Below are 461373 nucleotides of genomic sequence, written 5' to 3'. Positions count from 1 at the left end.
AGCGCTCCGTCGTGCAGCTCTTGGGAGTCGGCGCTGCAGCAGTCCTCGACGACCAGGACCCGCAGGTCACGGTCGCTGGCCGCACGCGCCGTCGACTCCACGACCCGCTGCGTCGACATGCCGGTGAGGATGATCGTGTCGACATCCAGCGACTTGAGGATGAGGTCGAGGTCGGTTCCGTAGAACGAGCTGCTACGACGACGAGTCAGCAGGACGTCCCCCTCCTTCGGAGCCAGCTCGTCGATGACGGCGCAGCCCGGCGTACCCTCCACCAGCAGCCCGTGTTCCTTGATCACGGCCGCCAGCCGCGGGATCACGTCGACGTAGTCGGGCCGGTAGCCCACACAGGAGTAGATGACGGGCATGCCCTGTTCCCGTGCCCAGGCGATGAACTTCCCAATCTTGCCGACCAGGCGGTCAGCCTCCTCGGGCCGCTGGTGAAAGCGCGCGATGTCGTTCTGCATGTCACACACCATCACGACTGCGTTACCCATGAATTCGCTCCTTGTCTCCTGCTGGATCGACGTCGGGTCGCGGACGGACGGGGAGGGTGCCAGGAGTGTCGCCACCACGACCGGGCCACGGACGGTCCGGGCCATGCCGGGTCCGACCGGCATACCTCACAGGCCTCGGACGTGGGACGGCACTCGCCGTGGATGGCTGTCCACGGCCGGGTCCGTCCGCGTACCCGGGTTGTCCTCGCGGGCCGGTCCCCGGCGGCGGAGACGTGTCCCCGCGGCCGGAGTGACGCGGTCGGGTGTCCCTTCTGGTCCCCATCCGGCGTCCGCTCCTTGTCGAACCCGACATCTGCGGCTCCCGAAGGCAGGGCGTGTGACCCACCTCATGGAGGTGCGCTCAGGGTAGGGCTGTGACGTCCGTCGGCCCAACCCTGCATTCCGCTCACCGGTACGCGACATGTGTGGCGTCCGGCGCTGTGCGTGGTCGGTCGAGTGGAACGCCGGGGCCGGCAGGGCTGCAGAGGAGCCGCACCGTGGGTGGTACGACGTCGGCCGACGCCCCGACCTCGTCGATGCCCGTGTCCGCCGAGTGCCCCTTCTCCGCCGCCGGCGCCGGTTTCCGCCGACGGCCGGGCATCGCCGTCCGGAACCGGCACCGGCCGTCCCTGCCCGGCCTCGTCCACTCCGGGGCTCCACGGCAGAGCGCCGGCGGTCGGACCACGGGCGCTGTTCCGAGCGTCGGGGCGCCCCTCGCGAACCCCTCGCTCAGGCTCCGTAGACCGGCGCCGGCGCCGGGGCGTCGGCGAGCAACTCGCGTACCGCCGGCCCGACCTCGCCGGGAGCCCAGCGGCGGTCGCGTACCCGCTGAGGGCCGTGCCGCCAGCCGTCGGCGAGGCCGAGCACCCCGCCCTCGGCCTCGAACACCCGGCCGGTCACGTTGCCGGAGTCCGCGGAGGCCAGCCACACCACGAGCGGTGAGATGTTGCCGGGGTGCATGGTGTCGAATCCGGACTCCGGTACCCGCATCCTGTCGGCGAACGCCTCGACGGCCTCCGTCATCGGGGTGCGGGCGGACGGGGCGATCGCGTTCACGGTGACGCCGTAGCGGGCGAGTTCGGCGGCGGCGATCACCGTGAGGGCGGCGATGCCGGCCTTCGCGGCACCGTAGTTCCCCTGGCCGACACTGCCCATCAGCCCGGCGCCCGAGCTGGTGTTGACGATGCGGGCGTCCACCGGATCCCCCTGCTTGCTCCGCTCCCGCCAGTACGCGGCGGCGTGGCGCAGCGGCGCGGCATGCCCCTTGAGGTCGACCTTCAGCACCAGGTCCCACTCCGCCTCGGTCATGGAGACCAGCATCCGGTCGCGGTTGAGCCCCGCGTTGTTGACCAGCGCGTGCAGCGTTCCGTACTCCGCGACCGCCCGGCCGACCAGTCGCTCGGCGTAGTCCCAGTCGCTCACGTCGCCCAGGTCGGCGACAGCCCTCCCGCCGGCGGCGACGATCTCCTCGGCCACGGCCTTCGCGGTCTCGCCCAGGTCGTTCACGACGACCCGCGCGCCCTCGGCGGCCAACGCCAGGGCGTGCTCCCGGCCCAGCCCCTGACCGGCGCCGGTCACGATGACGACCCGGTCACGGCAGATCAGGCCGCCGTTCTCACTCCCGATTCCGTCGGTCACGTTCTCGCTCACAGTCCCGCTCCTTCGCCGATGCCGTCGGTTGCCCCGGCGAGTCCCAGCCGCCGCGCGATGAACTCCCGGTGCTCCGCCGGGCCACCCCAGTCCGCGGCGAGCGCCCAGGCCCGCTTGGCGTACAGGTGGAGGTCGTACTCGGTGGTGTAGCCCATGGCGCCGTGGCACTGGATCGCCGTACGGGCCACCGCACGCGCCGCGTCCGAGGCGAGGACCTTCGCCATCGCCGTCCGCACCGCTGCCCCGGGGTCCCCGGCCGCCTGTGCCCAGCCCGCCGCGAGGACCGCCGGGCGGGCGAACCGGACCGCCAACTCCGCATCCGCGAGGGCGTGTTTGACGGCCTGGAACGAGCCGACCGGAACACCGAACTGGTGGCGCTGCCCCACATAGCCCACCGTCAGGTCGAGCATCCGCCGGCTGAGCCCGACGAGGAGACCGGAGGTCGCCAGCACCCCGCGCCACCGTGCGGCGGCCAGGGCGTCCGCGCCCTCCGCGAGCGGCAGCCCCGAGCCGGCCGGGGCGGTGACCCGGGCGAGCGCACGGGAGCCGTCAACCGAGCCGACCGGTTCGACGCGCACCTCGTCCCGCCGGTACAGCAGCAGCCGGTCCTCGCTCGCCACGGCGATCAGGTCGGCGTGCGCGGCGAAGGGGACCGGGGCGCCGGGTACGAGCGAGACCGTCAGAGTCGCCGAACCCGCGAGCACGTCGGGGAGTGCGCGCGCTCCGGCGGCGGCGAGCAGCGGGGCGCCGACCGCCACCGTCTCCGCCGCGGGCACCGGCAGGCCGCTGCGGCCCAGGGCCTCCATGAGCGGGGGCAGCGCGTTCTCGTCGAGCCCGAGACCGTCCGCGCTCTCCGGTACCAGAACGGCGGTGACGCCGACCCCGGCGAGGGTGCGCCACACCGTGTCGACCTGGTCGGTTCGGCCGCCGGGCCAGCCGGCCCTGATCCGGTCGGGACCGGCCTGCTTGGCCAGCACCTCTCCGGCGGCCTCGGCGAGGGCCGTGTCCTGTTCGGCCACTGCGAAGCGCATGGTGAGCCGTCACCTCCTCGGCAGGCCGAGCAGCCGCTCGGCGACGATGTTGCGCTGGATCTCGTTGGTGCCGGCGTAGATGGGCCCCGCCAGGGAGAACAGGAAACCGCGGCTCCAGGGGCCGTCGACCTCGGCCTCGGGCCCGAGCAGATCGACGGCGGTCTCGTGCAGGGAGATGTCGAGCCGGGACCAGAACAGTTTGTTCAGGCTGGACTCCGCGCCGATCTGCCGTCCCTCGACAATCGACGTGACCTGGTCCAGGGTGAACAACTCGTAGGCCTGCGCCTCGATCCACGACTGCGCCACCCGGTCCCGGTGTGCTCCGGTCCCGCCCGGTGTGGTGCGGGCGAGGTCGAGCAGCCGGTCGGCGGCGTGCAGGAAGCGGCCGGGGGAGCGCAGCGTCAGCCCGCGTTCGGAACCGGTCGTCGCCATGGCCACCCGCCAGCCCTCCCCGACCCCGCCGAGCACATCGGCGTCGGGGACGAACACGTCGTCGAGGAACACCTCCGCGAACCCCTCGTCGCCGTCCAGGCGTTCGAAGCCGCGGACGGTGACACCGGGGGCGTCCAGGGGGACCAGGAAGTAGGTCAGCCCGCGGTGGCGCTCGGCGTCCGGGTCGGTGCGGAAGAGACCGAAGAGGTGGGTGCAGAAGGCGCCGCGGGTGGTCCAGGTCTTCTGGCCGGTCAGACGCCAGCCACCGGACCCCTCGTCACGGACCGCCCGGCTGCGGGTCGCGGCCAGGTCGCTGCCCGCGCCCGGTTCGGACCAGCCCTGCGCCCACAGGTCCTGGGCGGACGCCATCCGCGGCAGGATGCGCCGCTGCTGCTCCTCGGTACCGAACGCGAAGACGGTGGGCGCCAGCAGGAAGATGCCGTTCTGGGTCACCCGGGAGGGAGCCCCGGCCCGGTAGTACTCGTCCTCGAAGATCAGCCACTGCCACAGGGAGGCGTCCCGGCCGCCGTACTCCTCGGGCCAGGAGACCACCGACCAGCGGGCCTCGAACAGGGCGCGCTCCCACTCCAGATGGGCGGCGAAGCCCTCCCGGGTGTCGCCCGACGGCAGCGGCCCGTCCGGCACGTTCGCCGTGAGCCACTGACGGGCCTCGGCCCGGAAGGCCCGCTCCTCGTCGCTCCAGGTGAGGTCCATCGCTCACCCCTCCGCGTCCGTGGCGCGGCCGAAGGCGTCACGGACCTCGGCGGCGACGCCCGACAGGTTGACCTCGAACGTGAAGCCCTGCTCGTAGCGGTAACTGCGCTTCACGTCCCACAGGTCGATGCCGTTGAACGCCTCCTTGGCGGCGCGGATCACCACCGGGTTCTTCCCGGCGATCTGTGCCGCCACCTCCAGGGCCCGCTCCCGTAGCCGGTCGCCGGGCACGACGTCGAGCACGGAGCCGAAGGCGTGCAGTTCGGCTGCGGATGCGGTGGCGCAGGTGTACATCATGGCCCTGGCCTTGTGCTGCGGGACGAGCCGGGACAGGTGGGTGGCGGCCCCCAGCGCGCCGCGGTCCACCTCGGGCAGCCCGAAGTACGCGTCCTCGGCCGCGACGATCACGTCCGAGTTGCCGACCAGGCCGATCCCGCCGCCCACGCAGAAGCCCTGGACCGCGGTGACCACGGGCACCGGGCAGTCGTAGACCGCGGCGAACGCGGCGAAGCAGCCGCGGTTCACGCCGATGATCGTGGTGTGGCCGGTGTCGGCCTGGAGTTCCTTGATGTCCACGCCGGCGTTGAAGCCGCGGCCCTCGGCGCGCAGCAGCACGACCCGTACGTCCGGGTCGCGGCCGAGCCGCTCGACGGTCTCGGCCAGCCGGAACCAGCCCGCAACCGGCAGGGCGTTCACGGGCGGGCAGTCGACGACGACCTCGGCGATGCCGTGTTCGTCGACCGTGGTCCGGATGATGTCAGTGCCCATGGGGACTCCGTGGGGTGTCGGGGCGCCCGGGGAGGGCAGCTGGGATGAGGGCTGGAGGGGGGACGGGACGGTCGGGTGGCTGCGAGGTCGCCGGGTCCGCCGCGGTGAGTGGGAGGCCGGAGTGGCCGGGAAGGAGAGAGGCTCTGGGGGGCTGGGAGGCGAGAGGGGCCGGGCCGGGAACGTATGGGCGGCCCGAGTGCTTGGGCGTCCTGGATGGTCGGGGCGGACGGCCGGGGACAAGGGCGGGCCGGGGCGGTGGCCGGAGGCAGGTCGGCGCGCCGTCATTCCCGAGCCCCCGGCGCGGTCAGGCGCCTCAGTACGGCGTCGGCCTCCGCGACGATTCCCTCGATGAGCTCCTTGCAGCTGGGCAGGTCCTCGATCACGCCCGCGATCTGGCCGGAGGCGAGTGTGCCGAGGTCGGTCCGGCCGTCGACCATGCTGGCCCGCAGCATCATCGGCGTGTTCGCCGCCATCAGGACCTGGGACCACCCCAGGTCGTGGCCGCGGCGCATGGCCAGGCCCTCGCGGACCATGTCGGACCATGACGTGCCGGACGTCCTGCGGAAGGCGACGGCGTGGCGCAGGGAACGGACGAGACGGGCCGGCGCCCGTTCCTTGAGGAGCCGTTCCACCGGGTCGGTGCGCAGCACCCGCTGGGGTATGCCGTCGAGAACCGGAGTGACGACGGTGTCGGTGACCCCGCGTCGGAGGTACTCGGCCTTGACCGAGTCGCGTACCGTGCTGTCGCTGGTCAGCAGGAAGCGGGTGCCCATCGCGATACCGACGGCGCCCTGTGCGAGCGCGGCCACCAGACCGCGGCCGTCACGGAAGCCGCCCGCCGCGATGACCGGGATGTCGACGGCGTCCACGACCTGCGGGACCAGGATCGAGGTGGGCACGCCACCGGTGTGCCCACCCCCCTCCGCGCCCTGGACGACCACCGCGTCCACCCCCCACGCCTGCACCTTCTCGGCGTGGCGGCGGGCGCCGATGGACGGGATGACCACCAGCCCGGAGTCCTTCAGTGTGCGGATGACGCGTTCATTGGGGGCGAGCGCGAAGGACGCGATCCGCACGCCCTCGCGCACCAGCAGGTCCCCGCGCTCCAGCACGTCCGACGCGTCGCCGCGCATGTTCACGCCGAACGGGGCGTCGGTGCGTTCACGTACGGCGCGGATCGCGTCCCGTGTCTGTTCCAGGGTCAGCGTCGCGCTCGCCAGGATGCCGAGTCCGCCGGCCGCCGCGGTCGCGGCGGTGAGCTCGGGACCCGAGACGTACCCCATCCCGGTCTGCACGATCGGGTAGCGGACGCCGACCAGCTCGCACAGCCGGGTGCGCAGGACGGGGTGAACGGGATCGACGGGGGCGGCCATGCCGGTTCTCCTTCTCGCTCCGCTCGCCCGGACCGGGGCGGTGCCCGGCCGGCCGGGGGAATCCTGGGGCCTGTGCCAGCAACGTCCCTCGGTACGCAGGGAGTTCGCGCTTCACCGGACCGTCGGGCCCGGTATCGGAAGACTCCCACCTCGGGATCGTAACGAGGTGCACTCTACCAAGCGCTTGATTGGTTGCGTAGATCCTTCGCGCAGGTCGGGCGTCGAGGCGGGGCGGGACGAGCACCGGCTCGGAGTCTCCGCTCGCCGACGCGGACGGGTGCTCGGGTTCTCGTCGGTGACGAGGACGCCGCGGTACTTCACCGAACTCGCCCGCCCGGCCGACCGCCCGCTGTCACGGGCACCGGCTCCCTCGCGCCGGCCCCTACGGCCACAGTGTCCCGGGGCGCGGGGTGCGCGACCGGTCGACGCAGCCGCAACCCCGCTGGGCGGACGACGGGTGGCGAGCCGGCGGCCCGGTCATCCGGTCCGCCCGAAACGAACCCGCCCGCCGGTGAGTACGGCCTCCCCCTCCCGGGCCACCTCGAAGGCGGCTCCTTCCCCCTCGGTGTCCCGCCAGGCGGTGACATCGAGGGTGTCCCCGGGGAGGACGGGCGCGGCGAACCGGCCGTCCACCTCCGCCAGATCGGCGGGGTGGGCGCCGAGAACGTCGGCGAGCCGCAGGACGGTGCCCGCCAGGGTGCACAGCCCGTGCAGGATCGGACGCGGCTGTCCGACGGCGGCCGCGGCGACCGGGTCGACGTGGATCAGGTGCCGGTCGCCGGTGAGACGGTACAGCGCCGCCTGTGCCGGGAAGGTGTGCTGCCGCGTGCGGTGGCTGGGGTCGCCCTGGGGCGCGGGTGGCCGGCCCGGACCCCGTTCGCCGTCGAACCCGCCCCGGCCCGGGGCGAAGATCGACCAGACCGCGTGGAAGTACACGCTGTCCACCGTCACCTCGAAGACGGCCGCACCGCCTTTGTCCCACACGTCGGTCACGGCGGCCGAGCACGTGACCTCCCCGGACGGGGGCAACTCCTTGTGGACCGTCAGCCGTTGCGCCCCGTGCAGCGCGGTGCCGTCGCCGAACGCCCCTCGTCCGGCCAGGACGTCGGGGGCCCACTGGGCCAGGGAGAGCGCGAAGGTGGGCAGCACCCGCAGCCCGCGCTCGAACACCAGGTCAAGATCCTCGACGGGACGGGCGCCCACGGCGAGCGCGTAGAGGATCGCGTCCCGCTCGTCGTAGGAGACCGTCCTGGTACCGAGATCACGGCCACGCCACCTGCCGGCCGATCCGGGTTCTCCCCGGTCCGTCGCATCACCCGTCCGGTTATCCATGGCATGGCCCATTTCGTTGTCCAATCAAGCGCTCGCTTGGTCAGGCGGAGGGTAGGGAACAGGTCCGGAGCAGTCAACGGCGCTGGTGGCTCGGCCCGTTTCGCCCCGTCCGGCTCCCGCTCAGTGAGAGTGGGCCGATGCCCGGCCGGGGCGGGCGCGGTAGGCAGGGGACGCGGAGCGAAGGGAGCCGGACATGTGGGTGGTTCGGGAGCGTCGGGCCTCACGGCGACCGGTCGAGCGCCTTGCCGCGGTCGGGACCGGCCGCGGGGGCGCAGGTGCCCCGCACGGGGCGGGAGACGGGCCCCGGGCGGCCGGTGCCCCGGGGCGGCCGGTATGACCGCGCGGCCGTGCCGTGAGGCCGACGTGCGTGAGTGGGACGGCGAGGCGGACGTCGTGGTCGTCGGATACGGCGTGGCGGGTGCCGCCGCCGCGATCGGCGCCGCCGTGGAGGGCGCCGACGTGCTGGTCCTCGAACACACCGGAGGCTGGGGTGGCGCCGCCGCGCTCGCGGGCGGGTTCGTCTACCTGGGCGGTGGCACCGGCGTGCAGAAGGCCTGCGGCTTCCACGACACACCGGAGGCCATGCATCGCTTCCTGACCGCAGCCATGGGACCGGCGGCCGACGCCGCCAAGATCGAGGTCTACAGCGAGCGCAGCGTCGAGCACTTCGACTGGCTGGTGCGCTGCGGAGTGCCCTTCCGCGCGGCTTTCTACGACCGTCCGGCCTGGGAACCCCCGGGCGACGAGGGCCTGATGTACTCCGGTGGCGAGAACGCACACCCGTTTGCCGCGATCGCCCCGCCCGCTCCCCGCGGGCACCTGCCGCGCATGGCGGACAAGCGCACCGGCGAACGGGGCGCCGGATATCAGCTCATGCTGCATCTCGCCACCACCGCCGAGCAGACGGGCGCCCGAGCGCGTTACGGCACCCGCTTCCTGCGGCTCGTCGTGACCGACGACGGCCGCGTGTGCGGAGTGGTCGCGCGCAGCCTCGGCGAGGACGTGGCGATCCGGGCACGCCGCGGTGTCGTCCTCGCGGCCGGGAGCTTCACCTTCAACGCGGACATGGTCGCCCGGCACGTCCCGGCGCTCGGCGGACGCCCCGGCTCGGCGGTCGAGCAGCACGACGGCCGGGCGATCCGGGCCGCGCAGGCCGTCGGTGCGGACATCGCTCACCTGTGGGCCTGCGAGGCAGCCGTGCACGCCGACCCCGGTCTGATGATCCGGGGCGTCGTCGTCAACGGCCGCGGCGAACGTGTCATCAACGAGGACACCTACCCCGGCCGCATCGGCCAGGAACTGCTCCTCCACCACGGCAGCCAGAGCTTCGTGGTCGCCGACGAGGAGGCCGCCGACGCCGCCGCGGCAGACCGCGCCGGCACGTCGATGCCGGCGCCGCCGCCGACCTGGGTCTCCGAGGACATCGCCGAGCTGGAGCAGGCCATGGACGTGCCGGCCGGAGCACTCGCGGCCACGCTCGGCCTCTACAACCGGCACGCCGCCGAGGGCCATGACCCGGTCCACCACAAGGCCGCCCCGTGGGTACGTCCGCTGCGCCCGCCGTACGGGGTCTACGACCTGCGCGGCCAGACCTCCGGATTCACCCTGGGGGGCCTGCGCACCGACGTCGACGGTGCCGTCCTCGACATCGACGGCGAGGCGATCGACGGACTGTACGCGGCGGGGCGTACGACCGCCGGGATCGCCGCGGGCGGATACGCGAGCGGGATCTCCCTCGGCGACGGCAGCTTCTTCGGCCGCCGTGCCGGACGCGCGGCGGCACACGGGTGAGGCGAAGGCGCGGGACGAGCAGGAGACGGCGCGACCGCGCACGGGGGAGACGGCGGGGCGGTCGCCCGGCCCGCCGTACACACAGGCCAGGCAACCGGAAAGGGAGAGGCCATGCCCAGCTCAGTCGAGGTGTTCGGCGGCGGAACCGCCGTGATCACGGGGGCGGGCGCCGGCGTCGGAGCGGGGCTCGCCCGTCATGCCGCGCTCGCCCTCGGGATGAACGTCGTCCTCGCGGACGTCGACGAGGCCGCGCTGGAGCACACCTGCTCCGGCATCACGCGCGACGGGGGGCGGGCGACCGCGGCCCTCGTGGACGTGCGGGACGCGACCGCCGTACAGGCGCTGGCCGACTGCGTGGTCAAGGAGTCAGGACCGGTGCGCCTGCTGGTCAACAACGCGGGCATCCTGCAGTTCGGCTATCTCTGGGACACCCCGGTGGCCAACTTCGAACGCCTGGTGTCGGTCAACATCAGCGGCGTGTTCCACGGGATACGGGCCTTCATGCCATATCTGCTGGCCCAGTCCGAACCGGCCTGCGTGCTCAACATGGCGTCCGTCGGCGCCGTGACCGCGTGGCCGCTGCAGACCCCGTACATCATGAGCAAGCACGCCGTCCTGGCCATGACCGAGTGTCTCCACCAGGAGGTCGGCCTGGCCGGGGCCGGGCACATCCAGGTGGGCGCGGTGCTGCCCGGGGCCGTGACCTCACGCATCTTCGACCGGGCGGGCGGGGTCGACAGCGGTGACCTGGCCGCGGCCGAGAAGGAGCGCGAGGCCATGTTCCGGGTCCGGGAACGGGCCATCGGCGCCGAGGAGGCCGCCGCGACCGTCCTGCAACAGGCCGCCGACGGCGAGTTCTACATCGTCACCCAGCCCGAGTCGGTGCTGGCCGCCATGCGCGACCGCGCCGACCAGCTGACCGCGCGCCGCCCGCCGGCGCCCGCGCGCAGCCGCTTCACCCCGCCGCCGTCCCAGTGAACCCGGCCGCCGTCCCACCCGAACCCGGCTACGACACCGAGGAGTTGAGCCAGACATGGCGACGAAGAACCCCGCACCCGAGCGGACACCGTCGGCGACGGTACCCCTGCCGAGCACGAGCCTGGGGCACCTCGCCCTCCACTTCCGCCCGGGGGAACGGGCGCTCGCGACCCGGTTCTTCGAACTGCTCGGGGCCAGGGTCCAGGAGTTCCCCAACCAGTTCTCCGACGAGCCGCTGTACGTCATCGCGATGGACCGGGACACCCCCGCCCGCGCCGACAACATCGTCTACCTCTTCGCGCTGAAGCCCGCACAGCTCGAACTCGAAGCCGTCATCGCCCGGCAGCTGGGCGCCGGCACCGACGACGAGCACCCCGCGCTCACGGCGTTCCTCGAACAGCGGGCCCAGTGGCCGGAGTCGTACCTGCACTTCGGTCTCCACTACGGCCGGCTGGAGGACCTGGAGGCCGCGGTGACCGGGCTGCGGGAGGAGATCGCGGCGAACCCGGAGTTCGCCGCCCGCGTTCAGGGCCTGCAGGTCCTCAAGGCCCGCGGCGAGGACGGCGACCGGGAGATCGACGAGCGCATGGCGGCCTCGGAGGTGTTCTCCCGGACCGAGGAGTACGCCTACGGGCGGCACGGCGCCCAGGTCCACATCCGCACCGACCTCTTCGCGACCGGGCTCAGCCTGTTCGGCTCGGTGGTGGAGCTGGACTTCGTCTTCACCGGCCCGGGACGCGAACGCAACGCGTTCAACTCGCCCATTTCCTGATGAGGCACTTGGTGGTGAGGAGTTGTATGGGGTCCTGCCGGATCCAGATCCGCAGGGCCTCCTCGCGGATGGCCCTGGACCGCGCGTCCACAGGGTCCCTCGGGGTCACAGGCCGATGGTGGTCGCAAGGCCGGCGGTGTGGGTGCGCAGGAAGTCCTCGTGGTCGCTGACGGTATCCGGGCCGTGGTGGCCGAAGACGTCGAACAGGACGGCGCCGATGACGGCCGACCACAGGCCGTAGACGCGGGCGATGTTCTCTGAGGGCATGTGGAGGCCGTATCGGTGTCGCAGGCGTTCCATGTCGGCGCGGAGGGTTGGGCTGAGTGCCGTGTCGATCTTCTTGAGGTGTCCTGTGCGCCAGGCGTCTTCGGCGATGCCGGTCAGGGCGAGGGCGAAGCGTGTGCCGGGTTCGACGGTCCGGTGGCCGGGGGCGGCGTAGCCGGGTACGGGTGTGCCGTAGAGCAGAGCGAAGCGGGAGGGCTCGTGGGAGGCCCAGGCGCGGAAGGCGAGTACTGCCACTTCGAGCCGTTCGCGGTGGGTACGGTGTGCGGCGGCTGCGAGGGCGGCGTCCACGTCGTCGGCGAGTTCGTCGTAGGCGTCGACGATGAGCAGGGTGATGAGTGCTTCGCGGTCGCGGACGTAGCGGTAGAGCGCGGACGGTACGACGCCGATGTCACGGGCGACGGCGCGTAGTGACAGGTCGGCCGGGAGCACCGTCTTCAGGTGCTGCCGGCCGATGTGCACGATCTGGGCCATCATCTGCTCACGCGCTGCTTGCCGCGATGTCACCTGGTGCTCACTTCGTAGGGGGGTGCTTGGGCGGGGGTGCGGGGTGCCGTCGGCCGAGGGTTTCGCTGTCGGTCCGTGTGGCGGGGAGGGGCTGGTGTGACTGCTTTCCAGGTCATTGTCGGTCAGCGCGGCGCCGGTGCAGGAGGTGGGCGGCGCTGTAGGCGAGGGCTGCGAGGACGATGCCGACTGCGAATGCGGGGTGCATGTCCTTGGTGAGGCTGGGTGCGCGGTCCGGTAGTGCGCCCCACAGGGCGAGCGGGATGGCGTAGGCGGCGCCGAGCAGGGCCGCCCAGGGCCGGAGGGCTCGTAACCGCGGGTCGCGCAGGGTGAGGTGGACGACGATGATCACCGGGATCACCGCGAGCATGGCGAAGCCGCCCACGATCATGATGGGGATGAGCAGCGCGGAGACGAGGACGGATTTTCGCATCGGCGTGGAGTTGCCTTGGGGAGTGCGCTCTTCGCGGGGAAGCGGCTGGTCGTTCATGATCTCTCCCTTGGTCGGCACGTACGCGGGGTGGTGCGGGCTCACACGGCGGTCGACGGCGCGGCCTCGCGCCTCAGGACGCGCCACGACTGCCATCCGCTGCAGGCGATGTACGCGAAGATCGTGGACAGTGCGACCCAGGGGTCGCTGATCGCGGACTGCGCACCCTCGGTGGTGTGGGTGATGGACAGGGCGAGCACCGATGCCGCGATCTTGTGGAACATGATCAGTTCCCACACGGCCGGAGCCTGACGCGGTCGGAACGCGAGCAGGGCCCACATGGCGCTGAACACGAAATAGCCGAAGGTGCGCCATCCCTCCACCATCATGCGGTCGTCGCCGGCGTCGGCCATCAGGAAGAACCCATTCACGAACACGGCGAAGGTGAGCGCGGCGTTGAAGGCCATCAGGCCGCGACCGATGCGGTCCCAGCGACGGGAGGGGGAGCGGTGGATCCAGGAAGAGGATGCCGTGGTCATGGCGGAGGTCCTTTCGGGTGATTTTCGAGAACACTGTTCTCTCTTGCGGGTAAGCCTGCCCCGCGCGCCGACCCATGTCAAGAACACCGTTCTCGCTTTTTCGGATGCCCGCGGCCTCGGGTGTCGACTGCGGAATCGCCTCGTCGGTTGTGGCGGGCGGACCGGTCGAGGGGCCGCCGGGCAGCTACGGCCGCGGTGTTGTCGATAGGGCCGGGCGCGACCTCCAGGTCCGTCGCCTCGCACACCTGTCGCGCCGGGAGCGGGGCCTCGGCCGTAGGCGGGGACGGGAGCTGGCGGTGCGTGCGGGACGGGCTCGGGCGGCTCCAGCCGTGTTCTGCGGGTGATCGGGATCTCTGCGACGGCCCGGTGAGACTTCTTGAGCCGCGCGGCAAGCTCCGCGAACCGCTCCTCGGCGGCCTCGGCCCGCGCGGCGAACTCCTGTTCCCGCTCTTCCTGCTCCGTCAGCACCGCGCCGAGGGTGAGCTGATCGCGGGTCGTGCGGTTCGCGAGTGCCCAGGCACCGGAGCGCGGGCGGGGCTCCCGGGACGCGCACCGGACGTGCGGACGCGGTTCGACGTCACGGTTCCGCGACCGCGGCGGCAGTGCCCTAGGTGAATCAACCAAGTACGTCCAGTACGAGGGTGATCCGGCCGCACGCCGAGGCACCGCACCGCACGCCGCGGGGCCGCCCTTCGGGCGACGACGGGGAACTCAATACAGGCCCTAGAAGGGGCCCATGGTCAGACGCGTCCAGACGCCCGCCTCGCCCAGGTCCGCCGCCCGTCGGCCGAGTTCGTCGGCCCAGTCACGCTCGCCGGCCACGGCGTCGCGCCAGGCCCACAGCCTGCGGGTGAGGTGGTGCAGCGGGTACTCCTGGGTGATGCCCATGGCGCCGTGCAACTGGTGTGCCGTGCGGGCGACTTCGGTCGCCGTGCGCGCGGTGGTGAGGCGCGCCACGGCGACGGCGTCCGCAACCCGCGGCCCGGTACCGGCCGCGTTCGGGCCGCCCGCCGTCATCGCCTCCCGGGCGAGGGCGAGCGCGGCGTCCGCCTGCAGCAGGTGCACCTTCATCTGCGCCAGCCCGGACGACACCGCCGGCAGACGTGTCAAGGGGGCGCCGAACTGCCGGCGTTCGCACACGTACGTCTTCGTCAGCAGGTACGCGCCGTGCGCGGCCCCGGCCACCGCGGTGGACCACAGCAGGGCCAGCCGCGCGCGGACCGCCTCGTAACCGGGCCCGGCGGCGACCGGCAGGGCGGGCGTGCCGTCCAGCAGTACGGTGTCCCGCGGTTCCCCGGCCAGGTTCTCAACCGGAACGACGCTCACCGACGCGTGCCGCAGGTCGACGACCAGGGCCTCCAACCCGGGCTGGCACACCACCAGGAGCGCCGCGTCGCGCGCCCAAGGGACCAGCGGTATCTCGCCGGTGAGCGTCCCGCCGCCCATGTCGTCCCAGGCCGTCGGCGGCCCGTCCGACAGCACCAGGGTGGCGGGGGAGTCGTCCAGCGGCCGTTCGTGGCTGATCACCCAGTCCGCGACCGAGGACTCGACCACCGGCACGCCGACTCCGCGGGCGGCCAGCGCCGCGACGACCACCAGCAGGTCCTCCAGGACGCCGCCCGAGCCCTCGCGTTCCTCGGGTACGCCGATCCGGGGCAGCCCCAGACCACTCAGGCTCTCCCATGCCTCCCGCACCCCGTCGGGCCCCGCCGCCGACGTGCCGTCGGGGACGACGGACGCCACCAGCTCCCGCAACTCCTCCGCGTACTCGCTCATGCACGTGTCTCCTGACGGGCCACGAGGGACAGCAGGACCTCGGCCGCGCCGCCGCGCAGCCCGAAGCCGGGGGAGGCGAGCAGAGCCTGGCCGAACACGCCGTCGGGGGAGGGCTCATGGCACAGACCGGTGCGGCGCAGCGCCTCGACGACGTCGACCTCGAAGGCGTTCCCGAGGTACTTCAGCGCGGCGGCCTCCTGCACGGGCGCCTGACCGGCGTCCAGCCGTTCGGCCACGTCGCGGCACAGCCGCCGCAGCACGGCGAGGCGTGCGACCAACGACCCGAGAAGAGACCGGAGTTCGGCGTCGTCCCGCTCCTCGGCGGCGTGCGCCACCAGTTCGGCCAGTACCGGGTAGGTGGACAGGACGCGCTCGGCGCCGCCGCGCTCGAACGACAACTGCTCGACGACCTGCCGCCAGCCGTCGCCGACCGTCCCGATCACCCGGCGCGCGGGCACGAACACCTCTTCGAAGCGCACCTCGTTGAAGTGGTGTTCACCGGCCAGGTCCGGGATCGGTGTCGTGGAAACCCCGTCGGCGTCCATGTCGAGGACGAACTCGGTCAGCCCCTCGTGCTTGCGTTCCGTCCGCGCCGTGCGCGCCAGGACGTAGGCGTGGGTCGCCCGGTGGGCGTGGCTGGTCCAGATCTTGTGTCCGGAGACCAGCCATCCACCCTCGACCGGGGTCGCGGACGTGCGTACGGCGGCCAGGTCGGAGCCCGCCTCGGGTTCGCTCATGCCCAGACAGAACACGGCCTCGGCGGCGGCGATCCGGGGCAGGATCTCCGCACGCAGCGCGGGGCTGCCGTGCCTCAGGATCGCCGGGCCGATCTGCCGGTCGCCGATCCAGTGGGCCGCGACCGGCGCCCCCGCCCGCAGCAGCTCCTCGGTGACGGCCAGCCGCTCCACGTTGCTGCGGCCCGCGCCGCCGTACTCCTTCGGGTATGTCATGGCGATCAGCCCGTCCGCGGCGAGCGCCTTGCTGAACTCCAGGTCGAACGAGCGCAGCCAGGAGTCGCTGCGGGGCACGTACCGGCCGGCCGCACGCCAGGACGCGGTCAGTTCCCTGACCCGGGCGCGGAGTTCGGCGCCGGCGTCGAGGGGCGGCGGTGGGCTCATGAGGGACCTCTCTGGGGGTTCGGCGAAAGCATCCGTGGTCAGCGGCCGGTGAAGACCCCGGGACGCTTCTCCCGGAAAGCGGCGTACGCCTCGGCCGAGTCCCGGGTCGACGTGATCACGGCCTGGTGGGAGGAGATGAGGTCCAGGGCGGTGCGCAGATCGTGCCGCGCGCCCTGGCGCACCGCACGTTTGATCATCTGGACGGCGGCCGGGGGCCGTTCGGCGAGCCGTGCCGCGAAGGCGTACACACGGTCGAGGAGTTCGTCGGCCTCGTACACCTCCTCCACGAGGCCGATCCGCAGCGCCTCGTCGGCCGCCACGAAGTCGCCCGTCCACAGCAGCCGCAGCGCGGTCGCGGTGCCGACCGCGCGCGGAAGCAGCCAGCACCCGCCGTCACCGGGGACGAGCCCGACCTTGATGTAGCCCTCGCTGAAGCGGGCCGTGCGCGAGGCGAACCGGATGTCGCAGAGCAGCGCCATGTCCATCCCGGCGCCCACGGCCGGCCCGTCGACCGCGGCCAGCACCGGCTTGGAGACGTCCTCCAGGGTCAGCGCGACCCGGTGCACCCGCCGCGTCAGCAGCTCCTTCTCGGCCAGCGGGTCGCGCTGTTCGCCCTTGAAGTCGGACAGGTCCACCCCGGAGCAGAAGGAGCCGCCCGAGCCCGTGACGACGATGACGCGGACCTCCGGGTCGTCCTCGGCCTCGCGCAGCCGGTCCGCCCAGGCGTCGACCATGTCCAGGGTGAACGCGTTCCTGCGCTGCGGACGATTCAGCCGAACCGTCGCGATGTGATCTTTCACGGAGTATTCGAGGTCTGCCATGTCCGTCCCAGTCGCCGTGCCGGTGTCACCGGTGCCCTTGCTGTCATTCGAGTGGTCCCGCCGAGCCGCGCGCCGAGCGCTCCGCCCCCCTGCGCGGCGGATGCCCGGTACGGGTCCCGTCGGCCCGGGGCACGCCCAAGACCCCCGAGGCGACGAGGAGGCCGATCTCGGCGTCGTCGAGACCGGCCTCCCGTGCCACGTCGACGCTGTGCTCGCCCAGGCGCGGGGCGTGGGGGAAGTGCTCGTCCGGGCCGGAGGTGAGAGGGAGCGTGTGCTCGGCCGGGCCAGGAGTGTCGGCGAGGGCGTGTACGTCCGGGCGAGGGCTGTGGGAAAGGTCGCGCTGCCCCGGGCCGACGGTGCGGGCGAGTCCGATCTCGTCAGGCCCCGCACTGCGCGGGGCGTCGGGCCCGGCGGCTGCGGCTCTGCCCCGGACGAACGCAGGTAGCAGGCCGCCCCCGTCACCGGGGCCGCCGGTCACCTCCGCGCGCGGCCCCTGCGCGAAGCGGACGGGCTGGCGGGGCAGCCGGAGCGGGCCCTCACTGGGGTGGTCGACGTCCTCGAAGAAACCCGTCGCCCGCAGATGCGGGTCCTCGAACAGATTGGTGACGGTGTTGACCGGGGCGGCCGGGATGTCCCGGCGTTCCAGCTCGGCGAGCCAGTCGGCGGTCGTCCTGGCCGCCATCTCCTCGTTGAGGAAGGCATACAGCTCATCGATGTGCTCGGTACGCTCCCGGATCGTGCGGTACCGCGGATCATCGGCGAGTTCCGGCCGGCCGACGCAGGTGAAGAACGACCTCCACTGGGCGTCCGTGTAGATCATCACGGCCAGGTGCCCGTCCTTGGTCCGGCACGGCCGCCGGTGCGGTGACGCCGTACGCGCGTACCCGGCCGGCCCGGCGGGCGGGTCGAACACCCAGCCGCCCTGCTGTTCCAGGAGCATGAACTGGGTCATCGTCTCCAGCATGGGTACCTCGACCGCCTGGCCCCGGCCCGTCACCTCGCGCCCGTGCAGCGCGGCCAGCACGGCCGCCGCACCCATCAGCCCGACGATCTTGTCCGCCGCGGCCGTGCGGACGTACTCCGCTCCGCCCGCCCCGCCCTGCAGCGCGGCCATGCCGCTGGCCGCCTGGATGACGTCGTCGTAGGCCGGCCGGTCCTCGTACGGCCCGCCGGCTCCGAACCCGCGGAACGCGCAGTGCACGGCACGGGGGTTGGCCCGCAGCACGGCGTCCGCCGACAGGCCGAGGCGCTCGGCCGCACCGGACCGCATGTTGTGCACCACCACGTCGGCCCCCGCCACCAGACGCTCCAGGAGCCTCCGGCCGCCGTCCTGCTTGAGGTCCAGCACGACGCTCCGCTTGCCCCGGTTGACGTTGAGGAAGACCGGCCCCATCGACGTGCCCCGCACATCCCCGATCCTGCGGACCACGTCTCCGCCGGGCGGCTCCACCTTGGTCACCTCGGCGCCCCACTGGGCGAGGAGCATCGTGCAGTACGGCCCCATGAACGTGGAACTCACGTCGATGACGCGGACGCCCGCCAGCGGAAACCCCACTGTCCTGGTCCTCTCTGCTAGGTCGGTGTCGGTGCGCGGACCGCCATCGGTACGCACGGGGTGCCGGGCGCCGTCGTCCTCAGCGCGTGTGGCTCCCGCCGTTGAGGTCGATCGTCTGGCCGGTGAGCCAGGACGCCTCGGGGGACACGAGGAAGGCGACGGCCGCGCCGACGTCCTCGGGCCGGCCGAGCCGCCCGACCGGGATGCCCTCCGCGATCCGGTCGATCCCCGGCCCGCCCGCGCTCTGCATCAGCCCGAGCGCCAGCGTGTTCGCCGTGATCCCGGCCTTCGCCTCCTCCTGGGAGATGTGCCGGACGAACCCCTCGACACCGCTCTTGCCCGCTCCGTAGAGCGACACCCCGATGGCGAGGCCGGTCCGTCCCGCGCCCGAGGAGATCTGCACGACACGGCCCCAGCCGGTCGCCCGCATGCCCGGCAGGACGGCGTGCACGCAGTTCATCGCGCCGAACAGGTTGATCTCCACCGGGCCGCGCCAGCGCTCCGGCGCGATGTCCCGGAAGGGCCCGTAGCCCATGTCGGCGGGGATCCCGGCGTTGTTCACCAGGATGTCGACGGTCCCGCCGAATGCCTCCCCGGCCCGCGCGACTCCCGCGCGGACGGCGTCGATGTCGGTGACGTCGAACGGCACCGGTACCGCCCGGCCCCCCGCCTTCCCGATCTCGGCGCACGTCGCCTCGGCGCGTTCGGGCCGGAGATCGTTCACCGCCACCGCGGCGCCCTGCTCCGCCAGCGCGCGGGCGATGCCGGCCCCGGCGTTCTGGCCGGCACCGGTCACCAGCGCCACGTGTCCGGTCAGGTCGAACATGCCCATGGTCGTTCGGTTCCCTTCGTCTGCGCGATGCGGGCCGCCCGTTCCGGGCCCGCTGCGGTGCCGGTGCCGCACGGGCGCCCGGTCCCCCTCGTCCTCGTCCAGGTCCGGCGTGGGCCCCTGGTGGGACGTCGCTGCACCCCTTCTCCACGAAGGCGGACACCGGAGGCGGAGATGCCCTCGGTGCGGCCCGGGAATCGAGGCACCACCGGCTGCGGTCCCCTCAGCGCACCTGCGACGGAGTCTGCTTCGGGGCCCGCACGATCACGGAGGACAGATCCCGCTGACCGGGACCGCCGGGGGATCGCCGGACGAGGATCCGTCCCGCGGCGCGGGCCGAGCGGTCCGACGGGGCGGGACGCGGGAGTCCCCCGGCTCCGAAGTCCCCGGCGCCGGAGTCCACTGAGCGGACCAGGGAGCTGGTCGACGGCGGGGACGGGTACTTCAATCTTCCCACCAGGACCGCAACGCGGCGGTCGCTGCATGGGAAGGTCGTGTCGATGCCCGCATACATCATCGCCCGCAGTCACCTGAAGGACTCCAGCGAGGAGTCCAAGCGCGGGATGCAGGAGTACGTCGAGGCCTATCTCCGGGTCGTCGAGGACCACCCGCACACCCACCTCGCGCAGGGCGTCGTCGCCGAGGTGCTCGAAGGAGAGCCGCGGGAGGGCGCCTACTTCATCCAGGAGTTCCCCACCAAGGAAGCCGCGTCGGCGTTCTACCACTCGCCGGAGTACCAGAGGGCCGTCGCGATCCGGCAACGGCACTCGGTCACCGAGATGATCCTCGTCGACGGGGCCTTCGAGTACCAGGCCGACTGAATGGACGCCGCCGGTCCACTCAACGGGCCGGAAGAGTGGCGCCTGTCCTGTCGTCGCCGTTTGCTGTCCGGGTTCCGCCCGCTCAACGACGACAGGAGGACATGATGTTCGAACCGGCCAACGACCGGCAGCGTCACATGCTGGAGGTCTGGGAGCGACACGGCTACGCCGAGTTCGCTCTCCACGACCCCGACGCGGCCATCGCGACGATGTGCGACGACCCGTACATCTACTGTGCACCGCTCGGCCAGTTGCTCGACGGCCGGGACGAGGTCTACGAGTTCTACTCGCAGTGGTTCCTGCCGAATGTCCCGGCCGACGTCGAACAGGAGCTGACCACCCGGGTGATGGACGACAACCACATCTGGGACGAGTTCATCTTCCGGTTCACCCATGACCGCGAGATGCCCTGGAAGATCCCCGGTGTCCCCCCGACCGGCAAGCCGGTGGAGGTGGTGATGAACGTCGTGGTCGGCTTCGAGGGCGACCTGATCAAGTACGAGCACCTGATGTGGGACCACGCCTCGGTACTCACCCAGATCGGCCTGCTGGACGCCCCCGCGGCCGGTATCGGGGTCAAGGCGCCCTTGCTTCTGCGCGGCCTGCACACCTGAGCGCGGGCCGCCCGCCGGGCCGGCCCGCCCCGGCGGCGGCAGCCCGCTTCTGACACCCGCCGCCACCAACCTCCGTTGGTGGCGGCACGTCGGCTCCGGTGTCAGCTGTGCCGCCACCTGCTCCTACGACCGTTCACCCGCCTGCTCCGGTGGTCCGCGAGGCCGGCCCGTCGTACAGCAGCAAGCTCTCCGGGTCGGGTGCGCGCAGCATCGTCCAGTAGTCGACGAGCCGCCACGGGCAGGTCACCCAGGCGCGTCCGGCGGTGTTGCGGTAGTAGCCGTTCGCGGTGCCGGGGTGCTGCCAGACCGTGCGGTCGAGTTCGGCGTCGACCCGCTCGTTGTACTCCCGGGTCGCCTCCGGCGTCGGCTCCATCGCGGTGTAGCCGTGGTCGACCAGGTGGCGCAGGCACTCGATGACGTAGTGGACGTGCTCCTCGCTCGTCACGTTGTGCCCGCCACCGTGGTTGGGCGCGGCGTTCGGCCCGGCGGTGACGAAGAAGTTGGGGAACCCGGGGACGGTGACGCCCAGGTGGGCGCGCGGATCACGGCCGCCGTCCCAGCGCTCGGCCAGCGTCACCCCGTCCCGACCGATGACGTCGAGGAAGCCCAGGTACTCCAGCCGGAACCCGGTGGCCCAGATGATCACGTCTGCGGGCAGGAAGTCGCCGCTGGTCAGCAGCACCCCGTTCGGCTCGATCCGTTCGAACGACGCCCGGTGCAGCGCCACGTCGTCGCGGCGCAGCGCCGCCAGGAAGCCCGGATCCTTCACGATCCGCTTGGCGAACGGCGGAAAGTCGGGGGTGAGCATCTCCACCAGGTCCGGCCGGTCGCCCAACTCCTCGTGCAGGTGCTGGAGACAGATCCGCATCAGGACGTCGTTGGCGGGCGAGGAGGACACATGAGTGGCGTACCACTCCTCGTCGATCCTCGGGATCGCGAAGCTCTTGTCCGCGGTGAACCAGTGCGTGACCAGCCGGTACCACTGCTGGTAGTACGGCACGTGCCGCATCGCCCACCGGGTGGCGTCGTCGACCCGGCTGATCACATTGCGCTCCGGCGCGATCCAGTGCGGTTGCCGGAAGACGACATCGAGGTGCCCGGCCCGCCCCGCGAGGCTCGCCACGACCTGCACCGAGGTGCAGCCGGTGCCGAGCACCACCACCCGCTTGCCGTCCAGGTCGACGGAGTCGTCCCATGCCGCGGTGTGCATCGTGGCACCGGCGAACGATTCCCGACCGGGCACCTCGGGGACGTACGCGCTGTTGAGGACGCCGGTCGCGGTGATGACCGCGTTCGCCTCGTACACCTCGGTGGCCCCGTCCGGACCCGCCACGGTGACCCGCCAGATCTGCCGTTCGTCCACCCACGCGCAGCCGAGCACCCGGTGGGAGAGGGCGATGTCGTCGCGGATCTTGTACTTGTCCGCGACGTGGTGGAGATAACGCAGGTACTCGGGACCCGCCGGGTAGAACTTCGACCATTCCGGGTTGAGTTCGAACGAGTACGAGTAGAAGTGACTCGGCGTGTCCACCGCGGCCCCGGGATACGTGTTGCGTGCCCAGGTCCCGCCGATGTCGTCGCCGGCCTCGAACACCCGGTACTCGAAACCGGCCTCGGCGAGTTTCACCGCCGCGTTGATGCCGATCATCCCGGCGCCGACCACCGCGACCCGGAAGCCGGGCGGCACCGGTCGGTGTGCCGGAACGGACTCGGGCAGACCGGCGAAACCGCCCTGCTCCCGCAGATAGGGCCCGTACTCGGGGCCGACCGTGTCGTCGGTGGCCACCCGGACCATCTCCATGAACAGTTCCTCGTCCGGCACGCGCAGCGAGGGGACCAGTCCGCCCGGCAGCCGGGGCAGGATGTCGTGGGCGCGGCGGCGCACCTCGTCCGCGACCTCCTCGGGGTACTCGCCGGGCCTCAGCACCCGCTCGGGGTGGGCCGCCTTCGCCGCCGCGATCCGTTCCCGGAACTCGGTGAGCAGAGCACGGTCGTCCGTCAGGTGCACCAGCGTCATCAGCAGAGGGCCCGGCTCGGCCGCGTCGATCGCCGCGTGCAGACGCTCGGGGTCCGCGTCCGGCACGGGGCGTACCGTCCGGGTCGGCCGGTCGTCGGGGATGACCGATGTCGTCATGGGGCCTCGCTTCGGGGAGGGCTGGGACGGAGCGGCGTGCTGTGGGGCCTGCGGACTCTCCCCGCGGGTGGCGCTCACCAGGGCAGTGGGTACTCGGCCTTGGCCCGCAGGAGCCCGGCGATCTCGCGCAGCGCCAGTCGGCCGCGCGCGAGGTGCTGCTGCTGCATCAGGAAGCCGTGGCCGACCCCGGGGTAGCGGGTGAACGTGGTCTGTACGCCGGCCTCGCCGAGCCGGGCGGCGTACCGCTGCGACCAGTCACGGACCGGGTCGAGTTCGCCTACGGCGACGATCGCGGGCGCCACACCGCGCAGATCGGGGCAGTACGCGGGGATCTCCTCACCGGAGGCGGGTTCGGGGCTCCCGGCCCTCGCGAGCTCGTGCAGGTAGAGGAGGTCGTCACGGGACAGCCCCGCGACATCGTCCATCTCGTGCATCGAGGCGGCTGCCATGTCCCGGTCGAGCCCGCCGTACACCAGGACCTGGCACAGCAGCCGGGGGCCTCCCCGGTCGCGGGCGCGCAGCGCGACGAGCGCCGCCAGAGTGCCGCCCGCGCTGTCGCCCAGGACGGAGATCCGGTCGGGCAGGACACCGAGTTCCGCGGCGTGCGCGGCCACCCACTCGGTCGCCGCCCACGCGTCCTCGATCTGCCCCGGCGGCGGATGTTCCGGAGCGAGGTGGTACTCGACGGCGAACACGCGATGCCCCGTGGCCTCGGCGAGGGCGCGGGCGAGCGGCTCGAAGGAGTGGTTCGTACCCATGACGAGCCCGCCCGCGTGGAAGTACACCAGGCCCGGCAGCTCGGCGTCCGCGGTGGGGCTGTAGACGCGGATCGGCAGCTGCCCGTGGACGCACGGGATGTCGCGGTCCTCCACGGCTGCCATCTTGGGCATGTCCACCGGATGAGGCAGCGCCTCCAGTACGGCACGTACGGCAGCCAGCCCCCGCTCCCGCATGCCGGCGCCCCCGCTCTGCGTGTTCCGCAGCTCGTACAGCGCGGCGGCGTCCGGGTCGGGCGTGGGAACGTGCTGGGACATCGTCGTACCCCTCCGTGTGCGGGCGGCTGAAGACCGGCGGGGCCGAGGACCTCCACCGGGGAGGCGGCCGGACCCGGGCGCGACTCGCGTACGGCCTTGCCCGGGACCCACGAAAGGTCTCCGGGAACCTGCGTGGGCCTGGCCGGCCATACGGACGGCCTCGTGGATCCCGTAGTGCAGTGTGATGCACGAGCCTGCGGAGGCAGGGCGGGAACTCCCGCTGATCGGGACCGATCCGGTGCGGGACCGGGAGCCCGGCGTGCGGTACCTAGCAAGTGCTTGTTTGTGTCGGACGAGATGGTCATACTCCGCAGGGAAGGAGGACCTACATGACTCACGACGCCCGTTTCCACTTCACCAAGATCCTGGTGACCGACATCGAGTCCCAGTTCGCTTTCTACGCCTCCGTGCTGGGCATGGCCGAGAAGTACCGGTACGCCCATGGCACGGGGGACGACGCCCTGGAGGAGATCATCATGACCTCCGCCGCCGGCGGTGACCCCACGCTGGTCCTGGTGCACTTCCTGAACCGGCCGGGGCAGGCGCCCGGCGAGGCCATCCTCGGTTTCACCGTGCCCGACCTGGACGACACCGTGCGCCGGGTGTCCGAGGCCGGCGGCACCGTCGAGCAGGCTCCGTTCGAGGTGTCCGACTTCAAGCTCAGGGCCGCGTTCGTGCGCGACCCCGAGGGGCACCGCCTCGAACTCGTCCAGTCGCTGTGAGACACCCGCACAGCTCCGGCCACCCCCACCGTCACGAGGACCCGCCCATGGCCCCTGCGCATCGAGAGCGACACCCGCTGACGCCCGTAGCACCCCCCGAAGTCCTGGAGGGCTTCTACACGCCCGAGGAGGTCGGCACCCTCTTCGGCGTCGTACGCGCCAACGCCCCCTGGAAGCTGGTGCTCGCCCACCACTTCGCCTCCGCCGAGGAGTACTTCGCGGTGTCCGGCGCCAGGGAGCGCCCCCCGGACGCCGGACTCGCCGACTTCGTCGCCCCGGTGTTCCGCGGCTACCTCGCCCGGGAGGGCGCGGTCCTGTACCCGGACCTCCACGACCTCTACTTCAGCCGCAAGCTCCTGGAGCCGGTGCTGCGGATGCACAAGGCCCGCTACGGCTTCGCCCACCACATGCTGTTCAACCTCTGCGGCCCTTCGCGCAGTTTCGACGCCGGCCACTTCGACAGCGGCAACTGGCGCGGGGTCAGCTCGGTGAACGCCCCGATCTGGCTGATGAGCGTGATGGCCAAGTCCGGCCTGTTCGACGCCTGGGAGGTCAAGTCGGGCCAGGTGATCACCTACTTCTACGACTCCGACGTCGACGGTGGCTTCACCTACTGGCCCGAGGGCCCGGAGCGGGCGCCGAGCCGGCTGGTGGCGCCGTTCCGCAACACGGCGGTCCTCTCGGACAACTCCCGGATGTTCCACCGCCGCGAGGCCAACGGCCCGCGCGACCGCCGCGATCTGCCCGCCCTGACCATGGGATCGCTCCTGACAGCCGACGGCGACGACGCGTGGGTCGTCCGGGACGGCGACACCGAGATCGCGCGCTTCGCGCACCGCGACAGCCGGTCGCTGTTCCACTACACCGCGCTGGTCTTCGAGGACCTGGCGGACGTCACCCGGTATCTGGACCACACCGACGACCTCACCTTTGACAAGGTCTTCGACGTGCTGATCGCCGATCTGAGGGCGCGCGGGGTGCGGTTCAGCGAGCCCTCCGACCCCATGACCGACCGCGACTTCATCGCCCTGCTCACGGACGTCCACGCCATGGCGCCCCGAGAGTACCCGGCTCTGGCACCTCTGGACGTGCCCGCCGCCTGACGGGAGAACGGGCCCGCCCCTGGGACGGGCCCGTTCTCGTGCGGGTCATCCCGTGCCGCGCCCGCCGGTCAGAGCCGCTCGACGATGGTGACGTTGGCCTGACCGCCGCCCTCGCACATGGTCTGGAGCCCGTACCGGCCGCCCGTGCGTTCCAGTTCGCCCAGCAGTGAGGTCATCAAGCGGGTGCCGGTGGCGCCGATGGGATGGCCGAGGGCGATCGCGCCGCCGTTGACGTTGACCCGGTCCAGGTCGGCGCCGGTCTCCGCGGCCCAGGCGAGGACCACCGAGGCGAAGGCCTCGTTCACCTCGAACAGGTCGATGTCACCGACCGCCATCCCCGCCCGGTCCAGGGCGCGCCGGGTCGCCGCGATGGGGCCGGTCAACATCCACACCGGGTCGTCGGCGTACACGGAGAGGTGGTGGATCCGGGCGCGAGGCGTGAGCCCGTGCTCGCGCACCGCCCGCTCCGAGGCCACCAGCAGGGCCGAGGCGGCGTCGCTGATCTGCGAGGCCAGCGCGGCGGTGAGCCGGCCGCCCTCCCGGAGCGGGGCCAGCGCGGCCATCCGCTCCGGCGAGGTGTCGCGGCGCGGGCACTCGTCGGCGGCGAAGTCCGCGAACGGCTCGATCTCGTCCTTGAACCGCCCCTGGTCGATCGCGGCCGCCGCCCGCCGGTGGCTGCGCAGCGCGAAGGCTTCCATCTCCTCCCGCGACAGCCGCCACCGCTCCGCGATCATCTCGGCGGCCCGGAACTGCGAGACCTCCTGCTCGCCGTAGCGAGCCACCCAGCCCGGCGACTCGGCGAACGGCGTGGTGAAGCCGTACCGCTCACCCAGCGTCATGGAGGCGGACATCGGGATCGCGGACATGTTCTGCACCCCGCCCGCGACGATCAGGTCGGCGGTGCCGGACATGACGCCCTGCGCCGCGAAGTGCACGGCCTGCTGGCTGGAGCCGCACTGCCGGTCGATGGTCACCCCGGGCACGTGGTCCGGGAGCCCCGCCACCAGCCAGGCGGTGCGGGCCACGTCCCCGGCCTGGGAGCCGATGGTGTCGTTGCAGCCCAGGATGACGTCGTCGACGGCGGCCGGGTCGACGCCCGAACGCCGTACGAGCGCGCCGATCACATGGGCCGCGAGGTCCGCGGAGTGCACGGCGGACAGGGATCCGCCGCGCCGCCCCACCGGGGTGCGCACGGCGTCGACGATGTAGGCCTCGGCCACGGTCGTCCTCCTCCTTCTTCTGCGGGGTGCGGGACTTCAGGCGTGCTGGCTGCTGACGGAGACGACCTCACCCGTCATGTACGAGGAGTACGCGCTGGCCAGGAACACCATCACGTTGGCCACCTCCCACGGCTCCGCGGCCCGGCCGAACGCCTCGCGGCCCTTGAGCTCGTCGAGGAACTCCTCGGTGGTGACCTTCGCCAGGAACGGGTGCAGCGCCAGGCTCGGCGAGACCGCGTTGACCCGGATGCCGTGGGGGGCCAGGTCGGCCGCCGCGCTGCGGGTGAGGGCCATCACCCCGGCCTTGGCGGCGGCGTAGTGCGCCTGCCCCTCCTGGGCCCGCCAGCCGACCACCGAGGCGTTGTTCACGATGACGCCCCGGCGGCCCGCGCGGACCATCCGGTTGCCGGCGGCGCGCACACAGCGGAAGGTTCCGGTGAGGGTGATGTCCAGGACCCGCGACCACTCCTCGTCGGTCATCTCCAGAACCGAACGGGTTCCGCCGAGCCCGGCGTTGTTCACCATCACGTCGACCCCGCCGAACGGCTCCGCCGCGTCCAGCAGGGCGTTCACCTGTTCCTCGCGGGTCACGTCGCACAGGGCGGTGGCGACCCGTTCCGCCCCGAACTCCTCGGTCAGTTCCTTTCCGGTCTCGCCCAGCCGCCGCTCGTGGACGTCACCGAGGACCACGGCCCGCGCCCCCTCCTCCAGGCAGCGCCGTACGACCGCGGAGCCGATGCCCGCGCCCGCGGCGGCCGTGACCACTACGGTCAGGCCGGCGAGCAGCCCGTGTCCGGGTACGTAGTCGGGCGGTGCCTGTCCGGCTCGTCGCGTGTTCATGCTTTCGGCTCCCTGGGCAGGCCGAGCACCCGCTCGGCGATGATGTTGCGCTGGATCTCGTTCGAGCCGCCGTAGATCGTGTCGGCCCGGCTGAACAGGAACAGCCGCTGGAAGGCGTCCAGGTCGTACGGCGGTCCCTGCGCCACCAGCGAGGAGGCGCCCGCCACCTCCATGGCCAGCTCCCCGAGCCCCCGGTGCCAGGTGCCCCACAGCAGCTTGGCGATCGACGCCTCGGGCCGCTGGGAGCCCGAACCGCCCAGCATCCGCAGCGCGTTGAGCCGGATGATCTCAAGACCCATGTGGGCGCGGGTGATCCGGTCCTGGATCGAGGGGTCCTCGATGGCACCGGTCCGCCGGGCCAGCTCCACCACCGCGTCCAGCTCGCGGGCGAAGCCGATCTGCTGGCCGAGTGTGGAGACACCCCGCTCGAAGCCGAGCGTGGCCATGGCGACCTTCCAGCCGTCGCCGGGCGCGCCGACCACCAGCGAGCCGTCGGTCCGCGCGCCGTCGAAGAACACCTCGTTGAACTCGGAGGTGCCGGTCAGCTGGGTGATGGGCCGTACGGTGACGCCCTCCTGGCGCATCGGCACCAGCAGGTACGACAGCCCCGCGTGCCGCACCGAGCCCGGTTCGGTCCGCGCGACCACGAAGCACCAGTCGGCCAGGTGCGCGAGGGACGTCCACACCTTCTGGCCGTCGATCACCCACTGGTCCGGCTCTCCCGCCCCCGCCGCCCGCTCCAGCCGGGCCCGGGTGGACACCGCGGCCAGGTCGGAGCCCGCGCCGGGCTCGGAGTAGCCCTGGCACCACAGCTCCTCGACGGCGCGGATACCGGGCAGGAAGCGGTCCTTCTGCTCCTGGGTGCCGAAGGCGAGGAGGGTCGGCCCGAGCAGTTCCTCGCCCAGGTGGTTGACGCGGGCGGGCCCGTCGGCGCGGGCGTACTCCTCGTGGAACACCACCTGCCGGGCGAGGTCGAGCCCTCTGCCGCCGTACTCCTCGGGCCAGCCGATGCAGGTCCAGCCGTGGGCGGCGAGATGCCGGTCCCAGGCCAGCCGTTCCTCGTACGCTTCGTGCTCCCGGCCGGAGCCGCCGAGGCCCCGCAGGCCGGCGAAGTCGCCGGACAGATGGGTCTCCAGCCAGTCCCGGACCTCACGGCGGAAGGCCTCGTCCTGCGCTGAGCCTGGCAGTTGCACGCTTTCCCCCTAGAAGATGCCGTCGGTTCGCGATCGTGCTGTTCGGGAGCTGGGGCATCGCCTACACTAACCCACCAAGCACTTGTTTGGTATGTATCCGTGGTCCCTGTGAAGGAGCTGGCATGTCCGCTGCGGAGAGCCGCCCGGCCGAGGAACAGGTCGTCACCTACGAGGTCCGCGGCACGGTCGCCGTGGTGACGGTGAACCGCCCCCGGTACCGCAACGCGCAGAACTCGAAGGTGACGTACGCCCTCGACGCCGCCTTCACCCGGGCCGTCGACGACGACGCGGTGAAGGTCGTCGTACTCGCGGGCAGCGGCGAGCACTTCAGCGGCGGCCACGACATCGGCACGCCGGGCCGCGACATCCACGAGAGCTTCGAGCGCAGAGCCGTCATCATGTGGGACCACACCGACAAGGAGGGCGTCGACGCCCGCCTGGCCCGGGAGTCCGAGGTGTACCTGGGGATGTGCCGCCGCTGGCGGGAGATCCCCAAGCCGATGATCGCCATGGTCCAGGGCGCGTGCGTCGCGGGCGGGCTGATGCTGGCCTGGTCCTGCGACTTCATCGTCGCCTCGGAGGACGCCTTCTTCTGTGACCCCGTCGTCCGCATGGGCATCCCGGGCGTGGAGTTCTTCGCCCACCCGTGGGTGATGAACCCGCGCGCGGCCAAGGAGTTCCTGTACACCGGCGACCGCTTCAGCGCCGAGCGCGCGCACCAGCTCGGTATGGTCAACCATGTCGTGCCCCGCGAGGAGCTGGAGTCGGCAGTCTTCGCGCTCGCCGAGCGGATCAGCGCGATGCCCCGCTTCGGCCTCGCGCTCACCAAGCGGGCGATCAACCAGGCGGAGGACCTGCAGGGCATGCGCACCGGCATGGACTCGGTGTTCGGCCTGCACCACGCCGCCCACTCCCACAATGCCGAGGTGAGTGTCGACTCCCTCGCGGGTATGGACGCGCGGGCGATGCGCGACTCGGGACGGCAGGCGGCGGGCAGCGACTGAGGACGGCACCCGCTCTGCCCGGGGATCTTCCCGTTCCGCCCAGGATCCTTTCCGAAGGGGACCCGATGACGTTCGCACCCACCGAGGAACAGAACGAACTCGCCGTGACCGTACGGCGGCTGCTGGAGCGCCGCAGTGACAGTGGTGCGGTGCGGGCCGCCGTCGCGCGGGCCCCGGGCTACGACACGGCCCTGTGGCGCACCCTGTGCGAACAGGTGGGTGCGGCGGCCCTGGCCGTCCCGGAGTGCTACGGCGGCGCGGGCTTCACCCTGTTCGAGACGCACATGGTGCTGGAGCAGTTGGGCGCGGCGCTGACTCCCTCTCCGCTGCTCGGCTCCGGTGTGCTCGCGGCCCGGGCGCTGCTGCTCAGCGGCGACGGGGCGGCCTGCGAGCGGCTGCTTCCCGGCATCGCCGGGGGCACCTCCGTGGCGGCCGTCTGCTGGGCCGGTGAGGACGGCCACTGGCGCACCGACCGCAGTGACGTACGTGCCACGGGCGGGAGCGCCTGGTCCTTGACCGGGACGGCTCCCCTGGTCCTGGAGGGCGTCCACGCCGACGTCCTGCTGGTGGTGGCCCGGACCGGCCCGGGACAGGTGGGCCTGTTCGAGGTCGACCCGGACGACGACCGGGTGCGGCGCACCCCCACTCCGGCGATGGACCCGACGCTGAGCCTGGCCAGGATCGAGTTCGACGCGGCGCCCGCGGCCCCCCTGACCCTCGACGCGTCCGGCCTGCTCGGCACCCTGTACGACATCGCCGCCGTCGCCGTCACCGCCCTGCAGGTCGGCACCGCCCAGCGGGCGCTCGACATGACCGTCGCCTACAGCAGGGAGCGCGTCCAGTTCGGCCGCCCCATCGGGTCGTTCCAGGCGCTGAAGCACCGTATGGCCGACATGCTGGTCGAGGTCGAGACGGCGAGGTCCGCCTCCTGGGCGGCGGCCCGGGCCGCCGCGGCGGAAGACGACCCGGAGCTGCCGGCACGGGCGGCGCTGGCCAAGGCCTGGTGCTCCGAGGCACTGAACAAGGTCGCCGCCGAGACCGTCCAGCTGCACGGCGGAATCGCGATCACCTGGGAGCACGACGCCCAGCTCGTGTTCAAGCGGGCCCACGCGCTGTCCCAGCTGTTCGGTCAGCCGCACGAGCACCGGCAGCGGCTCTTCCGCCAGGTCATCGGTGCGGGACCTCGATGAACACCGCCTCGGCCTCGACCGTGCGCACGCCCTCGCACTCGATCCGTCCGATGACGCCGACCTTGCGTCCGGAGTGCTCAACGATCTCGGAGCGCAGCAGCAGGGTGCGCTCCAGCGGCGTGCGCGCGAGATAGCGCACGGACAGCGACCCGGTCACACACAGCAGCCCGGTGGACTGGACGAGGATGCCCAGCATGTTGTCCATGAGCCGGGCGCAGACACCGCCGTGCACCGAGTCGGTGGGGCCCTCGTACAGGGCGTTCACGACGGTGGCGGCCGTCGCGCTGCGGCCGTCCGCCGCGAACGACACCTCCAGGGGGAGGTGCACCGGGTTGTACTGGTCGAGGAGCACCCGCGGTACGCCGACGGTCTCCGCCACGGGCAGCGGCACGCAACGGGTCCCGGCCCGCTTCTCCAGGGCCCGGGTCACGGACGCGAGGGTCTCGGTGGCACGGGCCAGCTCGCCGCCGGGGACGTCGGTCACGGCGACGGCGTGGGCCAGTGCCCGCGTCGCCTCGACGAGGTCCTCCCTCGCCCGGTCCCGCTCCGTCTCCCGTGGCCCACGGATCACCCCGCTCCTCCTCACGGTCACGCGGACTGCCCGCCGTCGACGACGAAGTCCTGGCCGGTGCAGTAACTCGCCGCGTCACTGGCGAGAAAGGCCACCATGGCGGACACCTCCGAGGGCGTGCCGACCCGGGGGATGGGCTGCCCGGCGACCGCCCCGCCGCCCGCCCGGGTCTCCTCGCTGATCATCGCGGTGTCGACCGCTCCCGGGCAGACGCAGTTGACCCGGATCCCGTACCCGCCCAGCTCCTTGGCCGCCGACCTGGTGGCGCCGCGCAGCGCCCACTTCGACGCGGAGTAGGCGAGGCCGCCGGGGTAGCCCGTGAGTCCGGCCGTGGAGGCGATGTTGACGATGGAACCGCCGCGCCCGCGCATCAGGGGAAGCACCGCCTGCATCCCGAGGACGGCTCCCACGAGGTTGACCCTGAGCGTGGCCGCCAGACTCTCCTCGGACAGTTCGGCGAGCGGTTCCCCGATCGAGATGCCCGCGTTGTTGACCAGGATGTCGACCCGTCCGAAACGGTCCGCGGTCCGGGCCATCGCCGCCGCCCAGGCGCTCTTGTCCCCCACGTCGAGGGGACAGGTCAGGGTGTCGCCCGCGATACGGCCGGCGACCGCCCGCACGCCGCGCTCGTCGAGGTCGGTGAGGACGACGCTCGCGCCGAGTCCTGCCAGGGTCCGCGCGTGCTCCGCGCCCTGTCCCTGGCCGGCTCCGGTGACGAAGGCGATCCTGTCCCTCAGGTCCACGGCGTGCACGACCACTTCCGGGCTCCTCCCCGCCGATATCCCTTAACCAAGCAATTGCTTGTTAGTCTAACTCCAGGAGCCGTCAGGAGGGCCGTCGTGACCTACTCGGTCAACCATGTGGGAATCACCGTCAGCGACCTGGACCGTTCGCTCGACTTCTACGCGCGGATCCTCGGGGGCGAGCCGGTCGGTTCCTGGGAACGCAGCGGCCCGAGGATCGACGCCGTGACCGGCTACCCGGGCGTCGTGGTCCGCCAGGCCTTCGTCCGCCTGTCCCGGGGGGCGACACTCATCGAACTGCTCCAGTACGTCGGCGGTTCCCCAGAGGTGACCGACCCGGACCACGGCCGCGCGGGCTCGGTCCATCTGGCCGTCGACGTGGACGGGCTCGACGCCATGCTCGCCCGGATGCGGGCCGAGGAGGTCGCCGTGCTGTCGGAGCCCATCACGGCCGGAGAGGGCCCGTTGGAGGGCTGCCGTCTCGTCTACGTGCTCGACCCGGACCGGGTCCGGGTCGAACTCGTGGAGCCGCCGGACGCGGGGAGCGATTCCTGACCGGAGCCCGGTCGTCTCCCTGTTCAGGGCTCGTCCCGCTCCAGCCGCGCCAACTCCTCGCCGCTGAGTGCGAGGCCGGCCGCGGCGGCGGAGTCCCGGACCGACTCGGGCCGGCTGGCCCCGGGGATCGGGACCACCACCGGCGACCTGTGCAGCTGCCAGGCGAGCACCACCTGGTACGTGCTGACACCCCGCTCCCGTGCGACGTCCTCGAACGCCGCGTACCGCGCGCCGAGTCCCTTCGCCTGGCGCATCCCGCCGAACGGCCCCCAGGCCAGGAACGTCAGGCCGAGTTCCTCGCAGAGCGCGATCTCCGGTTCGCTGGAGCGGAACCCCGGCGAGTACTCGTTCTCCACCGCGACCAGCGTGTCGCCGAGGATCCCGTGCGCCAGCCGGATCTGCTCCGGATTCGCGTTGGAGATCCCGGCGCGCCGGATCAGCCCCGCCTCGTACAGCTCGCGCAGCCCACCCATGGTCTCGGCGTACGGGACCTTCGGGTCGGGCCGGTGGTGCAGGTACAGCGGCAGGGCCTCCAACCCCAGGCGGCGCAGCGAGTCCTCGCACGCGCGGCGCAGGTGCTCGGGTCGGCCGTCGACGTCCCATTCCTGGTCGCCGGGCCGCAGGTGGCCGCCCTTCGTCGCCACGACCACGTGGTCGACCGGACCCGGGTGGTCCGCGAGGGCCTTGGCCAGCATCGACTCGTTCACGCCGTACCCGGCCGCGGGGCCGTACACGTCCGCGGTGTCGAAGAGCGTCACTCCGGCGTCCAGGGCCGCGTGCACGGTGCGGACCGCCCGTGCCTCGTCGTAGCCGGGCACCTGGGTCAGGGTCATCGCGCCCATGCCCACCGGGAAGACCCGGGTCCCGCCCAGGGTTCGCTTCCTCGGAGTCGAAACGGAGTCGGTCATGTGGTCTCCGTAAGTTGTTAGGCGGCCCGGGAGGGCCGGATGTGGCTGATGGGGTCTTGCCAGTCGTGGCTCCGAAGGAGTGGCCGTCCGGCTCTCCGGGGCGCCCTGGCTGCTGATTGAGATGTGCGCGCTTCGTGCGGTCGCTGATTACGGAGATGACAGCGGGGTGTTCCTCGGGCCGACGGGATGCCGAACGGCACGAGGAGGGGCGAATGAGCAGGCGGAAGGCCCAGGTCTGGGCAGGTGTCGACGCAGGCAAGGGACACCACTGGGCGGCTGTGGTCGACGAGACCGGCGCGACCTTGTGGTCGAAGAAGATCGACAACGACGAGTCGGCGATCCTGACCGCGCTCGGCGAGATCCTCGACCTGGCGGACGAGGTTCACTGGGCAGTGGACATCTCCGGCACGTCCTCGGCTCTGCTGCTGGCCCTGCTCGCAGTCCACGACCAGCAGGCCGTCTACGTCCCCGGCCGCACGGTCAACCGCATGTCGGGCGCTTACCGGGGCGAGGCGAAGACCGATGCCCGCGACGCCTGTGTCATCGCCGAAACCGCCCGCCACCGCAACGACTTCACCGCGATCGACGTGCCTGCCCAGCTGACTGCCGACCTCGCGCTGCTGACCGCCCACCGGTCCGATCTGGTGGCCGACCGGGTGAGACTCATCAACCGGCTGCGCGACGTGCTGACCGGAATCTTCCCCGCACTGGAACGGGCCTTCGACTACAGCTCGCAGAAGGGCGCGCTGGTCCTGCTGACGGGTGACCAGACCCCCGCCGGGATCCGCCGCCATGGCCGGGCCCGCCTGACGGCCTGGCTGGCCAACCGCGGCGTCCGAAGCGCGGACGCGGTCGCCGCGACCGCGCTGGAGGCCGCGCAGACCCAGCAGACCGCACTGTCCGGCGAGGACGTCGCCGCCCAGATCGTCGCCGACCTGGCCGCGCAGATCCTGGCCCTGGACAACCGGCTGAAGCGGATCGACAAGCAGATCCGCGAGACGTTCCGCAGCCACCCGCAGGCGGAGATCATCGAGTCCCTGCCCGGCATGGGCCCGATACTCGGCGCCGAGTTCGTCGTCGCCGCCGGGGACCTCTCGGCCTACACCGATGCCGGCCATCTGGCCTCGGCGGCCGGGCTGGTGCCCGTCCCGCGTGACTCCGGCCGCCGCACCGGCAACCTCCACCGGCCCAAGCGCTACAGCCGCCGCCTGCGACGCGTGTTCTACATGTCCGCGCAGACCAGCATCATCCGAGAGGGCCCGAACCGGGACTTCTACCTCAAGAAGCGCGCCGAGGGCTGCAAACACGTCCAGGCCGTCATCGCTCTGGCCCGCCGACGGGCGAGCGTGTTGTGGGCACTGCTGCGTGACGGAAGGATGTTCACCTCCGCCCCACCGGTCACGCAGGCGGCTTGACTTCGTCATTGAGACTCCTTCGCGGGTGCTCCGCCCGTTCCCGGTCGCCGGGCAGTCATCGGTCGGCCCGAGGCAACCTAACAATTGCTTCGTCACCAAGCAAGCGCTAGGTTAATTCGGGAACGTCGAGCCCTCCGGGTGTGAGAGGAAGTGTCCATGGGTGACAAAGCGATGTCCCTGGAGGACTTCGCCGGGACCGTCGAGTCGGGCATGACGGTCGGCATCGGCGGCTGGGGATCACGGCGGAAACCGATGGCGCTGGTGCGTGAACTGTTGCGCACCGACGTCCGCGACCTGACCGTCGTCACGTTCGGCGGCCCGGACGTGGGACTGCTGTGCGCGGCGGGCCGGGTACGCAAGCTGGTCTACGGCTTCGTCTCGCTGGACAGTATCGCCCTCGACCCGCATTTCCGGTCGGTACGGGAGAGGGGCGCCGTCGAGACGGCGGAGTACGACGAGGGTATGTTCGTCACCGGGCTGCGCGCCGCGGCGAACCGGCTGGACTTCCTGCCCACCCGGGCGGGCCTCGGCTCCGACGTCCTCACCATGAACCCCGACCTGGTGACGATTCCCTCCCCGTACTCCGACGACGAGTACGTGGCGATGCGGGCCCTGCGGCTCGACGTGGCCCTGGTGCACGTCAACCGCGCCGACGCGGCGGGCAACGCCCAGTACCTGGGCCCCGACCCGTACTTCGACGACCTGTTCGCGATGGCCGCCGACCGCTGCTTCGTCAGCACCGAGCGGATCGTCGGCCCCGGGGAACTACTCGCCGCCGCCCCCGCCCAGTCGGTGCTGATCAGCCGCCTCTTCGTGAACGGGGTGATCGAGGCGCCCCGGGGCGCGCACTTCACCTCGTGCGAACCCGACTACGGGCGGGACGAGGCCTTCCAGGCGCACTACGCGGCGGCGGCGCGGGACACCGGGTCCTGGGAGCTGTTCCGCAAGACGTTCCTCGACGGCGACGAGCAGGCATACCACGCGGCCGTGGCGGACTTCCACGCCCGGCGCGACGGACAGGAGGAGGGCCGATGACGGAGATCACCCGGGCCGAGGTGTGCGCCGCCGCGTGCGCCGACGTGTGGCGCGACGCCGGGGAGGTGCTGGCGCACGCGGTCGGTGTGGTTCCCTCGATCGGGGCGCGGCTCGCCCGGCTGACGACCAGCCCGGACCTCGTCCTCACCGACGGCGAGGCCTACTTCATGAGCGAGCCGCCGCCGCTCGGCCGGACCGCCGCCGACGGGGGAGTGGTCGAGGGCTGGGTGCCCTACCGGCGGGTCTTCGACCTTGTCGCCAGCGGGCGCCGGCAGAGCATGATGGGGGCCAGCCAGATCGACCGGTACGGTAACCAGAACATCTCGCTCATCGGCGACTGGCGACGTCCGAAGCGGCAGCTCATCGGAGTGCGCGGGGCGCCCGGCAACACGGCCAACCACCGCACCGACTACTGGGTGGCCCGGCACACGCCCAAGGTCTTCGTCGAGAAGGTGGACGTCGTCTGCGGCGTCGGCAACGACCGCGCCCGCGGCACCAAGGGGCTGGGCTTCCACCACCTGGGCGTGGTGATCACCGACCTCGCGGTCCTCGACTACGACTCGGAGGGGCACCTGCGCGTACGATCGCTGCATCCCGGTGTCACCGCGGAAGAGGTCCGTCAGAACACCGGGTTCGCGATCGACACGAGCGGCGCCGCCGAGACCCGCCTGCCCGACGCGGGCGAACTGCGGCTCATCCGCGAGGTGGTCGACCCCCGGGGCCTGCGCGACCGCGAGGTCCCGGTCACCCGTTGACGAGACCGCCGTGCAGCACGCGGAGGTACTGCTCGGCCAGCGCCTCGGCACGGAACTTGCCGCGCGGGCGGTACCACCGCACACTGCACCACACGGTGTCCCGGATGAACCGGTACGTCAGGCTCACGTCGACATCGGCGCGGAAGACCCCGGACCGCTGGCCCGCCGTGAGCGTCCGGAGCCAGATCTTCTCGATCTTCTTGCCCAGTTGGTCGACGTACTCGAAACCGGACAGCCCGACGAGCGTGTCCGCCTCGCTCTGGTAGAGGGCCACGGCCTCCGGCGTCTCATGGATGGTGGTGAAGGCATGGGTGATGAGCTGGTCGAGGACCTCCCTCGGGTCCGTCCCTTCCTTCTCGATCTCCGTGAAGCGCTCGTGGAGCCGCTCCAGGAAACCCCGGAGGATCTCGTCGAGCATGTCCTCCTTCGAGCTGAAGTGGTGGTACAGGCTGCCCGACAGGATGCCCGCCTCGTCGGCGATGTCCCGCACGGTGGTCTGGGTGTACCCGCGGGTGGCGAACAGGCCGGCCGCGATCTGCAGGAGCTCCGCCCTGCGCTCGGAACCGGTGCCGTTCCTGGCCGCCGTCCGTGCCGGGGCTGCCGCTCGGGCGGGGCGTCGTGCCGCCATGTCGTTCGTCCCTTCCGCCGGGGATCGTCCTCCGGCCGGCAAGCATGTGCTCGAATCCTGCCACAGGCCCCGTTCCCCGCCGTCTCATTGAACGGGACGGCGACTTGCGGACCGCTGACCCGGGCCGTGCACTGCCCAGCATACCTACCAAGCATTTGGTTGTTCGGAGGTCTCGCGTGATCGAAGAGCCGGCTCCCTCGACCGTTCCCGGGCTGCTGGCCCGGGCGGCGGAGCGCCATGGCGACCATCCGGCGGTCGTCGACGGCGCCGTCGAGGTCGGTTACCGGCAGTTGGCCGAGCTCGTCGGGCGGACCGCGCGGGCATGCGCCGCCGTGGGAGTCCGCCCGGGAGACCGGGTCGCGGTGTGGGCCCCCAACCGGCTGGAGTTCATTCTCGCCCTGCTCGGCGCGCAGTGCGCCGGGGCGTCCGTGGTGCCCATGAACACCCGCTACCGCGGTCATGAGGCCGCGGTCGTCCTGCGCCGCTCGCGCGCCTCGGCGCTCGTCCTTGCGAACGGCTTCCTCGGCGTCGACTACATGGAGATGCTGCGGACGGCGGCGGCCGAGGAGGCGGCGCCGGGGGAGACCGGCCCCGTCCCGGGGCTGCCCGCGCTGCGGACCGTGGTGGACATCGCCGCGCGCGTGTCCTGCGACGCCGCCCTGTCCTGGGGCGACTTCACCGCCCGCGCGGACGAGGTACCGCAGGAGGAGGGAGCGCGGATCGCGGCGGCGGTCGGCGCCGACGACATCTGCGACATCATGTTCACCTCCGGCACGACGGGCGTGCCCAAGGGGGTGATGAGCGCTCACCGACAGACCATCGGAGCGGCCGTGGTCTGGGCCGAGGGCGCGGCCCTGAGCCCCGCCGACCGCTACGCGATCGTCAACCCGTTCTTCCACGGCTTCGGCTACAAGGCGGGCGTGCTCGCCGCCCTCGCAGCCGGTGCCACCGTCTACCCGGTGGCGACGTTCGACGCGGGCCGCCTCCTGGAACTGATCCGGTCCGCCGGTATCACCGTGCTCCCGGGCGCGCCGACCATCTTCGTGTCGCTCCTGGACCACCCTCGGCTGGCGGAACTGCGGCCGTCCACGCTGCGCTTCGCGACCGCCGGGGCCGCCACCGTCCCAGAGTCCCTCTTCCGGCGCATGCGCGAGGAGTTGGGCTTCCGGACCGTGGCACAGGCGTACGGCCTGACCGAGTGCACCGTGGCCACGCGGTCCCGCCCCGGAGAGGATCCCGCCCATGTGGAGCAGACGACCGGTCCCGCCGTGCCGGGTATCGAGATCCGGGTCGTCGACGCGGACGGCGAAGAGGTGGCGACCGGCCAGGACGGCGAGGTCCTGCTGCGTGGCGACAACGTGATGCTCGGCTACTTCGAGGACGAGGCCGCGACCCGGGCGGCGATCGACGCCGACGGCTGGCTGCGTACCGGGGACGTCGGGCGGCTCGACGAGCACGGCTGCCTGAAGATCACCGACCGGATCAAGGACATGATCATCGTCGGCGGCTTCAACGTCTATCCGGCCGAGGTGGAGAACGTCCTGGCCGGACACCCCCTGGTCGCCGAGTCCGCGGTGGTCGGCATGCCCGACGCCCGGCTCGGCTCCGTGGCCTGCGCCTACGTGGTCCCGCGCCGGGGCTCGGAACCCTCGGCGCGGGACGTCATCGCGCACTGCAGGGAACGATTGGCCAACTTCAAGGTGCCACGCAGGGTGATCGTGGTGCCCGAGCTGCCGAGGAACGCCGCCGGCAAGATCCTCAAGACGGGGCTGCGGGAGCGGCTCGGCTGAACACCGGCCACCCGGTGACCGGGCGGGCCGGGCCGCCCGGGGCGAATGTGCCACGTTGCGGGCCGAGCCGTGTCCTCGCCATGGCCGGGGACACGGGCCCGCGTCTGTCTTCCGAGCGGGACGCGCGGCGGTCGTGCGGCTGCACCGGCCGATCCAGCCGCCCGGTCACCATGGCTGCCACACACGGCCCGCGCTCGTTGTCCGGGCGGGACCGCCCGACGGCCGCGCGGTTGGACCAGCTCGCGAGCCGCCGGGCAACCGCTCAGCCGAGCCGCTCGATCACCATGGCCATGCCCTGGCCGCCGGCCACGCACATGGTCTCCAGGCCGAACCGGCCGTCCCGCTCCTGGAGGGCGTGGATGAGGGTCGTGGTGATCCGGGCCCCCGTCATGCCGAAGGGGTGACCGAGCGCGATCGCGCCGCCGTTGACGTTGACCCGTTCCGGGTCGGCTCCCAACTGCCGTACGGAGGGGATGACCTGGGCTGCGAACGCCTCGTTGAACTCGAACAGGTCGATGTCGCCCACGGTGAGTCCGGCCCGCCGCAGCGCCTCACGGCTCGCCTCCACCGGTCCGAGGCCCATGATCTCCGGGCTGAGCGCGGACACCCCGGTGGAGACGATCCGCGCCAGCGGGGCGAGGCCCAGTTCGGCCGCGCGGCGGTCACTCATCACGACCAGGGCCGCCGCCCCGTCGTTCAGCGGGCAGCAGTTGGCGGCGGTGACGGTCCCGTCCGGCCGGAACACCGGCTTCAGCGCCGACACCTTCTCCGGCGTCACCCCCTTGCGGGGCCCGTCGTCGGCGGCGACCACGGTGCCGTCCGGGAGGGTGACCGGAGTGATGTCCCGCTTCCAGAAGCCCCGCGCGTCGGCCGCCTCCGCCAACTGCTGGCTGCGTACGGCGAACTCGTCCTGCTCGCGCCGTGACACCCCGCACATCAGCGCCACGTTCTCGGCGGTGTCGCCCATGCCGATGTAGACGTCGGGCAGGCCACCGGCCACCCGCGGATCGGTCCAGTCCGTACCCTCGCCCGCGGCGCGGCGGGCGGTGCGCTCGGCGGCCCGCGCGTACACCGGGTTGCGGGTGTCCGGCATCCCGTCGGCCTTGCCCCTGCCGAACCGGGACACCATCTCCACCCCGGCCGACACGAACACCTCGCCCTCTCCCGCCCGGACGGCGTGGAAGGCCATCCGGGTCGTCTGCAGCGACGAGGAGCAGTAGCGCTGGACCGTGGTGCCCGGCACGGTGTCGAGGCCGAGCCGCAGCGCGGTCATCCGGGCCAGGTTGTAGCCCTGTTCGCCGGCCGGCTGCGCACAGCCCAGCATCAGGTCGCCGACCTCGGACGGATCGAGCGCGGGCACCTCGGCGAGCGCGGCCCCGACGATCTGTGCGGCGATGTCGTCGGGGCGCAGATCCCTGAGCGACCCCTTGTGTGCCCGCCCGATGGGGGAGCGCACGGCGGACACGATCACTGCTTCGGGCATGGGGACTCCCCTTGGTGGTCGGGATTCATCGTTCGCGTGACCTCGCGGCCATCACACCGGTGTTGGGCGAGTGCTGGAGGAAGGCCGGCCACTCGCCCCCGCCGTCCACGTTCAGCACGGCGCCGGTGATGTGCGCGGCGAGCGGGGAGGCGAGCAGCAGACACGCCCCGCCGATGTCGTCGGGCCGGGCGAAGACCCCGCGCGGGATGGTCGCCGCGACGCGGGCGGTCTGCTCCGCGTCGCCGTAGTGGTCCGTCGACCCCGGTGTCGCCACCAGTCCGCAGCTGACCGCGTTGACCCGCACCCGGGGCGCCCACTCCACGGCCAGGGTGCGGGTCAGGCTCTCCAGAGCCGCCTTCGCCGCGCCGTAGACGGCGGACCCGGGGCTGGGCCGCCGGGCGCTGATGGAGCTGATGTTGAGCACCACGCCGCCGTCGTCCTGGGCGTCCATGACCGGGAAGACCGCGCGGCTGACGAAGACCGGGGCGAGGAAGTTGAGGTCGGTGACCTTGCGGTGGAAGCGGGGCGAGGCCGTCGCGAAGTCGGCGAACGGCGCGCCGCCCGCGTTGTTGACCGCGACGTCGATCCGGCCCCGGCGGGCCGTGATGTCCTCGACCCAGCGGTCGACCTGGTCCGGGTCGCGCACGTCGACCTTGCTGAAGTGCGCCGTCCGGTCCTCGACCGTTCGCGCGGCACCCGGCGTGCCGCGCCCGCAGGTCTCGACCTGCGCGCCCGCCCTCAGGAACACCTCCACGATGCCCTCACCCACGCCCCTGGCCCCTCCTGTGACCAGGACGACCTTCCCTGACATGTCCAACTGGATCGGCATGGCGACACCCTAGCCACGAAGACCAATCAAGCGCTAGGTAGGTGAACAGAGACGACCAAGCATTTGCTTGGCTCAGGTGGTCGTGGCGAGGGCCGCTCCCGGTCGCCGGGACCTGTCGTGGCAGGCGGGCTGTCCCGGTCCGACACTCGCTCCAGCGGTCTGTTCGTCCGTACCTGCCACCGCCCGGAGGAATCACCATGACGCCCGCTCCCGTCCCGCCGCCCGAGCACGGGCCCACTGACCATGCGCACGCGGACGGCGCGGAACTGCGCGCCCTGGCCGAGCGCTACGCGGCGGCGCTGGATCGCGGCGACCGCGAGGACTACCTCTCCGTGTTCACCCGGGACGGCGTCGTGGTGATCCACGGCCCGGACGGATCCGTGGTGCAGGAGCGGCGGGGGCCGGCGGAACTCCTCAAGGAGTTCGACGACCTCGGCGGGTTCGACCGGGTCCACCACCTCGTCGGCGGACATGTGGCGGAGGTGACCGACGGCGGCGGATCGGCCACCGCGGTGGTCGCGGCGGAGGCGCATCATCACAGCACGGGGCCCGACGGGAACGCCACCGATCTGTACTGCCCGGTGCGGTACCGCGACTCCTGCGTACGGACGGCCGAAGGCTGGCGGATCGCCCGCCGGGAGGTTTTCCCGCTCTGGTACGACCTGCGCACCGTCACCGCGCCCCGCTGGTGACACCGGCCCCGCCCATCCCCTCTCCCCAGCCACACGCACGACCGAGGAGTCACGGACATGACCGAAGAGGCGACGACCACCGACTGGGACGAGGAGTGCGACGTCCTCGTGATCGGCTCCGGCGGAGGCGGGCTGACCGGTGCCTGCACGACCGCCGCCGCCGGGCTCGACACGCTGGTCGTCGAGAAGACCGGCTCCTACGGCGGAACCACCGCGTATGCCGGCGCCTGCCTGTGGCTGCCCGGCAACGCGGCCCAGGCGAGGGCCGGGGTCGAGGACTCGGCCGAACTGGGCAGGGCCTACTTCCGGGCGATCGTCGGTGACAGCACTTCGGCCGACCTGCAGGACGCGTACATCGACAACGCGGGCCCGACGGTCGACTTCCTGGAGCGGGACCACGACGTCCTCTTCGAACACCGGCCGTTCCCCGACTACTTCGACGCCCCCGGCCGGTTCCCGCTCGGGCGCGGTGTGTTCCCCGTGGAGTACCCGGCGCCGGAGGCCGGCGACGACCTGCTGGCGGCGGTCCGGCCCGCGGCCTGGGAGGAGCGCCTCGGTGTCCGGGGCCCGGAGGGACCGTTCACCGACGGACGCGCGCTGATCGCCCGGCTGCTGGTGGCCCTGCGGGCGACCGGGCAGGGCAGGACCCGCCTGCGCACCGCCCTCACCGCCCTGGTCACGGACACCGACGGGGCCGTCACCGGCGCGGAGCTGAGCACCTCCGGCGGAGAGGGGACGCTGCGCGTCCGTGCCCGCAAGGGTGTCCTCCTCGCGGCCGGCGGCTTCGAGGCCAGCCACCGGCTGCGGCGCGAGTGGCAGCGACTGCCCGGCGCCGACTGGACCATGGGCGCCCCCGGCGGCAACACGGGGGACGCCATCCTCGCCGCCCAGGCGATCGGGGCCGACACCGCGCTGCTCGCCGAGTCCTGGTGGTGCCCGTCGGTGCTCTTTCCGGACGGCTCGGCCAACTTCGCCCTGGGCTTCCGGGGCGGAGTCTTCGTGGGCCGCGACGGCCGCCGCTTCGCCAACGAGTGCCTGCCCTACGACCGCATGGGCCGCGCGATGCTCGCCGCCGATGTCGGCAACGCGCCCGACCGGCCGGTGTGGTGGGTCTTCGACGGCCGCTGGGGAGAGGAGCCGCCCGGCATCGTCGTCGTCCCGGCCGACCGCAAGTCCTTCGCGGAGGCCGGGCTCTGGCACACGGCCGACACCCTGGACGAACTGGCCGTGTCCACCGGCATCGACGCCACAGGGCTCGCCGAGACAGTCCGTGCCTTCAACACCTACGCGGCCGAAGGGTCCGACGCCGACCACCACCGGGGCGAGGACCCGTACGACAGGTTCTTCGCCGACGGTACCGGGCCCAACCCGTGCCTCGTGCCGGTCGACCAGGGCCCCTTCCACGCGGTGCGGCTCGTGCTGGGCGACCTCGGAACCAAGGGAGGACTGCGCACGGACACCATGGCCCGGGTCGTGCGCGCGGACGGGGCGGTGATACCGGGCCTCTACGCCACCGGCAACACCATGGCGTCGGTGGCGGGCCCGTACTACCCCGGGCCCGGGGCGCCGATCGGCTCGGCGATGGTCTTCGGACACCTTGCCGGGCGTCACCTGGCCGACGGCGGAGCCGGCTCCGGGCGGATTCCGTAGCGGGGCGCGGGAGGGCGTGACCGGGCCCCGCTGTGAGGTCGTCTCGCGAGCGGTCCGAGGCCGAACCGGCCCCGGACCGTCCCGTACTCCGGGGAGAGCGCGGGATCGGCCGGCGTCGAAGCGGTGGACGCGGTCGACGAGCGATCCTGCGGCCAGCCGGCCGCGAACCCCCGTCGACCCCTCGCAGCGGGCCGGCGGGCGAAGGGCCGGAATGGGGAGGCGGGGCGGGTTCTCAGTCGTCGAGTGCGCGGAACACCACGTCGAGGAAGGTGTCGAGGGACTGGAGGTAGGCGCTGTGGGCGGCGCCCTCCAGGACGGTGAGTTCGGCATGGGGCAGGAGCGTCGCCAGGTTCCTGGCGGGAGCCGCCGCGAAGTCCAGGTCGCCGACGGCGATGTGGACGGGGTCCGTGATGGTCCGCAGCCGGTCGCCGAAGTCCTCGTCGAAGAACTCCCTGGCGCCGGGGGAGAGGGGCCGGGGGTGCCGGGTGGCCTCGATGCTGGTCGCGGTGGACCGGACGCGGGAGTACTGCGCGGGCACCTCCGGGTGCTCGGCCGCCCAGCCCGCCTCGAAGCCGCGGGAGTCGATCCACAGCCCGTCCACCAAAGGGTTCATCGGGTGGTCGCCGGTGAGGGGCCAGCCCATCCCGGTCACGACGAGCGAGGCGGCCCGGCCGGGGTTGCGGACCGCCCAGCGCAGGACGGTCATCGCGCCCTGGGACTGTCCGACCAGCACCGGGCGCTCCAGGCCCAGGGCGCCGAGGAAGCCGTCGAGTTCCTCGCGCCGGTCGGGTTCGGGTACGTCCCGGGGCGAGTTGTCGGAGAAGCCGTGGTTGACGCTGTCGTAGGCGATGACCCGGCAGTGCTTCCGCAGCCGGGTGATGTGCCAGTCCCAGCAGGCCGCGGACGCCGACCGGCCGTGCAGCAGCACGACGGGACGGCCCTCGCCCTGGTCGGTGTAGTGGATGTCGGTTCCGTCGATCTGCACAAAGGGCACGGGGATTCCGCCTAACGAGCTGGTGCGGCGCGGCGGGCTTCCCGGCGCGTCCGCTGCTGATCGGGGTCGAGGACGGGAGCGGCGAGGCAGAGGCGCTCGGTGTAGGGGTCCTCGGGGTGGTCCAGCACCCGCTGTGTCGGTCCCTGCTCGACCAGACGACCGTGTTCGAGGACGACGACGCGCCGGCAGAGGTGACGGACCACGGAGAGGTCGTGGGTGATGAACAGATAGGACAGTTCGTGATCGGTCTGCAGGTCGGTGAGCAGGTTGATCACCTGCGCCTGCACCGAGAGGTCGAGCGCAGACACCACCTCGTCGCAGATGATCAGTGAAGGGCCGGGCAGAACCGCCCGGGCGATGGCGATGCGCTGGCGCTGGCCACCGGAGAACTGCCGCGGGTACCGGTCGAACGCGGTGGGGTCGAGCCCGACCCGGGTGAGCAGGCGCGCCGCGCGTGACCGCGCGTCGGTGCTGTGTTCCTCACCGGAGGCCGCCAGCGTCTCCAGGATGCTCTGCCCCACGGTCCTGTGCGGGTTCAGCGAGCTGTAGGGATCCTGGAAGACGACCTGGATCTCCCGGCTCAGCGCGCGCCGCTCACGCGCGGTCGCGGAGGTGATGTCCCGCCCCCGCCAGCGGATGTTCCCGCTGACCACGGGTGCCAGCCCGAGGACCGCCTTGCCCAGGGTCGACTTCCCGGAGCCCGACTCCCCGACGATGCCCAGGGTCTCGCCGGGGTCCAGGCTCAGGGAGACGTCCCGCAGGGCGGGTGCGGTGGGACGGCGCCGACGGCTCCGGTAACTCACCGTCAGCGATCCGACCTCCAGCAATGGTTCGGTCATGCCCGGCTCCTCATCAGATCGACGGGGACAGGGTGCAGACACCGCACCCGGCGGTCCGCACTGTCCGCGGTCGCGACGGCGGACTCCCGGCAGTCCGCCTCGGCGAAGGCACAGCGGTCGGCGAACCGGCAGGACACCGGCCAGTCGTCCGGGTCCGGAACGATGCCCGGGATGGTGGGCAGCCGCTCGCCGACGGTGGACTCGGAAGGGTTCGACTCCAGCAGGGCGCGGGAGTACGGATGCCGGGGCGAGGCCACGAGGTCCGCGACCCGGGCCTCCTCCACCACCTGACCCGCGTACATCACCACGGCCCGGTCGCAGGCGTCGGAGAGGACGCCCCAGTCGTGGGTGACGAGGATCATCGCCATGCCCGTCTCCTCGCGGATGTCCCGCAGGAGATCCAGGATCTCGGCCTGCACGGTGACGTCGAGGGCCGTTGTGGGTTCGTCGGCGATCAGCAGTCGGGGCCGGCCCGCCAGGGCGCGGGCGATCGCCACCCGCTGGGCCATGCCGCCCGAGAGCTCGTGCGGATATGACCTGGCCACCCGCTCCGGGTCCGGCAGACGCACCTGCTTCAGCAACTCCAGCGTGATGCGCCGAGCGTCCCGCCGGCCCACCCCGCGGTGATGTCGTACGGCCTCGGCGAGTTGCCGGCCCGCGGTGAACGACGGATCGAGGCTGGAGACGGGTTCCTGCGAGATGTAGCCGATCCTGCGGCCGCGGACCCGGTTGATCTCCCGGTCGTCGAGCCCCATCAGGTCCTGGCCTTCGAGGAGACAGGCACCCGCGCTGATCCGCGAGCCGGGTGGGGTCACCCGTAGCAGTGCCGTGACGGCGGTGGTCTTCCCACAGCCCGACTCGCCCACGATGCCCAGGGCCTCGCCCGGCGCGACGTCGAAGCAGACGCCGTCCACGAGAGTCGTCCTCCCGTCGTCCACGGTCACGGAGAGATCGCGGACGCAGAGCAGCGCCTCAGGGGCCGACGGCTGCGAGGAGGCGGGCAGTGACCGGGCTGGAACCCGCATCGAACGCCAGGTCAGTTCCACGCCGACGTCACGTGTCGAGCGGCCGGAGTAGGCGTCGCGGACGGCGTTGCCGAGCAGCCCCAGCGCGAGGCAGACCACGACCAGGGTCCCGCCGGTGGGAACGAGCATCCACGGGTTCTCGGTCATCACGTTCTGCGCATCGGTGATCATGTTGCCCCAGTTCGGCTGGGGAGGCTGCACCCCGAGGCCGAGGAAGCCCAGGCCGGCTTCGGTCAGGATGGCCGTCGCGGCGAACAGCATCACCTGGGTGAGGGCCGGGCCGGCCACGGCGGGAAGGATGTGGCGGCGCCGCACCTGTCCCGGAGTCAGCCCGGCCACACGTGCCGCGGTCACGAAGAGTTCCGTACGGGCCTCGGCGGACGCCGCGCGGACCACCCGGACGAGGACGGGAGAGGCGAGGACACCGAGAGTGAGCATCGCGGCCGTCTCGTTGGAACCGAAGATCGCCAGCACCACCAGCAGGATGATCAGACCCGGGCTGGCCTGGATCAGCTCGGTCACACGCATCACCACGGTGTCCAGGCGCCCACCGGTGGAGCCGGAGACCAGACCCACCGTCACACCGATCACGGTGAAGACGACCACCGCCACGAGCGCGCCGGTGAGGGTCACCTGGCCGCCGTACAGCAGACGGCTGAGCACGTCCCGGCCGAGCGAGTCGGTGCCCAGGGGGTGGGCCCCGGAGGGCGGCGTGTTCACCGCGCGGTAGTCCTGCGCCAGCGGGGAGTAGGGCGCGACGAGCGAGGCCATGGCGCAGCCGAGGACGATCAGCGTCAGGACGGCCAGGGAGCCCACGGCGCTGGGGCGTCGCAGGACGGCACGCAGGAAGTGCGGCCGCGCCGGCTGCCCGGCACCCCGGACCGGGCCGGTCGGTTCGGTGTCGAGGGTCATGCGGAATCCACTCTCGGGTTGAGCGCGGCCTGTGCCAGGTCGGTCAGGAGGTTGACGAGGATGACGATCACGGTGAAGTAGACGACCACGCCCTGGATCACCGGCAGGTCGTGCCTGGTGGTCGCCTCGACGGCGAGTGTGCCGAGGCCGGCCATGCCGAAGATCGCCTCCATCAGGACGGTTCCGCCCAGGAGCGAGACGACGAGGAGCCCCGACAGGGTCACCACGGGTCCGGAGGCGTTCTTCAGGACATGGCGGAACAGCACCGACCGCGTCGGAAGACCGTTCGCCCGCAGCGCGCGGACGAAGTCGCTCTGGAACGTCACCACCATCTGGCCGCGTGTCTGCAGGGCCAGGCCCGCCACACTGCTCGTCGCCAGACAGACGACCGGCAGTGCCAGCGAGCTCAGCCACATGGACGGGGACATCGTGAACGGCACGTACCCGGACGCGGGGAACAGCGGCAGCCAGACGGCGAAGGCCACCACGAGAAGGGCGGCGAACCAGAAACTCGGCACCGCCATGGCCATGAGGGAGGACGCGTCGACCAGCCGGGCCGCCGCGCCACCCCGGATGGCCGACACCGTGCCCAGGAGGATCCCCAGGACCACGGACAGTACGAGGGTCAGCAGGGTCAGGGACAGCGTCACGGGCAGTCGCGAGGACAGCATCGAGGTGACGCTCTCGTGACTGTAGAGCGAACTGCCGAGATCACCGCGCAGGGCGTGACTCAGCCAGTTCCAGTACTGCTCGGGCAGTGGGGCGTCGAGGCCGAGCTGACGGGTGACCTCCGCTCGCTGGGCGTCGGTGGCGCCGGTGCCCAGGATGACCCCGGCGACGTCACCGGGACCCAGTGAGGCGAGTACGAAACTGATCAAGGAGACCAGGAGCAGCAGCGGCACCGACCAGGCGAGCCGCCGTGCCATCACGGACGCGAGACGCATGTGTTGACTCCACGGGCTGTCAGGAGCTGGGCTTCGTCAGGAACCGGGCTTCCAGTTCAGGACGTCGTACTCGCCGTAGCTGCCGAACCGGCCGAGGTCGTCGACGTTCTTGGCGAACAGGTACCGCTCGACGGAGGCGACGGGTACGAACAGCGCGGCCTCGTGGACCACTTGGCCGACGTTCTGCGCGGCGTCGGCGGTCTTGCCGGATCCGGCCTTCGCGTACTGGGCGAAAGCGTCGTTCACGGCGGGTTCCGTCACACCGAACGGATTGAACACCGCCTTGCGCGTGAGCTGCGCGGACATCTCGCTGAGCGGCATGCTGACAGCGAAGGTGATGGCGGAGAACTTCCCCGCGGCCAGGGAACCGAACATCTCACTCGGCTGGTTGTCGAAGGTCCGCAGCGACACCTTGACACCGATCTTGGCCCACTGCTCCACCAGGATCTGGGAGACCTCGGCGTCCCGGTTGTCGGTGTTGGTCCCCAGAGCGAGGGTGAAGCCCTTGCCGACACCGGCTTCGTCGAGCAGCTTCTTCGCCTGGGCGGGGTCGTACTCGTACGCCTGGACCGCGTCGGAGTAGCCCTCGGCACCGGGTGAGGCGAACTGGGAGAGCGGCTGGTACGCCTTGCCGAGCGTGGTCGCGACGGCCTTGCGGTCGATCGCCAGGTTGAGGGCCTTGCGCACCCGGGGGTCGGCCATGGCCGGGGCGACCTTGCCCTTGCCGTCCATGAGCCACACCATGATGGACACCTTGCCACCGGCGACCACGTCCAGGCCGGCCGACTCGGCCTGGTCCACCTGCGACTGTTCGGTCACGGTGCTGACGTCGATCTGACCCGTGCGGAGGGCGCTGAGCGCCGTCTTGCTGTCGCCGATGATCCGTACGACGATCTTCTTGTAGTGCTGTGCCTTCGGGTTCCAGTACTTGTCGTTCTTCACGAACGTGTAGCGGTCGCCGGACACCGACTGTCCCTTGTCCAGGGTGTAGGCGCCGGCGCCGAAGGTGGCCGTGCCCAGGGCCGACTTCTTCTTGAGGCCGGCGGGGCTGATGATGTCGCCGTAGTTGGTCAGTTGGCTGAAGACGCGCGGGGCGTTCGGGGTGGGCTGGGAGAACGTGATCCGTACGGTCCGCTCGTCCGGCGCGGTCACGTCGGACACCGTCTCGATCGTGGAGTGGGAAGGGCTCGGCGTGGCGATGAAGTACTTCAGCGTCCTGACGACCGCGTCGGCTGTCACGGGCGTTCCGTCCGCGAAGGTCGCGCCCTCGCGCAGCGTCATCTCGAACGCCGTGTTGTCGGCTCCGGTGTACTTCCAGGACTCGGCGAGGGCGGGGCTGAAGGACCCGTCGGCGTTGGTGCGGATCAGCGGCTCGTAGGAGAGCCACTGCACCAGCTGCTGGGGCCCGGAGCCGTTCTTGGCCGGATCGAGGCTCTGGGGGTCGCCGTTGATGGCGATCGTCAGGGTGTCGCCGGCGGCGGCGCTCACGTCACCGCCGGCGCACCCGGTCGAAGCGAAGGCGATCCCGACCGCTATCGCTGCCGCAGTGAAGGCACGGCGCGATCTGTTCGTAGGAGCAGCCATTGGTCCTCATTTCCCGAACGTCCAGCACCTCGCCCGTGAGGTGAACTGGGATGGCCAGCATGCACATCTCTGCATGAAATGCGCAAGACTCTGGTTTGATTTTGCGTTATTCGCGCAGCAATGCTGAGTTGACGTGCGCTATTCACGCAACAGGTGGGGATGTGCCGGGGGATGCCGGAGGCGCCGGGTCAGTAGCGTCCGGTGGGGTGTGCTCTCGTCGTCCGAGTACTGGATTCAGGCCACTCGACGGCGGGTCCGAGGGGCCGACAGCCTGCGGCGACCGGCATGGGTGAGGGGCGAGAAAGCCTCGATCGCGGCCCGGCCGCGCGCCGGATGGTCTGCGGGGCGAGTGCTTGCGACGTGGTGCTACTCGCACCGTGTCGGGCCAGGTGCCGTGGTGTCGGGCTGTCGTGGCGCGTTGCGATGCCGGCGGTGGGGTGCCGGATCGGGTGGTCCTGTCAGGGGAGAGGGTGCGGGATTCGGTGGCGGAACGCCCGTTCGATCACTTGGGGAGCTGGGTGTCGGCCCGCACGGCGGACTCCTCGGGTGCGGGCTCGACCAGTACCACGCGTACGCCCCGATCCCGCAGGGCGGTGAGGACGCCGGGAGCGGCCGACGTGTCCGTCACCAGGGTCCAGCCGGACGGCAGGGTGACCCAGGCGTGAAAGGGGCGGAGCCCGAGTTTCGCCGCGTGGGCGAGGACGTACACGTGTTCGGCCCTGCGGGCCATCAGTTCCTTCAGCCGGGTCTGCCGCAGATCGGCCTCGCAGATGCCGTACTCGGCGGTGACCCCGTCCGTCCCGAGGAAGACACGGTCGAAGGTCATCCGTTCCAGCGCCACCTCGGTCAGGGGGCCGACGAAGCCCTGGCTGAGGGGGCGCAGGGTGCCCCCGAGACACTCCACCTGGACCCCGGGCGCGTCGGACAGTTCCTGAAGCGCCGTCACGCCGGTCGTGGCCACCGTCAGGCCCTTGGCCGTCCGTAGTTCGTGGGCGAGCGCGCCCACGGTCGAACCGGCGTCCAGCAGGACCGTCTCGCCGGCACCGATCTGCGAGGCCGCCCAACGGGCGATGGCCCACTTGGCCTCGTACGCCTCACCGATGCGCTGGCGCAGGGACGCCTCGGGGTGGGCGGCGAGCGACACCGCCCCGCCGTAGGTGCGCGCGAGATGCCCTTCGGCGGTCAGCTTGGCCAGGTCGCGACGGATGGTGGAGGCCGTGACCCCCAGTGCCTGGGAGAGTTCCTCCACACTGGCCAGCCCCGTGCTGGTGGCCAGCTTGAGGATACGGTCACGCCGGGCCTGGGACGCGGTGGGCATGCGGTGGTCTTCCCTTCGGCACGAGCGGCCGCCGTACGGTGATGGTCAGCGCGCGGTCGCGAGTCCGGTGGACATCTCGGCGGCCTGGCGCAGTGCTTCCAGCATGCTACCGGCTTCCGCGACGCCCTTTCCGGCTATGTCGAAGGCGGTGCCGTGGTCGACGGACGTACGGATCACCGGCAGTCCTACGGTGAGGTTGACCCCGGCTTCGATGCCCAGCACCTTCACCGGCCCGTGACCCTGATCGTGGTACATGGCCACGATGAGGTCGTAGTCGCCGCGCGAGGCGAGGAAGAAGGCGGTGTCCGCGGGGAGCGGTCCGCGTGCGTCGATGCCCTCGGTACGGACCGCCTCCAGCGCGGGGACGATCTTCTCCTCTTCCTCGCCGTAGCCGAACAGGCCGTTCTCACCGGCGTGCGGATTGATCCCGCAGACCCCGATGACCGGCTCGGGAACTCCGGCCCCGACCATGGCCTCGTGGCCTCGGCGCACGGTCCGTGCCACGAGCCCGGGTTCGATGCGGCCTACGGCGTCGATGAGGCCGATGTGCGTGGTGACGTGGATGACCTTGACCTTCTCGGTGGAGAGCATCATGGACACCTCGTCGGTGCCGGTGAGATGGGCGAGCAGTTCGGTGTGGCCGGGGTAGAGGTGACCGGCGGCATGCAGCGCCTCCTTGTTCAAAGGGGCTGTGCAGATGGCCCGCACCTGACCGGCGACCGCGAGTTCGGCGGCCCGCTTCACGTACTCGTACGCCGCGTCGCCGGCCACCGGGGACAGTCGGCCCCAGGGCAGGTCGGCGGGGAGCAGTCCGAGGTCGACGACGTTGATCCGGTGGGGGAGGAACACCGCCTCGGCGGGATCCTGTACGTCGACGACCTCGCAGTCGATGCCCAGAAGCACGGCCGCCTGGCGCAGCCTGCCCGCGTCACCGATGACCACGGGGCGGCAGCGGGCGAGGGTGCCGGGGTCCAGTACCGCGGGTACGACGACTTCCGGACCGATGCCGGCCCCGTCGCCCATGGTGACCGCGATGAGGGGGAGCGAACTGTCGGCGGCACGTGCGTTCAAGGGGGTTCTCCTAGCAGGAAGAGAGGAAGGGGTTGGATCGCGGGCCGAGCCGGCGCCGCCACGACGCGGTCGTCTTCGAGGCCCGCGCGGCCCGCTAGCGGTGAGGAGGGAGGTCCGCGCCCAGCGCGCGGGCTATGGAGAGCAGTGAATCGATGCCCCCGAAACTTCCGGGGCGGATCACGACGGCCCGGCCGTCCGGGGTGCGCGAGTGCACCGCGCCGTGGTGGATCTCGCGCAGCGGAGCAAGTTCACGGACGCCCAGGGCGTCAAGGACCCGGCGGGCTGTCTCGCCCCCGGTGAGGACGAGGTCGGCCGGGGTCCGCAGCATGGCCACGACGCGGCCGAGTCCCGCCGCCACGTCCACCGATGCGCCAGGGTCGAGGCCGCCGGAGCCGTCGATGCCGAGGACCGTGACACGGCCGGGCACCAGCGGCACCTCGGGCGTCCGGCCCTGCCCCGCCCTGCGCAGAAGATCCGGAGACACTGCCACATGTCTGGCGCCGACCGCCGTGAGTTGCGCGATCTGCGCAGTCGCTGTGGGTTCGGCCGTGCCCACCACCACGAGGACGGGGCGGCGCTCCGTCCCGCCCCCAGGTTCCAGGGGCCTGCCGGCCCCGGCGGCCGGGACGTGGTCTCGTCCGGTTCCGGCGAGTTGATGGCCCGGGCGGGCCACCGACCGTCGCCACAGCGCGGCGGCCAGTGCACTGGTCCCCAGCGGCCGGTACTCCGGGCCGAGCAGTAGCACCGCCTCGGCGATCGTGTCCAGGTCGTCGTCCGTCTCCGCGTCGCACACCGGGTGCAGTCCGCGAGCTGCGACATCCCGCAACCTGTCGGTGAGCGGCCCCGGCCCTCGCCTGACGCGGTCCAGGGGTACCCCCTCGGTCACGAGCCCGTGCAGGGCATCGGCCACCGAGGCCGGTGCCGCCCGGCCCTCGGCACGCCAGGCATCGGTACGGTGCAGGGGCCCTCCCGGCAGATGAACCACGCCGTCGCGTACGGTGCGCCCCGCTACGGGCAGCGCCAACGCGGTCACCACGGCGTGTGCGCCCGCCGCGTAGGCCACTGCCTCGGCCGAGATGTTGCCGCGCAGCAGAGAGTCGGCTTTCTTGAAGAGCATGGTTCCGGGACAGGCCCCGGCGAGTGCCGCGTGCACGGACCCGGCGGCCTCGGCTGGCGGCAGCCATCGGGAGTCCAGGTCGGCGACCACGACCCAGGGAGCGTCGCCCGCGCCGGACCGCGCATGCGCGTGACAGGCATCGGGCCGACCGCGCGCGACGGCTCCCGCATGGTCATCGCACGCGCCCGCGCCGGCGGCACTCAGAACCAGCGTGCCGTGGAGACCGAGCGCGGCGGCGGTCTCCGCGGCACCGGACAGGTCGTCCGCCAGGGCCAGGACGCGGCGGAAGCCGGGTCCGCTGCTGTTCGAGAGAAACACGGGCACCTCCTTGGGCGTCCTGGGACCCTGATGATGACACATCTTGCGTGATTTGCGCGAGGTGTCTTGCGCGTATCGCGCAATCGTGTCACCTTTTTCCAGCCGGGCAACCACTTCAGCATCGGCTGGCGACGGGCCCAGGCCACCACCGACAACCGAGGAGGCCGATGATGTCCGACTCTCCCGGAGCGAGCTGTCCGTGCCGGGCCCCGCGCGCTCGGAGGCCGTATGGTCGAACGCGAGGAGCCTTCGGGGCGTCCGGCTCCCGTCCCGGCTCCACGGCCCCGGCCTCCGACCCGCGCCCTCTGACCCCGCCGTCCCACGGGCAGAGGGGCCCTCGACGCGCCCGCCCTCCCGCGGCCACGCCCACGCTCCCAGTCCGCCCGGTGGAAGGAACGCATTCGTGACCAGCGGCACGCTTCTGCCGAACATCCCCGTCCCTTTGTCGCGGCTGGTGCTGGGCACCATGACCTTCGGCGACACCGTCGACCGCGAGGGCGCTGCCGCCTTGCTCGACGCCGCCCTGGACGCGGGGGTGACCGGCGTGGACACCGCCAACGGTTACGCGGGCGGCGCGAGCGAGGCCATCCTCGCCGAGTTGCTGCGCGGGCGCCGGGACAAGGTGGTCCTGGCCACCAAAGCCGGCATTCCCCACCCCGACCAGGGAGCGAACGCCCCGCTTTCCGCCGCGGGATTGCGGGCCGCCCTGGAAGGAAGCCTCAAGCGGCTCGCCACCGACCGTGTCGACCTGTTCTATCTGCACCAGCCGGATCGCGCGACCCCGCTCGCCGAGACCCTGGCCACCGTCGCCGAGTTCGTCGGCGAGGGCAAGGTGCTCGCCCTGGGGGTCTCCAACCACGCGGCCTGGCAGATCTCGGAGCTGGTCCGAGCGGCCGACGAGGCCGGCGCGCCCCGCCCGGTCGTCGCCCAGCAGTTGCACAACCTGCTCGCGCGCAGGATCGAGGAGGAGTACGTCGAGTACGCGGCCACCACAGGCCTGCGCACCATGGTCTACAACCCTCTCGGTGGCGGCCTGCTCACCGGTCGCCACCGTTTCGAGCAGAACCCCACCACCGGCCGCTTCGGTGACTCCGGGCTCGCCGCAATGTACCGGCAGCGCTACTGGAACGAGGAACTGTTCCGCGCGGTCGCCGACCTGGCCCGCATCGCCGACGGTGCGGGAATCCCGCTCACTGAACTCGCCCTGCGCTGGCTGCTCGACCGCCCCTCCACCGACGCGCTTCTCCTCGGCGGTTCGAGGACCGAGCACCTGCTCGCCAACATCGCCGCCGCCTCGGCCGGGCCGCTCCCGGCCGACGTGACCGAGGCCTGCGCAGAGGTGGGCGGCCGGCTGCGCGGCCCGATGCCGGCCTACAACCGGTGACGGTCCACCACCGGCCGGCCGGCCGGTGACGGCCCCGCAACCTCCCCCGTCGCCTCGGCCACTCCGGTACCGACCAGCCCGTGACCTCGTACGGAGAAGACCTCCCAATGAAGTTGTCGAGCCGCGTCAGTGACGGGAGGTATCGCCTGGTAGCGCCGTCCGTCACGCAGCAGTGCCCACAGAACGTCGACGCTGCGACGCGCGAGCGTGAGGACCGCCGGGATATGCCGTTTGCCCTCGGCGCGCTTCCTGTCGTAGAACCGGCGCGGCTCGTGGCAGCATCGGATGCTGGTCAGCGCGGAGGTGTGGAAGACCGGGCGGCAGGTCATCTGGGCCATGAGCGGCAACCCCGTGAAAGCCACACCCGCCATCCCCGGGCGAGCCCACCCTACGAATGGCTCGCTCATCCCGTGCAAGAAGGTAGGACCTCATGACCCCAGCAGAGTTCGCCGCGGCTCTCCGCGACCGGCAACCCCTCGTCGGCTACTGGTCGTTGCTCGACGCGCCGGTCGCCGCCGAACGTCTGGCCCGGCTCGGCTACGACTATCTCGCCTTCGACGCCCAGCACGGTCTGTTCGGCTACCAGGGCATGCTGGACAACCTCATGGCGGTGGACACCAAGGGCTCCACCGCCGTCGGCATCGTCCGCGTCGAGGCCAACGACCCGGCCCCGATCGGCCGGGCGCTCGACGCGGGCGCCACCGGGGTCATCGTCCCGCTCGTCGACAGTGCCCTGGACGCCGCGGACGCGGTCGCCGCCGTCCGCTACCCACCCCTGGGACGTCGCTCCTACGGCCCGATGCGCTCCCAACTGCGCATCGGCCCCGACCCCGCCGACACGCACCTCCAGACCGTGGTCCTCGCCATGATCGAGACCGCCGACGGCCTCGCCGACGTCGAGGCGATCTGCGCCACCCCCGGTCTCGACGGTGTCTACGTCGGCCCCTCCGACCTGCGGCTGGCCATCGGCGGAGCAACCTCCAGCGACCGGGCCGTCCAGGACGGGTTCGAAGCCGCCCTGGCCCGTGTCCGCAAGGCCGCGGAAGCCGCGGGCATCGCCGCCGGCATCCACACCCCCGACGGTGCCACCGCGGCCGGACGGCTGGCCGAGGGTTTCACCTACGCCACCGTCGCCTGCGACATCGTCCATCTCCAGCAGATCGCGGCCACTCATCTCGAAGCCGCCCGCCCGGGGCGCCCGGTCTGACACCCACGCCGGTCGTACCACCCGGGCCCGCGCCTCCTCCATGACCTTCGCGCCCCCGTATCACCAGGCCACCCGTGCCACCCCGCAACATCGTGGTACAGCCCTCAAGGAGCACCGACCTGATGGACACCCCCACCTCACGGACACCACCGGCCTCCCCACGCACCGACGGCATCGTGCGCCCCTGCGACGGTCGTCCTGGCCGCGCGGAGGCGTTCCTGTCAGCGCCGGCGGTGCAGAACCACGCCGCCAACCTGACCGTGCTTCCCGATGGCGGCCTCGCCTGTGTCTGGTTCGCCGGCACGCAGGAGGGCGTGTCGGACATCTCCGTGTGGATGTCCCGGCTCGCCCCCTCCGGAGACTCCTGGAGCCGACCGGTCCGGCTCTCTGACGACGCGACGCGTTCCGAGCAGAATCCGCTGCTGTTCCCGGCCCCGTCGGGCGAGCTCTGGCTGCTCTACACCGCGCAACGGGCCGGCGACCAGGACACCGCCGAGGTACGGATGCGTGTCTCGGCGGATGGGGGCACCACCTGGGACCGGCCCCGCACCCTCTTCCCGGCGACCGACCGCGGCGGGGTGTTCATCCGCCAGCCGATCGTCGTACCCGCCTCCGGACGTCTGCTGTTGCCCGTCTTCCACTGCGTGGCGGAACCCGGCGGGAAGTGGGTGGGTGATCTGGACACCAGCTCCGTCATGATCAGCGACGACGGGGGGCGTACCTGGCGCGAACGTCCGGTCCCCGGATCGACGGGCCAGGTCCACATGAACGTCCACCCACTCGGTGACGGCGGCCTGCTCGCGCTGTTCCGGAGCCGCTGGGCGGACCGGATCCACCGCTCGTACTCGTACGACCACGGAGAGACCTGGACCGAGCCGGAGGCCACGGAACTGCCCAACAACAACTCCTCCGTCCAGTTCGTCCCACTCGCCGACGGCCGGCTCGCCCTCGTCTACAACCACAGCAGTGCCGCGGACGCCGTGGCCCGCAGGCTCTCGCTGTACGACGAGATCGACGACACGGGCATCGTCACCGAGCAGACGGCCAAAGCTCCAGCGCCTACGGCCATCGCTCCGGCCCGGATTTCCGCCACCGGCACGGCGGACCCCGAGGGCAGGACGGCGTTCTGGGGTGCCCCGCGTGCCCCGCTGTCGCTCGCGCTCTCCCCGGACGGCGGCCGTTCCTGGTCCCGTGTCCTCGACGTGGCCACCGGCGACGGTCACTGTCTCACCAACAATTCCCGGGACCGCCTGAACCGCGAACTGTCCTATCCTTCGGTCCAACAGACGCCGGACGGCTCCCTGCACATCGCCTTCACCCACTGGCGGCAGGCGATCCGGTACGTCAGGATCCCGCCGGACGAAGTCCGCTCCGTCCGAACCGGCCCACCCGGCGGGAGACAGGGGGCGTGCGTCCGGGACGAGCAGGGCGCGGGCCGCTGACGGCAGCCGCCTGCTGTGCTGTCCGTACGTCAGGACACGCTCCAGGTGCGGCTGTTCGGGGCGGTGGCGCAGACGTTGTCGTTGATGTCGACGACCCGCAGGGTGCCTTCGGCCTCGAAGCGGTCCTGACCGCGCCGGACCTGGGCCCGCCGCCGACGGGGCAGGTCGTCGACGCCGTCGGAAGCCCCTGAAGCAGGACCGGGGGCGGCATGGACCGCGAACACCGGTACCTCGTGCACCCGGTCGCCCCGGAGCCGGCTGGTCGACCGCTCGTCCTGGCCGAGGGCGAGAAGACGACCGACGCGTCCTGCTACTTCCCCCACCAGCGTGTCGAGCGCCTCGGTGAGAGACCGACCGTGGCCGCCACCGGGGCCGACAGGGCGGTCGCGGCTCTAAAACTCCCCACCGGACGTGGCTGGTTGACCACCGTCCAGTGGCTCGGCAGGGTCACCACACACGACATCCCGTGCCGGCAAGGGAAGTCGGACGCTCTCGTGGGAGCCGCCCGCACCCGACGTTCAGCTCTTGGGACGCCGCCCACTCCGCCGGGGCGCGGGATCGGCGCCGTCGAGCAGGGAGTGGCGTCGCTCCCCACCGTTCTCCTCGACCTGGAGCACCACGCGGCGCAGCGAATCAGCGAGGCCGCGGCACTCGGCGTCACTCAACTGCTCTGTGACGAAGGCTTCTTCCGCGTTGAACTCCGGGAAGACCCGCCGCATCACCTCCGCGCCCCTGTCGGTGAGGCGCAGCAGCACCAGACGGCCGTCGCCCGGGTGGTCGGCCCGCTGGAGGAGCCCGCGGCTCTCCAGGGTCCGGGCCACTCCGGTGAGCGTGCTCTTGGAGATCCCCGCTTCCTCGGCGACGCTCCGGGTCTCGGACTCGCCCCAGATCCAGATCACCCAGAGCACGACGAACGCCGTCCAGGTCAGGTCCGAGCCGCGCAGCACCGAGTTCTCCAGGTGCTGCCGCACGGCGTGAGCGGCACGGTGGATGTTGGCCACGGCCGCCATCTGCTCGCGCCGGATCGGAAACCCGCCGAGCCTGGCCGACGCGAGCCGCTCGGCTTCGGTGATCGATCGGTGTCCGGGCACGGCCCCTCCTGTGTCCTCCCGCGCGTCCAGGCTGCCCTTCCGGGCCGGAGAACGGTTTGTTCGGAATCGGATGGTGCGAAGGCACTGCCGAGGCGGGTCGGCCGCTCGCCACGGGTCAGCCCAGGTCGGACACCCGGCGCATGACCTCACGGCAGAAGGCCCCGACCGCGTGAGGGTCGTCGGTGAACTGGGACGGCTTCACACAGAAGGTGGTGAAGCCCTGTGCCATCTGCTCGGGAACGGACTCCAGGGCCCGGGCCAGGTCCGCGCACGAGCTGTCGTCGGGGAAGACCGCCCGGGTGCCGCCGATCAGCTCCAGCTCGGAGAGGTCCCGGCCGGCGGCCTTCATGGCCAGGGCCAGCTTGTCCATCTCCTCCGCGGTGGGGCGGCCGAGCGGGTTGAAGGCGTGACCGTACCGGACGATGCGGCGGACCATGGCGTCGTGCATGCCCGCGCCGCCGAAGCACAGGCGAGGCCCGTCCGGCCGGTGTGCCTTGGGCTCGAAGTAGATGTCCTCGAACGCGTGGTGCTCACCCTGGTACGACACCGGGGAGGGGCCCCACAGCCTGGCCCAGATCTCCAGGTGCTCGTCCAGGAGCCTGCCCCGCCTGGCGAAGGGCACGCCCAGGGCGGTGTACTCGTCACGGCTCCAGCTGACGTTGGGCAGCACCATCAGGCGTCCCTCCGACAGCAGGTCCAGGGTGCCGAGTTCGCGGGCCAGCAGCAGCGGGTGACGCAGCGGTGCGATGACGGCCGAGGCCGCGAGGCGCAGCCGTTCGGTGACGGCGGCGATGGCGCTCAGCAGCATCAGGGAGTTGGGCCAAGGAGTGAACGGGTCCTGGTTCCCGGGCAGGGCGTAGTCCCGGGGGTTGCCCATGACGCCGTTCGCGCCGGCGTCCGGGCCGAGGACGATGTGCTCACTGATCATCACCGAGTCGAAGCCCGCGTCCTCGGCCTCGCGCGCCCAGCGCACCAGCAGCGGAAGGTCGGCCCGGCCGCCGGTCATCGTCCAGTTCTCGCTGAGCACCAGTTGCATGCGGGGAGAGGTGGTCATGGTCGTACGTTCTCCGTTCGTGAGCGTCCGGGGACGGTCCCGCGTGTCAGAGCATCCAGGAGTACTCGTGGAACTCCCAGTCGGTGACGGCCTGTTCGAAGCGGGCGATCTCCATGCGCTTCAACTCCGTGAACACCTGGACGAACCGCTCGCCCAGTGCCTCGCCCAGCGCCTTGTCCTGGTTCAGGGCCGACAGTGCCTCGCGGAACGAGGACGGCAGCGGGGCCCCGTCGTCGCCGCGGTCTCCGGTGATGGGCGGCGGTGGCAGGAGATCGCGTTCGACGCCGTCGAGGCCGGCCGCCAGCAGGGCCGCGATCGTCAGGTAGGGGTTGCCCGCACCGTCCCCGATGCGGACCTCGATCCGGGTGCCGGCACCGCGTTCGGGCGGGATCCTGGCGTAGGCGAGCCGGTTGTCGTAGCCCCAGTTGGCCGCGGTGGGCGCGAGCGAACCGGCGGCGGCCAGGCGTTTGTAGGCGTTGACGGTCGGGTTGAGCACCGCCATGAGCGCCGGTGCGTGTTCCAGCACCCCGGCCAGGAAGGACCTGGCGAGCGCTGACAGTCCGTCCTCGGTGCTGTCGTCGGCGAACAGATTGCGTTCCTGTCCGTCGGTGAGGGACAGATGGACGTGGTGGCCGCTGCCCGAGCGGTCGGCGAAGGGCTTGCCCATGAAGGTGGCGCGCATCCCGTGGCGGGCGGCGATCTCCTTCACCGCGTACTTGAACAGGAAGGCCCGGTCAGCGGCGTCCAGCGCCGGGCCGTGCGACTGGTTGATCTCGTACTGTCCGCCGCTGAACTCCTGGATGCCGGCCTGGACTCCGAGGCCGAGGGCGCGACACTCCCGGATGAGCAGCGGAAGCATGTCGTCCGGGTCGTAGGCGGTGCCGACGACATAGCCCGCGGTGTCCCGCTCCAGGTACCTGCGCCAGCCGTGCGGTGCCTCGGGATCCGCCCGCAGGAGGTAGAACTCCAGCTCCGGAGCGGCCACCGGGTGCAGCCCGCGTGCCGTCAGGCGGTCGATCTGGCCGCGCAGCAGCGAGCGCGGGTCGAAGCGCAGCGGAGCCCCCTGCGCGGCCGGGTCGGTCACCTCGGCGAGCAGGTACGCGATTCCCGGCGCGTAGCCGGGTACGGCCAGGGTGTCCGGGTCGATGCGGGCGTCCGCGTCGGGCCAGCCGCTGCTCGCGGACTCGGGTACGTGCAGCGGGTTGCCCGCCAGGTCGGTGACCATGAGGGCCTGGCAGAAGGCGACGCCGTGGTCGGCGAACCGGGTGAGCTCGTCGGTGGGGATCTCCTTGCCGCGCGCGACGCCGTGCAGGTCGCTCCAGAGCACACGGACCAGGTCGATGTCCCGACCGGCGAGCTCGGCCGCGAGATGCGAGATCCGGTCGGCGGCAGAGGGGGATGTGCGGTCGGACACCGGGGGCCTCCGGTTCATCCAGATGTCGTTTGAAGTCAAACAATATGGTTGCGGTGCTGTGCCCGCAACCATGCGGCGCGCCGGGGGAGTGGATCCGCCGACGCGCCGCGCCGACCGGGTGGTCCGGTCGGGACATGGTGTCGTCGATGGCTCAGAACATGGTGTTGTCGTTGGCCGAGGTCTCCGGCACGGCCTGGGTGACGTCCCAGTGCTCGACGATCTTGCCGTCCTTGAACCGGAAGATGTCCACGACCGCGCTGCCGAGGTCGGTCGGCGTCGTGGTCTCGTGCGTGTGGACGTAGACCAGGTCGCCCTCGGCGGAGACCCGCTTCACGTCCTCGTTGAGCTGCGGGAACTGCTTCGTGTAGTCCGTGACGGCGGAGACGAACGCCGCCTTGCCGTCGGCGAAGTTCGGGTTGTGCTGTGTGTACGTGGCGCCGATGTAGCGGTCGGCGGCCCGCTGGGGCTTCTTCTTGTTGAACGCCAGGTCGATGAAGGCCAGTGCCGTCCGCTTGTTGCGCTCGGTCGTCGACTTTGCCTTCGCGGCCTTGCCGTGGTGGTGCGCGGACGTCGAACCCTGGGTGGCGAACGCCGTGCCGCCGAGCGTGAGCGTGGCGGCGGCGAGGCCGGCTACGAGGGTGGTCTTCCTGTTCATCGTGTCGTCTCCTCCGGGTGGGGGGTGTCGGAGCGCCCCGGGTGTCGGGGCACTCACGTCTGGGTGGGCTCGGCCGGGCGTCCGCGACGGCCGCGGAGCGTCATGCGCAGGAACCCGTCCACCAGCCCGTAGGCCCGCTGCCGGGCCTCCTCGCGGCGCGCGCGGGTTTCCCCGAGGAGTCGGTCGGGATCGCTGCCGTGCTCCTCGGCCTGGCGCGCTCCGCCGAGGTCGAGCCACTGGCTCAGGGTCTCCTCGGTGAGTTCGGGGTGGAACTGCACGCCGAGCGAGCGCCCGATCCGGAACGCCTGGGGGCCGACCGGACTGCGGGCGAGTTCCAAGGCGCCCGGCGGGACGGTGAAGCGGTCGAAATGCCACTGGAACCACGGCCCCTCCGGGATCAGGTCCGGAGCGTCCGACCGGACGGTCATCCAGCCGATCTCCGGGCGCGGCGCGCGCTCGACACTCCCGCCCAGGGCGGTGGCCAGGGCCTGCGCCCCGAAGCAGATCGCGAGAACGGGCAGGTCCGCCGCGTGGGCCCGACGCAACAGGTCCAGTTCGCCGTCGATCCATGGTCCGACGGCCGATCTGTCATAGACGGACCATGGTGCGCCGAGGGCCAGGACCAGGTCGTAATCCCCGGGTGCCGGGAAGGAGAACTCGACGGCGGGGTCGTCCTGCCGCTCCACGGGTACGACGGTGCGTTCGTCGAGCGCGAAGCCGTGCTGGGCCAGGCGGTCGCCCACGGGCCCGGACAGTGATGCGTGGTCGTGGCGCAGGACAAGGGCCCGCAAGGTCGGATCCTTCCTTCCGGTCGCCCGGCGCCCGAAGTCGGCGGGCCGGTGGGGTCGCTTCCTCTTCCCGGTCGCGCTCTCGTGTCGAGCGGGGGCGGGTCCGTGCCGGGCCCCGGCGTTCCTCTGCCATGAGGGGCCGGACCGCCGCGCCGGGCAAAGTTGTTCGGGTCCAAACCATAGGGTCGTGTGGCCCATGGGGCAAGCTCGTCGCGGATTTGCCGAACTCCGTTCCCGACCCCTTGTCGGCGGGCCCCGGTATCCATATTGTACGGACCCAAACGAGTGCTTGGCCGTCTGGCCCCGCCTTCCTGTCCCGCGCATCGCAGCCCGTGCAGGCGCGCCTTCCCGGATGGAGCGATCCATGTCGCACCAGAGCGCACCACCCAGCACCGGATCCCTGGCGCCCGCGCCCCCCGGCAAGCTGTCCCTCACCGATGTGGTGGCCCAGTCCGTCGGATTCATGGGCCCCGTGTTCTCCGTCTCCGTCCTGCTCCCGATGCTGGTCGGCATCACCACAGCGACCGGCAACGGCGCCGGCGCCGCCGCCCCGCTCTCCGTGCTGATCGGCACGGTCGGCATGCTCGCCATCGGCTGGATCGTCGCCACCTACGCCCGCCGCATCCGGGCCGCCGGTTCCCTGTACAACTACGTCACCGAGGGGCTCGGCGCCCGCCTTGGCGGGGCCGCCGGCTACGTCTACTACGCCGGTGTCCTCGTCCTCGGCGCTGGCATCGCCGTCCTCATCGGCGGCACCGTGTACGACGACCTCAAGGCCGAGTTCGGCTTCGACGCCGTACCGGTATGGGTCTGGCAACTGGCCTGCCTGGCCCTGGTGACCGCCATCGTGCACATCGGCGTCCAGATCTCCGTGAAGGTCCAGCTGGCCCTCGCGCTGATCTCCATGGGAGTCCTGGCGGTGTTCTTCGTGTACCTGATCGTCAAGGTCGGCGGAGACAACAGCATCACCGCCTTCAAACCGTCCAGCTCCGCACAGGGCTGGAGCGGTATCGCCTTCTCCGTCATCTACGGTGTGCTGCTCTTCACCGGCTTCGAGTCCGCCGCCAACCTCGCCGAGGAGACCGCCGACCCGAAGCGGTCGATCCCCCGGGCCGTCATGATCTCCCTGGTCGCCTCCGCCGTGTTCTTCCTGCTCGGCTGCTACGCCCAGATCGCCGGATTCCACTTCAGCGTGGACGCGGTGGCCGAGAACGCCGGGGCCCCGCTCGTCGCCCTCGCCTCGCCGGGCGCCTTCGGCACCACCTGGGTCGCACGCCTGGTCGAACTGGTCATCCTGCTCGACATGCTGGCCGTGTACATCGGCGTCTCGGTCGCTGTCACCCGCGGCGTGCTGACCATGGCCCGCGACGGCTGGCTGCCCAAGCCTCTCACCCGGGTCAGCGCGCGCCGGGGCACCCCCGTCGGCGGCACGGCGGTCGTGGCCGTCGTCTACCTGCTGGTCGTCCTGGTCAGTCAGGCCTTCCCCAAGAGCGTGGCGGTCCCGGGCCTGCCCGACTACTTCGGCTGGTACGCCTGGCTGTCCGCCTTCGGTATCTTCTGCCTCGCCGCGATCTACCTCGCCATGTGCCTCGGCGCACCGCGCGGACTCAAGGGGCATGCGAGCCCGGCCCGGACGTGGATCGCCACCGTCGTCGGCCTGGTGATCACCGGAGGCGCGCTCTTCGGCGCCGTCTACAAGGTGCCCGCACCGTCGATCTACGCTGCCTACGCCGCCATAGGACTGGTCGTGGTCGCCGTCGTCGGCGGGTTCGCCGCCAGGGCCCGCACGGTGTCGGCCTCGTGACCGCGCGATCCGCACCGGTGTACCTGGTCGCGGGGGCGAGCAGCGGCATCGGTGCCGCCGTCGCCCACCGGGCGGGGGCCGCCGGAGCCCGCGTCGCCGTCTGCGGACGGCGGCGCGACGCGCTCGTCAAGGTGGCGGACGGCTGCGGCGGCACCGCGCACGTCGCCGACGTCACCGTGCGCGGTGACGTCGAGGACCTGGTCGCCGCCGTCGTACGGGAGCACGGCCGGCTCGACGGGGTCGTCGCGAACGCCGGCGTCATGCGCCCCGGCGGGGTGGCCGACCTCTCCGACGAGGACTGGGACGCCACCCTGCGCACCAACCTCACCTCCGTGTTCCTCCTCGCCCGCGCAGCCCTCCCCGAACTCACCCGCTCCCGGGGCGCGTTCGTCACGGTCGGTTCCATAGCGGGGCTGCGCGCCCCGTCCGGCATGGCCGCGTACGCCGCTTCCAAGGCGGGCGCGGCGATGCTGACCGCGTCGATCGCCACCGAGTTCGGGCCGCTCGGCGTGCGCGCGAACACCGTCTGTCCGGGCTGGACCCGTACGGAGATGGCCGACCAGGAGATGCGCGAGTTCGGCGAACCGCTCGGCCTGGGCATCGACGCGTCGTACGAGGCCGTCACGGCCCTCGTTCCGCAGCGCCGCCCGGCTCTGGCGGAGGAGATCGCCGACGCCGTGCTCTGGCTGCTCGGCCCCGGGTCGTCGTACGTCAACGGCACCACCCTCACCGTGGACGGCGGCACCACGATGGTCGACCCCGGAGCCGTGCCCTTCGACTTCACCCTCACCCCCCGTCAGAACGAGGACTGACAGTGGACCTCCACCTCAAGGGCCGTACGGCCCTGGTCACCGGCGGGGGCAGCGGCATCGGCCGGGCCACCGTCGGCGCTCTCCTCGCCGAGGGCGTCACCGTGACCGTGCTCGACCGGACACCACCCCCGGCGGACCTCCCGGACGGCATGCGCTGGCACACCGGAGACGTCACCGACGAGGAGTCCGTCGCCGACGCGGTGCGCGGCTGCGGCGGACTCGACATCGCCGTGGGCTGCGCGGGCGTCTCCGGCCCGATGGGCAGGTCACCGGCGGACATCACCCAGGCGGAGTTCTCGCGGACGATCGAGGTCAACCTCACCGGCCAGTTCCTGCTGGCGAAGCACGCCTCGGCCGCCATGCGCGTCCGGGGCGGCGGCGCGATCGTCTTCGTCGCCTCGGACTCCGGCTTCGTGGCCGCGCCCGGCATGGTGCCGTACTGCGCTTCCAAGGGCGGCGTCCTGATGCTCGCCAAGGCCCTCGCCACCGACCTCGAACCCGACGGCGTACGGGTCAACTGCGTGGCCCCCAGCATCGTAGACACCCCGATGTCCCGTACCGACCTCGGTCTGACCGAGGCGGGCTTCGAGGGCCAGCCCTACCCCGTGCACCGCACCGAGGAGATCGCGTCGGCCATCTGCTACCTCGTGTCCGACCTGGCGCGCGGCGTCAACGGCACCGCCCACGTCATGGACTTCGGGGCACTGGCCCGTTCCGCCTTCCCTGCGTGACGGCGCCGGGCCGCTGCTGAAGCCCGGTGCACGGCTGCCCATCGTCGTACCGAGCGTGAACACCCGTCCCGCAGGGCCCCGGATCGGCCGAAGTCCGGCGGGTCGGGGCCCCTCGGGACTTCCGAGAGGCGCCCGGCGGGGGCTCGCCCATGTGCCGCCGCACGACGGAACGCCTTCCACGCCCGTTCCCCGAGCCGTAGTTCGCCCGGGAACAACACCACGGCGCACGACGACAAGTCGGCGGGCGGAGCCTCTCCTACGGTGACCATGGACGGCCTTCCCGGCCGGTGACGGAACGTTCGGAGCAGAAAGCGACGGGATTCCGATGGTCACACGGTGTCATGCGCCCGGAGCCGCTCCGGCTCGCCCACTCCTCGCCCTTCTGCTGGCCCTGGCCGGCGTGTTCGTGGTGGGGACGACGGGCCCGGCGACCGCCGCCACGGGCCCGGAACCGGACCGGGACTGGCGCATCAGCACCGACTACGACTTCGACGCCAACCCGTTCTCCGACCAGTTCGGCGGGCCCGGGTTCATCATGACGGAGGTCTTCGAGACGCTCCTGAGCATGGATCGGCACGGCGCACCGGACTTCGCGCACTCGCTGGCCACGGCCTACGAGGTCTCCAAGGACGGCAGGCACTACACGTTCCATCTGCGCCGGGGCGTCAGATGGTCCGACGGCCGGCCGCTGACCGTCCAGGACGTGCTCTACTCGTGGAACGAGGTGGGACCCGAGTCGATCCTCTTCAGCCGCTACCTGACGAACGTCGACCGGGCCGTCGCCGTCGACGCCCACACCGTGCGGATCGACATGAAGCGGCCCGACGCCCGCATCCCGTCCGCCTTCGTGTACATCGTCCCCCGGCACATCTGGGAGAAAGTACCTAAGGACAAGCTGGCCACCTACGACCCGTGCTGCTCCGTGGTCGGTTCGGGCCCGTTCACGATCACCCGTCTCGACGGCAACGGCACGACGGTCCTGGAGCCGAACCCGTACTTCTACGGCCCGAGAGGCCACATCAGACGCATCCTCCTCATCAAGTACGGCGACAAGGAGTCGCAGCTGCGCGACCTGCGGGCCGGAAGCCTGGACGCGATGGTGGAGGGCGAGTCGAAGTGGGTCGGGATGCTGCGCGGCCAGGACGGCGTCAAGGTGTGGAACGCCCCGTCCCCCCTGAACAACGTCCTGGTCTTCAACTCCTGCCCTCCGCAGGGCAACGACACCTGCAAGGCGCCGGGTTCGCACGTCGACTGGAAAGTGGTCCAGGACCCGGCGATCCGCGACGCCCTCAAGTGGGCCATCGACCGCCCGAACCTCCTCGCCACCGCCTACCGGGGCGTCGGCGGGCCGGGGGTGTCGTTCATACCGCCCTACTACAAGCCCTACGGCTTGTGGACCGACTGGTCCTCGGACCCCGAGGTGGGGTACCGGTTCGATCCGGACCGGGCCCGACGCGTCCTGGCCGACGGCGGATGGACCTGCCCGCGCGGCGGAACCTGCCGGCGCGACGGCGTCACGGCCGAGTTCACCCTGTCCGTCCGCTCGGAGTCGGCGGAGGACCAGAACGCCGCCCAGCGGATCGTGGCCTGGGCGGGCGACGTCGGCATCAGGATCAAACTGCAGTACGTCACCACCGACCGGCTCCAGGAGGACATCTACGCGACATCCTCCGACGACGAGCGGTTCCAGCCCGCCTACGACGCGTTCATGTGGAACGAACTGGGCGACCCCACCACCCCGGACGGACTGCTGGACCTGCTGAACTGCCACTCACCGACCACCGACTCGTACTGGTGCGACCCCCGTTTCGACAGACTGGCGGACGCCGCCCTCACCGAGGTGGACCGGGCGGAACGCGTGAACCTGCTGCGCGCCGCCGACCGTATGGCGCTCGCGGACGGCCCCTACATCCCCCTGGTCCACCAGAACATCATCGTGCTGACCCGCAACGACACCTGGAAGGGTTACGAGCCGGTCCTCGGCCAGCCCTACTTCGTGGCCTGGTCGCAACTGCAGCACATCGTCCCCGCCGCGAGCGCGCGGCCCGAGAAGCGCGGGCTGCTGCTGACCGTGAGCGCGGGCGGGTTCCTGCTGCTGGTCGCCGGCGGGCTGGCCGTGCGCAGGCGCCGACGGGAGTCGACCGAACCTCTCGAATTCGAGGACGGGCCCGGCCCGCGAGTCCGGGCCGCGCGATGACCCCACCGGCGGTGACGTGGCCCGCCCCCGATCCGGACCAGCCGGGTCCGCCGTACGGCCGGGCTCATGAGACACACAGAGGGTGATGGCTTATCGCGACGTCAACCGGACTGACGACGGACCGGGACACGGACCCGGCCGGACGGAGCTGGGCGGCCCGGGACCGCTCCGTCCTCCAGCACCCCTGGCTGCCGCCCTCGGTCAGGGAACGAGTCGTGATCGTCTCCGGCGAGGGCACCCGGGTCACTGACGACACCGGAGTCGACTACCTCGACGCCCACGGCGGCGCCTGGCTCTGTCAGATCGGGCACGGACGCCGGGAGGTGGCCGACGCCGTCGCCGACCAGATGCTCCAGCTGGAACACTTCGGTGTCGGCGGCCCCCACGCCAACCCCCGGGCGATCGAACTGGCCGAGCGGATCGTACGCCTCGGCCCGCGCGGGGCCTCCAAGGTGACGTTCCTCAGCAGCGGCTCCGAGGCCGTCGACGAGGCTGTGCGGCTGGCCCGTGAGTACCACCACCGCCTCGGGCACCGCGAACGGCACTGGGTGCTCTCCCTCCAGGGCGGCTACCACGGGCGGACCCTGGCGGGCACGGCCCTCGCGGGCGCCGGTGACGACTGCGGCTGGGGACCCGTCCTGCCGGGCTTCGCCCAGGTACCCGCGCCGGTCCGCCGCTTCGGCGGGCCCGCCACCGAGGCGGAGCTGGTGGCCCACGCCCTCACCGGCCTTCGCCGGACCGTCGAACGCATCGGACCGGACCGGGTCGCCGCCCTCTTCGTCGAGCCGGTGATGGGACCCGCCGGAATGATCCCGCTCCCCGCCGCGTACTGGACCGGGGTGCGGGAGATCCTCGCCGAGCACGGGATCCTCCTCGTCGCCGACGAGGTGGTGACCGGCTTCGGCCGCACCGGACACTGGTTCGGATCCCACCTCGCGGACCTCTCACCCGATCTGACGGTCATGGCCAAGGGCATCGCCAGCGGATATCTGCCGCTCGCCGCGATCCTGTTCGGCGAACGCACCGCCGCCGTCCTCGCCGACGCCGACACCGGCGGCTCATACGGCGGACACACCGCGGCCTGCGCCGCCGGCTGCGCGAGCGTCGACATCATCGAGCGGGAGGACCTCGTCGGTAACGCCGCCCGGGTGGGGGCCCGGCTCCTCGACCGGCTCGGGCGGCTGCGCGAACTCCCCGTCGTGGGGGACGTCCACGGCGCGGGCCTGATGATCGGCGTCGAACTCGTCGCGGACGCCGAGACGTTCGCACCGCCCAGGGTGAGCCCCGCGGCCGTCGTGGACGTCCTGCGCGCACAGCACCGGATCATCGCGGGAGGTGCGGGGAACTCCGTCGCGATCACACCGCCGTTGACGCTGTCCGCCGAGGAGGCGGACACCGTCGCCGACGCCCTGTACGACGTCCTCGCCAGGGTCGGCCCCGACGGCAGTATCGAAGGAGTGAAGTGATGAGCACGGGCATCGAGGAACCGGGGACGGCGGACACCGGGAGCTGGGCCGAGCGTGATCTCGCGGTGCTCCAGCATCCAGGCATGGGCCCCGAGGACCGGCGGCGCACGGTCATCGTGCGCGGCCGGGGAGCCACCGTGTGGGACAGCGAGGGATGCGAGTACCTCGACGCCCAGTCCGGGGCCTGGCTCGCGCACGTGGGTCACGCCCGCCCCGAACTCGCCGAGGCGGCGCGGGCGCAGATCCTCTCCCTGGAGCACTTCTCCACGGGCGGGATGTTCAGCAACAAACCCGCCGTCGAGCTGGCCGAACGCCTGGTGGAGAAGGCTCCCGACAACATCTCCCGGGTGCGGTTCGCCAGTTGCGGCTCCGAGGCGGACGACGAGGCGTTCAAGTACGCCCGGCTCTACCACGCCGTCCGCGGCGAGCGGTCGCGCACCTGGGTGCTCTCGCTGGAGGGCTGCTTCCACGGCCGCAGCTACGCCGGTGCCGCGCTCCAGGGGTTCACCGAGGAGCAGGGCCTCGGGCCGATGCTGGAGCACGTCCGCCAGGTCGTCGCCCCGCACGCCGGCAACAGGGCCCTGTGGGGCGACGGCGACGCCACGGAGTACTGCGTCGCCGAACTCCGCCGCACCATCGCCGAACTCGGCGCCGAGAACATCGCCGCGCTGTTCGCCGAGGCCGTGATGACCGGGCCCGGCATGGCGGAACTGCCGAGGGACTACTGGCCGAGAGTGGCCGAGGTGCTCGCGGAGCACGGCATCCTGTTCGTGCTCGACGAGGTCGTCACCGCCTTCGGCCGCTGCGGGGACTGGTTCGCCGCCAACCTCTACGGCGTGCGGCCCGACATCATCACGCTGGCCAAGGGCATCGCCAGCGGCTACGCCCCGCTCGCCGCGATCCTCCTCGCAGAGGGGGTCGCCGAGGCCGTCGAGGGCGCGGACGGCGGCGGATCGTACGGGGGTCATGCCGTCGCCTGCGCGGTCGCCCTCGCCAACATCGACGTCATCGAGAAGGACGGCCTGGTCGAGAGGTCCGCGGACCTGGGACGGCGGATGAAGGCCCGGCTGCAGGGACTGTGCGAGCTGCCCGTCGTGAGTCATGTCTCCGGCGAGGGACTCATGATGGGCGTCCACCTCACCGGGGACAGTGAGGGAGGCGGGCCGCCGCTCGTCGAGGAGTCGGTCATCGACACGCTCTTCGAGGACGAGTACGGCATCATCACGATGTACTACAACGGCGTCATCAACATCATGCCGCCGCTCGTCACCACCGACGCCGAGGCGGACCGTATCGTCTCCGCGTTCTTCGCGGTGCTTCGCCGTGTGCACCCGGACGGGACCGTCGACGCGGCGGGCACATGAACCGCCTCGGACATCTGGCGGCGAGGACCGCCGTGGCGGCGACGACCCTGTTCGCCGTGCTCACCTTCAACTTCTTCCTGTTCCGGGCCGCCGGGGACCCGAAGAACGACCTCCTCCGCAAGAACATCACGGCCGAGGCCCGAAGGCGGCTCATCCACGAACGAGGACTCGACCAGGACCTGTTCACCCAGTTCGTGGCCTACCTCAAACAGCTGTTCCACGGTGACCTCGGCACCAGCTTCCGCACCGGGCACACGGTCTCCCACGACCTGCTGCAGGCCCTGCCCAACACCCTGATCCTCGTCGGCGTCGCCAACCTCCTCGCCGCCCTGGCCGGCATCTGGCTGGGCGTCGTCGCCGCGGCCCGCCGGCACACGAGGACCGACACGGCCGTCACCCAGGGCTCGCTGCTGTTCTACTCCATGCCCGAGTACTGGCTCGGCATGACGCTCATCGGGGTGTTCGCCGTGGGCCTCGGACTGTTCCCCACCGGTCAGAGGTCCGACCCCGGGGCCACCTTCACGACGCTCGGGCACGTCGTAGACGTTGCCGAGCACGCGGTGCTGCCGGTGCTCTCCCTGACCCTCGGACTGCTCGGGATGTACGCCGTCGTCATGCGGGCGTCGCTGTCGGAGGTCCTCGACGAGGACTTCGTCAGGACGGCCCGCGCCATCGGCATGGTCCCCCGGCGCGTCATCCGGCACGCGACCCGCAACGCCGTACTCCCCGTGATGACGCTCGCCACCCTCAACCTGGGGTTCGTCGTAGCGGGCGCGGTGACGGTCGAGGCCATCTTCTCCTGGCCCGGCCTGGGCGACCTCACCTACCAGGCCATCCAGGCGAAGGACTATCCGGTCATGCAGGGCGTCTTCCTGGTCATCGCGCTCGTGGTGATCGTGCTGAACCTCCTCACGGACCTCGCCTACCCACTCCTCGACCCACGGGTGAGGGCGGAGAGATGAACGTGACCACATCCACCGCGGCCCACCCGCGTCCGGCCGGACCCGCCGGCGAGACCCGGGCGCGTCTTCGCCGGGCCACCGCCCTGATCTCACGATCCCCGTCCGGCACGGTCGGATGCGTCGTCCTCCTCGTGTTCGTGGCCGTCGCCGTCGCGGGGCCGTGGATCGCGCCGGAGAACACGAACGCCTCCTCCTCGTACTCCACCGACCTCCTCGCCGCCCCCTCCTGGCGCCACTGGCTGGGCACCGACGACAACGGACGCGACGTCCTGAGCCGGCTGATCCTCGGGGCCCGGTCCTCCATCACGGTCGGGTTCGCGGCGGCGCTGGTCTCCGTCGTGATCGGCGCGGCCGTGGGAATCACGTCCGGCCTCGCGGGCGGCTGGGTCGACCGGCTCCTCTCGGCGGTCGACGACTTCTTCCTCGTCCTTCCCTTCCTGCCGCTGGCGGTCGTCCTGACCTCCCTGCTGAGCGAGCGGGCGGACGACGTACCCGGCGGCCGGCTGGGCATCCTCGTCGGTGTCATCGGGCTGACCCTGTGGGCGGGCACCTCCCGGATCATCCGCAGCCAGGTCATCTCGGTGAAGGAGCGCCAGTTCGTCGAGCGCGCCCGTGCCCTGGGAGCGTCCCAGTGGTGGATCGCCCGCAAGCACGTCCTCCCGCACGTGCTGCCCCTGGTCCTCGCGAACACGGCACTCGTCGTCTCGGCCGCCATCCTCACCGAGTCGGCCCTCGCCTTCCTGGGCCTGGGCGACCCGCTCAACCCGTCCTGGGGCTCCATGCTCGACGGCGCCAACGAGTCCGGCGCGCTGACCCAGGGCGCGTGGTGGTACTTCCTCCCGCCGGGCGTGTGCATCGTGCTCGCCGTACTGTCCTTCAACCTCGTCGGCCACGCCGTCGAGGAGATCGTCAACCCACGCCTCCGGGAGCGCCGATGACGGACGGGAGAGCCGGGCGGCCCGCCGCACCGGACGGTGACCTGCTGGTCGACGTGCGAGGCCTGACGGTGGGGTACCGCGGCGAGACCGGGAAGACGGTGCGGATCGTCGACGACGCGTCGTTCCACCTTCGCCGGGGCGAGGCGCTCGGACTGGCCGGCGAGTCCGGTTCGGGAAAGACCACCACCGCCCTCGCGCTGCTCGGCCTGCTGCCGACGGGCCTGGAACTGCTCGGCGGGGAGATCGACCTGCACTCGCGGCGCGGACTCATGAGAGTCCACCGGCGGACCGAGGCCGGACTGCGCGACCTGCGCTGGCGCACCGTCTCCGTCGTGTTCCAGGGAGCGATGAACGCCCTCGACCCGGTCGTCAGGGTGGGCGACCAGCTCGCCGAGGCGATCCGGCTGCACGACCCGGAGCCGGACCGCGGCGAGGTCCGCGCCCGGGTCGTGGAACTCATGGAGATGGTGGGCATCCCGGCGGCACGGGCTCGCCGCCACCCGCACGAGTTCTCCGGCGGCATGCGGCAGCGCATCATGATCGCCCTCGCGCTCGCCTGCCGACCGGAACTGGTGATCGCCGACGAGCCGACCACCGCCCTGGACGTCGTGACGCAGGCACAGATCCTGCGGATCCTGGAGGAGCTCAGACAGGAGCTTGGACTCTCCTTGATCCTCATCTCGCACGACATGTCGGTCCTGGCGGAGACCTGCGACCGGCTCGCGATCATGTACGGCGGCCGGATCGTCGAGACGGGGCCGGTCGCCGACGTCCACCGCGCGCCGGCGCATCCCTACACCGATCGCCTCCTCGGAGTGCTGCCCGTCATCGGCGGCCCCCGGGTCCTCGCCGCGCCGATCCCCGGCGCCCCGCCCGACCCGGCCGCGCTGCCGCCCGGCTGTGTCTTCCACCCCCGCTGCCACCGGGCCGACGACGACTGCCGGACCGAGGTACCGGAACCGCGCGACCTCGGCCCCGAGCGGCAGGCCCGCTGTCTGCGGCCGATCGGACCGGCGGCGCAGGGTTCCTCGCCGGCCCAGGACAGGCGCGAGACCTCGGACGGGTCGCACACCGCATCGGAGGCCTCGACGGCGTCGCACACCGCGCAGACATCGCAGAGCCCGGGAAGGGAAGCAGCCACATGAGTACCGTCCCCGTCCCCAACGCCTCCCACGCCGGGCCCCGGCCACAGCGGCCACTGCTCCAGGCACGAGGACTGGAGGTCCATTTCCCCGTACGTGGCCGCCCCGGTCGCCGGACCACAGTGAAGGCCGTCGACGGCCTCGACCTCACCTGGCACCAGGGGGAGGTCCTCGGCGTCGTCGGGGAGTCGGGGTCGGGCAAGTCGACGCTGGGCCGCGCCCTGCTGGGCCTGGAGAGACCGACCGCAGGGCAGGTGCTCCTGGACGACACGGCGCTGTCCCGGGCCCGGCTGCGTGACCTGCGCCGACGCGTCCAGATGGTGTTCCAGGACCCCTACCAGGCCCTCGACCCACGTCAGCGGGTAGGGCAGATCGTGCTGGAGCCGTTGGAGATCCACAGGATCGGACAGGGACGGGAGGACCGCGAGAGACTCGCCCTGGCCGCGCTCGAAGCGGTCGGACTGCAGCCCCCCGAGCGGTTCTGGGGACGCTACCCGCACGAGCTGTCCGGCGGACAGCGGCAGCGGGTGGCGATAGCGGCGGCGGTGGTACTGGAGCCCGAAGGGCTGATCTGCGACGAACCGGTCTCCGCGCTGGACGTCTCCGTCCGCAACCAGGTACTGCATGTCCTGATGAACCTGAGGAGGGACCGGGGCCTGGGGCTCGTGCTCATCACCCACGACCTCGGCCTGGCCTGGGTGCTGTGCGACCGGGTCGCCGTGATGTACCTGGGCCGGATCGTGGAGACGGGCCCCACCACGGAGGTGATCTCCGACCCCCGGCATCCCTACACACGCTCGCTCCTGGCAGCCGTGCCCCGGCCCTCGCGCGAGGCGGGGGAACGACGGGAGGTCCTGAAGGGCGAGGTGCCCGACGCGTCGCTGCTCCCCGCGGGCTGCCGCTTCCACCCGCGGTGCCCGCGGCGACTCGAACGCTGCCGGCACGACGACCCCTTGGAACTCACCCCCGTCGGCCCTGAGGGCCACCGCACGGCGTGCTGGCTCGACTGACATCCCGGTGCGCGTGTGCGGCGGACCACGGCTCGGTGCCGGGTCCGCCGCACAGGCGCACTGCGGGCGCGGGCGTGACGCGCGAACCCGGTGACCGACCCCATGGGCCTTTCGCGTGCGCCGCGCACGCGACCTGTACGGCAGTACTGCCCGGCCTTCCCCGAGACACGCAGCCGCCCACACCCCCGGCGTGTGCCGGTGAGGTGTGGGCGGCGGGGGAGGGGAGCCGGAGAGGCCCCGGGGCCTGCCGTCGGCCTTCCCGGACCCGGCTCAGCGCGGTGGGCGGACCCTCACAGCAGCGCGCCCCGGGCCATGGGTGCCCCCGGGACCCCGGTGTCGACGCGCAGCAGACGGCCCGTCATCTCGCCCTGGTCGTCCTCCAGGAACTCCACCACGTAGAGGGACTCCCCGTCGAAGGTCAGGTTCATGGGACGGTCGTTCTCCCCGAGCGGCAGCGACCGCACCGAGCTTCCGTCGGCGGCCACCACGTCGAGGGTGGACGAGCCGAAGGAGGTGATCCAGAGGCTGCCGTCCGCCGCGCAGCGGATGCCGTGCGGGATGTGTCCGTGGGGGAGCTGGGCGACGGTCTCGACGGTGCCGTCCGGACGCCGGCGCCGCACGCGGTCGAGGTAGGCCTCGGTCCACACGATCGAGCCGTCCGCCTCGGCGGCGATGCCCGCCGGGAAGCTGACGCCCGTGTCGACCACGGTCTCGGCGGTGCCGTCGGTCTCGACCGCGATGATCCGGCCGTTGCCGCTGCGTTCTTCGCGCAGGCCCTCGTCCCACTCCCAGATGTGCGAGTCGGCGACCCAGAGCCGTCCGTCGGCCCCCCAGGCCAGATCATGCGGCGCGACGAGCGGCACCCCCCGCACCTCGGTGAGCACCGTCTCCGCCTCCTCGGTGCCGAGCCGCAGCCGCTGCACACAGGGCTCGGTGGCGTCGTCGGCGACCCAGAAGTCACCGATCCGGCCGCCCGTGTGGGCCAGGTAGGCGGCACCGTCGGTGCCCATGGCGACCGCGATCGGTCCGGAGGTGGTCTTGCCGAGGGTGTGCGCCCCGGTCTCGGGGGACCAGCCGACGAGCCGGCCGGTGTGGGTGTCGACGCTGACGAACCGGCCGTCGGGCAGCAGGTCGCCGCCCTGCGGCATGCCGCCGAAGTCGGTCTCCAGTACGTCGATCGTGAGCGGGGTGGACATGATGGTCGCTCTCCTGGTGTTCGTGGCCGTTCGTGGTCCGTCAGGCGCCGGAGGGATCCAGCGCGCCGCGCAGGACGGGCGCCCCGGCGGTCCGGCAGGCCGTCCGCTTCAGCTGCCCGGGGCGGTAGCCGTACGGGGTCTCGTGGGCGGTGAGGCCGAAGTCGACGACGTACAGCTCCCCGTCACCGAAGGCGAAGTTGATCGGCACGCCACCGAGCACGACCTCGCGCAGCGGGGTGCCGTCCCGGGCGATCACGTCGATACCGCCCGCCTCGAAGTTGGCGATCCAGAGGTTGCCGTCCGCGTCGGCCTTGACCGCCTCCGGGGTGTGGCCCTCGGGGAGGGTCGTGATGTGCTCGGTGCGTCCGTCGGGCAGCAGGCGGCACACCCGCCGGGTGTAGGACTCGACCCACACCACACAGCCGTCGCTCTCCGCGAGTACGCCGTTGGGGAAGGTGGGGCCGAGTTCCAGGACGATCTCGGCACGGTGGTCCTGGCGGACCGCGTACAGGTACCCTGGATCGGAGCGCAGGTCGGGGTCCCAGTGCCCGGAGTCGGTGACGTACAGGCGTCCGTCGGGGGCCCAGGCGAGTGAGTTGGGGGCGGTGAACGGCAGCCCGTCGGCCTCGGTCACGAGCACGTCGGCCCGGGTGCCGTCCGGGCTCACCCGCTGCAGTGAGGGCGGCACCGAGCGGGGAGCGAGCCGCCCCTCCCCGTCGTGGCCGCTCTGGGTGACGTACAGGTGGCCGTCGCTGCCGAAGAGGCAGCCGTACGGACGGCCGCCGGGCACCGCGAAGGTGGCGAGCAGACCGTCGGGATAGCGCACACAGATCCGGCCGCTGTCGGTCTCGGCGAACAACACCCCGCCGTCCGGAAGGAGTTCGGGGGTCTCCGGGTGGCCGAGCAGGTCTGCCAGGATCTCGGTTCCGTCGCTCACAGCGCCACCGCCAGCAGCCGTCCCACCATCTGTGCCGTGTCGTCCGGGGCGGAGTCGTCGTAGGGGCCGAGGTCGGTGACGTACAGGGTGCCGTCCGCGAGGACGGAGTTGAGCGGCAGACCCCCGGTGCGCACGAAGTCGGTCTGCCGGCCGCGCCGGTCCAGGACCACGACCCCCTCCGCGAACAGCCCGGCGACCCACAGAGTGCCGTCCGGGCCGGTCTTGAGGGACTCGGGCAACTGTTCCTCGGGCAAGGTGCACAGAATCTCCGGTTCGCCGCCGGGCGGCAGCCGCAGGATCCGGTTGGTGTAGCACTCGGCCCACAGCAGCGAGCCGTCGTCGGCCACCGCGATGCCGCTGGGGAAGGTGTGCCCGGTGTGCACCACCGTGCGGACGCCTCCGTCGGGGGCCACGGCGATCAGCCGGCCCGGATCGGGGCGGGTCTCGGGCGCCCAGGTGCCGGAGTCCGTGAAGTACAGCGTGCCGTCGGGGCCCAGGGCGAGATCGTGCGGGGCGAGGAGCGGCACACCGTCCGCCTCGGTCGCCACGGTCTCCGACGCGTACGACCCCGCGGCGAGCCGCAGGACAGCCGGCGGACGCTGGTCCGGGGACCGCCACGGACCTGCCTGGCCCCCGTTCTGGGTGACGTACAGGGAGCCGTCCGGCGCCGCCAGCACCGCGTTCGGGCCGCCGCCGGTCTCGGCGAGCGTGGTCACACCGTCCCTGGCGCGGTAGCGGGCGATCCGGCCCCGGTAGGTCTCGGCGAAGACGACCGAACCGTCGCCGAGCACGTCGGGGCCCTGCGGATGGCCGAGCCCCTCGGCGAGAACGGCAGGAGCGGTCACGGTCACGCCAGCCACAGGTCGGCGTAGCGGTACAGGGCCAGGCCGGACACGTCGGGCTTCAGGCCGCCGAGCCGGTTGCTGTGGCCGTCGAAGGCGTCGTAGAACCCGGCGATGATGTAACCGCCCCGGTCGTACTGGATCTTCTGCATGCGGTGGGCCAGGTCCTTCTGCTTCGCGGGGTCGGTCTCGGAGACGGCCTGCCGGTAGAGGGCGTCGAACTCCGTGTCCTTGAAATGGGTGAAGTTCGTCGTCGAGGTCGGGGCGTCGCTGGACTGACAGGTGTAGAAGTAGTTCGCCGGGGTCGTCAGGTTCGGGGAGAACAGCCAGTTGCCGTAGTTCGGGCCGTAGAACGTGGCCTGGTCCACCTTGTCGACGGTGACCGTCACCCCGGCCCGCCTCGCCTGTGCGGCGAACGCCTGCGACAGGCTGACGATGCCCGCTCCCAGGTCGGCGGTGGTCAGCGTGACCTTGAGGTTCTCCGCGCCCGCCTTCTTCAGCAGGTACTTCGCCTGCGCGACGTCCTGCTCGCGTTGCGGGAGCGAGGCGTCGAACAGCGGGTCGGACGGCGAGTAGAGGTCGTTGGCGATGCGGGCGTGCCCGAGGAACGCCGCCTCGTTGAGCGCCTTGCGGTCGACGAGCAGCCGGAACGCCTGGCGTACCCGGGGGTCGTCGAAGGGTGCCTTGTCGGTCCGCATCTGCAGAGGCACGAAACTGTTGGTCTGCTGGTGCAGCAGACTGACACCCGACTTGCCCTGGAGCTGCGGGAGCAGAGAGAACTCGATGGTGTCCGCGCCCGTCACCTGGCCCGAGAGCAGCGCGTTGACCCGGCTGGACTCGTCGGCGAAGTCGATGATCGTCAGGGAGTCGAGGTAGGGCTTTCCGTGCTGCCAGTAGTTCTCGTGGCGGGTGAACGTGGTCTGCCGGCCGGGTTCGAAACTCTTCAGCTTGAACGGGCCGGTGCCGACCGGCTTCGCCGGGTCGTAGCCGACCGGGATGATCGGGATGAACGTCGACAGGATCTCGGGAAGATTCGTCAGACCCGACTTCAGTTTCAACCGGACGGTGAGTTCGTCGACCTTCCTGCTGTTCGCCAGGTCCAGGTCCGAAAGGGAGCCGGCGTAGGCCGCGGCGGTCTTCGGGTCCAGTAGCCGGGCGAACGAGTACAGGACGTCGTCGGCGGTCAGTTTCTTCCCGTTGTGGAACTCGACACCGGCCTTGATCCTGATCGTCCATTCGTCCGCGGTCTCGTTGACGGAATAATCGTCGACGAGTTTCTTCTGAATGGTGTAGTTCGCCGACGGGAACCACAGGGTTTCGTACATCGCGCAGAACCGGCCGAAGTCCGAGGCGGAGTTGATCACAAAGGCGCTGAGACTGTCCTTCGAACTCCCACCGGAGATACCGTGCACAAAAGTACCGCCGCGCCGGGGGGCGCCGGTCGGTCCGGCGGTACCCGAGACGTCTCCGTCCGTACCCGCTCCGCCGGCACAGGCGGACAGAAAACCGCCGCTCAGCAGGGTGGCACCGCCCAGCGCCCCGGTCCGGAGCACTCCGCGTCTACTCAGTTCCATCGAGCCCTCCACGGCTTCGGGGACATCGGTCACTTTCCGAAGGATGGCGGAGTGACCACAGTACGGTCTTGTCCAGCCGCGCACAGTCCTTGACCGCCACGTCACGGAGTCCGAAGAGGTCGATGTATCCGCGCGTCGGTGTGGTCGAATCGAACAGCTGACGAGAGAAAGGAACCACGGGAATGGCGACTGGCATGGACGACATCAACGCCGTACGCGAGGTGATCGGGACATACGTGGCGGGTGTCACCGCGTCCGATTCCGCACTCGTCGGATCGGCGTTCCGTTCCGACGCGCACATGTGGGGATATCTGGGGGATGAAATGGTGACGGTTCCCATCGGGGGATTCCTCGATGTGGTGGCCGGCAGCCCCGATCCCGCGCTCTGGCTCGACGGATACGCGCACACGATCCGTTCCGTGGAGGTCACGGGGAACGTGGCGGCGGCGGTGCTGGAGGAGACCGGATACATCGGATCCGACTTCACCAACTACTTCACTCTGGTGCGGGAGAAGGGTGAGTGGGCCATCGCCAGCAAGACCTTCTTCCTGACCGGCGGCGAGACTCCACCCGTGCCCTGATCCGTACGGGGTGCGGGCCGGGTACGGATGCCGTACCCGGCCCGCACACGTTCGGTCGTGCCCGGACCAGGTCCCGCACCGTCAGGAGACCATCAGCCGGGGCGAGTTCGCGATCAGGGCGCGCGTGTAGTCCTCGGCGGGGCTGTCCAGGACGTCCGCCGTCGTGCCCGACTCGATCGTCCGTCCGCCGTTGAGCACCACGACCCGGTCGGCGAGAGCCCGTACGACACCCAGGTTGTGCGTCACGAACACCAGGGCCAGCTCCCGCTCGGCGCGCAGCCGGTCCAGCAGTTCGATGATCGCGGCCTGGACGGAGACGTCGAGCGCCGAGGTGATCTCGTCACAGACCAGCACCTTCGGCTCGCACAGCAGCGCGCGGGCGATGGCGACCCGCTGGCGTTCGCCGCCGGAGAGGTCCCGGGGATGTGCCTCGGCCAGCCGCCGGGGCAGCGACACCTGGTCCAGCGCCGCCCCGGCCCGTTCCTCGGCCTCCGCCCGGCCCAGGCCGAAGAAGTGCCGCACCGGTACCGCCAGGGACTCGCCGATGGTGTGACGCGGATTGAGGGAGCGGTACGGGTTCTGGAAGACGTACTGGATCGTGCGCCGCTGCTGCGCGGTACGCTCCCGGGAGCGGGCGGCCAGGTGCTCGCCGAGACAGCTGATCGTCCCGGCGTCGGGCGCGGCCAGTCCCACCAGCGACCGCGACAGCGTGGTCTTGCCGGAACCGGACTCGCCCACCACGGCGAGACACTCGCCGGCGGCCACGGAGAAGGTGGCGTCCCGGATCACGGGCAGACCGCCGTAGCCCACGCTCACCCCGCGCACGTCCAGCACCGGCCGCTCGCTGTCGCCCGACGGGCGCCGGGCATCCGGTTCACCGGCTATCCGCAGGGGCGGGTCCAGTTCGGTCACCCGGGAACAGCGCACCGCGTGGTCGGGGCCCAGTCGGTGCAGGACCGGGTCCGGCTCGTCGCACCGGGCCTCGTGGAACACGCAGCGCGGAGCGAAGAAACACCCGGGCGGGCGGGAGCCGGGGGACGGCGCGTGTCCCGGAACCGGGGTCAGCACCCGCCGCTCGGTGACGTCCGGGACGGTCGCGAGAAGGCCGCGGCTGTACGGGTGCCGGGGCCCGGTGAACAGCGCGGGCGCCGGCGCGGACTCGACGATCCGGCCCGCGTACAGCACGATGACCCGGTCCGCCAGTTCCTGCACGACCGCCAGGTCGTGGCTCACGTACAGCGCCGCGACCCCGTGCCTGCGGCACAGCTCCTTGACGGTCTCCAGGACGTGCGCCTGGGTGATGACGTCGAGACCCGTGGTGGGCTCGTCCAGGACGATCGCCCTGGGCCGCAGCACGAAGGCCATGGCCAGGGCGAGCCGCTGCTGCTGACCGCCGGAGAGCTGATGCGGGAAGCGGGCGAGGAACCCCTTGTCGGCCGGCAGTTTGACCTCGTCCAGCGCGCGTGCGAGCAGGCTTTCCAGCTCCTCGTCCGAGACGCCGGGCCGGTGCACGGTCACGACCTCGCGCAGCTGGGTTCCGATCCGGTGCGCGGGGTTGAGGGCCGCGCCGGGGTCCTGCGGGATGTACGCCACCAGGCGCCCGCGCACGTCGGCCAGGCGGGCCCGGTCGAGGCCGAGGACGTCCACGCCGTCGACGACGACCCGGCCGGCGGCGATCCGGGCACCCTTGCGGGCGTAGCCCAGCAGGGCCGATCCGACGGTGGTCTTGCCGCTGCCGGACTCGCCGACCAGGGCGACGATCTCCCCGGCGTCGAGGGTGAACCCGACGTCGCTGACCACGTCGGCGCCGCCGGCCGTCAGTTCGACGCGCAGCCCCGACACCTCGACCGTGTGCTGTTGTGTCACCGGGCGCCGCCCTTCCGTGGCAGTCGTGGTCGTCGTCATGCGCCGTTCCCGTCCGTGAGCCCGGCCGTCCGGCGGCTGATTCCCTCACCGAGGGTGTTGGTGGCCAGCGTGAACAGGGCGATCAGGATCACCGGCAGGGCCGCCGCCCAGGGCTGGAGCACCAGGCCCGCACGGTTCTCGTTCACTATCAGGCCCCAGTCCGCCTGGGGTGCCTGGATGCCGTAGCCCAGGAAGCTCAGTCCGGCGATCACACCGATCGACCAGGTCAGGATCGCCCCGGTCTGGACCACAAGCGGGGCGACGATGTTGGGCAGTACCTCGCGCAGCAGGATCCGCCGCCGGGGGACACCCATCATCTCGGCCACCTCCACGAACTCCTGCTCGGCGGTCTGCAGAGTCACCCCGCGGACGAGACGTCCCACGGTGGGGCTCCAGCCGAGGGCCACCAGGACCACGATCAGCAGGGGGCTGTGGCCGAGCAGGGACACGAATAGCAGCACGAACACGATCTGCGGGAAGGCCAGCAGCACGTCCATCAGCCACACGATGAAGCCGCCCAGGAAGCGGCGGACGTAACCGGCAACCAGCCCCAGTACGGTGCCCAGCGCCACCCCGAGAGCGGTGGTGGCCACCGCCATCCACACCACGGACCTGCCGCCCGCGAGGACCCGGGAGAGCACGTCCTGCCCGAGGTAGTCGGTGCCGAGCGGGTGCCCGGTGCCCGGCGGCTGGTACGGCGCGCCCACGATGTCCGACGGGGCGTGCGGCGCCAGGTACGGTCCGGTCAGCGCGAGGAGGACCATCAGCCCGGTGGCGACCGCGCCCCACAGCAGCTGCCGGTCGCGCCGGACCCGGGCCTTCGGCAGCGCGAGGTCGAGGGCCGTCATCGCAGCCCCCTGGTGCGCAGCTTGGGTGTCACGTACACGGTGACGACGTCGGCGAGCAGGTTGAACATCACGACTCCGGCGGAGAAGAGCAGGGTGATCGACTGGATCACCGGCATGTCCCGGTAGGACACGGCGTCGTTGAGCGCGCCGCCGAGACCCGGGTAGGTGAAGACGTACTCGATGACGACCACCCCGCCGAGCAGATAGCTGAGCATGAGTGCCGTGCCCTGGACCGCGGGCACCAGCGCGTTGGGCAGGGCGTGCCGCCAGACGATCCGCCGTTCGGGGATGCCGCGCAGCCGCGCCATCGCCACGTAGTCGGACTCCAGGACCTCGATCACCGAGGCGCGCACCATCCTGGCCAGGAACGGCGTCGTGGTGAGCAGCAGGGTCAGACAGGGCAGCACCAGCGCCGAGGGGTGCGCGAAGGGGCTCGACCCGGGCGGGATCAGTGACGCGGACGGGAACCAGGCGACCACGGTGGTGGACAGGACGATCAGCACGAACGCGCCGATGACGAAGTCCGGCAGCGCCATCAGCCCGACCAGGACGGTGTTCACCGAGCGGTCGGCGAGCCGGTCGCGCCGCACGGCGAGGGCGATGCCGAGGGCGAGCGACAGCGGAATCATCAGGGCCGCGACCACGAGCAGCAGGGACAGCGAGTTCACCGCCCGGTCGGCCAGGAGGGACCCCACCGGCCGCTGCGAGGCGATGGACTGCCCGAAGTCGCCGCGGACGGCGTGGCTGAGCCAGTGCCAGTACTGGCTGGACAGCGGCTGGTCCAGGCCCAGCTTGATTCTCAGTTCGGCGACCAGGGCGGGTGTCGCCTGTTTGCCGAGGATGGTCCGCGCGGGGTCCGAGGGAAGCAGCTGGGTGGCGAAGAAGATCACGACGGACACGGCCAGCAGCACCAGCGCGCCGGAGCCGATCCGCGCCAGGATCCACAGGTGCCGGGAACTGCGGACACGGCGTGCGGCCCGGCCCACGGCACCGCCGGTCATGACGGGGGCAACGGTTTCGATCATGGAAGGCCCTCTCGCGGGAGCACGTGGGTCGAGGCCGGGCGGGCGGCGGGCGCGCTACTTGAGAGCGGCCAGCACCTCGGCGGTGGTACCGATCTCGCAGAGCACCGACAGACCGAGGGACAGGGCGCTCTCGTGCCACTCGCGGCTGACCGAGCAGAGGCCGTCACTGGCCAGGACGATCCGGTAGCCGATGTCGGCACCGTAACGGGCGGTGCTCTCCACGGACAGGTTCGTCCACGTTCCGGTCAGGATCAACGTGTCGATGTCGGCGGCGCGCAGCACGATGTCCAACTCGGTCCCGGTGAACGCGCTGACCCGCTCCTTGTGGATCACCAGGTCGCCGTCGACCGGTTCGAGGCCGGCCAGCACGTCCATGCCGGGGTCCCCCTCCTGGAGGCGCTGTTCGCCGGCCAGCTCGCGGAACAGTTCGGGGAGCCGGCCGTTGGGCCGTACGCCCTTCGCGCTTCGGTGATGCACATGGATCACCTGGAGGCCGCCCGCCCTGGCCGCGTCGAGCAGCGAGGTGATATGCGCCACCACGTTCTGTTCGATCGCGTGCGCGCCCGCCCCGTCCTCGGCGCTCGGGCCGGCCACGCTCTCGTGCATGTCGAGCACCAGCAGGGCGGTGTGGGCGGGGTCGAGGGGTTTGACATCACTCATGGCGGGGGTCTCTCCGGTTCGGTCGGCGGGGCCGGATGCTCAGTGGTAGTGGTTCATGGCGGTCTGGCCGCCGTCGACGGCGATGGTCGCGCCGGTCAGGAACGTCGGCGCCTCGGTGACCAGGTAGCGCACGACGTCCGCGACCTCGGCGGGTTCGGCGGCGCGGGACATCGGGTTCATGTGCCGCAGCCACTCCGCGTCCACCGTGTCCACGAAGTCGGAGATCATCGGGGTGCGGATCCAGCCGGGCGCGATCGCGTTGGCCGTGATCCCGTACGGGGCGAGGTCGACGGCGAGGCTGCGGGCGAGCGAGTGCACGGCTGCCTTCGCCGCGTTGTAGTGCGCGAGCCCCGCGTCGCTGACCATGCCGCTGACCGAGCCGATCAGCACGATCCGCCCGTCGCCCCGGGCCTTCATCAGCCGGGTGGCGTGCATGCAGGACAGGGCGGCGCCGTTGACCACCACGTCGATCATCGAGTGCCAGTCGGACGGCGTCAGTTCGTCGAACGGCGCCACGTGCAGCGCCGCCGCCGCGGTGACCAGCGCGTCGATCCGCCCGTACTCGGCCTCCACACGGGCGAACAGGGCGTCCACGTCCGCGGGGGCGCCGACATCGGTCGGCACGCCGGTGACGCGGGCGCCGGGGACGGTCGTACGGAGCTGTTCCACCGCTTCGGTCAGGGTCTCGGCGCGACGGCCGGCCACGACGACGTCGTAACCCCGTCCCGCCAGCGCCTCGGCGACGGCGAAACCGATCCCCGTGGCGCCCCCGGTGACGACGGCCACCGGGGTGTCCGGGCGCCGGCCCGCGTCAGTGCCGGGGTTCACGGGCGTCTCCCGAGGGCTCGGAGGTGCGGGGATCGTACGGCTCCGGGAACGAGGTGCTGCTGACCTCGGTGCCGTGGGCGCCGAAGGAGAAGGCGTTGAGCGAACCGTCCTCCTCCTCACCGAGCATCGAGGCGTACGACTGCATGGTCGACAGGTTCAGCACCATGACGGCGGCGATGGGCAGGATCCGCTCGCCGAATCCCAGGAGATGGATGCCGTCGCGGACCTCGAACATCACGCACGGGTCGACCTCCGCCAGCCGGAACTCCTCACCGGCCAGGCAGTGCCACACGTACCAGTCCTCGTTGAGGTAGATGTGCTCGTAGACGTCGGTGGGGCTGTATGCCCACATGATCCGGCGGCCGACCAGCTCCCGGGAGCGCTTGAACCGGGCGGTGGCCCCGGACCCGGCCAGGGCGCCGTGCCGGAACCGCTGTCCGACCTTGGGCTGCCCGGGGACCTTCGTCCCTTCAACCGTGCTGTCGACGACGAGGGCCCTGCCGTCGCGCAGGTCGACGAGCGCCGACCGGGAGGTGTTCCCGTCGGTGATCGCCTCCCGGCGCAGGAAGAACAGGTCGGGGGCGACTTCGAACACCTCGTAGCGGTGGGTGGGCCGCACCGCCGAGCCGCCGGACGAGTCCACCGCTGCCGACGGCTCACGGAGGTCGACCACGACCTCGGCGCCGTCGTCGAGGACGACGACGAGCCGACGGCCGTGCAGTGCCTCGCTGGGCGCGGGCCTGTTGGTGAGGAAGGTGTCACCGAGCCCGAGGGATCCGGCGTCGGCGTCGAGATCGGATGGAGTGGTCATGGTTCTTGTCTATTCGTCGGAGTGGACCGGGGTCTTGTCCCCCAGCGACCTGCACTTGCCCGAAGCGGCACACCGGGAGCCGCTCCGGGGAGAGCGGGGCGGGGCAGTGGGGCAGGCCGGGCTCAGCCGAGACCGTCCGCCCCGACCTGTACGGCCGACTCGTCCAGCACGGCGTCGGAGACGGGCTGCGGGCGCCCGTCGAGGTCGAGGACCGGGGTGGCCTCCTTGTACCAGGACTCTATGACCGCGTTGCCCCAGAAGTCGCGGCGGCGGTCGTCGTGGACGTTCCAGCGGTACGTTTCGTGATCGGGGTCGCCGGTGTAGTAGTCGGAGGTGTAGATCTCCACGCGGTGGCCGTCGGGGTCGCGCAGGTAGAGGTAGAAGGCGTTGGAGACGCCGTGACGCCCCGGACCGCGCTCGATGTGGTGCTCCTTGTGGAGCGCGCCGAAGATGTCGGCGGCCCGCAGGACCTGGTGCGACTCATGGGTGGCCACACCCAGGTGGTGGAGCCGGGGGCCCGCCCCGCCCGTGAACGCCACGTCGTGGACGGTCTGCTTGCGGTACATCCAGGCCGCGTACAGCTCGTGCTCGTCGCCCTCGATCGTCTCCGAGCAGCCGAAGCCGAGGGACCGGTAGTGGTCGTAGGCGGCCGGGATGTCGGGCGTGCAGATGTTGAAGTGGTCCAGACGGGCGATCTGGGCACCCCGGTGGAGGTCGTAGCGCTGGATCAGGCGCTCGGCGCGGTCGATCTCGTGGAAGAACTCCACGGGGAAGCCGAGCGGGTCGATCACGCGGACGGCGTCGCCCACGCCGTGGGTGCCCTCGTCCTTCCTCAACCGCCGGACCGGGCAGCCCAGCGCCCCGAAGAACCGCTCCGCCCGGTCGAGGTCCTCGGGGGTGCGGACCCGGTAGGCGATGTGGTCGAGTGCGGCGATCTCACCCCTGCGCAGGACGAGGGAGTGGTGGGTGAGCTCGTCGGTGCCCCGCAGGTAGAGGGAGTCGGCATCCTCGTACTGCACATGGAAGCCGAGCATGTCGACCCAGAACCAGCGGGCGGCGCCGAGATCCGTGACGGCGAGCTGGGCGTAGGCGGAACGGATCACATCGGGTGCGGTCGTCATCGGCGGGCTCCGAAGCGCGGGACGTGGGTGTCGCCGAGGGCGACCGAGACGATCTGCCGGTCGGTGTAGAAGTCGATGCTGTGCACCCCGCCCTCCTGGCCGAGGCCGGAGGCCTTGACGCCGCCGAAGGGGGTGCGCAGGTCGCGGACGTTGTGGGAGTTGAGCCAGACCATGCCGGCCTCGATCGACTGGGCGACGCGGTGACCGCGCTTGAGGTCGGAGGTCCAGATGTAGCCGGCCAGACCGAAGCGGGTGTCGTTGGCCAGACGGATCGCGTCCGCCTCGTCCTGGAAGGACGTGAGGGCGACGACCGGGCCGAAGATCTCCTCGCGCCAGATCCGCATCGACGGGTCGACGTCGGCGAAGGCGGTGGCCGCGAGGTAGTTGCCCTCCGGCAGGTGCGCGGGCCGCCCGCCGCCCGCGACCAGCCGGGCGCCCTCCTCCCGGCCGGACTCCACATAGCCCAGGACGCGCTCGTAGTGCTCCGGGTGGACCAGAGCTCCGATCTCGGTCGCCGGGTCCCGCGGGAGGCCGACGCGGACGCGGGCGGCGCGTTCGGCGAAGCGGGCCACGAACTCGTCGTAGACGGACGCCTCGACGATGATCCGCGAACCGGCCGTGCAGCGCTCTCCGTTGAGGGAGTACACGCCGAACAGGGCCCCGTCCACGGCCGCGTCCAGGTCGGCGTCCGCGAAAACCACGCAAGGGGATTTGCCGCCCAGCTCCATGGACAGCCCCTTGAGGCCGGAGGCGGCGGCCCGCATGATGACCTGCCCGGTGGTGGTCTCGCCGGTGAAGGAGAGCAGCGGCACGTCCGGGTGCTCCACCAGGGCCGCGCCGGCCTCCTCGCCGATTCCGTGGACGAGGTTGAAGACGCCCTGCGGAAGCCCGGCCTCCTCCATGATCTGCGGCCACAGGGAGGCGGACAGCGGGGTGAACTCGGCGGGCTTGAGCACCACCGTGCAGCCGGAGGCCAGGGCAGGGGCCAGCTTCCAGCTCTCCAGCATGAACGGGGTGTTCCACGGGGTGATCAGTCCGGCGACGCCGATCGGCTTGCGGACCACGTAGCCGACCTGCGCGGCGCTGCGGAAGGCGTCCTCGTGCAGGGCGTTGATCACGTCGGCGAAGTAGCGGAAGTTCTCGGCGGCCCGGCGGGCCTGCCCCCGGGCCTGGGTGATCGGCAGCCCGGTGTCGAAGGACTCCAGCTCGGCGAGCCGGTCCTCGCGGGCCTCGATGGCGTCGGCGATCCGCTGCAGGATCCGGCCGCGCTCGCGGGGGCTCATCCCCGGCCAGGGGCCCTGGGTGAACGCCCGGTGCGCGGCGGCGACCGCCGCGTCGATGTCGGCGGGCCCGCCCGAGGCCACCGCGCAGTAGGGCACGTTGCTCGCCGGGTCGGCGTTCGGGAACGTCCTCCCGTCGGCCGAGTCGGTGTACGTCCCGTCGATGTAGTGCTGGATCAGCTTGGGCAGGTCGTCGGGTGTCTCGGACATGTCTGGTCCTCAGAGGTCGAAGTCGAGGAGGTCGGCGCCCGCGGCGCGCAGGGCCCGGATCCGGGTGAGGCCCGCTTCGGTGGGCTCGACCAGCGGCGGACGCACATGGGCGGAGTCCAGCAGCCCGGCCTCCTTCAGCACCCACTTCGCGGGCGCCGGGTTGGTCTCCACGAAGAGCAGGTCGACCAGTGGGTGCAGCCGGTAGTGCAGGTCACGTGCGGCCTCGTGGTCGCCGGACTCCCACAGTGTGTACATCCGGGACACGGCCGCCGGGGCGATGTTGGCGAGCGCGGAGACGAAGCCCGAGCCGCCGAGGGACAGCACCGGCAGGCACAGCAGCTCGATCCCGGACCACATCAGCAGGTCCTTGCCGCAGGCGTGGAAGGTGCGGGAGAAGTGCTCGAAGTCCTTGGTGGTCTCCTTGATCCCGACGATGTTGTCGAAGTCCCGGAAGAGCCGGGCCACCGTCTCGGGGTCGATGTCGACGGCGGTGCGCGAGGGCACGTTGTAGACCACCAGCGGCAGATCGGGGAACTCCCGGGCCACCGTCGCGTACCAGCGGTACAGCGCCTCCTGCGTGGGACGGGCGTAGTACGGCGTGATGACCAGGGCGGCGTCCGCTCCCAGGTCCCTCGCGGCGGCGGTGAGTTCGAGGGTCTCGTCGATCTTGGCCGTGCCGGTGCCGGGCAGGAACGGCACCCGTTCGCCGATCACCTCCACGGCCGCGCGCATCGCCGAGATCCGCTCGGCGACCGTCTGCGCACCGGGCTCGCCGGTCGAGCCGCCCAGCGAGATGCCGTGCGAACCGGAGTCGATCTGCCAGCGGACCAGACGGCGCAGACCGTCGAGGTCCACGGTGCCGTCCTCGGTGAACGGGGTGACCACGGGGGCGAGGGAGCCCCGGATGAGGGCGGGGTCGCTGCGGAACTTCACGGTCGGCTCTCCTGGGGTGCGGGGGTCGGGGGGACGTCGGACTTGGGGGCGGGGGAGGCGGGGAGTCGTGACGACCCGGCGGCCGACCGGGCGTTGCACCAGGCGCGATACGCCTCCCGCCAGTCCGGGCCGATCGGGTAGAGACCGGCGACCGAGGCGCCCTCGGCCACGCGTTCGGCGATGAAGGCCTCCTGCCGCTCCTGCTCGACGGAGTCGGAGATCAGTTCGTCCAGCAGGTGCGGCGGCAGCACCAGGACCCCGTCGGCGTCGCCGACGAGTACGTCCCCGGGCTGTACGAGCGCGTTGCCGCAGGCGATGGGTACGTCGGTGTCCCAGGGGACGTGCTTGCGGCCCAGGACCGCGGAGTGCACCGAGGTCGAGTACACGGGCAGACCCAGCCCGGCCACGGCAGCGCTGTCCCGCAGGCCTCCGTCGGTGACGACACCGGCCGCGCCGCGCCGCAGCGCCCGCAGGGCGAGGATGTCGCCCAGGGTGCCCGCGTCGGCCTCCCGGCGGGCGTCCATGACCAGCACCTCGCCGGGCAGGACGGACTCCACGGCCCGTTTCTGGGCGTTCATACCGCCGCCGTGGCGGGCGAACAGATCGTCGCGCAACGGCAGATAGCGCAGGGTGCGGGCGGTGCCGACCATCCGCAGGTCCGGTCGTACCGGCCGGACACCGTCGACGTAGCAGCCGCCGAGGCCCCGCTTGCGCAGCTGTGAGGCGAGGGTGGCGACGGAGAGCGACGTCAGAGCTTCCCGCCGCTCCGGGGTCAGTACCGGTTCGACGGGGGTCCCGTACGCCGCGGCCCGGTCCTCGGGCAGGGCACGGGGCATCGCCCCGTACTCGGCCAGCGGACCCCCGGCCTCCACGACCGCGTTGGCGAGCCTGCCCGTGCTCTGCCCGGAGCCGCTGACCTCGACCTCGACCAAATCGCCCGGCCCCACCACGCCCGCGCCGCTCGGCGTACCGGTGAGGATGACGTCCCCCGGCTCCAGGGTGACCGTGCGGCTGAGGTCGGCCACCAGGCGCGCGAAGTCGAAGAGCAGCGTGTCGCTGGTGTCGTCCTGCACCACCTCGCCGTTGACCCAGGTGCGCAGGCGCAGCGCCGCCGGGTCGACCGAGCGGGCGTCCAGCAGCCGGGGGCCGAGCGGGGTGAAGCCGTCGGAGCCCTTGGAGCGCAGGTTGGAACCGCGGTCTGCGTAGCGGAGGTCGTACACTCCCGCGTCGTTCGCGGCCGTCACCCACCGGATGTGCCGCCAGGCCCGGTCGGGCGGCACCCGGTGCGCCCGTTCGCCGACGACCAGCGCGATCTCGCCCTCGATGGACATCAGCTCGCAGCCCCGCGGGCGGACCAGTTCGTCCCCGGTGCCGGCGAGGGAGGTGGCCGGTTTGAGGAAGTAGGAGGGATGATCGGGGACGCGACCGCGCTCGGCGGCACGGCTGCGGTAGTTCAGGTGGACGGCGACGACCTTGCCGGGGCTGACGCCCAGGGGATGCGGCATGGGGGCTCTCCGAGCGATGGGTCTGGAAGCGGACGGTCCGGGGGCCGTACGGCCGGACGCGCCGGAACACGCGGCGCCGTCCACGGTCTCCCGGCGGCGGCCCGGGCGGCTTGTGCGGGGACGCACACCCGTTGACCGCCAGCGAACGCCGACGGGGCCGGACCCTTGGCGCGGGACCGTCCGCACGGCACAGTGGGCTCAGTCGTTGGGGTTCAAACGATTGTGACCTGACCGAAATATGCGAAACGTCCAATCGGGTGCACCATGACTGACCAGCCGGGACCCCCGAGGGAGGCACCATGTCGCTGGCCCTGCGTACAGCCGATCTGCCCCAGTCCGAACGCTTCGACTTCTGGCGCGACATCGTCTGCGACGCCTTCGTCCCGCTGCGCGCCGAACCGGGCGAGGGTCCCTTCCGCGGTCAACTGCGCGGCCTGAGTCTGGGGGAGCTGCAGGTCACCGAGATCGAGGCCACCGCGCACACGGTGTACCGCACACCACGCACCATCGCCTGCTCCGACGCCGACTACTTCAAGCTCGGCCTCCAGCTGCGGGGCTACTGCCTGCTCGCCCAGGACGGACGCGAGGCCCCGCTCACCCCCGGTGACTTCGCTATCTACGACACGACCCGCCCGTACACCCTGTCCTTCGACGACAGCTACCGGCAGCTCGTGCTCATGGTGCCGCGCACCGTGCTGCGTGTGCCGCCGGACAAGGTCTCCCGGATCACGGCCGTCCGGGTGTCCGGGCGCAACGGCATCGGCGCCCTGGTCTCCCCCCTGCTGCTGCGGCTCGCCGACCATCTGGACGAGTACGAGAACGTCGGCAGTCTCCGGCTGGCCGACAACATCGTCGACCTGCTGGTGACCCTGCTGTCGGAGCGGCTGGAGACCGAGGCGCCGTCACCCGACTCCGGGCGGCGCGCGCTGATGATGCGGATCGCGTCGTTCATCGAGCGGCACCTGGGAGACCACGACCTCGGCCCCGAGAGCGTCGCGGCCGCGCACTTCATCTCCACCCGCTACCTGCACAAGCTCTTCCGCGACGAGGGCACCACGGTGTCCGCCTGGATCCGCGAGCGGCGCCTGGAGCACTGTCGCCGGGACCTGCGCGACCCGCTGCAACTGAGCCGCCCCGTGGGGGCGATCGCGTCCCGGTGGGGCTTCGCCGACGCCGCCCACTTCAGCCGGATCTTCCGGTCCGCTTACGGGGCGAGCCCGCGCGAGTACCGGCTCACCAGCGAGCCGGCCGGCGGTCTCACCCTGTCGCTCGACTGATCCGCGCCGGTCACCCGCCGACTGGGCACGACCCGTCAACCGCTGTTCCCTCACGGACAAGACCCCCCGGCCCCCAACGGAGACGCTGGTCACGCAGCCTGGCAGGACCGCGTCGGCGGCCTGCGGCAGACCAGCGGGTACCAACGGGACAAGATGAGGCGGGCACCGGTATGGACGTCGTTCGGGGCAGTTTGTTCATCGGTGGCGAATGGGCCGGTGCCGCCGGCGGGGCGGAGTTCACCAGCTTCGACCCGGCGACCGGCGAGCCCGTCGGGCTCTTCGCGGAGGCCGGCCGGACGGACGTGGACCAGGCCGTGGAGGCGGCGAGCGAGGCGCTTTTCGCGCCCGGCTGGGCCGGCATCACGGCCGCCGCCCGAGCCCGACTGCTGTGGCGGGTGGCCGACCTGATCGAGGAACACGCCGGAGAACTGGCCGAGTTGGAGACCCGCGACCAGGGGCAGCCGCTGGGGATCGCCCAGGGTGTGAGCGTGGCCGGCGCGGCCGAGCACTTCCGGTACTACGCCGGCTGGTGCACCAAGATCGAGGGCACGGTCACGCCGGTGTCCTTCCCGGACACCCTGCACTACACCCGGCGCGAGCCGGTCGGCGTCTGCGCGCTGATCACCCCCTGGAACTTCCCCCTGATGATCGCGAGCTGGAAGATCGCCCCGGCGCTGGCCTGCGGCAACACGGTCGTGGTCAAGCCCGCCGAGCAGACCCCGCTCACCACGCTGCGGCTCGTGGAGCTGATCGAGCGGGCCGGTGTTCCGGCCGGTGTCGTCAACCTGCTCACCGGCGGACCGGACGTGGGAAGGGCCCTGGTCGAGCACCCCGGCGTCGACAAGGTCTCCTTCACCGGCTCCACCGCCGTGGGCCGTGAGATCGTGCGGGCCTCGGCGGGCAACCTCAAGCGGGTCACGCTGGAACTCGGCGGCAAGGCGGCCAGCGTCGTCGCCGCCGACGCCGACATCGACTCCGCCGTCGAGGGCTGCCTCCAGGGCGCTCTGCTCAACAGCGGCCAGGTCTGCGCCGCCTACTCCCGCTTCTATGTGGACCGCCGTCGCGCCGACGAGTTCACCGAGAAACTCGCCCGCGCCGCCGCCGGACTGCGCCTCGGCCCCGGCATCGACCCCGACACCCAACTCGGCCCGCTCGTCAGCGACGAGCACCTCGCCAAGGTCGACTCCTACGTCCGGCGGGGCGTGGCCGAGGGGGCGCATCTCGTCACCGGCGGCAGCCGGGAGAACGGCGCGCTGGAGCGGGGCAACTTCTACCGCCCCACGGTCTTCGGCGGCGTCCACGACGACATGGCCATCGCCCGCGAGGAGATCTTCGGCCCGGTGCTCCCCGTACTCGCCTACGACGATCCGGACGAACTGGCCACCCGGGTGAACGACAGCGACTACGGTCTCGCGGCGGCCCTGTGGACCCGGGACCTGTCCACCGCCCACCATCTCGCCGCCCGGGTCCGGGCCGGCGCGGTCTTCGTGAACATGCTGCCGATCCCGGACAGTGCGGCGCCCTGGGGCGGGTTCAAGGCCAGCGGCTGGGGCCGTGAGATGGGGAAGTACGCCCTCGACGTCTACACCGAGGTCAAGGGCGTCTGGATGCATCTCGGCTGAGGCCGGTCGGAAGCGGCGTCACGGCGACGCACCGGGGGGCATGGGGTTCCGGCCGTCAGTGCACACCGGTCGGGCTCCGGCCGCGGAGCCCTGACCCGCCCGGCGCCGTGGTTGGGGAGCTGGGGCAGGCCGAGGGCGGCGGTCAAGGGGCGGTTCCGGATGGCCCTGTGATCGCCGCCCTAGTACGCTCTGGTGCCGGTGTCCGGCCCCGGCACGGGGGGCGCCGCGCGGGGCGGCCCACCGGTCCGCTCCCGTCCCGTCACCCAACAGCCGCGCGATGCCGGCCGGCCCGAACGCGCCCCGTGTGGCCGGCGCCATGCCGCCGTGCAGCCCAGAGGTACCCTTCGTGCTCTTCGCACCGACAACGACCGGCGCAACGACATCCTCCGGGGACTTCCGCTCTTCCCTTACCTGGATGTCACCGTCATACCGCCGGCCCGGCACCCGTCGGTCCCGGAGGGGGCCGCAGCGCTAATTCCGTACGACGCGCCACCGGTTGTCGGCTGTGCCGTCGTCCGAAGCCTGGACCGCGAACGCGCCGACGGTGGTGGAGCCGCCCGCGACGGCGAGGAGCTTGCCGCTGTTCGCGTTGCGGATCTTGCAGGTGCCGTCGTTCTGGTCCAGCAGGCTCCAGCGGTGGTCGGCGGTTCCGGTGTCCGACCATTGCAGGACGGTCGCGCCGTCGGCAGTGGACATGTCCTGGACGCCGAGGACCTTGCCGCTGTGGGCGTTGCGGATGCGGAAGGCGGCGCCGTCATTGACCAGCTCCCAGTTGTGGTCGGCCGTGCCGCTGTCGTTCCACTGCAGGGCCCGGCCGCCGTCGGCCGTGGACATGTTCTGGATGCCCAGGACGAGACCGCTGCCGGCGTTGACGAGGCGGACGGTGGGGGCGGAGCCGATGCTCCAGTAGACCGTGTAGTTGTGGCCGTGCGCGTCATGGAACGGCCCGAGGCCGACGGTGGTGCCGTTCGCGGTGGCGGTGAAGGTGAGCGGGCCGGTGGAGGTCCGTTTGATCGTGGAGGTGTCCAGGGAGGGCGGGGAACTCAGCGCGGTGTCACCGTAGTCACCGGACAGGACGAGCGGACCGTAGGTGATCGCGGCGACCTTGGAGTTGTCGTTGGCCGACCGCATGATGAACCGCATGGGCAGGCGGACGGTCACCGTGTCGCCGGCGGTCCAGGAGCGGGTGAGGGCGGCGTAGCTGCCGGGGATGGCGGTGACGTTCTGCGGTGTGCCGTTGACACTGATCACGGCCCCGGTGGTCCAGCCCGGGATACGGATGCGCATCGTCCACGTCCCGGAGGCGTTGCCGGTGACGACCAGGGTGCTGGTGTCGGTCGCGGGGAAGGACGTGGTTTGCGTGACGGTGAGGCCGCGCTCGGTCCAGGTGAGGACGGACGGTACGAACAGGTTCACGGTGAGGGTGCTGCCGCCGTCGTGGAAGTAGACGGAGTCCATCAGCCGGGTGTGCATCTCCAGGCCCGTGCCCTGACAGCACCAGAAAGTGGTGTAGTCGGTGCTCCAGGTGCCACCGCCCCAGGCCGGGCCCACACCGCGCCGGCCCCCGGGCTTGAGGGGAGTGAAGTAGGTGACGTGGCCGTGCGGGTCGGCCGGGTTCTGCTGGCCGATCATCTGGTTGAGCCACGCCTGCTCGTAGTAGTCGAACAGAGCCGCCCGGTCGGGGGTGAGGGCGTAGAGCTCCCGGGTGAGACTGAGCATGTTGACGGTGTTGCAGCTCTCGCAGGTGTCCTGGTTGAGGTAGGTGGCGATGGCGTTGGGAGCGCGGAAGTGCTCTGCCTGGCTGTTGCCGCCGATCGCGTAGGTGTGGGTGCCGACGCAGATGTTCCAGGCGTTGGTCGCGATGTCCCGGTAGCGCGTGGTGCCGGTGGCCTTGTACTCGCGGGCGGCGCCGATCCACTTCGGTACCTGGGTGTTGGCGTGCAGCCCGCTGAGTGCGTCCGTGCCGGCCGCCAGCGGGTCGAACACCGTGGCGTGGTCGAACCGCTTGGCCACGGTCAGCCAGCGGTCGTCCCCCGTCTGCTGGTAGAGGTCGGTCAGTACGGTGTTCATACCGCCGAACTCCGTGCCGAGCATGGCCTGTGTCTGCGCCGTGGTGAGTCGGCCGGTGCGCGTGTCGACCCAGCCCGCCAGGGCCAGCAGGACGCTGCGGGCCTGGGTGCTGCCGATGTAGCGCCACACGTCCAACAGGCCGGCGAGGGTCTTGTGGATCGTGTAGTACGGCACGTTGCCGTTGCTCAGGGTGCGTGCTTCCAGGGCCGTGAAGTCGGACTCGGGGTAGCCGGAGAGATATCCGGTGCCGAAGCCGACGGCGCCGTTGTTGGCCTGGCACTTGGCCAGTTCCGCGACCATGTACGTCGCCTTGTCCCGGCAGACGGTGTCGCCGGTCACGGCGTACAGCTGGGCCCAGGCGGTGAGGAAGTGGCCCTGGACGTGGCTGCGGAAGGGGAACGACGGTGCGTCCCAGCCGCCGTTCGCGGCGGCGCCGCCCGTGGACAAACCGTGGTTGGCGCGGAAGACGTAGAGCAGCCGGTCCACGTCGACGAACCGGAGGTAGCTGCTGGTGCGGTTCTGGTTGTCCAGCCACCGGCTCGCGGTCAGCCGGACCTGGCCGAACTCGAAGGGGTGTGCCAGCGCCCCGATGTCCGCGCGGGCCGGAGGTACGACGGCGGCCCGCGCGGGGACACTGCCGAGCAGGGACCCGGCGGATGAGGCGACTGCTGTGGCCCCGGCCACCTGCAGGAGGCGGCGTCTGCTGACGGAGGAAGACATCGTGTGCCCTTTCCATGACGGGGAGAGACTCTGGTCGGTTCGTCCAGGCCATCGCCACGACCGGCGGCAGTTGTGAGCCGTCGAGGTGGCAGGCGTTTTGAGAGGTGTGCGGCGGTGCGGGAGCCGGGTTCCGGGCGGGGCCCGGTGCTCCGGCGACCACACAGAGGGTGTCCGGTCAGGGGCCGGTCAGTTCGAATCGGGTGACCTTGACCGAGCCGCCGAGCGCCTGGGTTGCGTAGTTGAAGACGGCGTACCGGTAGCCCATGAAGAACCGCCATTCGTTGCCCATCGTGAACGCGGGCCCGAGACGGACGAAGGTGGTGCCGTCGGTGCTGTAAGAGAAGGTTCCCGGTCGGGCAGCGCCGGGGCGGATGTCCGCGTCCGCACGCAGCCAGACGCGGCTCCCCGAGAGGGTGGCGCTCGCGACCTCGGTGCCGGTACCGGTGGTGTTGTAGCTGCTGTCCATGGTCAGGCCGTTCACCATGACCACACGCGTCGCGCCGCCGTCGCGCTTGACGCCGATCCAGGCCGAGGAGTTGCGCAGCAGCGCGAGCCCGGCGCGGTCGCCCTCCTTCATGGCGGAGTGGTCTAGCTGGATCGTCGCGGTGGACGTGGGGCCCTGGATGCGGTGGGTGAGGGTGTTCCGGGCCCAGTACAGGTCGTCCGTGACCGTGGCGGTCCGGAGGGTCAGGCCGTTGTTGACGGACCACTTGCTGTTGTCGGGGTTGTGGTTCCACTCCCACTTCGGTGTGAGGGTCGTCCCGCTGAAGGTGTCGACGCCGGTCAGGGGCGTGACCTGGCGGGGCGGGGTCGGGACGGCGGGGGTGGGGTACGAGACGCCCCAGGTGTTGCCGACGAGCTGTACGGTCGGCCAGCCGTCCGAGGTCCAGGTGATCGGGGCGAGGACGGGGATGCGACCGCCGGGGTAGGCGTCGACGAAAGCCATGTAGTACCAGGCGCCGTTCTGCGTCTGGACGAGTCCGCCCTGGTGCGGGACCCCGCCGCCGGAGACCGGGCCGGGTAGGTCGAGGAGGACCTGCCGCAGGGTGTAGGGCCCGAAGGGGCCGGTGGTGGACTTCAGGACGTACTGCCCGTTCGCCGGACGGGTGAGGAAGATGTAGTGGTTGCCGTTGATCCTGTAGAAGCGGGAGCCCTCCAGGGCGCCGACACTCGATGGTGTGGTGAAGACCTGCTGGGTCCGGACCTGACTGCGTCCGTCCGCGGAGAGTTGGGCGACGTTGATGGTGGTGTTGCCGTAGGCCACGTACATGGTGTCGTCATCATCGATGAGCAGGCCCGCGTCGAAGTAGGCGTTGTCGATCGTCGTGAGCCTGCTCCAGGTGCTTTCGACGGACATGGCGGTGTAGATGTACGTCTTGGAGAAGTCGATCTGCCCCAGCCAGTAGAACGTCTTGTTGCTCGGGCGGTAGTTGAGGGACGAGGCCCAGACGCCCCTGACGTAGCCCCGGGCGCCGTTCAGGTCGTACTTCGCGCCGAAGTCCAGCGTCGGCACGGAGTGGCCGGCGAACTCCCAGTTGACCAGGTCGTAACTGCGCAGGACGGGTGCCCCCGGCGAGTAGTGCATGGTGGAGGCCGAGCAGTAATAGGTGTTGCCGACACGGATGATGTCGATGTCCGCGAAGTCCTGCCAGATCACCGGGTTGTTGTAGGAGGCGGCGACGGCCTCGGGACTCGCGGCGGTGGGCCTGGACGCTTCCGCGCGTGCTTCGGGCGCGGCAGGTAACGAGGCCCCGGCCAACAGACCGGTGGCCGCGGCCAGCGTTGAGCGGCGACTGTGTTCTCGGTTGAGCCATGACATGGGTGATCGTTCTCCTTGAACGACGGGACGAGGTGTCGCCGGGTGGCGGTCGTGTGCGGGTTGCCGGAACGGGGTCGGGACGCCTCAGCAGGCGTTGTTCGTCCGGGGCAGCAGTCCCAGACGCCAGGGAAGCCGGGAGTAGTCACCGTCGGCGGACGGGTGGAGGCTCTGCCGGAGGAGTTGCATACGACAGAAGGCGATGGTCATGGTCTGGTCGTTGCCGTCGCGGGCGAAGGGTTGGCCTCGGCGGCGGCCAAGGGCGTCCCCCGGCCGGGGAGGGCCTGCGGGGTAAAGGAGAGGTAGAGGACCGTCGCCGCCGGTCGCCTCCCGGAGGAGCCCGTCGGTCTCCTGGACGCCATGGGCCGCGGCGCCCTCGAACAGGGCGAGTTTGGAGTCCTGGACGACGAGTCGGGTGTCGCGGAAGCCGCTGGGGAACTTGCCGACGCTGGTCTTCGAGCAGTGCACATGATCGTTCGCGTCAGCGGAGAACAAGTAGCGCATGGCGCCGTCGCAGATGATCCAGTAGTCGGGAGTGCCGGCGGGGCCCCGGCCTGCTATTGGTTTGTGAAGCCGTTGTGGGCCGGCCTCCGACCTCCCGAGGTGCCGAGGGTCGTCATGAAGACGTGCCCCTCGCCGTCGGCGCGGGTCACCGTGGGATCTTCGACGGGGACGACCGGGTGGTTCGCGTCGGGCCTGGAGGCGATCAGCTGTTCGGCGGAAGACCAACGGAAGCTGCTCGGCAACCGTGCGGCGGTGCTGGTTCCGCCCGTCCCCGGGCCCCGGGCCCACTGCGGAAGACGGCTCCGGAAGGAGGGCGACGAGTGACATCGCCGGCTTCGGCGGGACGATCAGGGCTGCGCCGTGAGGGCGTGGGCGAAGGTGTTGTGTGTCCACAGGCATACGGACTCCATGGGTGGTCGGGGCCCGCCTTACGGCCACCATGCGCGTCGTCGTGCGTCCGGCGTGGTGGCGCGTCGGAGGGCCTTGCCGGTGCGGATGATGCGGGTGCTGTCATGCCTGGGTCGTGCCGCGTGCACGGATCGGCCCGACAATCACGTTCGATATTTCGACCGTCGACCGACCAGTCGGTCACCATGGATACTAGAAGGCTCAGGGAGAGCGTCAATACCTCTCGCACCGAACGCCTTCATCCGGCTCCCCACGAGCGGACGACGGAGTCGGCGCCGAGCCACGGTAGCGCGCTGTCGCCTCAGCGGCGGCGCCGGCACTCCGTCCCCTTGTCGACCGCGGTCGAGTGCCCTGCGACGACGGACGAAGACCGCTTGACAATCCTCCGGCAGCTACTGCTTCCCCCGCGTACGGAGGTCACCGTCACGGTGCCCGCCCGGCACGCATCGGTGATCGTTCCGTTCCCCGGGGCGGGCGAGGGGAAGAAGAAGGCGGAAGGTGCAGCCCCGGCCGGGAAGGGTGTCCAGTTCCAGCCGTCCGCCGTGGGACTCGGCGATGGCCGACGCGATGGCGAGGCCGAGGCCGGACCCCGCCTCGGCCTCCACGCCGCGACCGTCGGCGGCCCGGTAGAACCGGTCGAAGACATGGCGTGCCTCGTCCGGTGCGATGCCGGGGCCGCCGTCGGAGACCTCGACCACGCACACGGGGACGCCCGGCGGCAGCGGCGGACAGACGCTGTTCCGTCCGGGGCGGTCCGCGCCCATGGCTCCCGCGCCGGTCCACGCCGTGCCGACCCCGACACGGACCCAGGTCCCGTCGGGGGTGTGGGTGCAGGCGTTGGCCAGGAGGTTCTCGATCACCTGAGCCAGCTGGTGCGGATCACCGAGCGTCTCCACAACAGAGAGTTCGCCGTCCGGGTCGGCCTCGTGACTGTCGCCCACCGGCTCCAGCCCGACACGGTGACTGGAATGACGTACGGCGGCTGTCGTCACCGCGTCTGCGGCCAGGGCGAGCATGTCGACGATCTCGCGATTCGGCGGTGGCGCGTCGCCGAGTTTGGCGAGCGTGAACAGATCGCCCACCAGACGTGTCATGCGGTCGGCGTTGCGCGCGATCTGCTCGTACGCCTCGATGCGCCGTCGGTCGCTCATCCCGGGCTCATGGAGGAGGAGTTCGGCGAAGCCCTGGATCGAGGTGAGTGGTGTTCGCAACTCGTGGCCGGAGTCCGCCATGAAGTGGCTCAGACTGGTCTCGGACGCCTCGGCTCGTCGCCGGGCGGCGCGCAATCGGTCGAGCATGGTGTTCAGCGCCAGACCGAGGCGACCGACCTCGGTTTTCGGGTCGAGTGCGGGAACACCGAGGTCCGGCGCGCCGTCCGTGATGCGCTGAGCCGCGTGCTCGATCCTGGTGAGCGGTCTCAGGCCGAGACGGACGGCGGCGTTGCTCAGCAGAACGACACCGACGGCGACACTCGCGTCCAGCGTGAGGCCGAACCAGAGGAGTTTGTCGGTCGCGCCGTCCACGGTGTCCAGGGGGAGCGCCACCACGGCACGCATGTTCCGGGGCCCGGAGTCCGCGACGAGGCGCCAACTCCGTTCCTGGTTCCCGGTCTCGTCCCGTAGCGTGACGGGTTCGCCGTCGGACAGTTGCAGACCGGCGCTTGTCTCCGGCAGGGGTGGGCCCGCCCCGTTGCCGAGGGAGTCGGCGAGCAGGAGTCCGTCCGTGCCGTAGAAGTACACGTGGTAGTCCGAGGGCAGGCCGTCGTCAGGGTCGGGATGTCGCAGGACCCCGGTATCGGCGATCTGCCGGTACACATGGGTGGGGGGACGGAAGTCGAGGAGCCGGTCGTCGGTCTGGTCGATGAGCCAGGACCGCAGCGCGATCAGCCCGGCGACCTGGCACACGAGAACCGCCGCCGCGGCCGACAGACAGGAGATCCCTATGAGGCGTCCGCGCAGGGAGCGTGGGAACGGCGGTCGCGGCCACCTTCTCACGGGGCGACCATTCCGGCTGCCTGGCGTGGCAGGCGCAGGCAGTAGCCGACCCCTCGGACGGTGTGGATCAGAGCGGGTGGTGTCTGGTCGATCTTGCGGCGGAGGTTCTTCACATACGTGTCGACGATGCGGGTGTCGCCCGCGAAGTCGTACTTCCAGACCAGCCGTAGGATCTCGGCCTTCTCCAGCACACGCTCGGGATGGGACAACAGACAGGTCAGCAGCCGGAACTCGGTGGGAGACAGCTTCAGCGACCGGTCCGCACGCCGCACGTCGTGTGTGCCCTCGTCCAGGGTCAGATCGGCATAGCGCAGCTCCGGGCGGCGGCTCCACGCAGACGCGGGCACGCTGCCGCGACGCAGGATGGCCCGGATTCGCAGCAGTACCTCCTGCACATGGAAGGGCTTGGTCACGTAGTCGTCACCGCCGGAGCTGAGCCCGACGATCCGGTCCTCGATCTCGCTGCGGGCGGTGAGGAACAGGACAGGGGTGTACACACCCAGCGTCCTTAACTCCCGGGTCAGCGCGAACCCGTCGGTGTCCGGGAGCATCACGTCCATCACGATGAGGCCCGGGCTGCCGCGGCCCGCTTCGAACATGGCCTCCTGCCCGGTGCCGACGGCCACCACCGCGTAACCCGCTGCGCGCAGGGCGGACGTGAGCAGGGCGCGTATGCCCGGGTCGTCCTCCACCACCAGGACGGTGTGGCGGGAACCGGGTGCCCACAGGGCGGCAGAGTTCTGGCTCATGGGTGCGACTCACCTCGGGCATCTGGGCAGGCCGGGCCCGTGGGCCTGGCCTGGGACGGAGGCGTGATGCTAGCCGCGGTTCCTGTGCGGGACATGAGTGAGGGGTCCTCGCCCATGAGCACACGATGAGAGCGTGCCAGGTGCGAGGACCCCTGGGGGCCGGTCGGTGAGGGGGGCCGGCATCCCGGGCGGGTACGACAGACGGGAAGCCCGGGATGCCGGTGTCTCAGCCGGTCACCTGCGGGTCCTCGGCGAGTGCCTCGGTCCGCTGGGTGACGGTCTGTTTCAGGGCCGAGGCAGCGGATTCCAGGCCTTCGCTGTCGGCCCCGGCCGCCTGGGCCTCGTCGGAGACGCTCTGCAGCGCGTCGGTGGCGGTCCCTGACGCGTAGAGCTTCTCGTAGAGCGACCGGTAGGCGTCCTTGTAGACGCTGTCCAGGGCATCGGACTCCAGGAATCGTTCCTTGAGGATGTGCCCCGAAGAGAATCCACCACCACCGGCGCGGTTCTGGCCTTCGTCACCCTCACCCTGGCCGCCGCCGGTGGCTCCGCCCGGCATTCCCTCGGGCGCCCCTTCGGGCATGTCCTGTGGAGCACCGGAGGGCATGCCCTGTGGAGTACCGGACGCTTCACCGTCCTGTCCGACGGGTGGCGTGCCGTTCGCTCCTCCATCGCCCTGGCCTCCGCCTCCGCCTCCGCCTCCTCCGCCGAGGCTGAAGGTGTCGTCCGGCCCGGCCGTGGCGTCCCCGCTGAAGGTGAGGTTGTAGTCCCAGCCGAGGACGGAGAACTTCTCGGTGTCCAGGTCGTACCACAGCAGGTAGTTCTTGCCGGGTCCGGCCATGTCGTCGGCGTTCATCAGCAGGTTCTGCATGGCGACGTAGTTGGCCAGGGAATCGACGTCCACGTACTTGTCGAGATCCTGCTCGAACTCCTCGTCGGAAGCGTTGTTGACCCACTTGACGAGCTTCATGACCGGTTCGAGGTCCTGGCTGCCCTTCTTGTTCAGCTGCTTGAAGGACGACTCGTAGTCGGTCGGGTCATCGCCGGTGTAGGAGAAGCTGCCTCCCGCCTTCGCCTTGTAGAGCACCCCGTCGCCCATGTCGTCCGCATAGTCGGTGTCGGGGCTCTCGACCATCAGGCGTGTCACGGCCGGCCGGTTGTTCACCTGTACGGACGCGAAGCCGAACTCCTCGGCCTTCTGACCGCTCTCCTCGGTCAGCGACAGCGAGAGCGCCTCGTTCAGCGGCACCTGCTCGTCGCTGCCCGGCCTGAGCGAGATCTCCCGCTCTCCCTGGTAGGCGCGCCCCTCGACATACTCGTCGATCTTGATGAGCCAGGGCAGTTCCTCGGGCTTGTCCTCGGACAGGTTGTACGACACCATGCCGCCGCCTCCGCCCCTCGTGTTCTGGGCGCCGTCCTGACCGTCGGTTCCGTCGGCCGTCGTGTCCCCGTCCCTGCCTGTGGTCCCGCTCGCTGCTCCGCCCGTTGCGCCTCCCTCGGGCTCACCTGCGTCTTGGGGAGCGCCCTGCGCGGCGTTCGGCGCGGTCCGGCCGCCACCGGGCATGCCCGAAGTGCCGCGCAGGGACATCAGTGTGGAGTTTCCCTTCAACCGGATTCCGACATCCTCCAGATAGACGCCGTCGATCGTGAGGTCGGCCTCTATGTAGTCCTTGGTGCCGTCGTCGCGGAACTCCTTCATCATCTTCTCGAACTTGCTCTGGTCGTAGGTGAGCTGGATCGAGTGCGACACCGTCCGGTCGTAGAGGTCCACCGTGCCCTTGACATCGTCGGTGATGGGGTCGGCTTCCACCTGTGATGCCGAGGTGACGTATGGGGAGATGCGCGCGTCGCCGAGGAAGTACACCATCGACGCGAGTCCGACGCCCAGCGCGGCGGCCGGCCTCCAGTGGTGGCGCAAACGGACGGGCAGCCGGTCTCGCACGCGTCGCTTGAACGCCCGGGAACGGCCGGCCATCACAGATCGGTCGTGTCGTAGCCGGTCAGGACTGTCACCCGCTGCCCGGACGTGCGTGCCTGCAGTGCCGACACCAGATCGCCCGGCTCGGTGCCCTTCTTCATACGGACGGTGTAGAACACCTCGTTGAGCGCCCCGCCCCGAATTGTCTCGGTGCTCACCAGTTCGAACTCGCTGGTGTACTTGATCAGCACGTCGGTGATGGCCGGAGTGTAGTTCTCACCGGCCGGTACCTGGACCTTGACGACCTGACGCTGGACGTTGAGCGCGAACCAGTTGAACTTGAACATGATGACGACGACCGTGCAGATCACCACGGCGCCGACTGCGGCCAGGGTGTAGAAGCGGGCGCCGCAGGCCATGCCGATCGCCATCGCCAGGAAGACGAAGCCGACGTCCCTGGTTTCCTTGATCGCGTTGCGGAAGCGAATCACGGACAATGCGCCGACCAATGAGAACGCCCGGGCCAGGTTCGATCCGACCACCAACATGATCAACGCGACGATCATGCCGACGATGACGAGGGTCTGGACGTACGACTGGCTGTAGGAGACGTTCCGGTGCGTGTAGCGGTACACGTAGCCGATCACCGTGCTCAGGATGAACGACAGCGCCATCGCCGCCACCACGTCGGCCACGCTGAAGGTGCCGCTGAGTTCCTGCAGTTCGAAATTCACTGTGCTCCTGCCTTCATCGGCGCTTCCGGCGCCGGCCGCTCGTGTGGCGGCTGTTGTGCGGGGGTGGGAGGCGGGTAGTCCGCCTCGTTGACATGGAAGACCGACCGGGGCGCCAGGCCGAACGCCTCGACGGACTGGACGTACTTGGAGATCCGGACGAGGTTCAGGTTCCGGCGGGCCGCGAGATCCGTGATCCAGTGCGGAGTACGCTCGTTCACCTTGATCTCCATCACCGAAAGGTGCGGCGGGATGGTGAATCTGTTCTCGGGTGTGGAGATCCCGAAGTGGAAGTCCCGGTCCCGGCCGCGGACCCGCCGGTCGAAGGTCACGCGCAGACCGGTGTCCGCGTCGCGCCCCACCAGAGCCTCACGCTGGTAGCCGGTGATCGCGGTGGGCTGCAGGTTCAGTCGGACGATCAGTTCCAGCACCTCCTGGATGAAGGCACTCTCCTTCGGCGAGTGCTCCACCATCTCCCGGCCGTCACACAGTCGGCGGGCGACCTCGTAGGGCAGGGTGATGCGGCGCTTCTGCGTGACCCGGTTGACCCGCTGCTTGATCTCCACGCACACCGGTGACTCCTCGGTGACGCCGTCGAGGTTGCCGTAGTGGCGGATGCGCAGCTTGCGCCGGAACTTCAGTCCCTCGATCTTCTCCCAGTAGAAGCGGAGTTGCGGGGTGTCGTAGTACAGGCTCCACACCCCGTAGCCGCCGACCGGGCTGTGCAGGTCCCGGTCCATCCGCTCGGCCAACTCGTCACGGATGTCGGCCGCCTGTTCGACCGGTACGAGATACTTCAGTTCGAACCGGTTGAACGCGTGCAGCCGACTGGCCACGTGCAGTGGAGCCTCGTCCCCGTGTTCGGCGTTGCCGCTGCCCGCGTCAGTCCGAGCCTCGCGGGCCCGAGCATGTTTGGGTGCGGCTGTCTTCGACCGGAACACCATCTGCCTCCTTGCTCTCCGTGCGGACCAGCCAGCGACGTATACGCAACCAGCGGCTCATGAAGGGCCCATGAAAATGGCGGGTGTATTGCAGGAGTCCTTGAGGTGATCGGAAGATGAACGTCAGTGTCTGGTGTCGATCGCCGGAGCGCATGGACCGCGATCGGGTCCTGCCGGTCGGCAGCCTGCGGATCCCGTCGCTCGTACGCGATGCGTCGCACAAGCGACGGGCTTCCTGGCGCAGCCGCCCCCCTCTGGTCACGGCTCGCCCGCTGACTCCTTCCTCCGGTTACCGGTCGCGCCTGCGCATCGGTCCGCCCGACGTCGGCGCGTGCCGGTGCCCAGTGCGTCGGTCGATTGAGTCCGGTTCACGGCGACGGATCCCGCGGCGGTCCCGGCCGAGCGCGCGTCGTGGCGACGACGGCAGGGTGAGCGAGCGTGAGGGCGGCATGGGCGACGACACCATGCCGACATGGCTGTCCACAGGGGTTCTTCCCATGCGGCTGGCGAGCGGGACAGCGTCGCCCCCCTCGTGGGGGACGGATGCCTCCTCGGCGCCGGGGGAGATGGTCCGTGCCGCGGTCTTCGCCGGGGGTGGTGCCGACGCCGGTGTGAAGGGCACCCATTCGCTACCGCAATGGAAGCCTGACTGACTACCCCTGCTGGCCTCGTCGGTGATCATGCTCGGACCACTTTCCTCGACTCTGACGTGTTCACGCGGACGCGGGCCGGTCGGCCGGAGGGGTGTGGGCTCCATCTTCCAGAGCGGCTCCGTCGTGGGTGTCATGCCCTCGGCGGGCGCCGACGTGACGTCCTACCGAGGGCGATTCCCGCGAAACATGGGATGAGTGGCGGGAGTGAAATGGAGTAAATGGGACATGAAGGGTCGGGTGTTGAGGTTGATGCGTTTTTCATCCCAGCAAGATGGTTGACATGGTCCGGTTCCATGCAAGAAGTTCAAGCCTGACATCCGGCGACGCCCGCACCGTGGCCGGCTGGCACCCCTGCGACTGCGCGTGGACGTCGACAGCGCGGGTCTGCCATTCGCTCGGCGGGCGGCAACACGTGTTCCGCGGAATCGGGAGGGCCACCCCACGGCATGACCCTGCATCACTTCTGCAGGCCGTCAGCAGTCCACCCACGACCCGTTGCCTCCGAGGGGCGCCCTCGGTGCCGGACAAACGCACCCATGTGAAACCAGGAGCCAGACCATGCCGCCAGGAAGCCCGTCCCGCCGTTCCGTCCTGACCGCCGCCGGAGTCACCGCCGCGGCTACGGCGATGCCCGCCTTCACCGCCTCCTCCGCGGTGGCCGCCAACAGTTCGAAGTCGGCGCTGAGAAGGCTCGTGGACATGCGGTTCGGCATGTTCAACCACTTCAACATGGGGACGTTCACCGACGAGGAGTGGGCCGCGCCCAACCAGAGCCCTGCTCTCTTCGCTCCTCCCAGCGTGGACTGCGCGCAGTGGGCCAAGGCCGCCAAGGCCGCGGGGATGAGCTACGGGGTGCTCACCACCAAGCACCACGACGGCTTCTGCCTCTGGCCGACGAAGTACAACGACTACAACGTCGCCAAGAGTGGTTACAAGCGCGACATCGTCGACCAGTACGTGAAGGCGTTCCGGGCGGAGGGACTCCGCATCGGTCTCTACTTCTCGATCTGGGACCGCTCGTACAGTGTGCAGGGGTACGACACCCGGCACGGGGTGGGGGCCGACCAGACCATCGTGCCCGGTGACATGACCTACATGCTCAACCAGATCACCGAACTGCTGACCAACTACGGCGAGATCGACATGTTCGTCACGGACGGCTACGGCTGGCAGATGGGCCAGCAGGCCGTCTCGTACCAGCGGATCCGCGAGCACGTGAAGTCCCTTCAGCCGGACATCGTCATGATCGACCACGGCGGTCTCTCGGTGCCGTTCCTCGGCGACGCGATCTACTTCGAGGAGCCGTTGGGCATCACGGCGCCGGAGGGGAACACGCATGCCGCGATACAGGGGCAGACGATCAGCGACGGATGGTTCTGGCATCCCTCGACGCCGAAGACCAACCCCATCAGCAAGGCGTCGATCCTGTCCCATCTGGTGGATCTGGAGCCGAAGTACACCTCGTTCATCCTCAACTGCCCGCCCAACCGCGACGGCAGACTGGACGACAACATCGTGAAGAGGCTGGCCGAAGTGGGTGCGGTCTGGCGGCCCGACACATCCCGCCCGAAGCTGCCCGAGCAACTGCCGCGCGCCGAGCACCCGGTGACACCGGTCAGCGCCTACGCCACCGGTTTCCACGACGGCGAGGGCCCGATGAACGCGATCGACGGGCTCAGCGACAGGAACTTCGAGACCTGCTGGTCCACCTGGAACCTGCGCCTGCCGCACTCGATCACCATCGATCTCGGCGGGGTGTGGAGCAATGTGTCCACGCTCGAATACCTGCCGAAGCAGTGGGGCCGCAACAACTCCAGTGACGGGGACATCATCTCGTACAAGATCTCCACCAGCACCGACGGCAGCAGCTTCACGGAAGTGGGGGGCGGCATCTGGGGCGGCAGCAGGGCCCTCAAGGTCGTGGAATGGAGTCCGCGCCAGGTGGGGTTCGTGCGGATCGAGGCCGTGGAGGGCACCGGCGGCTACTCGAACATGGGGGGTGTGCGGATCGGCGGCAGGAAGAAGAAGCCCGTTCTGGTGTCGCGTGTCCTGCCGGGCAACGCGACGGTGTACCAACTGGTGAACCGTGCCAGCGGCAAGGTGGCCGACGTTCTCGGGGACGGCACCGCCAACGGCACCGAAGTGCGTCAGCAGCCCTGGCGGAACCAGTCGAGCCAGAAGTGGACCTTCGTCTCCACGGGCGACGGCTACTACCGCATCCGGGGCGTGAGCAGTGGCAAGGTCCTGGAGGTGGCCGGTCTGTCGCGGGCGAACGGTGGCAAGGCGGGCATCTGGTCGGACGACAGCGTTCCGCAGCAGCACTGGGCCGTGACGCCGACCGGTGACGGCTACTTCTACCTCACCAACCGGCTCTCCGGGCTCGCCCTCAACGTCGACAACGGATCGACGGCGGACGGCGCGGACATCAACCAGTGGACCTACACGCGGGCAGAGCGGCAGCAGTGGCGGATCGTGACCGTGTGACCGTGTGACCGGGTGACCGGGTCCGGCCTCGGCCCGTCCGGGGCCGGACCCGCCCGCGTGGGTTCAGCCCCGAGGCCCTGCCCCGGGGCTGAGCCCACGGAGCGGTACCTCCCGCGCCGCGCGCCGAGTGGACCCGGAGCGCGGGAGGACGCCACTGCTCGCCGGGGCGCGGGTCCTTTCGTGGGGTCCGGTGGCGTCGCTTCCGCGGCGGTGCGGTGCGGTGCGGTGGGCGCTGCGTCGGCGGGCGAGTCCGGGCCCGAGCAGCCCCCTACGGGTCTCGGAGGCTGCCCCGATGGTCACCCGGCGGGCGTCTGTCGGCGTCCCCGCAGGGCACCGGTACGTCGGCTGCGAGCAGGCCGACGGCGCGCAGCTCGTGCCACAGGCCGTCGGGGACGGGGCGACGGAACTGCTCGACGGCGTCGAGGACCTCTGTCGCGTTCCGCAGTCCGATCAGCACCGCGGCGACCGCCGGATGCCCGAGGGGAAAGCGTGCGGCGGCGGCCCGGAGCGGTACGCCGTGCCGTTCACAGATCTCCTGCAGGCGCAGTGCGCGCCGGAGCATCGCCTCGGGGACGGGGGCGTAGTCGTAGGTGACTTCGGGGCCGGGGGCGGCCAGCAGGCCGGAGTTGAAGACTCCGGCCACCACGACGGAGGTGCCGTGCCGGTGGGCCTCCGGCAGGAGGTCCGCCAGGCCGCGCTGGTCGATCAACGAGTAGCGGCCCGCCAGCAGCACGACGTCGATGTCGGTCTCGCGGACGAAGCGGGTGGGGACAGCTGTCTGGTTCATACCGATGCCGATGGCGCGCACCAGGCCCTCGGCGCGCAGCCGCTCCAGGGCCGGGTACGCCTCGGTGAGCGCCTGCTCGGCGTGGTCGTCGGGGTCGTGCAGGTAGACGGTGTCCACATGATCCAGGCCGAGCCGTTCCAGGCTGGCCTCAAGGCATCGCCGTACGCCGTCGGCGCTGAAGTCCCAGACCCGCCGGTGGGTCGCGGGGACCGCGAAACCGTTGTCGAGGTCGTCGCCGACCGGGCCGGGCACGGGTTCCAGGAGGCGGCCGACCTTGGTGGAGACGGTGTACTCGTGTCGAGGTCTGTCACGGAGCGCGGCGCCGAGGCGACGCTCCGACAGCCCGAGACCGTAGTGCGGTGCGGTGTCGAAACTACGGATGCCCGACTCCCAGGCGGCGGCGAGGGTGTCGGCTGCCTCGTCGTCGCTGACCGGAGTGAAGAGGTTGCCGATGCCGGCGGCACCGAAGGACAGTTCACCGACCCAGGTCGTGCCGCGACCGACGCGCTGTCGCCCTGGAAGCGTCATGACGGCCCTTGCCGTTCGGGGTCGGCGGGTAGCCGCAGTCCCGCCATACCCCCGTCGACGGCCAGTGCGGCGCCGGTGACCGAGGCGGCGGCGGGACTCGCCAGGTAGGCGATGGCGGCGGCGACTTCGCGGGCGGAAACCAGGCGTCCGGTGGGCTGGCGGGCGTTCAGGGCGGCACGTTCCGCCACAGGATCGTCCGCCGAGTCGACGAGACGGCCGACCCACGGGGTGTCGACGGTACCGGGATGCACACAGTTGACCCGGACGCCCTCGCGCACATGGTCGGCCGCCATCGCCAGGGTGAGCGAGAGCACCGCCCCCTTGCTCGCCGAGTACAGGGCGCGCCGGGGCAGACCGGCGGTGGCGGCGATGGAGCAGACGTTGACGACGGCCGCGTGTCGCGAACGGCGCAGATGGGGCAGCGCGGCACGGGTCGTGCGGACGACGCCCAGCACGTTGACGTCCAGGATCCGGTGCCACTGTTCGTCCGGGTTGTCCTCCACGGTGCCGGTCGCGCCGGCCCCCGCGTTGTTGACCAGGATGTCGAGACCGCCCAGGGCCGTCGTCGCGGCCTCTACCGCGGCACGTACGGAGGCGTCGTCGCCCACGTCGGCCCGGAACCCGTGGACGGCGTCGGCCGGGTCGAGGTCGAGCACGGCGACGGTGGCACCGCGTCCGGTGAGTTCCTCGGCCGTGGCCCGCCCGATTCCGGAGGCTCCGCCGGTGACGATCGCCCGCAGTCCATCGAGATCGGTCATGACGGATCCGCCCGGCCGGTCATGATGACACCTGCCGTGGCATGCGCGTTCCGGTCCGTATCGACGCGCGAGAGGGTGTCGGGAGCGGCGGAGCAACGGGTGCCGCCTGTGTCGGCGGTCGGGGTGGAGGCATTCACGGAGCCACCTTTCTCATGCCTGGGCGAAGGTCTGGCGCTGGGCTCCGAGGCCGTCGATCGACAGTTCGACCACGTCTCCGGCGCGTAGGAACGGGGTGCCGGGCAGCCCGAGGGCGACGCCGGCCGGGGTGCCGGTGTTGATGACGTCGCCGGGTTCCAGGACCATGTACTGGCTCAGGTACCAGACGATGTGCGCCACGTCGAAGATCATGTTCTTGGTGCTGCCGGTCTGGCGCGGCTCTCCGTTGACGGTCAGCCGCAGTTCCAGGCTCTGGGGGTCGGTGATCTCGTCGGCGGTGACGAGCCAGGGGCCGAGTGGGTTGAAGGTCTCGCACGACTTGCCGAGGTCCCACTGGGCCGAGTACTCCAGCTGGAACTCGCGTTCGGAGACGTCGTGGCTGATCGCGTACCCGGCGATGACGCTCGCGGAGTCGTCGGGCGAGTCCAGATAGCGGGCTCGTCGGCCGATCACGACGGCCAGCTCCACCTCCCAGTCGGTCCTGACCGAGTTGCGTGGGATCAGGACCCGGTCGAAGGGGCCGACCACGGTGTACGGGTCCTTCATGAACACCACCGGACGAGGAGGAATCGGCAGGCCGGTCTCCTCGGCGTGGTCCCGATAGTTCAGTCCGATGCAGATGACCTTGCCCGGCCGAGCGATCGGGGCACCGGTCCGCAGCCCGGTGATGTCGATCTCGGGCAGGGCGCGCGCTGCCAGGGCTCGGCGCGTCCGGCCCGCTCCGTCGGCGGCGAGGAAGGCCGCGTCGATGTCGTCCGTCAGCGCGGTGAGGGAGTAGGTCCGACCGTCTGCCGCCGTGACGACGGGTATCTCTTCGCCGGGCGGGCCGACGCGCTGCAGTTTCACGGGTGTCTCCAGGCGATGGGGTGGCGGGGCCGCGTGTGCGGAGCGGCCCCGGGGGTGGACGGTTCAGGTGTGTGGGACGAGTGGCCCGAGGGATCCGCCCCGCCCGGCGGGGCACCGCGCGCGGAAGGTCCGGTGGGGCCGTCGGCGCTTCGGACGTCGACTCGATCGCCGAAGCGGGGCGCCGACGGGTGCGCGCTCGCGATCCGTGGACTCCGGCGGACCGGTCGTCCGGGAGTCGGCTTCCCGGAGCGACGCCGGACTCAGGGAGCGATGGAGGCGCGGATCCGCTCCAGTGCCGCCCGGAGATGAGCCGTCATCGCGGCCTCGGCCGCTTCGGCGTCACCCCGGACGATCGCGTCGGTGATGGCACGGTGTTCCGTCCACGCCAGTGCCGTGGCGCCTGCTTGATGGTAGGCGTGGAACTGTCGGAGTTTGGGGGCGAGTCTGCCCAGGACGTCCCCCAGGACCACGTTGCCCGACGCGTCGGCGACCACACGGTGGAAGCCCAGGTCCTGGTCGGACACACTGCTGTACCCGTGGTAGGACGCCACGTCGGCGTCTGAAGGGGGTGGGCCGCACATCGCGTCCAGCCGCCCGATCTGTTCGGTGGTGCCATGCGTGGCCGCCAGTCCGGCCGCCCAGGGTTCCAACCGGAGCCGGAGGGCGTAGAGGCTCTCCAGCGTGGCGCGATCCAGCAGGTCGCCCACCACATAGCCCTGACGCGGCCGCTTGGCCACCAGGCCCTCGGCCTCCAGCAGGGAGAGCGCCTCGCGCACCGGTGTGGGCGAGACCCCGAACCGCTGGGCGAGGTCGGCGACGAGCAGCCTGTCGCCGGGAAGGAGTTCCTGCTCCAGCAGCACGCGGCGGAGGGAGTCGGTGACCTCGTCCGCCACGCGAGGCCTGCGTGAGATCAGCTCGCTGTCGCGCTGGTTGACCGGGTGCGTCATGAACTCTTCGCTCTTCTGGGTCCTGTGGGCCACGCCTGGGGTGAGGCGCGACTCGTCGCGACCACACTAGATACGGAATTCGGAATTTCCAAGGGGGGCGCGTGCGGCTCCCGATAGTCGTTCCGCGGCTTCGGGCGGTCATTCCTTCGAGGCTCCCGCGAGCATGCCGGAGACCAGGGAGCGCTGGGAGAAGAGGAAGACCAGCAGCACGGGAAGGACCGTGACGAGGGCGGCGAGCGCCAGTTCGGGGCGGCCCATCCCGCTGGCGGCGGCCGGATAGACGATCTGGGAGGAGGCCAGCAGGTTGCTCAGTCCCACCTGGGCCGGGTACTGCGAGCTGGACGGCAGCATCATGAACGGGAGGAAGAAGTTGTTCCAGCTGCCGACGAAGCTGAAGAAACCCACCAGTGCGATCACAGGCCGGGCCAGCGGCAGCGCGATCCGGGTGAACACCTGCCACTCGCTGCACCCGTCCATGCGGGCCGCGGCGAGGACATCCGCCGGGATCGTGGACGAGAAGTAGATGTAGGTGAGATAGACCCCGAACGGGAAGAACGAGAGCGGCAGCAGGACCGACCAGATGGTCCCGGTCAGATGGACCGCGTTGACCTCCAGGTAGATCGGCAGGACGAGGACCGACGCCGGCATGATCATCACGATCAGAGTGACCGTGAGCAGCAGCTTGCGGCCGACGAACCCGGTCAGCGCGAGCGCGTAGCCGGCGGGCACCGAGGTGGCCAGGGTCAGGGCCAGCGCGCCGAACGAGTAGACGACGGAGTTCTTGATCCAGGTGAGGATCGCCCCGTCCTCGTAGCCGAACAGCTTGTTCCAGGTGCGGGTCAGACCGTCCAGGGAACCCGGCGCGAAGGGGTTGTCGGCGATGATCTGGGCATCGCTCTTGGTGGGAGCGAGCACCAGCCACACGATGGGCACGGCGAAGAACAGGACAAAACCGGCGGAGCAGAGCCACCACAGACCGCGAGCCGCCGCGGCGCGCGCCATGATCCGGCGGCCGGGAGTCTCCCGGCGGGCGGTGGGCGCCGCGCCCACGGTCTCGGCCGTGTCGCGGGCGGGTGGGGAGTCGACGACGGACACGGGGCATCAGTCCCTCTCGAACAGGCCGCCGCGGAAGACCACCGCAGCCGCGGCGATCACGCCGATGAGCAGCAGGTCCACTGACAGGGCGGCGGCGCCGTTGAAGTCGTTGGCCTGGAAGGCGTACTGGACGGTGAGCTGGTTGAGCGACCAGGAGTCGGAGACCATGCGCTGGCTCGCGGTGGTGACGAGCTGCGGCTCGACGAACAGTTGGGTGCCGCCCGCGAAGGCCAGGATGACCATGTAGGTGATCCATTTCCGCAGCATCGGCAGCTGGATCCGCAGGGTGGTCTGCAGCACGCTCGCGCCGTCCACGCGGGCGGCCTCCAGGAGTTCGGACGGGATGTTGTTCAGGGCCCCGTACATGACGATGATCCAGCCGCCTGCACCGGTCCAGAAGGCGATGACCGTGAACACCACCGGCAGGTGATCCGGCAGGATGACCTCGGGCAGGGATTCCTGGCCCATGGCTCGCAGGAGGAAGCCGGCCGGACTTACGGCCGGGTCGAGCATGATCAGCCACAGCACCACACTGGCCGCGCCGGCCAGGGCCCCCGGTATGTAGTAGACGAACCGCAGTACCTTGCCGGTGCGGGGCATCCGCCCGTGCAGCATCAGGGCGGCGGCCAGGACCAGGACGGTCAGCGAGACCAGCCAGATGGCGACGTACAGCATCACGTTGCCCAGTGCTGCGGCGAAGCGGTAGTCGGTGAACGTACGGGTGAAGTTGCCGAGGCCGACGAGCTGGCCGCGGGAGTTCGAAAGAGCCAGCCAGATCGCGTACGCGGCGGGCAGGATGCCGAACGCGATCAGCAGCACGGTGTACCCGCTGACGAAGAGGTAGCCGGCTCGCTGGGATAGACCCGGGCGGGGGCCGGACGCCCGCCCGCCTCGGGATCGGCGGGCGGGGTCGGTTGCCAGTCGCATGGCGTCACTTCACCTTGTATCCGAGCGACGTGGCCTTGTCGGTGATCGCCTTCTGCAGGTCGGGCAGCAGGGAGGTGATCGTCGCGCCCTGGGTCACCTTCGACAGGACGGTCGACTTGTAGAGCTCGGTCACGTTGAACTCCGTGGTGTCGGTCCAGCCGGGCCAGATCTGTCCGGACGCCTGCCCGAAGGCGGGGGCCACATCACCGGCGAAGTACGAGGTGTTCTTCGGGTTGACCAGCCAGGCCTTGGCGGCCTCCGCGTACGCGGGGAAGCCCGGGTTGACCACCTGGACGGAGTTGTCCGTCGTCAGCCACTTGACCAGGTCGGCCGAGCCCTTGAGGTTCCTGCTGTGGGAGGAGACGATCCACACACCGCCGCCGTAGTCGCCGGTGTAGGTCTGGTCGTCGTCGCTCCACTTCAGGGGGGCCGCGGCGGCCATCCGCTCGGCGGGGACCTTCAGCGGGCCGGCGAAGAGGTACTGGCCATACCACGTCGGGCCGGGCATCATCAGCACCTTGTCCGCCTTCTTCTTGGCGAACGAGGCGTCCCAGGGGCTCTCCGCCGTGAGCGAGCCCGCCTTCAGCAGCGCGTCCAGCATCTCGGTGGCCCGGGTGCACTTGGGGTCCGAGAGATCGACGTGGATCTCCTTGGGCCCGGTGAGCCCCTCGGCCGGGCACCGGCTGGGCCACAGATACGTGTTCGGGGCGACGTCGACGGAGCCGACCAGATAGCCAGGGTGCTCCTTGGCGACCTTCTCGCCCAGTTCCTGGTACTCCTCCCAGGTCGTAGGTACCTGGTAACCCCACTTGTCCATGAGCTTCTTGTCGTACCAGAGCAGTGTCGGGGCGACGTCGTTGCGCAGGCAGCGGATCGTGCCGCCGGACGTGCACGGGTCGAGTGCGCCCTTGGAGAAGCCGGAGAGGGTGTCCTTGGACAGCAGGCCCTTGTCGAGCGGGGCGGCGTAGGGCTGGTCGCCGGTGGCCGTCCAGGAAGCCGAGGTGAGGGACGTCGAGAACACGACGTCAGGCCAGCCGCTGCCGGAGCGGTCGAACAGCTGGATCTTGGTACGCAGATCGGTGTCCTGGCCGCTGTAGGTGACAAGGTCGATCTTCACGTCGGGATGCGCCTTGCGGTACGCCTCCACCGCCGGCTGGCGGGTCGAGTCGGCCCAGACGGTCAGCGTGCTGCCGGGCGCCTGCTTGACCGGCTTGAACGCGGCGCCGTCGGGGGCCGCCGACGGGACAGGGGGTGTGGCGTCTCCGCACGCGGCGGCGGACAGGGCGAGCGCCGTGACAAGTACGGCGACGCTGAGCGGGGTTCTTCTCAAGGGTGACCTCGCAGAGAGGGAAGGGCGGTCGGCTCTGGTGGGGGTGTGTCGGCCCGAGGCCCGAGACGACGTCTCGCGGCCGGGACGCGGCGGAGGAGAGGCCGTGTCCTTGGGGGGATTGACGCAAGGGAAGCACGACATCTACCGTCCGACAAGAGATTTGAGATCTGAGATTTGAAATCCGGATCTGGAGTCACCTCACCCGCCTCGCCGAAAGGACCCGCACCGTGCGTATCACCAGCATCGATGTCCACCTCGCAGACCCGAAGGACGTCGGACCCCAGTTCAGATGGCGAGACGGCCTGCCCGGCTCGGAGCGCGTCAACACCACCGGCTACCTCGTGATCGGCACCGACGAAGGCATCAGCGGCATCGCGCCGGTCGCCCGCGGTGCGATCCTGGCCGACATCGTGAACCGCCGGCTGCGCGAGGAACTGCTCGGTGCCGATGCCTTGATGCGGGAGTTCCTGTGGCACCGGGTGTGGGAACTCGACCGGATCGAGGAGATGCCCATCTACGTGCTCGGCGCCGTCGACATCGCCCTGTGGGACATCGCCGCCCAGGCCGCCGGACTGCCCCTGTACCGGCTGCTGGGCGGCTTCCGCGATGCCGTGCCCGCCTATGCCTCCACTGTCACGTTCGACAGCGTCGAGCAGTACCTGCACGTGGCCGACCAGTGCCTCGAACTCGGCTATCCGGCCATCAAGCTGCACGCCTGGGGCGATGCGCGCCGAGATGCCCGACTGGTGACCGCCCTGCGTGAACACGTCGGCGACGACGTCCCGCTGATGTACGACGGCTCGGCCGGCTTCGACCTCGCCGACGCCGTCTACCTCGGCCGCGCCCTCGACGACGCCGGGTACCTCTGGTACGAGGAGCCGATGCGCGAGTTCAACGTCACCGCGCACAAGTGGCTCGGCGAGCGGGTGCGCACCCCGCTGCTGGTCGGCGAGTGCTCGGACGGTGCGCACATGAACACCGCGGACTTCATCGCGTCGGGCTGTGCCACCATGGTCCGCACCAGCTGGCACCTGCGCGGCGGCATCACGGGCGCCCTGCGTACCGCCCACCTCGCCGAGGCCTTCCATCTGCGGGCCGAGGTCCACAGCCCGGGCCCGATCAGCGCTCATCTCGGTGTGGCCATCGCGAACAACACGTACTACGAGTCGCTGATCGACACCGACCCCGTGCGGCGGGAACCCGCGGTGGGCCCGGACGGTCTGGTCCGGCCGCCCCAGGTCGCAGGCATCGGCTACGACGAGAAGGTGTTGCAGACGTGCGGCCTGCCCGCGCGCGGCCTGTAGCGCCGGGCCGGGGGCGGTCCGCGGGGGCCGGGAGCGCGGGTGCCGTCGGGCGGGCGGGGCGGAGTGGGCCGTGTCCTGTCCACACGACGAGGGGCAGACGGTGCCCGGTGGTTCGAGGGCCCTTATGACTTTGGTCAAGGGGTGCTCGGGTTGGTGGTTGGCAGAAGGCGCCGTCGCGGAGCATTGCGAAGAGCACGTCGGCTCGGCGTCGGGCGAGTCAGAGGATGGCCTGGGTGTGGTGCTTGCCCTGGGTGATCTTCTTGTCGTAGGAGGTGCGGGAGGCCGGGTCGGCCAGTGCGGTGAACGCGGAGAGGGAGAAGGCTCGCTTGAGCTGCTTGTTTCCTCTCCGTGAAGGCTGCTCGCCACGGATGGACGACCCGGAGCATCGGGTCGCCGGGGCGGGGCCTGCGTAGGTGGTGAGATGGGCGGCGGACGGGAACGAGGTGCCGTCGCCAACGTCGATGAGGATGCGGGCGCCGGTCCTGACGCCGATGCCGGGCATGGACGTCAGGACCGCGAGGTCTGGTTTGCCATGTTCTCCGACGGTTTGCTCGCATGCGCGGCGCTTGTTCTTCACCGGGACGCCGGGGACCCGGTGATCAGCGTGGACACCAAGAAGAAGGAGCTGATCGGCGAGTACAAGGCGGATTCAACCGGTCGTCGCAACACCGGCTTCTTGTATCGATAGTAGGTGCTCGTTCAAGGCTTCAGCAGGCGTCTTCCAACCGAGCGTTTTCCGGGGCCTGCTGTTGAGGGTGTGTGCCACGGCCTGGAGCTCCTCGGGTGACCACCTGGCCAGGTCAGTGCCCTTGGGAAAGTACTGGCGGAGCAGCCCGTTGGTGTTCTCGTTCGTCCCTCACTGCCAGGGGCTGTGCGGGTCCGCGAAGTAAACCGCGACGCCTGTGTCTAGCCTGAACTGGGCGTGCTGGGACAGCTCCTTGCCACGGTCCCAGGTCAGCGACCGCCGGAGTTGCTCGGGAAGCGTGGTGATCACCGGCGTGAGTGCCTTGTTCATCGACTGCGCGCCATAGCCGGCCAGGGCAGGTCCGTTCTTGGTTCGCGGGATGGTGCCGTAGCCCTCCTCGCGAGGCAGGTGGACCAACATGGTGAACCGGGTGGTCCGCTCGACCAGCGTGCCGATCGCCGACCGCTGCAGCCCGATGATCAGGTCCCCCTCCCAGTGCCCGGGGACGGCACGGTCTTCGGCCTCGGCCGGACGCTCGCTGATCATCACCTCGGGCGAGACGTGGGCCCAGGCTTTGCGTCGGCTGCGGGCTCGCGGGACACGCAGGGCTCGCCCGGTGCGCAGGCATGCGACCAGCTCGCGTTTGAGCGCGCCGCGGCTCTCGACGTAGAGAGCCTGGTAGATCGCTTCGTGCGAGATTCGCATCGACTCGTCCTCGGGGAAGTCGACCTTCAGTCGGTGAGAGATCTGCTCCGGGCTCCAGGCCAGCATCCACTTGCGGTCCTGACGATGGGGTTTGTTGCGGCCCTTCCAACGCTCCGTCTCCGGTCCCTGCGCCAGGGTCCCGTCCGGGCGGCGGACCTGCCCGGACAACCTCTCCTGCACGTACTTGCGCAGCCGTTGATGCGTGACGAGCTTCGCTTCCTTCGGACGCAGCGCCAGCAGGTCCGCTTTCCACTGCGCGACCGAGGCCCGGTAGTCCAGCTTGCCCCCGCGGGTCGCCGCGTTGCGACGAAGCTCGCGGGAGATCGTCGAGGGAGCACGGCCCAACCGGCGCCCGATCTCACGGACTCCGGCTCCTTGTGCTCGCAGCAGGGCTATTTCTTCACGCTCATGAAACGACAGGTACCGCCCCGCGAGCGGAGCAAGATCAAACGACGGCATGCCCCCACGCTGCCGGAACCACCGGGTGCCGGCTGCCGAGGACACACCGACCACAGCAGCGGCCTCCTCGCTCAGGAGCCCCTTGGCGATCTCACGCCAGAACTCGCGCTCGATCTCCCGCCTCAACGACGGCGCCCCCGGCGACTTCATCGGCGACCTGCCTGTCAGCGCCTTCATCCACCCTGCCGGCCTGCCCATCACACCTCCGTATTTGGGGGTGTTGCGACGACCGGTTGAATCCGCCCAGTACGGCTCCCGGGCCTTCGCCGGCCTCTGCGACCAACTCGGGGTCACCCGGTCGATGGGTGCCATCGGCACCAGCGCCGACAACGCGGCCTGCGAAAGCTTCCACGCGTCCCTCAAACGCGAGACCCTCCGGGGTGCCCACGACTACGGCGACGCCGACACCTGCCGCAGGACCGTCTTCGCCTGGCTGACCCGCTACAACACCCGCCGCCGGCACTCCGCCAACGGCCACCTCAGCCCCAACGAATACGAACACCGACACCACACCGCTAAACTCACGCTCGCCGCGTGATCAATAACCGCGTGCCCACCTTCACGGGGGAAGGCCCGATCTGCCGGTACGAAGCCTCCACCTCCCACCTTTCGTGATAGAGGTGCGCTAACTCGGCGGCAGGATAGGCGACCGTGTCGAACAGGTCAGTCAGCAGCCGGATCACCTCGCCGCCGTCCACCTGGTACTCGATCACGCGAACCAGCACACCGCCCGGATGTGCCCCCTTCTGCCCGGCAAGATTCATCCTGGCCAGATAGGTGCCGTCGGGCAGACGCCGCACCGGCCGGCGAGCGACGCAGGACCGCGCCCGCAACAGCAGGTGCGCATCGGCACCGGTATATGCCTTCCACAACTCCACGCCGGGAAAGCCACGGTCCATGATGACGAGCATTCCGGCGGCCGAGGCGGCCATCGCGTCGTCCAGGTCGCGCTCGCCACCATTGAACCCGCCCACCCGCGCGTCGATGGCCGTATGGGTGCCGGTCTCGGTCAGCGTCACGACCCGGATCTGGGGGAACCCTCCGGGTTTGCCACACCATCCCTTCGGCCCGCCAAAAGCGCGGCGGTTGGCTTCGTTGTCCGGTACGTCCAGCAGGAACCCGTCCACCGCTGCGAGACGCATCCCCCGGTAGAAGGACCCCGCCAGCTCCGCGGGAGCCACCGGTCCGGCCAGGCGGTGGAACAACATCCGCAGCACATCAGGACCCAACCGTTCTCGAGCCCGGGTGAACGATGCCCTGTTCGGGATGTGCTCGCTCAACTCCGGGACACCGCCGACCAGATGCTCCGCCACATCGTCGTAGGAGTCCTGGTGGAACAGCGCCAGGGCAAGTGAGGAATAGACCATGAAGCGGGCGGGCAGCGCACCCGGCCTACGGTCGCGTTTACGACACTCCGCCAGGACCTCGTCCACCAGCTCCGACGTCACCCACCTCGTGACCACTCCCAGCCGCACTCGCTCCGATATCCCCGCCCATGGATGCATACCCAGCACGACGGCCCGACTGCCAACCCGTCACGGAACTGAATGAACCCTCAAACAACGGCATTGGCCGGGCACGTCGAAGTGGAACAAGATCGAACACCGGCTGTTCTCCCGCATCTCCATGAACCGGCGTGGCAGGCCCCTGACCAGCCATGAAGTCATGCTTCGGGCCATAGCCGCGACGACCAGTCGCACCGGTCTGACCGTGCATGCCGAACTCGACAGCGGTGAGTACCCCACCGGCATCCGGGTCAGCGACCAAGCCATCGCCGCCTTGCCGATCACACGCCACCGCTTCCACGGAGACTGGAACTACACCTTTCACCCCGCAGATCACCAACCAGGCCCAGTCCTTCCCCGGCAACGCGGATGGCCAGCCGAGAGCTCTCGCCCCCTCACGCTCCACGACCTACAGTGCCCCGAGCTGACCGGCATGTCCCGCAAGCAGCTCAGCGACCTGACCTACACCTTGATCCCCAGGTTGGAAGAGCGCCGCGAGCAGGTCCGCCACGCAGCCCGCGGCGGACCACGCCGCCTCGCCCGGGGCACCGGCCGCAAACCCACGCTCACCCCCGCCGAGCAGATCCTGGTCACCGTCCTCCACCTGCGGAAACACTCTCTTCAGGAGCTTCTCGGCCAGCTTTTCAACACTACCGCCATGACCATCAGCCGTGCAGTGAAAGAAGTCCGCCCGCTCCTGGAAGCCGACGGCGTCTGTCTCTCCGCCTCAACAGCCCGTTTCCGCACACCGGAAGACATCGCCAGATTCCTCGACCCCGATAAGACCAAGATCAAACCGACGTGTTGATTACCGGCAAGCCCCAAGCCCCCCGTCGGCCCTGATGGGCCGCAGACCGCGACGGCCAGCCGGTCCCGGCACGGCTGTGTGGACGCTCAGACAATCAAACTGTGGACCGAGCGCCAACGACACCCGCGAGGCCATCCGGCAGTCTCTCTCCCACCTGATCGTTTCGGCTGCGAGGAGCTCCTGATGGCCAAGATGAAAAACCGGATCGTCACCCTGCTGGCGGCGACCGCCGTGACGGTCGGCGTCTCCTTCGGCGCCGGCGCGGGCACCGCCGCGGCAGCGCCCCGGCTCACCTACACGACGAGCTGGTATCAGGACAACGATTCGGTCATCGTCTACCTCTACGCCGACGGCAACTACGCCGGATATGTGAACTGGAACTCGGACCCGGACAGCTTCGGCACCCCCGGAGACGCACTCCGGGCGCATGACGGCGGGGCCGACGGGTGGGGCGTCGAGGGGACCGTCATGAACGGCCAGGTCTACCGCGTGGCTTCGACGGCGGGCCACGCGTCCCCCTACACGACCCCGTGGCAGACCGGCAACATCACCGAGGGGCAACGGATGATGCTCAACGCGTGCCTGGTGAAGGGCTCCGAGGAGGTCTGCACCGGGTTCGACTTCTACGTCTACGCGTAGACGCGATCGCCCACCGGGGCGGGCGGGGGTGTGGCGGCGGGGAGCAGTGTGTCGCGGAGCGCGGCTTCCGCCGTGGCGGCTTCATGGAGCCGCTCGGTCCAGGTGCTGCGCGGCAGGCGATCGCCTGGCCTGCAGCTCCGCATCGGGATCTGGCCTCTACCGCCGTGTGACACCCGGGTGCGCACACTGGCGGCATGCACCGTCCGTATCTTCGCCTCGCAGCCGTCCTCTGCGCGGCTACCGTCGGCGCGGCCTGCTCGTCCGAGGAGACGCCAGGCGGGCCCGCCCCCGCCTGGCAGGACCAGGGCGATGTCAACCGCCGCGACTTCAACGGTGACGGCAAGGACGACGCCCTCGTCAACGGCCGGTACAAGCATCCGAAGAGCGGCGGCAAGTGGTGCAACAACCGCTTCGTCGCCCTCGCCTCGCCCTCCGGCCTCGACCCGGCGAAGGCCGTACGGCTCGCGCACCGCTGGGCGAAGCCTGATCCCCGGCTGACCTCCGCCCCCGCCTATCAGGACCGGTCGGCCCAGTTCACCGGAGACCTGGACGACGACGGCCATGTCGATGTCGTCGTCGACAACGTGTTGAGCAGCCCCAACGGAACATACACCACGAATCGGCGCATCGTCTGGGGCGGCTCCGACGACGCCGCCGGTGCCACCGTGCTTTCCCGTAGCATCGCGAGGCCCATCGGAACCGGAGATGTCGACGGGGACGGCGCGCTCGACCTCCTCACCCTCGACGAGGCAGTGAGCGACCACGGCCACCAGGGCAAGCGGCAGTACGCCACCGTCCTGCACGGCCCGTTCAACCGCTCCCACGCGACACCCCGCACCACCACCCGGATCGATGTCAGCCACGAGGGCTGGGTGCCCGTGGTATACACCGCGATCGGCGATTTCGACGGCGACGGCCATGACGATCTCGTGACGAAGGCGCAGTACGACGAGGAGGACGCCCGCTTCGAAGACGACGACATGCCGGAGGTCGACGGCAGCTCGTACTACCGCGGCACGGAGAAGGGCCTCAGCGAGGCGGCGCCCGTCCCCGGCATCAGGGCTGAGGACACCTCCTCCGGCGGGGAGCCGCTTGTCGCCGTCGATTTCAACGGCGACAAGCGCGCGGATCTGCTGACGGGGAACACCGGCGGAACGCATGTCGTCCACGGCAGCAAGCAGGGCCCTGGGCAGGGCCGCTCCACCACCGACCTCCACAGGCTCCACCTGTCCCGCGCCGTCACCGGGGACATCAACGGCGACGGCTACGCGGACCTGGCCACCGAGTCGCTCGGCGAGTACCGGCGCATCGGCCGGGTCTCGGTTCGGCTGGGCACCCCCGACGGCCTCACCACCGAAACGGATCGACCGGTACTCCATCGGCCTCGGTGGCAAGCCGACGCACTCCGGCGACAAGGACGAGTTCGGGTGGGATCTGGTGCTGTGCGATCTGGATGCGGACGGCCGGGACGAGCTGCTGATCGGCACGTTCGGCTTCAACACGCCCCGGAAAGAAGCCGGTTACTGGGTGCCGGCGGGCACGAAGGACGGTCCGTCGGTGACGGACCGCCGCTTCGTGAAGACGATGGACTTCGGCTCGTACAAGGGCACTGTCGCGATGGCTGACCCGTGGGATGATCTTCTGGTTGGTCAGCCTGGGAAAGGTCGTCCGTGGGGAGCGCGTCGCTGTCGTACAAGGGGCACCGGTACCCGGTCGAGGTCATCTCCCACTGTGTGTGGCTGTACCGCCGCTTCCCGCTCAGCTTCCGCGAGGTCGAGGAGCTCATGCTCGAGCGCGGCGTGACCGTCTCCTACGAGACGATCCGCCGCTGGTGCACCAAGTTCGGGCAGGCCTACTCAGGCGCGCTGCGCCGCAGGCAGCCCCGGCCCGGGGGCAAGTGGCACCTGGACGAGGTTTCATCAAGATCAGCGGGCGGTTGCACTATCTGTGGCGGACCGTCGACCAAAACGGCAACGTCCTGGACACCCTGACGCAGAACCGGCGGAACAGGGCTGCGGCCAGGCGCTTCTTCCGCAGGTTGATGAAGAGGACGGGCGCGGTGCCACGGGTGGGCGTCAGCGACAAGCTCCGCTCCTACAGCGCCGCCCACCGCGAGGTCATGCCCTGCGTCGAGCACCGCCAGTCGAAATACCTGAACAACCGGGCCGAGAACAGCCACCCAGCCGACCCGGCAGCCTGAACGGGCGATGAAGGGCTTCCGCTCCGTTGGCGCGGCCCGGCGGTTCCTGTCCGTTTCAGCGGTATCTCGCTCCACTTCCGGCCCCTGCCGCCATCTGATGCCCGCCCACGACTACCGAGCCGAGATGACCGTCCGCTTCGCCATCTGGGAGCTGATCACCGGCGTCGCCGGCCTTGCCACCGCGGCCTGAGCCCAGGTCCAGCTCCCAAACCCACCCTGCCCCGACGCGCCGTCCGGCAGTCACACAGCCAACAACGTGACATCGCCATGTGAAACGCCGAGCCACATCCCGGCCTACGACGCGTCACCGCCTACTGTGCACGAGCCCGTTAGGGCTCGCAGAGAATCAACGTGTTGCTTCCCGTGATGCGGCTCGTTGTCGTGATATGGGCGCCTCTGATGAGGTCCGTGGTCAACTCGCCGTGAAGTTCGGCGTGTTGTTCCCGCATCTGGACGAGAGGAAGCGGCGGCTGGTGATGGGGCCGAGGCCCGGATGCTGGGGCACGGCGGTATCCGGGCGGTCGCGAGGGCGGCCCAGGTCAGCGAGACAACGGTCCGCAAGGGTGTGGACGAGTTTGGAGGCCGGCGAGGACCCTCTGGGCCGGGTACGCAGGCCCGGTGGTAGCCGGAAGAAGGCCGTGGACCTTGATCCGGGTCTGCGGCCCGCGCTGCTGACCCTGGTGGAACCTGACGAGCGGGGCGATCCGAGGTGGGGGCGGATGCCCAGGCTGCGTCGACGACCGCGCGTGGCGGTAGTGGGACTGTCGTCGCACGTGAGGTCGGTCGTGTGAGATCCCGTGGGTCGGTCTGCCGTTCCTGGCCGATGGGGAGGCGGGACTGGCTGTCGCCGTCATCCTGTGTGCCCATCTGGTCGGGCCGGGCAGGCGTTTGTCGGGATCGGTGCGGTGCTCGGGCTGTGCCTCGAGTCGCAAGCGCCGTCGGCCACAGCCGGGCTGTGCTGGAGGCGCGGGGGCGAGTGGAGCCCATCGTGGTCACCGCGGTCGAGGCTGGGCCCGGCGCGAAACTCCGGAGCGGCCGTCACCTGTGCTCGGTGACCGGCCCGGAAGGGCCCCTCAATACGCGGATCTGGCGGGGCTGCGGCAGGACGACCCGGGTCGGCGACGCGGTGCAGTGGTGTACGACCCCGAAGGCCATGTTCCACCCCGTGGCATGGACCCCGAGGGGGAGCGCACGCGACGGAGCGGTGTCCCCGGCTCTGGCGCATGCCCTGATCACCGGTGGTGCGGTCGCGGTGGTGCGCTCCTTCCGGATGGGCCCTGTCGGTAACGACCGGGCCCCGGCCCCGTCCTGTCGGCGATGGAGAACGAGACGGGCGCAGTGGGTGCCCGACCTCCTCACTCTGACGACGGCGAAGGGGTAGGGGTCGGGGCCGCCGTCGGGGCGGCGGTCTGTACGTTCAGGTCCGGGCGCGGGGTGAGGACGACCATGAGGGCTCCCTGTTGGGGTACGGGCGGTGTGACCTGCTCGCTGGGGAGCTTCGGCGGGTTGGTCTGCTGGTAGTTGACCTGGTCGTGGTTGACCAGCCCGGTCTTCTTCAGCACGGTGATGTGGTCGAGTAAGGTGTCGTTGGCCAGGTCGGCCATCTGACGTACCAAGGTGTTGCGCGTGCTGGCGCGGATCTTGGCGATGGCGGGGAAGATCTGACCGTGCGTGACGCGCATGATGTGCACCGCGGTGGAGTCGAACTCCTTGCCCTGGGCAGCGTCGACGTTCGCGACGAATTGTTGCTGCTGAGGGCTCGCCTGGTTGTTGAGCGTGATGTTCAGCTCTGGAGCGATCCTGGGGCACATCTCATCGAGGCCAGCTTGCCCGACGAACAGATGTTCACCGGCCTCCTTCATCTCCGCTGTCGTACCGCGCTCCATGGCCATCTCGCCCAGCGGGTACTCCCACAGGCCGACGGAGCGCACCTTGATGACGAAGTCCCGGTCGGCCTCCGTCAGGGGGCCGTACTGGGTGTGGGCGATGATCCGCTCCGTGCCCGTGGCCGTCTTGTCGATTCCCAGCATGGCGGGGTAGGCGAGCGCGGCGACGATCAGCAGCAGACCGCCGCTCACGAAGATCGTTCCTATGTTTCTGATGCGGGCCTTGGCATCTCCTGAAAACGGGTGCGGCTGGGTCGCCAAGGGGTACGGAGGGGACGGGCGATTGAATCATTGCTCTGAGTAAAATTTGCAGTGTGCTCGATGAAGGCTTCGGCCCGCGGGCGTGTGGTCGGCTCTGACCTGCGGGAGGGCGTGGACATCCGACAGATGGAGCCCTTCGGTTCCATCGTTGTGGGCGGGGATCCCCGGGGTGAGTTGGTGGCGATCGGGGGCCGACCGGCGACGTGGGACCCGCTACAGAGGGGGCGGGTGGCGGTGCGGGAACGCAGGGCGTCCTTGTGGGCACGCCGTTCGGTGGTCAGAGCGGCGGAGCGCCGGTCGAGATGCCGTCGATGGGGCAGGGCCCGGTGCGGCAAGCGGTGAGCCTGATTTTCACTCACCATCCGGGCGCCCGGGCGGAGTCGGCGCCGTGCCGGGCTGCTTCAGTGGCTGCAGTGCCCTCGGGGCCCACTCGGTGTTCCCGCGATCACCTTCTGGTAGGCGGGTCATGGAGACCTCTGTGCATCGCACAGATCCGCTGCCGCCAGATCAACAGTGTGCCCAGGGTGTGACAGCCGACCGGGCTGCGATGAGATGCTGAATTGCAAAATTTCGCAATTGATTAGATGCTGGATGGGCTAAGCCCACTCCATCGGTGGCCACGGGCGCAGCGCAGTCGGAACCGCCCCGAGGCGGGGTGTCGTAGGAGAAGCCGAGGGGTTGTGACCGTTCCGCTCTACCAAGCCAAGGCTGAGTTCTTCCGGATGCTGGGGCATCCCGTACGGATCCGGGTGCCGGAACTGCTGCAGGAGGGACCGCGACCGGTGCGGGACCTGGTGGCCGCCATTGCGGTGGAGCCGTCCGGCCTGTCCAAGCAGCCGGCAGAGCTGCGCCGGTCCGGGATCGTCACCTCGACCCGGGAGGGCCCCACCGTCGTCTACGAACTGGGGAGCGGAGACGACGCGGACCTGACGAGAGCCGCGCGGCGGATCCTGACCGAGATGCTCGCCGGGCAAGGCGAGCTGCTCGCCCAGCTGCGCGAAGCCGAGGTCCCCGCGTGATGACCTCGGCGATCAACCGGGCAAAGTCCCGGCTCACAGCACTCCTCCCCGCTCGTGCCGACCTGGCGGCCGTGCGACGGGCCCCGCGGCGGGACCTGCTCGCCGGACTGACCGTGGCGATCGTGGCGCTGCCACTCGCGCTCGGCTTCGGTGTCTCCTCCGGTCTCGGCGCGGAGGCGGGCCTGGCGACCGCAGTGGTTGCCGGCGCGCTCGCCGCCGTGTTCGGCGGGTCCAACCTCCAGGTGTCCGGGCCCACCGGGGCCATGACCGTGGTGCTCGTGCCGATCGTCGGCGAGTACGGTCCCACCGGCGTGCTGACCGTCGGGCTGATGGCGGGCATCATGCTCGTGGCGCTGGCCGCGCTGCGGGCAGGGAAGTACATGCAGTACGTGCCCGCACCCGTCGTAGAGGGCTTCACCCTCGGTATCGCCTGCGTGATCGGACTCCAGCAGGTGCCGAACGCACTCGGCGTCCCCAAACCCGAGGGCGACCGCGTACTGGTGATGACCTGGCGAGCCGTCGCGGAATTCGCCAAGCATCCGCACTGGACGGCCGTCGGACTCGCGACTGCGGTGGCCGCGGCGATGCTGATCGGCGCCCGCTGGCGGCCAACCGTCCCGTTCTCCATCGTCGCCGTCATCGCGGCCACGGTCCTCACGCAGGTCGCGGGCCTGGATGCGGCACAGCCGATCGGCGACCTGCCGTCCGGGCTGCCCGCGCCCTCGCTCGGCTTCCTGGATGTCGGTTCGCTCGGCTCCCTGCTCGCCCCGGCCGTGGCCGTGGCGGCACTCGGGGCGCTGGAGTCTCTGCTTTCCGCCTCGGTGGCGGACGGCATGACGGTGGGCCAGAAGCACGACCCCGATCGCGAGCTGTTCGGCCAAGGGCTGGCGAACATAGCAGCCCCGCTGTTCGGCGGCGTGCCCGCGACCGGCGCGATCGCCCGCACCGCGGTCAACGTCCGCACCGGCGCCGGCTCCCGGCTCGCCGCCCTCACCCACGCCGCGATCCTCGCGTCGATCGTCTTCGCGGCCGCGCCCCTGGTGTCGAAGATTCCGCTCGCCGCCCTCGCCGGTGTACTGCTGGCCACCGCCATCCGCATGGTCGAGGTCGGCTCGCTCAGGGCGATGGCCAGGGCCACCCGCTCCGATGCGCTGATCCTCGCCCTGACCGCGATCGCGACCCTCGCCCTGGACCTCGTGTACGCGGTGATCATCGGCTTGGTCGTCGCGGGCGCCCTCGCCCTGCATGCCGTGGCCAAGCAGGCCCGCCTCGATCAAGTGCCGCTCGACCGGGGCGACCACAGTGCCGAGGAGCACGCCCTGCTGGCCGAGCACATCGTCGCCTACCGCATCGACGGGCCGCTGTTCTTCGCCGCCGCCCACCGCTTCCTGCTGGAGCTGACCGACGTGGCCGACGTACGAATCGTCATCCTGCGCATGTCGCGGGTGTCGACGATGGACGCCACCGGTGCCCTCGTCCTGAAGGACGCGGTGGAGAAGCTGACACGGCGAGGCATCCTCGTCCTGGCCTCCGGTATCCGCACCGACCAGCGCCAGGTCCTGAACTCCGTCGGCGCGCTGGAACTTCTGCGGCACGAGGACCGGGAGTACGCCACCACTCCCGAGGCGATCCTGGCTGCCCGTGACCACCTTGCGGCAGCAGGCGTCCTGCCCGCCCTCCCCGCCCAGCAGCCCCGAACCTCCAGCGAGGAAGCCCTCCGATGAGCATGTCCCCCGCCGCCTTGCGTATGGCCGAGGTCTCCGGAGCGGAAACCCTGCGGCTACCGGAAGACAGCAGTCTGGGCCGACCGGTACATGTGCGAGGTGATCTGGCCGCGGTGCGGCCCGACCGACACGTGGGGGAGTACGGCCGCCTCGCAGTGCGTATGACGGTCCCGGCCGCGGCACTGCCCGCGACGGCGACGTACCAGGTGGACGAGATCCGCGCCGTGGCCTGCACCGGCTGGACGGTCACTGTGTCCCGCCCCGCCGAGGTGATCGTCGATCCCGACGAGGCCGCCCACTACCGGCGCAGCCTGCCCGGCTGGGCCCATGGCCCGCACGACACCCTGCTGCGCCTGCAGTCCGAGACGGTCAGCGGCTTCCGCCTCGCCCGCGCGGAGGCGTGATGTCCTCACAGCTGGAAGCACTTCCCTACCGGCATGTGCTCACCATGCCGACCATGCCGGCCGCCGTGCGCACAGCCCGCGAGACGGCCGAACAGGCCCTTGCCGCCTGGGGGATCGGCCTGCGGCACCCGGCTGTGAATCCGGCCTTGCTGATCCTGGGTGAGCTGGTGACCAACAGCGTCCGACACGCCGCCGTCTGCTCCCCACAGCTGACCGTGATCTACGCGGCCGGCCGGGACTGCCTGGCCTTCGCCGTCCACGACCGGCACCCCTACCAACCCCCGCTGCACGGCACGCCCGGTGGAGGCGGGAACGGTGGGCTGGCCACCGTGATGGAGCTGACCCTGGGCCTGGGCGGCAGTGCGGTCGTCCGCGCGGACGCCGACGGTCGGGGCAAAAGCATCTGGATCACCCTCCCGCTCTGAGAATCACGCCCTTTTCCGAATCCGACGGGCCGCACCGCAAGGACGTTCACCCCATGACCATCGAGTGGCGCTACACCATCGAGCAGGATCTCGGCATCCTCTCCGTTACCGGATACCTGGGCCCGGACGCGGTACACCGCTTCGCCGGTGCGATCGGCTGGGTCGTCGCCCGCGGCACCGGATCGGTCATCCTCGACCTGACCGAGCTGCGCAGCTGGTCCGCCGAAGGCCAGCTGGCCATCACCGAGGCCGCACGCCGACTCGCCGGGGCGGGCCGTAGCCTGGAACTGGCCGCCATCCCCGCCGACGGCTCGCTGGTCCCGCCCGGCGACTGCCCGGACATCCGCGTTCACTGCGACCTGGCCGACGCCCTCGCCGCCCACGCCCGGCACTCGTCGGCCCTCGAAGAGTGGCAGCAGGCGTGGCGCACCGACGGCCGACCCACCTGACACCTGTTCCCTGCATCGGCTCACCGACGGAAAGACTCCTGTGCCATGACTGACAACAACCTTCCTGCCTGCCCCGCATGCTCCAGTGCGTACACCTACGAGACGGGCGCGCTGCTGGTCTGCCCCGAGTGCGGGCACGAATGGTCGCCCTCCGAGGAATCCGCAGTCGGCACCGGGAGCAAGGTGATCCGGGACGCGGTCGGCAACGTGCTTGCCGACGGTGACACCGTGATGGTGGTCAAGACGCTGAAGGTCAAGGGCAGCCCGACCGGGATCAAGGCGGGCACCAAGGTACGCCACATCCGCCTCGTCGACGGCGTGGACGGCCACGACATCGACTGCAAGGTCGACGGCTTCGGCGCCATGCAGCTCAAGTCCAGCGTGGTCAAGAAGGCTTGACCCGGTGCCTTGCTGTTCCGACCGCCCGGGACGACGTCTCGGGCGGTGTTCACAGGGCGCAGACAGCCGTCCAGCCACCCCTCGCCTTCGGCGATCACGGCGACGGGGCACTGCGGGGCGCCGTAGTCCCGGCAGGCGAGCCGGCCGTCGACCGCGGTGATGCTCCGCGGACAGACGGCGACCAGCTGCACAGCCGGCGGCGCGGCGGCTGCCATGGACGCGCCGTTGGGCGACAGCTCCAAGGGGCGGCGAAGGGGGCCGCTGGCAGGTGCGTGGGCGACAGGGACCAGGGGGCGGCGTGTGACGTCACCCCGGTCGACAGCAAGCAGGGTGCCCGAGTACCGGGCATAGGCCGCGGCGGCCTTCGCGGCGCTCGTCCGCTCGCTCCCAGTGCGGCTGCGGGAGGCCACCAGAAGGGAAGGATACGGAGGCCCTGGGCGGCGATGCTCACTCCGTGGTGAACGACAGCACATCGACGGCGACCGGACGGGTCACCTCCGGAGCGAGATGGCTTGCGCCCGCAGGTCCCCACTCGAAACGGATGCCGCTGCCGGATTGCGTCCCAGCCAGCCATCGCTCCCCCTGATGCGCGTGCTCGCGTGCGAATCAGACCCGGTGGGTGCCGGACGCCGGTCCATGTTCCGGACCGGCTGAGCGGGATGCTCGCCGAATGACAGCAGGAGCATGCGGGCATGGCCGCAGCGCGGGCAGGCGCCGTCCGAGCCCACAGTGGAGGGGCTGCACGTGAGACGGGCACTCGGGCACTTGAACCACGTGACGCCGATGCCGCGCAGCGTGGTGATCCTCACCCCGAACCTCCTCACGAGAACCAGTGAATTGCTAATATTGGCAATTCATGAGGTCATTAGCGTTGGAATCGGATGCTTGGCTTCCGGCCCGCGGGTTCGGTGTGGCCGGTGCCGCAGGCGAGGATGGACCGCATGTTCTGGACGAGTGGGTGGATGCAATGCGCCGTGCTCCGGCCGATGGGGCCGTGCTGTTGGCTCGGGGAGGAGGCGGCACGATGAGTACGCCGCTCTACCAGATGAAGGCCGAGTTCTTCAAGACGCTGGGTCATCCTGCCCGCATCCGGGTGCTGGAGCTGCTGAGCGAGCGCGAGCACGCTGTGGCGGAGATGCTTCCCGAAGTGGGCATCGAGCCCGCCCATCTGTCCCAGCAACTGGCCGTACTGCGGCGGGCGAATCTGGTCACGACCCGCAAGGAGCGCTCGACCGTGTACTACTCACTGACCAGCCCACAGATCGCGGAGCTGCTGCGGGTCGCGCGGAGCATCCTGTCCGGGGTGCTCGCCGGCCAGGCCGAGCTGCTGGCCGATCTGCGGGCCACGCAGGGAGAGGGAAAGCCGCCGTCGTAGCGACGGCCCTTGAACCGCGACCGTCTCCCGAGTGTTGACAGCGCGCTGTGGTGCACGCGCACCCCATGACACGCGCAGCGGTGCGAGGCTGACTCTTCGGCATCCGGAGCGCAGGACCATACCGCCGCCGTTGAGGTTCTTCCAGTGCACGCCTTCCTTGCCGTGCGAGCGGTACATCTGCTGGTTGGTCGCCCCCTTCCCGGCCCCATGACGAGGCGGGCAAGGGGCGCGGGCTGCCCGTGGCCCGGGGCGCGCGGCTGGGCCGGGCCCGGATCGTCATGGCGTGCCCCATACGATGGTCGATCACATGTGTGTGACCCGGTGGGGCCTGGAGAAGGACGGCCAGCCCAGCGGGGCGATCGCGCTGCGAGCCTGTGTGGGCGGCCGCCGTCTCGGCCGGCTCATGCCGCGCCCGGAGCCAGGCGCCGTATCACCCCTTGCGCAGACGCGTTCGGTCGCCGCGAGCCCGGCCGACCGGGTGGGCGCGGGCCATGGGTACGACTCGACCGCCATCGGCCCGCCCACGGCTCACGTGCCTTCGCCGGCGCACCTGGCGAGGACGCTCCCACCAGCGCCACGACCTTGGCGGGTGCCTCGTCCAGCAGCAGGTGTCCGATGGCGTCCAGGACGTGCAGGGTGGCTCCCAGATGCCGCTGTGCGGCCGGTGCCACGCGATGTGGCGGCAGGAAGACGTCGTGGCGGCCGGTGGCCACCAGGCACGGCATCGACCGGCGTGCGGACAGCAGCCGTGGTGGGAGCGGGGGAGGGGCGAGACTGCTGTGGCAGCAGCGGGCGACCAGGGCCATCCACTCCGCCAGCTCGTCCGGTACCCGACCGCCGGGTGCCACCATCCGGCGCAGCACCCGGGCGGCCCGCGGCGCCGACGGCCGAACCAGCCAGGGCACGGTGGTGGCCACCACGGCCGGCGGGACCAGCAGCCGCACCAGTCCGGCGCTGGACAGCAGCACCCGGCCGACGATGCGTGGGGAGTCGGCGGCGAGCGCGATGGCGCCGCCCAGCGAGTGCCCGACGACCACGGCCGGTCCCGGCACCACCTGCTCCAACGTCTCGATGAGCCACCGGCCGTACCACAGGGACCGTCTTCGACGCGGGCGGACGCCCGCGCTGAGGCCCGGCTGCCCGGGCATGTCGAGCACCACGATGGGCCAGTGGGCCGACAGCGCCTCGGAGGCGTGACGGTAGGTGGAGTTGTTGGTGTTCGTGCCGGGCACCAGTACCACAGTGGGTACGGCGGGCGCAGGTTCAGGGCCCACGGCGATGATGCTGGTGAGCCCGGCGGCCGTAGGGATTTCATGGCGTTGGTGCGGAAGGTGCCACTCATCGAGCTGTTCGAGACACCAGTTCTGCACCTGCCGTTGGCATTCCGCGCCGCGATAGGTGGAGGGCACGTCGGCAGGGTAGTCCCATGGTGGGGTTCGCGGCGGGGCGGGCGCCCGGCCCCAGGCGCCGGCCTTGAGGTCGGCAACTGTCGCCGAGCCGTCGGGGAAAGCCGATGTCACCGCGCCGGTCCGGCCGCCCACCTCGATGTGGGGGACCGCCCCTGAGCGCAGACCTGGCGGCCCCCGGCTGCCGAGCCGGCATGCGCGGGTGCGCCGTGCCCTCGCGAGGTCGAGCGGCTCCTTGGCGTCGATGAGATACCGCGGCGCCGATCTGCGAGAACGGCCAATCCACCACCCGACCTGCTCCGGATTACGCGGGGACCGCAGATCGCGGAGGCGGGAGGAGAGAGATGGAAACCGAGCCGGAGGCGGTGCGCGGCCCGGAAGGCGGGTCACGGCACGAGCGGCGGACGGCCGTGATCGGGTCGGGAGTCGCGGGGCTGACCGCCGCGTACCTGCTGGGCCGGACCCGGCACGTCGTCCTGTACGAGGCCGACGACCGGCTCGGTGGACACGCGCACACCCACGAGCTGACATCGCCGCACGACGGACGGGTGCACCGTGTGGACTCCGGGTTCATCGTGCACAACCGGCGCACCTACCCGCATCTGCTGCGGCTCTTCGACGAACTCGGCGTGACCACGCAGGAGTCGGAGATGACCATGTCGGTGCGGTGCGAGGGCTGCGGGCTGGAGTACGCCGGTGCCCGCGGCCCGTCCGGGCTGTTCGCCCAGCGCGGCAACCTCGTGAGCGGCCGCTATCTGCGGCTGCTGGCCGAGGTGCCCGCCTTCCACCGGGCGGCCCGGCGGCTGCTGGCGCAGGGCCACGAGGGGACCCTCACACTGGGCGAGTTCCTGGACCGGGAGGGCTTCTCCGCCTACTTCCGTACCCACTTCGTGACGCCCGTGGTGTCGGCCGTGTGGTCCTGCGACGCCGGTACCGCCCAGCGCTACCCGGCCGCCTACCTGTTCCGTTTCCTGGAACACCACGGTTTGCTGTCGGTGAGTGGCTCGCCCGTGTGGCGCACGGTCACCGGCGGTTCCCGGGCCTACGTCGACCGTGTCGCCAAACGCATCGGCGAGATCCGCATCGGCACTCCGGTGCGGGCTGTGCACCGCCATGCCGACGGTGCCGACGTCACGACCGACGACGGCACCACGCGGTCGTACGACGCGGTGGTGATCGCGGTCCACCCGGACCAGGCGCTGCGCCTGCTCGCCGACCCGACCGAGCGGGAGCGGGAGGTGCTGGGAGCGTTCCGCTACTCCCGCAACACCACGCTCCTGCACACCGACACCCGGCTGCTGCCGCGGTCCCCCGGCGCCCGCGCCTCCTGGAACTACCTGATGCCCGGATGCGAGGCCGGGGCCGACCGGGTACGGGTCAGCTACGACATGAACCGGCTGCAACGCCTGGACGCCACAGAGAGGTTCGTGGTCACCCTGGGCGGAGAGGACCGTGTCGACCCGGACCGGGTGCTGGCCCGCATGGTCTACGAACACCCCGTCTACACGCCCGAGTCGGTGGCCGCACAGTGGCGTCTGCCCGAACTGAGAAGCCCCGTCTGCGCGTTCGCCGGTGCCTACCACGGCTGGGGCTTTCACGAGGACGGCTGCCGGTCGGGCGTGGAGGCCGCGGCCGCGTTGGGGGTGCGCTGGTGAACGTCCTGCCCGCGCTGTACTCCTGCACGGTCGCGCACGTGCGGACCGGCCCCCGCCTGTACACCCTGCGCCACCGCACCTACATGTGGTTCCTCGACCCCGACCGCCCGCCACGACTCCCGCTCCCACTAAGGCTGTTGGCCCGGTTCGACCCGCGTGACCACTTCAGCGGGGACCAGTCCTCGATCCGGGCCGGCCTGGACGCCTACCTCGCCGCACAGGGCGTCCACCTGGGCGGTGGCCGGGTGGTGATGCTGACCCACGCGCGCGTCTTCGGGTACGTGTTCAACCCGCTCACCCTGTACTGGTGCCACGGCACCGACGGCGAGCTGCGCTGCGTGGTGGCCGAGGTGCACAACACGTACGGCGGCCGTCACTGCTATCTCCTGCGACCGGACGCCACCGGCACGGCCCGCACGGACAAGGCGTTCTACGTCTCCCCGTTCTTCCCCGTCGACGGCGGCTACCGCATGCGGCTGCCCCTGCCGGACGACCGGCTCGACCTCGCCGTGCACCTGGACCGCGAGGGCGGCCGGGCCTTCACCGCGACCGTCCGTGGTGCCCGCCGCGCGGTGACCGCCCGGGCCCTGCTGCGGCTGGCGCTGCGTCACCCCTTCTCGACCCTCGCCGTGTCGGCCGCGATCCGCTTCCACGGCATCCGCCTGTACCTGCGGGGACTGCCCGTCCAGCCCCGCTCCGATCACCGCACCCCGGAGAGAGCGACATGACGACAGCAGCGTCCCGTACGACCACTGAGGGACATGCCGTTCCCACTGACCCGACCACCGCCGAGGCGGGCGCCGTCGCCGACCGGACCGCTTCCGGGAACGCGGCCCCGGGGAAGACCCCCGCCCCCCGAGGCCGCACCGGCTCCGAAGCGCCGCCGTCCCCGGTGGGCGCGGCCCCCGCAGCGCTCGGCACCCCCACCCCGGCCGATCCCGCCCGCTGGCCCGACATCGTCACCGTGCCCCGGGCATCTCCCCTCCGGAGCGCGGGGACCGCGCTGCTGGTGCGGCGGGCGCTCGGGGGACTGCCGCTGCGGGTCAGGTTCGCCGGTTCCGACACCACGGGCCTCGGAGGTCCGCTGCTCGACGTGCGGGATTCGGACGCCTTCCACGCGCGAGTCGGTGTCGGCGGCCTGGTCGGATTCGGCGAGTCCTACATGGCCGGCGAGTGGGACGCCCCCGATCTGGTCGCGGCGCTCACCGTGCTCGCCGCCCACGCGGCCGAACTAATCCCGGTCCCCTTGCAGCGACTGCGCGGCCTGTGGGCACCGCGGCACCCGCACGACGAGCGCAACACACCCGACGGCTCCCGCGCCAACATCAGCCGTCACTACGACCTGTCCAACGACCTGTTCGCGCTCTTCCTCGACGACACCCTCACCTATTCCTCAGCCCTCTTCCGGGGTTTCCCGGCCACCTGGGACCTGCTCGCCGCAGCCCAGCACCGCAAGATCGACCGCCTTCTCGACCTGGCCGGCGTGGTGGAGGGAACCCGCCTGCTGGAGATCGGCACCGGCTGGGGCGAACTCGCCCTGCGCGCCGCCGTCCGCGGCGCCCGCGTCACCTCGCTCACCCTGTCCCGGGAACAGCAGGCCCTGGCCCTGGAGCGGGTGCGCGCGGCGGGTCTCCAGGACCGTGTCTCCATCGAGCTGTGCGATTACCGCGAGGCACGCGGGCAGTACGACGCCGTCGTCAGCGTGGAGATGATCGAGGCGGTCGGCGCGGACTTCTGGCCGGTGTACTTCCGCACCCTCGACGAGCGGCTGGCACCGGGCGGCCGGGCGGCGCTCCAGGCCATCACCATGCCGCACGAGCGGATGCTGGCCACCCGCTCCACCTTCACCTGGATCCACAAGTACGTCTTCCCCGGCGGGTTCATCCCCTCCACGCAGGCGATCGAGGAGACCGTTCGCGACCACACCGGGCTGCGCCTCGCCCGCCGTGACGCGTTCGGCGCTCACTACGCCGAGACGCTGCGACTGTGGCGGGAGAGGTTCACCCGGCGCGCCGACGACGTCGAGGCGCTCGGCTTCGACGAGACCTTCCGCAGGCTGTGGACGTTCTACCTCGCCTACTCCGAGGCCGGCTTCCGCTCCGGCTATCTCGACGTGCAGCAGTACCTGTTCACCAAGGAGAATCCCGCGCGATGACCAGCACCGTTCCCGCGAAGGCCACGGGCGCCGCTTTCCTGCTCAGTGCCCTCGCCCAGGACGTCCTCGGCGGCCCGTTGCCCCTGCGGCTGCGCGCCTGGGACGGCAGCGAGAGCGGCCCCGCCGACGCACCCGTGGTCGTCCTGCGGTCCCGGCGCGCGCTGCGCCGCCTGCTCTGGCAGCCTGAAGCTTCCCCTTGATCGTGGACACCTGGAGACTGGGACCTGAGGTTCCAGAGGAAGTAGCACCAGGTGGGAAACAAGTACACGAAGCGGTACACCGAGGAGTTCAAGCGGGACGCGATCGCGCTCGTCGACTCCTCGGGCAAGACGGTCACCGCCATCGCCCGGGAACTCGGCATCAGCTCGGAGTCCCTGCGCGGCTGGTACCGCAAGGCCAAGGCCGACCAGGGCGAGGGCCGCCCTGGCGAACTCACCACGCAGGAGCGCGAGGAGCTCAGGCGGCTGCGCAGGCAGAACGCCGAGCAGGCAAAGACGATCGAGGTCCTGCGAAAAGCCGCGGTCTTCTTCGCGAAAGAGAGCGATCGGTGAACGATACGTACGCGTTCATCGAGGCGGAGAAGACCGCCCACGGCGTCGCTTTCCTCTGCAGGCTGCTGAAGGTGGCCCGCTCCTCTTTCTACGCCTGGCTCGCCGCGCAGAAGACCCGCGCCGCCCGCCAGGCCGCCGACGCGGCCTTGACCCACGAGATCACCGTCATCCACTTCGCCTCCCGTGGAACCTACGGCGTCCCGCGCGTCCATGCCGAACTGCGGCGTCTGGGACGGCCTGTGAACCACAAGCGCGTCGCCCGCCTGATGCGTGAGCACGGCATCCAGGGCGCCCACCGTCGCCGTCGCCGGTCGCTGACGCGGCCGGACAAGAAAGCCAGGCCGGCTCCGGACCTGATCGGCCGCGACTTCCACGCCGACATCCCCGGCACGAAGCTGGTCGGAGACATCACTTTCCTTCCGACGGCCGAGGGCTGGCTCTACCTCGCCTGCTGGCTGGACCTGGCCACCCGCGAGGTTGTCGGCTATGCCATGGCCGACCATCACCGGGCCGAACTCGTCGTGGATGCCCTCAACATGGCCCACGGCCGAGCCGATCTGAAACCCGGCTGCGTCATACACAGTGATCGCGGAAGCGAGTACACATCGGCCCAATTCCGCGACCGCATCCGCGAGTTGGGGCTGCGGCAGAGCTGCGGACGCACCGGATCATGCTTCGACAACGCCGCCGCGGAAAGTTTCTGGGCCCTACTCAAAGAGGAAATCGGCACGAGAATCTGGCCCGACCGGGCCACCGCCCGCGCCGAGGTCTTCAACTTCGTCGAGACCTTCTACAACCGCCGCCGCCTGCGCAAGCACAAGACCTTCGGCTACCTCACCCCAGCCGAGACCAGGCAGCGGCATCACCACACCCTCGCGGCATAACCATCGAGTGTCCGAGATTACGGGCAAACTTCAGCCTGACGAACTCGGCCTGGCCCAGGCGTACATCACCGGCGAACTCGACGTCGACGGCGACCTCGCGCACGGGCTGAGGACGATGTGGGCCGCCCAGCGGGAGCGCGGACTGCGCCCGCCCCGGCTCACCGCCGCGGACCGGGCCCGTGCGCTCGCCGTCGTCGTACGTCTCGGCGCGGTCGGCCCGCGTCCGCCCGTGCCGGACTCCCAGGCGCGACTGCGTGGCGGCCTGCACAGCAAGGCCCGCGACCGGGCCGCCATCAGCCACCACTACGACCTGTCCAACGACTTCTACCGTCTGCTGCTCGACGAGACCATGGCCTACTCGTGCGGCTACTGGGCGAGCGACGACGACGGCTTCGGGCCCGCCGACGCCCAGCGGGCCAAGCTGGAGCTGATCTGCCGCAAGCTGGCCCTGGTCCCCGGGTCCCGGCTGCTGGACATCGGCTGCGGCTGGGGCTCGCTCACGCTGTACGCGGCCGAACGGCATGGCGTCCAGGTCACCGCCGTCACCCTGGCCCGCGAGCAGGCGGCGTACGTCCGTGAGCAGGTCCGCGAACGGGGTCTGGGTGAACTGGTGGACGTGGTCTGCCGGGACTACCGGGACATTCAGGGTGGCGGGTACGACGCCGTCGCCACGGTCGAGATGGGCGAGCACGTCGGCGACGCGGAGTACCCGGCCTTCGCCGCCGCCCTGCACCGGCTGGTCCGGCCGGGCGGCAGGGTGCTGGTGCAGCAGATGTCACGGCGGCGCAACGCCCCCGGCGGCGGGGCGTTCATCGAGGCGTACATCGCCCCGGACATGCACATGCGGCCCCTCGGGGAGACCGTCGCCCTGCTGGAGGAGGCGGGACTGGAGGTCCGGCATTCCGAGTCGCTGCGCGAGCACTACGTCCGCAGCATCGAGGCATGGCACCGCACTCTTGAGGAACACTGGGAGCGGTTCCTGGCGCAGGCCGGTGAGGAGGCCGCCCGGGTGTGGCGGTTGTACCTGGTCGGCGCCGCCCTGGCGTTCGAGGAGGGCCGGATGGGCGTGGACCAGGTCCTCAGCGTGCGGCCGGGGCCTGGTGGCGTGAGCGGCATGCCCACGGCCACGCCTGCCTGGTACGAAGGGCTGGACAAGCCGTGAGCGGATTCCCGTGGGGCGCGTTCGCGGCCAACCTCGCCTGGTCCGCCGCCGCGGCCCTCACGGTCATGCTCGTCACCTTCGTGCTCGCGGTCCGCGTGGGCCTGCACCGCATCGTGGACATCGCCTGGGGGCTCGGTTTCACCGTGGTGGCGGCCGTGAGCTTCGCCGCCTCCGCTGCGCAGGAGGAGGGCGATCCCGTACGACGGCTGCTGGTGACCGTGCTCACGGCGGCCTGGGGGCTGAGGCTGGCCGTGCACATCGCCCGGCGCGGACGGGGCCACGGCGAGGACCCTCGCTACGAGGCGATGCTCGCGAAGGCCCCCGGCAACCGGAACGTGTACGCCCTGCGCGTGGTCTACCTGCTCCAGGGCGCCCTGGTCTGGCTGGTGTCGCTGCCCGTCCAGGCCGCGCAGTACGTTCCCGGTCGGCCCTCGGCTCTGGCCTGGGCCGGTGTGGGGCTGTGGGCCGTCGGCCTCGGCTTCGAGGCGGTCGGGGACGCCCAACTGGCCCGATTCAGGGCGAGCGCGGAGGGCCGCGGCCGGATCATGGACCGCGGCCTGTGGGCCTGGACGCGGCACCCCAACTACTTCGGCGACTTCTGCGTGTGGTGGGGACTGTTCCTGATCGCCTGCGACTCCCCGGAGGCCGCCGCCGTGTGCGTGGCGTCCCCGGTGGTGATGAGTCTGCTGCTGATCCGGGGCAGCGGGAAGCGGCTGCTGGAACGACACATGGCCGGCCGGCCCGGATACGCCGACTACGTGGCCCGGACCAGCGGCTTCTTCCCCCTCCCGCCGAAGCGGCGCCGGACCGCTGAGGGGAGGCCACAGTGACGGGAGCCGACTTCGGTGCGCTGCTGCCCCGACGGCGACCGGCCCGGCCCAGTGCGGCCGTCCTGGTGCTGCACGGCGGACAGGCGACGAGCGAGCGTCCCACCAGCCCCCGGCAGTTGGCCGCGCTGCGGATGGATCCGATCGTGCGTGCGCTGACAGCCGCGCTGCCCCACGACGACGTTCTGGTCGCCGGGGTCCGCTACCGCCTGCGCGGCTGGAACGGAGAGCGTGCCGATGCCCTGCGGGACACTCGGCGTGCCCTGGACGAGCTCGCCGAACTGGCCGGTTCCGTTCCCACGGTGCTGCTCGGCCACTCCATGGGCGGCCGGGCCGCCCTGCGTGCCGCCGGCCATCCGAGGGTGTCCGGGGTGCTCGCTCTGGCGCCGTGGTGGCCGGCGGGCGAGCCGGTCGCGCAGACGGCGGGCCGGCATGTCGTCGCGTTGCACGGGGACCGTGACCGCGTCACCTCGGCCGCGGAGACGGCGGAGTGCGTCCGTAGGGCGCGGGGGACGGCGGCGCGGGCCGGGATGGCCGTCGTCGGCGACGGCGACCACGCGATGCTGCGCCGGCACCGCTTCTGGCACCGTACCGCCTCGGCCGTCGTCGCCCACCTCCTCGACCCCGACGGCGTCCCCGACCCGCTGCCCGAGGAGTGCTACGGCGCCGGGGCCTTCCCCGAGCTCTGACCGACCGGCGTGCCACGCCCGCCGCCGGGCCCGCCGGGTTCCGCGGCGAACCGCGTCCCGGTGAGCGGGGCGGGGTTCTACGGCCACAGCCCGCGGACGGGATTCCGCCGGGCCGTGGCCAGGCCACGCGGGTCTCGGTCGTGGCCGTGGGGGCGTCCTCGTCCTCGCGGAGCCGGACGTCGTTTACGGTGATGTTCACCTCGGCGACCTCCAGGCCGGTGACGCGTTCCACCGCGGAGATCACGTTCTCTGCTGTGCTCCGCCCTCGCGCGGAGCGAACCCGCTCCGAACCGGTTCTGTGACGTGCGCCTTCACGCAAGCTCGGGCGCGGGCGGAGCGGTGAATGTCTGGCCGGTGATCAGATGAGGTGGCCGCACCACGCCTCCCAGGCCGTCCGCAGGTCACTGTGCCAGTGGACTCGTCGGTCGTCGGTGGTGCGGGAGCGTAGTGCGTCCGGGGCCAGCAGATGGATGGTGTTCAGGCCGTCCGGCCACGGCACGCTCGGCAGGAAGTCGTCGGTGGGCAGCAGGAGTTGCCGTAGGTCGAGGCCGGTCACGGACATGCCGGCGCACAGTTCGGTCAGTTCGTCGTGTACGGCCCAGCTGAGGCCGGGGGTCAGTGGTCCCGTCCCGGCGCACCACAGTCGGGTGCCGCAGACGGCGAGGACGCGTAGGCGGAAGAGCGCCGGCATGTTCCTTGGTCCATTCCATGTGACGGAGACGGGCCTGCCGGGCACCGCGGTCCGCGGTGCTCGGCAGGCGGCGGTGCGTCAGTTGGTGGGCATGAGAACGGTGTCGATGATGTACACGTTGGCGTTGGCGGTCTTCACGTTGCCGCAGACGACCTTCGCGGAGTCATTGACGGTGTAGGACTCGCCGGAGCCGGAGGTGGTGAGCCTGGACTTCTCCAGAGTGTCGAAGGAGCCGTTCTCGAGGTCCTTCGGGGTGAGCTTCTGGCCGACGACGTGGTAGGTGAGGATCTTCGTCAGCTGGGCCTTGTCGTTCAGGACCTTGTCCAGGGTGGCCTTCGGGATCTTGGCGAAGGCGTCGTTGGTCGGCGCGAACACGGTGATGTCCTGGGCGTTGTTCAGGGTGTCGACCAGGCCGGCCTTCTTCACCGCCGCCACCAGGGTGGACAGGGCGGGGTTGTTGGAGGCGGCCGTGGCGACCGGGTCCTTGGCCATGCCGTCGAAGGAACCGGCACCGCTGGTGGGTACCGCGGAGCAGGCGGAACCGAACGGCTTGTCCATGGCGGTGGTGCTGCCGGATCCGGTCATGCCGTCGTCCGATGCGGAGGCCGACGCCTTGGACGAGGAGTCCGACTTGGTCGAGTCGCCGCCGCTGTCGGAGCAGGCACTCAGGGCCAGCGGGAGGACGGCCGCTGCGGCGACGGTCACGGCGATGCGGCGGATTCGGGTGTTCACGATGTTTCTCCTGCTTGTCACGGCAGCGGGTGCTGCCTGCTTTGGGGGAAAGGGGAAAGTGGTCAGGGAAGCGGTCAGTCGACGGTGACGACCACGGAGTGCCATCCGCTCGCCCCGTCCGGGACGGTCCGGGTGCGTTTCTCGGTCTGCACCCGGCCGGTACGGTCGGTGGCGCGCACGGTGAGGGTGTGGCCGCCCCTGGCCGCCTGCCAGGGGTAGGACCACTGGCGCCAGGTGTCGCGGGTGTCCTCGGCGGCGAGCCGGGCCCGCTGCCACGGGCCGTCGTCGATACGGACCTCGACCTTGTCGATACCGCGATGCTGGGCCCAGGCGACCCCGGCGACCATGACCGTGCCGGCCTTGGGACGGGCGAACGGTTTGGGTGTGTCGATCCGCGACTGGGTCTTGATCGGGGCGTCGCGGGCCCAGCCGCGCTTGACCCAGTAGGGGTCGTAGGAGTCGAAGGTGGTGAGCTCGATGTCCTTGATCCACTTGCAGGCGGAGACGAAGCCGTACAGGCCGGGCACCACCATGCGGACCGGGAAGCCGTGTTCGAAGGGCAGCGGTTGGCCGTTCATGCCGAGAGCGAGAAGGGCGTCGCGGCCGTCCATCAGATCCTCGACGGGACTGCCGATCGTCATGCCGTCCACCGAGCGCGCGACCAGCTGATCGGCCGGCCCGCCCTTCGACGGCGGCCGCACTCCGCACTCGGCCAACACGTCCGCCAGGCGTACGCCGATCCAGCGGGCGTTGCCGACATAGGGCCCGCCGACCTCGTTGGAGACACAGGTGAGCGTGATGTCCCGCTCGATCAGCTCACGTCGCAGCAGGGCGTCGAAGGACAGAGTGAGGGGCCGGGTGACGCCCCTGCCGTGGACGCGGAGCCGCCAGCCGGCCGCGTCCACCTTCGGCACCACCAGGGCGGTGTCGACGCGGTAGAAGCCGCCGTTCGGTGTGGTGAAGGGGCTGACACCGGGAATCCGGAGCCCGGCGCCCCGGGGAACGGCAGCAGCCGGGGAGGCGGGGCGGGGCAGGGAGAGCCGGTCGCGGTAGGCGACCGCGTCCTGTCCTCGGGAGGCGTTGAGCGTCCGGCCGAGCAGACCGGCCCCGGCCGAGGCGGCGGCAGCGGCTGTCGCCGCGACCACGAAACCACGACGGTCCCCGTCCGCTTCCGGCCGTACCGCGCCCTCGGGCGTCCCGTGTTCTCGTGGAGCGAGGCGACCCGTCAGCACGTAAAGGAGGACGGCTCCGGCGGCGGCGCCTACGGCCGACGGCAGCGCGTCGGCCATGCCGGTCGAGTCGGGCCTGCCGGTCGCCGCGACCGCGCCGACGGCCCCGAACAGCAGCACGCCCGCAGCCCCGGTACGCCGGAACCGCAGCGCCGCGATGCCCAGCCCCAACGCGAACAGGGCCAGTCCCGCGAGGATTCCCAGTTGGAGAACCAGCTTGTCGTCCGTGCCGAAATGCCGGATCGCCCAGTCCTTGACCGCCGCGGGCGTCCGGTCGATCGCCGCACCGCCCACCGCGACGACCGGACCCGCCTGCGGGCGCACGGCCACCGACACGAGCTCCGCGACGGCGAGCGCCGTGAAGCCCGCGAGTGCGCCGCTGAGCGCACCCAGCAGCGGCCGCGTCAGGCCGCGCCGGTCAGATGGTTCCTTCTCGTTCTCCGTCACGCGGGGAATCCGGTTCCGACAGCCGCGCGGATTGGTCTGCCCCACGATCGGATGAATTTCCCTTTCCGGCCAATCCGTTCACGCCTCGGCTACGGATGACATGGACTTCGGATCGCGTTCCTGGCGAGTTCGGCATCCACGGAGGACACTCTCTGGCGGTTCGCGTGGCGGTGTGGGTGAGGAGGCCTTCGGCGTGCTCGTGCGGCGGCACGCGCCGACGCTCACCGGGCTGGCGACGCGGTTGCTCGGCACTGAGCCACTGACTCGTCGGATCATGGACGTCGTCCGTCCCGAACGGAGTCCGGGGCCGCTCCGGTCCTCTCGGTGACCCCGGCGAAGACCTGTGGACGGGCTCGCGTATCCGGGGACCGGTCCGTGGGCCGGCCCGCCCAGGAAGGCGGCCTGGGCGGCCCGGCACAGGCCCTGCGGTGCGGAGCGCCCTGCCTCCCAGGACCTGAGCATCGCCACCGCCACGCCGAAAGCGTCGGCCACCGGTCCTTCGGTGAGCCCACACACCCGGCGTAGCCGGGCCCGCTCCTCGGGAGCGAGCAGCGGGGTCTTCCCGTCCCGGCGGCGTGGATGCGACGGCATGGGAGGGCTGAGGCAAGCCGTTCAGCCCGGGAAGGACATGACCGCGAGCGGGGCGGACGTCGGCTGCTTCGAGCCGCCGGCGGGTTCGACGGTCACGCCCATGCCGGACGCCCCGTCGAGTGCTCCGCGCATCAGCACGGTCTGGTCCCTGCGCCGGGGGTCCATGAGACCGGCGGACCGCATCGTGCCGTCGTCGTCGAACCACAGCTGGTAGACCTTGTCTCCGGACGGACGCGCCAGCCCGGAGGCCACGAACACGGCCCTGTCCAGGCTGCGGGAGACGACCACGGTGCCGCTGGCCCCGCCTGCCAGTTCGCCGCTGCGGCTCCGTGCGTCCGGCGCGGCCAGCACTGCCGCGATCTCGTCCGCCCCGCGCTCGGCGCGGCGCGCCTGTTCGACCGCTTCCTCGGCACGCTGGTACTGCCAGACGGTGGTCCCACCGAGCGCCGCGGCCGCCGCCAGGCAGGCGGCGAGTGTCCACCGGGACAGCGGCCGGGTGCGCGGCCGGACCCCGCCCGGGCGGCTCGGCGTCGATCCGCCGGGAGCCTCCTGCCGGACGGTGGCGATCCTGCGCAGCACCCGTTCGCGCATCACCGGAGGCGGGGTGGTGGAGACGGCGAGGCCCAGTCGGGCCGCTGTCGCGCACAGCTCGGCGGTCTCCTGCGCGCACGGCTCGCAGTCCGCGAGGTGACGCTCGAACGCCTCGTGCTCCTCGTCGGACAGTGCGTGCAGGGAGTAGGCGCCGGTCAGACGGTGCAGTTCGGCGGTGGTCATGCGGTCACCCCCAGGCAGTCGCGCAGTCGGATGAGTCCGTCGCGCAGACGGGTCTTCACGGTCCCGAGGGGCAGTGACAGCGCCTCGGCCACCTGGCGATAGGTCAGTCCGCGGTAGTACGCCAGGGTGACCGCCTGGCGCTGGATCTCGGTCAGCGTGCGCAGGCAGCGCCGCACCTGTTCCCGCTCCAGCCGTGCCTCCACCTGCTCGGTCACATCGTCGAACTCGGGCGTCCGCTCCAGGAGGGCTGCCTTGTGGTCCCGGACCACCGCGGCCTCCACCGAGCGCACCCGGTCCACCGCCCTGCGATGTGCCAGGGTGAGGATCCAGTTGATGGCCGTCCCTCGGTCGGGGCGGTAGCGGGGAGCGGTCCGCCACACCTCCACCAGCACCTCCTGTGCCACCTCCTCCGACTGCGCGCGATCGCGCAGGACGGCCCGCACCAAACCCAGTACCGGCCCGGCGACGGTGTCGTAGACACGGGTGAAGGCGTCCTCGTCACCCAGTGCCACCTGGGCGACCAGATCCTGGAGGTCAGGTTCCGTCGCCGGATTTCGGCCGATATGTACTGCTTCTTTCACCGAGGGCCTCCACGGTCGGGACATGTCCGGGCGTAATCCGTTCCCTCTGAGCGGTCGGATTGGTTGCGGTGGTGGTGAAATCGCAGGTGGCGTGCTGCTGAGGGCGCCGGCGGACCGGTGGGTCGGATCAGCGTCGTGACATCCGGCTTCGCGCGCGTGCTCGGTCCTGACCTGTCCTGTCCTGACCGTCCGTTGCAGTCTTCTTCGTGAGGTGGAGCGGTGCGGCGTCGCCTGCTCTCCGCCGGTCCGGCAGGGCGACCGGTCTAGCCGGGGAGTGTGAGGCGGAAGGTGGTGTGTCCGGGGCCGCTGGTGACCGTGGCGGTTCCGCCGTGGGCGGTGATGACGGCGTCGACGATGGCGAGGCCGAGTCCGGTGCTTCCGGTGCTGCGGGAGCGGGCGTGGTCGGCGCGGACGAAACGGCCGAAGACGTCGGCCTGGAGTGTGCCGGGGATCCCGGGGCCGTTGTCACTCACGTTCACGAGGACGGTGCCCTGTTGCCTGCTGAGCGTGACGGTCACTTCGGTGCCGGCCGGCGTGTGGGTTCGGGCGTTGGCAAGAAGGTTGCCGATCGCCTGGTGGAGGCGATGGGCGTCCCCGGTGACGACGACCGGTTCTTCGGGGAGGTCGAGGAGCCAGTGGTGGCCGGGGCCGGCGGCGCGGGCGTCCTCGGTCGCGTCGAGGATCAGCAGCGTCAGGTCGACCGGCTCGTGTTCGAGGGGCCGCCCGGCATCGAGTCGCGCGAGGAGCAGCAGGTCGTCGACGAGGCGGGTCATGCGCCGGGACTCACTGTCGATGCGTTCCAGGGCATGGCGGACTTCGGTGGGGACGGGGCCGTTGTGGCGGAGGGCGAGCTCGGCGTGGCCGCGGATGTTGGCGACGGGGGTGCGCAGTTCGTGGCTGGCGTCGGCGGCGAAGTGGCGGAGCCTCTCCTCACTCGCGTGGCGACGGGTCAGGGCGTCCTCGATGTGGCCGAGCATGTGGTTGAGGGCGTTGCCGACCCGGCCGACCTCGGTACGGGGGTCGGTGTCGGGGAGCGGCGCGGGCATGGCGACCTCGCCGCCGGCCAGTGGCAGTCCGGCGACCTCGGTCGCACGGGCGGTGACCTTCTGCAGAGGGAGGAGGGAGAAACGCACCCACGCGGCCCCGGCGATCCCGGTGGCCGACAGGGCGGCAGCGAACAGCACCGCCTCGACCGCTTGGAGGCGGTGGACGGTTTCTTCGACCGGGTGCAGGGGCAGCCCGGTGATCAGGATGTCCTGGTCGTCGCCCCGGACAGCCGTGACACGGTATTCGCCCAGACCGGAGAGGCGGATGCTGTGCCCCTTCCCGTCCACGGGGATTCCGGCCAGGGCGCGCTGCTCCCCGGGAGTGAGGCGGAGGGGGCGGTCGGTGGCGTCGTCGACAACGGCGGCCTGGGTGACGTGGCCGTCGAGGAGACGCGCGCCGAAGGTCGCGTCGGCCTGACCCCGGGTGTCGGGGCGGTTGTCGGCGTCGGGGTCGGCCTCGTGCTCCAGGCTGGCCGCGAACCGCCCGCCGGACGCGGAGAGCTGCTCGTCCAGGCGGCCCATCAGGAAACCCCGCAGAGCGAGAGCGGTGGTGATCCCGACGGCGAGGCAGGCCAGAGCGAGCAGGGTGACGAGTCCGGCGGTGAGCTGGCCGCGCAGGGTGCGGGGCGGCGGGCGCCTCACGAGGCTTCCGGCTTGAGGACGTAGCCGACGCCGCGCACGGTGTGGATCATCGGGGAGCGTCCGGCGTCGATCTTCTTGCGCAGGTAGCTGATGTAGAGCTCGACGACGTGGGCGCGGCCGCCGAAGTCGTAGGACCACACCCGGTCGAGGATCTGCTCCTTGGACAGGACCCGGCGGGGGTTGCGCATGAGGAAGCGCAGGAGTTCGAACTCGGTGCGGGACAGCTCGACGACGGCCCCGCCGCGCCGGACCTCCCGGGCCTCCTCGTCCATGGTGAGGTCTCCGACCGTGAGCCGGTTCGTGCCCTGCCCGGCGGTCATTCCGGCCCGCCGCAGCAGCCCGCGCAGCCGGGCCAGGACCTCCTCCAGACTGTAGGGCTTGGTGACGTAGTCGTCACCGCCCGCGGTGATCCCCGCGATGCGGTCCTCGACCGCGTCGCGGGCGGTCAGGAACAGGACGCACACCTCGGGCATCTCCCGTCTGAGCGCCCGCAGGACCTGAAGGCCGTCCAGGTCGGGGAGCATCCAGTCCAGTATCACGGCGTCGGGGCGGAAGACACGGGCCGTCGCCAGCGCGGTCGCTCCGTCGCCGGCGGTGCGCACCTGCCACCCCTCACCGGTGACGACTCCGGCCAGGACGTCGGTGACGTCGGGTTCGTCGTCGACGACGAGGACCCGGACGGGGTCTCCGTCCGGGCGGTGCAGAAGTGATGTCGTACGCGGCTCGTCCATGGTTCCTTCAGCATCCCCCGGCGCGGGCCGCCGCGGGGCGGGGTGTGTCTCTGAGTTTCCTCTGAACCGGAGCCGGAATCGGTCCGGCGAGGCCGTTTCAGAAGGTACGCAGAGGTCGGGCTGTGAGGCTGGCCGCCCATCGCCGGAGCGTGTCCCGTGTCCCTGAGGAGCCCGATGACCACCACGTCCACGACCACGACGTACGCGAGCCGCGGGATGCGACACCGGCGCCCGCGCCGCACCCCTGCCCTGTTGCTGGTCCCGCTGGGGATCTGGGCCGGCGCCGCAGGGGTACTGGCCCTGTGGTGGAGCGACACGACCTCGGTGGTCGGCCCCGCGGACTGGCTCACCGGAGCGGGGCGTATCACCGGTCTCCTGGCCGGGTACGCCTGCGCGGTCCTGCTGGCGTTGATGGCCAGGGTGCCGCTCCTGGACCACACCGTCGGCACCGACCGCCTCGCCCGCTGGCACGCCTGGGGCGGTCGGTGCACCGTGTCTCTCGCCCTCGCCCACACCCTGCTGATCATCTGGGGCTACTCACTGACCTCACACACGAGCGTCGTCGGGCAGACATCCACGCTCGTCCTTCACCACCCCGACCTCCTCAAGGGCACGGCCGGTTTCCTGCTGCTGGTCGCCACGGGGATCCTCTCCGCCCGTGCCGCCCGGCGCAGGATGAGCTACGAGACCTGGCACTACCTGCACTTCGCGACCTATCTGGCCGTCTTCCTCACCTTCGGCCACCAGCTTTCCGACGGAGCCGACTTCGTCGGCAACCGCTTCGCGCAGGCCGCCTGGTACACACTGTTCCTCGGCGTCGCCGCTCTGGTCGCCTGGTACCGCTTCGCCCTCCCCGTCCGGCGAGGACTGCGCCACCGCCTGAGCGTGACCGCGATCCACCCCGAAGCACCCGGCGTGGTCTCCGTCCATCTCACAGGCCGGCACCTCGACGACCTCGGGGGCGAGCCGGGGCAGTTCCTGCGCTGGCGTTTCCTCACCCGCGGACTGTGGTGGACCGCGAACCCCTATTCCCTCTCCGCCCCCGCCGACCCCGGCCACCTGCGCATCACGGTGAAGACCGCCGGCGGGCACAGCGCAGCCCTCGCCCGCTTGAGGCCCGGAACCCGGGTGTGGGCCGAGGGACCCTACGGAGCGTTCACCGCGAACCGCCGCACCGCACCCAAGGTCCTGCTCCTCGCCGGTGGGGTCGGCATCACCCCCCTGCGTGCGCTCTTCGAGACGCTCCCGGGCCAGGTGACCCTCGTCTACCGTGCGCGCCGCGCCATCGACCTCGCCCTGCGCGGTGAACTCGACGCGATAGCCGCCCACCGCCGGGCCACCGTGCACTACGTCGTCGACGAGCCGGCCGGATACTCCTCCCCCCTCACCGCCGGGGCCCTGAGCGCCCTGGTCCCCGACCTGGGCGCGCACGACGTCTACCTCTGCGGCCCTCCCGGCATGGCCGGGGCAGCGATCGAAGCCCTGCGCGAAGCCGGCGTCCCCGCCCGGCGCATCCACCACGAGTCCTTCGTCTTCTGAGGTGACCGCCATGCGCCGAGCCGTCCTCACGACCACCGGGATCAGCACCCTGGTCGTCGCTCTGCTCAGTCTCAAACCCCACCAGAACCCCATACTCGCCGGTGTGACTCCCCGTGCTCCCGCGGCGGCGCACACTCCCGCGGGTACGTCGCCGGGCACGCCCACGGCAACGGGCACGTTCACCGGGGATGCCATCGACACCCCGTACGGAACCGTGCAGGTCGCCGCCACACTCGCCGAGGGAAAGATCACCTCGGTGAAGGTCCTCCAGGCCCCGGACCGCAACGGCCGGGACCGGCAGATCGCCGCCTACGCCCTGCCGCGGCTCACCCGGGAAGCGCTCGGAGCGCAAAACGCCCACATCGACGCCGTCTCCGGAGCCAGCTACACCAGCCAGGGCTACGTCCAGTCCCTCCAGAGCGCTCTGGACCAGGCCCATGCCTGACACTCCGGGGCGGCGCCACGTCGAGCACGCCATGGGCACGGTCCTCCCCTTCGCCATCCGCGACCAGCCGACCCCCGTCATCCGCCGGGCCCTGGCCGAGACGGTGACCGCGTCCCGGCCCCTCCACGACGCGGGCGCGCGCCACACCTGCGTCAACGGCGGTGGTGACCTGAAGCTCCGAGGCCGAGCGGGTCCGGGCAGAGTCTGGCGCATCGGTATGGCCCACCGGTTTCGCCCCGGCGAACCGGTCGCCGTCGTCACCGCGAGCCGCGACCTGGCCGGCGCCACCTCGGCGCCACCCCGGCACCGCCGAACGCGGCCACCACACCGCCGGCCCCCACACCGGCAGACCTGCCGACACGTGCGCCGCCCTCGCCCTCGTCGGGCCCGGCCTGACGCCGGCCGACGCGTACGCCGCCGCAGCGTTCGCCCGAGGGATCGCCGACGCCCTTCACCGCGGTACGGTCGCTTCCCGCGACTGCGCCGACGTTCCGGTCGGCTCCAGGTCGAAGTCGACGGACACCACACCCTCGACGGCACGGACCAGACGAGCCGCCACCGGTACCAGGGACGTGTCCCGTATCCGGCCGCCGAGCAGCACGACGCCGTCCCGGACATCCACCCGCATGGCGCAGTCCGGGGAGGGGAAGAGGTCGGCGACGATGTTGCGCCGGACCTCCTCGGCGATCTCCTCGTCGGTGCGGAGAAAGACCTTCAGCAGGTCCGCGCGGCTCACGACGCCTTCCAGCACGTCCTCCTCGTCGACCACCACAAGCCGCTTGACCCTGGCCCGGGCCATCGTGCGAGCGGCCTGGGCGAGTGTTGCCCCTGCCCGGACCGTCAGGGCGGGGGCGGTCATCAGCTCCTCGGCGGTCACCGCGCCGGCCTTCGCCAGGTCGGCAAGGCGCCGCAGCTGGGTGTACTGGTCTGGAACGCTGTGTCGAAATTCCTCCTTGGGCAGCAGGTCGGCCTCGGAGACGATGCCGACCACACGACCTCCCGCCTCCACGACAGGCACGGCGCTGATCCTCCTTTGCCGCATCAGCTGGACGATCTCCTTGAAGGCCGTCCCTCGACCGACTGTCGTGACCGTGCCGGTCATGACGTCGCCGACGACGTGCGGTGTGTCGTGCATGAGAGCTCCTTCGGTTCCGTGGGGCGGGGGAGCGGGAGGACGGTTTCAGCCGATGCTGCCGAAGCCGCAGGGGACGTTCAGGTTCAGCAGTCGTGTCCGTGCGTTCTGCGGACGATGGGCGAGCACCTCGCCGACCCACAGGCCGACGGCGCGGCCCATGGCCGGGTCCTCCTGGCACATCAGACGGACGGCCGTGGCGTCGAACTCGTACGCCCGCACCGGCGTCGTCGCCTCGGCGCCCAGATACCACATGTGCGGGGCGAACAGCCAGGACCAGCCCACGAGTTCGTTGTGCCGGAGCGACTCGATGACGGCCGGCCGACGGCCCGGCACCCGCATGTCGAGGTCGACCGTGCCCATGCGGACGATCCAGAAGCGGTCGGCACGGCTTCCCTCCTCGAACAGCCGCTCCCCTTGCGTGAACGCCACCTCACGGGCGACGCGCATCAGCCGCTGCCGGTCCTCGGCGGGCAGCGCCCGCGGCAGGCTGGGCGTGGGCATGGGCGTGGACGTGCGCGTGGTGATCATGATGCGCCCTCCCGGCGGTCTGCAGGAACCGCCATGGCCAGCCTGTGCCTGCCGCTCCCCGCCCGCCATGGGCCGTCCGGTCCCTCACCCGGGCCGGTCGGCGGGGCGGACGAGCCTTCCGGCATCCTGTGGCGGCTCGGGCCCCGCTGTTCCATGAAGGCATGGGACGACTCGCCCGACCGAGGGGGATGAGCACCGTGGGTACCTCACTGACTCCCGACTTCTGGAGGCTGTTCGCCGTACTCCTGGTCGTGTCCGCGACGCTCACGTTCGTGTTGAGCGCCGTGTTCGACTCGCTGTTCGTACGGCGGCTGCGGCGGCAGGCCCGACAGCGCGACGCTCGCGCGGACCGGATCGAGGACCACCCGTCCGACACCTCCGCGGACCGTACACCGGGCCACCCGCCCACGGCCCCGGCGGACCGAACCCCGCGTCCGCCTCGGCGGACGCCCGCGCACCGGTGACAGCGAGCCCCGACCGTCTGGGACCACGGCGCCCGCGTGGCGCCGAGTGCGACCCTCAGGGACTGATGCCGGCCGCAGAGCTGTGGCAGGCGACGGCCGACAGGCCGTCGTCCCCATCAGCCACTCTGGACCAGCGTCGCATGCTCGACGCCCCCGACCGACTGCGCGGGCGCGGGTCCCCCGACGGTCCATGGGCCCAGGGTCGCGGGCGCGGTCCGGCTTCGTCCGCTGCGCGGATCCCCGGGCCGCTCGGCCTGGTGGAGCAGGGCCGTGCGGCCCGGCCCCGCGTGCCCTGTCGGCACTCCCTCCGACCGGCGCGCAGCGGCGAGCATCCGACGCGCAGGCAGGTACGACGAACCGAAGAGAGGACCTGCGATGACCACGACCACGACGACGACAGTGGGCAGCCGAACCCCCGACGCCTGGCGGGACTTCGCCGGGACACACTGGCGCGAACAGGTCGACGTACGTGACTTCATCCAGGCCAACTACACCCCGTACGAGGGTGACGACGGCTTCCTCAGCGGTCCGACGGACCGTACCCTCGCCGTCTGGGCGAAGATCGTCGCGCTGTTCCCCGAGGAGCGAAGCCGGGGCGTCCTCGATATCGACACCGCGACCCCTTCGACGATCAACTCGCACGCGCCCGGGTACATCGACCGCGAGCGCGAACTGATCGTCGGCCTGCAGACGGACGCGCCGCTCAAGCGCGCGATCATGCCGAACGGCGGCCTGCGGATGGTCGAGAACGGCCTGCGCGCCTACGGCTACGAGCCCGACCCGTTCGTCAGCCGGGTTTTCGGCACCTACCGCAAGACCCACAACGACGGCGTCTTCGACGCCTACACCCCCGAGATGCGGGCCGCCCGCAGGGCAGGCATCATCACCGGGCTCCCGGACTCCTACGGACGGGGCCGGATCATCGGCGACTACCGGCGCGTGGCGCTCTACGGCACGGGCCGGCTGACCGAGGCCAAGAGGGCCGAGCGCGCCCTGCTGGACGCCCGCACCTCCACCGCCGACGTCATCCGCGACCGGGAGGAACTCGCCGAACAAATAAGGGCGTTGGGCGAACTCGCCCGGATGGCCGCCACGTACGGCTGTGACGTCTCCCGCCCCGCCGAGACCGCCCACGAAGCCGTGCAGTGGCTCTACCTCGGCTACCTCGCCGCCGTCAAGGAACAGAACGGCGCCGCGATGTCGCTGGGACGCACCTCGACGTTCCTCGACGTCTACCTCCAGCGGGACCTGACGGCCGGGCTGCTCGACGAGACCCGGGCCCAGGAGCTGATCGACGACTTCGTCATCAAGCTGCGGATCGTGCGCTTCCTGCGCACTCCCGAGTACGACGCGCTGTTCTCCGGTGACCCGACGTGGGTCACGGAGTCCCTGGGCGGCATCGGGGCCGACGGACGTCCACTGGTCACCCGGACCTCCTTCCGTTTCCTGCAGACGCTGTACAACCTGGGCCCCGCTCCGGAGCCGAACCTCACGGTGCTCTGGTCGCCGCGCCTGCCCGACGGCTTCAAGCGGTTCTGTGCGCAGGTCTCCATCGACACCAGCGCCGTCCAGTACGAGTCCGACGAGCTGACGCGCCCCCGCACCGGGGACGACACGGCGATCGCCTGCTGTGTCTCCGCCATGGCCGTGGGCCGACAGATGCAGTTCTTCGGTGCCCGGGTGAACCTCGCCAAGGCACTGCTGTACGCGGTCAACGGTGGCCGGGACGAGATGACCGCCGAGCAGATCGCCCCGGCCGCGCCGCCGCTCACCGGGGAGTACCTGGACTACGAGGAACTGTCGGCGGCGTACGACCGCGTCCTGGACTGGCTGGCCGCGACGTACGTCGACGCGCTGAACGTCATCCACTACATGCACGACAAGTACGCCTACGAGCGCATAGAGATGGCGCTGCACGACCACCCGGTGCACCGTTTCATGGCCTGCGGTATCGCCGGTCTGTCGGTTGCCGTCGACAGCCTGTCTGCCGTCAAGTACGCGCGGGTGAAAGTGTTCCGGGACGCCGGCGGCCTCGCCGTCGACTTCCGCACCGAGGGGGACTTCCCGACCTACGGCAACAACGACGACCGGGCCGACGACATCGCCGTCCACCTGGTCGAGTCGTTCATGGCGAAGGTGCGCGAGCACCCCACCTACCGGGACGCCGAGCACACCCAGTCGGTCCTCACCATCACCTCCAACGTGGTCTACGGCAAGCACACCGGCAACACCCCGGACGGCCGCCGCGCCGGACGGCCCTTCGCGCCCGGCGCGAACCCCATGAACGGCCGCGACCTGCACGGGGTCGCCGCCTCCGCCCTGTCGGTCGCCAAACTGCCGTACGAGCAGGCCCGCGACGGCATCTCACTGACGACGACCATCACCCCGGAGGGACTGGGCCACCGCCCCGAGGAACGCGCGGGCCACCTCGTCGGCATCCTCGACGCCTACACCGCATCGGGCGGCTTCCACATGAACGTCAACGTCCTCGACCGTGCCACGCTCCAGGACGCGATGGAGCACCCGGAGAACTACCCCGACCTGACGGTGCGCGTCTCCGGATACGCCGTCAACTTCGTCCGGCTGACCCGCGAGCAGCAACTCGACGTCATCAGCCGCACCTTCCACGGATCGATGTGAGCCGGATGCCGTCGCCCAGGGGCCGGATCCACTCCTGGGACCTGTCCACCGGCGTGGACGGTCCCGGGACCCGGTTCGTCCTGTTCGTCGCCGGCTGTCCGCTGCGCTGCCTGTACTGCGCCAACCCCGACACCTGGCACATGCGGGACGGAAAGGAGACCACGGTCGACGAGGTCATGGCGGAGATCGAGAAGTACCGCGCCTTCCTCACCACAGCCGGCGGCGGCGTCACCCTCACGGGCGGCGAACCCCTCCTGCAGCCCGGCTTTACCGGTGAGATCCTGCGCCGCAGCAAGGCGCTGGGGCTGCACACCGCCCTCGACACCTCGGGCTTCCTCGGCGCCCGCGCCACCCACGAACTCCTGGACGCCACCGCCCTGGTTCTGCTGGACATCAAGTCCTTCGACGTCACCACCTACCGACGGCTGACGGGCGGCGAACTGGGCCCCACCCTGAACTTCGCCACCCGCCTCGACAGGCTCGGCGTCCCCATGTGGATCAGATACGTCCTGGTGCCCGGCTGGACGGACGAACCGGAGTCCGTCGAGGTCCTCGCCCGCTTCGTGGCCGGGCTCGGCACGGTCGACCGCCTGGACGTCCTGCCGTTCCACAAGCTCGGCGCCGCCAAGTACGAGGCCCTGGGGCTGCCGTTCCCGCTCCGCGACACCCCCTGCCCGGACGCCGACCTGACCGAACGGATCCGTGAAAGGTTCAGGACGCACGGCGGGCGCGCCCACTGATCACGGCTGCGGCGCGGTCCGCTACCACTCGCACCGCCCGGTAGCGAGCCGTCGTCCAACAGGCCTTGCGGACAGGGACGTTCAGCCCCACGGTTACAGACCTTCGGCATCCGGCGCGGACCGGCGGACGCGACGAGAGTGAAGGCATCACACCACGTCCCCTCCGTTTTCGAAGGGAAGTCCATCATGGCCGTGCACGAGAACCCTCACCGGAGGCCCGGCCTCCACCTGCCGTCCTTCCGCGGGAGCCGGGCCGCCTCGTCGGCCGAGCCCACCCTCGCGGCGGCGACCGGAACGCACGCGGTGGCGGCCTACGCCCTCGCGTCCCTGCGTCTGCTCACCGGGTTCGTCTTCCTGTGGGCCTTCCTCGACAAGACCTTCGGTCTCGGCTACGCCACCCCGTCCGGCAAGGGCTGGATCGACGGCGGCTCGCCGACGCGCGGCTTCCTCGGCTCCGTGGCCGTCGGGCCGATGGAGTCCACCTTCCACTCCTGGGCGGGAGACACCTGGGCGGACTGGCTGTTCATGCTGGGGCTGCTCGGCATCGGGCTGGCCCTCGCCGCCGGAGTGGCGCTGCGGCTCGCGGCCGTCGCCGGCACCGTGATGATGGCGCTGATGTGGATCGCCGAATGGCCGCCCGCGCGGCACCTGTCGGACGGCTCGCCGAGCATGTCGACGAATCCGTTCGCGGAGTACCACCTCGTCTACGCCGTCGTCCTGGTCGTGTTCGCCGCCACGGCCGCCGGCGGCACCCTGGGCCTGGGCAGGTTCTGGGCCGGACTTCCGCTGGTGCGCCGCAGCCCCTGGCTGCGTTGACCGCGGGGGAGGCGGCGGGCCCGACGGCGGGCCCGCACCCAGAGCCCTCGCGCGAACCCTCCGATCAGTATTCCGCCCCCACAAGGCGGAGTTCATGAACCGCACCGTCACCGTCGGCATGGACGGCTCCCGTGAGAGCCGCACCGTCGCGGCGCCACGGCCCGAACGGCCCTGAGGGCAGGGGCCGTTCGGCACGACACGGGGTTCTCCCGGCTCCTCCCCGGGGAGGCGGGACACGGCCAGCCTCGTGAGGGGGCCACCGCCCGGTGCTCCCCGGTCACAGCCTGTCGAAAGGGAAGCGGAGCCATGACTCACAAGCCAGTCGTCGTCGGGGTGGACGGCACCCTCTCCTCCACCAGGGCCCTGGACTGGGCCGCCGGGGAAGCGGTCCGGCGTGGCGTCGGGCTGCGCCTGGTGTACGCCGTGCCGGACCGCGACGAGGCCGCACCGATCCTGCAGGCCGCCCTCTCGCGCGTCCGGGGGCGGCACCCAGGCCTCCCCGTACGAGCCGTCGCGGCCGAAGGCGGAGCCGTGGGGGCGCTGGCGCGCGAGAGCGCCGACGCGGTCCTCACCGTGGTCGGCACCCGGAGCATGGGCCGCACCGCCGGCCTGTTCCTCGGTTCCGTCAGTCTGCGGCTGGCCCGGCATGTGCGCGGTCCGCTGCTCGTCGTGCGCGGCGACCATCCGTGCGACGGGGGGCGTGAGGTGGTGCTGGGCCTGGAGGACGACAGGGACGAGCGGGCCGCGGTCTACGCCTTCGAGGAGGCCCGCCGCCGAGGCACCCGGCTGCGTGTCCTGCACTCCTGGTCCCACCGCCACGTCACACCCGCACTGCCACCGCCGGTGAGCACGGAGTGCCGACGACCGGACCCGGCCACCTCGTACGAACAGGTCGAGGAGGCCGTTCCGCGCTTCGCCCTCGCCGCGTTGCGGGAGCGGTACGCCGATGTTCCGGTGGAGGCCGTCACGGTACGGACGAGCGCCCCGGAGGCGTTGGTGGAATCCACCCGCGAGGCCGGTCTGGTGGTCGTCGGTTCACACCGCCGCACATCCGCCGTCGCGCCGCACCGGACAGCGGTGGCTCCGGTCCTGCTGCACCGCGCGCACTGCCCGGTGGTCGTCGTCCCCGCCGCATGACCGCACGTACCGGTCCGGGGGACCAAGGATGCCTGCTCCCGGGGGAAGGTGGTGGGGCCCCGGACGCCCTGGTCCGGCCGCACGGCGCCGCCCTCGGCCGGCTGTCGAACTCGGCGCTCCGTCCAGGGCTCGCATCCCCACCCGGACCGGGGCGTCGGCGGCCCACCAGGTTTCGGTGTGCCCGTCACGGAAGTGCCGCTGCGCGGGCGTCCAGTCGCCGGGGCGCTCGGCATCGCGCCGGTTAGGGCCTGCGTGGCTTCGATGGGGGTGTGCGGCTGGTCGGCCCAGGCCCAGGTGCCGGCCAGGAGAGTGCGCAGCACTGCCTGGGCGGTTCTGTTCGGGTCACGAACATGGGGTCCGCGCTCGCGTCGTGTGCGAGCGTTCCGAACGGCGCTTCCTCGTAGGGCCGGTGAACCGGGTCACCTCGGCTTCCGAGGGACACAACCGGGTGCCGGTCAGCCGCTGGTAACCGGACAGGAGGAGCGGGGCGTAGGCCCCTTCCCGGGTCCGGTATCGCATCGCCGGCCCCGGCGCGATCGACCGTCGGAATCAGGCGGTCTTGCGCGCGCCTTCTGGCTCGATGCCCAACTGTTCGATCGCCGACGTCATGTGGGTGTGCAGAATCCGCTGGGCGGCCGCGGCGTCTCCGCGGGCGATCGCGTCGGCGATGGGCTCATGGGCCGTCGCGGACATGGCCGATTCGCGGCGTTCGCCGGCCGCGCTCATGATCACCACGCGCATCGGACCCTCAAGCTGCCGCCAGGTCTTGAGAAGCACCGAATTGCCCGACAGCTCGCACAGCAGGAGGTGGAAGCCGAGATCGGCCTCGACCTTCGCCGCCAGGTCCGCGCCCGACGCGAAGGCGTCGTGGAGCCTCGTCAGGGCCTGGCGGAGCGCGTCGGCCGCTTCGCTTCTGCGCGGTGAGGCGATGATCTGCGTCAGCGCCAGGCCCTCCAGCGCCTCCCGGACCTGGAAGAGCTCCCGGACCTCGGTCGGCGTGAGCCGGGAGACCCGCAGCATGCCGCGTGCGCCGGGTGTGACGAGCCCTTCCTGCTGGAGGTGGCGGAGGGCTTCCCGTACCGTGCCCCGGCTCACCGACAGGTGCTCGGCGATCTCCACCTCGCCGAGGTGGTCGCCGGGGCGGTACTGGCCCGTGATGATCGCCGTCCGCAGCGCCACGAGCGCGCGCTCCCGAAGGGTGGTCGAGCGGGTGAGACTGGGCAGCGCCTGACCGGACACGGTCGAACCCTCCTTGAAGTCCACGAGTGATCAGAGTAACCCGCATCGGTGTTGTCTGTTGACAGTCAGCACTTTCCTGGCCGATCTCGCCGCATGGGTTGACAGCTCTCGCCGTCGGACTCAGCATCGACTCTCGACTGTTAACAGTCGACAGACAACAGTTTCGCCTACGGTCAAGGAGGACCGGTATGGCTGAGTCCAAAGCGCCGCCGTCGGCCGAGGGGTCGCCCGAGCGGCTGCGGGTCGCCGTGGGATGCGGAGTCGGCGCGACCATCGAGACGTACGACTTCATCGGCTTCGGAACCGCGGCGGCGCTCTACTTCGGCGATGTGTTCTTCCCCGACTCCGACCCGCTCTCAGCCACCCTGCTGTCGTTCGCGACCCTGGGCATCGGCTTCGCGGCACGGCCGCTGGGCGGCATCGTGGCCGGTCATCTCGGGGACCGTGTCGGTCGCAAGCCTGTGCTGGTCGGATCCCTGCTGCTGATGGGCATCGCGACCGTGCTGATCGGGTGCCTGCCCACCTATCAGACGGTCGGGATCTGGGCGCCGATCCTGCTGGTGGTCGTCCGGGTCATACAGGGACTCGCCTTCGGCGCCGAGTGGGGCGGCGCCATCCTGATGACCTTCGAGCACGCCCCGTGGCGACGGCGTGGCCTGTACACGGGCATCACCCAGGCGGGTTTCCCGGTCGGGCTGCTGCTCGCCAACCTCGCCTTCCTGTTCAGTCGGCACACCCTGGACGGCACCTGGGTCTGGCGCGTGCCGTTCCTGCTCAGTGCCGTCCTGATCGCGGTCGGCATCTTCATCCGGCTGAAGATCGAGGAGTCGCCCGAGTTCGAAGCGCTCAAGGAGTCCGGCGAGGTCGTCAGGAATCCGCTGCTCGAAGTCGTGCGGGAGGACTGGCGCAACGTCCTGCGGGCTTTCTGCCTGCGCATCACGGAGACCGCCGGGTACGCCGTCTCCGTCACCTTCGTGCTGTCCTACCTGGGCGACGGCGACGCCCCCGACGTCACGAGCACCACCACCCTCACCGCCCTGGTCACCGCGGCCGCGCTCGGCATAGCGGCCACCGTGCTCTGGGCCCGTCTGTCGGACCGGGTCGGCCGTCGTCCCGTCTACCTCCTGGGCTGCGCGGTCAGCGTGCTCTGGGGTGTCCCGCTCTTCCTGCTGGTCAACACGGAGACCGCCGCATTCGTCCTGATCGCCTTCGTGATCAGCTATGCCATCTGCCAGAACTGCCTCGCCGGCGTTCAAGGGGCCTGGTTCTGCGAGCTCTTCGACACCAGGACCCGTACCGCGGGAACGTCCTTGGCCTACCAACTCTCCGCAGTGGTCTCCGGATTCACCCCCATGATCGCCACCGCGCTCTACTCCGTCACCGGATGGGTGGGGCCCGCTGTTCTCTTCAGCTGCTACGGGTTTCTGGGACTCCTGGCGACCTTCATGACGCGCGAGACATGGGGTGCCGAGGAGCGCCGAGCGGCCGACCACGCCATGACCGCGACCGCCGAACCCGCACTGCCCACCGCTCGCTGACAGAGAAGAGGATCGATGTGATGTCCACTCAGGCATCCGAAACAAGGGTGTCGTCCACCCGGCGCATCCAAGCCCTGCGTGACTCCGCCCACCGTATCCGCAGGCACGCGCTGGACATGGGGGAGACCCAGGGCCAGGGCTACATCGGACAGGCGCTGGGCGTGGCCGACCTTCTGGCCGTCGTCTACAAGGACGTCCTCGACTTCCGTGCGGACGAACCGGACTGGCAGCAGCGCGACAGGTTCCTGCTGTCGATCGGCCACTACGCGATCGCCCTGTACGCGGCGCTCGCGGAGGCCGGTGTGCTGGACGTCGCGGAACTCGCCACCTACGGAAGCGACGATTCGCGCCTGCCCATGTCGGGCATGGCCTCCTACACGCCCGGCATGGAGATCTCCGGCGGTTCCCTCGGCCACGGCCTGGGCGTCGCCACCGGCATGGCGCTCGGCCTGCGCCACCAGGGCAGCGACGCACGTGTCTACAACCTGCTCTCCGACGGTGAACTGGACGAGGGCTCCACCTGGGAGGCGGCGCTCGCCTGCGCACACCACGGTCTGGACAACGTCACCGCCCTCGTCGACGTCAACGCCCTCCAGGCGGACGGCCCCACCAAGGGCGTGCTGCGCACCGAGCCGGTCACGGCCAAGTGGGAGGCGTTCGGCTGGCACGCGGTCCGGGTGGACGGCAACGACATCGAGGCGCTCGTCGGGGCCTTCGACAGCCTGCGCGGGCACCGTGGTTCACCAGCCGTGGTCATCTGTGACACCCGGATCGGATGTGGCGTGCCGATGCTGGAGAGCCGGGAGAAGGCGCACTTCATGCGAGTCGAGGAACACGAATGGCAGCTCGCCCGTGACCAGTTGACGGAGCAGCACCACACAGCCGCCGAGGGAGAGGAAACCGTTCGATGAGCACCTTCGTGCCGTCCAGGGCCCCAGGGCGCAAGCTGACCACGTCCGCGATGATCGCCTCGATCGCCGAGGAGGGGCAGCGCACCACCAAGGCGCCCTTCGGCCGCGCACTCGCTCGCCTCGCCGACGAACGCCCGGACGTGGTCGGTCTCTCCGCGGACCTGGCCAAGTACACCGACATGCACGTCTTCCGGGAGGCCCACCCCGGACGCTTCTTCCAGATGGGCATGGCGGAACAGGTGATGCTGGGCGCGGCTGCGGGACTGGCCGAGGTGGGCCTGACCCCGTTCGCCTCCACCTATCCCGTCTTCGCCACCCGCCGCGCCTACGACTTCCTCTGCCTCGACATCGCCGAGCCACAGCTGAACGTCAACGTCGTGGGCGCCCTGCCCGGCCTGACCACCGGCTACGGACCGAGCCACCAGGCGACCGAGGACCTCGCCATCCTGCGCGGCATGCCCGGACTGACGATCGTGGACCCCGCGGACTCCGTCGACATCGAACAGGCCGTTCCGGCGCTGGCCGCCCACCCGGGCCCCACCTACATGCGGCTGCTGCGCGGGGCCGTACCCACGGTCCTGGACGAGTACGACTACCGGTTCGAAGTCGGCAAGGCGGCACAACTACGCGACGGACGCGATGTGTTGTTCATCTCCACGGGTCTGATGACGGTACGGGCACTGACCGTTGCCGAGGAACTCGCGGCCGACCATGTCGACGTCGCCGTCCTCCACGTACCGACGATCAAGCCCTTCGACCGCGAGACCGTGCTGCGGGAGGCGGCAAAGGGACGTCTCGTGGTGACGCTCGAGAACCACAGCGTCGTCGGAGGTCTCGCCGAGTCCGTCGCCTCCTGCCTGGCCTTCGCCCGGCAGACGGCGGGCATCGTCCCGATCGGGCTGCCGGACGAGTTCCTCGCCGCGGGAGCACTGCCCACACTCCACGACCGCTACGGACTCTCGGTCGCAGCGATCAAGGAGCGGGTGAGGCACGCCCTCTGACCCCAGACCACCGACCTTCCCACCCTCAGGAGAACCGTATGTCCGTTGATCACATCTCCCGCACCGCCGTCATCACCGGTGCCGGCTCCCGTCGCGGCATCGGGCGCGCCACCGCGCACGCGCTCGCCGCATCCGGATACCACATCGCCGTACTCGATCTCGACAAGGAGGCCGCCCAGGAGGCCGCCCGGGAGGTTGCCGCCCAGCACGGGGTGGAGGCCCTGGGCGTGGCGGCGGACGTCTGCGACGCCGACGCGGTCGGCGCCGCGCTGGCGCAGACGGAGGCGGCGCTGCCGCCGGTCGGTGTCCTGGTGAACAACGCGGGGATCACCTCCCCGACCCGCTTCCTCGACGTGACATCCACGGAGTGGGACAGGATCTTCGACGTCAACGTCCGCGGCAGCTTCCTGGTCACGCACCGTGTGGCGGCGGGGATGGCCGAACGGGGCTTCGGCCGGATCGTATTCCTGTCGTCCGTCTCGGCCGAACGCGGCGGCGGGGTGTTCGGGGGAGTGGCGTACTCGGCGGCCAAGGCAGCGCTCCTCGGCTTCGCCCGCTCCCTCGCCCGCGAACTCGGTCCTTCCGGTGTGACCGTCAACTCCGTCGCCCCGGGCCTGATCGACACCGACATCACACAGGGCAAACTGGACGGGGAGCGCAAGGCGGCCATGATCGCGGACGTTCCGGTCCGCCGGATCGGCAGCGTCGAGGACGTGGCCGACGTGATCGCCTTCCTCGCGCGCCCTGAGTCGGGCTACCTCACCGGGGCGACGTACGACGTCAACGGCGGTTCCCACATCCATTGACGAGACCGGGCCCGATATCCTTCACGAGGTCCCGGTTCGGATTGTCTGGGCGACGGTGATGCACCCATCACCGCGACCGGTGCCGGAGGCGCCGCGGGACTCGGCGGCGCCCGTCAGGGGAACGGCGGTGCGGTCGCTCAGATGGAGCCGACGGCCAGGGCTTTGAACTCTCTGGGGAGGTCCGCGCGCCTGGTGACGTTGAGCTTGCGGTAGACGCGGGTCAGATGCTGTTCCACCGTGCTGATGGTGACGCACAGTTGGTCGGCGATCTCGCGGTTGGAGTTGCCCAGGGCGGCCAGGGAGGCGACCCGTCGCTCCGCCGCGCTGAGGGGGTCGCGGGGAACGGTGACCTGGTCGGGCGGTGCCCCTTCCCTGCCGCGCGGCGGCAGGTAGGGCTGCAGACGGTCGGCGCCGCACACATCGGCCAGGTGCAGCGCCTGGTACAGCGCTCGCCGTGCCTGTTCCACCTCACCGATCGCGCGCTGCGCGGAACTCAACGCGGCCAGTGCCCGGGCCAGTTCGAGCCTGTCCCCGGTGAGCCGCAGGACACTGACCGCCTCCAGCAGCAGGCTCGCCCGGCGCCGCGGTTCGGCGATCTCGGCCAGCAGGCACATGGCGACGCCGCGACTGCGGGATTTGGCGCTGCCGGGGCGGGCCAGCTCCGCATCCGCGAGTCGTCGGACCTGGTCCCGCTGCCCGAGGCGCAGATGCGCGGCCGCCGCGCCGCTGCGCCAGGGCAGGAAGGCGGGCAGATCCATGTCCCAGGCGCGGGCCTGGTCGCCGCAGCGCAGAAAGTCGTCCAGGGCCGCGTGCACCCGGCCCGCGGCCAGGTGGTGATGGCCCCGGGCGTAGAGGTACTGCAGGCCGTACCGCGACTCGGAGATCGCCTCCGGTACCGAGTGCCGCAGGTACTCCTCGGTGACGTCGTCCGCCCCCATGGCGGTCGCGGCCAGGACGAGCGTGCTCAGCGGCGCACCGACGGCGACCCCCCAACTGCGGGGCGAGAGGTGGGTCATGGCGGAGCGGGCCAGGGCGCATGCCTCGTGCAGATCGCCCTGCCGCAGGGCCAGTTCGGCGCGGATCGCGGTGAGCTTCGCCTGCCAGGTGGGCGCCTGCCGGACGGTGGCCTCCTGCAGGAGCTTGGCCGACCATACGGAAGCCTGGCCGAGCCGGTCCGCGTAGACGAGCGCGAGCAGCGCGGACTCCAGCGCGTACAGACTGGTGTCGTCCAGGGGGCAGGAGCGCAGCACCTGTTCGGCACTCCTGGCGCTGGACTCGTCGCCGCCGTTGCGCAGTGTCGAGCCGAGGACGGTCTCGGCGAGCAGGAGGGGTCTGGCGGCCGCGGGTTCCCTGCTGTCGCGGATGCCCGGGCCGTCCTCGGCGGCGGAAGGGAGGAGAGGCACCATCACGGGGTAGCGGTTCCGCAGCCACTCCCTGGTTTCCGTGTACAGGCCGTGGGGGCCCGGGACCTTCGGGTCCAGCGCACGGATCACCTCGGCGGCCTCGTCCAGGCGCCCGTGCCACAGCAGGGCACGGGAGAGCGGGACGGCCAGATGGGCGGGCAGGACACCCGTCAGCAGCGCTTCGGACAGGGGCCCCAGACGGGCAGTCACCATGGAGGGGTTGAGCTGCCACTCCAGCCGCACGAGCTTCATCGCCGTGAGCGCTTGCTCCCGCGCGTCGTCGGAGCCGGACAGCGCCAGTTCCAGGCACTCCAGGGCGAAGCCGACGTCGCCGCTTCGGCGCGCCTGCTCGGCGGCGTCCATCAGCACGGGGACGGCCCAGCCGGGTGGCACGTGTCGCACCGCGACGAGATGCCGGGCGACCGTGGGTGTCGGAAGTCCTTCGTGGTGGAGCAACTCCGCGACGTCCAGTCGCTGTCGCCGGAGCACGCCCCAGGGGATGTCGTCCAGGACGGCCGACCGTGCCGCCGGATGACGGAAACGGTCGCCGGCGACGAGCCCGGCGGCCTCCAAATGCCGCAGCGCGTTCGCCACCGAGGACGGACCGAGCCGGAGCAGGCGGCCCAGGCGGTCGGGGGAGGAGCAGGAGTCCAGTAACGCCATCGTGCGGGCCACGCCGAGGACGTCCGGCTCCCGGCCGTGCAGACAGGCGAGGACCGCCTGGGCGAACTCCTCTCCCGCGGGCGGGACTTCGGACCCTGCGTCGCCGTCGCCGGCGCTGTCGTCGTCACCGTCCACCAGCCTGTCGCGGTGGTCCCTCAACAGGGCGTGGACGAGCAGGGGATTGCCTCCGCCGAGGGAGTGGTAGACGGGGCCGTAGGCCTGTGCCTCCTGTGTGCCCAGGGCCTTCGTCGTGAGCTCGGTCGTGCCCTCCGAGGACAGGGGAGCCAACCGGACACGCCGGTAGAAGGGATGGCGGAGCAGTTCGGTGCTCAACTGCGGGAGACAGTGGCGGGCACTGTCCGGGCGGCTGAACACCAGCATCACGGGGGCGGATCTCGTGTGCGGGAGCAGTTGCAGCAGACAGCTCAGGGAGGCGGAGTCGGTGTGCTGGACGTCGTCGACGCAGAGCAGCAGGCCGCGCGGCCCGGCCGCGTGCAGCAGCGCACGGCACAGGCTGCGGGCGACATGGGCCTGCAGGGCGGCCGACTCATGACGGGCGGGCGGACGACCCGAGGCGAAGCTGTTCTCCAGGGCGGTCATCTGCGTACGGAGCGGTGCGGGCAGTGAGATGTCCCGGACGAGCTGATGGATGATACCGAACGGGACGTCGCGCTCCTCTTCCCGGCCGACGGCTCGCAGAACCTCGGAACCGGTCGCGGACGCCTCCTCGGCAAAGGCATAGAGCAACTCCGACTTGCCGATGCCCACGGAGCCGCTGACGAGGGCGACGTGTCCATTGCCGTGGCGGCTGTCCGCGAGGAATTCGTGTAACGCGGACAGTTCGTCTTTGCGGTCGATCAGTATCATGCGTGTACTCTTTGCAACACATCGGAATTCTATTCGTAAACTCACGAGTAGATTGCCGGAGGCCTCGGGTTTCTTTGCGGACTCTTAGCGGAGTCCCTCGGGGGCCGACGAAGTAGTCTGCAGCGGAGTCCCATTCGCGACTCCGCCGGACGGCCATTTCGAGCCGGTGTCGTAAAGTAGCGCCCGGTCGCGTTCGAAGATGTCGGAAGGCAGGGGTCTTCGTGCGGCACGGTCGGCCGGACCTGTCCTACGGTGCCGTATTCCACCGCCGTTGACCAGCCCACTTTGCGTATGACATTCATTGTCGCCTGCGGGCAATTCGGGCCATATGGCTTGCGTTCGGTGTTCTGCCCGACGGGCAGGCTCGCCGCGTTGCCGAAGGTGTTGCCGTAGCCGCGACCGCGGATGCCGCCGTCGATCCGGGCGTGGACGAGCACGTCGGCCCACCTGCTCCAGCGGATGGGTGGTGCACTTGGCCGCGTCTGCCGGTCGGTCGGCCCGGATGCGTCGCTCGACCCGGCGCGGGTCCATGCCGACGGAGTGCGCCTGCCCGGCGTACAGGTCCGGCACCTCCCGCACGCCGTCGCCGATCAGACCTGGTCTCGTGGGGGTCGCCCGGAGCCAGGTCCGGGAGGACGTGCCGGTCGTGCCGCTCGCGCCCCTCGTGCCGCCGGTGTCCCGGACGCGGCCGGTCGGCGGGCGCGGCACGTCGAGCGGTATCAGGTCCGCCGGGTCCCGGGAGCGCGGGACGTCCACCGGAAACGGGCCGAACGCCGTGAGCCGCTCATAGCGGGTGATGTCCCGCGCGTCGGGGTCGAGTCGGGCGGCGCGAGGCGGCCGGTACGGGCTGCCGGTCTCCGGGGGGAAGTACCGAGCCACCACCGCCTTCGAGGTCCACGCGTCGAGGTCGGTTTCGAGCCAGTCTTCGATCAACGTGTCGCAGCCCGCCCCCAGCGCGGCGGGCGACACGTCGGCCGCCGCGCTCACCGGGCCCACGCCGGCGAAAGGTCCATGCCGAACTCGTTCACACTGGTCAGCACCTGCTGGATGTGCTCCGGCTTGTCGACGTGCACCACCGGGAACGGGAATCCGAGGATGCCGTCCGGGATCGAGCCGCCGATGATGAGGCCGAGGCGCACGCCCTGGTCCTTCATCTCGTCGCAGACGTCCACCAGACTGATCGGGTCCGTGGGGTTCCGGTCGAACAGATCCCGTACGTCCTCCGCCGTGGTCAAGGTCTTGCGCTCCAGGCAGGAGACCAGAGGCAGTTCGGGCGCCTTGAACGGCATCGCGTCGATGTACGGCGCCATGAACGCGCGGAACCGACCGCGCAGCGGCGAGTGCACGGCGATCGGCCGGTCCGGCAAGGGGGCGACACTGCCCGGCGGAAGGTCCGCCGCCAGCGCGTCCAGTGCCTTCCGCTCGCCCGACAGCATCAGGATCCGCACGGCCCCGTCGGCCGTCGGACCCAAGTCCCCGGACAGATGCACCCCGGCCCGGCCCTCGCCCCGGTACGCCGCCACCAGGTCGCCCTCGGCCGGCGCGAACGCCAGCGCGAGGCCCTGCTCCGGCTCCTCGGCGCACAGTTCGGGTGTGTGACGGGCGTACGCCAGCATCTCGAACAGTTCCCGCCGTCCGATCGAGCCCGCCAGGCAGCTCGCCGTCATGGCGCCGAGGTTCAGTCCGCCCAGCACCGCCGGGCAGAGCCCCTGTTCCGCCAGCACGTCGTGGATGCCGAGGGCGAGTGCCGTCTCGCGGATCGTCCCGGCGCTCTGCCGCTCCTCCTGGGGCTCCGGCAGCTCCTCCTCGAGGATCTGGCCCACCGTGAGACCCGTCCACTCCGAGACCTGCTCGTACAGGTCCCGCATCACGGGATGGGCCCTGTACATCTCCAGACCGTGCACATCCGCGCCGACTCCGCCGCCGAACAGAAAGCCCAACGTCATGGCCGACTCCTGTGTATCTCGAACAAAAAAGGCGTGAACAGGACCTGGTGCTCTCGGTGTGCCTACCGCGCGACCGGGTCTTCGAGGCCACTGATGCGCAGCTACCGTACCCACCGCCCGGCCCTGCGGAAAGAGCCATCCGACTCTGTTTCCAGCCACCGTCGGGTGTCGCGGGCCGCGCTATCGAGACGATATGCGGGACTGTCAGAGTTCTTGCGTGGCCCGAGTAATTCCTCTTGCCCGGATGGCCGGGAAGCCGGAAATGGAAGAAATGCCGAACAAGGACGACGGTGATGCCGGCACGCCGATTGCGGTCGTCGGATACTCCTGCCGACTGCCTGGCGCGCCCGACCCGGAGACGTTCTGGCGGCTGCTCGCGACGGGCCGGCACGCCATCACCGAGGCGCCGTCCGACCGCTGGGACGCCGACGCGATCAGGTCGGCCGGGGCGGCACCGGACGCCGAACGCGTGCGATGGGGCGGTTTCCTCGACCGGGCCGACCTCTTCGACGCCTCCTTCTTCGGGATCTCCCCGCGCGAGGCCGCCGCCATGGACCCCCAACAGCGCCTGGTGCTGGAACTCGGCTGGGAGGCCCTGGAACACGCCGGCATCGTCCCCGGCACCCTGGCCGACAGCCCGACCGCGGTCTTCGTCGGCGCCGCCACCGACGACTACGCGACCCTGCGCGCCCGCCTGGGCGCCGCCGGCATCACCCGCCACACGGCCGTCGGCACCCAGCGCACCATGATCGCCAACCGGCTCTCCCACACCCTCGACCTGCGGGGGCCGAGCCAGACCGTCGACAGCGGACAGTCCTCGTCCCTCGTCGCCGTCCAACTGGCCTGCGAGAGCCTGCGCGCGGGCGACTGCACCGCCGCCCTGGCCGGCGGCGTCAACCTCAACCTCGCCCTGGACGGCGCACTCGTCGCCGCCGGCTCCGGCGCCCTCTCGCCGGACGGGCGGTGCCACACCTTCGACGCACGCGCCAACGGCTATGTACGCGGCGAGGGCGGAGCTCTGGTCGTCCTCAAGACCCTCGACCGGGCCATGGCCGACGACGACCGCATCCGCTGCCTCATCCTCGGCGGCGCCGTGAACAACGCCGGCAACGCCTCCTCCGGGCTGACCGTTCCCGACGAGAGCGCCCAGCGCGAGGTGATCCGACTCGCCCACCGGCGCGCCGGGACACGCCCCGACCAGGTGCAGTACGTCGAACTGCACGGCACCGGGACGAAGGCCGGCGACCCCGTCGAGGCCGCGGCACTCGGCGCGGCCCTCGGCACCGCGAGGACGCCCGGCAGGCCCCTGGCCGTCGGCTCCGCCAAGACCAACGTGGGCCATCTGGAGGCCGCCGCCGGTGTCGTGGGCCTGCTCAAGGTCATCCTGTCCATCGAGTACCAGGCCCTTCCCCCCAGCCTCAACTTCACCGCCCCGCCCCCCTCGGTACCCCTGGACCGCCTCAATCTGACGGTCCAGCGGGAACTCGCGCCCTGGCCCCACGACGACCTGCCGAGGACCGCGGGGGTGAGCTCGTTCGGCCTGGGCGGCACCAACTGCCACCTGGTGCTGTCCGACTGGCGCGGCCGGGGCACGCCCGCGGCCCCCGAACCGTCGTACGCCCCGCTGCCCGCCCCCGTCACCCCCGTCGCCCTCTCCGGGCGCGACGAGCCCGCCCTGCGCGCCCAGGCGGCACGCCTGCTCGACCATCTCGCCGACCGCCCCGAACTCGGGACCGGCGAGATCGCGTACTCCTGCGCCACGACCCGCACCCACTTCGCGCGACGCGCGGTCGCCCTCGCCACCGATCGCGACGACCTCCTCGCGTCGATCGCGGCCCTGACCGAAGGCCGCCCCGTGCCGCGTCTGGTGGAGGGCACCGCACGCGAGGGCGGCCTCGCGTTCCTGTTCACCGGGCAGGGCAGCCAGCGGCCCGGCATGGGCGCGGCGCTGCACACCACCTTCCCCGTCTTCGCGGACGCCTTCGACGCGGCGTGCGAGGAGATGGACCGCCACCTCGACCGGCCGCTGCGGGACCTGGTCCTCGACAGCGGCGGCACCCCCGACGCGGCCCTGCTCGACCGGACCGGCTACACCCAGCCGGCGCTCTTCGCCTTCGAGACCGCGCTCTACCGGCTGCTCGAACACTGGGGTCTGACTCCCGACGCCGTACTGGGCCACTCCGTCGGCGAACTGGTCGCGGCACACGCGGCCGGCGTACTGGACCTGCCGGACGCCTGCACGCTCGTCGCGGCACGGGGCCGTCTGATGGACGAACTGCCGGGTGGCGGCGCCATGGTGTCGGTCCAGGCGTCCGAGGAGGAACTCCGCTCCGACCTTGCCGAGTTCGCCGGCCAGGTCGCCGTGGCCGCGGTCAACGGACCCGCCTCGACCGTGCTCTCCGGCGACGAGGGCGCCGTGCTCCGCCTCGCCGGACGCTGGCGCGACCGCGGCCGCAGGACCAGGCGACTACGGGTGAGTCACGCCTTCCACTCACCCCACATGGACGGCATGCTCGACGAGTTCCGCCAGGTCGCCGAGAGTCTCACCTACCGCACACCGCACCTCCCCGTGGTCTCCAACCTGACCGGCCGGACCGCCACCGAGGACGAACTCCGCTCTCCCGACCACTGGGTCCGCCACGCCCGCGACGCGGTCCGCTTCCTCGACGGGGTCAGGACCCTGCACGCCCGCGGGATCGTCCTCCACCTGGAGATCGGACCGGACGCGGTGCTCTCCACCATGGCCCGCGACTGCGCGCCCGACGGCGCCGACCAGCTCTTCGTCCCCGCCGTGCGGAGGGACCGCGACGAAGGAGCCACTCTCTACTCGGCACTCGCGGAACTCCACGTGGGCGGCGCCACCGGGACCCTGAACCAGCTCTTCGCCCGCTCCCGAGCGCGCCGCGTCGCCCTGCCCACCTACGCCTTCCAGCGGCAGCGCCACTGGCTCGGCTCCCCCGGCACATCGCTCCCGCGGAGCCCGGCCGCCCCGGAACTCCCTTCGCCGGAACTCGACATGGTCTCCCCGGCCGCCCCCGGCGACCGCCGAACCGCACCGGCGGAGCTGGTGCGCGCACACGTGGCCCACGTCCTCGGCCACGACTCGGCCGACGCCGTGCGGATCGGCACCACCTTCAAGGAACTCGGTTTCAGCTCCCTCATGGGCGTCGAACTGAGCGACATCCTCAGCAGATCGACCGGCACACGTCAGCCCAGCACCCTGATCTACGACCACCCGACACCCGAGGCCCTGATCCGCCACCTGGGGAACGCGCCGGGCGACGGCACGCCGGCCCCGGAGGCCCTCGCGCAGGCGGGTGTGGGGGAGCCGGTGGCGGTGGTGGGGATGGCGTGTCGGTTGCCGGGTGGGGTGGTGTCGCCTGCTGGGTTGTGGGAGTTGGTGGCTGAGGGTCGGGACGGTGTGTCGGGGTTTCCGGTGGACCGGGGTTGGGATGTGGAGGGGTTGTTCGATCCGGATCCGGATCGGCCGGGGACGTCGTATACGCGGCATGGCGGGTTTTTGCATGATGCGGCGGAGTTCGATGCGGAGTTCTTCGGGATTTCGCCGCGTGAGGCGTTGGCGATGGATCCGCAGCAGCGGTTGTTGCTGGAGTCGTCGTGGGAGGCGGTGGAGTCGGCGGGTATCGATCCGCACGCGTTGCGCGGCAGCCGCACCGGCGTCTTCGCCGGCACCTTCACCTTCCGGGACTCCGACAGCGGTGTCAGGCTGCCCGACTCCTCGGAGGGGCGCCGGCTGACCGGTGGTGCCGCGAGTGTGTTGTCGGGTCGGGTGGCGTTTTCGTTGGGGCTTGAGGGTCCTGCGGTGACGGTGGATACGGCGTGTTCGTCGTCGTTGGTGGCGGTGCATCTGGCGGTGTCGGCGTTGCGGGCGGGGGAGTGTTCGCTGGCGTTGGCGGGTGGGGTGACGGTGATGTCGTCGCCGGGGACGTTTGTGGAGTTTTCGCGGCAGCGTGGGTTGTCGGTGGATGGGCGGTGTCGGTCGTTCGCGGCGTCGGCGGGTGGGACGGGGTGGGCCGAGGGGGTCGGTCTGCTGGTGTTGGAGCGTTTGTCCGATGCGCGGCGGCTTGGGCATCGGGTGCTGGCGGTGGTGCGGGGGAGTGCGGTCAATCAGGACGGTGCGAGTAATGGGTTGACGGCGCCGAGTGGGCGGGCGCAGGAGCGGGTGATCCGGGCGGCGTTGGCGTCGGCGGGTGTGTCTGCTGCTGAGGTGGATGTGGTGGAGGCGCATGGTACGGGGACGCGGTTGGGTGATCCGATCGAGGCGCAGGCGTTGCTGGCGACGTACGGTCGGGAGCGGTCGGCGGGGCGGCCGTTGTGGCTGGGGTCGTTGAAGTCGAACATCGGGCATGCGCAGGCGGCTGCGGGTGTGGCTGGTGTGATCAAGATGGTGATGGCGCTTCAACAGCGCGCATTGCCGAAGACGTTGCACGTCGACGAGCCGACACCGCTGGTGGACTGGGCCTCGGGTGGGGTCGAGTTGCTGACGGAGCAGCGGGAGTGGGAGGCGGTCGAGGGGCGTCCGCGCCGGGCCGGGGTGTCCTCGTTCGGGATCAGTGGCACCAACGCCCACCTTGTCCTGGAGGAAGCGCCCCCCGTCCCGGAACCGGAAGCGACCCCCGCCCCGCAACCGGAAGCGACCCGCGAGCCGGAACCGGAGGCGACTCCCGAGTCCTCGCCCGGAACGGTCCTGTGGCCGTTGTCCGGCCGGACCGAGCAGGCTCTGCGCGCGCAGGCGCGGCGGCTGCGTGAGCACCTGAGCGTGACGCCCCGGGCGGGACTCGCCGACGTGGGTCTCTCGCTGGCCACCACGCGCGCCGCGCTGGAGCACCGGGCGGTGCTGGTCGGCGACGACCCGGACCGGATGCTCGTGGATCTGGCGGCGCTCGCGGACGGCGACCCGCCGTCCCGTGTGCCGTACGGCGTGCCGAGCGGCGGGAGAACGGCGTTCCTCTTCACCGGGCAGGGCAGCCAGCGCGTCGGCATGGGACGTGAACTCCACGCGCGGTTCCCGGTGTTCGCCGAGGCATTGGACGAGGTCTTCGAGGCGTTCGGCGACCGCCTCGGGCGCCCGCTGCGCGACGTCGTCCTCGCCGGCGCGGACTCCCCGGAGGCCGCCCTGCTGGACCGGACCGTGTTCACCCAGGCCGGGCTGTTCGCCGTCGAGGTGGCCCTCTTCCGGCTCGTCGAACACCTCGGCATACGGCCGGACCGGGTGGCCGGACACTCGGTCGGCGAACTGGCGGCGGCGCACGCCGTGGGGATGCTGTCGCTGCCGGACGCGGTGACTCTGGTCGCCGAGCGCGGCCGTCTCATGGAGGCGCTGCCCGAGGGCGGCGCGATGGTCTCGGTCCGGGCACCGGAGGAGGAGGTCGCCGAACTGCTGCGCGGCCGGGAGACACGGGTGGCGATCGCCGCCGTCAACGGCCCGCTCTCCTGCGTGCTCTCCGGAGACGAGGACGCGGTCGCGGAGATCGCCGACGAACTGGCGGCGCGCGGTCGCAGGACCAGGCGACTGCGGGTCAGCCACGCCTTCCACTCGCCCCGCATGGATCCCATGCTGGACGAGTTCCGCCGGGTGGCCCAGGGGCTCGACCTGTCGGCGCCCGCCGTACCGCTGCTGTCCGACATGACGGCACGGCCCGTCACCGGGCCGGCCGACGGCAGCCCGGCCGACGCGGAGTACTGGGCGCGCCACGTCCGGGAGACGGTGCGGTTCGCCGATGTCGTACGCGCTCTGCGGGCGGACGGAGTGACGACGTTCGTCGAGATCGGACCCGACGCCGTCCTGACCGCCATGGGCCGCGACTGTCTCCCCGACGACGAGGCCGAGGACGCCCAGGCGGAGTTCGTCCCCCTGCTGCGGCGTGACCACCCCGAGGAGCGGACCCTCGCGGAGGCAGTCGCCCGGCTCCACGTCCGAGGCGTCGGACCCGACTGGGCGGCGGTGTTCGCCGGTACGGGCGCGTCCCGCGTCGACCTGCCCACGTACGCCTTCCAGCGCAGGCGTTACTGGGCGAGCGCCGGACCGGTCACCGGCGGGGACGCGCCCGCGCTCGGGCTCGGTACCGGCGGGCATCCCCTCCTCGGTGCCGCGGTACGGCCCGCGGACTCCGACACGCTGGTGCTCACCGGGCGGCTGTCCCTGGACACCCACCCCTGGCTCGCCGACCACACCGTCCTCGGCACCGTCCTCTTCCCCGGCGCGGGGCTGGTGGAACTGGCGCTGCACGCCGCCCGCCGCACCGGCTGCGACCTGCTGGAGGAGCTGACCCTGCAGGCGCCGCTCGTGCTGCCGGACGAAGGGGCAGTAGAGCTCCAGGTCCAGGTGGCCGGGGCCGACTCCGACGGGCGGCGGTCCGTGACCGTGCACACCCGGCCGGCGTCCGCCTCGGGCCGCGACCAGGAGGACGGCGGGACCGACGGCGGCGACTGGACGCTGCACGCCGTCGGAGTGCTCGCCCAGGCCGCCGGGGCGGCGGCCGACGCCGACCACTTCGCGAACTGGCCGCCCGACGCCGAGGAGATGGACCTGTCCGGCTGGTACGACACGCTCGCCGCACAGGGCTTCGGCTACGGCCCCGCCTTCCGCGGGCTGCGTGCCGCGTGGCGCCGCGGCACGGAGGTCTTCGCCGAACTGGCCCTCCCCGAGGAACAGGCCACCGCCGCGGCCGGGTACGGACTGCACCCCGCGCTGCTCGACGCCGCACTGCACGCCATCGAACTGGGCGCGCTGCCCGGCGGCGACGAGACCCGGCTGCCCTTCGCGTGGAGCGGGGTACGCCTGCACGCGGCCGGGGCCACCGCGGCACGCGTCCGGCTGGCACCCGCCGGACCCGACACGGTCACCCTCGCCTTCGCCGACGCGGCGGGTCGTACGGTGGCGTCGGTGGGCGCGCTGTCGCGGCGGCCGGTCTCCGCCGAGCGACTCCGCGCGGCACGGAGCGGGGGACGCGACCCGCTGTACCGGGTGGAGTGGACCGTGCTGCCCGGCATCGCCGGTCCGGGCTCCGGCGCGATCCCCGAGCGGTGGGCGGTCGTCGGCGACGCGGCCGACACGGCCGCCGCGGCCGTCATGGCCCGCATGGCCGAAACGCCGACGGCCGCCGGTGCCGAGGTCCGGACCCATCCGGATCTTCCGGCGCTCGCCGAGGACATCGACCGTACGGCGGACGTCCCGGCCGTCGTCCTGGCACCCCTGACCGGCTCCTCCCCGGACGGTACGGACGCGGCACGGGCCGCCGGGCGTGCGCTGACCCTGGCGCAGGGCTGGCTGGCCGACGAGCGTTTCGCCGCCTCCCGTCTGGTCGTCGTCACCCGGGGCGCGGTCGCCGCGGGGCCCGACGAGGACGTGTCCGACCTCGCGCACAGCGCTGTCTGGGGGCTCGTCCGCTCGGCACAGACCGAGCACCCCGACCGCATCACCCTGCTCGACCTCGACGACGAACCCGCCTCGCGGCGGGTCATGGCGGCGGCCCTCACCGCCGCGGAGGCCGCGGGCGAGGCCCAACTCGCCGTCCGCGCCGGGCGCGTACTCGTTCCCCGGCTGACACGTGCCATGACGCCCGTGCCCCCCGTGCCCCCCGGGCCCGGTGAGGGGCCGTGGCCGACGGACGGCACCGTACTGATCACCGGCGCGACCGGCGCCCTGGGTGCCGCCGTGGCCCGTCACCTGGTCACCGCGCACGGCGTACGCGATCTGCTGCTCGTCGGCCGACGCGGCGACGCCGCCCCGGGCGCCGTCGAACTCCGTCAGGAGCTGGCGGAGTTGGGGGCCACGGCCACCCTTGCCGCCTGCGACGTCGCCGATCGTGCGGCGCTCGCGGCCCTGCTCGCCACGGTGCCCGCCGACCGTCCGCTGACGGCCGTCGTCCACGCCGCCGGTGTCCTGGACGACCGCGTCTTCGACGCCCTCACCCCCGAGAGCCTCGCAGCGGTCCTCCGGCCGAAGGCGGACGCCGCCCGGCACCTCAGCGACCTCACCCGTGATCTCGACCTCGCCGCCTTCGTCCTCTTCTCCTCCGTGCAGGGGTTGCTCGGCGGCGCGGGGCAGGCCAACTACGCGGCGGCCAACACCTTCCTGGACGCCCTGGCACAGCACCGGCGGGCCGGCGGTCTCGCGGCCACCTCACTGGCCTGGGGCCCGTGGGCGGAGGGCGGTATGGCCGCCGGGCTCGGCGAGACCGACCGCCGCCGGTTCGCCCGTATGGGCATCCACGCGCTCACCCCCGGCCAGGGCCTGCGACTCCTCGACGCCGCGCTGGCCACTGGCGACGCCTGCTCGGTGCCGCTCGCCCTCGACACCGCCGCGCTGCGGGCGGCCGGCACCGGCGTACCGCCGTTGCTGCGCGGGCTCGTTCCGGCGCGCAACCGCGAAGCGGCGGGCCCCGGCCCGAGCACGTCCGGCGAGGCGCCGGGCGCCCGGCTCGTGGCCCGGCTCGTCGAACTCGACGCCGCGGCCCAGGAGAAGCAGCTGCTCGCCCTGGTGCGGACCGAGGCCGCCGCCGTCCTGAACTACGACCGAGCGGAGACGGTCGACGCGCGCCGGAGCTTCAAGGAACTCGGCGCCGACTCCCTCAGCGCCGTGGAACTGCGCAACCGCCTCGGCAGGGCGACCGGACTACGGCTGTCCGCGACCGTCGTCTTCGACCATCCGACCCCCACCGCACTGGCCGGACGGCTGCGGGCCGAACTCTTCCCGGACCGGGCAGACGACACCGTCCCCGACGGGCCGGATCGCGCGGCCGACGCGGAGGAACTGGCCGCCGAGGAAGAACTGATCGACGCCATGGATGTGGCGGAACTGGTCCGGATGGCCCGCGAAGGCATCGAGTCCTGAACAGCACTGGGAGAAGAACGCTCATGACCCGAACGCCGTCGTCGTCCCCGGCACCTTCTTCGTCACCTTCATCTTCCTCCGACCCGACCGTCGTGGAGGCGCTGAGGGACGCCCTCAAGGAAACCGCCCGGCTGCGCCGCGAGAACCGGCAACTCCAGGCGGGTGTGGGGGAGCCGGTGGCGGTGGTGGGGATGGCGTGTCGGTTGCCGGGTGGGGTGGTGTCGCCTGCGGGGTTGTGGGAGTTGGTGGCTGAGGGGCGGGACGGTGTGTCGGGGTTTCCGGTGGACCGGGGTTGGGATGTGGAGGGGTTGTTCGATCCGGATCCGGATCGGCCGGGGACGTCGTATGCGCGGCATGGCGGGTTTTTGCATGATGCGGCGGAGTTCGATGCGGAGTTCTTCGGGATTTCGCCGCGTGAGGCGTTGGCGATGGATCCGCAGCAGCGGTTGTTGTTGGAGTCGTCGTGGGAGGCGGTGGAGTCGGCGGGTATCGATCCGCACTCGCTGCGCGGCAGCCGCACCGGCGTCTTCGCCGGGATCATGTACCACGACTACGGGCCCGCACTTCACATCCCCGCCGGAGGCGTCGACGGGCAGCGGCTGACCGGCGGCGCGGGCAGCGTCCTGTCGGGTCGGGTGGCGTTTTCGTTGGGGCTTGAGGGTCCTGCGGTGACGGTGGATACGGCGTGTTCGTCGTCGTTGGTGGCGGTGCATCTGGCGGTGTCGGCGTTGCGGGCGGGGGAGTGTTCGCTGGCGTTGGCGGGTGGGGTGACGGTGATGTCGTCGCCGGGGACGTTTGTGGAGTTTTCGCGGCAGCGTGGGTTGTCGGTGGATGGGCGGTGTCGGTCGTTCGCGGCGTCGGCGGGTGGGACGGGGTGGGCCGAGGGAGTCGGTCTGCTGGTGTTGGAGCGGCTCTCCGATGCGCGGCGCCATGGCCACCGTGTGCTGGCGGTGGTGCGGGGGAGTGCGGTCAATCAGGACGGTGCGAGTAATGGGTTGACGGCGCCGAGTGGTCCGGCGCAGGAGCGGGTGATCCGGGCGGCGTTGGCGTCGGCGGGTGTGTCCGCTGCTGAGGTGGATGTGGTGGAGGCGCATGGTACGGGGACGCGGTTGGGTGATCCGATCGAGGCGCAGGCGTTGCTGGCGACGTACGGTCGGGAGCGGTCGGCGGGGCGGCCGTTGTGGCTGGGGTCGTTGAAGTCGAACATCGGGCATGCGCAGGCGGCTGCGGGTGTGGCTGGTGTGATCAAGATGGTGATGGCGCTGCAACGGCGCGCGTTGCCGAAGACGCTGCACGTCGACGAGCCGACACCGTTGGTGGACTGGGCCTCGGGTGGGGTCGAGTTGCTGACCGAGCAGCGGGAGTGGGAGGCGGTCGAGGGGCGTCCGCGCCGGGCCGGGGTGTCCTCGTTCGGGATCAGTGGCACCAACGCCCACCTCGTCCTGGAGGAAGCGCCCCCCGCCCCGCAACCGGAAGCGACCCCCGAGCCCGACACCTCCCCGGTGCCCCTGGTGCTCTCCGCCCGTACCCCGGACGCGCTGCGCGACCAGGCACGGCGCCTGCTGCCCCTGCTGCGGGACACCGCCGGGCCCACCGCCCGCGACCTCGCCTTCTCCTTGCTGACGTCCCGTTCGCTGTTCGACCACCGTGCCGTGGTCGGCGGGGACCGGCGGGCCTGGGAGGAAGGGCTCACGGCGCTCGCCGGCGGTGAGCCCGGCGCGGACGTGACGGCGGGCGAGGCATCCGCCACCGGACCGGTCGTGTTCGTCTTCCCCGGCCAGGGCTCCCAATGGGCCGGTATGGCGCGGGAGTTGCTGGACGAGTCGGCGGTGTTCGCGTCCCGGATGGAGGAGTGCGAGCGGGCGCTCGCGCCTTTCGTGGACTGGTCGTTGCTGGACGCCGTGCGCTCGGGGCGGGCGTGGGACCGGGTCGATGTGGTCCAACCCGCTCTCTTCGCGGTGATGGTGTCGCTGGCGGAGGCGTGGCGGTCGTTCGGTGTGGTGCCGGACGCGGTCGTGGGTCACAGCCAGGGTGAGATCGCCGCCGCCGTCGTGGCGGGCGCGCTGTCCCTGGAGGACGGGGCCAAGGTCGTGGCCCTGCGCAGCAAGGCGCTGGGTGTGCTGGCCGGACGCGGCGGCATGGTCTCCGTGGCCCTGGGGCACGACCGCCTGGCCGACCTGCTCGCCGACCGCCCCGGACTGTCGGTCGCCGCCGTCAACGCCCCCTCCGCCGGGGTGGTGTCCGGCGACCCCGACGCCCTGGCCGCGTTGCTGGCGGAGTGCGAGGCCCAGGGCGTACGGGCCCGGCGCATCGACGTCGACTACGCCTCGCACTCCGCCCATGTGGAGGAGATACGCGAGACGCTTCTGGAGGCCCTGACCGGACTGCGGCCGGCGGCCGCCCACGTGCCGCTGTACTCCACCGTCGAGGGCGGGTGGCTGGACACCGCCCGGATGGACGCCGACTACTGGTACCGCAACCTGCGGGCCACCGTCGGCTTCGCACCCGCCGTCCGCACCCTCGCCGAGTCCGGGTACACCGGGTTCATCGAGGTCAGCCCGCACCCCGTGCTCACCATGGGCATCGAGGAGACCGTCCACGAGGCGGGCTGCGAGGCCGTCGTGCTCGGTACGCTCCGGCGTGACGAGGGCGGCCTGCGGCGCCTGCACCACGCGCTCGGCGAAGCCTTCGTACGCGGGCTCCCCGTCGACTGGGAGCCAGCCCTCGCCGGCACCGGTGCCCGCCTCGTGGACCTGCCCACCTACCCGTTCCAGCGCCGCCGCTACTGGCTGGAGACCCCGCGGGCGTCGGACCCGGCCGCCCCGGCCGACGACGGACTGTGGCGGGAGATCGAGACCCAGGACTCCGACGTCCTCGCCCACACCCTGGGGGTCGACCCCGACGCGGTCGGCGAGGTGGTGCCCGCCCTGTCCGCGTGGCGCTCCGAGCGGATACGGGGGCGGCGCGCCGACGGCTGGCGTCACCGTGTGGGGTGGCGTCCGCTGACGCTCGCGCCGAGGGCGTCGCTGTCCGGGCGGTGGCTCGTCGTGCTTCCGGCGGCCGACAGCGGTGCCGATGTGCTGGCCGCGCTGACGGCGGCCGGGGCCGAAGCGGTCCCCGTCGTCGTCTCCGCCCCCGACCAGGACCGGGTCTCCCTCGCGGCCTCCCTGCGTACGGCGTCGGGCGCGGAGCCCGTGACCGGCGTGCTCTCGTTGCTGGCCGAGGAGACCCGCCCGCACCCGGCGCATCCCGACGTGCCCGCCGGGCTGTCCCTGACCCTCGCCCTCGTCCAGGCGCTCGGCGACACCGGGACGGACGCCCCGCTGTGGTGCGCCACCCGGACCCTGGCGGCCGTGGGCGGAGGCGAGCGGCCGGGAGCGAGTGCGCAGGCCGCGGTCGCCGGACTGGGCCGGACCGTCGCCCTGGAACGGCCCGACACCTGGGGCGGCCTCGTCGACCTGCCCGCCGTGCTGGACGAGCGGGCCGCGGACCGGCTGGGCGCGGTCCTCGCCGGCGTCACCGACGAGGACCAGGTCGCCGTGCGCTCCTCCGGCGTGTACGGCCGCCGCCTGCTCCCGGTCGGTCCCGGCCGTCCGGCCGAGGCCCGCCCCAGCCCGAGCGGCACCGTCCTCATCACCGGCGGCACCGGCGGGATCGGGGCCCAGGTCGCCCGCGAACTCGCCGAGCGGGGAGCCGCCCACCTCCTGCTGCTCAGCCGCCGCGGACCCGACGCCCCCGGCGCGGACGAACTGCGGGCCGAACTCACCGCGCTCGGCGCACGGGTGACCGTCGCCGCCTGTGACGTCGCCGACCGCGCGCAGCTGGCGGCGGTCGTCGCCGCGATCCCCGGGGAGGAGCCGCTCACCACGGTCGTGCACGCCGCCGGGGTCCTCGACGACGGCACCCTCGACGCCCTCGACCCGGCCCGCCTCGCCACCCTGATGCGCGTCAAGGTCACCGCCGCCCGCACCCTGCACGAGGTCACCGACGGCATCGGCCTCGCCGACTTCGTCGTGTTCTCCTCCTTCATGGGCGTCCTCGGCAGCGCCGGCCAGGGCAACTACGCCGCCGCCAACGCCGCGCTCGACGCCCTGGTCGCCGAACGCCGGGCCGCCGGACTGCCCGGCACCTCCGTCGCCTGGGGCGCCTGGGCCGGCGGCGGCATGGTCGACGACCGGATCGCCGACCGCCTCCGCCGCCTCGGCATCACCCCCATGGAGCCCAGGGCCGCCGTCCGGGCCATGACCGCCGCGCTCGCGGACCACGACGAACTCTGCGTCGTCGCCGACGTGGACTGGCAGCGCTTCCGCGAGTCCGTCGGGCTGCGCGCCACGGCGCTGCTGAGCGGCCTGCCCGGAGCCGCCGACGCGCGGACCCCCGCACCGGCCGGACCCGCCGAGCAGGACGGGCAGGTGCGCGGGCAGCTCGTCGCGCTCCCCGCCGCCGAACGGTCCCGTCACATCACCGACCTCGTGCGCACCCACGCCGCGACGGTGCTGCGCCACGGCGCGGCCACGGACATCGCCCCCGGCCGGGCCTTCGCCGAACTCGGCTTCGACTCCCTCACCGCGGTGGAACTGCGCAACCGGCTCGGCACGGCCACCGGACTGCGGCTGCCCACCACCCTGCTCTTCGACCACCCCACACCCCAGGCACTGGCCGCCCACCTGCTCGCCGAACTCGCCCCGTCGGACCCCGCGGCCGAGGAGGTGGGCGCGGCCCTCCCCGGGGGGACGGCCGCCGTCGACGACGACCCGATCGCGATCATCGGCATCGGCTGCCGCTTCCCCGGCGCCGCCCACGGCCCGGACGCCTTCTGGCAGCTGCTCACCGAGGGACGGGACGTCATCGTCGACTGGCCGGCGGACCGGGGCTGGGACGCCGACCGGCTCTACGACCCCGACCCGGACCGGCCCGGCACCACCTACAGCCGACGCGGCGGATTCCTCCACGACGCCGGAGGCTTCGACGCCGCCTTCTTCGGGATCTCGCCCCGCGAGGCCCTGGCCATGGACCCGCAGCAGCGGCTGCTCCTGGAGACCTGCTGGGAGACCGTCGAGCACGCCGGTATCGACCCGACCGCCCTGCGCGGCCGCCCCGTCGGCGTGTTCGTCGGCACCAACGGCCAGGACTACCCCGGCGTCCTCGACGGCGCGCCCGGCGTCTCCGAGGGCCACGTCATGACGGGCAACACCGCCAGCGTGATGTCGGGCCGGATCTCGTACGAACTGGGCCTCGACGGGCCCGCGTTGACCGTGGACACCGCGTGCTCCTCCTCGCTGGTGACCCTGCACCTGGCGGCCCAGGCCCTGCGCCGGGGCGAGTGCGCGCAGGCCCTCGCCGGTGGCGTCACCCTCATGACCACGCCCAAGCTGTTCGTCGAGTTCAGCCGCCAGCGCGGACTGGCCCCGGACGGCCGCTGCAAGGCGTTCGCGGCCGGCGCCGACGGCACGGGCTGGGCCGAGGGCGTCGGCATGCTCCTCCTCGAACGCCTCTCGGACGCCCGCCGCCACGGCCACCGGGTGCTCGCGGTGCTCAGCGGCACCGCCGTCAACCAGGACGGCGCCAGCAACGGCCTGACCGCGCCCAACGGACCCGCGCAGCAGCGCGTCATCCGGGCCGCGCTCGTCGACGCCCGGGTCACGGCCGCGGAGATCGACGCCGTGGAGGCGCACGGCACCGGCACCCGGCTCGGCGACCCCATCGAGGCCCAGGCCCTCCAGGCCGTGTACGGCGCCGGACGGACCGCCGAGGAGCCGCTGTGGCTGGGGTCGGTCAAGTCCAACATCGGCCACACCCAGGCCGCCGCCGGCGTCGCCGGCGTCATCAAGATGGTGCTCGCCATCGGCCACGGCGAACTGCCCCGGACCCTGCACGCCGACGAGCCCAGCACCCACATCGACTGGGACACGGCGGGCCTACGGCTCCTCGGCGAGCCCACCCCGTGGCCCCGGACCGGACGCCCGCGCCGCGCCGGCGTCTCCTCGTTCGGCATCAGCGGAACCAACGCCCACGTGATCGTGGAACAGGCACCCGACGCGGGCGAGGCGGAGGCCACGGGCGAGGCGGGCGGCACGGCCGGAGAGTCCGCGACCGGCGGCGCGGGCGAGACCCGACCGTCCCCGGCCCGGACGCTGCCGCTGCTCCTGTCCGCCCGGACGCCCGCCGCGCTGCGCGCCCAGGCGGCCCGGCTGCTCGCCCACCTCGACACGAGCCCCGGCACCCCGCTGCCCGACGTGGCCCTGGCGCTCGTCCGCGGCCGGGCCGCGCTGGAGCACCGGGCCGCCGTGCCCGGGGACGACGAGACGGCCGCGCGCCGCGCCCTGGGCGCCCTGGCCGCCGGGACGTCCGACCCGGATCTGGTCACCGGCCTGGCGGCACCCGGGCGTACCGTGCTGCTCTTCCCCGGCCAGGGAAGCCAGCGGGCCGCCGCCGGAGCCGCGCTGTACTGCGACGAGCCGGTGTTCGCCGACGCGCTGGACGACGTACTCGCCCACTTCGCCCCCCACCTCGACCTGCCGCTGCGCGACATCCTGTTCGCCGCCGAGGGCGACGAGCGGGCCCCGCTGCTGGACCGCACCCGGTACACCCAGCCCGCGCTGTTCGCGCTGGAGGTGGCCCTGTTCCGGCTGCTGGACCACTGGGGAGTCGTCCCGGACCTGCTCATCGGCCACTCGGTCGGCGAACTCGCCGCCGCGCACGTCGCCGGGGTGCTGGACCTGCCCGACGCCTGCGCCCTGGTCGCCGCGCGTGGCCGTCTGATGGACGAACTGCCCGGCGGCGGCGCGATGGTGGCGGTCGAGGCGGGCGAGGACGAAGTGCTCGGTGTGCTCGGCCTCCTGGAAGAGGCCGCGGACGGCACGGTCGCCGTCGCGGCCGTCAACGGACCGGCGGCCACCGTGATCAGCGGTGACGAGGACGCCGTCCTGCGCGCGGCCGAGGAGTTCCGCCGCCGGGGGCGCCGGACCCGCCGGCTCACCGTGAGCCACGCGTTCCACTCCGCCCGGATGGACGGCATGCTCGACGCCTTCCGTGAGGTGGCCGAGGGCCTGACGTACGCCGAGCCCCGCATCCCCGTGATCTCCGACCTGACCGGTGAGCCCGCCCCCGCCTCCGAGTTGTGCTCCCCGGAGTACTGGGTGCGGCACGTGCGCGGCGCGGTGCGGTTCATGGACGGCGTACGGCGTCTGGTGGTCGAGGGCGCGACGACGTTCCTGGAGGCCGGGCCGGGGGGAGTGCTCTCCGCGCTGGTGCCGGCCTGTCTGCCGGAGGACGGGCCCGGAAAGCCCGGCGTGACGGCGATCCCGTTGCTGCCCAAGGGCCGGCCGGAGGCGGCCTCGGTCGTCGCGGCCCTCGCCCGCCTGCACGTCCGTGCGGTCGCCGTCGACTGGACCGCCGGGCACGAGGGCACCGCCGCCCCGCATGTCGACCTGCCCACCTATCCGTTCCAGCACGAGCGGTTCTGGCCGCGCCCGGCCGCGCGGAAGGACGCGGACGGCGCCCCCACGGACTCCGACGCCTTCTGGGACCTGGTCGGCACGGCCGACGCGCCGTCGGTCGCCTCGCTGCTGGGACTCGACGAGCGGGCACCGCTCGGTGACGTACTGCCCGCGCTGTCCGCCTGGCGCGCGCGCCGGGACGAGGAGGCGGCCGCCGCCCGGCACCACTACCGCGTCGCCTGGCAGCCGCTGGCCCTGCCCGCCCGCGTCCGGCTGTCCGGCTCGTGGCTCCTCGCGGTGCCGGACGACCCCGCGGTCACGGAGACGGCCGCGGCCGTCGAACGAGCCCTCGCGGAGCACGGCGCCGAGACGACCGTCGTGCGGATCGGTGCCGGCACCGGGCGCGCGGAACTGGCCGAACGGCTCCCCGCCGGAGTCACCGGTGTGCTCTCCCTGCTGGCCCTCACCGACCTCCCGCACCCGGACCACCCGCCGCTCGGGGCCGGACTCGCCCTCACCCTGACCCTGCTCCAGGCACTCGGCGACACCGGCAGCCGCGCCCGGCTCTGGTGCGTCACGTCCGGCGCGGTCGCGGCGGGCCAGGACACGCCGCCGTCGCCCGCCCAGGCCCGGGTGTGGGGACTCGGCAGGGTCGCCGCCCTGGAACACCCCGACCGCTGGGGCGGCCTGGTCGACCTCCCCGAACGGCTCGACCCCGCCGCCCTGCGCGGTCTGTGCGCGTGCCTGGGCGGCGCGGACGGCGTCGACGCCGGTCACGGTGACGGTACGACGGACGGGCTCGCCGGTGAGGACCAGATCGCGGTCCGCCCGTCCGGCCTGCTCGGCCGGCGGCTGACAGCCGCTCCGGAGGGCGTTCCGGCCTCCGGCGGCCGGGTCATCGGCGGCCACGACGCCGCCATCGGCGATGAAGCCACCCCCGGCGCCGGACCGGCCCCCACCGGCTGGCGCCCCCGGGGAACCGTTCTGGTCACCGGCGGCACGGGCGGTATCGGCGGGCAGGTCGCCCGCCGGCTGGCCCGGGAAGGGGCCGAGCACCTCGTGCTGGCCGGCCGGCGGGGAGCGGCCGCCCCCGGCGTGGCGGCGCTCGTCGCCGAACTGGAGCAGGCGGGGGCCCGGGTCACCTTGGCCGCCTGCGACCTCGCCGACCGGGCCGCGACGGCCGCGCTCGTCGAGCGGCTCCGGGCGGCCGGGGACACACCGCGCGCGGTCTTCCACGCGGCGGGCACCGTCTCCGACACCCGCACCGACCAGTGCACACCCGCACAGCTCCACGCCGAACTGGCCGCCAAGGCGGACGGAGCCGACCACCTCGACGCCCTCCTCGCCGACGAACCGCTCGACGCCTTCGTGCTGTTCTCCTCCATCGCGGGCACCTGGGGCAGCGGCGGCCAGGCCGCGTACGCCGCCGCCAACGCGCACCTGGACGCCCTCGCCGCCCGGCGCAGGGCCCACGGGCGCACCGCGCTCTCCGTCGCGTGGGGCCCCTGGGAGGGCACCGGCATGGCCGACGGCGACGCCGGCGCCGGACTGCGCCGGCACGGCCTCGTCGGCCTGCGGCCCGAAACGGCGCTGACCGCACTCCGCCAGGCGCTGGACACGGGCCGCACGGAGGCCGTGGTCGCCGATGTGGACTGGCGGCGGTTCGTCCCCGTCTTCACCTCCGGACGCTCCAGCAGGCTCCTGGGAACACTGCCCGAGACCACCGGGGCCGCCGCTGCCCCCGCTCCTGTCGAGGGCGGGCCGACGGCCGGCACCACGGCACCCGAGGACCACGCCGACCGGTGGCGCGACCGGCTTACGGCCCTCCCCGAGGCGGAGGGCGACCGGCTCCTCGTCGAACTGATCACCACCGAGGCGGCGGCGATCCTCGGCCACGAGTCCGCCAGGCGCGTCGACCCCGAACGCCCGCTGCGCGACATCGGCTTCGACTCCATCACGGCCGTCGAACTGCGCAACCGGCTCGTCTCCGCCACCGGCTTCCGCCTGCCGGTCACCGGGCTCTTCGACCACCCCACGGCGACCGGCCTCGCCCGGCACATCCGTGAGGGCCTGACGGGCGCCGCACGGCCCGCACCCGTCCCGGACACCACCGCACCCCCGGCCCCGCACGCCCCCGACCCCGCCGACGACCCGCTCGCCGTGGTCGCGATGGCCTGCCGCTTCCCCGCGGGCGTGCGCGCCCCCGAGGACCTGTGGCGGCTGGTGGCCGACGAGGTGGACGCCATCGGCGCCTTCCCCACCGACCGGGGCTGGGACCTGGACTCCCTGTACGACCCCGACCCGGACCGGCCGGGCACCTTCTACAGCTCCGGCGGCGGATTCCTCGACGGGGCGGGCGACTTCGACGCCGCTTTCTTCGGGATATCGCCCCGCGAGGCCCTGGCCATGGACCCGCAGCAGCGGCTCCTCCTGGAGACGTCCTGGGAGGTCCTCGAACGCGCCGGGATCGACCCCCTGTCGGTCCGCGGCAGCCGCGGCGGCGTCTTCGTCGGCGTGGCCTCCCAGGGCTACGGCACCGGACCGGGCACCTCGGCCGACGGCGTCGAAGGGCACCTGCTGAGCGGCAACGTCACCAGCGTGGCGTCCGGCCGGATCGCCTACACGCTCGGCATCGAGGGCCCGGCCGTCACCCTCGACACCGCCTGCTCCTCCTCCCTGGTCGCCCTGCACCTCGCCGGTCAGGCGCTGCGCGCCGGTGACTGCTCCTTCGCGCTTGTCGGCGGCGCCGCCGTGATGGCCGCCCCGGACGTGTTCGTGGAGTTCAGCAAGCAGGGCGGTCTCTCGCCCGACGGCCACTGCCGCTCCTTCGCCGACGGCGCCGACGGCACCGGCTGGGGCGAGGGCGCCGGCATGATCCTCGTCGAGCGGCTGTCCGACGCCCGGCGCCTCGGGCACCCCGTGCTCGCGCTCGTTCGCGGTACGGCGGTCAACCAGGACGGCGCCAGCAACGGCCTCACCGCCCCGAGCGGCCTCGCCCAGCAGCGCGTGATCCGCGAGGCACTCGCCCACGCCCGCCTGACCACCGCCGACGTCGACATGGTCGAGGCGCACGGCACCGGCACCGTCCTCGGCGACCCCGTCGAGGCCCAGGCACTGCTGGCCACCTACGGCCAGGGCCGCCCGGCGGACCGGCCGCTGTGGCTGGGCTCGCTGAAGTCCAACCTCGGCCACACCCAGGCCGCGGCGGGCGTCGCGGGACTGATGAAGACCGTCCTGGCCATGGGGCACGCCACACTGCCCAGGACCCTGCACGCCGACGAACCCACCTCCCGGGTCGACTGGTCCGGCGGCGCCGTCCGGCTCCTCGACCGGGCCCGCCCCTGGACGGCCCCCGGCCGCCCCCGACGCGCCGGAGTCTCGGCGTTCGGCATGAGCGGCACCAACGCCCATGTGGTCCTGGAGGAGGCGCCCCCGGAGCCGGTCGCCCTGGAGCGCGCCGCCCCGGAGCCGCCGACCGCCGCTCAGGACAGCGGCGTCCGGCCCGACGCCCCCTCGTCGCCCGCACTGCCCTGGCTCCTGTCCGCCCGTTCGCAGCCGGCCCTGCGCGAACAGGCCGCACGGCTGCACGCCCACCTCACCGGCCGACCCGACCTGCGGCCGGCCGACGTGGCCCACGCGTTGGCGACCACCAGGTCCGCGCTCCCGCACCGGGCCGTCGTCGTCGGCACCGGCCGCGGTGAACTGCTGGACGCGCTGGTCGCCCTCGCGGACCGGTCGGCCGCGTCCGGGGCCGTCGAGGGACAGGCCCGCGGCGGCGGCCGTACCGTCTTCGTCTTTCCCGGGCAGGGGTCGCAGTGGGCGGGGATGGGAGCGGATCTGCTGGACGCGGCTCCGGTCTTCGCGGAGCGGGTGGCGCAGTGCGAGCGGGCGCTGTCGCCGTACGTGGACTGGTCGTTGACCGCTGTGCTGCGCGGCGGGTCCGGTGCGCCGTCGCTGGAGCGGGTGGACGTGGTGCAGCCCGTGTTGTGGGCGGTGATGGTGTCGTTGGCCGCGCTCTGGCGGTCCTGCGGTGTCGAGCCGTCGGCGGTGGTCGGGCACAGCCAGGGGGAGATCGCGGCCGCCGTGGTGGCAGGGGCGTTGTCCCTGGAGGACGGGGCCAGGATCGTGGCCCTGCGCAGCCGGGCCCTCGTGGCGCTGGCCGGGGCCGGCGGCATGGTGTCCCTCGCCGTCTCCGAGGACCGGGCCCGCGCCCTCCTCGCACCGCACGGCGACCACGTCTGCGTGGCCGCCGTGAACGGCCCCGACGCGGTGGTGGTGGCCGGTCGGCCGGACGCGCTCACGGACCTCCTCGCGGCCTGCGAGCGGGACGGCGTACGGGCCCGGCGCATCCCCGTCGACTACGCGGCACACTCGGCCGAGGTGGCCCGGGTCCGCGACGACCTGCTCGACGCGCTGGCCGGCGTGACGCCCCGCACGGGCGGGACACTGCTGTACTCCACGGTCACCGGCGAACCCCTCGACGGATCGCTGCTGACGGCGGACTACTGGTACCGGAACCTGCGTGAACCCGTCGAGTTCGCGCGTGCCACCGAACGGCTGCTGGACGCCGGATTCGACCTCTTCGTCGAGGCGAGCCCGCACCCCGTGCTCACCGCCGGAGTCGAGGGAACCGCCGAACGCGCGGGTCTGACCGTCACCACCGTCGGGACGCTGCGCCGCGACGACGGTGGCCCCGCACGGTTCCTCGCCTCGCTCGCCGAGACCTGGACCACCGGAGCCGAGGTGGCCTGGCCGGACGTCGTGGCCCAGGCCGCGCCCGGCGCCCGACCCGTCCCCCTGCCCACCTACGCCTTCCAGCGGACCCGGTTCTGGCTGCCCACCCCGGGCCGCACCGCCCCGGCGGCCGGCGTGTCCGGCGGCGCCGCACAGGACCGCTTCTGGGCGGCCGTCGACAGCGGCGACCCGGCCGGGCTTGCCGCCGCCCTGGGCGCGGACGCCGACGCCACACCGGAGGGCTTCGCCCCGGCGCTGCGCGAGGTGCTGCCGGTGCTGTCCGGCTGGCGCCGCGCCCGGCTCGACCGGGACGCCGTACGGTCCCTCGGCTACCGGGTCCGCTGGCAGCCGGTGGCCGACCCGCCGGCCGCGCCGCTCGACGGCGACTGGCTCCTCGTCGTACCGAAGCAGCACGCCGACGACCCGCTCGTCGGCGCGTGCCAGGACGCGCTGCGACTGGGCGGCGCGCGGGCCCGTGCCGTCACCGTCGACGCGGGCGACGCGGCCCGGACCGCGCAGGACGTCGCCGACGCCGTCGCGGACGCGCCCCGGCCGGTCTCCGGCGTGCTGTCGCTGCTGGCCCTGGACGAGCGTGCGGCGGCGGAAGGGGCCGCCGTGCTCGCCGGGACCGCCGCCACCCTCGAACTGCTCAAGGCCCTGGACACCCTGGGGATCGACGCCCCGCTGTGGTGCGTGACCGGCGGCGCCGTCGCCGTCCACCCCGACGAGCGGCTCACTCGTCCGGGCGGGGCGCAGCTGTGGGGGCTCGGCCGGGTCGTCGGCCTGGAACAGCCGGGGCGCTGGGGCGGCATCGCCGACCTGCCGCCGAGCCCCGGCCCGGACGAGGCGCGCCGCCTCGCCGCCTTCCTCGCGGGCGGCCACGAGGAGGACCACCTCGCCGTCCGGCCCACCGGCGCGCACGCGCGCCGACTCGTCCACGCCCCGGCCCCCGACACCTCGGCGGGCCGCGACTGGACGCCGGCCGCAGGCACCGCCCTGATCACCGGCGACACCGGGGTGCTGGGCGCGGACATCGCGCGCTGGCTGGCCCGGCGCGGCGCCCGCCAGGTCGTCCTGGCCGGGGACCGGAGCGCGGATCGGGAGACCGTGGCCGCCCTGCGTGACGAACTCGCCGCACTGGGAGCCGAGTTGACCGTGCCCGACGGCCCGGACGCCCCGGCCGGCCTGCTCGGCGGGGCACCCCTGACCGTCGCCGTCCACCTCGCCCGTGCCCACGACCCCGGCGCCTCGCTCGCCGAACTCACCCCCGAGGACCTGGAGGGCGCCCTGCGTTCCGCCCTCGGCCCGGTGGCCGACCTCGACGCGCTGCTCGACGGCCACCCGGCACCGGACTCCGTCGCCCTCGCCGTGCTGTTCCCGTTGAGCGGTGTCTGGGGGGCCGCCCGGCGCGGCGCCGCCACCAGCGCCTACGCCGCCCTCGAAGCGCTGGCCCGCGACCGCCGCGACCGGGGCAGCCGGTGCGTCACCCTCGCCCTCGGCGGCCTGGAACCCGCGCCCGCCGGCTCCGACCCGGTGGAGCGCCCGCTGGACGTGAACACCGTCCTCGCAGCCCTGCAGCAGTCGCTGGACCACGACGAACCCGCCGCGATCCTCGCCGACGTCCGCTGGGACCGCGTCGTGGCCGCCGTGCCCGACCCCCGCGCGCTGCGGCTGCTCGGCGAACTGCCCGAGGCGGCCTCCGCCCCGGGGGACACCACGGGGGACGACGAGGACGACGCGGCCGCCGAACTCGCCCGCCGGCTCGAACCGTTGGACGAACCCGCGCGACGCCGGCTGCTGCTCGACCTGGTGTGCGACCACGCGGCCGCGGTCCTCGGCCACACCGGCCGCCAGGCCGTCCCGGCCGACCAGGCGTTCTCCGCCGTCGGGTTCGACTCGATGCTCGCCGTGTCCTTCCGCAACCGGCTGCGCACGGCGACCGGCGTCCCCATCGCCGCGACGGTGGTGTTCGACCATCCCACCCCCACCGCCCTCGCCGACCACCTGTACGACGGGCTGTGCGCCCGTCCCGGACCGGCCGTTCCCGCGCTCGCCGAACTCCGGGCGCTGGAGGCGGCCCTGACCTCCGCCGACCCCCGCTCCGACGGCGCCGACGAGCTAGGCGCGCGCCTGCAGGACCTCGTACGGACCTGGGCCCGGCGCACAGCACCCGACACCGGCCCGGCGGACACCGACGCGATCGGTTCGGCCAGCGCCGACGAACTGTTCGACCTGCTCGACAACAACTTCGGAATGGCCTGAGGAGCACCGCGAAGATGCCGGACGAACAGAAGCTTCTTGAGTACCTCAGGCGGGCGACCGCGGACCTCGGGCAGGCGCGTCAGCGACTGCGCGAGGAGGAGGACGCCAGGCACGAGCCGATCGCGATCGTCTCGATGAGCTGCCGCTACCCCGGTGGCGCCGACGACCCCGAACAGCTGTGGGACATGGTCTCCTCCGGCACCGACGCCATCTCCGAGTGGCCGTCCGACCGGGGCTGGGACACGGCCGCCCTCTACGACCCCGACCCCGACCGGCCGGGCACCTCCTACACCCGGCACGGCGGATTCCTGCACCGGGCGGGGGAGTTCGACGCCGCGTTCTTCGGCATGTCGCCGCGCGAGGCCCTCGCCACCGACCCGCAGCAGCGGCTGCTCCTGGAGACCTCCTGGGAGACGCTGGAACGCGCGGGCATCGACCCCGCCGTCCTGAAGGGCACCGCGACCGGCGTCTTCGTCGGCGCCATGACCAACGGCTACGGCGACGGCTCCCGCGACCGGTCCGACGTCCAGGGCCTGCTCCACACCGGCACCGCCGGCAGTGTGATCTCCGGCCGGATCTCCTACACCCTGGGCCTGGAGGGCCCGGCGGTGACGGTCGACACCGCGTGCTCGTCCTCGCTGGTCGCCCTGCATCTCGCGATACGGGCGCTGCGCTCCGGCGAGTGCTCCCTCGCCCTCGCGTGCGGTGTCACCGTCATGCCGCACCCCGACCCCTTCGTCGCGTTCAGCCGCCAGCGCGCCCTGGCACCCGACGGCCGCTGCAAGGCTTTCGCGGCCGGCGCCGACGGCACCTCGTGGTCCGAGGGCGTGGGTGTACTGCTGCTGGAGCGGCTGTCGGACGCGCGCCGCCACGGCCGCCGGGTGCTGGCGGTGGTACGGGGCAGCGCGGTTAACCAGGACGGGGCGAGCAACGGTCTGACGGCGCCGAACGGTCCTTCGCAGCAGCGGGTCATCCGGGCGGCGCTGGCGGACGCCCGGCTGCTGCCGGGTGATGTGGACGCGGTGGAGGCGCACGGCACGGGCACCCGCCTCGGTGACCCGATCGAGGCACAGGCGCTGCTCGCGACGTACGGCCAGGACCGCGCGGAGCCGTTGTGGCTGGGGTCGTTGAAGTCGAACATCGGGCACACCTCGGCCGCCGCCGGTGTGGGCGGCGTCATCAAGATGGTCCAGGCGCTGCGCCACGAGGTGCTGCCCCGGACCCTGCACGTCGACGCGCCGACCCCGCAGGTCGACTGGTCGGCGGGCGCGGTCGAACTCCTCACGGAGGAACGCCCGTGGGCCTTCGACCCCGACCGCCCCCGCCGGGCCGCCGTCTCCGGGTTCGGCGTGAGCGGCACCAACGCCCACGTGATCCTGGAGGAGGCACCGGAGTCCGCCGAGACCCCGGAGGCCCCGGAAACCGCCACCCCCCTGCCGCTGGTGCCCTGGGTCCTCTCCGCCCGTGGCGAGGACGCCCTCGCCGACCGGGCCCGCCAACTGCTGGCCCTCGCCGACGCGGACGCCGTGAGCCCGGGCGCCGTCGCCCGCGCCCTCGCCACCAGCCGCTCGCCGCTCGAACACCGCGCCGTGGTGGTCGCGGGCGACGCCGAGGGATTCCGTACGGGACTCACCGCGCTGGCGACCGGCGCCGAGGCCGCCAACGTGGTCCGAGGGCTCGCGGGACCCGCCGGCCGGACCGTGTTCGTGTTCCCCGGCCAGGGGACCCAGTGGACCGGGATGGCCCTCGAACTCCTCGACACCTCACCGGTGTTCGCCGCCCGCATGGCCGCCTGCGAGCGCGCCCTCGCCCCGCACGTCGACTGGTCCCTCACCGGCGTCCTGTCCTCCGCCACGGACCTGGAACGCGTCGACGTGGTCCAGCCCGCGCTGTGGGCCGTCATGGTCTCCCTGGCCGCGCTGTGGCGCTCGGCCGGTGTCGAGCCGGACGCCGTGCTCGGCCACAGCCAGGGCGAGATCGCCGCCGCCGTCGTGGCGGGTGCGTTGTCCCTGGAGGACGGCGCGAAGGTCGTCGCCCTGCGCAGCCGGGCCATCACGGCCATCGCCGGACGCGGGGGAATGGCCTCCGTCCCGCTGGCGCCGGGGGAGTTGGCCGGCCATCTCGGCCCGTGGGGCGACCGGCTGTCCGTCGCCGCCGCCAACGGCCCGGCCGCCACCGTGCTGTCGGGCGACACCGAGGCGATCGACGGCATCGTGGCCCAGTTGCAGGCCGAGGACGTACGGGCCCGCCGCATCCCCGTCGACTACGCCTCCCACTCCGCGCACGTCGAGGAGATCCGCGAACGGCTCCTGGAGTGCCTCGCGGACATCGAGCCGACGACCGGCCGGGTGCCGTTCTTCTCCACCGTGGACCTGAACTGGCAGGCCCCCGGCGCGCTGGACGCCGAGTACTGGTACCGCAACCTGCGGCAGACCGTGCGGTTCGAGGAGGCCACCCGCACCCTGCTCGCCCAGGGCTTCCGCTTCTTCGTCGAGTCCAGCGCCCACCCGGTGCTCACCGTGGGCATCAGCCAGACCGCCGAGGCCGAGGAGTCCGACGCCGTCGCCGTCGGCACCCTCCGCCGCGACCAGGGCGGCCTGGACCGGTTCCTGCTCTCCCTCGCCGAGGCCCACACCGGCGGCCTCGCGCCGGACTGGGACACCCTGCTCGCCGGGCACCCGGGCGACACCGTCGACCTGCCTACCTACCCCTTCCAGCGGCGCAGGTACTGGCTGGAACGGCCCTCGACCGACGCCGAGGACACCGCCGCCGGCGACCCGGCGGACGCCGCCTTCTGGGAGAGCGTCGGCGGACAGGACCTCCCGGCGCTCACCACGACGCTCGGCGTCCGCCCCGAGGATCCGCTGACCGTCGTCCTGCCCGCCCTGGCCGACTGGCGCAGGCGGCGCGACGAACGCGCGACCGTGGACTCCTGGCGCTACCGGGTCGACTGGCGGCCCCTCGCCGACGATTCCCCGGCCGGCCGCACCGCCGCCGCCCCGACCGGCACCTGGCTGGTGGCGGTCACCGACGGCACGGAGGGCGACCCGGCACGGGACGCCGTGGTCCGGGCGCTGCGCGAGGCCGGCGCCGTCCCCGTGCCCGTCGTCCTGACCGAGGCCCACACCGACCGGGCCACGCTGACCGCGCACCTGACCGAGGCGAGCACCGGCCCCGTCCACGGTGTCCTCTCCCTCGTCGCCCTCGACGAGCGCCCCCACCCGGGCCACCCCCACCTTCCCCTGGGCCTCGCGCTCACCCTGACGCTCGTGCAGGCCCTGGGCGACTCCGGCGTCACCGCCCCGCTCTGGTGCGCCACCCGGGGAGCGGTCACCACGGGCCGCGACGACGCGGTGACCAGTCCCGGACAGCACATGGTCTGGGGCCTCGGCCGGTGTGCCGCGCTGGAGCACCCGCAGCGCTGGGGCGGTCTGGTCGACCTGCCCGACACACTCGACGAGCGGGCCGCCGCCCGGCTGTGCGGCATCCTGGCCGGCCGGGACGACGAGGACCAGGTCGCCGTACGCCCCTCCGGCGCGTACGGCCGGCGGCTGGTCCGCGCCCGGCCCGCCGACCCCGCCCGCGCGGACGCCTGGCAGCCGCGCGGCACGGTCCTGGTCACCGGCGGCACCGGCGGCGTCGGCGCGCACCTCGCGCGCTGGCTGGCCGAGGGCGGTGCCGAGCACCTCGTCCTGGTCGGCCGCCGGGGCGCGGACACCCCCGGCGCGGCCGACCTGGCCGCCGAACTGACCGCGCTCGGTACCCGGGTCACCGTCGCCGCCTGCGACGTCGCCGACCGCGACCGGCTCGCCGAACTGGTGGCCGGGATCGAACAGGACGGCACCCGGATCAGCACCGTCATCCACGCCGCCGGCACGGGCCTGCTCGTGCCGCTGGCCGACACCGACCCCGACGAGTTCGCCGACGTCCTGTACGCCAAGGTCGCGGGCGCCGAGAATCTCGACGCCGTCTTCGACCGGGACGACCTGGACTCCTTCGTCCTGTTCTCCTCCATCTCCGGCGTCTGGGGCAGCGGCGACCACGGCGCCTACGCCTCCGCCAACGCCTACCTCGACGCGCTCGCCGACCGCCGCCGTGCCCGGGGCCGCACCGCCACCTCCGTGGTGTGGGGCATCTGGGACCCCGAGGGCGGCGCGGGCATGGCCGCCAACCTCGTCGAGGAGCAACTGCGCGGCCGTGGCATCCCGTTCATGGCCCCTCAGGTCGCGCTGACCGCGTTCCAGCAGGTCCTCACCGACGACGAGACCGTCGTCCTCGTCACCGCCGTCGACTGGGACCGCTTCGCGCCCGTGTTCACCTCGGCCCGGCCCAGCCCGCTCATCGGCGACCTGCCCGAGGTCCGCCGCGCGCTCGCCGAGGAGACCGCGCCCGGCCAGGACGGCGACGACACCGCCTCCTCGCTGCGCGACCGCATCGCGGACCTGCCCCCCGCCGACCGCGACCGCCTGCTCACCGACCTCGTGCGCACCCACGCGGCCGCCGTCCTCGGCCACGGCTCCGCCGACGCCATCGCCCCCGAACGCGCCTTCCGTGAACTGGGCTTCGACTCGCTGACCGCCGTGGAGATGCGCAACCGGCTCAACGCCGCCACCGGTCTGCGGCTCCCGCTCACCGTCCTCTTCGACTACGCCTCGGCCGACGCGCTCGCCCGGCATCTGCGCGAGGAACTGCTCGGCCCCGACACCGCCGCCCCGGCCGGGCCGGCCGTGCCCGCCCATGTGCCCGCCGACGCCGACGACCCGATCGCCATCGTCGGCATGAGCTGCCGCTACCCCGGCGACGTCCGCACCCCGGACGACCTCTGGCGGCTCGTCGCCGAGGGCCGGGACGTCATCTCCGCACTGCCCGCCGACCGCGGCTGGGACCTGGACGGCCTCTACGACACCGACCCCGACCGGCCCGGTACGACCTACAGCTCCGAAGGCGGATTCCTCTACGACGCCGGGCAGTTCGACCCCGCCTTCTTCGGGATCTCCCCGCGCGAGGCGCTGGCCATGGACCCGCAGCAGCGGCTGCTCCTGGAGACCTCCTGGGAGGCCCTGGAACGGGCCGGCATCGACCCCGCGTCCCTGCGCGGCGGACAGGTCGGCGTGTTCGCCGGCGCCGCCTACCAGGGCTACGGCGGCCTGAGCGACGTACCCGAGGAGGTCGAGGGGCACCTCATCGCCGGTATCTCCACCAGCATCCTGTCCGGCCGGATCGCCTACACCCTCGGCCTCGAAGGGCCGGCGGTCACCGTCGACACGGCCTGCTCGTCCTCGCTGGTCGCCGTCCACCTGGCGGCCCAGGCCCTGCGCTCCGGCGAGTGCTCCCTGGCGCTGGCGGGCGGTGTGACCGTCATGGGCACCCCGCTGTCCTTCACCGGCTTCAGCAGGCAGCGGGGTCTCGCCGCGGACGGCCGCTGCAAGTCCTTCGGCGCCGACGCCGACGGCTTCGGCATGGCCGAAGGCGCCGGACTGCTGCTCCTGGAGCGATTGTCGGACGCCCGCCGCAACGGCCACCGTGTGCTCGCCCTCGTACGGGGCTCGGCCGTCAACCAGGACGGGGCCAGCAACGGACTGACCGCCCCCAGCGGCCTGGCACAGCAGCGGGTCATCCGCAGCGCGCTGGCCGGCGCGGGCCTGGCCCCCGCCGAGGTCGACGTCGTCGAGGCACACGGTACGGGCACCCGGCTCGGTGACCCGATCGAGGCGCAGGCGCTGCTCGCGACGTACGGGCAGGACCGCCCCGCGGACCGGCCGCTGCTGCTCGGCTCGCTGAAGTCCAACATCGGGCACAGCCAGGCCGCCGCGGGCGTCGCCGGGATCATCAAGATGGTCCAGGCGATGCGCCATGAGGAACTGCCCCGCACCCTGCACGCCGAGGAGCCGACCCCCAACGTCGACTGGTCCGCGGGCGCCGTGGAACTCCTGACGGAGCCCCGGCCGTGGGCCCGGGCCGGCCACCCGCGCCGCGCCGGCGTCTCCTCCTTCGGTCTCAGCGGCACCAACGCCCACGTGATCATCGAGGAGCCGTCCGAGGACGAGGAGTCCGGTGCTCCGGCGGACGGGAGCGCGCTCGGTGCCGCCGTCCCGTGGCTGCTCTCGGCCCGCACCCCGGAGGCCCTGCGCGAGCAGGCCGCGCGCCTGCACACCAGCCTGACGGACCGTCCGCAGCTGCCGCCCGCCGAGGTCGGCCGGGCGCTGGCCACCACCAGGTCGGCGTTCGAGCACCGGGCCGTCGTCGTCGGCACCGACCGTGACACCCTGCTCACCGGCCTGGCCGCGCTCGCCGCCGGAGAGAACGACCCCACTGTGGTGCGCGGCACCGCGACCACCCCGGGCCGTACCGTCTTCGTCTTCCCCGGCCAGGGCTCGCAGTGGGTCGGCATGGCGGTCGGGCTGCTGGACTCCGCGCCCGTCTTCGCGGAACGGATCGCCGCGTGCGAGCGCGCCCTGTCGCCGTACCTGGACTGGTCGTTGACGGACGTACTGCGGGCCGCCCCCGGCAGCCCGCCGCTGGACCGGGTGGACGTGGTCCAGCCGGTGCTGTTCTCCATGATGGTGTCGCTGGCCGCGCTCTGGCGGTCGTACGGCGTCGAGCCCTCGGCCGTCGTCGGGCACAGCCAGGGCGAGATCGCCGCCGCCGTCGTGGCGGGGGCGCTGACCCTGGAGGACGGCGCCAGGATCGTCGCCCTGCGCAGCCGGATCCTGACCACGCTCGTCGACCGGGGCGCGATGCTCTTCGTCGCCCTCCCCGACGAGGAGGTACGCGAACGGCTCGCGCCCTGGTCGGGGAAGCTGTCCGTCGCCGCCGTCAACGGGGCCGCCGCCGTGACCGTCTCCGGTGACCCCGAGGCCCTGGAGGAGTTCGGCGAGCGGCTGTCCGAGGACGGCGTGATGCGCTGGACGATCCCGGGCGTCACCTTCGCCGGACACTCGCCCCAGGTGGACGAGGTGCGCGGGGAACTGCTGGACGCGCTCGCCGGTATCACGCCGCGCCGATCCGACATCGCCTTCTACTCCACCGTGACCGGGGGCGTCCTCGACACCACGGCCCTGGACACCGAGTACTGGTACCGCAACCTCCGCGAGCCCGTCGAGTTCCACCGGACCGTCGCCGCGCTGATCGAGGACGGCCACGACACCTTCGTCGAGACCGGGCCGCACCCGGTGCTGACCGTCTGGATCGAACGGAGCCTGGAGGCCGCGGACGTCACCGGCCGGGTCACCGGCACCCTCCTCACCGACGACGGCGGCCCCGACCGGTTCCTGACCGCCCTGGCCGCACCGCACGTCCACGGCGTCCCGGTGGACTGGTCCGCCGTGTTCGGGGGCGTCGCCCCCCGACCCGTCGAACTGCCCACCTACGCCTTCCAGCGGCAGCGGTACTGGCTGGAGCCCATCGCCACGCCCGCCGAGGCCGCGACCGGGGCCCCGGGCGCGGACCGGCCCGGCGACACCGCCTTCTGGGACGCCGTCGAGCGGAACGACCTCAGCGCCGTCGCCACCGCGCTGAACCTGCCCGACGAGGACGACGGCGCCCGCACCTCCCTGGGCGGAGTCCTCCCCGCGCTCGCCGACTGGCAGCGCGGCCGCCGCAGCCGCAGCGCCATCGACGGCTGGCGTTACCGGGTCACCTACAAGACCCTGCACCCCGCCCCCGGCACCCCCGCCCTCACCGGCGCCTGGTGGGTCGTCGTACCCGCCGACGCGGCCGACCACCCCGTAGTGACGGGCGCGCTGCGGGCCCTCGAACGGCACGGCGCCCTGGCCGTAGCGGTCGAGATCGGCGCCGCCGACACCGACCGGGCCGCGCTCGCCGCCCGGCTGGGCGCCCTGACCGCCCCGAGCGGCGGCGTGCTCTCCCTGCTCGCCCTCGCCGAGCAGCCGTACACCGACGGGACCGCTCTGCCGACCGGGCTCACCCTCACCACCACCCTCCTCCAGGCGCTCGGCGACGCCGGCATCAACGCCCCCCTGTGGTCCGCGACCTGCGGCGCGGTGTCCGTCGGACGCTCCGACGCCCTCACCGCACCCGCCCAGGCGACCCTGTGGGGACTCGGCGCCGTGGCCGGCGTGGAGTACCCGGAACGCTGGGCCGGACTGGTCGACCTGCCGGCCGACCTCGACGACCGCTCCGGCGGGCGGCTCGCCGCCGTCCTGGCCGGCCTCGACGGCGAGGACCAGGTCGCGATCCGGCCCTCGGGGATCTACGGCCGCAGGCTCGTACGGGCCCTGCCCGGCGACGAGACGGCCCCGGTCGCCTGGAAACCCGACGGCACCGTACTGATCACCGGCGGCACCGGCGCCCTCGGCGCCCACATCGCCCGCAGGCTCGCCCGCTCCGGCACCCGGCACCTGCTGCTCACCGGCCGCCGGGGCCCCGACACCCCCGGCGCCGCCGAACTCGTCGCCGAACTCGCCGACCTGGGCGCCGAGGCACGGATCGCCGCCTGCGACGCCGCCGACCGCGACGCGCTCGCCGCCCTCCTCGCCGGCATCCCCGACGACCGCCCGCTGCGCGCCGTCGTGCACGCCGCCGGCGTCCTCGACGACGGCGTCCTCGACACCCTCACCCCCGAACGGGCCGCCGGCGTCCTGCGCCCCAAGATGGACGCCGCCCGCAACCTGGACGCCCTCACCCGCGACCTGGACCTGACCGCGTTCGTCCTGTTCTCCTCCCTCGCCGGCACCCTCGGCGGCACCGGCCAGGGCAGCTACGCCGCCGCCAACGCCTACCTCGACGCCCTCGCCGAGCACCGGCGTTCACTCGGCCTTCCGGCCACCGCCGTGGCCTGGGGCCTGTGGGCGGGTGACAGCGCCGCCAACTCCGCCCGCGAACAGCTCGTCCGCAACGGCATCCCGCCGATGGACCCGGAGCTGGCCGTCACCGCCCTCGAACAGGCCGTGGAACAGGGCGAGAACAGGCTGATCCTCTGTGACTTCGCCTGGGACCGGTTCGCCCCCGCCTACACCGCGCTGCGGCCCAGCGCCGTCCTGCGCGACCTGCCCGAGGCCCGCGACATCCTGCCCGCCGCCGGGGCCGACGGGCAGGACACCGGGGCGGACTCCCTCGCCGCCCGCCTCGCCGCCCTGTCCGCACAGGAGCGGCAGGAGGAACTGACCCGTCTGGTCGCCACCGAGGTCGCCGCCGTCCTCGGCTACCCCGACCCCGCCGGCATCGACCCCGACCGCGTCTTCAAGGACCTCGGCTTCGACTCGCTCACCGCCGTCGACCTGCGCAACCGCCTCTCCGAGGCCACCGGATTGCGCCTGTCGGTCACCCTGGTCTTCGACCACCCCACCGTCACCGCCCTGGTGGACCACGTACGGTCCGAACTCGGCGGCACAGCGTCGGTGTCGACCTCCGCCCCGGTGGTGCCCGACTCGCCGGCCCTGCCGGTCGTCGACGACGACGCCATCGCCGTCGTCTCGATGAGCTGCCGCTACCCCGGCGGTGTCACCACCCCGGAGGAGCTGTGGCGGCTGGTGGCCTCGGGCGCCGACGCCATCACCGAGTTCCCCACCGGCCGCGGCTGGAACCTCGACGAGCTGTACGACCCGGACCCGGAGAAGATCGGCCGCACCTACGCCCGCGAGGGCGGATTCCTGCACGACGCCGACCACTTCGACCCGGCGTTCTTCGGGATCTCCCCGCGTGAGGCGCTGGCGATCGACCCGCAGCAGCGGCTGCTCCTGGAGATCTCCTGGGAGGCGTTCGAACGGGCCGGCATCGACCCGGCGTCGCTGAAGGGCAGCAGGGCCGGCGTCTTCGTCGGGTCCAGCTACCGCGACTACGGCTCCCGCGTCCAGGAACCCACCGAGGAGACCGAGGGCTACCTCGGCATCGGCAGCGCGGGCAGCGTCGCCTCCGGCCGCATCTCCTACACCTTCGGCCTGGAGGGCCCGGCGGTCACCGTCGACACGGCCTGCTCGTCCTCCCTGGTCGCCGTGCACCTCGCGGCCCAGGCGCTGCGCTCCGGCGAGTGCACGCTCGCCCTCGCGGGCGGTGTCACGGTGATGTCCACCCCCGACGCGTTCGTCGAGTTCAGCAGGCAGCGGGGCCTCGCCGCCGACGGCCGCTGCAAGCCCTTCGCCGAGGCCGCCGACGGCACCGCCTGGGCCGAGGGCGCCGGCATGGTCGTACTGGAACGGCTGTCCGACGCCCGCCGCAACGGCCACCCGGTGCTCGCCCTGGTCCGGGGCTCGGCCGTCAACCAGGACGGTGCCAGCAACGGTCTCACCGCCCCCAACGGACCCTCCCAGCAGCGCGTCATCCGGCAGGCCCTCGCCTCGGCGGGACTGAACAGCGCCGACGTCGACGCGGTCGAGGCGCACGGCACGGGCACGCGGCTCGGCGACCCGATCGAGGCGCAGGCCCTGCTGGCGACGTACGGCCAGGACCGGCCCGCCGACCGGCCGCTGCTCCTCGGCTCCCTCAAGTCCAACATGGGACACGCCCAGGCCGCCGCCGGTATCGCGGGCCTGCAGAAGATGGTGCTGGCCATGCGGCACGGAGTCCTGCCGCGCACCCTCCACGTCGACGCGCCGACCCCGTTCGTCGACTGGTCGGCGGGCGCCGTGTCGCTGCTCACCGAGGACACCCCGTGGCCGGACAACGGCCACCCGCGCCGCGCCGGCATCTCGTCCTTCGGCGTGAGCGGCACCAACGCGCACACGATTCTGGAACACGTACCGGACGAGTACGCCCTGGACGGCGCGGACGAGGTCGGAGATGACACCGCCGACGAGGGGACCGTCCTGCCGTGGCTGCTGTCGGCCCGCAGCCGAGCCGCGCTGCGAGCCCAGGCCCAGCGGCTGCTGGAGCACACCGACGCCCGGCCCGGCCTGCGTCCGGCGGACATCGCGCACACCCTGGCCACCGGCCGCAGCGCCTTCGAGTACCGGGGCGCCGTCGTGGGCGACAGCCGCGAGGCGCTGACCGGCGGCCTGAAGGCACTCGCCACCGGCGGAAGCGCGTCCGGCGTCACCCAGGGCACGGCCGTGGCGGGGAAGCTCGCCTTCCTCTTCGCCGGACAGGGCAGCCAGCGCGCCGAGATGGGCGCCGAACTGTACGCCCGGTACCCCGTGTTCGCGGACGCCTTCGACGAGATCTGCGCCGAACTGGACCCGCTGCTGGATCGCCCGCTGCGCGAGGTCGTCTTCGCCCCGGCCGGTTCCGACGCGGCGGCCCTGCTGGACCGCACGGAGTACACCCAGCCGGCGCTCTTCGCGGTCGAGGTCGCCCTCTTCCGTCTGGTCGAGCACGGGGGCGTGGTACCAGACCTGCTGTTCGGGCACTCCATCGGCGAACTGGCGGCCGCTCATGTCGCCGGGGTCCTCACGGCCCCCGACGCCGCCGCGCTGGTCGCGGCCCGAGGCCGGCTGATGCAGGCCCTGCCCGAGGGCGGCGCCATGGTCGCGCTGACCGCCTCCGAGGAGGAGGCCACCGAACTGCTCGCCTCCCACGAGGGCCGCGTCGCGGTGGCCGCCGTCAACGGCCCGGCCTCCGTCGTCGTCTCCGGCGACGAGGACGCCGTCCTGGACGCCGCCGAACGGTGGCGCGCACGCGGCGGCAAGGCCCGGCGGCTCACCGTCAGCCACGCGTTCCACTCGCCGCACATGGACGGCATGCTCGACGAGTTCCGGCGGGTCGCCGAACGCCTGGACCTCCGGGCGCCGCGCATCCCCCTGGTCTCCGACATCACCGGTGAACTGGCCACCCCCGAGCAGCTGATGTCGCCCGAGTACTGGGTGCGGCACGTCCGTGAGGCGGTCCGCTTCCACGACGGCATGCGGCGGCTCGCCGCCGAGGGCGCCGTCACCTACCTCGAACTCGGCCCCGACGGCTCGCTGACCGCCATGGGACGCGACTGCCTCGCCGAAGCCGACCCCATCGGCTCCGACGACCCGGTGGACCCGTCCGCCGCCGGCCCCCTCGTGCCGCTGCTGCGCAAGGACCGCACCGAGACCCGGGCCCTCACCGACGCCCTCGCCCAGCTGTACGTCCGGGGCACGGCCGTCGACTGGCCCACGGTCCTGGAAACCACCGGCAGGGGCGGCCGGGTCGAGCTGCCCACCTACGCCTTCCAGCGCGAGCGGTACTGGCTGGAGGCCACCGCGGCATCCGGCGGCATGGCCGCCGCCGGGCTCCTGCCGGCGGACCACCCGCTGCTCGGCGCCGCCGTCCCGCTCGCCGACACCGACGGAGTCCTGTTCACCAGCAGGCTCTCCGTACGCACCCACCCCTGGCTGGCCGACCACGGTGTCTTCGGCACCGCCCTGCTCCCCGCCACCGCCCTGCTGGAACTGGCGGTCCGGGCCGGCGACCAGGTCGGCTGCGGCCAGGTCGAGGAACTCACCCTGGAAACCCCGCTGGTGATCCCCGCCCAGGGCTCGGTGGCACTGCAGCTCACCGTCGGCGCCCCGGACTCCACCGGCGCCCGCCCGCTCAGCGTCCACACCCGCCCGGGAGACACGGACGACATGGGCTGGACCTGCCACGCCCGGGGGCTGCTCGTCCCCGCCGCCGACGAGACGGAACCGGCCGGCTCCGTGACCTGGCCGCCGGCCGGCGCGCAGCCCGTGCCGATCGACGGGCTGTACGAGCGGTTCGCGGAGGGCGGCTTCGGATACGGGCCCGCCTTCCAGGGGCTGCGCGAGGTGTGGCGGCTCGGCGACGACGTGTACGCGGAGGCGAGCCTGCCGTCCGAACAGCAGGCCGAGGCCGGGAAGTTCGGGCTGCACCCCGCGCTCCTCGACAGCGCCCTGCACGCGCTGATCTTCGGCGTCCTCGAAGGCACCACCCAGGGCTGGCTGCCGTTCTCCTGGAACGGCATCCGTCTGCACGCCTCCGGAGCCCGCGCCGTACGCATCCGGCTGACGCCCACCGGCAACAACGCCGTGTCGGTGCGTGCCACCGACACGGCCGGGCAGCCGGTCGCCTCCATCCGCTCCCTGGTGCTCCGTCCGGTCGACCCCGACCAGGTACGCGCCGCCCGGACCGCACACCACGACGACCTGTACCGCGTCGAATGGCCCACGCTGTCCCGGCAGGCCGCCGCCGACCCCGACGGCTGGGCCGTCATCGGCGCCGAGGCACCCGACTGGGCCGCCCACGGCATCACACGCTCCGCCACCGGCCTCGAAGCGCTGTCCCGCGAGATCGCCGAAGGCGCCGGGGGAGTCGTGCCGCCCGCTGTCGTCCTCGCCCACGTCCCCGCCGCGCCGGCCGGACTCGGGCAGCCCGCCGCGGTACGGCACGTCACCGGGCACGTCCTCGCCCTCGTACGGGAGTGGCTGGCCGACGACACGTTCGCCGACGCCAAGCTGGTGCTCGTCACCCGGGGCGGCGTCCCGGTGAGCGCCGACGGCGTCGCACCGGACCTGGCCCACGCCGCCGTGTGGGGGCTGGTGCGGTCCACGCAGACCGAGAACCCCGGCCGCTTCGTCCTCGCCGACCTCGACGACGCCTCCGAGGACGCGCTCGTCGCCGCCGTCGCCAGTGGCGAACCCCAACTCGCCCTGCGCAAGGGCCGGACGCACATCGCCCGGCTGGCCAAGGTGCCCGTCACCGAACAGCCCGGGACACCCGACTGGGGACGCCCCGGCACGGTCCTGATCACCGGCGGCACCGGCGCCATCGGCTCCGTCCTCGCCCGGCACCTGGCCGCCGAACACGGCGTGAAGCGCCTGCTGCTCACCAGCCGCCGGGGCCCCGCCGCCGAGGGCGCCGCCGACCTGGTCGTCGGCCTCGCCGCCCTCGGCGCCCACGCGGAGGTGGTGGCCTGTGACGTCGCCGACCGGGAGGCACTGGCCCGGCTGCTCGGTTCGCTGCCCGAGGCCCACCCGCTGACCGCCGTCGTGCACGCGGCGGGGACCATCGCCGACGGGGTCGTGGACGCGATGACACCGGCCCGGCTGGACACCGCCCTGCGGCCCAAGGTCGACGCGGCCTGGAACCTCCACGAGCTGACCGAGGGCATGGACCTGACCGCGTTCGTGGTGTTCTCCTCCATCGCCGGGATCTTCGGCGGCATGGGCCAGGGCAACTACGCGGCGGCCAACGCCTTCCTGGACGCGCTGGCCCACCACCGCAGGGCGAACGGCCTGCCCGCCGCGTCGCTCGCCTGGGGCCTGTGGGCGAACAAGGGCGGCATGAGCGGAGGTCTTGACGAGGCCGACTTCCGGCGCATCGCCCGCGGCGGCATCGTCGCCTTCTCCCCGGCGGAGGGGGCGGCCCTGTTCGACTCGGCCAACGCCACCGGCGAACCCGTCGTCCTGCCGCTGCGACTGGACACCGGGGCCCTGGCCGCCCAGTCCGGCACCGGCGGCGTCCCGGCGCTGCTGCGCGGACTCGTACGTACGCCCGCCCGCCGGAGCGCGGCGGCCGGCGAGGCGGCCCCGGACGCGGCCGACACCCTGCGCCGCACCCTGGCCGGCCAGCCCGAGCAGCGGCGCGCACGGACCCTGCTCGACCTGGTGCGCGGGCACGCCGCCACGGTGCTCGGTTTCCCCGGCCCGGCCTCGGTGGACGCCGAACGCGGCCTGCTGGAACTGGGCTTCGACTCGCTGACCGCGGTCGAACTGCGCAACCGGCTCGGCGCCGCCACCGGCCTCAGGCTGCCCGCCACCCTGCTGTTTGACCACCCCACCTCGGCGGCCATCGCCCGCCAACTGTCCGTCGAACTCGCCCCCGAGAGCGCCGGACCCGACCTCGTCGCCGACACCGCGGGCCTGGCCGAACTCGGCCTGCTGGAAGGCGCCCTGGACAACGGCACGGCCGGGCCCGAACTGCTCGGCCGACTCGAAGAACTGATCAGCAGGCTGCGCCCGGGAACCGGCGGCGCGGCGCAGGACCGCCTGGAGGAGCGGATGGAAACGGCCAGCGACGACGAGCTCTTCGAGTTCATCGACAACGAACTCGGTATGTCGTGACCCCCCTGCCCCCATCCGCGCGACGGCGGCTCCCCACGCCCGGCCCCTCCCGCACGAAGGCCCCGAAGGTGACGGTGCACAGTGACTGACGGCACGCTCAACGACGACAAGCTCCGCGACTACCTCAAGCGGGTCGCGGCCGACCTGCACCGCACCCGGCGGCGGCTCCAGGAGGTCGAGGGCCGGCAGCAGGAGCCCGTGGCCATCGTCGGCATCGGCTGCCGCTACCCGGGCGGGGTCGACTCCCCGGAGAAGCTGTGGCAGCTCGTCGCCTCCGGCACCGACGCGGTCGACGCCTTCCCCGCCGACCGGGGCTGGGACCTCGGCGCGCTGTACGACCCGACCCGGGAGCGCCCGGGCACGACGTACGCCGCCGAGGGCGGATTCCTCACCGGCGCCGCCGACTTCGACCCCGGCTTCTTCGGCATCTCGCCCCGCGAGGCGCTCGCCATGGACCCGCAGCAGCGGTTGCTGCTGGAGACCACCTGGGAGGCGTTCGAACGCGCGGGCCTCGACCCGGGCGGGCTGCGCGGCAGCGACACCGGCGTGTTCGTCGGCGTGATGTACCAGGACTACGGACTACGGCTGCGCCAGGTCGCCGACGACATCCAGGGGTACATCGGCAACGGGAACTCCGACAGCGTCGCCTCCGGCCGGCTCTCGTACACCTTCGGCCTGGAGGGTCCGGCGGTCACGGTCGACACCGCGTGCTCCTCCTCGCTCGTCGCCCTCCACCTGGCCGCCCAGGCGCTGCGCCGGGGGGAGTGCGGGCTGGCGCTGGCCGGTGGCGCCATGGTCATGTCGACGCCGGTGCCGTTCGTCGAGATGAGCCGGCAGGGCGGGCTCGCCGCCGACGGCCGCTGCAAGTCCTTCGCCGCCGGGGCCGACGGCACCGGCTGGGGCGAGGGCGTCGGCATGCTCCTGCTGGAGCGGCTCTCCGACGCCCGCCGCAACGGTCACCCCGTGCTCGCCCTGGTCCGTGGCACCGCCGTCAACCAGGACGGCGCGAGCAGCCGGCTGACCGCCCCCAACGGGCCCGCCCAGCAGCGGGTCATCCGACGGGCGCTCGCCGACGCCGGGCTCACCCCCGCCGACGTCGACGTGGTCGAGGCGCACGGCACCGGCACCCCGCTCGGCGACCCCATCGAGGCACAGGCCCTGCTGGCCACGTACGGGCAGGACCGGCCCGCCGACCGGCCGTTGCTGCTGGGCTCGCTGAAGTCCAACCTGGGGCACACCCAGGCCGCCGCGGGCGTCGGCGGCATCATCAAGATGGTCATGGCGATGCGCCACGGCACCGTGCCGCCCACCCTGCACGCCGAGCGACGCACCCCCACCGTCGACTGGTCGGCCGGCGCCGTCGAACTCGTCACCGAGGCCGTCGCCTGGCCGGAGACCGGCGCCCCGCGCCGCGCGTCCGTGTCGTCCTTCGGGATCAGCGGCACCAACGGGCACATCGTCCTCGAACAGGCGGGCACCGAGCCGGACCCGGCCCCCGAGGGCGAGGCCGACCCGTCCGGCACGGCCGACGAGCCCAGCCTCCTGACCGCCCTCCCCTGGCCCGTCTCCGCCCGCAGCCGCGAGGCCCTGCGCGCCCAGGCCCGCCGCCTCGCCGCCCACCTCGACACGCACCCCGGACAGCGGCCCCTCGACATCGGCCACGCCCTGGCCACCACCCGGGCCGCCCTCGAACACCGTGCCGTCGTGGTCGCCGCCGACGAGGAGGGGTTCCTGCGCGGCCTGCGGGCCCTGGCCGAGGACACCCCCGAGCCCGGACTGCTCCGCGGCACCGGCGGCCCCGGAGCCGACACCGCGTTCGTCTTCCCCGGCCAGGGCTCGCAGTGGACCGGCATGGCAGCCGAACTCCTCGACACCGCGCCCGTCTTCGCGGAGCGGATCGCCGACTGCGCACGCGCCCTGGCCCCCCACACCGACTGGTCCCTGACCGACGTACTGCGCGACGCCCCCGGCGCCCCGCCGCTGGACCGCGTCGACGTGGTCCAGCCCGCGCTGTGGGCCGTGATGGTGTCACTGGCGGCGCTCTGGCAGTCGTACGGTGTCGAGCCGTCCGCCGTCGCCGGGCACAGCCAGGGCGAGATCGCCGCCGCCGTGGTCGCCGGGGCGCTGTCCCTGGAGGACGGCGCCAAGGTCGTCGCGCTGCGCAGCAGGGCCATCGTCGCGCTCGCCGGGGCCGGCGGCATGGCGTCCGTGCCGTTGCCGGTCGACGAGGTCCGCGCCCTGCTGGGCGACGCGGACGGCGGTCTGTCCGTCGCCGCCGTCAACGGGCCCGCCTCCGTGGTCGTCTCCGGCGACCGGGCGGCGCTGGACGACCTGATCGACCGGCTCACCGCCCGCGACCTCAGAGTCCGACGGATCCCCGTCGACTACGCCTCGCACAGCGCCCACGTCGAGCGCATCCACGACGAACTGCTCGGCCTGCTGGCCGACATCCGCCCCCGCCCCTCCGACATCCCCTTCTACTCGACCGTCACCGCCGAACCGCTCGACACCACCGGCCTCGACGCCGGCTACTGGTACCGCAACCTGCGCCGGACCGTCGAGTTCGAACAGACCACCCGCGCCCTGCTGGCCGCCGGCCACCACGTCCTCGTCGAGGTCAGCCCCCACCCGGTGCTCACCGTCCCGATGGAGGAGACCGCCAGAGCGGCCGGAGCCGACGAGGCCGTGGTCATCGGCACGCTGCGCCGGGACGACGGCGGCCGGGCCAGGTTCCTCGCCGCCGTCGGCGAGCTGTACGTCCACGGCGTACGCGTCGACTGGCGTGTCGCCTACGCCGGACGGCGCACCCGCCGGGCCGACCTGCCGACGTACGCGTTCCAGCGCCGCCGGTACTGGCTGGAGGACTCCGCCGCCCCCCAGGGCGACATGGCCTCGGCCGGGCTCGCCGCCGCCGACCACCCGCTGCTCGGCGCGGTCGTCGCCCTCGCCGACGGGGACGGACTGCTCCTCACCGGCCGTCTCTCCACCCGCACCCACCCCTGGCTCGCTGACCACGCCGTCCGTGACGCCGCCCTGCTGCCCGGCACCGCCTTCCTGGAGCTGGCGGTACGGGCGGGCGACCAGGTCGGCTGCGGCCAGGTCGAGGAACTCACCCTGGAGGCCCCGCTCGTCCTGCCCCCGGACGGCGGCGTCGCCGTACAGCTCGCCGTCGGCGCCCCGGACCGGGACGGGCGCCGCCCGCTGAGCCTGCACGCCCGCCCGGACGGCACCGACGACGCGCCGTGGACGTGCCACGCCCGGGGGCTGCTGGCTCCCGCCGCCGAGGAGGCGGAGCCGGAGGCGGCGGCCTGGCCGCCGGCGGGCGCGGAACCGGTGGACCTGGACGGGCTGTACGAGCGCTTCGCGGAGGGCGGCTTCGCGTACGGGCCGGCGTTCCAGGCCCTGCGTGCGGCGTGGCGGCTGGGGGAGGAGGTGTTCGCGGAGGCGAGCCTGCCGGCGGAGCTGCAGGCCGAGGCCGCACGGTTCGGGCTGCATCCCGCGCTCCTCGACGGCGCCCTGCACGCGACCGGCCTCGGCGAGGCGGCCGAGGGCCGGATGCCGTTCGTGTGGACCGGGGCCGTCCTCCACGCGCAGGGCGCGACCGGTCTGCGGATGCGCCTCACCCCCGCCGGCCCCGACACGGTGACCCTGCGCGCCCTCGACCAGGCCGGACGGCCCGTCCTGACCGTGGCGGGCCTGGCCCTGCGGCCGGTCGGCGCCGGGAGTCTCACGGCCCCGGCCGCCGGACGCCACCACGACTCCCTGTTCCGTCTCGACTGGACACCGGTCCGCCCGGTGCCCGGCCCCACGACGCCTTCCTGGGCGGTCCTGGGCCCCACCGAGGACACCCTGGGAGTCGCCCGCCACGCGGACCTCGCCGCGCTCCGCGACGCCGACGGGCCGCTGCCGGAGTTCGTCCTCGCCGACCTCGGCGCGGCCCCGGCCGACCGGGCCGACGGGCTCGCCGACGCCACCCGCACCGCCGTGCACGACGCCCTCGCCCTCGTCCAGGACTGGCTCGCCGACGACCGGTTCACCGGAACACGGCTCGTCCTCGTCACCCGGGGCGCGATCGCCGCCCGGCCCGGCGAGGACGTACCGAACCTGCCGCACAGCGCGGTGTGGGGGCTGGTGCGCTCCGCGCAGACCGAGCACCCGGACCGCCTCCACCTCGTCGACCTCGACCCGGACGCCGACCTGCCGGCCGCCCTCGCCGCCGTGCTCACCGCCACCGGCGAGACGCAGTTCGCGGTGCGCGGTTCCGAGGTCCTCGTACCGAGGCTGGCCAGGATCCCCGTACAGGACGACGACGCGGCCCCGCCCCTGGACCCCGACGGCACCGTCCTGATCACCGGCGGCACCGGACTGCTCGGCGCCCGCGTCGCCCGTCACCTCGTCACCGCACACGGCGTACGGCACCTGCTGCTGACCAGCCGCGGCGGCCCGGACGCCCCCGGTGCGGACGCGCTGCGCGAGGAACTGGCGGCGCTCGGCGCGGAGGTGGACGTCGTCGCCTGCGACGCTGCCGACGCCGAGCGGCTCGCCGAGGTCCTGGCCGGCGTACGGCGTCCGCTGACGGCCGTCGTCCACGCCGCCGGAGTGCTCGACGACGGCGTGATCTCCTCGCTCACCCCCGAGCGCGTCGACGCCGTCCTGCGGCCCAAGACCGACGCGGCACTCAACCTGCACCGGCTCACCGCCGGCCTGGACCTCGCGGCGTTCGTGCTCTTCTCCTCCGCCGCCGGTACCTTCGGCGGCCCCGGACAGGGCAACTACGCCGCCGCCAACGCCTTCCTGGACGCCCTGGCCCACCACCGCCGGGCCCAGGGCCTGGCCGGGCGGTCCGTCGCCTGGACGCTGTGGGAGCGGCGCAGCGCCATGACCGGGCACCTCGGCGACGACGAGGTCCGCCGGATCGCCCGCTCGGGCCTGCCGCCCCTGACCGACGCGCAGGGCCTCGCCCTCCTCGACTCCGCGCTCACCGTCGACGAACCGCTGCTGGTGGCCCTCCGGCTGGACACGGCCGCGCTGCGCGCCCGCGCCGAGAGCGAACCCGTACCCCGTCTGCTGCACGGAGTGGTCCGGCTGCCCGCCCGCCGCCAGGCCGCCCTCGCCACCGCCGCCGAGGACGACCGGAGCCCGCTGGCCGAACGGCTGGCCGCGCTGGATGCCCCCGGCCGCCGCCGTGAACTCCTCGACCTGGTACGCGCCCAGGTCGCCGCCGTACTCGGCCACCCGTCGCCCGAGGCCGTCGAGCCGGGCCGCGCCTTCCGGGACCTCGGCTTCGACTCGCTGGCCGCCGTCGACCTCCGCAACCGCCTCGGCAACGCCACCGGACTGCGGCTGCCCGCCACCCTCGTCTTCGACCACCCGACCCCCGAGGTCCTCGCGGCCCACCTCGGCGGCGAACTGCTCGGCGCGGACACCGGCCCCGTGCCGGCCGCCGTCCCGGCCGCCGGCAGGGGCGCGGCGACCGGCGAGGACCCGATCGCCGTCGTCGCCATGGGCTGCCGCTACCCCGGCGGTGTCCGCTCGCCCGAGGACCTGTGGAACCTGGTCTCCTCCGGCACCGACGGCATCGCCGCCTTCCCGGCCGACCGCGGCTGGGACCTGGACGCCCTCCACGACCCCGACACCGAACGCCACGGCACCTCGTACGCGCGGGAGGGCGGCTTCCTGTACGACGCGGGGGAGTTCGACGCGGGCTTCTTCGGCATCTCGCCGCGTGAGGCGCTCGCCATGGACCCGCAGCAGCGGCTGCTCCTGGAGACCTCCTGGGAGACGCTGGAGCGCGCGGGCCTCGACCCGGCGGCCCTGAAGGGCACCGCGACCGGCGTCTTCGTCGGCGTCATGCACCAGGACTACGCCGCCCGCCTCCTGCCCCACATCCCCGAGGAGGTCGAGGGCTTCCTCGGCGCCGGCAACTCGGGCAGTGTCGTCTCCGGCCGCGTCGCCTACGTCCTCGGCCTGGAGGGCCCGGCGGTGACCGTCGACACGGCGTGCTCGTCCTCGCTGGTCGCCCTGCATCTCGCGACACGGGCGCTGCGCTCCGGTGAATGCTCCCTCGCCCTGGCCGGCGGTGTCACCGTCATGTCCAGCCCCGAACTGTTCGTCGAGTTCAGCCGCCAGCGCGGCCTGGCCCCCGACGGCCGCTCCAAACCCTTCGCCGCGGCCGCCGACGGTGTCGGCTTCGGCGAGGGCGTGGGCATGGTGCTGCTGGAGCGGCTGTCCGACGCCCGCCGCAACGGCCACCGGGTGCTGGCCCTCGTGCGGGGCAGCGCCGTCAACCAGGACGGCGCCAGCAACGGGCTCACCGCGCCCAACGGTCCCTCGCAGCAGCGCGTGATCCGCGCGGCGCTCGCCGACGCCCGGCTGTCACCCGGTGACGTGGACGTGGTCGAGGCGCACGGCACCGGAACCCGGCTCGGGGACCCGATCGAGGCGCAGGCGGTGCTGGCCGCCTACGGCCAGGACCGCGAAGAGCCGCTGTGGCTGGGGTCGTTGAAGTCGAACATCGGGCACACCTCGGCGGCCGCCGGCGTGGGCGGTGTGATCAAGATGGTGGAGGCGATGCGGCACGGGGTGCTGCCCCGGACGCTGCACGTGGACGCCCCGACCCCGCAGGTCGACTGGTCCGCCGGCGCGGTGGAACTGCTGACCGAGGAACGCTCCTGGCCCGCCGGTCCCGACCGGCCCCGCCGCGCCGGAGTCTCCTCCTTCGGCATGAGCGGCACCAACGCCCACCTGGTCCTGGAGCACGTCGACCACGTCGACGAGGATGTCGCGCAGCCCGCGCCCCCCGAGGGACCCGCCGTCCCCTGGGTCCTCTCCGGCCACACCCCCGAAGCCCTGCGCGCCCAAGCCGAACGACTCGCCGACCACGCAGACGCCCACCCCGGGCAGGGCGCCGCCGCCATCGGCCTGGCCCTCGCCACCACCCGCACCCGGCACGACCACCGGGCCGTCCTCGTCGGCGACCGCGAGCAACTGACCGCCGGACTGCGGGCCCTGGCGGCCGACGCACCCCTCGCCACCGTGGCCCGGGGCACCGCGACCGCCGTCGGCCGCACCGTGTTCGTCTTCCCCGGCCAGGGCGCCCAGTGGACCGGCATGGCACTCGACCTGCTCGACTCCTCGCCGGTGTTCGCCGCCCGCATGGCCGCCTGCGAACGCGCCCTCGCCCCGTACGTCGACTGGTCCCTGACCGGGGTCCTGGCCTCCGCCACGGACCTGGAGCGTGTGGACGTGGTCCAGCCCGCGCTCTGGGCGGTCATGGTGTCGCTGGCCGAGACCTGGCGGTCCTGCGGTGTCGAACCGGACGCCGTCCTCGGCCACAGCCAGGGCGAGATCGCGGCGGCGGTCGTCGCCGGGGCGCTCACCCTGGAGGACGGCGCCAAGGTCGTCGCCCTGCGCAGCAGGCTGCTGCGCGCCGTCGCCGGGCACGGCGGCATGGCCTCGGTGGCGCTGCCCGCCGACCGCGTGCGCGAACTGCTGGCCGGCTGGGGGGAGAAGATCTCGGTCGCGGCCGTCAACGGCCCGCGCTCCACCGTGGTCGCGGGCGAGACCGTGGCCCTCGCCGAACTCCTCACCTCCTGCGAGAAGGACGGCGTACGCGCCCGCCGCATCGAGGTCGACTACGCGTCCCACTCCGCCGAGATGGATCCCCTGCGCGCCGAACTCCTCGACGTCCTCGCCGACATCACCCCCACCACGGCAGGCACCCGGATGTTCTCCACTCTGGAGGCCGACTGGATCGAGGGGCCCGAACTCACCGCCGACTACTGGTTCCGCAACCTGCGGGGCACGGTCGAGTTCGAGCCCGCCGTCCGGGCCCTGACGGGAGCCGGATTCACCACCTTCGTCGAGTCGAGCCCGCACCCCGTGCTCGCCCCGGCCGTCCAGGAGGTGCTGGAGGACGGCGCCGTCACGGGCGTGGTCGTCGGCTCGCTGCGCCGCGACGACGGAGGCCGGGACCGGCTGCTGCTGTCGCTGGGCGAGGCCCATGTCCAGGGCGTACCCGTCGACTGGCCCGCGGCCCTAGGCCGTGTCCGCACGAGCCGGCCGCCGGACCTGCCGACCTACGCCTTCCAGCGCACCCGCTACTGGCTCGACGCCCCCGTCCGCACCGGAGACGTGGCCGCCGCCGGGCTGGGCGCCACGGACCACCCGTTGCTGGGGGCCGCCGTGGACCTGGCCGATTCGGGGGAGCAGCTGCTCACCGGGCGGCTGTCGACCCGGACCCACCCGTGGCTCGCCGACCACGTCGTCTCCGGAACCAACCTGCTGCCCGGCACCGCCTTCCTGGAACTCGCCCTGCGCGCCGCCGACGAGGCCGACAGCGCCCTCGTCGACGAACTCACCCTCCAGGCCCCGCTGATCCTCCCCGAGCGGGACGCCGTCCACGTCCAGCTGCGCGTCGGACCGCCCGACGACAGCGGCAGGCGCCCCCTCGGCCTCCACTCCCGCCCCGAGAGCGACCCCGGCGCGGACTGGACCCCGCACGCCACCGGCACCCTCGCCCCCGGCGCCCGCGCCGACGGCCCGCCCGCGCCGCCCACCTGGCCCCCGGCAGGTACCGAGCCGGTCGACCTGGACGGCGTCTACGACCGCTTCGCCGAGGCCGGTTACCGCTACGGCCCCGCCTTCCAAGGGCTGCGCGCCGCCTGGCGCGACGGCACCGACGTGTACGCGGAGGTCGCGCTCGAACGGCAGTCGGACAGCGGCGGTTACCTCGTCCACCCGGCCCTGCTGGACGGCGCCCTCCAGGCGTCCGCACTCCTCGACGACCGGCCCGGCCCCGCCCGGCTGCCCTTCTCCTGGAACGGTGTCACCGCCCACGCCACCGGGGCCGCCGCACTGCGCGTCCGGATCGGCCCGGCCGGGCCCGACGCGGTGAGCCTGGACGCCTGGGACCCGACCGGGCAGCCGGTGCTGTCCGCCGAGTCGCTGGTGCTGCGCCCGCTGTCCCCGGACCTGCTGGCGGCGGCCGTGGCGGGCCGGGACGGCCTGTACCGCCTGGACTGGACACCCGCCCCCGGCGCCGAGGCCACCGCCCCGCTCACGGGCTGGGCGGACCACGACGACACCGGCTCCGGCGCGCAGCCCACGGCGGTCGTCTGGACCTGCCCCACCGCCACCGGCCCCGACGAGGCCGCCCGCGTCCGGGACACCGTGACCGCCGCCCTCGCCGTCGTCCAGCGGTGGCCGTCCGACCCCCGCTCCGGCGACGCCCCCCTCGTGGTCGTCACCCGGCACGCGGTCGCGACCGGGCCCGGCGGACATCCCGCCGACCCGGCACAGGCCGCCGCCTGGGGCCTGGTCCGGGCCGCCCAGACCGAACACCCGGACCGTTTCGTCCTGCTGGACCTGGACGACACCGACGACTCGGCGGACGCCCTGCCCCGCCTGCTCGGCCTCGCCCTCGCCACACGGGAACCCCAGCTCGCCGCCCGCGCGGGGAACCCGCTCGCCCCCCGGCTGGCCCGGGCAGGGCGGCCCGGCACGCTGACACCGCCGGCCGGCGAAGCGGTCTGGCGGCTGGACACCACCGGTGAGGGCAGCCTCGACGGCCTCGCGCTCCTACCGTCCCCGGAGGCGGCTGCCCCGCTGGCCCCCGGCGAGGTCCGGGTGGCCGTCCGGGCCGCCGGCCTGAACTTCCGGGACATCGCGGTCTGCCTCGGCCTCGCCCCCGACCAGCGGATCCTCGGCAGCGAAGGGGCGGGCACCGTCCTGGAGACCGGGCCCGGCGTGACCGATCTCGCCCCCGGCGACCGTGTGTTCGGTGTCTTCGGCGGCGCCTTCGGCCCCGTCGCGGTCGCCGACCGGCGCACCCTCGCCCCGATCCCGCCCGGCTGGTCCTACGCCCGGGCCGCCACCGTGCCCATCGCCTTCCTCACCGCCCACTACGGCCTGTTCGACCTCGGCGGCCTGAAGGCGGGCGAGACGGTCGTGGTGCACTCCGCGGCCGGCGGTGTCGGCATGGCCGCCGTCCAGCTCGCCCGGCACGCCGGGGCCGAGGTGTACGGCACCGCGAGCCCCGGCAAGTGGGACGTCCTGCGCGGCCTCGGCCTCGACGACGCCCACATCGCCTCCTCCCGCACCCTCGACTTCGCCGACCGCTTCCTCGACGCGACCGGCGGACGCGGCGCCGACGTCGTACTGGACTGTCTGGCACGGGAGTTCGTCGACGCCTCCCTGCGGCTGCTGCCGCGCGGCGGGCGGTTCCTGGAGATGGGCAAGACCGACATCCGTGACGCCGGCACCGTGGCCGCCGCCCATCCCGGGGTCCGCTACCGGGCGTACGACCTGGCGGAGGCGGGCCCGGAACGGATCGCGCAGACGCTGGAGCTGATCCTCGACCTGTTCCGTCAGGGCACGCTCACCCCGCTGCCGCTGACCTGCTGGGACGTACGGCGGGCCCCCGAGGCGTTCCGGTACGTCGGCCAGGCCCGGCACACCGGCAAGAACGTGCTGCTGCCGCCCACCGCCCTCGACGCCGACGGCACCGCTCTCGTCACCGGCGGCACCGGCACCCTCGGCCGTCTGGTGGCCCGTCACCTCGTCGCCGAACACGGGATACGGCACCTGCTGCTGACCAGCCGCAGCGGCCCCGACGCCCCCGGCGCGGCCGAGCTGTGCGAGGAACTGGCCGCGCTCGGCGCGGAGGTGAGCGTCGTCGCCTGCGACGCCGCCGACCGCGACCGGCTCGCCGAGGTCCTGGCCGGCGTACGGCATCCGCTGACGGCTGTCGTCCACGCCGCGGGACTCCTCGACGACGCCGTGGTCTCCTCCCTCACCGCCGAGCAGGTGGAGCGCGTCCTGCGCCCGAAGACGGACGCGGCGGTGAACCTGCACGAGCTGACCCGCGACCACGACCTCGCCGCCTTCGTCCTGTTCTCCTCCGCCGCGGCCCTGCTCGGCGGTGGCGGGCAGGCCAACTACGCGGCCGCCAACGCCGCCTTGGACGCGCTCGCCGAACGCCGCCGCGCCGAGGGCCTGCCGGGCCTCTCCATCGGCTGGGGCATGTGGGAGGAACGCAGCGGCATGACCGGCCATCTTGGCGAGGTGGACCTACGGCGCATGAGCCGCAGCGGCGTCACCCCGCTGACCTCCGAGGAAGGGCTGGCCCTCTTCGACGCGGCCCTGCGCTCCGAGGACGCCTATCTGCTGGCCGCGCGACTGGACACCGCCGCGCTGCGCGCCGGCGGCGGACAGGACGTCCCGGCGCTGCTCCGCGGCCTGGTCCGGGCACCGCGCCGGCGGGCCGCCGCGGCGAACGGCGACGGCGGCGGCCGGGCCGCGGGCCTCGCCGAACGGCTCGCCGGGCTGTCCGAGGCGGACGCCCACGCCGCGCTGCTGGACCTGGTGCGCGGCCACGCGGCGGCCGTCCTCGGCCACCCCTCGCCCGAACTGGTCCAGCCCACCCGGGCGTTCAAGGAACTCGGCTTCGACTCCCTCACCGGCGTCGAGCTGCGCAACCGGCTGTCGTCCGCGACCGGCGTCCGGCTGCCGGCGGGCATGGTCTTCGACCACCCCACCCCCGACGTACTGGCCCGCCACCTCGCGGCCACCACCGGCCGGCCGGCCCCGGCCAAGGCGTCCGCGCCGCTCGTGGAACTGGACCGGTTCGCGGAACTGGTCGCCGGCCTCGCGCCCGACGCCCCCGACCGCGACCGGCTCTCCCAGCGGCTGCGCGAGGTGCTGGCCCGCCTCGAAGCCGGCGAACCCGCCGGACAGGTCACCGCGGACCACATCGAGTCCGCCTCGCACGACGAGATCTTCGACCTCATCGACAACCAGCTGGGCATCTCGTGACGCCCCGGATCCACGTACGGCAGTTTCCAGGAGAAGGCGAGAACGCACAGTGAGCGACCGGACCGAGCAGAAGCTCCGCGACTACCTCAACCGCGTCACCATCGACCTCCAGCAGACCCGGCGACGGCTGCGGGACGTCGAGGAGCGCAGCCGTGAGCCCATCGCCGTCGTCGCGATGAGCTGCCACTTCCCCGGCGGGGTGCACAGTCCGGAGGACCTGTGGGAGCTGGTGGCGGACGGCCGCGACACCTACTCCGGGATCCCCGCCGACCGGGGCTGGGACACCACCGGACTGGCCGGCTCCGGCGTCCCCGTCACCGGGGCCTTCCTGGACGAGGCCGGCGGCTTCGACCCGGCCTTCTTCGGCATCTCGCCCCGCGAGGCGCTCGCCATGGACCCCCAGCAGCGGCTGATGCTCCAGACCTGCTGGGAGGCCGTCGAACGAGGCGGCATCGACCCCGTGTCGCTGCGCGGCAGCCGTACCGGCGTGTTCGCCGCCTCCATCGACCAGGGGTACATGTCGCTGGCCGACGGGGCGCCCGAGGGCGTCCAGGGCTTCCTGATGACCGGCAACGCGATCAGCGTCATGTCCGGGCGCGTCTCCTACGTCATGGGCCTGGAGGGGCCCTCGGTCACCGTCGACACCGCCTGCTCCGCCTCGCTGGTGGCGCTGCACCTCGCGGCGCAGTCCCTGCGCAACGACGAGTGCTCGCTCGCGCTCGTCGGCGGCGTCAACGTGATGGCCATGCCGGGCGCCTACGTGGAGATCTCCCGCCAGGGCGGCCTCGCCGGGGACGGCCGCGCGAAGCCCTTCGCGGCGGCCGCCGACGGCACCGGCTGGGGCGAGGGCATCGGCGTGCTCCTCGTGGAACGCCTCTCCGACGCCCGCGCCAACGGCCACCCGGTCCTCGCGGTGCTGCGGGGCAGCGCCATCAACCAGGACGGCGCCAGCAACGGCCTGACCGCCCCCAACGGCCCCTCGCAGCAGCGCGTGATCCGCGCCGCGCTCGCCGACGCCCAGCTGGCACCGGCCGACGTCGACGCCGTCGAGGCACACGGCACCGGCACCCGGCTCGGCGACCCCATCGAGGCCGACGCCCTGCTCGCCGCCTACGGCCGGGACCGCGACGGGGACCGGCCGCTGTGGCTCGGCTCCATCAAGTCCAACATCGGCCACACCCAGGCCGCGGCGGGCCTGGCCGGTGTCATCAAGGTCGTCATGGCGATCCGGCACGGCGTCCTGCCGCAGACCCTGCACGTGGACGCGCCCACCCCGCACGTCGACTGGAGCTCCGGCGGCGTGCGGCTGCTCACCGAGCGGCGCGACTGGCCCGTCGCCGACCGCCCGCGCCGTGCGGGCGTCTCCTCGTTCGGCATGAGCGGCACCAACGCGCACGTCATCATCGAGCAGGCACCCGAGGCCGAGCAGCGGCCCGCCGCCGAGCGGGCGCCCGAGGGCGTCCGGCAGGGCTCGGCCGAGCCGATGTCCGGCACCGGACAGGGGAGCGCCCTTGGGCAGATGTCCGGCACCGGGCCGCGGTCCGCCGACCAGCAGGAGCGCGCGGGCGGTCCGCGGAGCACCGCCGAGCCGGCGCCCGGCGCCGAGCGGGAGAGCGCCGTCGGCCGGACACCGGGCGGCGCGCCGGAGTCCGGGTCCGACTCCGCGTCCGGCGCGGAACCCCTGCCGACCGTGCCCTGGCCGCTGTCCGGCCGCAGCCCGGAGGCGCTGCGCGACCAGGCCGCCCGGCTCGCCTCCTGGCTCGCCGACCGGCCCGGACTCCGCCCGGCCGATGTCGGCCACTCGCTGGCGGCCACCCGCTCCGCCTTCGAGCACCGGGCCGTCGTCGTGGCCGACCGGCCCGAGGGCTTCCTGCGCGGGCTCGCCGCCGTCGCCGCGGGCACCAGCGCCGCCGAGACGGTCACCGGTCGCACCGGCGCGGGCGACGGCAGGACCGTCTTCGTCTTCCCCGGCCAGGGCTCCCAGTGGGTCGGCATGGCCCGCCAACTCCTCGACGAGTCAGCGGTGTTCGCCGCCCGCATGGCCGACTGCGAACAAGCCCTCGCCCCGCACCTGGACTGGTCGCTGTCGGCGGTCGTGCGCGGCGAGCCCGACGCGGCGTCGCTGGACCGCATCGACGTCGTCCAGCCGGTGCTGTTCGCCGTGATGGTCTCCCTCGCCGCCGTATGGCGGTCCTACGGGGTCGAACCCGACGCCGTCGTGGGCCACTCCCAGGGCGAGATCGCCGCCGCGTACGTCGCCGGCGCCCTGTCGCTCGACGACGCAGCCCGCATCGTCGCCCTACGCAGCCGCGCCCAGCTGGAACTGTCCGGCACCGGCGGCATGGCCTCCGTGGCGCTGCCCGCCGACACCCTGCGGGACCGCCTGCGTGCCTGGGAGGGCCGCCTGTCGGTCGCCGCCGTCAACGGCCCGGCCTCCGCGGTCGTCTCCGGGGACCCGGAGGCCCTGGAGGAGTTCCTCCGCCAGTGCGAGGAACGCGAGGTGCGGACCCGGCGGGTCGCGGCCGACGTGGCGGGCCACTCCGCGCACATGGACCCGCTGCGCGACGGCATGCTCGACGCGCTCGTCGGCGTCCGGCCCACCGCCGCCACGATCCCGTTCTGCTCCACGGTGACCGGTGGATCCCTCGACACGACCGGCCTGGACGCCGACTACTGGTTCCGGAACATGCGGCAGACCGTCGAGTTCGACGCCGCCGTGCGCGACCTCGTCCGGCGCGGACACAGCGTCTTCGTCGAGATCAGCCCGCACCCCGTGCTCACCGTCCCGACGCAGGACACCCTCGACGACCTCGCCGATCCCGACGCCGCGGTCCCGGCCCCGCCGACCCTGGTCACCGGCACCCTGCGCCGCGACGAGGGCGGCCTGCACCGGGTGCTCACCGCCCTCGCCCAGGTGCACGTGCACGGCGTGCCCGTGGACTGGGCGGCCGTGTTCGCCGCCCACCGGCCCGAGCGGGTCGAACTGCCGACGTACGCCTTCCAGAACCGGCGCTTCTGGCTGGAGCCGCAGACCCGGCCCGGCACCACGCAGGACACCACCGACCCCGCGGACGCCGCCTTCTGGGCCGCCGTCGAACGCGAGGACGTCGCCGCGGTCGCCGCCACGCTCGGGGTCGAGGCCGCCAGCTGGAGCGACGTGCTGCCCGCGCTCTCCGCCTGGCGCCGCGACCGCCGTGACCGGGCCGTCCTCGACGGCTGGCGCTACCACATCTCGTGGCAGCGGCTCACTGCCAAGGCAGCCGCACCGCTGGGGGGCCGCTGGCCGGTCCTCGTCCCGGACGGCCACACCGCCGACGCGGCGGTGACCCGTGCCGTCGAGGCCCTGCGCGAGCGCGGCGCCGACCCCGAACTCGTCGTCCTCGACCACACCCACACCGACCGGTCCCGGCTCACCGACCACCTGCGCGAGGTGCTGGCCACCGAGCCCGGCACGCAGGCCGCCCCCGCCGGAGTGCTGTCCCTGCTGGCCCTCGACGAGCGGCCGCACGAGGGCCTGCCCGCCCTGCCCGTCGGCCTGGCGCTCACCACCGCCCTCGTCCAGGCGCTGGACGACCTCGGGGTCCGGACCACGCTGTGGTGCGTCACCTCCGGCGCCGTCCCGGTGCACCCGTCCGAGCCGGTGCCCCACCCGGTCCAGGCCCTCGTCTGGGGCTTCGGCCGCACGGTGGCGCTGGAGCACCCGAACCTGTGGGGCGGTCTGATCGACCTGCCCGAGCGGTGCGACGCACGCGCCGGGCACCTGCTCGCCGACCTCCTGGCCGGAGCCGGCGACGAGGACCAGCTCGCCGTACGGTCCTCCGGGGCGCACGCCCGCCGGCTCGTCCGCGCCACCCCCTCCACCCCCGCGCCGTCGGCTCCCTGGCGGCCCTCCGGCACGGTCCTCGTCACCGGCGGCACGGGCGGGCTCGGCGCGCACGCCGCCCGCTGGCTCGCCCGGGGCGGCGCCGACCACCTGGTCCTCGTCAGCCGCCGGGGTGCCGACGCCCCCGGCGCCGACGAACTGGCGGCCGAACTCACCGCCCTGGGCACCGGTGTGACCCTGGCCGCCTGCGACATCACCGACCGCGAGGCGCTCGCCGCGCTCGTCGACCGGGTCGCCGCCGAGGGCCACCCCGTCCGCGCCGTCCTGCACACCGCCGCGGCCGCCCAGCTGTTCCCCGTACGCGACGAGAACCCTCAGAGCATGGCCGCCACCCTGGCAGCCAAGGTCCAGGGCGCCGCCCACCTCGACGCCGTCTTCGCCGACACCGACCTCGACGCGTTCGTCCTGTACTCCTCCGTCTCCGGGGTGTGGGGCAGCGCGGACCACGCCGCCTACGCGGCGGGCAACGCCTACCTCGACGCCCTCGCCGCCCACCGACGCGGCCGGGGCCTCGCCGCCACCTCCGTCGTCTGGGGCATCTGGAGCGCCGAGGGCGGCGGCCTCGCCACCAGCGACCTCGAACGCGCCCTCCTCGAACGCGGCATCCCCTTCATGGACCCGCGGTTGGCCGTCGGCGGGCTCCAGCGCGTCCTGGACGACGACGAGACCGTCGTCGTGGTCGCCGACGTCGACTGGGCCCGGTTCGTGCCCGTCTTCACCTCCGTACGGCCCAGCCCCCTCATCGCCGACCTCCCGGACGTCCGCGCCCTGGCCACCGCCGAGGACCGGACCGAACCCGACCCGGACGACGCCGACGGCTCCTCCGCGCTGCGCCGCACCCTCGCGGGGCTGGCCGAACCGGAGGTCCGCCGGACCCTGCTGGAACTCGTGCGCACCAACGCCGCCGCGGTCCTCGGCCACGAGTCCGCCGACGCCGTCCTGCCCGACCGGGCCTTCCGCGAACTGGGCTTCGACTCACTGATCGCCGTCGAACTGCGCAACCGTCTCAACCAGGTCACCGGCCTGCGGCTGCGCGCCACCGTCGTCTTCGACTACTCCTGCGCCGCGCTCCTCGCCGAGCACCTGCGCACCGAACTCCTCGGCGACACCGCCCCCGCCGCGGCCACGGCGGCCGTCGTCCCCGTCGCGGACCCCGACGAGCCCATCGCCATCGTCGCGATGAGCTGCCGCTTCCCCGGGGGCATCGACACCCCCGAGCGGCTGTGGCAACTGCTCGTCGACGGCGGCGAGGTGCTGTCCGGCATGCCCGCCGACCGCGGCTGGCCCCTGGACCGCCTCTATCACCCCGACCCCGACCACCAGGGCACCTCCTACGTCCGCGAGGGCAGCTTCCTGCACGACGCGGGCGACTTCGACCCGGCCTTCTTCGGCATCTCGCCGCGCGAGGCGGTCGCCATGGACCCGCAGCAGCGGCTGCTCCTGGAGACCTCCTGGGAGGCGTTCGAACGGGCGGGCATCGACCCGGCGTCCCTGCGCACCACCCCCACCGGTGTCTTCGCCGGCGTCAACTACCAGGACTACACCTCCCTCGCCGGCTCCTCGCCGGAGGGCGGCGAAGGACATCTGGTCGCGGGCGGCGCCGCCAGCGTGGTCTCCGGGCGCGTCGCGTACACCCTCGGTCTGGAGGGCCCGGCGGTCACCGTCGACACCGCCTGCTCCTCCTCCCTGGTCGCGACGCACCTCGCGGCGCAGGCCCTGCGCGGCGGCGACTGCTCCCTCGCCCTCGCCGGCGGTGTCGCCGTGATGGCCACCCCGGGCGTCTTCGTCGGCTTCTCCCGGCAGCGCGGCCTCGCCGCCGACGGCCGCTGCAAGGCGTTCGGCGCCTCCGCGGACGGCATGGGCCTCGCCGAAGGCGTCGGCGTGGTGCTCCTGGAACGGCTCTCGGACGCCCGCCGCAACGGCCACCCGGTGCTCGCCGTGCTGCGCGGCAGCGCCGTCAACCAGGACGGCGCCAGCAACGGCCTGTCCGCCCCCAACGGCCTCGCCCAGCAGCGCGTCATCCGCCAGGCCCTCACCAACGCCGGACTGACCGCGGCCGACGTCGACGTCGTCGAGGCGCACGGCACCGGCACCACCCTCGGCGACCCCATCGAGGCGGACGCCCTGCTCGCCACCTACGGGCAGGACCGCCCGCACGGCCGCCCGCTCAGGCTCGGCGCACTCAAGTCCAACATCGGCCACACCCAGGCCGCCTCCGGAGTCGCCGGAATGATCAAGACCGTGCTCTCCCTGCGGCACGGCGTCCTCCCGCGCACCCTGCACGCCGACGAGCCCTCCCCGCACGTCGACTGGGCCTCCGGCGAGGTGGAACTGCTCACCGAGGCACGCGACTGGCCCGACACCGGCGCACCCCGCCGCGCGGGCATCTCCTCCTTCGGCTTCAGCGGCACCAACGTCCACGCCATCCTCGAACAGGCACCGCCCGCCCCCGAGGAGACCGAGGCCGGGACCGCGCCCGAAGCCGGGCCGCGGGACCTGCCCTGGGTGCTGTCCGCCAAGTCGCCGCAGGCCCTGGCCCACCAGGCCCGGCGCCTGCGCGACCGCCTCGCCGAGGCGGACGCACCCGGCCCGCTCGACACCGGCTACTCCCTGGCGACAGGCCGCACCGCCTTCGAACACCGCGCGGTGCTCCTCGGCACGGAGGGCGGCGCCCCGGCGGCCGCCCTGGACGGCCTGGCCGTCGGTGAGGACGTCCCCGGGCTGATCCGCGGCACCGCCGACACCGACGGCCGCCGCGTGTTCGTCTTCCCCGGCCAGGGCGCCCAGTGGGCCGGCATGGCCGGGGAACTCCTGGACACCTCGACGGTGTTCGCCGCCTCCGTCGCCGCCTGCGAGCAGGCACTGACGCCGTACGTCGACTGGTCGCTCGACGCCGTGCTGCGCGGCGCCCCGGACACGCCCCCCTTCGAACGGGTCGACGTCGTCCAGCCCGCCCTGTGGGCCGTGATGGTGTCACTGGCCGCCCTGTGGCGCTCCTGGGGTGTCGAGCCCGACGCCGTCCTCGGCCACAGCCAGGGCGAGATCGCCGCCGCCGTGGTCGCCGGGGCCCTCTCCCTGGACGACGGCGCCAAGGTTGTGGCCCTGCGCAGCCGGGCCATCCTCGCCCTCGCCGGGCACGGGGGCATGGTCTCCGTGGCCGTCCCGCGCGAGCGCGCCGTCGAACTCGTCGCCCGGTGGTCCGGGCGGCTCTCCCTCGCCGCCGTCAACGGACCGTCCGCCGTGGTCGTCTCCGGCGACGCGGAGGCGCTGCGCGAACTGATCGCCCACTGCGAGGAGGCAGGCGTACGGGCCCGCACCATCGCCGTCGACTACGCCTCCCACTCCGCGCACGTCGAACGCATCCGCGACGAGCTGTCCGAGGTGCTGGCCGGTATCGAGCCCGTCGCCGGACAGGTGCCGCTGTTCTCCACCCTCACCGGGGACTGGCTCGACACGACCACGATGGACGCCGGGTACTGGTACCGGAACCTGCGCGAGACCGTCGAGTTCGACGGTGCCGTACGCGCCCTCGCCGACCAGCGCCACCAGGTCTTCGTCGAGGTCTCGCCGCACCCGGTGCTCACCATGTCCGTCGAGGAGACCATCGAGGCAGGCGCGGCCGTCGAGGCCCCGCAGACCGTCGTGACCGGCACCCTGCGCCGTGACGAGGGCGGCCTCGCCCGCGCGCTCACCTCGGCCGCCGAACTGTGGGTGCGTGGCGTCCCCGTCCGGTGGCCGGTCCTCTTCGAGGGCACCGGCGCCCGCCGCGCCGACCTGCCCACCTACCCGTTCGAGCACAAGCGCTACTGGCTCCAGGGCGCCGAACCCACCGCGCGGGCGGGTACCGGGGACGAGGCGGACTCCGAGTTCTGGCGGATCGTCGAGCGCGGCGACGCCGAGGAGGCCGCCGGAAACCTCGCCGTCGACGCCGAGACGCTCGGCACGGTCCTGCCCGCCCTGAATGCCTGGCGCCGCAGGCAGCGCGACGGCGCCGCCGTCGACGACTGGCGCTACCGCGTCGACTGGCAGCCGGTCACCGACCCGCCCGCCGCCGCCCTGACCGGCACCTGGCTCGTCGTCCTGCCCGAAGGCCACCAGGACGACCGGCTCGTACGGGACGCCCTCCTGACCGTCACCGAAGCCGGCGCCGAGGCCGTCACCGTGCTCCTCGCGGACACCGATGTCGACCGCGCCGGCCTCTCGGACCGGCTCGCCGTCGCCCTGGACGGCCGTACCCCGCAGGGCGCCCTGTCGCTCCTCGCGGTCGCCGGACACCCGCACCCCGACCACCCCGCCGTCTCCGCGGGCTCGGCGCTCACCCTCGTCCTCGTCCAGGCGCTCGGCGACCTCGGCGTCGATGCCCCGCTGTGGTGCGCCACCCACGGCGCCGTCGCCACCGGCGACACCGACACCCTCACCGCCCCCGACCAGGCACTGATCTGGGGCACCGGCATGGTCGCCGCACTGGAGCACCCCACCCGCTGGGGCGGCCTCGTCGACCTGCCGACCGCCCTCAACTCCCGCTCCCGCGACCGCCTCCGCGCGGTCCTCGCGGGCGCCACCGGCGAGGACCAGCTCGCCGTCCGCTCCACCGGACTGCTCGCCCGCCGCCTGGTCCGCGCCCCGCGCCTGCCCGGCAACCGGCCCGTCTGGAAGCCCCGCGGCACCGTCCTCGTCACCGGCGGCACGGGCGCCCTCGGCCCGCACGTCGCCCGCTGGCTCGCCCGAGGCGGCGCCGAGCACCTCGTGCTGCCCGGACGGCGCGGCGGCGACGTACCCGGCGCGGACGAACTGCGCGCCGAACTCGCCGAGCTGGGCACCGAGTTGTCCCTGCCCGCGTGCGACTTCGCCGACCGCGACCAGATCGCCGGACTGCTCGCCGGACTGGAGGAGCAAGGCACACCGGTCACCGCCGTGTTCCACGCCGCCGCCTACATCCAGCTCGCCTCCCTGGACGACACCCCGCTCGACGCCTTCGCCGAGGTCGTCGCCGCCAAGGCGGACGGCGCCCGGCACCTGGACGAACTCCTCGACCACGAACTCGACGCGTTCGTCATGTTCTCCTCCATCGCCGGCGTCTGGGGCAGCAGCAACCACGCCGCCTACACCGCGGGCAACGCCTACCTCGACGCCCTCGCCGAACACCGCAGGGCCCGGGGCCTGAGCGCCACCACCGTCGACTGGGGTGTCTGGTCGGCCGCCAACCCCTGGACCGTCCGCGACACCGTCGACGACTCCGACTTCTACCGGGTCCAGAAGCAGGGCCTGCCCCTCATCGAGCCCGACCTCGCGCTCACCGGCCTCCAGCAGGCCCTCGACGACGACGAGACGGTCATCGCCGTCGCCAACGTCGACTGGGAGCAGTTCGCGGACGTCTTCGGCTCCGTACGCCCCAGCCGCCTCCTCACCGGCGTACCCGAGGCCAGGCGGCAGCTGGAGGAGGCCGCCGCGCCCGGCGCGGACGTCACCCCGGCCGCCAACGTGCTGCGCGAGCGCCTGGACGGGCTCGCCGAGGCCGAGCAGCGCCGCGTCACCCTGGACCTCGTCCGCACCCACGCGGCGGCCGTCCTCGGGCACGACTCCCCGGAGGAACTGCGCCCCGGCAAGGCGTTCCAGGAACTCGGCTTCGACTCGCTCACCGCCGTCGAACTCCGCAACCGGCTGCGCACCGCCACCGGCCTGCGGCTGCCCGCCACCCTCGTCTTCGACTACCCGTCGTCGGCCGTGCTCGCCGAGCACATCCGCGCCGGGGTACTGGGCGAGCACCAGGCGTCCGAGGCGCGGGAACCCGCGCCCACCGGCACCGGCGCGGCCGACGAGCCGATCGCGATCGTCGCGATGAGCTGCCGCTTCCCCGGCGGGGTGCACACCCCCGAACAGCTGTGGCGGCTGCTGGAGGAGGGCGGCGACGTCGTCTCGGAGTTCCCGACCGACCGCGGCTGGCCACTGGAGTCCATGTTCGACCCCGACCCGGACCAGCCCGGCACCAGCTATGTGCGGCACGGCGGATTCCTCTACGACGCCGGTGAGTTCGACGCCGACTTCTTCGGCATCTCCCCGCGCGAGGCGGTCGCCATGGACCCGCAGCAGCGGCTGCTCCTGGAGACCTCCTGGGAGACCTTCGAACGCGCCGGTCTCGACCCGGACCGCCTGCGCGGCACCGACACCGGCGTCTTCACCGGCGTCAACTACCAGGACTACGGCGCCTCCGTGGCCCAGACCCAGGAGAACGAGGGCCACCTCCTCACCGGCAGCGCGGCCAGCGTGATCTCCGGCCGGATCTCCTACACCCTCGGCCTGGAGGGCCCCGCCGTCACCGTCGACACCGCCTGCTCCGCCTCCCTCGTCGCGGTGCACCTGGCCGCCCAGGCGCTGCGCGCCGGGGACTGCTCACTCGCCCTGGCCGGCGGCGTCGCGGTGATGTCCAGCCCGGGCGCCATCATCAGCTTCGCCCGCCAGCGCGGACTCGCCGCCGACGGCCGCTGCAAGGCGTTCTCCGACACCGCCGACGGCATGGGCATGGCCGAGGGCGTCGGCGTGATCCTCCTCGAACGCCTCTCCGAGGCACAGCGGCACGGGCACCCCGTGCTGGCCGTCCTGCGCGGCAGCGCCGTCAACCAGGACGGCGCCAGCAACGGCCTGACCGCCCCCAACGGCCCCTCCCAGCAGCGGGTCATCCGGGCCGCCCTCGCCAACGCCCGGCTCTCGGCGGCCGACATCGACGTCGTCGAGGCCCACGGCACCGGCACCAGGCTCGGCGACCCCATCGAGGCCCAGGCCCTGCTCGCCACGTACGGACAGGAACGCTCCGACGGGCACCCCCTGCTCATCGGCTCCCTGAAGTCCAACATCGGCCACACGCAGGCCGCCGCGGGCGTCGCCGGTGTGATCAAGACCGTCCTCGCGCTCCGGCACGGGCAGGTGCCGCGCACCCTGCACGTCGACCGGCCCTCGACCCAGGTCGACTGGACGGCCGGTGCCGTGGACGTGGTCACCGACACGACCCCGTGGCCCGCGACGGGCCGCCCGCGCCGCGCCGGGATCTCCGCGTTCGGCATGAGCGGCACCAACGTGCACGCGATCCTGGAGCAGGCGCCCGCGGAGGCTCCCGAGGAGAGCCCGCAGGAGACACCCGACGAGACGCCGGCCCGGACCGTCGGGCCCGTCGCCTGGCCGCTCTCCGCCAAGTCCCCGGACGCCCTGCGCGGCCAGGCCGAGCGGCTGACCGCCCACCTGGCCGACACGCCGGGCCTCCCGCCCGCCGCCATCGGCCGGGCCCTGACCACCCGCACGGCGTTCGAACACCGCGCCGTCCTCGTCGGCGACGGCACCCGGCTGCCCGCCGCGCTGACCGCCCTCGCCGACGACGGCACCGCCCCCGACCTGGTACGCGGCGTCGCCGACACCGTGGGCCGTACGGTCTTCGTCTTCCCCGGCCAGGGTTCCCAATGGGCCGGTATGGCACGGGAGTTGCTGGACGAGTCGCCGGTGTTCGCGGCCCGCATGGAGGAGTGCGAACGGGCCCTGGCCCCCTTCGTCGACTGGTCGCTGCTCGACGCCGTGCGCTCGGGCGGTGCCTGGGACCGGGTGGACGTCGTCCAGCCCGCGCTGTTCGCGGCGATGGTGTCGTTGGCCGAGGTCTGGCGGTCGTTCGGTGTCGTACCGGACGCCGTCGTCGGCCACTCCCAGGGCGAGATCGCCGCCGCCGTCGTGGCGGGCGCGCTGTCCCTGGAGGACGGGGCCCAGGTGGTCGCCCTGCGCAGCAAGACCCTCGACGCGCTCGCGGGACGCGGCGGCATGGCCTCCCTGTCCCTGCCCGCCGACCGGGCCGAGGCCGCCCTCGCCCCCTGGGCCGGCGCCCTGTCGGTCGCCGCGCTGAACGGCCCCGCCACCACCGTGGTCGCGGGCGACGCCGGGGCCCTGGCGGCCCTGCTCGCGCAGTGCGAGGCCCAGGGCGTACGGGCCCGGCGCATCGACGTCGACTACGCCTCGCACTCCGAGCACGTCGAGGAGATCCACGGCATCCTCATGGACGCCCTGGCGGGCATCAAGCCGCTGCCGAGCGAGGTCCCGCTGTACTCCACGGTGGACGGCGGCTGGCTCGACACCACCGGCATGCACGCCGGTTACTGGTACCGCAACCTGCGGCAGACCGTCGGCTTCGACCCCGCCGTCCGCGTCCTGGCCGCCGAGGGGTTCACCTCCTTCGTCGAGGTCAGCCCGCACCCCGTGCTCACCATGGCCATCGAGGAGACCGCCGAGACCGCCGGACGCGAGGCCGTCGTCCTCGGCACCCTGCGCCGCGACGAGGGCGGCCTGCGCCGCGTCCTGCTGTCGGCGGCCGACCTGTGGGTGCGCGGCGGTGCGGTCGACTGGACCGCCGCGTTCCCCGGCGAGAGCACGGCCGAGCTGCCGACGTACGCCTTCCAGCGGCGCCGCTACTGGATCCAGCCGCCCGCGGCGACGCCCCGCGGGCCCGGCGCCACCGGGCACCCGCTGCTCGGCACGGCCGTCGAGGTCGCCGACACCGGGGATCTCGTGCTCACCGGCAGCCTGTCGACCCGCACCCACCCCTGGCTCGCGGACCACGCGGTCTCCGGCGTGGTCCTGCTGCCCGGCACCGGCTTCGTCGAACTGGCCGTACGCGCCGGCGACGAGGCGGACTGCCCCCGGGTCGAGGAACTGACCCTCCAGGCACCGCTGGTGTTCGACCGGGACGCCGCCGTCCAGATCCAGGTGCGGGTCGGCGCGCCCGACGACTCCGGGCGGCGCACCCTCGGCGTGTTCTCCCGGGGCGAGGACGGCGCCGCCACTCCGTGGACCGGGCACGCCACCGGTGTCCTCGCCCCCGCCGGGGCCACCGACCGGGAGACCCACCCGTACGGCGCGGCATGGCCGCCCGCCGGGGCGGAACCGGTGCCCGTCGACGGCCTCTACGAGCGGTTCGCGGACGCCGGCTACGGGTACGGCCCCGCCTTCCACGGTCTGCGCGCCGCCTGGCGCCTCGGCCAGGACGTCTACGTGGAGGTCCGGCTGCCGGAGGACCAGCACCCGGGGGCCGCCGGCTTCGGTCTGCACCCGGCGCTGCTGGACGCGGCCCTGCACGGTCTGTGGCTGGCCACCCCGGACGGTGCCGACCGGAACGACGCGCCCGGCACCGCCAGGCTGCCCTTCTCCTGGGAAGGCGTCCGCCTGCACGCCTCCGGCGCGACCGAACTGCGTGTGCGGCTGAGCTACGACGACACCGGGTCGGTGGCGCTGGCCGCCGCCGACCCGGCCGGCCGGCCGGTCGCCGACGTGGCCGCGCTGGCCATCCGGCCCATCGCCGTCGACGCCCTGCGCGGCGCCGCGGCGCCGGGACGCGACTCGCTGTTCACTCTGGGCTGGACCGCCCTGCCCGCCACCACCGAGCCGCCCGTCGGCCGATGGGCCGCGCTCGGCGAGGGCGGACTGCTGCCCGAGACGCACGACGACCTCGACGCGCTCACCGCCGCCGTGGACGGGGGCGCCGCCGTGCCCGACGTGGTCGTCACGGCCTGCCCGCCCGGAGGGAACAGCGCGGACGCGGCCCGTACCGCGCTCGCCGGCACCCTGCGCCTGCTGCAGACCTGGCTGGCCGACGACCGCTGGGCCGACACCCGTCTGGTCCTCGTCACCCGGGGCGGTGTCGCCACAGCGCGCGGCGAGGACATCGGCGACCTGGCCGCCGCCGCCGTGTGGGGGCTCGTGCGCTCCGCGCAGTCCGAACACCCCGACCGGTTCGTCCTCGTCGACGCCGAGGACCCGGCCGAGGCCCTGAAGGCCCTGCCCGCCGCCCTGTCCGCCACGGAACCCCAGCTCGCGGTACGCGACGGCCGGACCCTCGCACCCCGCCTGACCAGGACCCCGCCGACGGATGCCGAGGCCGCGGCCGGCAAGCCCTGGGACCCCGAGGGCACGGTGCTCGTCACGGGCGCCTTCGGCGTCCTCGGCGGCCTGGTGGCCCGTCACCTGGTCACCGAGCACGGGGCACGTCACCTGCTGCTGACCGGGCGGCGCGGCGCCGACACCCCCGAGGCCACCGCCCTGGTCGACGAACTCACCGCCCTGGGCGCCCGGGTGGAGACCGCCGCCTGCGACACGGCCGACCGGGACGCCCTGGCCGGGCTCCTCGCGGGCGTCCCCGACACCCACCCGCTCACCGCCGTGGTCCACTCGGCCGGCGTCCTCGACGACGGGGTCATCGGCTCGCTCACCCCCGAGCGCCTGGACCGCGTCCTGCGCCCCAAGGCGGACGCCGCGCTCCACCTGCACGAACTGACCCGCGACCTGCCGTTGGCCGCGTTCGTGCTCTTCTCGTCCGCCTCCGGCACCGTCGGCAGCTCCGGGCAGGGCAACTACGCGGCGGCCAACGCCTTCCTCGACGCGCTCGCCCAGCACCGTCGCGCCCGGGGCCTGCCCGGCCAGTCGATCGCCTGGGGCATGTGGGCCGAGCGCTCCGCACTGACCGGCACCCTCGACGAGGTCGACCTGCGGCGCATGGCACGCGGCGGCGTGGGGGCACTCACCTCCGACGAGGGTCTCGCCCTGTTCGACGCCGCGCTCGAACGGGACGACGCGGTCCTGGTCCCGGTCCGGCTCGACCTGGCCAGGCTGCGCGCCAGGGCGGGCACCGGCCCCGTACCCGCCCTCTTCCGCGCCCTGGTGCGCGGCGCAGCCCGCCGCGCGGCGGCCACCGGCGGCGCCGCCGACGCGGCGGACACCCTGCGCGGGCGGCTCGCGGGCCTGGCCGCCGACGACGCCCGCGCCGTCCTCGCCGACCTGGTGTGCGCGCACGCCGCCGATGTGCTCGGGCACGCCGGAGCCTCGGCCGTCGACCCCGAACGCGCCTTCCGGCAGCTCGGCTTCGACTCGCTGACCGCGGTGGAACTGCGCAACCGCCTCAACGCGGCCACGGGCCTGCGGCTCCCCGCGACCCTGGTGTTCGACTACCCGAGCCCGGCGGCCGTCGCCGGGTACTGCGCCGAACGGCTCGCGCCGGCGGGCCCCCCGCAGACCCTGCCGGCGGCGGCCCCGGCCGACGCCGACATCACCCGGGCCCTGTCGACGATCCCGCCTGCCAAGCTGCGCGACTCCGGCCTGCTGGAGGCGCTGCTGAAGCTGGCCGGACCGGACACAGAGGAACAGGAGTCGTCCGGGCGGGCGACCGGCATCCAGGAGATGGACGTGGACGACCTCGTACGGCTGGCGCTGGGGAGCGAACGTGACTGACACCCGCGTGCCGGCCCGGAAGAGGATGTGAGGAGAGGGATGTCCACGGACAAGGTGGTCGAGGCGCTGCGCGCCTCCCTGCTGGAGAACGAGCGGCTGCGCGGCGAGAACACACGGCTGCGCGACCGGTCCCGGGAACCGGTCGCCATCGTCGCCATGAGCTGCCGCTTCCCGGGCGGGGTCCGCACCCCGGAGGACCTGTGGCGGCTGCTCGCCGAAGAACGCGACGCGGTCAGCGAGTTCCCCGCCGACCGGGGCTGGGACGCCGCCGCGCTGTACGACCCCGACCCCGACACCCCGGGGACGTCCACCACCCGGGAGGGCGGCTTCCTGCACGACGCCTGCGGCTTCGACGCCGGCTTCTTCGGGATCTCGCCCCGTGAGGCCCTGGCCATGGACCCCCAGCAGCGGCTCCTGCTGGAGACCTGCTGGGAGGCCGTCGAACGCGGTGGCATCGACCCGCTGTCCCTGCGCGGCAGCCGCACCGGCGTCTACGCGGGCGTCATGTACAACGAGTACGGCGCCCGGCTGGCCCGGATACCGGCGGACGTCGAGGCGTTCATCGGCACCGGCACCGTGCCCAGCGTGGTCACCGGCCGGATCGCCTACACCCTCGGCCTGGAGGGCCCGGCCGTCACCATCGACACCGCGTGCTCGTCGTCGCTGGTCGCCCTCCACCTGGCCTGCCAGGCGCTGCGGGCGGGGGAGATCTCCCTCGCCCTGGCGGGCGGTGTCACGGTGATGTCCACACCGAGCCTGTACGTCGGGTTCAGCCGCCAGCGCGGACTGGCGCCGGACGGCCGCAGCAAGTCGTTCGCCGCGGCCGCCGACGGCGCCGGCTTCGGCGAGGGCGTCGGCGTGCTGCTCCTCGAACGGCTCTCGGACGCCCGGCGCAACGGCCACCCCGTGCTCGCCCTGGTGCGGGGCTCGGCGGTCAACCAGGACGGCGCCAGCAACGGCATGACCGCCCCCAACGGCCCCTCCCAGCAACGGGTGATCCAGCAGGCCCTGGCGTCGGCCGGCCTCGCGCCGGCCGAGGTCGACGCGGTGGAGGCCCACGGCACGGGGACCCGCCTCGGCGACCCCATCGAGGCTCAGGCGCTGCTGGCCACCTACGGCCAGGACCGCCCGGCGGACCGGCCGCTGCTGCTCGGCTCGCTCAAGTCCAACCTCACCCACACCCAGGCCGCCGCCGGCGTCGGCGGCGTCATGAAGATGGTGCTCGCGATGCGCCACGGCCTGCTGCCCCGCACCCTGCACCTCGACCGTCCCACCCCGCAGGTCGACTGGACCGAGGGCAACATCGCCCTGCTCACCACGGCCACCCCCTGGCCGGAGACCGATCACCCCCGCCGCGCCGGCGTCTCCTCCTTCGGCGCGAGCGGCACCAACGCCCACACCGTTCTGGAGGCGGCGCCCGCCGACGTACCCGCCGAGGACGAGGGACGTGCCGAGGGACCCGGCCCCGTGGCCTGGGCGCTGTCCGCGAAGGGCGAGGCGGCACTGCGCGGCCAGGCCGCCGCCCTGCACGCCCAACTGACCGACACCCCGCGGGCACACCCCCTGGACGTGGGCTTCTCCCTGGCCACGGCCCGGTCCTCCTTCGCCGACCGTGCCGTCGTCGTCGGCGACGACCGTCCCGCCCTGCTGTCCGGCCTGGCCGCGCTGGCCGCCGGACGGCCCGATGCGGCGGTCGTCTCCGCCCGCGCGCTGCCCGGACGCAAGGCCGTCTTCGTCTTCCCCGGCCTCGGCTCGCAGTGGCCCGGCATGGCCGCCGAACTGCTCGACGAGTCACCCGCGTTCGCGGCCGGCATGGCGGACTGCGCCCAGGCACTCGCCCCGCACATCGACTGGTCGGTCACCGACGTCCTGCGCGGCGCGCCCGGTGCGCCGTCGCTGGACCGGGTGGACGTCCTCCAGCCCGTGCTGTTCTCCGTGATGGTGTCGCTGGCCGCGCTGTGGCGGTCGTACGGCGTCGAGCCCGCCGCCGTCGTCGGCCACAGCCAGGGCGAGGTCGCCGCCGCCTGTGTCGCGGGTGCTCTCACCCTGGAGGACGGGGCCCGCGTGGTGGCGCTGCGCAGCCGGGCGCTGGCCGGGCTCGCCGGTGGCGGGGGCATGGCCACCGTCGTGCTCTCCGCGGCCGAACTCGCCCCGTACCTGGAACGCCGCTCGGGCAAGGTCACGGTCGCCGCCGTCAACGGGCCACGCGTGCTCGTCGTCGCCGGACCCGGCGACGAGGTCGGCGCCCTCGTCGACGAACTCTCCGCCGAGGGCGTCATGGCCTGGCGCATCCCGGTGGACTACGCCTCCCACTCGGACGACGTGAGCACCGTACGGGACCGGCTGCGCGAGGACCTGTCCTCGCTCGCTCCCCAGGCCCCGGCCGTGCCCCTGGTGTCCACCGTGGACGCCGACTGGATCGGTGCCGGCGACCTCACCCACGCGTACTGGTACCGCAACCTCCGCCAGACCGTCCGCTTCCACGACGCGATACGCCTGCTCCTCGACGCCGGGCACCGCACCTTCGTCGAGGTGAGCCCCCACCCGCTGCTCACCTACGGCATCGGCGACACCGCGGCCGACGCCGGCGCGGACGACGCCGTGGTGCTGGGCACCCTGCGGCGCGACGAGGGCGGTCTGCACCGGATGCTGCTGGCGCTCGGCGAGGCGCACGCGAACGGCGTGGCCGTCGACTGGCGGCGCGCGTTCGACGGCACCGGGGCGCGCCTGACCGACCTGCCGACGTACGCCTTCCAGCGCACCCACTACTGGCTCGACGTGCCCGCGCACGCCGGGGACCCCGAGTCGGCGGGCCAGACGGAGACGGGGCACCCGCTGCTGACCGCGGCCGTGGATCTGCCCGACGGCGACGGCGTCCTCTTCACCGGGCGCCTCGCCCTGCGCACCCACCCCTGGCTCGCGGACCACGCGGTCTCCGGCACGGTGCTGCTGCCCGGCGTCGCCTTCGTGGAGATGGCCGCCCACGCCGCCGCCCACGTCGGCTGCGCCACCGTCGAGGAACTCACCCTGGCCGCACCCCTGGTCCTCGCCGCCGACGAGGCCCGACGACTCCGCCTGACCGTGGACGCGCCCGACCCCGACGGCCGCCGGGCCGTGGCGCTGTACTCCCGCCCCGACGACCCCGAGTCCACCGAACCGTGGGTCCGCCACGCGGGGGGCACCCTGGCCGGGATGCCCGCGGCCGCACAGGGTGACCCCGGCCGGTGGCCGCCCGGCGACGGCGCCGAACGCCTCGACCTCGACCACCTGTACGCGGACTTCGAGGCGGCCGGGGTCCACTACGGCCCGCTCTTCCAGGGCCTGCGTGCCGCCTGGCGGGTCGGCGACGAGATCCATGCCGAGGTGGCTCTGCCCGAGTCGGTGCCGGGGACCCGCGAGAGCGGCTTCGCCGTCCACCCGGCCCTGCTCGACGCCGCGCTGCAGACGGTGGCTCTGCGCCCCGACGGCACCCGGGGCACGGCCCCGGGCCGCACGGGAGCCGTGCCGCTGCCCTTCTCCTGGCACGACGTCACCCTCGCCCCGGCGGCCGACCCGGTCCTGAGGGTCGTGCTGGCCCCGGCCGAGCAGGGCGGCGATGCCGTGTCGGTACGGATCACCGACCGCACCGGCCGCCCGGTCGTCACCGTCGGCGCGCTGACCCTGCGGGCGGCGGCGGGTGCTCCGGCCGCCGCCGAGCGGTCCCTGTTCCGCCTCGACTGGACCCGGTTGCCCGGCACCGAACCGTCCCACGGCACCTGGGCCGCGCTCGGCGCCTGCGACGGCGACCTGCTGCCGGCCGGCTTCCGGGCCGACCGGTGCCCCGGCCTCGCCGACGTGCCCGCCACGTCCGACGCCGTGCTGGCCCTGTGCCCGCCCGCCGAGGGCACGGGCCCCGAAGCGGCCCGCGCCAGCGTGGGCGCCGTACTGGACCTGCTCCGACGCTGGCTGGCGGAGCCGAAGTTCACCGACACCCCGCTGGTGCTGCTCACCCGTGGCGCGGTCGACCTCGACGGCGCCCCCGCGGACCTCGGGGGCGCCGCCGCCTGGGGGCTGCTGCGCACCGCCCAGCTGGAGCACCCCGGCCGCTTCGTCCTGCTGGACACCGACGGCGGCGACGGCCTCGAAGCGGCCCTCGCCACCGCCCTGGCCGAGGGCGAACCCCAACTGGCCCTGCGCGACGGCATCTTGTACGTGCCCCGCCTGGGCCGCCCGCCCGTCGCCGACCGGCTCGCCGGGTTCGGCCCGGAGGGGACCGTCCTCGTCACCGGCGGCGGAGGCACCCTGGGCGGACTGGTGGCCCGTCACCTGGTCACCACTCACGGCGTACGGCATCTGCTGCTGCTCGGCCGCCGGGGCGCCGCCGCCGAGGGCATGGCCGCGCTCACGGAGGAGCTGAGCGCGGCGGGAGCCGAGGTCACCGTCGCGGCGTGCGACGTGGCCGACCGGGAGGCGCTGGCCGGCTGCCTCGCGGCCATCCCCCCGGAGCACCCGCTGCGCGCCGTGGTGCACACGGCGGGCGTGCTGGACGACGGGCTGGTGACCGCCCTCACCCCCGAGCGGCTGTCGGCCGTCCTGCGCCCCAAGGCCGACGGCGCCTGGAACCTGCACGAGCTGACCCGGGACCAGGACCTGACGGCGTTCGTCCTGTTCTCCTCCTCCGCCGGTGTCTTCGGCAGTCCGGGCCAGTCCGCCTACGCCGCCGCCAACGCCTTCACCGACGCCCTGGCCGCCGCCCGCCACCGGGCGGGGCTGCCCGGCACCTCCCTGGCCTGGGGCCTGTGGGAACAGCGCACCGGTCTGACCGACGGCCTCGGCGACACGGATCTGCGGCGGATGGCCCGGAGCGGGGTGCGCGCCCTGCCCACCGAGGAGGGCCTGGCCCTGTTCGACGCCGCACTGGCGGGCGACGACCCGGTCCTCGTGCCGGTGGGCCTCGACCTCCGGGCCCGGCCCGGTGGCCCGGTGCCCCACCTGCTGCGGGCGCTGGTCCGGACCCCCGCCGCACGTCGGCGCGGCCCGCAGGCCGACGTGTCGTTGCGGCCGCGGCTGGCCGCCGCGCCGGAGGCCGAACAGGGTGAGATCCTGCTGCGGCTGGTGCGAACCCAGGCGGCCGAGGTGCTCGGCCACGCCGACCCGGACGCGCTGTCCGGGGGTGACGCCTTCCTGGAGAGCGGCTTCGACTCGCTGACCGCCGTCGAACTGCGCAACCGCCTCGCCGCCGCGCTCGACCTGCGGCTGCGCCCCACCGCCGTACTCGACGCGGGAACCCCCGCCCGGCTGGCCGAGCACCTGCGGGCGGAACTGACCCGCGCTACCGCTCCCGGAGCCGGGCGACAGGCCGGTGAACCGCCGCACGACCCGGTCAGCGCCCTGTTCCGGCAGGCGTGCGAGGTGGGCCGGATCCACGAGGGCATCCAGATCCTCCAGCAGGCCGCGAAGCTCCGCCCCGACTTCGGGTCCGGCCCCGAGCTGCTGAGCTCGTCCGGACGGCGTCCGGAGCTGCTGCGGCTGCACATCCGCGACGACGCGCCCGAACTGGTCTGCTTCGCCTCGGTGGTGGCGCTCGGCGGAGCCCATCAGTACAGCCGTTTCGCGTCCGCCTTCGAGGGCCGCTACGGCGTCAGCGCGCTGGACGCGCCCGGCTTCGCCCCCGACGAGCCGCTGCCCGCGGGCATGTCCGCCCTGCTGGACTTCCAGACCGAGGTCCTCCTGCGGCGCCTCGGCGACCGGCCGAAGGTGCTGCTCGGTTCCTCGTCGGGCGGCACCCTCGCGCACGCCGCCGCCGCCCGCCTGGAAGCGCTCGGGGCCGGCCCGGCCGCCGTGGTGCTGCTGGACACGTATCTGTCCGGGGACGAGGCGATGACCCAGTTCGACGACGTACTGGTCAGCGGCATGTTCGAGCGCGAGGACCGGGCCGCCCCCATGGACGGCACCCGGCTGACCGCCATGGGCCGCTACTTCCAGCTCCTGGACGACTGGGAGCCGCCCCCCGTCGCGGCGCCCGTGCTGCTGGTCCGGGCATCCAGCCCGCTGGCGGAACCGGCACCGGACAGCGACATCGACTGGCGGGCCTCGTGGCCGTCCGCGCATTCCGTCCTGGACGTTCCGGGAAATCACTGGTCGATGATGGAACAGCATCTGCGCACGACGGTCGACGCCGTCACGGGATGGCTGGATTCGGTCATTTCGTAATTCACTTCAAGAACCCTGAAGAACCCGCCGAAGAAAAGTGGAGCGATATGTTGGAAAACGATTCCGAAGCCTCGGGTGAAAAGCTCCGTCTCGCCGTGCTCGGCGCCGGCGTCATGGGTGTCGGCATCACCACGCTGGCGGTCGGACACGGTGTGCCCGTGACGCTCATCGACGTCGACCAGGCCAAACGCGCGGAGGCGGAAGCCCGCATCGCCCACGAACTACGGCTCGCGCGGCTGATGGGCGCCCTGCCGGACGACCTTCCCGTCGGGGGACTCGTCATCGGTGATTCGGTGTCGGAAGCGGCCGGATCGACCGCGGTCATCGAAGCCGTCACGGAAATCGCGGAGCTCAAGGAGAAAGTGATCGCGGAGGTTTCCGCGATCGTTTCGCCTGGTACTCTCCTGGTGTCCAACACGTCGTCCATTCCCATTGACGAACTGGCCTCGGCCGCCGTGCGTCCGGCAGAACTCGTCGGCACGCATTTCATGAACCCGTCCTATCTGATCCGCACGGTCGAGGTCATCCGCGGCGCCCGCACCGGCGAGGCCGCCATGGACTCCGTACGGACCCTGCTCACCACCCTGCGCCGCCGGCCCGTCGTGGTCCGGGACGCCCCCGGCTTCGTGACCAGCCGGGTCCTGCACCCGATGATCAACGACGCGGCCCGGGTGGTGCAGGAGGGGACCGCGACCGCCGAGGACGTCGACGCCCTGATGCAGGGCTGCCTGGGGCACGCCACGGGTCCGCTGCGCACCGCGGACCTCATCGGCATCGACAACCTCGTCGACTCGCTGAACGTGCTGTACGAGCGCACCGGCGACGGCGGCTGCCGTCCGTGCGACCTGCTGTTGGAGAAGGTCCGGGCGGGCGACATCGGCCGGAAGTCCGGCCGTGGTTTCTACGAATACGAGGGATGAAAGTCATGACCATGCCATCCGAGGGAACCGTGGAGAAGGAACTCCTCGACTTCCTGCACGTACGCACCAAGACCGTCTGGGAGGAGGACACCGACCTCTTCGCGGCCGGCGGGCTCTCGTCCCTGTTCGCCATGGAACTCGTCGTCCACCTGGAGAAGTCCTACGGCATCGCGATCCGGGGCGCCGACCTGCGGCTGGACAACTTCCGTACCGTCACGGGAATGGCGGCACTGGTCCGCCGTCTGCGCGCGGCAGCCGGGGACGGCGGTGAGTGAGCTCCTCGCCGAGGCGACCGCCTCGGTCACCGGCCTCGTCGGTGACCGGGCCGGTGACTGGGACCGCTCGGGACTGCTCCCCGCCGAGCTGCTGAGAAAGCTCGGCGCCGCCGGGCAGTTGTGCACCGGCGTGCCCACCGAGTACGGCGGCCTCGGCTGGGACAGCCGCACCGGTGGCGAGTTCACCGCCCACGTCGGCAGTCTGTGCAGCTCCCTGCGCAGCGTCATGACCTCCCAGGGCATGGCCGCCTGGACCGTCGAACGGCTCGGCGACGAGGCGCAGCGCCGCGCACTGCTGCCCCGTCTCACCTCGGGCGAACTGGCCGCCGTCGGCTTCAGCGAGAGCCAGGCCGGCAGCGATCTGTCGGGCATCGACACCCGCATCACCGTCGACGGCGACACCGTCGTGGTCGACGGCCACAAGGTGTGGATGACCGCCGCCCACTACGCCGACCTGCTCATCGTCTTCGGACGGATGGGCGACGGCGCCGCCGCCGTGGTCGTGCCCGCCCGGGCCCCGGGCGTCGACGTACGGCGGGTGGCCGACCCCCTGGGCTGCCGCGCCGCAGGCCACGCCGAGGTCCGCCTCGACTCCGTACGCCTCCCCGCCGACAGCGTGCTGGGCGGCGAGGGCCTGTCCCTGCCGCTGCTCGTGACCACCGCCCTGGCCTACGGGCGGATGTCGGTCGCCTGGGGATGCGTCGGAATCCTGCGCGCCTGCCTGGCCGCGACGACCCGGCACGCCGCGTCCCGCGAGCAGTTCGGGCAGCCGCTGGCCCGTCACCAGCTCGTCGCCAAGCACCTGGCCGACCTCTTCGTCGCGGAACAGGTCGCCTCCCGCGCCTGCGAACACGCCAGCCACCGCTGGGACAACGGGTCCCCCGACATGGTCGTCGCCACCATCCTCGCCAAACACGTCAGCGCCGGCCACGCCGCCCGCGGGGCCGCGTCCGCCGTCCAGGTCATGGCGTCGGCGGGAGCCCAGGACGGCCATCCGGTGGCCCGCGCCTACCGGGACGCCAAACTCATGGAGATCATCGAGGGCAGCAACGAGATGTGCGAACTCCTGCTCGCCCAGCACGCGTTGACAAGTGTGGAGCAGACATGAGCGACAAGACCGGCGCCGACGCGCCGGCCCTGGTGAAGTGCCTGGTCTGGGACCTGGACAACACCCTCTGGCAGGGCACGCTGCTGGAGGACGCGGAGGTATCGCTGTCCGACGCGATACGGGCGGCGATCGTCGAACTCGACGCGCGGGGCGTCCTGCAGTCCGTCTGCAGCCGCAACGACCACGATCTGGCCTGGGCACGTCTCGAAGCGCTGGGCGTCGCCGAGTACTTCGTCCTGCCCGAGATCGGCTGGGGACCCAAGTCCGAGGCGGTCCGGCGGATCGCCGAGGGCCTGAACTTCGCCCACCGGACCATCGCCTTCATCGACGACCAGCCCGCCGAACGGGCCGAGGTCGCCTACCACCTCCCGGACGTCCGGTGCTACCCCGCCGAGGAGGCGGTCGCCCTCACCGGCCTGCCCGAGTTCAGCCCCGCCGTGAGCACGGTGGACTCCCGGCGCCGGCGCGAGATGTACCAGGCCGGCTTCCGCAGGGAGACCGAACGGTCCGCCTACGAGGGCCCCGACGAGGAGTTCCTCCGCTCCCTCGACCTGGTCATGCGCATCGGACGGGCCACCGAGGAGGAGATCACCAGGGTCGAGGAACTCACCCTGCGCACCAGCCAGATGAACGCCACCGGAGTGCACTACTCCGACCGGACACTGCGCGAGCTGTCGGCGGACCCCGGCCACGAGGTCCTGGTCACCACCCTCACCGACCGGTTCGGACCGCACGGGGCCGTCGGCGTCACGCTGGTCGAGAAGCACCCGGCCGTGTGGCACCTGAAGCTGCTCGCCACCTCCTGCCGCGTGGTCTCCTTCGGCGCCGGATCGGTCATCCTGAACTGGCTCGTGGACCGGGCCGCCGCGGCCGGCGTCCATCTCGTGGCCGACTTCCGGCGGACGGACCGCAACCGCATGATGGAGGTCGCCTACCGGTTCGCCGGCTTCGACGAGGAGCCCTGCGCCTGTCGCGACGCCGTGCGGACCGCGCCGGCACGGGCGGCGCAGGGAGCGGAGGGAGCGGAGGGAGCGGAGGGAGCGGAGGAGCAGGAGTCGGCCGAGGTCGAACGGCTCCATCTCGTCGCCGCACCCCGGCCCCCCTCCACGACCGTCCGGCTCATCGCCCCCGACCTGACGGCGCGACCCGCCACGGACACCTCGGTCGTGGCCCCGGCGTGAGGGTCCCCCTGCCGAGGACGGCCCACGGCGGGCGTCCGGACCACCTCGTCCGGGAGCCCGCCGAGAACGCGTGCGCCATGGGCGTGGCCGGTCCGCCGGGAGCGCACCGGCCACGACCCGATCCGGGGTCCGCCGTCCGGCGATATTCCGACGCTATCCGTCCCGCCTAGGCTCGGCCCGGCCGGGACCGCTCGACGGCGGACGGGCTGTCGGCTCATCGACGGGCGAGGGCCACCGACAGCACCGGTACCTGACGCCGACCCCGGCCTGACGCCCGTCCGGCGGAGTGACGGACTCGAGGAGAACGATGCGGATCGTCCTGCTGACCATCGGTTCGCGCGGTGACGTGCAGCCGTTCGTGGTGCTCGGCGTCGAGCTGAAGGCTCGCGGGCACGAGGTGGTGCTGGCAGCCGGGGCGGAGTTCAAGAGCATGGCCGACCGGGCCGGTCTCGGCTTCCGGGCTCTCGAAGCGCTGCCCGCCGGGTACGCCGACTCGGTGCTGCGCGATCCGAAGGTGCAGGCCGCCCTGCGGCGTGGGCCGTCGATGTACCGGATGGCCATGGCGGCGCCACGGCTGACCGGTGCCCAGCAGCAGGCCCTGATCGACGAGATGGTGGCCGCCGGCGAGGGCGCGGACATGGTCGTCAACACCACGCTGACCCGGATCGGCGCGCTGGGCCGGCCGGACGTGCCGTGGTGTTCGGTCGCGTCCTGGCCGGTGACCGAGACGGCCGCGTGGCCCGCGCTGGGCGCGCCGAAGCTGTCGCTGGGCGGCGGTTACAACCGGTTCACCCACCGGGCCATGGGCGCACTGGAGTGGCTGGTGTACCGGCCCAGCGTGAACCGCGGCCGGACCGCCGCCGGGCTGCCGCGACTCGGGCTCCGCTCACCCTTCCGTGACGACGGGGCCACCCGGCCGCTGCTGTACCAGTTCAGCCCGCACGTGTTCGCGCCGCCCGCGGACTGGCCGGAGCAGTGTCACATCACCGGGTACTGGTCGGACGACGCGCGGTGGGACAATCCGGCGGAGGTGACCGAGTTCGTCGAACGCGGCGATCCGCCGCTGGTGGCCTCCTTCGGCAGTGCCTGGGCGGTGGACGGTCCCGGCCTGCTCGCGGCGAGCCTGGCGGCAGCGACGGCGACCGGACACCGGCTGCTGGTCGTCGGCGGCCCGGACGGCCCGCTGCCCGCCGGGGCCGAGGCGATCCGGACCGAGAGCGCCGACTTCGTCTGGCTGCTGCCCCGCGCCGCCGCCGTACTGCACCACGGCGGCCAGGGCACCACCGCGGCCGTGGTGTCCGCCGGCGTGCCACAGGTCGTCGTACCGTGCTTCGCGGACCAGCCGGTGTGGGCGAGCCGGATGGCCGCGCTGGGCGTCGCACCGCCGCCGGTGCCGTTCTCCCGGTTGACCGGCGACCAGCTGGCCGCCGCCGTGCGAACCGCCGTCGACGATCCGGCGATCGCCACGCGGGCGGCGGCGCTGGCGGCCGCGGTGCGCGCCGATCGAGGCGTGGCCGCCGCCGCGGACGTCATCGAGAAGCACGCCGTCACCTCGCGCTGACGGCTTCCGGTGGCAGCCCGGTCCGCGGCTCGGCTTCGCCCCGGAGCGGCCGACGGAACGTGCACGACGCTTGTTCGCCCTCCGGGTGAACCCCGTTTCCTGTCCCGCTCCGCAGAAGTTCGTTCTCTTCCCGGCCAGCGGGCCGGGGCATCCCCGAAGGAGTCCGAATGACCGCATCCCCGGTCGCCCCCGGTGGTCTGCCTCGGACCCACGACCCGTCGGCGGCGCTGCGTGTCGCCCGATCGGCACGGTCCACCCGGGGCACCGTGACGGCCGCACCGGACTTCCGGTCCTGGTTCGCCGAACGGCTGGCCATGGCCGGGACCACCACGGTCGCCGGTATCGACTTCGCCGACCTGGTCGGCTGGCGCTTCGCCGACGACACCGGCAACCTGGTGCACGACAGCGGGAAGTTCTTCGTCGTCGAGGGCCTGTCGGTGGCCGCCGCTCACGGCCCGGTGGCGAGCTGGTCGCAGCCGATCATCGACCAGCCGGAGACCGGTGTGCTGGGCATCCTGGTCAAGGAGTTCGACGGGGTGCTGCACTGCCTGATGCAGGCCAAGATGGAGCCGGGCAACTGCACCATGCTGCAACTGTCCCCGACCGTGCAGGCCACGCAGAGCAACTACACCGGGGTACACCGCGGCCGCCCGGTGCCCTATCTGGACATGTTCCTGTCCGCGCCACCGCGGTCGGTGCTCGCCGACGTGCTGCAGTCCGAGCAGGGCTCGTGGTTCTACCGCAAACGCAACCGCAACATCGTCGTGGAGGCCACCGCGGACGTCGAGGTGCTGCCCGGTTTCTGCTGGCTGTCACTGGGCCAGGTGCACGCGCTGCTCGCCGAGGACCACGTGGTCAACATGAACACGCGCACGGTGCTGTCCTGCCTGTCCTTCTCCGGGCCGAACCTCGTGGGCGAACTCGGCGGTGGCGCGTCGGGGTTCCGGGCGGCCCTCGTGCGGTCGATCGACACGGAGTGGGGCGCGCTGCACACCGACGGCGAGATCCTGAGCTGGATCACCGACCTGCGGTCCCGCCGCGAGATCGAGGCCACCCCGATCCCGCTGCGCGAGGTGCGCGGCTGGCGCCGCCGGCCCGACCGGATCACTCACGACACGGGCGCCTTCTTCGACGTCCGCGCGGTCGCGGTGGACGGCGGGGGCCGCGAGATCGACAGCTGGACGCAGCCGATGATCGCCCCGCACGGGCTCGGCGTCGTGGCGTTCCTGGTCGCCCGGTTCTCCGGGGTGCTGCACATACTGGTCGGCGTCCAGACGGAGCCGGGCCTGGACTTCGTCGAGCTGGCGCCTACGGTGCAGTGCACGCCGGACAACTACGAGCACCTGCCGGCCGAGGCCAGGCCACCCTTCCTGGACGACGTGCTGGCCGCACCGGCCGACCGGATCCGGTTCGACACCGAACTCTCCGAGGAGGGCGGCCGGTTCTTCCACGCCCGTACCCGGCATGTGATCGTCGAGGTCGACCCGGTGGTCGCGAACGGCGCCGGACCGGCCCGGCACCGGTGGATGACCCTGGCCCAGATCGTCGGGTTGCTACGGCACAGCCACTACATGAACGTGCAGGGCCGCAGTCTGGTGGCGTGCCTGCACAGCCTCGTGGCCCGCCCCGATGACGACCGTCCGGTCGCGCCGGGTGGGGGCGCCTGATGGCCCGGCCTCTCACGGAACCCGCCCCCGGAGCGGACGTCGACCCGGCGGCGACGGTACGGATCGGTGTGCTCGGGGCGGCATCCATCGCGTGGCGGCGCATGCTGCCTGCCCTGACCGGTACGGCCGGGGTGTCGGTCGCGGCCGTCGCGAGCCGGGATCGGTCCAGGGCCGCGGCGTTCACCGAGCGGTTCGGCGGCGAGCCGATCGAAGGGTACGCGGCGCTGCTGGAGCGCGCCGACATCGACGCGGTCTACATCCCGCTGCCTAACTCCCTCCATCACCCGTGGGCTGCGGCCGCGCTCGCGGCCGGAAAGCACGTCCTGGCGGAGAAACCGCTGACGACGTGCGCCGCCGACACCGCGGATCTGGTGCGCCTGGCCGAAGCGAACAACCTCGTGCTGCGGGAGAACTTCACGTTCCTGCACCACCCGGTGCACGCGGTCGTGCGGGACCTGGTGACCGCCGGTCGCATCGGCGAGCCTCGGCACTTCACCAGCTCGTTCTGCTTCCCGCCGCTTCCCGAAGCCGACGTGCGTTACCGGCCCGAACTGGGCGGCGGGGCGCTGCTGGACGTCGGCGTCTACCCGATCCGGGCGGCACAACTGTTGTTCGGCAACGAGATCGAGGTCGCGGGCGCGGTGCTGCACGCGGATCCGGTCACCGGAGTCGACGTGTCCGGCAGCGTGCTGCTCACGGCCGGCGACGTGGTCGTGACGGCCGAGTTCGGCTTCCGGCACAGCTACGGTTCCCGCTACCGGCTGTGGGGCTCGTCCGCCCAGCTGCTGCTGGAGCGCGCGTTCACCCCACCCGCGACCCACCAGCCGGTGCTGCGCATCGATGAACAGGACCATGCCGAGGAGATCGTGACGCCGGCCGCCGACCAGTTCGCCCGATCGGCTGCCGCCTTTACCGCCGAGGTCCGAGCCCGCCGAGCCGGAGTGCCGGACCCGGCAGCGGCGTCCAACGCCGACACCCTGTGCACCGCCGAACTCCTCGACGCCGTCAGGGCATCCGCGCGCGTCGTCACCGTGTCCGGAGGGCACTGATGCGCGTCATCGGCCGGGGCTTCATCGCGAGCCACCTCAGCACGATCGCCGACCGGCACCCGCACGCCGTGGTGGTGGCCGCCGGTGTGTCCAGCGTACGGGTGACCGATCCGGCGGAGTTCGCCCGGGAGCGGGCGCTCATGGCCGATGTGACGCGGCGCTGCCTGCGGGAGAAGCTGACCGTGGTGGTGCTGTCGACCGCGTCGCACGCGATGTACGGCTCGACCGACCACAGCGTGGAGGAACGGGAACCCGTCTCGCCGGGTTCGCCCTACGGGCGGCACAAACTCGGGCTGGAGCGGCAGGTGGCGGACTCGGGCGCGAACTGGCTCGTGCTGCGGCTGGCGCACGTCGTCGGCGCACGCCAGCGGCCGCACCAACTGCTGCCCGCGTTCGTCGAGCAGGTGCGTTCGGGAACCGTCCGACTGTACCGGGACACCTATCGCGATCTGGTCGACGTGCGCGATGTCGTGTCCGTCGCGGACGGTCTGCTGGCGGCCGGCGTGCACGGCGAGGTGGTGCACGTCGCCTCCGGCACACCGGTTCCGGTGACCGCGATCGCCGCCGGGGTGCGGGCTCGGATGGGCCTGCCGGCCCGGCTCGAGGTCGTCGACGCCCCGCCGGCGCGCACCACGGTCTCCACCGCCCGGTTGCGGGCCCTGCTGCCGAACGCCGTCCTGCCGGGCGGCGCCGGCCACCTCGATCGGCTGCTCGACCGGTACGTGGCCGACTACGCCGGCTGAACTCGCCCCCGGCCGGTGTTTCCCGCCGGCCGCCGGCTTGCGCTGCCGCGCACCGGATCGTCGTCCTGACCAGGCGCGTCCGGACCGGCCGTCGGCGATATTCATCCGCTATCCGTGCCGCCTAGGCTGCAGCAGAACTCCCAGGGCCCGCGTCCACGCAGTGTCGTGGTCCGGCAGGGGCCGCAGCCCGACGGCTGACGGATCGTCAAATCAACGACAGGTTGGGGTGGTCACGATGTTGGTGCTCGGGCTGAGCGGAAACTTCTCCGCGCGGGACTCGGATCTGGTCCCCCTCATGCCGGACCAGTTGTTCCACGACTCGGCCGCCTGTCTGGTGCGGGACGGCGAGGTGATCGCCGCCGTCGAGGAGGAACGGTTCAACCGGATCAAAAAGACCACCAAGTTCCCGGTCAACGCGATCCGCGCGTGCCTGGACGCGGCGGGGGTGACGGTCGACCAGCTCGACGGCGTGGCGTACTACTTCCCCGAGGAATTCGTCGACACCACGCTCAACTTCTTCTACACCGTCCACCCGAAGGTGCCCACGGTGTACTGCCGCCAGCTGATCAAGCAGTGGTTCGCCGAGGAGTTCGACTGGGATCTCGGCGACGACAAGCTCGTCTTCACCCCGCACCACGACGCGCACGCCGTGGCGGCGGTGGCCCGGTCCGGGATACCGGAGTCGCTGGTGCTGGTCCTGGACGGCCGCGGCGAGGAGAACTCCGGCACCGTCTACCGATCGGGCGAGGGACAGCTGGAGAAGCTGGCCGACTACCCGGTCTTCAAGTCACTGGGCATGCTCTACCTCAACGCCACCCAGCTGCTCGGCTACGGCTTCGGCGACGAGTACAAGGTGATGGGCCTGGCACCCTACGGCGACCCGGCGACCTTCCGCGACGCCGTCGGCTCGCTGTACATGCTGGGCGACAAGGGCGACTACAACCTGCTGCCGAACATGACGGTGCCCGACCTGGTCGGCCCGTCGATGCTCGCGAGGGGCATCACGCCGCGCCGCAAGGGCGAGCCGTTCACCCAGCAGCACAAGGACCTCGCCGCCGCGACCCAGGAGGCGCTGGAGAGGATCGTGCTGCACGTGCTGACGCACTGGGCGGAGTCGACCGGCCTGTCCCGGCTGTGTTTCGGCGGCGGCGTGGCCCACAATTCCACCCTGAACGGCAACATCCTGCGCTCCGGGCTGTTCCGCGAGGTGTTCGTGCACCCGGCGTCGCACGACGCCGGCGCGAGCGAGGGTGCCGCTTTCCTCGCGGCCGACCAGCTGGGCGGTGCGGCCCGGCCGGTGCGCCGGTCCCGCACCGCGAGTTCGGGCCCCGCGCTGGGCACCGAGGCGGAGGTCCGCGACCGCCTGGGCGCGTGGGGTGTGGTGGTCGACGTCGAGCGGCACGAGGACATCGTGCCGGTCGCGGCCGGACTGCTGGCCGACGGCTCCGTCCTGGGCTGGGCGCAAGGACGTTCGGAGTTCGGCCCGCGGGCGCTGGGCAACCGGAGCATCATCGCGGACGCCCGGCCGGCGGAGAACCAGACCAGGATCAACGCGATGGTGAAGCAGCGGGAGAGCTACCGGCCGTTCGCGCCCGTGGTCACCGCCGAGGCCGCGGCCGACTACTTCGACCTGCCCGCCACCAAGGCGAACTACGACTTCATGTCTTACGTGGTTCCCGTCCGCGAGGAGCGCCGGCCGGAACTGGGCGCGGTCACCCACATCGACGGCACCGCGCGCGTGCAGGTCGTCGACCCGGTCGCGAACGAACGGTTCCACCGGCTCGTCGCGGACTTCGGCGAGCGCACCGGCACACCGGTGCTGCTCAACACGTCCTTCAACAACAACGCGGAGCCGATCGTGCAGACCGTCGACGACGTGGTGACGTGCTTCCTCACCACCGATCTGGACTACCTGGTGGTCGAGGACTTCCTGGTGCGCCGGCGTTCGGCGGACCCGTCGGCCGGTCTGGACGCACTCGTTCCCCGGATGCGGCCGGTGACCAGGCTGGCACGCCGGCACGGCACCGGGGCCGCCGCAGCGGGTCCCGCCTGGCACGAGATCTCCCTGGACTACGCCGGAGCTCCGGTGGCCAGGGTGTCGGAGGAACTGTTCACGCTGCTCGGCGTCGTGGACGGCGTGCGCACCGTCGGCGAGCTGGCGAAGGAGGCCGGTGTCGTCCCCGACGAGGTGCGTGCCGAGCTGTACGACATCTGGCAGCAGCGGTACCTGACGCTGACCCCGGCCTGACGCCCGTCCGGAGGAGCGACGGCCTCGACGAGAACGAGGAGGGCCCGCCCTGCGGCGCGGGGCCGTCGATCCGAGCGGACGCACGCACCGGGAACCGGTGCGGCTGCCGTGCCCACCTGCTTCCCGGTGAACTTCCCAACCCAGCACGGGATATGACGTCACGTCATGGACGAGGCCGGCACGAACCGGACCGATCCCGTACATGCGGCGACCCTGCTCGAAGTCCCCCGCGCCCGGTCGTCGGCCCGCTCCACCAAGACGCGCAGGAGAACGGCTCGGGACGGGCCCCCGACGATGCCCGAACACCGACCACGAGGGAGCGTGGCACGCATGAAGGGGATCATTCTGGCGGGCGGCAACGGCACCCGCCTGCAGCCCCTCACCTTCGCGGGTTCCAAACAACTCGCACCGGTCTACGACAAACCGATGATCTACTACCCGCTCTCCATGCTCATGCTGGCGGGCATCCGGGACATCCTCGTCATCACGCGTCCTGCCGACCTCCCCGCCTTCCAGGCGCTGCTGGGCGACGGCCGGCAGCTGGGGCTGTCCCTCGACTACGCCCCGCAGGACGAGCCGCGCGGCATCGCCGACGCCTTCCTCGTGGGGGAGGACCACATCCGCGGCGAGCAGTGCGCGCTGGTCCTCGGCGACAATCTCTTCCACGGCGCCAACCTGCCCGCCATGCTGCGGCGTACCGCGCTCAAGATGGGGGGCTGTGTGCTGTTCGGCCACGAGGTGGCCGACCCGGAGCGGTTCGGAGTCGCCGAGATCGACGCGCGGGGCGAACTCGTCTCCATCGAGGAGAAGCCCCTCCATCCGCGCTCGAAGCTCGCCATCCCGGGGATGTACTTCTTCGACACCCAGGTCACGGACATCGCCAGAGACCTGGAGCCGTCCCCCCGGGGCGAGCTGGAGATCACCGACCTGCTGCGCGTCTATCTGGAGATGGGCACCGCCGAACTGGTGTGGCTCGGCAGGGGCGTCACGTGGCTGGACACCGGCACTCATGAATCCCTGCTCGAAGCGGGCACGTTCGTGAGGGACACACAGCGCAGACAGGGCACCCGCCTCGGCTGCATCGAGGAGATCGCCATGCACATGGGTTACATCGACCCCGACGACTGCCAGGCGCTGGGTGCGAGCATGGGCAATTCGCCCTACGGCGAGTACGTCATGGAGCGCGCACGCCTGCGCAAGGCGGGCCTGGTGCTTCCGCTTCCTTCGGAGGGTCTGTGAATCTGCTGGTCACCGGCGCCGCCGGCTTCATCGGCTCCGCCTATGTACGGATGCTGCTCGCGGGCGACACCGCGCAGCGCGGCGGGGTGTCCCAGGTCACGGTGCTGGACAGCCTGACCTACGCCGGGAGCCTGGACAACCTCGATCTCGGCGATCCCCGGCTGACGTTCGTCCGGGGCGACATCTGCGACGCCCCCCTCGTCGACAAGCTGATGCGACAGGCCGACCAGGTGGTGCACTTCGCCGCCGAGTCCCATGTGGACCGCTCGATCGTCTCTGCCGACGCTTTCGTGCGTACCAACGTCACGGGCACCCAGACCCTGCTGGACGCCGCGCTGCGACACGGCGTCGACCGCTTCGTGCACGTGTCCACGGACGAGGTCTACGGCTCGGTGGAGACCGGCTCGCGCACCGAGGGGGACCCCCTCGACCCCAACTCCCCCTACGCGGCCTCCAAGGCGGCCTCGGACCTTCTGGCCCTGTCGTACCACCGCACCCACGGTCTCGACGTGCGGGTCACCCGGTGCAGCAACAACTACGGGCCGCGGCAGTTCCCCGAGAAGATCATCCCGCTGTTCCTCACGACGCTGCTCGACGGCGGTGACGTCCCGCTGTACGGCGACGGGCTCAACCGGCGCGACTGGCTGCACGTCGAGGACCACTGCGCGGCCGTGGAGCTGGTCCGCGCCGGCGGTGTCGCGGGCCGTGTCTACAACATCAGCGGCGGTATCGAGCTGAGCAACCGGGAACTGACCGCGCGGCTGCTCGCGGCGGTCGGCGCGACCTGGGCGCGCGTACGGCAGGTACCGGACCGCAAGGGCCACGACCGGCGCTACGCGATCGACTGCACCAGGTTGCGGACCGAGTTGGGCTACCGCCCGCGGCGCGACTTCGAGTCCGGGCTGGCCGAGACTTTCGCCTGGTACCGCGACAACCGGGACTGGTGGGAGCCCCTCAAGAGCCGGCAGCTCGCCTGAGAGCAAGCGGCCGGCGCGCACCGGCGCCGGCCGCCCCGCCAGGATCTCCTCGGCCGCGCTGTCGAGCGTGACGAGCGCCCTTTCATCGGGATCGACCCCTGCGTGCGATGCGGCACTGTGCCACCCCGCATACGGCCGATCGGAACGGCGAGCCGCCGGGTCGGTTCGGTGCCCTGCCCTGCCCCGCGTCTGCGATCTCACCGTCCTGCGCAAGACGTACCGCTCTGCGCACCTGCTGAGTGCTCCACGCGTGGGCCTCGCCAAGCCGCTGGACCTGGCCGGATGACCAGCAGTGCGGCAACGACCCCTCGAACGACCCCTCGAACGCGCCCTCGACCGGAGTCCGGCGCCGTCAGGCGTCCTTGCGTCGGGCGAGCGTGATGCCGTCGGCCATGGTGAGCATGCTCAGGTCGACCCGCTCGTCCGTGCGCAGGCGGGCGTTGAGTTCACGGATGCCCGTGGTGTCGGCGTCCGTGAACTGCGGATCGGTGACCCGGCCGAAGAAGAGCGTGTTGTCCACGACGACGAGGCCGCCGGGTGCGAGCAGTTCCATGGACAGCTCGTAGTAGCGCGGGTAGTTCGCCTTGTCCGCGTCGATGAACACCAGGTCGAAGACGCCCTGGCCCTCGTCGGCGAGCAGTTTCTCCAGAGTCTCCGCCGCGTCGCCCACCCGGAGGTCGATCAGGCCGTCCACGCCGGCCCGCTTCCAGAACTCCGCGCCGATCGACGGCCAGCGATCGGTGATGTCGCACGTCACCAGTCGGCCGTGGGCCGGCAGGGCGCGGGCCATGCACAGGGTGCTGTAGCCGGTGAAGGTGCCGATCTCCAGGACCGCGGCCGCCCGGGTGAGCCGGACCAGCAGCGCGAGGAACTGGCCTTCCTCCGCGGGTACTTGAAGCGCGACACCGCCGGGCAGCTCGGCGGTCGCTTCGCGCAGTTCCAGCAGGAGGCCGTCCTCGCGCAGCGAGGTCTGCCTGACGTACTCCAGAAGCCGTGGCGTCATGCCGATCTGTTCGGCCATGGGGGATCTCCGTCCCGGTGGGAGTCGGTGTGAGCGGCACGCCGGGCGGCGGGGGAGCGCCGGACGACGAGCCGTGCGTGGTCGGGTACGGACCCGCCTCGGCGTCGTTCCGCGCGGTCAGCGCCCGGCGTGCCCGGGGGTGGGGGAAACCTGGGGGCCGTGGCCGCCCACGCCCTCGTCGTCGGCGCCGTGCCACAGCCGGGCGTCGTAGGGAATGTCGGGCACCGGAATGGTGGCCCGTCCTCCGGCCGGCGGGCGGGCCGACACGGCGTCGGCCGGTACACCGACGAGTGAGCGGGCATGCAGGCGCAGCCGCTCCACGTCGTCGGCCAGTCTGGTGAGCGCGGGAGGCTCGCCGAACCCGGAGGACCGCAGTGAGCCGACGCAGTGCGCCAGCCGGTCGAGGGTGTGGAGCAGTTCTCTGACGGCGGCTGGGGGCATCGAGCTTCCTCCGAGTCTGCCTAGTGCGTGCCCGCGCCGAAGACCGGGAGCGAGCTCAGGCGATCGCGGACCGTGCGGTGCACCGCGTCCGCATGATCATTGAGAAAGAAGTGACCGCCCTGGAACACCTGCGTGGCGAACGGCCCTTCCGTGTACTCGCGCCACGCCTCGACCTCCGCCACGGCCGCACGCGGGTCGGCGTCCCCCGTCAGCGCGACCACCGGGCAGCGCAGTGGCGGTCCCGGCACATGGACGTAGGTCTCCGCCGCGCGATAGTCGCCGCGGATGGCGGGCATGACCATCTGGAGGATCTCCGGGTCGGCCAGTGCCACGGCGCCGGATCCGCCCAGCAGCTCCAACTCCCGCAGGATCCCCTGGTCATCGCGCTGGTGGATGTACTCACTGCGTTCGAAGCGCGGCGCCCGGCGCCCGGAGAGAAACACGGTGACCGGGCTGTTCGCCCCGCCCTCCCGCTCCAGTCGGCGCGCCACCTCGTAGGCGAGGGTGGCGCCCATGCTGTGCCCGAACAGCGCCAGCGGCCGGTCGTCGGCCGATGCGGTCAGGACCGGAACCAGCCGGTCGACCAGCTCCGGAACATTGTCGACGCACTTCTCGCCCCGCCGGTCCTGACGGCCCGGGTACTGCACGGCCAGCACCTCCGCGGCGGGCGGCAGCGCGCCCGCCATGGCGTGGTAGGCACTCGCCGATCCTCCGGCGTGCGGGAAACACACGAGCCGTGTCCGGGCCCGGGGGGCGGCCACGAAGCACCGGAGCCACAGGTCCGGTTCCTCGGCGCTTCGATCCATCGTCCGTCCTTCGCCCTGGTAGTTCATGCGCCTGGCGGCAACGTAACGGAGGTTAGGCAGCCCGAATCGGTGGCGGCCACCCCTAGCCACCCCCTACAACCCCCAGAGATCCTTCCAGCCACCCCAGATCCGCTGCCTCGGCGCGGGCAGCAGCCGGTAGAAAGTGCTGCATGAGATCTTCCGGACGGGTACCAGGCAGGCTCATGGCAACAAGTGATCTCCATGTGGCCTATCCGGAGAACCGGCACATCGTGGCCGGCATGCGTCCCCAGTCCGACGACGACTGGCTCATCGTGGCCGGCGACGTCGGTGAGATTACCGAGGACTTCACGTGGGCGCTGACCCTGCTGCGAGAACGATTCGACACTGTTATCTGGGCGCCGGGGAATCACGAACTCTGGACCCCTCCCGGCGACCCCGTCCAGTTGCGCGGGGAGGAACGCTACCGCCACCTCGTGGACATCTGCCGCGGGCTCGGTGTCCTCACCCCGCAGGACCCCTATCCCGTGTGGGACGGACCGGGCGGCCCCGTCACCGTCGCGCCCCTCTTCGTCCTCTACGACTACAGCTTCCGCACCCCCACCGCCGCGACCAAGGAGCAGGCGCTCGCCCAGGCGTACGAGGCCGGTGTGGTGTGCACCGACGAGATGCTCCTGCACCCCGACCCCTACCCGAGCCGCGAGGCGTGGTGCCACGCCCGGCTGGTGGAGACCGAGCGCCGGCTCGCCGAGCGCGATCCCGAGCTGCCGACCGTACTGGTCAACCACTTTCCCCTGGTACGGGATCCGACGAGAGTCCTGTACCACCCGGAGTTCGCCCAGTGGTGCGGAACCGAGCAGACCGCCAAGTGGCACGTGCGGTTCGACGCCAAGGTCGTCGTCTACGGCCATCTGCACATCCCCCGCACCACCTGGCACGACGGGGTCCGCTTCGAGGAGGTCTCGGTCGGTTACCCCCGCGAGCACCGGCAACGCGGCATGCCTCGCGGTGTCCTGCGCCAGATCCTTCCGGCGGTGACCGCGTGATCGACCAGTTGCTGCCCGCCACGGTGGCCTCCGCCTGGTCCCGGGAGGACCTGCCCGACACCCGCCTGTACCCGGAGGAGGAAGCGGCACTCGGCGACGCCGTCGACAGACGCCGCCGCGAGTACACCACCGTACGGGCCTGCGCCCGCAGGGCCTTCACCCAGCTCGGCATGGAACCGGCCCCCGTCGTCCCCGGCCACCGCGGGGCGCCGCGATGGCCGGACGGGCTGGTGGGAAGCATGACGCACTGCGCCGGCTACCGTGCCGCCGCCCTCGCCCGGGCGTCCGACGCCCTCGCCCTGGGGATCGACGCCGAACCCCACCAGCCCCTGCCGGAGGGGGTCCTCGACGTCGTGGCCCGGCCCGAGGAACGCTCCTGGATCACAGGGCAGGGCGGTGGTACCGGAGTGTGGTGGGACCGGCTGCTGTTCGGTGCCAAGGAAGCCGTCTTCAAGGTCTGGTACCCACTCACGGGCCGAGAACTGGACTTCGACGAGGCCGTGGTCGATTTCCGTGCCCGGGACATCGCCCCGGGACACGCGTCGGGTGTCTTCGACGCCCGGCTGCTGGTGCCCGGTCCATCCATGCTCACGGAACTCTCCGGCCGCTGGCTGGTGCGGGACGGCCTGTCCGTCACCGCGATCGTCCTGCCCGCTCGGCCACCCGCACACGGGTGACGGTCGAGGACAGGGTTCCACCCACTGTCGCGTCGCGTGGTGCGCGCCCAGCGTGCCACGGGGGACCTCGCGATCGACGGAAATCGCATCATGTTTTCGTAGGGGTGAGGCAGTTATGGAGTTCTTGTTGCTAGGTCCCCTGGTCATCCGGTCGGGCGGGAACGAGTTGCGAGTGCCCGCCGCGAGGCAGCGGGTGATTCTCGCCGCCCTCGTGCTCAACGCGAACCGAGTGGTCCCGGTGGACAACATCGCGAGCTTTGTCTGGGACGGCACCCCGCCGCCCAGCGCCGTCGCCACGATCCGCACCTATGTCATGAGGTTACGTCAGGTCCTGGGCAGGGCCGGGAGGGCGCGGATCACCACCCGAGCGCCCGGCTATCTGATCGAACTGGAGGAGGACGAGACCGACCTCGGACGGTTCACCGCCCACCGGAAGACCGCCGACGCCCTCGTCCAGGCGGGCCGCACCGCGCAAGCCGCCGAGGAACTCCGCAAAGCGCTCGCCCTGTGGCGGCACGACCCGCTGATGGACGTACCCTCGCGCATCCTTCAGGACATGGAGGTCTCCCATCTGCAGCGGCTCCATCTGCAGACGCGCACCTGGTGCGTGGACCTCGAACTCGATCTGCAGCGCCATGCCGAGATCCTGCCCGAGCTGTGGCAGCTGGTGCGGGAACATCCGCTCCACGAGGGGCTCATCGGCCGTCTCATGCTGGCGCTGTTCCGCTCGGGCCAGCAGCCGGAGGCCCTCGACCTGTTCCAGCGGACCCGCGCCGCGCTCATCGACCAGCTCGGCACCGAGCCCGGCTCCGAACTGCGGGCCGTTCAGCGGCGCATCCTGCGCGCCGAGGACGAACCGCCGCGGCACCGGGCCGCCTTCGAGGAGCGCCCCGAGGTGCACGGCGGCCCCGGCCGCTCCTGGCCCGGCTGGCCGACCCCCGCCCAACTGCCGCAGGGCGTCACTGACTTCACCGCCCGGGACCGGGAGACCGCCGCGCTGGAACGGCTGCTGCGCGGCAAGGCGCCCGCCGCGGGCCCGGCCACCACGGTCGTGATCAACGGTGCCGCCGGCATCGGCAAGACCGCGCTGGCCCTGCACGCGGCCCACGCCGTCCGCGGCGACTTCGCCGACGGACAGGTCTACGCGGACCTGGAGGGCAGCACCGAAAAACCCGCGCAACCCGCGGAGGTTCTCGCCCGGTTGCTCGTCGGCCTCGGGGTGCCCGATGTCGCCGTGCCGAGAACGATGGTCAACCGCGCCTCTCTCTTCCGGTCCCTGGTCGCCGACCGCCGCATGCTCATCGTGCTCGACGACGCCGCGAGCACCGCCCAGGTCCGCCCCCTCGTCCCCGGCAGCGGCGGAAGCCGGGTGATCGTCACCAGCCGCCACCGGCTCGCCGACCTCGAAGGGGTCCACGACGTCACCCTGGACGCGCTCGACGAGGAAGCCTCGCTGCAACTGCTGGAACGATTCGCCGGCCGTTCCCGCATGGACGCCGAACGCGCCGCCGCACACCGGCTCGTCGAAGCGTGCGCCGGTGTGCCGCTGGCCCTGCGCATCGTCGGCACCCGGCTGCGCTCACGCCCCCGCCGCAGCCTCGGAGCCCTGGCCCACCGCCTGCTCGAACAGCGGCGCCTGCTCGACGAACTGCACATCGGCGACCTGTCGGTCCGCACCGGACTCGACGCGGGATATGCCGCCCTGCGCGGCCGGTCCGTGCACGGCATCGATCTCGCGGCGGCGTTCCGCACACTGGGCGCGGGCAACATGCCGTACGTCCGGGGCGAGACCGCGGCGGTGCTGCTGGGCTGCTCCCAGGAGAACGCCGAGGACGTGCTCGACGTGCTGGTCGACGCACACCTGCTGCGCGAGCACGACCACTTCCGCTACCACCTCGACGCTCTGGTGCGCGCCTACGCCCGTGAACGCGCCGACGCCGAGGAGGCTCCGGAGTACCAGGTGGAGACACTGCGCTGCCTGCTCCGGTGGTATCTGCACACCCTCGTCCGGAGCGTTCGCCCGGGCCGGACGGGGGAGGCGGAAGGGACGTACGTACTGCGCCCGGCGACCGTGATCTGGACGGACGACGACCGTGCCGGACTCGTCGAGGCCCTCGCCGAGGCGGACCGGACCGGCGTCGACCTGGTCGGCCGCCGGCTGGTCGGTGAACTACGGGCACGGATGCCACCGGTCATGGCGCCCCGTGCCGCGTCCGGGTGAACCCCGGGCAGCCGCGGACCGTCACCCGGCCCGACCTCCCGGACGTCGCCGCCGTCCCCTTTCTCGCGGCGGTCGGCGGTCGCCCTACGATCGGCGTGTGACGATCTCGTACGAGTGGCGGGGCCACTTCGACAACACGGCCCTCGACGCACTGCACGCGGACGGCTTCGGCCATCCGGTGACCGCGACGGACTGGCGCGGACGACTGGAACGGCACAGTCTCGGCTGGGTCTGCGCGCGGGAGGACGGAGCGCTGACCGGCTTCGTCAATGTCGTCTGGGACGGCGGCGTCCACGCCTTCGTCCTGGACACGGTGGTCGCGGCACATCGTCGTGGCAGCGGCGTCGGCGTCGCGCTGATCGAGACCGCGGCCCGCGAAGCCCGTGCCGCGGGATGCCGGTGGCTGCACGTCGACTTCGAGGAGCACCTGCGGCCGTTCTACGTCGACGCCTGCGGGTTCAAGGACACGGCGGCCGGTCTGATCGCACTGTGACGGGGGGCCGGGACGTGCCCCGGCCCCCCGTGCTGCCCCGGCGGTCAGGGTTTGACGTAGGTGCAGATGGCCAGCGGGGACTCCGGGGAGTAGGGGGGCGCGTCGGCGGGCCAGTCGCCGAAGCGGTTCTCGGGGACGAGCCCGGCGGCGCGGGCGTAGGCGTCCATCTCGTCCGGGTCGGTGAGCCGGGAGATCTCGGTGCCGACGCGGGTCGTGCCGTCGGCCTCGTACCAGACGTGGGACAGGTGCCACAGCGACCCCTGCGGCAGCAGGACGGAGTGGCTCTGCAGACCGGTGCCCGGCTCCGGGTAGGGCGAGAAGTACGTGGCGCGGGCGCTGCCCTCGTGCAGGGCGACGATGGCCGGCTTGTTGTGGGTCTCGATCACCAGCCTGCCGCCGGGGGCCAGCAGTTCGGCCGCACGACGCACCGCCGACTGCTGCTCCTCGGGCGTGAGCAGCATCGACAGGGTCGCGCAGACGCAGTACACGAGCCCCACGGTCCGCTCGGCGGTGTAGACGCAGATGTCGTCGTGCACGGGCTCGACGGGGGTGTCGTCGGCCAGGTCGCGGCGGAGCACGTCGAGCATCTCCGGAGAGGAGTCGACGCCGGTGACCGGTCCGACGCGACGCGACAGCGGGAGCGCTATCCGGCCGGTGCCGACACCGAACTCGACGGTGCCCAGGGCCGGATCGGGATGCAGGAGGACCAGGCGCTCCACCTCGTCGGTTACCGAGGCGTCGTCCGGGAACAGCCGGTGGTACCAGTCGCCGAACTGCCGGCCGTAGCCGATGTCCTCGACGACGGCGCTCGACGGGGCGCCGGGCGCAGGGGGTGTCGTGGTGCTGCTCATGGGTGCTGCCTCCGCTTCTTGGACGGGGTGTGCCTCGGGTGGACGGTGCTTCTGGCCTGGGAGCAGGCGCCCCACAGCACCACGAGGGCGACGCCGATGACGGCGGGGGTGCTGACGGCCCCGGTGGCGATGAGGAAGCCGATGATGCCGAGGGCTACCACGGACGGGATGAGCAGAAAGTCGTTCATGGACTTCTCCTGTCGGGATGTCTTTCTCCTGTCGGGGTGGATCCGGTGGTGCCGCCGGTCCCCGCCGGCTCAGGACGCCAGGTCGCTGAGTTCCTGGAGCCGGGCGAGCCGGCGGTACAGCTCGCTGTGCCGGTGGAGTTCGTCGTGCGTGCCCACGGCGTGCACGCGCCCCCGGTCGAGGACGACGATCTGCCGGGGCTCGGTGACCGTGGACAGGCGGTGGGCGATGGCGATGACCGCGCAGAAGCCGGAGATCATCGCGATGCTGTCGCGCAGCGCGTTCTCCGATTCGGTGTCGAGGTTCGCGGTGGCCTCGTCCAGCAGCAGGAAACGGGGCGCCTGCAGCAACGTACGGGCGATGGCGAGGCGTTGACGCTGACCGCCCGACAGGCCGGCGCCGCGGTCGCCGAGCGCGGTGTCGAGACCCTGGGGGAGCGCGGCGATCACCTCGGTCAGGTTGGCCATGCGCAGCGCCTCGGCGATGTCCTTGTCGTCGGCGTCCGGCGCGCTGTAGGTGAGGTTCTCCCGGACGGTGCCCCGCAGCAGGGTGTGGTCCTGGTCGACGTACCCGACGATGGACCGCAGGCGGTTGAGCGGCAGGTCGGTGATGTCCGTGCCGTCGATGCGGATCACGCCGGCCACCGGGTCGAAGAGCCGCTCGATCAGCTGGAAGACGGTGGACTTGCCGCCGCCGGAGGGGCCGACGACGGCGGTCAGCCCCTCGGCGGGGACGGTGAACGAGACGCCGTCGAGGACGACCTTGTCGCTGCCGGGATAGGAGAACCGGACGCCGTCGAAGACCAGGCCGGGTTCGTATCCGCGCCCGAACGCGCGGACGGTACGCGGCTGTTCCGCCGGACGGCTGCCGTCCGGGTCCGTCTCGACCTCGATCCTCCCGAGTTCCGCGAGCCGTTCCACCGACGCCCTGCCGATCTGGAACTGCGCGATCGACTCGAACAGCGTCAGCAGCGGGGCCACCAGATAGAACAGGTAGAGGATGAAGGCCGTGAGGTCGGCCGTCGGCATGGCCCCGGTCGCGGTGCGGGCCGCGCCCAGACCGATGACGACCGTCAGGGCGAGCTGGGTGCCGATGCTCATGGTCGGGTCCAGCAGCGACGACATCACCGTCACCTTGATCCCCGACTTCCGGGCCCGCCGGGCGATGGCCGCGATCCCCTCGGCCTCCCGGTCCTCGGCCCGGGACGCCTTCACGGTGGGCATCGCCCCGAGCACCCGCAGCAGGGCGGTGCCGAAGGTGCCCAGGTCGGTCTGGTTGAGCAACGACACCTTCCGTACGCCGCGCGCCAGATAGAGCGAGACGACGCTGGTGGCGCCCAGACAGACCAGGGTGGCGGCGAGGAGCACCGTGTCGATATAGGCCATCAGGACGACACCGCCGACGACCAGGAAACTGTTGTTGAGGATGCTGTCGATCGCGTGCGTCATCGTGGAGCGGGCGAGCATGGTGTCGCTGACCATCCGGGAGAACACATCGCCCTGCTGGAGTCCGCTGTACGCGCGAAACCGGGAGCGCAGCAGCCGCGAGGCCAGGTTCCTGCGGATGTCGTAGACGATGTTCTCCCCGGCCAGCCCGATGACGTACGAGTGGAGCGCGCCCAGGGTGGCGTCGGCGATGAACAGGGCCGCGCCCACCATGATCGGGCCGGTCAGCGAGCGCCCCTCGCCGACGGCACCGACCAGTTGACCGATGACCGCGGGCTGGGCCAGGGACGTCGCGGCGCCCAGCAGGCCGAGGAGGATGCCCAGCAGGACCATGCGGCGGTGCCGGCCCATGGCACGCCAGGGCCGGGCCCCCTCGCCCCACAGCAGATGCAGGTTGAGCTGGGGCACCGCCCGGTGCGCGGCACGCCGTCCGGCACCGGGGGCGCCCTCCTTCTCCAGGCTCACCGGCGGATCCTGCGGGCGGGTGTGCCGCCCCCGGCCGGCCGGACGGTCACTCATCGCGCGCCCCCGGCCCCGCCGTGGCCGCCCGGACCCGGGTCACTCGTGCTCCCCGCCGTCCTCGTCCGGTTCCGCGCGGTCCCGGGCGAGCCGCAGGCCCGCCTTGAGCAGACCGACCGCGAAGATCAGCAGGCCGAGGAGGATGAAGGGGGTCGCGTTGTCCATGGGTCACACCTTTGCGGGGGTCTTGGCCGGGGTCCGCGTCAGCGGCGTGCCCGGGGCTTGCGGGTCCAGCGGGACGAAGGGGGAGACGAACAGCAGCGAGGGACGGTGGCGCGTGTCGTAGCCGGTGTCCTTGGCCAGGGCGAACTGGAAGCCGCGGACGTCCGCGGGCACGGGCCCCCGGGACCTGATGAGGACGCGCAGGTGCTCGGTGACCATCCGGTACCCGGGGGTGCGTGCGGCCCCCTCGAAGCCGCCGAACTCCAGGGTCGGCAGGATGTCGGCGCACGCGTCGACGATCCCCTTGTCCGCGCGGCGGGTCGGGAACCACACGAGGTGCTGGGGCTTGCGGGTCTCCGTCGCGAACGCGTCCTGCCACGCCGAGGCGCTGCCGTCCGCGTCCACCGTGCGGTACAGGAAGTGGCTGTCGTGCATACAGGGGTTGGGGGCGAAGAACCGCCAGTTCGGAATCAGGGACAGCACGTCCTTGGCACGGAACCGGGAGAACTGCTCGAAGGGGTGCTGGCCGGCGACGGTGACGACCAGCATGGCCGCGCCGGCGATCCGCCAGGCCGCGCCCTCGCCGGTGAACGGGTTGCGCGACAGGAGTCGTCGGGGGGTGCTCATCGCGCGGTCTCCTTGTCGAGCGTGACGGACCGGGCCGGCCGGGGAGCCCCCGCCTTTTCCTCGACGCCCTGGAAGAACGCGAGGACACGGTCGGTGACCTGGTGGGCGTAACGGCTGTTGATCAGCAGCGAGTCGTGCCCCGCGCCCTCGACGACGACCGTCTCGCTGGGCGCCCGGCGGTGCGCCTCGGCGAGTTCACGGTGCATCAGCAGCTGCTCGGGGTCGCGGTCCACCGTCCGCTGGGCGGAGATCACCAGGGCGGGCACCCCGTCGATCCGGTCGAGCGGTCCGGAGAACGTCTTGAAGTCCTCCTGCAGCGCCGCCCATTCGCGGCGGGCCGCGTACCACATGCGCGCGTCCCCGTACTGGGCGAAGACCTTGTCGTGGTAGGCGGTGGGCAGTTCCTTGATCCACCACGGGCGGGTCAGCAGGGCACCGGTGCCCAGGCGCAGTGCCCGGCTCATGGACGCGAAGGAGCTGCCCAGACCTGCCCCGGTCACCCGCTGCTGGGCGGAGCGGTTGAACTGGTCGGGGTGCGAGGAGTCGAGGTAGACGACGCCGTGCACGCGGTCACCGAGCTGCCGGACGGCACGACGGGCGAGTTCGCCGCCGATCGAGTGGCCCACCAGGATCACCTTGCGGTGCGGTGCCACGGCCCCGTTCACCAGGTCGACGAGATCGTCGACGGACTCCGAGAGCCGGTAGGCGGTGACCGCGCGGCGGCGGCTTCCGGCGTAGCCGGCGCGGGCGTAGGTGAGGACGCCGTACGTGGTCTCGTAGGACAGGCGCTCGCTGATCCAGGCGTAGTGCTCGCTGGTGGACAGCAGGCCGGCGGCCAGCACGAAGACCGGCCGGTCGGTGTCGCCCGCCGCCATCTCCTCGTACTGGAGCCGGTTGCCGTGACGGGTCGTCAGCACTCGGGAGGTCCGCCAGCCCTCGGTGGCGCGCATGCGCCGCTGGACGGCGGTGACGGCCGCGGCCGCCGTCGCCCCCGCGAGCGCGGTGAGCGCCGCGGGCAGAGCGCGGTCGTCGCGTCCCGCGACGGCGGGATGCGTGCGGGGAGCCGCGGTGTAGGCGATCAGGGGGTGCATCGCGGGGAACGCGGTCGCGAACCGGCCGAGCCCCATGAAGTAGCCGTTGGCCAGGTGGAACGCGGCGGCGCTCGCGAGCACCGGCCGGGTCAGCCGGCCGCCCTTGAGGTAGGCGAGCGGGAAGAGGCACTCCAGCGCCAGCACGCTGTGGGCGAGCAGTTTGGCGGCCCGGGGGTTGTTCCGGATCCAGGTGTGCATGCCCTGGTGGCCGTAGGTGTGGGTGCGCATCACGCCGGGCAGGGCGGAGCCGTCGCGCCAGTCGGGGCCCAGCAGCTTCACCCAGCCGGAGACCAGGTAGGAGAGGTTGGACTGCAGGGCGACGTACCACAGAAGGGCGTCCTTGGCGGCCGGCGAGGGCACCAGGCGGGCGCCTCCGGTGGCGAGTTGGACGAGGGTCGCCACCTGGTCGGCGCCGTCGCTGCCGTAGTGCTGGCGGGGGCCGAGCAGGGCCGAGGTCGCGCCGAGGAAGAGGCTGCCCGCCCCGCGCCAGGCCGACCTGCCCGGCAGCAGCATCGCGGAGGCGACCGCGGCGCGCGTCACGTGCAGGGCCGTCGTGGTCCGCTGACCGCTGGCGAGGTCGATCAGCCGGCGCACCAGCGGGTTCGCGTGCGCGATGCTGTCCCGGGCGATCTCCCAGTCGTTCATGCCCCCCTTGCCCATCTCGTGGCGCTGGGTGAGGTATTCGAGGGACGAGGTGAGGCTCGTCGCGGCGGCCAGCCGCTCCGACAGGCCCAGCGCACGGTCCCGGCCCACCGGTATCGGGCTGAACACCGCGGAGGCGACCCGGCCCGGCACGGCGGAGTTGATCCTTCGGACGAGTTTCATGGAACCTCTTTTCCTGGTACTTTTGAGCACGTTTTTCGCGTGCGGAGGAACCCGCTGCCGGACCAGAACAGCCCTCTGGTCCGACAGCGGGTTCCTTGTGCGTTCACCGCCGGGTGTTCACCGCCCGGTGCTCACCGCCCGGTGTTCACCGCCGGGTCAGGAGGCGGGCGCGCCACCGACCGCGGCGAGAGCGGCGGCGTTCTGGGCGTTGGCCTCCGCCGCCAGGTTGTTGGCCTCGGCCGCCTGGGCGACACCGACCGCGGCGGTGGCCGCCGCGGCGACGGCCCCGATGCCCTCGGCCGCCTGGGCGATCCGGCCGATCCGCGCGATGCGCGGGGTGCCCAGGGTCGGGCGAGCGGCGACGTAGACGACACCCTCGACGGGGATCTCGACGCTGTTCAGCGCGTTCTCGATGCTGCTCATTTCTTTTGTCCTCTCGCGTTCGGGACTTCGGAAGTTCTTTTCTCCCGGTGTCCTTCTGGAGAAAACAATAGGCTTCCGCCGACCGCCTGCGCATCGATAAAAATGCCTATTTGCGAACGGGTAACGGAAAGGGCCCGGACCGAATCGGTCCAGGCCCTTTCGTATTCCTTCGCGCGTCTCATCCCCCGCCGCGCCGCCGCCCGAGGTGGCGCAGGGCCGACGCGGCGGCGTTCGCTCCGCACATGCCGTGGGCGCCGGCGCCCGGCGGCGAGGCGGCGGAGCAGAGGTACATGCCGGGGACTCCCGTGCGGTACGGGTCGAGCGCCACACGGGGGCGCATCGCCAGCTGCAGGGCGGTGTTGGCCCCGGTGACGATGTCGCCGCCGACGTAGTTCGGGTTGTAGGTCTCGAACGCGGCCGGCGGGCGGACGGCCATGTCGAGGACGCGCTCACGGAATCCGGGAGCGAACCGCTCGATCTGCCCGATGATCGCCTCCGTCGCGTCACCGTCGTAGCCGTGCGGGACGTGGGCGTAGGTCCAGACCGGGTGGAGGTCGCCCTTCGAACGGCTCGGATCGGCCAGGTACTGCTGGCCGACCAGGACGAAGGGCCGCTCCGGCATACGCCCGGCGTGGATCGTCCGCTCGGTGTGGGCGACCTCCTCGAACGTCCCGCCCAGGTGGACGGTGCCCGCCCGGCGGGCCGCCTCGCTGGTCCACGGGACACCGCCCTCGACCGCGAAGTCGGCCTTGAAGGCTCCGGGTCCGTGGCGGAAGCGGCGGTAGGCGCGCGCGACCCGCCGCGGCAGCCGGTCGCCCAGGATGTCGGCCACCGCGCGGGGGGCGAGGTCGAAGAGCACCACGTCGGCCGGTGGCAGATCGGCCGGTGTGCGTACCCGTACACCGGTCTCGATCCGGCCGCCGCATTCCGCGAGCCGCGCCGCGAGCGCGTCGGCGATGGCCCGGGAACCGCCCGCCGCCACCGGCCAGCCGTGCCGGTGGCCCGCCGCGATGATCGTCAGCCCGACGGCGGCGCTCGCCGGCCGGTGGAACGGACGGAAGGCGTGTGCGGCCACCCCGGCGAAGAGGGCCCGGGCGGCCGGTGACCGCCACAGCCGGGCCGTCACGGCGGCCGGCAACAGCGCCTGCGGCCCGAAGGCCGCCAGCCGCAGGGGATGGCGGGGCACATGGGTGAGCGGCCGCATGAGGTCCTCGGCCAGCGCGTCGAAGCCGTCCGCCAGTGGCCCGAACACCCTCCGCCACCGGCGTCCGTCGGCCCCGCCGAGTCCGTCCGCCGTCTCCTGGACCGACCGGTGCAGCACACCGGCCTCGCCGGAGTCCAGCGGATGCGCGCAGTCGATGTCCGGCAGGCGCCAGGTCAGGCCGTGGCGCCCCAGGTCGAGGCTGCGCAGGAACGGCGAACCGACGGCCATCGGGTGGGTGGCGGAGCAGTGGTCGTGCAGCAGTCCCGGGGTCAGTTCGCTGGTGCGAGTGCCGCCGCCGATGGTGTCGGCTGCCTCCAGGACGGTGACCTCGACGCCCTCCCGGGCGAGGTACACGGCGGCCGCGAGACCGTTCGGACCGCTGCCCACCACGACGGCCGTAGTCATGTGTCTCCCGTGTCCTTCGAGTTTCCCGCGTCCTGCGCGTCAGCGCTTTTCCTGCCTTTTTCTGCGTTCTCCTGCGCTTTCCCGCAGGGGGTGTCGGTCCGCCGAAAGGCGTGGAACGGCGGGCCGGAAAAGAAAGGAGCGGGCCCTCGAAAGGGCCCGTTCCCGGGCCGGTTCACCGCTCTGCGGGACGAGGGAAGAACGTCCCGGCGCCTTTGGCTCTCCGACATTAATGCGTCCACCGGCCCGGCGCGATGCGCAGAATTGCCTAATTCCCCGCCGCGTCGTGTGCCCGCGCCTCCCGGAACGCCTATCCCGCGTCCCAGCTCATGTCCGGCTCCGGTTCCGCGTGCGCGTGCGGCTTGGCGTGCCGGCCGGCCGGACGCCGGGGCGCCGCCGCGGACTTCTCCGTGCTCGCGGGCGCGGCGTCCGCGAGGACCGGGAAATGGGCGATGAGCCACCAGCCGCCGTCGTCGGCCGGTCCCGCCGTCAGAGAGCCGCCCACGGCCTCGACCCGCTCGCGCAGCCCGATCAGGCCGTAGCCGCCGCGGCCTCCGGTGGGACGGGAGACCCGGCCCTCGGGGCCGCCGTTGTGGACGTCCACCCGGAGCAGATCGCCACGGGTGCGCTGGACGCGTACGGTCGCCCGGGTGCCCGGCGCGTGCCGCCGTACGTTCGTCAGCGCCTCCTGCACCACGCGGTGGACCGCGCAGCCCACTTCGGGCAGCAGCGTGCTCCTGCGGGCGACTCCGGTGACCTCCAGCTGGGCGGACGATCCGTCCCCCTGGCCGCTGAAGGCCGAGACGAGTCGGGCGAGTTCGGCGTACGGAGCCTCGGGGCACTCGATGGCACCCTGCTCACCGTCCTCGCGCAGCACACTGATCAGACGCCGCATGGAGTCCATGGTCCGCTGCCCGGCCTCGGCGATGTTGCCCAGAATGGGGCCGACCTGATGGGGCGCGCTCTCGTGGATCACCCCGGCGGCGTGGGCCTGCGCGATGATGCCCGTCACATGGTGAGCCACGAAGTCGTGCAGCTCCCGGGCGAGTTGGATCCGCTCGGCGAGCCGGACGGCGGAGATCGTACGACGCCGCCGGGCGTCCAGCGTCCGCAGGTAGCAGCCCCCGCCCACGGCCCCGCCGACCGCGAACGTCAGCAGGAAGGGGTACGTCAGCGTGATGCCCGTGCCCCCGGTGCGCAGGGGTTCGTCGATGACGCTCGCCCCCAGCGCGGCGGCCAGGGCCAGGACGACGCCGGGCCGGGAGACGTTGCGGCAGATGCGCATCAAGAGGACGAGCATGCACGCCGTCTCCAGCAGCCCCCACGCGGGCAGGTCCGACCCCATCAGGGAGGTGCCCAGTGTCACCGCCGTGGACAGGCCCGCACAGATCCCCGCCCGCCACTCGGTGCTCAGCCGCGGGGCCGGTACGACCACCAGCGCCAGGGCGAGCGGGCCGGTCACCAGCGGCAGCCAGTCCACGGGACCGCGCTGATGAACCCCGATGACGACCACGTCGAGAACCAACAGCGCCCCCAGCGCCGGGTACAGGGCGCGGTGCTTCAACTGCCGCATGGGTAACCGGGGAGCACCGTGGTGCGGCCGGGTCGCCTGTGCCGAAAGTGCCGTGAGTGACGAGGTGGTCATGCCACCGGAGGCTAGGCATGCACATGTCCTTCCGGGAGACGGAAGTCCGATCTGTGGGGAGGGACACAGATCATCCACGGGGTGAGCACGACTTCTCCCTCAACGCTCCGTCCGCACCGTCCCGTTGGCCCAGGCCCACGCGGCCACCTCGACACGGTTGCGCACCCCCAGCTTGTGGTGGATGTGGCCCAGATGCGTCTTCACCGTGGACAGGGACAGGCACAGCTCGTCGCTGATCTCCTGGTTGGTGCGGCCCACCGCGACGAGCCGGGCGACCTCCAGTTCCCGTGCGCTGAGCGCCGATCCGGGCACCCCGCCGACGGCGGCCGACGTCCGCTCCTCCAGCAGCCTCAGCAGCCGGACCGTCACCCCGGGCGAGACCAGCGCGTCGCCACGCGCAGCCGCCCGCACCGCCTCGATCAGCAGGGCGGGCGCGGCGTCCTTCAGCAGGAAGCCGCACGCGCCGTTGCGCAGCGCGATGTTGAGGTAGTCGTCCTGGTCGAAGCTGGTGACCACCACGACCTGGGTCGGGTGCGTCGCTCCCGGCCCGGCGAGCAGCCGGGTGACCTCCAGACCGTCCAGCTTCGGCATCCGGACGTCCACCAGGCACACGTCCGGCCGCAGTACGCGTGCCGACTCCACGCACGCGAGCCCGTCGGCGGCCTCCCCGACCACCTCGATGCCCTGCTGGGCGTCCAGGATGAGACGGAAGCCGGCCCGGACCAGGTCCTGATCGTCGGCGATCATCACGCGTATGGGGGTGTCGCTCACGCGGCGAGCATGCCATGGATCACGTGGACGATCCGGCCGTACGGGGAAGCCGGCGGACCGAACTGCCGTGCCGAATCGGGCGGTTGGCTCTTTCCCGGCGAAAGGCGTGCCCCGGTGGCAGGACCGGGCCGATCGACTGATGACTACTGCCCGGTATCGGTCGAACGGTCGATGCCCGGGAACGGGATGTCACGGGAGAGTCACAGCGCAATCGACGCACGACCCACGGGTCCGCGACCCCTACCGAACAAGGCAGGCACCCCATGGCAGTGGACAGCGACGGCCGGCTCAGCGCCCGGGAACTGGAGATCCTCCTGCTGGCGGCCCACGGCATGTCGGACGCGGACATGTCCCGGAGACTGTCGATCTCACCTCGCACGGTGGCCGCCCATATGCGCAGCATCAGGGAGAAGTTGTGTGCGAAGAACCGTACGCATCTCGTCGTCACGGCGCTGTGCGCGGGAATCCTCGCGCTGCGGACGGACCCGCTCGACCGCCTCGACGAAACGTTCCGCTTGACGGGGCGCAGCGGGGTCCGCGCCCAGCCCCTGGGCGTCGGGTAGTCCGTCGGCGGGTCGGGGACCTCAACCGCCGTCCCCCTGCCCGTCCGCGGAACCCGGCGCCCTGAGCATGCCCGCCCGCTCGGCCAGCAGCGCCGCCTGCACCCGGCTGCCCACCTCCAGCTTGGTGAGCAGCGCGCTCACATGGTCCTTGACCGTCCCCGTGCTCAGATGCATCCGGTCACCGATGTCGGCGTTGGACAGCCCCTCGGTGATGAGGACGAGCACCGCCCGCTCGCGTGCGGTGAGCCGCCCGACGAGCCGGGCGGCCGCCTGCCGGGGGCCGTTGTCCAGATAGCCGTCCACGACGGTGCGGGTCACCCGGGACGACAGCACGACCCCGCCCGCCGCCAGCGTACGTACGAGATGCGGCAGGTGTTCCGGGTCGGTGTCCTTGAGGAGGAACCCGGCGGCCCCCGAACGCAGCGCCGCCGCCACGTACTCGTCCATGTCGAAGGTGGTGAGCATGGCCACCACGGGAGGGCGGGGGAGCCCGCGGAGTTCGGCGAGGACGGTGAGCCCGTCCACGTCCGGCATGCGGATGTCCAGCAGGACGACCTCGGGGGACAGGTCCCGCACGGCGTGGACCGCGCGGCCGCCGGGGACCGCCGCCACCACGTCGATGCCGTCGGCGGAGTTGAGGATGTGCTCGAAGCCCGTGCGGATCAGGGCTTCGTCGTCGACCACCAGTACCCGGATCATCCGTGCTCCGCTCGCCGTCGGACCATCGGGGGAAATGTCCTGAATCCCTACGACGTCCGGGACGGTCGACGGGTTCCCGTTCCTCCCGTTCTCCGGTCACCCGGCGGGGGTGCCCCGGCCGGTCGGCGGGGAAGGCTCCAGCCACCCGCCGGATGGGTTCGCGCCCCGTGCGCCCCCGACGCTGAAGGCCATGACACCCGACACGTCCTCGCACCTGTCGTCCCGACCCTCCGCCGCTCCGTCCTCCGCCGCTCCGTCCGACGCCCCACCCACTGTCGTCGCCCCGGCCGCCCCGTCCGTCGCCGGCCGCCCCGCCGGGCCCGCCCCGGGGTCCTCGGCCGGGCGGCTGCTCGGTGTCGATCTGGCCCGGGGGCTCGCCGTCCTCGGCATGTTCGCCGCCCATGTCGGCCCCGAACCCGAAGCGGGCGGACCGCTGGGCTTCGTCATGGAGCTGGCACGGGGCCGTTCCTCCGCGTTGTTCGCGGTGCTCGCCGGCTTCACCCTGGTCCTGATCACCGGTCGGCCGCACCCGCGCACCGGGCGGGCCGGGCGGCAGGCGGTGGCCCGGATCGTCGTCCGCTCCGTCGTGCTGATGGCCCTGGGGTTCGCCCTGACCGCCCTGGACACCGACATCGACGTGATCCTCGCCTTCTACGGGCTGACCTTCCTCGTCATCCTCCCGCTGTACCGGCTGCGCGCCCGGACGCTCGCCCTCCTGGCCGCCGCCGGCGCGCTCGTCCTGCCCCAGGTCCTCCACGTGGTGCGGCCGTTCATCGAGCGGGGTAACCGAGTGGACGCGATCGTCGCCGCCGACCCGCTGGCCCGGATCACCGGCACCGACGGGTTCGTGGAGTTGCTGTTCACGGGCGCGTACCCCGTGCTCACCTGGGCGTCGTACATGCTCGCCGGGATGGCGGTCGCCCGGCTCGACCTCACCCGGAGCGCGGTGCGGGCCCGACTGGCCGTCGTCGCGGTCGGGTCGGCCGTGCTCGGGCACGGCGGCTCCTGGCTCGCCCTGGACCTCGTCCCGCACGCGCGGTCCACCGTCGCCGCCGCCACGGACGGCGGGCCGGCGGCCTCGGCCTGGTGGTCCGACACCGTCGGCGACCTCGGCGACGGCACCCCGGCAGCCTGGCTCCTGGTGGGCGCGCCCCACAGCCAGACCACCTTCTCGATCCTCGGCAACACCGGTGTCGCGCTGCTGGTCGTGGTGGGGTGCGTGACGGCCACGGAGTGCCTGCCGCGCGCCGCGCGCCTCGCCGGGCCCGTACGCGCCCTCGGCATGACGGCCCTGACCGCGTACGTGCTGCACATCCTCGCCGTCCGGGAGTTCGGCATGAAGGACGGGACGGGACCCGCCCTGGCCGACCTCCTCCTCCACGCGTCGCTCGCACTGCTGCTCGCCACCCTCTGGACCCGGCGGTTCCGTCGCGGCCCCCTGGAGCATCTCCTCCACTTCGCCACGCGCCCGGCCCGCCACATCAGGTGACGACGAGGCGAACTTCGGCCGAACCCGGGCCCGTTGACCGAATCGGCATGGACAGGTCACGTCTGTGCGGGCGCAAGATTCTCTTCGCACCATCTGCGTGTCACGACCCTCGACGGCCTGCACGACGGTAAGGAAGCGAACCTGTGAGAACGCCCCGCACTGCTGGAAGAGCCGCCCTCCTCGTCTCGGTCACCGCGCTGACCACCTCGCTCGTGATCTCCCCCGCGGGAGCGCGAACGGGAGCGGGAGCCGCTGAGTCCGCCCTCCCGACGGTGACCGCGACGAGCGAGACCGCCCCGCTGTACGACGACGATGCGGGCGGCAACTCCGACGCCGACGACCCGGCGATCTGGCGCAACCCCGCCGACCCCGGCCGCAGCCTCGTCGTCGCCACCGCGAAGGAGGGCGGCCTGCGCGTCTACGACCTGGACGCCCGCCTGGTGCAGTCACTGCCCGCGCCGCAGCCGCCGACGCGGGACGACGCCCCCGGCCGCTACAACAACGTCGACCTCGTCACCGGCCTGCGCACCCCGGCGGGCCGGACCGACGTGGCCGTGGTCAGCGACCGGGGCAACGACCGGCTGCGGATCTACCGCATCGACCCCGCCCGCCGCGGCGGCCCGCTGACCGACATCACCGACCCGGCCGCCGCTCCCGTCTTCTCCGCCGACCAGACCGAGATCAACGACCAGCAGACCGCGTACGGCCTCGCCACCTGGACGGACCGGGCCACCGGCCGCTCCTACGCCCTCGTCAGCCGGCGCGAGCGCACCCGCCTCGCCCTGCTCGAACTCCTCCCGGCGGCGAACGGCAAGGTCGGCTACCGCAAGGTCCGCACCCTCGACCTGCCCTCCTCCTTCCGGCTGCCCGACGGCACGACGTGGAGTCCCTGCGGCGAGCCCGGCGAACTCCCGCAGGTCGAGGGGATGGCCGTCGACCCCGTCACCGGCACCCTCTACGCCGGGCAGGAGGACATCGGTGTGTGGCGCCTGCGCGCCGACCTCACCGGCAGGCCCGTCCTGATCGACAGGACCCGGCAGTACGGCGTCCCCGGACGGTACGACGAGGAGAGCGAGGAGTGCGTGCCGGGGGCCGATCCCGGCTTCGGCGGGAAGCGTCTGTCGGCCGACGTCGAGGGCCTGACGATCTATCAGGAGCCGGACGGGGACGGGTACCTGCTCGCCTCCAGCCAGGGCGACGACACCTTCGCCCTGTACGACCGGGAGGTGCGCGAAGGCAACGAGTACGAGGGCGGCTTCCGGATCGGGGCGGCGTCGGACACCCTCGACGGCGTGCAGGAGTGCGACGGCGCCGCCGTCCTCAACGCCCCGCTGGGCCGCCGCTATCCGCGCGGGCTCCTCGTCGTCCAGGACGGCCACGAGACCCCCGGCGTCCCGGACGGGGAGGGCGGCACTCGCACCTCCACCGGCTTCAAGTTCGTCGATCTCGGGGACCTGGTGGACGCCACCGGCATGTGAGCGCCGGCCCTCCGCCGACCCGCCCCAGCCTTCCGCCGACCCGCCCCCGCCGGGTGCGGCCGCCCCGTCTCCGCCCCCTCCGCGCGGTCAGTCCCCGATCGCGCAGAGGGGGTCCTCGTCCAGTCCGTCCGCCATCCACTGCTCCAGGGCCGCCACATGGACCGTCGCGGCGGAGACCGCCAGCGCGGCGTCACGGGCCCGCAGGGCGCGAAGGATCGCCTCGTGCTCGCGGTGGGCATGCTCCACGGCCCGCTCCGCGCGGGTGCCCCGGACGATCCGGGCCCGCTGGGTGCGGGTGGAGAGCACCTTCATCAGCATGGACAGCACCGGGTTGCCGACCGCCTCCACGATCCCCAGATGGAAGGCGATGTCGTGCCCGACGAACTCCTCGACGGTGGCGGCGGCCCGTGACCGCTCCAGGATGGTGCCGAGGTCACGGAGGTCGTCGGCGGTGAGCAGGGCGGCCGCCGCCCCGGTGGCCTGGGGTTCCAGCAGCCGCCGTACGTGGAGCAGTTGCAGGGCCGTCCGTCCCTGGGAGACGTCGGAGGCGAAGGAGAGGGACTCCAGCAGGAGGTGCGGCTCCAGGCTGGACACATAGGTGCCGTCGCCCTGCCGGGTGACCAGGATGCGCATCGCGGTCAGGGCCCGTACCGCCTCCCGCAGCGAGCTGCGGGACAGGCCGAGCTGGGCGGCGAGGATCTCCTCCTTGGGCAGACGGGACCCCGGCGCCAGCTCACCGGCCACGATCATCGCCTTGATCTTGTCCATCGCCTCGTCGGTCAGTGCCACGAGAGACCTCCCTGTCGCGGCCTATTCCTGCTTCTCGCCGGAGGCGAAGCGGGAGATGATCAGCGCGACGATGATGATCGCGCCGTTGAGGAACTGGTTCCACAGGGGCGGGACCCCCGCCAGCGTCATGACGTTCACGACGAGCTGGAGCGTCAGCACACCGGTGAGCGCGCCGAACACGGACCCCTTGCCGCCGTTGAGGCTCACCCCGCCGATGACGGTCGCGGCGAAGACCTGGAAGATCCAGCCGCTGCCCTGGGTGGCGGAGATCGAGCCGTAGTGACCGCTGTAGAGGATGCCGGCGAACGCGGCCAGCACGCTGCCGAGGATCAGCACCGTCCACACGATCCGGTCCACCCGGATACCGGCGGTGCGGGCCGCCTCCGCGTTCCCGCCGATCGCGTACAGCGCCCGGCCGTGCCGCAGCCAGGCCAGCGCGCCGCCGCCCGCCGCGAACAGCACCGCACAGATCCAGATCGCGGCCGGCACACCCAGCCAGGACGCCTTGCCCAGGTAGGTGAACGAGGAGGGCAGCTCGACGATGGACTGGCCCTCGGAGAGGGCAACCTGGAGACCGCGCAGCATGGTGAGCATGCCGAGGGTGACGATGAAGCCGTTGAGGCGCAGCTTCAGGATCAGGAACCCGTTGACGGCCCCGATCACCACGCCCACCAGCAGACACAGCGGTACGGCCGTCCACTCGGGCAGCAGTCCGAGCCCGGTGAACCGGGCGCCGCTGGTCGGCAGGACCAGCCAGACGGCGATGACGGGCGCCACGCCGATGGTGGACTCCAGGGACAGGTCCATCCGGCCGCAGACCAGGATCAGCGCGGTGGCCAGCACCAGCAGGCTCAGCTCGGTGGACTGCTGGGCCACGCCGATGAGGTTGTCGGCGGTCAGGAAGGCCGGCGAGACGATGAACCCGATCAGTCCGAGGACGAGGATCGCCGGGACCAGGGACAGCTCACGGAAGCGACCGAGGTCGAGCCCGCGGCGGGTGTCCCCGGTGGTCTCCCGCGCCGCCGCGGTGGCGGGGTCGGTGACATCAGTGGTGGCGGACATGACTACCTTCCGTGCTCTTCGGTGGTGTCCGGCGCGGTGTCCGCCCGGTCGTCGATGGCGGTGCCGGACGCCCCGGCCCGGCCCGCCGTGGCCTCTGCGGAGGTCTCCCCGCGCCCGGCCACGCCTTCCATGGCGGCGACCACGTGCTCGTCCTTCCAGCCGCGGTCGAACTCGGCGACCGCCCGCCCGTGGAACATCACCACGAGCCGGTCGCAGACCTTGAGGTCGTCCAGCTCGTCGGAGACGATCAGCGCGGCCTTCCCGGCGTCCGCGACCTGCCGGATCCGGCGCAGCAGGAACTCCTTGGACTTCACGTCCACCCCGTTGGTGGGGCGGATGGCGACCAGCACCTGGGGGTCGGTGGCCAGGGCGCGGGCGACCACCACCTTCTGCTGGTTGCCGCCCGACAGGGCCGACACCGGGGTGGAGCCGCCCGGGGTCTTGATGTCGAGGTCGCGGATCATGCGCCGCGCGAAGCTCCTGGTCCGGGCGGGCAGCACCGTGCCGTACGGGCCGAGCTGGTCGGTGACGGTGAGGGTGGCGTTCTCCGCCACGCTGCGGTTGTTGACCAGGCCCTGGAGGTGCCGGTCCTCGGGGACGAGCCCCACGCCGACGGCGAGCGCCGAGGGCACGCTGCCGCCCTTCACCCGCCGCCCGCCGACCGAGATCGTGCCCCGCTCGGGGCGGTGCAGCCCGGCGACGGTCTCGCCGACCCGCACATTGCCGCTGGCGGCAGCGCCGGCGAGGCCGACCACCTCGCCCGCGCGCACCGACAGCGACAGGTCCTCGCAGGCGCCGGGCAGGGTGAGGCCCTGGACCGTGAGGAGGTCGGGGGAGTCCGGCCGTACCGGGGGGCGGTTCTCGACGGCCGCCGCCGCCGTGACGGTGGTCTCCCCGGTCATGGCCTCCACCAGCTCCTGATGGCCGAGCCGGGCGACGGGCGCGGTCAGGATGTGGGCGGCGTCGCGGTAGACCGTGACGGTGGTGCAGAGGTCGTACACCTCTTGCAGATGGTGCGAGATGAAGAGGAAGGCGACGCCCTGGCGCTGGAGGTCGCGGAGCTTGTCGAAGAGGCGGCCGATGCCGCGGGCGTCGAGCTTCGCGGTCGGTTCGTCGAGGATGATGAAGCGCGCGCCGAACGACAGCGCCCGCGCGATCTCCACGAACTGCCGCTGTTCGACGGTGAGATCCCTCGCCCGGGCGCCGGCCCGCACGTCGACGCCGTATCCGGCCAGCAGCTCCTCCGCCCTCGACCGCAGGCGCTTCCAGCGGATGGGGCGGACCGCGCCGTCGCTCTGCCGGTTCAGGAAGAGGTTCTCGGCGACGGTCAGGTCCGGGATGATCGTGGACTTCTGGTAGACGCAGGCGACCCGGGAGCGCCAGGCGTCGATGTCGCCGACGGCGGGCGCCGCTTTGCCGGAGAAGCGCAGGGTCCCGGTGTCGGCGGGCTGCAGTCCGGTCAGGATGGACACCAGCGTCGACTTGCCGGCGCCGTTGCGGCCGACGAGCGCGTGCGACTCGCCGGGGGCGATGGTGATCCGGGCGTCGCGCAGCGCGACGGTGGCGCCGAACCTCTTGCTGATACCGGTGGCCTCGGCCACCGGGGCGGGACTCCCGGCGGCGGGGTGCCCGCCGCCGTTCGCCGCGGCGGTCGCGGTGTCCGCCATGTGGATACCGTCCTTCGTGGGGTGGGTACGGGAGGGTGCGGCGGAGGGACGGGCCGCGCCCCTCCGCCCCGGTGCCGGTCCGGCACCGGCTAGCCGACGTTGTTGCCCCACAGGGTCTTGTCGTCCACGTTGTCCTTGGTCACCAGAGGCGCCGGCAGCTGGTCCTCCAGACCGTTCGGGATCTTGATGATCGTGGAGTCGTGGTCGGTGGCACCGGGCTCGAACGTCTTGCCCTCGGCCGCGGCCTCGGCGTAGTACAGCGCGTACTTGGCGTAGAGGTCGGCGGGCTGGGAGACGGTGGCGTCGATCTGGCCCTTGCGGATGGCGTCGAACTCCTGCGGGATGCCGTCGTTGGAGACGATCGAGATGTGGCCCTTCTGCCCGGCCGGCTTCAGCAGACCCTTCTGCTCCAGCAGGGCCAGGGTGGGCTGCAGGAAGACGCCGCCGGCCTGCATGTAGATGCCGTTCAGGTCGGGGTGCTGGGCGAGCAGGCTCTGCAGCTTGGCGGAGGCCACGTCGCCCTTCCAGTCGGTGGGCAGCTCAAAGAACTTGATCTTGGGGAACTTCGTCTTCATGCACGCGGCGAACGCCTCGGAGCGGTCGCGGCCGTTGATGGAGTCCAGGGCGCCCTGCAGTTCGGCGACCTTGCCCTTGCCGCCGAGCTGCTTGCCGAGGAACTCGCATGCCTTGGTGCCGTAGGCCCGGTTGTCGGCGCGTACGACCATGTAGACGTCGCCCTTGTCGGGCCGGGTGTCGACGCTGACCACGGGGATCTTCTTCGAGGCCAGGGTGTCGAGGGTGGAGGCGATGGCGCCGGTGTCCTGCGGCGCCATGACGACGGCCTTCGCGCCTGTGTTCTGGAACACCTGCACGTTGGCGACCAGCTTGGTCACGTCGTTCTGCGAGTTGCTGAGGGGCAGGGCGTTGATGTCCTCGGACTTGACGTCCTTCTTCAGGTACTCGGCGTAGGAGTTCCAGAAGTCCGAGTCGGAGCGCGGCAGGTCGATCCCGATGGCGGGCCTGTCGCCGCCCGAGCCGCCCGAGCCGGCCGAGCCGGAGGAGCTGTCGCGATTGCACGCGGTCAGGAGGGTGAGGGCCGCGAGGGCGCAGGCCGCTGCGGCGGTGGAGCGGGTGCGAGCGAGCTTCATGGCCGGGTTCTCCTTAGCCAGGACGGGGAGGCCGCCCTCCGGGACAGGCGTGAGGGGACCGTCGAAGGGGAGGGTCGGGGGTCAACCGGTGAACGAGCAGCGGAGTTTGACCGGCCACGAGGCAGTGGGGCGATTCCTCCGATGTATCTCGGACGTCGAGGACGTTACGACGGCATTGCCGGAGTTGACAAGAGGTCTTTCCCGATGAGTTGTGCGCATGATCGAGGGGGGAGGTGGTGAACATCGGGGGAAGGATGTCGCACATGACCGATCCGTGACCTGCGGAGCAGTCCTCGCCGGTCACATACATCCGAGGAATGCGTTGTCAGCGCGCCGAACTGCCCCTACAGTCACGGTGCGCCATTCCTCCGATGAATGAAGGTGTCACTCCATGGCAAGGGAGCTTCCCCAGTGAAACTGCTACGCGTCGGCGCCCCGGGAGAGGAGCGGCCCGCCGTCCGCACCGACGACGGCCGGCTGCTGGACCTGTCCTCCGTGACCCCCGACATCGACGGTGCCTTCCTCGCCTCCGGGGGCGTCGACCGGGCCCGCGCGGCGGTCGCGGCGGGCGGACTGCCCGTGCTCGGCACCGAGGGCCTGCGGGTCGGCGCCCCCCTCGCCCGCCCCGGCAAGATCGTCTGCGTCGGGCTGAACTACCGCGACCACGCCGCCGAGACCGGCGCCGCGATCCCGCCCCGCCCGGTGGTCTTCATGAAGGACCCGGGCACGGTCGTCGGCCCGTACGACGAGGTGCTGATCCCGCGCGGCTCCGGGAAGACCGACTGGGAGGTCGAGCTGGGCGTCGTCGTCGGGCGGCGGGCCCGCTACCTGGAGGGCCCCGAGGAGGCGGCCGCGGTGATCGCCGGATACGTGGTCAGCCACGACGTCTCCGAGCGCGAGTTCCAGCTGGAGCACTCCTCGCAGTGGGACCTCGGCAAGTCCTGCGAGACCTTCAACCCGATGGGCCCGTGGCTGGTCACCGCCGACGAGGCCGGCGACCCGCAGGACCTCGGGCTGCGCCTGAGCGTCAACGGCGTCGAGCGCCAGGACGGGCACACCCGCGACATGATCTTCCCGGTCCACGAGATCGTGGCCTACCTCAGCCGGTACATGGTCCTGGAGCCCGGCGACGTGATCAACACCGGCACGCCCGCCGGTGTCGCCCTCGGCCTGCCCGGCACCCCCTACCTCCGCCCCGGTGACACCGTCGAGCTGGAGATCGACGGGCTCGGAAGCCAGCGCCAGACGTTCGGCCAAGCGTGAAAGGCACCCCCGTGACAGCAACCCCCGCCCGGATCACCGCGGTCGACACCTACGACATCCGGTTCCCCACCTCGCGGGAACTGGACGGCTCCGACGCCATGAACCCGGACCCCGACTACTCCGCCGCCTACGTCGTCCTGCGCACGGACGCCGGGGACGGCCTCGAAGGGCACGGCTTCACCTTCACCATCGGGCGCGGCAACGACGTCCAGGTCGCCGCCATCGGCGCCCTGCGGCCCCATGTCGTCGGCCGCTCGGTCGAGGAGCTGTGCGCCGACCCCGGCTCGGTCAACCGCGACCTGATCGGCGACAGCCAGCTGCGCTGGCTCGGCCCCGAGAAGGGCGTGATGCACATGGCCGTCGGCGCCGTCGTCAACGCCGTGTGGGACCTGGCCGCCAAACGCGCCGGCCGGCCCCTGTGGCAGCTGCTCGCCCACGCCGAACCCGAGTGGCTGGTCTCCCAGATCGACTTCCGCTACATCGCCGACGCCCTCACCCCCGAGGAGGCCCTGGACCTGCTCCGGCGGGGCCGTACGGGGCTCGCCGAGCGCGAGAGCCGGCTGCTGGAGCGCGGCTACCCCGGCTACACCACCTCGCCGGGCTGGCTCGGCTACTCCGACGAGAAGCTGACCCGGCTGGCCGAGCAGGCCGTCGCCGACGGCTTCACCCAGATCAAGCTGAAGGTCGGCGCCGACCTCGACGACGACGTCCGCCGGTTGCGTACCGCCCGCGCCGCCGTCGGCGCCGGCGTGCGCATCGCCATCGACGCCAACCAGCGGTGGAACATCGGCGAGGCCGTCGAGTGGACCCGGGCGCTCGCCGAGTTCGACCCGTACTGGATCGAGGAACCCACCAGCCCCGACGACATCCTCGGTCACGCCGCCGTCCGCCGGGGGGTCGCCCCCGTGAAGGTCGCGACCGGCGAACACGTTCAGAACCGCATCGTCTTCAAACAACTCCTCCAGGCCGGCGCCCTCGACGTCCTCCAGATCGACGCGGCCCGCGTCGGCGGCGTCAATGAGAACCTGGCGATCCTGCTGCTCGCCGCGAAGTTCGGCGTCCCCGTCTGCCCGCACGCCGGGGGCGTGGGCCTGTGCGAACTGGTCCAGCACCTGTCGATGTTCGACTACCTGGCCCTGTCCGGCACCACCGACGACCGGGTCATCGAGTACGTCGACCACCTCCACGAGCACTTCACCGCACCCGTGGTGATGCGCGAGGGCCACTACGTCGCCCCTCTGACCCCCGGATTCTCCGCCACCATGCATCCGGCGTCGATCGCCCAATACCGTTACCCCGACGGCACGTTCTGGGCCGCCGACCTCGCCGGACGAGAGGAAGTCGCATGACCGGGCAGACGGACGCACCGACCGGACCGACGGCCGGACCCACCGGGCCGAGCGGGGAACTGGCGGGACTCAGGGCGATCGTCACCGGAGGCGCGTCCGGCATCGGGCTCGCCACCGCCCGGCTGCTGGCCGCCCGGGGCGCCGCCGTCGCCGTGTTCGACCTCGACCCCGCCGGGGCACCGGCCCCCCTGCTCGGACTGAAGGCCGACGTCACCGACGACACCTCCGTACGGGCCGCCGTCGCCGACGCCGTCCAGCGGCTCGGCGGTCTCGACATCCTTGTCAACAACGCGGGCATCGGCGCCATCGGCACCGTCGAGGACAACCCCGACGAACAGTGGCACCGCGTCCTGGACGTCAACGTCCTCGGTATCGTGCGCACCAGCCGCGCCGCCCTGCCCCACCTGCGGGAATCGTTCCACGCGGCCATCGTCAACACCTGCTCCATCGGCGCCACCGCCGGCCTGCCGCAGCGCGCCCTCTACTGCGCCAGCAAGGGAGCCGTGCTCTCCCTCACCCTCGCCATGGCCGCCGACCACGTCCGCGAGGGCGTCCGCGTCAACTGCGTCAACCCCGGCACCGCCGACACCCCCTGGGTCGGCCGCCTCCTCGACGCCGCCGACGACCCCGAGGCCGAGCGCGCCGCCCTGAACGCACGCCAGCCCCTGGGCCGCCTGGTCACCGCCGACGAGGTCGCCGCGGCCATCGCCTACCTGGCGAGCCCCGCCGCGGCCTCCGTCACCGGCACCGCCCTGGCCGTCGACGGCGGAATGCAGGGCCTGCGGCTGCGCCCGGTGGGCTCATGAGAACCCGCACCCTCGGCCGCACCGCCGTCCGCGTCACCGAGCTGGCGTACGGGGCCGCCGGCATCGGCAACCTGTTCCGGCCCGTCTCCGACGAGGAGGCCGCCGCCGCGGTCGACGCCGCCTGGGACGCCGGGATCCGCGCCTTCGACACGGCACCCCACTACGGCCTCGGCCTCTCCGAACGGCGCCTGGGCGCCGCCCTGCGCGAGCGCCCCCGGGACGGCTACACCGTCTCCACCAAGGTCGGACGTCTGCTGGTGCCCGCCGAGGACGGCGGTCCGATCGACGACCTGGCCCACGGCTTCGCGGTCCCCGCGACCCTGCGCCGCGTCTGGGACTTCAGCGCCGACGGTGTCCGCCGCTCCCTCGAAGCCAGCCTGGAGCGCCTCGGCCTGGACCGGGTGGACGTCGTCCTCCTCCACGACCCCGACGACCACGCCGACCAGGCCCTCGACGAGGCCTACCCGGCCCTCGAACAACTGCGCGGCGAAGGCGTCGTCGGAGCGATCGGCGTCGGCATGAACCAGACCGCCCTCCCGGCCCGCTTCCTCCGCGAGACCGACATCGATGTCGTCCTCCTCGCCGGCCGCTACACCCTTCTGGAACAGGAGGGCCTCACCGAACTGCTCCCCGAGGCCGCCGCCCGCGGCCGGAGCGTCCTCATCGGAGGCGTCTTCAACTCCGGTCTGCTCACCGACCCGAGGCCGGGCGCCACCTACGACTACGCCCCCGCCCCCGAACCCGTGCTCCAGCGGGCCCTGCGCCTGAAGGAGGTCACCGAACGCCACGGCGTGCCGCTGCGGGCCGCCGCCCTCCGCTTCCCTCTCGGTCACCCGGCGGTCGCCGGCGTCCTCACCGGCGCCCGCTCGTCCGACGAGGTCCGCGACACCGTACGGCAGTGCCGGCACCCCGTGCCGGACGCCCTCTGGGACGAACTGCGCGCGGCCCGCCTCATCGCCCCGGACGCCCCCGTACCCGCCGAAACGCCCGCCGAGGAGAAGGAGCCGTCGTGAGGGTCGCCCTGCACACCAGGGTCCGCGCCGACCGCGTCGAGGAGTACGAGGCGGCCCACCGCGAGGTCCCGGTGTGGGAGCAGTGACACCGGCCGGCACGCCCGCCCCGCCCACCGGGATCGTCGACGCCCACCACCATGTGTGGGACCTCTCCGTCCGCGACCAGGACTGGATCACCGGCCCCGAACTCGCTCCGCTCCGCCGCGACTTCACTCTCCGCGACCTGGAACCGCAGGCGCGCGCGGCCGGCGTCACCGCCACCGTGCTGGTGCAGACGGTCACCGTGCCGGAGGAGACCCCCGAGTTCCTGGCCCTGGCCGCGGGCAGCGACCTGGTGGCCGGGGTCGTCGGCTGGACCGACCTCACCTCCGCCGAGGCCGGCGCCGCCCTCGCCGGGCTGCGTGAACAGCCGGGCGGCGAGCACCTCGTGGGCATCCGCCACCAGGTGCAGGGCGAACCCGATCCCCGCTGGCTGGTACGCCCGGACGTGCTGCGGGGCCTGGCCGCCGTCGCGGACGCGGGACTGGTCTACGACCTGCTGGTCAAGCCCCACCAGCTGCCGGCCGCGGTGGAGGCGGCGGCCCGCCTCCCGCACCTCACCTTCGTCCTGGACCACGCGGCGAAGCCGCCCGTCGCCACCGGTGAACTGCGGCCGTGGGCCGGGGAGATACGACGCCTGGCCGCCCTCCCCAACACCGTCTGCAAGCTCTCCGGCCTGGTCACGGAGGCGGACTGGAGGAACTGGTCCGTCGCCGGACTCCGCCCGTACGCCGACACCCTGCTCGACGCCTTCGGCCCGCACCGGCTGATGTTCGGCTCCGACTGGCCCGTCTGCCGGCTGGCCTCGGACTACCGCGAAGTCCTCGACACGGCGGCGGAGTTGCTGTCCGGACTCGGCCCGGCGGAACACCGGGAGGTCTTCGCGGGCACCGCCGTCCGCGTCTACGGCCTGCGGACCTGAGCCAGGGCCGCCAGCCCTTCGGGGGTGCGCGGTCCGGCCGCGTCGTCGGCCAGCAGGCCCTGCTCGCGCAGCAACTCGGCGACGGCGATGCCCCAGGGCAGCCGCAGCCCGGCCTGCCGGAGGAGGTCCGTGCGGGCCAGCATCTCGGCCACCGGGCCCGTGCGCGCCCCGGACGGGGTGAGCAGGGCCGCGTCGTCGGCCCAGCGCAGGGCGAGGTCGACGTCATGCGTGGCCATGACCACGGTGGTGCCGGACCGGCGCAGCCCGTCCAGGGTGGCGAGCAGGCGTTCCTGCCCGTCGGGGTCGAGCCCGGCCGTCGGCTCGTCGAGGATCAGGACCCGGGGCCGCATGGCGACCGCGCCCGCGATGGCGGTCCGTTTGCGCTGGCCGTAGGAGAGCAGGTGGGTGGGCCGGTCGGCCAGGGCGCCGATGCCGAGCGCGCCGAGCGCCTCGTCCACCCGGGCCCGCACCTCGGTGTCGGACAGCCCGAGGTTCAGCGGGCCGAACGAGACGTCCTGCGCGACGGACGCCGCGAACAACTGGTCGTCCGGGTCCTGGACGACCAGCTGGACCGTCGTCCGCAGCCGGGTCAGCCCCGTGCGGTCGTACGTCACCGGCCGCCCCTCGACCGCGAGTTCGCCGGTACGGGGCCGCAGTCCGCCGCTGAGCAGCCGCATCAGTGTCGTCTTGCCGCTGCCGTTGCGGCCCAGCAGGGCGAGCGCACGCCCCTCGCCCACCTCGAAGTCGAGGCCGTCGAGCACGACCGGGCCGTCCTCGTAGGCGAAGGAGGCGCCCCGCAGGGTGACCAGCACGGGGTCGCTCATGTCAGCGGCCTTTCCAGGACGAAGGTGAGGGCGGCGAGGGCGGCGAGCAGCGCGATGCCGGCGCCGATGAAACGGGCGGATATCCGGGCCTCGGGCACCAGGACGCGCAGCGTGCCGTCGTACCCGCGCCCGGCGAGGCCGGTCTGCAGCCGGGCCGCCCGGTCGAAGGCCCGCACGAACGCGGTGGCGCCGAGACCGGCGAGCGAACGCCAGGTCGCGGCCCGCGTGGTGTGCCCGAGCCGGGCCGCCTGCGCCTCCCGGATCCGGCGCACGGAGTCCAGCAGGAGAAAGCTCATCCGGTACGTGACCAGCGCGACGTCCACCACCGGCGCGGGCACTCCCGCCCGCACCAGCCGCGGCAGCAGGTCCGACATGGGTGTGGTGAAGGCGAACAGCAGGACGCCGAGGGAGGCGGCCGAGGTGCGCAGCAGCAGTTCCCCGGCGCGGACCGGACCGCCGTCGGCCAGGGTGACGAACCCCTCGGGCCCGCCGACCTGGACGAGCAGCGGCAGCGCGCCGGTCACGCAGAACCCCAGCGGCACCCGGTAGGCACGCCACAGCCGGCGGCCGGGGACGCCCGCCGGGCCCAGCAGCACGACGAGCGCGGCCGACAGGACCAGCGCCGCGCCGGGCCAGGGCGGCAGGGAGATGGCGAGCACGGTGAGGCCGAGCCCGAGCACGGCCTTGTCCACGGGATGGCGGTGGCGCCAGCGACTGCTGTGCGCCGCCGCGTCGATCGGCAGCACGAGGGTCAGACCCGCCCGGTGGGGGAGTTCTCCCCGGTGGTTCCGCCGGCCGCGCGTTCCACGCCGGTCGCGCCCGCCCCGGCCCCAGCCTCCGCCGTGGAAGCCGCGACTGTGCCGGTGTCCGCCCCGTCCAGCTGCGCCCGGGCCCGGGCCTCGCCCTGCCGCCGGCCCCGGTGGAGGCCGAAGTAGTAGGCGAGGACGCCCGCGCCGAGCGCGGCCTGCAGCGAGAAGAGAGCGGACTCGATCTCACCCGACGGCGGCTCGTACAGCGGGGAGAACCAGGGCCGGTAGTCCGGCTCGATCTCCGTGATCGCGGTCTCCGCCTCGCCGTCGGCGCCCGTGAACGGCTCCTTCTTGTGGTCGCCGAGGCCGAGGGCCAGCGGCAGGACGGCGAGCGCGGCCACGACGAGCAGCAGCAGGAGGTTGATCTTCGTGTTCCGGTTCACCGGGCCACCGCCTTCGTCTCGGACTCGGCCCCGGCGCCGTCGCGGCCGCCCGTCAGGAGCACGCCGAGCCGGGTCAGTTCGCCCTTGCTCGACTGCACGAGCAGACGCATCACCAGTACGGTGAGAAGTCCCTCGCTGACCGCGAGCGGGATCTGCGTGACGGCGAAGATGGAACCGAACTTGCCGAGCGCGCCCAGCACACCGCTGCTCGGGTCCGGGAAGGCGAGCGCCAGCTGCACGCTGGTGACGCAGTAGGTGACCAGGTCGGCGACGAACGCGCCGAAGAACACCGTGACCATCAGCGGCACGTCGAACCGCCGCAGCAGCCGGTAGACGCCGTAGCCCGCCCAGGGGCCCGCGATCGCCATCGAGAAGACGTTGGCGCCGAGCGTGGTCAGGCCGCCGTGCGCGAGCAACAGCGCCTGGAAGAGCAGGGTGATGGTGCCCAGCACCGCCATGATCGGCGGCCGGAACAGGATGGCGCCCAGCCCGGTGCCGGTGGGGTGGGAGCAACTTCCGGTGACCGACGGCAGTTTCAGCGCGGACAGGACGAAGGTGAAGGCTCCGGAGGCGCCGAGCAGCAGGGTGCTCTCGGGATGCTCCCGGACCTCACGGGAGAGAGCCCGGACTCCGTGGACGACGAACGGCGCGGACGCGACACCCCAGGCGATCGCGTGCGCCGGGGGAAGGAAACCCTCGGCTATGTGCATGGCTCAGCAGACCCTCTCCAGCACCTCGTGGATGGTTGACGCGCCTTGGCCGGTCTCCTGGCTGACGGGTACCACCGCCCGTGCTCCGCCTTCCCGGTTCACAAGGACCCAGTGGCTGTCCGCGAGGACTGGAGCCGGACTTCCCGATCACAGTGGCGAGGGCCGCACCGGCATCACACCGGATTTCCCGTTCACCAAGGCGTGGTGACAGTAGTGCCCGGATAAGGGCGCTGACAAGCGGAGACGAGGGGCGCGCGGACGCCGTGCAACAGCTCACACCCCGGCGCACGCCCCACCGACCTGGAGTTCTCCGCCTCGTTCCCACCTGACCGACCCTCACCTGACCGAAACCTGACACGAGCTTTACTGCGACCTTCTTGCAGCTACCAGATGCTCGCACCAGTGTGAGAGGGCTCGACATCACCGGCGCGGCGCCGGCCCGCCCCCGAGAGAAGGCGCACGCCCCATGGCTCCCCTCACCGACCCCGCCCCTCCGGCCGCGACCGACCGGGGCTCTGCCTCCCGGCGCCGCATCCGTGCCGCGCTGACGCGCGGGGAGTGGGCGAACCTCGGCGGGATGGCGGGCTTCGTCCTGGCGCTGCACGTCATCGGTTGGTTCACGCTGGTCGTGCTCGTCGCCCCCGAGCACTACAGCGTCGGCGGAAAGGCGTTCGGCATCGGCATGGGCGTCACCGCCTACACCCTGGGGATGCGCCACGCCTTCGACGCCGACCACATCGCCGCCATCGACAACACCACCCGCAAGCTGATGGGGGAGGGGCGGCGCCCGCTGTCGGTCGGCTTCTGGTTCTCCCTCGGGCACTCCTCCGTCGTCCTCGCCCTCACCTTCCTGCTCACCGTCGGCGTCAAGGCACTCGCGGACCCCGTGCGCGACGACGGCTCCGGGCTGCACGACGTCGCCGGCTGGATCGGCACCACCGTGTCGGGGACGTTCCTGTACGTCATCGCGATCGTCAACCTGGTGGTCATGGTGGGCATGTGGAAGGTGTTCCGCCAGATGCGCTCGGGCTCCTTCGACGAGGCGGCGCTGGAGGAGCGGCTGAACAGCCGGGGCTTCATGAACCGCCTCCTGGGACGCCTGACGAGGTCGATCACCAGCCCCTGGCAGATGTACCCGCTGGGCTTCCTCTTCGGTCTGGGCTTCGACACGGCGACCGAGGTCGCGCTCCTGGTCCTGGCCGGCTCGGGCGCCGCCTCCGGGCTCCCCTGGTACGCGATCCTGTGCCTGCCCGTCCTGTTCGCGGCCGGCATGTCCCTCCTCGACACGATCGACGGCACGTTCATGAACTTCGCCTACGGCTGGGCGTTCTCCCAGCCGGTGCGGAAGGTCTACTACAACCTCACCGTCACCGGTCTCTCGGTCGCCGTGGCCCTCGTCATCGGCACCGTCGAACTGCTCGGGCTCGTCGCCGCCAAGGCCGGCCTGCACGGTCCGTTCTGGGACGGGATCGCCGGCCTCGACCTCAACGCGGTCGGCTACGTCGTCGTCGGCCTGTTCCTCGTCACCTGGGCGGTCGCCCTGCTGGTGTGGCGGTTCGCGCGGATCGAGGAGAAGTGGACGACGGACCGCACACCGGCTCCCGACGCGCCCGCCTCATGACCCGATCGCTGTCCGGGGCGCCGGCCGTGCGACCCGCGTCGGTCTCGATCCGTGGGCAGCACCTGGGGTGCCGATGACGGTCACGCCATCATGAGCCCATGAACGGGCCACCCCCGCGTCTCCACACCCCACCGTGGCACAGGGCCGACCCCTCGGCCTTCGGCGTCGCGCTCGTCTACCCGATGCGCGGCCCCGCCGGCCTCTTCGGCCCCACCTGCGGGGCGTGCGCGCGGCTGGCCGCCGAGGAGGTCAACAAGGCCGGGGGAGTGCTGGGCAGGGAGCTGCGGCTGGTCGAGGTCGACGGTGGAGCCGAGCCCCGGCGGGTCGCCGAGGAGGTCGAGTCCCTGGTCGCCGCGGGCGTGGTGCAGGGCGTCACCGGCTGGCACATCTCCTCCGTACGGCAGGCCGTGGCCCCGCGGATCGCCCACCGGGTGCCCTACGTCTACACGGCCCTGTACGAGGGCGGGGAGCGCACCGAGGGCGTCTTCATGACGAGCGAGACGCCGTCCTGGCAACTGCTGCCCGCCATGCGGCTGCTCGCCGAGTCACGCGGGATCCGCCGCTGGTTCGTCGTCGGCAACGACTACGTCTGGCCCCGCCGCACCGCGCGGGCGGCCCGGCGCTACGCCCGCGCGTGCCGGGGCCGGGTCGGCGGTGAGGTGTATCTGCCGCTGGGCACCGAGGACTTCGAGGGCGTGCTGCGCCGTATCGAGCGGGCCGACGCCGACGGGGTCCTGATGCTCCTGGTCGGCAGCGACGCGGTCCGCTTCAACCGGGCCTTCGCCACGGCCGGGCTGGACCGGCGATGCCTGCGGCTGAGCACGCTGATGGACGAGAACATGCTGCTGGGCGGCGGCCCCGAGGACACCTTCGACCTGTACAGCGCCGCCGGTTACTTCGCCTCGCTCGCCGACCGGAACACCCTGGACTTCCTCGGGCAGTACACCGCCCGCTTCGGCCTGGAGGCACCGGTCCCGGGCAGTTTCGGCGAGTCCTGCTACGAGGGGGTCCTGCTGCTGGCCGCGCTGGCCGAACGGGCGGGCGCCGCGGACGTGACGAGGATCGGAGCGGTCGCCGACACCGTCACGTACGAGGGCCCACGGGGACTGCTGGGCCTGGACGGACGCCACGTCCGCCAGCGCATCTACCTGGCGCGGGCGGACGGGTACGACTTCACCGTCCTCGCCCAGCTGCGCGCTCCGCACGACCTGCGCTGACCCCGCCCCGGCCCTCGGCGCCCCCGCCCTCCTCCAGGGCGAGGGCCAGCCGGTCCAGCAGGATGCCGAGCTGTCTGTCGTCCTCGTCGTCGAGCGGCGGTTCCGACCCGGTCCAGCCGGCGCGCACCTCACCGGCGAGCAGCTGCCACCGCTGCCTGCCGCGCGGGGTGAGATGGGCCAGGACGCGGCGCCGGTCGACGGGGTCGACGCGACGGAACACCAGGTTCTGGTCCACCAATTGGTCGATCAGCTTGGTCAGGCTCGGCGCCGCCAGGAAGGCGTGCTCGGCGAGGGCCGTCATGTGATGGCCGTGCTCGTCGGAGAGCAGGTCGAGGACGCGCCACGCCTCCACCGAACAGTCGAACTCGTCGAGCACGGACTGGACTCGGCGTACGGACAGGCGCTCCGCCCGGCTCAGCAGATGGAGCAGTTCCTCGGGCGGCCTCGCCATGGCACTCCTCGACTCGCCTGCCGCCGCCCCCGCGACGGCACTGCCCGGAGCCTACCGCCGGGCACCACACCGCTCGCGGGCAGGTCGTGGCGATCGTCGCCGTCCCCGGGCCGCCGCGCTACCGGGCGTGCAGTCCGTCGGCGAGGTGTCCGTGGCTGTGCCGCCAGCCCGTCGGCACGCGCAGGGCACCCACCAGATGGGGATGGCCGAGCGGGAGATCCGCGTGCACGTGGTCCGTCGGCGCCGGAGCCGCGGGCAGGCCGGCCGTCGACCGCGCCGGCGGCCACAGACGGACGGCCAGCACGGCCGCCGCCAGGGCGATCGCCCCCAGGGCGAACACCGCCCTGCCCAGCCCCGCCGCTCCCAGCCATCCGGCCAGCGGGTACGTCAGCAGCCAGCAGCCGTGCGAGAGGGAGAACTGCGCGGCGAACGCGGCCGTACGGTCCCCGGGCGCCACCGAGCGTCGCACCAGCCGCCCGGCCGGGGTGAGCACCGCCGAGGACGCGGCGCCGAACGCGGCCCAGAGGAGCAGCAGCGCGGGCAGCCGCCACATCCCGTCCCGGGCGGCCGTGACGAGGCCGAGTCCGGCGAAGACGAGGGGCAGGGACAGCGCGCCCGGCAGCATCACCGTCCGGTCGGACATCCTGTCCAGGACACGCGGCAGCAGCAGGGCCACGGCCATCGACCCGGCACCGTACGCCCCGAGCGCCACCGCGACGGAGCCCGCGGACAGGCCCAGCACCTCGCGGACGTAGACCACCGAGTTGACCGTCACCATCGCACCGGCCGCCGCGACCGCGAGGTTCAGCGCGAGCAGGGCCCGCAGCGCGGGGACACCGAGGGAGAGACGGGTGCCGGCCGTGGCCCTGGCGTACACGCCGTCGGCGCGGGGGCGGCCGGGGGCGGGCCGCTCGGGCAGCGCGGTCGAGAGCACCAGCGCGGCCGAGGCGAGGAAACCGAGGACGGTGCCGGTGAACAGCCGGTCGTAGGTGACGACGGACAGCAGGGCGGCCGCGAGGACGGGGGAGAGGAGGCTCTCCAGGTCGTACGCGAGCCGGGACATCGACAGCGCCCGTGTGTAGTCGCGCTCCTCGGGCAGTACGTCGGGGATGACGGCCTGGAACGTGGGCGTGAACGCGGCCGAGGCGGACTGCAGCAGGAACACCAGCACGTACACCTGCCAGACCTCGCCGACGAACGGCAGGGACACGGCGATCGCGGCGCGCACCAGATCGGCCGTCACCATGAGCGCCCGGCGCGGCAGCCGGTCGGCGACCGCGCCGACGGCCGGGGCGATCACCACGTACGCCACCATCTTGATCGCCAGGGCCGTCCCGAGGACGGAACCGGCGTCGGCGCCCGCGAGATCGTAGGCCAGCAGTCCGAGGGCGACCGTCGCGAGCCCCGTGCCCACGAGAGCGACGACCTGGGCGGCGAACAGCCGCCGGTAGGCGCGATGACGCAGAACGGCGAGCATACGGACGGCTCCCCTCGGCGGGACGTCGAGCGGTCGGGTGTCGGTACGCACGAGTGTAGCCCTCATGTGCGCACGTGCGCACATGAGGGCGCTCCGGTACATGACGCCCCGACCCGCGGCCGGAACGCCTACGCTGGGCCCATGCCAGAACGCCACGCCGTGTCAGCTGCGTCCGGTGCGCATCTGCGGGCCCCCGACAGCGCGCGGCTCGCCGAGGCGACCGGCGTGTTCGCGATGCTCTCCGACGCCACCCGGCTCCATCTGCTGTGGCTGCTCGCCCAGGGCGAGTCGGACGTGGGTTCCCTGGCCGACCGCTGCGAGGCCTCCCGCACGGCGGTCAGCCAGCATCTGGCGAAGCTCCGGCTCGCCGGGCTGGTGGACACCCGCCGCGCGGGGCGTCACATCTACTACAGCCTCGCCGACGGCCACCTCAGACGGCTGGTCGTGGAGGCCCTCAGCCACGCGGACCACCGGGTCAGCGGACAGGCGCCGCACGACTGACCGCGGGGCGCCGACCGGGCCACCGGACCGTGGTCCCGGCCGCCGCCCGGATCACCTCGGGCGGGCCACCGGCGCGATGGACTCCAGCGTCGGCACGACCTCCTCGATCGAGCCGTCGGCCGCGAACACCAGCCGGTCCAGGGTGGACTCCCGGCGCACGCCGTCACCGCGCGCAGTGCCGGGGCCCGGGACCGCGAACCGGTGGTAGCAGATGAACCAGTCGTCGGTGCCGGGCACGTTCACGACCGTGTGGTGGCCGGTGGCGAGGATCCCGTACTCCGGGCGCTTGCGCAGGATCACGCCCCGCTCGGTCCACGGGCCGAGCGGCGTGGGGCCGGTGGCGTAGGCGACACGGTAGTCCTCGCTGCGGGTGTCGTCCTCCGACCACATGTAGTAGTAGACGCCCCGCCGTTTGACGACGAAGGCCCCCTCACGGAAGTTCTCCGGGGTGAACCGGCGCACCCGCGCCGGGTCGAAGGACACCATGTCCTCGTTCAACGGGACGCCGTACGCCTCGCAGTTGCCCCAGTAGAGATACGCGGTGCCGTCGTCGTCCCGGAAGACGGCCGGGTCGATCATCTGGCCCGCGTAGTCGTCGCGCGCGACGAGCGGCCGGTCCAGGGCGTCCCGGAAGGGGCCGGTCGGGCTGTCGGCCACGGCCACACCGATCTGCTGGTCGGCGCAGAAGTAGAAGTAGTAGGACCCGTCGCGCTCTCCGGCGGCCGGTGCCCAGGCGTGGCGGTCCGCCCAGCTCACGTCCGATTCCAGGTCGAGGACGACGCCGTGGTTCTCCCAGGTGACCAGGTCGTCGGAGGAGAACACCTCGAAGCGGGTGCCGCCCCAGCCCTCGAAGCCGTCCGTCGTCGGATAGATGTAGTAACGGCCGTGGAATTCCTGGATGTTGGGGTCGGCGTACAGACCCGGCAGCAGAGGGCTGCGCATCGGCACCGCCTCGACCGTCCAGGTGCGGGCGGTACCGTCGGCCGCGGTGACGGTGTACTCCCGCGGGGTGCGGAAGTCGCGCGGGGTGCCGGACGGAGGATCGATCCGGGAGCCCGCCGACAGGGTGAACTCCGGCGCGAGAGCGTCGAGTCCGGCCCCCGGGTGCAGGGGCAGGACGACCCTGGACGCGGCCCGGTCGACGAGCGCGTACGCCTTCAGGCCCTCCGGTACGTCGGCGTCGACGACGGACGCCGCCGGCGCGTACCCGGCGAGGAGCCGTTCGTACTCGGCCCGCGTCACCGGCAGCACCGAGCCGTGGCGCGCGCCGGGCGGCAGCGCGAACTCCGCACAGGGCGTCCACCGCCCGGAGTCCAGGTCGGTGGTCTCGAAGGGTACGTAGCCACGCCCGCTGAACTCGTCGACGAACAGGTACCACCTGCGGTCGTCCGTGGTGGACCGGAAGACGATCGGTCCCTCACCCTGCTCGACCGCCCCGTGCCCGATCCGGTCGGCCACGAAGTCGTACGAGGTGGCGCGCAGCTCCTTCGCCTTCTCCACGGTGATGAACTTGCCGCCGGGAGCGGCGGGGGAGTTGCCGCGCTCGTCCTTGGTGAAGCGGTAGTAGGTGCCGTCGTGGCGGACGACGGTCGAGTCGATCACCGAGTGGCCGGGGTCGTTCCACAGCCGGGGCTCGCTGAAGACACGGAAGTCGCGGGTGGTCGCGTACAGCATCCGGTTGTGGGTGTCGGCGGTGTGGTCCGGGTCGTCCCGCGCGTACAGCTTGGACGCCCAGAAGACGACGAACTCGCCCCGCTCCGGGTCGTGAACGGCCTCGGGCGCCCAGACGTTGCCGGCGGTGTCGGGGGCGACGCGCACCCGTCGACGGTCGGTCCAGTGCACCAGATCGGTGCTCTCCCAGACCATGAGGGAGGTGCTCCCGGTGCGCTGCACCCGGTCCCAGTCGCCGTCCGGCTCCCCGTGCATCCTGAGGTCGGTGGCGATCAGGTAGAAGCGGTCACCCTCCGGGGCGCGCACGAGGAAGGGATCGCGCAGCCCGCCCGTGCCGACGTCCGAAGTGAGCACCGGCGCCCCGCCGTTCAGCTCGCGCCAGCGCAACGGGTCGTTCCCCCGGCTGAGCGCGAACCGGATCCGCTCACCGTCCGGGCTTCCCTCGCCGGTGAAGTAGACGAAGACGTATCCGGCGTACTCCTGCAAGCCGACCTCCAGAGCTGCGACCTTTTGAGGCTTCCTGTGCGGAAGCTCCGTCGAAGAGTGTTGCTATCTGTGTCCGGCGGCGTCAATCGGCTCAGGGGCCGGGGGCGGCGTCGAAAAGTTTCGGCGCGGGGGTGCGCTCCCGCGCGGTCAGCCCTCCAGGCGGCGGATCCGTTCCGCGTCGCAGGTGCGCGGGCAGGTGGAGCACGCCTCGGCCGGGCGGATCGTGTAGTAGAGGCAGCAGCCCAGGCGGGTGCGGGTCGGGTGTTCGCGGCCGTCACCGGTGCGCAGCAGGCGGAAGTCGGCGCCGCCGGGGAAGGGGGCGTGCGCGCCGGGCAGGACCGCGGAGGCGGCCCGGACGCCGGCGGCCTCGTCGCCGCGCGCACGGCCGAGGTACCACAGCCCGGAGACCAGGTCGTCCGAGACCAGACCCCACAGGGCCCGCGAGCCCCGGCGGACGAACGGGCCGAACGCCTCCAGCACCGGGGCCATGTGGTCCGCGACGGCGGCCCGCAACTCCGCGCGCAGCGCCTCCGGGTGGGCGACGGTGCGAGCGCCGGGCAGGCCCGCGGCGGGGTCGTCCGGCAGGCAGACGAGGCCGGAGCCGGGCCGGATCTCGAAGGCGCCGGTCCCGAGGTCGACCCGGAGGTCGTCGGGGGCGACGCGGGGCACCCGCCGTTCCAGGTACCAGACCCCGCTCATCAGCAGGGCGGCCGACCAGGCGTAGTCGTGCAGGGCGCGGGAGGCGGCGACATGGCGGGGTGCGCGGTGGTCGTGGCGGTCCCGGATGCGGGCGGCCTCCGCCTCGACGAAGGCTTCCACGCTCTCCTGACCGCCCATCAGGTTGATGGTGTGGGGCCCGGCTTGAGGTGTCCGCCGGTCCGGGGAGGGCGCCGGCCGGCCGCCGGACCGGGCCACGTGTACGGACAGGGCGTCGCAGATCGCGTCCAGACGGCGGTAGGCGGCGGCCAGGAGGTCCGGGACGTGCGTGGCGGTGCCGGCCCGGGCGTCCTCCAGATGAACCACGGTCATCCGTCACTCCAGAGCGTGAAGAGGTTTTGCAGTCGGGGTAGGTGAGGCTTACCTTATCCACAAGATCGCCCAGCGATGACCAGGCTCCACCCCGAGCCACCGGCGTACGGCTTCCCGGGCGGTGACTCCCGCGGTTCGCGGGGCGGGCCCCACCACGAGACCGGCCCGCCCCGCCGCCCCCGACCCGTCAGCGGAAGTAGTGCACCACCCCATGCGTCTGTACCTGCTCGCCCTCAACCCCACCGATTCCGTCACCGAGGGCTTCCTGCCCGCCGCGGCCCGGCTCGGCCTGGACGTCACCGTCCTCACCGACCGGCCCGACGACCATCGCGCCGCGTACCCCGGGACCGAGATCCTGGCGTGCGACGTACGGGACCACCGTGCCGTCGTCACCCGGATCTCCACCCACCACCGGCCCGACGCGGTCTTCACCAACAGCGACCACCTCCAGGCCCAGGCCGCCCTCGCCGCCCACTACTTCGCACTGCCCGGCAAGGACTGGCGGGCCGCCCTGCGCACCAAGGACAAGGGCGAGATGCGCCGCCGGCTGGCCGCCGCCGGTGTCGACACCGTCTGGTCAGCCGAGATCCGCGACCCGGCCGACCTCACCGGCCCCCGCGTCGCCGACGCCCCGTACCCCTGCGTCGTCAAGCCCCGCGAGGGCGTCGCCAGCGAGGACGTCGTCCTCGTGGCCGACGCCGGGGACCTGGTGGCCCGCGGCAAGGAGATCCTGGCCCGGCGTCCGGGGGCCGCCCTCGTCGTCGAGGAGTACCTACCGGGTGAGCTGTACACCCTGGAGACCCTCGGTGACGCCCGGGTCCGGCACGTCGTCGGTGGTTTTCATACCGAGCTGTCCCCGCCGCCGTACTTCGTGGAGCGGCGGATGGCCTTCGTCCCGGCCCACCCCGAACCGGTCGTCGCACAGATCCTCGCCCAACTGGACGTGCTCGGCGTCGGGTTCGGGGCCTGCCACACCGAGTTCGTGGTCCACGACGGCCGGGCCCGTGTCATCGAGGTCAACTACCGTGCCATCGGCGACCGCTGCGACCTGCTGCTCGCCCGGCTGCTCGGCCTCCCGCTCTTCGAGCACATCCTCCGCACCCACCTCGGCGAGCCGCTGCCCGCCGGCCTGGGCGCCGGACGTGCCGCCGCCGCCCGCCTGGAGTACCCCTGCGCCGACCGGGCCGGAACCCTGGTCGCCGGCCCCGCCGCCACCGAACTCCACGTCGACGGAGTCGACCTGACGTACCGTCCGCTCCGCAGGATCGGGGAGCACCACGAGCTGTACCGGACCAACCGCGACTACCTCGGCGTCCTCACCGCCACCACCACCGCCACGGGGACCGCCTCCGCCGCCGGTCAGCAGGCCGTCGACCGGGTGGCGGCGGACTTCCTCGCCGCCCAGCGCTGGGAGATCCGGCCGTGACCGCCTACGCCCGCCCCGTGGCCCCCGCCGAGCACACCACCGATGCCGCGTCCACCACCGCCGCCTCGCCCGTCACCACCGATGCCGCGCCCGCGGCGCCCGTCACCACGGATGCCGCGGACGCCGTCGAAGCCGGCCTCCTCACCCGCGTGCTCGGCGCCCTGCTCCGCGAGGACGTCGTCGGCCTGCGCTCCCGCGGCACCCTCGTCCACCGCGCCGACGGCCCCTGGCTGCGCCTGGCCGCCGCGGACGACGCCCTCCTCCTGCCCGTCACCGAGGACGGCTTCCAGTCCCCGTACGCCGCCCGGGAACCCCTGCTGCTCCGGGAGTCGGACGGCGCCCGCCTCGGCACCTGCGAGGCCGTCCTCGCCGCGCTGCGCGCCCTCGCCGAGCCCGTCGACCGCGCCGGCTTCGACGCGTTCGCCGAGGAGTGCCGCCAGACCCTCGCGACGATGCTGCTGCACGAGGAGACGGGGGAGGAGACCGCCGCCGGGCTCGTCGACCTGTACGGGGCCGACCCCGCCGACTGGACCGGACCGCGCGCCGGACTCGCGTTCGACACCCTCGCCGCACGCCTCGACCACCCGGTCTACCCGACCGCGCGCGGCCGCGCGGGCCTGGACCGCGACCAACTGCGCCGCTGCGCACCGGAGTTCCACCCGAGCTTCGCTCTCCGCTGGCTCGCCCTGCCCCGGGCGGCCGTCACCGTGTCCGGAGCCCTCCCGGACGCCTGGCCCACCCCCGCCGGGCTCGGCCTCGCGGGCCTCGACCGCACGCATCTCACCCTGCCCGTGCACCCGTTGACCGCCGGCGCACCTCTCGAAGCGGCCCTGCGCGAGGCGGGGCTCGCCGACCACGCCGTCCTCGCCGACCGGCCGTACCTCACGGTCGTGCCCACCCTGTCGATGCGGACGGTCGCACCGGCCGCCGCCCCCGGACTGCACCTCAAACTCCCCCTGGCGACCGCCACCCTGGGGCTGCGCAACAAGCGCTCCATCAAGCCCGGCACCCTCGCCGACGGCGCCGCCGGACAGCGTCTCCTGGCGGCGGTCCTCGACCGCGAACCCCGCTTCCGGGGCCGGATCCTGCACGCCGACGAGTCGGTGTACGCGCACGCCGGACACGAACTCCTCGCCGTCCTGTGCCGCCGCCTCCCGGCGGACCTCGACGACTCGCTCGTCGTCCCCCTGGCCGCCCTCCTGGCCCCGGCACCCGGCGGGCGACTGGTCCTGGACCACCTCGCCGACCGGTTCCACGGCGGTGACCCGATCGCGCTGCTCGACGCCGTGCTGACCCTGCTGTTCGACTGGCAGACCACGCTCTTCGGGTACGGGATCGCCCTGGAGTCGCACCAGCAGAACGTCTCCCTGGTCCTCGGCCCGGACTCCGGCGCGCTGCGTCTGCTGCTGAAGGACAACGACGGACCGCGCGTCGACCCCGTCCGCCTGGCCGCCGCCCTCGGCACCCACGAAGGGGTGGGCGAAGGCGGCTGGGGCTTCGACGACGCCCGCACCTTCACCACCGACGACCGCGCACTGACCGACGTCTTCACCACCATCACCGTCCATCTGTGCGCCGGGGCCTACGCGTTCGGCCTCGCCCGCCACGGCCGCGCGCCGCTGCCCGAGCTGCTGCGCTTCGTCCGGGACCGGCTCACCGAGGCCGTCGACCGCCTCGGCGGCGACGCGGCGGCCGTCCTGCGCGCCCATGTGCTGCACGCCGCCGAGCTGCCGGTGAAGGCGATGGTGACCGCCGGGACCCTGCTCGGCAAGGAGAGGACGGGCGCCGCCGACATCAACAAGCACTACACCACCGGGCCCAACTACCTGCTCCGGCCCGGTGCTCCGGGATGACTTCGCGGCCGGCGCGGCCGCCGGCCCTCCCTTCGCGTCCGACCCGCCCCCACGACCGCGCACCCGCTGGAGCCGCCGCATGCCCCCGCTCACCGACTCGCCCGGCACCACCCGCCTCCCCGCCGCCGGCGACGCCGTCGCCCACACCCTCCTGAACTGCCTGCTGCGCGAGGTGTCCGGCCCCGAACACCAGACCGCCGTCAGCGACGGCCACCTGCTGCTGCGTCTGCCCCGCCGCGGACTCCTCCTCCGGGTCGCACTGCGCCGCACGTCCCTGCTGGGCGCCCACCGTTTCACCGGCCCCGTCCACGAGCGGTCGGGCACCGGCTGGAGACCGCTCGACTGGCGCCGCCTCGCCGCGTACACGCACGACGAGCTGACCCTGCGCACCGGCGTCCGCAACCCCGAGTTCCTGCACCAGGTCGACTCCAGCCACCGCACCCTCGCCGCCACGCTCACCACCCGCGAGGCCGGCGCGCACGCCCCGCACGGGCGCCCGGACTATCTCGCCTCCGAGCGGTCCCTGCTGTTCGGCCACCGCTTCCACCCCACCCCGAAGGCCCGTACCGGCGACGCGGAGTCCTGGCGGTCGTACGCCCCCGAGGACGGTGCCTCCTTCCCGCTCCGCCGCCTCGCCGTCCGCGACCACCTGATCGCCGAGGAGAGCGCCGAGGCCGGGGCGACCGCCGTGCTCGACCGGGAGTCCGGCGGCGTCCCCGACGGCTATCGCGTGCTGCCCGCGCACCCCTGGCAGTACGAGATGCTGCGCGGACACCGGCTGCTGCGCGAGGCCCTGGGCCGCGGCGACATCCTCGACCTCGGCCCCGGAGACCGGGAGTACGCAGCCACCGCCTCCGTGCGCACCCTCTTCGACGGTGACGCCTTCCTGAAGTTCAGCCTGAACGTCCGGATCACCAACTGCCTTCGCAAGAACGCCAGTTACGAACTCTCCGGCGCCGTCGCCCTCACCCGCGTCCTCGCCCCGGTCCTCACCGACCTGGAGAGCCGTTTCCCCGGCAGCGCGGTGCTGCGCGAGCCCGCCTACCGCAGCCTCGCCGTCCCCGGCCCCGACGGCACCCCCGACCGGACCCTCCTCGAAGGCTTCGGTGTGATCGTCCGCGAGGGCCTGTCCCGGCGGCTGCTGCCCGGCACCACCCCGCTGCTCGCGGCCGCCGTCGCCGACGAGTACCCGACCGGCGCCGCCCATCTCTCCCGCCTCCTCGACGGCGCGGGTCCCCGGGCGGCCCTGACCTGGTGGAAGGCGTACCTGCGCCTCCTCCTGCCGCCGGTCCTCGCCGCCTACTTCGACCACGGGCTCGTCCTCGAACCCCACCTCCAGAACGTCCTCGTCTGCGTCGACCCCGACGGCATGCCCGCCCAGGTCCTCTTCCGCGACCTGGAGGGCGCCAAGCTCCTCCCCGGCCACCACGCCGACGCCCTCGCCGCCCTGCCGCCCGAGGTCGCCGGACCGATGGCGTACGACGCCCGGCGCGGCTGGGACCGCGTCGTGTACTGCCTCCTCGTCAACCACGTCGCCGAACTGCTCGCCGTCCTCGCCGACCTGCACCCCGGGACCGAGCACGACCTGTGGGCGGAGGTCCGCGCGACCCTCCGGGCCCACGCCGACGAGGCCGGCTGCCCGCCCCTGCTGGCCGAGCTCCTCGCCGGAGCCCCGCTCCCCGCCAAGACCAATCTGCTCACCCGCTGGGAACGCAGGGCCGACCGCGAGGCCGGCTACGTCCGCCTGCCCTCCCCTTTCGCCGAGGACGTCCTCCACCGGGGCGCCCGATGACCAGGAGCCGTCGATGACCCAGCCCACCCCCGCCGTACGCGACTGTGTCCTGTCGCTGACCTCCGCCCACCTCCCCGCGTACGTGTACGACCTGACGGCCCTGCGCGACCACGCCGCACGGGTGCGGGCAGCCCTCCCCGAACGGGTCGAGCTGTACTACGCGGCCAAGGCCAACCCCGAGCCGGAGATCCTGGCCGCGCTCGGCCCGTACGTCGACGGCTACGAGGTGGCCTCCGGCGGCGAACTCGCCCATGTCGCGAAGGCCGTCTCCGGCGGACCGTCGGCCTTCGGCGGGCCCGGCAAGACCCCGGACGAGATCCGGGACGCCCTGGAGCGCGGCGTCGCCCGCTTCCACGTCGAGAGCGAGCACGAACTGCGGATGCTCGGCGAGCTGGCCCGGCGTGCGGCGCCGGCCCGGCCCGTCGGGGTGCTCCTGCGCTTCAACCTCGCGGTGGCCGACGGCTCGCTGGCGGGCAGTGCGCTCGCGATGGGCGGACGTCCCACCCCGTTCGGCCTGGACCCCGGCCGGACCGCGGACGTGCTGCGCCCCCTCACCGACGGCACCTACCCGCACCTGGAACCGCTCGGCGTCCACGCCCACCTGGCGAGCGGGCTCGACGCCTCCGCCCTGCTCTCCGTCGCCCGTGCGGTCGTGGACTGGGCGACGGCCCTGGACATCCCGGTGCGCGAGGTGAACGTCGGCGGCGGGATGGCCGTCGACTACACCCGCCCCGAGAGCCGCTTCGACTGGCAGGAGTACGGCGCGGGCCTCGCCCGGCTCGCCGACGCGCACCCGGACCTGACCCTGTGCATCGAGCCGGGCCGGGCGCTGACCGCGTACTGCGGCTGGTACGCCACCGAGGTGCTGGACGTGAAGCGCAGCCACGGTGAGGAGTTCGCCGTGGTCCGGGGCGGCACCCACCACTTGCGCACCCCCGCCACCAAGGGCCATGACCAGCCGTGCTCGGTCCTGCCGGTGGAGCGGTGGCCGCACCCGTGGCCGCGCCCGTCGGCCGAGGAGGACCGCGTCACCCTCGCCGGACAGCTGTGCACGCCGAAGGACGTCCTCGCGCGTCACGTGCGCGCGCCGGGGCTGCGGGCGGGGGACAGGGTCGTCTTCGCGCTGGCGGGCGCCTACGCCTGGAACATCTCGCACCACGACTTCCTCATGCACCCGCGCCCCGGTTTCCACTTCGTCGACTGATCCTCGACCGCTCCGACACGGAACCCGACCGCCCGCCCCGGCCCTCTGAGGGGGTGTGACCGTTGACAGCCGGGCAGGCCGGGCGCAGACTCATGCGCACAAGAGAGTGAAGTGAATTTCACCTGACGAACAAAGTCGGTGCCCCGGGACGGGACGCGGCCCGTCTTCCACGACGAGGAGTACTCCATGCACACCACTGTCGGCATCATCGGCGGCGGCCCGGCGGGGCTGCTGCTGGCCCGTCTGCTGCACAACGCGGGAATCGACAGTGTGGTTCTGGAACGCAAGGACCGGGCCTACGTCGAGCAGCGTCAGCGCGCCGGCATCCTGGAGCAGGCCACCGTCGACGTGCTGCGCTCGGCCGGGGCGGGGGCGCGGCTGGACGCCGAGGGCATCCCCCACGACGGCATCGAACTGCGCTTCGACGGCCGTGCCCACCGCGTCGACTTCCCCGGGCTGACCGGCGGACGCCGGGTGTGGGTCTACGCCCAGACCGAGGTCGTCAAGGACCTCATCGCCCTCCAGCTCACCGGCGGCGGCCCGCTGCTGTTCGAGGCCGAGGTGCACGCCGTGGAGGGGGCCGACACCGACCGGCCGTCGATCCGGTACACCCACGAGGGCCGCGAACAGACCCTGACCTGTGACTACGTGGTCGGCTGCGACGGCTTCCACGGCGTGGCCCGCGACGCCGTTCCGGACGGCGTGCGCACGACGTACGAGCGGACGTACCCCTACTCCTGGCTGGGCATCCTCGCCGACGCCCCGCCCGTCTACGACGAGCTGATCTACGCCCACTCCGAGCGCGGCTTCGCGCTGGCCAGCATGCGGTCGCCGTCCGTGAGCCGCCTCTACCTCCAGGTCCCCAACGGCACCGACCCGGGCGACTGGTCCGACGAGCGGATCTGGGACGAGCTGGACGCCCGCCTCGCGCTCACCGCGAACCCCGGCTGGCGGCTCAAGCGCGGGCCCGTCACCTCCAAGGCCGTCCTCCCGATGCGCAGCCACGTCACCGAGCCGATGCGCTACGGCCGGGTCTTCCTGGCAGGCGACGCGGCGCACATCGTGCCGCCCACCGGCGCCAAGGGGCTCAACCTCGCGGCGACCGACGTCATCGTGCTGGCCCGCGCCTTCGCCCGGCTCAGGGAGACCGGGTCGACCGAGCTGCTCGACGCCTACTCGGACACCTGTCTGCGCCGGGTCTGGCGGGCCGAGCACTTCTCGTACTTCATGACCACGACCCTGCACGCGGACCCGGACCAGTCCCCGTTCGAGACCAGACTCCAGCTCGCCCAGCTCGACCGGGTCGCCACCTCGCGCCACGCGGCGGCCGAACTCGCGGAGAACTACACGGGGCTGTCGCTGGAGACCGGCTCCTGACCGTGCCGTCGGCCCGGCTCGCCCGACGGGGCCGGTGGCCGACGGGGACGACAGCGAGGGGCTGTGACGACACCGAGGGGCGGTGACGACACCGAGGGCGGGCGTCGAACGAATCTCCGTTCGACGCCCGCCCCTCGGTACCTTCGGTCGTGCCCGGCGCACTCGGCGCCGCTTTCGGCCGGGCGGCCCCGGTGTCAGTGCGCGCCCAGTCCGCCGCTGCCGAAGCCGCCGCTGCTCTTCCCGCTCCAGCGCGGCCGCTTCTTGTCCGCGCTCGGCCGGGTCCCCTGATTGCCGTGCACCTCGTACGGGGTCAGCCGGCGGTCGCTCTGCGGGATCTCGTCCGGTTCGCGGTTCAACTGCTCCTCACGGACGGGGCCGCTCTCGGGGAGCCGGGGCTGCTCGTCGGGACGGGGCCGGCGCGGCTCACGAGCGCGTACGCGGGCGCCCAGCCACAGGGCGCCGATGAGCATGGCGACCACCACGAGCCCTGCCACGAACGGGGCGGCACCGGCCAGGACGCTTCGTTCTGCGGCTATATCAGTCCATTCCATGTTCATAAGGGATGAATACCCCCAATATGTCGAGTGAACCGGCCCGCTTCGCACGGCTCGTGCCCGGGTGCCCGGTCCGGACCTCCGGAAACGGAACCCTCGAACCGCGCACCGGGCGGATCCCGGCGGCCCGTGTTTGGCGGGAGGGGCACCGGCTACCCGCCCGGGGTGACCACGACGACGACATCCCAGCGGGAACTCATCAAATTCCTGGAAGACCGCTTCGCCTGTGCGCAGGCGTGCACCGAGTGTGCGCGGGAGTGTGCCCTGCGGGCGAGCCTGGTCGACCCCGACGGTCCCGAGGCCGAGGAGAAGACGCGCCGTAAGGGCATCATGTGCGCGGAGGTGTGCGACGCCACGTGCAGGGCGCTCTCCGAGGAGGCCAACCTCGACGAGGCGGCCATCCGCCTCCAGGTGGAGTGGTGCCGCACTGTCGCCCTGGAGTGCGCGCGCGCCTTCGACGGATCCCCCGGCGCCCAGGACGGTGCCGAGGCGTGCCGCGCGTGCGCCCGGGCCTGCACGGACTTCCTGGCCACCCTCCGCTGAGCCACGGGGTGCCGGAAAAGGCCCCCGCTCCCGCTGTTCCCAATTACTGGAACACGTTCTAGCGTGTGCGCCGTCAGGTCCGCCTGGGGAGCCTGGAGGCGCCGTGCACCTCGAATACACGCCCGAGCAGCAGCGGCTGCGCACCGAACTGCGCACCTACTTCGCACAGTTGGTACCGGAGGGCGCCTACACCCGCCACGCCGACCCGGCCGCGCAGAAGCGCTTCTACCGCACGACCATCCGCCGGCTCGGCGCCGACGGCTGGCTCGGCGTGGGCTGGCCGAAGGAGTACGGCGGACGCGGCCTGACCGCGATCGAGCAGTTCGTCTTCTTCGACGAGGCCGCCCAGGCGGGCGTCCCGCTCCCGCTGATGGCGCTCAACACGGTCGGCCCGACGATCATGCAGTTCGGCACCGAGGAGCAGAAGGCGTACTTCCTGCCCCGGATCCTCTCCGGCGAGCTGGACTTCGCCATCGGCTACAGCGAACCCGACGCCGGCACGGACCTGGCCTCGCTGAAGACACGCGCGGTCCGGGACGGCGACCACTACGTCGTCAACGGGCAGAAGATCTGGACCACCAACGGCGACACCGCCGACTGGGTGTGGCTCGCGGTCCGCACCGACCCCGACGCCCCGCCCCACAAGGGCATCACGATGCTCCTCGTGCCGACCACGGAGCCCGGCTACTCCTGCACCCTCATCAACACCCTCGCCTCGCACGACACCACCGCCAGCTACTACGAGAACATCCGCGTCCCCGTCTCCCGCCGCGTCGGCGAGGAGAACAAGGGCTGGCGGCTGATCACCAACCAGCTCAACCACGAACGCGTCACCCTCGCCGCCCACGGCACCATGGCCATCCGCTCGCTGCACAACGTCCAGCGCTGGGCCATGGAGACCAAGCTCGCGGACGGCCGCCGCGTCATCGACCTGCCCTGGGTCCGCCGCCGCCTCGCCCAGACCCACACCCGGCTCGACGCCCTCAAGCTCCTCAACTGGCGCATGGTCAGCGCCCTGCAGGAAGGCACCCTCACCCCGCAGGACGCCTCCGCCGTCAAGGTCTACGGCTCCGAGGCCCGCCGCGACGCCTACGCCTGGCTCATGGAGATCGTCGCCGCCGCCGGCGCCCTCAAGGAGGGTTCCGCCGGCACCGTCCTGCACGGCGAACTCGAACGCGGCTACCGCTCGGCGGTCATCTTCACCTTCGGCGGCGGCAACAATGAGATCCAGCGCGAGATCATCTCGTGGATCGGCCTCGGCATGCCCAGGGTGCGGCGCTAGCCGGGGCCGCCCAGCATGATCTTCCACACCCGGGTCGCGACCTGCAGGTTGAGGCGGTCCTCCACGTCCGTGAGGTCGTGGCCGCTGATCTCGCGAATGCGCTGGAGCCGGTAGCGAAGCGTGCTGCGGTGGATCGTGAGGGACTCGGCGGTCTCGGCGTAGTTGCCGCCGCAGTCGAAGTACCGGGACAGAGTCTCCACGAGCGCCGCACGGTGCCGGCCGTCGTAGTCGACGAGCTGTCCGAGCCATTCCCGAACGAACCCCTCCAGCTCCTGGTAGTCGTTCCCAGGTCCCAGGATGCGATAGAGGCCCAGATCGTCGAAGAACGTCGTGCCGTACCGGCTTCGAGACCGGCGGCGTACCTCCAGGGCACGCAGTGCTTCCTGGTAGCGGCCGGGGATACCGTCCGGGGTGTCACAGCGGGCGCTCACCCCGATCGTCCCGTCCGGTGTGCCGGTCTCCCGGGCGAGCGCCTCGTACAAAGCGTGTTCGTGGGGCCTGCCCTCGGCGACCAGGACCACGTGGTCGGAACGCCGAGTCACCAATGACGGCATGCCCACGGCCGACGCCGCCCGGCCCACGGTCCGCGCGAAGGCGTCGTCGTTGACCTGGCTCCTCCACTGCACGACGACCACGTACTGGATGCGGTGCAGGTCGTGTCCGAACGCCTCGGACCGGGCGTAGGCGCTCGCCTCGTCCGTGCCCCCCAGAAGATCGTCGACCAGTTCGCGGCGCAGTCGCAGCTCCACCTCAGCCAGATGGCGCAGATGCGACAGTTCCAGGGCGAGTGACGTGGCGGCATGCTCCAGAGCGAACACGGTGTACTCGTCGGCGTCGTCCCGGGGATCGACCAGGGCCAGCACTCCGAGAACCTCACCGCGGGGGCGTACCAGGGAGATCAGCCGGTCCTTGATGCGCACGGGCTTGCCTCTCCGGGCGACCTCCTGGAGCATCGCCTCATGGCGTACGGCGTCCGGTTCCGGATAGGGGTCGGGCCGGCCGGGACCGGTCCAGGACCGCAGTCGGCCGAAGCGGTCCTCCACCAGCACCGGAAATCCGGTGAGCTCATGCAGTGCGCCGGTGATGGCCTCCTCGCCGCCGCCCGAGGCCGCGGCCTCGGCGAGCGCGTCGTGCACGGCCCGCTGATATCCCGCCTTGACCACGAGGGAGATCATCCGCTGCTGGAGTGCCGCTCGTTCGCGTCGCAGTCGGTGCAGTTCCAGAGCGTCCTCCTGCCGGCGGCGGTGCGCGACGGCGACCGACAGGGCCGCGGCGGTCAGGCGTGCCAGCACGGCGAGCAGGAAGTGCTGGGCATGGGTGGGCCGGGAGCCGGACGTCACCACGAGGTAGCCGTGCAGTCCACCGGGCCCGTGCAGGGCCAGTGCCCGGCCCCGTGACCGGCCGGGAACGGCCACGGGGCCGTCCCGCCCTGTCAGCTCTCGCACCGTCCGGTCGACGCCCGACGCATGGTCCGCGTCCTGCGGGCTGGGGACCAGATGGCCGTCCACCCTGAGGTATCCGGCCTCGGCTCGGTACGGTCCCACGGCCGACACATGGTCCATGGCCAGGCGCAGGATCTCGCCCTCGTTCCGGGTGTCGAACAGGGCGCGGAAGACTGCCAGCAGTTCGCGGGGCGGCCGGGTCGCCCGGGCCGGGAAGGTGTCGGCGGGACCCACTCCACGAGACCGAGGGGTGCCGCCCGGACGGCTCCGCACCATGGGATCACTCCCTTTCCCGAGCCCTCGGAGAGGTGGGCGCACTTCGCGTACCCCTCTGCGACCGGCTCACCCGAGGTCTCGGAGTTTTCCCCTCGTGCTCACGGGGGGACGGGCGCCGTCGTTCTTCGACCTGCCGGGCGCAGGCGCAGAGCTCCTCGGTTCGCCACTCTGGGCGTGCCGGGGGCCGCCGTGCACACCTGCAGGAAGGACTGGACGATGACCGAGCAGCCTCGTAGGCCCGTTGCCGTGTACGAGACGTACCAGGAAGCCGAACGCGCCGTCGACCACCTCTCGGACCAGGGGTTTCCCGTGGAGAGGGTGGCCATCATCGGCCAGGACGTCCGCCTCGTCGAGCAGGTCGTCGGACGGATGAACTACGGCCGGGCCGTCCTGCACGGTGCGGCGAGCGGGGCCCTTCCCGGTGCGCTGATCGGCTGGCTCTTCGGCTTGCTCAACTGGGTGGACCCGCTCGTGTCCGCCCTGCTCGTCGCCCTCTACGGCTTGATCTTCGGGGCGATCGTGGGCGCGCTGTTCGGTCTCCTGCTGTACGCGCTGCAGGGCGGCCGCCGGGACTTCACCTCGGTCCGCTCGATGCAGCCCAGCCGGTACGACGTCGTCGTGGACGAGGCGGTGGCCGACGAGGCCGTACGGCTGCTCGGCGGGCTGCGGGCCACCGGCGCCGGCGCACGTCCCGCCCATACATGAACGATCGGATCCGCAGGTGCGGCGCATGCCGCCGCACCGGGAGGAGTTCCTCATGGCCAAGGCAGTGGGCATCGACCTGGGCACCACGAACTCGGTGATCGCCGTGTGGGAGGGCGGCGAGCCTTCCGTCGTGCCCAACACCGAGGGCAACCGTACGACACCGTCCGTGGTGGCCTTCACCGACACCGGGGAACGGCTGGTGGGCCAGCTCGCCCGGCGCCAGGCGATCCTCAATCCCAAGGGCACCATCTACTCGGCCAAACGGTTCATCGGCCGGCACTTCGACGAGATCTCGGACGAGGCCAGGGCGGTGGCGTACGACGTCGTCGAGGGTCCGGGCGGCGTCGCCCGTTTCAAGGTGCGCGACAAGCTCTACGCGCCCGAGGAGATCAGCGCCCAGGTGCTGCGCAAGCTCGCCGACGACGCGTCCAAGCAGCTCGGGGAGCGGGTCACGGAGGCGGTCGTCACCGTGCCGGCCTACTTCAACGACGCCCAGCGCACCGCCACCAAGGACGCCGGGCGGATCGCGGGCCTTGAGGTGCTGCGGATCATCAACGAGCCGACCGCGGCCGCCCTCGCGTACGGGATGGACAAGAAGCAGCACGAGACGGTGCTGGTCTTCGACCTCGGCGGCGGCACGTTCGATGTGAGCATCCTCGACGTGGGCGACGGCGTGGTGGAGGTGCGTTCCACGGCGGGCGACAGTCACCTGGGCGGTGACGACTTCGACCGGCGTCTGGTGGATCACCTCGCGGACGACTTCCAGAAGGAGAACGGCATCGACCTGCGCCAGGACCCGCAGGCCCTGCAACGCCTGTTCGAGGCGGCGGAGAAGGCCAAGACCGAGCTCAGTTCGGTGACGCAGACGCAGGTCAGCCTGCCGTTCATCACCGCCGACGCCGCGGGCCCCAAGCACCTCACCGACTCCGTCATGCGGTCCACGTTCGAGCAGATTACCAGCGACCTGGTGGAGCGGTGCCTGGATCCGGTCCAGCAGGCCATGGCCGATGCCAAGGTCGGCGAGAGCGACATCGACGAGGTGATCCTCGTCGGGGGTTCCACCCGCATTCCCGCCGTCCAGGCGCTGGTGCGCCGGCTGACCGGTGGCAAGGAACCCAACATGAGCGTCAACCCCGACGAGGTCGTGGCCCTGGGTGCCGCGATCCAGGCCGGGGTGCTCAAGGGCGAGGTCAAGGACGTCCTGCTGCTCGACGTCACGCCCCTGTCGCTGGGTGTCGAGACACGCGGCGGCGTGATGACGAAGATCATCGAGCGCAACACCACCATCCCCGTGCGCCGTACCGAGACCTTCTCCACCGCCGAGGACAACCAGCCCGCCGTCGACATCGTCGTCCTCCAGGGCGAGCGCGAACGGGCCGCCGACAACCGGGTGCTCGGCCGCTTCCAGCTCACCGACATCCGCCCGGCGCCGCGCGGCGAAGCGCAGATCGAGGTCACCTTCGACGTCGACGCCAACGGCATTCTCAACGTCAAGGCCAAAGACCGGGACACCGGCAAGGAACAGGGCATCACCATCACCGAGAGCTCCAACCTCGACCGCGGCGAGGTCGAACGCATGGTCCAGGAGGCCGAGCGCAACCAGGGCGAGGACCAGGCCCTGCGCGAGGCCGTCGACGCCCGCAACGAGCTCGACGCGGTCGCGTACCAGGTCGAGAAGCGCCTCGCCGAGCTGGGCGACGCCGCCCCCGCGCACGAGAAGTCACGCGCCGAGCTGCTGGTGTCGGACGCCCGGGCGGCGGTCAAGGAGGAGGCGAGCGTGGAGCGGGTGCGGCCCTTGACCTCCGAACTCCAGCAGGTGCTGGCAGGGCTGGCGGCGCATCAGGCCGGCGCCACCACGGGCGGTCCCGACCAGGACACCACCGGGGACGGCGCGACCGGCGGCGGCCCGAGCGGCGGTGGCGGTGACGACGACGTCATCGACGCCGAGTTCGACAAGAGCTGAGGAACCGCCATGCCGATCCACCCCAGGGAATCCGACCCGGCCGTGCCGGACCCGGCCGACCCGGCTCCGGAGGGCGCCGTACGCCCTCCTCGCGGAGATCTTCCGCGTTCGGGTTCGCCGGCCGGTCCGGGGCCCGACACGGACGAGGAACCCGGCCCCGACGCGGCCGGTGGCCCCGCCCCGCCCGAGGACGAGCACCTGGCCGAGCACACGGCCGCGCTCAAGGAACTCGAGGACCGCTGGCGGCGCGCGCTCGCCGACCTCGACAACCTCCGCAAGCGCCACGCCAGGGAACTGGAGCGGGAACGGACGGTCGAGCGGTCCCGCACGGCCGCGGCCTTCCTGCCCGTCCTGGACAACCTCGAACTCGCCCTGACTCATGCCGGATCCGATCCCGGTGCGATCGTGGAGGGCGTCCGGGCGGTCCGCGACCAGGGGGTGAACGTCCTCGACCTGCTCGGTTACCCGCGGCACGCGGAGACCGGCGTCGCCTTCGACCCGGCCCTGCATGAGGTGGTCGGCGTGGTCCAGGACCCCGACGCCCCGCCGGGCACGGTCGTCGAGGTGCTCCGCCCGGGCTACGGGGACGGCGAACGCCAGCTCAGGCCCGCCGCTGTGACGGTCGCGAAGCGGGAGTGACCGGTCATGGCACGGGACTTCTACGAGGTACTGGGCGTGTCACGGACCGCGAGCCAGGACGAGGTCCAGCAGGCATATCGCCAACTCGCCCGCAAGTACCACCCCGACGTCAACAAGGACCCGGGGGCGGAGGAACGCTTCAAGGACCTCAACGAGGCGTACAGCGTCCTGTCGGACCCCAAGACCCGGGCCCGTTACGACCGCTTCGGCGAGGACTTCCGGAAGGTCCCCGAGGACTGGGAGGAGCGGGTCGGTGCAGGCGCCGGACCCGGCGGCGGCTTCCGCGCTCGGAGGACCGCGGGCGCGGGCGGCCCCCGTGTCCGGTACACCGGCTACGGCGACGACTTCGCGGCGGAGGGCGTCGACATCGACGACCTGATCGGCTCGCTCTTCGGAGCGGGCGGCGCCCCCGGCCGGGTACCGGGAGCCGACCAGGAGGCCGAGCTGCCGCTCACCGTCGAGGAGGCGTACAGGGGCGGCCGCCGCACCGTCACGCTCGCCGGCCCCACCGGGCAGCCGCGGCGGTACGAGGTCGATGTACCGCCCGGCGTCACCGACGGGCAGCGTATCCGGCTCGCGGGCGAGGGCGGACGGGGAAGCGGCGACGCCCCCGCGGGCGATCTGTACCTGCGGGTGCGCATCAAGCCCGACCCCCGGTTCCGGCTGGACGGCCGCGACGTCCACGTACAGGTCCCCGTCACCCCCTGGGAGGCGGCCCTGGGCGCGACCGTGCCGGTGCCCACCCCCGGCGGCTCCACGGCCAAGGTCACGGTGCCCGCGGGCTCCTCCAGCGGCAGGCGGCTGCGACTGCGCGGCGAGGGCATGCCGAACCCGCGCGGTGCCGACGGCAACCTCTACGCCGAACTCCGCGTCATGGTGCCGCCCAAGCTCGGCGACCGGGAGCGCGAGCTGTTCGAGGAGCTCGCCGCCACCTCTTCGTACGACCCCAGGAGGACGTGATGAGCGACCGACCCTCATGGGCTGCGACCGGCGGTCGGGCCGCCCGGGCCGACGCGGGCGGGCGTCCCGTACGGACGAGCGTCGGCTCCACGGCCGTGCGCTACGCGCTCGTCCCCGTGCCCAGGCTTTCCCTGGACACCGTTGCCCGACGCGCCGGCGTCCATCCCGACCTGGTCCGCCGGTTCGTCGCCCTGGGTCTGGTCGACGCCGAGCATGACGCCGCGGGGCGCCTGGTGTTCGACTCCGCGGCCCCGGCGGTTCTCGCCCGCGTCCAGCGGCTGCGCTCCGGTCTGTGTCTCAACTACGCATCCATCGGTCTGGTGCTCGATCTGCTGGACCGCATCAGCCTGCTCGAAGCCGCACTGCGCCGCGCCGGTACGAGGAGTGACATACCGCCATGGACATGAACCGTCTCACCCAGAAGTCACAGGAAGCCCTCCAGGAGGCGCAGACCGCCGCCGTCGGCATGGGCCAGACCGAGGTCGACGGTGAGCATCTGCTGCTCGCGCTCCTCGACCACGAGAACGGCCTGATCCCGCGGCTGCTGCGACAGGCGGGCAGGGAGCCCGAGGAGCTCCGTGCGGCCGTGCGTGACGAGCTTTCCCGCCGGCCCAAGGTGACCGGCCCGGGTGCGGCGCCGGGCCAGGTGTTCGTCACCCAGCGCCTGTCCCGGCTGCTGGACGCGGCCGAGCGGGAGGCCAAACGCCTCAAGGACGAGTACGTGTCCGTGGAGCACCTCCTGCTCGCCCTGGCCGAGGAGGGCTCGGCGACCGCCGCCGGACGCCTGCTCAAGGAGCACGGCATCACCCGGGACTCGTTCCTGAGCGCGCTCACCCGGATCCGCGGCAACCAGCGGGTCACCTCCGCCAATCCCGAAGTGGCCTATGAAGCCCTGGAGAAGTACGGCCGCGACCTCGTCGCCGAGGCCAGGGACGGCAAGCTCGACCCGGTCATCGGCCGGGACGCCGAGATCCGCCGCGTCACCCAGATCCTCAGCCGCAAGACCAAGAACAACCCCGTCCTCATCGGCGACCCCGGCGTCGGCAAGACCGCCATCGTCGAGGGCCTCGCCCAGCGCATCGTCCGCGGTGACGTGCCCGAAGGACTGCGCGACAAGACCGTGTTCGCACTCGACATGGGCTCTCTGGTCGCCGGAGCCAAGTACCGGGGCGAGTTCGAGGAACGCCTCAAGGCCGTGCTGTCCGAAGTGAAGGCGGCCCAGGGGCACATCCTGCTCTTCGTCGACGAACTCCACACCGTCGTCGGCGCGGGCGCCGCCGAAGGAGCCATGGACGCGGGCAACATGCTCAAGCCGATGCTCGCCCGCGGCGAACTGCACATGATCGGCGCCACCACCCTCGACGAGTACCGCAAGCACATCGAGAAGGACGCCGCCCTCGAACGCCGCTTCCAGCAGGTCCTGGTCGACGAGCCGAGCGTGGAGGACACCATCTCCATCCTGCGCGGACTGCGCGAACGCCTGGAGATCTTCCACGGCGTGAAGATCCAGGACACCGCGCTGGTCTCCGCGGCCACCCTCAGCCACCGCTACATCACCGACCGGTTCCTGCCCGACAAGGCCATCGACCTCGTCGACGAAGCATGCGCCCGGTTGCGTACCGAGATCGACTCGATGCCCGCCGAACTTGACGAGATCACCCGCCGCGTCACCCGTCTGGAGATCGAGGAGGCCGCCCTCTCCAAGGAGACCGACCCCGCGAGCCGGACCCGCCTGGAGGAACTGCGCAAGGAACTCGCCGACCTGCGCGGCGAGGCCGACGCCAAACACGCCCAGTGGGAGGCCGAACGGCAGGCGATCCGCCGTGTGCAGGAACTGCGCCAGGAACTGGAACAGGTCCGGCACGATGCGGAGGAGGCCGAACGCGCCTACGACCTCAACCGCGCCGCCGAACTCCGCTACGGCCGCCTCCAGGATCTGGAGCGCCGGCTGAAGGCCGAGGAGGAGCAACTGGCCTCGAAGCAGGGGGAGAACCGGCTGCTGCGCGAGGTCGTCACCGAGGAGGAGATCGCCGAGATCGTCGCCGCCTGGACCGGCGTTCCCGTCGCCCGCCTCCAGGAGGGCGAACGCGAGAAGCTGCTGCGCCTCGACGAGATCCTGCGCGAGCGCGTCATCGGCCAGGACGAGCCCGTCAAGCTCGTCGCCGACGCCATCATCCGCGCCCGCTCCGGTATCCGCGACCCGCGCCGCCCCATCGGCTCCTTCATCTTCCTCGGCCCGACCGGCGTCGGGAAGACCGAGCTGGCCAAGACCCTCGCGGCGGCCCTGTTCGACTCCGAGGAGAACATCGTCCGCCTCGACATGAGCGAGTACCAGGAGCGGCACACCGTCAGCCGGCTCATGGGCGCTCCGCCCGGATACGTCGGCTACGAGGAAGGCGGACAGCTCACCGAGGCCGTACGCCGCAAGCCGTACTCGGTCGTGCTGTTCGACGAGGTCGAGAAGGCGCACACCGATGTCTTCAACACCCTGCTGCAGGTCCTCGACGACGGCCGCATCACCGACTCCCAGGGCCGGACCGTCGACTTCCGCAACACCGTGATCATCATGACGTCCAACATCGGCTCCGAGCACCTCCTCGACGGCGCCACCGCCGAGGGTGAGATCAAGCCGGACGCCCGCGCCCTGGTGATGGGCGAGCTGCGCGGGCACTTCCGCCCGGAGTTCCTCAACCGTGTCGACGACATCGTGCTGTTCAAGCCGCTCGGTGAGCGGCAGATCGAGCGGATCGTGGAGCTGCAGTTCGACGAACTGCGCCGCCGCCTCGCCGAGCGTCGCATCACCGTCGAACTCACCGAGGAGGCGCGTGAGTTGATCGCCCACCAGGGCTACGACCCGGTGTACGGGGCCCGGCCGCTGCGGCGTTACATCTCCCACGAGGTCGAGACGCTGGTCGGTCGCGCCCTGCTGCGCGGCGACGTCCAGGACGGCGCGAAGGTCCGTGTCGGAGCCGAGCACGGAGAGCTGGTGGTGACCTACGACCAGCCCGAGGACGAGAAGGGGGCGAGGGCGGCATGAGTACCGTGCAGGCCACCCACGTCACCTGCCCGCACTGCGGGCGCACCAACCGGGTACCCGTGGCCGCCGAGGGCCGCCCCACGTGCGGCAACTGCGAACAGCCGCTGCCGTGGACGGCCGACGCGGGCGACGACGACTTCACCGAGGTCGTCGAGCGGGCCACGGTGCCCGTCGTCGTCGACCTGTGGGCCACGTGGTGCGGTCCCTGCCGCATGGTGAGCCCCGCACTGGAGAAGGTCGCCACCGATCTCGCGGGAAAGATCAAGCTGGTCAAGGTCGACATCGACAAGAACCCACGCCTGGCGCAGCGGTTCGAGGTCCAGGCGGTACCGACACTGTTGGTCCTCGACAAGGGGCGGACCATCGCCCGGCAAGCGGGCGCGGCACCTGCCCCGGCCCTGCGGCGGTGGGTGGAGCAGTCGATCGCGGGCCGCGAACCGGCCGGGAAAGGGTGATCAGCCATGACCGTACGAACCGACCCCCACCTCACGCTCGTCCGGCCGGTCCAGCCACTGACCCCCGAAGGGTGTGAGGAGTGTCTGCTGCTCGGGTCTCCGTGGGTTCACCTGAGGCTCTGCCTGACCTGCGGACACGTCGGCTGCTGCGATTCCTCGCCGAACCGGCACGCGCGCCGTCACTCCGCCGGCGACGGCCACCCGATCGCGGCGTCGCTGGAGCCCGGCGAGGACTGGCGGTGGTGCTTCGTCCACGAGGCGTTCGTGTGATGCCCGGCGACGAGAGGCGGCCGAGCGCAGCGCAGGTGCCGGACGAGACGGAGGGGAGCGTCCCCTTCGAGACCGCCGACATCCACGGCGCCTACCCCCGCCTGACGGAGGACCAGACGGACCGCCTGGCGCAGCGTGGCCGACGGCGCGAAGTCGACGCCGGCGACGTGCTGATCCGGGAGGGGGAGCGGTGCGAGACGTTCTACGTCGTCCTCAGCGGCTCGGTCGCCGTCGTCGAGGGCTACGGCACGCCCGACGAACGTCTGCTGCGCGTGCACGGCCCCGGCCGCTTCATCGGCGAACTCGGCCTCCTGAACGGGCAGGTGGCCTTCTACACCGCTACCGTCAGGGACCCCGGTGAGGTCCTCGCCCTGTCCATGGATCAGCTGCGTGACCTGGTGACCCGGGACTCCGTCCTGGGCGATCTGGTGCTGCGCGCCTGCCTGGGCCGCCGTGCCCTGCTCGTCGGGCAGGGCGCCGGCTTCCGCATCGTGGGTTCGCGCTATTCGCCCGACACCCGGCGGCTGCGTGAGTTCGCCGCCCGCAACCGGCTGCCGTACCGCTGGATCGACCTGGAGACGGACGAGGAGGCCGAGGAGTTGCTGCGCCGCTTCGGCGTAGGCCCGGAAGAGACACCGCTCGTCATCTGGCGGGACACCACACTGCTGCGCAACCCCAGCAACGCGGAACTGGCCCGGCTCATGGGCCTGCCCGCGCTGCCCGCGGGAAACCATCACGGCGATCTCCTGATCATCGGCTCCGGACCCGCCGGTCTCGCCGCCGCGGTGAACGCCGCCTCGGAAGGTCTCGGCACCACCCTGGTCGAGGCGATGGCCACCGGCGGCCAGGCCGGGACGTCGTCCCGCATCGAGAATCTGCTCGGCTTCCCCTCCGGCATCTCCGGCGCCGAACTCACCGACCGCGCCGTGCTCCAGGCCGCCAAGTTCGGCACCCAGATCAGTGTCCCGGCGGAGGCGGCCCGTCTCGAACCGCGGGAGGGCCACTACGCCGTCGCTTTCGCCGACGGCGGAGAGATCACCGCCCGCACCGTCGTCCTGGCCACCGGCGCTCGCTACCGCCGCCTCCAGGTGCCCGGCATCGAACGCCTGGAGGGAACGAGCGTCCACTACTCGGCGACCCTCTACGAGGCCCAGCAGTGCCGCACCGACCCGGTGGCCGTCGTCGGCGGAGGCAACTCCGCGGGCCAGGCCGTACTCTTCCTGGCCGGGTACGCACCGCGGGTGTATCTGCTCGTCCGTGGGCCGCGCCTCGATGCGCATATGTCCCGCTACTTGATCGACCAGGTCGAGCGCCACCCGCGGGTGCGGGTGCTGCTGCGCACCGAAGTGACCGAGGCGCTCGGCGACAAGACGCTGGAGGCCGTCGACATGGTCGACCACCGTACGGGCGAGCACCGGCAGCTCGCGGTGCGGGCCCTGTTCGTCTTCACCGGCGCCGACCCCCACACCGAGTGGTTGTCGGGCGCGCTCGCCCTCGACGCGCGCGGCTTCGTGCTCACCGGCGCGGAGGCGCAGGCCCGCTCCGTTCCCGAAGTCTGGCAGAGCCAGGGCCGCGACTGCCTGACGCTGGAGACCAGCCTGCCTGGCGTCTTCGCCGCCGGCGACATCCGCAGCGGCTCGGTGAAACGCGTGGCCTCCGCGGTCGGCGAAGGCGCGATGAGCATCCACTTCGTGCACCGCTGCCTGGGCCACACGGCCGCTCCCGGCGGCACCGACAGCTCCCCGCACATCCGTGCGAAGGAGTCCGCCTGGCTCGGATGACTGATCGAATCCACGGTGGGAGGCGCGACGACCGCAGTCGCGTGGACGCCATTGGCGGATGTCACGGAGTTCCGACGGCAGGGCGCCGGAGAGCGATCGGGAGAGGCAGGTGAGCAGCGGTGCGTGCCGGAGTGATGCCGGAGCGGGTCTTCGCGGTGATGGTGGACGCGCTCGTGGAGCGGTGGGAGCGGGCTGTGTGACCGCCCGCACCTGCAGGCGGAGGTCGCGTGTCACGCGGCATCGACGTTACGTCGGCGGTGTCTGTGGGCACCCGGGAGCGGCGGGGCAGCCGATCGGGGCAGCCGATGAGGAGGGTTCAGCCATGCAGGTGACTTCTCGGGGCGTTACCGTCGTGGCTCTCCTGGCGGATCCGGACGCGCCGACAGAGATCGCGCAGCGCATGGCCCGGACACTCTCCGCTCGGCTCGCCGACAAGTCGGGCCAGGGACGGCGGTTCGACGTCGAGGTGGTCAGTGAGCCCTTCACCACTGGGGCGGAAGACCCGCCCACTTTGATGCGCCGGATCATGGACCGAGGGAGTGCGGAGAACTGGGACATCGTCGTGGCCCTCACCGACCTTCCGCTGCACTCACACGGGCGCAGGCTCGCTGTGAATCTGAATCACGAACACGGCCTGGCGCTGCTCTCCCTTCCTTCACTGGGAGGCCTGCGGCTGCTGACGAGGGCCCGGCGGGCCGTCGAAGAAGCCGTGCTCGACATGGCGGGCACGCAGACCACTGGTGCTGAAGGACCTCCGCGAAGTCAGCCGCGTCCTGGGCCCTCCGCCCGACGTCTCGCGCCTGTTCATCCGGGCCGCCCCGGCCAGAAGGAGACCGACGACCTTCGGTACGTCGTCAGCGGGCCGCGCGGTTACCTGCGAGTGCTCGCCGGTATGGTCCGAGCCAATCGGCCGTGGCGGTTGGTGCCGGGCTTGTCGAAAGCCCTGGCGGCCGCGCTCGCCACGGGGGCCGTCGCCACCGTGAACTCCACCGTCTGGAACCTGGCCGCGTCCCTCAGCATGCCACGCCTTGTGATCGCCACCGTAGGATCTGTCGCGATCATGATCGGCTGGCTGATCATAGACGCGGACCTGTGGCATCGATCAGCGGAGAGCTCGCCGGAGGCGAGGCAGAGGGCGCGGCTGTACAACGCCTCGACGGTCGCGACCGTGGGTATCGGGGTGCTCGTCTGCTACGTGGGTCTGATGCTCATCAACTGGGTGTGGGCGTTGTTCATCCTCAACGACCAAGTGTTCGCTTCCATGACGCGAACCCCGCTGCACGCCGAGGAGTACCTGACGCTGGCCTGGTTCGTCGCTTCGGTCGCCACCGTGGGCGGCGCACTGGGATCAGGATTGGAGAGCGACGAGGCGATCCGGGCGGCCGCCTACTCCAAGCGCGAACAGGAACGTCGCCGCAAGCTGCAGAACGGCCAAGACGGGTAACGAGCTCGTGCTCGGTGGAGCGACATCGTCCCAGCCGTCGCCGGTCTGCTGTCCCACCGGCAGGCCGCGGCCTTGACGTCGGCACGGCAGACATCGGCACGGCAGACGTCGGCACGCCGGATGTGCACAACGAGCCCCCCGCCATCCTCGACACCTCACCGCCTACCACGCACCCGCTTGGCCAGGCGACGCGGCGGGGGGCGTCCGCAGGGCGTCCAGCGACAGGTCCCCACTGTCGGGGCGTTCAGCGGGGTCGGCCGAGTGTTGCCGCCGGACGCAGGTTCTCCTCGAGTTTTTCGGCCATGGCCGCGCCGGCCAATGCCCGTCCCAGTCGAGGTGCCTGCTTGAAGAGGTTGTGCCCGGCTGCGAAAAAGACACTGTCGGCTTCCCAGACCGCCATGCCGTCCTCGCTCCACGGCAGGCTCGTCACCCAGCAGTGCAGGTGCTCTACGGGTTCGGGGTCGAGGCGGGGCAATGCGCGGGAGACGTACGCGCCGGCGCGGTCGCCGAGTGCCGCCAGTGCTTCGGGGTCCACGACGCTGCCGTCCTCCCGCACCTCGACCGCTTGGCTGAGGCCCACCGCATAGCGGCTGTTGCCCGGGTAGGGGGCCGCGTAGACGCCGACCTCCCCGAAGTCGCCGCTGCTGTCCTGCAGACAGGCGACCCGTTCCGGGGGCGCTCCCCTGACCTGGAAGGTGAGGCGGACGTGGGCCGCCGACCGTATGGGGAGCGAAAGCCCCACATTGCGCGCGAGTCGAGCGGTGCCCAGGCCGGCGCACACCACGACGCTTGCGTACTCTTCGCGGCCGGCGACGCTGAGCACCTCCACCGTGCCGCGGCCCGTGGGATGCAACGAGAGGACCTCGTCGGTGACCACGGAGTCACCCAGTGCCTCGGTCAGGCGCGCGACCGCGACACGGGTGCGGATGGCACCGCCGTCCTCGTCGAGCATCGCGGGACCGCGATAGGCCGCGAGCAGCGGCATGCTGGCCTGAAGCTCGGCGCTGTCCACGGTCCGGACCGGTATGCCGCCGACATCCTGCAGAATGCGAAGCCTTCCAGGAACGGGATCGCCCAGGGCGACCACTCCATCCTGGGAGATCAGTTCGGCGCCCAACCGGTCGGCCCACTCGTCCCAGATTGCGCGGCCCTGCCGTGTGAATTGAACCAGGCGGGCGTCGTCGTGCGCGTGACGGAATATGCGGGACTCGCCACCGGACTGCCCGTTGCCGGGAACGCCGCTTTCGTAGACCCGCGCCGTCGTTCCGCGTTCGGCCAGTGCATAGGCGGTGCAGAGTCCGACGATGCCGGCTCCTACCACGGCCACCTCGGGAACCCGGTCCATTGGATGGCCTCACTTCGCGTCCCGGAGACTTCCCCCTATGGAACAGCGGTGGGGCATCCGTCGCCGCCGCGAACTGGTGGGTGACTGCACCCGATGGGCGGCTCTGCCAGGCTCACGCGATACGGCGGCGGAACCGCCTCTTCTCCAGCGTCACACTGGCCTGAAATATGTCAAGCGGCCACCACGGACGGCGGTCCTGACCGACGGGCGGAGAGTCGCGGGGCGGACGCCCTGGTCGAGACCTGGGAAAGGCAGATCTGCCTACGGGTTGCGGTCAACAGCTGACGATGCGGCGCACGTTGTCGACGGCACCGCCGCCTTCGTCGAGCTGACACTCGCGCTCTCCCGCAAACGCCTCGCCCAGGTTCTCGCGGCGCTCCATGGCCACGTTCCGGCGCGCTCCGTCCCTGCCGCGAACGCCACGTGACCACTGAGAACGGCATCGGTCGGATCTCGAGCGACCTCATCATTCGGCCGGCCGCCCGCGACGTCCACCACACGACCTGGCCGGAATCCCCGTCGGGGCTACGGCGGTGGTCGGTGGTCGGTGGTCATCCGGAGGGTAGATTTTTCTGATTGATGTGCGTGTGTTCGTTTCGCGTCGAGAGCCGACGGGGACCCGGGCAGCACGCCGCCGGTATTCCGCATCGCAAGCCGTCGGCCGCGCCGTTGCACCCGATCCGGGTGAACGACCCGCAGAGGCATGCCGGAGTCAGGGAGCGCGTCCCGCACCCCTCGTTCAACGCCCGGGGAGTGAGGGCCTTTCGCGCCGGCTCCATCACCGCCGTGGTGCGGTCATGCCGCGGCAGCAAGGGAGCGCAATCATGAAAGCAGCGGTTTACGAAGGCCCGCGTACGGTCACCGTGAAGGACGTGCCGGACGCGAGGATCGAGCACCCCTGCGACATCATCGTCAAGATCACCACCACCAACATCTGCGGTTCGGACCTGCACATGTACGAGGGCCGCACCTCGTTCGAGTCCGGCCGCACGCTGGGACACGAGAACATGGGCCAGGTCGTGGAGGTCGGCCCGGCCGTACGCAAGGTCCAGGTCGGCGAGTACGTGGTCCTGCCCTTCAACATCGCCTGCGGCTTCTGCAAGCAGTGCGAGCGGGGGCTGACCAACTACTGCCTGACCATGCAGCCGGAACCGGCCCTCGCCGGAGCCGCTTACGGCTTCGCCGACATGGGCCCCTACCAGGGCGGCCAGGCAGAATTGCTGCGCGTGCCCTACGGCGACTTCAACGCCCTGCGCCTGGGCGAGGACGCCGCCGAGCGGCAGACCGACTACGTGATGCTCGCCGACATCTTCCCCACCGGCTATCACGCCACCGAGATGGCCAACGTCAAACCGGGCGACCAGACCATCGTCTTCGGGGCCGGTCCCGTCGGGCTGATGGCGGCCTACTCCGCCGTGCTCAAGGGTGCCGGCCGCGTCTGGGTGGCCGACCACCAGCCCGACCGGCTGCGCAAGGCGGAGGAGATCGGGGCCATCCCGATCAACACCGCCGAGCAGGACCCGGCGGAGGTCGTCAAGGAAGCCACCCTCGGTCTGGGTGCCGACAACGGGTGTGAGTGTGTCGGCTACCAGGCACACGATCACGAGGGACACGAGGATGCCAGCCTCACGCTCAACGGCCTGATCGACTCGGTCAGGTTCACGGGCGACATCGGCGTGGTGGGCGTCTTCCTGCCCCAGGACCCCGGCGGCGACGAAGCTCAGGGCGAGCTGGAGGCACAGGGCAAGGTGCCGATCGACTTCGGGATGATGTGGTTCAAGGGCCAGCGCATGGGCACGGGTCAGGCACCGGTGAAGAGGTACAACCGGGCGCTGCGGGACCTGATCGCCGGCGGGAGGGCGACGCCGAGCTTCGTCGTCTCGCACGAGCTCGGCCTGGACGAGGCCCCCACGGCCTACGAGCACTTCGACGCCCGTGACGAGGGCTGGACCAAGGTGGTCCTGCATCCCAACGGACACGGGAACGGCAGCAAGCGATAGGAACCCAGGGACCGCCGCCCGCCACCCGTCACCCGGACCAGTCCGGGTGACGGGTGGCGGTCACCCTGACTCCGCAGAGGCCGAACCAGCGGCGCTCACCGGAGTTCGGCCAACCTCGCGACAGCCGTGAGCCGCACACCCCTGGAACGGGACGTCGGCTCTGCTCGCGAGGAGCGACGGGTGCGGGTTGCCAGGGCTGCGGAAGGTGACGGATCAGCACCCGTGCAAGGGGGTGGCTGAGGACTCCGGCGACGCGGAGCGCGGCGTCTCCTGGGCGGGAAGTAGTCTCCCGGTGGCTTCGAGCGCCGCGACCGGCTCCTCGCGCTACGGCCCCTGGATCGGACTGGTTCGACGCCGTCACGCATGGTGACCAGGTGTTCCCGGGCATGGCCGGACGGTGGTTTTGATGTCATGGTCTCGACGAGGGTGAGGCTCATGGCTTGCCTCCGATATATTTCGCTTGTTATATAACGGCGATGTGGGTCGTGCCGGATGCCGGTCGACCGTGAGGGACGAGGAGGTCTGGGTGCCGCGGTATGTGGATCCGGAGGAGCGTGTCCGCGACATCGTGGTGGCCTCGTTGGATGCCTTGAGCGAGGGGGGACTCGCCGAGCTGACACTGCGGAAGATCGCGAAGCGGATGGGCGGGTCCATCACGCTGATCACGCACTACTTCGCCAACCGGGAGGTCCTGCTCGATGCCGTACTGGAGTACGCGCTCTCCGACGCGGACGCCATCCTTGAAGAGCTGGAGCAGGTCGCGGACCCCCGTGAGCGGCTGCGGGTCGCCCTGCGGTGGTTCCTGCCGGACACCCCGGAAGCGCTGACCCAGGAGCGGGCACGGGTGGCGTTGCTGACCCACCAGGGTGCGGAGCCGGTCATCGGGCGGCACCTGCAGCGCATGGAGCCGGCGATGCGAGCGGTCCTGGTACGGGCCGTCGAGGAACTGGTCCCGGCCGACGAACTGGAGGGCACGGTCGACATGCTGCGGATCTGGGTGTCCGGTATAGCCCTGTCCGTGGTCGAGCATCCGGAGATCTGGACGCCGGAGCACCAACTCGCCGCGCTGGAGCGCTTCCTCAAGGTGCTGTCGTTCACGGAGGTCCCGGCCGGCTGAACGGAACGAGCGGGGGAGCGGATCGCCCGGTGGGCGTCGGCCGATCCGCCGACCTGCTTCAGGACGCACGCAGGTCCACGACGCGATCGCTGGGTGGCTCGGCGCGGAGCTCCGCCTTCGCGATCTTGCCGCTGGAGGTGTACGGCAGGCTGTCTCGGAACTCCACGTAGCGCGGCACCTTGAAGCGGGCGAGCCCCTGCAGGCACCACGCCTCGATCTCCCGGGCGGTCAGGCTCGCTCCCGCCTTGAGCACGACGACCGCCTTCACCTCTTCGTCGCGATCGGGGTCGGGGACCGGTACGACACCCACCTCGTCCACTTCGGGCAGGGCCATGATCTGCAGCTCGACCTCGGCCGCGGCGATGTTCTCCCCGCTGCGGCGGATGACATCGCGGAGGCGGCCCTCGTAGTAGTGCTGTCCGTCGGCGTCCTTGCGCACGATGTCACCGGTGCGGAACCAGCCGCCGGGCAGGAAGAGTTCGGCGTTGGCCTCCGGACGGTTGTGGTAGCCGAGCATCATTCCGTCGCCCCGCAGGCACAGTTCGCCCGAACGGCCCGGCCCGACCTCGGCGCCGTTTTGGTCGATGACCTTCGACTCCCGCTGGGGGAAGCACCAGCCCATGGAGCCGGTGCCGACCGTGTCCGTGCGCTCGTACGGAACGTAGGTGCCGTTGCCGACCTCCGTGCTGGCGTACACCTCGCGCGCCCGCAGGCCGAAGCGTCGCTCCAGAGGCTCGTGCAGGGAGGGCGGCAGGGCGGACACCGGCGCCTTCTTCAGGGCGAGTCGTCCGTCGGCCTCGCTCTCGGGGAGGTCGAGCATGCCCTCGTCGATCCACGCCATGTCGATCTGGTGGTCGACGAGCCAGCTCATGAACTTGCGCCGGCTCAGCCCCGCGGTGACGTACAGGCCCCCTCCGCAGGCCAGCGCCATCATCAGATATGCCTGGTTCTGCATGTAGTAGAAGGGGTGGTCCGCCAGGATCCGCTGGGCGTCGCCGAGCGCGGAGCCGTAGACGCCGATCCGGATCCAGTAGGTGTGGGTGAGCAGGCATCCCTTGGGCAGCCCCGTCGTGCCGGACGTGAACTGGATGTTGACCACCTCCCCGGGATCGGCCCGATGGGTGCGTGGCGTCGGCTCCGGTGCGCTCAGCGCGGCGAAGTCGTGGAGTCCGGCGACGGGTTCGCCGACGACGACGACCCGCTCGCCGGGTACCGGGCCGACGCGGCCCTCGGAGAGAGCACCGGTGACGACGTCCTCGGCCGCGACCAGCCACCGGGCGCCGGCGTCGCCGAGCACGAAGTCGATCTCACGCGACGTGTACTCGGGGTTCATCGGGACGGCGACCGCGCCCGCTTCGATGACCGCGAGCCAGGTCAGCGGGAACTCCACCTGGTTGCGCAGCATGATGCCGACCTTCTCGCCGGGCGCGACACCGAGGCGTTCGAGACCGGTGCGCACCCGGCTGATCCGCTCGCGCAGTTGTGCCCACGTCAGCGTGGGGCCCCCGCCCTCGATGTGGGTGAGGGCGGGCTGGTCCGGCCACCGCTCGGCGGCGTGGTCCAGGGCCTCGGGGATGGTCTTGTCGAGGAGGTACTGCTGGTGTGCGTCGAGTTTCATGCTCTCGGCCTCTCTCGGGCGGTTCGGACGGTGGACCACAGGGCGCGCTGTGTCGCCACGAATCCGGGCCGTTCCCGGCCCCTGACCTCGGCGCGCAGGTCGGTGACGACGAGATGGCCCTGCTCCCCGCGGTCGATGACCTCGCGGACCTCGCCATGGATCCGGAAGGGGTCGGTGGTGCGGATCACCGACACGAAGCGGACGTTGTCCAGCCCGTAGTTCCAGGCTATCCACGGGCCTTCGGACCACACGGAGTGGTTGCACAGCACGTCCAGCAGGCTGAGCAGGTGGAAGCCCTCCACCAGGTCCTCGCCGTACCCGTCCTCGCCCTCGTAGGCGTGGGGGTACTCGTCGTGGTAGGACGCTTTCTCGAAGTCCTTCACACGTTCGCCGTCGACCGCGAACCAAGGCGTCGTGAACGTCCCGCCGAGCAGTGCCGGCGCCTGGGAGGGGTGTGGGACGGTCAGTGTCGTGGCTCCCTCGGTGGAGAGGATGCCCATGATCGCTCCTTTGTGTAGCGATTGCTTTATTACGAGGGTGTGGGTACGCTCGTACTCCGGGGGACCGGGGTCAGGCGCCGCGCCGCCGGGGCTGCCACCCGGGCCGTGGCACCGCGTCCAACAGCTCCTGGGTGTACGGGTTTCGGGGGTGGTCCAGCACGTCCGCGGTGGGCCCCCGCTCCACGACACGGCCGTTGCGCATGACCATGCAGTGGTCCGTGACCTGGCGGACCACCGCGAGGTCGTGCGAGACGAACAGGAAGGCCACGGTGGTGCGTTCGCGGATGTCGGAGAGCAGGTTCAGCACCTGCGCCTGGACGCTGACGTCGAGTGCGGCGACGGCCTCGTCGAGGATCAGGATCTCCGGTTCCAGCGCCAACGCCCGCGCGATGGCGACACGTTGCCGCTGCCCGCCGGACAGGTCGCGCGGGAGCCGCGCCGCGTGCTGCTCGTCGAGCCCGACCTCGGCCAGCAGGCCCACCGCCCGTTCCAGGGCCGCGGTGCGCCCGAGCCCGATGCGCACGCGCAGGAGTTCCGTCAGACCGGCGCCGATGCGCTGGCGCGGGTCCAAGGAGGCGAACGGATCCTGGAAGACCATCTGCACGGGGCGTGCGGTGCCCTTCCCGCCGCCGGCGACGGTGACGGTCCCACTGGTCGCCTTCTCCAGCCCGGCGACGATGCGCGCGGTGGTCGTCTTGCCCGAGCCGGACTCGCCCACGACCGCCAGCGAGCCACCGCGCTCCAGGGTGAAGCAGACGTCGTCGACGGCGACGAGCGCCCTGCCGCCACGGGAGCGGGCGGGGAACTCCTTGCGCAGGTGCTCCACGACGAGCGCCGGGCCGTCGTCCCGGACCGGGACCGCCTCCTCGGTCATGAGTGCACCGCCTGGGGAAGCTCGGCGCTGATCTGTTCGACGCGATGACAGGCGACCAACCGGTCCTCCACGGTACGCAGTCGAGGCCGGTCCTGCCGGCACTCCTCGGTGGCGAAGCGGCAGCGCGCGGCGAACGCGCAACCGGACCCGACCTCGTACGCCGAGACCGGCCGGCCCGGGATCGGCTCCAGCCGGGTCACCGCCGTCGCACTGGGACGGCAGGCGAGCAGGCCGGCCGTGTACGGGTGCCGGGGGCGGGAGTGGACCTCCGCCGTGGCACCCCGTTCGACGACCGTCCCGGCGTACATGACCGCCAGGGAGTCGGTCACGGCGGCAGCCAGGTCCAGGTCGTGCGAGATGAACAGCAGACCGAGGTTCCGCTCCCGGATCTGCTCCTGGAGAATGGCCATCACCTCCGACTGCACGGTCACGTCCAGAGCGGTGGTGGGCTCGTCCGCGAAGACCAGCTTGGGTGACGGCAGCAGTGCGGCCACGATCATCATGCGTTGCAGCAGGCCGCCGGAGAGCTGGTGCGGGTACTGGGTCAGACGGTGCTCCGGGTCGGTGATGCCGATGCTCGCCATGAGGTCCAGCGCGCGCTGCCGGGCTTCACGCGGGCCGAGCAGCCTGCCGCCCACGACACCTTCGAGGAGGAAGTCTCCGACGGTGCGCAGCGGGTTGGTGTGGGCGCGCGGGTCCTGGTGGATCAGCGCGACGTCCCTGGACCGGTAGGCGGCCAGTTCACGGCGCGAGAAGCCGAGCACCGACCGTCCTTCGAAGTCGATCCGCCCGGTCGTCCCGGCGTGCCGGGGCAGCAGTCGCATCGCGGACTTGACCAGCATCGACTTGCCCGAGCCGGACTCGCCGACCAGTCCCACGGTCTCGCCCGCCGCCACGGTCAGGTCCACGTCGCGAACGAGCGTCCGCCGATTCCCGCGATCTCCCGCCGTGATGCCGACGTCCCGCAGCTCCAGCAGGGGTGAGCCGCTCATCGGGAACCCCCCAGCCGCCGGGTGAGACGCTCGCCCAGGATGTTGAACGCCACCACGGAGACGACGATGCACAGGCCCGCCGCCAGGCTCTGCTGCACGGCCCCGTCCAGCACCTCGGACCGTCCGTCGGCCACCATCACTCCCCATTCCGCCTCCGGTGGCTGGATGCCGAGCCCCAGGAAGGACACCGCGCCGAAGTCCATCAGCGCCGATCCGAAGCCGATCGTGGCCTGGGCCAGCACGATCGGTGCCACGTTGGGCAGCAGGTGCCGTCCGCAGATCCGCCAGGTCGACAGTTCGGCCAGCCGCAGCGCCTCGATGTAGGGCAACTGCCGCTGCCGTACCGCGACACTGCGCACCACCCGGGCGACGTACGGCGTGTAGACAAGGGTCAGGGCCAGGACCGGCGCCCAGAATCCGGCGCCGAACACCGCCGCCGCGACGACCGCCACCAGTACGCCGGGAATCGCGAACAGAATGTTCAGCATCCGGTTCAGCAGCCGGTCGACCCAGCCGCCGTGCCAGGCGGCCGCGAGCGCCAGCAGCGTCCCGAGTCCGGCGCTGCCCAGCACGATGATGCCCGGTCCCGCGAAGCTCAGCCGGGCACCGGTCAGCGCCCGGGAGAAGATGTCACGGCCCAGGGAGTCGGTGCCGAACAGGTGGGCGCCGCCAGGGCCCTGGTTCGCGGCGAGGACGTCGGTGGCCGCCGGATCGTAGGGCGCGATCCACGGGCCGATCACCGCGAGGACGACCAGGCCGGCGGCGAGTGCCGCCGAGACCAGCAGCACGGGGTCGCCGAAACCGCGGCGCGTGGTGCCGCGCGGCCGGAGGGTGGCTGTGAGCGTGGCCATCGGTCAGCGTCCTTTCCTCAGCCGGGGGTCCAGCAGGTGCTGACCGGCGTCGAGCAACGTGGTGACGACCACGAACACGGTGACGATCAACACGCTGACCGCGGTCGCCACCGGGTAGTCCTTGGCCGAGACGCTCCTGATCAGCAGCGAGCCGATGCCGTCGATGCCGAAGGCGGGCTCGACCACCACCGCGCCGGCCACCAGCCCGGCCACGGTCAGACCGGATGCGGTCAGGACCGGCAGGGCCGCGTTGCGCAGGATGTGCCGCCGGAAGATCCAGGTGCGGGGCAGCCCTCGGCCGCGCCCGGTCACGACGTGCTCGGCTTCGGCCTCCTCGCCGATCGCGCTGGAGGTCATCTGGGTCAGATAGGCGCCATAGCCGATCGACAGGGCCACGGCGGGCAGGGTGAGGTGCCACAGCCGGTCGGTGAGACCACTGCCCGCGCCACTGGTCGGGAACCATCCCAGGTTCACCGCGAACACGCTGATCAGCAGGGTGGTGGCGACGAAGGCGGGCACGGCGATGCCCAGCCCCGACAGGGCGTTCGTCCAAGGACGCCACCGCGGGCTCGTCCCTCCGATCCCGCCGAGGACCAGGCCCGCGGCGAGGATGAGGACCGCCGACAGGGCGACGAGCAGAAGTGTGGTCGGCAGCCGGGGCGCGAGCAGGTCGGAGACCGGCTGCCGGTAGGTCAGCGACGTACCGAGGTCGCCGTGCAGGGCATCGGTCAGCCAGTGCCAGTAGCGCTCCGGCAGCGGATCGTCCAGGCCGAGCCTGGCCCGCGTCGCGGCTCGTGCGGAGTCTGTGGCGTGCGGTCCCAGCAGTGCGGCCACCGGATCCCCGGGGGACAGGGAGAGGACGGCGAACAGGAGGAACGTCGCGCACAGCACGGTGACGACCGGGCTGAGCACGTAGGTCACCGCGAGGGACAGGACGGGGTGGCGCCAGCAGGCGCGGATCCGGACCGGGAGGCCGGCCGCGGAGGTGGATACGGACATGTCGCGACCCCTACTTGTGCGCGGCGCCGACGTAGGCCAACTGCGGCATGGACCAGTAGGCGAACGAGGTGATCGCCCCGGTCAGCCGGTTGTTCAGGAAGGTGGTGGTGTTCGTGGAGACCAGCGGGATCGTCGTGTTGGCCTTCTCGAACTGGGCCTGCATCTGGACGATGGTCTTGGCCCGGCCGGCGCCGTCGAAGGTGCTGCGCGCCTCGTTGAAGAGCTTGGTGACCTGGGGATCGTCGTAGTTCGTGTAGTTGTAGGTCTGCTGGGGCAGGTAGGTGAACCCGATGGTCTCCAGTGGGTCCGGGGTGGCGCTGAAGTTCGACGACAGCATCAGGTCGATCCCCTTGCGTTTGGAGGCGTCGTAGCCTGCCTGCGCGTAGACCAGGGGCTGCATGCTCTGGATCTTGATGGTGAGGCCGGCTTCCCGGCCCTGCTGCTGCAGGAGCTGTGCGGTGCGCGACTGGGCGTCGTCGCCGGCCGCGATCGCCAGGACTATCTGCTGTCCCTTGTAGGAGGAGGACTTGACCAGTTTCTCCGCCGCGTCCATGTCGTAGGAACGCGTGGTCTCGAACGACTTGTACGCCTTCTCGTACACCCCGCGCTGGGCGTTGGGCCAGGTCGCGGGGGCCGTCATGGTGTACATCGGCGTCGCTGCCCCGTGGAAGACCGCCTTCGCGAGAGCGGCGCGGTCGATCATCCGCTGCAGGGCGGCCCGCAGGTCGGGGTCGGTCATCACACCGTCCGGGCGGGTGACGTAGAGGTTCATCGACTGGGGCGACGGGCCGAAGACCAGTCGGCCCTTCTCGGAGTCCTGCAGGGCCGGAACCGAGGAGGCGGACAGTTCGTAGGCGCCGTCGATCTCACCGGCGTTCAGTGACTGGGCCAGGGAGGTGGCATCCGTGAGGAACGTGAACTTGACCGACTTGGCGAACGGCCGCCGGTCGTGGTTCCAGTAGGCGTTGTTGCGGCTCATCGTGATGCTGTCGCCGCTGGTCCACTTGTCGAGCTTGAACGGTCCGCTGCACATCAGGCCGCCGGCCGGCGTGCCGAGCTTGGAACCGGCCTTCTCGGCGAACGACTTCTTCATGACCACCACGTTGGCCAGTTCGCCGGTGAACATCTCGTCCGGCTGCTTGAACGTGACGGTGACCTGGTGGGCAGCCGTCGCCTTGATCGAGTCGACGTGGGCGAAGAGATAGCTGGCGATCTTCGACGGATCAGCCGCCCATCGCAGGCTGAAGGCCACGTCCTCCGCGGTGACGGTCGATCCGTCCCAGAACCTGGTGCCCGGGCGGATCGTGAGCACGAGCTTGGTGGGCGACCGCTGGTCGTAACTCGCCAGGTTGGGCTTGAGGTTGAACTTCGCGTCCAGGGTCAGCAGGGAGTCGCAGAGATTGCGGACCACCTGACCGCTCTGGGTGGTCGCCGCGTTGGCCGGATCCAGCGTGTCCGGCTCGCCGCCGGTGAGGTTCCAGGTGATCCGGTCGACGTCCCCCTTCGCGGCGGGGAGCGAGGAGACCAGGTCGTCCGCGGAGATCGACTTCTGCCCGCCCGCCGAGCCGCCGGAACACGCCGTGAGCGTGGACGCGGCCAGGACGAGGCTGAGCACCGCGGCCCTCGGGATGTGTCGTGTTGCCATCGGGACGCCCCTTCGTCGCAGCCTGCGGCCGCCTTCGAGCCAAGTTGACGGCGAATGTATAGCGAGTGATGTATAACAAGCAATGCATTACGCCGGGGTTTTCCAGGTTGTGACGTTCGGCCGGGCGCCGCTCGTCGCGGACGCGGGTACCGACTCGTACGGCACCGGATGCGCCCAGACCCGGAGGGGGCGGGGCTCAAGGAGCGGGCGATGAGCCCGGCTGGGGGATCGACCGTGCGGCGCGGCCTTCGCGGCGAGCGTGAGTGCGCGGTGGACGGTGTCGTCGGCCGTTGAGCGACCGGCCTGTCCGGACTTGTGTTTTCGTCGTCGTGGACGGCGGCCCACCGCCTGCGGGCATCGACCGCACGCGTTCGGTGGTCGGCTCGGGGCCGGCACGTTCTGTCGGTACCCGGGTCCCGTCACTGCCGGCCGCGGCGGACTTCTCCGCGGCCGCGTCGGAGCGGGAGGCCGCGGGTACCGATCTCGGCGGGGTGTGCGGTGCGGTGTCCTCGTCGGCTCCGTCTCGGACGCGGTGTGCGGGCCCGACTCACAGTGCGGGGTGCCGGGTCCACCAGTCGGTGGAGCGCTCGTAGCGGGCGGCGGCGGAGATCACGGCCGCGTCGGCGAACCGGGGCCCGATGATCTGGAGGCCGACGGGCAGGCCTTCGGAAGTGAATCCGCAGGGCACGGAGACGGCGGGGAGCCCGGCGTGGCTGGGGGGTTCCGTCAGCCGGTGCAGGTGTCCCTCCGGATCGGCGAGAGGCTGCCCGTTGACCGTGGCCGGGCCGCCCGTGTCCCCGGCGTGCGGAAAGGCCGGGAAGGGTGTGGTGGGGGTGACCAGCAGGTCGAAGCCGGCGAACACCTTCGCGTAGGCGAGGAAGATGGCCGTCTTCGCCTTGCGCCCGGCACGTCCGACCTCCAGGGGTGAAAGGCGTGCCGCCCGTTCGGCGATGTCCACCGCCAGCGGCCAGATGTCGAGCTCCGCCGCGCGCATCTGTTCGACGATGGTGATGTATTCCGGACCCCAGTAGGCCACGAAGAACTCCATCGGGTCCGGCAGTTCCACCTGGGTCTCCTCCACGACCGCGCCGGCGGCCCGCAGGTCCTCCAGGGCGGCCACGAAGACGCGCCGGGTCTCCCGGTCCACCGGGCCGTGAAGCCCGCCGTGGTCGGCGGCGATGCGCAGTCCGCTCAGATCTCCCTCGGCCAGGGCGGCCTCTGCATACCGTTCCCCGGTGGCGGGCAGGGAGAGGCGGTCGAGGGGGTGGGGGCCGACGGTGGCGTCGAGGAGGAGCGCGGCGTCCACCACGCTGCGGGTGATCGGCCCCTCGGTGCTGTCGGGCTCCGAGTTTCCGATGTGGGGAACGCGGCCGGTCGAGGGCTTGACCCCGACCGCTCCGCAGAGCGAGGCGGGTACGCGGATGGAGCCTCCGCCGTCGGAGCCCCAGGAGACCGGAGCGACGCCGGCGACGGTCGAGGCCGCGGCTCCGCCGCTGGAGCCGCCGGCCGTGCGGGCCGGGTCCCACGGAGTGCCGGTGGTGCCCGTCAGCTTGCTCTCGGTGACGCCGAGGAACCCGAACTCGGGGGTCGTGGTCTTGCCCAGCAGGATCGTCCCGGCGTCCTTGAGCCGGGTCCAGGCGGCGGCGTCCTCGTCGGGCACGTGGTCGGCGTAGGCGACGCAGCCGTAGGTGGTGCGCACGCCGGCCGTGTCGGTGAGGTCCTTCACCGTGATCGGAACCCCGTACAGCGCAGGCAGCTCCTCGCCGGCCGCGAAGCGCTGCTCGGCCCTGAGTGCCTGCTCCCGGGCGGCGTCCGCGGTGACCGTCACCATGACGTTCAGGCGGGAGTCCACCTGCTCCAGGCGGTCCAGCGCCGCGCCGACCACCTCCACCGGGGACAGCTGCCGGCTTCGGTAGAGCTGTCCGAGCTCATGTGCGCTGAGCCATGTCAGGTCATCGGCCACGGGGGCATCTCCCTCACTCGTTTTATGAAGCAGTCGCTATACGAACGCTTCCGGCTCGTCGCGTCAAGGGGCGGGAGTGATCGAATGCCGTGCCCGGAGGCTCCTGTACCTGCCGCTGCCCTTCGTGCGAGGCCCTTCCGGACGTCCTCCACCGGAGGATCGCCGCACCAAAGTGCCGACCGTCCCTCTGGTGTCGCGCCTCACGATGTTGAAGCCACTTGGCATCAGTGCAGGTCGTGCACGTGGCCTGGTGCCGGCCCGCGAGCCCGGTCACACTGACGGCGTGGACGCCCCTCACCCCCCTGCCCCCGACCCCGGCCTGTTCGGGCCCGCCTCCGTGACCTGGCAGGTCCACGGCGACCCCGTCATGTGGATCGCCGGGATCCGCGCGCTGTACCTCCAGGCCCTGCACCCGCGCGCGGTGCGCGGTGTCATGCAGAACTCCGACTTCCGCAGGGACGCCTGGGGCCGGCTGATGCGCACGGCGAGCTTCGTCGGTACGACGACGTACGGGACCTCCGAGGCCGCCGAGCAGGCCGGTGCCCGCGTCCGGAACATCCACCGCCTGCTCACGGCGACCGACCCGGACACGGGGGAGCGGTACGGCGTCGACGAACCCGGCCTGCTGCTGTGGGTGCACTGCGCCGAGATCGACTCCTACCTCCACATCCTGCGCCGCTCCGGCTACCCCCTCACCGAGGCGGCCGCCGACCGTTACGTCGGCGAACACCGGGTCAGCGCCCGCCTGGTGGGCCTCGACCCCGAGGCCGTACCCGGGAACCGGGCGGAGCTGGCGGCCTACTTCGAGACCGTGCGTCCCGAACTGGCCGCCGGACCCGAGGCGCGGGACGTCGACGACTTCCTGCGCCGGCCCCCCACCCACCCGCTGCTCGTCCCGGCACGCGAGGCGCTGTGGCGCCACGTGGCGAGCCTCGCGTACGCCTCCCTGCCGCCGTACGCCCACGAGCTGTACGGCAGGCAGGCCCCCGCGCCGGCCGTGGTCACCCGCCGTCTGCGCCGCACCGCCACCCTGCTGCGCCGCGTCCCCGCCCGTCTGCGCTGGCGGCTCCCGCCCCAGCACATCCTCCGCGCCATGGCCCGGCTCGGCCCCGGCTCCCGTCCGGCACCGCACAAAGCCGGGGGATAGGCCGTCGGACGGGACCCGGTCCGCCCGGCCCGTCCCCCTGGCCGATCCCGATCATCGCGTGTTACCAAGAGCCATGGCTGCCACCTCCGCACACCCCGACCGTCCCGCGCACCCCGACCGCCCCGGACGCCCCGACGGACCCCGGCCGCACGACGCCTACGACGCGGTGATCGTCGGAGGCGGCCACAACGGCCTGGTCGCCGCCGCCTACCTGGCCCGCGCCGGGCGTTCCGTGCTCGTGCTGGAACGGCTGGACCACACCGGCGGCGCCGCCGTGTCCACCCGGCCCTTCGCGGGGGTGGACGCCCGGCTGTCGCGGTACTCCTACCTGGTCAGCCTGCTGCCCCGGAAGATCGTGCGGGACCTGGACCTCGACTTCCGCGTCCGGGGCCGCACGATCTCGTCGTACACCCCCGTCGAACGCGACGGTCACCCCACCGGTCTCCTGGTCGGCGGCGGAGAGCGCCGCACCCGTGAGGCGTTCGCGCGGCTGACGGGCTCGGGCCACGAGTACGAGGCATGGCGGCGGTTCTACGCGATGACCGGCCATGTCGCCGAACGGGTGTTCCCGACGCTCACCGAGCCCCTGCCCACCCGCGACGACCTGCGCGCACGGATCGACGACGAGGAGGCGTGGCGGGTCCTGTTCGAGGAGCCGATCGGCAGGGCCGTCGAAGCGCGGTTCGCCGACGACCTCGTGCGCGGTGTCGTCCTCACCGACGCGCTCATCGGCACCTTCGCGGACGCTCACGACCCCTCGCTCCGGCAGAACCGCTGCTTCCTCTACCACGTGATCGGCGGCGGTACGGGCGCCTGGGACGTGCCCGTCGGCGGTATGGGCGCGCTCACGGACGCGCTGGCCACGGCCGCGCGCGCGGCGGGCGCCGTGATCGCCACCGGCCACGAGGCACGCCGGATCGTGACGGACGGACGGTCCGCCGAGATCACGTACCGGACCGCCGACACGGAAGGCAGCGTCGCCGCCCGGCACGTCCTGGTGAACGCCTCGCCCCAGGAACTGGCCACGCTGACCGGCGACGAACCGCCCGCCCCCGCCGAGGGCGCCCAGCTGAAGGTGAACATGCTGCTCACGCGGCTGCCGGCCCTGCGCGACCGGTCCGTCGACCCGCGCGAGGCGTTCTCCGGCACCTTCCACATCGCCGAGGGCTACGAGCAACTGGCCGCCGCCCACGCCCAGGCCGCCTCCGGCCGCCTCCCCGAGGCCCCGCCCTCCGAGATCTACTGCCACTCCCTCACCGACCCGAGCATCCTCGGCCCGGACCTGGCCGAACAGGGCTACCAGACGCTCACCCTGTTCGGTCTGCACACGCCCGCGCGACTGTTCGAGAGCGACAACGACGCCGTACGCGAGGACCTTCTCAAGGCCACGCTCGCCCAGCTGGACGCCCATCTCGCCGAACCCCTCGCCGACTGCCTGGCCACCGATACCGACGGCCGCCCCTGCATCGAGGCCCGCACCCCGCTCGACCTCGAACGCGACCTGGGCCTCCCCGGCGGCAACATCTTCCACCGCGACCTCTCCTGGCCCCACACCCAGGAGGGCACCGGACGGTGGGGCGTCGAGACCCGCCACGCCAATGTCCTGCTGTGCGGGGCGGGCGCCGTGCGGGGCGGCGGGGTGAGCGGGGTCCCCGGCCACAACGCGGCCATGGCGGTCCTGGAGGAGTCCGGGGCGGACGGCCCGTGACCGCTCACGGGGGCAGCGCCCCGCCGAGTCGCCGCGACCAGCGGGGCCGCCGCCCGAACGCCGTGCTAGTCGGCGGCAGCCGTCCACCCCGCCGTCGCGATCCGTCCCGCGTCCGCCGCCCGTGACTCGTCGAACAGGGCCCGGCCTCCCGCCGTCACCCGCAGCCGGTCGACGTACACCCCGCGGCCGACGTAACTCCGGTCGGTCGTGTACCGCCAGCGCACGGTGAGCGCCTCCGCCTCCGGCAGCTCCGCGGTGACCCGGTGCCAGGCCCGGCCCGACCACCCCGTCACCGACCCGGACGGATGAACCTCGGGGGCGCCTGAGCCCCGTGCCGTCGTGAAGGCCGCCGGCCGCCAGGTCTCGCCGCCGTCGGCGGAGGTCTCCAGGACGAGGGCGTCCGCCTGCGGCTCGGTGTCCCACCACAGGGCGCAGCGCAGGCGGGGCCGCCGGGCGCCGGCCGCGGCGGTGTCGAGCGGCGGGAGCGCCAGCGTCGCCGTGGTGCCGGACGCCATTCCGGAGAACCAGGACGCGCGGCCCCGCGCCGGGCGTACGGGGACGGCCCGGGCGAGGTGGTTCGCCGCGGCCACCCGGGGCGCGGATCCGGACCGCCAGCCGCGCACCGGATGGACGGAGTTGCCGAGCACCACGAGGAAGGAGTCGGTGCTCGGGTCCAGGACGAGCGAGGTGCCGGTGAAGCCGGTGTGGCCCGCCGTGCGCGGGGTGGCCATCGCGCCCATGTACCAGTGCTGGTAGAGCTCGAAGCCCAGCCCGTGCTCGTCGCCGGGGAACGAGGTGTTGAAGTCGGTGAACATCAGCTCCACCGACTCGGGGGTCAGGATGCGGGTCGTGCCGTACACACCCCCGTCGAGCAGCGTGCGGCACAGGACGGCCAGGTCCCAGGCGCAGGAGAAGACACCGGCGTGGCCCGCGACCCCGCCGAGGCCGAAGGCGTTCTCGTCGTGCACCTCTCCCCACACCAGCCCCCGGTCCAGACCCGACCAGGGGAGCCGGGCGTCCTCGGTCGCCGCGATGCGCGGCCGCCAGGAGGCCGGCGGGTTGAAGCGCGTACGGTCCATGCCGAGCGGAGCGGTGATCTCGTCGTGGAGCAGCTGATCCAGACCGTGACCGGTGATCCTCTCCAGGACGAGCTGCAGGGAGATCAGGTTCAGGTCCGAGTACAGATACGCCGAGCCGGGCGGGTTCAGCGGCGCCTCGTTCCACAGGAGCCGGAGCTTTCCCTCGTACGTCGGCTCCTTGTAGAGGGGGAGCCAGGAGCGGAACCCGGACGTGTGGGTGAGCAGGTGGCGCAGGGTGATGTCCTGTTTGCCCGCGGCCCCGAACTCGGGCAGGTACGAGGAGACCTTCCCCTCCAGCGCCAGGGCGCCCCGCTCGATCTGCTGCACCGCGAGGAGGGACGTGAACAGCTTCGACACGGACGCGAGGTCGAAGACGGTGTCCCGGGCCATCGGAATCTGCCGCTCCGCCGGGAACTCCACCCCGGTGTCGGTCTTCTCGTCGTACGCCGAGTACCGCACCGCCATCCCGATCGGCCGGTGCAGCGCGACGGTTCCGCCCCGTCCGGCGAGCAGGACCGCGCCCGCGTACCAGGGGTGCCGGGGCGACGGGCCGAGGAACGACTCGGCATCGGTGACGAGCCGCTCCAGATGTTCGGGCAGCAGCCCGGCCCGCGCGGGCGAACCGTGCCGCAGGGGCGGACGGCCGCCTCCGGGGGAGGGAGCGGCGACGGCCGGCGCGGCCGGAAAGGGCAGCGCGGCGAAGCCTCCACCGACCGCCAGCACCCGCCGGCCGAGCTGCCGTCGGCTCCACCCGGGCCCCGAGCCCCCCACGCCTTCACTCATGACACCCAGTCAAGCACCCGCCTCCCAGCGGCGCGAGACCACCAAATCTGACGGTGCATCAGAAAAACTCTTCCCTCGTCCGGAGGACTGCGGCATCCTGCGCACCATGCAGACGGAGCTGAGCAACACACTCGGGGTCCAGTACGCCGTCTTCGGCTTCACGCCGTTCCCCGCGGTCGCGGCGGCCATCAGCCGGGCCGGCGGCTTCGGGGTGCTGGGCGCGGTCCGCTACACGGCCCCCGACGAACTCAAGCGCGACCTCGACTGGATCGAGGCCCACGTCGACGGCATGCCGTACGGCCTCGACGTCGTCATGCCGGCCAAGAAGGTCGAGGGGGTGACGGAGGCCGACGTCGAGGCCATGATCCCCGCATCGCACCGGCAGTTCGTCCAGGACACCCTCGCCAAGTACGGCGTGCCCGAGCTGGCCGAGGGCGAGGCGTCCGGCTGGCGCATCACCGGCTGGATGGAGCAGGTCGCCCGCAGCCAGCTCGACGTCGCCTTCGACTACCCGATCAAGCTGCTGGCCAACGCGCTCGGCTCACCGCCCGCCGACGTCATCGACCGCGCCCACGAGCGGGGTGTCCTCGTCGCCGCGCTCGCCGGCAGCGCCCGCCACGCCCGCAAGCACGCCGAGGCGGGCATCGACATCGTCGTGGCACAGGGCTACGAGGCGGGCGGCCACACCGGTGAGATCGGCTCCATGGTCCTCACCCCCGAAGTGGTCGACGCCGTGGCCCCGTTGCCCGTCCTCGCCGCCGGTGGCATCGGCAGCGGACAGCAGGTGGCCGCCGCCCTCGCGCTCGGCGCCCAGGGCGTCTGGCTCGGCTCGCTGTGGCTGACCACCACCGAGGCCGAACTGCCCTCGCCCCGGCTGATCGAGAAGCTGCTCGCCGCCGGCTCCGGCGACACCGTCCGCTCCCGCGCCCTCACCGGCAAGCCCGCGCGGCAGCTGCGCACCGAGTGGACCGACGCCTGGGACGACCCCACCGGACCCGGCACCCTCCCCATGCCCCTCCAGGGGCTGCTCGTCGCCGAGGCGGTCTCCCGCATCCAGAAGTACGAGGTGGAGCCGCTGCTCGGCACGCCGGTCGGGCAGATCGTCGGCCGCATGAACAGCGAACGCAGCGTCCAGGCGGTCTTCGACGACCTCACCCGGGGCTTCGAGCGGGCCGTGGACCACATCAACCGGATCGCCGGAAGGAGCGGGGGACAGTGAACCGAGCCTCTCAGGACCGACCGTCCGAGAACCGACCGTCCGAGGACCGGCCGTCCGAGGACCGCCCCGCGCAGGACCGCCCCGCGCAGGACCGCCCCGCGCAGGACCGCCCCGCGCAGGACCGCCCCGCGCAGGACCGCCCCGCGCAGGACCGCCCCGCGCAGGACCGCCCCGCGCAGGACCGCCCCGCGCAGGACCGCCCCGCGCAGGACCGCCCCGCGCAGGACCGCCCCGCGCAGGACCGCCCCGCGCAGGACCGCCCCGCGCAGGACCGCCCCGCGCAGGACCGCCCCGCGCAGGACCGCCCCGCGCAGGACCGCCCCGCGCAGGACCGTCCTGTTCAGGACCGGCCCGCCCCGGACCGCACCTCACCGGCCGCCCCGGCCGCCCGCAACGGTGCCCCCCAGGCCCAGCCTCCCCAGGGCTTCTGGGCGCAGGCCGCCGCCGACCCCGACCGTGCGGTGCTCGTCGCGCCCGACGGGGAGGAGTGGACCGCCGGACGCCTGCACGCCGAGACCAACCGCCTCGTGCACGGACTGCGGGCGGCCGGGCTGGAGCGCGGCGACGCCTTCGCGGTCGTCCTGCCCAACGGCGTCCAGTTCCTCACCGCCTACCTCGCCGCCAGCCAGGCCGGCTTCTACCTCGTCCCCGTCAACCACCATCTGGTGGGCCCCGAGATCGCCTGGATCGTGTCCGACTCGGGCGCCAAGGTACTCATCGCGCACGAGCGCTTCGCCGAGGCCGCCCGCGACGCCGCCGACGAGGCGAAGCTCCCCGCGAGCCACCGGTACGCCGTCGGCACGGCCGAGGGCTTCCGCCCGTACGCCGAACTCCTCGACGGACAGCCCGAGTCGGCGCCCGGCGACCGCACCCTTGGCTGGGTCATGAACTACACCTCCGGCACCACCGGCCGCCCCCGCGGCATCCGCCGCCCGCTGCCCGGCAAGCTCCCCGAGGAGTCCTACCTCGGCGGCTTCCTCGGCATCTTCGGCATCAGGCCGTTCGACGACAACGTCCATCTGGTCTGCTCGCCGCTCTACCACACGGCCGTCCTGCAGTTCGCCGGCGCGTCCCTGCACATCGGGCACCGCCTGGTGCTCATGGACCGGTGGGCGCCCGAGGAGATGCTCCGCGTCATCGACGCCCACCGGTGTACGCACACCCACATGGTGCCCACCCAGTTCCACCGGCTCCTCGCCCTCCCCGAGGAGGTGCGAGCCCGCTACGACGTGTCGTCCATGCGGCACGCCATCCACGGGGCCGCGCCCTGCCCGGACCATGTGAAGCGGGCCATGATCGAGTGGTGGGGCGCCTGTGTGGAGGAGTACTACGCGGCCAGCGAGGGCGGTGGCGCCTTCGCCACCGCCGAGGACTGGCTGAAGAAGCCCGGCACGGTCGGCAAGGCATGGCCCATCAGCGAACTCGCCGTCTTCGACGACGACGGCAACCGGCTGCCGCCGGGTGAACTCGGCACCGTGTACATGAAGATGAGCACCGGCGGCTTCTCGTACCACAAGGACGAGGGCAAGACCCGCAAGAACCGCATCGGCGACTTCTTCACCGTCGGCGACCTCGGCCTCCTCGACGAGGACGGCTACCTCTTCCTCCGCGACCGCAAGATCGACCTCATCATCTCCGGCGGCGTCAACATCTACCCCGCCGAGATCGAGGCCGCCCTGCTCACCCATCCCGCGGTCGCCGACGCCGCCGCCTTCGGCATCCCGCACGACGACTGGGGCGAGGAGGTCAAGGCCGTGGTCGAGCCCGCCCCCGGATTCACGGCGGGGCAGGCGCTCGCCGAGGAGATCCTCGCCCACTGCGCCCGCCGGCTCGCCGGGTACAAGCGCCCGAAGAGCGTCGACTTCACCGAGGCGATGCCCCGCGACCCCAACGGCAAGCTCTACAAACGGCGGCTGCGCGAGCCGTACTGGGAGGGGCGGCAGAAGGCCGTGTGAGGACCGGGGCCGCGCGCGGCCCTCACGGCTTGCGCGCGACCCCGCCCACCGCGATCACCTCGCCGGATCCGCCGACGTCCGCCGGGTCCGGCCGCCAGTCGTTCAACGGCACCACGCCCGGGGCCAGCAGCTCCAGACCGTCGAAGAACCCGGCGAGTTCGGCGGGGCTGCGCAGACGGTAGGGGGCCGCGCCGCTCTCGTTGTAGCGGCGGGTGGCCTCGGCGTTGGCCTCGTGGGTGTCCACGCTGTCGTTGAAGGCGAGGTGGCTGCCCGGCGGCAGGGCGGCCATGAGGGCGCCGACGATGGAGCGCGCCTCGTCGTAGTCGACGATGTGCCCGCTGACCTGCATCATCGTCAGTCCGACCGGCTGGGACAGATCCAGGGTCCTGGCCGCCTCCCGCAGCACGGTGTGCGGGTCGCGCAGATCGGAGTCGATGTAGTCGGTCACCCCCTCCGGTGTGCTGGTGAGCAGTGCCCGCGCGTGGGTCAGGACCAGCGGGTCGTTGTCCACGTAGACGATCCGCGCGTCCGGCGCCACCCGCTGCGCGATCTCGTGCGTGTTGTCGGCGGTCGGCAGACCGGTGCCGATGTCCAGGAACTGCCGGATGCCCGCCTCGGCGGTGAGATGGGTGACCGCGCGGCGGAGGAAGGCCCGGGAGTCGCGGGCCAGGTCGGTGATGCCGGGGAACACCGCGCGGAAGGCGTCGCCCGCCGCGTGGTCGACGGGATAGTTGTCCTTGCCGCCCAGCCAGTAGTTCCAGATACGGGCCGAGTGCGGCACCGTCGTGTCGATCATGGCGATCGCGTCCGTCTCGGGACGTAACGAGTCCTGCGCCACCGGGCGGCCTCCTCGATAAGAGCGGTGATATGCCAATGGCATGCTGCTGACACAGGAATGGTGCCGCCCCGACAGGGGGCGGCACCACATCCCTCGGCTCATTGGCTCACACGGACCACCTTCAGCTTCGGCGAGGACAGGATGTCCTTCTCGCAGAAGCGGGACGTCACCCACTTCTCCGCGGAGAACAGCCGCGTCTGATCCAGGTGGTGGGGCGAATTCGGGTTGGAGGACTGCGAGTACGTCAGCAGCGTGCGGGCCACCGGGCAGCGGCCGCCGTCCCAGCCGACCGCCTGGATATGGCTGGAACCCGACGAGACCTCCGCGTAGACGCCCTCGGCCGGGTTCCATGACGACTCGATCTTGTTCCACACGCCCAGCGACTCCGTACCGCCCGACACCGGGATCCGCCGGCCGCCGCGTACGACGAACTGGTGCTCGCCGAGCCTCGCGTCCAGGGCAACGTCCGCCGCCCGCAGATCGCGGACCGTGTCGGCGAGGGCCGTGGCGAAGCCGGGCGCGTCCGTGTTGAGCGTGTTCGGGGTGCCGACCGGGTCGGCCGCCGAGAAGGGCACCTTCCAGAACTGCGCACGCGGCACCACCGCGTTCAGCCGCCGCCAGAACCGGTCGAAGAGCAGCGCACCGGCGCTGTCGCTGTCCGCGGTCCGGTCCCAGGTCCGGAACACACCGCACGCCTCGGACACGTCGACGGCCGTGCCGTCACTGCCCGTCGCTGTGCCGCCCGGCAGCGCGGCACACGCCCGCGCGACGTCCTCCACCGCGAGGTCGGCCGCGGGCACCCGGTTCGCGAACTGCTGCCGCTGCAGGTCCCGTACGGTCAGATCGCCCCTGTCGGCCATCGCCGCCACGTCCTCGACCGCGCCACGCGTCCGCATCGAGCGCTGCGTCCCGACGTTGCCGAAGACCCGCTCGTACCCGGTCAGCGGCCGGTCCGCGTTCGCCAGCCACGCGCTGTCGTTGGAGTTCTCCGCGTACGGCGCGTCCTTCAGCGTGGGCATCCTGGCGGGCCCGAAGATCCCCGGCTGCACGGCGTCGGCGTCGCTGCCGAGCGCGCAGTCGGCGCGGGAGCCGTCCAGGATCGCCAGGCCCGCCGCCGGGTAGGTGGCCCTGCCCAGGGGCGTCGAGCAGCGGGCGGCCAGGTCGTCGGTGATCCGGGGCAGCGTCTGGGACTGCGTGAACAGGGTGTGCCCGGCGGAGTCCGCGGCCACCGTGTTCACCCACGGCAGGCCCTGGTGCCGGGCGAGGGACCTGAGCACGTCCGCCGTGCCGCCCGCCTTGGCGAAGCCCAGCGAGGTGTCGGTGAAGCGGATGTTCGCCGTGTTGGGGTCGTTCAGGGCGTACGCGGTACCGGCCGTCCACGGCAGCGCGAGGTCGGAGCCGATCGAGGTGACGACCGGGCCGTACCGGGTCCACCACTGGGTGCGGGTGACCGGGGCGCCGTCCTTCACGCCGACGGTCACGGTCCGCTTCGTCATCCGCTCCGCCTCGCCGTCCACGAGGTACGTGGTCGGGTCGGCCGGGTCCAGCGTCAGCTGATGGAGGTTCATGGGGGTGCCGGTCGCGACCGTGTGGCTCCAGGCGACCTTCGCGTTGAAGCCGATCTGGGTGATCGGCGAGCCGAGGAGCGACCCGCCCGAGACGTTCAGTTCGCCGGGGATCGTCTGCTGCGCCTGCCAGAAGCGGCGCCCGCCGGCCCACGGATAGTGCGGGTTGCCCAGCAGCAGACCGCGGCCGTTCGCCGTGGTGTCACCGCCGAAGGCGACGGCGTTGGACCCCATGTCCGCGTTCGCGGCGCCGAACAGCTCGCTCGCGGCGCGGGCCGCGGCCCTGGCGTCCGGCGCGGGAGCCGTGCCCGCGGCGCCGGCGGCCGGCGGCTGCGCGGTGGTGATCGCGTCCACCACGCGCCCCTCGCCGCCGAGCACGGCGAGGGCGTACGCGCGGGAGAACACGTCGAGCGTGGAGACCGGCCGCACCCAGGCGGCACCCCTGCAGGCGGGGTCCGTGATCCGGTTCTTCCTCAGCCACGCGTTGTAGCCGGCCGCCCAGCCCCGCATCAGGTCCCTGACCTCGCGGCTCGGTCCGAGCGGTTCGGGCCGGTCCAGCAGCTTCTGGACGGTGCCCGCGTCCCGGACGCCCTGGAAGTACAGGTCGCTGGTGAGGTTCTTCGAGGCGGAGGAGAGCGAGAAGTCGGGTGCCGCGTCGGGTCCGAAGTGGCGGGAGCGCTCCCCCCGCACGGTGACGAACCCGTCGGCGAGCACACACACCTGGTCGGCGGCCTGCGCCCAGCCGGTGCCGAAGCCGAGGTTCGCGTAGTCCTTCGCCACGATGTGCGGAACGCCGTACTCGGTGTAGCGGATCACGGCGGACAGGCCACCGTGGGACGTGCGGTTCCCCTCGGACCGGGTGTCGTCGGCGGCGGCCGACGGCAGGACGGCCGAGGCGGTGAGCAGGGCGACGGCCGAGACCGCCAGCCGTCTGAGACGGGTGCGCATTCGAGCTCCCAACATCGTTGTGTCAAGGGACGGTTGAGCATGTCGACACGTGTCTGCGTAGTCCATACGGGCGGGGGATCCCCGCTCAAGGTGACTCGCCGACCCCTGACCGGAGTTGAGTGACTTCCCGCCATGTGCGTCCGGATCCGGTCGCCGCCGCGGGGTCCGGTCCCGGGGGTGGCGGCTTGACCTCGCTCGCGGGACGGAACGAGGATCGGGCGTCGGGAACGTGGAAGAAGGAGCGGGAAACATGACGGCAGGCCGCAGCGTGACGGTCGACGGGACCCTGCGGCGCAGTGCCCGGCGCATGCCCGCCCGTGTCGCCGTCCACTACGGCGAACGGTCCTGGACCTACGCCGAACTGGACGACGCGGTCTCCCGCGGGGCCCGCGCCCTGCGCGACACCGGACTGCGGCCCGGCGACCGCGTCGCCGCCTACGGCCACAACTCCGACGCCTATCTCATCGCGTTCCTGGCCGCCGCCCGCGCCGGCCTCGTGCACGTCCCCGTCAACCAGCACCTCACCGGCGACGACCTCGCCTACCTCCTCGACCAGTCCGGCAGCAGCCTCGTCCTCACCGACCCCGGCCTCGCCGGGAACCTCCCCGAGGGCACCCGCTCCCTGCCCCTGCGGGACGCGGACGGCTCGCTCCTGGACCTGCTCGCCCGCACCGAGCCGTACGACGGCGAGGAGCCCCGCGCCGAGGACCTCGTCCAGCTCCTGTACACCTCCGGCACCACCGCGCTCCCCAAGGGCGCGATGATGACGCACCGGGCGCTGGTGCACGAGTACCTCAGCGCGATCGCCGCCCTCGACCTCCAGGCAGGCGACCTGCCCGTGCACTCCCTGCCGCTCTACCACTCCGCGCAGATGCACGTCTTCCTGGTGCCGTACCTCGCGGTGGGCGCCACGAACACGATCCTCGACGCACCCGACGGCGACCGCATCCTCGACCTCGTGGAAGAGGGCCGCGCCGACAGCTTCTTCGCCCCGCCCACGGTGTGGATCGCCCTCGCGAACCGCCCCGACTTCGACACCCGTGACCTCGGCGGTCTGCGCAAGGCGTACTACGGGGCGTCCGTCATGCCGGTGCCCGTCCTGGAACGGCTCCGGGAGCGGCTGCCCGAGCTGGCCTTCCACAACTGCTTCGGGCAGAGCGAGATCGGTCCGCTGGCGATGGTCCTCGGACCGCACGAGCACAAGGGGCGGATGGACTCCTGCGGCCGCCCCGTCATGTTCGTCGAGGCGAAGGTCGTCGACGAGGACGGCGCGGAGGTGCCCGACGGCACCCCCGGCGAGATCGTCTACCAGTCGCAGCAGCTCTGCGAGGGCTACTGGGAGAAGCCGGAGGAGACCGCCGAGGCGTTCCGCGACGGCTGGTTCCGCTCCGGGGACCTCGCCGTGCGTGACGCCCACGGCTACTTCACCGTCGTCGACCGGGTGAAGGACGTCATCAACTCCGGCGGCGTCCTCATCGCCTCCCGCCAGGTCGAGGACGCGCTCCACACCCATGACGCGGTCGCCGAGGTCGCGGTGATCGGCCTGCCCGACGACCACTGGATCGAGGCCGTCACGGCGGTCGTCGTCCGCCGGAAAGAGGTCACGGCGGACGAACTCCTCGCCCACGCCCGCGAGAAGCTCCCCTCCTTCAAGGCCCCCAAGACGGTCCACTTCGTGGACGATCTGCCGCGCAACGCGAGCGGGAAGATCCTCAAGCGGGAGCTGCGGGACCGCTTCGCCCGGGGGTGAGCGCGGCCTCGCCGTGAACCGCGTTGCGGCGTACGGGGCCCGCCCCCGAAGATCGGCACCATGCCGACCTTCACCGCACCCGACGGAACCGAACTCGCCTGCCACGAGCGTGGCGAGGGCGAGCCGCTGGTCGTCCTGCCCGGCGGGGCCATGCGCGCCTCCGCCTACCTGGGCGACCTGGGCGGCCTCACCGCCCACCGGCGCCTGGTCCTGCTCGACCTGCGGGGCACCGGCGGCTCGGCCGTCCCCGCCGATCCGGCGACCTACCGCTGCGACCGTCAGGTGGACGACGTGGAGGCACTCCGCGTCCACCTGGGTCTGGAGCGCATGGACCTGCTCGCCCACTCGGCCGGCGGCAACCTGGCCACGCTCTACGCGGCCCGCCACCCCGAGCGGGTCTCCCGCCTGGCGCTGATCACCGCCACCCCCTGGGCGGTGGGTCTGCCGGTGACCGTCGAGGACCGCCTCCGTGCCGCCCGCCTGCGAGCGGGTGAACCCTGGTTCGCCGAGGCGTACGCGGCCTTCGAGGCGGCCTGGACCGGCCGCGGCTCCTTCGACGACGCGATGATGCCGTTGTTCTACGGCCGCTGGGACGACACCGCCCGCGCCCACACGGCCGCCGAGGAGGAACAGACGAACGACGAGGCGTCCGACGTCTACGGCTCGGCCGGCGCCTACGACCCGCCCGCCACCCGGGCCGCGCTCGCCGCACTGACGGCGCCGGTCCTCGTCCTCGCGGGCGAGTTCGACACGGGCCCGACCCCGGCACTGGCCCGGCGCGCGGCCGCCCTCTTCCCGCAGGCCCGGTTCACGGTCCAGCCCGGCGCCGGCCACTTCCCCTGGCTCGACGACCCGGAGTGGTTCGTACGGGAGGTGGCGGCCTTCCTCGACGGCCGCCGCCGACGGACGTGACGAAGCGGCTCAGCCGTCGGTCGTCAGCCGTCAGCCGCCGTCGCCACCGACCGTGCCCAGCGGTAGTCCGCCTTGCCGCTGGGGGAACGCTGGATCGTCTCCGCGAGGACCAGCTGCCGGGGGATCTTGTAGCCCGCGAGGCGGGTGCGGCAGTGGGTCTGTATCTCCTCCAGGGACGGCCGGGCCGCGCCCTCGCGCAGCTGCACCACGGCGGCGACATGGCTGCCCCAGCGCGCGTCCGGCACCCCGGCGACCAGCGCGTCGTACACGTCGGGGTGCGCCTTGAGGGCCTGCTCGACCTCCTCCGGGTACACCTTCTCGCCCCCGGTGTTGATGCACTGCGAACCCCGGCCGAGGACCGTGACGACGCCCTCCTCGTCGACGGTCGCCATGTCGCCGAGGAGCACCCAGCGTTCGCCGTCCCGCTCGAAGAAGGTCTCGGCGGTCTTGCGCGGGTCGTTGTAGTAGCCGAGGGGCACGTGCCCGCGCTGGGCGACCCGCCCCGGCACGCCGACCGGTACGGGTTCGTACGTCGCCGGGTCCACGACCCGCGTACGGGAGTGGACCCGGATGCGGAAGCCGTCGCCCGCGCCCGAGTCCTGGGTCGCCGTGCCGTTGAAGCCGGACTCCGAGGACCCGAAGTTGTTCAGCAGCATCGCGTTCGGCACCAGGGCCTGGAACTCCTGCCGGACCGTCTCCGACATGACGGCCCCGGACGACGACACGCTGAACAGGGACGAGCAGTCGGTGCCCTTCATCGGGCCGTTCAGCGCGTCGATCAGCGGGCGCAGCATGGCATCGCCGACCAGCGACACACTGGTGACCTTCTCCTTCTCGATCGTCCGCAGGGCCTCCTCGGGCACGAACTTGCGGTGGATCAGCACCCGTTGGCCGAAGTTGAACCCGATGAACGCGGTGAGCGTGGAGGTGCCGTGCATCAGCGGGGCCGTGGGGAAGAAGGTGATCCCGTCGCCGCCGGCCGCGACCCGCTCGGCCAGCTCCTCGGGCGACTTCACCGGCTCCCCGGTGGGGGCCCCGCCGCCCAGGCCCGAGAAGAACAGGTCCTCCTGACGCCACATCACGCCCTTGGGCATGCCCGTCGTGCCACCGGTGTAGATGATGAACTGGTCGTCGCCCGAACGGGCCGGGAAGCCCCGCCCGTCGGAGGCGGCGGCCACCGCCTCGGCGAAGGCGGTCGCGTCGAGCGCGGGTGCGTCCGGTGCGGGGGTCCCCACCCGCACCAGGTGCCGCAGCTTCTCCGTCCGCGGCAGCGCGCCCGCCACCCGCTGCGTGAACTCCGCGTCGAAGACCAGACCGGCCAGGTCCGCGTCCCGGTAGAGGTAGACCAACTCGTCTTCCACATAACGGTAGTTGACGTTCACCGGGACGATCCGCGCCTTGAGGCATCCCAGCGCGGTCTGCAGGTACTCGACGCCGTTGTAGAGATGCAGCCCCACGTGCTCGCCGGGCCGTATCCCGCTGTCCAGCAGATGGTGGCCGATCCGGCTGGCCGCCGCGTCCAACTCGGCGTACGTGAGGCGGTGTTCCGCGCCGGTGCCGGGGATGTCGAGATACGCGAGCGCCGCCCGGCCGGGAACCACGTCGACCACCGACTCGAACAGGTCGGCAAGGTTGTACTCCACCGCGCTCCTCCTGACCTCGCTGGCGCTCGGGTTGCCGGTCATCAGAGCAAAGGGCGGCACAACTGTGAAGAGTCCTCGCGCAGAAATCTGACTGTCTGTCAGAAAACCCTTGAAGTGCCGACCCGTCTCCTGCAACCTGTTCTCGTTTCCTGTGGAGGGAGAAGCCCGATGGGCGGCACCGAACACCTCACCGTGCGGCGCGAAGGCGGCACACTGGTGCTCACGCTCAACAGGCCCGAAGCCAAGAACGCGCTCTCGCTGCCGATGCTCGTCGGCCTCTACGACGGCTGGGTCCGGGCCGACGAGGACGAGGAGATCCGCTCGATCGTCCTCACCGGAGCGGGCGGCGCCTTCTGCGCGGGCATGGACCTCAAGGCCCTCGCGGGCAAGGGGATGGAGGGCCAGCAGTACCGGGACCGGCTCAAGGCCGACCCCGACCTGCACTGGAAGGCCATGCTCCGCCACCACCGGCCGCGCAAGCCGGTGATCGCCGCCGTCGAGGGGCACTGCGTCGCCGGCGGCACCGAGATCCTCCAGGGCACCGACATCCGGGTCGCCGGCGAGTCGGCGACGTTCGGCCTCTTCGAGGTCCGGCGCGGACTCTTCCCGATCGGCGGCTCCACGGTCCGGCTCCAGCGGCAGATCCCGCGCACGCACGCCCTGGAGATGCTGCTCACCGGGCGGCCCTACAGCGCGCACGAGGCCGCCGCGATCGGGCTGATCGGACAGGTCGTGCCCGAGGGCACGGCCCTGGCCAAGGCCCTGGAGATCGCCGAACAGATCAACGCGTGCGGGCCGCTGGCCGTCGAAGCCGTCAAGGCGTCCGTCTACGAGACGGCCGAGATGACCGAGGCGGAGGGGCTGGCGGCCGAGTTGAAGCGGGGGTGGCCGGTCTTCGACACGGCCGACGCCAAGGAAGGGGCTCGCGCCTTCGCCGAGAAGCGGACCCCTGTCTACCGGCGGGAATAGGCGTACCGCCCGGGATGCCGTGAGTCGGCCGCGGGTGTGTCGTGGCCGACCGCGCAGTTCCCCGCGCCCCCAGAAGACGGGGGCGTCCCCGTGCCCTCATGCGAAGGAGGCAACCTCCGATGTCCGCGATCCTCAAGGCCCCCCTCACCGTCGAGTTTCCGTTCACCCGCTCCGTCGGCCCCGTACAGAGCGCCTTCCTCACCGGACTGCGCGAGCGTGTTCTGCTCGGGGTGCGGACCGGCGACGGCCGGGTGCTGGTCCCGCCCGTCGAGTACGACCCCGTCACCGCCGAGGAGATCCGCGACCTGGTCGAGGTCGCGCCCACCGGCACCGTGACCACCTGGGCCTGGAACCACGAGCCGCGCCGCGGCCAGCCCCTCGCCACCCCCTTCGCCTGGGTGCTGGTGCGGCTCGACGGCGCCGACACGGCCCTGCTCCACGCCCTCGACGCGCCCGGCCCCGACGCCGTACGCACCGGGATGCGGGTCCGCGTGCGCTGGGCCGAGGAACGGTCCGGTGCCATCACGGACATCGCCTGCTTCGAGCCGTACGACGGGCGGGCGGAGGAACCGACCGGCCACAGCGGCGAGTTCGACGACGCCGTCACCGGGATCGTCGCCCCCGCCCGCCTCGACTACACCTACTCGCCCGGCCGCGCCCAGACCGGCTACATCAACGCCCTCGGCGGCCGCCGCACGGTCGGCGAACGCTGCCCCTCCTGCGCGAAGGTGTACGTCCCGCCGAGGGGCGCCTGCCCCACCTGCGGGGTGGCCACGGCCGAACAGGTGGAGGTCGGGCCGGGCGGGACGGTCACCACGTTCTGCATCGTCAACATCAAGGCGAAGAACCTGGACATCGAAGTCCCCTACGTCTACGCCCACATCGCCCTGGACGGCGCCGGGCTCGCCCTGCACGGCCGGATCGCCGGCATCCCCTACGACCAGGTGCGCATGGGGCTGCGCGTCGAGCCGGTGTGGACCGAGGGCGCCCGCTATCCCGACCACTACCGGCCCACCGGCGAACCCGACGCGGACTACGAGACGTACAGGGAGACGCTATGACCCGCGAGGTACGACCGGGCACGGACGCACGGGACATCGCCGTCGTCGCCTTCGCCCAGACCGACCACCGGCGCACCAGCGACGACCTCTCCGAGGTGGAGATGCTCATGCCGGTGCTCCACGAGGTCATGCAGGCCACCGGGCTGAAGACCTCCGACATCGGCTTCACCTGCTCAGGCTCCAGCGACTACCTCGCCGGGCGCGCCTTCTCCTTCACCCTGGCCCTCGACGGCGTCGGCGCCTGGCCGCCGATCTCCGAGTCGCACGTCGAGATGGACGGGGCCTGGGCGCTGTACGAGGCATGGGTCAAGCTGCGCACGGGCGACGCCGACACCGCGCTCGTCTACTCCTACGGCAAGTCCTCGCCCGGATCGGTGCGGGACGTCCTGACCCGGCAACTGGACCCGTACTACGTGGCACCGCTGTGGCCCGACTCCGTCGCCCTCGCCGCCCTCCAGGCCCAGGCGCTCATCGACGCGGGCACCACGGACGAGCCGGCGCTCGCGGCGGTCGGGGCCCGCAGCCGCGCGGACGCCGCCGCCAACCCCCACGCCCAGCTGCGCGGTCCGGTGCCGCAGGGGGACTACCTGGTACGGCCGCTGCGCACCGGGGACTGCCCGCCCATCGGCGACGGGGCCGCCGCCGTGATCCTCGCCGCGGGCGAGCGGGCCCGGGAACTGTGCGAGCGGCCCGCCTGGATCCGGGGCATCGACCACCGCATCGAGGCACACGGCATCGGCGTGCGCGACCTCACCGACTCGCCGTCCGCCCGGCTCGCCGCCGAACGGGCCGGAGCGTTCGAACGCCCCGTGGACACCGCCGAGTTGCACGCCCCGTTCAGTGCGCAGGAGGTGATCCTGCGCCAGGTCCTGGGGCTCGGCGACGACGTGTGCGTCAATCCGTCGGGCGGGGCCCTGGCCGCCAACCCCGTCATGGCCGCCGGGCTCATCAGGATCGGCGAGGCCGCCGCCCGCATCCACCGGGGCGAGTCCGACCGGGCGCTGGCACACGCCACGTCCGGGCCCTGTCTGCAGCAGAACCTGGTCGCCGTACTCGAAGGGGATCCGCGATGAGCAAGGAGCCCGTGGCCGTCGTCGGTGTCGGCCAGACCAAGCACGTGGCGGCGCGCCGGGACGTGTCGATCGCCGGACTCGTCCGCGAGGCCGCCCGCCGGGCCCTGGACGACGCCGAGCTGACGTGGGCCGACGTCGAGGCCGTCGTCATCGGCAAGGCGCCCGACTTCTTCGAGGGCGTCATGATGCCCGAGCTGTACCTCGCCGACGCGCTCGGCGCCGTCGGCAAACCCATGATGCGGGTCCACACGGCGGGCTCGGTCGGCGGCTCGACCGCGCTGGTCGCCGCGAGCCTGGTGGCCGCCCGCGTCCACGGTACGGTGCTGACCCTCGCCTTCGAGAAGCAGTCCGAGTCCAACGCCATGTGGGGCCTGTCCCTGCCGATCCCGTTCCAGCAGCCGCTGCTGGCCGGCGCCGGAGGCTTCTTCGCCCCGCACGTACGGGCGTACATGCGACGCAGCGGCGCCCCCGACACCGTCGGCTCCCTGGTCGCGTACAAGAACCGCCGCAACGCGCTGAAGAACCCCTACGCCCACCTTCACGAGCACGACATCACGCTGGAGAAGGTGCAGTCCTCGCCCATGCTGTGGGACCCGATCCGCTACTCCGAGACCTGCCCCTCCTCCGACGGGGCCGTCGCGATGGTCCTCACCGACCGCGCGGGGGCCGCCCGGGCGCCCCGGCCCGTCGCGTGGATGCACGGCGGCGCGATGCGCAGCGAGCCGACGCTGTTCGCGGGCAAGGACAGCGTGTCCCCGCGCGCGGGACGGGACTGCGCGGCCGACGTCTACCGGCAGGCGGGCATCGCCGATCCGCGCCGGGAGATCGACGCGGTGGAGATGTACGTGCCGTTCTCCTGGTACGAGCCGATGTGGCTGGAGAACCTCGGCTTCGCCGCGGAAGGGGAGGGCTGGAAGCTCACCGAGTCCGGTGTCACCGAGCTGGACGGGGATCTTCCGGTCGACATGTCCGGCGGGGTCCTGTCGACCAACCCCATCGGCGCCTCCGGCATGATCCGTTTCGCGGAGGCCGCGCTCCAGGTGCGGGGCCTCGCGGGAGAACACCAGGTGGACGGCGCCCGCCGGGTGCTGGGACATGCCTACGGCGGCGGATCGCAGTTCTTCTCGATGTGGCTGGTGGGCGCCGAGCCGCCCACGTCCTGAACCCGCCCCTCACGTGGCCTGTCGGCGGTGGGGGCCGATCGCTAGTCTGGCGGGCGGACGACGAACCGGGAGGAGCACGGACGTGGCCGAGACCACCATGCAGCAGCGATCCCTCGACGGCTGGCACAAACCGGCGGAACTGGACCTCACCAACGCGGACTGGCGGTCGAGCAGCCAGGGGCGGGGAGATGTCCAGATCGCCTTCGTCGAGGGCTTCATCGCCATGCGCAACAGCCGCAGCCCCGAGAGCCCCTCGCTGATCTTCACCCCCGCCGAATGGGGTGCCTTCGTGTCGGGGGCCCGGGAGGGCGAGTTCGACCTGACCTGACGCCCCGGAACAGCCGGAGCTTGTACATTTGTTCGGTCAGGGGGCCGCGAGGGGGCCCGCAGTGGCTCCGCTCCCTAGGAGAAGCAGTCTCATGGACGACGCCGTGCGCCGACGCCGGCAGGCGCTGTTCCTCGTCTTCCTGCTCGCGGGCATCTCGATCTCGTCGTGGGTCACGCGCACGCCCGCGATCAGGGACCGGCTGGACGTCTCCACCGCGCAGATGGGACTGGTCCTGTTCGGGCTGTCGCTCGGCTCCATGCTGGGGATCAGCTCCTCGGGACGGCTGGTGTCCCGGTACGGCACACGCCCGGTGATCTCCTGGGGGACCTGGCTGCTGCTGGCCGGCATGGTCACGATCTGCTGGGGCGGCTTCGCCGCCTCCGTGCCCCTGGTGACCCTGGGCCTGTGCGCGTTCGGCGCCGGCATGGGCGTCGGGGACGTGGCGGTGAACGTCGACGGCGCCGACGTCGAGCGGATCAGCGGCCGGACCACGCTCCCCCCGCTGCACGGCTTCTTCAGTCTGGGCACGGTGTGCGGGGCCGTGGCGGGCATGGCGGCGACCGCGGCCGGAATCCCGGTGCACTGGCATCTCGCGGCGGTCGTCGCGGTCTGCGTCGGCCTCCTGCTGTACGCGGTGCGTTCCATCCCGGCGGGCACCGGCCGCACCGTCCCCGCGAAGACCCGGGACGGCGACGGGGAACGGCACCCGGCGGTGTGGAAGGACGGCAGGCTCCTCCTCATCGGCGCGATCGTGCTGGCCATGGCACTGGCCGAGGGCTCGGCCAACGACTGGCTGCCCCTGCTCATGGTCGACGGACACGGAATGGACCCCACCGCGGGCTCCCTCGTCTACGCCGGATTCGCCGCCGCAATGACCCTGGGCCGCTTCGCCGGCACCTACGTCCTCGCCCGCTACGGCCGTACCACCGTGGTGCGCGCCAGCGCCGCCTCCGGCGCCCTCGGCCTGCTGCTCGTCGTCGTCTCCGACAGCCCCGCGCTGGCCGGTGCCGCCGTGCTGTTCTGGGGCCTCGGCGCCTCGCTCGGCTTCCCCCTGGCGCTCTCCGCCGCCGGTGAGTCCGGCCCCGACGAGACGGCCCGCGTCAGCCTCGTCGCCGTCATCGGCTACGTCGCCTTCCTCGTCGGCCCGCCGGGACTCGGCTTCCTGGGCGAACACATCGGTCTGCGGCCCGCCATGCTCGTCGTCCTCGCCTTCGTCGTCTGCGCGGCCTTCCTGGCACCCGCGGTCGACACCTCCCGCCGGAACACCGTCGCGGGCGCGGCACCCACGGCCGACGACGAGCCCACCCGTTCCGGCGCGCGGGCACGCCCGGGGCCCTGACGCAGGGCCCACGACGCCCGGTTCGCCCGCCTCGTCCGCGCGACGGGGAGTCCCCCTTCCCTCCCTCGCGGGCGGCGCCGGGCACGGCGGTCCGGGCCGTCCCGGAACGCCCCCGCCTCCGCCGCTCCCTCGGCCCCACCGCCGCACGGCACGCCGTACCATTGCGGCATGTCCTTCCTCCGCCGCCGCAGCGCCACTCCCGCCGGCCCCGAATTCGACGTACTGGCCATGGATCCGGGCGACTGGCCGGGCAATCTCGGTGCCGGTCTGCTGCCCGCCCCCGACGGCAGCTGTCAGGGCGTCTTCCTGCGCTACGACCTCTACGGCGGCCGCGGCCCCGCGATGATCATCGGCAACCTCCCGGAGGGCTCCCCGGCGCGCGAGGTCCCCGACGGAGAGATCCCCTTCGAGGTGAGCCAGCTGCTGATCGCCCTGGAGAACGAGGAGGAGGTCACCGTCGTCGGCTCCGAGGACATGCCGGTGATGCAGGGCGACAACCTCCTGATCGTCCGCCGTCTCAAGCTCTCCGAGTCCCGGATCTCCTGCGTCCAGTTCGACCGCAGCGACAACGTCCTGGTGACCATCGCCGCCTGGGACCGCCCCATCACCGACGACCTGTACGCGCTGCTCAAGCCGCTTCCGGCGGAGCTGTTCCAGCAGGGCTGAAGGCGGCAGGGGACGCAGACGACGAGGGCCGGGCGCACGCGCACCCGGCCCTTCCTCGCGCCCCCGTCCTCACCCGGCGGGCAGCACCCGCACGTCCGCCGCCCGCACGAACGCCACCCGGTGGCCGAACTGGATCTCGTAGTAGAGGTCCTCGCCGACCACGACCCGATGCCCGCCGGTGTCGAAGGAGACGGCGTAGTAGTACTCGCCGGGCACCTTGTCACCGGCCACGTACCGCTGGCCCTTCGGGAGCCTGTACGGCAGCGGCGACACCGCCTGTACGGGGACACCGGCCGGGTACGCCGCCGCCTCCGGGTAGGCGCGGCCGTACACCGGGATGTCCGCGAGACCGTCCCGGGGCGTCACCAGCAGACCGGCCGCGCCGACCGCCGTCGGCTCGTCCGCGGGGTTCTTGAACCAGGCCTTCTGCCCCAGGTACCAGATCGCCGTCCAGTCGCCCTGCCGCTCGGCCACCGCGTAACTCTGACCGGTGGAGACGCGTGATCCGAGGTCGTTCACCCCGGTCGTCGAGACGCTGCCGTCCGGCCGCAGCCCGATGTCCTTGATCAGGGGCGAGGTCGCGTCGGGCCTGCTGTACAGCCGCACCGCGCTGGAGCCGTGCACCGCGCAGGCCGCGCCGCCGGACGTACAGCCGGTGAAGACGGGCCGGTTGCCCGCGTAGTCCGGGCGGATGGTGACCATGTCGCTGTCGCCGCCGGACGTCTGGACGATCGGTGCGCCCAGCAGCTCGAAGTAGTGCCGCCAGTCCCAGTACGGGCCGGGGTCGGTGTGCATCCCCGGGACCGCCGCCGTCGTCGGGCCGGGCACGGTGTCATGGCCGAGGATGTGCTGCCGGTCCAGCGGGATGCCGTGCCGGTCGGCGAGATACCGCACCAGCCGCGCCGAGGCGCGGTACATCGCCTCCGTGTACCAGGCGTCCGGCGACGTGAGGAACCCCTCGTGCTCCAGACCGATCGACGCCGCGTTGACGTACCAGTTGCCCGCGTGCCAGCCCACGTCCTTGGCCTTGATGTGCTGGGCGATGTGCCCGTCCGTGGAGCGCAGCGAGTACTGCCACGACACGTACGTCGGGTCCTGGACCAGTTCGAGGGCGCTGTCCCAGTAGCCCTCGATGTCATGGACGACGATGTACCGCACGGGCTGCGAGTTCGGCCGGTCGGCCAGGTCGTGGTTGCCGTAGTCGTCGTCGCCGAACTCCGCGTAGGCGGCCGGGACCCACTCGCAGGACACCGTCGCCGGGCACTCCGTGGCGCCCGCGGCCGACTTGCGCAGCCCCGCCCGGGACAGCTGCCCGGTCCGGGGGACGAGACCGGGCTCGGCGGTCAGCACCACCCGCTGGCCGCCGTCCGTGACGCGCTCGGCGCCGTCGCGGATCACGGCGAACACCTCGTCCGCGTACGCCGCCGCGGTCGCCCGGTCGTCGGCGCCGGAGAAGCGGGCCACGGCGCCGTACCAGTCCGCCGGATCGGCACTCGGACGTACGCCCAGCTCCCGCTGCGCGGCGGCGAGCAGGGCGGCCCCGCCCGCCAGGTTCGCGGCGGGGTCCGTGCGCAGTGTCCGCTCCGGCAGGCCGGTCAGGGCGGCGGCCCGCGTCAACGTCCGCAGCCGGGCCGGGATCCCGGCCGGTGCGGGCCGGCCGACCTCCGCGACCCGGCGCGGCCGGGAGCCGTCGCCGCGCGGGTCCTCGGCGCCCTCGCCGTGGTGCGGGGCCTCGGCGAGGGCGGCACGGGCGTCGGTCAGGTGCATGGGGCCGTAGCCGCCGGTGACACTCGGGGCTCCGCCGTGCGTGTCCCAGCGGGACTGCAGATAGGAGACGCCGAGCAGCACGTCGCGCGGCACGCCGTACTCGGCCGCCGCGGCGCCGAACGCGCGCTGCAGGCGGGCCGGGGCGGCGGACGGCTCGCCGGTGGGCGGGGCCGCGCCCAGCAGGGGCAGCAGCAGCATGGCGGGGGCGGCGGCGAACGCCGTTCTGCGCGCGCGTCCGGGGTGCGGGGTGGGCCTGCGGTCGGTGGGGGAACCTCGCAAGGCGGCCTCCTGTAACGGTGGGGCGTTGGCGGGGGCGTGCGGGACCGGCGGCAGCGGTGCCGCCGGTCGGCCGACGATCCGTCAATCATGCCCGCAGGAGGTCCCTTCGGCGGTGATTGGTCACCCGCGACGACGCGGGCCGCCCTGCTCGACGGCCCGCGTCGCGGCGCGGAAGGGCCGCCGACACGGCGAAGGCCCGCGGTGCGCCACCCCCTTGCACAGGGGCGCACCGCGGACCTTCGTTCCTTCAGCGAGTGCCGACCGCCGCCCGGACGGCCTTGCGGGCCAACTGGCAGTCGTCGTGCAGCCGCCTGAGCAGCAACCGCTGTTCCTCGCCGGACGGCGCGGCAGCCGGGTGGGCCGGGCCCGGTGCCGTCGGGGTCGTGTCGTGCATCGAACGCTGGACGGCCGTCTCGTAGGTACGGATCTCCCGGGTCAGGACGAGCATCAGGTTCACCAGGAAGGCGTCCCGCGAGGCCGGGCCCGCCGACTGCGCCAGCTGACTGATCTGCCGCCGCGCCACCGGCGCGTCCCCGAGTACCGCCCACAGCGTGGCCAGGTCGTACCCCGGCAGATACCAGCCCGCGTGCTCCCAGTCCACCAGCACTGGACCGGCCGGTGAGAGCAGGATGTTCGACAGGAGGGCGTCGCCGTGGCAGAACTGGCCCATGCCCTGCCGGCCCGACGCGTGCGCGATGCCGTGCAGGAGCTTCTGCAGGTCTCCCATGTCCCGGTCGGTCAGCAGCCCCAGCTCATGGAAACGGGAGATCCGCTCCGCGTAGTCCAGTGGGGCGTCGAACGTCCCCGCCGGCGGCCGCCACGCGTTCAGCCGGCAGATCGCGCCGAGCGCCGCCCGGATGTCCGCGCGCGGCGGCGCCTCCACCGGATGCCGCTGCAGGGCGGCCACCCGGCCGGGCATCCGCTCGATGACCAGGGTGCAGTTGTCCGGGTCCGCCGCGATCAGCCTCGGCGCCCGCACCGGCGGGCGGTGCCGGACGAACGAGCGGTATGCGGCTATTTCGTGCCGGAGCCGCTCCTCCCAGATGGAGGAATGATCCAGTAAACACTTGGCGACGGCCGTACTGCGCCCGGTCGTACCGACCAGCAGCACCGAACGGCCGCTGCGGCGCAGCACCTGGACCGGAGTGAACTCGGGGCAGATGCGATGCACCGACGCGATCGCCGTGCGCAGCTGCGCGCCCTGAGGACCCGACAGGTCCAGTCTGCCGCTGAGCGGCTGGGTGCCGAGCCCCGGCGCGCGCCGCGCCCGTCCGGCACCGAGCACCGGGGCCGCCGTACGCGTGGGGTCGAGGTAGGGGCCGCCGCCGCCCGGCTGGCGGGGGTGCAGCGACCGGGGAGGAGCGGACACGGAGGACGATGCTGCGTACATGGGGGAGACAGATCCCTTCGTGTGCCGGCAATGTCACGCGCTGCCCGCCCCGGCCGTCCGGGGGCACCCTGGGGAGTGCCCGTCGGGCCGACCGGGTCGGGGTGGCGCTTTCCTACCTGACACCGGATGGGCCGTGGCACACCATGTAGCGCACCCTGGCGAAGCCTGGCGAATAGTCCCCGTGCAACTGACAGCGGGCTACATTCAACTCAGCCGAGAACCTGGGGGCTTGACGTGAGCGGACCATCCAACACTCGACTCGCAGACCTGTTCGGCCTGGCCGGCTGGTCCAAGGGAGAGCTCGCGAGGCTGGTCAACCGGCAGGCGGCGGCCATGGGCCACCCCCAGCTGGCGACCGACACCTCACGGGTGCGGCGGTGGATCGACATGGGAGAGATCCCGCGCGATCCCGTACCGCGGGTGCTGGCGGCCCTGTTCACCGAGCGTCTCGGCCGTGTCGTGACCATCGAGGACCTCGGTCTGGTCCGGCACGGGCGTACGGGGAAACGGCGGGGCGGCGGGAATGCGGAGCATCCCGACGGCGTGCCGTGGGCGCCCGAACGGACTGCCGCGGTCCTCACCGAATTCACGGGAATGGACCTCATGCTCAACCGACGCGGCTTGGTGGGCGCGGGTGTCGCGCTCACCGCGGGACCTGCTCTCAGCAGCGCCATGCACGACTGGCTGCACACCGATCCGGCCCTCGCGGCCGACGCCCCCGACCTCGACGACCCCCTGCACGCCGACCCCGCCGGGTACGACCGCTACGAGGCGGCCCCCATCGGGGTGCAGGAGATCGAGGAACTGGAGCGCTCGGTCGAGGTGTTCCGGGCCTGGGACGCGGCCCGGGGCGGCGGGCTGCAGCGCAAGGCTGTCGTGGGACAGCTCAACGAGGTGGGAGGCATGCTCTCCTACCACCACCCCGAACGCATCCAGCGGCGCCTGTGGGGCGTCGCCGCCAACCTCGCCGTCCTCGCCGGCTGGATGTCGCACGACATCGGCCTCGAACCCACCGCCCAGAAGTACTTCATCATCGCCGCCCACGCCGCCCGGGAGGGCGGTGACCGGCCCCGCGCCGGCGAGGCCCTCTCCCGGGCGGCCCGGCAGCTGGTGCACCTCGGCAAGCCCGACGAGGCGCTCGACCTGATGAAGCTCGCCCATTCCGGCTCCGGCGAGCAGGTGCTGCCCCGCACCAGGGCCATGCTCCACACCGTCGAGGCCTGGGCCCAGGCGTCCATGGGCAAGGGCCAGGCCATGCGCCGCACGCTCGGACAGGCCGAGGACCTCTTCGTCTCCGACCGGTCGGACGTGCCGCCGCCCAGCTGGATGCAGATGTTCAAGGAGGAGGACCTGTACGGCATGCAGGCCCTGGCCTACCGCACCCTCGCGGAGCACGACCCGGCCGCGGCCAAGCAGGCCCAGCACTACGCGCAGAAGGCCCTGGAGCTGCGCGTCGACGGCCGGCAGCGGTCCAAGATCTTCGACTTCCTGTCCATGGCCTCGGCCTGCTTCATCGGCGACGACCCCGAGCAGGCCGACCGGTACGCCCGCCTCGCCCTGATGTCGATGGGCTCCAACTCCTCCCACCGCACCTGGGACCGGCTGCGTGAGATGTACCGGCTCACCGGTCAGTACTCCAGCTACCCGAAGATCCAGGAGCTGCGGGAGGAGCTCAAACTCGCGCTGCCCAAGCCCCAGTCGAAGAACAGGGGCGACATCGCCCCGGCGTGAGCGCCGTGCACGGCCTCCGGACCGTCCGGAGCCGTCACCGGTACGTCCTCAGGAGCTGACCCTGGCGACGAGCACACAGGCGTCGTCGGCACGCTCGGCCTCGCCGAACTCCTCCACCACCGTCCGTACACATTCCTGGGCCGTACGGGCTCCGCCGAACCGCGGGGCCAGGTCCAGCAGCCGCTCGACGGCCGCCTCTCCGTCGCGCCGGGGCACCAGTCCATCGGTGTGCAGGAGCAGCAGGTCGCCCTGTTCGAGCGTCACTTCGGCCTGCCCGTAGACGGCACCCGAGGTGGCTCCGAGCAGGACGCCGTCCGGCGCCGTCAGCACGTGCCCCGTCCCGTCGCGGAACAGCAGCGGGGCGGGGTGCCCCGCCTGCGCCCATACGAGGGTGCGGGTCGCGGGCCGGTAGCGGCAGCAGACGGCGCTGCCGAGGGCCGGTTGCACGGTGCTGTCCAGCAACTGGTTGAGACAGGCCATCAGCGGGCCCGGCTCGGTGCCCGCCATCGCCATGCCGCGCAGGGCGCCGATCAGCATCGCCATGCCGGAGGTGACGGTGACACCGTGTCCGGTGAGGTCGCCGACGCTCAACAGGCTCTCGCCACCCGGCAGTTCGAGGGCGTCGTACCAGTCGCCGCCGATGAGCGCGCTGGTCGAGCAGGGCAGGTAGTGGGCGGCCAGATCCAGCCTCTCGGGGCCCTGCCGGGGGAGCCGCAGGGAGGCGCGCCACGGCGGCAGCACGGCCTCCTGCAGTGCGACCGCGAGCCGGTGCTCGGTCTGCGCGATGTGCCGCTGCCGGTGCAGCGAGTCACGGGTCTCGCTCTCCACCCGCTCGCTGCGCCGCAGTTCGCTGACGTCCCGCAGGACGGCCCACATCGAGGCCGTGGCGCCGCCCTCGTCGAGGACGGGCTCGCCCATCATGTGCACGGTGCGCACCCCGCCGTCGGGGAGCACGATCCGGAACTCTCCGTCGATGCGTCTGGCGTCGATCAGACAGTCCGTGACCATGGCGGTCAGCGTCGGCCGGTCCTCGTCGAGGACCAGTGACGGCAGTTCGTCGAGGGTGAGCGGCGGGGAGGCGGGGTCACGGCCGAGGATCTGGTACAGCTCCCCGGACCAGTCGGCCTCGTCCGTGAGCAGGTTCCACTCGGCGCTGCCGACCCGGCTGAGCAGGGAAGGGCGCGGGGGCACCGGGGGAGGGGCGGCCGACGCGGGGGCCGGCGGCGGGGCGGGGCCGTCCCGCAGCTGGGCCAAGTGGTCGTCGAGGTCGCTGAGTTGATGTAAGGCCAGGTCGTAGAGCGCGCGCTGCCAGCGGACCTCGGGGTCCTCCGTGTCGACGGGCGCGTCACGGCGTACGGCGTCCACGTCGCCCCGCAGCCGCCGCGTCTGCGAGATGAGGGCGTCGACCGTGCCGCGGCGGGGCGGCTGGGCGGAAGAACGGTCCGCAGAGAGAGGGGACGGCATCACGTACTCCGATGGGGGACGGTACGACCAACGCTGACGTAAGGGCCGATTACGACTGTTGCACAGCCCGCGACGCGCTGTAAGGGATTTGGCAAGACACGATGCGGTGGTGCTTCCGGCATATGTCACCGTCCTTGCGGTCGGGATCTTCCCCCGTGTGTCGGTGTGTCTTCGTCGGCCCCAAGTCGTAGGAAGAGTACGTGACTTGACGGAGCGTCGGTTCCTGTCGCACGTCTTTCATTCCCGTGTTCGAAGGGCATATGTGCGACTGCTCCCCAAGGGGCTTGAGTGACTTGGGTCACAACGATGAATCCAGAGCGGCGCGGGCCACGAAAACCCTCCGCGAGGTCGAGAACGCACGTGGGCGCACGGGTCGGCCCGCGTCGCAGAAAGAGCTTCACCGAAACGGAGACCGTTCAATGACCGTCACGCTGGAACAGCCCGCCCGCGCTCTCCTCGTCACCGCCGAGGACCGGGAGGTGCCGGTGCCCGCGAGCCTGCGCTACTGCTCCGACGACCCGCTGGCCGTGCACCTCGACTTCCCGGCGGACATCTCGCTGAACGGCACCATGGTGACCTGGACCTTCTCCCGTGAGCTGCTGGAGAAGGGGGTGGGGGCGCCCTCCGGCAACGGCGACGTGCACATCTGGCCCTGCGGCCGTCTGCGCACCGTGGTGGAACTGCACTCCCCGTACGGCACCGCCCTCCTCCGGTTCGAGAAGGCGGCGCTCCAGCGCTTCCTGCTGCGCAGCTACGGCGTCGTCCCCGCCGGACGGGAGGAGCTGGGCCCGGCACTCGACCGGGGGCTGACGTCGCTCCTGCGCGGCGTGTGACGGCCCGCGCGGCTCAGTAGCGCAGGACCCCCGCGATGCCCCGGGCGTCGCCCAGCATGCCGTCGGGGACGAAGAAGATCTCGGCACCGGTGTCCAGGCACCGCTCGACGATCTCGTCCACGATGTCCTCGCGGGCGTCGAGGTCGCCGCTCTCGGCCGGCACGAGATGGCCGCCCCCCGCCCCGCCGGGGCCGGCGCCGTCCCCGGCGGAGCGGACGCTCGCGCGGTAGTTCTCCTCGACGGCCAGCAGCCCCACACGGCCCTGCTGGGCGTTCTGCCAGATCTCGTCGAGACCGGCCGCGAACTCCTTGCTGCCGCGCGCCGTCTCCAGTCGCCGGGCCACGAGGTCGGCGTTCCTGCGCTCCTGGGCGGCGACCAGGGGCCCGATCGCCTGCCACACGGCGTCCGGGGTGCCGTGCGCCAGACCGCCGTGCGGGAGGTGGGTGGCGTCCCGGGTGACCGTGCCCATCTCGTCGAACAGGGCCAGCGCGGCCGGCGCCCCGGTGACGTACAGCGGCCGGTGCCGTGCGCGCATGACCCGCGCCAGCGCGGTGTCGGCGTTCCGCAGGAAACGCCGGGTGTCCTCGTCGCGGAAGGCGGACGGCAGGTCGCCGGTCCGCTCCTGGCGCTCGGCGTCGAAGTTGTCGCGCTCCCGGGTCAGGGGGAAGCCGCCCGTGTGCGCCTCCGTGACCCGGTCGCCGTCCCCGCTCCACAGCGTGACCCGGTCCGAGGCGACCGAGAGCACCCAGAAGGACCGCTCGGCTGCCCGCGCCGCCACCAGGTTCCGGGTGAGGAAGGTGTCCGAGAGCACCACGCGTTCCGGTACGGGCCGGGTCAGGGACCAGACCTGGTGCTCACCGGGCGCGGCGAAGATCACCAGACCGTCCTCGGTGTGCGCCAGATCCACTTCGGCCAGCGCCTGGTCGAGCTGCCGGACGACATCGGTGCGCCGCTCGCGCGTCACGGCGGGATCGCGCTCCAGTCGTTTCCTGGCCTCGGCGACCACATTGCGCAGCCGGACCGGATCCTGGGCCTTCTCCGGTTCCCTGCGGTGGGTCGGTGTCAGCACCGAGACCGCGGGGTAGGGCCGCGGACGGCGCAGTTCGGTGAGGGTCGCGGGACTGAGGGCATGCTCCATGACTTCACGATAGGACCGATCCGCGTGTCGGGCATTTGGGGTAATCCGGACCTCGCCGTGAAAGGTTCCGACGGCCTGCCGAGGACGGCGGCGAGCCCGCCGGTACGCACCCTCGGGGTGCGCGCCGACGGGCTCCTCGGTGCCGTGGTGGCGTAGTGCCTCAGTGCCGTGCGGCCGTCGCCGCGGTCAGCCGACTTCCTTCTCCAGCGCCTTGTCGGCGGCGGCCTTGGACGGCTTCCACCAGGTCGTCACCGGCTCCCAGACCTTGACCTTCTTGCTCGCGCCGAGCTGCTTCAGGGTGAACGTGCGGCCGTAGAGGTTGGGGTTGGCCGACACCGTGACCGTGTCGACGCGACGGGCCTCCGGGTCCTTCAGGTCGGCGATCGTACGGACGGCCGCGTGGACCGTCTTGCCGGCGCCGACCTTGTACGGGCCGCTCTCGCCGGACGGCACCGGCTGGGCCGCCCCGTCCAGGTCGCCGAAGGTGACCACGGGCAGGCGGTCGATGGTGCAGGTGCGGGTGCCGGTGTTCTTGACACTGATGTGCACGACCCGCGTGTCCTTCGCCTGCTTGGCCGCCAGCTTGAGGACCTTGGACTTGCAGACCGGCGTCTTGGTGGCGGGCTGGGCGGCCAGTCCCTGCGGGGCGGCGGCGATGAGCAGCGCGGCGCCGGCGGTCGCCACGGTCGAGACGGTGAGGAAGGAACGGATACGCATCGGTGGAATCCCCCAGTATTGGTCACGTACAGGTACGGCACGCGCATTCGTGACGTCTGCCCAGTGTGACGTCCGGGGTGTGCGCGGGGTTGTACCGAACCTGTGCGTGTTACAAGCCCGATGCTCAGTCGTCGGCTCCGCATGAACTTCCGTCGTCCGGCAGCGTCCCGAACAGCAGGAAGTCGTCGACCTTCTCGTGCACGCAGGAGGAGGACCCGTAACCGGTGTGCCCCTTGCCCTTGTTGTCGAGGACGACGGCCGAGGAGCCGAGCCGCTTCGCCGTCTCCACCGTCCAGCGGTAGGGGGTGGCCGGGTCGCCCCGGGTGCCCACGAGCAGCATTTTCGGGGTGTCGACGTCCCGTACCTTCTCGCGGATGAAGTCGGTGCCCGCGGGGCGGCCGTAGCACATCAGCACCTGCGTCAGCCGGTAGGCGCCGAAGACGGGGGAGGCGTCCTCGTAGGCATCCCGCAGATCCTCCAGGTCGTCCGTGATCCTCCGGGCGGTGGGCCGGTCGGGATCGTCGGCGCAGTTGATCGCCATGAGCGCGGCCGGGTAGTTGTCCATCGGCACCTTCTCGGCGTCGACGAGCCCGGCGTGCGGAGTCGGGGTCCCGGAGGCGGTCGGTTCGGCGGGCTCGTGCGGGCGGGCCGGGGCCACGGACCGGTACAGGGCGGTGTGCGGGGCGAAGCCGCCGCCCGAGAGGGCCATGACGCCCCGGGTGTCGCCGTCGTGGACGAGCATGTTGAGCGCCTGCGTGAGCAGCGGCCACAGCTGTTCGCTGTAGAGGGCGTGACCGATGGCGCCCACCAGGTCCTGACCCGTGAAGTCCGCCCCGAAGTCCGAGGGCACGGGGTACTCGTCCAGCGATCGGACCAGGGCGACGACCTGCTCGCGGGCCGAGCGGGAGTCCTGCCCGAACGGGCACGTCAGCTGCTCGGTGCACGCGTCGAGGTAGTCCTCCAGCGCGGTCTGCTGACCCGCCGCGCCGACCAGTCCCTGCTCGGTCAGCGGTTCGGTCAGGGTGTCCACCCCGTCGAGGACCATGCGGCCCACCTTGTCGGGGAACCGCGCCGCGTAGACCGCGCCCAGCCGGGTCCCGTAGGAGAAACCGAGGTAGTTGAGCTTCTTGTCGCCGAGGGCGGCCCGCATCACGTCCAGGTCGCGGGCGGCGTCGAGGGTGCCGATGTGCGGGAGTACGGGGCCGGAGTTCTTCCGGCACGCGGCGGCGGCCCGCCGCAGCCGGGTCAGGGCCTCCTGCGGATGGTCGGCGTCGGTTCCGTCGTCGGTCGCCTCCAGCGCCTCCTCGGTGCCGTCGCCGCAGCTGACGGGGGAGGAGCGGCCCACCCCGCGCGGGTCGAACGAGACGAGGTCGTAGCCGTTGGTGAGATCCATGAAGTCCGCGCCGCTGTAGGCGAGTTCGGGGACGCCCGGGCCGCCGGGGCCGCCGAAGTTCAGCAGCAGCGAGCCGCGCGGGTCGCCGGTGCCCCGGTAGCGGGCCACCGCCAGGTCGAGGGTGCCCGCCCGGGGCCGCGCGTAGTCGAGCGGCACGGTGACCTTGCCGCAGCGCAGATCCCGGGGTGCCTCCAGACCCTCGCACGCCGCCCACTTGATCTTCTGCCGGTAGAAGCGGTTCAGGTCGGCCTGCTCGGCGTCCTGCTGCCGGCCGGCGCCCGCCACCGTGGCCGGCAGCCCGGCCCCCAGCAGGGCCAGCACCGCGACCGCGGCTCCGGCGAGCGGGCACCGTCTGTGCGTGGACCGCATGCGTGCCTCCCGGGACACCCGGCCGGGGCGACCGGGGACGACCCCCGGATCACCATAGGCGGCCCCTCCCGGCCACGCCTCCCAGCGGGCGGAACGGCCGCAACCGCCGTACCCTGCGCCGCAGCGCACCCGGGAGCGGGTCGCTCGTCCGTGTGACGGGGACCGGCGGGCGGGCCCCTCGCCCGGCGGCATCGGCCGTTTCCGGCGTCGCGGCCGCGACCGGGCGTCGGCGAGGATGCTGCGGGGCGCGGCCGACCACCGTGCCCGCGGCCGTCCGCCGGCCGCGCACCCGCGTCAGCGAAGGAGCGCGCAGATGACCTCTGCGGGGCATCAGGACCTCGTCGTCACCCGGGCCACGCCCGACGACTGGGCGGTGGTCGCCCGATGGGCGGGCGACGAGGGCTGGAACCCGGGGCTCTCGGACCCGGCGTGCTTCTTCGCGCAGGACCCCGAGGGCTTCTTCATCGGCCGGCTCGACGGTGAACCGGTCTCCTCCGTCTCCGTCGTCACCTACGGCGCCGACCACGCCTTCCTCGGCTTCTACCTGGTCCGCCCGGATCTGCGCGGCCGGGGACACGGCCTCGCCACCTGGAGGACCGCGCTCGCCCACGCCGGCGACCGGACGGTCGGCCTCGACGGCGTGGTCGCGCAGCAGGACAACTACCGCCGGTCCGGCTTCGAGCCCGCCCACCGCACCTACCGTTACGCGGGAGTGATCCCGGATGCCGCCCCGCCCGACGGCCTCGTGCCGGTCCGCGACGCCGCGTCCCTCGCCGCGTACGACAACGCCTGCCACCCGGCCGACCGCCCCCGCTTCCTGGAACGCTGGCTCACCACCGACGGACACCGGGCCCTCGCGCGGATCGTCGACGGGCGGCTCGCCGGCTACGGCGTGATCCGGCCCGGCCGGGACGCCCTGCGGATCGGCCCCCTGTTCGCCGACACCCCGGCCGACGCCCGCGCGCTCCTCGCCGGGCTCGCCGCCGAGGCCGCGGGCCGCGCGCTGGCCATCGACGTGCCGGAGCCGAACGCGGCGGCCGTGGCGCTGGTCGAGAAGTACGGGCTGACCCCGTCCTTCGAGACGGCCCGCATGTACACCGGCCCGGTCCGCCCGTACGCGACGGAGCGCGTCTACGGGATCACGACGCTCGAACTCGGCTAGACGAGGGGACGGTGCCCTCCGCCCCGGACCCGGCCGGAGTGTCCGGAGTCCCGGGCGGCGGGGCGGCGGCGTCCTCCTTGCGGAACGCCCACTCCATGCGCGGCTCGACGACGCAGCGCAGAGCGGTTCGTACGGGCGCGGTGCACAGCAGGGTGATGCCGCCGGCCGCGACGGCCGTCACCGCTAGCTGCCCGAGCGGGGTGTGGACCCACTCCACGGCGTACCAGTCCCGGAAACGCGCCCACTTGATCACGAAACCGTGCAGCAGATAGCCGTACATCGTGCCGGCGCCCAGCGCGGTGAACCACAGCCGCCGGCGCGGCACCCAGGCCAGGAAGCAGGCCGTCAGCAGCACCGCCAGGCAGAACAGCGCGGGCGTGGTCAGCAGGCCCGTCCAGCGGGACACGCCCTGACCGGTGACACTGCCCCGGTGGTAGAGCCAGCCCGCGTCGAACCACGGGGCCACCCGGTACGCGGCCAGGAACGCCCCGAGGCCCACCGGGAGCAGACACAGCCGTGCCCGGCGGGTCCGCAGCCGCTCGAAGTGCTCGGCCCGCAGGGTCAGCCCCAGCACGAAGAACGGCAGGAACCCCAGCACCCGCTGCAGGGAGACGTCGTCGCCGAGATCCGGGGAGACGGCCGCCAGCGTCGCCAGGCCCAGCGCGACGGGCAGCGGATGACGCAGCATCAGCCACAGGGGCGTGGTCAGCCGCCAGACGAAGAGCGCGACCAGGAACCACATCACGTACCAGGGGTCCAGCAGGCTCAGCGGGTAGCCCGGATCGTCCTGCGCCCAGCGGTAGAACAGCGTGTACGCCGTCTCGAACACGACGTACGGCAGCACCACCCCCGTCATCAGCCGCCTCAGCCGGTCCGGCGCCATGTCGAAGTTCCGCGAGAAGTAGCCGGAGATCAGGGCGAAGGCGGGCATGTGGAACGCGTAGACGGTCAGATACGCGGCCGTCACGGTCCGGCTGCCGTACGTCAGCGGCTCCCACGCGTGCCCGCAGGCCACCAGGACGACGGTCAGGTACTTCGCGTTGTCGAAGTACGGGTCCCGCGAGGTCCGCCCGGCCCGCGGCCCCGCCCGCTCGGGCGGGACGGACGGCGCCGGGCCGGTGTGCTGCACCGCGTCTTCGGACATCGGGGGAGGTCTCCGGGCTGCGAGGACGGAACCCGGACCGCCTGCCCCGTCCCGCCCGGCTCACTCCTTCTCGGCTACCGCGCGCGGGCGAATTCCATTGCCAGGGTGAACGACTGATGATGGAGTGAGCGGTATGGATCACGCTGCTGTGCTGGCACTGTTCGACCGGGACATGCGCGAGGGCGCCCGCCCTGACGGGCCCGGCGCCCGGATCGAGCGCGTCGGCGGGGTGGTGCGGCAGGTCGGTTTCGAGAACGGCTGGAGCGGCGTCGTCTGGTCCGACCTGGACGAGGCGGGCGCCGACGCGGCGATCGCCGAGCAGATCCGGTACTTCTCCGGCCTCGGCCGCGACTTCGAGTGGAAGCTGTACGGCCACGACCTCCCCGTCGACCTGGGGCAGCGCCTGCGTGACGCCGGGTTCACGGCCGACCCGGAGGAGACGCTGATGGTCGCGGAGGTCGCCGACCTGAGCCTCGACGTCGAACCGCCCGAGGGCGTACGGCTGCTCCCGGTCACCGACCGCGCGGGCGTCGACATGGTGGCCCGCGTCCACGAGCGGGCCTTCGGCACGGACAGCACCCGGATGCGCCACCAGCTGCTGGCCCAGCTCACGGGGGACCCCGAGTCCGTGGTGGCCGTGGTGGCGCTCGTCGGCGACGAACCGGTGAGCGCCGCCCGGATGGAACTGGTCCCCGGTACCCGCTTCGCCGGCCTGTGGGGCGGTGGAACGGTCGAGGCATGGCGGGGCCGGGGCCTCTACCGTGCCCTGGTCGCCCACCGCGCCCGCGTCGCCGCCGACCGCGGCTACCGCTACGTGCAGGTCGACGCGCTCGCCACCAGCCGCCCGATCCTGGCCCGCCTCGGCTTCGAGCCGCTCACGACGACCACGCCGTACGAGTACGCCGTGGGGAGCGCGGAGTCCTCCTGACCGGCCGGGCGGGGAGCGGCGCCCTTCGTGTCACAGGTCGAGCTGGTACTCGATGGACGTGTGCGTGGGCCGGTAGCCGAGCGCGTCGTTGACCCGGCGCATCGGGACGTTCTCCGCGGCCGTGTCGGTCAGCAGGGCGGGGACCCGGCCGTGGGCGTGCAGCACGGACTTCGCCTTCATCCACAGACCCAGCCCGTGGCCCCGGTGCTCCGGCAGCACGGCCGTACCGTAGTGCTGTCCCTCGCCCCGGCCGTCGCCGGGCAGGACGAGCTCCGAGAAGCCCACGACGGTGCCGCTCGACGTGTGCACCGCGGCCACGGTGTACAGCGAGTCGCCGCGCTGCGCGATCGCCTCGGCGGCGGCGACGACGCGTTCCACGTCCCAGACCACCGTCCCGTAGTCGGTGTCGCCCATCGGCATGTCGTCCATCGCCCGGCGCGACGCGGCGTAGCTGCCTGCGAGCCCGTCCGGTACGACGCCCGTCCAGCTGGTCAGGTGGTAGCCCGGACGGGGCGCGTCGAGGATCCGCGTGAAGTGGCCGGGGTCGATCGTGGCGAGGTCGAGCCGGGCGTACGTCAGTGTCAGCACGGGGCGGAAGCCGCGGGCGGCCAGGAAGGCGTCGCCCGGGGAGCCCCGCTCGGCCTGGGCGACGACCGCGCGCCGGCCGTCGGCACGTGCCGAGCCGAGCGCGGCGTCGAGGAGCGCGGTGCCGACGCCCTGCCGCCGCTCGGCGGGGTGCACCGCCCCCTCCAGCTCGGCCAGGTGGGACTGACCGTCCCTGGTGAACAGCCGCAGGAAGGCGGATCCGAGAGGGCTGCCGTCCGGCGCGGACGCCAGCCAGGCGAGGCGGTGGCCGGACGGGGTGGCGGCGGGATCGACGAGCGGGGTGACGCGCGGGGGCAAGAGGGCTCCGGGACAGGTCGGTGGGCGGATGACGAGGCCCGGAGACGCTAGCCACCGGTCAGGACGTCCCGCAACGCAATTCCGGTGCGTACAGATGCCGCCCGTCCGCGCCGGACCCGGGGCCTCCTCGTGGGACCGGAGGCTCTGACGGCTCGGTGCCGGGGAGGACGCGTACGGCGGTCCCGACGGCGACGGCCGGCCCGCGGAAGCGAGCCGGCCGCCGTTACCCCTCGCGGGCGTCCTGTTCTACACCTGCGGCGTGCGGCCCGCACGCGGAGTGCCCCTCGCCGCCGCACCGGCGCACATCAGCCCCAGCAGCAGCGCCAGGCAGCCGATGATGATGTTGTTGACCACGACACCGGCGTCCGGGCTGTCCCCGACGATCCACGCCGCGACGATCATCCACACGCCCAGCGCGCACATGGCCCAGCTCAGCCCGTACATCCGGTCCGGTGCGGCCGTGAAGCCGAGGGCCAGCAGGCCGATGGCGATGCCCACGACGAGGTTGTGGGACGCGAGCGCCGGCTGGCTCGTCGTGTAGTGGAGTATCCACGGGGACACGGCGCAGTACAGACCGAGGAGGAACACCGGTCCGTCCACGAGTGCCACATCACGACCACCCAGCATGCGGGCGAACCGGGCCTGCATTTCGGGTGCGTCGGGGTGGCTGGTGATGTCACTCCTGTGTGAGACGTTGGCCATGACTCGAACTCCTTTGAACTCCGCAGGCCCGACCGCGTCCGGCGAGTGGGCGGTTGGCGCCGCGTACGTTCATTCTGCTCTTATTTTTCCCTTATGTGTAGTCGTCGGAGTCGAGGGTCCGGGAGGGCGGACCCCGCCCCCGAAGAGCGCCGACCGCTCCTCGGAGGCGGGTCCTGGCGGGGGCCGCGCCCTCGACCGGAAGCGCCCCGGTCGTCGGCCCCGCGCCTGCTACTTCCGTGACCGGCCGGTGCGCGGATGCGCGGACCGCTCTCGGATCAACTGAAACGTTTGTGCGTCGAATGTCCTTGCGATGTGGGTGTCTCAATCGCCGCCGGACCCGCCGCCCAGACGGCTCCGCAGCCGCCGCAGACCTCGCCGGGTGTGGCTCTTGACGGTGCCGAGGGGCAGGCCCGTACGCTCCGCGATCTGCAGCTGGGTGAGGTCCTCGTAGAAGGCCAGGTGCAGGACCAGCCTCTGGGGCGCGGGAAGCCCGGCGAGTTCGGCGCGGATCAGCATCCGGTCGAGAACGGCCTCGGGGCCCGCGCGGTCGTGCCCGCCGCCGTGCGTGAGCGCGGCGCCCGCCGAGATGACCAGGTCCGCACGACGGGTCCGCGCGGACAGGGCGTCGGCGATCCGGCGCCGGGCGATCCCGACGATCCAGGCCCCCATCGCGCCGCGCTCGGAGCGATAGCCGTGCCGGCCACGCCACACCCCCAGGAACACCTGCTGGGTGACGTCCTCGGCCTCCCCGCTGTCCCCGAGACTGCGCTGGGCGAGCGCGTGGACCAGCGTCGACCAGCGGTGGTACGCGGCGGCCAGGCAGTCGTCGTCGCCCGCCACCAGGCCCCGCGCCAGTTCCTCGTCCGCGAGCACGGCGGTCGGACCCACAGGACTCACGAGGGCGGCTCCTCACGCCGGGCGGTGCGCATGGCGCCATCGTGCGAGCCCGTGAGGCGGGGCTTCAAATCGCATCGCTTCTGCATCGTATGATCGCCGCATGGCTGCGTACGGGGAGGAGAGCCCCGCCGATCCGGGACTGACCAGCGGTGCCCTGGCCCGGCGGCTGGGCGTGTCACCCACCACGCTGCGGTCCTGGGACCGCCGCTACGGCATCGGGCCCGCGGTGCGCGGCGACGGCCGCCATCGGCGCTGGAGCCCGCGGGACGTGGCGGTGCTGGAGGAGATGTGCCGGCTGACGTCCGCCGGACTGCCCCCGGGCGAGGCGGCACGCGTGGCACGCGCGGGGACCGCAATCCCGGCGGAGAGTGAGGCGGAGGAGGGAACCGGGGGAGCGCGGCCGTTCCACGGGGACCGCCCCGGGCCCGCCCGGCCGTCGTCCCCGGGGGGCACCCGCGAGGAGTGCCGGGGCCTCGCCCGCGCCGCCGTACGCCTCGACGCCCCGGCCGTGGAGGACCTGCTGGCCGGGGCCGTCGAGCGGCACGGGCTGACGGTGGCCTGGCAGGACGTGATGGTGCCGACGCTGCACGCGGTGGGCCGCAAGTGGGCGTCGTCCGGCGACCGTTACGTGGAGGTGGAGCACCTGCTGTCCTGGCACGTCTCCACCGCCCTGCGCCGCCACACCCGGGCACCCGCGCCCGGTCACGACGCCACCGCCCCCGGCCCCGTCGTCCTGGCCTGCGTGCCCGGCGAACAGCACAGCCTGCCGCTGGAGGCGCTCGGCGCGGCACTCGGCGAACTCGGCGTGCCCGCCCGGATGTTCGGCGCGGCCGTCCCCGCCGAGGCGCTCACGGCGGCGGTCGAGCGGCTCGGCCCGGTGGCCGTCGTGCTGTGGGCCCAGGCCCGCTCCACGGCGAGTCCGCCGCTGGCCGGCCACGTCGCCGCCATGCGCTGGGGGGTGAAGGGCGCCCGCCGGCAGCCGCTCGTCGTGCTCGGCGGCCCCGGCTGGCACGGACGCCCCGCGCCCGGTACGGTCCGGCCGTCCTCGCTGGCGGAGGCGGTGGAGGCGCTGGCCGGACTGTACGGGCGGGCGGCCCGGCCGGATCAGGAACTGCGCCCGCGCAGGAACCGCTCCCGTCCCTCCGCCAGTTCGACGACCGGCTCCGGATAGTCGAGCCCGGCACGGTCCAGTCCCCTCAGCTTCCAGGGCTCGTGCACCGCGGGCGCCGCGAGGTCCGCCAGCTCGGGCACCCAGCGCCGTACGTACTCCCCGTCCGGGTCGTACCGCTTGGCCTGGGTGACCGGGTTGAGGATCCGGTTGGGGCGGGTGTCGGTGCCGGTGCCGGCCATCCACTGCCAGTTGAGCTGGTTGTTGGCCACGTCCCCGTCGACCAGCAGGTCCAGGAAGTGCCGCGCGCCGACGCGCCAGTCGATGTACAGCGTCTTGGCGAGGAAGCTCGCCGTCAGCAGCCGGCCCCGGTTGTGCATCCACCCCTCGTGGCGGAGCTGGCGCATGGCCGCGTCGACCACCGGGTAGCCGGTGCGGCCGTCCCGCCACGCCTCGGCCTCGTCCGGCGCGGTACGCCAACGGTCGTGCTTGGCGCGGTAGTCGGCCTTCGCCGCCGCCGGACGCGCGGCCAGCACCTGGCGGTTGAAGTCCCGCCAGGCCAGCTGCCGGACGAACGCCTCGGCGCCCGGACCGCCCGCCCGCCGGGACCGGTGCACCAGTTCGACGGGGGAGAGGGTGCCGAAGTGCAGATGGGGCGAGAGCCGGGAGGTGGCGTCGCCGGCCAGGTCGTCGTGCCGGTCCTCGTACGCCTCGATGCCCGACCGCAGCCAGGCGGAGAAGCGGCTGCGGCCCTCCGTCTCGCCGCCGGACGCCAGACCGGGGGAGACGCCGGACAGCCCCGCGCGGGAGGGGAGTTCCTCCGAGCCGACACCGTCCGGCACGCGCACGGCCCGCGGGGCGGCCGACGCCTCCCGCAGCCGCTGCCGCGACCAGTGACCGAAGTACGGGGTGAAGACCGCGAAGTGGTCCGAGGAGGCCGGCAGCACCGCGCCGGGGTCCACGGCGGACGTCACCGTGGCGTGGACGTGCAGCCGTACGCCCTCGGCCTCCAGCGCGCGCCGCAGCCGCTCCTCGCGGCGCTGGGCGTACGCGCTGACGTCGGCCGCGAGGTGCACCTCGTCGGCGTCCGCCTCGGCGGCCACCTTGCACACCTCCTCCACCACGTCCCCGGAGCGGACCACGAGCCGGCCGCCCCGCTCGCGCAGCCCGGTGTCCAGGTCGCGCAGACAGTCGGCGAGGAACGCCAGACGGTTGGGCGCCGCGAACCCGGCACCGGTCACGTCCCGGTCGCGCACGAACAACGGGACCACCTGCCGCGATCCGTCGAGCGCGGCACGCAGCGGCGGATGGTCGTGCAGCCGCAGATCGCAGGTGAACAGGACGACCGAGACGTTCATGTCGGCTCCGGGAAGAAGAGGGAGGGGCGTCGGCTGCTTCCGGCCGCAGGCACCCGGCGGATGCACGGACCGGCGGCGGGGCGGGAGCACGGTGGCGCGGGGCGCCCGGAACGGGCCGGGCGCGGGCGCCGGGCGCACGTCAGGGCAGAGGCGCCTCCTCCCGCGCCCGGGCGGCCGCGTCCGCCGTCGCCGCCCGCGCGATGTTGCGGGCCATGCCGCCGAACACCACGGAGTGGAAGGGGGCAACGCTCCACCAGTAGGCGTGACCGAGCAGGCCGTGCGGGTGGAACAGGGCCCGCTGACGGAACACGGTGCGTCCCGTGCCGTCGGTGTCCGCGTACATCTCCAGCCACGCCAGACCCGGCAGCCGCATCTCCGCCCGCAGCCGCAGCAGCCGCCCCGGCTCGATCTCCTCGACGCGCCAGAAGTCCAGCGAGTCGCCCACCCGCAGGCGTGCGGCGTCCCGGCGGCCCCGGCGCAGGCCCACCCCGCCCGCGAGCCGGTCCAGCCAGCCGCGTACGGCCCACGCGAGGGGGAAGGAGTACCAGCCGTTGTCGCCGCCGATGCCCTCGATGACCCGCCACAGGGACGCGCGCGGGGCGTCCACGCACAGCTCGCGGTGGTCGGTGTAGAGGCTGCCGCCGGCCCAGTCGGGGTCGGTGGGCAGCGGGTCGCTCGGCGCGCCGGGCAGCGAGGCGGACGACCAGCGGGTGGCGACCTTGGCCTCGCGCACCCGCCGCAGCGCGAGCCGTACCGCCTCGTCGAAGCCGACCGGGTGACCGGGCGGGTCCGGCACGTACCGCGCGATGTCGTGCTCCCGGCAGACCACCTCGTGCCGCAGCGACTCGGTGAGCGGCCGGGCGATCGACGCCGGTACCGGCGTCACCAGCCCGACCCAGTGACTGGACAGCCCGGGGGAGAGCATCGGCACCGGCAGGATGAGCCGGTGCGGCAGCCCGGCGACGACGGCGTAACGCCGCATCATCGCGCGGTACGTCAGCACGTCCGGCCCGCCGATGTCGAAGGTCCGGCTGACGTCGTCCGGCAGCCCGGCCGAGCCGACGAGCGCCCGCAGCACGTCCCGCACGGCCACGGGCTGGATGCGGGTGTGCACCCAGCTGGGGGTGACCATCACCGGCAGCCGCTCGGTGAGGTAGCGCAGCATCTCGAAGGAGGCCGACCCCGAGCCGATCACCACCGCCGCCCGCAGGACCGCCGTGGGCACCCCGGAGTCCAGCAGGATCCGGCCGACCTCGGCGCGCGAACGCAGATGCGGCGACAGTTCCCGCTCCGGCACGCCGTACGGGGTGAGCCCGCCCAGGTACACGAGCCGGCGCACCCCGGCGGCCCGGGCGTGCTCCCCGAAGATCCGTGCCGCCCGCCGGTCCGTCTCCTCGAAGTCCGTGCCGGTCCCGAGCGCGTGCACCAGGTAGTAGCCGACGTCGACACCCCGCATCGCCCGCGCCACGGACTCCGCGTCGGTGACATCGCCGCGGACCACCTCGACGGAGCCGGCCCACGGATGGTCGCGCAGCCGCTCCGGGGAGCGCGCCAGACAGCGCACCCGCAGGCCCGCCTCCAGCAGCTCCGGGACGAGCCGCCCGCCGATGTACCCGGTCGCGCCGGTCACCAGGCAGAGCGGTCCGCTGTCGCGTGCGTCTCCCGTCATGGGTTCCTCGGTTCCTCGCGTCGGCGTCCCCCCTCGTCATCCCTTCCACCGCGAACGCGGTCGCGGATGCGCCGCAGGGCCACCGCCGCGCGATCGGGTGATCGGCGGGACGGCTACGCTGACCGCGTGGCCACAGTGAACGACCCCGGGCGCCGGGCGGGCGAGGACGGGTCCGGCGGCCCCGCGGCAGCGACCGATCTGCACGCCTTCGCCGTCGCGCTGCGCCGGATGAACGGCGAGATCAACCGGCTGGTGCACGCGTTCGCGGGCGACCACGGACTGCACGCGACGGACGTCCAGGCCCTCGCGGCGATCCTGGACGCGGACGCCCCCATGACCCCGAAACGCCTGCGCGAACACCTCGGACTCACCTCCGGCGCCGTCACCGCCTGCGTGGACCGGCTGGAGCGCGCCGGGCACGTCCGCCGGGTCCGGGAGAGCGCCGACCGCCGGGTGGTCCACCTGTACTACGCGGCCGACGCCCGCGCGGCCGCCCGTACCTACTTCCGGCCGCTCGCGGAGGCCACGGACGCCGCCCGCGCACGGTTCACCGGGGACGAACTGGCCGTGGTGGTGCGCTTCCTCGCCGCGATGAACGAGGAACTGGGCGCGAGCGCCGACCGCGCCCGCTGACCGGCCCGGCGACGGGACATGCCGACCGGGCGGGCCGAGGTGCATCCAGGGGCCGGGTGCGGGCGGAAGCAGCGGTGACGTCTATGATCGCCGCCGACAAACAAACTCAATCATTGAGATTGTTTCTCATTGAGACAGTGATCGAGACCGTGATCGCGACAGTGAGATCCGTCCGCCCCTGAGCCTGGAGCACCATGCCCACCACCCCCCGACGCGCCCGCCGGCTCGTTCCCCTGCTGCTGATCGCCGTCTGGCTCGTCGTCGGAGGAGTCCTCGGCCCCTACGCCGGACGCCTCGGCGAGGTCGCCACCAACGACCAGGCCGCGTTCCTGCCGCGCAGCGCCGAATCCACCGAGGTCATCACCGCCCAGCGGGCCTTCCGTCAGGACGAGACGCTCGTGGCGATCGTCGTCTGGACCGGAGAGGGCCTCGCCGGCCGGCGCGCCGCGGCCGACCGGGCCCTCGCCTCCCTCGACGGCACCCCCGGCGTGGCGGGACAGGTCTCGCCCGCCCTGCTGTCCGAGGACCGCGAAGCGCTCCGCGGGGTCGTCCCGCTGCGACCCGACCTCGGCGACGCCCTGCCCGGCACCCTGGACCGGGTGCGGGCCGCCGCCGAACGGGTCCCCGGCACCACCGTCCAGCTGGCGGGCCCCGCCGCCAGCCAGGCGGACCTCTCCGACGCCTTCGCCGGGATCGACGGCCTGCTGCTCGCCGTCGCGCTCCTCACCGTGCTGGTGATCCTGCTCCTCGTCTACCGCAGCGTCCTGCTCCCCCTGGTGATCATCCTGGGCGCGGTGTTCGCCCTCGGCCTCGCCTGCGCGGTCGTGTACGCGCTCGCCGACCAGGGCGTCGTCCGGGTCGACGGGCAGGTCCAGGGCATCCTGTCGATCCTCGTCATCGGCGCCGCCACCGACTACGCCCTGCTGCTCACCGCCCGGTTCCGCGAGGAACTCGGTGCGCACGCCGACCGCTTCACGGCCATGCGGGCCGCGCTGCGCCAGTCCTGGGGCGCCATCGTGGCCAGCGCCGCTACCGTCGCCCTCGGCCTCCTCGCCCTGCTGCTCAGCGACCTCACCAACAACCGTGCGCTCGGGCCGGTGGGCGCCATCGGCATCGCCTGCGCGGTCCTCGCCACCCTCACGTTCCTGCCCGCCGTCCTCGTCGCGCTCGGCCGCGCCGCCTACTGGCCCGCCCGGCCCGGCGGCCCGTCGGACGCCCCGGGCAAGGGCGAGGGTGTGTGGCGGCGCGTCGCGGACCTCGTCGACCGGGCGCCGCGCCGGGTGTGGGCGCTGACCCTGGCCCTGCTGCTCGCCGGGGCCGCCTTCGCGCCCACGCTCACCTCCAAGGGCGTGCCCCTGGACGAGACCTTCGTGAACGACGCGCCCTCCGTCGCCGCGCAGCAGACCCTCGGCGACCACTTCCCCGGCGGCTCGGGCAACCCCGCCGTCGTCGTCGCGGACGCGGACCGGCTGGAGCGGGTGCTCGCCGCCGCCCGGGACACCGACGGCGTCGCGACGGCGGCCGCCGTCGACAGGACCGGACGGCCCGGCGGCGAGCCCCTGGTGGTCGACGGGCGCGTACGGGTCGACGTCACCCTGGACGCCGCCGCCGACAGCGACGCCGCGAAGCGGACGGTGGCCCGCCTGCGGACCGCCCTGCACGCCGTGCCCGGCGCCGACGCCCTCGTCGGCGGCTACACCGCCCAGCAGTACGACACCCTGCGCACCGCCGAACGCGACCGCACCCTGATCGTCCCCGTCGTCCTCGTCCTCATCCTGCTCATCCTGACCGGCCTGCTGCGCTCCCTGCTGCTGCCTGTCCTGCTGGTCGCCACGGTCGCCCTGAACTTCCTGGCCACGCTGGGCGTCTCCGCGCTCGTCTTCCGGCACGTCCTCGGGTTCACCGGCACCGACCCCTCCGTGCCCCTCTACGGGTTCGTCTTCCTGGTCGCGCTGGGCGTCGACTACAACATCTTCCTGATGTCCCGGGTCCGCGAGGAGTCACTGCGGCACGGTGCACGCGAAGGTGTGCTGCGCGGCCTGGTCAGCACGGGCGGGGTGATCACCTCCGCCGGAGTGGTGCTCGCCGCGACCTTCGCGGCGCTGGGTGTCATCCCGCTCGCCTTCCTCGTGCAGATCGCCTTCATCGTGGCCTTCGGGGTCCTCCTCGACACCCTCGTGGTGCGCTCGCTCCTGGTGCCGGCACTGGTCCGGGACCTCGGCGAGCGCGCCTGGTGGCCGGGGAAGATACGTGCCGACGAGGACGGGAACGCTGCCAGGTGACCGTGCGGTGCCCGGGGCGCAAGTGCCCCGGGTACCGCGTCATCGGCCGTAGTGCCCCGGCCCATTCCGTTCGCACGGGTGCGGAATGCGCGCCGAATTCCCCACCCTTACAAGGGCTGCCGGCCGTCCGGCGTGAAAAGTGACGGTCCGCGATACGAGACCCGATCGGCTTCTTCTTGACGGTCGTCGGCGACGGCTGTCACGATCAACGGCATGAACATGCGACTGGACCTCACGCGGCGACGCCATGTCGACCTCGCACGCGTCTCCAGCGCCTCCTGTCGCTCCGCGGCCTGATCACCTCTCCCCGATCCGCCGCGCGTTTTCTTTTTCCGCCCGAATTCGCCTCGGCGGCGCACGCGTCGAGGCGAACGCGTTCTCCACGAGCGCGCGCCTGCACCCCGACTCCGTATCTCGGACTCCGACCTCGAATTCGGCGTGCCTGATTCGGCGTGCCTGATTCGGCGTGCCTGATTCGGCGTGCCTGATTCGAAACGCCGGGAGAATTTCCGCGAAGTCCGGTGCTGCTCCGTGAAGTTCCGCGAAAGCGCCGCGGTGAAGGCCGACCACGCCTGCACACCCCGCACTTCCAGCCACTCCCGTCCGGGGTGCCCGTCCGCTCGGGCACCACCGGCTTCCAGAAAGAGGGCCCATGGCCACCGTCCTGTCCGTCTCCGGCAGCCCCTCCGTCTCCTCCCGTACGGCAAAGCTCGTACGCCACCTCGACGCGCGCCTGGCCGCCCAGGGCCACGAGGTCGTCCCGCTCGACATCCGGACGATCCCCGCCGAGGCCCTGCTCGGAGCGGACTTCAGGCATCCGGCCGTCGTCGAGGCCGCCGAACTCTTCGACCGGGCCGACGGGATCGTCATCGCCACCCCCGTCTACAAGGCCGCCTACTCCGGCGTGCTCAAAGCCCTGCTCGACCTGCTCCCGCAGTACGCCCTCACCGGCAAGACCGTGCTGCCCCTGGCCACCGGCGGCACCACCGCCCACGTCCTCGCCATCGACTACGCGCTGCGGCCGGTCCTCAGCTCCATGGGCGCCCGGCACATCGTTCCCGGCTGGTTCACCCTCGACAAGGACATCGTCGTCGGGGAGGACGGCAAGGTCACGGTCGCCCCGGCTACGGCCGAGGCCCTCGGCCAGGTCGTCGACCAGTTCCTCACCGCCCTCGGTCCCGCGCCGGTCCTCGCCGCCGCGAGCTGACCCGGGCTTCGGCGCCGGACGAGCCGCCGGACGAGCAGCCGGACGACCCGAAGACCCGTCGCCCGGCACATCCCCGATCGGAGACCCCGCGTGTCCCTCACCTTCCACTGGTTCCTCCCCACCAACGGCGACAGCCGCCACGTCGTCGGCGGCGGCCACGGCACCCCCGCCACCGCGTCCGGCCGGGACCGGCCGCCGACGGTGGCCTATCTGGGCCAGATCGCCCGCGCCGCCGAGGACCTGGGCTTCGTCGGCGCGCTCACCCCCACCGGCGCCTGGTGCGAGGACGCCTGGCTCACCACCGCGATGGTCAGCCGGGACACCGAACGCCTCAAGTTCCTGGTCGCCTTCCGCCCCGGCTTCGTCTCGCCCACCCTCGCCGCCCAGATGGCCTCCACGTTCCAGCGGCACAGCGGCGGACGGCTCCTCCTCAACGTCGTCACCGGCGGCGAGAGCCACGAGCAGCGCGCCTACGGCGACTTCCTCGACAAGGACGCCCGGTATCGCCGTACCGGTGAATTCCTGCACGTCGTCAGGGAGTTGTGGGAGGGCAAGGCCGTCGACCTGGACGGTGAGCATCTCCGGGTCGAGGACGCGCGGCTGGCCCGGCTGCCCGACCCCGTGCCCGAGGTGTACTTCGGCGGGTCCTCACCCGCGGCCGGGGAGGTGGCCGCGCGGCACGCCGACGTCTATCTGACCTGGGGCGAACCACCGGCCGAAGTGGCTGGGAAGATCGCCTGGATCAGAGGGCTGGCGGCGAAAGAAGGCCGCACCCTCCGTTTCGGGATCAGGCTGCACGTCATCACCCGCGACACGGCCGAGCAGGCGTGGGCGGAGGCGAACCGGCTGCTCGACGGGTTCGACGCCGAGACCGTACGGGCCGTACAGGCCGGACTGGCCCGCAGCGAGTCGGAGGGCCAGCGGCGCATGCTCGCCCTGCACGGCGGCCGCCGCGACAGCCTGGAGATCCACCCCAACCTCTGGGCCGGTGTCGGTCTCGTGCGCGGCGGCGCGGGCACCGCGCTGGTCGGCAGCCACGACGAGGTCGCCGACCGGATCGTGGAGTACCACGCCCTCGACATCGACGAGTTCGTGCTCTCCGGCTACCCCCATCTGGAGGAGGCGTACTGGTTCGGCGAGAACGTCCTTCCGCGCCTCGCCGCCCGGGGCCTGTGGCGGCACCCGTTCACCGGGCCGTCGGCCGCCCCGGCGCAGGTGCCGTTCGCCGGCCGGCCGGCCTAGGCCGCGGACGTCACACCGCGCGTTCCATGCAGACCAACTGCTCCCGCGCGTCCCACGATGCGGTGACGCGGAAGCCGAGGCGCTCGTACAGGGCGACGGCGGCGGTCCGCCACCGCCACACCGACAGCCGTACGGTGTCCGCGCCGCGATCGGCGGCGTGGGTGAGAGCGGCGGTGAGGAGGGCGGAGGCCGCGCCCCGGCCCCGGAACGCCGGATCCGTCCAGAGTCTCTTGATCTCCGCGTGCCCGTCGGCGGGGGCCGTCACCACCACGCAGCCCACCGCCGTGTCCTCGGTCAGGGCCAGCAGTACGACATCGCCGGCGAACGCGGACTCCGGGTCGGTGATCTCGGCCCGGTAGCGGTCCGGGAGCTGAGCCGCATCGGCGACGGGCACCCCCTTCTCGGCCTCCGTCCGCAGGTGGTACGCCGTCAGCAGCGGGGCCGGACCATCGCCGGTGCGGACCGTCCGGTTCGGCCACCGGACGACCCGTACCTGGTGCTGAGCAGTCATGACGCCAGCATCGCAGCCCACCGGCCGGGCCGTGCACGGCCCCCCGGGCGCCCCGGTTCAGTACGCGTCCGACAAGGAGCCGAGGTGGGCCCGGCGCACCTCGTCGGTCTGGCCCTGGACGAGCAGGAACAGGGCCTCGCGGGCCAGGCGCTGCGCCCGGCTGTCCAGGGTGAGGGCCCGGCCGCCGCCGGCGACGACCGCGGCGGTGGTCGCCGTGCGCATGAGGTCGAACGCCTTGGTCTTCAGGGCGAGCCGCTCCTCCATGTGCTCGTGGGGCGCGGGGTGGTCGGCCAGGGCGTACGCCTGCCGCCGCACCTTGTCCACCCGCAGCCGCAGCCCCTTGGTCCGCGGATCGTCCTGGTCCAGCAGGGCGAGGGCGGACTCGGCGACCCCGAACACCGCCGGCGAGGCGTTGGCGGGCTTGGGGCGGTCGCTCGCGGCCCAGGACTCGTAGGGGGCGTGCAGGGCCACCGCGTCGTCGGAGATCCACAGCCCGTCGAGGTGGAGCGAGACCGTACGGGCCGCCGTGAGCGCCGCGAGCCGCAGGGGCGCGGAGGCCCGCAGTCCGGACTGCTCCCTGGCCTCGGCGAAGGCGAACACCACCTCGTCCGCGTCCGTCACCCCGGCCAGCAGCATCACGTCGTTGAGACCCCACCCCGTGTACCAGGGCACCGTGCCGTGGAACAGCCAGCCACCCCGCTTCGGCACCGCCCGGACCGGCACCTGCGGATATCTGCGCAGATGCGCGTACGCGACGCCGGACAGCAGTTCACCGGTGGCCAGTCTCCCCAGCAGGCGTTCACGGGCCGGCAGTTCGCTCTTCACCAGGGTCAGCACGGGCGTGTGGTGCTGGGTCTGCACGAACCAGGTCGAGCAGCAGGCCCCGGCGAGGATCTCGGCGGTCTCCCGTGCCACGGAGTTCGGGGCCCCCGACCCGCCGTACGCCACCGGTGCGCTCACCCCGAGCAGCCCCGACCGCCTGATCGCCTCGATGCTGTCGGCGGGCACCCCCTCCTGGTCGACGCGCTCGGCCCGGGGTGCGAGCACCTCGGCGGCGAGTCGGTGCGCCTGGACGACGAGCGGGTGCGGTGACGTGGTCATGGAGTGATTCTCCCCGGCTCAGGCCCCGGAGATCACCTCTTCCCCGGCCGGAGCGTATGCTCCCTCCATTGCTTGACTTAGGCAAATTCCTGTTACGGTGGCCGCATGTCCCCACCGCGCCCCGCCGCAGCGGCCGCTCTCGCGGACGTGACCGAGATCGAGCGGCTTCTCGCCCGCATCGCGTATGTGTCCGGGCGGGCCCGCCGGCACGGGCCCGTGACGTCCGGCGGCGGGCTGTCCCTGGACCGGGTCTCCGTGGCGATCCTGCGGCACATCGCCGAGAGCGAGCCGTCGCGCCCGGGGGTGCTCGCGGTGCGGCTGTCCGTGGAGGCCTCGCATGTCACCCGGCAGCTGCGGCAGTTGGAGGGCGTCGGCTATGTGCGGCGCGTCCCCGACCCGGACGACCGCCGGGCGCAGCGCGTCCGGATCACCGGCGCCGGGCTCGCCGCCTTCGAGAGCGTCAGGGAGGCGGGCCGTCGGAGCATCGAGGCGGCATTGCGCGACTGGTCGACGGAGGACCGGCGGCAACTCGCCCACCTCTTCGCCCGGTTGGCCGACGACTTTCTCGACCACGCGGAGACGGCCGTGGACCCCCGCCCCGACCGCTGACGACGCCATCGGCTCGACGTGCGGCCGGCATCGGCTCGACGCGCGGCCGGCATCCGCTCGAAGGCGGACGTCGACGTCGTGCGGTACCTGACCGGGCGTCATGCGAGTTGACTGGTCTACACCCTTGACTGGTACAGACCAACGCGGTTGAGTGGCCCCCACACCCCCCACCACGGCCGCGCCCACGCCGTGACCGGTGCCGCCGGCGCGTGCGCGCGAGGTCCGTCCCCGCCGTCCCACCGGGCTCCCGCCCGGGTGCGGCCGTGCTCCACGAAGGAGTTGGTCCTGTGTCGAGGCGCCGTATCTCCGCCGTACTGACCGCCCTGGTCATCGGCGGCGCCACACCGCTGTTGCTGCCCGCCCAGAGCGCGTCCGCCGCGCCCTGTTCCAGTTACGCGAACTGGGTGGCCGGCAAGTCCTACGTCACCGGCAACATCGTGCGCTACACCGACGGCAAGGCATACATCGCCGAGCACGACAACCCGGGGTACGACCCCACCATCAGCACCTGGTACTGGGAGCCGTACGCCTGCGAGAACGGGCCGGGCAACCCCTCCGGATTCGTGGTGAGCGAGGCGCAGTTCAACCAGATGTTCCCGAACCGGAACTCGTTCTACTCCTACAGCGGGCTCCGGGCGGCCATGAGCGCCTTCCCGGCCTTCGCCACCACCGGCAGCGACACCGTGAAGAAGCAGGAGGCCGCCGCCTTCCTCGCCAACGTCAACCACGAGACGGGCGGGCTCGTCCACATCGTCGAGCAGAACACCGCCAACTACCCCACGTACTGCGACCGGAGCCAGTCCTACGGCTGCCCGGCCGGACAGGCGGCCTACTACGGGCGCGGTCCCATCCAGCTCAGCTGGAACTTCAACTACAAGGCGGCCGGGGACGCGCTCGGCCTGAACCTCCTGGGCAACCCCTGGCTGGTGCAGAACGACTCGGCCGTCGCCTGGAAGACCGCGCTGTGGTACTGGAACACCCAGAAGGGCCCCGGCTCGATGACCGGCCACAACGCGATGGTCACCGGCGCGGGCTTCGGCCACACGATCCGCAGCATCAACGGCTCGCTGGAGTGCGACGGAAAGAACCCCGCACAGGTGCAGAGCAGGGTGAGTGCGTACCAGCGGTTCGTGCAGATCCTCGGCACCTCGGCGGGCGGCAACCTCTACTGCTGACGCGCCCGCATCGATCCTGGCATGTCATGAACCTGACTACCACCGGGGTCCGGCCGCGTACGGCCGGGGCCCGGGATGTGGGTGTCCGACGGACCAGGGGCCGTCAGTCGAGGTCGATGGTGAAGCGCCTCGTGCCAGGAGCGATCGTGTCGGCGTGGACCGAGCCGCGAGCCCGGTCGTACACCCCGGTCCCGCCGGTGATCGCGTTGTCGAACGACGGGGGAGGGCCCGGGTCGAGGATGCCGAAGACCATTCCCTGCACGGAGAGCTGGCCGCCGGGGAGCGTGTAGGTCACGACGCACACCTCCGCTCCGCCGTTGTCGACCCGGGTGGTGTCGCAGGTGCCGCCTGTTTCGCCGACCTGGTTGTCCTTCTCGTCGAACAGGGTCGAGCGGAAGACCGTCCGATCACCCTGGGCGGGGCTGCCGCCGGGGTTCACGGGGAAGCGCGTCTGCTGCGCGAGCCGGCCGATGAGGGTGATGACCTTGTTCTTCTCCCCGGCGCGGGTCGTATCCGCGTTCGTCGCGGTGGCGCCCGCGACGGGGGCGCAGGCGAGAAGGGTGACCAGCGCGGTGGCCGAGCCGAGGCAGGTTGCTCTGAGAGGGCGCATCACATGACTCCTGAGGTTGACGATCACGGGTGGGCCTGCGTCGTATTCATGACCCCGGCTCCCTCGCGCCCAGCGTGACCACGGGAAAGTCCGGCCGATCGGGCGACCGGGAGGGCATGCGACGCCCCGGCTCCGCTCCCCGTTCGCACGGGGTTCTGCTCCGCGGTCGCACCGAGCGCTCTCTCGCGGTGCCGAGCGCTCCGCCGGACCGGGCCGATAGCATCGGCGCCGGTGTCATCGGGGTCTTCGGCGGAAGCCGGCCCCGCCCGACGCCGCGCACATTGGGCGCGGTGTCGGGGGCAAAGGGGTGTCAACAGGTTCATATAGGCTGCCTGTTCTGTCCCTGCCGTTCGTCACCACCCGGGAGAGTCACCCGTGAGCGTAGCCACCGCCCACTCCGCATCGGCCGTACCGCCTGCCGACGGGACGCCCGCGACGCCGGACGCCGCCGAGGCGGCTCCCGCGCGGGACGAGGGTTTCTGGGTCGAGCCCGTCGCGGCCGGGGAGCAGGCCGCCGGGGCCGCGTCCGGAACCGGGGTGCCGGCGCAGTCGTCCGGCGACCAGGTGCCCGACGCCTCCGACGCCGACGCCGACGTCTCCGACGACACAACCCTCGACGACGACACTTCCGTGGACGCCGAGGACGCCGTGGACGAGCAGGTCGCCCGGGACGCGCGGGAGTTCGGGGTGTACGCGCGCACCGGCGGCTGGGCCTTCGCGCTGAAGGTGGCGCGGAGCGTGCGGCCCGGCGGCGAGACGGCGGGGGAGACGGCGAAGGTGTCGGCGAAGCGGTTCGCCGGCCTCGCCGGGTGCTCCCCGGAGCGGGTCATGCGCTACTACAAGGCGTGGGACAGGGCGGCCGACGACGGCATGGTCCCGCACTTCGAGGCGCTGGCCCCCGGCGAGGAGATCGACCTCCCGGACTCCGATGTGTGGCTGACGTACTACAGCTCCCGTTCCAGCGCGACCTCCGACCGCGGCACCGCCATCACGGCGGCGGCCGAGGCCGAGGGCATCCGTCCCACCAAGGCCCTGGAGGTCGCGGAGAACCCCACCGCGCTGCGCGCCGCGATCCTCGCCGACCCGTCCACCGCCCAGGCGGCCCGCACCGCGCTCCTCGACCGCCTGAAGGAGGACCCCTCCCTCCAGACGGAACTGGCCCGCGACATCGCCCGCACCGACGAGCTGAAGAAGGCCGTCGCGAACGAGACCCAGGCGGCCACCCGTATCGGGTACGTCCGGCAGATCGTGGAGAACGGCCAGGTCAAGACGCCGGCCGGCCAGGTGATCGACGCCACCGCCGAGCTGCGCGCCGAGGCCGAGCGGCATCTGTCCCTCATCGACGAGCTGGACGACGGCGAGGACACCGGCGAGTGGGCGTCGGAGGCGTACGACACCGTCAAGGAACTCGTCGTGCAGACCGTCGAGGCGGACCCCGAGCTGCGGGTCCAGGAGCGCCGGACGAAGTTCTACAGCAGCCTCCAGAAGGCGACGAAGGTCTTCGAGGAACTGACCCTCGACGACGCCGTCGACCTCGACGCCATCTACGAGGACGACATGCTCCAGCGCCTGGAGGACCTCCAGCAGGCCCTGAACACCTGCATCGCCGCCCTGCGCAAGGCGTCGCCGGGCGAGTGATCCCGGGCTCCGGCCGTCCCCGGTGCGAAAGGCCCCCTGCGCGGCAGGGGGCCTCCGTCGTTCCGCCGGGACCCCGCTCGCCGCGACCACGTGACACCCCTCACGCGACCAGGGCGAAATGCTATTTGCCGTCCAGTGCGTGTTACGTATAACCTCCCGGGAACCCCGAGCGGCCCACGGACCGCCGACGCACGATCCCGCGCGCTCTCCGCCCGGTCCGCGCCCCACCCGAAAGGCCCCGATGAGACGACGTATCGCCCTGGTCACCCTCGTGGTCGACGACTACGACGAGGCGATCCGCTTCTACACCGAGGCGCTCGGGTTCCGGCTCGCCGAGGACGAGCCGAGGCCCGGTGGCCGCCGCTGGGTCGTCGTCGAACCGGGAGGCGACGGGCAGAGCGGCGGGCTCCTGCTGGCGAAGGCCACCGACGAGGCCCAGCGTGCCCGGATCGGCGACCAGACCGGCGGACGGGTGGGCTTCTTCCTGCACACCGACGACTTCGCCCGCGACCACGCCCGGATGCGGGCCGCGGGCGTCACGTTCCTGGAGGAACCGCGCCACGAGCCCTACGGCTCGGTCGCCGTCTTCGAGGACCTGTACGGCAACCGCTGGGACCTCCTCCAGCCCGCCGCCGACTGACCGGGCCGCCCGAGCCGTCCCCCGGGCCCCGCCACCGACCGAGCACCTCGGTCACCCGCTCCGAACCGCCCCCGCACCACCTGCCGAGGAACGAACGCCATGACCGAACCCCGCATCGACGCCGACACCGTCCGCCGCCTCCCCAAGGCCGTCCTGCACGACCACCTCGACGGCGGTCTGCGCCCCGCCACGCTCGTGGAGCTCGCGGCCGAGGTCGGCCACACCCTGCCGGAGACCGACCCGGAGGCGCTCGCCGCCTGGTTCTACGAGGCCGCCAACTCCGGTGACCTGGTGCGCTACATAGCCACCTTCGAGCACACCCTCGCGGTGCTGCAGACCCGCGAGGGCCTGCTGCGCACCGCCGAGGAGTACGTGCTCGACCTGGCCGCCGACGGGGTCGTCTATGGCGAGGTGCGTTACGCCCCCGAGCTGAACACGGCGGGCGGGCTCACCATGAGCGAGGTCGTCGAGACCGTCCAGGAGGGCCTGGCCGCCGGTATGGCCAAGGCCGCGGCCCAGGGCACGCCGGTCCGCGTCGGCACGATCCTGTGCGGGATGCGCATGTTCGACCGGGTCGGCGAGGCCGCCGAGCTGGCGGTGGTCTTCCGGGACGCCGGCGTCGTCGGCTTCGACATCGCGGGCGCCGAGGACGGCTTCCCGCCCGCGGACCACCTGGCCGCCTTCGAGCACCTGCGCCGCGAGAGCGTCCCCTTCACCATCCACGCCGGTGAGGCCCACGGGCTGCCCAGCATCCACCAGGCACTCCAGGTCTGCGGCGCCCAGCGGATCGGCCACGGCGTCCGTATCACCGAGGACATCGTCGACGGCAAGCTCGGCCGCCTCGCGTCCTGGGTCCGCGACCGCCGGGTCGCCCTGGAGATGTGCCCCACCTCCAACCTGCAGACCGGGTGCGCCACCTCGATCGCCGAGCACCCGATCACGGAGCTGAGGGACCTCGGCTTCCGCGTCACCCTCAACACCGACAACCGTCTGGTCTCGGGCACCACCATGACCCGGGAGATGACCCTGCTCGTCGAGGACGCCGGCTGGACCCTCGACGACCTGCGCACGGTCACCGTCAACGCCCTCAAGAGCGCCTTCATCCCGTTCGACGAGCGCAACGCCCTCATCGAGAACGTCGTTCTGCCGGGCTACGCCGCCGCCTCCTAGCCGGTTCCGGCGGTCCGCCGGCGGTCCTCGCGCAGCACCAGCCCCCGTACGTACGCCGCCTGGCCGACATGCTGAAGGTCGTCGGCCAGGACACTGACCAGGCGCACGCCGAGGGTGACGGCCGGCGTCCACCGCTCGTCCACGATCCGGTCCAGACCGTCGGCATCGACGCCGCGCACGAACTCCCCCGTCCGTTCGTGCACGGCGTCGAAGTATCCGGTGAGCAGGTCACCCGAGGCGACCCGCACCCGCTCGACCTGCTCCGGGCCGTGTCCGTACCCCGTGTCCCGGGCCGGCAGGGCCAGCCCGAAACGCTTCTCCCAGCCCTGGGACAGCCAGACCTGTTCGTGTCCGGCCGCGTCGGCCACATGGTCGTCCTGGATCCGGGTGAGGTGCCACACCAGCCAGGCGACGGAGTTGGCGTCCGGGGCGGGCCGGGCGTGCAGGTCCGCCGGGGAGAGTCCGTCCACGGCGGCGTGGACCTCCTCCTTGATCCGGCCGAACGCGTCGATGAGAACGTCCTTCACATCCATACGTCCACCATCGGGCATCCGGGCCGGCCCCGCACCGGCCCCCACGGCCCTGTCAGCCGCCGGCCGCCCCTTCCTGCCGAGGGGGGCCATGCGGTGCCGTCAGTAGAGCTTGTCGACGGCGGTGGTGGTCGTCTTCTTGAACGCCTTGACCGGCGCGTCCTCGAAGCCGCCCATCTGGCCCCAGTCCACGACGGTCACGGTCCGGCCGTCCCGGCCCACCGACAGGAGCCGGATGTCCATGGCCCCCCAGGACGTGACGCTCGCGACGCCGTGGACACGGGCGCCCTCCTCGACGGGCAGGCTGCCGAGGTCCCGGTAGTCGACCTCGACGTCCGGGTCGGAGGACTCGCTCACACAGTCCCGGAAGTCCTTGTTCAGCCGCGCTGCGAGCGCCTTGGCCTTGCTGTCGCTGCCGGTGACGACGACGACCTGCCGGGCGCTGGTCTCCAGGTCCGTCCGGTAGGAGCGGTGGTTGACGTCGTACGCCAGGAACGCGTCGCCCAGGCAGTACTGCAGCTCCTCGGGGACGCCGTCCTCGATCCCGCCCGCCGTCCAGGTGGACGAGGGGTGCGGCGGGAGCTGGGACGCGGACAGGTACTTCGGTGCGCCGCTCGCCTTCGCCGCGGCCGCCGGTGCGGCGCCGGCGGCGAGCGCGGAGCCCGCGGTGAGACCCGCGACGACGAGTGAGGTGAGCAGGGTCGCTCGGGTGCGCTCGGGCATGGGTGTCCCCCGTGAACGAGTACCTCGACGGGTACGTGGATGAGTGGGTGTCGCCGTCGCGCCGACGGCCGGATGGTCGGTCCGGCCCCGGTCGGGGCGACACCAAGAGCATCGACCGTCCCGGGGCGAGGGCGCAACGCCCGACGTCCGGTCCACGCCCCTGGAACCATCCCAGCCCCTCTGACGTGCACATACAGGGAGTGCCTGGGATACCGTCCCGGGCCGGTGAGGACTCGGGGGAACAGTGTCGGCAGCAGGGGACGACGTCCAGCGGTTCGCGGCGTCGCTCACGCGTCTCAAGGAGCGCACGGACCGCAGCTACGGGCAGCTGGCCCGGCGCCTCAACATGAACACCTCGACGCTGCACCGCTACTGCTCGGGCGGCACGGTGCCGCTCGACTTCGCACCCGTCGAGCGCTTCGCCGTGCTGTGCGGGGCGACGGGGGAGGAGCGGCTGGAGCTCCACCGCCTGTGGCTGTCGGCGATGGCGGCGCGGCAGCGGGTGCGGGGCGGCGGGCCGGAGGCGGCCGGTACGAAGTCCGCCGGTACGGAGTCCGCCGGCCCGCCCGCCGCGGCATCGGGCCCGTCGGCCGCGACCGCGGGGCCGGCCGACGGCACCGGCGGGTCGGCCGCGGCCACCGGGCGGGGCCGCGCGGCGGGGGCGAACACTCCCGCCGGGATGCCGGAGCCTGCCGGGGCACCCGAAGCCGCAGGGTCCTCCGAAGCCGCCGGTCCGTCCGTGTCAGCCGGCCGGGCCGAAGCCGCCGGTCCCACCGCGTCAGCCGGCCGGGCCGAAGCCGTCGGCGCCTCCGATGCCGTCGGAGCGTCCGCATCAGGTCGTCCCTCCGGGGCCGCCGGTCCGTCCGGGACCGCCGCGGCAGCCGGACCGGCCGGGGCGCCGCAACCCTCCGGGCCGGACGCCGCGGCCCAGTCCGGTGAGCGGGCGGCACCTCCGGAGGACCTGCTCTCCGCCCCGGCCGCGGCCCGCCGCCCCTGGCACCGGCGCCGCCGTACGCTCGTCAGCGCGGCCGTCGTCGCGGTGCTCCTCGCCACGCTGGGCGGGATCGCCGCCCTGCCGTCCGGGGGCGCTCCGGACCGTGCCGCCCCCGGCGACGTCCCGGCACCCTTCCGTACGACCGCGGGCGCCCAGCGCCCATCGACCGGGCCCACGAGCCCGTCCCCTTCACCTGACGTCACCGGCACCCCTTCGGACACGGGCACCCCCGCGCCGGGCGAGCCCCGGAGCAAGGCCACGAAGGGCGGTGCGGCCGACGAGCCGCGGCCCCGGGCCACCGGTGTGCCGGTCACCTGGACGGCGAACTCACAGATCTGGAACCTCGGCTGCGGGCACGACTACGTCATCGCCAAGCCGCCCAAGGAGGTGCCCCCGCCCCCGCCGCCGCAGGACGCGGGTGCCTGGGCCGCCACCCAGGGCGCCGTGCACGGGCGGAACACGATCGTGGAGGTCACGGTGCACGGCCGTACGTCCGCGGCGGTCGTCCTGACGGCACTGCGCGTGCGCGTCGTCGGACGCGCAGCGCCCGCCACGGGCAACGCCTACGCGATGGACCAGGGCTGCGGAGGGCGGGTCACCCCCTCGTACTTCGACGTCGACCTGGACAGGAACCGGCCGATCGCCCGCCCGGTCGACGGCGCCGACCTCGACACCCCGATCCCGGCCGTGCGCTTTCCGTACAGCGTGGCGGCCGGGGACCCGGCGGTCCTGAGCGTCAGCGCCGACACCGAGAGCTGTGACTGCCAGTGGTACCTGGAGCTGGAGTGGTCCTCCGAGGGCCGCACGGGCACCGTCCGGATCGACGACGGCGGCCGCCCGTTCCGCACGACCGGGATCAAGGGCCTGCCGCGCTACTCGTACGCCACCGAGAGCCACGGGTGGACGCCCTTCACGGAATGATCCGGCCCCGGCCGACCGGCGGTTCGAGCAGGTCCAGCAGGGCCCGGGCCGCCGGGCTCGTGGCCTGCGGGGGAGGAAGCAGGGCCACCGTCTCGTACACGGTCCCGCCGGCGTCCTTGACCGGCAGGGCGACGAGCGAGTCGCGCTTGTGCCGGAAGTGGCGCGGGACGACGGCCACGCCGAGGTCCTCGTCGACGAGGTCGAGGAGGCTGTGCACGTCGTTGACCTCCAGGGCGACGGACCGGCGGACCCCCGCGGCGGCGAACACCGCGTCGGTGGTGCGGCGCGGGCCCCAGTCCGGGTGGAAGTCGACGAAGACCTCACCGCCCAGCTCCTGCGGGGTCACGGCGGCACCGGCGGCCGCGAGACGGTGACCGGGATGGCACAGGACGGTCATCGGCTCGCTGGACAGCGGGACGACCCGCAGCTGGTCGGTGTCCTCCTGCGCGGTCCGCACGGCGAACGCCAGGTCCAGGCGCCCGCTCGCCACCTCCTCCGCGAGCGCGCCCGAGCCCGCCTGGCGCAGACAGATCTCCACGTCGGGGTGCAGCCGCCGGAACGAGGCGAGCAGCCCCGCCACGTGCAGCCCGGCCAGACACTGCTCGGACCCGATCGCCAGCATGCCGCGCAGCACCCCCTGCACGGCGGCCACCGCCTCCCGGGCCGACCGCACCTGCGCCAGGATCCGCTCCGCCTCGGTCAGCAGCGCCCGTCCCGCCGGTGTGAGCGTCACCCGGCGGGTGGTCCGGACGAACAGCGGCGTCTGCAGCTCGCGCTCCAGCGCCCGTACGGAGGCGGACAGGCCGGACTGGGAGACGAGCAGCCGTTCGGCGGCCCGGGTGAAGTGCTCCTCCTCGGCGACCGCGACGAAGTGCTGGAGGTGGCGGAGTTCCATGACTGAGAAGCGTAGGTGCTGAATCCCATCGGATTCTTCTGTTGGACCAATGCCCCCAGGTCGCGAAAGAGTGGACACGGGTTCCCAGGGACCCCGGTCCCCCCGTGCCAACCTCTGGAGTCGCGTTGTACACCGCACACCCCGACCGTTACGCGGACATGCCCTACCGGCGCACCGGACGCAGTGGTCTGAGACTTCCCGCGCTCTCGCTCGGCCTGTGGCACAACTTCGGCCCCGACCGTTCCGTGGAGACGCAGCGCTCGATCCTGCGCCGCGCCTTCGACCTGGGCGTCACCCACTTCGACCTGGCCAACAACTACGGCCCGCCGCCCGGCTCCGCCGAGTCCGCCCTCGGCGAGGCGCTGAAGGCCGACTTCGCCCCGTACCGCGACGAGCTGATCATCTCCACCAAGGCCGGCTATCTGATGTGGCCCGGCCCGTACGGCGAGTGGGGCTCCCGGAAGTACGTGCTCTCCTCGCTCGACCAGAGCCTGAAGCGGATGGGCCTGGACTACGTCGACATCTTCTACTCGCACCGCCCCGACCCGGAGACTCCGCTGGAGGAGACGATGGGCGCGCTGCACTCGGCCGTCCAGCAGGGCAAGGCGCTGTACGTCGGCGTCTCGAACTACTCGGCCGAGCAGACCCGGGAGGCCGCCCGCATCCTGGGCGAGCTGGGCACCCCGCTCCTCATCCACCAGCCGCGCTACTCGATGCTCGACCGGCGCCCGGAGACCGAGGGACTGCTCGACGCGCTGGACGAGCTGCAGGTCGGATCCATCGTCTTCTCCCCGCTGGAGCAGGGCCTGCTGACCTCCCGCTACCTCGACGGCATCCCGGAGGGCTCCCGCGCGGCGAGCGACAGCCCGTTCCTGAAGTCCGACGCCGTCACCGAGGAGCTGGTGGGCAGGCTGCGCGCGCTGGACGAGGTCGCCAAGTCCCGCGGGCAGACGCTCGCCCAGCTCGCCCTGGCCTGGACGCTGCGCGGCGGCCGGGTCACCTCCGCCCTCGTCGGCGCGAGCAGCGCCCGCCAGATCGAGGACAGCGTCGGGGCCGTCGCCCGCCTCGACTTCGAGGCGGACGAGCTGGCCCGCATCGACGCGATCATCGAGGGCAAGGGCTGACCTCCGGTTCCGGTCAGTGGTCGATCCGCTCCTCCAGCCGGACGATCACCGACTGGCCCGCCTCCTTCCCGATCGCCCTGCGCACCTCGGCCTTGACGGGCAGCTTGTGGGTGCCGTCGCCGAGGGCCATGAAGGAGCTGCGGAAGGGGTGCCCGTCGATGGTGCCGCGGACCTTGACCAGGCCGCGCGTGCCGAAGAAGGCGGCGGACCCGGGCCACACGAGGTAGGTCCAGCCGCCTTCGGCGGGGCTCCTGCGCAGCTCCGCCGTGAACTGCTCGTCGAGCGTGCTCATGATGTCGTCCTCCGCTTCCGGTGGTCCGCTACGAACAGGAGACCGCCGGGAGCGGGAGAACTCATCGCCGGGCGGCGATCCCATTCCGTGACCCCGCCCCGCGACCCCGCCGGGTTACGTCGGACGAGCCCTACGCCGCCGGCACCCGGTCCAGGAAGCCGTACACGCTGCGGATGCGGTCCTGCGCGTCGAGCGTGATCACGTCGAACCCGGCGACCGGGGCCGCGCCGTCCGCCTCGTCCACCAGTTCCCAGCCGAAGCGGGCGGTGTCGTGGTGGCCGTCCACGGCCGTGGTCAGGCGGAAGGCCAGGCCGGGGAACTGTTTCCGGGCCGCCGTGACGAGCGCGGCGATCTCCTCATGGCCGCGCACCTCGGCCAGGGGGTCGGTGTAGCCGCCGTCGGCCGCCCAGGCGGCGGCGACCGCTTCGGCCCGCTCGTCCTCACCGTTCGCGTTCCACGCCTCGAAGTACCGGGCGACGGCGGTCTCGTAGCGGTCTCGGCGCTCTTGATTCTGCTGTGCGGGCATGATCGTTGAACCCTCCATCGGGAATCCGCGTATGGGACGGGGACCGGATCCGGAGCCGTCCGCGGCCTCTCGGTGATCCGGCACCGCACACGATGCCCGCACCCGCCGGAGGGCGTCGATTACCTCGGAGGTCATGCCGAGGAAGGCCCGGTCGCAGGGCCTGCCGTACCGTTTCGGCCATTCGCGTGCTCGCATATGCCAGGAGACTGGCCGAATTGGCATGGTGACAGAGTGTCAGCCGTGGCGATACTCGACTGACAGGGCGATTGAGTCATGAACCAACGCGCACCCGTGTGCGTCGATCACGTCACTGTGCGTGACCATCGGGTCGCCGGATGTGTACGACCAGCAAATCTGTGAGGCGAGAGCAAGTCCGCGCGGCGAGCGAGGCCGGGCGGGACGGCGGTGCGATCGGGGGAGCGAAGCGTGCACGACGAATTCCTGTGCCATGTCACCGCGTACGGATGGTGCGACGGCCGGCGCGTCGGCGTGCCCCTCGGGACCTATCGCGCGCCCACGCTGGCGCTGGCCCTGTGGTGGATGCGCGACCGCGCCTTATGGATCGCCGAACGCCTCGACCCGTACCCCGAGAACCCCCACTTCCCCCCGAACGCGGTCGTCCCGGTCGCCGACACCGTGCCGGACGTGCCGGCCCAGCTGCGCGCCTGGTCCACCGACGAAGTGCAACAGGACCTGGTGGCCGACGAGTTGGCCGCCGGAAACCTGGTCCGCATCGCCACCAACGACGACACCACGGAGTACGAGCTGCTCGCGGAGTCCGTCGACGCCGTCCGTATGCAGCGCATCGCCCAGCGCATCGCCGCCCCCGCGGCCTGAGCGCGCGGCCCGCCTCCCGGGCCGCTCGGGTGATCACGCCTTCGGTCCCGCCGTTCGCCGCGGTCCGTGCGACCGCACCAGGGCGGCCGGGCGCATACCGGGGTGAATCGGTAGAATTTTCTGCATGGCAGAGCGGTCCCTCGCACCGACCGCGCCCGAACTCGTGCTGGAAACCGAGTCGGGCTCCACGGTGATGACCCCGAGCCACGCGTACCACATAGGGCGCGACCCGCTCAGCGACGTCGTCCTCGACGACGACCGGGTCTCGTGGCACCACGCCGTACTGCGGGCCGAGGCCGGCCACTGGACGATCGAGGACGAGCACAGCACCAACGGCACGTACGCCGACGGCCACCGGATCCACGAGTGGGACGTCGGCCCCGGAACCGTCATCCACTTCGGAAGCCTCCCCGACGGCCCCCGGGCGGTGCTCACCGGCCTCGTCCCCGAGCGCCCCTCCGGCGTCTTCCGCCCCGCCTCCACCGGCACGTTCCGCCGGCCCACCAGCGTCCGCCCGCTGCCCGAACGGACCGTCCGGATCGGCCGCGCCGCCGACAACGACCTGGTCATCGACGACCTCGTCGTCTCCCGCCGGCACGCCGAACTGCGGGCGCGACCGGAGGGCACCTACGAGATCGTCGACCTCGGCAGCCACAACGGCACCTTCCTCAACGGCACCCCCGTCGACCGGGCCCTCGTCACCGCCGGTGACATCGTCGGCATCGGACACTCCGCGTTCTGCCTGGTCGGCGACCAGTTGCAGGAGTACGTCGACACCGGCGAGGTCTCCCTCGATGTCCAGGAACTCACCGTGGCCGTCGACCGCGGCCGCAGGACGCTGCTGGACGAGGTCTCGTTTCCGGTCGGCGAGAAATGCCTCCTCGCCGTCGTCGGCCCCAGCGGCGCCGGCAAGTCCACCCTCCTGAACGCCCTGACCGGGCAGCGCCCCGCCGACAGCGGCACGGTCCTCTACGACGGACGCGACCTCTACCGCGACTACGCCGAACTGCGCCAGCGCATCGGCCTGGTCCCGCAGGACGACATCCTGCACGCGCAACTGACCGTCCGCCGAGCCCTCTCCTACGCCGCCGAACTCCGCTTCCCCCAGGACACCGCGAAGGCCGAGCGGCAGGCCAGGGTCGACGAGGTGATCCGCGAACTGGGCCTCGAACAGCGTGCCGGCCAGCCCATCCACAGCCTCTCCGGCGGCCAGCGCAAACGTGTCAGCGTCGCCCTGGAACTGCTGACCAAGCCCTCCCTGCTGTTCCTGGACGAACCGACCTCCGGACTCGACCCGGGCATGGACCGCTCGGTGATGCACATGCTGCGCGGCCTCGCCGACGACGGCCGCACCGTCATCGTCGTCACCCACAGCGTCCTCAGCCTCGACGTCTGCGACCGGCTCCTCGTCCTCGCCCCCGGCGGCAAGGTCGCCTACTACGGACCGCCGGAGGACACCCTCGCCTTCTTCGGTTTCGCCCAGTGGCCGGAGGCATTCGAGGCGTTCGAACGGGACCGGGAGCGGGACTGGGCGGGGGAGTACCGCGACTCGCCCTTCCGGCAGCGGTACGTCACCGCCTCCCTGGGCCGGCCGTACCTGCCCGAGGACCCCCAGCCGCTCGCCGTGGCACCGCCGCCCACACCGCAGAGCTGGGGCGCCCAACTGGGCACACTGGTGCGCCGGTACGCGGCCGCGCTCGCCGCCGACCGGACCTTTCTCGCCATCATGATCGCGCTGCCGTTCGTGATGGGCGCGATGGCGAGGGCACTCGCGGGGAGCGCGCTGGACCGGGAGACCGCCATGAACGCGCTGCTCATCCTGTGCGTGGGCGGGGTGCTGACGGGTGCGGCGAACGCCGTGCGCGAACTGGTCAAGGAACGGGTGATCTACCGGCGCGAACGGGCCGTCGGCCTGTCCAGATCCGCGTATCTGATGTCCAAGGTCGTCGTTCTCGGCACGGTCACCGTCCTCCAGGCGGTCGTCCTCACCCTGGTCGCCCTGTTCGGCGTCGACCTGGGCGCCCCGGACGGGGAAGGCGTGCTGATGCCGCCCCTGGTCGAGATCACCTGCGCCGTGGCGCTCCTCGCCTTCACCGCGATGATGCTCGGCCTGCTGGTCTCCGCGCTGGTGCGCAAGGAGGAGGTCACCATGCCGCTGCTGGTGCTCCTCGCGATCGTCCAGGTCGTGTTCTGCGGCGCGCTGCTGGACGTCAGCGGCACGATCGTCCTGGAGCAGCTGGCGTGGCTGGTGCCCTCGCGCTGGGCGTTCGCCGCGATGGCCGGCACGATCGACCTCGAACGAATCGTCCCCGACACATCGGACCCGCTGTTCGGGCACTCGGCGGGCGTGTGGCTGCTCGACATGGGGATGCTCGTCGTCCTGTCGCTGCTCTGCGGCCTGCTCGTCGCCCGGCTGCTGCGGCGCCGTGAGCCCGCGGTGATGCGGAAGTAGCCGCGATGACGACCCCCGGTTTCCTCCCCACGCATGTCGTCCCGCCGGGCGGACTGCCCGCCTGGGAGCTTCCCGACCCCTCCCGGCCCACCGTGGCGCTCGACGCGCTGCTGCCCGTCCAGCTCCTGGAACGGCGCGGCGACTGGGGGCACGCCCTGTGCGCCAACGGCTGGTCCGCGTGGGTCGACGCCCGTCTCCTCGTCGCCGTACCCCGGGACCCGCCCGCGGCCGGAGCAGACGCGGCGCGGACCGCCGATCCGCGGCCGCTGCTGGCCCGGGCGGAGGAGGCCCTGTCGCGCTACCGCACCGAGGCGGAGGCACTGGCCGCGGGGCACCGCGACGGGGAGTCCTTCCACGACCGTACGAAGGGGCTGCGGATCGGGGTGGTCGTCGACGGCGAGTCGCTGTGGCTGTTCGACGCCGCGCACGAGCGGTGGGTGTACTGCGACGGGACCCGGCTGAGCGCCTTCGCCGTCGGGGACGCCCCCCGCGCGACCCCGGCCGCCCCGCCGCACCCGCCCGCCGCCGCGGCCCCGGCTCCCGAGGCCACCCGCGTCGTGGCGGAACCCGGCCCCGAACCGGCGCGGGACCGCACCACCGACGCCCCGGCCGGTCACCGGCCGGCGGACCCCGGGCCGCGCGACCACGAACCGACCCGCCTGGTCCCGCCGGTGACCCGCGATGAGTGAGACGCAGCCGTACGCGGGGCGCCCCTCCGAACTGGTCGGACGGCAGATCGCGGGCTACCGCATCGAACGCGAGATCGGCCGGGGCGGGATGGCCGTCGTCTACCAGGCACTGGACCTGCGCCTGGAACGGACGGTCGCGCTCAAGCTGCTCGCCCCCGAACTCGCCCGCAACGACACCTTCCGGCGCCGCTTCACCCACGAGTCACGGGTGGCCGCCGCGATCGACCACCCGCACATCGTCCCGGTCTTCGAGGCGGGCGAGACGGACGGGGTCCTCTACATCGCCATGCGGTACGTCGCGGGCAGCGATCTGCGGCATCTCCTCGACCGGGAGGGCCCGTTGCCGGTGCGGGCCGCCACCCGGATCGCCGCCCAGGTCGCCTCCGCGCTCGACGCGGCGCACGACCACGGCCTGGTGCACCGGGACGTCAAGCCCGGCAACATCCTGGTCGCGCAGGGCACCGACAGCGACCACCCCGAGCACGTCTACCTCACCGACTTCGGCCTGACGAAGAAGTCGCTGTCCCTGACCGGCTTCACCAGCGTGGGCCAGTTCGTGGGCACCCTCGACTACGTGGCCCCGGAGCAGATCTCCGGCAAGCCCGTCGACGGCCGCTGCGACGTGTACAGCCTCGCGTGCGTCGTCCACGAGACGCTCGCGGGCCGGCCGCCCTTCCAACGGGACGACGACATGGCCCTGTTGTGGGCCCATCAGTACGACCAGCCGCCCCCGCTGACCGAGGGGCGCCCCGATCTGCCGCCGGCCGTCGACGGGGTGCTGGCGACGGCGCTCGCCAAGTCCCCGGACGACCGGTACGACTCCTGTCTGTCCTTCGTGGCCGCGCTCAGGGCCGCCGACGTCGCCGGCGGCCTCCCGCAGGGGCCGATGCCACCGAGGCTGTCCACGCCGAAGGCGTCCGGGCCGCCCGAGGCGCCGCCGGACCCGCCGCCGTGGGCCGCGCCCGTCTTCATCCGGCCCGGCCGTGCCCCCGGCTGACGTCGAGCCGGTCGACGTGGGCCACGTTCTCCCGGTCGTCGGCGTCCAGGCCGTCCTCGGCGGCGAACCAGGCGTCGAGGATCTCCTTGAGCAGCGGCCCGGAGGTCAGCCGCAACCCGATCGCCAGGACGTTGGCGTGGTTCCAGCGGCGGGCCCCGTCGGCCGTGTACGCGTCCGCGCACAGGGCGGCCCGTACCCCGGGCACCTTGTTCGCGGCGATGGACGCGCCGGTGCCCGTCCAGCAGCACACGACGGCCTGGTCCGCCCTCCCGGCCGCGACATCGCGCGCCGCCGCCTCCGAGCAGACCGCCCACCGGGGATCGTCGCCCTCGCGCAGCGCGCCATGGGTCAGCACCTCGTGGCCCCGGCCGCGCAGCTCCGTGAGCAGGAGACGCGCGACGGGCTCGTCCATGTCCGAGGAGACGGAGATCCGCATACCCCCGAGGCTACCCGGCGTGCCGGAGACACCGACAGACGCGTAACCGATAGGTTACGCTTTCGAGGTGGACGACCTCAGCGAGGTGGCCGAGGCCATCGCCGATCCGGTGCGCCGGGAGATCCTGCTCATGCTGCGTCACGGGCCGCTGGCGGCCGGGGAGATCGCGGGCCGGTTCCCCATCAGCCGGCCCGCCGTGAGCCGCCATCTGCGCGTGCTGCGCGAGGCCGGACTGGTCGCCGACGAGCAGATCGGACGCCACCGCAGCTACTCGCTGCTGCCCACCCCGCTCACCCACCTCACCACCTGGCTCGCCCTGTTCGACACCCGCCGGCCCGGCTGGTCGCAGCGGCTCGCCGCGCTGGAGACCGAGGTCCGCCGCACCCGCAGGGACCGGGAACGAGCCGCACCCGACCGGACCTCGTCCGGCGCGCCCCACCCCAGGAAGGACACGGCATGACGCCCGAACCCACCGGACAGCTCCTGTCCACGCCGTCCGGACACGACCTCGTCCTCACCCGTACCTACGCCGCCCCCGTGTCCGACGTCTGGGCGAGCGTCACCGAGCCGGAACGCACCGCCCGCTGGTTCGGCCCCTGGCGCGGCGAGGCCGCGCCGGGCCGCACCATCGAGGTGCGGATGACGTTCGAGGAGTCGGCCTCCTGGTCCCCGATGCGGATCGACGCCTGTGAGCCACCGCGCCGCCTCGCCGTCTCGACGGAGGACGAGGCGGGTTCCTGGTCGCTGGAACTGCTGCTGACCGAGTCCGAGGGGGTGACCGAACTCCGGCTGGTCCACCATCTCGTCCCCCCGGACGCCCTCGGCGCCATCGGCCCCGGCTGGGAGTACTACCTGGACATGCTCACCGCCGCACGCGAGGGCGGACCACGGCCCGAGTTCGAGGACTACTACCCGGCCCAGAAGGCGTACTACGAGTCCCTGGGCTGAGACGGCGACGGCGCCGCGGCATCCCGCGGCCGCACGGTGATCGACCACGGCCCGTCGGAACGGACGTGGATGAGGCAGGGGCCGGTGAGAGGGGCTTCCCCCTGCCAGGGGCCCACATGGTCGGCCAGCTGGCCGAGGAAGGCGGCGCCGTCCGGTTCGAAGGCGTCGACGAGGAAGTAGCCGCCGTCGTCGGACCGCGGATCGCCCTCGTACCGGAGGGTCGCGATCCCGGGGCCGCCGGTGTGCCGCAGGACGTCCGAGGCGGGACGCCGGGCGTGTCCCTCGCAGGCGAGCGCGCTCGACACCGGGCTCACGTCGACCGTCCAGGGACCGGCCGCCTGGATCCGCAGCGCCCGCACCGCCCGGCCGTCGGCGTTCACCAGGGTCCGGCACGAGAAGGGACCGCCGATGTAGACGAGTTGGCTCTGGGAGTGCAGCCGCTCGTCCAGGGCGTCCACGGCGAAGTGCCCGGCCCCGGCATGGGTGATGTCGAGGATGACCGGGTCCGTCCCGGTGGTCAGCCGGGTGACCTGGCCGCCGTGGCCGCCGATCCGCTGCAGGGCCGGTGCTCCCGTGGTGAGCGGCGCGGGGGGTGCCTGCGGCGGCGGTGCGTCGCTCTCGCCGGGCCCGGACGGCGGTGCCATGACGGCCCGTCGGCCGGCACGCTCGCGCTGAAACCACTTCATCGAGTGCCCCCCTGACGATGTCTGGGCACAGTATTGGGCGTCCGGCCCCCGCCGTATACAACGTGGACCTGGGTTCGCCGACGGCCTTTGCCGTGAGGGCGGTTGCCGGGTCGGCCGGCCGGTCGAGGGGGCGGTGGGCCGGTCTCCCGGCGTCCAGGAGGCCCCGTCAGGTCTCGAAGACGTCTCGGGACTGGTCACGGGACGGCATGTGTAGTTAGCCTTACCTAAGTTTCCTGTACTTTTCTCTGTAGGTGAACCGGTCCGGAGGGACACGTGAGGAAGGCGGACCCGCCGGGACGGAAGGTCCTGTGGCGTGCGGTCGGCGGACAGCGTAGGGACGTCGTGGTGGGCGCGGTCCTCGGGATGGGGCACCAGACGGGCGAGGCGCTGGTGCCGGTGCTCATCGGACTGGCCATCGACCGCGGGGTCGTGGACGGCGACGTCCCCGGACTCCTGCTGTGGCTCGGCGTCCTGGCCGCCGTGTACGTCGGACTCTCCGTCAGCTTCCGCTTCAGCGCGAAGGCCGGCGAGCGCGCCGCCGTCACCGCCGCCCACCGGCTCAGGACCGAACTCGTCGGCCGCGTCCTCGCACCCGAGGGCGGCGCCGAGGAGGGGAGACTGCCGGGCGAGCTGACGAACATCGCCACCGAGGACGCCAAACGGGTCGGTGCCGTCGCCATGGCCCTCATCGTCGCCTGCGCGGCCACCGCGGGTCTCGTCGTCGGCGCCGTGGCGCTGCTGAGGGTCTCCCTCGCCCTGGGTCTGCTCGTCCTCCTCGGCACCCCCCTGCTGCTGTGGCTGGGACACCTGCTGAGCAAGCCCCTGGAACGCCGCAGCGAGACCGAGCAGGAACGCGCCGCCCAGGCATCCGGCGTCGCCGCCGACCTGGTGGCCGGACTGCGTGTCCTCAAGGGCATCGGCGCCGAGCGGGCCGCCGTCGCCCGCTACCGCCGCGTCAGCCAGGACTCCCTCGCCTCCACCCTGCGCGCGGCCCGCGCCGAGGCGTGGCAGCACGGTGTCGTCACCCTCCTCACCGGCGCCTTCATCGCCCTGGTCGCCCTCGTCGGCGGACACCTCGCCGCCCGCGGCGACATCGGCCTCGGCGAACTCGTCTCCTCCGTCGGGCTCGCCCTGTTCCTCGTCGGCCCGCTCGGCGAGTTCGCCTGGATCAACGCCGAACTGGCCCAGGGCCGCGCCTCCGCCACCCGGATCGCCGAGGTGCTGGACGCCCCCGGCGACGTGCCCGGGACACCCTCCGCGGACACCCCGACCCCGGACGCCGTCGAAGGACGGCTCACCCTGCGATCCGTCACCTCGGGCACCCTGCGCGGCCTCGACCTCGACATCGCCCCCGGCGAGACGGTCGGCATCGCCGTCACCGACCCCGCCGACGCCTCCGCCCTGCTCCGCCTCCTCGGCCGCCGCGCCGACCCCGACGAGGGCGCCGTCGCACTCGACGGCACGGCCCTGAGCGCTCTGGACCTGACCGACCTCCGCGCGGCGATCCTCGTCGCCGAGCACGACGCGGACCTGTTCGAGGGAACCGTCCTGGACAACGTCACGGCGGCACTCCCCGCCACCCCACCGCCCGTGCCGGCGGGGGTCACGGCCGCGATGGCCGCCTCCGCCACCGACGAGGTCGCCCGGGCACTGCCCCACGGCGTCGACACCGCCGTCACCGCGCGCGGCCGTTCGCTCTCCGGCGGACAGCGCCAGCGTGTCGCCCTGGCCCGCGCCCTGGCCGCCGACGCGCCGGTCCTCGTCGTGCACGAGCCCGCGACCGCCGTGGACGCCGTCACCGAGACCCGGATCGCCGCCGGGATCAGGGACGTCCGCGGCGGACGCACCACGCTCCTGGTGACCAACAGCCCCGCCCTGCTCGCCGTCACCGACCGCGCGGTCCTCCTCCACAACGGCCGGATCACCGCGGCCGGCGACCACGAGCGCCTCGTCCACGCGTGCGCCGACTACCGTACGGCGGTCCTCGCATGACCGAGCGCGCCGACGCCGTCGAGGCCGCTCCCCGCGGCGACGACCGCACCGGACCCGACCTGCTGCCCGTCGCCACACCCGCCCGCACCCGGGCCGCGGTCGCCGAACTGCTGCGCCCACAGCGGGGGTTGGCGCTGTCCGCGCTCACCGTGATGGTCGCCTCCACCGCCGTCGGCCTGCTCGTGCAGCCGCTGCTGGGCCGGATCGTCGACCTGGCAGCCGACCGCGGGTCCGCCGACGCCATCACCCTCACGGCCGTCCTGCTGGTGGCCGTCGCCGTGGCGCAGGGCGTCACCGCCGGGTTCGGGCTCTCACAGATCGCCCGCCTGGGCGAGACGACCCTGGCCCGGCTGCGCGAACGCTTCGTCGCACGCGCCCTCGCGCTCCCGCTGGACCGCGTGGAGAAGGCCGGCGCCGGCGACCTGACCGCCCGGGTCACCGCCGACGTCTCCCTCATCGCCGACGCCGTCCGCAACGCGCTGCCCGCGCTCGCCGGTTCCGTGCTCACCATCGTCCTCACCCTCGGCGCCATGGCCCTGCTCGACTGGCGGTTCCTGCTGGCCGCGCTGCTCGCCGTCCCCGTCCAGGCCGCCACCGCACGCTGGTACGTCCGACGCGCCGTCCCGCTCTACGCCGAGCAGCGGGTGGCCGCCGGCGCCCAGCAGCAGCAGATGCTCGACACCATCGGCGGCGGCTCCACCGTGCGCGCCTTCCGGCTGGGCCGGGAGCACACCGAACGGGTCACCGAACGCTCCTGGTCCGTGGTGGCGCTGACCATGCGGGGCGTACGGCTCGTCCTCGGCTTCTACTGCCGCCTGCACATCGCCGAGTACATCGGGCTCGCCGCCGTCCTGGTCACCGGCTACTGGCTGGTCCGCGACGGGTCGGCCAGCATCGGTACGGCCACCGCCGCCGCCCTGTACTTCCACGGCCTGTTCGGCCCCGTCAACGCCGCCCTCGCCCTGCTCGACGACGCCCAGTCGGCCACCGCCGGGCTCGCCCGGCTCGTCGGCGTCACCGACGAGCCCGTGCCCCCGGCGCCGGAGCAGCCCGTGCGGGCCGGTGGCGCCGACGTCACCGTGCGCGGCCTCGGCCACGCCTACCGGCCCGGCCGTCCCGTCCTGCACGACATCGACCTGACGATCCGGCACGGCGAACGCGTGGCCCTCGTCGGCGCCAGCGGAGCCGGCAAGACCACCCTGGCCAAGCTCGTCGCGGGCATCCAGTCGCCCACCACCGGCAGCGTCCTGGTGGGCGGGATCCCGCCCACGGAACTCGGCCCCGCCGCCTCCCGCACGATCGCCCTGATCACCCAGGAGACCCATGTCTTCGCGGGCCCCCTCGCCGACGACCTCCGGCTCGCCAAGCCCGACGCCGGCGACGACGAACTGCGCGCCGCCCTCGACCGCGTCGACGCCCTCGCCTGGGCCGAGGCCCTGCCCGACGGCCTCGCCACCGTCGTCGGCGACGGCGGACACCGGCTCAGCGGCGAACGCACCCAGGCCCTCGCGCTGGCCCGGCTGATCCTCGCCGACCCGCCGCTGGTGATCCTCGACGAGGCCACCGCCGAGGCCGGCAGCGCCGGGGCGCGGACGCTGGAGAAGGCGGTCGCCCGCGCCGTGGACGGACGGACCGCGCTGATCGTCGCCCACCGCCTCAGCCAGGCGGCCACCGCCGACCGCGTCGTCGTCATGGAGGACGGCCGTGTGGTCGAGAGCGGCACCCACGACGAACTCCACGCCGCGCGAGGCCCCTACGCGGCCCTCTGGTCGGCCTGGTCCGACGCCCGCGACACCGGCACCCGGCCGGCCCCCGAGACCCCCACACGCACCGCTCCGCAGAACCCCGAACCGAAGGACCTGTGATGTTCCGCTCCCGCAGAGCGCCACGGCTCGCCGTCGTGCTCGCCTCCGCCACCCTGCTCCTCGCCACCGCCTGCGGTGGCGGCTCCTCGGACGACGCCTCCGGCGCGTCGGGCTCCGACGGCAAGGCGAGCACCTCCGGCGGGTCCGCCTTCCCGGTCACCATCGCCCACAAGTACGGCAGTACGACGATCAAGGCCGAGCCCGAGCGGATCGTCACCGTCGGCCTCACCGACCAGGACGCGGTCCTCGCCCTCGGCAAGGTCCCCGTCGGCACCACCGAGTGGCTCGGCGGCTACCCGGGCGCCATCGGCCCCTGGGCCGAGGACAGGCTGGGCTCCGCGAAGGCGCCGACCGTCCTCAAGGACACGGGCACCGGCCCGCAGATCGAGAAGATCGCCGCCCTCAAGCCCGACCTGATCCTCGCGGTGTACGGAGGACTCACCAAGGAGCAGTACGAGTCGCTGTCCACGTTCGCGCCCGTGGTCGCCCAGCCTAAGGCGTACAACGACTACGGCGTCCCCTGGCAGGAGCAGACCGAGACCATCGGCAAGGCGCTCGGCAAGGAGAAGGAGGCCGCCGACGCGGTCGCCGGCACCGAGGCGAAGATCAAGGCCGCCGCCGACGAGTACCCGGCGTTCAAGGGCTCCACGGCCGTCATGGCCACTCCGTACGAGGGCATGTTCGTCTTCGGCAGCCAGGACGCCCGCTCCCGTCTGCTGACCGGCCTCGGCTTCTCCCTGCCGACCGACCTGGACAAGGCGATCGGGGACAAGTTCGGCGCCAACATCAGCAAGGAGCGCACCGACCTGCTGGACCAGGACGCCCTCGTGTGGATCGTCGGCGACCCGGCCAAGGACGCCGCGAAGCTGCACGAGGACGCCTCCTACAAGGACCTGGGGGTCGTCAAGGAGGGCCGCGAGGTCTTCGTGAACGAGAGCGGCGACTACGGCAACGCCACGTCCTTCGTCTCCGTCCTCAGCCTGCCGTACGTGGTCGAGCGGCTGGCCCCGCAGCTGGCGGCGGCCGTCGACGGCAAGACGGACACGAAGGTGGAGCAGCCCGCGTCCTGACGCGGCGGGGAGTACGGCGAAGGGGGGCCGGTCACCGACCGGCCCCCTTCCGTGTGCCCGTGTGCCCGTGTGCCCGGGTCAGCCGTCCATCGACTCGGCCAGGCTCCGCGGCCGCATGTCGGTCCAGTGGGTCTCGACGTGGTCCAGGCAGGACTGCCGCGAGCCGGGGCCGTGCACCACCCGCCAGCCGGCGGGCACCTCCACGAAGTCCGGCCACAGGCTGTGCTGGTTCTCGTCGTTGACCAGCACCAGATAGGTGCCCTCGGGGTCCTCGAACGGGTTGCTCATGTCGTTCCTCTCTCTCACTTCGCGTCGCTCGCGTCCGTGTTCCGCTCCGCCCGGGCGACGAGCCCCTCCAGGGCCCGGAACCAGGTCTCGGCGAGATCCCGGACCGTGTCGCGCGGCAGCAGTCCTTCCAGGTAGGACCAGTGCGCGGCCAGGACGGGCCCGTCCGCGCGGTCCTCGGTCACCACGTTGATCTCCAGGGCGTGGCCCTCCCGCGTCGAGCCCTCCGACCCGATGTCCGCCGCGTCCTCCTCCGGCGCGTACGACCAGTCCGTCTCCTCCGGGACGCCGAACCGGCCCAGGTAGTTGAACTCCACGCGCGGCGGCTCGTAGGCCGCCAGCACCTCACGGGTACGGGGGTTGAGGTGCCGCAGCAGCCCGTACCCGACGCCGTTCGCGGGCAGCGCCGCCAGGTGCGCGCGCACCCGCCGTACCGCCTCCTCGGCGGCCGGACCGCCGGCGAAGGCGTCGGCGGGGTCGGCCGGTCCCGCGTCGAGCCGGACCGGGTAGACGCTGGTGAACCAGCCGACCGTCCGGGAGAGATCGACCCCGTCGCCGCCCAGCTCCTCCTCACGGCCGTGGCCTTCGAGGTCGACGAGCAGGGAGGTGTCCGTCCCGCCGTTCCGCTTCCGCTGGTCGGCGAAGGCGAGGGCCAGACCGGCGAGCAGCACGTCGTTGACGCCGGCGCCGAACGCGGCGGGCACGGCCGACAGCAGCGGCCCGGTCCGCTCGGCGGGCAGTCGGAGCACCACCTCGCGCCGGGTGGCGGCGGTGTCGCGGTCCGCGTCCCGCTCGCGGGTGAGCGGCAGGGACTCCGCGCCGCCGTCCAGGATCGCCTCCCACAGGGGGAGTTCGGCCTCCCGTTCCGGCGACCGGGCCAGCTCGGTGAGCAGCCGGGACCAGCGCGCGAACGACGTCTCGACAGGGAGCAGGTCGACCGGCCGACCGGTGGACACGTCCCGCCAGGCCGCTTCGAGATCGGGCAGCAGCACCCGCCAGGACACACCGTCCACGACGAGGTGGTGGCCCATCAGCAGCAGCCGGCCCGGCGCGTCGCCCGCGTCGAACCACACCGCCCGGACCACGATCCCCGCGTCCGGGTCGAGCGACGCCCGTGCCGCAGCCGTGTGTTCGCGTACGGTCTCGCCCAGTGCCGCCGCGTCCAGCCCGGACACGTCGACCCGCTCGATCCAGCCCGCCGCGTCGACCGTACCGGTCGGCGGCACGTGCAGCGACCACTCCTCGGTGTCCTCGCGCGAGGGCCGGACCAGGGTGGCCCGCAGCAGGTCGTGCCGGTCGGCGAGAGCCTGGAGCACGGTCGTCAGACCCGGCAGGTCCAGCGCCGCCGGGGTGCGCACGAGGGCCGCCTGGTGGTAGGAGGCGAAGGGGCCGCCGAGTTCGCGCAGCCAGTGCATGACCGGGGTGAGTGGCACGCTGCCGGTGCCGTCGTCCGCCGGGCGCGGCACGGAGACGTCGGCCGCCTCGGCCACCGTGCCCAGCGCGGCGACCGTACGGTGGCGGAACACCAGCCGCGGGCTGATCCTGAGGCCCGCCGCACGGGCCCGGCCCACGAGCTGCATGGCGACGATACTGTCCCCGCCGAGTGCGAAGAAGTCGTCGTCCACACCGACCCGGGTCAGGCCCAGCACCTCCGCGAAGACCGTGCAGAGCAGTTCCTCCACGGGCGTGGCGGGCGCCCGTCCGGAGGACAGGGCGGAGAAGTCGGGCGCGGGCAGCGCGGACCGGTCCAGCTTGCCGTTGGCCAGCTGCGGGAACCGCTCCAGCGTGACCACGGCCGCCGGGACCATGTGGTCCGGGAGCCGCCCGCCGACATGGGCGCGCAGCCGTGCCGGGTCCGGCGCGGTGTCCGGGGCCGGGACGACGTAGGCCACCAGCAGCTTGCGCGGGCCGTCCTGATGGACCGTCACCAGGGCCTGCCCGGCCTCCGGGTGGGAGGTGAGCGCGGCCTCGATCTCGGCGGGCTCGATCCGGAACCCGCGGATCTTCACCTGGTCGTCGGCGCGGCCCAGGTAGTCGATCCGCCCGTCGGCGGTCCAGCGGGCCAGGTCCCCCGTGCGGTACAGCCGTGATCCGGCCGGACCGAACGGGTCGGCGACGAACCGCTCGGCCGTCAGGGCGGGACCGCCCAGGTAGCCGCGGGCGAGACCGCCGCCGGCGAGGTACAGCTCGCCCGGGACACCGGGCGGCAACGGCTGCAGGCGGTCGTCGAGGACGTACGCCCGGGTGCCGGCCACCGGCCGTCCCACGAGCGGCCGTTCACTGTCCCGGACGCGTCCCACGAGCGCGTCCACGGTCGACTCGGTCGGCCCGTACAGGTTGAACGCCTCGGTGCCGGGCAGCTCCGCCAGCCGCTTCCACAGGGCGACGGGGACGGCCTCGCCGCCCACGCCGACGACCGCGAGCGGGCAGTCCCCGTCCCGCAGCAGACCGCTGTCGGCCATTTGCGTGAAGAACGACGGGGTGACCTCCAGGAAGTCGAACCGGTGCCGCAGCACGGCCTCGGTGACCAGCTCGGGGTCGCGCCGGACCTCCTCCGACAGCACGTGTACGCAGTGCCCGTCCAGCAGCCACAGCTGGGGCTGCCAGGACGCGTCGAAGAAGAACGACCAGGCGTGCCCGACCCGCAGGTGCCGCCGCCCCGCCGCCTCGACCGCGGGCGCGTACAGCGTCTCGCGGTGGCTGTGGAACAGGTTGCCGAGCGTCTCGTGGGTGATCACCACACCCTTGGGGCGGCCGGTGGAGCCCGAGGTGTAGATGACGTACGCCGGGTGCCCCGGCGTCAGCGGGGCCGTGCGGTCGGCGTCGGTGAGGACGGCGGAGTCCTGCTGGGCGAGCCGTGCCCGCGTCGTCCGGTCGTCCAGCACCAGCGGTTCGGTGCCGGGCGGCAGGGTGGCGGCCAGGTCGCGGGTGGTCAGGGTCAGCACCGGCCGGGCGTCGGCCAGGACGTCGGCCGTGCGCTCCGCCGGGGCGTCCGGGTCCAGCGGCAGATAGCCCGCGCCCGCCTTGTGGACCGCGAGGACGGCCGTGAGGAAGTGCGCGGTGCGCGGCAGCGCGAGCGCCACGAACCGCTCCGGACCGGCCCCGGCCGCCACCAGCAGCCGGGCCAGCCGGTTGGCGTCCGCGTCGAGTTCGGCGAACGTCAGCTCGACCCCGTCGGACGCGGCGGCGGGCAGGTCACCGTGCCGGCGCACCCGCTCCTCGAACAGGGCGGGAACGGTGGCCGGCGCCCCGGCGGTGGGCCTGCTGTGCCAGCCGCCGACGAGACGGGCCCGCTCGTCCGCGCCGAGGATGTCGACGTCGGCGAGTGCCGTGTCCGGGTCGGCGGTCACGGCACGCAGGACCCGCCGCAGCCGGTCCGCGAACGACTGGGCGGTGGCGTGGTCGAACAGGTCGGCGCTGTACTCCAGGACGCCGTCCACGCCGCTGCCGTCGCCCCGTTCGACGAAGTCGAAGGACAGGTCGAACTTGGCGGTCGTCTGCGCCACGTCGTCCCGGCGGGTGATCAGCCCGGGCAGTCCGGTGTCGTCACCGCCCGACGCCAGGTACACGACCATCACCTGGAACAGCGGGTGACGGGCGAGCGACCGGGCCGGGTTGACGACCTCCACCAGCCGCTCGAAGGGCGCGTCCTGGTGGTCGAACGCGGCCAGGTCGGTCTCCCTGACCCGGCCGAGCAGCTGCCGGAACGTCGGGTTCCCCGAGGTGTCGGTGCGCAGCACCAGCGTGTTGAGGAAGAACCCGACCAGGTCGTCCAGCGCGGCGTCGGTGCGCCCGGAGATCGGGCTGCCGACCGGGATGTCGTGGCCCGCCCCGAGCCGGGACAGCAGGCCGGCCACGGCGGCCTGGAGCACCATGAACACACTGACCCCGTTGTCCCGGGCCAACGCGTGCAGGGCGGCTGCGAGTTCGGCGTCCAGCGACAGGTCGGCGGAGCCGCCGCGGTAGGTGGACTCCAGCGGTCGGGCCCGGTCCACCGGCAGCGCCAGCTCCTCGGGCAGCCCGGCCAGCGTCCGCTTCCAGTACGCGAGTTGCCGCGACGCGAGGCTGTCCTCGTCCTTCTCGTCCCCGAGGACGTCCCGCTGCCACAGCGTGTAGTCCGCGTACTGCACCGGCAGCGGCTCCCACTCGGGGGCGCGTCCGGACGTACGGGCGCCGTAGGCGAGCGCGAGGTCCCGGTGCAGCGGCCCCTCCGACCACTCGTCACCGGCGATGTGGTGCAGAAGCAGCAGAACGGTCCACTCCTCCTCCCCGGTACGGAACACCTGGACGCGCAGCGGGAGTTCACGCTCCAGCGCGAAGCCGTACGTGCCCGCCTCCGCCAGCAGTTCCGGCAGCAGCTCCTCCTCGGTGTCGACGACCTCGAACGGGACGCGGACCTCCTCGGGCGCCAGCACCAGCTGCCGGGCCCGGCCCTCGTCGTCGGGGAAGACCGTGCGCAGCGTCTCGTGCCGGACCACCACGTCGTGCACGGCGGCCCGCAGCGCCTCGACGTCCAACGCGCCCGTCAGCCGCCAGGCCGAGGGGATGTTGTACGTGGCACTGGGACCCTCCACCTGGTACAGCACCCACAGGCGCTGCTGGGCGGAGGACAGCGGCAGCAGCTCCGGGCGCGGCCGGACCGTCAGGGCCGGGCGGGCCGCGCCCGCCGTGTCGACGCCGCCCGCCAGGTGCCGGGCGAGACGGGCCGGTGTCGGGGCGTCGAAGACGGTGCGCAGCGACACCTCGGCGCCGAGCGCGGCCCGGACCCGTGCGGTCAGGCGCATCGCGAGCAGCGAGTGGCCGCCGAGCGCGAAGAAGTCGTCGTCGACGCCGACCTCTGGCACACCGAGGACGGCGGCGAACGCCTCGCACAGCAGGTCCTCGCGCGGGGTGCGCGGCCTGCGGCCGAACGCGGACGCGCCGGGGTCGGGCGCGGGCAGAGCCTTCTCGTCGAGCTTGCCCGCGACCGTGCGCGGCAGCGCCGGCACGGTGACGAAGGCGCTCGGCACCATGTGCGCGGGCAGCGCCCCGGCTGTGTGGCCGCGCAGCTCCGCCGGGTCCGGGACGCGCCGAGCGGCCGGCAGGACGTACGCGACGAGCCGGCGCACCCCGGGCGTGTCCTCGCGGACCACCACGGCTGCCGTCGCCACGTCGGGGTGGCGGGCGAGCAGTGCCTCGATCTCGCCGGGCTCGATACGGAAGCCGCGCAGCTTGACCTGGCCGTCGGCGCGGCCCAGGAACTCCAGCGAGCCGTCGCGGCGCCGCCGGACCAGGTCGCCCGTGCGGTACATCCGGGAGCCGGGCGCGCCGAACGGGTCGGCCGTGAACCGCTCGGCGGTCAGGCCCGGTCGGTCGAGGTAGCCCCGCGCCAGGCCCTCCCCGGCGAGGTACAGCTCACCGGTGATGCCCACGGGGACGGGCCGCAGCAGCTCGTCCAGGACATGGGCGCGGATGTTGTCCAGCGGCGCGGCCCGGCGTCCGCCGGCGTCGCTGTGCCAGCCGTAGGCGTCGACCGCGCTCTCGGTGGGCCCGTACAGGTCGTGGACCTGGACCCCGGGCAGGGCGCACAGCCGCTCCCACAGCGGGGCCGGGGTCGCCTCGCCGCCCACGGCGATCACACCGGGGAGCGGGGCGCCGGGCTCCAGGAAGCCGTGGTGGATCAGCTCGCGGAGGTAGGTCGGAGTGACGTCCAGGAAGTCGATGTCCTCCCGGCCGAGGTGGGCGAGCAGCGCGGCCGGGTCGGCCATCACGGCCTCCTCGACGACCTGCACCTCGTGTCCTGCGAGCAGCCAGAGCAGCGGCTCCCAGGAGCCGTCGAAGCTGAACGAGGCCGCATGCACGGCCCGCAGCCGGTCCCGGCCGAGGGACCGCTCGGCGGGCCGGATCAGGTCGTCCCGGTGGGCGGCGAAGAGGTTGCTCAGGCCGCGGTGGGTGCCGACGACACCCTTGGGGGTGCCGGTGGAACCCGAGGTGAAGATGACGTACGCGGTGCCGGAGGGCGCGGGGGGCGCGACGGCCGGTGCCTCCCCCTCGTCCGGGACCAGGTCGTCGATCAGGACGGCCGGGGACCCCTGCGGCAGCTTCGCCGCCAGCTCCGCCGTGCTGAGCACGCACAGCGGTGCCGCGTCACGGAGCATGAACTCCAGCCGTTCGGTGGGGTGTTCGGGGTCGAGCGGCAGATAGGCGGCACCGGACTTCAAAACGCCCAGGAGTGCCGGAACCATCAGGTGCCGGGGCAGGGCGAGGCCGACCACGCGCTCGGCGGCGGCGCCCCGACGGAGCAGCAGCCGGGCCACGGCGTCCACCCGCTCGCCCAGTTCCCGGAAGGTGAGCCGGGAAGCCCCCGTGGTGAGGGCGGGCGCGTCGGGCCGGGAGCGGACGACGTCGTCGAGGATCTCCGGGACGGACCGGGTCTCCAGGGGACGGGTGGTGTCGTTCCAGACGGCCGCCCTCTCCTCGTCGGTGCGGAGGTCGAAGGACCGCAGCGGACGGCCCGGCTCCGCGACGACCCGCTCCAGCAGTCCCAGCAGCCGCCCGGCGAGCGAGACGGCCGTCTCCTCGTCGGCGAGGTCGGTGGCGTACTCCAGCAGCAGGGCCAGGTCCCGGCCGGGGCCGTGGTCGACGAAGGTGAAGTCCAGGTCGAACTTGGCCATGCCGTTGTCCATGTCGAACCACTCGGTGGGCAGCCCGAACAGCTCCGGGTCGCCGTCGGGGCGGTGGTGGTAGCCGAGCATGACCTGGAAGAGCGGGTTGCGGTCGGCGGTCCGGACCGGGTTGACGGCCTCGACGACCCGGTCGAACGGCACGTCCTGATGCTCGAACGCCGCCAGCGCCGCCTCCCGCACCCGGCCGAGGAGCGCCTCGAAGGACGGGGCGCCGGACAGATCGGTGCGCAGCACCAGCGTGTTGACGAAGAAGCCGACCAGGTCGTCCACCGCGCTGTCGGTACGGCCCGCGATGGGCGCGCCGAGCGGGATGTCGTCCCCGGCCCCGAGGCGGTGCAGCAGCGCCGCCGTGGCGGCCTGGAACAGCATGAACATACTGACCTGGTGGGTGCCGGCGAGGTCGCGCAGCGCGTCCCCGATGGCGCCCGGGAGCGTGGCGCGGACCACGGCCCCGCGTCCGGTGGCGCGGGGCGCTCCCGGGCGGTCCAGCGGCAGCGGGATCTCCGCCGGGAGTCCGCTCAGGGCCCCTGTCCAGTACGCGAGTTGGTCGTCCTCCACCTCGGCGAGCAGACGCTCCTGCCACAGGGTGTAGTCGGCGTACTGCACCGGCAGCGGAGCCCACTCGGGCGCGGTGCCCGCGGCGCGGGCCGCGTACGCGCGGTGCAGATCGGCGAGGAACGGCCGGTCGGACCACTCGTCGGTGGTGATGTGGTGCAGCACGACGGCCACCACGTGGTCGTCCGCCGCCAGCCTCAACACTTCGGCGCGGACCGGAAGTTCGGAGCCCAGGTCGAACGGGCGGCGCTGGGCCTCCTCGATCCACTGCGCGATCCGGCTCTCGTCCGCCTCGGTCAGCCGGAACTCCGGCTCGGCCTCACCGGGCTCCGCGATCCACTGGTACGGCTCCCCGTCCGCCTCCACGAACCGTGTCCGCAGCGCCTCGTGACGATCCGTCACATCGCGCAGGGCGGTGCGCAGGGCGTCCAGGTCCAGGGTGCCCCGGAGCCGGAACACGAGCGGGAAGTTGTACGCGACCCCGTCCCCGGTGATCCGCTCCACGAGCCACAGCCGCCGCTGGGCGGCCGACAGGGGGATGCGGGCGGGCCGTGGGGCGGCAGGCTCCAGCACGGGCCGGGCCGGCTGCCCGGTGGCCGCCCGCAGGGCCAGCGTCTCCGGGGTGGGCGCCTCGAACAGGTCACGGATGGCCAGTTCGGCGCCCAGCTCGGTGCGGGCCCGGCTGATCAGCCGGGTGGCGAGCAGCGAATGACCGCCCAGATCGAAGAAGTTGTCCTCGGCGCCGGTGCGGGGCAGCCCCAGCACCTCGGCGAACAGGCGGCACAGCACCTCCTCGACCGGGGTGTGCGGGCCGCGACCGGCCGACAGGGCGACCGCCGGCTCGGCGTCCGGCAACGCGCGCACGTCCAGCTTGCCGTTGTCGTTCATCGGCAGTCCGGGCAGGACCACGAAGGCGGCGGGCACCATGTAGCCGGGCAGCCGCTGTCCGAGGTCGTCGCGCAGGCGCCGGATCAGCGCGGTGTGACCGCGGCCGGCGGCCGGGGTGTTGGCGTACGGGGCGTCCTCGGTCCGGTCGGCGCGCGGCCGGTACAGGCCCGCCGTACGGGGCGTGCCGCCGTTGGGCTCCCGGTCGTCGGGCACGAACACGGCCTCGTAGAAGCCGGGTTCGGCGGACCAGGTGGTGAGCAGCCGGTAGCCGTGCGCCTCGGCGGTCTCGCGCAGGTCCTCCGGCTCCACGCCCGTGGCGGCGACCGGCGTCGGCCGTCCGGAGTCCAGGGCGCGCAGTCCGGCGAGGTCGCCGGCGGTGCGGGCGTCCGGGACGGCCCGCACCCGGAGCGGTCCGGTGCCGTCGAGCCGGGCGAGGAGCGCGTCCCGTCCGGTCCAGGCGACCGCCGGCACACCGTCCAGCGAGAGCCCGGCGTCCCCCTCGTAGAGCACCACGTCGTACCGGTAGCGGGTCAGTTCGTTGTGGTGGCGGCCCGCCTTCGTGCGCAGGTCGACACCGACGCCGAGGGTGGTGAACCAGTCCGGGTCGACGAGGAGTTCCTTCTCCAGGGCGAGCCCCCGCTCCACGGCCCGGCGCAGACCGTCGGGCTCCGTGTGCGCGTCGGCGCGCGCGGCCTGGATGCCGGCCTGGAACACCCGGGCCTGCCGCAGGTCCCGGACGTCACCGAGGAACAGCGAACCGCCGGGCGCGAGCAGGTCCAGCGCGCCCCGGATCACCTGGTGGAGGTGGTCCAGGCTGGGGAAGTACTGGACGACGGAGTTGATGACGACCGTGTCGAAGTAGCCGGTGGGCAGCCCGTCCGTCACCTCGGCGGGCCGGCAGAGCAGTTCGACCTTCCCCGCCAGCACGGGGTCGCCCTTGACGCCCTCGGCGAGCTTGCGGATCACGGGTGCGGCGAAGTCGGTCGCCCAGTACGCCTCCGCGTCCGGCGCCAGCTTGGACAGCAGCAGGCCCGAGCCGACGCCGATCTCCAGGATGCGGCGGGGCCGCAGCTCACGGATGCGCTCCACGGTGGCCTCACGCCACTCCCGCATGTGCTCCACGGGGATGGGGTCGCCGTCGTAGGAGCTGTCCCAGCCCGCGAAGTCCTCGGTGAACAGGGCGGTGCCGATCTCGGTGTACTCGGCGGAGTAGATCTCCCGCCACTCACCGATCTGCTCCCGCTCGGCCGACTCCCGTGCCTCGGCGTCGGGTTCGGCCGGGACGACGTAGCCGACCAGCCGCTTGGTGCCGGGAGCGGAGGTGTCGTCGCGGGCGACGACGGCGGCCCGGGACACCTCGGGGTGCTGCCCGAGCGCGGTCTCGATCTCGCCCAGCTCCACCCGGTGGCCCCGGATCTTCACCTGGTCGTCGGTACGGCCCAGGAAGTCCAGGTTGCCGTCCGGGCGGCGGCGTACGAGGTCACCGGTGCGGTACATCCGCTCGCCCGGCCGCCCGTACGGGTCCGCCACGAACCGCTCGGCCGTCAGACCGGGCCGGTCGAGATACCCGCGCGCCAGACCGACACCCGCGATGTACAGCTCACCCGCCACCCCGTCCGGCACCGGCCGCAGCCAGGGGTCGAGGACACGGGCGCGGGTGGCCCGGATGGGCCTGCCGACGGTCGGGGTGGCACTGTCCTCCGTGCCGCCGCCGAGCGTGTTGATCGTGTACTCGGTCGGGCCGTACAGGTTGTAGCCGTACGTCCCCTCCGTGTCCCGCAGGGTGTTCCACACCGTCTCGGTGACGGCCTCGCCGCCGAGCAGCACCAGCGGCGGCCGGTGCCCCTCCAACAGGCCCTCCTCCAGCAGGAGATGGGCGTACGTCGGGGTCACGTTCACCACGTCGACGCGGTGCTCCTCGCAGTACGCCACCAGCGCGGTCGCGTCCCGTCGCAACTCCTCGTCGCAGACGTGCACTTCATGCCCCTCGACGAGCCACAGCAGCTCCTCCCAGGACATGTCGAACGCGAACGACACGGTGTGCGCGATCCGCAGCCGCCGTCCGCCCGCCGACGCGATCGCCGGGGCGAAGATCTCCTTCTGGTGGTTGAGCTGCATGTTCGTCAGACCGACGTACGGCGTGACGACACCCTTGGGACGACCGGTCGACCCGGAGGTGTAGATGACGTACGCCGGGTGGTCCAGGCTGAAAGACACCGACACCGGGCCGGCCGGGAAGGAGGCCAGCTCGTCCGCCACCGCCGGGTCGTCGAGCAGCACACGCGGCGTGTCGCCCGTCAGCGTCGCCGACACGCCCGCCGTGGAGAGCAGAAGCAGCGGGCGGGCGTCCGCCAGCATCAGCGACAACCGGTCGGCCGGATGGTCCAGCTCCAGCGGCAGATACGCCGACCCCGTGCGCAGCACCGCGAACAGCGCCACCACCATGTCGATCGAGCGCGGCAGACCGAGCGCGATCACCCGCTCGGGTCCGGCGCCCCGCGCGATCAGCAGCCGGGCCATACGGTCGCAGCGGGCGTCCAGTTCGGCATAGGTGAGGGTCTGCGCGCCGAAGACGAGGGCGGTCTCGTCCGGGGTCCGGGCGGCCTGCGCGGCGAGCATGTCCGCCACCGTCTCGTGCGGCACGGGCTGCCGCTGCTCGTCCTCCTCGCGGGCGAGCGCGGCGGCCTCGGCGGGCAGCAGGGGGTCCAGCGAGCCGACGGGGGCGTGCGGGTCGGCCACCAGTCGGGCGACCAGCAGCACGAACCGGTCCAGCAGGCTCCGCGCGTACGCGCCGTCCAGCAGGTCGGGCCGGTACGCGAGCGTCGCCCTGACCCGTTCACCGGGAGTGACGACTAGGTTGGCCGGGTAGTGCGTGGCGTCCACGTTGGCCACGGCCGTCGCGCCGTGCCGCTCGCGCAGCTCGGCCAGCCGCTCGTCGGTGTCGGCGTTGCGCAGCACGAACAGGGTGTCGAACAGCCGTCGGTGGCCCGACTCGGCCTGGAGCACACCCAGACCCAGGTGCTCGAACGGCATGACCTCAAGACGCTCGCCCTGGATCCGGCGCAGCAGGTCGACGACCGGCTCACGCGGGTCGAAGGCGATGCGCGCGGGCACGGTGTTCAGGAACATGCCGATGACGTTCTCGACGTCCGGCACCTCGCTGGGCCGCCCCGCGACCGTCGTACCGAACGCGACGTCGGTCCGCCCGGTCGCACCGGCCAGGACCAGACCCCAGGCCGCGTTCAGCACGGTGTTGAGGGTCAGCCCCTGGCTCCGCGCGAGGTCGCGCAGCCGCTCGGCGACCGGCGCGTCCAGCACGGCGTCCAACTGCTCCGGGATCACCGGCTCCTGGCCCCGCTCCGAGGCGGCCGGCACCAGCAGGGTGGGTTCCTCGAAGCCGGACAGGGCCGCGCGCCAGGCACGGGTGGCCTCGGTGTCGTCCTGCCGCTCCAGCCAGGTCAGATAGTCGCGGTACGAACCGGGGCGGGCGAGACCCGCCGGGTCGCCGCCGCGCTCGTACAGCGCGAACAGCTGGTCCAGGAACAGCCAGGCGGACCAGCCGTCCCACAGGATCAGATGGCGGCCGACGATCAGCCGGTCGCCGCGCTCCTCACCGAGCCGGACGAGCAGCATACGGAAGAGGAGGGGCCGGGTGAGGTCGAAGCGCCGGGCACGCGAGTCGTCCAGCAACTCCCGCATCCGGGCGTCCTGTTCGGCCGTCGGAAGCCCGGCCAGGTCCACCTCGGTCAGCGGGATCGCGGCGTCCCGCACGATGAACTGCGCCGGCCGCCGCAGCCCCTCACTGGTGAACCCGGCCCGCAGGGACGGGTTGCGGTCCAGCAGGGTGCGCACGGCCGCCGTCAGCCGCCCGGCGTCGACACGTTCGGCGAAGTCGAAGGACTCGTGGACCGTGTAGACGTCCAGGGCACCGGCGTCGAAGTTCGAGTGGAAGAACAGGCCCTCCTGGAGCGGGGCGAGGGGCCACACGTCCTCGATCCGGCCCGGGGCGAGCCGCTCGACGTGCTCCCGTTCCTCCTCGGTCAGAGTGAACGTGGACGCGGCGAGGGGGTCGCCGGCGTCCCTCTCGTCGAGGGTGGCCGTCGCCGCGAGCGCCGCCGGGGTGCGGTGCTCGAACACCTCGCGCGGGCCGATGGCCAGACCCGCCCGGCGGGCCCGGCTGGAGACGGCGATCGAGCTGATGCTGTCCCCGCCGAGCAGGAAGAAGTCGTCGTCGACGCCGACCTCGTCGAGCTTCAGCACGGCCGCGAAGATCTCGACGAGCAGCTGCTCCCGGGGGGTGCCCGGCGCCCGGGTGACGGTGCCGCGGACGGCTTGCGGGGCGGGCAGCGCGGCCCGGTCCAGCTTGCCGCTGGGCGTGAGCGGCAGGGCGTCGAGGACCACCCAGGCGCTCGGCACCATGGGGGCGGGGAGCGAGCCGGTGACGCTCTCGCGGAGATCACCGGCCTCGGCGGCGGCGCCCGGGGCGGGTACGACGTAGGCGACGAGCGCGTCGTCCCGTACCGTCACCGCGGCCTGCGCGACCTCCGGCAGCCGGACGAGCGCCGCCTCTACCTCGCCGAGTTCGATCCGGTTGCCGCGCAGCTTCACCTGCCGGTCCGTGCGGCCCAGGTACTCGATCACCCCGTCCGCCCGCCGTCTGACCAGGTCACCGGTGCGGTACATCCGGCTGCCCGGCCGCCCGTACGGGTCGGCGGTGAACCGCTCGGCCGTGAGCGCCGGGCGCGCGTGGTAGCCACGGGCGAGCTGGACACCGGTCAGGTACAGCTCACCGGGGACACCGTCGGGGACGGGCCGCAGACAGGCGTCCAGGACCCGCAGCCCGGTGTTCCACACGGGACGCCCGATCGGCACCGCGGTGCCCCGGTCCTCCTCGGGGACGTACGGGTGGTACGTGACGTCGACGGCCGCCTCGGTCGGGCCGTACAGGTTGTGCAGCGCTACGCCCGTCAGCGCGTGCCAGCGGTTCGCGGCGGCGACGGGAAGCGCCTCGCCGCTGCTGAGCACTCGGCGCAGCGACGCCGACCAGGCGGGGTCGCCGGTGACCTCGTCGTGGGCGAGGAACGCCTCCAGCATCGACGGCACGAAGTGCAGGGTCGTGACGGCCTGTTCGCGGACGAGACCGGCCAGGTAGGCGGGGTCGCGATGGCCGTCCGGGCGGGCGAGAACCACGCTCGCGCCTTCCAGGAGCGGCCAGAAGAACTCCCACACGGAGACGTCGAAGCTGGACGGCGTCTTCTGCAGCACCCGGTCGTCGGAGCCGAGCCCGTACTCGGCCTGCATCCAGGCCAGCCGGTTCACGATGGCGCGGTGGCTGACGACCACGCCCTTGGGCAGACCGGTCGAGCCGGAGGTGTAGATGAGGTAGGCGGGGTCGTCGGGGCGCGCGGGACGCACGGGGTCCGGGGATCGCCCGGCGGACGGCTCGCCGTCGAGGCCGTCCAGGTCGTCCAGGTCATCCAGGTCGTCGAGTTGGTCGAGTTGGTCGGGGGTGTCGAGGCCGTCGGGGATGTCGAGCAGCAGTACCGAAGGCAGGGCCTGCCCGGGCAGACGACCGGCCGTGGCCGACAGGGTCACCACGGTGGTGGCGCCCGAGTCGGTGAGCATGTGGGTGACCCGGTCCGCCGGATAGTCCAGATCCACCGGCAGATAGGCGGCCCCCGACTTCAGGACACCCAGCAGCGCCACCATCAGCTCCGCCGAACGCGGCACGGCGACCGCCACGAAGGTGCCCGGCCCGGCACCCCGGCGGCGCAGCCGTGCCGCCAACTCCAGCGCGCGTCTGTCCAGTTCGGCGTAGCTCAGCCGCTCGCCGTCGAACACGACGGCGGTCGCGTCGGGCGTTCGGGCGACCTGCGCCGCGAACCCCTCCGCCAGGGTGGTCCCCGGCAGGGCCCGTTCCTCGCCGGCGGGATGGGCTTGCAGGGCCTCGTCGGGGGAGAGCAGGTCGACGGAGGCGGCCGCACGGTCCGGTGACTCGGCGACGGCCTCCAGGACCCGGGCCAGCCGGTCGCCCAGCATGCGCGCGGTGTCACCGTCGAGGCGTTCCGCGTGGTGCTTGAGCCGCAGGTCGAGCCGCCGGCCGGGCTTCACGACGAGGGCGAGGGGGTAGTGCACGGCGTCGTGGAAGGCGTCACCGGTGATGTGCACGGTGCCCGAGGCGTCCCGCAGGCCGTTCTCGGCCGGGTAGTTCTCGAACACCACGAGGGTGTCGAAGAGTTCGCCGGAGCCCGCGTGCCCGGAGAGCCGCTGGATCTCGGCGAGACCGAGGTGCTGGTGGTCCAGCAGCCGGGCCTGCTCCTCCTGGAGCCGGACCAGCAGCGTGCCCAGGGACTCCCGGGGGGTCCAACGGAACCGTGTCGGCAGGGTGTTGATGAACAGGCCCACCATGGAGGCGATGCCCTCGACCTCGCCGTCGCGCCCGGAGACCGTGGTGCCGAACACGAGGTCGTCCCGGCCGGTCAGCCTGCCGAGCAGCAGCCCCCAGGCGCCCTGGACGATCGTGCCGAGGGTGATCCCGTACTCGCGGGCCCGCTCGGCGAGTCGCGCGGTGGTGCGCTCGGACAGCTCCACCCGGACGTGTTCCGGACGCACGGGCGCCGTGTCGGCCGGGTCACCGACCAGACGGGTCGGCTCGTCCAGCCCGGCGAGCGCGTCGGCCCAGGCGGTACGGGCCGCGTCGCAGTCCTGCTCGGCCAGGCGGCGCAGGAAGCCGCGGTAGGGGGCGACGGAGGGGAGCGGGGGCGCGTCGGTGCCGTAGAACGCCATCAGTTCGCGGTGCAGCACCGGCAGGGACCAGCCGTCCGCCACGATGTGATGGAACGTCAGCACGAGGCGGCTGCGCTCCTCGCCGAGACGGACCAGGGCGCAGCGCAGCAGGGGCGGCGCGGCCAGGTCGAAGCCCCGGGCGCGCTCGTCGGCGGCCACCGCGTCGCCGAGCGACTCCCGGACCCCGCCGTCCTGCGAGGACAGGTCGACCTCCCGCCACGGCAGTTCGGCGTCCCGCGTGATGATCTGCACCGGGGTGCCGTCCGGGCGCTGACGGAACGCGGCCCGCAGCGGGGCGTGCCGGTCCAGGAGCCGCTGCGCGGCACGGCGCAGGAAAGAGGCGTCGACGGGGCCGGCGAGGTCCAGCACCTGCTGGACGACATACGTGTCCCCGTCGCCCCCGGTGAGGGCGTGGAAGAAGAAGCCCTGCTGGAGCGGGGTGAGCGGCAGCAGTTCCTCGACCGGCAGCGGGTGCGCGCCCTGGAGCTCGGCGAGTTCGGCCTCGTCGGCCTCCACCAGCGGCTCGTCGGCGGTGCGCGCGGCGACCCGCTCCACGGCGGCCTGCGCCAGCGCCTCGACCGTACGGTGCCGGAACACCTCACGGGTGGTCAGTCCGAGGCCCGACTCCCGGGCGCGGACGAGGAGGTGGATGGCGCTGATGCTGTCGCCGCCGAGCGCGAGGAAGTCGTCCTCGGCCGTCACGGAGTCCAGCCCCAGCACCTCGGCGTACAGCGAGCAGAGCAGCTTCTCGCGGGGGGTGCGCGGGGCCCGGCCGGAGCTCATGCCCGCGTAGTCCGGGGCGGGCAGGGCGCGTGCGTCGATCTTGCCGCTGGGGGTGACCGGCAGGGCGTGCAGCGGGACGAAGGCGGAGGGGACCATGTAGTCGGGCAGCCACTCGGCCGCGTGTCCGCGCAGGGTCCGCATCAGCGCGGTCACGTCCCGGAAGGGCGCCGGCCGGTTCGCGTGCGCAGAGGTGCCGGCCGTCCGGTACAGGGGCCCGAAGGGCCCGTCGAGGACGAACACGGCGTCGAGCGCCCCGTCGTCGGCGTTCCCGTTCCAGGTGAGTGCCGCCCGGTAGCCGTGCTCGGCCGCCAGGGCGTACAGATCCTCGGGGTCGGCGCCGGACGCCGCCTCCCGGCTGGAGCCCTCCAGTCGCCGCAGGTCCGCCAGGTCGTCCGCGAGGCGTGCGTTGGGCACACCGGTGACGCGGAGCCCGTCCGGCCGACCGGTCAGCAGCCCGGCCAGTCCGGCGAGCCCGCCGGCAGCCGCCCAGTCCAGCTCCGGCAGGTCCCGGGCGGCCGTCGCGGCCCCCGGCCGCAGGACGACGTCGTACCGGTAGCGGCTCAGCTCGTTGTGGTGCGCGGCCCGCTTGACGCGGATGTCCGCGTCGAAGCCGTCGAGCGCGGCGAAGAAGTCCGGGTCGAGGAGGAGTTCGCCCTCCCAGCGCACCGACTGCTCGACGGCCGTCCGCAGCGCGCTCTTGTCCGCCTCGTCGCCACCGGTCGCCCGACGGGTCTCCACGGCGGCGCGCAGCGTGCGCAGCAGCCGCAGATTGCGGACGTCGCCGACGAAGATCCGGCCGCCGGGGGCCAGCAGCCGTGACACCTGGCGCAGGACGTCGGCGAGGTACTCCCCGCTGGGGAAGTACTGGGCGACGGAGTTGATGACGACCGTGTCGAAGTACCCCTCGGGCAGGCCCTCGGCGTCATGGGCGGGCCGGGTCCGCAGTTCGACCTTCGCGGCCAGCTCCGGATCGGTGTCGACCTGGGCGCGCAGCGCCGCGACGGCCGCCGCCGAGAGGTCGGTGCCCCAGTACGCCTCGGACCCGGGCGCGATCCGGGACAGGATCAGCCCGCTGCCGACCCCGATCTCCAGCACCTTCTGTCCGGTGCCGAGTTCGCGGATGCGCTCGACGGTCGCGACCCGCCACTCGCGCATCTCCTCGACGGGGATCGGTGTGCCGTCGTACATGCTGTTCCAGCCCGCGAAGTTCTCACGGAGACCGGAGCCGTCGACCGTGCCCGCCCTGCCGGAGTCGCCGGAGCCGTCGGTGTCCCGGCCGCCCGAGTCCTCGGCACCGGCCGCCCCGTAGAGGAGGTCGTGCAGCTCCTTCCACTCCTCGACGCGTGCGTCCGGGTCCGCGTCGCGCCCCGCGTCGAGGGCGGGGACGACATAGGCGGCGAGGCGGCGGTCGCCGGGGCGGTCCTCGCGGACGACCACGGTGACCTGGTCGACGGCCGGGTGGCCGCGCAGCACCGACTCGATCTCGCCCGGCTCGATCCGGAACCCGCGGATCTTGACCTGGGCGTCGGCGCGCCCGAGGAACTCCAGCCGCCCGTCGGCCCGCCAACGCACCAGGTCACCGGTGCGGTAGAGACGCTCGCCGGGCTCCCCGAACGGGTCCGCGACGAACCGCTCGGCGGTCAGGTCCGGCCGCCCGAGATAGCCCCGGGCCAGACCCGCGCCGCCGAGATACAGCTCACCCGTGACCCCGGCGGGGACCGGCCGCAGATATGCGTCCAGGACGTATGCGCGGGTGCCCGGGTCGGGCACACCGATGGGGACGATCGCACCGGCCGGGATGTCCGGATCGCACAGTCCCAGCGTGGAGTTGGTGGTGGCCTCGGTCGGGCCGTACGCGTTGAACATCATCCGCCCGCGCGCGTACCGCCCCACCAGCTCGGGGGAGACCCGCTCGGTGCCCGCCAACAGCGTCGCGTTCGGCGGCAGTCGCACGTCCTCGGGCATGGCGGCGAGCAGTGCGGGCGGCAGGATCATGAAGGTGACGCCGTGCGCGTTCGCGTAGTCGGCGAGCGGCGCTCCGGGCACCCGCAGCTCCGCGGGTACGACGACGAGCCGGCCGCCGGAGAGCAGTCCGAGGCACAGGTCCCAGAAGGCGACGTCGAAGCTCGGGGAGGCGAACTGCAGCACCCGGCTGTGCGGGCCGATGCCGAACCGCTCGCTCTGCGTGGCCACCAGCTTCGCCACACCGCCGTGCGAGAGGGCGACGCCCTTGGGGCGGCCGGTCGAGCCCGAGGTGTAGATCACGTAGGCGGCGTTGAGGACGGTGAGCGGCCCTCCGCGGTCCGCCTCCCCGGGGTCGTGGTCGGGCCGCCCGGCCAACTCGGCCGCCGTGGCAGGTGTGTCCAGTTCCAGGACGGTCATGCCGTCGTCCGCGCCGGGGAGTTCCCGGGCGGTCCGCGCGGTCGTCACCATGCAGACGGGCCGCGCGTCGCCCAGCATGTACGCGATGCGGTCCGCCGGGTAGTCGTGGTCGATCGGTAGATAGGCGGCGCCCGACTTCAGGACGGCCACCTCCGCCACGAACAGCTCGACCGAGCGCGGCAGGGCCAGGGCGACGATCCGCTCGGGGCCGGCGCCGCGTGCGAGCAGCGCGTGCGCCAGGCGGTTGGCGCGTGAGTCCAGCTCCGCGTAGGTGAGTTTCTGGTCCTCGAAGACCAGCGCCACGGCGTCCGGACGCTGCCGGACCTGCTCGGCGAACATCGCCGGCCAGGTGTCCGCCGGCACCGTGTGCGCGGTGTCGTTCCAGTCGACGACGACCCGGCGGAACTCCTCGGGGCTCATCAGCTCCAGGCGGGCGACGGGGGTGTCGGGCCGGGCGAGCGCGTCGGCGAGGAGCGTGCGGTAGTGGCCGAGGAGCCGGTCGATCGTCGTGGCGTCGAAGACGCCGGGGTGGTACGAGGCCCGGGCCGAGTCCTCGCCGACCTCCAGCAGGACGTCCACCGGGGCGGGCAGGTCACCGGCGGGCCGCGCGGCCGTGGCGAGAGCCGTGTTGAAGAACAGGCCGCCGCCGCGCGTCGGCCGGGGGCGCAGCTCCTCGACCAGGAGGCCGACCGGCACCCGGTGGGTCTGCGCCTCCTCGTGCGCCTGCGTCACGCGCCGTACCAGTTCGGCGAACGAGGGTTCGTGCTCGACGGACACCCGCAGCGGGAGCCCGTCATGGCCGACCGTCAGGTCCGTCGCCCCGGTGTAGCGGTGCAGCAGGGCGACGAAGGCGGCCAGGTGTACGGCGTCGGGGGCGTCCGGTACGTCCGCCCGTGTGCGGGTGTCGCGTTGCTGCAGGGGCTGTGGCGGGTGAGGCCGGTCGGCGGGCAGTGAGATCTCGAGCGGCAGCGATGTCAGCAGCCGCCGCCAGTAGGCCAGGACTTCCTCGGTACCGCACACAGCAGTGAGCCTTCCCACCAGGTCGGGGTCCGGTTCTGAGCCGGGTCGCCGACATACTAAGGTAAGGGTTACCTAATTCACAGGGTCTCCTGGTGAGGGTTGCCCCCGAGGGCGGGACGGCAATCCACGGAGGACCTGTAGTTCGACCCGCACTCGCCCTACAGTTAAGGCAAGCCTCATCAAAGAAAGTTGACGACGTGGGGACCTCTTCGGTCCGGGCGGCGAAAGGCCCCCGCGCGGTACTGCTGCTGACGCTCTCGGGCGCTGCCCTGCTCACCCTGTGCGCCCTGTCCATGGCGTTCGGCGCGCTCGGCGTCCCTCTCGACCAGGTGTGGCACACCCTGCTCGGCGACGCCCCCGACGCCCGAGTCGACACCGTCATCTGGTCCGTACGCCTGCCCCGCACCGCCCTCGGGCTCGCCACCGGCGCCGCCCTCGGTCTCTCGGGCGCCCTGATGCAGGCGCTGACCCGCAATCCGCTCGCCGACCCCGGCATTCTCGGCGTCAGCGCGGGCGCCGCGTTCGCGGTGGTCCTCTCCGTCGGCGTCCTCGGCATCTCGTCGCTCTACGGCTACATCTGGTTCGCCTTCGGCGGCGCGTTCGCCGCCAGCGTCCTGGTGTACCTCCTGGGCGGTCTGGGCCGCTCCGGGTCCACCCCGGTGAAGCTCGCGCTGGCCGGGGTCGCCGTGACCTCCCTGCTGTTCTCGCTGACCAGCGCCATCGCGCTCACCGACCCCGACGCCCTGAACCGGTACCGGTTCTGGAGCGCCGGCTCGCTCGCCGACCAGGACGAGGGCGTCCTGCTGCGCGTCCTGCCGTTCCTGGCCGTCGGCGCGCTCCTCGCCCTCGCCTGCGCCCCGGCCCTCAACAGCCTCGCCCTCGGCGACGACGTGGCGAAGTCGCTCGGCCTCAAGCTCGGCCTGGTCCGCGTCCAGGGCGTCGTCGCCGTCACCCTCCTCACCGGCGGAGCGGTCGCCGTCATCGGCCCCGTCGTCTTCGTCGGCCTCGTCGTCCCGCACATCGCCCGCGTCCTCGCCCAACTGGCCGGTATCGGCCCGGACCACCGCTGGCTGCTGCCCCTGTCGGCGGTCCTCGCCCCCTGTCTCCTCCTGGCCGCCGACATCGCCGGCCGCCTGATCGCCCGCCCGACCGAGATCCAGGCGGGCATCCTCGTCGCCTTCCTCGGCGGCCCCTTCTTCATCGCCCTGGTACGCCGCCGACGCCTCGCGGAGCTGTGACATGACGTTTCGACGGGGGAGACGCCGACTGCGGGCGGACACCCGGCCCGTGACCGCCGGGTCACGGCAATCCCGCCGACCCGCGACGGCGGCCTACGCGCCGCGCCGACCCGCGACGGCGGCCTACGCGCCGCGCCGACCCGCGACGGCCGCCCACGCGCCGCGCCGACCCGTGACTGCCGGGCCATGGGGATCGGCCCCGGCCCGTCCCCGTGCCCGGGCGCTCCCCGGGAACCCACGGGCGGCGGGCCCGGACCCCGTGCCGGCCGGGCCGCGCCGCGTCGCCCCCGCCGGCCACCCGCACCACCGACTCCCCGCCCCCGAAGCCCTGGTGACGACGCCCCATGCAGACCACCACCGCGCAGGGGTGAGCCGATGACGACCGACCTCGTGCCCGTGCCGCCCGCGCAGAGTGCCGCGAAGACGGCTGTCCGGCAGCGCACGGCCGACCGTCTCGCCTTCCGGCTTCCCGTGCCGCCCGTCTCCGGCGTCGTACGGCCCCGGCTGCTGGCCGTGTCCCTGCTGCTCGCCGCCGCCGCGTTCCTGGCGTTCGCCGTGGAGACCTCCGTGGGGGACATCGACCTGCCGCTCGCCGATGTGCTGAAGGCCCTCGTCGGCGTGGGCGACCCCGGCACCGAACTGATCGTCCACGAACTGCGGCTGCCCCGCGCCCTGGCCGGGCTGCTCGTCGGGATCGCGTTCGGCATCTCCGGGGCCCTGCTGCAGACCGTGACGCTCAACCCGCTGGCCAGCCCCGACATGATCGGCATCACCCAGGGCGCCGGCGCGGTGGTCGTCGCTGGCATCGTCCTCGGCTGGGACGGCGGCCTCGGCACCCAGGCCCTGGGCCTGCTGGGCGCGTCGGCCGCCGGGCTGCTGGTGTACGTGCTGGCCTGGAAACGCGGCACCACCGGCTACCGCATCGTCCTCGTCGGCATCGGCGTCTCCTGGATCTGCACCAGCATCACCGACTACCTACTGGCCCGCGGCCAGCGCTTCCAGGCGCAGGCCGCCCTCGGCTGGCTCGTCGGCAACCTCAACGGCCGCACCTGGGACCAGATCGGCCCGCTCGCCCTCACCCTGGCCGTGCTCGTGCCCCCGGCCGTCCTGCTCGGCCGGCAGATCCGCGTCCTGCAACTCGGGGACGACGTCGCCAAGGGCCTCGGCACCCGGGTCCACCTCGTCCGGATGGCCGTCCTGCTCGTCTCGGTCGGGCTCGTCGCCTTCGGCACCGCGACCGCCGGACCCATCGCCTTCGTGGCCCTCGCCGCGCCCCAGGTCGCCCAGCGCCTGGCCGGCACCCCGTTCCCGCCACCCCTCGCGGCGGGGCTCAGCGGCGCCGTGATGGTGCTCGTGTCCGACCTCGCCGCCCGGAAGCTGATCCCCGACACCGAACTGCCGGTCGGGATCGTCACCGGGGTGCTCGGCGCCCCCGTCCTGCTGTGGCTGCTCATCCGCGCCAACCGCGCCGGTTCAGGAGGCTGAAGACGTGTCATCGAAGTACGAACCGGCTGCCGCGGAGCGCGACACCCGCCCGGTCGCTCCCGTCGACCGCGCGGACGCTCGTGCCGACGGCCCCGAACTGCGCGCCGAGGGCCTGCGCCTGGCCTACGACGACCGGATCGTCGTCGACGGCCTCGACCTGGTCGTCCCCACCGGCCGGGTCACGGCCATCGTCGGCGCCAACGCCTGCGGCAAGTCGACCCTGTTGCGCGCCCTGGCCCGGCTGCTCACGCCCAAGGCCGGTGCCGTCCACCTCGACGGCCGTGCGGTGCACACCATCCCGGCCCGGACCCTCGCCCAGAAACTCGGCATCCTCCCGCAGACGCCCGTCGCCCCCGAGGGACTGACGGTCGTCGACCTGGTCGGGCGGGGGCGTACACCGCACCAGACCTGGTGGCGGCAGTGGTCGCGGAGCGACGAGGAGGCCGTGCACGAGGCACTGCGGGCCACCGGGATGACCGATCTCGCGCACCGGCCCGTCGACGAACTCTCCGGCGGACAGCGCCAACGCGCCTGGATCGCCATGGCCGTCGCCCAGGGCACCCCCGTGATGCTGCTGGACGAGCCGACCACGTACCTCGACCTCGCCCACCAGATCGACGTCCTCGACCTGGTCACCGACCTCAACCGGCACCGGGGCCGCACCGTCGTCATGGTCCTGCACGACCTCAACCAGGCCTGCCGGTACGCCGACCACATCATCGCCATGAAGGGCGGACGCATCGTGGGCGAGGGCGCCCCCGCCGACGTCATCACCGCCGAGACCGTCCAGGACGTCTTCGGACTGCGCTGCGTCGTCGGCGAGGACCCGGTCAGCCGTACGCCCCTGGTCATCCCGATGGGCCGTCATCACGAGGGGGCCGACGTGGACGCGGCGCAGGCCGCGGTGTCCGTGTCGGGCCCCACCGGCTGACCGGCGGCCACCGGCCCCCCGGCGGCCCGCACGTCTGTTCCGTCACGGGCGGGGGGTCAGATAACCCCCCATCGTGCGGAAGTAGTCCGTCGCGGCGAGTTCCGTGCCGTCCTCCGTCCGCACCCGCTCGACCACCAGCCCCGGCAGCCGTCCCGAGCGGGCCTCGGCGCCCGCCACGATCACGACCCCGTCGCCCTCCCGGATGAAGATCCGCCCCGGCGTGCCGCCGTACCGTCCCTCGGAGACGGAGGCCGCGACGATCCGGATCCGCTCGCCCCGGTGGTGGGTGAAGGCGTTGGGGTACGGGTCCGACTGGGCCCGTACGAAGCGCTCTAGGTCCTCGGCGGGCCAGGTCCAGTCGATCCGGCTGTCCTCCAGGGACCGCTTGTGGAAGAAACTCGACCGGGAGCGGTCCTGCGGCGTCCACACGGCCCGGCCGGAGTCGATGAGTTCGAGGGAATCGGTGACCAGCGGCCCGATCAGGTCGACCGTGCGGTGGAACAGGTCCGTCGCCGTGTCCTTCGGCCCGACCGGCACCGCACGCTGCAACAGCACGTCACCCATGTCGAGTTCGCCGTCCATGCGGTGGGCGGTGACACCGACCTCCCGCTCGCCGTTGATGAGCGCCCAGATGAGCGGGGAGAAACCCGCGTACGCCGGGAGCAGCGAGTCATGGATGTTGAGGGTGCCGTGCGGCGGCAGGTCGAAGATCTCGGGCGGCAGCCAGGTGCGCCAGTTGTTGGCCACGATGAGGTCCGGGTCGGCCTCCTTGAGCGCGCGCAGCAGTTCCTCGTCGCCCGGCCGGTTGCGCAACAGCACCGGCACACCGTGCTGTTCGGCGAGGTCGGCGACCGAGTCGTTCCAGATCTTCTCGTACGCGTGATCGCTCTGGGGATGGGTGACGACGAGTACCACATCGTGTCCGGAATCCAGCAGCGCACGCAGCGTCCGGTGTCCCCACGTCTGGTATCCGAACATGGCGATCCGCATATGAGCCCTCCTCAACCGTTGCTAGGTAAGGCTTACCTTATCTAACATGTCCGTGCTGGGGGAGGCGGTGTTCCTGCCGGGGCGACTGTGTGGACCCCTTTTCTCGATGAAAGGCGATGACGCGGTGACGATGCTGCACACCGGGCCGGATTCCATCTACGACGTACTGGGGATCGGATTCGGACCGTCGAATCTCGCGCTCGCCATCGCGCTCCACGAGCACTCCGCACGGGCCGGCGCGGAGAACGGACTGCGGGTCGGATTCCTGGAGAGACAGCCCCGCTTCGGATGGCACCGCGGCATGCTCATCGACGACGCCACCATGCAAGTGTCCTTCCTCAAGGACCTGGTGACGATGCGTGACCCCACCAGCGACTTCAGCTTCCTGTGCTACCTGCGCGACCAGGGGCGGCTGGTGGACTTCCTCAACCTGAAGACCCTCTTCCCGCTGCGTATCGAGTTCCACGACTACTTCGCGTGGGCCGCCGCCCGCGTCTCCCACCTCGTCGAGTACTCCTCCGAGGTCGTCTCCGTACGCCCCGTCAGCCGGGACGGGGAGGTCCGCTACTTCGACGTCACCAGCCGTACCCCCGGCGACCCGGAGCGGTTCACCGTCCGTCGCGCCCGCAGCATCTGCGTGGCCGCCGGCCTGGAGCCGCACCTCCCGCCGGAGGCCGTCCTGTCCGACCGCGTCTGGCACACCAGCGAGTTGCTGCCCCGCGTCGAGGAGGCCCGGCGCACCGGCCGGCTGATACGCCGCGCCGTCGTCCTGGGCGCCGGGCAGAGCGCGGCGGAGGCCGTGGACTACCTCCACCGCAACTTCCCCGAGGCCGAGATCTGCTCCGTCTTCGCCAAGTACGGCTACACACCCGCCGACGACAGCCCCTTCGCCAACAAGATCTTCGACCCCGAGGCCGTCGACCTGTACTACGGCTCGCCCCGTGAGGTGAAGCAGTCGCTGTTCGACTACCACCGCAGCACCAACTACTCCGTCGTGGACATGGATCTGATCGAGTCGCTGTCCCGGACCATGTACCAGGAGAAGGTGCAGGGCCGGGAACGGCTGCGGATGATGAACGTCTCCCGGCTGCGCGAGGTGGAGGAGGGCACGGACGACGTCCGCGTGACCGTGGAGTTCCTGCCGACGGGGGAGCGCGAGACCCTCAGCGCGGACCTCCTCGTCCACGCCACCGGCTACCGGCCGCGCGGGGTCGGTGACAACCTCGGCGAGATCGGCAAACTCTGCCTGCGCGACGAGGAGGACGCCCTCCAGGTGGGCCGCGACCACCGCGTGGCCACCGCCCCCGACGTCAGCGCGGACATCTACCTCCAGGGCGGCACCGAGCACACCCACGGCCTCACCTCGACGCTGCTGTCCACCACCGCCGTCCGGGCCGGGGAGATCTGCGCCTCCCTCCTCGCCCGCCGCGCGGCGGACCTGGCGACGGCGGAGGCGTGAGCGGCGGCTTTGAGGGCGTGAGCGGCTGACGCTGGGGGCGTGAGCGACTGAAACCGGGGGCGCCGCGCGCCGCCTAACGGCGGCTCGCGCCCTCCTCGATCTCGCCCCGGCGCCGCACCCCCCTGGCCAGCGCCGCGCCCAGGAACCCGGTCACGAGTCCCCACAGCACGGCCAGGCCGAGCGCGCTCCACAGATGGGGCCGCAGGAACAGTTCCCCGCCCAGGTCGCCGCCGAGGTCACCTATGCCGATGACCGACAGCCCGTAGTGCGCGGAGATCCGGCCCACGAGGCAGATCATCAGAACGGTCGCGGCGAGAGCGGCCGCCATGTGCACGGCGTGCTGCCACAGCCGCACCCGGGCGGGGGAGCGGGCCGCCATCACGAACGCGGCCAGGACCAGCAGCACCGCGTTCACGGCGGGCAGCCACCACACCCGCCCGTCGTACTCGGCGAGCGAGCCCAGGTTCAGGGTGGACACGTCGGGCCCGCGCACCACCTCGTCCAGGATCTTCGGCATCGGCAGTCCGAAGGGCCCCTCGACCTGGCTGTCCCAGGTGGCGCCCAGGCCGATGGTGAAGGCGGGCCACACGACGTTCGGCAGGCCCAGCAGGACCAGCGCGGCCGTCTGGGCGGCATGCCCGCGGGTCAGCGCCACCACGGCCGCGATCACCAGCCCGATGCCCAGGCACGCCAGCAGCAGACCCACCATCGCGTACGCGGCCGGGCGCACCGACTCCTGGAACCGCAGCAGCCGCGCGGGAAGCGGCGCCCCGCGCGAGACCAGCAGCGCCAGGACGAGCACCCCGGCGAGCCACACCAGCCCGAGGAACAGGGTCGGCGCCACGGCCGTCTCGAACCCCACGTCGGCGGAGGTGCCGAGGAAGTCGCCCACGTCGCCGAGCGGGACGTCGAAGGTCTGCCGGGCGTAGAGCGCCAGGCCCAGCAGCGCCGCCAGCCACAGGACGGCGATCCGGGCGGCCCAGCCGGCGAGTTCGGCCGCCCCCGCCACCGCCCGATGACGCAGGGGCCGCAGAAACCCGGCGGCGACCACCAGCGCGCCCACGACGGTCACCGACAGCGGCATCACGGTCAGGCCCGCCCGGGTCTCGGCGAAGAACCCCGCGCCGCCGGACAGCTCGATCGTGCCGCCGACCGCCGTGACGACGGTGGCCGCGACGACCCGGGGGAACGCGCCGTCCGGGAGGTCCGCCGCGCCGGCCGCCCACAGGCCGAGAGAGGCCACCACGATCATGGCGACCAGTCCGGCCAGCACGGTGGCGAGGGCCTGGAGCCAGCCGTGGCGGGCGACCGCACGCTCGGGTGCGGCGGTCTGCCGGGGCGACAGGGTCCGAGGGCTCACTCTTGCCACGCTAAGCACGACGGTGACACTCCGCGCGCCGGGGCGCACGGCTCGTTCGGCTTGCGGGTGGCGCCGGACCAGAGCACACAATGGCCCTGTTACGGAGAAAAGAGCGACAAAGCGGCTAAACATGTGCATCAACCGCTCTTGACCGTCATCGCCCCCATGTGTCGCCGCGCATTCCCCGAGCCGGGAGAAGACCCGTGAGTTCCGAACAGCCGTCCTCCGGCCGCCCTACAGGACCCCCCTCCGGCCCCCTGTCCGGGCCGCAGCAGCCCGGCCCCACGCCGCCCGACCCCACGCGGCCGAACGCACCGGTGCCACCGGGCGACACGTCCGGGCCCGGCGGCACCGGCGGCACCGGCGGTCCGGGCGGCAGCGGCGGCTCCGGGGGCGGGCCCGGCGGTCCGAGCGGCGCGGGGGGCCCGGGAAGCCCCGGACACCCGTGGTGGCGGTCCGCTCCGCGGATCGCCCTCATGGTCACCGCCGCCGTGGTCGCGGCGGTCCTGATCGTCGTCCTCACCCGCTCCGACGACTCCGGCGGCTCGGCCGACGGCGAGGTCTTCCTCCAGGCCGCCGGCAAGGCGGGCCCCGACCCGTTCACCGAGTCCACGGCCACGGACAGCTCCACCGTCCCCGAGACCCCCACGGCCACCCCGAGCAGTGCGGAAAACGCCAACGTGACGCGCGCCGTGGACGGTTCGTCCCCCGGCCTCTACGGCGGCACCCGCAACGTCGCCAGCTGCGACGTGGAGAAACAGATCAAGGTGCTCGGCGCGAACCCCGCCAAGAACGACGCGTTCGCCTCCGTCGCCGGCGTGGACCCCTCCGGCGTACCCGCCTACCTGCGCTCACTCACCCCCGTACAGCTGCGCATGGACACCCGCGTGACCAACCACGGCTACCGCGACGGCGCCGCCACCAGCTACCAGGCCGTCCTGCAGTCCGGCACCGCCGTCCTCGTCGACGACCGGGGCATCCCCCGGGTCCGCTGCGCCTGCGGCAACCCGCTGAAGCCCCCGGTCGCGCTGAAGACCACGCCGGAGCCCAAGGGCGACTCCTGGCCGTCGTACCGGCCGCAGAACGTCGTGGTCATCGAGCGCTCGACCGTGGTCGTCGACGTCTTCGTCCTCTACGACCCCGAGCACGACGACTGGTTCACCCGCCACGCCGGCGACACGGGCGGGAAGGACAGGAAGACCACCCCGCCGGTCAACCAGCCCTCCCCCTCGGTGTCGACGTCGTTCTCCGAGGAACCGCCCTCGAAGTCGCCCAAGCCGTGCCCCTCGTCCCCGGGCGGCGCCACGAAGACCCCGAAGGGCGGGGCCGACGGCAGCTCCAGCCCCTGCCCCTCCTCGTCCTCGGTGACCACTCCGTCCACCTCGCCCCCGTCGTCGCCGGAGACACCGACCACCGGGCCCACGACACCGCCGAAGAGCCCCGAGTCGGCCGACGCGCCGGGCGACACCACGACCTCCGGGTCGGCGTCCCTCGACGGTGTCCCGGACCCGGCCGACCCGGACTCCTGACCCGCCCGCGCGGCCGTACGGGGCCCCGCCGCCTCACTCGTCGATCGCCGACCCGAACAGGGCGCCCGTGGCGGGCGCCCCGAGGGAGGCGGCGCCGTACGTCCACGACCCGGCCGCCGTGACGCCGCCCGGGCCCGCCGAGAGCACCCAGATGTGACCGTCGCCGGCGTTCTCGCCCGGCGCGGCGGCCAGCAGACCGAAGCGGCCGTCGCCGTTCGGGTCGGTCAGCCGGACCTGGGCGCCCCACTTGTCGCCCTTCTCCGCGGCGCCCGGCACGTCCGTGGAGTTCTGGTCCCAGGACCGGGCGCCGGCCGCGGTCAGCCCGGCGGCGGAGCCGCGCAGCACCCACACGGCGCCGGCGTCCCTCACCGTGCCGATGTCCTCGCCCGCGGCCCCGATCGCCACGTCCGCGTACCCGTCCCCGTCGGTGTCCGCGACCGACAGGTCCGAGCCCCAGCCGTCCCCGGCCTCGGCGACACCGGGCACGCCGTCGGAGTCCTGCACCCACCAGTCCGGGTCCGCCGCCGGGCCGTCCGGGCCGCCCAGGCGCACGCCGACCACCCCGCCCGTCCGGGTCTCGCCCGGCTGGTCGTCCGGCGAGTTCGGCTCGCCGGTCACCAGGTCGTCGTACCCGTCGTTGTTGATGTCCCCGGACGCCGCGACCGGACCGCCGCGCAGATCCCGCTCGTACGTCAGCCCGTCCGCGTTGCCCGACAGATACGCGGACCACCCGTGCCCGGGCTCGTCCCCCAGGCTCAGCCCCGACACGACGAGGTCGGCGAAGCCGTTCTTGTCGTAGTCACCGGTGGTCATGGACATGGGCCGGATGTCGCGGGCCTCGGCCTTGGCGCCGAAGCTCCGGGTCGACTCCCGGCGCATCGAGCTGCGCGCCTCGGCGTCGTACGCGAACAGCTCCACGCCGTACGGGTCGAGGACGGCGAGGAGGTCGCCGTCCGTCTCGGCGGTGAAGCGGCCCGCGGCAAGACCGGTGCCGAACTGCTCGCCCGCGGCGGGCTCCTCGGTCTCCAGCCAGTCGCTCGCGGCACCCTTCAGCCCGGCCTTGGAGCCCCACAGCACGGTCACACCGCCCGCGTCCTTCAGCGTGCCGATGTCCTCGCCGGGGATGCCCACCACGGCGTCGTCGTACCCGTCGCCGTCCAGGTCGCCCGTGGCGACCGCCCGGCCGAACCCGTCGCCCGTCTCGGCCGCGCCCGCGACCCCCGACGTCGACTGGCTGAAACGGGCGGCGTTGCTCGTTCCGATGCCCTTGGACGAGCCGTACTGCACGGTCACCAGCCCCGCGCCCTTCTTGCCGCTCACGGTGGCACCGGGCGCGCCGACCAGGACGTCCTCGTAACCGTCGCCGTTGAAGTCGCTGTTGCGGTCACCGGCCCGGGTGCTGCCGGGCGCGCCGGCGTAGGCGGAGGGAGCGGCGGCCATCGCCGCGCCCGAGACGAGAAGAAAGGTGGCAGCGGCGAGCGCTGCCGAACGGTTCTTGCGCATGTTCGGCTCCTGGTAGTAAGAACGGCCGGGCAGCGCGGGGGTGTCCGGAAAGGGCCCGTTCCTCGTCCGGCGCCCTGTTCGACACCTCGTGGTGAGGAAGGGTTGTACGGGACGACACGGCCGGTTCAGGAAGCCCGCCCTCCGGGCAGGGCCCCGGCACCCGCCGCGGAGAAGGGCGTTCGCGCGGCGGAATCGGTGTGACCGGCGGAAATGGGGTGGCGCGGCGGCACCGGGACCGTCGATGCTCCTCCGTATGAGTGACCATGGCGCGACCCGGCCCGACGAACAGCCCCTGCCCGAGCGGAAACCCGGCTGGGGTGACCGGTTCGTCGGCCCCGAAGCAGACCCGCGCGGCGACGGAGGCTTCGAGGGGGAGCGGGCCACGCTGGTCGGATACCTGCGCAACCAGCGGCTCACCCTGGAGCTGAAGTGCGCGGACCTGGACGCCGAGGCCCTGGCCCGCCGTTCGGTGCCGCCGTCCAACCTGTCCCTGCTCGGCCTCGTGCGCCACCTGGCGGGCGTCGAACAGTACTGGTTCCGCGAGGTCCTGGCGGGGGAGCCCCCGTCGCCGCGCCACTACCGCGCCGGGGACGACCCCGACGGGGACTTCAACGACGCCGTCGCCGACCCGGACGCCGTGGCCGACGCCTGGCGGACCTGGCGCGGCGAGGTCGCCTTCGCCGAGCGCTTCGTGGCGGCGGCCCCCGACCTCGCCGTCACCGGGCGCCACGACGACGAGCCCATCGCCCTGCGCGAAGTCCTGGTGCACCTGATCGAGGAGTACGCCCGTCACAACGGCCACGCCGACCTCCTGCGCGAACGCATCGACGGCCGCATCGGCGAGTGAACCCCCGAGCCCGGCGAGTGACAGCCCCGATCCGTCCTCCGGCGATTCCCCTGAGGGCGGAACGCCGCCCCCTTCCCCTCCCGCCCGGAGTTCCTAGGCTGGAGAGGTGAGCCGACACGTCCCGAACGAAGCCCGAGTCATCCCGCTGCGCCCGGCGACGGCGAGCCCGGCGGCGGCCCACCCGGCCCACCCGGTCCGTCCGGTCGGTCCGGTCGGTCCGGCGGGTCCACCCGCTCCAGCTGCCAGGGAGCCCCTGTGGCGCGACCTCGTCGGTGACGTGCTGCGCCGCGAACGGCTGGCCCAGGAACGGACCTTGAAGGACGTCGCCGACGAGGCCCGCATCTCGATGCCGTACCTCTCCGAGGTGGAACGGGGCCGCAAGGAAGCCTCCTCGGAGGTCCTCGCGGCGGCCGCCCAGGCCCTCGGCCTCGGCCTCGGGGACCTGCTGTCGCTGGCCCAGACCGAGCTGACCCGCCGGCACACCGCCCGCAGGACACCCGCGGCCCCCTACGACGGCCTGTGCCTCGTGGCCTGAGCTGCGCGTCCGCGCCCCTGGCCGGGGCGCGGACGCCGAGTCCCACCGGCCGGAGAAGGGCGCTTGGGGGCGCCCCTCAGACCCCCACCAGCCGCCTGTTCAACACCTCGTCCGCCAGCCCGTAGGCCACCGCCTCCTGAGCCGTGAACACCTTGTCCCGGTCCATGTCGGCCCGCAGCTCCGCGGTCGTGCGGCCCGTGTGCCGCGCGAGCACCTCCTCGACCTGGGACCGGATCCGCACCATCTCCTTGGCCTGCAGGGCGAGATCGGAGACGGTGCCCTGACGGCCCCCGCTGGCGGGCTGCCCCAGCAGCACCCGCGCGTGCTCCAGCACGAACCGCCGCCCGGCGTCCCCGCCCGCCAGCAGCACCGCCGCGGTGGAGGCCGCCTGCCCGACGCAGAACGTCGAGACCGGCGCGCGCACGTAGGACATCGTGTCGTAGATCGCCATCAGTGAAGTGAACGATCCGCCGGGCGAGTTGATGTAGATCGCGATCTCGCTCTCCGGCGCCGAGGACTCCAGATGGAGCAGCTGCGCGATGACGACGTTGGCCACTCCGTCGTCGATCTCGGTGCCGAGGAAGATGATCCGCTCGGACAGCAGCCGGCTGAACACGTCGTACGACCGCTCGCCCTGCGCGGTCCGCTCGACCACGTTCGGAATCGTGTACGTCCCCATCACTGCAGCCCCATCCGTCGGCGCGACGAGGCCGGCCGTACGTCGTCGAGCGTCTCGACGACCCGGTCGACCATTCCGTACTCCCTGGCCTGTTCGGCCGTGAACCAGCGATCGCGGTCTCCGTCCCGGGAGATCGTCTCCACGGTCTGGCCGGTGTGCTCGGCGGTGATCCGCTCGATGGCCCGCTTGGTGAACTCCAGGTTCTCCGCCTGGATCTCGATGTCGGCGGTGGTTCCGCCGATGCCCGCCGACGGCTGGTGCATCATGATCCGCGCGTTGGGCAGCGCGTACCGCTTGCCGCGGGCGCCCACGCTCAGCAGGAACTGGCCCATGCTCGCCGCGAAGCCCATCGCCAGCGTCGAGACGTCGTTCGGGATCAGCCGCATGGTGTCGTGGATGGCGAGGCCCGCGGTGACGGAACCACCGGGGCTGTTGATGCAGAGGCTGATGTCGGTGCGCGGGTCCTCCGCCGACAGCAGCAGCAACTGGGCGCAGACGCGGTGGGCGGAGACCTCGTCGACCTGGGTGCCCAGGAAGACGATCCGCTGGGCGAGGAGCTGCGCCGCGAGATGGTCGTCGAAGCGTGACGCGGGGGTGTCGCCCTCCTCGGCACGCGGGGCGTACGCGGGGGCCCGGCCGGTGGTCGATGGAGCCACTTCTTCCTCCCTCGGGTGGACGCGACCGCGGTGGCCGCTGACGCCACTCTCCCCACGAGACGCCTCTCACCTGCGCTTTCTCTGCCCACGGCAGATTCGCCGACAGCAGAGCGTGATCCCTCACCGTGATCTTTCACCGTGATCCCTCACCGTGATCCCCTCATCGGGTGACCCGGCCACCGATGAGTTTCGGCGGCGGGTCCGGTCGATACAGAGACGACACACCCCCGCCCCTAGGAGGAGCTCATGTCCGGCGACGGATTCACCATCTGCCTGTGGTTCGACGGCCAGGCCGAGGAGGCGGCCGCCCACTACGTCTCGGTCTTCAAGGACTCCCGGCTCGGCCGGGTCACCCACTACGGAGAGGGTGCGCACCAGCCGGCCGGCACGGTGCTCACCGTCGACTTCGAGGCCAACGGCCAGCGGTTCGTCGCCCTCAACGGCGGCCCGCAGTTCACGTTCACCGAGGCCGTCTCCTTCCAGATCTTCTGCGCCGACCAGGACGAGATCGACTACTACTGGAACAGCCTCACCGAAGGGGGCGAGCCCGGCCCCTGCGGCTGGCTCAAGGACAGGTTCGGTGTGTCCTGGCAGGTCGTGCCCACCGCCCTCATCGAGATGATCAGCGACCCGGACGCGCAGAAGGCGGCCCGCGCGACGGCGGCGATGATGTCGATGGGCAAGCTGGACCTCGCCGCGCTGGAGAAGGCGTACGCGGGCGCGTAGCGGTCCGCACATCCTTCTCCTGGTGGGCGGCCCTCCCGACAGGGCCTCCCACCAGGCGGTTACCGGCATTTCGGTGATTCTTTACCCGGGCCGGGTAGCGGGAGCAAAGGACGCCGGTGAGGCTTGCGCGAGCGCCATCCGTTACCCGGAGGAACTTTGAACGTCACCCTGACCACCTGGCTGTTCACCATCGTCGCCCTCTGCGTACTGGTGGGGGTCGACTTCTTCATCGGCCGCAGACCCCACGATGTGTCGATCAAGGAGGCCGGGATCTGGTCGGCCGTCTGGGTCGCCCTGGCCATCGGCTTCGGCCTGGTCGTGCTGGCCGTCGGCGGGGGCAAGCCCGCGGGGGAGTTCTTCGCGGGCTTCATCACCGAGAAGTCCCTGAGCGTCGACAACCTCTTCGTCTTCGTCCTGATCATGGCGAAGTTCGCGGTGCCCTCGCAGTACCAGCAGCGGGTGCTGATGGTCGGTGTGCTGATGGCGCTTGTGCTCCGCGCGATCTTCATCGCGGCCGGCGCGGCGATCATCTCCACCTTCTCCTGGGTCTTCTACCTCTTCGGCGCGTTCCTGATCTACACCGCCTGGAAGCTGGTGGAGGACGCCCGCAAGGGCGGCCACGAGGAGGAGTACGAGGAGAACAAGCTCCTGAAGGCGGTGGAGAGGCGTTTCGGGGTGGCCGACCGCTACCACGGCACCAAGCTGTGGATCGAGGAGAACGGCAAGCGCGTCATGACGCCGATGCTGGTCGTGATGCTCGCGATCGGCTCCACCGACGTCCTCTTCGCCCTCGACTCCATCCCCGCGATCTACGGCCTCACCCAGGACCCGTACATCGTGTTCACCGCCAACGCCTTCGCCCTGATGGGCCTGCGCCAGCTGTACTTCCTCATCGGCGGCCTGCTGAAGAAGCTCGTCCACCTCTCCTACGGCCTGTCGATCATCCTCGGCTTCATCGGCGTCAAGCTGGTGCTGCACGCCCTGCACGAGTCCGGCGTCCACGTCCCGGAGATCTCCATCCCGTTCTCCCTGGGCTTCATCGTCCTCGTCCTCGCCGTCACCACCGCCACCAGCCTCTGGGCCTCCCGGCGACAGCACAACGCCGTCTGACGGAAGGGCGTGACCGCGGCCGCCGCGGTCACGCCTGCGGTGGGTCAGCGAGGGTCGTCGGTGGTTTCCGTCGGCGGCGGCCGGGTGGCCGCCAGGCTGGTGAGGAGCGTGAGCCGGTCCTCGGAGGCGGTGCCCGATTCGACGGCGCAGAGCGTCAGGTCGCACACCGCACGGTCGGACAGGGGCAACTGCCGACGCGGCCGCAACTGCAGCCGTCCGCAAGGGGGTTGTGGCTATACCCCCTATAAACGCAACCTCCCTCCGGCGCGACGAATCCTGTTCGGTGGGATCGACCGCTTGAACGAGAACCACCCTGGAGCCGCACAGTTGACGGATGGCGTCCGCCCCGGAGCGGGCGCGCGCGTACGGGCGACCCCCTCCGCCCCACTCCCCGGACGCCGGCCGCCCCACGAGCCGTTGTGACGCCCCGAGCGTCACCGCCGGCGACGGCCTCTCCTCCCACCTGCCGCAGACGCGGCCGATCCCCCACCCAGCGAGCGAAGGCGTACCCATGTCCACTGAACCAGTGTCTGCCCTGCCACCCCCCGCCGCACCGGACGCGTCCCCCGCGGATCCCACGCGGCGCACCTTCATCGCCACCACCGGCGCGGTCGGTGGCGTCGCCGTCGTGGGCGGCGTGATCGGGGGACCCCTCCCCGTCGCCGCGGAGGAGGAGCCCGCCGCCGCGCCACCGGCCGGCCGTGTGTCCCTGACGGTCAACGGCACCCGGAGGACGGTGACGGTGGACAACCGCACCTCGCTGCTGGACCTGTTGCGCGAGCACCTGGACCTGACCGGTTCCAAGAAGGGCTGCAACGCCGGCGCCTGCGGCGCCTGCACCGTCCTGGTCGACGGCCGCCGGGTCAACGCCTGCCTGACCCTCGCCGTCCGCCTGGAGGGCGCCGAGGTCACCACGATCGAGGGCCTGGCCGACGGCGACGAACTGCACCCGCTGCAGCAGGCGTTCATCGACGAGGACGCCTTCCAGTGCGGTTACTGCACCCCCGGCCAGATCATGTCCGGTGTCGGCTGCATCGAGGAGGGGCACACCGGTTCACCGGCGGAGATCCGGGAGTGGATGAGCGGCAACATCTGCCGTTGCGGCTGTTACGTGAAAATCGTGCGCGCGGTCGGCAAGACCGCCGGCCGGAAGTAGAGGTGCGGCCGTCATGTTCCCCTTCTCCTACACCCGGGTCTCCGACACACGGGCGGCGCTCGACGCCGGCCGCCGCGGTGGGCGCTTCATCGCCGGTGGCACCACGCTGGTCGACCTGATGCGTGAGACCGTCGAGCGTCCCGGGAAGCTCGTGGACATCTCCGGTCTGCCGTGGGACGAGGTCACCGTCACCGAACGCGGGGGTTTGCGGATCGGCGCGCTGGTGACCATGTCCGAGGCCGCCGCCCACCCCAAGGTGCGCACCCTGTACCCCGTCGTGGCCGAGGCGTTGGAACTGAGCGCGTCGGCCCAGCTGCGGAACATGGCCACCATCGGCGGGAACATCATGCAGCGCACCCGCTGCACCTACTTCCGTGACGTGACCGCCGCGTGCAACAAGCGTGAGCCCGGCTCGGGTTGCGCCGCGCTGAAGGGACACAACCGCACCCACGCGATCCTCGGCACCTCCGACGCCTGCGTGGCCACCCACCCCTCCGACGTCGCGGTGGCCTTCGCCGCCCTGGAGGCGACCGTGCACCTGCTCAGCCCGGACGGGAGGCGCCGGGTCCCCTTCGCCGACTTCCTGCTGCGTCCCGGCAGCACCCCCAACCGTGAACAGGCCCTCCGTAAGGGTGAGTTGATCACGGCCGTCGAGATCCCCGCCCTGCCGCGCCCCCTGAGGTCGGGCTACCTGAAGGTCCGCGACCGGCAGTCGTACGAGTTCGCCCTGACCTCGGCGGCCGTCGCGCTGCACGTGCGCGGCGGGGTGATCCGCGAGGCCCGGGTCGCGGCCGGGGGAGTGGGCACCGTCCCCTGGAAACTGCCCGCCGTGGAACGGCACCTGGTCGGCGAGCGCCCTTCCGCGGCGCTGTGGGCGGCCGCCGCGGACAAGGCGGCCGACGGGGCTCGTCCCCTGCGGTACAACCGGTTCAAGCCCGAGTTGCTGAAACGGACCGTCGAGCGTCAGCTGCGCGTCGTGGGAGGTACGAAGTGAGTCCCCAGCCCCGGGCCGCCGTCGGCGCCCCGCTGTCCCGCGTGGACGGACGACTCAAGGTCACCGGACAGGCCCTGTACGCCGCCGAGCACGACGTCCAGGGTGTGCTGCACGCCGTCATCGTCGACAGCGGCGTCGGCGCGGGCCGTATCACGTCCGTCGACACCCGCGCCGCCGAAGCCCACCCCGGGGTCCTGCGGGTGATCCACCACGGCAACGCGCCGAAGCTGCCGTACCTCGACAATCCCGGATCCAACAACCCCGAGGGCCGCCGCCTGCGGGTGTTCCAGGACGACAAGGTCCTCTTCCACGGCCAGCCGGTCGCCGTCGTCGTCGCCACGACCCTGGAGGCCGCGCAGCACGGCGCGAGTCTGGTGAAGGTCGGTTACGACGCGCGGAAGCCCTCGACGGACATGGCGAAGGCCGAGCCGGACCCGCCGACCCGGTACGCGCGCGGTGACGCCGCCGCCGGTCTGCGTGACGCGGCGGTCCGCATGGACCTCGACTACCGCATGGCGCGCAACCACCAGAACCCGATGGAACCGCACGCCACGATCGCCCGCTGGAAGGGCGACGAGCTGACGGTGTGGGACAAGACCCAGTGGGTGGTGGGCACCCAGACCGAACTCTCCACGGTGTTCGACCTGCCCCTGAAGTCGGTGCGGGTCATCTCGCCGTTCGTCGGGGGCGGCTTCGGCAGCGGCCTGCGCTGCTGGCCGCACACCGTGGTCGCGGCTCTCGCCGCCCGCGAACTGAAACGGCCCGTGAAGGTCGTCCTGAGCCGCCGCCAGATGTACTTCGGCACCGGCTTCCGGCCCTCCTACGACTACCGGTTGCGCCTCGGCAGCGACCGGCGGGGCCGGCTGGCGGCCATGGTGCACGAGATGGACGCGGAGACCTCGTCGTACGAGAAGTTCGAAGAGGCCATCATGCTCGCGGGCCAGATGTTCTACAGCACCCCCCACGTCAGCCAGGCGTACCGCAAGGTGCCGCTGGACGTGAACACCCCGCTGTGGATGCGCGGTCCGGGCTTCGCGAACGCGTCCTTCGCCATCGAGTCGGCCATGGACGAACTTGCGAACAAGCTCGGTGTCGACCCGATCGAACTGCGGCTGCGCAACGAGCCGGCCGAGGACGAGTCCAACGGGCTGCCCTGGTCCACCCGCAAACTGCGTGAGTGCTACACCGTGGGAGCGCGGGAGTTCGGCTGGGACCGGCGCAGGCCGAAGCCGCGCTCGACGCGGGACGGCGACTGGCTGGTCGGGCTCGGCATGGCCGCGGCCGTGTACGACCCCGGGCGTTTCCCCGCGCAGGCCCGGGTGCGCCTGGCCGCCGACGGCACCGCGGTGGCCGAGGCGGCCTCCAGTGACATGGGTCCGGGCACCTACACCTCCCAGACCCAGGTCGCCGCGGACGCCCTCGGGCTGAGCATGCGCGCGGTGACCTTCCGGCTCGGCGACTCCCTCTACCCGCCCACCCCGCCGCACGGCGGCTCGATGACCATGACCGTCGTCGGCTCCGCCGTCCTCGACGCCTGCGACAAGGTCCGCCGCCGGGCGATCGAGCTGGCCGTCGAGGACGAGGAGTCGCCGCTGTACGGCGTCCGGGCCGAGGACATCGTCGTACGCGGCGGCCGGCTGCACGTGCCGGACGACCCTGCCCGTGGCGAGACGTACCAGCGGCTGCTGACCCGCAACAAGCTCACCCACCTCGAAGCCGACGGCGCGTACGCCGGGGCGCCGGAGCCCGCACGCCACGCGTACTTCTCCTACGGCGCGGTCTTCACCGAGGTCGGCGTGGACGCCACGCTCGGCCTGGTCCGGGTGCGGCGGATGCTCGGGGTGTACGACGTCGGCCGTGTCGTCAGCCCCAAGCTGGCGGACAGCCAGGCGCTGGGCGGCATGGTGGGCGGCATCGGGCAGGCCCTGCTGGAGCACACGGTCACCGACCACCGCGACGGAAGAATCGTCAACGCGAGCCTCGCCGACTACCTCGTCCCGGTCAACGCGGACATCTCCGACCTGAGGGCCATCTACTTGGAGAGCGAGGATCCGCAGGCCAACCCGCTCGGTGTGAAGGGGATCGGAGAGATCGTCCAGGTCGGCGTGGCGGCGGCCGTCGCCAACGCGGTCTTCAACGCCACCGGCCGCCGTGTCCGCGAACTGCCCATCACCGCGGAGGCGTTGATCTGAGCCGGGGTGCCCCGGGCCGCGGAGGAGAAGCCCGGTGCCCGGGGCATCCCCGCCCGTCCGGCGACCCGTACCCCGCCCGGTCGCCGGACCCCCCGGGTCGCCGCCGCGTGCTCGCTCCCCGTCGCGCGCGGCGGCGATCCTTCCCCCATCCCCACGGAGACAGGCCCATGTTCAACATCGCGGACACTCTGCACCGCTGGTGCCGTGCGGCACGCCCCTTCGCCCTGGCCACCGTCGTCGACGTCCACGGCAGCGCACCCCTGCCGATCGGTACGTCGGTCGCGGTGGACCTGGACGGCAACGCGATCGGCAGCATCTCCGGCGGCTGCGTCGAGGGTGCCGTGTACGAGCTGTGCCGCCAGGTCCTCGCGGACGGAGCGGGGCCCCAGCGCGCCTGGTTCGGCTACTCCGACGACGACGCCTTCGCCGTCGGACTGACCTGCGGCGGCGAACTCGACGTCCTCGTCCAACGGGTCGACCCCGCGACACAGCCCGACCTCGCGGCCGCCTTCGAGGAGATCCGCCGGGGCAGGCCCACGGCCCTGGCCCAGGTCGTCGACGGCCCCGAGCGGCTCCTCGGCCGTACGGTGTGCGTGTTCGGCGACGGCTCCGCCGCGCACGGAACGCCGGACGGCGGCGAGACGGACCGGGCGATGACGGCACAGGCCGCCGCCCTGCTGCGCGCGGGACGCACCGCCCGCGTCCGGATCGGCGGCGACACGGACACCTGCCCCGACGCCCTGTCCGTCCTCGTCCACGTCCATGCCACCCGGCCCCGGATGCTGGTCTTCGGCGCCGTCGACTTCGCCGCCGCCCTCAGCCGGGCCGGGCGCGCCCTCGGCTACCGGGTCACCGTGTGCGACGCGCGCCCGGTCTTCGCCACCGCGGCCCGGTTCCCAGAGGCGGACGAGGTGGTGGCCGACTGGCCCCACCGGTACCTGGAAGGCACCGAGGTCGACGCCCGCACCGCCGTCTGTGTCCTCACCCATGACGCCAAGTTCGACATCCCCCTGCTGCGGCTGGCGCTCGCTCTGCCCGTCGGCTACGTGGGCGCGATGGGATCCCGGCGCACCCATGACGCGCGGCTCCTCCGGCTGCGCGAGGCCGGAGTGCCCGAAGCCCGGCTGGCCCGGCTGCGCTCACCGATCGGGCTGGACCTCGGCGCCCGCACGCCCGAGGAGACGGCCGTCTCGATCACCGCGGAGATCATCGCGCACGCCAACCGCGCCACCGGACTGCCGCTGACCCAGGGCACGGGACCGATCCACGGCTCCCCCGTCCGGCGCCGGGCCGGAGGCGGCACCACCGGCGCGGAGAGGCCCCTGCACGCACATCCGGTCGGCTGAGGTCTCCGGGGAACTCACCGCGTCGCCGGCGTGGGACGCACGACGATCACGCGCGCGCCCACCGCGAGGCAGGGAGAGCCGGGTCCGGCGGTTCAGCGCATGCCGGCCGAGTCGAGCAGGGTCGTGACGGTGGGTGCGACCAGCCCGGTCAGATCGTCGGCCTGAATGCCCGCGCGGGCGCTGGCGCCGTCGAAGACCAGGCTGAGCTGCCGGGCCAGCAGTGCGGGATCGCCGGCGCCGCCCCGCTCGGCCTCGCCGTGGAAGAACGCGGTCAGGTCCGCCTTGATCCGATGGGCCACGCGGCTCGCGGGATGGCTCTGGTCCTTGAGTTCGATCTGCACGGCCAGATACCGGCACCCCCGGAACTCGGGCGCTCCCGCCTGCGCTTCCACCTGCTCGAAGACGTGCAGGATCCGCTCACGGGGGGAACGGCCGTCGTCCGCCGCGGGCAGGAGCGTCGTCACATAGGCGGAGGCGCGCTCCTTGAGGCTTGCCGCCAGGAGTTCGTCCTTGCTCTCGAACAGCTGGTACATGGAGCGTTTCGACACGCCCGCCGCCTTGCACAGCGCCTCCACGCCGATGCCGACACCGTCGCGGTAGGTGAGCGTGGCCGCCGCCTCCAGCAGACGCTTCCTCGGGCTCGGTTTCACTTCGGTGGTCATGCCACGAGGTTAACCCGAAGCGGACCCAAGGGAAACCGATCGGTTTCCCGGTGATGTTTCCTGTCCCGGAAGCACTACGGCGCCGGGGACTTCGCCGTGTTCCCGCCGTCCGCCTCCCCACGCTCCTCCCGGTCGCCGCCCAGCTCCGCGGCGAACTGAGCCCCGGTGAGCAGGGCGAGGTTCGACAGCCACAGCCACACCAGGAACACCACCACACCGGCGAGGGAGCCGTAGAGCCTGCTGTAGGCGCCGAGCGCCGAGGCGTACGAGGAGAAGCCCGCGGAGACCACCAGCCACAGCGCGGCGGCCAGCACCCCGCCGGGCAGGCTGCGCCCGCTGTGGCGCGCGGGTGCCGGGCCGGTGTGGAAGACCACCACGACCAGCAGCGCGACCAGGCACAGCAGCACCGGCCAGCGCACCAGGCTCCACACCCAGGCCGTGGTGGAGTTCAGACCGAGGGTCCGGCCGACGGCCTCCGCGAGCGGGCCGGACAGCAGCAGGGTGAGCGAGCCGACGAGGAGCAGACCGAGCAGCGCGAGCGCGGTGAGCACGATGCGGTGCGCCTTGCGCCAGGGCGAACGCCGGTCCGCGACGCGGTGCATACGGTGCAGGGCACGGCGGAAGACGGCGAGATAACTGGAGGCCGACCACAGCGCACTTGCCGCACCGGCCGCCAGCAGGGGCCACGCCGTGGACCCCACACCGAGCATCCTCGCCAGGACGGCGTGCAGGTCCGCACCGGAGCCGGCCGGCGCGTACGCGGTGACATGGGTGACGAACTCCTCGGCCGTGCCCGGGCTGATCATGCCGAAGGCCAGGACGGTGGCCAGCATCGCGGGCAGCACGGCGAGGATCGCGTAGTACGTCAGCGCCGCCGCGTAGTCCGTGACGTCGTCCCGCCACAGCGCCACCGGCGTGCGCCGCAGTGCGGGCCACCACGAGGCGGGCAGGCGCGGCCGGGGCGGCCGCAGGAGCCGGCGGACGCCGCCGACGCACGGGTCAGCGGACATGGGCGCTGCGGTGCGGTGCGGCGGCGCTGAGCCGGACCCGGGTGTGGGCGGTGTACGGCGCCGCCGCCCGCTCGGCCTCCGCCGCGACCGCGCAGAGGGCGGGCAGGACGGTCTCCGGGGCGGCGCCCGGTTCCAGCCAGACCCGCAGCCCGATCTCCAGCCGCCGTCCGGGACGGGGCAGCACCCGGCCACGGCCGCGGGCCACGCCGGGAAGCGCCTCCACGCGGGCCGACAGCGCCTCGGCCAGTGCCCGGGGGCGCACCGTGCCGCCGGGGGAGGGCAACGCGATCGGCCGCGCCCGCCCCGAACGGAACCGGGCGAGGGTCCCGTACGCGCACAGCACGGTCAGGGCGATCGCCGCGGCCATGACGGTGGGTGTCCACCAGCCCTCGACGCGCAGGTGCGCCAGCCTGTGACGGTCCAGCAGGACCGAGCCCGCGGACGCGGTGGGCCACCAGGACGGCAGCCGGTCCGTGACGGTCCGGTCCGTGGCGGCGAGCCATGCCCCGGCGAGGGCCAGGACCAGGCCGCCGAGGGCGAGGACCGTCCGGTCGACGGCGGCACGCGTACGGCGTGTCATCCCTCACCTCCGGCAGCCGGAGCGGTCGACGGCACCGGAGTGTCGTGCACCGGCACCGGAGAGCCGGGAGTGTTCGGCGCTGTCGTCGTGTCCGGCACGGGCGGGCGCCAGACCGGTTCCGGCACCACGCTCACCCGCAGTCGAGGCACGCGACGCAGGCGGCAGGCGGCCAGCGCGTGGTGGGCGCCGGCCGTGACGGCGGCCCGCGCCTGTCCGAGGTCGCCGAAGGCGAGGCCCGCCCGCACGGCCACCCGGCGCCGTCGCACCGTCACCCGCACCGCACCGACACCCTCGACGCTCCCCAGCACCTCCCTGAGCAGCGCCGCGACCGCCGAGCGGTCCATCGCCGCGTCCACCCGGGGCGCCATGGACAGGACGGTGGACCGGCGACGCCTGCCCGGGGTGAGGGCGAGGACGACCATCCAGACGCCGGTCAGGCCCATCAGCGCTCCACCGACGACGACGGCCGGGTCACCGGGCCCGTGTCCGGACAGCCAGTGCACGGCGGCGGTGCGCCAGGCGGCGGGTGCCCGGTCCGCGAGATGCACCCGCACCAGGTCGAGGGCCAGTGCGCCGCAGCCCACGGCGGTGGCCGCGGTGAGCAGGGCGACCGGCAGCCGGCGCCGGGACCACCGACGGCGCGGCGTGCGCACGGTCGGCCCCGCTTCCGTCGGCGACGGCGGTTCCGGGGGGTGCGGCGAGGACGCCGGGGTGAGTGCCGTGACGGTGAGGCGCGCGGTCGGCACGTCGAGCCCCGTCAGCTGCCGGGTGCGCTCCACCACGTGCCGCTGCACGTGTCCGACGGTCTCGGCCAGCGGAACCGGGTAGGGCAGAGTCACCCCGAGGGTCAGGTCCGCCCTCCCGCCGCGCACGGACGCCGCCGCCCGCGCGGACGGGACGCTCCGGGTGCCGCCCGGGCGGGGGAGCGTCTCGCCGGCCGCCCGCTCGGCGATCGTGCGCACCGCCCGCTCCGACACGATGGTCGTGCCCCGCCGCGCGGCGGCGGTCATCGCCGGCTCCGCTCGAACGCGTCCCGTACGTCCTGGAGGCCGCCCCCGGCCCCGACCCACCGGCCCAGTGCCCAGCCCAGGCCGCCGAGCGCCGCCACCAGCAGGAAGGCACCGAACCCGCCGAAGAAACCGGCGAACGCCAGGGCCATCCCCGCGATCATCCCTACGAACGCCGTGCTCATGCCCGTCCACCTCTCACCCGGATGCGCTCCCCTCTTCTCCCGTGCCCCGGCGCGGCTATGCCACGCGCGTCTCGGCCGTGGCCGTGGGGTCGTCCTCGTCCTCGGGCAGCCGGACGTCGTTGACGGTGATGTTCACCTCGACGACCTCCAGGCCGGTGACGCGTTCCACGGCGGAGATCACGTTCTCGCGCACATCCCGGGCCACGTCCGCGATGGGCACGCCGTACTCGACGACCAGGTCCAGGTCGATGGCCGTCTGGCGCTCTCCCACCTCGACCTTCACTCCGCGCCCCACGTTGGGCCGGCCGCCGGGCACGCGGTCGCGTACGGCTCCGAGGGTGCGCGAGAGGCTGCCGCCCATGTCGTACACGCCGGGGATCTCCCGCGCGGCGATGCCGGCCACCTTCACGACGACGACGTCGGCGATGGAGGTCCGGCCACGGTCGGCGGCCGGCTGGTCGGCTCCCGTCGTGCCGCTGGACACGGCGGTGACGGTCCGGGGAGCACCCTGCGGGCCGGACACCTCCTTGGCGACGGGTGCGGGCGTTTCCCTCGTGGTCTGCGTGGTCATGGCACGTCCTTTCCGGCCTCGATGCGCAGGCGTTCTCGGTTGCTCTCACCGTGTTCGACCCGGGCGGGCCGCGCCTGTGACGCGGGATCCGGAAAAAACCGCGTCGCGCATCCGATCGGGGTGCGTCCGCCGAAGGGTTCGTGTTCTCCGTAACAGGGGTGGCGCGGCGGTGTCCAAGCCCTGTGGAACCGACGAGAGGAGCCGCCCAGTGGCGGGGGCCCGCACACCGAGCGCACCACCGGACACCCCGGCCGACACGGACGACACCCTGCTGGTGGTCCGTGCGGCGGAGGGGGACGAGGAGGCGTTCGCCGTACTCGTACGGAGGCACGCGCCGATGCTGACCCAGCTCGCGACGCGTCTGCTCGGCACCCGGACCGAGGCCGAGGACGCCGTGCAGGAGGCCTTCATCAGCGCCTGGCGGCGGCTGCCGGAGTTCCAGGGGCGCTCGTCCTTCGGCACCTGGATGTACCGGATCGTCACCAACCGCTGTCTGAACGTGCTGCGGGCCAGGAGACCCGCTGCCCCGCTGGAGGCGGCGGGCGACCTCCCCGCGGCCGAGCACACCACCTCCCCGGCCCGGATCACCGAGGGCCGGGACGCGGTCCGAGAGCTGCGGGAGGCCCTCGACCTGCTCTCGGCCGAGCAGCGTGCCTGCTGGATACTGCGGGAACTGGACGGGCGGTCCTACGAGTTCGTCGCGGAGGCGGTCGGTATCAGTCAGGAGGCCGTCCGGGCCCGGGTGTTCCGCGCCCGCCGTTGTCTGACACAAGCATTGGGGGCCTGGCGATGACCGACCGCACCGACCCACGACCCAGCGCGTCCGCCCACGGTGACGACGACGAACTCCTGCCGTGCGGACGGCTGTTGTCGCGGGTGTGGGACGACTGGGAGCAGCAGGTCGACGACACCCACCTGCGGGCCTGCCCGCACTGCGGACAGGCCGTGTCCGGACTGGACCGGCTGGAGTCCGCGGTGCGGGACCTGGACGCGGAGACGGCCGCCCCCTCCGCCGACGCCACCGAGTCGCTGACCCGCCGGATCATGGACGTCGTCCGTCTCGAACTGCGTCCGGGCCGTCCCGTCCCCCTCGGCGATCCCGGCGAAGACCTGTGGATCATGGAGACGGTCGCGGCCCGCACCCTGCGCGCCGCCGCGGAGACGGTACCGGGGGTCCGGGCCGGCTCCTGCCGCCTCCTCGACCTCGGTGCGGCCGACGACGCCGGCGCGGTCGGGGTCCGGCTCGACATCCACGCCCCGGTCGGCGTCCCGCTGCCCCCGCTCACCGCGCGCGTGCGGGAACGGGTGCGGGAGGCCGCGGACCTGGAACTGGGGCTGGCCGTCGGGGCCGTGGACATCCGGGTCACCGACCTCGACCACCCATCGGCCGACGGCGGCCAGGAAGGGCGTACGCCATGACCGGGCCCTTCGCGAGCAGCGCTCGCACGACACTCGCGGCGAAGGTCGCGGCGACCGTGGAGAGCGTTCCCGGGGTGGCCTTCCTCCGACCGGGACTGACCGACCGGCTGCGCTCCGCGCTCTCCTCGTCCGCGCCGGCCACCGGGAGGTCCGCGCCGGACACCGGGAGCGTGCCCCCGGCCGGGGTACGCATGACCCGGCCCGAGGCCGACGGCCCCTGGCACGTGGAGATCCACGTCGTCGTGCTGCGGCAGGCCAGGACCGTCGAGGTGGCCCGCGCCGTCCGTGACGGTGTCGAACGCCGTCTGGACGCCCTGCAGCCCGCGCACCCCACGCCCGTCGTCACCGTGACGGTCACGGGCAGGGTCTGACGCCCCCACCCCCGGTCACGGCAGCCCGCGAGGACCCGGGTGCGTCGTCCGCCGCCCGCCACAGGCCGCAGAGGTCCCACCAGGACATGCCCCCGAGGTGCCGTGACCGTGTCCTGCGGTCAGGGCTCGGGGTGGACCATGCGTGGCGGCCCTGAAGGCAGGAGACCGCGCCGGGGGTGGTCCGGCACGGGTGGCCGCGGGGGAGGGGCAGCCGGTCTCAGCGGACACCGCCGCCGCCGTAGGGGGCGTACAGGTCCAGCAGCCGTGTCCGTGCGGCCTGGAGGCGGTGGGCCAGCACCTCGCCGACCCACAGGCCGACGGCGCGGCCCATGGCCGGGTCCTCCTGGCACATCAGACGGACGGCCGTGGCGTCGAACTCGTACGCCCGCACCGGCGTCGTCGCCTCGGCGCCCAGATGCCACACGTGCGGGGCGAACAGCCAGGACCAGCCGACGAGTTCGTTGTGCCGGAGCGACTCGATGACGGCCGGCCGACGGCCCGGCACCCGCATGTCGAGGTCGACCGTGCCCGTGCGGACGATCCAGAAGCGGTCGGCGCGGCTTCCCTCCTCGAACAGCCGCTCCCCTTGCGTGAACGCCACCTCACGGGCGACGCGCATCAGCCGCTGCCGGTCCTCGGCGGGCAGCGCCCGCAGCATGCTGGGCGTGGGTGTGGTGATCATGGCGTGCCTCCAGGCGGTCTACCGGAACTGCCATGCCCAGCCTGTGCTCCGCCGCTCCCCGTCCGCCATGGGCCGTCCGGCCCCACACACGGGCCGGTCGGCACGCCGGAGGAACCGTCCGGCCCCCGTGCGACGGATCGGGGCCCCGCGTCCCGCGTCGGCCCGCACCACCGCCTACTGATCCGGGTGCCGGTCGCGGTACGCGGCCACCGCCGTCGGCAGCGTCGGGAAGATGTACTCCGTACCGACCGAGTCCACGAGGCCGTACGCCTTCAGGTCGTCCAGCAGGTCCTGCTTGACGCGGGCGAGCGCGAACACGATGCCGCGGCGGGCCAGTTCACGGCGCAGTTCGTCGACGGCGTCCAGGGCGGTGATGTCGACCTCCACATTCGCCTCGGTGTTGAGGACGAACCAGTGGACCTCGTCGGTCTGATCGTCGACGGCGGCCAGGGCGCGCCGCAGGAAGTCCTCGGCGTTGGCGAAGAACAGCGGGGAGTCGTAGCGGTAGACCAGCAGACCGGGGATCGTGCGGGCCGTCGGATGGTCGTCCACGTCGTGCATGCCCGCCAGCCCCGGCACCAGCCCCTGGACGGCGTCGTGCGGCCGGGCCACCCGCGTCAGCAGCTCCGCCACCGACAGGCCGACCGCGACCAGCACGCCGTACAGGATGTCCAGGGCCAGCACACCGGCCAGGCAGCCCAGGGCGAGCAGCAGTTCGCGACGGCGGAACGCGGCCAGCCGGCGGAATCCCGCGAGGTCGACCATGCGGACGGCGGCGTAGACGACGAGCGCGCCGAGCACCGCGGACGGCATGCGGGTGAGCAGCGGACTGAGCAGGAGCAGGACGGCGAGGACGGCGGCACCCGCGACCAGGGAGTACGCCTGGCTGCCGGCGCCCGCCGAGGAGGCCAGCGCGGTCCGGCTGGCGCTGCTGCTCACCGGGAACCCGTGCACCGCGCCCGCGCCCAGGTTGACCGCGCCGAGGGCGAGGAACTCCTGGTTGGCGTCCAGGGCGGGGCCTTCGCCGCGCGGGCCGTCGAACGCCCGGGCGGTCAGGATGCAGTCGGTGTAGGCCACCAGCAGGACGCCCAGCGCGGGCAGGACCAGTTCGGGCAGTGCGCCCAGGTCCGGTACCGCGAGGCCCGGCAGCCCCGAGGGCACCTCGCCGATCACCGCGAGGCCGTACCGGCCGTCGAGGTTCAGCACCACGACGGCCGCCGTGCCGAGGACGACGGCCAGCAGCGGTCCGGGCACCGCGCGAAAGCGCGCCACCGAGAAGAGGAGCACGAGCACGGCCGCCGAGAACAGGACCGTCGGCACGTCGGCCTCGCCCAGGCCGGTGAGGAAGGACCACAGCTGGGCGAAGAACGCCGAGCCGGTGGTGTCCACCCCGGTGAGCTTCGGCAGCTGATCCACCGTCATGATCAGCGCGACTCCCGCCAGATAGCCGATGAGCACCGGCCGGGAGAGCAGGTCCGCGAGGAACCCCAGGCGCACCGCCCGCGCCAGCAGACACAGCAGTCCGACCGTCATCGCGAGGGTGGCGGCCAGCACGGCGTACCGCCCGGGGTCGCCGGCGGCCAGCGGGGCGACCACCGTGGCCGTCATCAGGGCGGTCGTGGACTCGGGACCGATCGACAGCAGCCGCGAGGAACCGAACACCGCGTACAGCGCCAGCGCGGGCAGGATCGCCCACAGGCCCGCGACCGGCGGCAGCCCCGCCACCCCGGCGTACGCCATGACCTGCGGGACGAGGTACGCCGCCACGGTCGCCCCGGCGATCAGATCGCCCTTGAGCCAGGCCCGCCGGTAGCCGAGGAGGGCGACGAGGCCGGGCGCGAGACCGCGCCACACCGAACCACCCCGCAGTTCTCCGCCGAGTTTCATGCCGTGCCCTTCTCCGTTGCCCACAGGTCCTTCGACGGCCCGCACGGCGGCGGGACGCCCCTCGTACCCCGCCGCGGCCTGTCGCCCCGAGGGCCCGGTCGACAGGACCGTCCAGCCCGACGACCGCAGCCCCTCGGCATCCGGCGCCCGGACGGCGGACGCGCCGGGAGTGAGGGCATCACACCACGTCCGGAGCCCGCCGGTGGGGAAGATCGGGCACGCGCGGTCCGCTCGGCCTCGGACTCGCCCGCACCGCCGGAGCGGCGCCGCGCGGCACGCCGGAGCCGGCGGCGGAGGGGAGGTCGGGCCCCGTGGGCAGGCATCCGGCCCCGCCCGGACGCCGGACAGGGCCGTTCGGCCCTCCGAAGGGACCTCAGGCCCCTGCTCAGGGGCCGGCGGACGGAAGAAGCTGGAAGCGAGCCCCTGGCACCCCCGTTCGAACCTGTCGATCCGTACCCAGACCCCGACCCCGACCCCGACCCCACAAGGTGGAGATCATGAACCGCACCGTCACCGTCGGTCTCGACGGCTCCCGTGAGAGCCGCTCGGCGGCCGAGTGGGCGGCCCGTGAGGCCCAGTTGCTCGGCGTCCCGCTGAAGCTGGTCCACGTCTGGGAGCCCGTCCCGGATCCGATCGCCCAGGCACCCCTGCTCGGCACGGAGACCCAGCGGCACTGGACCGAGCGGGTCCCCCGGGAGGCCGCCGAGGGCATCCGCCTGCGCCACCCGGGACTGGAGGTCGTCACCGAGCACGCCTCCGGCCGGCCCTCCGAGGTGCTGCTCGACCAGGCCGAGGACGCCGGCCTGCTGGTCCTGGGCTCCCGCGGACTGAGCGGCCTCGGCGGCTTCCTGGTCGGCTCCGTCGGGCTGGCGGTCGTGGCCCACGCCGAACGGCCGGTCGTCCTGGTCCGCGCCGAGGAACTGGCCTCGGACGAGCACGAGATGGACCCCGCCGGCATCCCGTCCGCGGCGGCACCCTTCCGGCCCGTCGTCCTCGGCCTCGACACCGAGAGCCCCGACGCGGAACTGATCGAGTTCGCGTTCGCGGCGGCCGCCCGGCGCAACACCACCCTGCGCGTGGTCCACGGCTGGAACCCGCCCCCCTACTACGCCTACGGCCTCGCCGCCGACCCCGAACTGCACCGCGCGCTCGCCCGCCAGGAGAGCACCGCCCTGACCGAGGCCCTGCGCCCGTGGCGGGAGAAGCACCCGGACATCGAGGTCAGCGAGGAGTGCCCCTTCGGTACTCCCGGCAACCACCTCGCCGACGCCTCCCGCGAAGCCTCCCTGGTCGTGGTGGGCCGCAGGATCCGCCGGAACCCCTTCGGCTCCCACATCGGCCCCGTCACCCACGCCGTCCTGCACCACAGCTCCGCACCCGTCGCCGTCGTCCCCCACCACTGACGCCGCGACCGGAGAGGAGGAGAAACCATGAAGGCAGCGGTCGTCGGAACCCTCCACGCGCCCCTGGCCGTCCGCGCGCCCCGCCCGTCGTCCTCGGACGCCGACTGCCCCGACGAGATGCCGCGCGGCCGGGTCGGGGACAGAATCGTGTGCGACCTCGATGCGGGACGGTGAGCAGGATGACGAAGGACCTGCCGGTCGTCGTCGGCGTGGACGGCTCCGGGCCGAGCCTGCGGGCCGTGGACTGGGCCGCCGACGAGGCCGCCCTGCGCGGGGCCCCGCTGCGGCTGGTGTTCGCCTCGCTGTGGGAGCGGTACGAGGGTGACGTGCTCGCCGACGACCTGGGCGAGCCGTCCGAACGGACGCGGATCGAGGAGATCATGGAGACTGCGGCCCGGCGCGCCCGGCTCCGCCGCCCGGAGGTGAGGGTCACCACCGACGTGGTGCCGGAGGAGCCCGAGTACACCCTGCTCAGGGAGAGCCGCACGGCCTCCCTGCTGGTGACGGGCACCCGGGGCCGCAGCAGTCTCACCGAGGCGCTGGTGGGGTCGGTGAGCCTGACGGTGGCCGCTCACGCCCACTGCCCGATGGTCGTCGTACGCGGCAGCCACGACAACCGGGCCCTGCCCGCCGCCCACGGCCGGATCGTCGTCGGCGTGGGCGAGGGGCCCGCGTCCTCGGCGGCGCTGGACTTCGCCTTCGACGAGGCGCGGCGGCGTGGCGCCGAGGTCGAGGCGGTCCGGGCCTGGCGGCGCCCCGCGCACACGACCACCGACCATCCCCTGATGGCCGGGGAGGCCGCCCGGCCGCACGAGGAGCGGGCGGCGCACGGTCTGGAGGCGGCTCTCCAGGACGCCCCCGACGACGTGCGGCTGCACCGCCGTACCGTCGAGGGCCACGCCCGGACCGTGCTGGCGGGGGCGTCCCGGGACGCCGACCTCCTGATCGTGGGCGCCAGGCGCCGGCCCCGGCACTTCGGGCTCCAGCTCGGCCGGGTGACGCACGGCGTGCTGCACCACTCCGCCTGCCCGGTCGTGATCGTGCCCGAGGGGGAGTGAGCGCGGTGACCGGCCGCTCAGAGACCCGCCGCGTGATCCGGGACGTAGGTCCGCAGATCGCGCGGCGGACGCTCGTAGCCGGTCGACGCCGGGCGCTCGGGCAGCTTGAGCACCGGCGGCGGCACCTCGTGGTACGGCACCGACGCCAGCAGATGGGCGATCATGTTCAGCCGGGCGCGGCGCTTGTCGTCGCTCTCGACCACGTACCAGGGCGCCTCGGTGATGTCGGTGTGCACCATCATCGCGTCCTTGGCGCGGGAGTACGCCTCCCAGTGCGTGAGCGACTCCAGGTCCATCGGCGACAGCTTCCAGCGCCGCAGCGGGTCCTCCAGCCGGCGCCGGAAGCGATCCTGCTGCTCGGTGTCGCTCACCGAGAACCAGTACTTGCGCAGCAGGATCCCGTCCTCGACCAACATGCGCTCGAAAAGGGGGCATTGACGGAGGAAAAGTTGGTATTCCTCCTGGGTGCAGAAGCCCATGACGTGTTCGACGCCGGCCCGGTTGTACCAGGACCGGTCGAACAGCACGATCTCCCCGGCCGCGGGCAGCTGCTCGACGTACCGCTGGAAGTACCACTGCGTGCGCTCGCGCTCCGTCGGTTTGGGGAGCGCCGCGATCCGGGCGACCCGGGGGTTCAGATGCTCGGCGACCCGCTTGATGGTGCCGCCCTTGCCCGCCGCGTCCCGCCCCTCGAAGACCACGACCAGCCGGGCGCCCTCGGCCCGCACCCACTCCTGGAGCTTCACCAACTCCGTCTGCAGCCGCAGCAGTTCCTTCTCGTACGCCGCCCGCGACACCTTGGTCGCCTTCTTGCCGGCCATGCCGTCCTCCACCGCCCGACGACCCCCGTCGATGAGTTCCGGAGTCACCCATGACCCAGGTCGAACACCAGAACGTCACCGTACTTTCCGACGACGAGCTGCGCACCCTGGACGCCCACTGGCGGGCCGCCAACTACCTCGCGGCCGGGCAGATCTACCTCCGGGCGAACCCGCTGCTGACCGAACCGCTGCTCCCTGAGCACATCAAGCCGCGGCTGCTCGGTCACTGGGGCACCTCGCCGGGCCTGAACCTGATCTACACCCACCTCAACCGGGTGATCACAGCGCGCGACCTGGACGCCCTGTGCGTCTGGGGGCCCGGTCACGGCGGGCCGTCCGTCCTGGCCGGCTCCTGGCTGGACGGCAGTTACAGCGAGACCTACCCGGACGTCACACGCGACGCGCCCGGCATGGAACGGCTCTTCCGGCAGTTCTCCTTCCCCGGCGGGGTGCCGAGCCATGTGGCCCCCGAGGTGCCGGGCTCGATCCACGAGGGCGGTGAACTCGGCTACTCCCTGGCCCACGCCTACGGCGCCGCCTTCGACAACCCCGGCCTGCTGGTGACCTGCGTCATCGGCGACGGCGAGGCGGAGACCGGGCCGCTGGCCGCCTCCTGGCACTCCAACAAGTTCCTCGACCCGGTCCACGACGGCGCCGTCCTGCCGATCCTCCACCTCAACGGCTACAAGATCGCCAACCCGACGGTCCTGTCCCGCCTGCCCCAGGCCGAACTCGACGCCCTGCTGCGCGGCTACGGCCACACCCCCCTGCACGTCACCGGCGACGACCCGGCCACCGTCCACCGCGCCCTGGCCCACGCCTTCGACGAGGCACTGGACCGCATCGCCCGACTGCAGCGCACCGCACGCGAGGACGGCGTCGCCGAACGCGCGCACTGGCCGATGATCGTGCTGCGCACCCCCAAGGGCTGGACCGGCCCCGCCGAGGTCGACGGCCTGCCCGTCGAGGGGACCTGGCGCGCCCACCAGGTCCCGCTCGCCGGGGTACGCGAGAACCCCGAACACCTCAGGCAGTTGGAGAGCTGGCTGCGCTCGTACCGGCCCCAGGAGCTGTTCGGCCCGGACGGCCGGCCCGTCGCCGACGTCCTCGCCCACATCCCCTCCGGCACCAGGCGGCTGGGCGCCACCCCGCACGCCAACGGCGGCCTCCTCCTCCGCGACCTCCCCATCCGCCCCCTGGACGACTTCGCCGTACCGGTGGACAAGCCGGGCACGACGCTCCACGAACCGACCCGGGTCCTCGGCGACCTCCTGGCCCGGATCATGCGGGACACCCGCTCGCGCCGGGACTTCCGGGTCGTCGGGCCGGACGAGACCGCCTCCAACCGGCTGCAGGCCGTCTTCGACGCCAGCGGCAAGGCATGGCAGGCCGAACACCTCCCGGTCGACGAACACCTCGACCGGCACGGCCGGGTACTGGAGATCCTCTCCGAACACCTCTGCCAGGGCTGGCTGGAGGGCTACCTGCTCACCGGCCGCCACGGTCTGTTCTCCTGCTACGAGGCGTTCGTGCACATCGTCGACTCCATGGTCAACCAGCACATCAAGTGGCTGCGGACCTCCCGGGAGCTGTCCTGGCGGGCGCCCGTCGCCTCCCTCACCTACCTGCTCACGTCCCACGTCTGGCGCCAGGACCACAACGGCTTCTCCCACCAGGACCCCGGCTTCGTCGACCACGTGCTCAACAAGAGCCCCGAGGTCGTCCGCGTCTATCTGCCCCCGGACGCCAACACCCTTCTGTCCGTCGCCGACCACGCCCTGCGCAGCCGCGACCACGTCAACGTGATCGTGGCTGGCAAACAGCCGTGCTTCGACTGGCTGTCCATGGACCAGGCCCGCGCCCACTGCGCGCGCGGAGCCGGGATCTGGGAGTGGGCGGGCAGCGAGAACGGCGGCGAACCGGACGTCGTCCTCGCCTGCGCCGGCGACGTGCCGACCCAGGAGATCCTGGCCGCGGCGCAGCTGCTGCACCGCCATCTGCCGCAGCTGGCCGTCCGGGTGGTCAACGTCGTCGACATGACCCGGCTGATGCCGCGCGAGGAACACCCGCACGGGATGAGCGACTTCGAGTACGACGGCCTGTTC

338 protein-coding genes, 11 pseudogenes and 1 riboswitch (2 of these 350 cut by a window edge) are annotated in these 461373 nt (G+C 72.5%); of the genes and pseudogenes, 178 read left to right on the top strand and 171 right to left on the bottom strand.

Features of this window, described 5'->3' with window-relative positions; all coding sequences use genetic code 11:
* From PYR72_RS04060 to PYR72_RS04030, 7 genes are all read right to left on the bottom strand, one after another.
* On the bottom strand, positions 1-494 hold the 5' portion of the coding sequence (locus tag PYR72_RS04060) for a cysteine hydrolase (protein ID WP_275453918.1). 70 nt of this gene lie to the left of the window's left edge; only the first 494 of its 564 coding nucleotides appear in the window; its start codon is at positions 492-494; its stop codon lies off the left edge, out of view.
* A gap of 729 nt (positions 495-1223) precedes the next feature.
* Positions 1224-2144, bottom strand: a complete 921-nt coding sequence (locus PYR72_RS04055) for an SDR family oxidoreductase (protein ID WP_275453917.1) — start codon at positions 2142-2144, stop codon at positions 1224-1226.
* A complete protein-coding gene (locus PYR72_RS04050) occupies positions 2141-3175 on the bottom strand; it encodes an acyl-CoA dehydrogenase family protein (RefSeq protein ID WP_275453916.1) in 1035 nt (344 codons plus the stop codon). Before PYR72_RS04050 ends, PYR72_RS04055 begins: the two co-directional genes overlap by 4 nt.
* Positions 3176-3184: 9 nt before the next feature.
* Positions 3185-4321 (bottom strand): acyl-CoA dehydrogenase family protein, encoded by a 1137-nt coding sequence (locus PYR72_RS04045; protein WP_275453915.1) that lies wholly within the window; start codon positions 4319-4321, stop codon positions 3185-3187.
* 3 nt (positions 4322-4324) lie between these two features.
* Positions 4325-5089, bottom strand: coding sequence for an enoyl-CoA hydratase family protein (locus tag PYR72_RS04040; RefSeq protein ID WP_275453914.1), 765 nt, complete (start codon positions 5087-5089; stop codon positions 4325-4327).
* A 281-nt stretch (positions 5090-5370) separates the two neighbouring features.
* Positions 5371-6462: a nitronate monooxygenase gene (locus PYR72_RS04035; RefSeq protein WP_275453913.1), complete on the bottom strand. Its 1092-nt coding sequence runs from the start codon at positions 6460-6462 to the stop codon at positions 5371-5373.
* A 477-nt stretch (positions 6463-6939) separates the two neighbouring features.
* Positions 6940-7794, bottom strand: a complete 855-nt coding sequence (locus PYR72_RS04030; RefSeq protein ID WP_275453912.1) for a MaoC/PaaZ C-terminal domain-containing protein — start codon at positions 7792-7794, stop codon at positions 6940-6942.
* A gap of 333 nt (positions 7795-8127) precedes the next feature.
* Here PYR72_RS04030 and PYR72_RS04025 point away from each other — a divergent pair, with 333 nt between their 5' ends.
* From PYR72_RS04025 to PYR72_RS04015, 3 genes are all read left to right on the top strand, one after another.
* A complete protein-coding gene (locus tag PYR72_RS04025) occupies positions 8128-9585 on the top strand; it encodes an FAD-dependent oxidoreductase (RefSeq protein WP_275453911.1) in 1458 nt (485 codons plus the stop codon).
* Between the two features lie 111 nt (positions 9586-9696).
* Positions 9697-10563: an SDR family NAD(P)-dependent oxidoreductase gene (locus PYR72_RS04020; protein WP_275453910.1), complete on the top strand. Its 867-nt coding sequence runs from the start codon at positions 9697-9699 to the stop codon at positions 10561-10563.
* 55 nt (positions 10564-10618) lie between these two features.
* On the top strand, positions 10619-11335 hold the full coding sequence (locus PYR72_RS04015) for a hypothetical protein (RefSeq protein WP_275453909.1): 717 nt from the start codon (positions 10619-10621) through the stop codon (positions 11333-11335).
* On the opposite strand, the gene PYR72_RS04010 is transcribed toward PYR72_RS04015, so the two are convergent.
* The 9 genes from PYR72_RS04010 to PYR72_RS03970 form a co-directional block, all read right to left on the bottom strand.
* Positions 11316-11444: a hypothetical protein gene (locus tag PYR72_RS04010; protein ID WP_275453908.1), complete on the bottom strand. Its 129-nt coding sequence runs from the start codon at positions 11442-11444 to the stop codon at positions 11316-11318. The genes PYR72_RS04015 and PYR72_RS04010 overlap by 20 nt on opposite strands.
* Entirely contained in the window at positions 11441-12094 is a 654-nt protein-coding gene (locus PYR72_RS04005) for a TetR-like C-terminal domain-containing protein (protein WP_275453907.1), read from the bottom strand. The genes PYR72_RS04010 and PYR72_RS04005 overlap by 4 nt, the downstream gene beginning before the upstream one ends.
* Positions 12095-12236: 142 nt before the next feature.
* Positions 12237-12611 carry a hypothetical protein gene (locus PYR72_RS04000; RefSeq protein WP_275453906.1) on the bottom strand — a complete coding sequence of 125 codons (375 nt, stop codon included), beginning with the start codon at positions 12609-12611 and terminating at the stop codon, positions 12237-12239.
* 41 nt (positions 12612-12652) lie between these two features.
* Positions 12653-13090 (bottom strand): hypothetical protein, encoded by a 438-nt coding sequence (locus tag PYR72_RS03995; protein ID WP_275453905.1) that lies wholly within the window; start codon positions 13088-13090, stop codon positions 12653-12655.
* 723 nt (positions 13091-13813) lie between these two features.
* The gene (locus PYR72_RS03990) at positions 13814-14866 is read right to left on the bottom strand and encodes an acyl-CoA dehydrogenase family protein (RefSeq protein WP_275453904.1); all 1053 of its coding nucleotides are present in this window, start codon (positions 14864-14866) and stop codon (positions 13814-13816) included.
* Positions 14863-15984: an acyl-CoA dehydrogenase family protein gene (locus PYR72_RS03985; protein WP_275453903.1), complete on the bottom strand. Its 1122-nt coding sequence runs from the start codon at positions 15982-15984 to the stop codon at positions 14863-14865. Before PYR72_RS03985 ends, PYR72_RS03990 begins: the two co-directional genes overlap by 4 nt.
* A gap of 38 nt (positions 15985-16022) precedes the next feature.
* The gene (locus tag PYR72_RS03980; RefSeq protein WP_275453902.1) at positions 16023-16805 is read right to left on the bottom strand and encodes an enoyl-CoA hydratase-related protein; all 783 of its coding nucleotides are present in this window, start codon (positions 16803-16805) and stop codon (positions 16023-16025) included.
* Positions 16806-16848: 43 nt separating this feature from the next.
* Positions 16849-18360 carry a CoA transferase gene (locus tag PYR72_RS03975; RefSeq protein ID WP_275453901.1) on the bottom strand — a complete coding sequence of 504 codons (1512 nt, stop codon included), beginning with the start codon at positions 18358-18360 and terminating at the stop codon, positions 16849-16851.
* Positions 18361-18439: 79 nt separating this feature from the next.
* A complete protein-coding gene (locus PYR72_RS03970; RefSeq protein ID WP_275453900.1) occupies positions 18440-19192 on the bottom strand; it encodes an SDR family NAD(P)-dependent oxidoreductase in 753 nt (250 codons plus the stop codon).
* Positions 19193-19689: 497 nt separating this feature from the next.
* Here PYR72_RS03970 and PYR72_RS03965 point away from each other — a divergent pair, with 497 nt between their 5' ends.
* Together PYR72_RS03965 and PYR72_RS03960 are read left to right on the top strand one after the other, a co-directional pair.
* The gene (locus PYR72_RS03965; protein ID WP_275453899.1) at positions 19690-20010 is read left to right on the top strand and encodes a DUF1330 domain-containing protein; all 321 of its coding nucleotides are present in this window, start codon (positions 19690-19692) and stop codon (positions 20008-20010) included.
* 101 nt (positions 20011-20111) lie between these two features.
* The gene (locus tag PYR72_RS03960) at positions 20112-20624 is read left to right on the top strand and encodes a nuclear transport factor 2 family protein (protein WP_275453898.1); all 513 of its coding nucleotides are present in this window, start codon (positions 20112-20114) and stop codon (positions 20622-20624) included.
* Positions 20625-20757: 133 nt separating this feature from the next.
* Here PYR72_RS03960 and PYR72_RS03955 read toward each other — a convergent pair whose 3' ends face one another.
* Together PYR72_RS03955 and PYR72_RS03950 are read right to left on the bottom strand one after the other, a co-directional pair.
* Entirely contained in the window at positions 20758-22758 is a 2001-nt protein-coding gene (locus tag PYR72_RS03955) for an NAD(P)/FAD-dependent oxidoreductase (RefSeq protein WP_275453897.1), read from the bottom strand.
* Between the two features lie 74 nt (positions 22759-22832).
* Complete coding sequence (locus tag PYR72_RS03950) at positions 22833-23792, bottom strand: alpha/beta hydrolase (protein WP_275453896.1); 960 nt, start codon at positions 23790-23792, stop codon at positions 22833-22835.
* 329 nt (positions 23793-24121) lie between these two features.
* Between PYR72_RS03950 and PYR72_RS03945 the strand changes: the two genes are divergently transcribed.
* Positions 24122-24514: a VOC family protein gene (locus PYR72_RS03945; protein ID WP_275453895.1), complete on the top strand. Its 393-nt coding sequence runs from the start codon at positions 24122-24124 to the stop codon at positions 24512-24514.
* 47 nt (positions 24515-24561) lie between these two features.
* Positions 24562-25617: a hypothetical protein gene (locus PYR72_RS03940; protein WP_275453894.1), complete on the top strand. Its 1056-nt coding sequence runs from the start codon at positions 24562-24564 to the stop codon at positions 25615-25617.
* A gap of 68 nt (positions 25618-25685) precedes the next feature.
* Here PYR72_RS03940 and PYR72_RS03935 read toward each other — a convergent pair whose 3' ends face one another.
* From PYR72_RS03935 to PYR72_RS03925, 3 genes are read right to left on the bottom strand one after another with little or no spacing between them, the layout of a single operon-like run.
* The gene (locus PYR72_RS03935) at positions 25686-26837 is read right to left on the bottom strand and encodes an acetyl-CoA C-acetyltransferase (protein ID WP_275453893.1); all 1152 of its coding nucleotides are present in this window, start codon (positions 26835-26837) and stop codon (positions 25686-25688) included.
* A 36-nt stretch (positions 26838-26873) separates the two neighbouring features.
* Entirely contained in the window at positions 26874-27677 is an 804-nt protein-coding gene (locus PYR72_RS03930) for an SDR family oxidoreductase (protein WP_275453892.1), read from the bottom strand.
* On the bottom strand, positions 27674-28870 hold the full coding sequence (locus PYR72_RS03925) for an acyl-CoA dehydrogenase family protein (RefSeq protein WP_275453891.1): 1197 nt from the start codon (positions 28868-28870) through the stop codon (positions 27674-27676). The genes PYR72_RS03930 and PYR72_RS03925 overlap by 4 nt, the downstream gene beginning before the upstream one ends.
* Before the next feature lie 122 nt (positions 28871-28992).
* Here PYR72_RS03925 and PYR72_RS03920 point away from each other — a divergent pair, with 122 nt between their 5' ends.
* Together PYR72_RS03920 and PYR72_RS03915 are read left to right on the top strand one after the other, a co-directional pair.
* Positions 28993-29874 (top strand): enoyl-CoA hydratase, encoded by an 882-nt coding sequence (locus PYR72_RS03920; protein WP_275453890.1) that lies wholly within the window; start codon positions 28993-28995, stop codon positions 29872-29874.
* Between the two features lie 65 nt (positions 29875-29939).
* Positions 29940-31064 carry an acyl-CoA dehydrogenase family protein gene (locus PYR72_RS03915; RefSeq protein ID WP_275453889.1) on the top strand — a complete coding sequence of 375 codons (1125 nt, stop codon included), beginning with the start codon at positions 29940-29942 and terminating at the stop codon, positions 31062-31064.
* Here PYR72_RS03915 and PYR72_RS03910 read toward each other — a convergent pair.
* Entirely contained in the window at positions 31042-31635 is a 594-nt protein-coding gene (locus PYR72_RS03910; RefSeq protein WP_275453888.1) for a PaaI family thioesterase, read from the bottom strand. The genes PYR72_RS03915 and PYR72_RS03910 overlap by 23 nt on opposite strands.
* Positions 31636-31652: 17 nt before the next feature.
* Positions 31653-32393 (bottom strand): SDR family NAD(P)-dependent oxidoreductase, encoded by a 741-nt coding sequence (locus PYR72_RS03905; protein ID WP_275453887.1) that lies wholly within the window; start codon positions 32391-32393, stop codon positions 31653-31655.
* Between the two features lie 81 nt (positions 32394-32474).
* On the opposite strand from PYR72_RS03905, the gene PYR72_RS03900 reads away from it, so the two are divergent.
* Positions 32475-32933, top strand: coding sequence for a VOC family protein (locus tag PYR72_RS03900; protein ID WP_275453886.1), 459 nt, complete (start codon positions 32475-32477; stop codon positions 32931-32933).
* A 23-nt stretch (positions 32934-32956) separates the two neighbouring features.
* On the opposite strand, the gene PYR72_RS03895 is transcribed toward PYR72_RS03900, so the two are convergent.
* Positions 32957-33841, bottom strand: coding sequence for an aldo/keto reductase (locus tag PYR72_RS03895; protein WP_275453885.1), 885 nt, complete (start codon positions 33839-33841; stop codon positions 32957-32959).
* A 212-nt stretch (positions 33842-34053) separates the two neighbouring features.
* On the opposite strand from PYR72_RS03895, the gene PYR72_RS03890 reads away from it, so the two are divergent.
* The 3 genes from PYR72_RS03890 to PYR72_RS03880 all read left to right on the top strand — a co-directional run bounded on the left by PYR72_RS03890 (position 34054) and on the right by PYR72_RS03880 (position 37046).
* Positions 34054-35256, top strand: a complete 1203-nt coding sequence (locus tag PYR72_RS03890; RefSeq protein WP_275453884.1) for an IS110 family transposase — start codon at positions 34054-34056, stop codon at positions 35254-35256.
* Between the two features lie 156 nt (positions 35257-35412).
* A complete protein-coding gene (locus PYR72_RS03885) occupies positions 35413-36291 on the top strand; it encodes a CoA-transferase (protein WP_275453883.1) in 879 nt (292 codons plus the stop codon).
* Positions 36288-37046 (top strand): CoA-transferase, encoded by a 759-nt coding sequence (locus PYR72_RS03880; RefSeq protein ID WP_275453882.1) that lies wholly within the window; start codon positions 36288-36290, stop codon positions 37044-37046. The genes PYR72_RS03885 and PYR72_RS03880 overlap by 4 nt, the downstream gene beginning before the upstream one ends.
* Here PYR72_RS03880 and PYR72_RS03875 read toward each other — a convergent pair.
* Complete coding sequence (locus PYR72_RS03875; protein WP_275453881.1) at positions 37036-37674, bottom strand: TetR/AcrR family transcriptional regulator; 639 nt, start codon at positions 37672-37674, stop codon at positions 37036-37038. The genes PYR72_RS03880 and PYR72_RS03875 overlap by 11 nt on opposite strands.
* Positions 37675-37850: 176 nt before the next feature.
* Between PYR72_RS03875 and PYR72_RS03870 the strand changes: the two genes are divergently transcribed.
* The gene (locus PYR72_RS03870; RefSeq protein ID WP_275453880.1) at positions 37851-39464 is read left to right on the top strand and encodes an AMP-binding protein; all 1614 of its coding nucleotides are present in this window, start codon (positions 37851-37853) and stop codon (positions 39462-39464) included.
* A 262-nt stretch (positions 39465-39726) separates the two neighbouring features.
* On the opposite strand, the gene PYR72_RS03865 is transcribed toward PYR72_RS03870, so the two are convergent.
* Together PYR72_RS03865 and PYR72_RS03860 are read right to left on the bottom strand one after the other, a co-directional pair.
* Positions 39727-40947: an acetyl-CoA C-acetyltransferase gene (locus PYR72_RS03865; RefSeq protein ID WP_275453879.1), complete on the bottom strand. Its 1221-nt coding sequence runs from the start codon at positions 40945-40947 to the stop codon at positions 39727-39729.
* 25 nt (positions 40948-40972) lie between these two features.
* Positions 40973-41776: an SDR family oxidoreductase gene (locus tag PYR72_RS03860; RefSeq protein ID WP_275453878.1), complete on the bottom strand. Its 804-nt coding sequence runs from the start codon at positions 41774-41776 to the stop codon at positions 40973-40975.
* A gap of 197 nt (positions 41777-41973) precedes the next feature.
* Between PYR72_RS03860 and PYR72_RS03855 the strand changes: the two genes are divergently transcribed.
* Together PYR72_RS03855 and PYR72_RS03850 are read left to right on the top strand one after the other, a co-directional pair.
* Positions 41974-42468 (top strand): nuclear transport factor 2 family protein, encoded by a 495-nt coding sequence (locus tag PYR72_RS03855; RefSeq protein ID WP_275453877.1) that lies wholly within the window; start codon positions 41974-41976, stop codon positions 42466-42468.
* 57 nt (positions 42469-42525) lie between these two features.
* Positions 42526-44118 (top strand): FAD-binding protein, encoded by a 1593-nt coding sequence (locus PYR72_RS03850; protein WP_275453876.1) that lies wholly within the window; start codon positions 42526-42528, stop codon positions 44116-44118.
* 232 nt (positions 44119-44350) lie between these two features.
* On the opposite strand, the gene PYR72_RS03845 is transcribed toward PYR72_RS03850, so the two are convergent.
* The 8 genes from PYR72_RS03845 to PYR72_RS03810 all read right to left on the bottom strand — a co-directional run bounded on the left by PYR72_RS03845 (position 44351) and on the right by PYR72_RS03810 (position 54240).
* Positions 44351-45112, bottom strand: coding sequence for an alpha/beta hydrolase (locus PYR72_RS03845; protein WP_275453875.1), 762 nt, complete (start codon positions 45110-45112; stop codon positions 44351-44353).
* Positions 45113-45123: 11 nt separating this feature from the next.
* Positions 45124-45951 carry an ABC transporter ATP-binding protein gene (locus PYR72_RS03840; protein ID WP_275453874.1) on the bottom strand — a complete coding sequence of 276 codons (828 nt, stop codon included), beginning with the start codon at positions 45949-45951 and terminating at the stop codon, positions 45124-45126.
* On the bottom strand, positions 45948-47888 hold the full coding sequence (locus PYR72_RS03835; RefSeq protein ID WP_275453873.1) for a dipeptide/oligopeptide/nickel ABC transporter permease/ATP-binding protein: 1941 nt from the start codon (positions 47886-47888) through the stop codon (positions 45948-45950). Before PYR72_RS03835 ends, PYR72_RS03840 begins: the two co-directional genes overlap by 4 nt.
* Positions 47885-48832, bottom strand: coding sequence for an ABC transporter permease (locus PYR72_RS03830; RefSeq protein ID WP_275453872.1), 948 nt, complete (start codon positions 48830-48832; stop codon positions 47885-47887). The genes PYR72_RS03835 and PYR72_RS03830 overlap by 4 nt, the downstream gene beginning before the upstream one ends.
* Positions 48833-48868: 36 nt before the next feature.
* On the bottom strand, positions 48869-50320 hold the full coding sequence (locus PYR72_RS03825) for an ABC transporter substrate-binding protein (protein ID WP_275453871.1): 1452 nt from the start codon (positions 50318-50320) through the stop codon (positions 48869-48871).
* 598 nt (positions 50321-50918) lie between these two features.
* The gene (locus tag PYR72_RS03820; RefSeq protein WP_275453870.1) at positions 50919-51734 is read right to left on the bottom strand and encodes a DeoR/GlpR family DNA-binding transcription regulator; all 816 of its coding nucleotides are present in this window, start codon (positions 51732-51734) and stop codon (positions 50919-50921) included.
* A gap of 45 nt (positions 51735-51779) precedes the next feature.
* Positions 51780-52805 carry a 4-hydroxythreonine-4-phosphate dehydrogenase PdxA gene (gene pdxA / locus PYR72_RS03815; protein ID WP_275453869.1) on the bottom strand — a complete coding sequence of 342 codons (1026 nt, stop codon included), beginning with the start codon at positions 52803-52805 and terminating at the stop codon, positions 51780-51782.
* 94 nt (positions 52806-52899) lie between these two features.
* The gene (locus PYR72_RS03810) at positions 52900-54240 is read right to left on the bottom strand and encodes a four-carbon acid sugar kinase family protein (protein ID WP_275453867.1); all 1341 of its coding nucleotides are present in this window, start codon (positions 54238-54240) and stop codon (positions 52900-52902) included.
* A gap of 403 nt (positions 54241-54643) precedes the next feature.
* Here PYR72_RS03810 and PYR72_RS03805 point away from each other — a divergent pair, with 403 nt between their 5' ends.
* Complete coding sequence (locus PYR72_RS03805) at positions 54644-55624, top strand: aldo/keto reductase (protein ID WP_275453866.1); 981 nt, start codon at positions 54644-54646, stop codon at positions 55622-55624.
* 161 nt (positions 55625-55785) lie between these two features.
* On the opposite strand, the pseudogene PYR72_RS03800 reads toward PYR72_RS03805, so the two are convergent.
* A pseudogene (locus PYR72_RS03800) lies at positions 55786-55932 on the bottom strand (IS110 family transposase); the annotation flags it as partial.
* 122 nt (positions 55933-56054) lie between these two features.
* Here PYR72_RS03800 and PYR72_RS03795 point away from each other — a divergent pair.
* Entirely contained in the window at positions 56055-56831 is a 777-nt protein-coding gene (locus PYR72_RS03795) for an aldolase/citrate lyase family protein (protein ID WP_275453865.1), read from the top strand.
* A gap of 122 nt (positions 56832-56953) precedes the next feature.
* Positions 56954-58273 (top strand): exo-alpha-sialidase, encoded by a 1320-nt coding sequence (locus PYR72_RS03790; RefSeq protein WP_275453864.1) that lies wholly within the window; start codon positions 56954-56956, stop codon positions 58271-58273.
* Between the two features lie 29 nt (positions 58274-58302).
* On the opposite strand, the gene PYR72_RS03785 is transcribed toward PYR72_RS03790, so the two are convergent.
* From PYR72_RS03785 to PYR72_RS03760, 6 genes are all read right to left on the bottom strand, one after another.
* A complete protein-coding gene (locus PYR72_RS03785; protein WP_275453863.1) occupies positions 58303-58596 on the bottom strand; it encodes a hypothetical protein in 294 nt (97 codons plus the stop codon).
* Between the two features lie 195 nt (positions 58597-58791).
* Positions 58792-59364 carry a MarR family transcriptional regulator gene (locus tag PYR72_RS03780; protein WP_275453862.1) on the bottom strand — a complete coding sequence of 191 codons (573 nt, stop codon included), beginning with the start codon at positions 59362-59364 and terminating at the stop codon, positions 58792-58794.
* Positions 59365-59479: 115 nt separating this feature from the next.
* Positions 59480-60418 carry a TIGR03619 family F420-dependent LLM class oxidoreductase gene (locus PYR72_RS03775; protein ID WP_275453861.1) on the bottom strand — a complete coding sequence of 313 codons (939 nt, stop codon included), beginning with the start codon at positions 60416-60418 and terminating at the stop codon, positions 59480-59482.
* Between the two features lie 46 nt (positions 60419-60464).
* On the bottom strand, positions 60465-61832 hold the full coding sequence (locus PYR72_RS03770; RefSeq protein ID WP_275453860.1) for a glutamine synthetase family protein: 1368 nt from the start codon (positions 61830-61832) through the stop codon (positions 60465-60467).
* A gap of 151 nt (positions 61833-61983) precedes the next feature.
* Positions 61984-62487 (bottom strand): nuclear transport factor 2 family protein, encoded by a 504-nt coding sequence (locus PYR72_RS03765; RefSeq protein WP_275453859.1) that lies wholly within the window; start codon positions 62485-62487, stop codon positions 61984-61986.
* A 53-nt stretch (positions 62488-62540) separates the two neighbouring features.
* The gene (locus PYR72_RS03760) at positions 62541-63278 is read right to left on the bottom strand and encodes a type 1 glutamine amidotransferase (RefSeq protein WP_275453858.1); all 738 of its coding nucleotides are present in this window, start codon (positions 63276-63278) and stop codon (positions 62541-62543) included.
* 361 nt (positions 63279-63639) lie between these two features.
* Here PYR72_RS03760 and PYR72_RS03755 point away from each other — a divergent pair, with 361 nt between their 5' ends.
* From PYR72_RS03755 to PYR72_RS03710, 10 genes are all read left to right on the top strand, one after another.
* On the top strand, positions 63640-65079 hold the full coding sequence (locus tag PYR72_RS03755; RefSeq protein ID WP_275453857.1) for an APC family permease: 1440 nt from the start codon (positions 63640-63642) through the stop codon (positions 65077-65079).
* Positions 65076-65891, top strand: a complete 816-nt coding sequence (locus tag PYR72_RS03750) for an SDR family oxidoreductase (protein ID WP_275453856.1) — start codon at positions 65076-65078, stop codon at positions 65889-65891. The genes PYR72_RS03755 and PYR72_RS03750 overlap by 4 nt, the downstream gene beginning before the upstream one ends.
* Before the next feature lie 2 nt (positions 65892-65893).
* Entirely contained in the window at positions 65894-66622 is a 729-nt protein-coding gene (locus tag PYR72_RS03745) for an SDR family oxidoreductase (RefSeq protein WP_275453855.1), read from the top strand.
* 400 nt (positions 66623-67022) lie between these two features.
* On the top strand, positions 67023-68819 hold the full coding sequence (locus PYR72_RS03740; protein WP_275453854.1) for an ABC transporter substrate-binding protein: 1797 nt from the start codon (positions 67023-67025) through the stop codon (positions 68817-68819).
* Between the two features lie 215 nt (positions 68820-69034).
* Positions 69035-70285, top strand: coding sequence for an aminotransferase class III-fold pyridoxal phosphate-dependent enzyme (locus tag PYR72_RS03735; RefSeq protein WP_275453853.1), 1251 nt, complete (start codon positions 69035-69037; stop codon positions 70283-70285).
* Positions 70285-71649, top strand: a complete 1365-nt coding sequence (locus tag PYR72_RS03730) for an aminotransferase class III-fold pyridoxal phosphate-dependent enzyme (RefSeq protein WP_275453852.1) — start codon at positions 70285-70287, stop codon at positions 71647-71649. The genes PYR72_RS03735 and PYR72_RS03730 overlap by 1 nt, the downstream gene beginning before the upstream one ends.
* The gene (locus PYR72_RS03725) at positions 71646-72611 is read left to right on the top strand and encodes an ABC transporter permease (RefSeq protein ID WP_275453851.1); all 966 of its coding nucleotides are present in this window, start codon (positions 71646-71648) and stop codon (positions 72609-72611) included. The genes PYR72_RS03730 and PYR72_RS03725 overlap by 4 nt, the downstream gene beginning before the upstream one ends.
* A 2-nt stretch (positions 72612-72613) precedes the next feature.
* Positions 72614-73549, top strand: coding sequence for an ABC transporter permease (locus PYR72_RS03720; RefSeq protein WP_275453850.1), 936 nt, complete (start codon positions 72614-72616; stop codon positions 73547-73549).
* The gene (locus PYR72_RS03715; protein ID WP_275453849.1) at positions 73546-74694 is read left to right on the top strand and encodes an ABC transporter ATP-binding protein; all 1149 of its coding nucleotides are present in this window, start codon (positions 73546-73548) and stop codon (positions 74692-74694) included. Before PYR72_RS03720 ends, PYR72_RS03715 begins: the two co-directional genes overlap by 4 nt.
* Positions 74691-75701: an ABC transporter ATP-binding protein gene (locus tag PYR72_RS03710; protein WP_275453848.1), complete on the top strand. Its 1011-nt coding sequence runs from the start codon at positions 74691-74693 to the stop codon at positions 75699-75701. The genes PYR72_RS03715 and PYR72_RS03710 overlap by 4 nt, the downstream gene beginning before the upstream one ends.
* A 290-nt stretch (positions 75702-75991) precedes the next feature.
* Here the strand turns inward: PYR72_RS03710 and PYR72_RS03705 are convergent, their stop codons facing one another.
* From PYR72_RS03705 to PYR72_RS03690, 4 genes are read right to left on the bottom strand one after another with little or no spacing between them, the layout of a single operon-like run.
* Positions 75992-76897 carry an SMP-30/gluconolactonase/LRE family protein gene (locus PYR72_RS03705; protein ID WP_275453847.1) on the bottom strand — a complete coding sequence of 302 codons (906 nt, stop codon included), beginning with the start codon at positions 76895-76897 and terminating at the stop codon, positions 75992-75994.
* 40 nt (positions 76898-76937) lie between these two features.
* Entirely contained in the window at positions 76938-77834 is an 897-nt protein-coding gene (locus PYR72_RS03700) for an SMP-30/gluconolactonase/LRE family protein (protein ID WP_275453846.1), read from the bottom strand.
* On the bottom strand, positions 77831-78679 hold the full coding sequence (locus PYR72_RS03695) for an SMP-30/gluconolactonase/LRE family protein (RefSeq protein WP_275453845.1): 849 nt from the start codon (positions 78677-78679) through the stop codon (positions 77831-77833). The genes PYR72_RS03700 and PYR72_RS03695 overlap by 4 nt, the downstream gene beginning before the upstream one ends.
* A 2-nt stretch (positions 78680-78681) precedes the next feature.
* On the bottom strand, positions 78682-80250 hold the full coding sequence (locus PYR72_RS03690; protein WP_275453844.1) for an ABC transporter substrate-binding protein: 1569 nt from the start codon (positions 80248-80250) through the stop codon (positions 78682-78684).
* A gap of 182 nt (positions 80251-80432) precedes the next feature.
* On the opposite strand from PYR72_RS03690, the gene PYR72_RS03685 reads away from it, so the two are divergent.
* Positions 80433-80831: a nuclear transport factor 2 family protein gene (locus PYR72_RS03685; protein ID WP_275453843.1), complete on the top strand. Its 399-nt coding sequence runs from the start codon at positions 80433-80435 to the stop codon at positions 80829-80831.
* An 81-nt stretch (positions 80832-80912) separates the two neighbouring features.
* On the opposite strand, the gene PYR72_RS03680 is transcribed toward PYR72_RS03685, so the two are convergent.
* The 10 genes from PYR72_RS03680 to PYR72_RS03635 all read right to left on the bottom strand — a co-directional run bounded on the left by PYR72_RS03680 (position 80913) and on the right by PYR72_RS03635 (position 91957).
* Positions 80913-82736, bottom strand: a complete 1824-nt coding sequence (locus PYR72_RS03680) for an ABC transporter ATP-binding protein (RefSeq protein WP_275453842.1) — start codon at positions 82734-82736, stop codon at positions 80913-80915.
* A complete protein-coding gene (locus PYR72_RS03675; RefSeq protein ID WP_275453841.1) occupies positions 82733-83584 on the bottom strand; it encodes an ABC transporter permease in 852 nt (283 codons plus the stop codon). The genes PYR72_RS03680 and PYR72_RS03675 overlap by 4 nt, the downstream gene beginning before the upstream one ends.
* The gene (locus tag PYR72_RS03670) at positions 83581-84609 is read right to left on the bottom strand and encodes an ABC transporter permease (RefSeq protein WP_275453840.1); all 1029 of its coding nucleotides are present in this window, start codon (positions 84607-84609) and stop codon (positions 83581-83583) included. Before PYR72_RS03670 ends, PYR72_RS03675 begins: the two co-directional genes overlap by 4 nt.
* A 54-nt stretch (positions 84610-84663) precedes the next feature.
* Entirely contained in the window at positions 84664-85269 is a 606-nt protein-coding gene (locus PYR72_RS03665) for a cysteine hydrolase (protein WP_275453839.1), read from the bottom strand.
* Positions 85270-85308: 39 nt separating this feature from the next.
* A complete protein-coding gene (locus PYR72_RS03660) occupies positions 85309-86097 on the bottom strand; it encodes an SDR family NAD(P)-dependent oxidoreductase (protein ID WP_275453838.1) in 789 nt (262 codons plus the stop codon).
* Positions 86081-86908 (bottom strand): MoaF C-terminal domain-containing protein, encoded by an 828-nt coding sequence (locus PYR72_RS03655; protein ID WP_275453837.1) that lies wholly within the window; start codon positions 86906-86908, stop codon positions 86081-86083. Before PYR72_RS03655 ends, PYR72_RS03660 begins: the two co-directional genes overlap by 17 nt.
* A gap of 122 nt (positions 86909-87030) precedes the next feature.
* Positions 87031-88029, bottom strand: coding sequence for a 3,4-dihydroxyphenylacetate 2,3-dioxygenase (hpaD, locus tag PYR72_RS03650; protein ID WP_275453836.1), 999 nt, complete (start codon positions 88027-88029; stop codon positions 87031-87033).
* Entirely contained in the window at positions 88026-89519 is a 1494-nt protein-coding gene (hpaE, locus tag PYR72_RS03645; RefSeq protein WP_275453835.1) for a 5-carboxymethyl-2-hydroxymuconate semialdehyde dehydrogenase, read from the bottom strand. The genes hpaD and hpaE overlap by 4 nt, the downstream gene beginning before the upstream one ends.
* A 9-nt stretch (positions 89520-89528) precedes the next feature.
* Positions 89529-90452, bottom strand: coding sequence for a 4-hydroxy-tetrahydrodipicolinate synthase (gene dapA, locus PYR72_RS03640; protein WP_275453834.1), 924 nt, complete (start codon positions 90450-90452; stop codon positions 89529-89531).
* Positions 90449-91957, bottom strand: a complete 1509-nt coding sequence (locus tag PYR72_RS03635; protein WP_275453833.1) for a fumarylacetoacetate hydrolase family protein — start codon at positions 91955-91957, stop codon at positions 90449-90451. The genes dapA and PYR72_RS03635 overlap by 4 nt, the downstream gene beginning before the upstream one ends.
* A 299-nt stretch (positions 91958-92256) precedes the next feature.
* On the opposite strand from PYR72_RS03635, the gene PYR72_RS03630 reads away from it, so the two are divergent.
* A complete protein-coding gene (locus PYR72_RS03630; protein WP_275453832.1) occupies positions 92257-93234 on the top strand; it encodes a helix-turn-helix domain-containing protein in 978 nt (325 codons plus the stop codon).
* 170 nt (positions 93235-93404) lie between these two features.
* Positions 93405-94856 (top strand): aldehyde dehydrogenase family protein, encoded by a 1452-nt coding sequence (locus PYR72_RS03625; protein ID WP_275453831.1) that lies wholly within the window; start codon positions 93405-93407, stop codon positions 94854-94856.
* A 471-nt stretch (positions 94857-95327) separates the two neighbouring features.
* Here PYR72_RS03625 and PYR72_RS03620 read toward each other — a convergent pair whose 3' ends face one another.
* The 8 genes from PYR72_RS03620 to PYR72_RS03585 form a co-directional block, all read right to left on the bottom strand.
* Complete coding sequence (locus PYR72_RS03620; RefSeq protein ID WP_275453830.1) at positions 95328-97646, bottom strand: beta-L-arabinofuranosidase domain-containing protein; 2319 nt, start codon at positions 97644-97646, stop codon at positions 95328-95330.
* 175 nt (positions 97647-97821) lie between these two features.
* The gene (locus PYR72_RS03615; RefSeq protein ID WP_275453829.1) at positions 97822-99465 is read right to left on the bottom strand and encodes a glycoside hydrolase 43 family protein; all 1644 of its coding nucleotides are present in this window, start codon (positions 99463-99465) and stop codon (positions 97822-97824) included.
* A gap of 84 nt (positions 99466-99549) precedes the next feature.
* Positions 99550-99966, bottom strand: coding sequence for a hypothetical protein (locus PYR72_RS03610; protein WP_275453828.1), 417 nt, complete (start codon positions 99964-99966; stop codon positions 99550-99552).
* Between the two features lie 800 nt (positions 99967-100766).
* Positions 100767-102368 carry a HAMP domain-containing sensor histidine kinase gene (locus PYR72_RS03605; RefSeq protein WP_275453827.1) on the bottom strand — a complete coding sequence of 534 codons (1602 nt, stop codon included), beginning with the start codon at positions 102366-102368 and terminating at the stop codon, positions 100767-100769.
* Entirely contained in the window at positions 102365-103117 is a 753-nt protein-coding gene (locus PYR72_RS03600) for a response regulator transcription factor (protein ID WP_275453826.1), read from the bottom strand. Before PYR72_RS03600 ends, PYR72_RS03605 begins: the two co-directional genes overlap by 4 nt.
* Before the next feature lie 226 nt (positions 103118-103343).
* The gene (locus PYR72_RS03595; protein WP_275453825.1) at positions 103344-105089 is read right to left on the bottom strand and encodes a CotH kinase family protein; all 1746 of its coding nucleotides are present in this window, start codon (positions 105087-105089) and stop codon (positions 103344-103346) included.
* Positions 105089-105766: a DUF4956 domain-containing protein gene (locus tag PYR72_RS03590; RefSeq protein ID WP_275453824.1), complete on the bottom strand. Its 678-nt coding sequence runs from the start codon at positions 105764-105766 to the stop codon at positions 105089-105091. The genes PYR72_RS03595 and PYR72_RS03590 overlap by 1 nt, the downstream gene beginning before the upstream one ends.
* Positions 105763-106599 (bottom strand): polyphosphate polymerase domain-containing protein, encoded by an 837-nt coding sequence (locus PYR72_RS03585; RefSeq protein ID WP_275453823.1) that lies wholly within the window; start codon positions 106597-106599, stop codon positions 105763-105765. The genes PYR72_RS03590 and PYR72_RS03585 overlap by 4 nt, the downstream gene beginning before the upstream one ends.
* Positions 106600-107915: 1316 nt before the next feature.
* On the opposite strand from PYR72_RS03585, the gene PYR72_RS03580 reads away from it, so the two are divergent.
* Complete coding sequence (locus PYR72_RS03580; RefSeq protein WP_275453822.1) at positions 107916-109841, top strand: alpha-L-fucosidase; 1926 nt, start codon at positions 107916-107918, stop codon at positions 109839-109841.
* A gap of 268 nt (positions 109842-110109) precedes the next feature.
* Here PYR72_RS03580 and PYR72_RS03575 read toward each other — a convergent pair whose 3' ends face one another.
* From PYR72_RS03575 to PYR72_RS03545, 7 genes are all read right to left on the bottom strand, one after another.
* Positions 110110-111156, bottom strand: a complete 1047-nt coding sequence (locus PYR72_RS03575; RefSeq protein ID WP_275453821.1) for an aldo/keto reductase — start codon at positions 111154-111156, stop codon at positions 110110-110112.
* Positions 111153-111914: an SDR family oxidoreductase gene (locus tag PYR72_RS03570; protein ID WP_275453820.1), complete on the bottom strand. Its 762-nt coding sequence runs from the start codon at positions 111912-111914 to the stop codon at positions 111153-111155. The genes PYR72_RS03575 and PYR72_RS03570 overlap by 4 nt, the downstream gene beginning before the upstream one ends.
* Before the next feature lie 150 nt (positions 111915-112064).
* Positions 112065-112916, bottom strand: coding sequence for a fumarylacetoacetate hydrolase family protein (locus tag PYR72_RS03565; protein WP_275453819.1), 852 nt, complete (start codon positions 112914-112916; stop codon positions 112065-112067).
* Between the two features lie 260 nt (positions 112917-113176).
* Positions 113177-113863 carry a GntR family transcriptional regulator gene (locus PYR72_RS03560; protein ID WP_275453818.1) on the bottom strand — a complete coding sequence of 229 codons (687 nt, stop codon included), beginning with the start codon at positions 113861-113863 and terminating at the stop codon, positions 113177-113179.
* A gap of 138 nt (positions 113864-114001) precedes the next feature.
* On the bottom strand, positions 114002-114865 hold the full coding sequence (locus tag PYR72_RS03555) for a carbohydrate ABC transporter permease (RefSeq protein WP_275460325.1): 864 nt from the start codon (positions 114863-114865) through the stop codon (positions 114002-114004).
* A gap of 99 nt (positions 114866-114964) precedes the next feature.
* Complete coding sequence (locus PYR72_RS03550) at positions 114965-115885, bottom strand: sugar ABC transporter permease (protein ID WP_275453817.1); 921 nt, start codon at positions 115883-115885, stop codon at positions 114965-114967.
* Positions 115886-115889: 4 nt separating this feature from the next.
* Entirely contained in the window at positions 115890-117215 is a 1326-nt protein-coding gene (locus PYR72_RS03545; protein ID WP_275453816.1) for an ABC transporter substrate-binding protein, read from the bottom strand.
* A 227-nt stretch (positions 117216-117442) separates the two neighbouring features.
* On the opposite strand from PYR72_RS03545, the gene PYR72_RS03540 reads away from it, so the two are divergent.
* Complete coding sequence (locus PYR72_RS03540) at positions 117443-118519, top strand: enolase C-terminal domain-like protein (protein ID WP_275453815.1); 1077 nt, start codon at positions 117443-117445, stop codon at positions 118517-118519.
* Positions 118520-118739: 220 nt separating this feature from the next.
* On the opposite strand, the pseudogene PYR72_RS03535 reads toward PYR72_RS03540, so the two are convergent.
* A pseudogene (locus tag PYR72_RS03535) lies at positions 118740-119033 on the bottom strand (IS110 family transposase); the annotation flags it as partial.
* A gap of 18 nt (positions 119034-119051) precedes the next feature.
* Between PYR72_RS03535 and PYR72_RS03530 the strand changes: the two are divergent.
* Entirely contained in the window at positions 119052-119207 is a 156-nt protein-coding gene (locus PYR72_RS03530; protein ID WP_275460676.1) for a hypothetical protein, read from the top strand.
* Here the strand turns inward: PYR72_RS03530 and PYR72_RS03525 are convergent.
* Positions 119169-120545 (bottom strand): annotated as a pseudogene (locus PYR72_RS03525) (IS30 family transposase). The gene PYR72_RS03530 and the pseudogene PYR72_RS03525 overlap by 39 nt on opposite strands.
* On the opposite strand from PYR72_RS03525, the gene PYR72_RS03520 reads away from it, so the two are divergent.
* Positions 120451-120906, top strand: a complete 456-nt coding sequence (locus PYR72_RS03520) for an integrase core domain-containing protein (RefSeq protein WP_275453814.1) — start codon at positions 120451-120453, stop codon at positions 120904-120906. The pseudogene PYR72_RS03525 and the gene PYR72_RS03520 sit on opposite strands and share 95 nt — an antisense overlap.
* Here PYR72_RS03520 and PYR72_RS03515 read toward each other — a convergent pair.
* Positions 120890-121873: an IS4 family transposase gene (locus PYR72_RS03515; protein ID WP_275460324.1), complete on the bottom strand. Its 984-nt coding sequence runs from the start codon at positions 121871-121873 to the stop codon at positions 120890-120892. The genes PYR72_RS03520 and PYR72_RS03515 overlap by 17 nt on opposite strands.
* A 67-nt stretch (positions 121874-121940) precedes the next feature.
* Between PYR72_RS03515 and PYR72_RS03510 the strand changes: the two are divergent.
* The 6 genes and pseudogenes from PYR72_RS03510 to PYR72_RS03485 form a co-directional block, all read left to right on the top strand.
* Positions 121941-122204: pseudogene (locus tag PYR72_RS03510) on the top strand (ISAzo13 family transposase); the annotation flags it as partial.
* A gap of 102 nt (positions 122205-122306) precedes the next feature.
* Positions 122307-122681: a transposase family protein gene (locus tag PYR72_RS03505; protein WP_275453813.1), complete on the top strand. Its 375-nt coding sequence runs from the start codon at positions 122307-122309 to the stop codon at positions 122679-122681.
* Positions 122682-122864: 183 nt separating this feature from the next.
* Positions 122865-123320, top strand: a complete 456-nt coding sequence (locus tag PYR72_RS03500) for a hypothetical protein (RefSeq protein ID WP_275453812.1) — start codon at positions 122865-122867, stop codon at positions 123318-123320.
* 194 nt (positions 123321-123514) lie between these two features.
* Positions 123515-124945 (top strand): VCBS repeat-containing protein, encoded by a 1431-nt coding sequence (locus tag PYR72_RS03495; protein WP_275453811.1) that lies wholly within the window; start codon positions 123515-123517, stop codon positions 124943-124945.
* A 45-nt stretch (positions 124946-124990) separates the two neighbouring features.
* Positions 124991-125710, top strand: a pseudogene (locus PYR72_RS03490) (IS6 family transposase).
* A gap of 196 nt (positions 125711-125906) precedes the next feature.
* A pseudogene (locus PYR72_RS03485) lies at positions 125907-126227 on the top strand (ISAzo13 family transposase); the annotation flags it as partial.
* Positions 126228-126875: 648 nt separating this feature from the next.
* Here the strand turns inward: PYR72_RS03485 and PYR72_RS03480 are convergent.
* On the bottom strand, positions 126876-127598 hold the full coding sequence (locus PYR72_RS03480; protein WP_275453810.1) for a DUF4142 domain-containing protein: 723 nt from the start codon (positions 127596-127598) through the stop codon (positions 126876-126878).
* A gap of 749 nt (positions 127599-128347) precedes the next feature.
* Between PYR72_RS03480 and PYR72_RS03475 the strand changes: the two genes are divergently transcribed.
* The 7 genes from PYR72_RS03475 (at position 128348) to PYR72_RS03445 (ending at position 133462) form a co-directional block, all read left to right on the top strand.
* The gene (locus tag PYR72_RS03475; protein WP_275453809.1) at positions 128348-128686 is read left to right on the top strand and encodes a metalloregulator ArsR/SmtB family transcription factor; all 339 of its coding nucleotides are present in this window, start codon (positions 128348-128350) and stop codon (positions 128684-128686) included.
* Entirely contained in the window at positions 128686-130410 is a 1725-nt protein-coding gene (locus tag PYR72_RS03470) for a SulP family inorganic anion transporter (RefSeq protein ID WP_275453808.1), read from the top strand. Before PYR72_RS03475 ends, PYR72_RS03470 begins: the two co-directional genes overlap by 1 nt.
* A gap of 161 nt (positions 130411-130571) precedes the next feature.
* Positions 130572-130814, top strand: a complete 243-nt coding sequence (locus tag PYR72_RS42910; protein ID WP_343245509.1) for a hypothetical protein — start codon at positions 130572-130574, stop codon at positions 130812-130814.
* A complete protein-coding gene (locus tag PYR72_RS03460; protein ID WP_275453806.1) occupies positions 130814-131239 on the top strand; it encodes an ATP-binding protein in 426 nt (141 codons plus the stop codon). Before PYR72_RS42910 ends, PYR72_RS03460 begins: the two co-directional genes overlap by 1 nt.
* 53 nt (positions 131240-131292) lie before the next feature.
* Positions 131293-131688, top strand: a complete 396-nt coding sequence (locus tag PYR72_RS03455) for an anti-sigma factor antagonist (protein WP_275453805.1) — start codon at positions 131293-131295, stop codon at positions 131686-131688.
* Positions 131689-131733: 45 nt separating this feature from the next.
* Positions 131734-132087, top strand: coding sequence for a zinc ribbon domain-containing protein YjdM (locus tag PYR72_RS03450; RefSeq protein WP_275453804.1), 354 nt, complete (start codon positions 131734-131736; stop codon positions 132085-132087).
* A gap of 1024 nt (positions 132088-133111) precedes the next feature.
* A complete protein-coding gene (locus PYR72_RS03445; RefSeq protein WP_275453803.1) occupies positions 133112-133462 on the top strand; it encodes a metalloregulator ArsR/SmtB family transcription factor in 351 nt (116 codons plus the stop codon).
* 401 nt (positions 133463-133863) lie between these two features.
* Here PYR72_RS03445 and PYR72_RS03440 read toward each other — a convergent pair whose 3' ends face one another.
* Entirely contained in the window at positions 133864-134871 is a 1008-nt protein-coding gene (locus PYR72_RS03440) for an alpha/beta fold hydrolase (RefSeq protein WP_275453802.1), read from the bottom strand.
* Between the two features lie 341 nt (positions 134872-135212).
* On the opposite strand from PYR72_RS03440, the gene PYR72_RS03435 reads away from it, so the two are divergent.
* From PYR72_RS03435 to PYR72_RS03395, 9 genes and pseudogenes are all read left to right on the top strand, one after another.
* A complete protein-coding gene (locus PYR72_RS03435) occupies positions 135213-136523 on the top strand; it encodes an FAD-dependent oxidoreductase (RefSeq protein WP_275453801.1) in 1311 nt (436 codons plus the stop codon).
* Positions 136520-137251, top strand: a complete 732-nt coding sequence (locus PYR72_RS03430) for a DUF1365 domain-containing protein (RefSeq protein WP_275453800.1) — start codon at positions 136520-136522, stop codon at positions 137249-137251. Before PYR72_RS03435 ends, PYR72_RS03430 begins: the two co-directional genes overlap by 4 nt.
* On the top strand, positions 137248-138678 hold the full coding sequence (locus tag PYR72_RS03425; RefSeq protein WP_275453799.1) for a class I SAM-dependent methyltransferase: 1431 nt from the start codon (positions 137248-137250) through the stop codon (positions 138676-138678). The genes PYR72_RS03430 and PYR72_RS03425 overlap by 4 nt, the downstream gene beginning before the upstream one ends.
* A pseudogene (locus PYR72_RS03420) lies at positions 138675-138863 on the top strand (SAM-dependent methyltransferase); the annotation flags it as partial. The gene PYR72_RS03425 and the pseudogene PYR72_RS03420, both read left to right, overlap by 4 nt.
* Before the next feature lie 66 nt (positions 138864-138929).
* Entirely contained in the window at positions 138930-139229 is a 300-nt protein-coding gene (locus tag PYR72_RS03415; RefSeq protein ID WP_275453798.1) for a transposase, read from the top strand.
* Positions 139226-140113 carry an IS3 family transposase gene (locus tag PYR72_RS03410; protein ID WP_275453797.1) on the top strand — a complete coding sequence of 296 codons (888 nt, stop codon included), beginning with the start codon at positions 139226-139228 and terminating at the stop codon, positions 140111-140113. The genes PYR72_RS03415 and PYR72_RS03410 overlap by 4 nt, the downstream gene beginning before the upstream one ends.
* Before the next feature lie 7 nt (positions 140114-140120).
* The gene (locus PYR72_RS03405) at positions 140121-141275 is read left to right on the top strand and encodes a cyclopropane-fatty-acyl-phospholipid synthase family protein (protein WP_275453796.1); all 1155 of its coding nucleotides are present in this window, start codon (positions 140121-140123) and stop codon (positions 141273-141275) included.
* Positions 141272-142105: a DUF1295 domain-containing protein gene (locus tag PYR72_RS03400; protein WP_275453795.1), complete on the top strand. Its 834-nt coding sequence runs from the start codon at positions 141272-141274 to the stop codon at positions 142103-142105. The genes PYR72_RS03405 and PYR72_RS03400 overlap by 4 nt, the downstream gene beginning before the upstream one ends.
* The gene (locus PYR72_RS03395) at positions 142102-142791 is read left to right on the top strand and encodes an alpha/beta fold hydrolase (RefSeq protein ID WP_275453794.1); all 690 of its coding nucleotides are present in this window, start codon (positions 142102-142104) and stop codon (positions 142789-142791) included. The genes PYR72_RS03400 and PYR72_RS03395 overlap by 4 nt, the downstream gene beginning before the upstream one ends.
* Positions 142792-142912: 121 nt before the next feature.
* Here the strand turns inward: PYR72_RS03395 and PYR72_RS03390 are convergent.
* From PYR72_RS03390 to PYR72_RS03355, 8 genes and pseudogenes are all read right to left on the bottom strand, one after another.
* Positions 142913-143041: pseudogene (locus PYR72_RS03390) on the bottom strand (Asp23/Gls24 family envelope stress response protein); the annotation flags it as partial.
* 108 nt (positions 143042-143149) lie between these two features.
* The gene (locus tag PYR72_RS03385) at positions 143150-143482 is read right to left on the bottom strand and encodes a hypothetical protein (protein ID WP_275453793.1); all 333 of its coding nucleotides are present in this window, start codon (positions 143480-143482) and stop codon (positions 143150-143152) included.
* A gap of 78 nt (positions 143483-143560) precedes the next feature.
* Positions 143561-144214: a fasciclin domain-containing protein gene (locus tag PYR72_RS03380; RefSeq protein WP_275453792.1), complete on the bottom strand. Its 654-nt coding sequence runs from the start codon at positions 144212-144214 to the stop codon at positions 143561-143563.
* A gap of 74 nt (positions 144215-144288) precedes the next feature.
* Positions 144289-145890: a sulfite oxidase gene (locus PYR72_RS03375; RefSeq protein ID WP_275453791.1), complete on the bottom strand. Its 1602-nt coding sequence runs from the start codon at positions 145888-145890 to the stop codon at positions 144289-144291.
* A gap of 612 nt (positions 145891-146502) precedes the next feature.
* Positions 146503-147255: an anti-sigma factor gene (locus tag PYR72_RS03370; protein ID WP_275453790.1), complete on the bottom strand. Its 753-nt coding sequence runs from the start codon at positions 147253-147255 to the stop codon at positions 146503-146505.
* The gene (locus PYR72_RS03365) at positions 147252-147836 is read right to left on the bottom strand and encodes a sigma-70 family RNA polymerase sigma factor (protein ID WP_275453789.1); all 585 of its coding nucleotides are present in this window, start codon (positions 147834-147836) and stop codon (positions 147252-147254) included. The genes PYR72_RS03370 and PYR72_RS03365 overlap by 4 nt, the downstream gene beginning before the upstream one ends.
* Positions 147837-148099: 263 nt before the next feature.
* Entirely contained in the window at positions 148100-149524 is a 1425-nt protein-coding gene (locus PYR72_RS03360) for a HAMP domain-containing sensor histidine kinase (protein ID WP_275453788.1), read from the bottom strand.
* A complete protein-coding gene (locus PYR72_RS03355; RefSeq protein ID WP_275453787.1) occupies positions 149521-150255 on the bottom strand; it encodes a response regulator transcription factor in 735 nt (244 codons plus the stop codon). The genes PYR72_RS03360 and PYR72_RS03355 overlap by 4 nt, the downstream gene beginning before the upstream one ends.
* A 174-nt stretch (positions 150256-150429) precedes the next feature.
* On the opposite strand from PYR72_RS03355, the gene PYR72_RS03350 reads away from it, so the two are divergent.
* The gene (locus tag PYR72_RS03350) at positions 150430-151794 is read left to right on the top strand and encodes a ferredoxin reductase family protein (protein ID WP_275453786.1); all 1365 of its coding nucleotides are present in this window, start codon (positions 150430-150432) and stop codon (positions 151792-151794) included.
* A gap of 10 nt (positions 151795-151804) precedes the next feature.
* Positions 151805-152239, top strand: coding sequence for an FMN-binding protein (locus PYR72_RS03345; RefSeq protein ID WP_275453785.1), 435 nt, complete (start codon positions 151805-151807; stop codon positions 152237-152239).
* 451 nt (positions 152240-152690) lie between these two features.
* Here PYR72_RS03345 and PYR72_RS03340 read toward each other — a convergent pair whose 3' ends face one another.
* Complete coding sequence (locus PYR72_RS03340; protein WP_275453784.1) at positions 152691-153374, bottom strand: CBS domain-containing protein; 684 nt, start codon at positions 153372-153374, stop codon at positions 152691-152693.
* Positions 153375-153419: 45 nt separating this feature from the next.
* On the bottom strand, positions 153420-153902 hold the full coding sequence (locus tag PYR72_RS03335; RefSeq protein ID WP_275453783.1) for a cyclic nucleotide-binding domain-containing protein: 483 nt from the start codon (positions 153900-153902) through the stop codon (positions 153420-153422).
* Positions 153903-154099: 197 nt separating this feature from the next.
* Between PYR72_RS03335 and PYR72_RS03330 the strand changes: the two genes are divergently transcribed.
* The 5 genes from PYR72_RS03330 (at position 154100) to PYR72_RS03310 (ending at position 159699) form a co-directional block, all read left to right on the top strand.
* Positions 154100-154366, top strand: a complete 267-nt coding sequence (locus PYR72_RS03330; RefSeq protein ID WP_275453782.1) for a hypothetical protein — start codon at positions 154100-154102, stop codon at positions 154364-154366.
* Positions 154367-154741: 375 nt separating this feature from the next.
* Positions 154742-157006, top strand: coding sequence for a formate C-acetyltransferase (gene pflB, locus PYR72_RS03325; protein ID WP_275453781.1), 2265 nt, complete (start codon positions 154742-154744; stop codon positions 157004-157006).
* Positions 157007-157011: 5 nt separating this feature from the next.
* Positions 157012-157746: a pyruvate formate-lyase-activating protein gene (pflA, locus tag PYR72_RS03320; protein WP_275453780.1), complete on the top strand. Its 735-nt coding sequence runs from the start codon at positions 157012-157014 to the stop codon at positions 157744-157746.
* 186 nt (positions 157747-157932) lie between these two features.
* The gene (locus PYR72_RS03315; RefSeq protein ID WP_275453779.1) at positions 157933-158562 is read left to right on the top strand and encodes a DoxX family membrane protein; all 630 of its coding nucleotides are present in this window, start codon (positions 157933-157935) and stop codon (positions 158560-158562) included.
* 306 nt (positions 158563-158868) lie between these two features.
* On the top strand, positions 158869-159699 hold the full coding sequence (locus PYR72_RS03310) for a universal stress protein (protein WP_275453778.1): 831 nt from the start codon (positions 158869-158871) through the stop codon (positions 159697-159699).
* Positions 159700-160248: 549 nt separating this feature from the next.
* Here PYR72_RS03310 and PYR72_RS03305 read toward each other — a convergent pair.
* On the bottom strand, positions 160249-160962 hold the full coding sequence (locus tag PYR72_RS03305) for a GntR family transcriptional regulator (RefSeq protein ID WP_275453777.1): 714 nt from the start codon (positions 160960-160962) through the stop codon (positions 160249-160251).
* A gap of 164 nt (positions 160963-161126) precedes the next feature.
* Here PYR72_RS03305 and PYR72_RS03300 point away from each other — a divergent pair, with 164 nt between their 5' ends.
* Genes PYR72_RS03300 through PYR72_RS03285 form a run of 4 tightly spaced genes read left to right on the top strand, consistent with a single transcriptional unit; the run spans position 161127 to position 165194 of the window.
* Positions 161127-162476 carry an MFS transporter gene (locus PYR72_RS03300; RefSeq protein ID WP_275453776.1) on the top strand — a complete coding sequence of 450 codons (1350 nt, stop codon included), beginning with the start codon at positions 161127-161129 and terminating at the stop codon, positions 162474-162476.
* A 20-nt stretch (positions 162477-162496) separates the two neighbouring features.
* Positions 162497-163387, top strand: coding sequence for a transketolase (locus PYR72_RS03295; RefSeq protein ID WP_275453775.1), 891 nt, complete (start codon positions 162497-162499; stop codon positions 163385-163387).
* On the top strand, positions 163384-164388 hold the full coding sequence (locus PYR72_RS03290; RefSeq protein WP_275453774.1) for a transketolase C-terminal domain-containing protein: 1005 nt from the start codon (positions 163384-163386) through the stop codon (positions 164386-164388). The genes PYR72_RS03295 and PYR72_RS03290 overlap by 4 nt, the downstream gene beginning before the upstream one ends.
* 38 nt (positions 164389-164426) lie before the next feature.
* Positions 164427-165194 carry an SDR family NAD(P)-dependent oxidoreductase gene (locus tag PYR72_RS03285; protein WP_275453773.1) on the top strand — a complete coding sequence of 256 codons (768 nt, stop codon included), beginning with the start codon at positions 164427-164429 and terminating at the stop codon, positions 165192-165194.
* 137 nt (positions 165195-165331) lie between these two features.
* Here PYR72_RS03285 and PYR72_RS03280 read toward each other — a convergent pair whose 3' ends face one another.
* Together PYR72_RS03280 and PYR72_RS03275 are read right to left on the bottom strand one after the other, a co-directional pair.
* A complete protein-coding gene (locus PYR72_RS03280; RefSeq protein ID WP_275453772.1) occupies positions 165332-168127 on the bottom strand; it encodes a LuxR family transcriptional regulator in 2796 nt (931 codons plus the stop codon).
* Between the two features lie 983 nt (positions 168128-169110).
* Positions 169111-170073, bottom strand: a complete 963-nt coding sequence (locus PYR72_RS03275; RefSeq protein WP_275453771.1) for an ACP S-malonyltransferase — start codon at positions 170071-170073, stop codon at positions 169111-169113.
* Between the two features lie 262 nt (positions 170074-170335).
* On the opposite strand from PYR72_RS03275, the gene PYR72_RS03270 reads away from it, so the two are divergent.
* From PYR72_RS03270 to rfbB, 17 genes are all read left to right on the top strand, one after another.
* On the top strand, positions 170336-178930 hold the full coding sequence (locus tag PYR72_RS03270) for a type I polyketide synthase (RefSeq protein WP_275453770.1): 8595 nt from the start codon (positions 170336-170338) through the stop codon (positions 178928-178930).
* 92 nt (positions 178931-179022) lie between these two features.
* Entirely contained in the window at positions 179023-193365 is a 14343-nt protein-coding gene (locus PYR72_RS03265; protein WP_275453769.1) for a type I polyketide synthase, read from the top strand.
* 14 nt (positions 193366-193379) lie between these two features.
* The gene (locus PYR72_RS03260; RefSeq protein ID WP_275453768.1) at positions 193380-208304 is read left to right on the top strand and encodes a type I polyketide synthase; all 14925 of its coding nucleotides are present in this window, start codon (positions 193380-193382) and stop codon (positions 208302-208304) included.
* 81 nt (positions 208305-208385) lie between these two features.
* A complete protein-coding gene (locus tag PYR72_RS03255) occupies positions 208386-220118 on the top strand; it encodes a type I polyketide synthase (RefSeq protein WP_275453767.1) in 11733 nt (3910 codons plus the stop codon).
* Between the two features lie 49 nt (positions 220119-220167).
* A complete protein-coding gene (locus PYR72_RS03250) occupies positions 220168-235251 on the top strand; it encodes a type I polyketide synthase (protein ID WP_275453766.1) in 15084 nt (5027 codons plus the stop codon).
* 39 nt (positions 235252-235290) lie between these two features.
* Entirely contained in the window at positions 235291-241443 is a 6153-nt protein-coding gene (locus PYR72_RS03245; RefSeq protein ID WP_275453765.1) for a type I polyketide synthase, read from the top strand.
* 47 nt (positions 241444-241490) lie between these two features.
* Positions 241491-242363, top strand: coding sequence for a 3-hydroxyacyl-CoA dehydrogenase family protein (locus PYR72_RS03240; RefSeq protein ID WP_275460323.1), 873 nt, complete (start codon positions 241491-241493; stop codon positions 242361-242363).
* On the top strand, positions 242360-242638 hold the full coding sequence (locus tag PYR72_RS03235) for an acyl carrier protein (RefSeq protein ID WP_180303649.1): 279 nt from the start codon (positions 242360-242362) through the stop codon (positions 242636-242638). The genes PYR72_RS03240 and PYR72_RS03235 overlap by 4 nt, the downstream gene beginning before the upstream one ends.
* Complete coding sequence (locus PYR72_RS03230; RefSeq protein WP_275453764.1) at positions 242631-243746, top strand: acyl-CoA dehydrogenase family protein; 1116 nt, start codon at positions 242631-242633, stop codon at positions 243744-243746. Before PYR72_RS03235 ends, PYR72_RS03230 begins: the two co-directional genes overlap by 8 nt.
* Positions 243743-244927 carry an HAD-IIIC family phosphatase gene (locus tag PYR72_RS03225; protein WP_275453763.1) on the top strand — a complete coding sequence of 395 codons (1185 nt, stop codon included), beginning with the start codon at positions 243743-243745 and terminating at the stop codon, positions 244925-244927. The genes PYR72_RS03230 and PYR72_RS03225 overlap by 4 nt, the downstream gene beginning before the upstream one ends.
* A 307-nt stretch (positions 244928-245234) precedes the next feature.
* Positions 245235-246488: a glycosyltransferase gene (locus PYR72_RS03220; protein ID WP_275453762.1), complete on the top strand. Its 1254-nt coding sequence runs from the start codon at positions 245235-245237 to the stop codon at positions 246486-246488.
* Positions 246489-246655: 167 nt separating this feature from the next.
* Entirely contained in the window at positions 246656-248155 is a 1500-nt protein-coding gene (locus tag PYR72_RS03215) for an NDP-hexose 2,3-dehydratase family protein (protein ID WP_275453761.1), read from the top strand.
* Complete coding sequence (locus tag PYR72_RS03210) at positions 248155-249204, top strand: Gfo/Idh/MocA family oxidoreductase (RefSeq protein WP_275453760.1); 1050 nt, start codon at positions 248155-248157, stop codon at positions 249202-249204. The genes PYR72_RS03215 and PYR72_RS03210 overlap by 1 nt, the downstream gene beginning before the upstream one ends.
* Entirely contained in the window at positions 249204-249947 is a 744-nt protein-coding gene (locus tag PYR72_RS03205) for an NAD(P)-dependent oxidoreductase (protein ID WP_275453759.1), read from the top strand. The genes PYR72_RS03210 and PYR72_RS03205 overlap by 1 nt, the downstream gene beginning before the upstream one ends.
* Before the next feature lie 235 nt (positions 249948-250182).
* Positions 250183-252195 (top strand): carbamoyltransferase C-terminal domain-containing protein, encoded by a 2013-nt coding sequence (locus PYR72_RS03200; protein WP_275453758.1) that lies wholly within the window; start codon positions 250183-250185, stop codon positions 252193-252195.
* A gap of 330 nt (positions 252196-252525) precedes the next feature.
* On the top strand, positions 252526-253434 hold the full coding sequence (rfbA, locus tag PYR72_RS03195; RefSeq protein WP_275453757.1) for a glucose-1-phosphate thymidylyltransferase RfbA: 909 nt from the start codon (positions 252526-252528) through the stop codon (positions 253432-253434).
* Complete coding sequence (gene rfbB, locus PYR72_RS03190) at positions 253431-254411, top strand: dTDP-glucose 4,6-dehydratase (RefSeq protein ID WP_275453756.1); 981 nt, start codon at positions 253431-253433, stop codon at positions 254409-254411. Before rfbA ends, rfbB begins: the two co-directional genes overlap by 4 nt.
* 352 nt (positions 254412-254763) lie before the next feature.
* Here the strand turns inward: rfbB and PYR72_RS03185 are convergent, their stop codons facing one another.
* The 3 genes from PYR72_RS03185 to PYR72_RS03175 all read right to left on the bottom strand — a co-directional run bounded on the left by PYR72_RS03185 (position 254764) and on the right by PYR72_RS03175 (position 256679).
* On the bottom strand, positions 254764-255432 hold the full coding sequence (locus tag PYR72_RS03185) for a class I SAM-dependent methyltransferase (protein ID WP_275453755.1): 669 nt from the start codon (positions 255430-255432) through the stop codon (positions 254764-254766).
* Between the two features lie 117 nt (positions 255433-255549).
* Entirely contained in the window at positions 255550-255873 is a 324-nt protein-coding gene (locus tag PYR72_RS03180; protein ID WP_275453754.1) for a hypothetical protein, read from the bottom strand.
* 20 nt (positions 255874-255893) lie between these two features.
* On the bottom strand, positions 255894-256679 hold the full coding sequence (locus PYR72_RS03175; protein WP_275453753.1) for an alpha/beta fold hydrolase: 786 nt from the start codon (positions 256677-256679) through the stop codon (positions 255894-255896).
* Positions 256680-256849: 170 nt separating this feature from the next.
* Between PYR72_RS03175 and PYR72_RS03170 the strand changes: the two genes are divergently transcribed.
* The 4 genes from PYR72_RS03170 to PYR72_RS03155 all read left to right on the top strand — a co-directional run bounded on the left by PYR72_RS03170 (position 256850) and on the right by PYR72_RS03155 (position 261095).
* Positions 256850-257704, top strand: coding sequence for a metallophosphoesterase (locus PYR72_RS03170; RefSeq protein WP_275453752.1), 855 nt, complete (start codon positions 256850-256852; stop codon positions 257702-257704).
* Entirely contained in the window at positions 257701-258381 is a 681-nt protein-coding gene (locus PYR72_RS03165; protein WP_275453751.1) for a 4'-phosphopantetheinyl transferase superfamily protein, read from the top strand. Before PYR72_RS03170 ends, PYR72_RS03165 begins: the two co-directional genes overlap by 4 nt.
* A gap of 172 nt (positions 258382-258553) precedes the next feature.
* Positions 258554-260602 (top strand): BTAD domain-containing putative transcriptional regulator, encoded by a 2049-nt coding sequence (locus tag PYR72_RS03160; protein WP_343245508.1) that lies wholly within the window; start codon positions 258554-258556, stop codon positions 260600-260602.
* A 97-nt stretch (positions 260603-260699) separates the two neighbouring features.
* Positions 260700-261095 carry a GNAT family N-acetyltransferase gene (locus PYR72_RS03155; protein ID WP_275453749.1) on the top strand — a complete coding sequence of 132 codons (396 nt, stop codon included), beginning with the start codon at positions 260700-260702 and terminating at the stop codon, positions 261093-261095.
* 44 nt (positions 261096-261139) lie between these two features.
* Here PYR72_RS03155 and PYR72_RS03150 read toward each other — a convergent pair whose 3' ends face one another.
* The 10 genes from PYR72_RS03150 to PYR72_RS03105 all read right to left on the bottom strand — a co-directional run bounded on the left by PYR72_RS03150 (position 261140) and on the right by PYR72_RS03105 (position 271222).
* Positions 261140-261946, bottom strand: coding sequence for a class I SAM-dependent methyltransferase (locus PYR72_RS03150; protein ID WP_275453748.1), 807 nt, complete (start codon positions 261944-261946; stop codon positions 261140-261142).
* Positions 261943-262134, bottom strand: coding sequence for a hypothetical protein (locus tag PYR72_RS03145; RefSeq protein ID WP_275453747.1), 192 nt, complete (start codon positions 262132-262134; stop codon positions 261943-261945). Before PYR72_RS03145 ends, PYR72_RS03150 begins: the two co-directional genes overlap by 4 nt.
* Before the next feature lie 69 nt (positions 262135-262203).
* A complete protein-coding gene (locus PYR72_RS03140) occupies positions 262204-264096 on the bottom strand; it encodes an ABC transporter ATP-binding protein (RefSeq protein ID WP_275453746.1) in 1893 nt (630 codons plus the stop codon).
* A 39-nt stretch (positions 264097-264135) separates the two neighbouring features.
* Entirely contained in the window at positions 264136-264261 is a 126-nt protein-coding gene (locus PYR72_RS03135) for a hypothetical protein (protein WP_013005803.1), read from the bottom strand.
* A 3-nt stretch (positions 264262-264264) separates the two neighbouring features.
* Complete coding sequence (locus PYR72_RS03130; RefSeq protein ID WP_275453745.1) at positions 264265-264885, bottom strand: hypothetical protein; 621 nt, start codon at positions 264883-264885, stop codon at positions 264265-264267.
* A complete protein-coding gene (locus tag PYR72_RS03125) occupies positions 264882-266801 on the bottom strand; it encodes an alpha/beta fold hydrolase (protein ID WP_275453744.1) in 1920 nt (639 codons plus the stop codon). The genes PYR72_RS03130 and PYR72_RS03125 overlap by 4 nt, the downstream gene beginning before the upstream one ends.
* A 156-nt stretch (positions 266802-266957) precedes the next feature.
* Positions 266958-267224: a hypothetical protein gene (locus PYR72_RS03120; protein ID WP_275453743.1), complete on the bottom strand. Its 267-nt coding sequence runs from the start codon at positions 267222-267224 to the stop codon at positions 266958-266960.
* Positions 267225-267402: 178 nt separating this feature from the next.
* Positions 267403-268833, bottom strand: coding sequence for an NAD(P)/FAD-dependent oxidoreductase (locus tag PYR72_RS03115; protein ID WP_275453742.1), 1431 nt, complete (start codon positions 268831-268833; stop codon positions 267403-267405).
* A 307-nt stretch (positions 268834-269140) separates the two neighbouring features.
* Positions 269141-270475, bottom strand: a complete 1335-nt coding sequence (locus PYR72_RS03110) for a histidine kinase (protein WP_275453741.1) — start codon at positions 270473-270475, stop codon at positions 269141-269143.
* A gap of 99 nt (positions 270476-270574) precedes the next feature.
* On the bottom strand, positions 270575-271222 hold the full coding sequence (locus PYR72_RS03105; RefSeq protein ID WP_275460322.1) for a response regulator transcription factor: 648 nt from the start codon (positions 271220-271222) through the stop codon (positions 270575-270577).
* Positions 271223-271509: 287 nt separating this feature from the next.
* Between PYR72_RS03105 and PYR72_RS03100 the strand changes: the two genes are divergently transcribed.
* The gene (locus PYR72_RS03100) at positions 271510-271809 is read left to right on the top strand and encodes a helix-turn-helix transcriptional regulator (protein ID WP_275453740.1); all 300 of its coding nucleotides are present in this window, start codon (positions 271510-271512) and stop codon (positions 271807-271809) included.
* A gap of 21 nt (positions 271810-271830) precedes the next feature.
* On the opposite strand, the gene PYR72_RS03095 is transcribed toward PYR72_RS03100, so the two are convergent.
* Positions 271831-272508 (bottom strand): response regulator transcription factor, encoded by a 678-nt coding sequence (locus tag PYR72_RS03095; RefSeq protein ID WP_275453739.1) that lies wholly within the window; start codon positions 272506-272508, stop codon positions 271831-271833.
* Positions 272509-272698: 190 nt separating this feature from the next.
* Between PYR72_RS03095 and PYR72_RS03090 the strand changes: the two genes are divergently transcribed.
* On the top strand, positions 272699-273997 hold the full coding sequence (locus PYR72_RS03090; RefSeq protein WP_275453738.1) for a DUF418 domain-containing protein: 1299 nt from the start codon (positions 272699-272701) through the stop codon (positions 273995-273997).
* Between the two features lie 143 nt (positions 273998-274140).
* Positions 274141-275475, top strand: a complete 1335-nt coding sequence (locus PYR72_RS03085) for a phytase (RefSeq protein WP_275453737.1) — start codon at positions 274141-274143, stop codon at positions 275473-275475.
* 87 nt (positions 275476-275562) lie between these two features.
* Here PYR72_RS03085 and PYR72_RS03080 read toward each other — a convergent pair whose 3' ends face one another.
* The 4 genes from PYR72_RS03080 to PYR72_RS03065 all read right to left on the bottom strand — a co-directional run bounded on the left by PYR72_RS03080 (position 275563) and on the right by PYR72_RS03065 (position 280141).
* A complete protein-coding gene (locus tag PYR72_RS03080; RefSeq protein ID WP_275453736.1) occupies positions 275563-276264 on the bottom strand; it encodes an FCD domain-containing protein in 702 nt (233 codons plus the stop codon).
* A 21-nt stretch (positions 276265-276285) separates the two neighbouring features.
* Positions 276286-277326, bottom strand: a complete 1041-nt coding sequence (locus PYR72_RS03075; protein ID WP_275453735.1) for an ABC transporter permease — start codon at positions 277324-277326, stop codon at positions 276286-276288.
* Positions 277327-277328: 2 nt separating this feature from the next.
* Complete coding sequence (locus PYR72_RS03070) at positions 277329-278993, bottom strand: sugar ABC transporter ATP-binding protein (RefSeq protein ID WP_275453734.1); 1665 nt, start codon at positions 278991-278993, stop codon at positions 277329-277331.
* Between the two features lie 89 nt (positions 278994-279082).
* The gene (locus PYR72_RS03065) at positions 279083-280141 is read right to left on the bottom strand and encodes a sugar ABC transporter substrate-binding protein (protein WP_275453733.1); all 1059 of its coding nucleotides are present in this window, start codon (positions 280139-280141) and stop codon (positions 279083-279085) included.
* 411 nt (positions 280142-280552) lie between these two features.
* On the opposite strand from PYR72_RS03065, the gene PYR72_RS03060 reads away from it, so the two are divergent.
* The 5 genes from PYR72_RS03060 to PYR72_RS03040 all read left to right on the top strand — a co-directional run bounded on the left by PYR72_RS03060 (position 280553) and on the right by PYR72_RS03040 (position 285533).
* Positions 280553-281404, top strand: a complete 852-nt coding sequence (locus tag PYR72_RS03060) for a fumarylacetoacetate hydrolase family protein (protein WP_275453732.1) — start codon at positions 280553-280555, stop codon at positions 281402-281404.
* An 11-nt stretch (positions 281405-281415) separates the two neighbouring features.
* Complete coding sequence (locus PYR72_RS03055; RefSeq protein ID WP_275453731.1) at positions 281416-282753, top strand: L-fuconate dehydratase; 1338 nt, start codon at positions 281416-281418, stop codon at positions 282751-282753.
* Positions 282750-283559 (top strand): SDR family oxidoreductase, encoded by an 810-nt coding sequence (locus tag PYR72_RS03050; protein WP_275453730.1) that lies wholly within the window; start codon positions 282750-282752, stop codon positions 283557-283559. Before PYR72_RS03055 ends, PYR72_RS03050 begins: the two co-directional genes overlap by 4 nt.
* Positions 283556-284572 carry an aldo/keto reductase gene (locus PYR72_RS03045; protein ID WP_275453729.1) on the top strand — a complete coding sequence of 339 codons (1017 nt, stop codon included), beginning with the start codon at positions 283556-283558 and terminating at the stop codon, positions 284570-284572. Before PYR72_RS03050 ends, PYR72_RS03045 begins: the two co-directional genes overlap by 4 nt.
* Before the next feature lie 82 nt (positions 284573-284654).
* Positions 284655-285533, top strand: coding sequence for an amidohydrolase family protein (locus tag PYR72_RS03040; protein ID WP_275460321.1), 879 nt, complete (start codon positions 284655-284657; stop codon positions 285531-285533).
* Here PYR72_RS03040 and PYR72_RS03035 read toward each other — a convergent pair.
* Genes PYR72_RS03035 through PYR72_RS03020 form a run of 4 tightly spaced genes read right to left on the bottom strand, consistent with a single transcriptional unit; the run spans position 285515 to position 288259 of the window.
* Entirely contained in the window at positions 285515-286357 is an 843-nt protein-coding gene (locus tag PYR72_RS03035) for an ATP-binding cassette domain-containing protein (RefSeq protein ID WP_275453728.1), read from the bottom strand. The two genes, PYR72_RS03040 and PYR72_RS03035, sit on opposite strands and share 19 nt — an antisense overlap.
* Positions 286354-287103: a cobalt ECF transporter T component CbiQ gene (gene cbiQ, locus PYR72_RS03030; RefSeq protein ID WP_275453727.1), complete on the bottom strand. Its 750-nt coding sequence runs from the start codon at positions 287101-287103 to the stop codon at positions 286354-286356. The genes PYR72_RS03035 and cbiQ overlap by 4 nt, the downstream gene beginning before the upstream one ends.
* Positions 287104-287108: 5 nt before the next feature.
* Positions 287109-287549, bottom strand: coding sequence for an energy-coupling factor ABC transporter substrate-binding protein (locus tag PYR72_RS03025; protein WP_275453726.1), 441 nt, complete (start codon positions 287547-287549; stop codon positions 287109-287111).
* Entirely contained in the window at positions 287546-288259 is a 714-nt protein-coding gene (locus tag PYR72_RS03020; protein ID WP_275453725.1) for an energy-coupling factor ABC transporter permease, read from the bottom strand. Before PYR72_RS03020 ends, PYR72_RS03025 begins: the two co-directional genes overlap by 4 nt.
* A gap of 29 nt (positions 288260-288288) precedes the next feature.
* Positions 288289-288495: riboswitch (cobalamin riboswitch) on the bottom strand.
* Positions 288496-288803: 308 nt separating this feature from the next.
* Here PYR72_RS03020 and PYR72_RS03015 point away from each other — a divergent pair.
* Together PYR72_RS03015 and PYR72_RS03010 are read left to right on the top strand one after the other, a co-directional pair.
* Positions 288804-289880 carry a HoxN/HupN/NixA family nickel/cobalt transporter gene (locus PYR72_RS03015; RefSeq protein ID WP_343245558.1) on the top strand — a complete coding sequence of 359 codons (1077 nt, stop codon included), beginning with the start codon at positions 288804-288806 and terminating at the stop codon, positions 289878-289880.
* Between the two features lie 98 nt (positions 289881-289978).
* A complete protein-coding gene (locus PYR72_RS03010; protein WP_275453723.1) occupies positions 289979-291097 on the top strand; it encodes a substrate-binding domain-containing protein in 1119 nt (372 codons plus the stop codon).
* On the opposite strand, the gene PYR72_RS03005 is transcribed toward PYR72_RS03010, so the two are convergent.
* A complete protein-coding gene (locus tag PYR72_RS03005) occupies positions 291054-291548 on the bottom strand; it encodes a MarR family transcriptional regulator (RefSeq protein ID WP_275453722.1) in 495 nt (164 codons plus the stop codon). The two genes, PYR72_RS03010 and PYR72_RS03005, sit on opposite strands and share 44 nt — an antisense overlap.
* Positions 291549-291666: 118 nt before the next feature.
* Positions 291667-293025: an MFS transporter gene (locus tag PYR72_RS03000; protein ID WP_275453721.1), complete on the bottom strand. Its 1359-nt coding sequence runs from the start codon at positions 293023-293025 to the stop codon at positions 291667-291669.
* Between the two features lie 141 nt (positions 293026-293166).
* Between PYR72_RS03000 and PYR72_RS02995 the strand changes: the two genes are divergently transcribed.
* Positions 293167-293526: a metalloregulator ArsR/SmtB family transcription factor gene (locus PYR72_RS02995; protein ID WP_275453720.1), complete on the top strand. Its 360-nt coding sequence runs from the start codon at positions 293167-293169 to the stop codon at positions 293524-293526.
* A gap of 51 nt (positions 293527-293577) precedes the next feature.
* On the opposite strand, the gene PYR72_RS02990 is transcribed toward PYR72_RS02995, so the two are convergent.
* Complete coding sequence (locus PYR72_RS02990; protein ID WP_275453719.1) at positions 293578-295683, bottom strand: family 43 glycosylhydrolase; 2106 nt, start codon at positions 295681-295683, stop codon at positions 293578-293580.
* Positions 295684-295830: 147 nt separating this feature from the next.
* Positions 295831-296712, bottom strand: a complete 882-nt coding sequence (locus tag PYR72_RS02985) for a (2Fe-2S)-binding protein (protein ID WP_275453718.1) — start codon at positions 296710-296712, stop codon at positions 295831-295833.
* A 211-nt stretch (positions 296713-296923) separates the two neighbouring features.
* Here PYR72_RS02985 and PYR72_RS02980 point away from each other — a divergent pair, with 211 nt between their 5' ends.
* From PYR72_RS02980 to PYR72_RS02960, 5 genes are all read left to right on the top strand, one after another.
* Positions 296924-298138, top strand: a complete 1215-nt coding sequence (locus PYR72_RS02980) for an ATP-grasp domain-containing protein (RefSeq protein WP_275453717.1) — start codon at positions 296924-296926, stop codon at positions 298136-298138.
* 149 nt (positions 298139-298287) lie between these two features.
* Entirely contained in the window at positions 298288-299991 is a 1704-nt protein-coding gene (locus tag PYR72_RS02975) for an IucA/IucC family protein (protein ID WP_275460320.1), read from the top strand.
* 79 nt (positions 299992-300070) lie between these two features.
* Positions 300071-301783 carry an IucA/IucC family protein gene (locus PYR72_RS02970; RefSeq protein WP_275453716.1) on the top strand — a complete coding sequence of 571 codons (1713 nt, stop codon included), beginning with the start codon at positions 300071-300073 and terminating at the stop codon, positions 301781-301783.
* A gap of 13 nt (positions 301784-301796) precedes the next feature.
* Entirely contained in the window at positions 301797-302987 is a 1191-nt protein-coding gene (locus tag PYR72_RS02965; RefSeq protein ID WP_275453715.1) for a type III PLP-dependent enzyme, read from the top strand.
* A 186-nt stretch (positions 302988-303173) separates the two neighbouring features.
* The gene (locus tag PYR72_RS02960) at positions 303174-304364 is read left to right on the top strand and encodes a 4-hydroxybenzoate 3-monooxygenase (RefSeq protein WP_275453714.1); all 1191 of its coding nucleotides are present in this window, start codon (positions 303174-303176) and stop codon (positions 304362-304364) included.
* A gap of 194 nt (positions 304365-304558) precedes the next feature.
* On the opposite strand, the gene PYR72_RS02955 is transcribed toward PYR72_RS02960, so the two are convergent.
* Positions 304559-304921 (bottom strand): DUF6479 family protein, encoded by a 363-nt coding sequence (locus PYR72_RS02955; RefSeq protein WP_059084507.1) that lies wholly within the window; start codon positions 304919-304921, stop codon positions 304559-304561.
* A 162-nt stretch (positions 304922-305083) separates the two neighbouring features.
* On the opposite strand from PYR72_RS02955, the gene PYR72_RS02950 reads away from it, so the two are divergent.
* Both PYR72_RS02950 and PYR72_RS02945 read left to right on the top strand, forming a co-directional pair.
* A complete protein-coding gene (locus PYR72_RS02950; protein ID WP_275453713.1) occupies positions 305084-305461 on the top strand; it encodes a ferredoxin in 378 nt (125 codons plus the stop codon).
* Positions 305462-305564: 103 nt separating this feature from the next.
* Complete coding sequence (locus tag PYR72_RS02945; RefSeq protein ID WP_275453712.1) at positions 305565-306743, top strand: acyl-CoA dehydrogenase family protein; 1179 nt, start codon at positions 305565-305567, stop codon at positions 306741-306743.
* Here PYR72_RS02945 and PYR72_RS02940 read toward each other — a convergent pair.
* Complete coding sequence (locus PYR72_RS02940; RefSeq protein ID WP_275453711.1) at positions 306740-308461, bottom strand: helix-turn-helix domain-containing protein; 1722 nt, start codon at positions 308459-308461, stop codon at positions 306740-306742. The two genes, PYR72_RS02945 and PYR72_RS02940, sit on opposite strands and share 4 nt — an antisense overlap.
* A 216-nt stretch (positions 308462-308677) precedes the next feature.
* On the opposite strand from PYR72_RS02940, the gene PYR72_RS02935 reads away from it, so the two are divergent.
* The 10 genes from PYR72_RS02935 to PYR72_RS02890 all read left to right on the top strand — a co-directional run bounded on the left by PYR72_RS02935 (position 308678) and on the right by PYR72_RS02890 (position 319715).
* Positions 308678-309166: a general stress protein gene (locus PYR72_RS02935; protein WP_275453710.1), complete on the top strand. Its 489-nt coding sequence runs from the start codon at positions 308678-308680 to the stop codon at positions 309164-309166.
* A gap of 52 nt (positions 309167-309218) precedes the next feature.
* Entirely contained in the window at positions 309219-311129 is a 1911-nt protein-coding gene (gene dnaK / locus PYR72_RS02930) for a molecular chaperone DnaK (protein ID WP_275453709.1), read from the top strand.
* 9 nt (positions 311130-311138) lie between these two features.
* Entirely contained in the window at positions 311139-311768 is a 630-nt protein-coding gene (grpE, locus tag PYR72_RS02925) for a nucleotide exchange factor GrpE (RefSeq protein WP_275453708.1), read from the top strand.
* A 6-nt stretch (positions 311769-311774) separates the two neighbouring features.
* Positions 311775-312728: a J domain-containing protein gene (locus PYR72_RS02920; RefSeq protein ID WP_275453707.1), complete on the top strand. Its 954-nt coding sequence runs from the start codon at positions 311775-311777 to the stop codon at positions 312726-312728.
* Complete coding sequence (locus PYR72_RS02915) at positions 312728-313135, top strand: chaperone modulator CbpM (RefSeq protein ID WP_275453706.1); 408 nt, start codon at positions 312728-312730, stop codon at positions 313133-313135. Before PYR72_RS02920 ends, PYR72_RS02915 begins: the two co-directional genes overlap by 1 nt.
* Positions 313126-315765 carry an ATP-dependent chaperone ClpB gene (clpB, locus tag PYR72_RS02910; protein ID WP_275453705.1) on the top strand — a complete coding sequence of 880 codons (2640 nt, stop codon included), beginning with the start codon at positions 313126-313128 and terminating at the stop codon, positions 315763-315765. The genes PYR72_RS02915 and clpB overlap by 10 nt, the downstream gene beginning before the upstream one ends.
* Positions 315762-316220 carry a thioredoxin gene (gene trxA / locus PYR72_RS02905; protein WP_275453704.1) on the top strand — a complete coding sequence of 153 codons (459 nt, stop codon included), beginning with the start codon at positions 315762-315764 and terminating at the stop codon, positions 316218-316220. The genes clpB and trxA overlap by 4 nt, the downstream gene beginning before the upstream one ends.
* Before the next feature lie 6 nt (positions 316221-316226).
* Positions 316227-316490: a UBP-type zinc finger domain-containing protein gene (locus PYR72_RS02900; protein ID WP_275453703.1), complete on the top strand. Its 264-nt coding sequence runs from the start codon at positions 316227-316229 to the stop codon at positions 316488-316490.
* The gene (locus tag PYR72_RS02895; protein ID WP_275453702.1) at positions 316490-318271 is read left to right on the top strand and encodes an FAD-dependent oxidoreductase; all 1782 of its coding nucleotides are present in this window, start codon (positions 316490-316492) and stop codon (positions 318269-318271) included. Before PYR72_RS02900 ends, PYR72_RS02895 begins: the two co-directional genes overlap by 1 nt.
* A gap of 322 nt (positions 318272-318593) precedes the next feature.
* Complete coding sequence (locus PYR72_RS02890; protein ID WP_275453701.1) at positions 318594-319715, top strand: hypothetical protein; 1122 nt, start codon at positions 318594-318596, stop codon at positions 319713-319715.
* A gap of 244 nt (positions 319716-319959) precedes the next feature.
* Here the strand turns inward: PYR72_RS02890 and PYR72_RS02885 are convergent, their stop codons facing one another.
* The gene (locus PYR72_RS02885) at positions 319960-321060 is read right to left on the bottom strand and encodes an FAD-dependent oxidoreductase (RefSeq protein ID WP_275453700.1); all 1101 of its coding nucleotides are present in this window, start codon (positions 321058-321060) and stop codon (positions 319960-319962) included.
* Between the two features lie 274 nt (positions 321061-321334).
* A pseudogene (locus PYR72_RS02880) lies at positions 321335-321466 on the bottom strand (hemerythrin domain-containing protein); the annotation flags it as partial.
* A 418-nt stretch (positions 321467-321884) separates the two neighbouring features.
* On the opposite strand from PYR72_RS02880, the gene PYR72_RS02875 reads away from it, so the two are divergent.
* Together PYR72_RS02875 and PYR72_RS02870 are read left to right on the top strand one after the other, a co-directional pair.
* The gene (locus PYR72_RS02875) at positions 321885-323060 is read left to right on the top strand and encodes a glutathione-independent formaldehyde dehydrogenase (protein ID WP_275453699.1); all 1176 of its coding nucleotides are present in this window, start codon (positions 321885-321887) and stop codon (positions 323058-323060) included.
* A gap of 526 nt (positions 323061-323586) precedes the next feature.
* On the top strand, positions 323587-324177 hold the full coding sequence (locus PYR72_RS02870; protein WP_275453698.1) for a TetR/AcrR family transcriptional regulator: 591 nt from the start codon (positions 323587-323589) through the stop codon (positions 324175-324177).
* 58 nt (positions 324178-324235) lie between these two features.
* Here PYR72_RS02870 and PYR72_RS02865 read toward each other — a convergent pair whose 3' ends face one another.
* The 8 genes from PYR72_RS02865 to PYR72_RS02830 all read right to left on the bottom strand — a co-directional run bounded on the left by PYR72_RS02865 (position 324236) and on the right by PYR72_RS02830 (position 333619).
* Positions 324236-325795 carry a class I adenylate-forming enzyme family protein gene (locus PYR72_RS02865; protein ID WP_275453697.1) on the bottom strand — a complete coding sequence of 520 codons (1560 nt, stop codon included), beginning with the start codon at positions 325793-325795 and terminating at the stop codon, positions 324236-324238.
* Positions 325792-326295 (bottom strand): hypothetical protein, encoded by a 504-nt coding sequence (locus PYR72_RS02860; RefSeq protein ID WP_275453696.1) that lies wholly within the window; start codon positions 326293-326295, stop codon positions 325792-325794. The genes PYR72_RS02865 and PYR72_RS02860 overlap by 4 nt, the downstream gene beginning before the upstream one ends.
* Positions 326296-326365: 70 nt before the next feature.
* Positions 326366-327169 carry an ATP-binding cassette domain-containing protein gene (locus tag PYR72_RS02855; protein ID WP_275453695.1) on the bottom strand — a complete coding sequence of 268 codons (804 nt, stop codon included), beginning with the start codon at positions 327167-327169 and terminating at the stop codon, positions 326366-326368.
* The gene (locus PYR72_RS02850; protein ID WP_275453694.1) at positions 327166-328161 is read right to left on the bottom strand and encodes an ABC transporter ATP-binding protein; all 996 of its coding nucleotides are present in this window, start codon (positions 328159-328161) and stop codon (positions 327166-327168) included. Before PYR72_RS02850 ends, PYR72_RS02855 begins: the two co-directional genes overlap by 4 nt.
* Complete coding sequence (locus tag PYR72_RS02845) at positions 328158-329012, bottom strand: ABC transporter permease (RefSeq protein WP_275453693.1); 855 nt, start codon at positions 329010-329012, stop codon at positions 328158-328160. Before PYR72_RS02845 ends, PYR72_RS02850 begins: the two co-directional genes overlap by 4 nt.
* A 3-nt stretch (positions 329013-329015) precedes the next feature.
* Positions 329016-330011 (bottom strand): ABC transporter permease, encoded by a 996-nt coding sequence (locus PYR72_RS02840; RefSeq protein WP_275453692.1) that lies wholly within the window; start codon positions 330009-330011, stop codon positions 329016-329018.
* 10 nt (positions 330012-330021) lie between these two features.
* Entirely contained in the window at positions 330022-331656 is a 1635-nt protein-coding gene (locus tag PYR72_RS02835; protein ID WP_275453691.1) for an ABC transporter substrate-binding protein, read from the bottom strand.
* Between the two features lie 547 nt (positions 331657-332203).
* On the bottom strand, positions 332204-333619 hold the full coding sequence (locus tag PYR72_RS02830; RefSeq protein ID WP_275453690.1) for an amidase: 1416 nt from the start codon (positions 333617-333619) through the stop codon (positions 332204-332206).
* A 367-nt stretch (positions 333620-333986) separates the two neighbouring features.
* Between PYR72_RS02830 and PYR72_RS02825 the strand changes: the two genes are divergently transcribed.
* Positions 333987-334766 (top strand): oxygenase MpaB family protein, encoded by a 780-nt coding sequence (locus PYR72_RS02825; protein WP_275460319.1) that lies wholly within the window; start codon positions 333987-333989, stop codon positions 334764-334766.
* Between the two features lie 73 nt (positions 334767-334839).
* Entirely contained in the window at positions 334840-336474 is a 1635-nt protein-coding gene (locus tag PYR72_RS02820) for an NAD(P)/FAD-dependent oxidoreductase (protein ID WP_275453689.1), read from the top strand.
* Between the two features lie 65 nt (positions 336475-336539).
* On the opposite strand, the gene PYR72_RS02815 is transcribed toward PYR72_RS02820, so the two are convergent.
* On the bottom strand, positions 336540-338336 hold the full coding sequence (locus PYR72_RS02815) for a serine hydrolase (RefSeq protein WP_275453688.1): 1797 nt from the start codon (positions 338334-338336) through the stop codon (positions 336540-336542).
* A 106-nt stretch (positions 338337-338442) separates the two neighbouring features.
* Here PYR72_RS02815 and PYR72_RS02810 point away from each other — a divergent pair, with 106 nt between their 5' ends.
* Entirely contained in the window at positions 338443-339555 is a 1113-nt protein-coding gene (locus PYR72_RS02810) for a nitronate monooxygenase (RefSeq protein WP_275453687.1), read from the top strand.
* Positions 339556-339663: 108 nt separating this feature from the next.
* Here the strand turns inward: PYR72_RS02810 and PYR72_RS02805 are convergent.
* Positions 339664-339854: pseudogene (locus tag PYR72_RS02805) on the bottom strand (pentapeptide repeat-containing protein); the annotation flags it as partial.
* A gap of 114 nt (positions 339855-339968) precedes the next feature.
* On the opposite strand from PYR72_RS02805, the pseudogene PYR72_RS02800 reads away from it, so the two are divergent.
* A pseudogene (locus PYR72_RS02800) lies at positions 339969-341510 on the top strand (acyl-CoA synthetase); the annotation flags it as partial.
* 22 nt (positions 341511-341532) lie between these two features.
* Here PYR72_RS02800 and PYR72_RS02795 read toward each other — a convergent pair.
* Together PYR72_RS02795 and PYR72_RS02790 are read right to left on the bottom strand one after the other, a co-directional pair.
* Positions 341533-342306: an SAM-dependent methyltransferase gene (locus tag PYR72_RS02795; protein WP_275460318.1), complete on the bottom strand. Its 774-nt coding sequence runs from the start codon at positions 342304-342306 to the stop codon at positions 341533-341535.
* Positions 342307-342446: 140 nt separating this feature from the next.
* The gene (locus PYR72_RS02790; protein WP_275453686.1) at positions 342447-344861 is read right to left on the bottom strand and encodes a penicillin acylase family protein; all 2415 of its coding nucleotides are present in this window, start codon (positions 344859-344861) and stop codon (positions 342447-342449) included.
* Positions 344862-345111: 250 nt separating this feature from the next.
* Between PYR72_RS02790 and PYR72_RS02785 the strand changes: the two genes are divergently transcribed.
* Both PYR72_RS02785 and PYR72_RS02780 read left to right on the top strand, forming a co-directional pair.
* Positions 345112-346611 carry an acyl-CoA synthetase gene (locus PYR72_RS02785; protein WP_275453685.1) on the top strand — a complete coding sequence of 500 codons (1500 nt, stop codon included), beginning with the start codon at positions 345112-345114 and terminating at the stop codon, positions 346609-346611.
* Between the two features lie 60 nt (positions 346612-346671).
* Positions 346672-347523: an alpha/beta hydrolase gene (locus PYR72_RS02780; RefSeq protein ID WP_275453684.1), complete on the top strand. Its 852-nt coding sequence runs from the start codon at positions 346672-346674 to the stop codon at positions 347521-347523.
* A gap of 23 nt (positions 347524-347546) precedes the next feature.
* Here PYR72_RS02780 and PYR72_RS02775 read toward each other — a convergent pair whose 3' ends face one another.
* A complete protein-coding gene (locus tag PYR72_RS02775) occupies positions 347547-349166 on the bottom strand; it encodes an acyl-CoA synthetase (RefSeq protein ID WP_275453683.1) in 1620 nt (539 codons plus the stop codon).
* A 168-nt stretch (positions 349167-349334) separates the two neighbouring features.
* Here PYR72_RS02775 and PYR72_RS02770 point away from each other — a divergent pair, with 168 nt between their 5' ends.
* From PYR72_RS02770 to PYR72_RS02740, 7 genes are all read left to right on the top strand, one after another.
* The gene (locus tag PYR72_RS02770) at positions 349335-350135 is read left to right on the top strand and encodes a crotonase/enoyl-CoA hydratase family protein (protein WP_275453682.1); all 801 of its coding nucleotides are present in this window, start codon (positions 349335-349337) and stop codon (positions 350133-350135) included.
* A 119-nt stretch (positions 350136-350254) separates the two neighbouring features.
* On the top strand, positions 350255-351196 hold the full coding sequence (locus tag PYR72_RS02765) for an OB-fold nucleic acid binding domain-containing protein (protein WP_275453681.1): 942 nt from the start codon (positions 350255-350257) through the stop codon (positions 351194-351196).
* Positions 351193-352269, top strand: a complete 1077-nt coding sequence (locus PYR72_RS02760) for a thiolase domain-containing protein (protein ID WP_275453680.1) — start codon at positions 351193-351195, stop codon at positions 352267-352269. The genes PYR72_RS02765 and PYR72_RS02760 overlap by 4 nt, the downstream gene beginning before the upstream one ends.
* A complete protein-coding gene (locus PYR72_RS02755) occupies positions 352266-353432 on the top strand; it encodes a thiolase domain-containing protein (RefSeq protein WP_275453679.1) in 1167 nt (388 codons plus the stop codon). The genes PYR72_RS02760 and PYR72_RS02755 overlap by 4 nt, the downstream gene beginning before the upstream one ends.
* Positions 353433-353514: 82 nt before the next feature.
* Complete coding sequence (locus tag PYR72_RS02750) at positions 353515-353760, top strand: DUF397 domain-containing protein (protein WP_013005879.1); 246 nt, start codon at positions 353515-353517, stop codon at positions 353758-353760.
* A gap of 91 nt (positions 353761-353851) precedes the next feature.
* On the top strand, positions 353852-355099 hold the full coding sequence (locus PYR72_RS02745) for an MFS transporter (protein WP_275453678.1): 1248 nt from the start codon (positions 353852-353854) through the stop codon (positions 355097-355099).
* 168 nt (positions 355100-355267) lie between these two features.
* On the top strand, positions 355268-355765 hold the full coding sequence (locus PYR72_RS02740; protein ID WP_275453677.1) for a hypothetical protein: 498 nt from the start codon (positions 355268-355270) through the stop codon (positions 355763-355765).
* 69 nt (positions 355766-355834) lie between these two features.
* On the opposite strand, the gene PYR72_RS02735 is transcribed toward PYR72_RS02740, so the two are convergent.
* Entirely contained in the window at positions 355835-357811 is a 1977-nt protein-coding gene (locus PYR72_RS02735; RefSeq protein ID WP_275453676.1) for an N-acetylmuramoyl-L-alanine amidase, read from the bottom strand.
* A 247-nt stretch (positions 357812-358058) separates the two neighbouring features.
* Entirely contained in the window at positions 358059-359201 is a 1143-nt protein-coding gene (locus PYR72_RS02730; RefSeq protein ID WP_275453675.1) for an aminoglycoside phosphotransferase family protein, read from the bottom strand.
* A gap of 234 nt (positions 359202-359435) precedes the next feature.
* Here PYR72_RS02730 and PYR72_RS02725 point away from each other — a divergent pair, with 234 nt between their 5' ends.
* Entirely contained in the window at positions 359436-360932 is a 1497-nt protein-coding gene (locus PYR72_RS02725; RefSeq protein ID WP_013005884.1) for a hypothetical protein, read from the top strand.
* Positions 360933-360980: 48 nt separating this feature from the next.
* Here the strand turns inward: PYR72_RS02725 and PYR72_RS02720 are convergent, their stop codons facing one another.
* Complete coding sequence (locus tag PYR72_RS02720; RefSeq protein ID WP_275453674.1) at positions 360981-362396, bottom strand: SpoIIE family protein phosphatase; 1416 nt, start codon at positions 362394-362396, stop codon at positions 360981-360983.
* Positions 362397-362815: 419 nt separating this feature from the next.
* Between PYR72_RS02720 and PYR72_RS02715 the strand changes: the two genes are divergently transcribed.
* Complete coding sequence (locus PYR72_RS02715) at positions 362816-363229, top strand: SsgA family sporulation/cell division regulator (protein ID WP_275453673.1); 414 nt, start codon at positions 362816-362818, stop codon at positions 363227-363229.
* A 13-nt stretch (positions 363230-363242) separates the two neighbouring features.
* Here PYR72_RS02715 and PYR72_RS02710 read toward each other — a convergent pair whose 3' ends face one another.
* The 3 genes from PYR72_RS02710 to PYR72_RS02700 all read right to left on the bottom strand — a co-directional run bounded on the left by PYR72_RS02710 (position 363243) and on the right by PYR72_RS02700 (position 366846).
* On the bottom strand, positions 363243-364367 hold the full coding sequence (locus tag PYR72_RS02710; RefSeq protein ID WP_275453672.1) for a chemotaxis protein: 1125 nt from the start codon (positions 364365-364367) through the stop codon (positions 363243-363245).
* 186 nt (positions 364368-364553) lie between these two features.
* The gene (locus PYR72_RS02705) at positions 364554-365084 is read right to left on the bottom strand and encodes a DUF4232 domain-containing protein (protein ID WP_275453671.1); all 531 of its coding nucleotides are present in this window, start codon (positions 365082-365084) and stop codon (positions 364554-364556) included.
* Positions 365085-365208: 124 nt separating this feature from the next.
* Positions 365209-366846, bottom strand: coding sequence for an alpha/beta hydrolase (locus tag PYR72_RS02700; protein ID WP_275453670.1), 1638 nt, complete (start codon positions 366844-366846; stop codon positions 365209-365211).
* A gap of 313 nt (positions 366847-367159) precedes the next feature.
* Here PYR72_RS02700 and PYR72_RS02695 point away from each other — a divergent pair, with 313 nt between their 5' ends.
* Positions 367160-368008, top strand: coding sequence for a GNAT family N-acetyltransferase (locus PYR72_RS02695; RefSeq protein WP_275453669.1), 849 nt, complete (start codon positions 367160-367162; stop codon positions 368006-368008).
* On the opposite strand, the gene PYR72_RS02690 is transcribed toward PYR72_RS02695, so the two are convergent.
* On the bottom strand, positions 367986-369152 hold the full coding sequence (locus PYR72_RS02690; protein WP_275453668.1) for an acyltransferase family protein: 1167 nt from the start codon (positions 369150-369152) through the stop codon (positions 367986-367988). The two genes, PYR72_RS02695 and PYR72_RS02690, sit on opposite strands and share 23 nt — an antisense overlap.
* A gap of 133 nt (positions 369153-369285) precedes the next feature.
* Between PYR72_RS02690 and PYR72_RS02685 the strand changes: the two genes are divergently transcribed.
* Positions 369286-370080, top strand: coding sequence for a GNAT family N-acetyltransferase (locus PYR72_RS02685; RefSeq protein WP_275453667.1), 795 nt, complete (start codon positions 369286-369288; stop codon positions 370078-370080).
* 30 nt (positions 370081-370110) lie between these two features.
* On the opposite strand, the gene PYR72_RS02680 is transcribed toward PYR72_RS02685, so the two are convergent.
* The 3 genes from PYR72_RS02680 to PYR72_RS02670 all read right to left on the bottom strand — a co-directional run bounded on the left by PYR72_RS02680 (position 370111) and on the right by PYR72_RS02670 (position 372582).
* On the bottom strand, positions 370111-370983 hold the full coding sequence (locus PYR72_RS02680; protein WP_275453666.1) for a GNAT family N-acetyltransferase: 873 nt from the start codon (positions 370981-370983) through the stop codon (positions 370111-370113).
* A 246-nt stretch (positions 370984-371229) separates the two neighbouring features.
* Positions 371230-371685: an SPW repeat protein gene (locus PYR72_RS02675; protein ID WP_059083055.1), complete on the bottom strand. Its 456-nt coding sequence runs from the start codon at positions 371683-371685 to the stop codon at positions 371230-371232.
* A gap of 321 nt (positions 371686-372006) precedes the next feature.
* Positions 372007-372582, bottom strand: coding sequence for a sigma-70 family RNA polymerase sigma factor (locus PYR72_RS02670; protein WP_275453665.1), 576 nt, complete (start codon positions 372580-372582; stop codon positions 372007-372009).
* 100 nt (positions 372583-372682) lie between these two features.
* Between PYR72_RS02670 and PYR72_RS02665 the strand changes: the two genes are divergently transcribed.
* The gene (locus PYR72_RS02665; protein ID WP_275453664.1) at positions 372683-373753 is read left to right on the top strand and encodes a MerR family transcriptional regulator; all 1071 of its coding nucleotides are present in this window, start codon (positions 372683-372685) and stop codon (positions 373751-373753) included.
* On the opposite strand, the gene PYR72_RS02660 is transcribed toward PYR72_RS02665, so the two are convergent.
* Both PYR72_RS02660 and PYR72_RS02655 read right to left on the bottom strand, forming a co-directional pair.
* Entirely contained in the window at positions 373687-375048 is a 1362-nt protein-coding gene (locus tag PYR72_RS02660; protein WP_275453663.1) for a deoxyribodipyrimidine photo-lyase, read from the bottom strand. The two genes, PYR72_RS02665 and PYR72_RS02660, sit on opposite strands and share 67 nt — an antisense overlap.
* Positions 375049-375187: 139 nt before the next feature.
* On the bottom strand, positions 375188-376717 hold the full coding sequence (locus PYR72_RS02655) for an SDR family oxidoreductase (RefSeq protein WP_275453662.1): 1530 nt from the start codon (positions 376715-376717) through the stop codon (positions 375188-375190).
* Between the two features lie 135 nt (positions 376718-376852).
* Here PYR72_RS02655 and PYR72_RS02650 point away from each other — a divergent pair, with 135 nt between their 5' ends.
* From PYR72_RS02650 to PYR72_RS02635, 4 genes are all read left to right on the top strand, one after another.
* A complete protein-coding gene (locus PYR72_RS02650; protein WP_013005899.1) occupies positions 376853-377350 on the top strand; it encodes a MarR family transcriptional regulator in 498 nt (165 codons plus the stop codon).
* 194 nt (positions 377351-377544) lie between these two features.
* Positions 377545-379632: an MMPL family transporter gene (locus PYR72_RS02645; RefSeq protein ID WP_275453661.1), complete on the top strand. Its 2088-nt coding sequence runs from the start codon at positions 377545-377547 to the stop codon at positions 379630-379632.
* A gap of 652 nt (positions 379633-380284) precedes the next feature.
* Positions 380285-380839, top strand: coding sequence for an NADPH-dependent FMN reductase (ssuE, locus tag PYR72_RS02640; protein ID WP_275453660.1), 555 nt, complete (start codon positions 380285-380287; stop codon positions 380837-380839).
* Positions 380840-380929: 90 nt separating this feature from the next.
* Entirely contained in the window at positions 380930-382081 is a 1152-nt protein-coding gene (locus PYR72_RS02635) for an LLM class flavin-dependent oxidoreductase (protein ID WP_275453659.1), read from the top strand.
* A gap of 10 nt (positions 382082-382091) precedes the next feature.
* Here PYR72_RS02635 and PYR72_RS02630 read toward each other — a convergent pair whose 3' ends face one another.
* Together PYR72_RS02630 and PYR72_RS02625 are read right to left on the bottom strand one after the other, a co-directional pair.
* Positions 382092-382592, bottom strand: a complete 501-nt coding sequence (locus tag PYR72_RS02630; protein ID WP_275453658.1) for a GNAT family N-acetyltransferase — start codon at positions 382590-382592, stop codon at positions 382092-382094.
* 57 nt (positions 382593-382649) lie between these two features.
* Entirely contained in the window at positions 382650-383693 is a 1044-nt protein-coding gene (locus tag PYR72_RS02625; protein ID WP_275453657.1) for an acyl-CoA dehydrogenase family protein, read from the bottom strand.
* A 105-nt stretch (positions 383694-383798) separates the two neighbouring features.
* On the opposite strand from PYR72_RS02625, the gene PYR72_RS02620 reads away from it, so the two are divergent.
* Positions 383799-384302: a MarR family transcriptional regulator gene (locus PYR72_RS02620; protein WP_275453656.1), complete on the top strand. Its 504-nt coding sequence runs from the start codon at positions 383799-383801 to the stop codon at positions 384300-384302.
* Between the two features lie 287 nt (positions 384303-384589).
* Entirely contained in the window at positions 384590-385477 is an 888-nt protein-coding gene (locus PYR72_RS02615) for a glycoside hydrolase family 19 protein (protein WP_275453655.1), read from the top strand.
* A 103-nt stretch (positions 385478-385580) separates the two neighbouring features.
* Here PYR72_RS02615 and PYR72_RS02610 read toward each other — a convergent pair whose 3' ends face one another.
* Positions 385581-386087, bottom strand: coding sequence for a hypothetical protein (locus tag PYR72_RS02610; protein WP_275453654.1), 507 nt, complete (start codon positions 386085-386087; stop codon positions 385581-385583).
* Positions 386088-386462: 375 nt separating this feature from the next.
* On the opposite strand from PYR72_RS02610, the gene PYR72_RS02605 reads away from it, so the two are divergent.
* The 3 genes from PYR72_RS02605 to PYR72_RS02595 all read left to right on the top strand — a co-directional run bounded on the left by PYR72_RS02605 (position 386463) and on the right by PYR72_RS02595 (position 389535).
* On the top strand, positions 386463-387725 hold the full coding sequence (locus PYR72_RS02605; protein ID WP_275453653.1) for a hypothetical protein: 1263 nt from the start codon (positions 386463-386465) through the stop codon (positions 387723-387725).
* Between the two features lie 241 nt (positions 387726-387966).
* Positions 387967-388365 (top strand): VOC family protein, encoded by a 399-nt coding sequence (locus PYR72_RS02600; RefSeq protein WP_275453652.1) that lies wholly within the window; start codon positions 387967-387969, stop codon positions 388363-388365.
* Positions 388366-388464: 99 nt separating this feature from the next.
* Entirely contained in the window at positions 388465-389535 is a 1071-nt protein-coding gene (locus tag PYR72_RS02595; RefSeq protein WP_275453651.1) for an adenosine deaminase, read from the top strand.
* Here PYR72_RS02595 and PYR72_RS02590 read toward each other — a convergent pair.
* On the bottom strand, positions 389532-390068 hold the full coding sequence (locus PYR72_RS02590; RefSeq protein WP_275453650.1) for a DUF664 domain-containing protein: 537 nt from the start codon (positions 390066-390068) through the stop codon (positions 389532-389534). The genes PYR72_RS02595 and PYR72_RS02590 overlap by 4 nt on opposite strands.
* 99 nt (positions 390069-390167) lie before the next feature.
* On the bottom strand, positions 390168-390788 hold the full coding sequence (locus PYR72_RS02585) for a hypothetical protein (RefSeq protein ID WP_275453649.1): 621 nt from the start codon (positions 390786-390788) through the stop codon (positions 390168-390170).
* Positions 390789-391032: 244 nt separating this feature from the next.
* Between PYR72_RS02585 and PYR72_RS02580 the strand changes: the two genes are divergently transcribed.
* On the top strand, positions 391033-392703 hold the full coding sequence (locus PYR72_RS02580; RefSeq protein ID WP_275453648.1) for a transcriptional regulator: 1671 nt from the start codon (positions 391033-391035) through the stop codon (positions 392701-392703).
* Here PYR72_RS02580 and PYR72_RS02575 read toward each other — a convergent pair.
* Complete coding sequence (locus tag PYR72_RS02575; RefSeq protein WP_275453647.1) at positions 392693-393598, bottom strand: LysR substrate-binding domain-containing protein; 906 nt, start codon at positions 393596-393598, stop codon at positions 392693-392695. The two genes, PYR72_RS02580 and PYR72_RS02575, sit on opposite strands and share 11 nt — an antisense overlap.
* Positions 393599-393723: 125 nt before the next feature.
* Between PYR72_RS02575 and mgrA the strand changes: the two genes are divergently transcribed.
* A complete protein-coding gene (gene mgrA / locus PYR72_RS02570) occupies positions 393724-394722 on the top strand; it encodes an L-glyceraldehyde 3-phosphate reductase (protein WP_275453646.1) in 999 nt (332 codons plus the stop codon).
* A gap of 13 nt (positions 394723-394735) precedes the next feature.
* Here the strand turns inward: mgrA and PYR72_RS02565 are convergent, their stop codons facing one another.
* Together PYR72_RS02565 and PYR72_RS02560 are read right to left on the bottom strand one after the other, a co-directional pair.
* A complete protein-coding gene (locus tag PYR72_RS02565) occupies positions 394736-395014 on the bottom strand; it encodes a DUF1905 domain-containing protein (protein WP_275453645.1) in 279 nt (92 codons plus the stop codon).
* Positions 395015-395144: 130 nt separating this feature from the next.
* A complete protein-coding gene (locus tag PYR72_RS02560) occupies positions 395145-395540 on the bottom strand; it encodes a nuclear transport factor 2 family protein (RefSeq protein WP_275453644.1) in 396 nt (131 codons plus the stop codon).
* Between the two features lie 426 nt (positions 395541-395966).
* Between PYR72_RS02560 and PYR72_RS02555 the strand changes: the two genes are divergently transcribed.
* The 4 genes from PYR72_RS02555 to PYR72_RS02540 all read left to right on the top strand — a co-directional run bounded on the left by PYR72_RS02555 (position 395967) and on the right by PYR72_RS02540 (position 400515).
* Positions 395967-396377, top strand: a complete 411-nt coding sequence (locus PYR72_RS02555; protein ID WP_275453643.1) for a hypothetical protein — start codon at positions 395967-395969, stop codon at positions 396375-396377.
* A 124-nt stretch (positions 396378-396501) separates the two neighbouring features.
* Positions 396502-398829 (top strand): FHA domain-containing protein, encoded by a 2328-nt coding sequence (locus tag PYR72_RS02550; protein WP_275453642.1) that lies wholly within the window; start codon positions 396502-396504, stop codon positions 398827-398829.
* Positions 398830-398834: 5 nt separating this feature from the next.
* Positions 398835-399518 carry a hypothetical protein gene (locus PYR72_RS02545; RefSeq protein WP_275453641.1) on the top strand — a complete coding sequence of 228 codons (684 nt, stop codon included), beginning with the start codon at positions 398835-398837 and terminating at the stop codon, positions 399516-399518.
* Positions 399511-400515, top strand: a complete 1005-nt coding sequence (locus tag PYR72_RS02540) for a serine/threonine-protein kinase (RefSeq protein ID WP_275453640.1) — start codon at positions 399511-399513, stop codon at positions 400513-400515. Before PYR72_RS02545 ends, PYR72_RS02540 begins: the two co-directional genes overlap by 8 nt.
* Here the strand turns inward: PYR72_RS02540 and PYR72_RS02535 are convergent.
* Positions 400487-400951, bottom strand: a complete 465-nt coding sequence (locus tag PYR72_RS02535; RefSeq protein ID WP_275453639.1) for an RpiB/LacA/LacB family sugar-phosphate isomerase — start codon at positions 400949-400951, stop codon at positions 400487-400489. The two genes, PYR72_RS02540 and PYR72_RS02535, sit on opposite strands and share 29 nt — an antisense overlap.
* Positions 400952-401018: 67 nt before the next feature.
* Between PYR72_RS02535 and PYR72_RS02530 the strand changes: the two genes are divergently transcribed.
* Together PYR72_RS02530 and PYR72_RS02525 are read left to right on the top strand one after the other, a co-directional pair.
* A complete protein-coding gene (locus tag PYR72_RS02530; protein ID WP_275453638.1) occupies positions 401019-401411 on the top strand; it encodes a metalloregulator ArsR/SmtB family transcription factor in 393 nt (130 codons plus the stop codon).
* Positions 401408-401899 (top strand): SRPBCC family protein, encoded by a 492-nt coding sequence (locus PYR72_RS02525; RefSeq protein ID WP_275453637.1) that lies wholly within the window; start codon positions 401408-401410, stop codon positions 401897-401899. The genes PYR72_RS02530 and PYR72_RS02525 overlap by 4 nt, the downstream gene beginning before the upstream one ends.
* Here PYR72_RS02525 and PYR72_RS02520 read toward each other — a convergent pair.
* A complete protein-coding gene (locus tag PYR72_RS02520; protein WP_275453636.1) occupies positions 401881-402585 on the bottom strand; it encodes a hypothetical protein in 705 nt (234 codons plus the stop codon). The genes PYR72_RS02525 and PYR72_RS02520 overlap by 19 nt on opposite strands.
* A gap of 273 nt (positions 402586-402858) precedes the next feature.
* Between PYR72_RS02520 and PYR72_RS02515 the strand changes: the two genes are divergently transcribed.
* The 3 genes from PYR72_RS02515 to PYR72_RS02505 are packed head-to-tail and all read left to right on the top strand — an operon-like array spanning position 402859 to position 407512.
* The gene (locus tag PYR72_RS02515; RefSeq protein WP_275453635.1) at positions 402859-404577 is read left to right on the top strand and encodes an ABC transporter ATP-binding protein; all 1719 of its coding nucleotides are present in this window, start codon (positions 402859-402861) and stop codon (positions 404575-404577) included.
* A complete protein-coding gene (locus PYR72_RS02510) occupies positions 404574-406442 on the top strand; it encodes an ABC transporter ATP-binding protein (protein ID WP_275453634.1) in 1869 nt (622 codons plus the stop codon). The genes PYR72_RS02515 and PYR72_RS02510 overlap by 4 nt, the downstream gene beginning before the upstream one ends.
* The gene (locus PYR72_RS02505; RefSeq protein ID WP_275453633.1) at positions 406442-407512 is read left to right on the top strand and encodes an iron-siderophore ABC transporter substrate-binding protein; all 1071 of its coding nucleotides are present in this window, start codon (positions 406442-406444) and stop codon (positions 407510-407512) included. Before PYR72_RS02510 ends, PYR72_RS02505 begins: the two co-directional genes overlap by 1 nt.
* Positions 407513-407590: 78 nt before the next feature.
* On the opposite strand, the gene PYR72_RS02500 is transcribed toward PYR72_RS02505, so the two are convergent.
* Both PYR72_RS02500 and PYR72_RS02495 read right to left on the bottom strand, forming a co-directional pair.
* The gene (locus PYR72_RS02500) at positions 407591-407800 is read right to left on the bottom strand and encodes an MbtH family protein (protein ID WP_013005929.1); all 210 of its coding nucleotides are present in this window, start codon (positions 407798-407800) and stop codon (positions 407591-407593) included.
* A 14-nt stretch (positions 407801-407814) separates the two neighbouring features.
* The gene (locus PYR72_RS02495; RefSeq protein WP_275453632.1) at positions 407815-426876 is read right to left on the bottom strand and encodes a non-ribosomal peptide synthetase; all 19062 of its coding nucleotides are present in this window, start codon (positions 426874-426876) and stop codon (positions 407815-407817) included.
* A gap of 197 nt (positions 426877-427073) precedes the next feature.
* On the opposite strand from PYR72_RS02495, the gene PYR72_RS02490 reads away from it, so the two are divergent.
* The 3 genes from PYR72_RS02490 to PYR72_RS02480 all read left to right on the top strand — a co-directional run bounded on the left by PYR72_RS02490 (position 427074) and on the right by PYR72_RS02480 (position 430530).
* Positions 427074-428114: an iron chelate uptake ABC transporter family permease subunit gene (locus tag PYR72_RS02490; RefSeq protein ID WP_275453631.1), complete on the top strand. Its 1041-nt coding sequence runs from the start codon at positions 427074-427076 to the stop codon at positions 428112-428114.
* Positions 428115-428489: 375 nt separating this feature from the next.
* Positions 428490-429599, top strand: a complete 1110-nt coding sequence (locus tag PYR72_RS02485) for an iron ABC transporter permease (RefSeq protein ID WP_275453630.1) — start codon at positions 428490-428492, stop codon at positions 429597-429599.
* Positions 429600-429696: 97 nt separating this feature from the next.
* Entirely contained in the window at positions 429697-430530 is an 834-nt protein-coding gene (locus tag PYR72_RS02480; RefSeq protein ID WP_275460317.1) for an ABC transporter ATP-binding protein, read from the top strand.
* Between the two features lie 42 nt (positions 430531-430572).
* Here the strand turns inward: PYR72_RS02480 and PYR72_RS02475 are convergent, their stop codons facing one another.
* Positions 430573-431520, bottom strand: coding sequence for a methionyl-tRNA formyltransferase (locus PYR72_RS02475; RefSeq protein WP_275453629.1), 948 nt, complete (start codon positions 431518-431520; stop codon positions 430573-430575).
* 106 nt (positions 431521-431626) lie between these two features.
* On the opposite strand from PYR72_RS02475, the gene PYR72_RS02470 reads away from it, so the two are divergent.
* Positions 431627-432979, top strand: a complete 1353-nt coding sequence (locus PYR72_RS02470; protein ID WP_275453628.1) for a SidA/IucD/PvdA family monooxygenase — start codon at positions 431627-431629, stop codon at positions 432977-432979.
* 73 nt (positions 432980-433052) lie between these two features.
* On the opposite strand, the gene PYR72_RS02465 is transcribed toward PYR72_RS02470, so the two are convergent.
* Positions 433053-434339 (bottom strand): streptophobe family protein, encoded by a 1287-nt coding sequence (locus tag PYR72_RS02465; protein ID WP_275453627.1) that lies wholly within the window; start codon positions 434337-434339, stop codon positions 433053-433055.
* Positions 434340-434542: 203 nt separating this feature from the next.
* On the opposite strand from PYR72_RS02465, the gene PYR72_RS02460 reads away from it, so the two are divergent.
* The gene (locus PYR72_RS02460) at positions 434543-435868 is read left to right on the top strand and encodes a DUF6777 domain-containing protein (RefSeq protein WP_275453626.1); all 1326 of its coding nucleotides are present in this window, start codon (positions 434543-434545) and stop codon (positions 435866-435868) included.
* Positions 435869-435901: 33 nt separating this feature from the next.
* Here PYR72_RS02460 and PYR72_RS02455 read toward each other — a convergent pair whose 3' ends face one another.
* The gene (locus PYR72_RS02455; protein ID WP_275453625.1) at positions 435902-437371 is read right to left on the bottom strand and encodes an FG-GAP-like repeat-containing protein; all 1470 of its coding nucleotides are present in this window, start codon (positions 437369-437371) and stop codon (positions 435902-435904) included.
* 253 nt (positions 437372-437624) lie between these two features.
* Between PYR72_RS02455 and PYR72_RS02450 the strand changes: the two genes are divergently transcribed.
* Complete coding sequence (locus PYR72_RS02450) at positions 437625-438218, top strand: DinB family protein (protein ID WP_275453624.1); 594 nt, start codon at positions 437625-437627, stop codon at positions 438216-438218.
* Between the two features lie 106 nt (positions 438219-438324).
* Positions 438325-438753, top strand: a complete 429-nt coding sequence (locus PYR72_RS02445) for a helix-turn-helix transcriptional regulator (protein ID WP_275453623.1) — start codon at positions 438325-438327, stop codon at positions 438751-438753.
* 76 nt (positions 438754-438829) lie between these two features.
* Here the strand turns inward: PYR72_RS02445 and PYR72_RS02440 are convergent, their stop codons facing one another.
* Positions 438830-439432, bottom strand: a complete 603-nt coding sequence (locus PYR72_RS02440; protein WP_275453622.1) for an ATP-dependent Clp protease proteolytic subunit — start codon at positions 439430-439432, stop codon at positions 438830-438832.
* Positions 439432-440088, bottom strand: a complete 657-nt coding sequence (locus PYR72_RS02435) for an ATP-dependent Clp protease proteolytic subunit (protein WP_275453621.1) — start codon at positions 440086-440088, stop codon at positions 439432-439434. Before PYR72_RS02435 ends, PYR72_RS02440 begins: the two co-directional genes overlap by 1 nt.
* Positions 440089-440334: 246 nt before the next feature.
* On the opposite strand from PYR72_RS02435, the gene PYR72_RS02430 reads away from it, so the two are divergent.
* Together PYR72_RS02430 and PYR72_RS02425 are read left to right on the top strand one after the other, a co-directional pair.
* Positions 440335-440814 carry a VOC family protein gene (locus PYR72_RS02430; protein WP_275453620.1) on the top strand — a complete coding sequence of 160 codons (480 nt, stop codon included), beginning with the start codon at positions 440335-440337 and terminating at the stop codon, positions 440812-440814.
* Positions 440815-440970: 156 nt separating this feature from the next.
* Complete coding sequence (locus tag PYR72_RS02425) at positions 440971-441924, top strand: TerC family protein (RefSeq protein ID WP_275453619.1); 954 nt, start codon at positions 440971-440973, stop codon at positions 441922-441924.
* 44 nt (positions 441925-441968) lie between these two features.
* On the opposite strand, the gene PYR72_RS02420 is transcribed toward PYR72_RS02425, so the two are convergent.
* Entirely contained in the window at positions 441969-442112 is a 144-nt protein-coding gene (locus PYR72_RS02420; protein WP_275453618.1) for a hypothetical protein, read from the bottom strand.
* Between the two features lie 323 nt (positions 442113-442435).
* Between PYR72_RS02420 and PYR72_RS02415 the strand changes: the two genes are divergently transcribed.
* From PYR72_RS02415 to PYR72_RS02400, 4 genes are all read left to right on the top strand, one after another.
* Positions 442436-443080 carry a (2Fe-2S)-binding protein gene (locus PYR72_RS02415; protein WP_275453617.1) on the top strand — a complete coding sequence of 215 codons (645 nt, stop codon included), beginning with the start codon at positions 442436-442438 and terminating at the stop codon, positions 443078-443080.
* 13 nt (positions 443081-443093) lie between these two features.
* Positions 443094-444074: a xanthine dehydrogenase family protein subunit M gene (locus PYR72_RS02410; RefSeq protein ID WP_275453616.1), complete on the top strand. Its 981-nt coding sequence runs from the start codon at positions 443094-443096 to the stop codon at positions 444072-444074.
* Positions 444071-446266, top strand: a complete 2196-nt coding sequence (locus PYR72_RS02405) for a xanthine dehydrogenase family protein molybdopterin-binding subunit (protein WP_275453615.1) — start codon at positions 444071-444073, stop codon at positions 446264-446266. Before PYR72_RS02410 ends, PYR72_RS02405 begins: the two co-directional genes overlap by 4 nt.
* A 167-nt stretch (positions 446267-446433) precedes the next feature.
* Positions 446434-447612, top strand: a complete 1179-nt coding sequence (locus tag PYR72_RS02400) for an XdhC/CoxI family protein (RefSeq protein WP_275453614.1) — start codon at positions 446434-446436, stop codon at positions 447610-447612.
* Between the two features lie 92 nt (positions 447613-447704).
* Here the strand turns inward: PYR72_RS02400 and PYR72_RS02395 are convergent, their stop codons facing one another.
* The 6 genes from PYR72_RS02395 to PYR72_RS02370 all read right to left on the bottom strand — a co-directional run bounded on the left by PYR72_RS02395 (position 447705) and on the right by PYR72_RS02370 (position 451627).
* On the bottom strand, positions 447705-448274 hold the full coding sequence (locus PYR72_RS02395) for a TetR/AcrR family transcriptional regulator (RefSeq protein ID WP_275453613.1): 570 nt from the start codon (positions 448272-448274) through the stop codon (positions 447705-447707).
* A 74-nt stretch (positions 448275-448348) separates the two neighbouring features.
* The gene (locus tag PYR72_RS02390) at positions 448349-449284 is read right to left on the bottom strand and encodes a YihY/virulence factor BrkB family protein (RefSeq protein WP_275453612.1); all 936 of its coding nucleotides are present in this window, start codon (positions 449282-449284) and stop codon (positions 448349-448351) included.
* Entirely contained in the window at positions 449274-449864 is a 591-nt protein-coding gene (locus tag PYR72_RS02385; RefSeq protein WP_275453611.1) for a hypothetical protein, read from the bottom strand. Before PYR72_RS02385 ends, PYR72_RS02390 begins: the two co-directional genes overlap by 11 nt.
* A complete protein-coding gene (locus PYR72_RS02380) occupies positions 449861-450874 on the bottom strand; it encodes a DUF6286 domain-containing protein (protein WP_275453610.1) in 1014 nt (337 codons plus the stop codon). The genes PYR72_RS02385 and PYR72_RS02380 overlap by 4 nt, the downstream gene beginning before the upstream one ends.
* Positions 450871-451056: a hypothetical protein gene (locus tag PYR72_RS02375; protein WP_275453609.1), complete on the bottom strand. Its 186-nt coding sequence runs from the start codon at positions 451054-451056 to the stop codon at positions 450871-450873. Before PYR72_RS02375 ends, PYR72_RS02380 begins: the two co-directional genes overlap by 4 nt.
* Before the next feature lie 55 nt (positions 451057-451111).
* The gene (locus PYR72_RS02370) at positions 451112-451627 is read right to left on the bottom strand and encodes an Asp23/Gls24 family envelope stress response protein (RefSeq protein ID WP_275453608.1); all 516 of its coding nucleotides are present in this window, start codon (positions 451625-451627) and stop codon (positions 451112-451114) included.
* 208 nt (positions 451628-451835) lie between these two features.
* Here PYR72_RS02370 and PYR72_RS02365 point away from each other — a divergent pair, with 208 nt between their 5' ends.
* The 3 genes from PYR72_RS02365 to PYR72_RS02355 are packed head-to-tail and all read left to right on the top strand — an operon-like array spanning position 451836 to position 453417.
* Complete coding sequence (locus PYR72_RS02365; RefSeq protein WP_275453607.1) at positions 451836-452420, top strand: sigma-70 family RNA polymerase sigma factor; 585 nt, start codon at positions 451836-451838, stop codon at positions 452418-452420.
* Positions 452417-453046 (top strand): Asp23/Gls24 family envelope stress response protein, encoded by a 630-nt coding sequence (locus PYR72_RS02360; protein ID WP_275453606.1) that lies wholly within the window; start codon positions 452417-452419, stop codon positions 453044-453046. Before PYR72_RS02365 ends, PYR72_RS02360 begins: the two co-directional genes overlap by 4 nt.
* Positions 453043-453417, top strand: coding sequence for a hypothetical protein (locus PYR72_RS02355; protein WP_275453605.1), 375 nt, complete (start codon positions 453043-453045; stop codon positions 453415-453417). The genes PYR72_RS02360 and PYR72_RS02355 overlap by 4 nt, the downstream gene beginning before the upstream one ends.
* A gap of 217 nt (positions 453418-453634) precedes the next feature.
* Here the strand turns inward: PYR72_RS02355 and PYR72_RS02350 are convergent, their stop codons facing one another.
* Positions 453635-454099, bottom strand: a complete 465-nt coding sequence (locus PYR72_RS02350; protein WP_275453604.1) for a cyclic nucleotide-binding domain-containing protein — start codon at positions 454097-454099, stop codon at positions 453635-453637.
* Positions 454100-454273: 174 nt separating this feature from the next.
* Entirely contained in the window at positions 454274-455986 is a 1713-nt protein-coding gene (sulP, locus tag PYR72_RS02345; protein WP_275453603.1) for a sulfate permease, read from the bottom strand.
* A 497-nt stretch (positions 455987-456483) separates the two neighbouring features.
* Here sulP and PYR72_RS02340 point away from each other — a divergent pair, with 497 nt between their 5' ends.
* The 3 genes from PYR72_RS02340 to PYR72_RS02330 are packed head-to-tail and all read left to right on the top strand — an operon-like array spanning position 456484 to position 458447.
* Entirely contained in the window at positions 456484-457389 is a 906-nt protein-coding gene (locus PYR72_RS02340) for a universal stress protein (protein WP_275453602.1), read from the top strand.
* A 27-nt stretch (positions 457390-457416) separates the two neighbouring features.
* On the top strand, positions 457417-457563 hold the full coding sequence (locus PYR72_RS02335) for a hypothetical protein (RefSeq protein ID WP_275453601.1): 147 nt from the start codon (positions 457417-457419) through the stop codon (positions 457561-457563).
* A gap of 5 nt (positions 457564-457568) precedes the next feature.
* A complete protein-coding gene (locus PYR72_RS02330; protein WP_275453600.1) occupies positions 457569-458447 on the top strand; it encodes a universal stress protein in 879 nt (292 codons plus the stop codon).
* Positions 458448-458464: 17 nt separating this feature from the next.
* On the opposite strand, the gene ppk2 is transcribed toward PYR72_RS02330, so the two are convergent.
* Complete coding sequence (gene ppk2, locus PYR72_RS02325) at positions 458465-459268, bottom strand: polyphosphate kinase 2 (protein WP_275453599.1); 804 nt, start codon at positions 459266-459268, stop codon at positions 458465-458467.
* A 50-nt stretch (positions 459269-459318) separates the two neighbouring features.
* Between ppk2 and PYR72_RS02320 the strand changes: the two genes are divergently transcribed.
* Positions 459319-461373: the 5' portion of a phosphoketolase family protein gene (locus PYR72_RS02320; protein WP_275453598.1), read on the top strand. Its footprint extends 324 nt past the window's final position; only the first 2055 of its 2379 coding nucleotides appear in the window; its start codon is at positions 459319-459321; its stop codon lies off the right edge, out of view.

This window comes from Streptomyces sp. VNUA24, assembly GCF_029167005.1.
Lineage (GTDB): Bacteria > Actinomycetota > Actinomycetes > Streptomycetales > Streptomycetaceae > Streptomyces > Streptomyces scabiei.
Note: the sequence above shows the minus strand (reverse complement) of the source record. Positions and strands in the feature narration are given on the sequence as shown.

Excerpts from the sequence above, each read along its gene's own strand:
- PYR72_RS03885 (WP_275453883.1), top strand. The coding sequence starts at position 35,413 with ATGGGTGACAAAGCGATGTCCCTGGAGGACTTCGCCGGGACCGTCGAG.
- PYR72_RS02995 (WP_275453720.1), top strand. The coding sequence starts at position 293,167 with ATGCCAGAACGCCACGCCGTGTCAGCTGCGTCCGGTGCGCATCTGCGG.
- PYR72_RS03295 (WP_275453775.1), top strand. The coding sequence starts at position 162,497 with ATGTCCACTCAGGCATCCGAAACAAGGGTGTCGTCCACCCGGCGCATC.
- PYR72_RS02525 (WP_275453637.1), top strand. The coding sequence starts at position 401,408 with ATGACGCCCGAACCCACCGGACAGCTCCTGTCCACGCCGTCCGGACAC.
- trxA (WP_275453704.1), top strand. The coding sequence starts at position 315,762 with ATGAGTACCGTGCAGGCCACCCACGTCACCTGCCCGCACTGCGGGCGC.
- PYR72_RS03220 (WP_275453762.1), top strand. The coding sequence starts at position 245,235 with ATGCGGATCGTCCTGCTGACCATCGGTTCGCGCGGTGACGTGCAGCCG.
- PYR72_RS03300 (WP_275453776.1), top strand. The coding sequence starts at position 161,127 with ATGGCTGAGTCCAAAGCGCCGCCGTCGGCCGAGGGGTCGCCCGAGCGG.
- PYR72_RS03820 (WP_275453870.1), bottom strand. The coding sequence starts at position 51,734 with ATGCCCACCGCGTCCCAGGCCCGGCGTGACCGTATCCTCAAGCTGGCC.
- PYR72_RS03270 (WP_275453770.1), top strand. The coding sequence starts at position 170,336 with ATGGAAGAAATGCCGAACAAGGACGACGGTGATGCCGGCACGCCGATT.
- PYR72_RS02550 (WP_275453642.1), top strand. The coding sequence starts at position 396,502 with ATGGCAGAGCGGTCCCTCGCACCGACCGCGCCCGAACTCGTGCTGGAA.
- PYR72_RS04020 (WP_275453910.1), top strand. The coding sequence starts at position 9,697 with ATGCCCAGCTCAGTCGAGGTGTTCGGCGGCGGAACCGCCGTGATCACG.
- PYR72_RS03965 (WP_275453899.1), top strand. The coding sequence starts at position 19,690 with ATGCCCGCATACATCATCGCCCGCAGTCACCTGAAGGACTCCAGCGAG.
- PYR72_RS03130 (WP_275453745.1), bottom strand. The coding sequence starts at position 264,885 with ATGAGCACCCCCCGACGACTCCTGTCGCGCAACCCGTTCACCGGCGAG.
- PYR72_RS02620 (WP_275453656.1), top strand. The coding sequence starts at position 383,799 with ATGTCCCCACCGCGCCCCGCCGCAGCGGCCGCTCTCGCGGACGTGACC.
- PYR72_RS03500 (WP_275453812.1), top strand. The coding sequence starts at position 122,865 with ATGGCCAAGATGAAAAACCGGATCGTCACCCTGCTGGCGGCGACCGCC.
- dnaK (WP_275453709.1), top strand. The coding sequence starts at position 309,219 with ATGGCCAAGGCAGTGGGCATCGACCTGGGCACCACGAACTCGGTGATC.
- PYR72_RS02675 (WP_059083055.1), bottom strand. The coding sequence starts at position 371,685 with ATGGCCAACGTCTCACACAGGAGTGACATCACCAGCCACCCCGACGCA.
- PYR72_RS03635 (WP_275453833.1), bottom strand. The coding sequence starts at position 91,957 with ATGCCGCATCCCCTGGGCGTCAGCCCCGGCAAGGTCGTCGCCGTCCAC.
- PYR72_RS03765 (WP_275453859.1), bottom strand. The coding sequence starts at position 62,487 with ATGAACAGGAAGACCACCCTCGTAGCCGGCCTCGCCGCCGCCACGCTC.
- PYR72_RS03090 (WP_275453738.1), top strand. The coding sequence starts at position 272,699 with ATGACACCCGACACGTCCTCGCACCTGTCGTCCCGACCCTCCGCCGCT.
- PYR72_RS03110 (WP_275453741.1), bottom strand. The coding sequence starts at position 270,475 with ATGACCACCTCGTCACTCACGGCACTTTCGGCACAGGCGACCCGGCCG.
- PYR72_RS02540 (WP_275453640.1), top strand. The coding sequence starts at position 399,511 with ATGAGTGAGACGCAGCCGTACGCGGGGCGCCCCTCCGAACTGGTCGGA.
- PYR72_RS03070 (WP_275453734.1), bottom strand. The coding sequence starts at position 278,993 with ATGGCGGACACCGCGACCGCCGCGGCGAACGGCGGCGGGCACCCCGCC.
- PYR72_RS03200 (WP_275453758.1), top strand. The coding sequence starts at position 250,183 with ATGTTGGTGCTCGGGCTGAGCGGAAACTTCTCCGCGCGGGACTCGGAT.
- PYR72_RS03050 (WP_275453730.1), top strand. The coding sequence starts at position 282,750 with ATGACCGGGCAGACGGACGCACCGACCGGACCGACGGCCGGACCCACC.
- PYR72_RS02875 (WP_275453699.1), top strand. The coding sequence starts at position 321,885 with ATGAAAGCAGCGGTTTACGAAGGCCCGCGTACGGTCACCGTGAAGGAC.
- PYR72_RS03450 (WP_275453804.1), top strand. The coding sequence starts at position 131,734 with ATGACTGACAACAACCTTCCTGCCTGCCCCGCATGCTCCAGTGCGTAC.
- PYR72_RS03670 (WP_275453840.1), bottom strand. The coding sequence starts at position 84,609 with ATGATCGAAACCGTTGCCCCCGTCATGACCGGCGGTGCCGTGGGCCGG.
- PYR72_RS02565 (WP_275453645.1), bottom strand. The coding sequence starts at position 395,014 with ATGAGCACGCTCGACGAGCAGTTCACGGCGGAGCTGCGCAGGAGCCCC.
- PYR72_RS02690 (WP_275453668.1), bottom strand. The coding sequence starts at position 369,152 with ATGTCCGAAGACGCGGTGCAGCACACCGGCCCGGCGCCGTCCGTCCCG.
- PYR72_RS02595 (WP_275453651.1), top strand. The coding sequence starts at position 388,465 with ATGACCGAACCCCGCATCGACGCCGACACCGTCCGCCGCCTCCCCAAG.
- sulP (WP_275453603.1), bottom strand. The coding sequence starts at position 455,986 with ATGAAACTCGGCGGAGAACTGCGGGGTGGTTCGGTGTGGCGCGGTCTC.
- PYR72_RS02610 (WP_275453654.1), bottom strand. The coding sequence starts at position 386,087 with ATGCGCCCTCTCAGAGCAACCTGCCTCGGCTCGGCCACCGCGCTGGTC.
- PYR72_RS03120 (WP_275453743.1), bottom strand. The coding sequence starts at position 267,224 with ATGAGCAGCATCGAGAACGCGCTGAACAGCGTCGAGATCCCCGTCGAG.
- PYR72_RS03950 (WP_275453896.1), bottom strand. The coding sequence starts at position 23,792 with ATGTCCCAGCACGTTCCCACGCCCGACCCGGACGCCGCCGCGCTGTAC.
- PYR72_RS02980 (WP_275453717.1), top strand. The coding sequence starts at position 296,924 with ATGCGTCTGTACCTGCTCGCCCTCAACCCCACCGATTCCGTCACCGAG.
- PYR72_RS02645 (WP_275453661.1), top strand. The coding sequence starts at position 377,545 with ATGCCCACCACCCCCCGACGCGCCCGCCGGCTCGTTCCCCTGCTGCTG.
- clpB (WP_275453705.1), top strand. The coding sequence starts at position 313,126 with ATGGACATGAACCGTCTCACCCAGAAGTCACAGGAAGCCCTCCAGGAG.
- PYR72_RS03140 (WP_275453746.1), bottom strand. The coding sequence starts at position 264,096 with ATGAGTGACCGTCCGGCCGGCCGGGGGCGGCACACCCGCCCGCAGGAT.
- PYR72_RS02350 (WP_275453604.1), bottom strand. The coding sequence starts at position 454,099 with ATGATCACCACACCCACGCCCAGCATGCTGCGGGCGCTGCCCGCCGAG.
- PYR72_RS03675 (WP_275453841.1), bottom strand. The coding sequence starts at position 83,584 with ATGACGGCCCTCGACCTCGCGCTGCCGAAGGCCCGGGTCCGGCGCGAC.
- PYR72_RS03035 (WP_275453728.1), bottom strand. The coding sequence starts at position 286,357 with ATGAGCGACCCCGTGCTGGTCACCCTGCGGGGCGCCTCCTTCGCCTAC.
- PYR72_RS02785 (WP_275453685.1), top strand. The coding sequence starts at position 345,112 with ATGACGGCAGGCCGCAGCGTGACGGTCGACGGGACCCTGCGGCGCAGT.
- PYR72_RS02685 (WP_275453667.1), top strand. The coding sequence starts at position 369,286 with ATGGATCACGCTGCTGTGCTGGCACTGTTCGACCGGGACATGCGCGAG.
- PYR72_RS04015 (WP_275453909.1), top strand. The coding sequence starts at position 10,619 with ATGGCGACGAAGAACCCCGCACCCGAGCGGACACCGTCGGCGACGGTA.
- PYR72_RS03550 (WP_275453817.1), bottom strand. The coding sequence starts at position 115,885 with ATGCGACTGGCAACCGACCCCGCCCGCCGATCCCGAGGCGGGCGGGCG.
- PYR72_RS02710 (WP_275453672.1), bottom strand. The coding sequence starts at position 364,367 with ATGGAGCATGCCCTCAGTCCCGCGACCCTCACCGAACTGCGCCGTCCG.
- rfbA (WP_275453757.1), top strand. The coding sequence starts at position 252,526 with ATGAAGGGGATCATTCTGGCGGGCGGCAACGGCACCCGCCTGCAGCCC.
- PYR72_RS03010 (WP_275453723.1), top strand. The coding sequence starts at position 289,979 with ATGAACGGGCCACCCCCGCGTCTCCACACCCCACCGTGGCACAGGGCC.
- PYR72_RS02700 (WP_275453670.1), bottom strand. The coding sequence starts at position 366,846 with ATGCGGTCCACGCACAGACGGTGCCCGCTCGCCGGAGCCGCGGTCGCG.
- PYR72_RS03075 (WP_275453735.1), bottom strand. The coding sequence starts at position 277,326 with ATGTCCGCCACCACTGATGTCACCGACCCCGCCACCGCGGCGGCGCGG.
- PYR72_RS03145 (WP_275453747.1), bottom strand. The coding sequence starts at position 262,134 with ATGAACGACTTTCTGCTCATCCCGTCCGTGGTAGCCCTCGGCATCATC.
- PYR72_RS03890 (WP_275453884.1), top strand. The coding sequence starts at position 34,054 with ATGAGCAGGCGGAAGGCCCAGGTCTGGGCAGGTGTCGACGCAGGCAAG.
- PYR72_RS03655 (WP_275453837.1), bottom strand. The coding sequence starts at position 86,908 with ATGACCACTCCATCCGATCTCGACGCCGACGCCGGATCCCTCGGGCTC.
- PYR72_RS02505 (WP_275453633.1), top strand. The coding sequence starts at position 406,442 with ATGTTCCGCTCCCGCAGAGCGCCACGGCTCGCCGTCGTGCTCGCCTCC.
- PYR72_RS03100 (WP_275453740.1), top strand. The coding sequence starts at position 271,510 with ATGGCAGTGGACAGCGACGGCCGGCTCAGCGCCCGGGAACTGGAGATC.
- PYR72_RS02915 (WP_275453706.1), top strand. The coding sequence starts at position 312,728 with ATGAGCGACCGACCCTCATGGGCTGCGACCGGCGGTCGGGCCGCCCGG.
- PYR72_RS02820 (WP_275453689.1), top strand. The coding sequence starts at position 334,840 with ATGGCTGCCACCTCCGCACACCCCGACCGTCCCGCGCACCCCGACCGC.
- PYR72_RS02535 (WP_275453639.1), bottom strand. The coding sequence starts at position 400,951 with ATGCGGATCTCCGTCTCCTCGGACATGGACGAGCCCGTCGCGCGTCTC.
- PYR72_RS02825 (WP_275460319.1), top strand. The coding sequence starts at position 333,987 with ATGTGGATCGCCGGGATCCGCGCGCTGTACCTCCAGGCCCTGCACCCG.
- PYR72_RS03225 (WP_275453763.1), top strand. The coding sequence starts at position 243,743 with ATGAGCGACAAGACCGGCGCCGACGCGCCGGCCCTGGTGAAGTGCCTG.
- PYR72_RS02360 (WP_275453606.1), top strand. The coding sequence starts at position 452,417 with ATGACCGACCGCACCGACCCACGACCCAGCGCGTCCGCCCACGGTGAC.
- PYR72_RS02575 (WP_275453647.1), bottom strand. The coding sequence starts at position 393,598 with ATGGAACTCCGCCACCTCCAGCACTTCGTCGCGGTCGCCGAGGAGGAG.
- PYR72_RS03560 (WP_275453818.1), bottom strand. The coding sequence starts at position 113,863 with ATGACGCACCCGGTCAACCAGCGCGACAGCGAGCTGATCTCACGCAGG.
- PYR72_RS03180 (WP_275453754.1), bottom strand. The coding sequence starts at position 255,873 with ATGCCCCCAGCCGCCGTCAGAGAACTGCTCCACACCCTCGACCGGCTG.
- PYR72_RS03875 (WP_275453881.1), bottom strand. The coding sequence starts at position 37,674 with ATGGCGGCACGACGCCCCGCCCGAGCGGCAGCCCCGGCACGGACGGCG.
- PYR72_RS02355 (WP_275453605.1), top strand. The coding sequence starts at position 453,043 with ATGACCGGGCCCTTCGCGAGCAGCGCTCGCACGACACTCGCGGCGAAG.
- PYR72_RS02865 (WP_275453697.1), bottom strand. The coding sequence starts at position 325,795 with ATGAAACTCGACGCACACCAGCAGTACCTCCTCGACAAGACCATCCCC.
- PYR72_RS02380 (WP_275453610.1), bottom strand. The coding sequence starts at position 450,874 with ATGACCGCCGCCGCGCGGCGGGGCACGACCATCGTGTCGGAGCGGGCG.
- PYR72_RS02430 (WP_275453620.1), top strand. The coding sequence starts at position 440,335 with ATGTCCGGCGACGGATTCACCATCTGCCTGTGGTTCGACGGCCAGGCC.
- PYR72_RS04045 (WP_275453915.1), bottom strand. The coding sequence starts at position 4,321 with ATGGACCTCACCTGGAGCGACGAGGAGCGGGCCTTCCGGGCCGAGGCC.
- PYR72_RS03580 (WP_275453822.1), top strand. The coding sequence starts at position 107,916 with ATGCCGCCAGGAAGCCCGTCCCGCCGTTCCGTCCTGACCGCCGCCGGA.
- PYR72_RS02890 (WP_275453701.1), top strand. The coding sequence starts at position 318,594 with ATGCAGGTGACTTCTCGGGGCGTTACCGTCGTGGCTCTCCTGGCGGAT.
- PYR72_RS03425 (WP_275453799.1), top strand. The coding sequence starts at position 137,248 with ATGACGACAGCAGCGTCCCGTACGACCACTGAGGGACATGCCGTTCCC.
- PYR72_RS03185 (WP_275453755.1), bottom strand. The coding sequence starts at position 255,432 with ATGGCCGAACAGATCGGCATGACGCCACGGCTTCTGGAGTACGTCAGG.
- PYR72_RS03940 (WP_275453894.1), top strand. The coding sequence starts at position 24,562 with ATGGCCCCTGCGCATCGAGAGCGACACCCGCTGACGCCCGTAGCACCC.
- grpE (WP_275453708.1), top strand. The coding sequence starts at position 311,139 with ATGCCGATCCACCCCAGGGAATCCGACCCGGCCGTGCCGGACCCGGCC.
- PYR72_RS03955 (WP_275453897.1), bottom strand. The coding sequence starts at position 22,758 with ATGACGACATCGGTCATCCCCGACGACCGGCCGACCCGGACGGTACGC.
- PYR72_RS03005 (WP_275453722.1), bottom strand. The coding sequence starts at position 291,548 with ATGGCGAGGCCGCCCGAGGAACTGCTCCATCTGCTGAGCCGGGCGGAG.
- PYR72_RS03175 (WP_275453753.1), bottom strand. The coding sequence starts at position 256,679 with ATGGATCGAAGCGCCGAGGAACCGGACCTGTGGCTCCGGTGCTTCGTG.
- PYR72_RS02330 (WP_275453600.1), top strand. The coding sequence starts at position 457,569 with ATGACGAAGGACCTGCCGGTCGTCGTCGGCGTGGACGGCTCCGGGCCG.
- PYR72_RS02970 (WP_275453716.1), top strand. The coding sequence starts at position 300,071 with ATGCCCCCGCTCACCGACTCGCCCGGCACCACCCGCCTCCCCGCCGCC.
- PYR72_RS03505 (WP_275453813.1), top strand. The coding sequence starts at position 122,307 with ATGTCCCGCAAGCAGCTCAGCGACCTGACCTACACCTTGATCCCCAGG.
- PYR72_RS03150 (WP_275453748.1), bottom strand. The coding sequence starts at position 261,946 with ATGAGCAGCACCACGACACCCCCTGCGCCCGGCGCCCCGTCGAGCGCC.
- PYR72_RS03515 (WP_275460324.1), bottom strand. The coding sequence starts at position 121,873 with ATGCATCCATGGGCGGGGATATCGGAGCGAGTGCGGCTGGGAGTGGTC.
- PYR72_RS03280 (WP_275453772.1), bottom strand. The coding sequence starts at position 168,127 with ATGATACTGATCGACCGCAAAGACGAACTGTCCGCGTTACACGAATTC.
- PYR72_RS02665 (WP_275453664.1), top strand. The coding sequence starts at position 372,683 with ATGGCTGCGTACGGGGAGGAGAGCCCCGCCGATCCGGGACTGACCAGC.
- PYR72_RS03620 (WP_275453830.1), bottom strand. The coding sequence starts at position 97,646 with ATGTCTTCCTCCGTCAGCAGACGCCGCCTCCTGCAGGTGGCCGGGGCC.
- PYR72_RS02895 (WP_275453702.1), top strand. The coding sequence starts at position 316,490 with ATGCCCGGCGACGAGAGGCGGCCGAGCGCAGCGCAGGTGCCGGACGAG.
- PYR72_RS02585 (WP_275453649.1), bottom strand. The coding sequence starts at position 390,788 with ATGCCCGAGCGCACCCGAGCGACCCTGCTCACCTCACTCGTCGTCGCG.
- PYR72_RS02715 (WP_275453673.1), top strand. The coding sequence starts at position 362,816 with ATGACCGTCACGCTGGAACAGCCCGCCCGCGCTCTCCTCGTCACCGCC.
- PYR72_RS02920 (WP_275453707.1), top strand. The coding sequence starts at position 311,775 with ATGGCACGGGACTTCTACGAGGTACTGGGCGTGTCACGGACCGCGAGC.
- PYR72_RS03435 (WP_275453801.1), top strand. The coding sequence starts at position 135,213 with ATGGAAACCGAGCCGGAGGCGGTGCGCGGCCCGGAAGGCGGGTCACGG.
- PYR72_RS02440 (WP_275453622.1), bottom strand. The coding sequence starts at position 439,432 with ATGGGGACGTACACGATTCCGAACGTGGTCGAGCGGACCGCGCAGGGC.
- PYR72_RS03970 (WP_275453900.1), bottom strand. The coding sequence starts at position 19,192 with ATGGGCATGTTCGACCTGACCGGACACGTGGCGCTGGTGACCGGTGCC.
- PYR72_RS04050 (WP_275453916.1), bottom strand. The coding sequence starts at position 3,175 with ATGCGCTTCGCAGTGGCCGAACAGGACACGGCCCTCGCCGAGGCCGCC.
- PYR72_RS02745 (WP_275453678.1), top strand. The coding sequence starts at position 353,852 with ATGGACGACGCCGTGCGCCGACGCCGGCAGGCGCTGTTCCTCGTCTTC.
- PYR72_RS03355 (WP_275453787.1), bottom strand. The coding sequence starts at position 150,255 with ATGGACGAGCCGCGTACGACATCACTTCTGCACCGCCCGGACGGAGAC.
- PYR72_RS02730 (WP_275453675.1), bottom strand. The coding sequence starts at position 359,201 with ATGTACGCAGCATCGTCCTCCGTGTCCGCTCCTCCCCGGTCGCTGCAC.
- PYR72_RS03245 (WP_275453765.1), top strand. The coding sequence starts at position 235,291 with ATGTCCACGGACAAGGTGGTCGAGGCGCTGCGCGCCTCCCTGCTGGAG.
- PYR72_RS03460 (WP_275453806.1), top strand. The coding sequence starts at position 130,814 with ATGTCCTCACAGCTGGAAGCACTTCCCTACCGGCATGTGCTCACCATG.
- PYR72_RS03530 (WP_275460676.1), top strand. The coding sequence starts at position 119,052 with ATGTTCTCCGACGGTTTGCTCGCATGCGCGGCGCTTGTTCTTCACCGG.
- PYR72_RS03385 (WP_275453793.1), bottom strand. The coding sequence starts at position 143,482 with ATGCCGGCGCTCTTCCGCCTACGCGTCCTCGCCGTCTGCGGCACCCGA.
- PYR72_RS02450 (WP_275453624.1), top strand. The coding sequence starts at position 437,625 with ATGAGTGACCATGGCGCGACCCGGCCCGACGAACAGCCCCTGCCCGAG.
- PYR72_RS03135 (WP_013005803.1), bottom strand. The coding sequence starts at position 264,261 with ATGGACAACGCGACCCCCTTCATCCTCCTCGGCCTGCTGATCTTCGCG.
- hpaD (WP_275453836.1), bottom strand. The coding sequence starts at position 88,029 with ATGACGACCGCACCCGATGTGATCCGTTCCGCCTACGCCCAGCTCGCC.
- PYR72_RS02630 (WP_275453658.1), bottom strand. The coding sequence starts at position 382,592 with ATGACTGCTCAGCACCAGGTACGGGTCGTCCGGTGGCCGAACCGGACG.
- PYR72_RS03930 (WP_275453892.1), bottom strand. The coding sequence starts at position 27,677 with ATGAACACGCGACGAGCCGGACAGGCACCGCCCGACTACGTACCCGGA.
- PYR72_RS02850 (WP_275453694.1), bottom strand. The coding sequence starts at position 328,161 with ATGAGCGGCTCACCCCTGCTGGAGCTGCGGGACGTCGGCATCACGGCG.
- PYR72_RS03795 (WP_275453865.1), top strand. The coding sequence starts at position 56,055 with ATGACCCCAGCAGAGTTCGCCGCGGCTCTCCGCGACCGGCAACCCCTC.
- PYR72_RS03920 (WP_275453890.1), top strand. The coding sequence starts at position 28,993 with ATGTCCGCTGCGGAGAGCCGCCCGGCCGAGGAACAGGTCGTCACCTAC.
- PYR72_RS03775 (WP_275453861.1), bottom strand. The coding sequence starts at position 60,418 with ATGACCACCTCTCCCCGCATGCAACTGGTGCTCAGCGAGAACTGGACG.
- PYR72_RS02810 (WP_275453687.1), top strand. The coding sequence starts at position 338,443 with ATGCAGACGGAGCTGAGCAACACACTCGGGGTCCAGTACGCCGTCTTC.
- PYR72_RS02470 (WP_275453628.1), top strand. The coding sequence starts at position 431,627 with ATGAAAGGCGATGACGCGGTGACGATGCTGCACACCGGGCCGGATTCC.
- PYR72_RS03445 (WP_275453803.1), top strand. The coding sequence starts at position 133,112 with ATGAGTACGCCGCTCTACCAGATGAAGGCCGAGTTCTTCAAGACGCTG.
- PYR72_RS02590 (WP_275453650.1), bottom strand. The coding sequence starts at position 390,068 with ATGGATGTGAAGGACGTTCTCATCGACGCGTTCGGCCGGATCAAGGAG.
- PYR72_RS03985 (WP_275453903.1), bottom strand. The coding sequence starts at position 15,984 with ATGAGCCCACCGCCGCCCCTCGACGCCGGCGCCGAACTCCGCGCCCGG.
- PYR72_RS03995 (WP_275453905.1), bottom strand. The coding sequence starts at position 13,090 with ATGACCACGGCATCCTCTTCCTGGATCCACCGCTCCCCCTCCCGTCGC.
- PYR72_RS02770 (WP_275453682.1), top strand. The coding sequence starts at position 349,335 with ATGGGCGGCACCGAACACCTCACCGTGCGGCGCGAAGGCGGCACACTG.
- PYR72_RS02520 (WP_275453636.1), bottom strand. The coding sequence starts at position 402,585 with ATGAAGTGGTTTCAGCGCGAGCGTGCCGGCCGACGGGCCGTCATGGCA.
- PYR72_RS02375 (WP_275453609.1), bottom strand. The coding sequence starts at position 451,056 with ATGAGCACGGCGTTCGTAGGGATGATCGCGGGGATGGCCCTGGCGTTC.
- PYR72_RS03610 (WP_275453828.1), bottom strand. The coding sequence starts at position 99,966 with ATGCGCTACTTGTTCTCCGCTGACGCGAACGATCATGTGCACTGCTCG.
- pflA (WP_275453780.1), top strand. The coding sequence starts at position 157,012 with ATGCCGTCGCCCAGGGGCCGGATCCACTCCTGGGACCTGTCCACCGGC.
- PYR72_RS02545 (WP_275453641.1), top strand. The coding sequence starts at position 398,835 with ATGACGACCCCCGGTTTCCTCCCCACGCATGTCGTCCCGCCGGGCGGA.
- PYR72_RS03210 (WP_275453760.1), top strand. The coding sequence starts at position 248,155 with ATGGCCCGGCCTCTCACGGAACCCGCCCCCGGAGCGGACGTCGACCCG.
- PYR72_RS03455 (WP_275453805.1), top strand. The coding sequence starts at position 131,293 with ATGACCATCGAGTGGCGCTACACCATCGAGCAGGATCTCGGCATCCTC.
- PYR72_RS03865 (WP_275453879.1), bottom strand. The coding sequence starts at position 40,947 with ATGCCCGAAGCAGTGATCGTGTCCGCCGTGCGCTCCCCCATCGGGCGG.
- PYR72_RS02395 (WP_275453613.1), bottom strand. The coding sequence starts at position 448,274 with ATGACCACCGAAGTGAAACCGAGCCCGAGGAAGCGTCTGCTGGAGGCG.
- PYR72_RS03840 (WP_275453874.1), bottom strand. The coding sequence starts at position 45,951 with ATGACCGAACCATTGCTGGAGGTCGGATCGCTGACGGTGAGTTACCGG.
- PYR72_RS04005 (WP_275453907.1), bottom strand. The coding sequence starts at position 12,094 with ATGATGGCCCAGATCGTGCACATCGGCCGGCAGCACCTGAAGACGGTG.
- PYR72_RS02860 (WP_275453696.1), bottom strand. The coding sequence starts at position 326,295 with ATGGGCATCCTCTCCACCGAGGGAGCCACGACACTGACCGTCCCACAC.
- PYR72_RS03115 (WP_275453742.1), bottom strand. The coding sequence starts at position 268,833 with ATGACTACGGCCGTCGTGGTGGGCAGCGGTCCGAACGGTCTCGCGGCC.
- PYR72_RS03370 (WP_275453790.1), bottom strand. The coding sequence starts at position 147,255 with ATGACCACCGCCGAACTGCACCGTCTGACCGGCGCCTACTCCCTGCAC.
- PYR72_RS02705 (WP_275453671.1), bottom strand. The coding sequence starts at position 365,084 with ATGCGTATCCGTTCCTTCCTCACCGTCTCGACCGTGGCGACCGCCGGC.
- PYR72_RS03045 (WP_275453729.1), top strand. The coding sequence starts at position 283,556 with ATGAGAACCCGCACCCTCGGCCGCACCGCCGTCCGCGTCACCGAGCTG.
- PYR72_RS03340 (WP_275453784.1), bottom strand. The coding sequence starts at position 153,374 with ATGCACGACACACCGCACGTCGTCGGCGACGTCATGACCGGCACGGTC.
- PYR72_RS02960 (WP_275453714.1), top strand. The coding sequence starts at position 303,174 with ATGCACACCACTGTCGGCATCATCGGCGGCGGCCCGGCGGGGCTGCTG.
- PYR72_RS03680 (WP_275453842.1), bottom strand. The coding sequence starts at position 82,736 with ATGACGACGACCACGACTGCCACGGAAGGGCGGCGCCCGGTGACACAA.
- PYR72_RS02485 (WP_275453630.1), top strand. The coding sequence starts at position 428,490 with ATGACGACCGACCTCGTGCCCGTGCCGCCCGCGCAGAGTGCCGCGAAG.
- PYR72_RS03980 (WP_275453902.1), bottom strand. The coding sequence starts at position 16,805 with ATGGCAGACCTCGAATACTCCGTGAAAGATCACATCGCGACGGTTCGG.
- PYR72_RS02510 (WP_275453634.1), top strand. The coding sequence starts at position 404,574 with ATGACCGAGCGCGCCGACGCCGTCGAGGCCGCTCCCCGCGGCGACGAC.
- PYR72_RS02600 (WP_275453652.1), top strand. The coding sequence starts at position 387,967 with ATGAGACGACGTATCGCCCTGGTCACCCTCGTGGTCGACGACTACGAC.
- PYR72_RS02695 (WP_275453669.1), top strand. The coding sequence starts at position 367,160 with ATGACCTCTGCGGGGCATCAGGACCTCGTCGTCACCCGGGCCACGCCC.
- PYR72_RS02840 (WP_275453692.1), bottom strand. The coding sequence starts at position 330,011 with ATGTCCGTATCCACCTCCGCGGCCGGCCTCCCGGTCCGGATCCGCGCC.
- PYR72_RS03710 (WP_275453848.1), top strand. The coding sequence starts at position 74,691 with ATGAGTACCGTCCCCGTCCCCAACGCCTCCCACGCCGGGCCCCGGCCA.
- PYR72_RS03350 (WP_275453786.1), top strand. The coding sequence starts at position 150,430 with ATGACCACCACGTCCACGACCACGACGTACGCGAGCCGCGGGATGCGA.
- PYR72_RS03495 (WP_275453811.1), top strand. The coding sequence starts at position 123,515 with ATGCACCGTCCGTATCTTCGCCTCGCAGCCGTCCTCTGCGCGGCTACC.
- PYR72_RS03960 (WP_275453898.1), top strand. The coding sequence starts at position 20,112 with ATGATGTTCGAACCGGCCAACGACCGGCAGCGTCACATGCTGGAGGTC.
- PYR72_RS02335 (WP_275453601.1), top strand. The coding sequence starts at position 457,417 with ATGAAGGCAGCGGTCGTCGGAACCCTCCACGCGCCCCTGGCCGTCCGC.
- PYR72_RS03335 (WP_275453783.1), bottom strand. The coding sequence starts at position 153,902 with ATGATCACCACGCGCACGTCCACGCCCATGCCCACGCCCAGCCTGCCG.
- PYR72_RS03755 (WP_275453857.1), top strand. The coding sequence starts at position 63,640 with ATGTCGCACCAGAGCGCACCACCCAGCACCGGATCCCTGGCGCCCGCG.
- PYR72_RS03990 (WP_275453904.1), bottom strand. The coding sequence starts at position 14,866 with ATGAGCGAGTACGCGGAGGAGTTGCGGGAGCTGGTGGCGTCCGTCGTC.
- PYR72_RS02790 (WP_275453686.1), bottom strand. The coding sequence starts at position 344,861 with ATGCGCACCCGTCTCAGACGGCTGGCGGTCTCGGCCGTCGCCCTGCTC.
- hpaE (WP_275453835.1), bottom strand. The coding sequence starts at position 89,519 with ATGTCCGAGACACCCGACGACCTGCCCAAGCTGATCCAGCACTACATC.
- PYR72_RS03715 (WP_275453849.1), top strand. The coding sequence starts at position 73,546 with ATGACGGACGGGAGAGCCGGGCGGCCCGCCGCACCGGACGGTGACCTG.
- PYR72_RS04030 (WP_275453912.1), bottom strand. The coding sequence starts at position 7,794 with ATGGATAACCGGACGGGTGATGCGACGGACCGGGGAGAACCCGGATCG.
- PYR72_RS02390 (WP_275453612.1), bottom strand. The coding sequence starts at position 449,284 with ATGTCCGCTGACCCGTGCGTCGGCGGCGTCCGCCGGCTCCTGCGGCCG.
- PYR72_RS02625 (WP_275453657.1), bottom strand. The coding sequence starts at position 383,693 with ATGACCACGTCACCGCACCCGCTCGTCGTCCAGGCGCACCGACTCGCC.
- PYR72_RS03880 (WP_275453882.1), top strand. The coding sequence starts at position 36,288 with ATGACGGAGATCACCCGGGCCGAGGTGTGCGCCGCCGCGTGCGCCGAC.
- PYR72_RS03790 (WP_275453864.1), top strand. The coding sequence starts at position 56,954 with ATGGACACCCCCACCTCACGGACACCACCGGCCTCCCCACGCACCGAC.
- PYR72_RS02760 (WP_275453680.1), top strand. The coding sequence starts at position 351,193 with ATGACCCGCGAGGTACGACCGGGCACGGACGCACGGGACATCGCCGTC.
- PYR72_RS03570 (WP_275453820.1), bottom strand. The coding sequence starts at position 111,914 with ATGACCGATCTCGATGGACTGCGGGCGATCGTCACCGGCGGAGCCTCC.
- ppk2 (WP_275453599.1), bottom strand. The coding sequence starts at position 459,268 with ATGGCCGGCAAGAAGGCGACCAAGGTGTCGCGGGCGGCGTACGAGAAG.
- PYR72_RS03705 (WP_275453847.1), bottom strand. The coding sequence starts at position 76,897 with ATGTCCACCCCGCTCACGATCGACGTACTGGAGACCGACTTCGGCGGC.
- PYR72_RS02500 (WP_013005929.1), bottom strand. The coding sequence starts at position 407,800 with ATGAGCAACCCGTTCGAGGACCCCGAGGGCACCTATCTGGTGCTGGTC.
- PYR72_RS03630 (WP_275453832.1), top strand. The coding sequence starts at position 92,257 with ATGTCGCTGGCCCTGCGTACAGCCGATCTGCCCCAGTCCGAACGCTTC.
- PYR72_RS02985 (WP_275453718.1), bottom strand. The coding sequence starts at position 296,712 with ATGACCGTGGTTCATCTGGAGGACGCCCGGGCCGGCACCGCCACGCAC.
- PYR72_RS03470 (WP_275453808.1), top strand. The coding sequence starts at position 128,686 with ATGACCTCGGCGATCAACCGGGCAAAGTCCCGGCTCACAGCACTCCTC.
- PYR72_RS03290 (WP_275453774.1), top strand. The coding sequence starts at position 163,384 with ATGAGCACCTTCGTGCCGTCCAGGGCCCCAGGGCGCAAGCTGACCACG.
- PYR72_RS02780 (WP_275453684.1), top strand. The coding sequence starts at position 346,672 with ATGCCGACCTTCACCGCACCCGACGGAACCGAACTCGCCTGCCACGAG.
- PYR72_RS02560 (WP_275453644.1), bottom strand. The coding sequence starts at position 395,540 with ATGCCCGCACAGCAGAATCAAGAGCGCCGAGACCGCTACGAGACCGCC.
- PYR72_RS02755 (WP_275453679.1), top strand. The coding sequence starts at position 352,266 with ATGAGCAAGGAGCCCGTGGCCGTCGTCGGTGTCGGCCAGACCAAGCAC.
- PYR72_RS02400 (WP_275453614.1), top strand. The coding sequence starts at position 446,434 with ATGTTCAACATCGCGGACACTCTGCACCGCTGGTGCCGTGCGGCACGC.
- PYR72_RS03020 (WP_275453725.1), bottom strand. The coding sequence starts at position 288,259 with ATGCACATAGCCGAGGGTTTCCTTCCCCCGGCGCACGCGATCGCCTGG.
- PYR72_RS03285 (WP_275453773.1), top strand. The coding sequence starts at position 164,427 with ATGTCCGTTGATCACATCTCCCGCACCGCCGTCATCACCGGTGCCGGC.
- PYR72_RS03830 (WP_275453872.1), bottom strand. The coding sequence starts at position 48,832 with ATGCGTCTCGCGTCCGTGATGGCACGGCGGCTCGCCTGGTCGGTGCCG.
- PYR72_RS03105 (WP_275460322.1), bottom strand. The coding sequence starts at position 271,222 with ATGATCGCCGACGATCAGGACCTGGTCCGGGCCGGCTTCCGTCTCATC.
- PYR72_RS03275 (WP_275453771.1), bottom strand. The coding sequence starts at position 170,073 with ATGACGTTGGGCTTTCTGTTCGGCGGCGGAGTCGGCGCGGATGTGCAC.
- PYR72_RS03725 (WP_275453851.1), top strand. The coding sequence starts at position 71,646 with ATGAACCGCCTCGGACATCTGGCGGCGAGGACCGCCGTGGCGGCGACG.
- PYR72_RS03625 (WP_275453831.1), top strand. The coding sequence starts at position 93,405 with ATGGACGTCGTTCGGGGCAGTTTGTTCATCGGTGGCGAATGGGCCGGT.
- PYR72_RS03235 (WP_180303649.1), top strand. The coding sequence starts at position 242,360 with ATGAAAGTCATGACCATGCCATCCGAGGGAACCGTGGAGAAGGAACTC.
- PYR72_RS03310 (WP_275453778.1), top strand. The coding sequence starts at position 158,869 with ATGACTCACAAGCCAGTCGTCGTCGGGGTGGACGGCACCCTCTCCTCC.
- PYR72_RS02740 (WP_275453677.1), top strand. The coding sequence starts at position 355,268 with ATGTCCTTCCTCCGCCGCCGCAGCGCCACTCCCGCCGGCCCCGAATTC.
- PYR72_RS03615 (WP_275453829.1), bottom strand. The coding sequence starts at position 99,465 with ATGTCATGGCTCAACCGAGAACACAGTCGCCGCTCAACGCTGGCCGCG.
- PYR72_RS03685 (WP_275453843.1), top strand. The coding sequence starts at position 80,433 with ATGGCGACTGGCATGGACGACATCAACGCCGTACGCGAGGTGATCGGG.
- PYR72_RS03065 (WP_275453733.1), bottom strand. The coding sequence starts at position 280,141 with ATGAAGCTCGCTCGCACCCGCTCCACCGCCGCAGCGGCCTGCGCCCTC.
- PYR72_RS02370 (WP_275453608.1), bottom strand. The coding sequence starts at position 451,627 with ATGACCACGCAGACCACGAGGGAAACGCCCGCACCCGTCGCCAAGGAG.
- PYR72_RS02885 (WP_275453700.1), bottom strand. The coding sequence starts at position 321,060 with ATGGACCGGGTTCCCGAGGTGGCCGTGGTAGGAGCCGGCATCGTCGGA.
- PYR72_RS02765 (WP_275453681.1), top strand. The coding sequence starts at position 350,255 with ATGTCCGCGATCCTCAAGGCCCCCCTCACCGTCGAGTTTCCGTTCACC.
- PYR72_RS03555 (WP_275460325.1), bottom strand. The coding sequence starts at position 114,865 with ATGGCGCGCGCCGCGGCGGCTCGCGGTCTGTGGTGGCTCTGCTCCGCC.
- PYR72_RS02415 (WP_275453617.1), top strand. The coding sequence starts at position 442,436 with ATGTCCACTGAACCAGTGTCTGCCCTGCCACCCCCCGCCGCACCGGAC.
- PYR72_RS02660 (WP_275453663.1), bottom strand. The coding sequence starts at position 375,048 with ATGAACGTCTCGGTCGTCCTGTTCACCTGCGATCTGCGGCTGCACGAC.
- PYR72_RS03945 (WP_275453895.1), top strand. The coding sequence starts at position 24,122 with ATGACTCACGACGCCCGTTTCCACTTCACCAAGATCCTGGTGACCGAC.
- pflB (WP_275453781.1), top strand. The coding sequence starts at position 154,742 with ATGACCACGACCACGACGACGACAGTGGGCAGCCGAACCCCCGACGCC.
- PYR72_RS02385 (WP_275453611.1), bottom strand. The coding sequence starts at position 449,864 with ATGACACGCCGTACGCGTGCCGCCGTCGACCGGACGGTCCTCGCCCTC.
- PYR72_RS04040 (WP_275453914.1), bottom strand. The coding sequence starts at position 5,089 with ATGGGCACTGACATCATCCGGACCACGGTCGACGAACACGGCATCGCC.
- PYR72_RS02955 (WP_059084507.1), bottom strand. The coding sequence starts at position 304,921 with ATGAACATGGAATGGACTGATATAGCCGCAGAACGAAGCGTCCTGGCC.
- PYR72_RS04035 (WP_275453913.1), bottom strand. The coding sequence starts at position 6,462 with ATGGCCGCCCCCGTCGATCCCGTTCACCCCGTCCTGCGCACCCGGCTG.
- PYR72_RS03855 (WP_275453877.1), top strand. The coding sequence starts at position 41,974 with ATGACGCCCGCTCCCGTCCCGCCGCCCGAGCACGGGCCCACTGACCAT.
- PYR72_RS03850 (WP_275453876.1), top strand. The coding sequence starts at position 42,526 with ATGACCGAAGAGGCGACGACCACCGACTGGGACGAGGAGTGCGACGTC.
- PYR72_RS03205 (WP_275453759.1), top strand. The coding sequence starts at position 249,204 with ATGCGCGTCATCGGCCGGGGCTTCATCGCGAGCCACCTCAGCACGATC.
- PYR72_RS03240 (WP_275460323.1), top strand. The coding sequence starts at position 241,491 with ATGTTGGAAAACGATTCCGAAGCCTCGGGTGAAAAGCTCCGTCTCGCC.
- ssuE (WP_275453660.1), top strand. The coding sequence starts at position 380,285 with ATGGCCACCGTCCTGTCCGTCTCCGGCAGCCCCTCCGTCTCCTCCCGT.
- PYR72_RS02455 (WP_275453625.1), bottom strand. The coding sequence starts at position 437,371 with ATGCGCAAGAACCGTTCGGCAGCGCTCGCCGCTGCCACCTTTCTTCTC.
- PYR72_RS03345 (WP_275453785.1), top strand. The coding sequence starts at position 151,805 with ATGCGCCGAGCCGTCCTCACGACCACCGGGATCAGCACCCTGGTCGTC.
- PYR72_RS02475 (WP_275453629.1), bottom strand. The coding sequence starts at position 431,520 with ATGCGGATCGCCATGTTCGGATACCAGACGTGGGGACACCGGACGCTG.
- PYR72_RS03835 (WP_275453873.1), bottom strand. The coding sequence starts at position 47,888 with ATGACCCTCGACACCGAACCGACCGGCCCGGTCCGGGGTGCCGGGCAG.
- PYR72_RS02795 (WP_275460318.1), bottom strand. The coding sequence starts at position 342,306 with ATGATCGACACGACGGTGCCGCACTCGGCCCGTATCTGGAACTACTGG.
- PYR72_RS02340 (WP_275453602.1), top strand. The coding sequence starts at position 456,484 with ATGAACCGCACCGTCACCGTCGGTCTCGACGGCTCCCGTGAGAGCCGC.
- PYR72_RS02720 (WP_275453674.1), bottom strand. The coding sequence starts at position 362,396 with ATGCCGTCCCCTCTCTCTGCGGACCGTTCTTCCGCCCAGCCGCCCCGC.
- PYR72_RS03665 (WP_275453839.1), bottom strand. The coding sequence starts at position 85,269 with ATGAGTGATGTCAAACCCCTCGACCCCGCCCACACCGCCCTGCTGGTG.
- PYR72_RS03690 (WP_275453844.1), bottom strand. The coding sequence starts at position 80,250 with ATGGAACTGAGTAGACGCGGAGTGCTCCGGACCGGGGCGCTGGGCGGT.
- PYR72_RS03575 (WP_275453821.1), bottom strand. The coding sequence starts at position 111,156 with ATGACGCTTCCAGGGCGACAGCGCGTCGGTCGCGGCACGACCTGGGTC.
- PYR72_RS03730 (WP_275453852.1), top strand. The coding sequence starts at position 70,285 with ATGAGCACGGGCATCGAGGAACCGGGGACGGCGGACACCGGGAGCTGG.
- PYR72_RS03260 (WP_275453768.1), top strand. The coding sequence starts at position 193,380 with ATGCCGGACGAACAGAAGCTTCTTGAGTACCTCAGGCGGGCGACCGCG.
- PYR72_RS03000 (WP_275453721.1), bottom strand. The coding sequence starts at position 293,025 with ATGCTCGCCGTTCTGCGTCATCGCGCCTACCGGCGGCTGTTCGCCGCC.
- PYR72_RS03315 (WP_275453779.1), top strand. The coding sequence starts at position 157,933 with ATGGCCGTGCACGAGAACCCTCACCGGAGGCCCGGCCTCCACCTGCCG.
- PYR72_RS02835 (WP_275453691.1), bottom strand. The coding sequence starts at position 331,656 with ATGGCAACACGACACATCCCGAGGGCCGCGGTGCTCAGCCTCGTCCTG.
- PYR72_RS02965 (WP_275453715.1), top strand. The coding sequence starts at position 301,797 with ATGACCCAGCCCACCCCCGCCGTACGCGACTGTGTCCTGTCGCTGACC.
- PYR72_RS02410 (WP_275453616.1), top strand. The coding sequence starts at position 443,094 with ATGTTCCCCTTCTCCTACACCCGGGTCTCCGACACACGGGCGGCGCTC.
- PYR72_RS42910 (WP_343245509.1), top strand. The coding sequence starts at position 130,572 with ATGACGGTCCCGGCCGCGGCACTGCCCGCGACGGCGACGTACCAGGTG.
- PYR72_RS03915 (WP_275453889.1), top strand. The coding sequence starts at position 29,940 with ATGACGTTCGCACCCACCGAGGAACAGAACGAACTCGCCGTGACCGTA.
- PYR72_RS03170 (WP_275453752.1), top strand. The coding sequence starts at position 256,850 with ATGAGATCTTCCGGACGGGTACCAGGCAGGCTCATGGCAACAAGTGAT.
- PYR72_RS03215 (WP_275453761.1), top strand. The coding sequence starts at position 246,656 with ATGACCGCATCCCCGGTCGCCCCCGGTGGTCTGCCTCGGACCCACGAC.
- PYR72_RS02845 (WP_275453693.1), bottom strand. The coding sequence starts at position 329,012 with ATGGCCACGCTCACAGCCACCCTCCGGCCGCGCGGCACCACGCGCCGC.
- PYR72_RS02655 (WP_275453662.1), bottom strand. The coding sequence starts at position 376,717 with ATGACGGGAGACGCACGCGACAGCGGACCGCTCTGCCTGGTGACCGGC.
- PYR72_RS02815 (WP_275453688.1), bottom strand. The coding sequence starts at position 338,336 with ATGAGTGAAGGCGTGGGGGGCTCGGGGCCCGGGTGGAGCCGACGGCAG.
- PYR72_RS03095 (WP_275453739.1), bottom strand. The coding sequence starts at position 272,508 with ATGATCCGGGTACTGGTGGTCGACGACGAAGCCCTGATCCGCACGGGC.
- PYR72_RS04025 (WP_275453911.1), top strand. The coding sequence starts at position 8,128 with ATGACCGCGCGGCCGTGCCGTGAGGCCGACGTGCGTGAGTGGGACGGC.
- PYR72_RS03125 (WP_275453744.1), bottom strand. The coding sequence starts at position 266,801 with ATGAAACTCGTCCGAAGGATCAACTCCGCCGTGCCGGGCCGGGTCGCC.
- PYR72_RS02900 (WP_275453703.1), top strand. The coding sequence starts at position 316,227 with ATGACCGTACGAACCGACCCCCACCTCACGCTCGTCCGGCCGGTCCAG.
- PYR72_RS02940 (WP_275453711.1), bottom strand. The coding sequence starts at position 308,461 with ATGGTGCGGAGCCGTCCGGGCGGCACCCCTCGGTCTCGTGGAGTGGGT.
- PYR72_RS02855 (WP_275453695.1), bottom strand. The coding sequence starts at position 327,169 with ATGACCGAGGAGGCGGTCCCGGTCCGGGACGACGGCCCGGCGCTCGTC.
- PYR72_RS03895 (WP_275453885.1), bottom strand. The coding sequence starts at position 33,841 with ATGACCGACTCCGTTTCGACTCCGAGGAAGCGAACCCTGGGCGGGACC.
- PYR72_RS02935 (WP_275453710.1), top strand. The coding sequence starts at position 308,678 with ATGACCGAGCAGCCTCGTAGGCCCGTTGCCGTGTACGAGACGTACCAG.
- PYR72_RS03600 (WP_275453826.1), bottom strand. The coding sequence starts at position 103,117 with ATGAGCCAGAACTCTGCCGCCCTGTGGGCACCCGGTTCCCGCCACACC.
- PYR72_RS04000 (WP_275453906.1), bottom strand. The coding sequence starts at position 12,611 with ATGAACGACCAGCCGCTTCCCCGCGAAGAGCGCACTCCCCAAGGCAAC.
- PYR72_RS03595 (WP_275453825.1), bottom strand. The coding sequence starts at position 105,089 with ATGGCCGGCCGTTCCCGGGCGTTCAAGCGACGCGTGCGAGACCGGCTG.
- PYR72_RS03860 (WP_275453878.1), bottom strand. The coding sequence starts at position 41,776 with ATGCCGATCCAGTTGGACATGTCAGGGAAGGTCGTCCTGGTCACAGGA.